The 348,006-nt window shown below is 63.3% G+C and carries 337 protein-coding genes, 4 tRNA genes and 2 pseudogenes; 198 read left to right on the top strand and 145 right to left on the bottom strand.

The features are described 5' to 3' along the window. Positions 1 to 216, bottom strand: a pseudogene (locus YU3_RS0112260) (aldehyde-activating protein); the annotation flags it as partial. A gap of 69 nt (positions 217 to 285) precedes the next feature. Further along, entirely contained in the window at positions 286 to 1,413 is a 1,128-nt protein-coding gene (locus YU3_RS0112255) for an S-(hydroxymethyl)glutathione dehydrogenase/class III alcohol dehydrogenase (protein WP_027166525.1), read from the bottom strand. A 240-nt stretch (positions 1,414 to 1,653) separates the two neighbouring features. Between YU3_RS0112255 and YU3_RS0112250 the strand changes: the two genes are divergently transcribed. Both YU3_RS0112250 and dnaE read left to right on the top strand, forming a co-directional pair. Then, entirely contained in the window at positions 1,654 to 3,666 is a 2,013-nt protein-coding gene (locus YU3_RS0112250) for an acetyl/propionyl/methylcrotonyl-CoA carboxylase subunit alpha (RefSeq protein WP_027166524.1), read from the top strand. A gap of 121 nt (positions 3,667 to 3,787) precedes the next feature. Next, a complete protein-coding gene (gene dnaE, locus YU3_RS0112245; protein WP_027166523.1) occupies positions 3,788 to 7,315 on the top strand; it encodes a DNA polymerase III subunit alpha in 3,528 nt (1,175 codons plus the stop codon). 1 nt (position 7,316) lies between these two features. Here the strand turns inward: dnaE and YU3_RS0112240 are convergent, their stop codons facing one another. Beyond that, positions 7,317 to 8,204, bottom strand: coding sequence for a DMT family transporter (locus YU3_RS0112240; RefSeq protein WP_027166522.1), 888 nt, complete (start codon positions 8,202 to 8,204; stop codon positions 7,317 to 7,319). Positions 8,205 to 8,381: 177 nt separating this feature from the next. On the opposite strand from YU3_RS0112240, the gene YU3_RS0112235 reads away from it, so the two are divergent. After that, entirely contained in the window at positions 8,382 to 8,894 is a 513-nt protein-coding gene (locus YU3_RS0112235) for a hypothetical protein (RefSeq protein WP_027166521.1), read from the top strand. 28 nt (positions 8,895 to 8,922) lie between these two features. Here the strand turns inward: YU3_RS0112235 and YU3_RS0112230 are convergent, their stop codons facing one another. Then, positions 8,923 to 10,251 (bottom strand): DNA polymerase IV, encoded by a 1,329-nt coding sequence (locus YU3_RS0112230; protein WP_027166520.1) that lies wholly within the window; start codon positions 10,249 to 10,251, stop codon positions 8,923 to 8,925. Between the two features lie 65 nt (positions 10,252 to 10,316). On the opposite strand from YU3_RS0112230, the gene YU3_RS0112225 reads away from it, so the two are divergent. Together YU3_RS0112225 and YU3_RS0112220 are read left to right on the top strand one after the other, a co-directional pair. Then, the gene (locus YU3_RS0112225; RefSeq protein WP_027166519.1) at positions 10,317 to 10,892 is read left to right on the top strand and encodes a GNAT family N-acetyltransferase; all 576 of its coding nucleotides are present in this window, start codon (positions 10,317 to 10,319) and stop codon (positions 10,890 to 10,892) included. Positions 10,893 to 10,993: 101 nt separating this feature from the next. Next, entirely contained in the window at positions 10,994 to 12,571 is a 1,578-nt protein-coding gene (locus tag YU3_RS0112220) for a hypothetical protein (protein WP_027166518.1), read from the top strand. Between the two features lie 9 nt (positions 12,572 to 12,580). Here YU3_RS0112220 and YU3_RS0112215 read toward each other — a convergent pair whose 3' ends face one another. Together YU3_RS0112215 and YU3_RS0112210 are read right to left on the bottom strand one after the other, a co-directional pair. Then, positions 12,581 to 13,234, bottom strand: a complete 654-nt coding sequence (locus YU3_RS0112215; RefSeq protein ID WP_027166517.1) for a hypothetical protein — start codon at positions 13,232 to 13,234, stop codon at positions 12,581 to 12,583. Further along, positions 13,231 to 13,530: a DUF3572 domain-containing protein gene (locus tag YU3_RS0112210; RefSeq protein ID WP_027166516.1), complete on the bottom strand. Its 300-nt coding sequence runs from the start codon at positions 13,528 to 13,530 to the stop codon at positions 13,231 to 13,233. The genes YU3_RS0112215 and YU3_RS0112210 overlap by 4 nt, the downstream gene beginning before the upstream one ends. Positions 13,531 to 13,768: 238 nt before the next feature. On the opposite strand from YU3_RS0112210, the gene YU3_RS0112205 reads away from it, so the two are divergent. Both YU3_RS0112205 and YU3_RS0112200 read left to right on the top strand, forming a co-directional pair. Beyond that, the gene (locus YU3_RS0112205; protein WP_027166515.1) at positions 13,769 to 14,140 is read left to right on the top strand and encodes a response regulator; all 372 of its coding nucleotides are present in this window, start codon (positions 13,769 to 13,771) and stop codon (positions 14,138 to 14,140) included. Between the two features lie 33 nt (positions 14,141 to 14,173). Further along, positions 14,174 to 15,547 carry a PleD family two-component system response regulator gene (locus YU3_RS0112200; RefSeq protein ID WP_027166514.1) on the top strand — a complete coding sequence of 458 codons (1,374 nt, stop codon included), beginning with the start codon at positions 14,174 to 14,176 and terminating at the stop codon, positions 15,545 to 15,547. A gap of 429 nt (positions 15,548 to 15,976) precedes the next feature. Here the strand turns inward: YU3_RS0112200 and rpmG are convergent, their stop codons facing one another. From rpmG to YU3_RS0112155, 9 genes are all read right to left on the bottom strand, one after another. Continuing rightward, positions 15,977 to 16,144 (bottom strand): 50S ribosomal protein L33, encoded by a 168-nt coding sequence (rpmG, locus tag YU3_RS0112195; protein WP_006201775.1) that lies wholly within the window; start codon positions 16,142 to 16,144, stop codon positions 15,977 to 15,979. A gap of 170 nt (positions 16,145 to 16,314) precedes the next feature. Then, complete coding sequence (locus tag YU3_RS0112190; RefSeq protein WP_027166513.1) at positions 16,315 to 16,677, bottom strand: nuclear transport factor 2 family protein; 363 nt, start codon at positions 16,675 to 16,677, stop codon at positions 16,315 to 16,317. Between the two features lie 34 nt (positions 16,678 to 16,711). Continuing rightward, positions 16,712 to 17,197 (bottom strand): hypothetical protein, encoded by a 486-nt coding sequence (locus YU3_RS36400; protein WP_051333921.1) that lies wholly within the window; start codon positions 17,195 to 17,197, stop codon positions 16,712 to 16,714. A gap of 185 nt (positions 17,198 to 17,382) precedes the next feature. Continuing rightward, a complete protein-coding gene (locus YU3_RS0112180) occupies positions 17,383 to 18,558 on the bottom strand; it encodes an MFS transporter (protein ID WP_027166512.1) in 1,176 nt (391 codons plus the stop codon). Between the two features lie 20 nt (positions 18,559 to 18,578). After that, positions 18,579 to 19,319, bottom strand: a complete 741-nt coding sequence (locus YU3_RS0112175) for an NUDIX domain-containing protein (protein ID WP_027166511.1) — start codon at positions 19,317 to 19,319, stop codon at positions 18,579 to 18,581. Between the two features lie 91 nt (positions 19,320 to 19,410). Next, positions 19,411 to 19,854 (bottom strand): DUF983 domain-containing protein, encoded by a 444-nt coding sequence (locus YU3_RS0112170; protein WP_027166510.1) that lies wholly within the window; start codon positions 19,852 to 19,854, stop codon positions 19,411 to 19,413. Further along, entirely contained in the window at positions 19,854 to 22,160 is a 2,307-nt protein-coding gene (gene rnr, locus YU3_RS0112165) for a ribonuclease R (protein WP_027166509.1), read from the bottom strand. The genes YU3_RS0112170 and rnr overlap by 1 nt, the downstream gene beginning before the upstream one ends. A 6-nt stretch (positions 22,161 to 22,166) precedes the next feature. Beyond that, positions 22,167 to 24,734, bottom strand: coding sequence for a type I DNA topoisomerase (topA, locus tag YU3_RS36395; protein WP_051333920.1), 2,568 nt, complete (start codon positions 24,732 to 24,734; stop codon positions 22,167 to 22,169). Between the two features lie 288 nt (positions 24,735 to 25,022). Beyond that, positions 25,023 to 25,400, bottom strand: a complete 378-nt coding sequence (locus YU3_RS0112155) for a hypothetical protein (RefSeq protein ID WP_027166508.1) — start codon at positions 25,398 to 25,400, stop codon at positions 25,023 to 25,025. Between the two features lie 160 nt (positions 25,401 to 25,560). On the opposite strand from YU3_RS0112155, the gene YU3_RS0112150 reads away from it, so the two are divergent. From YU3_RS0112150 to glmS, 4 genes are all read left to right on the top strand, one after another. Further along, a complete protein-coding gene (locus tag YU3_RS0112150) occupies positions 25,561 to 26,307 on the top strand; it encodes a cytochrome c biogenesis CcdA family protein (protein ID WP_027166507.1) in 747 nt (248 codons plus the stop codon). 92 nt (positions 26,308 to 26,399) lie between these two features. Continuing rightward, entirely contained in the window at positions 26,400 to 26,837 is a 438-nt protein-coding gene (locus YU3_RS0112145) for a hypothetical protein (RefSeq protein WP_027166506.1), read from the top strand. A gap of 149 nt (positions 26,838 to 26,986) precedes the next feature. Further along, complete coding sequence (glmU, locus tag YU3_RS0112140; RefSeq protein ID WP_027166505.1) at positions 26,987 to 28,354, top strand: bifunctional UDP-N-acetylglucosamine diphosphorylase/glucosamine-1-phosphate N-acetyltransferase GlmU; 1,368 nt, start codon at positions 26,987 to 26,989, stop codon at positions 28,352 to 28,354. A gap of 368 nt (positions 28,355 to 28,722) precedes the next feature. Beyond that, positions 28,723 to 30,546: a glutamine--fructose-6-phosphate transaminase (isomerizing) gene (gene glmS, locus YU3_RS0112135; protein ID WP_027166504.1), complete on the top strand. Its 1,824-nt coding sequence runs from the start codon at positions 28,723 to 28,725 to the stop codon at positions 30,544 to 30,546. A gap of 29 nt (positions 30,547 to 30,575) precedes the next feature. On the opposite strand, the gene YU3_RS42235 is transcribed toward glmS, so the two are convergent. Beyond that, positions 30,576 to 30,770, bottom strand: a complete 195-nt coding sequence (locus YU3_RS42235) for a hypothetical protein (RefSeq protein ID WP_027166503.1) — start codon at positions 30,768 to 30,770, stop codon at positions 30,576 to 30,578. Here YU3_RS42235 and YU3_RS39230 point away from each other — a divergent pair. The 3 genes from YU3_RS39230 to YU3_RS0112120 all read left to right on the top strand — a co-directional run bounded on the left by YU3_RS39230 (position 30,720) and on the right by YU3_RS0112120 (position 32,110). Then, a complete protein-coding gene (locus YU3_RS39230) occupies positions 30,720 to 30,926 on the top strand; it encodes a type II toxin-antitoxin system RelE/ParE family toxin (protein WP_348631171.1) in 207 nt (68 codons plus the stop codon). The genes YU3_RS42235 and YU3_RS39230 overlap by 51 nt on opposite strands. 37 nt (positions 30,927 to 30,963) lie before the next feature. Next, on the top strand, positions 30,964 to 31,263 hold the full coding sequence (locus tag YU3_RS0112125; RefSeq protein WP_027166502.1) for a HigA family addiction module antitoxin: 300 nt from the start codon (positions 30,964 to 30,966) through the stop codon (positions 31,261 to 31,263). An 88-nt stretch (positions 31,264 to 31,351) separates the two neighbouring features. Next, complete coding sequence (locus YU3_RS0112120) at positions 31,352 to 32,110, top strand: DUF502 domain-containing protein (protein ID WP_027166501.1); 759 nt, start codon at positions 31,352 to 31,354, stop codon at positions 32,108 to 32,110. Here the strand turns inward: YU3_RS0112120 and recG are convergent. Beyond that, a complete protein-coding gene (gene recG / locus YU3_RS0112115) occupies positions 32,062 to 34,170 on the bottom strand; it encodes an ATP-dependent DNA helicase RecG (RefSeq protein ID WP_027166500.1) in 2,109 nt (702 codons plus the stop codon). The genes YU3_RS0112120 and recG overlap by 49 nt on opposite strands. Before the next feature lie 93 nt (positions 34,171 to 34,263). Between recG and YU3_RS0112110 the strand changes: the two genes are divergently transcribed. From YU3_RS0112110 to YU3_RS0112100, 3 genes are all read left to right on the top strand, one after another. Beyond that, positions 34,264 to 34,551, top strand: a complete 288-nt coding sequence (locus tag YU3_RS0112110; RefSeq protein ID WP_027166499.1) for a succinate dehydrogenase assembly factor 2 — start codon at positions 34,264 to 34,266, stop codon at positions 34,549 to 34,551. A gap of 7 nt (positions 34,552 to 34,558) precedes the next feature. Next, entirely contained in the window at positions 34,559 to 38,056 is a 3,498-nt protein-coding gene (gene mfd / locus YU3_RS0112105) for a transcription-repair coupling factor (protein ID WP_027166498.1), read from the top strand. A 213-nt stretch (positions 38,057 to 38,269) separates the two neighbouring features. Further along, positions 38,270 to 39,643, top strand: a complete 1,374-nt coding sequence (locus YU3_RS0112100; protein WP_027166497.1) for a 3-deoxy-7-phosphoheptulonate synthase class II — start codon at positions 38,270 to 38,272, stop codon at positions 39,641 to 39,643. 189 nt (positions 39,644 to 39,832) lie between these two features. Here the strand turns inward: YU3_RS0112100 and YU3_RS36390 are convergent, their stop codons facing one another. After that, a complete protein-coding gene (locus YU3_RS36390) occupies positions 39,833 to 41,413 on the bottom strand; it encodes a glycosyltransferase family 39 protein (protein WP_051333919.1) in 1,581 nt (526 codons plus the stop codon). Between the two features lie 256 nt (positions 41,414 to 41,669). Here YU3_RS36390 and YU3_RS0112090 point away from each other — a divergent pair, with 256 nt between their 5' ends. Beyond that, on the top strand, positions 41,670 to 42,374 hold the full coding sequence (locus YU3_RS0112090) for a hypothetical protein (protein WP_027166496.1): 705 nt from the start codon (positions 41,670 to 41,672) through the stop codon (positions 42,372 to 42,374). Between the two features lie 112 nt (positions 42,375 to 42,486). Here YU3_RS0112090 and YU3_RS0112085 read toward each other — a convergent pair whose 3' ends face one another. The 3 genes from YU3_RS0112085 to YU3_RS0112075 form a co-directional block, all read right to left on the bottom strand. Further along, positions 42,487 to 43,254: an RES family NAD+ phosphorylase gene (locus tag YU3_RS0112085; RefSeq protein ID WP_027166495.1), complete on the bottom strand. Its 768-nt coding sequence runs from the start codon at positions 43,252 to 43,254 to the stop codon at positions 42,487 to 42,489. Beyond that, positions 43,214 to 43,591: an antitoxin Xre/MbcA/ParS toxin-binding domain-containing protein gene (locus tag YU3_RS0112080; RefSeq protein WP_027166494.1), complete on the bottom strand. Its 378-nt coding sequence runs from the start codon at positions 43,589 to 43,591 to the stop codon at positions 43,214 to 43,216. Before YU3_RS0112080 ends, YU3_RS0112085 begins: the two co-directional genes overlap by 41 nt. Before the next feature lie 63 nt (positions 43,592 to 43,654). After that, positions 43,655 to 44,725, bottom strand: a complete 1,071-nt coding sequence (locus YU3_RS0112075; RefSeq protein WP_027166493.1) for a diguanylate cyclase — start codon at positions 44,723 to 44,725, stop codon at positions 43,655 to 43,657. 322 nt (positions 44,726 to 45,047) lie between these two features. On the opposite strand from YU3_RS0112075, the gene YU3_RS0112070 reads away from it, so the two are divergent. Continuing rightward, positions 45,048 to 45,467, top strand: a complete 420-nt coding sequence (locus YU3_RS0112070) for a GFA family protein (RefSeq protein ID WP_027166492.1) — start codon at positions 45,048 to 45,050, stop codon at positions 45,465 to 45,467. Positions 45,468 to 45,545: 78 nt separating this feature from the next. Next, on the top strand, positions 45,546 to 45,905 hold the full coding sequence (locus YU3_RS0112065) for a diacylglycerol kinase (protein WP_027166491.1): 360 nt from the start codon (positions 45,546 to 45,548) through the stop codon (positions 45,903 to 45,905). A gap of 33 nt (positions 45,906 to 45,938) precedes the next feature. Here the strand turns inward: YU3_RS0112065 and YU3_RS0112060 are convergent, their stop codons facing one another. Next, on the bottom strand, positions 45,939 to 46,538 hold the full coding sequence (locus YU3_RS0112060) for a DedA family protein (protein ID WP_027166490.1): 600 nt from the start codon (positions 46,536 to 46,538) through the stop codon (positions 45,939 to 45,941). Continuing rightward, positions 46,535 to 47,097, bottom strand: a pseudogene (locus tag YU3_RS36385) (DUF1003 domain-containing protein). The gene YU3_RS0112060 and the pseudogene YU3_RS36385 overlap by 4 nt, the downstream one beginning before the upstream one ends. A gap of 91 nt (positions 47,098 to 47,188) precedes the next feature. On the opposite strand from YU3_RS36385, the gene YU3_RS0112050 reads away from it, so the two are divergent. The 4 genes from YU3_RS0112050 to YU3_RS0112035 all read left to right on the top strand — a co-directional run bounded on the left by YU3_RS0112050 (position 47,189) and on the right by YU3_RS0112035 (position 52,496). After that, a complete protein-coding gene (locus YU3_RS0112050) occupies positions 47,189 to 47,902 on the top strand; it encodes a DNA-3-methyladenine glycosylase I (protein WP_027166489.1) in 714 nt (237 codons plus the stop codon). A 198-nt stretch (positions 47,903 to 48,100) separates the two neighbouring features. Next, entirely contained in the window at positions 48,101 to 49,780 is a 1,680-nt protein-coding gene (locus tag YU3_RS0112045) for an NAD+ synthase (RefSeq protein ID WP_027166488.1), read from the top strand. A gap of 32 nt (positions 49,781 to 49,812) precedes the next feature. Next, positions 49,813 to 50,226 (top strand): GNAT family N-acetyltransferase, encoded by a 414-nt coding sequence (locus YU3_RS0112040; RefSeq protein WP_027166487.1) that lies wholly within the window; start codon positions 49,813 to 49,815, stop codon positions 50,224 to 50,226. A 464-nt stretch (positions 50,227 to 50,690) separates the two neighbouring features. Next, positions 50,691 to 52,496 (top strand): ABC transporter ATP-binding protein, encoded by a 1,806-nt coding sequence (locus YU3_RS0112035; RefSeq protein ID WP_027166486.1) that lies wholly within the window; start codon positions 50,691 to 50,693, stop codon positions 52,494 to 52,496. A 319-nt stretch (positions 52,497 to 52,815) separates the two neighbouring features. On the opposite strand, the gene YU3_RS41655 is transcribed toward YU3_RS0112035, so the two are convergent. After that, the gene (locus YU3_RS41655) at positions 52,816 to 52,998 is read right to left on the bottom strand and encodes a hypothetical protein (protein ID WP_245273486.1); all 183 of its coding nucleotides are present in this window, start codon (positions 52,996 to 52,998) and stop codon (positions 52,816 to 52,818) included. Between the two features lie 45 nt (positions 52,999 to 53,043). Here YU3_RS41655 and YU3_RS0112030 point away from each other — a divergent pair, with 45 nt between their 5' ends. Further along, positions 53,044 to 54,027 (top strand): hypothetical protein, encoded by a 984-nt coding sequence (locus tag YU3_RS0112030; protein WP_245273485.1) that lies wholly within the window; start codon positions 53,044 to 53,046, stop codon positions 54,025 to 54,027. 107 nt (positions 54,028 to 54,134) lie between these two features. Here YU3_RS0112030 and YU3_RS0112020 read toward each other — a convergent pair whose 3' ends face one another. The 4 genes from YU3_RS0112020 to YU3_RS0112005 form a co-directional block, all read right to left on the bottom strand. Next, positions 54,135 to 54,623, bottom strand: a complete 489-nt coding sequence (locus YU3_RS0112020; protein WP_027166484.1) for an NUDIX hydrolase — start codon at positions 54,621 to 54,623, stop codon at positions 54,135 to 54,137. A 197-nt stretch (positions 54,624 to 54,820) separates the two neighbouring features. Next, on the bottom strand, positions 54,821 to 55,321 hold the full coding sequence (gene gpt, locus YU3_RS0112015) for a xanthine phosphoribosyltransferase (protein ID WP_027166483.1): 501 nt from the start codon (positions 55,319 to 55,321) through the stop codon (positions 54,821 to 54,823). Positions 55,322 to 55,531: 210 nt separating this feature from the next. After that, on the bottom strand, positions 55,532 to 56,365 hold the full coding sequence (locus YU3_RS0112010; protein ID WP_027166482.1) for a universal stress protein: 834 nt from the start codon (positions 56,363 to 56,365) through the stop codon (positions 55,532 to 55,534). An 87-nt stretch (positions 56,366 to 56,452) separates the two neighbouring features. Further along, positions 56,453 to 57,193 (bottom strand): competence/damage-inducible protein A, encoded by a 741-nt coding sequence (locus tag YU3_RS0112005; protein ID WP_027166481.1) that lies wholly within the window; start codon positions 57,191 to 57,193, stop codon positions 56,453 to 56,455. A 129-nt stretch (positions 57,194 to 57,322) separates the two neighbouring features. On the opposite strand from YU3_RS0112005, the gene YU3_RS0112000 reads away from it, so the two are divergent. Together YU3_RS0112000 and YU3_RS0111995 are read left to right on the top strand one after the other, a co-directional pair. After that, complete coding sequence (locus YU3_RS0112000) at positions 57,323 to 58,297, top strand: alpha/beta fold hydrolase (RefSeq protein ID WP_027166480.1); 975 nt, start codon at positions 57,323 to 57,325, stop codon at positions 58,295 to 58,297. A gap of 179 nt (positions 58,298 to 58,476) precedes the next feature. After that, a complete protein-coding gene (locus YU3_RS0111995; protein ID WP_027166479.1) occupies positions 58,477 to 58,749 on the top strand; it encodes a hypothetical protein in 273 nt (90 codons plus the stop codon). A gap of 142 nt (positions 58,750 to 58,891) precedes the next feature. Here YU3_RS0111995 and YU3_RS0111990 read toward each other — a convergent pair whose 3' ends face one another. The 3 genes from YU3_RS0111990 to YU3_RS0111980 form a co-directional block, all read right to left on the bottom strand. Further along, positions 58,892 to 59,131: a DUF2188 domain-containing protein gene (locus YU3_RS0111990; RefSeq protein ID WP_027166478.1), complete on the bottom strand. Its 240-nt coding sequence runs from the start codon at positions 59,129 to 59,131 to the stop codon at positions 58,892 to 58,894. A gap of 25 nt (positions 59,132 to 59,156) precedes the next feature. Continuing rightward, a complete protein-coding gene (locus YU3_RS0111985) occupies positions 59,157 to 59,435 on the bottom strand; it encodes a DUF982 domain-containing protein (protein ID WP_027166477.1) in 279 nt (92 codons plus the stop codon). Positions 59,436 to 59,601: 166 nt separating this feature from the next. Continuing rightward, entirely contained in the window at positions 59,602 to 60,705 is a 1,104-nt protein-coding gene (locus YU3_RS0111980) for an NADH:flavin oxidoreductase/NADH oxidase (protein ID WP_027166476.1), read from the bottom strand. A gap of 226 nt (positions 60,706 to 60,931) precedes the next feature. Here YU3_RS0111980 and YU3_RS0111975 point away from each other — a divergent pair, with 226 nt between their 5' ends. After that, positions 60,932 to 61,510: an NUDIX domain-containing protein gene (locus tag YU3_RS0111975; RefSeq protein ID WP_027166475.1), complete on the top strand. Its 579-nt coding sequence runs from the start codon at positions 60,932 to 60,934 to the stop codon at positions 61,508 to 61,510. A gap of 308 nt (positions 61,511 to 61,818) precedes the next feature. After that, positions 61,819 to 62,985 carry a sulfite oxidase gene (locus YU3_RS0111970; protein WP_027166474.1) on the top strand — a complete coding sequence of 389 codons (1,167 nt, stop codon included), beginning with the start codon at positions 61,819 to 61,821 and terminating at the stop codon, positions 62,983 to 62,985. A gap of 411 nt (positions 62,986 to 63,396) precedes the next feature. On the opposite strand, the gene YU3_RS0111965 is transcribed toward YU3_RS0111970, so the two are convergent. Next, a tRNA-Leu gene (locus YU3_RS0111965) sits at positions 63,397 to 63,482 on the bottom strand. Positions 63,483 to 63,672: 190 nt separating this feature from the next. Between YU3_RS0111965 and YU3_RS0111960 the strand changes: the two genes are divergently transcribed. Beyond that, complete coding sequence (locus YU3_RS0111960; protein ID WP_027166473.1) at positions 63,673 to 63,900, top strand: hypothetical protein; 228 nt, start codon at positions 63,673 to 63,675, stop codon at positions 63,898 to 63,900. A gap of 218 nt (positions 63,901 to 64,118) precedes the next feature. On the opposite strand, the gene YU3_RS0111955 is transcribed toward YU3_RS0111960, so the two are convergent. Further along, a complete protein-coding gene (locus YU3_RS0111955; RefSeq protein ID WP_027166472.1) occupies positions 64,119 to 64,784 on the bottom strand; it encodes an outer membrane protein in 666 nt (221 codons plus the stop codon). A 249-nt stretch (positions 64,785 to 65,033) separates the two neighbouring features. Here YU3_RS0111955 and ade point away from each other — a divergent pair, with 249 nt between their 5' ends. Next, positions 65,034 to 66,851: an adenine deaminase gene (gene ade / locus YU3_RS0111950; protein WP_027166471.1), complete on the top strand. Its 1,818-nt coding sequence runs from the start codon at positions 65,034 to 65,036 to the stop codon at positions 66,849 to 66,851. Between the two features lie 7 nt (positions 66,852 to 66,858). Here ade and YU3_RS0111945 read toward each other — a convergent pair whose 3' ends face one another. Continuing rightward, positions 66,859 to 68,025 (bottom strand): alpha/beta hydrolase, encoded by a 1,167-nt coding sequence (locus YU3_RS0111945; protein ID WP_027166470.1) that lies wholly within the window; start codon positions 68,023 to 68,025, stop codon positions 66,859 to 66,861. Positions 68,026 to 68,131: 106 nt separating this feature from the next. Further along, positions 68,132 to 69,241 carry an alpha/beta hydrolase gene (locus YU3_RS0111940; RefSeq protein ID WP_036258306.1) on the bottom strand — a complete coding sequence of 370 codons (1,110 nt, stop codon included), beginning with the start codon at positions 69,239 to 69,241 and terminating at the stop codon, positions 68,132 to 68,134. 196 nt (positions 69,242 to 69,437) lie between these two features. Here YU3_RS0111940 and ilvA point away from each other — a divergent pair, with 196 nt between their 5' ends. Both ilvA and YU3_RS0111930 read left to right on the top strand, forming a co-directional pair. After that, complete coding sequence (ilvA, locus tag YU3_RS0111935) at positions 69,438 to 70,694, top strand: threonine ammonia-lyase IlvA (protein ID WP_027166468.1); 1,257 nt, start codon at positions 69,438 to 69,440, stop codon at positions 70,692 to 70,694. Next, on the top strand, positions 70,691 to 71,248 hold the full coding sequence (locus tag YU3_RS0111930) for a DUF1697 domain-containing protein (RefSeq protein ID WP_027166467.1): 558 nt from the start codon (positions 70,691 to 70,693) through the stop codon (positions 71,246 to 71,248). The genes ilvA and YU3_RS0111930 overlap by 4 nt, the downstream gene beginning before the upstream one ends. 63 nt (positions 71,249 to 71,311) lie before the next feature. On the opposite strand, the gene YU3_RS0111925 is transcribed toward YU3_RS0111930, so the two are convergent. Together YU3_RS0111925 and gloA are read right to left on the bottom strand one after the other, a co-directional pair. Then, positions 71,312 to 71,599, bottom strand: a complete 288-nt coding sequence (locus YU3_RS0111925; protein WP_027166466.1) for a DUF2218 domain-containing protein — start codon at positions 71,597 to 71,599, stop codon at positions 71,312 to 71,314. A 124-nt stretch (positions 71,600 to 71,723) separates the two neighbouring features. After that, positions 71,724 to 72,164, bottom strand: coding sequence for a lactoylglutathione lyase (gloA, locus tag YU3_RS0111920; protein ID WP_027166465.1), 441 nt, complete (start codon positions 72,162 to 72,164; stop codon positions 71,724 to 71,726). A gap of 261 nt (positions 72,165 to 72,425) precedes the next feature. Between gloA and YU3_RS0111915 the strand changes: the two genes are divergently transcribed. From YU3_RS0111915 to YU3_RS0111900, 4 genes are all read left to right on the top strand, one after another. Continuing rightward, entirely contained in the window at positions 72,426 to 73,019 is a 594-nt protein-coding gene (locus YU3_RS0111915; protein ID WP_027166464.1) for a cold-shock protein, read from the top strand. 111 nt (positions 73,020 to 73,130) lie between these two features. Beyond that, a complete protein-coding gene (locus YU3_RS0111910; protein ID WP_027166463.1) occupies positions 73,131 to 73,631 on the top strand; it encodes a DUF192 domain-containing protein in 501 nt (166 codons plus the stop codon). Between the two features lie 16 nt (positions 73,632 to 73,647). After that, on the top strand, positions 73,648 to 74,415 hold the full coding sequence (locus YU3_RS0111905) for an alpha/beta hydrolase (protein ID WP_027166462.1): 768 nt from the start codon (positions 73,648 to 73,650) through the stop codon (positions 74,413 to 74,415). Positions 74,416 to 74,463: 48 nt separating this feature from the next. Then, the gene (locus YU3_RS0111900; protein WP_245273483.1) at positions 74,464 to 74,940 is read left to right on the top strand and encodes a GNAT family N-acetyltransferase; all 477 of its coding nucleotides are present in this window, start codon (positions 74,464 to 74,466) and stop codon (positions 74,938 to 74,940) included. A gap of 29 nt (positions 74,941 to 74,969) precedes the next feature. Here the strand turns inward: YU3_RS0111900 and speB are convergent, their stop codons facing one another. After that, positions 74,970 to 75,935 carry an agmatinase gene (gene speB / locus YU3_RS0111895; protein WP_027166460.1) on the bottom strand — a complete coding sequence of 322 codons (966 nt, stop codon included), beginning with the start codon at positions 75,933 to 75,935 and terminating at the stop codon, positions 74,970 to 74,972. A 93-nt stretch (positions 75,936 to 76,028) separates the two neighbouring features. Continuing rightward, a complete protein-coding gene (locus YU3_RS0111890; RefSeq protein ID WP_027166459.1) occupies positions 76,029 to 76,637 on the bottom strand; it encodes a hypothetical protein in 609 nt (202 codons plus the stop codon). Between the two features lie 121 nt (positions 76,638 to 76,758). On the opposite strand from YU3_RS0111890, the gene cysE reads away from it, so the two are divergent. Together cysE and YU3_RS0111880 are read left to right on the top strand one after the other, a co-directional pair. Next, a complete protein-coding gene (cysE, locus tag YU3_RS0111885) occupies positions 76,759 to 77,607 on the top strand; it encodes a serine O-acetyltransferase (protein ID WP_027166458.1) in 849 nt (282 codons plus the stop codon). 147 nt (positions 77,608 to 77,754) lie between these two features. Further along, positions 77,755 to 77,958, top strand: coding sequence for a DUF3126 family protein (locus tag YU3_RS0111880; protein ID WP_027166457.1), 204 nt, complete (start codon positions 77,755 to 77,757; stop codon positions 77,956 to 77,958). 134 nt (positions 77,959 to 78,092) lie between these two features. Here YU3_RS0111880 and YU3_RS0111875 read toward each other — a convergent pair whose 3' ends face one another. Then, positions 78,093 to 78,680: a hypothetical protein gene (locus tag YU3_RS0111875; RefSeq protein WP_027166456.1), complete on the bottom strand. Its 588-nt coding sequence runs from the start codon at positions 78,678 to 78,680 to the stop codon at positions 78,093 to 78,095. 344 nt (positions 78,681 to 79,024) lie between these two features. On the opposite strand from YU3_RS0111875, the gene clpP reads away from it, so the two are divergent. The 4 genes from clpP (at position 79,025) to hupB (ending at position 84,381) form a co-directional block, all read left to right on the top strand. Then, positions 79,025 to 79,654, top strand: coding sequence for an ATP-dependent Clp endopeptidase proteolytic subunit ClpP (clpP, locus tag YU3_RS0111870; protein ID WP_027166455.1), 630 nt, complete (start codon positions 79,025 to 79,027; stop codon positions 79,652 to 79,654). A 297-nt stretch (positions 79,655 to 79,951) separates the two neighbouring features. After that, positions 79,952 to 81,226 carry an ATP-dependent Clp protease ATP-binding subunit ClpX gene (gene clpX / locus YU3_RS0111865; RefSeq protein WP_027166454.1) on the top strand — a complete coding sequence of 425 codons (1,275 nt, stop codon included), beginning with the start codon at positions 79,952 to 79,954 and terminating at the stop codon, positions 81,224 to 81,226. A gap of 274 nt (positions 81,227 to 81,500) precedes the next feature. Continuing rightward, positions 81,501 to 83,912 carry an endopeptidase La gene (lon, locus tag YU3_RS0111860; RefSeq protein ID WP_027166453.1) on the top strand — a complete coding sequence of 804 codons (2,412 nt, stop codon included), beginning with the start codon at positions 81,501 to 81,503 and terminating at the stop codon, positions 83,910 to 83,912. Between the two features lie 196 nt (positions 83,913 to 84,108). Continuing rightward, on the top strand, positions 84,109 to 84,381 hold the full coding sequence (gene hupB, locus YU3_RS0111855; protein ID WP_027166452.1) for a DNA-binding protein HupB: 273 nt from the start codon (positions 84,109 to 84,111) through the stop codon (positions 84,379 to 84,381). A 71-nt stretch (positions 84,382 to 84,452) separates the two neighbouring features. Here hupB and YU3_RS0111850 read toward each other — a convergent pair whose 3' ends face one another. After that, positions 84,453 to 85,475 (bottom strand): aldo/keto reductase, encoded by a 1,023-nt coding sequence (locus tag YU3_RS0111850; RefSeq protein ID WP_027166451.1) that lies wholly within the window; start codon positions 85,473 to 85,475, stop codon positions 84,453 to 84,455. Positions 85,476 to 85,662: 187 nt separating this feature from the next. Between YU3_RS0111850 and hxlB the strand changes: the two genes are divergently transcribed. Next, the gene (gene hxlB / locus YU3_RS0111845) at positions 85,663 to 86,229 is read left to right on the top strand and encodes a 6-phospho-3-hexuloisomerase (RefSeq protein ID WP_027166450.1); all 567 of its coding nucleotides are present in this window, start codon (positions 85,663 to 85,665) and stop codon (positions 86,227 to 86,229) included. A gap of 3 nt (positions 86,230 to 86,232) precedes the next feature. Further along, a complete protein-coding gene (locus tag YU3_RS0111840; RefSeq protein ID WP_027166449.1) occupies positions 86,233 to 86,976 on the top strand; it encodes a creatininase family protein in 744 nt (247 codons plus the stop codon). 168 nt (positions 86,977 to 87,144) lie between these two features. On the opposite strand, the gene YU3_RS0111835 is transcribed toward YU3_RS0111840, so the two are convergent. The 3 genes from YU3_RS0111835 to YU3_RS0111825 form a co-directional block, all read right to left on the bottom strand. Further along, positions 87,145 to 88,062 (bottom strand): carbohydrate ABC transporter permease, encoded by a 918-nt coding sequence (locus YU3_RS0111835; protein WP_027166448.1) that lies wholly within the window; start codon positions 88,060 to 88,062, stop codon positions 87,145 to 87,147. Positions 88,063 to 88,071: 9 nt separating this feature from the next. Continuing rightward, the gene (locus YU3_RS0111830; RefSeq protein ID WP_027166447.1) at positions 88,072 to 89,187 is read right to left on the bottom strand and encodes a sugar ABC transporter permease; all 1,116 of its coding nucleotides are present in this window, start codon (positions 89,185 to 89,187) and stop codon (positions 88,072 to 88,074) included. A gap of 79 nt (positions 89,188 to 89,266) precedes the next feature. Further along, positions 89,267 to 90,943 carry a sugar ABC transporter substrate-binding protein gene (locus tag YU3_RS0111825; protein WP_027166446.1) on the bottom strand — a complete coding sequence of 559 codons (1,677 nt, stop codon included), beginning with the start codon at positions 90,941 to 90,943 and terminating at the stop codon, positions 89,267 to 89,269. A 279-nt stretch (positions 90,944 to 91,222) separates the two neighbouring features. Between YU3_RS0111825 and ugpC the strand changes: the two genes are divergently transcribed. From ugpC to YU3_RS0111805, 4 genes are all read left to right on the top strand, one after another. Further along, the gene (ugpC, locus tag YU3_RS0111820; protein WP_027166445.1) at positions 91,223 to 92,281 is read left to right on the top strand and encodes a sn-glycerol-3-phosphate ABC transporter ATP-binding protein UgpC; all 1,059 of its coding nucleotides are present in this window, start codon (positions 91,223 to 91,225) and stop codon (positions 92,279 to 92,281) included. 27 nt (positions 92,282 to 92,308) lie between these two features. Further along, a complete protein-coding gene (locus YU3_RS0111815) occupies positions 92,309 to 92,761 on the top strand; it encodes an RbsD/FucU family protein (protein ID WP_027166444.1) in 453 nt (150 codons plus the stop codon). A 4-nt stretch (positions 92,762 to 92,765) separates the two neighbouring features. After that, complete coding sequence (gene rbsK / locus YU3_RS0111810; protein WP_027166443.1) at positions 92,766 to 93,695, top strand: ribokinase; 930 nt, start codon at positions 92,766 to 92,768, stop codon at positions 93,693 to 93,695. 338 nt (positions 93,696 to 94,033) lie between these two features. Beyond that, positions 94,034 to 94,279: a hypothetical protein gene (locus YU3_RS0111805; RefSeq protein WP_348631170.1), complete on the top strand. Its 246-nt coding sequence runs from the start codon at positions 94,034 to 94,036 to the stop codon at positions 94,277 to 94,279. 221 nt (positions 94,280 to 94,500) lie between these two features. Here YU3_RS0111805 and YU3_RS0111800 read toward each other — a convergent pair whose 3' ends face one another. Both YU3_RS0111800 and YU3_RS0111795 read right to left on the bottom strand, forming a co-directional pair. After that, a complete protein-coding gene (locus YU3_RS0111800) occupies positions 94,501 to 94,704 on the bottom strand; it encodes a hypothetical protein (protein ID WP_027166441.1) in 204 nt (67 codons plus the stop codon). A gap of 226 nt (positions 94,705 to 94,930) precedes the next feature. Beyond that, a tRNA-Asp gene (locus YU3_RS0111795) sits at positions 94,931 to 95,007 on the bottom strand. 216 nt (positions 95,008 to 95,223) lie between these two features. Between YU3_RS0111795 and YU3_RS0111790 the strand changes: the two genes are divergently transcribed. Next, positions 95,224 to 95,299: transfer RNA gene (locus YU3_RS0111790), tRNA-Val, on the top strand. Between the two features lie 82 nt (positions 95,300 to 95,381). On the opposite strand, the gene YU3_RS0111785 is transcribed toward YU3_RS0111790, so the two are convergent. Then, positions 95,382 to 95,924: a hypothetical protein gene (locus tag YU3_RS0111785; protein ID WP_051333922.1), complete on the bottom strand. Its 543-nt coding sequence runs from the start codon at positions 95,922 to 95,924 to the stop codon at positions 95,382 to 95,384. A gap of 461 nt (positions 95,925 to 96,385) precedes the next feature. Here YU3_RS0111785 and YU3_RS0111780 point away from each other — a divergent pair, with 461 nt between their 5' ends. Continuing rightward, on the top strand, positions 96,386 to 97,564 hold the full coding sequence (locus YU3_RS0111780; protein WP_027166439.1) for a M24 family metallopeptidase: 1,179 nt from the start codon (positions 96,386 to 96,388) through the stop codon (positions 97,562 to 97,564). Positions 97,565 to 97,697: 133 nt separating this feature from the next. Here YU3_RS0111780 and YU3_RS0111775 read toward each other — a convergent pair whose 3' ends face one another. The 3 genes from YU3_RS0111775 to YU3_RS0111765 form a co-directional block, all read right to left on the bottom strand. Further along, positions 97,698 to 98,591 (bottom strand): aminoglycoside phosphotransferase family protein, encoded by an 894-nt coding sequence (locus YU3_RS0111775; RefSeq protein ID WP_027166438.1) that lies wholly within the window; start codon positions 98,589 to 98,591, stop codon positions 97,698 to 97,700. A gap of 166 nt (positions 98,592 to 98,757) precedes the next feature. Next, entirely contained in the window at positions 98,758 to 100,038 is a 1,281-nt protein-coding gene (locus YU3_RS0111770) for a M23 family metallopeptidase (protein ID WP_027166437.1), read from the bottom strand. Positions 100,039 to 100,178: 140 nt separating this feature from the next. After that, positions 100,179 to 100,646, bottom strand: a complete 468-nt coding sequence (locus YU3_RS0111765; protein WP_027166436.1) for a peroxiredoxin — start codon at positions 100,644 to 100,646, stop codon at positions 100,179 to 100,181. 95 nt (positions 100,647 to 100,741) lie between these two features. Between YU3_RS0111765 and YU3_RS0111760 the strand changes: the two genes are divergently transcribed. Then, a complete protein-coding gene (locus YU3_RS0111760) occupies positions 100,742 to 104,149 on the top strand; it encodes a DUF3971 domain-containing protein (RefSeq protein ID WP_027166435.1) in 3,408 nt (1,135 codons plus the stop codon). Between the two features lie 208 nt (positions 104,150 to 104,357). Next, on the top strand, positions 104,358 to 104,780 hold the full coding sequence (locus tag YU3_RS0111755) for a hypothetical protein (RefSeq protein WP_027166434.1): 423 nt from the start codon (positions 104,358 to 104,360) through the stop codon (positions 104,778 to 104,780). 140 nt (positions 104,781 to 104,920) lie between these two features. Here YU3_RS0111755 and tyrS read toward each other — a convergent pair whose 3' ends face one another. Beyond that, positions 104,921 to 106,171: a tyrosine--tRNA ligase gene (gene tyrS / locus YU3_RS0111750; protein ID WP_027166433.1), complete on the bottom strand. Its 1,251-nt coding sequence runs from the start codon at positions 106,169 to 106,171 to the stop codon at positions 104,921 to 104,923. 335 nt (positions 106,172 to 106,506) lie between these two features. Between tyrS and YU3_RS0111745 the strand changes: the two genes are divergently transcribed. Both YU3_RS0111745 and YU3_RS0111740 read left to right on the top strand, forming a co-directional pair. After that, positions 106,507 to 108,150 (top strand): glycosyltransferase family 39 protein, encoded by a 1,644-nt coding sequence (locus YU3_RS0111745; protein ID WP_027166432.1) that lies wholly within the window; start codon positions 106,507 to 106,509, stop codon positions 108,148 to 108,150. Between the two features lie 45 nt (positions 108,151 to 108,195). Beyond that, on the top strand, positions 108,196 to 109,044 hold the full coding sequence (locus YU3_RS0111740; protein ID WP_027166431.1) for a phosphatase PAP2 family protein: 849 nt from the start codon (positions 108,196 to 108,198) through the stop codon (positions 109,042 to 109,044). A gap of 13 nt (positions 109,045 to 109,057) precedes the next feature. On the opposite strand, the gene YU3_RS0111735 is transcribed toward YU3_RS0111740, so the two are convergent. Beyond that, positions 109,058 to 109,732, bottom strand: a complete 675-nt coding sequence (locus YU3_RS0111735; RefSeq protein ID WP_027166430.1) for an alpha/beta hydrolase — start codon at positions 109,730 to 109,732, stop codon at positions 109,058 to 109,060. Between the two features lie 266 nt (positions 109,733 to 109,998). Here YU3_RS0111735 and YU3_RS0111730 point away from each other — a divergent pair, with 266 nt between their 5' ends. The 8 genes from YU3_RS0111730 (at position 109,999) to sufA (ending at position 117,463) form a co-directional block, all read left to right on the top strand. Continuing rightward, complete coding sequence (locus tag YU3_RS0111730) at positions 109,999 to 111,159, top strand: cysteine desulfurase family protein (RefSeq protein WP_027166429.1); 1,161 nt, start codon at positions 109,999 to 110,001, stop codon at positions 111,157 to 111,159. 234 nt (positions 111,160 to 111,393) lie between these two features. Continuing rightward, positions 111,394 to 112,911, top strand: coding sequence for a Fe-S cluster assembly protein SufB (gene sufB, locus YU3_RS0111725; protein ID WP_027166428.1), 1,518 nt, complete (start codon positions 111,394 to 111,396; stop codon positions 112,909 to 112,911). Beyond that, positions 112,908 to 113,147 (top strand): hypothetical protein, encoded by a 240-nt coding sequence (locus YU3_RS0111720; protein ID WP_027166427.1) that lies wholly within the window; start codon positions 112,908 to 112,910, stop codon positions 113,145 to 113,147. Before sufB ends, YU3_RS0111720 begins: the two co-directional genes overlap by 4 nt. 33 nt (positions 113,148 to 113,180) lie before the next feature. After that, on the top strand, positions 113,181 to 113,936 hold the full coding sequence (gene sufC / locus YU3_RS0111715) for a Fe-S cluster assembly ATPase SufC (RefSeq protein WP_027166426.1): 756 nt from the start codon (positions 113,181 to 113,183) through the stop codon (positions 113,934 to 113,936). Between the two features lie 25 nt (positions 113,937 to 113,961). Then, entirely contained in the window at positions 113,962 to 115,242 is a 1,281-nt protein-coding gene (sufD, locus tag YU3_RS0111710) for a Fe-S cluster assembly protein SufD (RefSeq protein WP_027166425.1), read from the top strand. A gap of 97 nt (positions 115,243 to 115,339) precedes the next feature. Next, positions 115,340 to 116,581 carry a cysteine desulfurase gene (locus YU3_RS0111705; protein ID WP_027166424.1) on the top strand — a complete coding sequence of 414 codons (1,242 nt, stop codon included), beginning with the start codon at positions 115,340 to 115,342 and terminating at the stop codon, positions 116,579 to 116,581. A gap of 5 nt (positions 116,582 to 116,586) precedes the next feature. Then, entirely contained in the window at positions 116,587 to 116,994 is a 408-nt protein-coding gene (locus tag YU3_RS0111700; RefSeq protein WP_027166423.1) for an SUF system Fe-S cluster assembly protein, read from the top strand. A gap of 88 nt (positions 116,995 to 117,082) precedes the next feature. Then, positions 117,083 to 117,463: a Fe-S cluster assembly scaffold SufA gene (gene sufA / locus YU3_RS0111695; protein ID WP_027166422.1), complete on the top strand. Its 381-nt coding sequence runs from the start codon at positions 117,083 to 117,085 to the stop codon at positions 117,461 to 117,463. 128 nt (positions 117,464 to 117,591) lie between these two features. Here sufA and YU3_RS0111690 read toward each other — a convergent pair whose 3' ends face one another. After that, positions 117,592 to 118,089: a GFA family protein gene (locus YU3_RS0111690; protein WP_027166421.1), complete on the bottom strand. Its 498-nt coding sequence runs from the start codon at positions 118,087 to 118,089 to the stop codon at positions 117,592 to 117,594. 89 nt (positions 118,090 to 118,178) lie between these two features. Here YU3_RS0111690 and YU3_RS0111685 point away from each other — a divergent pair, with 89 nt between their 5' ends. After that, entirely contained in the window at positions 118,179 to 118,502 is a 324-nt protein-coding gene (locus YU3_RS0111685) for a TfoX/Sxy family protein (RefSeq protein WP_027166420.1), read from the top strand. A gap of 229 nt (positions 118,503 to 118,731) precedes the next feature. Here the strand turns inward: YU3_RS0111685 and YU3_RS0111680 are convergent, their stop codons facing one another. Both YU3_RS0111680 and YU3_RS0111675 read right to left on the bottom strand, forming a co-directional pair. Then, the gene (locus YU3_RS0111680) at positions 118,732 to 119,649 is read right to left on the bottom strand and encodes a pseudouridine-5'-phosphate glycosidase (protein WP_027166419.1); all 918 of its coding nucleotides are present in this window, start codon (positions 119,647 to 119,649) and stop codon (positions 118,732 to 118,734) included. Positions 119,650 to 119,692: 43 nt separating this feature from the next. Further along, positions 119,693 to 120,631: a carbohydrate kinase family protein gene (locus tag YU3_RS0111675; protein ID WP_027166418.1), complete on the bottom strand. Its 939-nt coding sequence runs from the start codon at positions 120,629 to 120,631 to the stop codon at positions 119,693 to 119,695. A gap of 281 nt (positions 120,632 to 120,912) precedes the next feature. Between YU3_RS0111675 and recA the strand changes: the two genes are divergently transcribed. Together recA and alaS are read left to right on the top strand one after the other, a co-directional pair. Next, positions 120,913 to 122,013, top strand: a complete 1,101-nt coding sequence (recA, locus tag YU3_RS0111670) for a recombinase RecA (RefSeq protein WP_027166417.1) — start codon at positions 120,913 to 120,915, stop codon at positions 122,011 to 122,013. A 331-nt stretch (positions 122,014 to 122,344) separates the two neighbouring features. Beyond that, on the top strand, positions 122,345 to 125,011 hold the full coding sequence (gene alaS, locus YU3_RS0111665; RefSeq protein ID WP_027166416.1) for an alanine--tRNA ligase: 2,667 nt from the start codon (positions 122,345 to 122,347) through the stop codon (positions 125,009 to 125,011). 194 nt (positions 125,012 to 125,205) lie between these two features. Here alaS and YU3_RS0111660 read toward each other — a convergent pair whose 3' ends face one another. The 3 genes from YU3_RS0111660 to YU3_RS0111650 are packed head-to-tail and all read right to left on the bottom strand — an operon-like array spanning position 125,206 to position 127,818. Further along, positions 125,206 to 125,832, bottom strand: a complete 627-nt coding sequence (locus tag YU3_RS0111660; protein ID WP_027166415.1) for a glutathione S-transferase family protein — start codon at positions 125,830 to 125,832, stop codon at positions 125,206 to 125,208. A gap of 33 nt (positions 125,833 to 125,865) precedes the next feature. Then, the gene (locus YU3_RS0111655; protein ID WP_027166414.1) at positions 125,866 to 126,600 is read right to left on the bottom strand and encodes a hypothetical protein; all 735 of its coding nucleotides are present in this window, start codon (positions 126,598 to 126,600) and stop codon (positions 125,866 to 125,868) included. Between the two features lie 6 nt (positions 126,601 to 126,606). Next, complete coding sequence (locus YU3_RS0111650; RefSeq protein ID WP_027166413.1) at positions 126,607 to 127,818, bottom strand: NADP-dependent isocitrate dehydrogenase; 1,212 nt, start codon at positions 127,816 to 127,818, stop codon at positions 126,607 to 126,609. Between the two features lie 210 nt (positions 127,819 to 128,028). Between YU3_RS0111650 and YU3_RS36380 the strand changes: the two genes are divergently transcribed. From YU3_RS36380 to murI, 3 genes are all read left to right on the top strand, one after another. Then, a complete protein-coding gene (locus YU3_RS36380; protein WP_051333917.1) occupies positions 128,029 to 128,877 on the top strand; it encodes an RNA methyltransferase in 849 nt (282 codons plus the stop codon). 81 nt (positions 128,878 to 128,958) lie between these two features. Next, on the top strand, positions 128,959 to 129,561 hold the full coding sequence (locus tag YU3_RS0111640) for a hypothetical protein (protein ID WP_027166412.1): 603 nt from the start codon (positions 128,959 to 128,961) through the stop codon (positions 129,559 to 129,561). 203 nt (positions 129,562 to 129,764) lie between these two features. Then, on the top strand, positions 129,765 to 130,565 hold the full coding sequence (gene murI, locus YU3_RS0111635; protein WP_027166411.1) for a glutamate racemase: 801 nt from the start codon (positions 129,765 to 129,767) through the stop codon (positions 130,563 to 130,565). 121 nt (positions 130,566 to 130,686) lie between these two features. Here murI and YU3_RS0111630 read toward each other — a convergent pair whose 3' ends face one another. Continuing rightward, positions 130,687 to 132,072, bottom strand: coding sequence for an RNB domain-containing ribonuclease (locus YU3_RS0111630; protein ID WP_027166410.1), 1,386 nt, complete (start codon positions 132,070 to 132,072; stop codon positions 130,687 to 130,689). A 161-nt stretch (positions 132,073 to 132,233) separates the two neighbouring features. On the opposite strand from YU3_RS0111630, the gene YU3_RS0111625 reads away from it, so the two are divergent. Then, the gene (locus tag YU3_RS0111625) at positions 132,234 to 132,422 is read left to right on the top strand and encodes a DUF3008 family protein (RefSeq protein ID WP_027166409.1); all 189 of its coding nucleotides are present in this window, start codon (positions 132,234 to 132,236) and stop codon (positions 132,420 to 132,422) included. Positions 132,423 to 132,548: 126 nt separating this feature from the next. Here YU3_RS0111625 and YU3_RS0111620 read toward each other — a convergent pair whose 3' ends face one another. Beyond that, on the bottom strand, positions 132,549 to 132,752 hold the full coding sequence (locus YU3_RS0111620; protein ID WP_027166408.1) for a hypothetical protein: 204 nt from the start codon (positions 132,750 to 132,752) through the stop codon (positions 132,549 to 132,551). Positions 132,753 to 133,131: 379 nt separating this feature from the next. Here YU3_RS0111620 and rpsD point away from each other — a divergent pair, with 379 nt between their 5' ends. The 4 genes from rpsD (at position 133,132) to YU3_RS0111600 (ending at position 136,046) form a co-directional block, all read left to right on the top strand. Next, complete coding sequence (gene rpsD, locus YU3_RS0111615; protein ID WP_027166407.1) at positions 133,132 to 133,749, top strand: 30S ribosomal protein S4; 618 nt, start codon at positions 133,132 to 133,134, stop codon at positions 133,747 to 133,749. Positions 133,750 to 133,856: 107 nt separating this feature from the next. Next, a complete protein-coding gene (gene ttcA / locus YU3_RS0111610) occupies positions 133,857 to 134,756 on the top strand; it encodes a tRNA 2-thiocytidine(32) synthetase TtcA (RefSeq protein ID WP_036258301.1) in 900 nt (299 codons plus the stop codon). Further along, a complete protein-coding gene (locus YU3_RS0111605) occupies positions 134,746 to 135,573 on the top strand; it encodes an inositol monophosphatase family protein (RefSeq protein WP_027166405.1) in 828 nt (275 codons plus the stop codon). The genes ttcA and YU3_RS0111605 overlap by 11 nt, the downstream gene beginning before the upstream one ends. 35 nt (positions 135,574 to 135,608) lie before the next feature. Then, positions 135,609 to 136,046 (top strand): hypothetical protein, encoded by a 438-nt coding sequence (locus YU3_RS0111600; protein ID WP_348631169.1) that lies wholly within the window; start codon positions 135,609 to 135,611, stop codon positions 136,044 to 136,046. Positions 136,047 to 136,069: 23 nt separating this feature from the next. On the opposite strand, the gene YU3_RS0111595 is transcribed toward YU3_RS0111600, so the two are convergent. The 7 genes from YU3_RS0111595 to YU3_RS0111565 all read right to left on the bottom strand — a co-directional run bounded on the left by YU3_RS0111595 (position 136,070) and on the right by YU3_RS0111565 (position 143,504). Next, a complete protein-coding gene (locus YU3_RS0111595; protein ID WP_027166403.1) occupies positions 136,070 to 137,314 on the bottom strand; it encodes a multidrug effflux MFS transporter in 1,245 nt (414 codons plus the stop codon). Between the two features lie 161 nt (positions 137,315 to 137,475). Beyond that, the gene (gene grxD, locus YU3_RS0111590) at positions 137,476 to 137,811 is read right to left on the bottom strand and encodes a Grx4 family monothiol glutaredoxin (protein WP_027166402.1); all 336 of its coding nucleotides are present in this window, start codon (positions 137,809 to 137,811) and stop codon (positions 137,476 to 137,478) included. Positions 137,812 to 138,065: 254 nt separating this feature from the next. Next, complete coding sequence (locus YU3_RS0111585; RefSeq protein WP_015318146.1) at positions 138,066 to 138,299, bottom strand: BolA family transcriptional regulator; 234 nt, start codon at positions 138,297 to 138,299, stop codon at positions 138,066 to 138,068. 200 nt (positions 138,300 to 138,499) lie between these two features. Next, complete coding sequence (locus YU3_RS0111580) at positions 138,500 to 139,027, bottom strand: hypothetical protein (RefSeq protein WP_027166401.1); 528 nt, start codon at positions 139,025 to 139,027, stop codon at positions 138,500 to 138,502. Between the two features lie 91 nt (positions 139,028 to 139,118). Next, complete coding sequence (locus tag YU3_RS0111575) at positions 139,119 to 139,499, bottom strand: pentapeptide repeat-containing protein (protein WP_027166400.1); 381 nt, start codon at positions 139,497 to 139,499, stop codon at positions 139,119 to 139,121. A 219-nt stretch (positions 139,500 to 139,718) separates the two neighbouring features. Continuing rightward, positions 139,719 to 141,950, bottom strand: coding sequence for a phosphoribosylformylglycinamidine synthase subunit PurL (gene purL / locus YU3_RS0111570; protein WP_027166399.1), 2,232 nt, complete (start codon positions 141,948 to 141,950; stop codon positions 139,719 to 139,721). 144 nt (positions 141,951 to 142,094) lie between these two features. Next, a complete protein-coding gene (locus YU3_RS0111565) occupies positions 142,095 to 143,504 on the bottom strand; it encodes a PLP-dependent aminotransferase family protein (protein ID WP_027166398.1) in 1,410 nt (469 codons plus the stop codon). A 91-nt stretch (positions 143,505 to 143,595) separates the two neighbouring features. Here YU3_RS0111565 and YU3_RS0111560 point away from each other — a divergent pair, with 91 nt between their 5' ends. After that, positions 143,596 to 143,844, top strand: coding sequence for a DUF1127 domain-containing protein (locus YU3_RS0111560; RefSeq protein WP_027166397.1), 249 nt, complete (start codon positions 143,596 to 143,598; stop codon positions 143,842 to 143,844). 4 nt (positions 143,845 to 143,848) lie between these two features. On the opposite strand, the gene YU3_RS36375 is transcribed toward YU3_RS0111560, so the two are convergent. From YU3_RS36375 to purC, 5 genes are all read right to left on the bottom strand, one after another. Next, a complete protein-coding gene (locus YU3_RS36375) occupies positions 143,849 to 144,511 on the bottom strand; it encodes a Pr6Pr family membrane protein (RefSeq protein WP_036258297.1) in 663 nt (220 codons plus the stop codon). Positions 144,512 to 144,518: 7 nt separating this feature from the next. Further along, positions 144,519 to 144,929: a hypothetical protein gene (locus YU3_RS0111550; protein WP_027166396.1), complete on the bottom strand. Its 411-nt coding sequence runs from the start codon at positions 144,927 to 144,929 to the stop codon at positions 144,519 to 144,521. Between the two features lie 37 nt (positions 144,930 to 144,966). Continuing rightward, positions 144,967 to 145,635 (bottom strand): phosphoribosylformylglycinamidine synthase subunit PurQ, encoded by a 669-nt coding sequence (gene purQ, locus YU3_RS0111545; RefSeq protein WP_027166395.1) that lies wholly within the window; start codon positions 145,633 to 145,635, stop codon positions 144,967 to 144,969. 2 nt (positions 145,636 to 145,637) lie between these two features. After that, positions 145,638 to 145,877, bottom strand: a complete 240-nt coding sequence (gene purS, locus YU3_RS0111540) for a phosphoribosylformylglycinamidine synthase subunit PurS (RefSeq protein ID WP_027166394.1) — start codon at positions 145,875 to 145,877, stop codon at positions 145,638 to 145,640. Between the two features lie 63 nt (positions 145,878 to 145,940). Continuing rightward, complete coding sequence (purC, locus tag YU3_RS0111535) at positions 145,941 to 146,735, bottom strand: phosphoribosylaminoimidazolesuccinocarboxamide synthase (protein ID WP_027166393.1); 795 nt, start codon at positions 146,733 to 146,735, stop codon at positions 145,941 to 145,943. Between the two features lie 273 nt (positions 146,736 to 147,008). On the opposite strand from purC, the gene YU3_RS0111530 reads away from it, so the two are divergent. Both YU3_RS0111530 and YU3_RS0111525 read left to right on the top strand, forming a co-directional pair. Then, positions 147,009 to 147,329 (top strand): DUF1476 domain-containing protein, encoded by a 321-nt coding sequence (locus tag YU3_RS0111530; RefSeq protein WP_027166392.1) that lies wholly within the window; start codon positions 147,009 to 147,011, stop codon positions 147,327 to 147,329. A 259-nt stretch (positions 147,330 to 147,588) separates the two neighbouring features. Beyond that, positions 147,589 to 148,362 (top strand): HpcH/HpaI aldolase/citrate lyase family protein, encoded by a 774-nt coding sequence (locus tag YU3_RS0111525; protein WP_027166391.1) that lies wholly within the window; start codon positions 147,589 to 147,591, stop codon positions 148,360 to 148,362. Between the two features lie 13 nt (positions 148,363 to 148,375). Here YU3_RS0111525 and YU3_RS0111520 read toward each other — a convergent pair whose 3' ends face one another. Then, positions 148,376 to 148,933, bottom strand: coding sequence for an alpha/beta hydrolase (locus YU3_RS0111520; RefSeq protein WP_027166390.1), 558 nt, complete (start codon positions 148,931 to 148,933; stop codon positions 148,376 to 148,378). A gap of 202 nt (positions 148,934 to 149,135) precedes the next feature. On the opposite strand from YU3_RS0111520, the gene YU3_RS0111515 reads away from it, so the two are divergent. Then, on the top strand, positions 149,136 to 149,948 hold the full coding sequence (locus YU3_RS0111515; protein ID WP_027166389.1) for a VOC family protein: 813 nt from the start codon (positions 149,136 to 149,138) through the stop codon (positions 149,946 to 149,948). A gap of 246 nt (positions 149,949 to 150,194) precedes the next feature. Here the strand turns inward: YU3_RS0111515 and purB are convergent, their stop codons facing one another. Both purB and YU3_RS0111505 read right to left on the bottom strand, forming a co-directional pair. Next, entirely contained in the window at positions 150,195 to 151,502 is a 1,308-nt protein-coding gene (purB, locus tag YU3_RS0111510) for an adenylosuccinate lyase (protein WP_027166388.1), read from the bottom strand. 62 nt (positions 151,503 to 151,564) lie between these two features. Then, complete coding sequence (locus YU3_RS0111505) at positions 151,565 to 152,086, bottom strand: hypothetical protein (RefSeq protein WP_027166387.1); 522 nt, start codon at positions 152,084 to 152,086, stop codon at positions 151,565 to 151,567. Between the two features lie 188 nt (positions 152,087 to 152,274). Between YU3_RS0111505 and YU3_RS0111500 the strand changes: the two genes are divergently transcribed. Then, positions 152,275 to 152,532, top strand: a complete 258-nt coding sequence (locus YU3_RS0111500) for a DUF2171 domain-containing protein (protein ID WP_027166386.1) — start codon at positions 152,275 to 152,277, stop codon at positions 152,530 to 152,532. A gap of 7 nt (positions 152,533 to 152,539) precedes the next feature. On the opposite strand, the gene YU3_RS0111495 is transcribed toward YU3_RS0111500, so the two are convergent. Together YU3_RS0111495 and YU3_RS0111490 are read right to left on the bottom strand one after the other, a co-directional pair. Continuing rightward, positions 152,540 to 153,556, bottom strand: a complete 1,017-nt coding sequence (locus YU3_RS0111495; protein WP_027166385.1) for a P1 family peptidase — start codon at positions 153,554 to 153,556, stop codon at positions 152,540 to 152,542. Next, positions 153,556 to 154,641 carry a branched-chain amino acid ABC transporter substrate-binding protein gene (locus YU3_RS0111490; protein ID WP_027166384.1) on the bottom strand — a complete coding sequence of 362 codons (1,086 nt, stop codon included), beginning with the start codon at positions 154,639 to 154,641 and terminating at the stop codon, positions 153,556 to 153,558. The genes YU3_RS0111495 and YU3_RS0111490 overlap by 1 nt, the downstream gene beginning before the upstream one ends. Before the next feature lie 192 nt (positions 154,642 to 154,833). Here YU3_RS0111490 and YU3_RS0111485 point away from each other — a divergent pair, with 192 nt between their 5' ends. From YU3_RS0111485 to YU3_RS0111455, 7 genes are all read left to right on the top strand, one after another. Next, on the top strand, positions 154,834 to 155,328 hold the full coding sequence (locus YU3_RS0111485) for a flavin reductase (RefSeq protein ID WP_027166383.1): 495 nt from the start codon (positions 154,834 to 154,836) through the stop codon (positions 155,326 to 155,328). A gap of 29 nt (positions 155,329 to 155,357) precedes the next feature. Continuing rightward, positions 155,358 to 156,281: a MoxR family ATPase gene (locus YU3_RS0111480; protein ID WP_027166382.1), complete on the top strand. Its 924-nt coding sequence runs from the start codon at positions 155,358 to 155,360 to the stop codon at positions 156,279 to 156,281. Between the two features lie 5 nt (positions 156,282 to 156,286). Beyond that, entirely contained in the window at positions 156,287 to 157,537 is a 1,251-nt protein-coding gene (locus YU3_RS0111475) for a VWA domain-containing protein (RefSeq protein ID WP_027166381.1), read from the top strand. Positions 157,538 to 157,603: 66 nt separating this feature from the next. Further along, a complete protein-coding gene (locus YU3_RS0111470) occupies positions 157,604 to 157,942 on the top strand; it encodes an XdhC family protein (RefSeq protein ID WP_027166380.1) in 339 nt (112 codons plus the stop codon). Between the two features lie 6 nt (positions 157,943 to 157,948). Beyond that, the gene (locus YU3_RS0111465; RefSeq protein WP_027166379.1) at positions 157,949 to 158,653 is read left to right on the top strand and encodes an XdhC family protein; all 705 of its coding nucleotides are present in this window, start codon (positions 157,949 to 157,951) and stop codon (positions 158,651 to 158,653) included. Next, positions 158,650 to 160,266, top strand: coding sequence for a molybdopterin-binding/glycosyltransferase family 2 protein (locus tag YU3_RS0111460; RefSeq protein ID WP_027166378.1), 1,617 nt, complete (start codon positions 158,650 to 158,652; stop codon positions 160,264 to 160,266). The genes YU3_RS0111465 and YU3_RS0111460 overlap by 4 nt, the downstream gene beginning before the upstream one ends. A 275-nt stretch (positions 160,267 to 160,541) precedes the next feature. Then, entirely contained in the window at positions 160,542 to 161,354 is an 813-nt protein-coding gene (locus tag YU3_RS0111455; protein ID WP_348631168.1) for an alpha/beta fold hydrolase, read from the top strand. Positions 161,355 to 161,364: 10 nt separating this feature from the next. Here YU3_RS0111455 and YU3_RS0111450 read toward each other — a convergent pair whose 3' ends face one another. Beyond that, complete coding sequence (locus tag YU3_RS0111450; protein WP_027166376.1) at positions 161,365 to 162,414, bottom strand: DUF1176 domain-containing protein; 1,050 nt, start codon at positions 162,412 to 162,414, stop codon at positions 161,365 to 161,367. Between the two features lie 140 nt (positions 162,415 to 162,554). Here YU3_RS0111450 and YU3_RS0111445 point away from each other — a divergent pair, with 140 nt between their 5' ends. Continuing rightward, positions 162,555 to 163,061, top strand: coding sequence for a DUF1993 family protein (locus YU3_RS0111445; RefSeq protein ID WP_027166375.1), 507 nt, complete (start codon positions 162,555 to 162,557; stop codon positions 163,059 to 163,061). Between the two features lie 112 nt (positions 163,062 to 163,173). Here YU3_RS0111445 and YU3_RS39215 read toward each other — a convergent pair whose 3' ends face one another. Next, positions 163,174 to 163,338: a DUF1127 domain-containing protein gene (locus YU3_RS39215; protein WP_084508044.1), complete on the bottom strand. Its 165-nt coding sequence runs from the start codon at positions 163,336 to 163,338 to the stop codon at positions 163,174 to 163,176. A 304-nt stretch (positions 163,339 to 163,642) separates the two neighbouring features. Here YU3_RS39215 and YU3_RS0111435 point away from each other — a divergent pair, with 304 nt between their 5' ends. The 3 genes from YU3_RS0111435 to YU3_RS0111425 all read left to right on the top strand — a co-directional run bounded on the left by YU3_RS0111435 (position 163,643) and on the right by YU3_RS0111425 (position 166,680). Then, positions 163,643 to 164,179, top strand: coding sequence for a hypothetical protein (locus tag YU3_RS0111435; RefSeq protein ID WP_245273481.1), 537 nt, complete (start codon positions 163,643 to 163,645; stop codon positions 164,177 to 164,179). A gap of 118 nt (positions 164,180 to 164,297) precedes the next feature. Continuing rightward, positions 164,298 to 165,365 (top strand): aldo/keto reductase, encoded by a 1,068-nt coding sequence (locus YU3_RS0111430; RefSeq protein WP_027166373.1) that lies wholly within the window; start codon positions 164,298 to 164,300, stop codon positions 165,363 to 165,365. 46 nt (positions 165,366 to 165,411) lie between these two features. Next, positions 165,412 to 166,680: a cysteine desulfurase-like protein gene (locus tag YU3_RS0111425; RefSeq protein ID WP_036258321.1), complete on the top strand. Its 1,269-nt coding sequence runs from the start codon at positions 165,412 to 165,414 to the stop codon at positions 166,678 to 166,680. Between the two features lie 6 nt (positions 166,681 to 166,686). Here YU3_RS0111425 and YU3_RS0111420 read toward each other — a convergent pair whose 3' ends face one another. The 4 genes from YU3_RS0111420 to YU3_RS0111405 all read right to left on the bottom strand — a co-directional run bounded on the left by YU3_RS0111420 (position 166,687) and on the right by YU3_RS0111405 (position 171,452). Further along, complete coding sequence (locus YU3_RS0111420; protein WP_027166371.1) at positions 166,687 to 167,715, bottom strand: histone deacetylase family protein; 1,029 nt, start codon at positions 167,713 to 167,715, stop codon at positions 166,687 to 166,689. Between the two features lie 2 nt (positions 167,716 to 167,717). Next, positions 167,718 to 168,227, bottom strand: a complete 510-nt coding sequence (locus tag YU3_RS0111415; RefSeq protein WP_027166370.1) for a GNAT family N-acetyltransferase — start codon at positions 168,225 to 168,227, stop codon at positions 167,718 to 167,720. A 208-nt stretch (positions 168,228 to 168,435) separates the two neighbouring features. Then, the gene (locus YU3_RS0111410; RefSeq protein ID WP_051333916.1) at positions 168,436 to 169,803 is read right to left on the bottom strand and encodes an aspartate aminotransferase family protein; all 1,368 of its coding nucleotides are present in this window, start codon (positions 169,801 to 169,803) and stop codon (positions 168,436 to 168,438) included. Next, the gene (locus tag YU3_RS0111405; RefSeq protein WP_027166368.1) at positions 169,800 to 171,452 is read right to left on the bottom strand and encodes a N,N-dimethylformamidase beta subunit family domain-containing protein; all 1,653 of its coding nucleotides are present in this window, start codon (positions 171,450 to 171,452) and stop codon (positions 169,800 to 169,802) included. Before YU3_RS0111405 ends, YU3_RS0111410 begins: the two co-directional genes overlap by 4 nt. 150 nt (positions 171,453 to 171,602) lie before the next feature. Between YU3_RS0111405 and YU3_RS0111400 the strand changes: the two genes are divergently transcribed. From YU3_RS0111400 to YU3_RS0111380, 4 genes are all read left to right on the top strand, one after another. Further along, a complete protein-coding gene (locus YU3_RS0111400) occupies positions 171,603 to 171,851 on the top strand; it encodes a ParB N-terminal domain-containing protein (protein WP_027166367.1) in 249 nt (82 codons plus the stop codon). A gap of 107 nt (positions 171,852 to 171,958) precedes the next feature. Then, the gene (locus YU3_RS0111395; protein ID WP_027166366.1) at positions 171,959 to 172,906 is read left to right on the top strand and encodes an alpha/beta hydrolase; all 948 of its coding nucleotides are present in this window, start codon (positions 171,959 to 171,961) and stop codon (positions 172,904 to 172,906) included. A 129-nt stretch (positions 172,907 to 173,035) separates the two neighbouring features. Beyond that, the gene (locus YU3_RS0111385; protein WP_027166365.1) at positions 173,036 to 173,431 is read left to right on the top strand and encodes a GFA family protein; all 396 of its coding nucleotides are present in this window, start codon (positions 173,036 to 173,038) and stop codon (positions 173,429 to 173,431) included. Between the two features lie 265 nt (positions 173,432 to 173,696). Next, complete coding sequence (locus YU3_RS0111380) at positions 173,697 to 173,909, top strand: hypothetical protein (RefSeq protein ID WP_027166364.1); 213 nt, start codon at positions 173,697 to 173,699, stop codon at positions 173,907 to 173,909. 63 nt (positions 173,910 to 173,972) lie between these two features. On the opposite strand, the gene YU3_RS0111375 is transcribed toward YU3_RS0111380, so the two are convergent. Next, positions 173,973 to 174,902, bottom strand: a complete 930-nt coding sequence (locus YU3_RS0111375; protein ID WP_027166363.1) for a hypothetical protein — start codon at positions 174,900 to 174,902, stop codon at positions 173,973 to 173,975. 186 nt (positions 174,903 to 175,088) lie between these two features. Between YU3_RS0111375 and YU3_RS0111370 the strand changes: the two genes are divergently transcribed. The 3 genes from YU3_RS0111370 (at position 175,089) to YU3_RS0111360 (ending at position 178,101) form a co-directional block, all read left to right on the top strand. Then, a complete protein-coding gene (locus YU3_RS0111370; RefSeq protein ID WP_027166362.1) occupies positions 175,089 to 175,961 on the top strand; it encodes an undecaprenyl-diphosphate phosphatase in 873 nt (290 codons plus the stop codon). Positions 175,962 to 176,006: 45 nt separating this feature from the next. Continuing rightward, entirely contained in the window at positions 176,007 to 176,792 is a 786-nt protein-coding gene (locus YU3_RS0111365; RefSeq protein ID WP_027166361.1) for a phosphodiester glycosidase family protein, read from the top strand. A 148-nt stretch (positions 176,793 to 176,940) separates the two neighbouring features. After that, complete coding sequence (locus tag YU3_RS0111360) at positions 176,941 to 178,101, top strand: GH25 family lysozyme (protein ID WP_027166360.1); 1,161 nt, start codon at positions 176,941 to 176,943, stop codon at positions 178,099 to 178,101. A gap of 203 nt (positions 178,102 to 178,304) precedes the next feature. Here the strand turns inward: YU3_RS0111360 and YU3_RS0111355 are convergent, their stop codons facing one another. The 4 genes from YU3_RS0111355 to YU3_RS0111345 all read right to left on the bottom strand — a co-directional run bounded on the left by YU3_RS0111355 (position 178,305) and on the right by YU3_RS0111345 (position 183,578). Continuing rightward, entirely contained in the window at positions 178,305 to 178,517 is a 213-nt protein-coding gene (locus YU3_RS0111355; RefSeq protein ID WP_027166359.1) for a type II toxin-antitoxin system HicB family antitoxin, read from the bottom strand. A 30-nt stretch (positions 178,518 to 178,547) separates the two neighbouring features. Continuing rightward, positions 178,548 to 178,928: a VOC family protein gene (locus tag YU3_RS0111350; RefSeq protein WP_027166358.1), complete on the bottom strand. Its 381-nt coding sequence runs from the start codon at positions 178,926 to 178,928 to the stop codon at positions 178,548 to 178,550. 42 nt (positions 178,929 to 178,970) lie between these two features. Further along, the gene (locus tag YU3_RS40520; protein ID WP_156913448.1) at positions 178,971 to 179,720 is read right to left on the bottom strand and encodes a hypothetical protein; all 750 of its coding nucleotides are present in this window, start codon (positions 179,718 to 179,720) and stop codon (positions 178,971 to 178,973) included. 81 nt (positions 179,721 to 179,801) lie between these two features. Beyond that, the gene (locus tag YU3_RS0111345) at positions 179,802 to 183,578 is read right to left on the bottom strand and encodes a vitamin B12-dependent ribonucleotide reductase (RefSeq protein ID WP_027166357.1); all 3,777 of its coding nucleotides are present in this window, start codon (positions 183,576 to 183,578) and stop codon (positions 179,802 to 179,804) included. Positions 183,579 to 184,289: 711 nt separating this feature from the next. Here YU3_RS0111345 and gltX (YU3_RS0111340) point away from each other — a divergent pair. Beyond that, positions 184,290 to 185,663, top strand: a complete 1,374-nt coding sequence (gene gltX, locus YU3_RS0111340; protein WP_027166356.1) for a glutamate--tRNA ligase — start codon at positions 184,290 to 184,292, stop codon at positions 185,661 to 185,663. Here the strand turns inward: gltX (YU3_RS0111340) and YU3_RS0111335 are convergent. From YU3_RS0111335 to YU3_RS0111320, 4 genes are all read right to left on the bottom strand, one after another. Beyond that, complete coding sequence (locus YU3_RS0111335) at positions 185,581 to 186,810, bottom strand: DUF2865 domain-containing protein (RefSeq protein WP_027166355.1); 1,230 nt, start codon at positions 186,808 to 186,810, stop codon at positions 185,581 to 185,583. The two genes, gltX (YU3_RS0111340) and YU3_RS0111335, sit on opposite strands and share 83 nt — an antisense overlap. Positions 186,811 to 186,858: 48 nt before the next feature. Continuing rightward, positions 186,859 to 187,269, bottom strand: coding sequence for an MAPEG family protein (locus YU3_RS0111330; protein WP_027166354.1), 411 nt, complete (start codon positions 187,267 to 187,269; stop codon positions 186,859 to 186,861). A gap of 88 nt (positions 187,270 to 187,357) precedes the next feature. Beyond that, positions 187,358 to 189,682, bottom strand: a complete 2,325-nt coding sequence (locus YU3_RS0111325) for an NADP-dependent malic enzyme (protein WP_027166353.1) — start codon at positions 189,680 to 189,682, stop codon at positions 187,358 to 187,360. Between the two features lie 165 nt (positions 189,683 to 189,847). Then, positions 189,848 to 190,627 carry an SDR family oxidoreductase gene (locus tag YU3_RS0111320; protein WP_027166352.1) on the bottom strand — a complete coding sequence of 260 codons (780 nt, stop codon included), beginning with the start codon at positions 190,625 to 190,627 and terminating at the stop codon, positions 189,848 to 189,850. A 119-nt stretch (positions 190,628 to 190,746) separates the two neighbouring features. Here YU3_RS0111320 and YU3_RS0111315 point away from each other — a divergent pair, with 119 nt between their 5' ends. Together YU3_RS0111315 and YU3_RS0111310 are read left to right on the top strand one after the other, a co-directional pair. After that, positions 190,747 to 191,577 (top strand): UDP-2,3-diacylglucosamine diphosphatase, encoded by an 831-nt coding sequence (locus YU3_RS0111315; protein WP_027166351.1) that lies wholly within the window; start codon positions 190,747 to 190,749, stop codon positions 191,575 to 191,577. A 163-nt stretch (positions 191,578 to 191,740) separates the two neighbouring features. Then, a complete protein-coding gene (locus YU3_RS0111310) occupies positions 191,741 to 192,955 on the top strand; it encodes an MFS transporter (protein ID WP_027166350.1) in 1,215 nt (404 codons plus the stop codon). On the opposite strand, the gene dgcA is transcribed toward YU3_RS0111310, so the two are convergent. Then, the gene (gene dgcA, locus YU3_RS0111305) at positions 192,926 to 193,906 is read right to left on the bottom strand and encodes an N-acetyl-D-Glu racemase DgcA (protein WP_027166349.1); all 981 of its coding nucleotides are present in this window, start codon (positions 193,904 to 193,906) and stop codon (positions 192,926 to 192,928) included. The genes YU3_RS0111310 and dgcA overlap by 30 nt on opposite strands. A 77-nt stretch (positions 193,907 to 193,983) precedes the next feature. Between dgcA and YU3_RS0111300 the strand changes: the two genes are divergently transcribed. From YU3_RS0111300 to YU3_RS0111285, 4 genes are read left to right on the top strand one after another with little or no spacing between them, the layout of a single operon-like run. Further along, on the top strand, positions 193,984 to 195,171 hold the full coding sequence (locus YU3_RS0111300) for an ABC transporter permease (RefSeq protein WP_027166348.1): 1,188 nt from the start codon (positions 193,984 to 193,986) through the stop codon (positions 195,169 to 195,171). 1 nt (position 195,172) lies between these two features. Further along, positions 195,173 to 195,985: an ABC transporter ATP-binding protein gene (locus tag YU3_RS0111295; protein ID WP_027166347.1), complete on the top strand. Its 813-nt coding sequence runs from the start codon at positions 195,173 to 195,175 to the stop codon at positions 195,983 to 195,985. A 14-nt stretch (positions 195,986 to 195,999) separates the two neighbouring features. Then, positions 196,000 to 197,373, top strand: coding sequence for an MlaD family protein (locus YU3_RS0111290; protein WP_027166346.1), 1,374 nt, complete (start codon positions 196,000 to 196,002; stop codon positions 197,371 to 197,373). A gap of 37 nt (positions 197,374 to 197,410) precedes the next feature. Next, a complete protein-coding gene (locus YU3_RS0111285; RefSeq protein WP_051333915.1) occupies positions 197,411 to 198,064 on the top strand; it encodes an ABC-type transport auxiliary lipoprotein family protein in 654 nt (217 codons plus the stop codon). 189 nt (positions 198,065 to 198,253) lie between these two features. On the opposite strand, the gene YU3_RS0111280 is transcribed toward YU3_RS0111285, so the two are convergent. Then, positions 198,254 to 204,346 (bottom strand): kinesin, encoded by a 6,093-nt coding sequence (locus YU3_RS0111280; protein ID WP_027166344.1) that lies wholly within the window; start codon positions 204,344 to 204,346, stop codon positions 198,254 to 198,256. 289 nt (positions 204,347 to 204,635) lie between these two features. On the opposite strand from YU3_RS0111280, the gene YU3_RS0111275 reads away from it, so the two are divergent. The 3 genes from YU3_RS0111275 to YU3_RS0111265 all read left to right on the top strand — a co-directional run bounded on the left by YU3_RS0111275 (position 204,636) and on the right by YU3_RS0111265 (position 206,694). Beyond that, complete coding sequence (locus YU3_RS0111275) at positions 204,636 to 205,004, top strand: Hpt domain-containing protein (RefSeq protein ID WP_027166343.1); 369 nt, start codon at positions 204,636 to 204,638, stop codon at positions 205,002 to 205,004. A 99-nt stretch (positions 205,005 to 205,103) separates the two neighbouring features. Further along, positions 205,104 to 205,424 carry a 2Fe-2S iron-sulfur cluster-binding protein gene (locus YU3_RS0111270; protein WP_027166342.1) on the top strand — a complete coding sequence of 107 codons (321 nt, stop codon included), beginning with the start codon at positions 205,104 to 205,106 and terminating at the stop codon, positions 205,422 to 205,424. Between the two features lie 238 nt (positions 205,425 to 205,662). Next, positions 205,663 to 206,694 carry an NAD(P)/FAD-dependent oxidoreductase gene (locus YU3_RS0111265; RefSeq protein ID WP_027166341.1) on the top strand — a complete coding sequence of 344 codons (1,032 nt, stop codon included), beginning with the start codon at positions 205,663 to 205,665 and terminating at the stop codon, positions 206,692 to 206,694. Between the two features lie 159 nt (positions 206,695 to 206,853). Here YU3_RS0111265 and YU3_RS0111260 read toward each other — a convergent pair whose 3' ends face one another. Continuing rightward, positions 206,854 to 208,329 carry an MDR family MFS transporter gene (locus tag YU3_RS0111260; protein ID WP_027166340.1) on the bottom strand — a complete coding sequence of 492 codons (1,476 nt, stop codon included), beginning with the start codon at positions 208,327 to 208,329 and terminating at the stop codon, positions 206,854 to 206,856. Between the two features lie 208 nt (positions 208,330 to 208,537). Beyond that, positions 208,538 to 209,158: a DUF922 domain-containing protein gene (locus tag YU3_RS0111255; RefSeq protein ID WP_084508041.1), complete on the bottom strand. Its 621-nt coding sequence runs from the start codon at positions 209,156 to 209,158 to the stop codon at positions 208,538 to 208,540. A gap of 84 nt (positions 209,159 to 209,242) precedes the next feature. Between YU3_RS0111255 and folP the strand changes: the two genes are divergently transcribed. From folP to folK, 3 genes are read left to right on the top strand one after another with little or no spacing between them, the layout of a single operon-like run. Then, a complete protein-coding gene (gene folP / locus YU3_RS0111250; RefSeq protein ID WP_027166338.1) occupies positions 209,243 to 210,097 on the top strand; it encodes a dihydropteroate synthase in 855 nt (284 codons plus the stop codon). A gap of 2 nt (positions 210,098 to 210,099) precedes the next feature. Then, the gene (gene folB, locus YU3_RS0111245) at positions 210,100 to 210,459 is read left to right on the top strand and encodes a dihydroneopterin aldolase (RefSeq protein WP_027166337.1); all 360 of its coding nucleotides are present in this window, start codon (positions 210,100 to 210,102) and stop codon (positions 210,457 to 210,459) included. Further along, positions 210,443 to 210,955: a 2-amino-4-hydroxy-6-hydroxymethyldihydropteridine diphosphokinase gene (gene folK / locus YU3_RS0111240; RefSeq protein ID WP_027166336.1), complete on the top strand. Its 513-nt coding sequence runs from the start codon at positions 210,443 to 210,445 to the stop codon at positions 210,953 to 210,955. Before folB ends, folK begins: the two co-directional genes overlap by 17 nt. Positions 210,956 to 210,965: 10 nt before the next feature. Here folK and YU3_RS0111235 read toward each other — a convergent pair whose 3' ends face one another. After that, complete coding sequence (locus tag YU3_RS0111235) at positions 210,966 to 211,514, bottom strand: DUF924 family protein (RefSeq protein ID WP_027166335.1); 549 nt, start codon at positions 211,512 to 211,514, stop codon at positions 210,966 to 210,968. 10 nt (positions 211,515 to 211,524) lie between these two features. Next, positions 211,525 to 213,360 carry a monovalent cation:proton antiporter-2 (CPA2) family protein gene (locus YU3_RS0111230; RefSeq protein WP_027166334.1) on the bottom strand — a complete coding sequence of 612 codons (1,836 nt, stop codon included), beginning with the start codon at positions 213,358 to 213,360 and terminating at the stop codon, positions 211,525 to 211,527. A 141-nt stretch (positions 213,361 to 213,501) separates the two neighbouring features. Here YU3_RS0111230 and YU3_RS0111225 point away from each other — a divergent pair, with 141 nt between their 5' ends. From YU3_RS0111225 to YU3_RS0111215, 3 genes are all read left to right on the top strand, one after another. Next, positions 213,502 to 214,491, top strand: coding sequence for an AraC family transcriptional regulator (locus tag YU3_RS0111225; protein WP_027166333.1), 990 nt, complete (start codon positions 213,502 to 213,504; stop codon positions 214,489 to 214,491). Between the two features lie 59 nt (positions 214,492 to 214,550). Continuing rightward, complete coding sequence (locus YU3_RS0111220; RefSeq protein ID WP_027166332.1) at positions 214,551 to 215,759, top strand: MFS transporter; 1,209 nt, start codon at positions 214,551 to 214,553, stop codon at positions 215,757 to 215,759. Positions 215,760 to 216,040: 281 nt separating this feature from the next. Next, positions 216,041 to 216,307 (top strand): hypothetical protein, encoded by a 267-nt coding sequence (locus YU3_RS0111215; protein ID WP_027166331.1) that lies wholly within the window; start codon positions 216,041 to 216,043, stop codon positions 216,305 to 216,307. Positions 216,308 to 216,381: 74 nt separating this feature from the next. Here the strand turns inward: YU3_RS0111215 and YU3_RS0111210 are convergent, their stop codons facing one another. From YU3_RS0111210 to YU3_RS0111195, 4 genes are all read right to left on the bottom strand, one after another. After that, positions 216,382 to 216,936, bottom strand: coding sequence for a hypothetical protein (locus YU3_RS0111210; RefSeq protein ID WP_027166330.1), 555 nt, complete (start codon positions 216,934 to 216,936; stop codon positions 216,382 to 216,384). Between the two features lie 98 nt (positions 216,937 to 217,034). Then, complete coding sequence (locus tag YU3_RS0111205; protein ID WP_027166329.1) at positions 217,035 to 218,117, bottom strand: TIGR01620 family protein; 1,083 nt, start codon at positions 218,115 to 218,117, stop codon at positions 217,035 to 217,037. Beyond that, positions 218,114 to 219,586: a YcjX family protein gene (locus tag YU3_RS0111200; RefSeq protein WP_027166328.1), complete on the bottom strand. Its 1,473-nt coding sequence runs from the start codon at positions 219,584 to 219,586 to the stop codon at positions 218,114 to 218,116. Before YU3_RS0111200 ends, YU3_RS0111205 begins: the two co-directional genes overlap by 4 nt. Positions 219,587 to 219,649: 63 nt before the next feature. Continuing rightward, complete coding sequence (locus YU3_RS0111195) at positions 219,650 to 220,153, bottom strand: histidine phosphatase family protein (protein ID WP_027166327.1); 504 nt, start codon at positions 220,151 to 220,153, stop codon at positions 219,650 to 219,652. 249 nt (positions 220,154 to 220,402) lie between these two features. Between YU3_RS0111195 and dksA the strand changes: the two genes are divergently transcribed. Beyond that, positions 220,403 to 220,819: an RNA polymerase-binding protein DksA gene (dksA, locus tag YU3_RS0111190; RefSeq protein WP_027166326.1), complete on the top strand. Its 417-nt coding sequence runs from the start codon at positions 220,403 to 220,405 to the stop codon at positions 220,817 to 220,819. A 111-nt stretch (positions 220,820 to 220,930) separates the two neighbouring features. Here dksA and YU3_RS0111185 read toward each other — a convergent pair whose 3' ends face one another. Then, positions 220,931 to 221,650 (bottom strand): flagellar biosynthetic protein FliO, encoded by a 720-nt coding sequence (locus YU3_RS0111185; protein ID WP_036258292.1) that lies wholly within the window; start codon positions 221,648 to 221,650, stop codon positions 220,931 to 220,933. A gap of 207 nt (positions 221,651 to 221,857) precedes the next feature. On the opposite strand from YU3_RS0111185, the gene YU3_RS0111175 reads away from it, so the two are divergent. Together YU3_RS0111175 and YU3_RS0111170 are read left to right on the top strand one after the other, a co-directional pair. Beyond that, complete coding sequence (locus YU3_RS0111175; protein WP_027166324.1) at positions 221,858 to 224,443, top strand: ATP-binding protein; 2,586 nt, start codon at positions 221,858 to 221,860, stop codon at positions 224,441 to 224,443. A gap of 121 nt (positions 224,444 to 224,564) precedes the next feature. Further along, positions 224,565 to 225,272: a DeoD-type purine-nucleoside phosphorylase gene (locus tag YU3_RS0111170; RefSeq protein ID WP_027166323.1), complete on the top strand. Its 708-nt coding sequence runs from the start codon at positions 224,565 to 224,567 to the stop codon at positions 225,270 to 225,272. Between the two features lie 100 nt (positions 225,273 to 225,372). On the opposite strand, the gene YU3_RS0111165 is transcribed toward YU3_RS0111170, so the two are convergent. Then, the gene (locus YU3_RS0111165) at positions 225,373 to 225,678 is read right to left on the bottom strand and encodes a ribbon-helix-helix domain-containing protein (RefSeq protein WP_027166322.1); all 306 of its coding nucleotides are present in this window, start codon (positions 225,676 to 225,678) and stop codon (positions 225,373 to 225,375) included. Positions 225,679 to 225,931: 253 nt separating this feature from the next. Here YU3_RS0111165 and YU3_RS0111160 point away from each other — a divergent pair, with 253 nt between their 5' ends. The 3 genes from YU3_RS0111160 (at position 225,932) to YU3_RS0111150 (ending at position 228,548) form a co-directional block, all read left to right on the top strand. Next, entirely contained in the window at positions 225,932 to 226,327 is a 396-nt protein-coding gene (locus tag YU3_RS0111160) for a VOC family protein (protein ID WP_027166321.1), read from the top strand. A 71-nt stretch (positions 226,328 to 226,398) separates the two neighbouring features. Further along, positions 226,399 to 226,929 (top strand): hypothetical protein, encoded by a 531-nt coding sequence (locus YU3_RS0111155; protein WP_027166320.1) that lies wholly within the window; start codon positions 226,399 to 226,401, stop codon positions 226,927 to 226,929. A gap of 47 nt (positions 226,930 to 226,976) precedes the next feature. Next, entirely contained in the window at positions 226,977 to 228,548 is a 1,572-nt protein-coding gene (locus YU3_RS0111150; RefSeq protein WP_027166319.1) for a GMC family oxidoreductase, read from the top strand. A gap of 58 nt (positions 228,549 to 228,606) precedes the next feature. Here the strand turns inward: YU3_RS0111150 and YU3_RS0111145 are convergent, their stop codons facing one another. Next, positions 228,607 to 228,993: a hypothetical protein gene (locus YU3_RS0111145; protein ID WP_027166318.1), complete on the bottom strand. Its 387-nt coding sequence runs from the start codon at positions 228,991 to 228,993 to the stop codon at positions 228,607 to 228,609. Between the two features lie 306 nt (positions 228,994 to 229,299). Between YU3_RS0111145 and urtA the strand changes: the two genes are divergently transcribed. From urtA to YU3_RS40515, 6 genes are all read left to right on the top strand, one after another. Continuing rightward, a complete protein-coding gene (urtA, locus tag YU3_RS0111140; RefSeq protein WP_027166317.1) occupies positions 229,300 to 230,610 on the top strand; it encodes an urea ABC transporter substrate-binding protein in 1,311 nt (436 codons plus the stop codon). A 169-nt stretch (positions 230,611 to 230,779) separates the two neighbouring features. After that, positions 230,780 to 232,396: an urea ABC transporter permease subunit UrtB gene (gene urtB, locus YU3_RS0111135; protein ID WP_027166316.1), complete on the top strand. Its 1,617-nt coding sequence runs from the start codon at positions 230,780 to 230,782 to the stop codon at positions 232,394 to 232,396. Then, a complete protein-coding gene (gene urtC, locus YU3_RS0111130) occupies positions 232,393 to 233,619 on the top strand; it encodes an urea ABC transporter permease subunit UrtC (protein WP_027166315.1) in 1,227 nt (408 codons plus the stop codon). Before urtB ends, urtC begins: the two co-directional genes overlap by 4 nt. A gap of 4 nt (positions 233,620 to 233,623) precedes the next feature. After that, entirely contained in the window at positions 233,624 to 234,370 is a 747-nt protein-coding gene (gene urtD, locus YU3_RS0111125) for an urea ABC transporter ATP-binding protein UrtD (RefSeq protein ID WP_027166314.1), read from the top strand. Positions 234,371 to 234,441: 71 nt separating this feature from the next. Beyond that, positions 234,442 to 235,137: an urea ABC transporter ATP-binding subunit UrtE gene (urtE, locus tag YU3_RS0111120; protein WP_027166313.1), complete on the top strand. Its 696-nt coding sequence runs from the start codon at positions 234,442 to 234,444 to the stop codon at positions 235,135 to 235,137. 425 nt (positions 235,138 to 235,562) lie between these two features. Next, complete coding sequence (locus YU3_RS40515; RefSeq protein ID WP_156913446.1) at positions 235,563 to 235,739, top strand: hypothetical protein; 177 nt, start codon at positions 235,563 to 235,565, stop codon at positions 235,737 to 235,739. Positions 235,740 to 235,761: 22 nt separating this feature from the next. Here the strand turns inward: YU3_RS40515 and YU3_RS0111110 are convergent, their stop codons facing one another. The 9 genes from YU3_RS0111110 to YU3_RS0111060 all read right to left on the bottom strand — a co-directional run bounded on the left by YU3_RS0111110 (position 235,762) and on the right by YU3_RS0111060 (position 245,014). Then, positions 235,762 to 236,907 carry a GGDEF domain-containing protein gene (locus YU3_RS0111110; RefSeq protein ID WP_027166312.1) on the bottom strand — a complete coding sequence of 382 codons (1,146 nt, stop codon included), beginning with the start codon at positions 236,905 to 236,907 and terminating at the stop codon, positions 235,762 to 235,764. A 616-nt stretch (positions 236,908 to 237,523) separates the two neighbouring features. Then, positions 237,524 to 238,327, bottom strand: coding sequence for a DUF72 domain-containing protein (locus YU3_RS0111100; protein WP_027166310.1), 804 nt, complete (start codon positions 238,325 to 238,327; stop codon positions 237,524 to 237,526). A 31-nt stretch (positions 238,328 to 238,358) separates the two neighbouring features. Beyond that, positions 238,359 to 238,817: a GNAT family N-acetyltransferase gene (locus YU3_RS0111095; protein ID WP_027166309.1), complete on the bottom strand. Its 459-nt coding sequence runs from the start codon at positions 238,815 to 238,817 to the stop codon at positions 238,359 to 238,361. Further along, positions 238,814 to 239,224: a DUF302 domain-containing protein gene (locus tag YU3_RS36370; RefSeq protein WP_036258290.1), complete on the bottom strand. Its 411-nt coding sequence runs from the start codon at positions 239,222 to 239,224 to the stop codon at positions 238,814 to 238,816. The genes YU3_RS0111095 and YU3_RS36370 overlap by 4 nt, the downstream gene beginning before the upstream one ends. Further along, entirely contained in the window at positions 239,224 to 242,145 is a 2,922-nt protein-coding gene (uvrA, locus tag YU3_RS0111085) for an excinuclease ABC subunit UvrA (protein ID WP_027166308.1), read from the bottom strand. The genes YU3_RS36370 and uvrA overlap by 1 nt, the downstream gene beginning before the upstream one ends. Before the next feature lie 979 nt (positions 242,146 to 243,124). Next, complete coding sequence (locus tag YU3_RS0111075) at positions 243,125 to 243,403, bottom strand: hypothetical protein (protein WP_027166306.1); 279 nt, start codon at positions 243,401 to 243,403, stop codon at positions 243,125 to 243,127. Positions 243,404 to 243,580: 177 nt separating this feature from the next. Beyond that, positions 243,581 to 244,183, bottom strand: coding sequence for an ATP-dependent Clp protease proteolytic subunit (locus YU3_RS0111070; RefSeq protein WP_027166305.1), 603 nt, complete (start codon positions 244,181 to 244,183; stop codon positions 243,581 to 243,583). 25 nt (positions 244,184 to 244,208) lie between these two features. After that, positions 244,209 to 244,703 (bottom strand): SRPBCC domain-containing protein, encoded by a 495-nt coding sequence (locus YU3_RS0111065; RefSeq protein WP_027166304.1) that lies wholly within the window; start codon positions 244,701 to 244,703, stop codon positions 244,209 to 244,211. Continuing rightward, positions 244,700 to 245,014, bottom strand: a complete 315-nt coding sequence (locus tag YU3_RS0111060; protein ID WP_027166303.1) for a metalloregulator ArsR/SmtB family transcription factor — start codon at positions 245,012 to 245,014, stop codon at positions 244,700 to 244,702. The genes YU3_RS0111065 and YU3_RS0111060 overlap by 4 nt, the downstream gene beginning before the upstream one ends. A 236-nt stretch (positions 245,015 to 245,250) precedes the next feature. Between YU3_RS0111060 and YU3_RS0111055 the strand changes: the two genes are divergently transcribed. From YU3_RS0111055 to YU3_RS0111045, 3 genes are all read left to right on the top strand, one after another. Then, positions 245,251 to 245,775 (top strand): single-stranded DNA-binding protein, encoded by a 525-nt coding sequence (locus YU3_RS0111055; RefSeq protein ID WP_027166302.1) that lies wholly within the window; start codon positions 245,251 to 245,253, stop codon positions 245,773 to 245,775. A 34-nt stretch (positions 245,776 to 245,809) separates the two neighbouring features. Continuing rightward, the gene (locus YU3_RS0111050; protein ID WP_027166301.1) at positions 245,810 to 246,208 is read left to right on the top strand and encodes a DUF2306 domain-containing protein; all 399 of its coding nucleotides are present in this window, start codon (positions 245,810 to 245,812) and stop codon (positions 246,206 to 246,208) included. A gap of 175 nt (positions 246,209 to 246,383) precedes the next feature. Next, positions 246,384 to 246,809: an OsmC family protein gene (locus YU3_RS0111045; RefSeq protein ID WP_027166300.1), complete on the top strand. Its 426-nt coding sequence runs from the start codon at positions 246,384 to 246,386 to the stop codon at positions 246,807 to 246,809. A gap of 16 nt (positions 246,810 to 246,825) precedes the next feature. Here YU3_RS0111045 and YU3_RS0111040 read toward each other — a convergent pair whose 3' ends face one another. Continuing rightward, on the bottom strand, positions 246,826 to 247,455 hold the full coding sequence (locus tag YU3_RS0111040) for a MarC family protein (protein ID WP_027166299.1): 630 nt from the start codon (positions 247,453 to 247,455) through the stop codon (positions 246,826 to 246,828). A 355-nt stretch (positions 247,456 to 247,810) separates the two neighbouring features. Next, entirely contained in the window at positions 247,811 to 248,341 is a 531-nt protein-coding gene (locus YU3_RS0111035; RefSeq protein WP_027166298.1) for a hypothetical protein, read from the bottom strand. A gap of 85 nt (positions 248,342 to 248,426) precedes the next feature. Between YU3_RS0111035 and YU3_RS0111030 the strand changes: the two genes are divergently transcribed. Both YU3_RS0111030 and gyrA read left to right on the top strand, forming a co-directional pair. Next, positions 248,427 to 249,257: an AraC family transcriptional regulator gene (locus YU3_RS0111030; RefSeq protein WP_027166297.1), complete on the top strand. Its 831-nt coding sequence runs from the start codon at positions 248,427 to 248,429 to the stop codon at positions 249,255 to 249,257. Between the two features lie 164 nt (positions 249,258 to 249,421). Continuing rightward, a complete protein-coding gene (gene gyrA / locus YU3_RS0111025; RefSeq protein ID WP_027166296.1) occupies positions 249,422 to 252,208 on the top strand; it encodes a DNA gyrase subunit A in 2,787 nt (928 codons plus the stop codon). A 47-nt stretch (positions 252,209 to 252,255) separates the two neighbouring features. Here the strand turns inward: gyrA and YU3_RS40510 are convergent, their stop codons facing one another. Then, complete coding sequence (locus tag YU3_RS40510; RefSeq protein ID WP_156913445.1) at positions 252,256 to 252,408, bottom strand: hypothetical protein; 153 nt, start codon at positions 252,406 to 252,408, stop codon at positions 252,256 to 252,258. Positions 252,409 to 252,702: 294 nt separating this feature from the next. Between YU3_RS40510 and coaD the strand changes: the two genes are divergently transcribed. The 7 genes from coaD (at position 252,703) to tgt (ending at position 257,283) form a co-directional block, all read left to right on the top strand. Beyond that, complete coding sequence (gene coaD / locus YU3_RS0111015) at positions 252,703 to 253,203, top strand: pantetheine-phosphate adenylyltransferase (protein WP_027166295.1); 501 nt, start codon at positions 252,703 to 252,705, stop codon at positions 253,201 to 253,203. 78 nt (positions 253,204 to 253,281) lie between these two features. Continuing rightward, positions 253,282 to 253,812 carry a peptidylprolyl isomerase gene (locus YU3_RS0111010; protein ID WP_245273487.1) on the top strand — a complete coding sequence of 177 codons (531 nt, stop codon included), beginning with the start codon at positions 253,282 to 253,284 and terminating at the stop codon, positions 253,810 to 253,812. Positions 253,813 to 253,841: 29 nt separating this feature from the next. Further along, entirely contained in the window at positions 253,842 to 254,354 is a 513-nt protein-coding gene (locus YU3_RS0111005) for a peptidylprolyl isomerase (protein ID WP_027166293.1), read from the top strand. Positions 254,355 to 254,363: 9 nt separating this feature from the next. Further along, positions 254,364 to 254,813, top strand: a complete 450-nt coding sequence (locus tag YU3_RS0111000; RefSeq protein WP_027166292.1) for a DMT family transporter — start codon at positions 254,364 to 254,366, stop codon at positions 254,811 to 254,813. Beyond that, entirely contained in the window at positions 254,813 to 255,901 is a 1,089-nt protein-coding gene (gene queA, locus YU3_RS0110995) for a tRNA preQ1(34) S-adenosylmethionine ribosyltransferase-isomerase QueA (protein ID WP_027166291.1), read from the top strand. Before YU3_RS0111000 ends, queA begins: the two co-directional genes overlap by 1 nt. Beyond that, positions 255,891 to 256,160: a hypothetical protein gene (locus YU3_RS0110990; protein WP_027166290.1), complete on the top strand. Its 270-nt coding sequence runs from the start codon at positions 255,891 to 255,893 to the stop codon at positions 256,158 to 256,160. Before queA ends, YU3_RS0110990 begins: the two co-directional genes overlap by 11 nt. After that, positions 256,153 to 257,283 carry a tRNA guanosine(34) transglycosylase Tgt gene (gene tgt / locus YU3_RS0110985; RefSeq protein ID WP_027166289.1) on the top strand — a complete coding sequence of 377 codons (1,131 nt, stop codon included), beginning with the start codon at positions 256,153 to 256,155 and terminating at the stop codon, positions 257,281 to 257,283. Before YU3_RS0110990 ends, tgt begins: the two co-directional genes overlap by 8 nt. Positions 257,284 to 257,287: 4 nt before the next feature. Here tgt and YU3_RS0110980 read toward each other — a convergent pair whose 3' ends face one another. Further along, positions 257,288 to 258,184, bottom strand: coding sequence for a hypothetical protein (locus tag YU3_RS0110980; protein ID WP_027166288.1), 897 nt, complete (start codon positions 258,182 to 258,184; stop codon positions 257,288 to 257,290). 188 nt (positions 258,185 to 258,372) lie between these two features. Beyond that, positions 258,373 to 258,792 carry a DUF4864 domain-containing protein gene (locus YU3_RS0110975; protein WP_027166287.1) on the bottom strand — a complete coding sequence of 140 codons (420 nt, stop codon included), beginning with the start codon at positions 258,790 to 258,792 and terminating at the stop codon, positions 258,373 to 258,375. A 210-nt stretch (positions 258,793 to 259,002) separates the two neighbouring features. Between YU3_RS0110975 and YU3_RS0110970 the strand changes: the two genes are divergently transcribed. The 16 genes from YU3_RS0110970 (at position 259,003) to YU3_RS0110895 (ending at position 275,647) form a co-directional block, all read left to right on the top strand. After that, positions 259,003 to 259,239 (top strand): Lrp/AsnC family transcriptional regulator, encoded by a 237-nt coding sequence (locus tag YU3_RS0110970; protein ID WP_027166286.1) that lies wholly within the window; start codon positions 259,003 to 259,005, stop codon positions 259,237 to 259,239. Positions 259,240 to 259,406: 167 nt separating this feature from the next. Then, positions 259,407 to 260,819, top strand: coding sequence for a circularly permuted type 2 ATP-grasp protein (locus YU3_RS0110965; protein WP_027166285.1), 1,413 nt, complete (start codon positions 259,407 to 259,409; stop codon positions 260,817 to 260,819). A gap of 88 nt (positions 260,820 to 260,907) precedes the next feature. Beyond that, positions 260,908 to 261,849, top strand: a complete 942-nt coding sequence (locus YU3_RS0110960; RefSeq protein WP_027166284.1) for an alpha-E domain-containing protein — start codon at positions 260,908 to 260,910, stop codon at positions 261,847 to 261,849. 22 nt (positions 261,850 to 261,871) lie between these two features. Then, positions 261,872 to 262,666, top strand: coding sequence for a transglutaminase family protein (locus YU3_RS0110955; RefSeq protein ID WP_027166283.1), 795 nt, complete (start codon positions 261,872 to 261,874; stop codon positions 262,664 to 262,666). 32 nt (positions 262,667 to 262,698) lie between these two features. After that, positions 262,699 to 263,430 (top strand): peptidase, encoded by a 732-nt coding sequence (locus YU3_RS0110950; protein WP_027166282.1) that lies wholly within the window; start codon positions 262,699 to 262,701, stop codon positions 263,428 to 263,430. 103 nt (positions 263,431 to 263,533) lie between these two features. Further along, the gene (locus YU3_RS0110945; RefSeq protein WP_027166281.1) at positions 263,534 to 264,946 is read left to right on the top strand and encodes a pyridoxal-dependent decarboxylase; all 1,413 of its coding nucleotides are present in this window, start codon (positions 263,534 to 263,536) and stop codon (positions 264,944 to 264,946) included. Between the two features lie 125 nt (positions 264,947 to 265,071). Continuing rightward, positions 265,072 to 265,839, top strand: coding sequence for a DeoR/GlpR family DNA-binding transcription regulator (locus YU3_RS0110940; RefSeq protein ID WP_027166280.1), 768 nt, complete (start codon positions 265,072 to 265,074; stop codon positions 265,837 to 265,839). Positions 265,840 to 265,965: 126 nt separating this feature from the next. Then, positions 265,966 to 267,492, top strand: a complete 1,527-nt coding sequence (gene glpD / locus YU3_RS0110935; protein ID WP_027166279.1) for a glycerol-3-phosphate dehydrogenase — start codon at positions 265,966 to 265,968, stop codon at positions 267,490 to 267,492. Between the two features lie 39 nt (positions 267,493 to 267,531). Next, complete coding sequence (locus tag YU3_RS0110930) at positions 267,532 to 268,611, top strand: ABC transporter ATP-binding protein (protein WP_027166278.1); 1,080 nt, start codon at positions 267,532 to 267,534, stop codon at positions 268,609 to 268,611. Between the two features lie 10 nt (positions 268,612 to 268,621). Then, positions 268,622 to 269,689, top strand: coding sequence for an ABC transporter ATP-binding protein (locus YU3_RS0110925; protein WP_027166277.1), 1,068 nt, complete (start codon positions 268,622 to 268,624; stop codon positions 269,687 to 269,689). Then, entirely contained in the window at positions 269,690 to 270,556 is an 867-nt protein-coding gene (locus tag YU3_RS0110920; RefSeq protein ID WP_027166276.1) for a sugar ABC transporter permease, read from the top strand. A gap of 1 nt (position 270,557) precedes the next feature. Next, positions 270,558 to 271,466 carry a carbohydrate ABC transporter permease gene (locus YU3_RS0110915; protein WP_027166275.1) on the top strand — a complete coding sequence of 303 codons (909 nt, stop codon included), beginning with the start codon at positions 270,558 to 270,560 and terminating at the stop codon, positions 271,464 to 271,466. 3 nt (positions 271,467 to 271,469) lie between these two features. Beyond that, a complete protein-coding gene (locus tag YU3_RS0110910; protein ID WP_027166274.1) occupies positions 271,470 to 271,757 on the top strand; it encodes a DUF2160 domain-containing protein in 288 nt (95 codons plus the stop codon). 76 nt (positions 271,758 to 271,833) lie between these two features. Next, a complete protein-coding gene (locus YU3_RS0110905; protein ID WP_027166273.1) occupies positions 271,834 to 273,561 on the top strand; it encodes an ABC transporter substrate-binding protein in 1,728 nt (575 codons plus the stop codon). 91 nt (positions 273,562 to 273,652) lie between these two features. Beyond that, a complete protein-coding gene (gene glpK / locus YU3_RS0110900; RefSeq protein ID WP_027166272.1) occupies positions 273,653 to 275,146 on the top strand; it encodes a glycerol kinase GlpK in 1,494 nt (497 codons plus the stop codon). Between the two features lie 24 nt (positions 275,147 to 275,170). After that, entirely contained in the window at positions 275,171 to 275,647 is a 477-nt protein-coding gene (locus tag YU3_RS0110895) for a DUF6882 domain-containing protein (RefSeq protein ID WP_027166271.1), read from the top strand. A gap of 94 nt (positions 275,648 to 275,741) precedes the next feature. On the opposite strand, the gene YU3_RS0110890 is transcribed toward YU3_RS0110895, so the two are convergent. Further along, entirely contained in the window at positions 275,742 to 276,203 is a 462-nt protein-coding gene (locus tag YU3_RS0110890) for a BA14K family protein (RefSeq protein WP_027166270.1), read from the bottom strand. A gap of 407 nt (positions 276,204 to 276,610) precedes the next feature. On the opposite strand from YU3_RS0110890, the gene YU3_RS0110885 reads away from it, so the two are divergent. The 3 genes from YU3_RS0110885 to YU3_RS0110875 all read left to right on the top strand — a co-directional run bounded on the left by YU3_RS0110885 (position 276,611) and on the right by YU3_RS0110875 (position 278,259). Continuing rightward, positions 276,611 to 276,686, top strand: a tRNA-Lys gene (locus YU3_RS0110885). A 124-nt stretch (positions 276,687 to 276,810) separates the two neighbouring features. Beyond that, positions 276,811 to 277,011, top strand: coding sequence for a hypothetical protein (locus YU3_RS0110880; RefSeq protein WP_245273480.1), 201 nt, complete (start codon positions 276,811 to 276,813; stop codon positions 277,009 to 277,011). 102 nt (positions 277,012 to 277,113) lie between these two features. Beyond that, entirely contained in the window at positions 277,114 to 278,259 is a 1,146-nt protein-coding gene (locus tag YU3_RS0110875) for a hypothetical protein (protein WP_027166268.1), read from the top strand. Positions 278,260 to 278,287: 28 nt separating this feature from the next. Here the strand turns inward: YU3_RS0110875 and dprA are convergent, their stop codons facing one another. From dprA to YU3_RS0110855, 4 genes are all read right to left on the bottom strand, one after another. Continuing rightward, a complete protein-coding gene (gene dprA, locus YU3_RS0110870) occupies positions 278,288 to 279,415 on the bottom strand; it encodes a DNA-processing protein DprA (RefSeq protein WP_027166267.1) in 1,128 nt (375 codons plus the stop codon). Further along, positions 279,412 to 279,993: a glycerol-3-phosphate 1-O-acyltransferase PlsY gene (gene plsY / locus YU3_RS0110865; RefSeq protein WP_027166266.1), complete on the bottom strand. Its 582-nt coding sequence runs from the start codon at positions 279,991 to 279,993 to the stop codon at positions 279,412 to 279,414. Before plsY ends, dprA begins: the two co-directional genes overlap by 4 nt. Positions 279,994 to 280,165: 172 nt before the next feature. Beyond that, on the bottom strand, positions 280,166 to 281,452 hold the full coding sequence (locus YU3_RS0110860) for a dihydroorotase (protein WP_027166265.1): 1,287 nt from the start codon (positions 281,450 to 281,452) through the stop codon (positions 280,166 to 280,168). Then, a complete protein-coding gene (locus YU3_RS0110855; RefSeq protein WP_027166264.1) occupies positions 281,449 to 282,414 on the bottom strand; it encodes an aspartate carbamoyltransferase catalytic subunit in 966 nt (321 codons plus the stop codon). The genes YU3_RS0110860 and YU3_RS0110855 overlap by 4 nt, the downstream gene beginning before the upstream one ends. A gap of 182 nt (positions 282,415 to 282,596) precedes the next feature. On the opposite strand from YU3_RS0110855, the gene YU3_RS0110850 reads away from it, so the two are divergent. The 3 genes from YU3_RS0110850 to YU3_RS0110840 all read left to right on the top strand — a co-directional run bounded on the left by YU3_RS0110850 (position 282,597) and on the right by YU3_RS0110840 (position 285,303). Continuing rightward, complete coding sequence (locus YU3_RS0110850) at positions 282,597 to 284,225, top strand: DNA alkylation response protein (protein WP_027166263.1); 1,629 nt, start codon at positions 282,597 to 282,599, stop codon at positions 284,223 to 284,225. A gap of 179 nt (positions 284,226 to 284,404) precedes the next feature. Then, positions 284,405 to 284,962, top strand: a complete 558-nt coding sequence (locus YU3_RS0110845) for a hypothetical protein (RefSeq protein WP_027166262.1) — start codon at positions 284,405 to 284,407, stop codon at positions 284,960 to 284,962. After that, on the top strand, positions 284,962 to 285,303 hold the full coding sequence (locus YU3_RS0110840; protein WP_027166261.1) for a DUF6105 family protein: 342 nt from the start codon (positions 284,962 to 284,964) through the stop codon (positions 285,301 to 285,303). Before YU3_RS0110845 ends, YU3_RS0110840 begins: the two co-directional genes overlap by 1 nt. On the opposite strand, the gene ruvX is transcribed toward YU3_RS0110840, so the two are convergent. After that, positions 285,245 to 285,727 carry a Holliday junction resolvase RuvX gene (gene ruvX / locus YU3_RS0110835; RefSeq protein ID WP_027166260.1) on the bottom strand — a complete coding sequence of 161 codons (483 nt, stop codon included), beginning with the start codon at positions 285,725 to 285,727 and terminating at the stop codon, positions 285,245 to 285,247. The genes YU3_RS0110840 and ruvX overlap by 59 nt on opposite strands. Positions 285,728 to 285,844: 117 nt before the next feature. Here ruvX and YU3_RS0110830 point away from each other — a divergent pair, with 117 nt between their 5' ends. From YU3_RS0110830 to YU3_RS0110800, 6 genes are all read left to right on the top strand, one after another. Beyond that, complete coding sequence (locus YU3_RS0110830; protein WP_027166259.1) at positions 285,845 to 286,552, top strand: metal-dependent hydrolase; 708 nt, start codon at positions 285,845 to 285,847, stop codon at positions 286,550 to 286,552. Positions 286,553 to 286,661: 109 nt separating this feature from the next. After that, the gene (locus tag YU3_RS0110820) at positions 286,662 to 287,519 is read left to right on the top strand and encodes a radical SAM protein (protein ID WP_051333914.1); all 858 of its coding nucleotides are present in this window, start codon (positions 286,662 to 286,664) and stop codon (positions 287,517 to 287,519) included. 73 nt (positions 287,520 to 287,592) lie between these two features. Continuing rightward, a complete protein-coding gene (gene gatC / locus YU3_RS0110815) occupies positions 287,593 to 287,880 on the top strand; it encodes an Asp-tRNA(Asn)/Glu-tRNA(Gln) amidotransferase subunit GatC (RefSeq protein ID WP_027166257.1) in 288 nt (95 codons plus the stop codon). Positions 287,881 to 287,883: 3 nt separating this feature from the next. Then, positions 287,884 to 288,342 carry a GNAT family N-acetyltransferase gene (locus YU3_RS0110810; RefSeq protein ID WP_027166256.1) on the top strand — a complete coding sequence of 153 codons (459 nt, stop codon included), beginning with the start codon at positions 287,884 to 287,886 and terminating at the stop codon, positions 288,340 to 288,342. Continuing rightward, positions 288,342 to 289,907: an amidase family protein gene (locus YU3_RS0110805; RefSeq protein WP_027166255.1), complete on the top strand. Its 1,566-nt coding sequence runs from the start codon at positions 288,342 to 288,344 to the stop codon at positions 289,905 to 289,907. Before YU3_RS0110810 ends, YU3_RS0110805 begins: the two co-directional genes overlap by 1 nt. A gap of 29 nt (positions 289,908 to 289,936) precedes the next feature. Beyond that, a complete protein-coding gene (locus tag YU3_RS0110800) occupies positions 289,937 to 290,734 on the top strand; it encodes a YdcF family protein (RefSeq protein ID WP_027166254.1) in 798 nt (265 codons plus the stop codon). On the opposite strand, the gene YU3_RS0110795 is transcribed toward YU3_RS0110800, so the two are convergent. Beyond that, positions 290,707 to 291,426: a DUF599 domain-containing protein gene (locus YU3_RS0110795; protein WP_027166253.1), complete on the bottom strand. Its 720-nt coding sequence runs from the start codon at positions 291,424 to 291,426 to the stop codon at positions 290,707 to 290,709. The genes YU3_RS0110800 and YU3_RS0110795 overlap by 28 nt on opposite strands. Positions 291,427 to 291,598: 172 nt before the next feature. On the opposite strand from YU3_RS0110795, the gene YU3_RS0110790 reads away from it, so the two are divergent. From YU3_RS0110790 to YU3_RS0110780, 3 genes are all read left to right on the top strand, one after another. Continuing rightward, the gene (locus YU3_RS0110790) at positions 291,599 to 293,002 is read left to right on the top strand and encodes an L-serine ammonia-lyase (RefSeq protein WP_027166252.1); all 1,404 of its coding nucleotides are present in this window, start codon (positions 291,599 to 291,601) and stop codon (positions 293,000 to 293,002) included. An 84-nt stretch (positions 293,003 to 293,086) separates the two neighbouring features. Further along, positions 293,087 to 293,524 carry a DUF1489 family protein gene (locus YU3_RS0110785; protein WP_027166251.1) on the top strand — a complete coding sequence of 146 codons (438 nt, stop codon included), beginning with the start codon at positions 293,087 to 293,089 and terminating at the stop codon, positions 293,522 to 293,524. A 221-nt stretch (positions 293,525 to 293,745) separates the two neighbouring features. Then, on the top strand, positions 293,746 to 294,444 hold the full coding sequence (locus YU3_RS0110780) for a molecular chaperone DnaJ (RefSeq protein ID WP_027166250.1): 699 nt from the start codon (positions 293,746 to 293,748) through the stop codon (positions 294,442 to 294,444). 42 nt (positions 294,445 to 294,486) lie between these two features. Here the strand turns inward: YU3_RS0110780 and YU3_RS0110775 are convergent, their stop codons facing one another. After that, entirely contained in the window at positions 294,487 to 295,902 is a 1,416-nt protein-coding gene (locus tag YU3_RS0110775) for a D-alanyl-D-alanine carboxypeptidase (RefSeq protein ID WP_027166249.1), read from the bottom strand. Positions 295,903 to 296,188: 286 nt separating this feature from the next. On the opposite strand from YU3_RS0110775, the gene YU3_RS0110770 reads away from it, so the two are divergent. From YU3_RS0110770 to YU3_RS0110755, 4 genes are all read left to right on the top strand, one after another. After that, positions 296,189 to 296,518 carry a phasin family protein gene (locus tag YU3_RS0110770; protein ID WP_027166248.1) on the top strand — a complete coding sequence of 110 codons (330 nt, stop codon included), beginning with the start codon at positions 296,189 to 296,191 and terminating at the stop codon, positions 296,516 to 296,518. 277 nt (positions 296,519 to 296,795) lie between these two features. Further along, positions 296,796 to 297,122: an ATP-dependent Clp protease adapter ClpS gene (gene clpS / locus YU3_RS0110765; protein WP_036258315.1), complete on the top strand. Its 327-nt coding sequence runs from the start codon at positions 296,796 to 296,798 to the stop codon at positions 297,120 to 297,122. Positions 297,123 to 297,128: 6 nt separating this feature from the next. Continuing rightward, on the top strand, positions 297,129 to 299,612 hold the full coding sequence (clpA, locus tag YU3_RS0110760; protein WP_027166246.1) for an ATP-dependent Clp protease ATP-binding subunit ClpA: 2,484 nt from the start codon (positions 297,129 to 297,131) through the stop codon (positions 299,610 to 299,612). A gap of 63 nt (positions 299,613 to 299,675) precedes the next feature. After that, positions 299,676 to 300,305 (top strand): chloramphenicol phosphotransferase, encoded by a 630-nt coding sequence (locus YU3_RS0110755; RefSeq protein ID WP_027166245.1) that lies wholly within the window; start codon positions 299,676 to 299,678, stop codon positions 300,303 to 300,305. 137 nt (positions 300,306 to 300,442) lie between these two features. Here the strand turns inward: YU3_RS0110755 and YU3_RS0110750 are convergent, their stop codons facing one another. From YU3_RS0110750 to YU3_RS0110730, 4 genes are all read right to left on the bottom strand, one after another. Then, a complete protein-coding gene (locus YU3_RS0110750) occupies positions 300,443 to 300,871 on the bottom strand; it encodes an HIT family protein (RefSeq protein WP_027166244.1) in 429 nt (142 codons plus the stop codon). Positions 300,872 to 301,084: 213 nt separating this feature from the next. Next, on the bottom strand, positions 301,085 to 302,299 hold the full coding sequence (locus YU3_RS0110740) for a GNAT family N-acetyltransferase (RefSeq protein ID WP_027166243.1): 1,215 nt from the start codon (positions 302,297 to 302,299) through the stop codon (positions 301,085 to 301,087). Between the two features lie 169 nt (positions 302,300 to 302,468). Then, entirely contained in the window at positions 302,469 to 303,197 is a 729-nt protein-coding gene (locus YU3_RS0110735; protein ID WP_027166242.1) for a glycerophosphodiester phosphodiesterase, read from the bottom strand. An 8-nt stretch (positions 303,198 to 303,205) separates the two neighbouring features. Then, a complete protein-coding gene (locus tag YU3_RS0110730) occupies positions 303,206 to 303,670 on the bottom strand; it encodes a RidA family protein (protein ID WP_027166241.1) in 465 nt (154 codons plus the stop codon). 139 nt (positions 303,671 to 303,809) lie between these two features. Here YU3_RS0110730 and YU3_RS0110725 point away from each other — a divergent pair, with 139 nt between their 5' ends. The 4 genes from YU3_RS0110725 (at position 303,810) to tsf (ending at position 307,012) form a co-directional block, all read left to right on the top strand. Then, positions 303,810 to 304,640: a cell envelope integrity EipB family protein gene (locus YU3_RS0110725; protein ID WP_027166240.1), complete on the top strand. Its 831-nt coding sequence runs from the start codon at positions 303,810 to 303,812 to the stop codon at positions 304,638 to 304,640. Between the two features lie 82 nt (positions 304,641 to 304,722). Continuing rightward, the gene (locus tag YU3_RS0110720) at positions 304,723 to 305,001 is read left to right on the top strand and encodes a DUF4031 domain-containing protein (protein ID WP_027166239.1); all 279 of its coding nucleotides are present in this window, start codon (positions 304,723 to 304,725) and stop codon (positions 304,999 to 305,001) included. A gap of 192 nt (positions 305,002 to 305,193) precedes the next feature. Further along, positions 305,194 to 305,973, top strand: a complete 780-nt coding sequence (rpsB, locus tag YU3_RS0110715) for a 30S ribosomal protein S2 (protein WP_027166238.1) — start codon at positions 305,194 to 305,196, stop codon at positions 305,971 to 305,973. 118 nt (positions 305,974 to 306,091) lie between these two features. Continuing rightward, positions 306,092 to 307,012, top strand: coding sequence for a translation elongation factor Ts (gene tsf, locus YU3_RS0110710; protein WP_027166237.1), 921 nt, complete (start codon positions 306,092 to 306,094; stop codon positions 307,010 to 307,012). A gap of 27 nt (positions 307,013 to 307,039) precedes the next feature. On the opposite strand, the gene YU3_RS0110705 is transcribed toward tsf, so the two are convergent. Further along, a complete protein-coding gene (locus tag YU3_RS0110705) occupies positions 307,040 to 307,966 on the bottom strand; it encodes a LysR family transcriptional regulator (protein WP_027166236.1) in 927 nt (308 codons plus the stop codon). 112 nt (positions 307,967 to 308,078) lie between these two features. On the opposite strand from YU3_RS0110705, the gene YU3_RS0110700 reads away from it, so the two are divergent. The 13 genes from YU3_RS0110700 to lpxB all read left to right on the top strand — a co-directional run bounded on the left by YU3_RS0110700 (position 308,079) and on the right by lpxB (position 321,187). Continuing rightward, complete coding sequence (locus YU3_RS0110700; protein ID WP_027166235.1) at positions 308,079 to 308,606, top strand: nuclear transport factor 2 family protein; 528 nt, start codon at positions 308,079 to 308,081, stop codon at positions 308,604 to 308,606. A 37-nt stretch (positions 308,607 to 308,643) separates the two neighbouring features. Continuing rightward, positions 308,644 to 309,753, top strand: coding sequence for an aldo/keto reductase (locus YU3_RS0110695; RefSeq protein ID WP_027166234.1), 1,110 nt, complete (start codon positions 308,644 to 308,646; stop codon positions 309,751 to 309,753). Positions 309,754 to 309,902: 149 nt separating this feature from the next. Next, entirely contained in the window at positions 309,903 to 310,625 is a 723-nt protein-coding gene (gene pyrH / locus YU3_RS0110690; protein WP_027166233.1) for a UMP kinase, read from the top strand. A 90-nt stretch (positions 310,626 to 310,715) separates the two neighbouring features. Next, positions 310,716 to 311,270 carry a ribosome recycling factor gene (gene frr, locus YU3_RS0110685; protein ID WP_084508049.1) on the top strand — a complete coding sequence of 185 codons (555 nt, stop codon included), beginning with the start codon at positions 310,716 to 310,718 and terminating at the stop codon, positions 311,268 to 311,270. A 30-nt stretch (positions 311,271 to 311,300) separates the two neighbouring features. Continuing rightward, entirely contained in the window at positions 311,301 to 312,020 is a 720-nt protein-coding gene (locus YU3_RS0110680) for an isoprenyl transferase (RefSeq protein WP_027166231.1), read from the top strand. Positions 312,021 to 312,032: 12 nt separating this feature from the next. Continuing rightward, complete coding sequence (locus tag YU3_RS0110675) at positions 312,033 to 312,848, top strand: phosphatidate cytidylyltransferase (RefSeq protein ID WP_027166230.1); 816 nt, start codon at positions 312,033 to 312,035, stop codon at positions 312,846 to 312,848. A 102-nt stretch (positions 312,849 to 312,950) separates the two neighbouring features. Continuing rightward, positions 312,951 to 314,093 carry an RIP metalloprotease RseP gene (rseP, locus tag YU3_RS0110670; RefSeq protein WP_027166229.1) on the top strand — a complete coding sequence of 381 codons (1,143 nt, stop codon included), beginning with the start codon at positions 312,951 to 312,953 and terminating at the stop codon, positions 314,091 to 314,093. Positions 314,094 to 314,311: 218 nt separating this feature from the next. Continuing rightward, the gene (bamA, locus tag YU3_RS0110665) at positions 314,312 to 316,669 is read left to right on the top strand and encodes an outer membrane protein assembly factor BamA (RefSeq protein WP_027166228.1); all 2,358 of its coding nucleotides are present in this window, start codon (positions 314,312 to 314,314) and stop codon (positions 316,667 to 316,669) included. Positions 316,670 to 316,747: 78 nt separating this feature from the next. After that, entirely contained in the window at positions 316,748 to 317,803 is a 1,056-nt protein-coding gene (gene lpxD / locus YU3_RS0110660) for a UDP-3-O-(3-hydroxymyristoyl)glucosamine N-acyltransferase (protein WP_027166227.1), read from the top strand. After that, on the top strand, positions 317,796 to 318,257 hold the full coding sequence (fabZ, locus tag YU3_RS0110655) for a 3-hydroxyacyl-ACP dehydratase FabZ (RefSeq protein WP_027166226.1): 462 nt from the start codon (positions 317,796 to 317,798) through the stop codon (positions 318,255 to 318,257). The genes lpxD and fabZ overlap by 8 nt, the downstream gene beginning before the upstream one ends. Positions 318,258 to 318,272: 15 nt before the next feature. After that, positions 318,273 to 319,109, top strand: a complete 837-nt coding sequence (lpxA, locus tag YU3_RS0110650) for an acyl-ACP--UDP-N-acetylglucosamine O-acyltransferase (protein ID WP_027166225.1) — start codon at positions 318,273 to 318,275, stop codon at positions 319,107 to 319,109. Then, the gene (lpxI, locus tag YU3_RS0110645) at positions 319,096 to 320,013 is read left to right on the top strand and encodes a UDP-2,3-diacylglucosamine diphosphatase LpxI (protein ID WP_027166224.1); all 918 of its coding nucleotides are present in this window, start codon (positions 319,096 to 319,098) and stop codon (positions 320,011 to 320,013) included. The genes lpxA and lpxI overlap by 14 nt, the downstream gene beginning before the upstream one ends. After that, a complete protein-coding gene (gene lpxB, locus YU3_RS0110640; RefSeq protein WP_027166223.1) occupies positions 320,003 to 321,187 on the top strand; it encodes a lipid-A-disaccharide synthase in 1,185 nt (394 codons plus the stop codon). The genes lpxI and lpxB overlap by 11 nt, the downstream gene beginning before the upstream one ends. A gap of 51 nt (positions 321,188 to 321,238) precedes the next feature. Here the strand turns inward: lpxB and gltA are convergent, their stop codons facing one another. Further along, positions 321,239 to 322,567: a citrate synthase gene (gene gltA / locus YU3_RS0110635; protein ID WP_036258282.1), complete on the bottom strand. Its 1,329-nt coding sequence runs from the start codon at positions 322,565 to 322,567 to the stop codon at positions 321,239 to 321,241. A gap of 184 nt (positions 322,568 to 322,751) precedes the next feature. Next, the gene (gene gltX / locus YU3_RS0110630) at positions 322,752 to 324,176 is read right to left on the bottom strand and encodes a glutamate--tRNA ligase (protein WP_027166221.1); all 1,425 of its coding nucleotides are present in this window, start codon (positions 324,174 to 324,176) and stop codon (positions 322,752 to 322,754) included. A 101-nt stretch (positions 324,177 to 324,277) separates the two neighbouring features. On the opposite strand from gltX (YU3_RS0110630), the gene YU3_RS0110625 reads away from it, so the two are divergent. After that, positions 324,278 to 326,752 carry a ComEC/Rec2 family competence protein gene (locus YU3_RS0110625; protein ID WP_027166220.1) on the top strand — a complete coding sequence of 825 codons (2,475 nt, stop codon included), beginning with the start codon at positions 324,278 to 324,280 and terminating at the stop codon, positions 326,750 to 326,752. Positions 326,753 to 326,754: 2 nt separating this feature from the next. Here the strand turns inward: YU3_RS0110625 and lexA are convergent, their stop codons facing one another. Continuing rightward, positions 326,755 to 327,489 carry a transcriptional repressor LexA gene (gene lexA / locus YU3_RS0110620; protein WP_027166219.1) on the bottom strand — a complete coding sequence of 245 codons (735 nt, stop codon included), beginning with the start codon at positions 327,487 to 327,489 and terminating at the stop codon, positions 326,755 to 326,757. Positions 327,490 to 327,942: 453 nt separating this feature from the next. On the opposite strand from lexA, the gene kynU reads away from it, so the two are divergent. Both kynU and YU3_RS0110610 read left to right on the top strand, forming a co-directional pair. Then, a complete protein-coding gene (kynU, locus tag YU3_RS0110615; protein WP_027166218.1) occupies positions 327,943 to 329,190 on the top strand; it encodes a kynureninase in 1,248 nt (415 codons plus the stop codon). Positions 329,191 to 329,250: 60 nt separating this feature from the next. Beyond that, positions 329,251 to 330,081, top strand: coding sequence for an alpha/beta hydrolase (locus YU3_RS0110610; RefSeq protein WP_027166217.1), 831 nt, complete (start codon positions 329,251 to 329,253; stop codon positions 330,079 to 330,081). A gap of 74 nt (positions 330,082 to 330,155) precedes the next feature. Here the strand turns inward: YU3_RS0110610 and glp are convergent, their stop codons facing one another. From glp to YU3_RS0110585, 5 genes are read right to left on the bottom strand one after another with little or no spacing between them, the layout of a single operon-like run. Further along, a complete protein-coding gene (gene glp / locus YU3_RS0110605; RefSeq protein WP_027166216.1) occupies positions 330,156 to 331,361 on the bottom strand; it encodes a gephyrin-like molybdotransferase Glp in 1,206 nt (401 codons plus the stop codon). Continuing rightward, complete coding sequence (gene moaC / locus YU3_RS0110600; protein WP_156913443.1) at positions 331,361 to 331,843, bottom strand: cyclic pyranopterin monophosphate synthase MoaC; 483 nt, start codon at positions 331,841 to 331,843, stop codon at positions 331,361 to 331,363. Before moaC ends, glp begins: the two co-directional genes overlap by 1 nt. Before the next feature lie 60 nt (positions 331,844 to 331,903). Next, positions 331,904 to 332,755: an indole-3-glycerol phosphate synthase TrpC gene (gene trpC, locus YU3_RS0110595; protein WP_027166214.1), complete on the bottom strand. Its 852-nt coding sequence runs from the start codon at positions 332,753 to 332,755 to the stop codon at positions 331,904 to 331,906. Between the two features lie 4 nt (positions 332,756 to 332,759). Then, positions 332,760 to 333,770, bottom strand: a complete 1,011-nt coding sequence (trpD, locus tag YU3_RS0110590) for an anthranilate phosphoribosyltransferase (RefSeq protein ID WP_027166213.1) — start codon at positions 333,768 to 333,770, stop codon at positions 332,760 to 332,762. Further along, positions 333,767 to 335,662, bottom strand: a complete 1,896-nt coding sequence (locus YU3_RS0110585; protein WP_027166212.1) for a peptidyl-prolyl cis-trans isomerase — start codon at positions 335,660 to 335,662, stop codon at positions 333,767 to 333,769. The genes trpD and YU3_RS0110585 overlap by 4 nt, the downstream gene beginning before the upstream one ends. 143 nt (positions 335,663 to 335,805) lie before the next feature. Between YU3_RS0110585 and tpiA the strand changes: the two genes are divergently transcribed. The 5 genes from tpiA (at position 335,806) to YU3_RS0110560 (ending at position 340,880) form a co-directional block, all read left to right on the top strand. Continuing rightward, complete coding sequence (gene tpiA / locus YU3_RS0110580) at positions 335,806 to 336,573, top strand: triose-phosphate isomerase (RefSeq protein ID WP_027166211.1); 768 nt, start codon at positions 335,806 to 335,808, stop codon at positions 336,571 to 336,573. A gap of 147 nt (positions 336,574 to 336,720) precedes the next feature. After that, a complete protein-coding gene (gene secG / locus YU3_RS0110575) occupies positions 336,721 to 337,224 on the top strand; it encodes a preprotein translocase subunit SecG (protein ID WP_027166210.1) in 504 nt (167 codons plus the stop codon). Positions 337,225 to 337,436: 212 nt separating this feature from the next. Further along, positions 337,437 to 338,567 (top strand): L,D-transpeptidase, encoded by a 1,131-nt coding sequence (locus tag YU3_RS0110570; RefSeq protein ID WP_027166209.1) that lies wholly within the window; start codon positions 337,437 to 337,439, stop codon positions 338,565 to 338,567. Between the two features lie 130 nt (positions 338,568 to 338,697). Next, positions 338,698 to 340,335, top strand: a complete 1,638-nt coding sequence (locus YU3_RS0110565; protein WP_156913442.1) for a CTP synthase — start codon at positions 338,698 to 338,700, stop codon at positions 340,333 to 340,335. Continuing rightward, positions 340,335 to 340,880 carry a DUF1697 domain-containing protein gene (locus YU3_RS0110560; RefSeq protein ID WP_027166207.1) on the top strand — a complete coding sequence of 182 codons (546 nt, stop codon included), beginning with the start codon at positions 340,335 to 340,337 and terminating at the stop codon, positions 340,878 to 340,880. The genes YU3_RS0110565 and YU3_RS0110560 overlap by 1 nt, the downstream gene beginning before the upstream one ends. A gap of 44 nt (positions 340,881 to 340,924) precedes the next feature. On the opposite strand, the gene YU3_RS0110555 is transcribed toward YU3_RS0110560, so the two are convergent. Continuing rightward, positions 340,925 to 342,382 (bottom strand): NCS1 family nucleobase:cation symporter-1, encoded by a 1,458-nt coding sequence (locus tag YU3_RS0110555; RefSeq protein ID WP_027166206.1) that lies wholly within the window; start codon positions 342,380 to 342,382, stop codon positions 340,925 to 340,927. A 308-nt stretch (positions 342,383 to 342,690) separates the two neighbouring features. Between YU3_RS0110555 and YU3_RS0110550 the strand changes: the two genes are divergently transcribed. Then, complete coding sequence (locus YU3_RS0110550; RefSeq protein ID WP_027166205.1) at positions 342,691 to 342,993, top strand: DUF982 domain-containing protein; 303 nt, start codon at positions 342,691 to 342,693, stop codon at positions 342,991 to 342,993. A 107-nt stretch (positions 342,994 to 343,100) separates the two neighbouring features. On the opposite strand, the gene YU3_RS0110545 is transcribed toward YU3_RS0110550, so the two are convergent. The 4 genes from YU3_RS0110545 to YU3_RS36360 form a co-directional block, all read right to left on the bottom strand. Then, on the bottom strand, positions 343,101 to 344,627 hold the full coding sequence (locus YU3_RS0110545) for an HlyD family type I secretion periplasmic adaptor subunit (RefSeq protein ID WP_027166204.1): 1,527 nt from the start codon (positions 344,625 to 344,627) through the stop codon (positions 343,101 to 343,103). A 3-nt stretch (positions 344,628 to 344,630) separates the two neighbouring features. Continuing rightward, a complete protein-coding gene (locus YU3_RS0110540; RefSeq protein ID WP_027166203.1) occupies positions 344,631 to 346,376 on the bottom strand; it encodes a type I secretion system permease/ATPase in 1,746 nt (581 codons plus the stop codon). A gap of 75 nt (positions 346,377 to 346,451) precedes the next feature. Next, positions 346,452 to 347,249 (bottom strand): hypothetical protein, encoded by a 798-nt coding sequence (locus YU3_RS40505; RefSeq protein WP_027166202.1) that lies wholly within the window; start codon positions 347,247 to 347,249, stop codon positions 346,452 to 346,454. A gap of 236 nt (positions 347,250 to 347,485) precedes the next feature. After that, on the bottom strand, positions 347,486 to 348,006 hold a 521-nt coding region (locus tag YU3_RS36360), incomplete at its 5' end, for a T1SS-143 repeat domain-containing protein (protein WP_036258278.1).

Here is a 348,006-nt window from a genome sequence, read left to right as displayed (position 1 = left end):
GACATCGCTTGTGCCGGCGACCGCAACCACCGAGAATATCGCGCCGTCCGGCTTCCAGCATTTGGTGCAGCCGCAGGCATGATTGTGGGCGATCTGCCCCTTGACCTTCACCTTCACCGGGTTGCTGGTGCAGGCGCAGACCAGCGTGCCGCCGGCAAAGGAAGCGCTTTCCCTGGGCAGCCCGTTNTCGATCTTCGGATGCAGNTTCTCAGGCATTCTTTTCTCCTCCCAGTTGTAAACCACAAAAGTCGCCGGCCGGTTGGCCGGCGGCATGTGGTTCTTGCTTCAGTAAACCACGACACTNCNGATCGACTTGCCCTCATGCATGAGGTCNAAGCCCTTGTTGATGTCNTCNAGCTTCAGCGTNTGGGTGATCATCGGGTCGATCTGGATCTTTTTGTCCATGTACCAGTCGACGATCTTCGGCACGTCGGTGCGGCCGCGCGCGCCGCCGAAGGCGGTGCCCATCCAGGTGCGGCCGGTGACCAGCTGGAACGGCCGGGTCGATATCTCCTGGCCGGCGCCGGCGACGCCGATGACGACCGACTTGCCCCAGCCGCGATGCGAGGCTTCCAGCGCCTGGCGCATCACCTTGGTGTTGCCGGTGCAGTCGAAGGTGTAGTCGGCGCCGCCGATCTGGTCGGCGCCACGCTTGGTCATGTTGACCAGGTAAGGCACGATATCGCCGTCGATCTCCTTCGGATTGACGAAATGCGTCATGCCGAAGCGCTCGCCCCATTCCTTCTTGTCGTTGTTCAAATCGACGCCGATGATCATGTCGGCGCCGGCCAGGCGAAGCCCCTGGATGACGTTGAGGCCAATGCCGCCGAGGCCGAAGACCACCGCGGTCGCGCCTTGCTCTACCTTGGCCGTGTTGATGACGGCGCCGATGCCGGTGGTCACCCCGCAGCCGATGTAGCAGATCTTGTCGAAGGGAGCGTCGGGATTGACCTTGGCCACCGCGATCTCCGGCAGCACGGTGAAGTTGGAGAAGGTCGAGCAGCCCATATAGTGGAACAGTTTTTCGCCATTGACCGAGAAGCGCGAGGTGCCGTCCGGCATCAGCCCTTGCCCCTGCGTGGCGCGGATGGCGGTGCACANNTTGGTNTTNCNNGACAGNCANGACGGGCACTGGCGGCATTCGGGCGTATAGAGCGGGATGACATGGTCGCCCTTCCTGACGCTAGTGACGCCCTTGCCGACATCGACGACGATGCCGGCGCCCTCATGGCCGAGGATCGCCGGAAAGATGCCTTCCGGATCGGCGCCCGACAGCGTGAACTCGTCGGTGTGGCAAATGCCGGTCGCCTTGACCTCGACCAGCACCTCGCCGTCGCGCGGGCCGTCGAGGTCGACCTCCATGATCTCCAGCGGCTTTCCAGCACCGACGGCGACTGCGGCACGCGTTTTCATTGAGGTATCCTCCCAAGGCAATCTGTAAGTTTTAGCTAACGGCAAGCTGCCAGCCAGCCATTCGTTCGGCATTATGGGTAACCTTAGCGAGTTCCACGCTGGCGGCCAACGTCTCTTGCGACGTTTTTCGGCGCGGTTTCCGCAATAGGTACCAGCCTGCGGGAGCCAAGCCGCGGGCACTTGAGGCGCGCCGGAATTGTCCATAGAACTGGACCGCTTCGCCGGAGGAACGACACCCAAATGTTCAAGAAGATCCTGATCGCCAATCGCGGCGAGATTGCCTGCCGCGTGATCAAGACGGCGCGCAAGATGGGGGTCGCCACGGTCGCGGTCTATTCGGATGCCGATCGCGACGCGGTGCATGTCGAAATGGCCGACGAAGCGGTGCATATCGGGCCTTCGCCCGCCGCGCAGAGCTATCTGGTTGCGGAGAGGATCATCGCCGCCTGCAAGGAGACCGGCGCCGAAGCCGTGCATCCGGGCTACGGCTTCCTGTCGGAGCGTGCCTCTTTCTGCGAGGCGCTGGAGGAGGAAGGCATCGTCTTCATCGGCCCGAAGCCCAAGGCCATCAAGGCGATGGGCGACAAGATCGAATCGAAGAAGTTCGCCAACGCCGCAAAAGTCTCGACGGTTCCCGGCTGGCTCGGCGTGATCGAGAATGCCGACCATGCCGAAAGTATCGCCGGTGAGATCGGCTATCCGGTGATGATCAAGGCCTCGGCCGGCGGCGGCGGCAAGGGGATGCGCATTGCCTGGAGCAAGGCGGAGGTGCGCGACGGTTTCGACCGGGCGCGCTCGGAAGCGAAAAGCTCTTTCGGCGACGACCGCGTCTTCATCGAGAAGTTCGTGGTCGATCCGCGCCATATCGAGATCCAGGTGCTGGCCGACGCGCACGGCACCGCGCTCCATCTCGGCGAGCGCGAATGCTCGATCCAGCGCCGCAACCAGAAGGTGGTCGAGGAGGCGCCGTCACCATTCCTCGACGCCAAGACCAGAAAGGCGATGGGCGAACAGGCGGTGGCCTTGGCGAAGGCTGTCGATTACCAGAGCGCAGGCACGGTCGAGTTCATCGTCGACAAGGACAAGAACTTCTATTTCCTTGAAATGAATACGCGATTGCAGGTCGAGCATCCGGTCACCGAGCTCGTCACCGGCATCGACCTTGTCGAGCAGATGATCCGCGTCGCCGCCGGCGAAAGGCTCGGCATCAAGCAGAGCGACGTGAAGCTGAACGGCTGGGCGGTGGAAAGCCGCCTCTATGCCGAGGATCCGTACCGCAACTTCCTGCCCTCGATCGGCCGGCTGAAGCGCTACCGGCCGCCGGAGGAAGGCACGTTCGGCGACATCGTGGTCCGCAACGACACCGGCGTCACCGAAGGATCCGAAATCTCGATGTTCTACGACCCGATGGTGGCAAAGCTCTGCACCTGGGCGCCGACAAGGCTGGAGGCGATCGACGCGATGTCGGAGGCGCTGGACAGCTTTGTCGTCGACGGCATCGAGCACAACATCCCGTTCCTGGCGGCGCTGATGCAGCACCCGCGCTGGCGCGAGGGGCGGCTGTCGACCGGTTTTATCGCCGAGGAATATCCGGACGGCTTCGCGCCGGTCGAGCCGGATGGCGAGGAGAAGGCGGTGTTTGCCGCTGTCGCAACCGCGATCGAATTGCTGCGTCGCGACCGCCTTGACCGCCTCAGCGGCAGGCTGGCGCCGCATTCCGGACATCTCAAGCGCGACTGGGTGGTGAAGATCGGCACGGATTACCTTTCGGCCGAGATCGTCGACGGCATGATTTCCATCCCGATGGAGATCGACCTCTCGATCGGCGGCGGCAAGCCGTTGACCGTCGCCTGCGACTGGCGACCGGGCGATGCGATCTGGCAGGGCACAGTCGGTGCCAACAGGGTCGCAGCGCAGATCCGTCCGATGCTGAACGGTTTGCGCATCGCCTGGAAAGGCATGTCGGTGAGCGCGCGCGCCATGCTGCCGAGCACCGCGGAGCTCGAAAGGCTGATGCCGGAGAAGCTGGCGCCGGACACCTCGAAAATGCTGCTCTGCCCGATGCCTGGCCTCGTCGTCTCGATCGCCGTCGCGGAAGGACAGGAGGTCAAGGCGGGCGAAACGCTGGCCGTGGTCGAGGCGATGAAGATGGAAAACGTGCTGCGCGCCGAAAGAGACCTGACGATAGCCAAGCTCAACGCCAAGCCCGGCGACAGCCTGGCGGTCGATGCGGTGATCATGGAATTCGCCTGAGAAGAGGCGCTACCGGGCCGCAAGCCTGTGCCCTGTGGGGTCATTTGTACTGGACTGGTACGGCCCTGTCCGGGACAATACATGTGCATAAATTTGAGTCTTTGGGACAGCGCGAAAAATCATGGCGGATGAACGACTTCCACGCGACCCGTTGCAGCGCGAAGCAGCCGTAAAGGCCGCGCGGCCCGAAACGCCGGCGCGCACCTTTATCCATCTGCGCGTGCATTCGGCCTATTCGCTGCTCGAGGGCGCCTTGCAGCTCGGCGCGATCGTCGGCCATGCGGTCAAGGATGAAGCGCCGGCGATCGCGGTCACCGACACCAACAACTTGTTCGGCGCGCTCGAATTTGCCCAGAAAGCGGTCAAGGACGGCATCCAGCCGATCATTGGCTGCCAGGTCGATCTGGCCTTTACCGGTGAAGCGAGCGACGGCCAGCGCGACCGCCGCCGCCATGGGCCGGAGATATCGCCGGTCGTGCTGATCGCCGCCAGCGAGGACGGCTACAGCAATCTCGTGCGGCTGATCAGCAAGGTCTATCTGGAGACGCCGCCCGGCGAGCCGGTGCATCTGACCAGCGCCGCGCTGGAGAGGCAGTGCGACGGACTGATCTGCCTGACCGGTGGGCCGCGCGGCCCGATCGGAACTGCACTGAAAGCCGACCGGCGCGACCTCGCCGAACAGCGGCTGCTGTTCCTCAAAGGCCTCTTCGGCGACAGGCTCTATGTCGAACTGGAACGGGTCGCCGGCTATGACCGCATGGTCGAAAAATCGTCGATCGACCTGGCCTATACGCATGAACTGCCGCTGGTCGCTACCAATGAGGCTTTCTTCTCCAAGCGCGATGATTACGAGGCGCATGACGCGTTGATCGCCATCGCCGAGGGCTCGGTGGTTGCGGCCGACAACCGCCGTCGGCTCGCCGCGGACAATTTCCTGCGCAGCCAGGCCGAGATGGCTCGGCTGTTTTCCGATCTTCCGGAAGCGATCGACAACACGGTCGAGATCGCGATGCGCTGTTCCTACTATCCGAAGAACCGCAGCCCGATCCTGCCGCGCTTCACCGGCGCTGACGCCACCGACAAGGACGCGGCCGAAAAAGCGGAGGCGGCCGAGCTTGCCCGCCAGGCACGCGAGGGGCTGGAAGCCCGGCTTGCCGCGCATGGCCCGACGCCGGGCTACACGGTCGAGCAATATCGCGAGCGGCTCGAATTCGAGCTCGGCATCATCGAGAAGATGAAGTTCCCGGGCTACTTCCTGATCGTTGCCGACTTCATCAAATGGGCGAAGGCGCAAGGCATTCCGGTGGGCCCGGGGCGCGGTTCGGGCGCCGGTTCGCTGGTCGCCTATTCGACCACCATCACCGACATCGACCCGCTGCGCTTCTCGCTGCTGTTCGAGCGCTTCCTCAATCCGGACCGCGTCTCGATGCCGGACTTCGACATCGACTTCTGCCAGGACCGGCGCGAGGAGGTGATCCGCTACGTCCAGCAGAAATACGGCCGCGACCAGGTCGGCCAGATCATCACCTTCGGTACGCTACAGGCGCGCGCGGTGCTGCGCGACGTCGGCCGCGTGCTGCAGATGCCTTATGGCCAGGTCGACAAGCTGTCCAAGATGGTGCCGCAGAACCCGGCCAATCCGGTCAAGCTGGCGGACGCCATCGCCAATGAGCCGCGCTTTGCCGAGGAGGCCGAGAAGGAGCCGATCGTCCAGACGCTGCTCGACATGGCGCAGAAGCTGGAGGGGCTTTACCGCCATGCGTCCACGCACGCCGCCGGCATCGTCATCGGCGACCGGCCGCTGTCGGAACTCGTGCCGATGTACCGCGATCCGCGCTCGGACATGCCGGTCACCCAGTTCAACATGAAATATGTCGAGCAGGCGGGGCTGGTGAAATTCGACTTCCTCGGCCTGAAGACGCTGACGGTGTTGGAAACGGCGGTGAAGCTCATCCGCCGGCGCGGCGTCGATATCGACCTGGCGACAATACCGCTCGACGATCCCGACACCTATGCGATGCTGTCGCGCGGCGAGGTCGTCGGCGTGTTCCAGGTTGAAAGTGCCGGCATGCGCAAGGCGCTGATCGGCATGCGGCCGGACTGCATCGAGGACATCATCGCGCTGGTGGCGCTTTATCGCCCCGGCCCGATGGAGAACATCCCGACCTACAACGCCAGAAAACATGGCGAAGAGGAGATGGCCTCGATCCATCCCAAGATCGACCATCTGGTGAAGGAGACCCAAGGCGTCATCGTCTACCAGGAACAGGTGATGCAGATCGCGCAGGAGCTGTCAGGATATTCGCTCGGCGAAGCCGACCTTCTGCGCCGTGCCATGGGCAAGAAGATCCGCGCCGAGATGGACAAGCAGCGCGAGCGTTTCGTGACGGGCGCGGTAGAGCGCGGCGTCAGCAAGCCGCAGGCCGACTTCATTTTCGACCTTCTGGCCAAGTTCGCCGACTACGGCTTCAACAAGTCGCACGCGGCTGCCTACGCGGTCGTCTCCTACCAGACCGCCTATCTCAAGGCGCATTACCCGGTCGAGTTCCTGGCGGCATCGATGACGCTCGACATGAGCAACACCGACAAGCTGGCCGATTTCCGCCAGGACGCCCTGCGGCTCGGCATCGAGGTTGTGGCGCCGTCGGTGATGTCGAGTTTCCGCCCGTTCGAGGTCGGCGAGAACAAGATCTTCTATTCGCTGGCGGCGCTGAAAGGCGTCGGCGACGCGGCGGTCGAGCACATCGTCGAGAAGCGTGGCGAGAAGCCGTTCAAGAACCTTGCCGATTTCTGCGAGCGGGTCGATCCGAAGATCGTCGGCAAGCGCGTCTTTGAAAGCCTGATCATGGCCGGCGCGCTCGATTGCTTCGGGCATGACCGCGCCCAGATGATGGCCGGTGTCGAGCGGATGATGGGCTTGGCATCGCTGGCGCAGCAGAACGCCATTTCCGGCCAGGCCGACATTTTCGGAGCGTCGCTCGGCGCCCAGTCGCAGGCGCTCAACCTGCCGTCGACCGATCCATGGCTTGCCGCCGACCGATTGCATCGCGAGTTCCAGGTGGTCGGCTTCTACCTCTCGGCGCATCCGCTGGATGAGTACAAGGCAGCACTTCAGAAGATGCGGGTGCAGAACTGGGGTGAATTTTCGGCCGCGGTCAAACGGGGTGCCGCCGCGGGGCGTCTTGCCGGCACCGTCACCACCAAGCAGGAGCGCAAGACCCGCACCGGCAACAAGATGGGCGTGGTGCAGTTTTCCGACACGACGGGCCAGTACGAGGCGGTGCTGTTCTCCGAAGGGCTGGCCCAGTATCGCGACATGCTGGAGCCGGGCCGCTCGGTGGTGATCACCGTTTCGGCCGAGGACCGGCCGGAAGGCATCAATCTGCGCATCCAGACGGTGCAGTCGCTGGAAGATGAGGCGAGCCGCATCCAGAAGGCGCTGCGGATTTTCGTGCGCGACGCAGCGCCGATCAACACGCTTGCCGGCCAGCTCGCCGTGAAGGGCGAAGGGCAGGTGAGCTTTGTGCTGATCAAGGAAGCCGGCCAGGGCGAGGTCGAGATCGAGCTGCCCAACCGCTACCGCATCTCGCCGCAGGTCGCGTCGGCGATGCGCGCGGTGCCGGGCGTGGTCGAAGTGGAGCTGGTGTAGGTTAGGGAGTCGCTGCTTCCGCCTCCGCCACCCGTGCCGTCTTCCTTTGCAGGTTGAGCAGATTGCCGGCCAGGATCAACGCCGCGCCGCCGGCGGTGAAGACATCGATCTGCTCGCTGTAAAGCAGCCAGCCGATCAGCGCCGACAGCGGCACGCGCAGGAAGTCCATCGGTGAAATGACGGTCGCATCGGCGTGGCTGAGCGCACGGGCCATGCAGAAATGCGAAGACATGCCGGTGAAGGCGACCACGAATATCGAGGGCCACTGCTCGACGGGCGGGTCGCGCCAGACATAGAGCGCCGGGACGAGGCCGACCACGGACTGGATGATCAGCATCCAGAAGATGATGCGCACGACGCTATCGGTTCGCGTCAGCGACTTGACCATGACCACCGAGACGCCGAAGCACATCGCGGCGCCCAGCACGACGAGATGACCGGGATCGACCGAGCCGACGCCGGGACGCACGATGATCACCACCCCGATCAGCCCCAGCACGATGGCCGTCAGCCTTGGCCGCGACAGCCTTTCGCCGAGAAAGCTCACCGCCAGGATCGCGGTCCAGATCGGCGTCGTGAACTCGATCGAGATCAGCACGGCCAGCGGAATCAGGGTCAGCGCATAGAGCCAGGCCGCCTGGCCGGCATAATGGACGACGTTGCGGGCGATGTGGGCGAGGGGGCGCCCGGTGCGCATCGCCTTGAAGCCGCCGCCCGTCATCACCAGCGGCAACAGGATGAAGAAGCCGATCACCGAACGCAGCTCCAGCACCTGGAAGACATTGAGCGCGGCCGTCGCGGTGCGGCCGGCGACCGACATCGCCAGGAACGAGGCGATCGACAGCGCCATCCAGAGCGCGGCCTTGATGATCGAGGGAGCGGGTGTCATGGGCGCTTTTCGCAAGCCGGACCTTCGACCGCAACCGCTAGTCGATGCATTCGACTGGGCCAGCGACTGCCCAGCCGGCGCGGCGTTAAAAAACAGTCATATTGGAGGCGGAACCTGCAGCCGTCGCAGGCGTTCGAGTCTTTGTGTTCGCAGCTTCGATGCCGGGGGAGAATTCCGATGAAATCGACGATGCTGTTTGCGCTCGCCGGCTGCCTGATCGCAGCAACGGCGGCGGTGGGCGCTCGCGCCGACGATGCCGGTTTCCTGCGCTCGTTCCAGGGCAGCTTCGCCGGCAACGGCACCCTCAAGGTCAGCGCCAGCGCGCCGACGGTGAATATCTCGTGCACCTTCAAATCCGGCGCCACCTCGACCTCGCTGTCGCTCGACGGCAAATGCCGCGGCCTCATCCTGATGACGCGGGAAATCAGCGCCGACCTCAGGGCCAGCGGCGCCGGCTATGCCGGCGTCTATATCGGCTCGCGCACAGGACCGGCGCGATTGAACGGAAGCCGCTCGGGCAACGCGCTCAATCTCGGCATCCGTTGGGCCAAAGAGGTCAATGGCGACCGCAAGGCGCGCTTGACCCTCGAAAAGACCGGCAGCGACGGCATGCGGCTGACAGTGACCGACACAGATCCGAAGACCGGCAAGACCATAGTGACGAGCCGGATCTACTTGCAGCGCACTTGATCAAGCCCGCAATAAATGCCGGCCAGTATCACTCCTCAAGCGGCTCGGGCGGATTGGCGTTGCGGCCCTTGCCGAATGTGTAGCCGGTCTCGACGGCCTTCCTGCCGAACTTGTCGCGCAACGTGTCCATCGCGCCTTCGGCCAGCGCGCGCTTGCGCGACTGCACGTCAACCAGATCGGGCGGATCGGCCTTTTCGTCGTCGGAGAGGTCGCTGACGCCGATGCCGAGCAGGCGGAACCTGGTGCCGTCGGCCTCGCGGCGCAACAGGTCGAGCCCGGTCTGGAAAATGCGGTCGGCAAGCCGCGTCGGATCGCCGAGCTGGCGGTTGCGGGTGCGGAGCTTGAAATCCTGCGTCTTGAGCTTCAGCACCACGGTACGCCCGGCAATGCCGGATTTTTTCAGCCGCGCCGAGACCTTTTCCGACAGGCCGCGCAGCACCGGCACCAGTTCCGCCAGGGCGGCGATGTCGGTGTCGAAGGTGGTTTCGGCCGAGACGCTCTTGGCATCGCCGCCAGGATCGACCGGGCGGTCGTCCTCGCCGCGCGACAGCCGGTAAAGCCGATCGCCCATAACGCCATAGCGGCGCATCAACTCGCCGCGCTCCATGCGCTGCAGCTGGGCAATCATGCGGATGCCGTCGCGCTCCAGCGTCGCGGCCAACGCCTTGCCGACTCCCCAGATCATCGTCACCGGCTGCGCGGCGAGAAAGCTTTGTGCCTCCGCTTCGCCGATCACCGAAAAACCGCGCGGCTTGCGGAAATCCGAGGCAATTTTTGCCAGGAACTTGCAGTAGGAGAGGCCGGCCGAAACGGTGATGCCGAGCTCCCTTTCCACTGTCTGCGCGAAGCGCGCCAGCACCAGCGCCGGCGGCATGCCGTGCAGCCGCTCGGTGCCGGCGAGGTCGAGAAACGCTTCGTCGATCGACAGCGGCTCGACCTGCGGTGTCAACGCCAGCATCAATGCGCGGACTTCGCGCCCAACGCCGACATATTTTTCCATGTCGGGCGGGATCACCACCGCTTCCGGGCACAGTTCGAGCGCCTTGAACATCGGCATGGCCGAACGCACGCCCTGGATGCGGGCGATATAGCAGGCGGTGGAGACGACGCCGCGGCGGCCGCCGCCGATGATGACCGGACGGTCCTTCAGCGCCGGGTTGTCACGCTTTTCGATCGCCGCGTAGAAGGCGTCGCAATCGATATGGGCGATCCGCAAGCGGTAGAGCTCGGCGTGACGGACAAGGCGCGGACTGCCGCAGCGATCGCAGCGACGCGTCTCCGCGCGCTGGAAAGCCAGGCAGTCACGGCAAAAACCGTGTTCGGGATTGTTGACAGGAGCGGCCATCGCTGCGAACATAAAGAGAACAAACGCAATGGTACGACAGCGCAAGGCTGGCAACAAGCTTGGCCTGGGGAGAACGCATGAGCACGACCATAGCACCGCTGACCCCAGAGCTCTGGCCCGACTTCGAGGACCTGTTTGGCAAGCAAGGCGCCTGTTATGGCTGCTGGTGCACGCATTTCCGGCTGGCGCCGGCGGAACGGCGCGCCAGCGACAAGGAGCGCAACAAGGATCTCATCAAAGCGCGAATAGAAGCAGGACCGCCGCCGGGGCTTTTGGCGTTCGAGGACGGCAAGGCCGTCGGCTGGATGCAGATCGGTCCGCGCGCCGACGTGCCCGAGTGGAACAATCAGGGCAGGGGCTCGGCGCCGGTCGATCCGTCCGATGCCGGCGATCCGGATGTCTGGGCGATCTCCTGCTTCTTCATCCGCGTCAAGGCGAGGGGCAGGGGCGTCACGCATCGCCTTGTCGAGGGCGGCATCACGTTCGCGCGCGAGAACGGCGCAAGGCTGCTGGAAGCCTGCCCGATCGACCTGTCGCGCGATTCGCGATCGATCGGGCTGTTCGTCGGCTCGTCGCGAGTGTTCAAGAAGGCCGGCTTCGAGAGGCTTGTGGAGCGCAAGCCCGGCCGTCCGCTGATGCGGCTGGTGCTTTAGCCGGGCGCGCTTTTGGCCTACAGTCGGCGTCTTGCGGCTGCAACGCTTGTTGCCTACCAGAAGCAGATTGTCTCGTCTTCCGAGACCAACGGAGAACCGACGTGAAGCGTATTTTGCCACTTGCCTTTGCCCTTGCGCTCAGCGCGCCCGCCTTTGCCCAGACCGTCGACGACCAGGGAGCCAAGCAGCTTTCCGACAATCTGGCGCGCTATTTCGGCAAGCAGGCGTTCGACAAGGGCGTGCTCAAGGTTTCGGTCGAGGGCGACGCCTACAAGATCGCGCTCGACGTCAAAGCGCTCGTCAATGCGCTGCCCGAGCAGAAGCTCGTGAAATTCGACATGGCGCCATACGCGCTGATGGTGAAGCCGCGCAGCGACGGGTCTTGGGACGTTTCGTCGAATTTCTCACAGGGCGCGTCCTTCGATTTCGACGGACCGGAAGGCCGCCAGAGCATGGAATTCACGATCAAGGACGGCAAGCTGACCAGCGTCTACGATCCGGCCCTTGCCGCCTTCACCAACGCGACCAGCTCGTTGTCCGGGATGACCATGACGTCCCGGCAAGCCAAGCAGCAGGCCGATGTCTCGACAGGCGCCGGCACTGCCACCGTTACGTCGACCAAATCCGCCAATGGCGGTGTCGATTTCACAGCCACGCAAAAGGTCTCGAGCTTCATTGAAAAGATCAAGATCGACGATCCCAACAGCGGAATGAACTTCCCGCTCACCTTGAAAACGCCGGAACTTTCGGTTGATGCAAACGGCAAGGGCGTGCGGACGAAGCCGCTGCTCGACCTGCTTGCCTTTGCCGTGGCCAACGAGGACGAAACCAAGCTCAAGGCGAACCAGGCTGAGCTCAAATCGCTCATGCTGGCCGCGCTGCCCATCTGGGAACGGGTCGATGGCAACTACGGCTTCAAGGATTTCGAGGTGGAGAGCCCTGTCGGCAAGTTTGGGGCCACGCAATTCAGCACCGCATTCGGCATGGACGGGGTCTCCCAGAACGGTAAGGTCGACTACGCGATCAAGGCCACCGGCCTCACGATCCCGCATCAGACCCTGCCCGAATGGACGGTGCCGCTATTGCCCACGGACATCGACCTGAACTTCGGCGGCGCCAATATCGATCTCGACACCATGGCGAAAAAAGCGATCGAAGCCTTTGATCTCAATAAGAATCCGCCGCTTTCGGATGAATTCGGCAAGACTTTGGTCGCCGATTTCAAGGCGAAGAACCCGAAGGTCGTCATCGGGCACAGCACGCTGAAAAACGCCGACATCGAAGTCGCGATGGAAGGCGAGATGACGTTTCCCGGCGAGAAACCCGATGCGACGGTGACCATCGATGTCGCCGGCTATGACAAGGTCGTCGATGCACTGAAGGAAGGAGCCAAGAGCGATGAGCAGATGGCGCAGGCCTTCCCGTTTGCGTTGGCCGTCAAAGGCTTCGGCAAGACCTTATCGGATGGCCGCCTGGAGTGGGTGATCAACACCAAGGCCGATGGATCCATCGCGGTCAACGGCGCCATGCTCAAGGGGCCAGATGAAGTCCAGGACGACAGCGCGGGTCAGGATGATTCGGGTGGTGATGACGGCGCGAACGGAACGGATAATTCCACCGGGGATGACGGTACGGACGGCGGCGACAATGGCGGGGCTGGCGCGAAGCTGCAGCCCTAAGCGCTCGCGCTAAAGCCCGAGGGCGCCGGCGATCTTCGGCGCCGCCTCGCGCCAGTCCTCGACCGAGATGATGTCTTCGGGCGTCGGCGGCAGGAAGGCGCGCAGCGAGTTGTCGGCCATCAGATGGAAGAGATGCGCGTCCGTCACGGAATTGCGCGCCGAGACCAGATTGGAGGGCTGGTCGTCGACAAAGGCGACCGGCCGTCCCTTGGCGCCGCGCAGTTTGGCGATTGCCGGCCCCTTGGCCATCTCGGTGGTCAGCAGCGGGTAATTCAGCCCCAGCGCGTCGAGATGCGCCCGGCGCACGGCGTGATGCTTATGCGGCATGGCGGTCAGGAGCACGATCTCGGCGCCTTGGCTGAGCATCGCCAGCGCGTCCGCGGCGCCGTCGGTGATGCTTTGCCAATCCGCCTGGGTGTCGAAGAACTCGCCGAGAAGCGCCGTCACCTCGGCTTGCTCGATCAGCCGGCCGGTCGCCGTCTCGGCGATGTTGCCGGTGAGTCGGAAGGAAGCCAGTGTCAGCCCGAAGCCGCGTGTTTTCAGGAAATGCGGGAAGGGCCGGACGAATTCGAGCACGACGTCGTCGACGTCGAGCACCAGCAGTGGCCGGTCGTCGGCTGCAAGCTCTTCGATCTGCCGCGCTGTCTCGGGATCGTCGCTCATGTCGAGCGCTCGTGATCGTCGTCGCCGAGCGGCAGGGCGCGCAGTGCCTTGCCGACGGCGGCCGGTGGCGTGCCGGTCTCCTCGGCGAAGCGCAGAAGCGTCGGCTCGTGGGCGAGGATGAATTGCAGAACGCCGGCAAGGAAGCCGGGCTCCGCGGCCGCCTTGCGGATCGACTGCACCTCGATGCCGGTGATCGCCAGGAAGCGGGGCAGGAGTTCCAGGTCGGCAGCAACGAAACCCAGCGCCTTGACGGCAACGGTTTCCGCTTCCTCGCGCATTGACGCTGCGTTCGCCATCATTACCTTTGGAATGGTAGATTTTTGAGTCTCTCTCCGCAGTAACGGCAAGCGTCGCTTGCGGCAAGCCTTCGCTCTCTCCCGCACAACGTCCGAAGGTGGAATTGGTACAGCTTTTCCAACCTCCGGTTTCCGTTTCGTCAATCATATTGGGCTAGAGTGCAATAGGGTTGGGTGCGGTCCGAAGGGACGCATTGCGACAGTCTTCGGCTTCGAGGGCGGTCGGGACGGGAATTTGATGGCTAAGAAGGTCATGATCGTCGAGGACAATGAGCTCAACATGAAGCTCTTTCGGGACCTCATCGAAGCCAGCGGTTACGAAACGGTTCGCACGCGCAACGGGCTGGAAGCGCTGGATCTCGCGCGCCAGCACCGGCCGGACCTCATCCTGATGGACATCCAGTTGCCCGAAGTGTCCGGCCTGGAAGTGACGAAATGGCTGAAGGAAGACGACGAATTGCATTCGATCCCCGTCATCGCCGTCACCGCCTTCGCCATGAAGGGCGATGAGGAGCGCATCCGCCAGGGCGGCTGCGAGGCCTATATTTCCAAGCCGATCTCGGTGCCGCGCTTCATCGAGACGATCAAATCCTATCTGGGCGACGCATGATGCATACCACCAGCACAACCGGAACCTTTTGAGATGACCGCGCGGATCCTGGTCGTCGACGACATTCCCGCCAATGTTCGGTTGCTGGAGGTCCGGCTGCTAGCCGAGTATTTCGAGGTGCTGACGGCCAATAACGGCGCGGATGCGATCGAGACCTGCGAGAACGGCAAGGTCGACGTCGTGCTGCTCGACGTGATGATGCCCGACATGGACGGGTTCGAGGTCTGCAAGCGGCTGAAGAGCGATCCGGCGACCTCGCATATCCCGGTCGTCATGATCACCGCGCTCGACCAGGTTTCCGACCGGGTGCGCGGCCTTGAGGCCGGCGCGGACGATTTCCTGACCAAGCCGGTCAACGACCTGCAGCTGATGACGCGCGTGAAGAGCCTTGTCAGGCTCAAGTCGCTGACCGACGAGCTGCGGCTGCGCGCCTCGACCACGCGCAATATCGGCATCGAAGAACTTCTGAGCCGCGATTTCGCAACCGAGGATACCAAGCCGAGGGTGCTTCTCATCGACGAGCGCAGGTCTTCCGTCGAACGCATCCAGAAGATGCTGCGCAACAGCGCCGAGCTCGATGTCGCGACCGATCCGCACGCGGGATTCTTCCAGGCGGCTGAGACAGCGTATGAATGCGTGCTGATCTCGACCGCTTTCTCCGACTTCGATGCGCTCAGGCTCTGCTCGCAGCTGCGTTCTCTCGACCGCACCCGCTTCCTGCCGATCATGCTGCTCGCCGACGAGGGCGAGGAAGGCCGTATCCTGCGCGGCCTGGAACTCGGCATCAACGACTACCTGATCCGGCCGATCGACCAGCACGAACTGACGGCGCGCCTGCGCACGCAGGTGCGGCGCAAGCGCTATAACGACCAATTGCGCGCCAGCGTCGCCCAGACCATCGAGATGGCGGTGATCGACGGACTGACAGGACTTCACAACCGGCGCTACCTCGACAGCCATCTGCAGACGCTGTTCGATCGCGCCGTGGCGCGGCGGCGGCCGCTGTCGGTGATGATCACCGATCTCGACCGCTTCAAGTCGATCAACGATACCCATGGCCATGACGGCGGCGACGATGTGCTGCGTGAATTTGCCAGGCGGCTGCGCAAGAATGTGCGCGGCATCGATCTCGCCTGCCGCTTCGGTGGCGAGGAATTCGTCGTGGTGATGCCGGACACCGATGGAGCGGTCGCCGAGAAGGTGGCCGAGCGTATCCGCGCCGAGATTGCGCAAGCGCCTTTCGCCATCGGAAGCGACGGCAAGGCGATCGAGGTCACGGTCAGCGTCGGCGTGTCCTCGCTCTTGAAAGGAACCGACAGCGTCGCCGCGCTGATGAAGCGTGCCGACCTCGCGCTCTATGAAGCCAAAAGCGGCGGCCGCAATCGCGTCGTGGCCAAGGCCGCGTAGCAGCCGAGACGGATTTTCCAGTCAACCCAACAGGGTTACGAATTTACCTTAACCCAAGCGATTCGCGAGCGGTGGTTAAGAAATGGTTGATTTTTATAAGGTCTTGCGCAAATCTGCGGCATAGACCGAAGACGAAGCCGGCACGAGGGTAGACTAGCCGGCCCGATCCAAAAAATACCCCATGATGCTCAGGTCCGCCGCATCTCCTGGGTCCGTGGGGTCGGCCGGCCGGCGCTGGCACATAGTGGCCTCCTCGTACCGCTGCCAAACGCCGACCGGCCCCCTTTTTCGAAAAGCCGACATTTTCTTTGGAAACCGACAGGGGAACCATGCGCTCAATAGCGGCGAGGTTCCTTTTGTTGCTCGACCTTGCCCCAAAACAAAAACGCCGCCCAAAGGGCGGCGTTTTGATTTCTCGGGATAACCAGATTACTTGATCTTGGTTTCCTTGAACTCGACGTGCTTCTTGGCGACCGGATCGTACTTACGGAACGAGAGCTTGTCCGTCTTGGTACGGCTGTTCTTGCTGGTCACGTAGAAGAAACCGGTGTCGGCGGTCGACAGAAGCTTGATCTTGATGTTTGCGGCTTTGGCCATGATTTTCGTCCGTTAACGTTCGTGGAGTTTTGGCCGCTGGAGCACGGGAAAACACCCGGACGCGGGAAACTTGGCGCGACACATAAAGAACGTGCCCGGAAAGTCAAGCCCGCTACCGACAGCCCGCGAGGCCCTTGGGATCGTCTCGGGTTTCGGCACCGAGCCATGGCTCATGGGAGGATGGACGGCTGGTCGATCACCCAAAGCCATGTCCCGTCGCCTTGCCGGTGGGCAATTTCCACGGTCACCGTGCCATCGGGAAGGCGCGTGGAAGTGAGTGCCAAATCTCCGTTGACGATAGCCGGACGCTGATCTCCAAGCTCAAACTTTGGCCCCCTTGTCACCAACTTGCCGTAGAAATCACGAATGGCGTCCCGGCCGCTGGCCAACTGTCCACCGCCGGTAGCGAGGATGGCGTCGGGCTCATAGAGAGCAGCCATGCCGTCTGCATCTCCTGCCTGCTGGCGAGAAACCAGGAGACGCGCCAGATCCTGGGGATTGCGCGCCGGCTTGCGGTTTGCCTCGTCGTTCATGGGCGACTTCCCAAACGCTACCAAGTTTCCGGTGTCACTCCGCAGCGACCGATTCCCGCTGCGGCGCCTTGGCGAGCTGACCCTGATCGGCCGTCTTCCAATCGCCTGTCGTGTTCCACCAGCGGTTCGGATTGGCGCGGTCGTCGAGGCCCTTGGAGCGGCTGGTCAGCAGCGGCTGGATGCGAATGACTGGCTCCTGATAGGAGTGAGCCTGGAATATGGCCTCGACGACGCGCGCGGCAAGCCCCTGGTCGTCAGGCAGTTCGAACGAGACTTCGACCGTTCCCGGCCGGCGGCGCAACTCTGTTTCCGCGCCCGCGGCGGCACCTTCCAGAGGCTGGTAACGCTCGATGCCTTGCGCCGACTGATAGGCATTGGCGTCATATTTGCCCATGCGAAGCGGCGTGATCGCCACCACCGCCTCCATGATGCGCTCGACATCGGCGGCCGGCGCCTGGAATGTGACGAGCAGAAGCAATTCCATCCTGAGGGACTTGGTTTCAAAGCCACTGTCGATCATCGCAATTCTCCTACCTGCGTTGGAGGCAGGGTATATAGCAGGGGTACTGCTGACACGGTGATGTCAGGATTGCCCCACGCTTCCGCGACATTCGCCCACTGCGTATCGCCCAGTAGTGCCCAGCGGTTCCGGGACAACGACATGCATCAAAACACGTCGCCTGAATTCGTTTCAGCGCGACGCGCTTAGAGAATCTTGCGCACGAGCCTGACCAGGACCAGAAGCATGTAGGCAGCGAAGAAAAGGGCCAGCGACCAGCCGAAGCCCGATGGGCCAAAGGCATCCATGCCGATGCCGATCGCCTGCGGACCCAGCACCATGCCGACGCCATAGCAAAGCACGAAGGCCGCGTTGGCGGAGGCCAGCTCATGGCCGGAAAGCTGGGAGCCGAGATGCGCAAGGCCGATCGTGTACATGGCGGCGACGACGCCGCCCCAGACGAACAGCAGCGCCGCCATCAAATGCCAGTTTTGCGCGAAGAACGGCATGAAGACGGTACCGATCAGCCCGACGGTGGCGCAGGCCAGAAGCAGATAGCGGCGGTCGGAAACGCGGTCGCTGATCATGCCGATGGGGATCTGCATCAGCACGTTGCCGAGCCCGATCATCGTCAGCAGCAGCGCGGCGTCGGCCTCCGAATAGCCGATGCGGCTGCCATAGATGGGGAACAGCGAGAAACCGCCGGTTTCGACGGCGCCGAAAACAAGAACGGCAAAAGTCGCTGTCGGCACCATCCAGATATAGCGCAGGAAATGGCTGGTCTCGCTGTCGGCGACGATGGTCGGGCTCTCGTTGCGGGCCGCCAGCACCGGGATAGCGGCAAGCGTCACCAGCACGATGGTGACGCCGAATGGCAGGAAGCCCGAACTGCCGAGATGGGCGAACAGCCACGGTCCGGCGGCGAAGCCGAGCGACAGCACGGTGGCGTAGATGCCGAGTACAAGGCCGCGGCGGCTCGGCGGGGCCGAGGTGCTGATCCAGAACTCCGACAGGATGAACAGCACCGTCAGCGAGATATGCAAGGCGACGCGAAGCGGAAACCACATCCAGAAGTCGGGCGCGAAATGGAAGCCGACGAAGGCGAGCGCGCCGATGGCAATCATCAACAGCATGGTCCAGGCGACGCCGAGCCGCATTGCAAGCGGGGTGGCGAGCGGCGCGCCGGCGATCGAGGCGAGGCCGGCGACAGCCGTGTTGAGGCCGATCATCGAAGCGGAATGGCCGCGGCTTTCCAGAATGACGCTGAGCAGCGGCATGCCAAGGCCGATGGCGATGCCGACGACGCTGATCGAGGAGATCGCCGCGATCATCGGCAGCCAGTGTACGCGTTCGTCGCCCTTTTCTTGGGTATCGACCGTCATGGGATCAAAATGCTCTGCTTCTAAAGGACTTCGCGGACGAAGCGGTTGCGGACGAGCCGGAAGAACGGCACGGCGCCTCCCGGCCGCAGCAAGGGATCATCGGCGAGCCGCTGTTCCAGTTCTTCCAGGATCATGCCGGTAATGTCGGGGATATCGGCCTTACGGGCATCGGCAAGCGGCAGCCAGACGAGTTCTTCCAGCTCGTTGGTGGGGCCGCCGTCGGGCAATTCCACCGCAACGTCGTGGCGCCAGGCGCTGAAGAAACGCGTGTCGAAACGGCGCACGCGATTGGGCGGGGTGATGGCGCGGGCGATGAAGCGGAGCGCGTCGAGCGATGGGGTCACGCCATGTTCGACGAAACCCTGCCAGTCACGCTCTGCGGTCGAGAAAACACCTTTGCGGCCAATCAGCAGCCCGGCTTCCTCATAGGTCTCGCGAATCGCCGACAGTGCGATTGCCCGCGCCCGCGCCGCGCTCGCGCGGCCGGGGCCTGCGACCAGCTTCTTCTCTTCTTCGCCGCGTAGTGGGGCAGACACGGGGATGCGGCTGTCGGCCGGATCGGTGCGGCCGCCGGGAAAGACGAATTTTCCGGGCATGAAGGCGTGACCAGCATGGCGCCGGCCCATCAGCACCAGAACGTCCCTGTCGCTACGATCGAGCAGAATGAGGGTCGCGGCATCGCGCGGACGCAATGCCCGGCCGCTGCGCACGGCCAGGCCTTTATCGAGCTTGTCGACATCCGCCTTGGTCATTCCTTCCATGCGCTCGACCTAGCGGAAACTTCCCGGATGCGAAAGTGGCTTGCACGTCGCGGTCTTTGCACCAGGGCGGACAGCGGTGCGACCTGGCTTATCAATGGCTCTCGAACTCGTCCTTGTCGTCGCCGAAGCCGTGCATATAGAGCGCCCATTGCAGGCCGATGACAGCGCCTTTGACCGGCTGCAACAGCACAAGCGCGAGAATGACGGTCAACGGCACCCAGATCAGCGCGTGCTGCCATGTCGACAGCGTGATGGCGGCCTCCACCGCCATGAAGGAGCCAACCACGATGTGGCCGACAATGACGATGACCAGATAGGCAGGCAGGTCGTCCGCGCGATGGTGATGGAGCTCCTCGCCGCAGATTTCGCACTTGTCCACGGGCTTCACGAAAGCGTGGAAAAGCTTTCCCTTGCCGCAATGCGGGCAACGGCCGAACATGCCGCGCTTCATCGCCGTCCACAGCGGACGCGGGACGCGGCCCGAATGATGCTCGCCACCGAAAACCTGTTCTTCCGCCCGCAAATCGCCTGGCATCATCGTCTCCTGCCGCGCGGTCCCGAATGCGATTGCGACGCGCGGGCGCGGCCCTTGGCCTTGTGGAACGACCGCCTTGAGCCGGGCAGGGCCTTCGGGTCGGTCAGCATCTCGAAACGCATCGCGCCGGCCATCGGCGCGACCTCGAGCAACCGAACTTCGACGCGATCGGCAAGCTGATAGCCCTTGCCGGTGCGTTCTCCGAAGAGCGATCGGGCGGTCTCGTCATAGATATAGTAGTCGCCGCCCAAAGTTGACACCGGAATAAAGCCGTCCGCGCCGTACTGCGGCAATTGAACAAAGAGTCCTGCCTTGGTGACGCCGGAGATGCGCGCGTCGAACGTGTCGTTGACGCGCTCGGCGAGATAGGCGGCAACCAATCGGTCGACGGTGTCGCGCTCTGCGGCCATGGCGCGGCGTTCCGTCGCCGAGATCAGCGCGGCGACCTCTTCCAGCCGGTCCGCCTCCTGCTGCGTCAGGCCGCCAGGCCCGAGACCAAGTGCCGCGATCAGCCCGCGATGCACGATCAGGTCGGCATAGCGGCGGATCGGCGAGGTGAAATGCGCGTAGCGCCTGAGGTTGAGGCCGAAATGGCCGATGTTCTTCGGCGAATACTCGGCCTGGCTCTGCGAGCGCAGCACCACTTCGTTGACCAGCGCCTCGTTGTCGGCGCCGCGCACCCGCTCCAGGATGCCGTTGAATTGGCTCGGCCGCATCTGCGCGCCGCGCGCCAGGGACAGGCTGAGCGTTTGCAGGAACTCGCGCAGCGATTCCTGCTTGGCGAGCGACGGCGCATCATGGATGCGGTAGACGAGCGGCTCTTTCTTGCCCTCCAATGTCTCGGCGGCCGCGACATTGGCCTGGATCATGAACTCCTCGATGAGCTTATGCGCGTCGAGGCGCTCCGGCACGATGACCCGGTCGACCGTGCCGTCGGGCTTCAGCAGGATCTTGCGCTCCGGCAGGTCGAGCTCCAGCGGCTGGCGGGAGTCGCGGCCGCGCCTGAGCACCGCATAGGCTTCCCATAGCGGCTTCAGGACGCTGTCGAGGATCGGCCGCGTCTTGTCGTCGGGAATTCCGTCGATCGCGGCCTGCGCCTGCGGGTAGGCGAGCTTGGCCGCCGATTTCATCATGACGCGGTGGAAGGTGTGCCTGAGCTTGCGGCCTTCCGACGAGAAGGTCATGCGCACGGCGATGGCCGGCCTGTCCTCGCCCTCGCGCAGCGAGCAGAGATCGTTGGAGATGCGTTCGGGCAGCATGGGGACGACGCGGTCAGGGAAATAGACCGAATTGCCGCGCTTCAAGGCTTCGCGGTCGAGCGGCGTGCCGTAGCGGATATAGGCGGCGACGTCGGCTATCGCCACGGTGACGATGACGCCGCCGGGATTCTTCTCGTCCGTATCGGGTGTGGCGAAGACGGCGTCGTCATGGTCTTTCGCATCGGCCGGATCGATGGTCACCAGCGGCAGATCGCGCCAGTCCTCCCGGTGGTCAAGCGTCGCCGGCTTCACCGCTTCGGCCTCGGCAATCACGTCCGCCGGAAAGACATGGGGAATGTCGTGGGCGTGGATGGCGATCATCGAGACCGCCTTCTCGCTGGTCAGCGATCCAAGCACCGCCAGCACCTTGGCGCGCGGCAGGCCGAAGCGCGAGGCGCGCGCGGGCTCGACCTCGACGAGGTCGCCGTTTTTGGCGCCGTTCTGGAATTCCTTGTCGACGATCAGCTCCGGCTGGCGCCGTTCGACGGGCTCGATGCGGAAGGTGCCATCCTTCAGAACGCGGAAGACGCCGAGCACCGCGTCGCTGCGCTTCTCGAAGATCTTCATCACCCGCCCGGTATAGGCAGGGCCTGACGGATCGTCGGTCGGGAAGGTCTTGGCGAGCACGCGGTCGCCGATGCCCGGCACCGGGCCGCCGGCGCCGCGCGAGATGCGGATGGCGACCACGGGCGGCGAACCGGGGCCGGTATATTCGTTGGGCTGCGCCAGAAGCACGCCGTCGTCGTCGCGACCGAAAATATCGAGCACGGCAACATGAGGCACCGCGCCGGGCCGGGTGAGGCGCTTCCGTTCCTTGTTGAGCAGACCTTCGTCCTGCAGGTCGCGCAGAAGATCCTTCAGCCAGATGCGGTCGTCGCCGCGCAGCGCGAAGGCCTTGGCGATCTCGCGCTTGCCGGATCGATCGGGATTTTCGGCGATGTAGCGCAGGATTTCGTCGCGCGAAGGCCGGTAGTCGCCCTTGACCTTGGCCCTCGTATCGGCGGTGCGCGGATCGCCGTGGCTTCGTCCGGAGATCCTGCGCGCCACGTCCTGCTACCCCTTCTTCGCGGCCCTGCGGAAGGGTTTTTTGCCGCCTCCGCCCTTGGCTTCCTTCTCGGCGATCATGGCGAGCGCGTCTTCCATCGTCACCGATTGCGGGTCCTTGCCCTTGGGCAGCGTCGCATTGACCTTGCCGTAGTTGACATAGGGACCGTATTTGCCGTCGCGCACGACGATCTTGCCGCCGCCATCGGGATGGTCGCCCAACTCCTTCAGCGCCGCCGTCGTGGCGCCGTTGCGGCCGCCCTTGCCCTTCTGCTGCTTCTCCGCAATCACCGAGACGGCGCGGTTCAAGCCGATCGAGAACACGTCCTCGATGCTTTCCAGATTGGCATAGGTGCCGTCATGCAGCACGAAGGGGCCGTAGCGTCCAAGCCCGGCCGAGATCATCTTGCCGGTTTCCGGATGTTTGCCGACATCACGCGGCAGGGCCAGGAGCGCCAGCGCCTTCTCGTGATCGATCGACTCGGCCGTCCAGCCCTTGGGCAGGCTGGAGCGTTTGGCCTCCTTGCCTTCGCCGCGCTGGATATAGGGGCCGAAACGGCCGCTGCGCAGGGTGATTTCCTCGGCGGTGTAAGGATCCTTGCCGAGCAGCTTGACGCCATCCTCGCCATTGCCGTTTTCGCCGTTGGGATTGGCGGCGTCGCCGAGCTGGCGGGTGAAGGAACATTCCGGATAGTTCGAGCAGCCGACGAAGGCGCCGAACTTGCCGAGCTTAAGCGAAAGATTTCCCGAGCCGCATTTCGGGCAGATGCGCGGATTGGAGCCGTCTTCCCGCGCGGGGAAAACAAGCGGCGCGAGTTCTTCGTTGAGCGCATCGAGCACGTCGGTGACACGCAGTTCCTTGATGTCGGCGACGGCGCCGGAGAAATCCTTCCAGAAATCGCGCAGCACGTCCTTCCAGGCGAGCTTGCCGTCGGAAATCTCGTCGAGCTTTTCCTCGAGCGAGGCGGTGAAGTCATATTCTACATAGCGCTCGAAGAAGCTTTCCAGGAATGCCGACAGCAGGCGACCCTTGGCCTGCGGCACCAGCCGGCGCTTGTCGATGGTGACGTAGTCGCGGTCCTCGAGCGTCTTCAGGATAGCGGTGTAGGTCGAGGGACGGCCGATGCCGAGCTCTTCCAGCTTCTTGATCAGCGTCGCCTCGGAATAGCGCGGCGGCGGCTCGGTCGTGTGCTGGGTGGCGTTGATCGCCTTGCGGGCAAGCTGCTCGCCGGCGCGGATCTCGGGCAGGCGGCGGCTCTCCTCGTCTTCCGCGTCATCTTCCTTTTGATCGGTATACGCGGCGATGAAACCGTCGAAACGAACGACCGAGCCGATGGCGCGAAGCTCGGCGGTGCGGGCACCGTTGACCGCCTCGATTTCGACGGTGGTGCGCTCGATCTCGGCGGGCTGCATCTGGCTGGAGATGGCGCGCTTCCAGATCAGTTCGTAGAGGCGGGCCTGGTCGGCATCGAGATATTGCCGCACGGAAGCCGGCGTGCGGTTGAAATCGGTCGGGCGGATCGCCTCGTGCGCCTCCTGGGCGTTCTTGGCCTTGGTCGTGTAAAGGCGTGGCTTTTCAGGCAGGTATTTTGCACCGAACTCGCTCACGATGGCGTCGCGCGCGGCCTCGATCGCCTCCGGCGCCATCTGCACGCCGTCGGTTCGCATATAGGTGATGAGGCCCGCGGTCTCGCCGCCGACGTCCATGCCTTCATACAGCCTTTGCGCCACTTGCATGGTGCGGGTCGCGGAAAAGCCGAGCCCGGACGAGGCGGCCTGCTGCAGCGTCGACGTGGTGAAGGGAGGGCCGGGGTTGCGCTTGGTCGGCTTGGCCTCGAGCGAAAGCGCCTTGAAAACAGCGCCCTCCAGCATCGTCTTGATGTCGTCGGCCTGCGCTTTGTTGGCGATGTCGAGCTTCTGCAGCTTCTTGCCGGCGAAGGCGGTCAGCCGCGCCTCGAAACCGTCGTTGCGGGGTGTGTTGAGGATGGCGGCGATCTGCCAGTATTCCTCGCGGATGAAGCGCTCGATCTCGGATTCGCGGTCGCTGACGAGACGCAACGCCACCGACTGGACGCGGCCGGCAGAGCGGGCACCCGGCAGCTTGCGCCACAGCACCGGCGACAGCGTGAAACCGACGAGATAGTCGAGCGCGCGGCGGGCGAGGTAGGCATCGACCAGCGGCGCATCGATCTGGCGCGGATTGGCCATCGCTTCCAGCACCGAAGCCTTGGTGATAGCGTTGAAGACGACGCGGCTGACCGGCTTGTCCTTCAGCGCGCGCTTCTGCTTCAGGACTTCGAGCACATGCCAGGAGATGGCTTCGCCCTCGCGATCCGGGTCGGTGGCGAGGATCAGCCCATCGGCGTCCTTGACCGCCTTGGCGATGTCGGCGAGGCGCTTGCCGGAGGCGGTATCGACCGACCAGGACATGGCGAAGTCCTCGTCGGGCCGCACCGAGCCGTCCTTGGCCGGCAGATCGCGGACGTGGCCGAACGAGGCCAGAACCTTATAGTTCTTGCCGAGATATTTGTTGATTGTCTTCGCCTTGGCCGGCGATTCGACGACGACGACGTCCATGAGGTCTCTTATCAATTAGGAGGCGGCGGAAGAACTCCGCGGCGCACGACGAAATCCCACTCTTTTCGTCGCTCACATGGCCGCGCTTTTGCAATCGGTCAAGGGGAGGCGGCCAATTTGCGAGGTGCCAATGCCAGATACACTCTTAGAGTGTATGGCAAAGATCACATTTTTGGGGACGGTGACGTCAGTGCTTCGAAAGGGCTGACGAGGGGGCAAAGCCTGCTGGCCGCCAGATCGAGGGATCGGCGGCCAGATCGTGCCCTTTAACGGGGCGGGCACATTTTCTCAGTCGGCCTTTACGACATGCCAGGCGCCAGCAACGCCTTCGCCGGCCATGTCGCCGGCCTTCTTGTCCTTGACGAAAGTATAGACCGGCTTGCCGTCATAGGCCCACATCTTGGTGCCGTCGGTGCGGTCGACGACCGTCCATTCGTCGTCGGCCTTGGCGCCGGCCTCGGCCTTCAGCGGCGGCCAGTTGGCGGCGCATTTGTCGTAGCAGTTCGACTTTCCCTTCTCGTCCTTGTCGAAGGTGTAAAGCGTCATGCCGTTGGCGTCGGTGTAGATCTTGGTGCCGCCGACTTCGGCTTCCTTCCAGGCCTCGGCGGCGTGGGACGCGGCGGTGCCGAGCAAAAGGGCGGCAAACCCGAGTGCAATCGCTTTCATCACAAATCTCCCTGAGAACAAGCGCGCGGCAATCGCGCGCTCATCCAGTCAACGCATCGAGGAGGCTGTTTCTTCCTCGGGTGAAGCGGCCACACAATGGTGATTGGCAGGCGCGCGCCGGCGTCGCTATATCGACGCCAGCACAATCGGGACTCATTGGATGGCATTGGACATCGGCTATGTCAGCGCGGTCGGGGCAGGGGCGATCTCGTTCCTGTCGCCATGCGTGCTGCCGCTGGTGCCGCCTTATCTCTGTTACATGGCCGGCGTTTCGGTCGATGATTTCCGTGGCAGCCAGAGCGTGACGGCGAAGGAAGGCGCGCGCGGCGCGCTGCTTTATGCCTCGCTTGCTTTCGTGCTTGGCTTCTCCACGGTGTTCGTCGCGCTCGGCGCCGGAGCCTCGACCATCGGTCGCCTGCTGCGCGTCTGGCAGGAGCCGCTGGCGATGGCGGCGGGCGTCCTGATCATCATCATGGGCCTGAATTTCCTCGGTATCCTGCGCATCCCGCTGTTGTCGCGCGAAGCGCGTTTCCAGTCTCAAGGCAAGCCGGCCAGCATGATAGCGGCCTATGTGATGGGCCTTGCTTTCGCTTTCGGCTGGACGCCCTGCATCGGCCCGGTGCTGGGGCCGATCCTGACTTTAGCCGGCGGGCGCGAGACGGTGGGTGAGGGCGCGCTGCTGCTTGCGGCTTACTCGCTCGGCCTCGGCATCCCATTCCTGATCGCGGCGCTGTTTTCCGGCGCCTTCATGCGCTTCCTCGGCAAATTCCGCGTCCATCTCGGCCGCGTCGAAAAAGCGATCGGAGCGCTGCTGGTCGTCGCCGGTGTTTTTTTCCTCACAGGCGGCGTACAGAGCGCGTCTTACTGGCTGCTGGAGAATTTCCCGGTGCTTGGGCGGCTGGGCTGACATCGCTATCGTCAAACCGGAACGATGCCCGAAAACTGGCGTTACAGGCCGTGCGCGGGCGCAACAACCGATGACCGACCGGCGAGGCGACAATGGTAGCCAAGGCTGACGTGCAGAAGTTCTTCAAGGCCTACGAAAGGGTCTACAACGACGCGATCGTCGGCAATTTCGACATGGACGATTTTGGAGACATGTATTCGTCCGGCTTTGTCTCGGTAACGCCTGCAGGGGTGATGGTCGGCGAGAACGGCCAGCAGCTGAAAGACATCATGAAAAAGGGTTTTGAGGCCTATCGGGCGATGGGAAGCAAGGCGATGACCTGCAAAGATGTCGCGGTGACGCCCATCGATGAGGGCCATTGCGTGGCCAAGGTGCGATGGTCGGGCGACTATGAACGCAAGGACAGAAGTCACGTGACCATCGATTTCGAGGTCGATTATCTCGTCGAACGGCGCGATGGCAGCTTGAAGGTCTTCGGCTGGATCGCCGGCGACGAGCAGGCGGAATTCAGGAAGCACGGCCTATTGTAGGGGTGCTGGCCGCGCGATTTCGCTGCAGGACCCGCTGATTAAAAGTCAGTTGCTCAATCCATCTCACCGGAATTTAACCGCATTGGTACAGCATAGCGCCAATGCTAAATGTGCGTTGATTCCAAACCTTTTCATATGGTTGCCCATCCATGAGCCAGAGATCCTGCCTGTCCGTCATCCTCGCCGCCGGCGAAGGCACGCGCATGAAAAGCGCCATGCCGAAGGTGTTGCACGCCATTGCCGGCCTGCCGATGGTGGCTCACGTCGTGAAGGCTGCCGAAGCGGCCGGCGCGACGGGCCTCGCGCTGGTGATCGGTCATGGCGCCGACGAGATGCGCAGGGCGGCGCACAAATTCGCGCCGAAGGCAGAGACTTTCGTGCAGGAGAAGCGGCTCGGCACCGCACATGCGGTGCTTGCCGCTCGCGAAGCGATATCAAAGGGTTATGACGACATCCTGGTGATGTTCGGCGACACGCCGCTGATCGACGCGCAGGCTCTGGCAGCCGCGCGGCAAAAGCTGGCGGAGGGTGTCGCCGTCGTGGTGATCGGTTTTCGTCCGCCAAGCCCGATCGGCTATGGCAGGCTGATCGAGAAGGGCGGCAAACTCGTCGCCATTCGGGAGGAGAAAGACTGCTCCGAAGACGAGAAGAAGATTGGCTTCTGCAATGCCGGGATGATGGCGGTGGCGGGCGAGCATGCGCTGCGGCTGCTCGACAAGGTCGGCAACAAGAACGCCAAGGGCGAATTCTACCTGACCGACATCGTCGAGATCGCCGGCGCGGAAGGCCTCGATGTGGTTGCCATGGAGGCTGGCTTCGAGAGCGCGCTCGGCATCAACAACCGGGCCGAGCTCGCGGAAGCGGAAGCGATCTGGCAGACGCGCCGGCGGCGCGAGGCGATGCTTGCGGGCGTCACGCTCATCGCGCCGGAAACCGTCTATTTCTCGCATGACACCGAGATCGGGGCCGACACGATCGTCGAGCCGAATGTCTGGTTCGGTCCGGGCGTCAAGATTTCCACCGGCGCCACGATCCATGCCTTCAGCCATCTCACAGGGGCCACCATCGCCGAGAACTGCGAGATCGGGCCCTTCGCTCGATTGCGCCCCGGTGCCGATCTCAGGAAAAAGGCCAAGGTCGGCAATTTCTGCGAGGTCAAGCAGGCGACGGTCGAGGAGGGCGCCAAGGTCAACCACCTGACCTATGTCGGCGATGCGCGGGTCGGTGCTGGGGCAAATATCGGCGCCGGCACCATCACCTGCAACTATGACGGCTACTCGAAATTCTTCACCGACATCGGCGAGGGGGCCTTTGTCGGCTCGAATTCCTCGCTGGTGGCGCCGGTCACGATCGGCAAGGGCGGCTACATCGCTTCGGGCAGCGTGATCACCGAAAGCGTGCCCGACGACGCGCTGGCCTTTGGCCGGGCCCGCCAGAGGACGATCCCCGGCAAGGGCAAGGAACTGCGCGAGCGCTTAGCTTCGGCTGCCGCGGCAAGGAAGAAAGCGGCGGAATAAGCAGGCCGCAGCTCAGGGCAATTGGTTTCCCGCTCACCAGCAGCGCGCTGGCTGTTGCATCTCAAAGCCGCCTTGTGTCATCCAGCGCGGATCGTCATTCGAAGGATGACGCAATACCGCCGCAAATGGTACTTGCCGCAGCAGCTGCACCTCGCAGTATAGACGAAGGCAGTGCGCATGGATGTTTCGGCGCTGAAGTGATCGAAAAACCGAACAATTGCGGTAACTGGATTGCAATGGCCCTCTGCCATGATGGTACGCGAAACAGGGTTCCGGCTGACACGGAACGAAACGCAAAGTGACTTTCGCGGTAGCCCGGCAATCCGTAGATGACGCTGGGTTTTCCGCTGGGAATCGGGGGTTATCGCATGTGCGGTATCGTTGGAATCGTCGGCCGGCAGCAGGTTGCGCCGCTCATTGTCGACGCGCTGAAGCGGCTCGAATATCGCGGCTATGACTCGGCCGGTGTCGCCACCATCGAGAAGGGCGAGCTTGGCCGCCGCCGCGCCGAAGGCAAGCTGGTCAACCTCGAACGCCGGCTGAAGGACGAGCCGCTCGACGGCACGATCGGCATCGGCCACACGCGCTGGGCGACGCATGGCGTGCCCAACGAAACCAACGCGCATCCGCATTTTTCCAACGGCGTCGCCATCGTCCATAATGGCATCATCGAAAATTTCGCCGAGCTGCGCGACGAGCTTACCCGCGACGGCTACAGCTTCGCCTCGCAGACCGATACCGAGGTCGTGGCGCATCTGGTGGCGCGCGAACTCGCCAAGGGACTGAAGCCGGTCGAGGCGGCGCATGCGGCGCTGAAGCGCCTTTCAGGCGCCTTCGCCCTGGCGATCATGTTCAAGGGCGATGAAGACCTGATCGTCGGCGCCCGCAACGGCCCGCCTTTGGCCGTCGGTCATGGCGAGGGCGAGATGTTCCTGGGCTCCGACGCCATAGCGCTGGCGCCCTTCACCAACTCGATCACCTATCTCGAGGACGGCGACTGGGCGGTGGTTCGCCGCGACGGCGTCGCGATCTTCGACATCGACGGCAAAAAGGTCGCCCGCAAGCGCCAGCAGTCGCTGTCGACCAGCTTCATGGTCGACAAGGGCAACCGCCGGCATTTCATGGAAAAGGAAATCCACGAGCAGCCGGAGGTGATCTCGCATACTCTGGCGCATTACGTGGATTTCGTCTCGGGCGTGTCGAAGCCGCTCGACCTGCCGTTCGACTTCGCCAAGATCGGCCGGCTGGCGCTCTCGGCTTGCGGCACAGCCTATCTCGCCGGGCTGATCAGCAAATACTGGTTCGAGCGCTATGCGCGGCTGCCGGTCGACATCGATGTCGCCTCGGAGTTCCGCTATCGCGAGATGCCGCTTTCGGCCAACGACGCGGCCTTCTTCATCTCGCAGTCGGGCGAGACCGCCGACACGCTGGCCTCGCTGCGTTATTGCCGGCAGGCCGGCATGAAGATCGGCGCGGTTGTCAACGTGCGGGAATCGACCATGGCGCGCGAATCCGATGTCGTGCTGCCGACGCTTGCCGGGCCGGAGATCGGCGTCGCCTCGACCAAGGCCTTCACCTGCCAGCTTTCGGTTCTGGCATCGCTCGCGGTGCGCGCCGGCGTGGCGCGCGGCGCGATTTCGCGCGATGAGGAAAAGCGGCTGGTGCGCGAGCTTTCGGAAGCGCCGCGCTTCGCTACCCAGGTGCTGAAACTCGATGAGCAGATCGAGCGCATATCGCGCGAGCTCTCCCGCTACAAGGACGTGCTCTATCTCGGCCGCGACACCAATTTCCCTTTGGCCATGGAAGGCGCGCTCAAGCTCAAGGAGATTTCCTACATCCACGCCGAGGGCTATGCGGCCGGCGAGCTGAAACACGGGCCGATCGCGCTGATCGACGAGAACATGCCGGTGATCGTCATCGCCCCACATGACCGGATCTTCGAAAAGACGGTCTCGAACATGCAGGAAGTGGCGGCGCGCGGCGGCAAGATCATCCTGATCACCGACGCCAAGGGCGCAGCACAGGCGAGCGTCAAGACGATGGAAACGATCATCCTGCCAGAGGTGCCGGAGATCATCTCGCCGATCATCTACGCGCTGCCGATCCAGATGCTCGCTTACTTTACCGCCGTGTTCATGGGCACCGACGTCGACCAGCCGCGCAATTTGGCGAAATCGGTGACGGTGGAGTAAGGCGACATCTGGCGCTGCGCCGGATCGTATCAATCAGTGATACGGGCCTCTTGCTCCTGATTGTGTATCAAGGTATGATACAAATCGTGGGGAAGGCTGTTGATCGTCTCGTTCAAAGGCAAGACGGTGGAGGCGGTCGCCGCGGGAAGGGACCGAAAGGATTTCCGTCGGATCTGGTCGCCCGTGCCGAGCGCCGACTTCGGGCAATCGACAATGCCGTCCAATTGAACGACCTCCGGTCACCGCCGGGAAACCATCTTGAGGCATTAAAAGCAGATCGTGCAGGGCAGCATTCGATACGCATCAACAATCAGTGGCGCATCTGCTTCAGATGGACCGCTGCCGGCGCCGAAGATGTGGAAATTGCCGACTACCACTGAGTGGGCACTTGCCCTAACCCTTTGAGGATACTGAGCTATGCTCAAGTTCGCACGCCCCATACACCCCGGAGAATTCTTGCGCGAGGAATACCTTGCGCCGCTTGGCATGAGTGCCGGCGCGCTTGCAAAAAAGCTCAATCTTCCACGCACTCGGATCGAACGCATCGTCAAGGAAGAGGTTGGTCTTACTCCTGATACGGCGCTTCGTCTCGCCAGGTTCTTCAACACCACGCCCGAGTTCTGGATGAACTTCCAGAAGGCCTACGAGTTGGAGACCGAAGCGAGGAAAATAGCGTCGGAACTCGAGAAGATCGTGCCGCTGGACGCGGCGGCATGACGATCATTCTTTAAAAAACTTTCGCAGTTCCAAACCGGCTCGCGGTTCTCTAATCTCGGCGACGCAACCCTGCGCCGCGGTGAACCCCATGTCCGATGCCCTGAAGACCTCTGGCATGACCCGGCTGAGGAATTATTTCCTGACGGGCTTCGTCGTCTGCGCCCCATTGGCGATAACCGCCTACATTGCCTGGTCGCTCATCGGCTGGGTCGACTCCTGGGTAAAGCCCTACATTCCCGCCCGCTACAACCCGGACACCTATCTGCCATTTCCGGTCCCCGGCTTCGGGCTGATCGTGGCGCTGGTGATGATCACGTTCATCGGTTTCATGACAGCCAACATCGTCGGCCGCGCCATCGTCAATGTCGGCGAGCGGCTGCTCGGCCGCATGCCGCTGGTGCGCGGCATTTATCGCTCGCTGAAACAGATTTTCGAGACGGTGCTGTCGAACAAGGGCGACATGTTCCGCCAGGTCGGCCTGGTGGAATATCCGCGCAAGGGGGTCTGGTCGCTGGTCTTCGTCGCCAGCGAGAGGGAAACCGAGATCAATCAGAAGCTCGACCAGGAGGGCGATCCGCTGGTCGCGGTGTTCATGCCGTGCACGCCGAATCCGACCACCGGCTTCCTGATGTATGTGCATAAATCCGAGATCGTGCTGCTCGACATGACGATCGAGGACGGCGCCAAGCTGATCGTTTCGGCGGGCTTGGTCGCGCCGGAAGTCAGGCCCACGATCGTGGCGCTGAACGGCGAAATGATCAAGGGTCCACTTGCCAACCCGCCACGCGGCTCCGGACCTCAGCCAGCGCGCAGCAAGCGCACCGCTTCGTCGCGCCCGAACAGGTAGAGCAGGAGGCGAAGCGCCTGGCCGCGTTCGGACTGCAATTCCGGATCGCGCGACAGGATCAGCCGGGCGTCGTCGCGCGCGGCTTCGAGCAGGTCGGCATGGAACTCGAGGCGCGCCACCTGGAAGCCGGGCGTGCCGGACTGCCGGGTGCCCAGCAACTCACCTTCGCCGCGCAGTTTCAGGTCCTCCTCGGCGATGCGGAAGCCGTCCTCGGTCTCGCGCATAACCGAAAGCCGGCGCTTTGCCGTCTCGCCGAGCGGATCCTTGTAGAGCAGCACGCAGGATGACGGCTTGTCGCCGCGCCCGACCCGGCCGCGCAGCTGGTGCAACTGGGCAAGGCCGAAGCGTTCGGCATGCTCGATGACCATGATCGTGGCGTCGGGCACGTCGACGCCGACCTCGATGACGGTGGTGGCGATCAGGATGCGCGTTTCGCCTTGTTTGAAGGCGCGCATCGCCTCGTCCTTCTCGACGCCCTTCATGCGGCCGTGCACAAGGCCGATCCGGTCGCCGAACAGCGGTTTCAGCGAGGCGAAACGGTCCTCCGCCGACATCAGCTTGATCTCTTCGGATTCCTCGACCAGCGGGCAGATCCAGTAGATCTTCTGGCCTTCGGCAACTGCATCGCGCATGCGTCCGACCAGTTCGTCCAGCCGTTCCATCGGCAGGGTCACGGTGCGGATCGGCTGCCGGCCGGCCGGCTTTTCGGTCAGCTTCGAGACGTCCATGTCGCCGAAGGCGGTCAGCACCAGGGTGCGCGGTATGGGCGTCGCCGTCATCACCAGCATGTCGGGCGCGTCGCCCTTGGCGGTGATGGCGAGGCGCTGGTGGACACCGAAACGGTGCTGCTCGTCGATGACGGCAAGAACGAGATCATGGAATGTCACCGTTTCCTGGAACAGCGCATGCGTTCCGACGACGATGTCGATCGCGCCGGTGGCAAGAGCTTCCAGCGTCTCGGCACGCTCGCGGCCCTTCTCGCGCCCGGTGAGGATGGCGAGGCGCAGGCCGACTGTTTCCGCCAGCGGCGCGATGGTCGCCAGATGCTGGCGCGCCAGGATTTCCGTCGGCGCCATCAGCGCCGCCTGGCCGCCCGCCTCGACGGCACGCGCCATGGCAAGCAGCGCCACCACGGTCTTGCCGGAGCCGACATCGCCCTGCAGCAGGCGCAGCATGCGTTCGGGATCGGCGAGATCGGCGTTGATTTCGCCGAGCGCGAATTCCTGTGAGGGCGTGAGCTTGTAGGGTAGGGCCGCGCGCAGCTTCTCGACGATGCGGCCGTCGCCGACCAGCGGCCGCCCTGACAGCCGGCGGATTTTTGCCCGCACCAGTGCCAGGGACACCTGGCCTGCCAGCAACTCGTCATAGGCAAGACGACGCCAGGCCGAGCCCTCGACGGCAATTTCGATGGGGTCCTTCGGATAATGGATGCGGGCGAGCGCGTCGCCGAAGGATGGAAAAGTGTGGCGGCGCATGAAGGCGTCGTCCTGCCATTCGGGCAGCTCCGGCAGGCGGCCGAGCGCCTGGCCGATGGCGCGGCGCAGCACCTTTGGCGACAGGCCGGCGGTGAGCGGATAGACCGGCTCGACCAGCGGCAGCCCCTCGGCCTCGTCGATCGGCGCGATATGGTCGGGATGGACCATGGTCGGGCGGCCGTTGAACCATTCCATGCGACCCGAGATCACCACGTGCTCGCCTTCGGGAAGCATCTTCTGGAGATAGGCGGCATGGGCATGGAAGAAGGTCAGCGCCACCTCGCCGGTGTCGTCATGGGCGTAAACGCGGTATGGCACCGACCGGTTGCCGCGCGGCGGCGGCTGATGGCGGTCGACCCGCACCTCGAGCGTGACGATCTGGCCCTCGGCCGAAAGCGCGATGCCGGGCCGGTTGCGGCGATCGATCACCGTGTTGGGCAGCACGAACAGAAGGTCGGCTGCGCGCGCGGCTCGATCGCCGAGATCGGCCGGCACGACCTTCTCGATCAGCAGGCCAACCTTCGGGCCTACGCCGGCGAGCGAGGTGATCGGAACGAACAGGGGATCGAGGATGGTGGGACGCATCGTGTCAGCTTATGTCGCGACGGTCGCAGCGCAAAGGCTGACACCGGCCACTATCCACGCTATATGCGCCGCTTTGGACAGGGATGCGGCGCCATGACCGGAACACAGCGATCAAGCGAGGGGCTCGACGCCCGCCGCCGCAAGCTTCTGTTCCGCTCCTGGCACCGTGGCATGCGCGAGATGGACCTCGTCCTGGGTTCGTTCGCCGACGCCGAGATCGGCGCCTTGACCGGCGATGAAATCGACCAATATGAGAGGCTTCTCGAAATTCCCGATACTGAATTCCTGCCGATAGTCACCGGCGAGCGCCCGGTTCCGCCCGATGTCGATTGCGCGGTGCTGCAAAAGATCCTGGCGTCGCGCCGGACCATGACATTTTGAAAAACGCATGAAACTCATTCCATCCATCGGCCTGCCCAAGGCTCGCGCCGGCCAGTTCATCGTCGACGGCGTTGCCGACGGCTACGAAGCCTTCGCGCTGGTGCAGACGGCGCAGGAGATCGCACCGGACAAGCCGGTGCTGTTCGTCGCGCGCGACGGCCAGCGGCTGCCGGCGATCATCGAAGCGCTCGCTTTCGCGGCGCCCGGACTGCCGGTGCTGGAGCTGCCGGCCTGGGATTGCCTGCCTTACGATCGCGTTTCGCCCGGCGCCGATGCCGCCGCGCGGCGGCTCGATGCGCTTTCCGCCATGATTGCGCTGGCCAAGAAGCCGCATCGTGCCGTGATCCTCACCACGGCCAATGCGCTGTTGCAGCGCATCCCGCCGGCCGGGCTGATCGAGGCGCAGACCTTCCACGCCAAGCCGGGCAACCAGATCGACATGAACGTGCTGATCGCGCGGCTGGAGACGTCCGGCTTCGAGCGCGTGCCGACCGTGCGCGGCCTCGGCGAATTCGCGGTGCGCGGCGGTATCCTCGACCTGTTCGCGCCGGGCTGGAGCGAGGCGCTGCGCCTCGACTTCTTCGGCGACACGTTGGAATCGATCCGCGTCTTCGACGTCGCGACGCAGCGCACCACCGGGCAGCGCAAGTCGATGTCGCTGCAGGCGATGAGCGAGGTGGCGCTGACGCCGGAAACGATCAGCCGCTTCCGCCGCTCCTACATCGAAGCCTTCGGCGCGCCGTCGCGCGATGACGCGCTCTACGCTGCCGTGAGTGAAGGCCGGCGCTTTGCCGGTATGGAGCACTGGCTGCCGTTCTTCTACCAGCGGCTGGAAACGGTGTTCGATTATCTGCCGGATGCGCCCGTCGTTTTCGACCATCTGGCACATGAGGCGCTGGCCGAGCGCCACACACTGATCCTCGATCACTACGAGGCGCGCCGGAAGCAGGCTGACAGCGCATTGAAGGATGCGGTGCCCTACAAGCCCGTTGCGCCGGATCTCCTCTATCTGTCGCCTGAAAATCTCAAGGCCTCGCTCGGTCCGCGCGAAGACATAGACTTCACGGTTTTCGATGCCCCCGATGTCGGAGGCAAGAAGGTTTTCCATGCCGGCTCGCGGCATGGCCGGAGCTTCGCCGAGGAGCGCGCCGACCCCAACATCAACGTCTTCGACGTGGTCGTGAAACACATTGCCGACGAGCGCGCCGCGCGTCGCCGGGTGATCGTCGCCGGCTGGACGGAAGGCTCGCTCGACCGGCTTGGGCAAATCCTTGCCGAACATCATCTTGGCAATCTGAAGCCGGTCGCGACGCTTGCCGAGGTCGAAAAGCTCGAGCCGGGGCAGGCGGGTCTCGCCGTGCTGCCGCTCGAATCCGGCTTCGAGACCGACCACATGGTGGTCGTCGCCGAGCAGGACATCCTTGGCGACAGGCTCATCCGCCGTTCGAAACGCAAGAAGAAGGCTTCCGACTTCATCGCCGAGGCCACATCGCTGTCCTCGGGCGATATCGTCGTCCATGCCGATCACGGCATCGGCCGCTTCATCGGCCTGCGCACCATCGAGGCGGTCGGCGCACCGCATGACTGCCTGGAGATCCACTATGCCGGCGACGACCGGCTGTTCCTGCCAGTCGAAAATATCGAGCTCCTGTCGCGCTACGGCTCGGATTCGGCGGAAGCGACGCTCGACAAGCTTGGCGGTGGCGCCTGGCAGGCGCGCAAGGCGCGGCTGAAGCGCCGTCTGCTCGACATGGCCGGACAACTGATCCGCATCGCCGCCGAGCGGCAGATGCGTTCCGCGCCTGCCATGATCCCGGCCGACGGCCTTTATGGCGAGTTTGCAGCGCGCTTCCCTTATGAGGAAACCGACGACCAGCAGACAGCAATCGATTCCGTCACGGACGATCTCGGTGCAGGCAAGCCGATGGACCGGCTGATCTGCGGCGACGTCGGCTTCGGCAAGACGGAAGTGGCGCTGCGCGCCGCCTTCATCGCGGCGATGGAAGGGTTCCAGGTTGCGGTGGTCGTACCGACGACGCTGCTGTCGCGCCAGCATTTCAAGACCTTCTCGCAGCGCTTCTCCGGCCTGCCGATCCGCATCGCGCAAGCCTCGCGCCTGGTCGGCGCCAAGGAACTTGCGGAGACCAAGAAGGGCATTGCCGAAGGCACGGTGGACATCGTCGTAGGCACACACGCACTGCTTGGCAGCTCGATCTCGTTCAAGCGTCTCGGCCTCTTGATCATCGACGAGGAGCAGCATTTCGGCGTCAAGCACAAGGAGCGGCTGAAGGACCTCAAGAGCGACGTGCATGTGCTGACCTTGTCGGCGACGCCGATCCCACGCACGCTGCAGCTGGCGCTGACCGGCGTGCGCGAACTGTCGCTGATCGCCACGCCGCCGGTCGACCGCATGGCGGTACGCACCTTCATCTCGCCTTTCGATCCGCTGGTCATCCGCGAGACGCTGCTGCGCGAACGCTATCGCGGCGGCCATTCCTTCTATGTCGTGCCGCGTATCAGTGACCTGGCCGAAATCCATGATTTCCTTCGGGAATCCGTGCCGGAGCTGAAGGTGGCGGTGGCGCACGGCCAGATGCCGCCGGGCGAGCTGGACGACATCATGAACGCCTTCTACGACGGCCAGTACGATGTGCTCCTGTCGACCACCATCGTCGAATCCGGTCTCGACATTCCGACCGCCAACACGCTGATTGTCCATCGCGCCGACATGTTCGGCCTGGCGCAGCTCTACCAGCTGCGCGGCCGCGTCGGCCGCTCGAAGGTGCGCGCCTATGCGCTGTTCACGCTGCCGGCGAACCGCAAGCTCACCGACACGGCCGAGCGGCGGCTGAAGGTGCTGCAGTCGCTCGACACGCTGGGCGCCGGCTTCCAGCTCGCCAGCCACGACCTCGACATCCGCGGCGCCGGCAATCTTCTTGGCGAAGAGCAGTCGGGCCACATCAAGGAGGTCGGCTTCGAGCTTTACCAGCAGATGCTGGAGGAGGCGGTGGCCGAGGTGAAGGATACCGGCGAGGCGCAGGATGGCGGCTGGTCGCCGCAGATCGCGGTCGGCACCGCGGTGATGATCCCCGAAAGCTATGTGCCCGACCTGCAGCTCAGGATGGCGCTTTACCGCCGCCTCGGCGATCTCCAGAGCACCGAGGAGATCGACGCCTTCGGCGCCGAGCTCATCGACCGTTTTGGGCCGCTGCCGGAAGAGGTGACGCATCTGTTGAAGATCGTGTTCATCAAGGCGCTCTGCCGCAAGGCCAATGTCGAGAAGCTCGATGCCGGCCCCAAGGGCGTCGTCATCCATTTCCGCAAGCGCGAGTTCCCCAATCCGGTCGGGCTGGTCAAGTTCATCGGCGAACAGGGCTCGCTGGCCAAGATCAGGGCCGACCACAGCGTGGTCTTCATGCGCGACTGGCCGAATGCGGAGAAGCGGCTCGCCGGTTCGGCCGTGGTGATGACGCAGCTGGCCCGGTTGGTCGACAAGGCGGCGTGACGGCATCAGCACGACGTTTCAGCCGGCAGGATCATTCGCCACCGCTGAAAAACCCGGCTAGAATAGGCAGTCGGCTTCGTGTAAGGAGCCGCGACCTCGTATCGAGGCTTGAATGGCGGGCACGCGCGCTCGCCGGCTTGTTTGACGCAATTCCGGACGGAAAGCCGCTCGCGCTTTTCCTGGAGTTGCTCTGGAAGGGCGTTGGGTGCAGCGATGACAAAATGGTCGCCGAATTCGTGGAGAGAAAAGCCGATCAAGCAGGTTCCGGCCTATCCGGACCTTGCGGCGCTTAAGGCGACGGAAGCCCAGCTCGCCACTTTCCCGCCGCTGGTTTTTGCCGGCGAGGCGCGCAAGCTGAAGAAGCAACTGGCGGCGGTCGCCGCCGGCGAGGCCTTCCTGCTCCAGGGCGGCGACTGCGCCGAAAGTTTCGCCGAGCACGGCGCGGACAACATCCGCGATTTCTTCCGCGTCTTCCTGCAGATGTCGGTGGTGCTCACCTTCGCCGGCGCGCAGCCGGTGGTGAAGGTCGGCCGCGTCGCCGGCCAGTTCGCCAAGCCGCGCTCGTCCGACAACGAGACCAAGGCCGGCGTGACGCTGCCGAGCTATCGCGGCGACATCATCAACGGCATCGAGTTCGACGCCAAGTCGCGCATACCCGATCCGGCGCGGCAGGAGATGGCCTACCGCCAGTCGGCCGCGACGCTCAACCTGTTGCGCGCCTTCGCCCAGGGCGGCTATGCCAGCCTGGAGAACGTGCACCGCTGGATGCTCGGCTTCGTCGCCGACAGTCCGCAGGGCGAGAAATATGGTGCGTTGGCCAACCGCATCACCGAAACGATGGAGTTCATGCGCGCGGTCGGCATCACGTCGGAAACCAATTTCGCGCTGCGCGAGACAGATTTCTACACCAGCCACGAGGCGCTGCTGCTCGGCTACGAAGAGGCGCTGACCCGTGTCGATTCGACCTCCGGCGACTGGTACGCGACTTCCGGCCACATGATCTGGATCGGCGACCGCACCCGCCAGCCCGACCATGCGCATGTCGAATATTGCCGCGGCATCAAGAATCCGCTCGGCCTGAAATGCGGGCCATCGCTGACGCCGGACGGTCTCATGGAGCTCATCGACCTGCTCAATCCCGAAAACGAGCCGGGACGTTTGACGCTGATCGCCCGCTTCGGGTCCGACAAGGTCGTCGAGCATCTGCCCAAGCTGGTGCGGGCCGTGAAGAAGGAAGGGCGCAACGTGGTATGGTCGTCCGACCCGATGCATGGCAACACGATCGAGGCGGCCGGCTACAAGACGCGGCCCTTCGACCGCATCCTCAAGGAAGTGCAGACCTTCTTCGAGGTGCATCGCGCCGAAGGCACGCATCCCGGCGGCATCCATGTCGAGATGACCGGCAAGAACGTCACCGAATGCACGGGCGGCGCCCGCGCCATCACGGCGGAAGACCTGCAGGACCGCTATCACACCCATTGCGACCCGCGCCTCAACGCCGATCAGGCGATCGAGCTCGCCTTCCTGGTCTCGGACCTGCTCAAGAAGAGCCATCCGATCCAGCACAAGCAGGCTGCCAACGCCTAAAGCGAGTCGCGCTGAAACGGATTCAGGTGACACGCTTTAAGTCTTTGTTTTTATGCATGTCGTTGTCCCAGAACCGCTGCGCACTTCTGGGCGACATGCATTGAGCAAAGCCTGGATGCTTGATCATTGGAGGCGCCGGCAACGAAGCCCGCGTCTTTTCAATTTGAGCGGATGGATTTCAACCGTCGGTCATTCCGGATCGGGGGGTCCGGCCGGGTCGCCCGGAAAGTCGGTTCTACCGGGTGGGATGACGAAAAAGTCGATCGCCAGGGGCGGAGCCTTGAGCGACCAATCGAAAAGCACCGTCTTGACCGGCAGTCCGGCAGTCCAGGCCTGCAGTCGCGGGGGAAGTTTCCAGCCATGCGGCCATACCAACAGCATGCCCTGGTCCCGCAGGCGCTGGTCCGTGATCCAGGGGGCGAGGCGTCTGTCGAGGGTCGTGAAGATCGAGGGTTGGTCCGCGGCTTCGAGCCCGGCCAGCCTGGCCACGCTGTCTTCGCCGCCGACAATGCCGAGCGGCCCGGGCACCGCCTCATGCCAGATCGCCTCGGCCGTCTGCGAAATCGATCGCGCCGGCCAGCACATCGGCTGAAGACGGCCGAGGACGTTGCAGCTGGTCCAGCGGGTGACCGCGTAGGCGCTCGACACGCCGACCACGCACAGCAGTGCCAGCACCGTCAACCGGCGCAACTCCGCTGGCCCCAGCCGCCGGCCCAAGAGCGCGATCGCTAGGGCACCGACGAGATTGTACATCGTCGCGCCCCAGGATTCGCCAGTGCCTGTAAAGAGCGAGGCGACCATGACCAGCAGCGCCGGCCCCAGGCCCATCCATGCCAGGTAGACAATCGCGCGTCGCTCGGGAGCCTGGTGGGTCTGCAAGGGTTCCTGCGCGGGGCTTGGTTGCCGTGGCAGAAGGCCGGAAAGAGCAAGAACGAAGGGAACGGCGGCAAGCCCGGCTAGCTGAACGCCGACGTAGTAAAGCCGGGCGCGGTGGGCGAGCACCCAGGCGTTGCGGTGTGCGGCATAGGTCATCGGCAGGAAATCGAGGCGGAAGAGCTCGATCGCCAGCGGCGCCGCGATGCCGAGAAAAACCGCTAGGCCAAGCCATGGCCATGGGGTGGCAAGCCGGCTTCGGGCACGGGTGTCGTACAAAATCCAGACGCCGCCGAACGCCAGCAGTAAAGCCGTCGAGAACTTGGCATAGAGCCCGATACCGGAGACGAGGCCGAGAACTAGCCACCAGCCAGGCCGTCCGTCGCGCGCCGCGCGCCACAGCAGCCATGAGATGCCGGCCCAGAAAGGCATTTGCGCATAGTCGTGGTTGAATTGCGGGGTAGGCCAGCCGAAAAAATAGATCGCGGGCATCAAGAGCACGGCGGCGAGCGCACGGGTCGAGCCCATGATGTCGCGCGCCAGAAGATAGACCAGGACGAAAGTCGTCGAGACCAGCAATTGCGACAGCATATATTGCGGCCAGCGGAATGAGCCGGTCAGGAGATGGCTGATCTCGAGCAGCCAGCAGGGGAGCTGCGGATGCTTGTAGGTCAAAAGCACCCATTCGCGGCCCCACATGAAACCCTCGACGACGTCGGTCGGCGGCCCAACGTTGACGAGCGCCGGCATGACCGTCCAGCAAGCGATCTGGATCAGGCACAAAAGCGCCAGCAACCGCCATGGGTGCCGGACCAGGCCGTTCCAGATGGAAGGCAGATTGCCTTCCGCGGCGGTCGCCGCCGGCCAAAGATGAACGGATTCGCTGGTTCTCGACATGCGGGCCTAAAATCACACCGGTGGATTTCTGAACAGTGCGATAGCAAAAGCTTACGAAAATGTATGCTGCCGCAACATTGTAAAACCAAGATTGCGATGGAACCCGTCACCGGCGCTTCGGGCAGGACCGTGGCCGGCTGATGGTTGCTGGAGCCGGCCCGCCGTCCAGGGCGCCGCGATTCCAGAGAGCATGATGTCATCCGAAAAACCGCTTCACACTTTTCGGCATCATGCTTCTAGCCATCCAGGTGCCTCCATGCGTCACCAGCACGCCCTCATCCACCACCGCGCGCTCGACTTCTGGTCGGCGCGCGCGGCGGTCCTCGTCATCATCTGCCTGCAGCTTCTGGTCATCAACAACCTGTCCTTCGGGCCGCGCTGGCTGGCCCCGGCGGCCGAGGCGGCGCTGCTGGTGCCCCTGTCGGTCGCGACGGCCTGGACGCAGATGCAGACGCGCAAGGCAGTCGACCACGAGCATTGGTACGCGATCGGCCAATTGCGCCTCTACATCCGTCGCGCGGCATTGGTGATGACCGGCCTCATCAGCATCATGAATTGCGGATCGCTGGTTTTGCTGGTGCGGGCGCTGCTGCAGGGGCATGCTGGGGCCGGCACGACGCTGCTCGTCGACGCGCTCAACATCTGGGTCACCAATGTGATCGTCTTCGCGCTATGGTTCTGGAGCACCGACCGCGGCGGCCCGCCGACCTGCGGCCTGGTCAAACGGGCACAGGCAGACTTCCTGTTCCCGCAAATGACGTTGCCGGATCGCGAGATACAGGGCTGGCTGCCGGGCTTCGTCGACTATGTCTTCCTGGCCTTCACCAATGCCACGGCGTTCTCGCCGACCGACACCTTGCCGCTCACGCAGCGCGCGAAGCTCCTGATGATGGCCGAAGCGATGATCTCGCTCTTGACGATCGCGCTGGTGGCCGCGCGGGCCGTCAACATCCTGGGCTAAGCTATGTCGATATTCAGGTGAGGCCGGCCTACGAAAGGTAGCTTCCTGCGCTTCCGGTGCTCACGTACTTTCTCGGCTCGGCCTGACCTGAATCTCAACACAGCTTCCGCGTTCAGTGACCGCGCTCCCAGCGCATGGCGGCCAGTCGCGGATCGGCAAAGGCAGTGCGTGAGAATTCGAGCCGTTTTTCCGGAAATTCGCAGATCGCCTGGATGCCGAACGAGCCGATGCGGATGCGCCAGGTCTGCGGTTCCAGCGGCTTTGCCTTGGCAAAGCCCTTGCACGTCAGCAGCGCGATGTTGGCGCCCTTGGGATCGCGCACCGAGCGATAGCGGATCGCCTGCAGCTCGGCCTCGCGCGCCACATCGGCGATCGCCTGGCATGCGGTGTAGTCGGTGGCCTGCGTCCAGGCCTTCTCGTCGCGATCAAGAGGCGGCCGTGTCAGGTCGATGGCGCTGTCGCATTTGATCGCCGCGGCAAAGGCGGTGTATTCCGCCGCGTCGTTCGGCCATTGCGTCGCCGGCGATTCCGCGAAAAACAGCAGGCGGTAGAAGGCCATCTCCGCTACCGCCGTCAGCACCGTCTCGGCGGCATAGTAGACGCCTTTCGTCTTGCCCGCGCGGCGGAAGCGCGAGCCGTACGGATATACCGAGCCGTAGCGAAAGGGGGTCGCCAAGAGATAGTGGAGGTGGCGGCATTCCAGCGGGATTTGCGGTTTGGTGTCCTCGACGAGGTCCTCCAGCAGCGCCTGCTCGTCGAGCGTCTCGACCAGCTTGAGGGTCGAAACGCGGTGTTGCGCCTCGACCATCCGCCAGTACTTGCCTTCGAGACGGACGGCCTCAGACGAGAGCGCGCCGGGAGTCCAGGTAGGCGATGACATCGACAAGTCCGGCAATGGTCAGGATTTTTTCGAGCGGCGTGCCGTCGAGCGTGGTGTTGGGGTTCTTCAGCCACGCCCGGGCGACGGTCTCATCGCCGCCGACGATGGCGTCGAGCGAACGGAACAGGCGCACGAACAGCACCGCCAGCTCGAACGGCTTGGTGCCGCGTTCAAGCAGGAATTCTTGCCGGCGCATGCGCGAGACCGTTGCTTCCGACACCCCGATGACCAGGGCGAGCGTCCTGGCGGTGATGTCTAGCAGGTCGGCCGCACGCAGCGTGGCCTTGGTGATGACGGCATTTTCGGCCGCCGTCGCGGCCGCGACTGGACGTTGCATAAGCGCACCCTTTCATTTCTGTGGAAAATATAGTCCACAAAAATTCGTCTGGAAAGGGCCGTGTCAGTCTTTCTTGTAAAGCAGCCAGCCCTTGGCGGGTCGGCCTGCCATCGTCGAATGCTTGGTGACCCGGTTGCGGCCGCCGACCTTGGAGCGATAAAGCGCCTGGTCCGCCTTGGTGTAGAGATCTTCGGGGCTTTCCGCTTCCGAGGCCATGCAGATGCCCAAGGATACGGTAACGGCGCCGTAGTTCATGCCGGTCTGGCTGCTGGTGAACGGGGTCTGCTCGATCAGAGCGCGGATGCGCTCGGCGATCTCGTACGTCGCTTCCTCGCTGGCGCCTTCCACGATAAGCGCAAATTCCTCGCCACCGGTGCGCGCGACGAATATGTCGGCACGCACGCTCGACTGGAAGATCTCTGCGATGATCTGAAGGATCCTGTCGCCGACCGGGTGGCCGTAGCGATCGTTTATGTCCTTGAAATGATCGATATCGGCAAGGATCAAGGCGTTGAACAGGATGCCGCGGTTGCTGGTGTAGATCCGGGTGATCTCCTTGTCGAAGGCACGGCGGTTCCACAACTGCGTAAGCGGGTCGGTGTCGGCAAGCCGCTTGTATTCCTCGAGCTTCGACTTGACGCTTTCAAGCTCGGCCGTCTTTTCGCTGAGCGTGCTGGCGATCTGGCGGCCATGGTCGATCGTCGAGTTGGTGGCGGCCGACATAGCGCCGGCGATCTTCTGCAGGAGGTCCTGCGAAAGCAGGCTGCGATTGCTCAGGCCGCTCGAGGTTTCGTCGAGGATGCGGCCGTATTTCTCGATGTGCGAGTGCTCGCTGCGCAACAGCGCGGCGATGTCCTCGAGCTCCTTGGCGACCATCTCGCGGGCGTGCTCGACAATGGCGGGGCCATGGTGCTGCGGGAAGAAACTGCGCCCGATGCGGTCGAGATCCTCCTGTGTCGGGCGGTTGCTCAACGAGACGACGGCAAGGCTGAGCTCGTGGTTGCCGCCGCTGAGCGCCTCGTAGAAGATTTCATAGTTGCGCGGCAGGCCAAGCACGCCGAGCTGTCGCATCGTCGCCATGACGGTGCTGGCGATGTCGGGATTCCTGTCGGTCGGAATGGCTGCCGGCTGCATGTTCTGTTCACTGCCCCTTCAGTGCGACCGGAGACTTGCCACCGCCGGGAGTCGCTAACGCGGGGATTTGAATCAGAATTGCGGTTGCGACGGTGCGTCCCCTATCACGACCATCGCTTGTGGGAATCATAGATGAGGTCCCGCTAAAGTTTCCTTAATAGCCTGCATTTCCTCAACATCTTTGCTACCACAGGATGCAAGGCCGTGCAGGAAGAGCTTTTGAAACGCGTCGCCTCGGTGTCGCATTTGCCTGTTCCCAGCCGCCACAAAGCTGCAATTCTATCCGGCAGCGATCGGACAGATGACGTCGAAGGAGGCCGGAATGGACGACAACCACAGCGGATCGTGCCTGTGCGGAGCGGTGCGTTTCAGGACGAGCGGCCCGTTGCGCGGCGTCGTCTATTGCCATTGCTCGCAGTGTCGGCGGCAGACCGGCCATTTCGTCGCGGCAACCGCCTCCAGAGACGCCGATATCGTCATAGAGGGGGCCGACGCGCTCAGCTGGTACGGTGCCTCCGACGTGGCGAAACGCGGCTTCTGCCGCACCTGCGGCTCGCTGCTCTTCTGGAAGCACAATGAATCGGACACGATTTCCATCATGGCCGGCTCCTTCGAGAGGCCGAGTGGCCTCACGGCGGAAAGCCATATCTTCGTCGGCGACAAGGGCGATTACTATTCGATCGAGGACGGGCTGCCGCAGTTCGAAAGATCGACACCGTCGATAAAGGTCGCGGACGGATGAATTTTGCAGCGGCTGCCTTATTCCCTTGGTCCCGCCATTGCGATATCCCCTGCCGGTGACTCGCAAAGGGGCAGAGGCATGCAGCGGCTGATCGATGCTTTCGTCAATTCGGTTCGGGCCTTCCGCAAGTTGGCCGCTCACGAAAAGGCATTCCAGCAGGAACTGCTGTTGCTCGCTCTTGCCCTGCCGGCCGGCTGGTTCATTTCAGTATCCTGGCGCGGCTACGCCCTGCTGATCGGCGCAGTCCTGCTCCTGATCATGGTCGAAGTGCTCAACACCGGGATCGAAGCTGCCTGCGACGCGATCTCGCGCGAATTCCACATCGACATCCAGCTCGCCAAGGACTGCGGTTCGCTGGCGGTGCTGATTTCGATTGTGATTGCCGGCGGCGTCTGGGGCATCGCCGTCATCGAGCGTCTTATCGGCGCGCCGATCTGAATGATCTGAATCTAGAGTGGTTCGCTTCGGCGATCAGGATCCTGCCTGATCCTCCCTGGCGCGTTCGCGCCGGGCAAAATGATGGCCGACCAGCCAGGCAATGATTGCAACGACGACGCCGACGCCAAGGGCAATGAGCAGTCGCTCATGCCTCGCAAACGCCTGGCCCACCATCTGTTCCGCACCCAGGCCGAAGACATAGCCGATGCCGCTGAACAGGGCCGCCCAGACCGCGGAAGAGATAGCATTCAGGATGACGAAGCGCGGCACCGGCACGGTCGACAGGCCGGCGGCGATGCCGCCGACCAGCCGCATGCCGTAGATGTAGCGGTTGGTCAGCACGAAAATGTTGGGATGGGTGTTGAGCAGGCGATAGGCGCGGCTGAAGCCGGGCCGCCTGCGCAGTCTTTTCACGTAAGGGTGGTCGGCGAAGCTGCGGCCGAGGGTGAAGAAGAACGTGTCGCCGGCGAAGGCGCCGAGAAAGGCGGCGAGGAAAGTCTGCCACAGCACGAAGACATGTTGATGGGCGAAAAAGCCGCCAAGGATAGCGGCGCTCTCGCCTTCGGCGACGCAGCCCAGGAAGACCGCAATCAGCCCGTACTGCTCGATCAGGCGGTGGATGGTCTCATTCATTGCGTGGCCGATCCGGCCGACAGTTTTTCGTCGATGCGCCTGATCTGCTCGGCCATGCGCAGGATCTCGTCGCGCAGGCCGATGATCTCGCTGTGGCGAAGCTCGTCGAGCTTTTCATGCAGGGCCATGATCTCGATCTCGGCCTTCAGATTGACCTCGTAGTCATGGCTGCGTCGATGCGGTCGCGCTCGGTCTGGCGGTTCTGCGACATCATGATCACCGGTGCCTGCAGCGCGGCGACCATCGACAGCACGAGGTTGAGGAAGATGAAGGGGTAGGGGTCGAAGGCCTGGCGCGTCAGCAGCCAGGCATTGCCGGCAGTCCAAAGGACAAGAAAGGCCAGGAAGCTGAGGATGAAGGACCAGGAGCCGCCGATCCTGGCGATGGTATCGGCGATGCGGTCGCCATAGGTCTCGTGGAAGGCTACGGCCTTGTTGGTATCGCGCGTGATCGTGGTGCGCTCGAGCGTCGACTGGAGCACGCGACTCTCGAGCGGACCGAAACCTTCCGGCTTTCGCTTGAGCAGCCGGTTCGCCATGTCTTCGACGATCTTGTTCATTTGGCCCCTCCTTCGACAGAGCGTCGATAGACGTAGAGGCTGCCGGGCCGAAGGTGAAGTGATAGATTGCGGTGAACAGGCGAGGACAGCGATGCTCGATTTCCAGAAAATCCACGCGCGGGCGGCAAAGCGCAAGGGCGGGGAGGCCGTGCTGGCGCCGCTGCTTGGCCCCGCGCCCGACAATATGGCTGTGGCGAAAACCCCCGACGACCGCATTCTCTCCACCATGGCCGAGCGTATTTTCGCCGCCGGCTTCGTGTGGCGGGTCATCGAACAGAAATGGCCGGGTTTCGAGGAAGCGTTCCTCGGCTTCGAACCGAAGCGGCTTCTGTTCCAGCCGGACGACTTCTGGCACGAGCTGGCGTCCGACAGCCGCATCGTGCGCAACCCGCAGAAGATCAAATCGGTGCGCGACAATGCCGCTTTCGTCGATCGCGTCTCGAAGGAACATGGCAGTTTCGGCAAATTCATTGCCGGGTGGCCGGCGGACGATCAGGTCGGGCTGACCGCCTATCTCGCCAAGCATGGCAGCCGGCTTGGCGGCAATACCGGCCAGTATTTGCTGCGCTGGCTCGAATGGGACACATTTGTCGTTTCCACCGATATGGCGGCAGCCTTACGCGACGCCGGCCTCGATATAGCTCAAAACCCGACCTCGAAACGGGACCTCGACAAGATCCAGGCGCAGATCAACCAATGGTCGGCCGAGACCGGCCTGCCGCGCCGCCACATCTCGCGCATCCTGGCGATGTCGATCGGCGAGAACCGGTCGGCCGAGGCGTTGCGCGAGTATATGGGCGACTAGGCCTTGGCGGTTGGTGAAACACGATCTCGATCGATCAGGGTACGATCTTTTGATCGATCAGGGACATAATCAGCTTCGCCGATTAGTCAGGATACGATCTTTCGATCGATCAGGGACATGATCGGCTCCGCCGATCAGTCTTGATTGGCACAAGCAATCGCCATTGCCGGGCGGTTTCAGCCACGCTAAATCCGTTCCATGACCAAGACCGTTCCCGATATCCTGCGCATCGCCGTCGCCCAGCTCAACCCGACTGTCGGCGACGTCGCCGGCAACCTGGCAAAAGCTCGCGAGGCGAGGGCGGACGCGGCCCGCCAGGGCGCCGACCTCGTACTCTACACCGAGCTGTTCCTCTCCGGCTATCCGCCGGAAGACCTGGTGCTGAAGCCCTCCTTCCTGAAAGCCTGTGAGAAAGCGGCAGAGGATTTCGCCAAGGACACGGCCGATGGCGGGCCCGGCTTCATCATCGGCACGCCGCTGAAGCGCCGGACCGGCACGCACAATTCGATCGTCTTCGCCGACGGCGGCAAGATCATCGCCGAGCGCTACAAGCTCGATCTGCCGAATTATGGCGAGTTCGACGAGAAGCGCGTCTTCCAGGCCGGACCGGAACTGCAAGGGCCGGTGAATTTCCGCGGCGTGCGACTGGGCATTCCGATCTGCGAGGACATCTGGGGCGAGGTCGCCGTCTGCGAGACGTTGGCCGAAAGCGGCGCCGAGATCCTTTTGGTGCCGAACGGCTCGCCCTATTACCGCGCCAAGATGGACGTCCGCCACCAGGTCGTCATCCGCCAGGTCATCGAAACCGGCCTGCCGATGATCTATGCCAACCAGCTTGGCGGCCAGGACGAGCTGATCTTCGACGGCGCCTCGTTTGCAATAGGGTCCGACAAGACGCTTGCCTTCCAGATGAGCCAGTTCGAGGAAGCGGTCGACGTCACCACCTGGAAGCGGAAAGGCGATCATTGGGTCTGCTCGGAAGGCCCGACGTCGAAAATTCCCGACCGGGACGAGGCCGACTATAGGGCCTGCATGCTGGGCCTGCGCGACTACGTCAACAAGAACGGCTTCAAGAACGTGGTGCTTGGCCTTTCCGGCGGCATCGACTCGGCGATCTGCGCGGCTTTGGCCGTCGATGCGCTCGGCGAAGAGCGGCTGCGCACCGTGATGATGCCCTACCGATATACGTCGAAGGATTCGCTGAAGGATGCCGAGGACTGCGCGCGCGCGCTCGGCTGCCGCTATGACATCGTCCCGATCTCCGAGCCGGTCGAGGGTTTCCGGCATGCGCTGACCCAGCTCTTCGAAGGTACCCAGGAAGGCATCACCGAGGAAAACCTGCAAAGCCGCGCGCGCGGCACCATCCTGATGGCGATCTCCAACAAGTTCGGCTCCATGGTCGTCACCACCGGCAACAAGAGCGAGATGTCGGTCGGCTACGCCACGCTCTATGGCGACATGAACGGCGGCTTCAACCCGATCAAGGATCTCTACAAGATGCAGGTCTATGCGCTGTCGCGCTGGCGCAACGCGTATGTGCCGCCAGGCGCGCTCGGGCCCTCCGGCGAGGTCATCCCGAAGAACATCATCGACAAGGCGCCGTCGGCGGAGTTGCGCGAGAACCAGACCGACCAGGATTCGCTGCCGCCTTATCCGGTGCTGGACGACATTCTGGAATGCCTGGTGGAAAACGAGATGAGCGTCGACGACATCGTCGCGCGCGGCCACGACCGGGCGACGGTGACACGCATCGAGCACCTGCTCTACATCGCGGAATACAAGCGCAGGCAGGCGGCGCCCGGGGTGAAGATCACACGGAAAAATTTCGGCCGCGATCGCCGCTATCCGATCACCAACCGGTTCCGGGACCGTAGCTAGTCTTCGACCGTGAGATTGCGGCAGGCGTACGCATGCAAGATATTGAAGTCAGTTTCGACCTGTCGCGGATCGATTTCCGGGCGACCTCCGACCAGCTCATGCAAAGCTATTGGGGTGAATCGCGAACCGACGAGGCCCATCGTCGCGCCTTCGACAACTCGCTTTGCGTCGGCGCCTATCTTGACGGCAAGCAGGTCGGCTTCGCCCGCGCGATCACCGACTATACGGTGTTTGCCTATGTCGCCGACGTCATCACCTGGCCGCAGCATCGCGGACAGGGGATCGGCAAGCGGCTCGTCCAGGCGCTGATCGATCACCCCGAGGTCAGGACGGTGGCGCATTGGAGCCTGTCGACCAACGACGCCCACAGCCTCTACGAGAAGTTCGGGTTCAAGGCGTCGACCGACGGGCGCTACATGCGGCTGGATCGCAAGCCGGCAGCCTGACGGCTTGCAGCCTGACGGCTTTAAGTCGTTAAGTCGTTGTTTTTATGCATGTCGTTGTCCCAGAACCGCTGCACACTTCCGGGCGACATGCACTGGCCTTTGCAACACGCGGTTGTTGCAAATTCGTCTCAGTGCTTGGACCAGATGTTGTTTTGGCAACAGGCTGACTTGGCGATCGGCCAATGCCTCCCTATAACGACCCCTCCGCGATTCCCTTCCGGGAGGACCGTATGGTAGGATTTGACATCGTTATGCGAGGCCGCGAAGCCTAGGTCTGCCCAGGCTTTCCGAAGATTGATCGGAAAGCCGGGTGCAGGGCAGGCGTTTGCCGCTGCCGGTCGCCACCTTCGGGTGAGCGGCCTACCATACTGAACCTTCCGCTTTCAGAGGCGCCGCAAGGCGCAGACGCGGGTTTTCCAAATTGACTTTACCGGGACCGGGCTCGTTTGCGCCCGGATGACATTATGGCTCGTTTCAAGATCGATCTGCGCGCGAGCGCCTTTCGCAGTGTGCTTGGCTTCACGTTCAGTCACTGGCGCCACCAGCCGTGGCGGCTTTCGCTGATCATGGGCGCCTTCCTGCTCGCAACGCTCGCCGACGTGCTGACACCGTTCTATTCCGGCCGTCTGGTTGATGCGGTCGCCAGCGGGGCCGGCACTGACGTAGTCGCCTGGAATGCCGCGGTCACGGCGTTCTCGATCCTGATAGCGCTGGCGCTGGTCGGGGTCGTGTTGCGCAATGTCGCGTTCCTGTGGATCGTCGAGCTGACGCTGAAGATGATGTCGGACATTGCCGCCGATGCCTTTCATCGGGTGCAGCGCTTCTCGACGGACTGGCATGCCAACAGCTTCGCGGGATCGACGGTCCGCAAGATCACGCGCGGCATGTGGGCGCTGGATCTGCTCAACGACACGATCCTGATCGCGCTTCTGCCGTCGGTCGTCATGCTTGTCGGCTCGACGCTGCTGCTCGGCTGGTTCTGGCCGCTGATGGGAGCTGTGGTGGCGGCCGGCTCGGTGCTGTTCATCGCAGTCACGGCGATGCTGTCGCTCGGCTATGTCGCGCCCGCCGCAAGGCTCGCCAACAGCTGGGACACGCGGCTGGGCGGCTCGCTGGCCGACGCGGTGAGCTGCAATGCCGTCGTCAAGGGCTTCGGCGCGGAGGCCCGCGAGGAAGCGCGGCTGGCGCGCGTCGTCGCCAAATGGCGTCTGCGCACCGGACGCACCTGGATGCGCGGCACCGCCAACGGCACCACGCAAGGGGCGCTGCTGCTGATGATGCGGGCGGCAGTGATCGGTCTTGCCCTGATGTTGTGGGCCTGGGGCCAGGCGAGCGCCGGCGACGTCGCCTTCGTGCTGACCTCGTTCTTCGTGCTGCAGGGCTATCTGCGCGACATCGGTACGCATATCCGCAACCTGCAACGCTCGATCAACGATATGGAGGAACTGGTCGATTTCCAGTCCGAGCCGCTCGGCATCGAAGACCGGCCCGGCGCTCGGCCGATCCGCATCACAGATGGGCATATCGCCTTCGACAGGGTGACGTTCCACTACGGCAATCACCGGCTGCCGCTCTACCGCGATTTCTCGGTCGATATCGCGGCGGGCGAGCGCATCGGACTGGTCGGGCATTCGGGCTCCGGCAAGACGACCTTCGTCAAGCTGATCCAGCGGCTTTATGACGTGAATGCAGGGCGCATCCTGATCGACGGGCAGGACATCTCGCAGGTCGAGCAGGCATCGCTGCGCGGCCAGATCGCCATTGTCCAGCAGGAGCCGATCCTGTTCCACCGCTCGCTTGCCGAGAACATCGCCTACGCCAGGCCGGGAGCGAGCCAGGACGAGATCGAGCATGCTGCGAAACTCGCCAGCGCGCATGATTTCATCACCAACCTGCCCAAGGGCTATGGAACCCTGGTCGGCGAGCGCGGAGTGAAGCTCTCCGGCGGCGAGCGGCAGCGCGTGGCGATCGCGCGCGCCTTCCTGGCCAATGCGCGCATCCTGATCCTGGACGAGGCGACATCGAGCCTCGATTCGGAATCGGAAGTGCTGATCCAGAAGGCGATGGAGCGGCTGATGGTGGGGCGTACGACCCTTGTCATCGCGCACCGGCTCTCGACGGTGCGGGCGCTCGACCGGCTGCTGGTCTTCGACCGTGGCCGTATCGCCGAAGAGGGTTCGCATGACGACCTGATCCGGCTCAACGGTGGCATCTACCGGCGGCTGTTCGAGCGGCAGGCGCTCGAATTGACCAAAGGCCTCGTCGCCTGAGGAAAGGGCGGCCCCGGCTTCGGCTGGAGCCGCCAGTTATCGGCGCCGCCCGGGTTTGCTTTGGCAAGGTGCAACTCAATTCGTCTGTAAAGTCTGCAATTGCAACCGCGAACTCGCTATGCGGTTAAAGTCACATAACGCTGAATTCAAATTCATAAATATACAGAAGCTTTTGGGTGTTTCTTTTTTTTACGTCGATGAGGATATATATCTTATAGCAATTGTTGTTGCATATTTACAGAAAAGCAAACCCGATATGTTATACGCCGACCTGATGACGTTTTGTCTTATAGATATGCCGGTCGGAAGGCGATCTTCTTCAGACGCTGAAGGATTTCGCGGGCTGGCAGAGGACCTTGCATAGGCGATCACAATGGATTTTGTTTCCGCAAATGCCGGTCCGGAAAAGGCGGCGCTGGAATCCCAGCATGGCTCGGTACGGCCGCTCGCGGCGGGGGATCTCGAGCATGTCGCCGCGCTCTTCCTGACGAAGTTTCGCCATGGCCGCCGCCGACGCGATCGCGCGATCGCGCAGACGGCGAATTATATGAGGGAGCTTTATCTTGATGGCGGTGAGAGCGAGGCTCTTGTCCAGATCAACCCGCAGGGCGGTCTGGGCGGGTTCATGGGCGTTCTGAAAGCCCGCTACGAGCTCAACGGGAGGACATTGAACGCGGCCATCATCGGCCCTTTCATGACCGACTCCAGCACCGATCATGGTTGGGCCGGGCCGCAATTGCTGCGTGCCCTGCATCAAGGCGAATTCGATCTGTACCTGACCGATTCGGCCAACCGGACATCCTTGGCCTTCGCGCGTCCGATGAAGTATCAGCTCTTGCCGGTGCACTGTCTGGAATGGACCTGTATTTTCCGGCCGGCCGGCATGGCCGCGGCCGTGCTGCGCCGTAAATGGCCCGGGCTGCCTCGCCTGGCACTCGATCCCTGCGCGCGAGCATTCGATGCTCTCGCGGGAAAAAGGTTCGAGCCCTCGGCCCAGCCCTCATCGTCGCGACGGGTCCATCATGAGCCGATCGATGCCGCGCAGTTTGCGGAACGGCTGCCCATCCTCATGTCCGATTACTCTCTCCGGCCGAGTTGGAAAGATGGCGAACTGCCTCGGCTGCTTGTGCTGGCGGCCGAGAAGCGGGCCGATGGTCCGCTTCATTTCGGCGGGACTTATGACGAAGCGGGAAAAATGCTCGGTTGCCATGCCTTCTACGGTCAGGCCGGCGGCATCGCGAACCTGTTGCAAATCCAGGCGTCCGGATCCCACTGGGCCGCGACGCTGGACGGCCTCATCGCGGCGGCAAGGGATATGGGCTGCGTCGGCATCATCGGGCAGACGCAGAGCAGGTTCCTGCCGCAACTCTTCGGCTACAGCGGTCTCTTCTTCCGCTATGCCGGGGGCACCATGGTCCGCTCGCTCGTCGCCGAGGTCACAGAAGCGGTCCGCTCCGGCGACATCTTCGTCGGCGGATTGATGGGCGACCGATGGACCCGGCTCAGTTCCGATGATTTCGGCCGCGCCTGACGATCGGCGAGCCGATCTATCTTTTGTTTTGACGCAATTCCGCACGGAAGGCTACGGCGAAGGCGCCGAGCCTGGCCGTTTCACACTTTTCCTGGAATTGCTTTGAATCAGGCGAATTTGTGCGGCGCGGCGCAAAAGCCGGCAATGACCTGGCAAAGGTCCGGCTCGTTGACCATTTGGACCGCTTCGGTGGCGCCAACCCATTTGCGCGTTCGTGCGCGCTTCTCTTTCCAGCGATCCGCGACGCGATCGACATGCAGCGGAAAGACCAGCACTTCGCAAGGCACTTCCTCGCCGGAAGCGAGGACTTTGGCATAGAAATAGCGGCCGGCTTCAAGATGCGAGACGGTGCCGCGCAGCCCCGCTTCCTCGGCCGCTTCACGCGCGGCCGCCTCGCAGAGCGGTTCCCTGGCCTCCGGCCAGCCCTTGGGCAGAACCCAGCGGCCGGTGTCGCGGCTGGTGATCAGCATGATCTCGAGGCCGTTCTTGCCTTCACGCCAAGGCAAGGCGGCAACTTGCAGGCGGCATGGCGCCGTACCGAAAAGTCTTCTGACTCTTTCGGTCATGGCGCTATGCGTCGCAGGCCTTGTCAACATCGAGGAAAGCCGCCCCAGCCTCCAGAATCGTTTGCCGTCTTACGAATCTTACGGCGAATTATGAACTTTAAAAGTAAAAAACTTCACTCCGTCGGAAAATCGCACGAGAAAAAGTCGGCTCGCAAAGTAGTCGCGTCCGTTGGCGCGATTACACGCCGCGCCTTTGAGGCAGATTCTCTGGAAAATATGACGGCCGTTCAGCCGGCGTGATCGTCCGCGATCGGCTTCTGGTAAGTGAAGCCCATGTCCCACGGAAAGTAGATCCAGGTATCCTGGCTGACCTCGGTGACGAATGTGTCGACCAGCGGCCGGCCCTTCGGCTTGGCATAGACGGTCGCGAAATGCGCCTTCGGCATCATGGCGCGCACGATGCCGGCCGTCTTGCCGGTATCCGTCAGGTCGTCGATGATGAGCACACCGGACCCGTCATCGGCGAGCAGCGGAGGCGAGATCTCCTTCAGAACCTGTAACTGACCCTGGCTGGTATAGTCATGATAGGAAGCGACACACACCGTCTCGATCACCCGGATGCCGAGTTCGCGCGCGATGATGGCCGCCGGCACCAGGCCGCCGCGGGTGATGCAGACGATGGCTTTCCATTGTCCCTTGTTGGCGCCGGAAAGCCGCCAGGAAAGCGCGCGGGCGTCGCGGTGGAACTGGTCCCAGGAGACGGGAAAGGCTTTTTCGGGAAGGGACATGGTTCGCGCACTCCGCAAGGGCGCGCCGCGGCGCGCAGAAATAGTGGAATGCAGGCGGAATTAGCCGGAAAGCCTTGCTGTTGGCAAGGGCAGCGGCCGGCGATGGCTGTGGACTTAGGCATCGCGCTCAAAACGAATTCAAGCGACGCCCTTTAGGTTCGATTTGCGAAGACGTTGCGCTGAACCGCGTCCCACTTTCGGGAGACAAGCTCAACGCGACAGGAAAGCTGCCACGTTGGTGTTGCGCAGCACGGTGCGGGTGACGCCGCCGAACAGAAGCTGGCGCAGCCAGGAGTGGCTGTAGGCGCCGAGCACCAGAAGATCGGCGCCGGACTCCGTTATCCTAGCCTGGATGATATCGTCGACCGAGGATCCATCCGATTTCTGCACGCAGACGCTGACATTGGCGCCATGACGCGACAGCGCCGCGGCGATCTCGGCGCCGGCCGCTTCCGGAGAGTCATCGAGCGTCTCAGGCGGGTCGATGACGAGAATGTCCGTCTTGTCGGCCTCGGCGATGAAGGGCAAGGCGTCGAAAGCGGCGCGCGCGGCTTCCTTGCTGCCGTTCCAGGCAAGCAGCACACGTCTGAAGGTTGTGACCAGCGGCCCGGCATGGGGCACGACCAGCACCGGGCGTCCGGCATCGTAAACCAGCGTGTCGACATCGGCGCCGGGATCGCCGCCGGTATCGCGCTGCGCGGCGATGATCAGATCGGCGGCGCGCACGCTCGATATGCCGGTCAGCGCGCTGTCGCCGGAGAAGCTTTCCAGGCTTCGCCATTCGAAGGACAGGCCCGATTCCTCGATCCGCTTCAGAAAATACGACTGCAACTTGTCGGCGCGCTCCTTGTTCATGTCGGCCGAGACCTGGAGGAATTCGGTATCGGGGAAGCCAGTGGCCGATGTGTAGGGAACGGGAAGCGCCTCGGCATGGATGCCGACAAGGTGGCTCTCAAACCTGTCGGCAAGCGGAAGGGCGCAATCGAGAACGCGCTCGGCGTCCTGTTCGTTCTGCAAAATGGCGACGATTGTCTTGAAGCGCATGACCGATCCCTCAATTGTTTGCCCTGCGCATCCGCGCGGCAAGGGGAACGTCTCAGCGCATGGACTGGTTCCAGCCGGAACGGCTGATCAACCCGCCTTGGCGAAGCCCGCCACCATCGCCTCGACGTCCTTGCGCGCGGACTCCAGCGCTTCCTCGCTGCGGGCGCGCACGACGAGCTCAGTCCAGAACTTGCCGTCACCATATTTGGGATAGGAGCCGATGATGGTGTCGGGATGCGCCTTCTGGATGTCGGCCAGCGGTCCGCCGATCAGGCCTTCGCCGAAAGGGCAGTGTACGGTGGCCGACAGCATCCTGGTGCCGGCCTTGAGTGTCGGTACGACACTGTCGAGCATGGCCTGGAAGATCGCCGGCACGCCGGCCATGACATGGACGTTGCCGATACGGAAGCCCGGCGCGACGGAGACGGGGTTGTCGATATGGTCGGCGCCGCGCGGCATGCGCGCCATGCGCTTGCGCGCCTGGGTGAATTCGATGTTGCGCCCGGCATAGCTTGCTTCGAGCAGCGCATAGGCCTTGGCATCGTATTCGCAAGGCACCCCGAAGGCCTTGGCGATGGAGTCGGCGGTGATGTCGTCATGCGTCGGGCCGATGCCGCCGGTCGTAAAGACGTAGGTATAGCGGGCGCGCACGGCATTCACCGCGGCAACGATCTCATCCTCCTCGTCGGGGACGACGCGCACTTCCTTCAGGTCGATGCCGATCGCCGTCATGATGTCGGCGAGGTGGCCGATGTTCTTGTCCTTGGTGCGGCCGGAGAGGATTTCGTCGCCGATGACGAGCATGGCGGCGGTGACGATTTCAGGCATGGCGGGCTCCGGCAAAAAAGGTCGCCTGAGATAACGCGGCCTGAAGCCGGCCGCAATGCGAAAGCCGGATGCGCGCTTGTGGCGGCGGGCGTTGCGGATATGGTGCCGACGGTCGGAACCGGATGAAAAATGCTGATATCGATTGTCTTTTGGCTGCTCGCCGGCTTGTTCGTTGTGGCTGCCCTTGTCCTGCTCGCCCTGATGCTCGCGACATGGCGGATTGCGGCAAAGGCCGAAAAACTGGTGCCAGCTTGCGGAAAATACGTCGAGATCGACGGCAACCGCATCCACTATGTCGAGGAAGGCGAGGGCAGGCCGATCGTCTTTCTGCACGGGCTCGGCGCGCAGCTCCATCATTTCCGCCATACGCTGTTCGGTCGCTTCGGCGCCGGCTACAGGCTGATCGCGCTCGACCGACCGGGCTCCGGCTATTCGGTTCGGGCAAGTGGCGCGACCGGCCGGCTGCCCGAACAGGCGGCAATCGTGGCGCGCTTCATCGAGGAACTGCGCCTGGAGTGGCCGCTCATCGTCGGCCATTCGCTCGGCGGCGCCGTCGCGCTTGCGCTGGCGACCGAGCATCCGACAGCGATTTCCGGCATCGCGCTGCTCTCGCCGCTGACGCACCTGGAAGCGAGGGCACGCCAGCGGTTTGACCTGCTCCATGTTCCATCACGGCTGCTGCGTCGCGTTCTGGCCCATACGGTGGCGATACCGGCGAGCCTTCGTTACGCGCAGCCGACAATGACGTTCATTTTCGCGCCGCAGGCCGTCTCCAAGGGATATATGACCGGCGGCGGCGGGTGGCTTGGGTTGCGACCGTCCCATTACTTCGCCACGTCGACCGATGTCGTGGCCGTGGAACAGGACCTTGGCCGGATCGAAAGGCGTTACCGCGAAATAGCGATGCCGGCAGGCATTCTGTTTGGCACCGACGACCGGGTGATCGGCGAGGCAGTCCATGGCGAACCGATGCTGGACAAGATCAACGGCCTCGACTTTGAACGGGTCGAAGGTATGGGCCACATGCCGCAATTTGTGGAACCCGAACGGGTCGTCGCCTTTATCCAGCGTATCGCCGCGCGCGCTTTCGCTGTCGTCGATTGATCACGGCCGGCGTCCGCGCCGGGGCTCGCGGCCTTTCACGCCGCGTCACACAAAAGTGTCGGACATTCTGTCCCACCCGTGATTTCAAGTGGAACCTCACACCCTACCTTAGGTTTCGTAGGTATCGCCATGGGCCTTGGCGCCCAATGTTTTTGGCGATCAAGAGAATGGAGAACCCTATGCTTACAAGACTCATTGCAGCTTCGGCGCTGGTGCTGGCCATGGGTGGCGCGGCTATGGCGCAGTCATCCGATGACTGGTGGTGGTGGCATCGCGACCATCGTCCCGCGGCGAGCGACCAGGTAGATCCCTACACCACCGGCAGTATCTCTCGCGGCTCAGGATTGAGCACCTACGGCAATACCGGTGCCATCGGTCCGTGCGCCGACACCACGCCCGGTCCGGATGCTAACTCGCAGAACAACGTCAATGACCACTATTGCGGAAAGTAACGCCGCATAGCCACCGGCGGCCGGCATGAAGCCTAGAGCATGATGCCGAATGGCAGATTCAGATTTCAGGTCGATTCGACCTGAAATCATCGGGCTCTAAGGCTTTGCCGGTCGCGGGGGCGGTTCCAATTCTTACTTCTTCTTAGTCAGAGACTTCGGTCTGCGGCCGGTCGCGGCCGTCGGCGAGCTCATCATGCCACTTTCCGTCAGCGTCCTCATACTGGATGCCGTCGGTGGTGCCGGCAACCTGCTGCTCGGACGAGGCGATTTCGGCGGCGCGCAGCGCCTCCTGGTGCGTGCGGAAAGTCTCGGAATACGTCGAGCCGACCTTGTAGGCCCAGCCGCCATCATGCTCGACGATCTTATAAGTCAGCTTCGCCATGAAATCCTCCGGTTAAGAAGCCTGCTCAGTGCAACTTTCCGTCGGGCAGCCTGTCTTCAGGAACCAGCACTTCCGATTCCCTGGCCGCCTCGATAAGGGCGCGACGGGCGTCCGCCGTCGAACGATAACCTTCCAGCGCTTTGAGGCAAATGTCGAGAGCATCACGATGGCGTTCGCCGCGATTGAGCGGCCAAACGGTCATCAGGCACTCGGCGGCCTCGCGGGTGCTGCTTATTTGGCGATATTTGCCGACATGGCCGAGCTCGACCACCACCGGCTTTTCAAAAGGTTTGCTGTCTATCATGGCCGCCAACGTAAAGCGGCCAAATTGGTTGCAGTTGTGACGAGGATCCTGCGCCCAAACGTCTCAGGACCCGCTGATTTTCCGGTTTTGTTTTGACGCAATTCCGGACGGACGGCTACGGCGAAGTCGCCGAACCCAACCGTGTCACACTTTTCCAGGAATTGCTCTAGCCAGCGACCTTCATCCAATGCCGCATCGTCGTCACCGAACGCGCCAGCTGCGGCGCCGGATAGATTTCCTCGCCGAAGGTCGCCGCCGCGCGCCAGCCCCAGCGAGGGTCGGCGAGGAATGCGCGCGCCAGCGCCACCATGTCGGCGCGACCGTCGGCGACGATCGCCTCGGCCTGGCTTGGGTCGTCGATCAGTCCCACGGCGCGCGTCGGAATGCCGGCACCCTTGCGCACGGCCTCCGCCAGATGCACCTGGTAGCCGGGGCCGGGCGGCACCTGCTGCAGGGGCGAATTGCCGCCGCTGGAGCAGCACAGATAGGCGATGCCCTCGGCCTTCAGCGCCTTGGCAACCTCGATCGCGTCGTCGACGTCGAAACCGCCGTCGACCCATTCCGTCACCGAAAGGCGCGCGCCCAGCATCATGGTCGGGGCGGCCTTCCTCACCGCCCTTGCGATTTCGAGCGCAAAGCGCATGCGGTTTTCCAGCGACCCGCCCCAGCGGTCGGTGCGCTGGTTGGAGAGCGGCGAAAGGAACTGGAAGATCAGATAGCCATGCGCCGCGTGCAGTTCGGCAAAATCGAAGCCGGCGCGCTCGGCGCGAACGGCCGACTGCGCAAAACGCGCAATGAGCTCAAGGATCTCATCATCCTCCAACGCATGCGGGACATTCCAGCCTGCGTCATAGGCGATGGCAGAGGCCGAGACCGTCTGCCAGGGATCTTCGCCAGGCTGCAGCGGACCGCCGCCTTCCCAGGGTTTCCGGTTGGAGGCCTTGCGGCCGGCATGGGCAAGCTGGACGCCGAATTTCGTGCCGGGCGCGGCGACGCGCCTTGCGGCGTCAAGCGTACGCTTGGCGGCCGCCTCGTTGTCGTCCGAATAGAGGCCGAGGCAGCCATGCGAGATGCGGCCCCGCCGCTCGACATCGGTCATCTCGACGGTAACCATGCCGGCGCCCGACATTGCGAGGTTCATCCAGTGACAGAGATGCCAGTCGCTGGCCGAGCCGTCCTCGGCCGAATACTGGCACATAGGGGCTACCGCGATGCGGTTGGGGAAGGTGAGGCCGCCGAGGGTGATCGGCTGGAAAAGCGATGACGTCATAAAACGGGCTCCTGGAGGGATACCGCTATCTAGGCAGTCGCGGCGCTCCGCGCCAGACACGAGCCGGTGAAACTCCCGCTGGACCAGTCGGTTTCCAGGATTGCGCGGCTGGCCTTTCGCCGATAGACGCAATTCCAGACGAGGGCTACGCGAAGCCGCCGAACCTGACCGTTTCACATGCTTCCTGAAATTGCTCTAACCCTTTGCCGCCAATACGGAGGTCGTCATGGAAGATCGCGTTCGCATCCGTTCGGAGGAGGTCCTTTCGGACGACTGGGCGGTGCTGAAGAAGACAGTGCTCGATTATCGCCGCCGCGACGGGCGATGGGAGACGCAGATCCGCCAGACCTACGATCGCGGCGACGGCGCGGTGATCCTGCCGTTCGATCCACAGCGCTCGACCGTGCTGCTGGTGCGGCAGTTCCGCTTCCCGGCTTACGCCGTGGGCCACAGCGAGCCGCTAATCGAGGCCTGCGCCGGGCTGCTCGACGAAAACGACCCTGAAACCGCCATTCGCAAGGAGGCGGAAGAGGAACTGGGTTACCGCTTGAAGGACGTCGAGCGGCTGTTCGCACCTTTCATGAGCCCGGGCAGCGTGACGGAACGGCTCTGGTTCTTCACCGCGCGCTATTCGCCGGCCGACCGCATTTCCGACGGCGGCGGCGCGCCGGAGGAGGGCGAGGACATCGAGGTTCTGGAAATACTACTGGACGAGGCGCTTGCCGCCATCGCCGACGGCCGCATCGTCGACGCCAAGACGATCATCCTGATCCAGCACCTGAAGCTCAATCCTATCAAGGCTTGAGCCTGCCAAGCACGGCTCTGCCGGACACAGCCAGCGGCCCGTGAACGCTGTCTGAAAATATCCTGACGATCGAAGTTCTTTTTGAACAGCATTGCCCTCGCCACGTACGCGGATAAGGCATATGCTGAAGCTTGCCGGCCGGCAGGTGACGGAGCCAGCCGACGGAAGCGGGAGACGCCGCCTTAAGCAACGGGGCTTTTCCCGCGCAATCTCAAGATAATCTGCTTCGGCCCAATCCCTTTGGCGATTTCGGCTGCGGTTACTTTTATTTACTGGAGGAGAAATCAGCTTTACTGGAGGAGAATCTCATGCATTACCTTCAACGACGCGAATTCATCGGTCAAGGCAGCGCCGCCCTTGCGGCCCTGACATGCTTCCATTCAAGGTTCGCCTACGCTTTTCCAAGCAGGGCGGGGGAGACCGTGATTCCATGGCTTGATCAGCCACTCCCCAATCCTGTTCCGGCCGTCATCCAGAGTCAGCTTGTCTGGGAGGACATGGATTCATGGGTGACGCCTAATGAGAAGTTCTTCAGCATCGCGCATTTTGATCGGCCAACCATTGATGCGAACGCCTGGAAGCTGGAAATCGATGGGTTGGTGAAGAAGCCTCTGAGCCTGTCTCTTGCCGACCTCAAGGCGCGGCCACGCCAGGAGGTGGTTTTCACCGTAGAATGTTCAGGCAATCACGGTTTTCCATTCTTTACTGGCGGCATTGGCAACGCCCGCTGGGCTGGCACGCCGCTCGCCGCCATACTTGAAGAGGCAGGCGTGAAGGAAAACGGCATCGAAGTTGTTTTTTGGGGCACTGATGTCGGTGATATCGCTCTCAAAGACAACAATCGCGACGTCAAGATGCACCAGAATTTCGCCCGTAGCATGTCGCTCACCGACGCGATGAGCCCCAACAACATTCTCTGCTACGAGATGAATGGGGCCGCTTTGCCGCAACCCAACGGTTTCCCGGTGCGGCTCATCGCGCCCGGCTGGTACGGCATCGCCAACGTCAAATGGCTCAAGCGCATTGAGATTCGCAACACGCGCTTCATGAGTCTGTTGATGGGCCGAGACTACGTGACCATTCGCGAGGAAGAGCACAATGGCGAGACGGTGTGGGCCGAGACCTCAGTCGGCCGTGCGCTGCTGAAATCCGCGCCCGCCAGAGTGACGCGCAGCGATGCGGGATACCGCATCAGCGGTGCGGCCTGGGGTGCACCAATCGCCAGAGTCGAAGTGAAGATCGATGATGGCCCGTGGACCGAGGCGACGATCGACCATAGTGAAGAAGCTGAATTCGCGTGGAAGGTCTGGTACCTCGACTGGAAGGACCCATCAAAGGGCGAGCATACGGTCACCTCGCGCGCCACTGACGCGGCGGGGCAAGTCCAGCCCGCGATGGACGATCCTGTTATCGCCAAGAAACATACTTACTGGGAAAGCAACGGACAGATCACGCGCCACATCGGCATCGCTTGACTACGCTAATCTATACGCCAGACACGAGGCCGAAAGAGCTTCACCGGATGAGGAAGTGAGGCGCACAGAAAGGGGTCAGTCGCCGGCCGTGACATGTGCGAGCTACCTAAGCATGTCCGCTTTTGAGCTTGCTCTAATGTCGTGAAGGAACGGTGAACGCTGGCGCGGCCGGCCCGAGGACGGTAGGCCTGCTCCCGCCGCCGCTGGTACATCCGCAGTCGGCGACGGGTGCCGGAAGGATCGGCGCGGGAGAGCCGACCTACAGTTAATTTTACAAACGCCTTGGCAGTCACTCAACTACGACGAAATGCGGCTTCCATCATCCTTTCAGGGAGTCAACGATCGAAATGTCTTGCTCCGGCATCTTGCCAAGGCTTGAGGCTGCCAAGCACGGCTCTGCCGGACGAAGGGTGGTGCGGACGACGGGAATCGAACCCGTACGATCAGAGATCGAGGGATTTTAAGTCCCTTGCGTCTACCAATTCCGCCACGTCCGCAGGCGTGCCCTTTTCAGATGCCTGATATGAGCCGTCAAGATGTTTCGGATCGGGCAGCGCTTTGTGCGGACCGACGTGGTGGTGCACAGCGCAGATTAAACATTAGTGATGTTTAAAGTTCTAGGTTCCCGGGATCGATGTCATTAGCGTTTATCTGCCAGCATCGGGCCGGCTTTGATGGTGGAGAACCATGCGTGGGGCAGGCTGGATCAAGGGACTGCGGGAGGAAGAGGCGCGGCAGCTGCGTCGCGAGATCGATCGACTCGAGCGAGGTCTGATCGAGGCCGCCAATTCGAAAGCCAAATGGAACCTGCACGAGGTCGCGCACACACTGCGCTGGCAAAAGGCGCGGCTGCGGCGGTTGGAGGAATGCCTCGCGGCGATGCCGGCGGGAAAGACAGGTTCGGCCCGGTCTTGACCGTCCGACATGCGGGTGGCGCCGGTTAGAAAGTGGCGCGATCACGGAATTACGGTCTGCTGCGGGAGCATTAGGGTTCGCCAAGTGGCGGATCGATCCGCCGAGGCCGGCGTCTATCAGGCCCCTACCCATTCCCCCGCCCCCTGCGGGCGCCGGCCACCTGATATCCAGATATCACGAGATAAGAGGTTTCCGCATCGTCGCGACGGCGGCAAGCCTCAGAATTTATAGCTGAAGTTCACGCCCAGCGTCTGCAGCTTCACGTCCTGGTCGCGGTCGATGAAGGCGTCCGGAGCATCGAAATGCTCCTTGCCGAAATCGTAATAGCGGTACTGCGCGCCGACGACGACATTGCTGGTCAAGGCATAGTCGACGCCGGCGCCGAGCGTCCAGCCGGTGCTGGTGCGGGTTCGGGCAAAGGCCGGCCCTGCCGCTTGCGAGGTCTCGATCCCGGCGAAAGCGACGCCGCCAATGCCATAGATCAGCAGACGATCCATGGCGTAGCCGGCCTTGGCGTTGATCGATCCGAACCACTTGACGTCGGTGCCGAATGTGTTTGCCGGGCCCGCTTCGGCGGTGCCGTCGATCGAAGCGTAGTTGAGATCGGCCTCGGCGCCGAGGACAGCCTGATCGAACTGCCAGAGCCCAGCGACATGACCGCCGACGAAACCACCGTCGATGTCGGGCTTGACCGAAAACGGACCGCCATCGTCGCCGGTGATGTCGGACCGGCCCCAGCCATAGCCGGCCTGCATGCCGGCATAGTAGCCGGTCCAGTCGAAGCCGGGCGCGGTCATCGGCAGATCGCTACCCATGTCCGCGGCCCAGGCAGACCCGGACAGCAGGGCAAGAAAGCCGGCACTGATGAGCGTCAGTCGACGCATCGAGCACTCCGAAATGGCGGTTCCGAAAGACTCCTTGCCGCAAACTAACCTTATTTGCGGCGAAACGGAATTGCATCTCTGCAACAGTGGTTTACGACCTGACGCCATCTCGCCGTCTCGAACGGCCGGGGGGCGACAAAGTCTGTGGGCGTGGCGATCCTGCCGCGCGGCTTTCCGCGGGATGCCAGCGGACGGCTCTGGCCCCAGGCGCCGACATTTGCCAGAGTGGCCGATCAAGAGGACTCTCCAATGACCAACGCCAAGCCGACAAGCGCCGCAAAGCCAAAGCCGTGGATCGAGGTGGCGACGCATCTGGTCGACGTCGCGATGGGGCGCAAGCCCGCGGATCTGGTCATCCGCAACGGGCGCTGGGTGAATGTCCATTCGGGCGAGATCATCCCCGGCACCGACATCGCGATCGCCGCCGGCCGCTTCGCTTATTGCGGGCCGAACGCCAGCCATGCCATCGGGCAAGGCACGAAGGTTGTCGATGCCGGCGGGCGCTATCTGGTGCCCGGCCTTTGCGACGCGCACATGCATGTCGAGAGCGGCATGGTGACGGTGACGGAGTTCTGCCGCGCGGTGATCCCGCATGGCACCACCTCGATGTTCATCGATCCGCACGAGATCGCCAATGTGCTCGGCCTGCCCGGTGTGCGCCTGATGCATGACGAGGCGGTCGCGATGCCGATCAACGTGCATGTGCAGATGCCGTCCTGCGTGCCTTCGGCGCCTGGGCTCGAGCACGCCGGCGCCGAATTGACGGTCGGCGATGTGGCCGAGGCGATGACCTGGGAAAACATCATCGGGCTCGGCGAGGTGATGAATTTCCCCGGCGTTGTCGCCAACAATCCCGTGATGTCGGGCGAGATCGCCGAGACGGTCAGGGCCGGCAAGACGGTCGGCGGGCATTATGCATCGCCCGATCTCGGCCTGCCGTTCCATGGCTATGTCGCGGGCGGGGCGGAGGACGATCATGAAGGCACGCGCGCCGAGGACGCTGTCGCGCGCGTGCGCCAGGGCATGAAGGCGATGCTGCGGCTGGGGTCGGCCTGGTACGACGTCGCGGCGCAGATCAAGGCGGTGACGGAAGGCGGCATCGACCCGCGCAACTTCATCCTGTGCACCGATGACAGCCATTCCGGCACGCTGGTGCATGAAGGCCATATGGACCGGGTGGTGCGGCATGCCATCAGCCAGGGCCTGAAGCCAGTGACGGCGATCCAGATGGCGACGCTCAACACCGCCCAGCATTTCGGGCTGGAGCGTGAGATCGGCTCGATTGCACCCGGACGGCTGGCCGACCTGCTGATCGTTTCCGATCTCGCCCAGATGCGCATCGACGAGGTCTATGGCCGCGGCGTCAGACTGGCCAAGGCCGGCAAGCTCGAGATCGACATTGCGGCCTATGACTACCCGCAATCCGCCAAGAACACGGTCAAGCTCGGCAAGAAGCTCGTGGCCGGGGATTTCGACATTGCGGCGCCGCAGGGCGCCAACGAGGTGCGGGCGCGGGTGATCGGCGTGATCGAGAACCAGGCGCCGACGCGGGCGCTGGAGGCCGACTTGGCCGTCGAGGACGGGCTGGTCGCCATGGATCGCCGCAACGACATCTGCCAGATCGCCCTGGTGGAGCGGCATCGCGGCACGGGCGGCGTCACCAACGCCTTCGTCTCCGGCTTCGGCTATGTGAAAGACTGCGCGATGGCCTCGAGCGTGGCGCATGACGCGCACCACATCATCGTCGTCGGCACCAACAAGGAGGACATGGCTTTAGCCGTCAACCGGCTGGGCGAGGTGGGCGGCGGCGTCGTGCTCTATTCCAGGGGCAAGGAACTGGCGCTGGTCGAGATGCCGATCGCCGGGCTGATGTCGGACGAACGCGCCGAGATCGTCGCGGCGAAGGCCGAGCAACTGACCGAGGCGATGCGCAAGGTCGGCTGCTCGCTCAACAACGCCTATATGCAGCACTCGCTTCTGGCGCTGGTGGTCATTCCGGAGCTGAGGATTTCCGATGTCGGCCTGGTCGATGTGACGACGTTCCAGAAGGTCGATCTTTTCATCTGAGCGCCAGCTATCCGCCGGTGGCGATGGTCAGCACCTTGAACGGCGTGGTAATGACGATCTCGGCGACCGAGCCGACAGCCTTGCCGAGGCCCTGGCCGATATTGTTGAGCTGCGTCGGATCGGGCTCGTCCGAAGCAAGGCCGGCCGGCGCGCGCAGCCGGTTGCCCAGCAATTGCACCAGGATCGGGTTGTCGGCGAATTTGGCATGGTTCAGGCCGCCGTCGCCGCCCTTGGCCTGGGTCAGGTCGACGACCGTCACGCCATAATTGGCGAGATCGGCCGCGTTGCCGTAGTCGCCGACGCGCGGCTTGTCGCCGGAAATGAAGCTCGACAGTTTCAGCGCCCGGTCGTCGCCCGAAAGCAGGATGGCGAACGGCTTGTCCGGCTTGCCGTAGCGGATCATCTGCTTCTTGAAGACATCGACGTCGATATCCGGCGAGGCGAGGATGACATAACCGAGCTTGCCGTCGAGATCGCGGTCGCCGGTGATGGCAAGCTGGCGCAGCGCCTCCATCGTCAGCCACGTACCCATCGAATGGGCGACGATGTCGATGCTCTTGACGTGTGTCTTGGCAAGCATCCTGAGCGTTGCCTCGAGGTCGTCGCGCGCGGCCGTCGAGCTATCCTTGTCGTAGATGTAACCGGTCGCCTTGGCGCTCGATGCCCATGAGAACAGCACCGGCGTGCCCGGGTATTTGGTGTCGTGCGCGATCTGCGTCAGCCGGTAGATGCCGTCGTCGAAGCCGTTGTTGAAGCCGTGCACGAACACCAGGGCGCGGTCGCCGCGCATGGAAATGTCGGCGCCGACCGCCTTGGCGAATTGCTGCGCGTCGCCATAGTGGACGACATCGGTGGCCGTGAACTGCTTGGCCGGATTGCTGTCGGCCGAGCCCTTGGCGCGCTCGATCGCGCCGACCTGATGGATCTTCGGCACGGTGACATCGACGCGGGCATAAAGGGTGGTGAGCGAACGGTCGCCGTCGAACACCTGGCGGGGGTCCTTGGCCGCCTGCTGGCGGGTCGTGGCGACGAAGATCTCGTGCGTGCCAGCGATGTCGGAAGCAGGCGCCGTGACCGCCTTGCGGTTGAGAAGGTCATGCGCGCCCTGGCCGGCGCAGCCGCCGAGGGCGAGCGCGAACGCAAGGCCAAGCACGATCTCGACACGCACGATCACCCGGGATCCCCCAAGGGCGGCAAACCTCTCCTGTTATTCCGATAAGGCTTGAGAGCTGCCGGGTCCAGTTCAAAGTCGACGCGATGCGGAAACCGCGCGGATACGGTTACTGCGTGGCCAGCTGGCCGATGCGGTCGGTCACGTCGCGATCGCTGGCAAAACCATCGTCCTCGCGCAGGCGCTGGCCGATCATCTTCACCAGCTCCGGGTTATCGGCGAATTTGGTGTGGTTGAAGCGGTCGCCGCCCTTTACCTTGGAAAGGTCGACCACCGTGACGCCATAGGAGGCGAGGTCGGCGGCATCCCGGTAGTCGCCGACGCGCGGCCGCGAGCCGGCGATCAGGCCGGAGAGCCGCAGCGCCCGGTCGTCGTCCGACAGGAGCAGGATGAAGGGCTTGTCCGGCTTGCCGTAGCGGCGCATCTGGCTCTTGAAGACGTCGACATCGATGTCGGGCGAGGCGAGCACCACGTCGCCGAGCTTGCCGCTCAGATCGCGGTCGCCCGTGATGGCGAGCTGGCGCAGCGTCTCCATCGTCACCCAGGTTCCCATCGAATGGGCGACGATGTCGATGCGCCGCGCGCCGGTCTGCGCCAGCATCCTCAGGGTCACTTCCAGCTGATCGCGGGCGGCGGCGGCACTTTCCTTGTCATAGACATAGTCGGTGGTCTTGGCGCCAGAGGCCCAGGAAAACAGCACCGGCGTGCCCGGATAGCCGGAATCATGGACGATCTGGGTCAGCCGGTAGACGGCGTCGTCGAAGCCGGTGTTGTAGCCGTGGACGAAGACCATGACGCGGCCGCCGCGGGCGTCGATGTCGGCGTTGAGCGCGCTGGTGAATTTCGGCTGGGTGTCATAGCCGACCACTTCGGAGGCCATGAAGTACTTGGTCGGGTCGTTCGACTTGCCGCGCGAGCGGCGCTCGATCTGGCCGGTCTGGTGGACCGGCGGAATGGTGACGTTGACCCGGGCATAGTTCAGCGTCGCCGAGCGCTCGCCATCGAACACCTTGTTGGGGTCGTCGGACGGCTTGCGCGTCGTGGCGATGAAGATCGAATGATTGCCGGCGATCTCCGTCGCCTGCGTCGGCACGACGACGCTGCCCAGGATTTCCTGCGTCTGGTGGCCCGCGCAGCCCGCCATCAGCAGGGATAGGGCGATGATCAGAATCGTCTTCAAATGCACGTCGACACTTCCACTCCAGCCACGATTGGCCATCCACCTCCGCGAACCCTCCCGGACAGCCGAAGTGCGGCTAAAGTAAGTCGTGTCCGGCGGAAATCGGTTCGGCTCAGCTCCAATGGCCATCATAGTGTTGCGCGAAAGCCAAAACGGCGTCAGGAAGGCTGATCATCGAGGGAGCCACGCCTGCATGGACGTGGCCTCGAGGCGCAAACGAAATGAGGGACTTGTAGTGACCAGCTTCTCCGCCCGGGTTGCCACAGCCGCTGAGGCGATCCGCGGGATTTTTCCGGAAACGCCGCTGCAGGAGAACGACTATCTGTCGAAAAAGACCGGCGCCCGGGTGCTGCTGAAGCGCGAGGACCTGACGCCGGTGCGCTCCTACAAGATAAGGGGCGCCTTCAACTTCTTCCGCAAGGCGCTCGCGGCCGGCAACAATGCCGAGCTGTTCGTCTGCGCCTCGGCCGGCAATCACGCCCAGGGCTTTGCCTTCGTCTGCCGCCATTTCGGCAAAAAGGGCGTCGTGTTCATGCCGGTGACGACGCCGCAGCAGAAGATCGACAAGACGCGGCTGTTCGGCGGCGATTTCGTCGAGATCAGGCTGTTCGGCGACTTTTTCGACGATTGCTACCGCGCCGCCTTCGAATTCACCGAAAGCGCCGGCGCGCACATGGTGCCGCCGTTCGACCACAAGGACATCATCGAGGGCCAGGCGACGGTTGCCTATGAGATCGCGGCCCAGATGCCGGGCGGGCGCATGCCTGATATCGTCATGCTGCCGGTTGGTGGCGGCGGCCTGGCTGCTGGCGTCACCCATTATTTCGCCGACCAGCATCGCGACCCGCGCTTCGTGTTCTGCGAGCCGGTGGGCGCGCCGAGCCTCCGCGAGAGCCTTGCCAGCGGCAAGCGCGTCAAGCTTTCCAAGGTCGACAATTTCGTCGACGGCGCAGCGGTGGCCGAGATCGGGCGGGAGCCGTTGCGCCATCTCAAGGACTTCACCGCCGATGCCGTCCGGCTCGTCCCGGAGAACCGCCTTTGCGCCACGATGATCGAGATGCTCAACGTCGAGGGCGTCGTGCTGGAGCCGGCTGGCGCGCTGGCGATCGACGCGCTCAAGGATTTTTCGCGCAAGGAGATCAGAGGCAAAACGATTGTGGCGGTCGTCTCCGGCGGCAATTTCGACTTCGAGCGGCTGCCGGACGTGAAGGAAAGGGCGTTGCGCTTCGAGGGGCTGAAAAAGTATTTCATCATCCGCTTCCCCCAGCGGCCGGGCGCGCTGCGCGATTTCCTCGAGATGCTGGGTCCCGACGACGACATCGCCCGCTTCGAATATCTGAAAAAGTCGGCGCGCAATTTCGGTTCGGTGCTGATCGGCATCGAGACCAAGGACCGGCGCAATTTCGACCTGCTGAAGGCCAATTTCGACGCCGAGGGCGTTCAGTATCAGGACATCACCGACAACGAGACGTTGGCGGGGTTCATCATATGAGCGCAAAGTACATGGTCTTCGTCGCGCTGTTTTCCGGCATCAATGTCGGTGGCAACCGCATCGTCAAGATGGCGGAGCTGAGGTCGTTCTTTGAGGAGTTAGGATTCACCGACGTCGCGACCTATGTGCAGAGCGGCAACGTCGTGTTTAGCGCGAAAAAGGGCGATGTGGCGTCGCTGACGAAGCAGCTCGAAGTGGCCTTCGAGAAGAAGTGGGGCTTCAATTCGCGCATCATGGTGCGCGATGCCGGCTGGCTCGAGCGGTTGGTGAAGGACAATCCTTATCCAGAGGCCGCCGGCGAGCCGACCAAGCTGCATGCCTATGCGTTGGAGCGCGAGCCGACGGAGGAGGAGACGAAGCGTCTGGCAGACAAATGCACCGGCCCGGAGAGCTTCGAGATCAAGGGCGACGTGCTTTACCTGCACGCGCCGGACGGGCTCGGCAAATCGGTGTTCGCCAATCTGATCCCGCGCACATTGAAGGTGCCGGGCACGGCGCGCAACTGGCGCAGCGTGCTGGCGTTATTCGAAATGGTCGGCAAAGCCGGCGGCTGATTGTTCATTCTACGCAATTCCGGACGGAAAACCGCTAGGCACTTTTCCTGGAATTGCTGTGACTTAAGCGGCCTTCTGCCAGTCGAAGCTCAGTTCCTCGCGGAAGGCGAAGCGCTTGATATGGTCGGCGACCACTGTCTCCAGCCGCCCCAGCGAAGCTTCGTCGTCGGCAGCCAAAGCGATATGCAGCGCGTGATCGTCGGCGTCCATCACGGTGCGGCCGATCGAGAGCTGGATGGCGCCGTGTTGCGGATCGAACTCCACCGGGAATTTGTGCGACCAATGCTTGCAGAGTTGCTGCAGGTAGCGGCTGGCATGTTCGGTGGCGACATCGGCGCGGCTGGTCAGCATGAAATTCTCCTGGCGGATGAAGAAAACGCCAGCCTGGATGAGGCTGGCGCCAATTGCTGATAGATAGGCAGGGCCTGGCGAAACGCCAGCGGCCGTCGGTCAAACCGGCGCGGGATCGCCGCCTCTACCAGACACCGGTGTTCGGCATCGAGGCCCACGGCTCGGCTTTGGCCTGGGCCGAGCCTTTCTGCAGGAGCTCGATCGAGATGCCATCCGGCGAGCGGATGAAGGCCATATTGCCGTCGCGCGGCGGACGATTGATGGTCACGCCGCTGTCCATCAGCTTCCGGCAGGTGGCGTAGATGTCGTCGACCTCATAAGCGAGGTGGCCGAAATTGCGGCCGCCCTTGTAGTCTTCCGGGTCCCAATTGTAGGTCAGTTCGACCAGCGGCGCCTTCTCGCTGATGCCGCGCTGCTCGTCTTCCGGCGCGGCTAGGAAGATCAGCGTGTAGCGGCCCTGCTCGTTTTCGTAACGGCGCACTTCCTTCAGGCCGAGCTTGTTGCAGTAGAAATCGAGCGACTGGTCGATATCGGCGACGCGGACCATTGTATGCAGATAGCGCATGGCGGTTTCCTCGGGGGTGTTGGGGTTGTCGAGCACCATAAGTGCCACCCGGCGAAAGGGCAATCGTCCGACAATAGAGGCGGTGCGGTCGATTCAGGCCTCGCCATTTCGGCTTCCAGGAGCGCCGGCAAACAACATTTCAGCCTTTCCGGTGCTGAACGGTGAAAAAAGGCACGTCAGCCCTTGCACACCCCGGAAGCCGCAGTGTTAATCTCTTGGCAAGAATCAGTTGCGGTTCAGTTGGAAAAAGGGGGCATTCTTATGGGGGAAAAAGCCTCTTTCACGAGGCGGGACGAAAGCCTTGACGACGCCTTGCAGCGAGACAATGGCGGCGACTCCGCCGGGCTTGTCGAAATCGCCGGCGCGATCAAATGGTTCGACGTAGCCAAGGGCTACGGTTTCATACTTCCGGACGACGGCGTCTCGGGTGACATCCTCCTCCACGTAACCTGTCTTCGAAAGGACGGCTTCCAGACGGCGCTCGAAGGTGCGCGGGTCGTCTGCCTGGTGAAGCAGGGCGAGCGGGGGCTGCAGGCGTTCCGGGTTCTCTCCATGGATGTCTCGACGGCGGTCCACCCGGCAGAGCAGGAACAGCGCACCCATGTCACCGTCAACCCGGAGAGCGGCCTCGAGCGGGCCCTGGTCAAGTGGTTCAACCGTACCAAGGGTTTCGGCTTCCTGACGAGAGGCGAGGGGACCGAAGATATCTTCGTCCACATGGAGACGCTGCGGCGCTACGGGATAACCGAGCTCAGGCCGGGCCAAGTCGTGCTTGTCCGCTTCGGACGCGGCGATAAAGGCCTTATGGCTGCCGAAATCCACCCCGATATGGGCACCTTGTCGGTCTCGCATTAGGCTTTCCGAAATCAATCCGGATGGCCTTTGCCGCCAGGACCGATCTTGTCCGAAAACCAGTTCCACTTGTCTGGATCATGGTCTAGGACGAGGATCTGTACGAGGTGTCACATGGCTTACCGCAATTGGCTGACTGCAGGCGCGCTCTGCGCAGCGATCGTTTTCTGTGCCTATTTCAGCGGCCTGAAGCCGGGGCTGGCGGATGCGATGCTGCTGCCCACCGATCGGACGCCGCTTGTGGTGTCGACTGGTTCGGGCGACCGTTCATTCTCCATCGAGATCGCCGATACCTCCGCCGAACGCGAGGCGGGGCTGATGTTCCGCGAGGACATGGCCGACGATCACGGCATGTTGTTCGTCTTCGAAAGAACCGGCGAGGTGGATTTCTGGATGAAGAACACGCCGATGGCGCTCGACCTCGTCTTTGTCGGCCAGGACGGCCGCATCAAAGCCATCAAGCGTGGCGAGCCGGAATCCGAAGCCATCATCTCACCAGGACAGCCCGTGCGCTTCGTGCTTGAACTGAAGTCAGGCACGGCCGCCAAGGACGGCATCAAGGAAGGCGATCTCTTGCGCCATCCGGCCATCGGCACGGGCGCCGGTTCCAACTGAAAAGCAGTTTCTGCCAATGCAATTCTTTTCGCATGACGGTTTCGAGCTTGCCTATCTCGATCGCCAGCCGGCCTCGGGGCAGGGCGACCCCGTGCTGATGATCCATGGCTTTGCCTCCAGCCATTATGTCAACTGGGTCTCGCCGGGCTGGTTCAAGACGCTGAACGACGCCGGCTACCGGGCGATCGCCTTCGACCATCGCGGCCATGGGGCATCTTCGAAGAGTTATGATGAGGCCGATTACACGCCTGCCAAGATGGCCTCAGATGCGGCCGCGCTGCTCGATCGCCTCGGCATCGAGCGCGCGCATGTCATGGGTTATTCGATGGGCGCGCGCGTTTCGGCTTTCCTGGCACTCGCCGATCCTGACAAGGTCGCGACGCTGGTGTTCGGCGGCTTGGGCATCGGCATGATCGACGGCGTCGGCGACTGGGACCCGATCGCGGCTGCGCTGCTGGCGGAGGATCCCGCTCAAACCACGCATCCGCGCGGCCGCTCCTTCCGTGCCTTCGCCGACCAGACGCGCAGCGACAGGCGCGCGCTGGCGGCCTGCATCGCAACCTCGCGCGAGCTGCTCACCGAGGACGACGTGGCGCGCATCGCCCAGCCGACGCTGATCGCGGTCGGCACCAAGGACGACATCGGCGGCTCGCCGGACGAGCTTGCGGCCCTGATGCCGAATGCAAGAGCGTTCCATATCGAGGGCCGCGACCACATGCTCGCCGTCGGCGACAAGAGCTTCAAGCAGCGCGTGCTCGAGTTCTACGCCGAAAATCCGCTCTGAGCGCGCGTCGCTGTTCGGCTGACAATGGTCGATCTTCTCGTCACCTATATGGAGATGCTCGCGCCGCCACAGGGCGCGCCGCTTGCGCCGCCTCTGCCTGGCGCCATCGTGGCGTGCGAAAAGCTTGATCTTTCCAGCTATCTCGATCTCTACCGCGCGGTGGGCGGGCCGGTGCAATGGGACCAGCGTCTGCGCATGGCAGAAGCGGACCTCGAAACGTTGCTTGACGACGATGCCACGCATATCCACGTGCTGCGCGTCGATGGCGAGGCCGCGGGCCTCTGCGAGTTCAACGAGGTCGGACAGCCGGCTGTCGAGCTCGTTCATTTCGGACTGGTTCCGGCTTTTCAGGGGAGGCGACTGGGGCCGTTCCTGCTCGACCGGGCGTTGCGCGCCGCTTGGTCGCATCGGCCGGAAAGGCTTTGGCTTCACACCGACACCCATGACGATCCAGCGGCCCAATCGGTTTACGGCCGCGCCGGATTCAGGGCCTACACCCGGAGAATCGAGACCTTTCCGGATTAGGCGCAATTCCAGGCGGAAGCTGCTTCGACCTAGCCGCGTGTCCTTCTGTCGGCCAGGGATCTCGCCATGACGCACAGCAGCTCGAACATCATCGTCGCGCCCGCCAGCGTCGTCATGCCGGCAAGATCGAAGGGAGGCGCAACCTCGACGACGTCGGCGCCGGCGAAATTCAATCCGTCAAGCAATCGAACCAACTCCTGAGCCTCGCGTGTCGTGAAGCCGCCGATCTCCGGCGTGCCGGTGCCTGGCGCCATGGACGGATCGATGCAATCGATGTCGAAGGTCACATAGGTGGGACTGTCGCCGACCAGATCGCGTGCTTCCTGCATGACGGACGCGGCGCCGCGGCTGACGAACTCTTCCATATAGATGATGCGCACGCCCTGGGCGGTTGCCCAGTCGTGTTCGCCGGGCTCATAAATCGAACCTCTGATCCCGATCTGGATCACCCGCTTCGGGTCGAGCAGCCCTTCCTCGATCGCGCGCCGGAACGGCGTGCCGTGCGTATAGGGATTGTCGCCGAAGTAGCGATCGTTCGTATCGGAATGCGCGTCGAAGTGAACCATGCCGACCGGCGCCTTGCGGGCCACGGCGCGCAGCACGGGCAGCGTCGTCAGATGATCGCCGCCGGCGGCCAGTGGCAGAGCGCCCTCGGCGACGATCGCCGCAATGCCATCCTCGATCCGCTTCAGCCCGTCGAGCAGGTTGATGGGATTGACCGACACGTCGCCGACATCGGCGATGTTGGCGATGCTGAACGGTTCGGTTCCCGACACGTGGTGGACGCGGCGCATCAGGCTCGACTGGTTCCTGATTTCGCGCGGCCCATGGCGGGCGCCGGCCCGGTTGGTCGTGCCGCCATCCCATGGGATCCCGACAAGCGCGATGTCGAGCCCCTTCGCGGTCGGCACGGCCGGAAGCCGCATGAAGGTGGAAATTCCGGCAAATCGCGGCACCTGCGCGGCATCGACGGGCTGGAAGAAGTTGTTTTCCATGGTGTCGGTCATCTCAGGGTGGCGGTTCGGCTGGCGACCATAGCGCAGGACTTGGAATTCAGGCATAGGGGCACCTCCGACAGGAGTGTGGGCCTATCGAGGCTGATCCTGCAGGGCTTGCAGCGACCGGGCCAGATTTTCCCTGGCTCGCGCCTCGGACCGCCGGCGGAACGGTTCGGTGTGGAAAATGTGCGGCCGGGCCAGGAAACCCTTCAGGACGGCCGCCCGTCCGGCGCGCCACATCGGTTCCTCGACCCAGCCATATTCACGCCGGACCGCTTTCTCGTAAGCGTCGAATGCATCCGGCTCGGCGCCAAGGATCGCCAGGTCCATGTCGAGGAAAAGGGCGGCGTCACCGGCGGCGTTCTCGTCTTCGAACGGCGGCAACTGGTGGGTGGCCGTGGCGTTGATCATCGCCAGGATCCGGGCAAGGCGCGCGGGGCGGGTGCGGCCGGCGAGCTTGTTTTCGGCCAACGCCGCGCTCCGTGCCTCATTATCCTTGGCCCGGCTGTCATAGACGGAGTCGTGGAACCAGATCGCCGCTTCGACGGCCTCGGGGTCGTGAAGAAGGTGCCGGTATTCGGCCGCCAAAGTCAGCATCGCCTCGATGTGGGTCAGGCTATGGTAGTGGCGATCCGTGGCCTGATAGAGCCCGGCAAGCTCGCTTTTCAGCGCTTCGTCGATCAAGGGTTCGTTTTCCATTGTCGCTTGAATTTGCGTGAACCAGGTCCATTTGACAAAGCACTAAGGAAAATTGAATTCAACCGTGCTATGATCTGGCCTATATGTGCCGCCGGAGAATGAGTAAGGCCGGAGAGCGTCGATGAACAGCGTTACGATTGCCCGCCCCAGCATGGTGCAGCCGGTCGATCCGATCTGGCGGTCGATCCGGGACGAAGCGATGGAGGCGGTCAACCGCGATCCGCTGCTTGCAGCCTTCCTCTATTCGACCATCCTCAACCAGGAGAACCTGGAAGAAGCGGTGATCCACCGGCTTGCCGAGCGCCTTGCGCATCAGGATATCGGTTCCGACCTCATCCGCCAGACCTTCAAGGCGATGCTGGACGACGACCCGGAATGGAGCACGACGGTTCGCGTCGACATCCAGGCCTATTATGACCGCGACCCGGCCTGCGACCGCTTCATCATGCCGGTTCTCTATTTCAAGGGTTTTCACGCCATCCAGACGCATCGGCTGGCGCACTGGCTGTGGAACCACGGCCGCAGGGACTTCGCGCTCTATCTGCAGAGCCGCTCGTCCTCGGTATTCCAGACCGACATCAATCCGGCCGCCCGCATCGGCAAGGGCGTCTTCCTTGACCATGCGACAGGCTTGGTCGTCGGCCAGACGGCCGTCATCGAGGATGACGTGTCGATCCTGCACGGGGTGACGCTCGGCGGCACGGGCAAGGCCAATGGCGACCGTCATCCGAAAATCCGCCGCGGCGTGCTGATCGGCGCCGGCGCCAAGATCCTCGGCAATATCGAGATCGGCCATTGCTCGAAGATCGCGGCCGGCTCGGTGGTGCTGTCGCCGGTGCCGCACAACAAGACGGTCGCCGGCGTACCCGCGCGGGTCGTCGGCGAGACCGGCTGCGACCAGCCCTCGCGGCAGATGGACCAGCTCCTGCCGTCCCAGAGCATGGATCACGTGGTCAGCTTCGACATCTGATCTCTGCCGCCGTCGAAGACAGCCGAAATCCGGCCGCCCGGTTCGGTCGGCTTGTCCTAGGCAATTGTGCCGGCTTGCCTTTACATGGCCATTGTTGGCGTGTCAGAAGCGCGCCAACGAATAAGGCCGAATTTTCGGAGAAGACTTTTGAAGCCTGACGAAATCAGAAAGCTGGACGCTTATTTCAAACGCGTCTTCCAGAATCCCAAGCTGCAGGTCAAGGCGCGTCCGCGCAAGGAAGACTCTGCTGAGGTCTATGTCGGCGACGAGTTCCTCGGCATCGTCTTCAAGGACGAAGACGACGGCGACTATAATTTCTCGATGGCCATTCTCGACATCGATCTGGCCTAAGCCGGCAACACATCCGGCCGGGGGCGCGGCACCGGCTACGACCCCCGGACGAAATTCGGCCCGGGCTTTTTTTGACGCAATTGCGGACGGAAGGCGAGGGTGCCGACCCTAACCGTTTCGCACCTCGAATTGCTCTAATCCTGGCAATGACGCGGGATATGCACCCGTCGCCAGCTTGTCGAACCCTCCCGTATCACGACCCGCCGCGCCACTGTCGCGTATGAGGGCGGAATTTCCCGGATGCGTACCTGCTCCGGCAGCACCAGCACTTCGTGGGCAACGCCTTCATATTCCGCCGGCAGAATCACTCGCCGGACACGCTCCGGCTGGACCACGACCGTTTCCGCGACGCGCGCGTAGCGGGCCTTGCGCCATATCTTGCACAGCACCTTGCGGCCATGGATGACGCGCCATTCCCAGGCATAGCCGCCGTCATCGATCCTGACCGTGTGGTAGATCGTGCGTGTGACCGCCGGGACGGTCTCATAGGTGACGCGCGACGGCGCGATCTGCTCCACGCCTTGGTAGGTGCCGTAGATCGGCGCGTCGTAATCGACCACCTGTCCGCCGGGGCTCACCATCACATCCTCATAGACGGTGTCGTAGAGCGCCGGCCTGTGGATCGGCTCGTAGCATTCGAGCGCGCGGCCGCCGGCGGCGGTTTCAGAGACGGCGGCAAGCATGGCGACTGCCGCCAGCGATGCGGAGCTTTTGCGGATCATGACATTCCCCCGTTGAAAAAGGACGCCTTCACAACGCAGGACTGTAGCGGAAGGTCCGGGGGCGGACAGCGATTTCAAGGCTTTTCGTTAAGCGGCGCGGTTAAGGAATTGCTACCTTGCCGACGGCTTCGGTCGGCCAACCGGGACCGAGACCGTGTCGCGGGTTCAAGCCGCCCGTGCATCGCGCGGTCGCGGCGCTTGATTCGAGTTAACCAGATGGCTAGGAGAGGCGGCCTTGCGCTAGGGTGAGCCGGCATCCTATTTAGGTCGTAACCGATCCAGAACGATTCCGCGCGATTGCTGATATATAACGGTGCCGGAATCCATCTCCACAAGGGTAGTCCATGAAGAACCCCGTTGAAACCTACATGAACCTCGTTCCGATGGTGGTCGAGCAGACCAATCGCGGCGAGCGTGCCTATGACATCTTCTCGCGTCTCTTGAAGGAACGCATCATCTTCATCACCGGCCCGGTCGAGGACGGGATGGCGACGCTGGTTTGTGCACAGCTTTTGTTCCTCGAGGCGGAGAACCCCAAGAAGGAAATCAACCTCTATATCAATTCGCCGGGCGGCGTCGTCACCTCGGGCATGGCGATCTACGACACCATGCAGTTCATCAAGCCGGCCGTGTCGACGCTTTGCATCGGCCAGGCCGCCTCGATGGGTTCGCTGCTTCTGACAGCCGGCCACAAGGACATGCGTTTTGCCACGCCGAACGCCCGCATCATGGTCCACCAGCCGTCCGGCGGGTTCCAGGGCCAGGCTTCGGACATCGAACGTCATGCGCAGGACATCATCAAGCTGAAGCGCCGCTTGAACGAGGTTTATGTCAAGCACACCGGCAAGAGCTATGACGAGATCGAGAAGACGCTCGACCGCGACCATTTCATGACCGCGGACGAAGCCAAGGATTTCGGCCTGATCGACAAGGTGATCTCCAGCCGGGATCCCGTCGAGACAGCGGCCGCCTAAGCCTGGCGGTCGACGGGCAAATGGCGGCATAACGCGCTTTTGGCGTGTCTTGCGGCATTTCGGCCACATTTGGCTGTTCCCTCAGGCGTTGGGATTGCCTACGTTAAGGCTATGTTGATTTTCGACGGCTTAGCTTTGCGTGGGGTTGCTGAGAATCATTGCCGCGTTTCTGATTTCGTGTTTCGTACGGAATGCGCTGTGTGAGCCGGGACACTGGCGGTGGCGGATTCCCGCGATAGATTGGTGAGACGTCACTCGAGCCAGACCACCGGCGGGCGTTGGTGAAAGGACAGAAAAATGAGCAAGGTCGGCAATAATAGCGGTGATTCAAAGAACACGCTTTACTGCTCGTTTTGCGGCAAGAGCCAGCACGAAGTCCGCAAGCTGATTGCCGGCCCGACCGTCTTCATCTGCGACGAATGCGTCGAGCTGTGCATGGACATCATCCGCGAGGAGAACAAGACCTCGATGGTGAAGTCGCGCGAGGGCGTGCCGACCCCGCAGGAGATACTCAAGGTCCTCGACGACTATGTCATCGGCCAGCCTTACGCCAAGCGCGTGCTGTCGGTCGCCGTCCACAACCACTACAAGCGCCTCGCGCATGCCGGCAAGAACAATGACGTCGAGCTGGCGAAGTCGAACATCCTTCTGATCGGCCCGACCGGTTGCGGCAAGACGCTGCTGGCGCAGACGCTCGCCCGCATCATCGACGTGCCGTTCACCATGGCCGACGCGACGACGCTGACCGAGGCCGGTTATGTCGGCGAGGATGTCGAGAACATCATCCTGAAGCTGCTGCAGTCGGCCGACTACAATGTCGAGCGCGCCCAGCGCGGCATCGTCTATATCGACGAAATCGACAAGATTTCGCGTAAGTCGGACAATCCCTCGATAACCCGCGACGTGTCGGGCGAGGGCGTGCAGCAGGCGCTGCTCAAGATCATGGAAGGCACGGTCGCCTCGGTGCCGCCGCAGGGCGGCCGCAAGCATCCGCAGCAGGAATTCCTGCAGGTCGACACCGCCAACATCCTGTTCATCTGCGGCGGTGCCTTCGCGGGCCTCGACAAGATCATCTCGGATCGCGGCCGCAAGACCTCGATCGGCTTCGGCGCGATCGTGGCTTCGCCCGAGGATCGCCGCACCGGCGACCTGTTCCGCCAGGTCGAGCCCGAGGATTTGTTGAAATTCGGCCTGATCCCGGAATTCGTCGGTCGTCTGCCGGTCCTGGCGACGCTGGAAGATCTCGACGAGCCGGCGCTCATCCAGATCCTGACCGAGCCGAAGAACGCGCTGGTCAAGCAGTATCAGCGGCTGTTCGAGATGGAGAATGTCGACCTGACGTTTCACGAGAACGCACTGTCGGCGATCGCCAAGCGCGCCATCGATCGCAAGACCGGCGCGCGCGGCCTGCGCTCGATCATGGAGGCGATCCTGCTCGACACCATGTTCGAGCTTCCGGCGCTGGAAGGCGTGCGCGAAGTGGTGATTTCGGAAGAGGTGGTGTCCGGCAACGCCCGGCCGCTCTATATCTATTCCGAGCAGAAGGAAAAGAAGGGCAATGTCAGCGCCTGAAATGGCATTTGACCCCTCAATTTTCATGGAACGGCGCCTGCGTGGCGCCGTTTTGCTGTGAGAGGGCGTGGGTTATGCAATCGAAGGGATCGAGCAACCGTGTTAGCTCTTGATCTTTGCCCCGGCCACATCCACCTAACAGCAGAAGGCCGAAGCGCCGAATTCTGTGCTGTTAAATTCCCGTCACAAACGGTGGTAGGCGGAACGACGCTCGGTCGTTAATATAAGATTCGCGGTTGGCTAAATAAGCGGCCGCGACATGAAAGGTTGGACAATGGCCAAGATATCCAAGGCTTCCGGCGACGGCGTTTTCGCAGTCCTCCCACTGCGCGATATCGTCGTGTTCCCGCATATGATCGTTCCGCTCTTCGTGGGCCGTGAAAAGTCGATCAAGGCGCTGGAAGAGGTTATGGGTCAGGAAAAGCAGATCCTGCTTGCCACCCAGATGAATGCAGCCGACGACGATCCTGAGCCCGATGCGATTTTCGACATCGGCACGCTCGCCAATGTGCTGCAGCTTTTGAAGCTTCCCGACGGCACCGTGAAGGTGCTGGTCGAGGGCGCCTCGCGCGCCAAGATCGTCTCGTTCACCGATCGCGCCGATTTCCATGAGGCCCGCGCCACGGCGCTCGCCGAGCCGGGAGAGGAAGAGGTCGAGATCGAGGCGCTTGCCCGCTCGGTCGTCACCGACTTCGAGAATTACGTCAAGCTGAACAAGAAGATCTCGCCCGAAGTGGTGGGTGCCGCCAGCCAGATCGACGACTATTCCAAGCTCGCCGATACGGTTGCCTCGCATCTCGCCATCAAGATCCCCGAGAAGCAGGAGATGCTCGCCACGCTTTCCGTCAAGGAGCGTCTGGAGAAGGCGATGGGCTTTATGGAAGCCGAAATCTCCGTGCTCCAGGTGGAAAAGCGCATCCGTTCGCGTGTCAAGCGCCAGATGGAGAAGACGCAGCGCGAGTACTACCTCAACGAGCAGATGAAGGCGATCCAGAAGGAGCTCGGCGAGGGCGAGGACGGCCGCGACGAGGCCGCCGAGATCGAGGCGCGCATCAAGAAGACCAAGCTCTCCAAGGAGGCCCGCGAGAAGGCGGAAGCTGAGTTGAAGAAGCTGCGTTCGATGTCGCCGATGTCGGCTGAATCGACGGTGGTGCGCAACTATCTCGACTGGCTGCTGTCGATCCCGTGGGGCAAGAACTCCAAGGTCAAGCAGGACCTGGCCTTTGCCCAGAACGTGCTCGACACCGACCATTTCGGCCTCGACAAGGTCAAGGAGCGCATCGTCGAGTATCTCGCGGTGCAGAGCCGCCAGAAGAAGCTGAAGGGGCCGATCCTGTGCCTCGTCGGACCGCCCGGCGTCGGCAAGACCTCGCTCGGCAAGTCGATCGCCAAGGCCACTGGGCGCGAGTTCATCCGCATGGCGCTCGGCGGCGTGCGTGACGAGGCCGAGATCCGCGGCCACCGGCGGACTTATATCGGCTCGATGCCCGGCAAGGTCATCCAGTCGATGAAGAAGGCCAAGAAGTCCAACCCGCTCTTCCTGCTCGACGAGATCGACAAGATGGGCCAGGACTTCCGCGGCGATCCGTCATCGGCCCTGCTCGAGGTGCTCGATCCGGAGCAGAACTCGACGTTCATGGACCATTACCTCGAGGTCGAATACGACCTGTCGAGCGTGATGTTCGTGACGACGGCGAACACGCTGAACATCCCTGCGCCGTTGATGGACCGCATGGAGATCATCCGTATCGCCGGCTACACCGAGGACGAGAAGATCGAGATCGCCAAGCGTCACCTGATGCCCAAGGTGGTCCGCGACCACGCCCTGCAGCCGAACGAATTCTCGGTTGGCGAGGACGCGATCCGCGGCATCATCCAGACCTACACGCGGGAAGCCGGTGTGCGCAGCCTGGAGCGCGAGCTGATGAAGCTCGGCCGCAAGGCGGTGACCGAGATCCTGCGGACGAAGAAGAAGACGGTGAAGATAACGGCGGACAACCTCGCCGATTATCTCGGTGTGCCGCGCTTCCGCTTCGGCCAGATCGAGGCTGACGATCAGGTCGGCGTGGTCACGGGTCTTGCCTGGACGGAAGTCGGCGGCGAGCTGCTGACGGTCGAAGGCGTCATGATGCCCGGCAAGGGCCGCATGACGGTGACCGGCAATCTGCGCGACGTGATGAAGGAATCGATCTCGGCGGCGGCGTCCTATGTCCGCTCGCGTGCCATCGATTTCGGCATCGAGCCGCCGCTGTTCGACAAGCGCGACATCCACGTGCACTTGCCGGAAGGTGCCACTCCGAAGGATGGCCCGTCTGCCGGTGCTGCCATGGCCACGGCCATCGTGTCGGTGCTGACGGGTATCCCGGTCAAGGCCGATGTGGCGATGACCGGCGAGATAACGCTTCGCGGCCGCATCTTGCCGATCGGCGGCCTGAAGGAGAAGCTGCTCGCGGCGTTGCGCGGCGGCATCAAGAAGGTGCTGATCCCGGAAGAGAACGTCAAGGATCTGGCGGAAATTCCGGACAATGTGAAGAACGGCATGGAGATCGTCCCGGTCTCGCGGGTCGGCGAGGTGCTCGCGCACGCGCTCACCAGGATGCCGGAGCCGATCGAGTGGGTCGAGCCGGTCAATGTGCCGGCTCCAGTCGACACCGGCGACGATGCCGGAAAGTCGCTTGCTCATTAGCATTTGCTAACATTGCAGCGCACAAAGAGAGAGCCGGGCCTTCAGCCCGGCTTTTTCATGTGAAAAAGCCACGAAAAAATGGAAAAAAGCCCGGAATTCCGCGGTTTTCGGCTTGGGTTCCGGAACGCTTCTTTCTAAAGTCCGTTTCCTGCCGGATGAGTCGTAGGTTCCGGTTTTCTCATGGAAGGGAATTTTTATGAACAAGAACGAACTGGTGTCCGCCGTCGCCGACTCCGCAAGCATTTCGAAGGCTGATGCGCAGTCCGCCGTCGATGCGGTGTTCTCCGTGATCACTGGCGAACTGAAGAAGGGCGGCGATGTCCGGCTTGTCGGCTTCGGAAATTTCACCGTGTCAAAACGCGCTGCTTCGACCGGCCGCAATCCGCAGACCGGCGCAGAAGTGAAGATTCCGGCACGCACCGTGCCGAAGTTCTCGGCCGGCAAGGGCCTCAAGGACGCGGTCAACTAAGACCTTTTTCTTTAAGAGCAGAAAAGCCGGGCTTGCCCGGCTTTTCTTTTTTGCAGCCGATAGCAGGCGGCTCAGGCCGTCGGCGCGTCGGCGCGCATCAGGCCTTCTTGTTTCAAATCCACCCACAGCGCGGCCGGTATCTTGGTGTCGAGCAGCGCACGGTTGCTTTCGACCTCGGCCGGCCGCTGCCCGCCGGGGATCACCGACATCACCGACGGATGTTGCAGGGGGAACTGCAGCGCCGCCTCGATCAGACGTACGCCATGGCGCTTGCAGACGGCCTCGATGCGCGCCACGCGATCGAGGATCTCCCTCGGCGCCTCGCTGTAATTGTAGAAGGCGCCGGGCTTCGGTCCGGTCGCAAGCACGCCGGAATTGTAGGGACCGCCCAGCACGATGCCGATGCCGCGCTTCTGGCAGAGCGGCAGGAAGGATTGAAGCGCTTCCTGCTCGAGCAGCGTATAGCGTCCGGCGAGCAGGAAAAGGTCGAAGTCGCCGCGCTCGGCGAGCGTCTGGGCGACCTGCCACTCATTGATGCCGCCGCCGAAGGCCTTGATCACGCCCTGGTCGCGCAGCGCCAGCAGGCCGTAATAGCCGGACGACATGAACTCCTCGATGCGGGCATCCGAGCCTTCCTTGCTGCCATGGGTGAAGATGTCGACGTCGTGGACGAAGAGGATGTCGATGCGGTCGACGCCGAGCCGCTCCAGTGAAGCCTCGAAGGAGCGCATGACGCCGTCATAGCTGTAGTCGTAGACTTCCCGGCGCGACGGCGTGTCGAAGAACTTGCCAATGCCGGTGCGCTGGTCAGGCGGGGCGACGCGCATGATGCGGCCAACCTTGCTCGACAGCACATAGTCGTCGCGCTTCCTGCCGCGCAGGAAAGGGTTGAGGCGGGTTTCCGACAGGCCGAGGCCGTAGAGCGGCGCGGTATCGTAATAGCGGCAGCCGGCCGTCCATGCTGCTTCCAAGGTAGCATTGGCGTCCTGGTCGGAGACGGCGCGGTAGAGGTTGCCGAGCGGCGCGGTGCCGAAACCGAGCTCGGTGAAGGTGATGCCGCCATTGCCGATGCGGTCGAAATGCCGTGTCTTCATGTCTGACGATGTCCCGGAGTGATTTGTCTGACATGACACTATCATGCTCGTGGCCCAGCAAAAGTGCCGAGGCTCGTTGGACAGCGATTTTCGCGGTGGTAGCATGAACAAAAACAAGCCTTTCGTGGGCGGTGCGCCGCCAAATCCATAGAGCCTGGCGATCCATCGGCAGACAGGGTGAGCCGTCATGACCAAAGCGGGATCCGGGATGTTCGCGACGGCGCTGGACGAGCTCGGCGCGGTGCTGGCGCGCACGGATGAGGCTCGGATCGACACCGCCTGCGAGATGCTTGCCAGCGCCGGCAAGGTCGCCGTCTATGGCTGCGGCCGCGAGGCGCTGCAGGTGAAAGGCTTTGCCATGCGGCTCTACCATCTCGGCCTGCCGGTCTCAGTCGTCGGCGACATGACCACGCCACCGCTCGGGCAAGGAGATGTCTTCCTGGTGAGTTCAGGGCCGGGCGAAACCACCACCGTGCTGACTTTGATGCGGGTTGCCCGCGAGGCCGGCGCGAAGGTGCTGCTTTTGACGGCCGAACCGGCAAGCAGCGCCACAAAGCTCGCCGATTTCACGCTGCTTATCCCGGCGCAGACCATGGCCAGCGATCAGGGCGCGGCAAGAACCTCGGTGCTGCCGATGGGCTCGCTATTCGAAGGCGCGCTGTTTCTTTTGTTCGAAATCATGGTGCTGAAGCTTAAACGCCTGACCAATGCCACACCGGAGGCGATGCGCGCCAGGCACACCAATATGGAGTAGGGGATGCGCTACGAGCTGATGCTGCCGCACCAGATCCGCAGGGCGATCGAGGAGAACTGGCCGGTCGTGCTGCCGCTCGGTGTGCTCGAATATCACGGCGAGCATATGGCGGTCGGCATGGACACGCTGGCGGTGATCAAGACGGTGGAGCTGATCGAGAAGGAGAGGGACATCGTCATCCTGCCGCCCTTCTACTACGGCGCGGCAAGCTATGCGGTAGCGGCGCCGGAAGGCAGCGGCTCGGTGCAGGTCGGCGGTCCGGTGCTTTCGCCTTTCGCGGAGGAATTGTTCTACGGCCTGCTGCGCATCGGCTTCCGCAACATTCACGCCATCGTCCACCACCAGACCGAGAATTTCGCGGCGGGCATGCCGACCGATCTCGCCTTCAAGACCGCTGGCCGGCAGGCGATCTTCCGCTTCCTCGAAAAGGAGCGTGGCGAAGGCTGGTGGGGTTCGAACACCATGGCCGATTACTACGCCGGCCACGCCCAGGGCGAGAATGTCTTCAACTGGGTGCAAGTGCATCCGCTGATGCCGGCCACGATGAACGGCAAGTACCCGTTCGACCACGCCGGCAAGGGTGAAACCTCACTGATGCTGGCGTTATGTCCTGAGGCGGTCGATGCCGGTCGTTTTGGCGACAATACGGGTTGGTATACGGCGAGCGCCGCGGAAGCCTCGGCGGGTCTCGGCAAGATCGGCGTCGCCATGATCCTCGACCATTTGCGGGAGATATTGGTTCGGTAGGCGCGGTTCTTCCTTCTCCCCTTGTGGGAGAAGGTGGCCGCGAAGCGGCCGGATGAGGGGTGTTCCAGCGGAGTGAGACGCTGGTGTTCCCTGGAACACCCCTCATCCGTCTCGGCGCTATCGCGCCGATCCACCTTCTCCCACAAGGGGAGAAGGAAAGGCGCCGCCCTATTTCACCGAACCGGCCGTCATGCCCATGATCAGGTAGCGCTCGAGCGCGATGCCGATGATTGCCAGTGGCGCGATCGCGGCGGTGGCCAAGGCCGCCATCGACCACCAGTTGATGCCTTGCGAGCCGGTCTGGCTCGCCACCATGACAGGAATGGTCTTGGCGTCCGTGGATGTCAAAAGGGCGGCGAAGAAATACTCGTTCCAGCACAGCACCATCGCCAGGATGAAGGCGGCGACCATGCCGGGCAGCGCGATCGGCATGACGATGCGGAAGAAGGCGCCCCAGATCGACAGCCCGTCGACCAGCGCAGCCTCCTCCAATTCGACCGGGATCGAATTGAACTGGTCGCGCATGATCCAGATGACGATCGGCAGCACCATCAGCGTGTAGAGGAGCACAAGGCCGATGCGGGTGTCGAGCAGCGCCACTTCGCGGTAGAGCACCAGGAACGGGAGCGCCAGCACGACCGGCGGCAGGATCAGCTGCGACAGGAAGAAGAAGGAAATGTCCTCGTTCTTGAACCAGGCGAAGTGATAGCGATAGCGAACGAGGCCGTAGGCGGCGAGGCTGCCGATGATGATGGCGAGGCCCGACGCGCCGACCGAGGTGATGACCGAATTCATGAAGCGCTTGAGGAACTCGTCGCGGACGGTCGATGTCTGGAAGATCGAATCCGGCGACAGCCCAAGCGAGCGCCAGCCCTTCCAGTCCGGCGTAAAGTCGACGAAGGGGATGAGGTGGCCTTGCGTGACGTCGACCGCCGATTTGAAGGAGGTGGTGATCGTCCAGTAGATCGGAAACAGGCAGATGAAGGCCCAGAACACCAGCGCGCCATAGATGAAGACGCGGCTGGTGATGAAGGCCGCCGGCGAGCGGATCTCGGAAACGGTATAGTCGGTGGTCTGGACGCTCATGAGGGCCGCTCAGTTGACGTTGCGAACGAAGCGACTGGCGAACTTCAAGAGCCAGGTCACGAACACGATGATGATGACCAGATAGGCCATGGCCAGCATGGTGCCGTAGCCGACATTCGAGCGGTCGCGGTATTCGCGGTAGATGAAGCTCGACACGGAATCGGTCGCGCCGCCGGGGCCGCCGGACGTCACCGTGATGATGATGTCGGCAAGCTTCAGCTTGAAGATGATGCGCAGGATCACCGCCGTCACCGACACCGGCAGCATCAGCGGGAAGATGACCTGCCAGAAGGTCTGCCATGTCGTCGCGCCGTCGACACGCGCCGCCTCCAGCACCTCACGCGACATCGCCTGCAGGCCGGCGAGCAACATGATCATCATGAACGGAATGAAGGTCCAGGCGTCGAGCACCATGATCGAGATGCGCGCGGTGATCGGGTTGGAGAAGAAGGCGGGATTGTCCCAGCCGAGATGCCGCGCCAGCGTCGCCGCCGGCCCGAACCGGTACTCCATCAGCGATTTTCCGATCATCCATGACACCGCGACCGGCGACAGCATCAACGGCAGCAGGAAGACGACGCGGAAGAATTTGCGGGCCCGGATCTGCGCGTTGAGCAGCAGCGCCAGGCCGAAGGCTATGGCATATTCGACGAAGACCGCAAGCACGTAGAGCACCATGTTGAACAGCGCGTTGCGGTAATAGGGGTCAGCAAGCATCTGCCAGAAATTGTCGAGGCCGTTGAACTTGCGGCCCGAGAACGAGCTGAGGTTCCAATCGGTCAACGCGATGTAGAAGCCGAACAGCGTCGGGAAGATCACCATGGCGATTGTGAAGAGCAGCGCCGGCAAGAGAAACAGCGCGCGCTGGCCGTCCTCGCCGCGCGTCAGCACCTGCCAGGCGCCGAGTGCAATGCCCCATAAAATATAGGCGTAGACCACCGGGCGCCAGGTGTAGAAGCCGACCGTGGACATCTCGGTCTTGTAGAGGATCTGCACGACGATGATCGCCAGCAGGCCAAGCGTCGCGAGGGCCAGCAGGCCCCATCCCAGGCGCTTGCGGCCGGCCGGGATCAGGTCGGCCGGATCTGCCGCCCATGCATTCGCGGTCGAAGTCTGCTCAGCCACGCCTCTCGCCTCTTTCGCGTCAACTTAAACAGGCGGCCCGGCGACGAGGTGTCGCCGGGCCGCGACTTGGTTGATTAGCCTACATGCCGAGCGAGGCTTTGTAGAGCTTGATCTGGTTCTCGCGTCCGATCTGATCGGTCAGCTTCTCCCAGGCCGCGGCGATCGCGTCGGCGCCTTCCTGCGCCTTCATCTTGCCGGCGAAGGTGTTGGCCAGGATGTCCTCGGCGGCGGAATAATACTGGAAGATGCCGGGGATGCGCGGCTCAATCGCGGCGTTCGGATGGTTGTAGCTGTCGGCTTCCGACTTGAGATACGAGCTGATGAAAGCCTCGTCGTAGCCGGCCGCCACCCACTCCGGAATGTCGAAATGGGAATTGCGGTAGGGCTGGAAGCCCGACGGATACGCCGCGCACCAGAGTGACAGGTCCTTGCCGCCAAGATGGGCCGCCGCTGACCATGCCGCCTTCTTCTTCTTCTCATCCTTGTCGACGCGAGCCATGACATAGACGCCCCAGCCGAGATAAGCGCAGTTCGGCGCATAGTTCGGGCCGCTGGCGAGCTTTTCCCATTTGCCGGTCTTGGAATTGTAGACGTCGTCGGAACCCGGCAGGATCGAGAAGCCGGTGACGTCCCCGACGACCGAGGAGTCATTGGTCTTTGCATTCGAGCCTGCATCTCCCCACCAAGCCAGCATCGAACCAGTACCGCCCAGGAATTGGGAGAAACAGGTCTGGTTTGGATCGGCGTTGATTTGATCTTGCGGCTCGAAAGGTAGCGCGTCGATGACGTCCTGGATCGCCCGCACCCAGGCCGGATTGTTGACGCGCGGTTTCATCGTATCCGGATCGAACAACCAGGCCTTGTCGTCGGGGTGCTTGGCATAAGCGCTGGCGCGGCTGCCAAGGAAGTAGAAGCCGAAACCGCCCCAGGGTTTGGGCGCGTCGAGATAGCCGTAGACGTCCTGGCCCTTCACTTGCTTGCCCTTTAGGAACTTGGTCGCCGCCTGCACCTGCTGCCAGGTTTTCGGCACGCCCCACTCCGTCAGGCCCGCCTTATCGCCGCTGTCGGCTTTCCAGGCTGCTGCCAACGCGGAGTCGGAGAAGACGTCGGTGCGGTAGTTGAAGTTGTGCGTGTCGCCGTCAACGGTCACGCGATATTGCTTGCCGTTCCAGGTGCCGACCGGTGGCTTCAGATAGGCGACCAGGTCGTCCATATCGATCTGCTTCCTGACCCAATCCGGCATCTCGGAAGTCAGCCCCTTACCGCAGACGTCGCCTTCGAACGGCGCTCCCATCTCGACGATATCGAAGTCGATTGTGTTCGTTGCGATCGCCTGCTGCAGGCGCGGGTTGTAGTCGGCCTGGGCAAGGTCGATCCAGTTGATCTTGGCGCCGGTATAGGTCTCCCATGGTTTAAGAAAACCGCGGAACAGCACATTGTGCAGGTTCTGGTTGTTGAGACCCATGAAGGTGAGCTCTACGCCGGCGAACTCGCCTTGCTTGACATTGGCTTTGGTGGCGTCGAGACAGAGCTCGCCGACCTTCTGGAAGTCGGCATCCGTCGGCTGCCCCTTGCCGACGCCGGGTATCTGCAGGATCTTGGCGCGCAATTCGCTGGCGGCCGCGGCAGGCCTCGTCAGCGCGCCGAGCCCGGCGCCGGACGCGGCGGCGATCGCGGCCATGCTCGCAGCACCCTTCAGCAGATCGCGGCGGCTGGCGCCGGCGCGCATCAGTTTTTCATACAGGTCGACTCTCATCTACAGGTTCCTCCCAGAACAACAGCGATTGAATTTGAAGTGCCAATCTCTCGGACGTCGAAACGTCTCACGGTTCTCCTCGACCATACGGGGACGTGGACCCCACCCTGCGTCGCCGAAGCTCCGATTTCCCGGTAAGATACGGCTGTCGGATTGGCCCTCGCCACTATTCGCGTAATCGATTACCTTGTCAACAAGATAGGCTTTTTACCTATAAGATACTGACTTGCCGTTGCCCTTGGCAGTGGCTAGCTTCACCGCAAAGATAAAGGGGAGACAATGGCTCAAGTCGCGATCAGCAGTGTGGCCAAGGCGTTCGGAACCGTCAAGGTCCTGCATGAGGTCAGCGTCGACATTGCCGACGGACAGTTCGTCGTGCTGGTCGGCCCGTCGGGATGCGGCAAGTCCACGCTGCTGAGGATGGTGGCCGGGCTGGAGACCGTTTCCGGCGGCACGATCTCGATCGGCGACCGCGTCGTCAACAATCTGCCGCCGGCAAAGCGCGACATCGCCATGGTGTTCCAGAATTACGCGCTCTACCCGCACAAGACGGTGGAGCAGAACATGGCTTTCGCGCTGAAGCTGCGCGGCACCGATCCGGCCGTCGTCGCCGAGCAGGTCAAGCGCGCCGCCGACATCCTCGACCTCGCGCCCTATCTCAAGCGCTATCCGCGCCAGCTTTCGGGCGGCCAACGCCAGCGCGTCGCCATGGGCCGCGCCATCGTGCGCAACCCCCAGGTGTTCCTGTTCGACGAGCCGCTTTCCAACCTCGACGCCAAGCTGCGCGTGCAGATGCGCACCGAGATCAAGGAACTGCACCAGCGGCTGAAGACCACCACCATCTACGTCACCCACGACCAGATCGAGGCCATGACCATGGCCGACAAGATCGTCGTGATGCGCGACGGCCGCATCGAGCAGGTCGGCGCGCCGCTGGAACTGTTCGATCGCCCGGCGAACCTTTTCGTCGCCGGTTTCATCGGCTCGCCGTCGATGAACCTGCTAAAGGGCACCGTGAAGAAGGCCGAGAAGCCGGCGGTCGAGATCGCCGGCACGGCGTTCCCGATGCCGTCGAGCGCCGTTGCCGAGGAAGGCCAGGCCGTTGTCTATGGCGTGCGGCCGGAACATCTGGAGATCCATCCGGACGGCGTCGAGTCCAAGATCTCGGTGGTTGAGCCGACCGGCTCCGAGACCTTGGCTTTCGTGCGTTTCGGCGAGGGCGAGATGGTGGCGCTGTTTCGCGAGCGCCACGACTTCAAGCCAGGTGACACGCTGAAGCTCAAGCCCCGTCTGGACCAGGTCCACCTTTTCGACGCCGGGACCGGCAAGCGTCTCTGACCGCACACAGACTTCCAAGAGGAAACCATGCTCAAAGGGATCAATCCGCTTCTCAATGCCGATGTGCTCCAGGCGCTGCGGGCGATGGGCCACGGCGACGACCTGATCATCGCCGACACCAATTTCCCGTCCGACTCCGTGGCTCGGGAGACGGTGCTCGGCAAGCTTTTACGCATCGACGCATCGGCCGCGGACGTGGTGAAGGCGGTGCTGTCGCTCTACCCGCTGGATACTTTCGTCAACGATGCGGCGGCGCGCATGGAGATCGTCGGCAAGCCGAACGAGATTCCACCGGTGCAGAAGGAGGTTCAGAAGGAGGTCGACGCCGCCGAAGGCAAGCCCTGGCCGATGATCTCGATCGAGCGCTACGCCTTCTACGAACGATCCAAGAAGGCCTATTGCGTGATCCAGACCGGCGAGCGCCGCTTCTATGGCTGCTTTGCCTTCCGCAAGGGCGTGGTGCCGCCGGATGCGGAATGAAACAATGGCCAACGGCAAGCCTGTCGTGATTTTGGGCGTGTTCGTCGCCGACACCGCCTATCGCGCCGATCGCCAGCCACGCCTGGGCGAGACGATCCTCGGCAATTCCTTCAAGCTTGGCCCGGGTGGCAAAGGCTCGAACCAGGCAGTGGCCGCCGGCAAGCTCGGCGCCGACATCACTTTCCTGACCAGGCTCGGCGTCGATGCGTTCGCCGACATGGCAAAGCAGACCTGGAAGGGCGCAGGCGTGAAAAGCGCCGTGATCGATACGCCCGACAGCTATACGGGCGCGGCCTATATCTTCATCGAGGAAGGCAGCGGCAACAACGCCATCATCGTCAGCCCGGGCGCCGCGATGCTGATCTCGCCCGCCGACATCGAGGCGCATGCCCGCCTGATCCGATCCGCCGGCGTGTTCGTCACCCAGCTCGAACAGCCGATTGACGCAGCCCTGAAAGCGCTGGAAATCGCGCGCGGGGCAGGGGTGACGACTATCCTCAACCCGGCGCCGGCCGCCACGCTGCCGGACAGCATCTACGCGCTTTGCGACTATGTCACGCCCAACGAGACCGAGGCCGAAGGGCTGACCGGCATAAAGGTGTCGTCGATCGACGATGCGCGCCGCGCCGCCGACAGCCTGCTGGCCAAGGGCGCCGGCGCCGTTATCGTGACGCTCGGCGAGAACGGCGCGCTGCTGCATACCAAGAGCCGTTCCGAGCATGTCGGCGCGGTCAATGCCGGCCCGGTGGTCGAGACCACGGGGGCGGGCGATGCGTTCAATGGCGGCCTCGCCGCCGCCTTGGCAAAGGGCGTCGAACCGCTGGAGGCCGTGCGCTTTGCCTGCGCGGTCGCCGGCATTTCGGTGACCCGCCCCGGCACCGCGCCGTCAATGCCGACCCTCAAGGAAGTCGAGGCGCTGCTGGCGCAGGCTTGAAGTCGCCAGCCTCGCGCGCAGTCTCACCGGCGTTCCCAACATCTCGCCCGACAGTGTGCCTGCCGCAACCCCTTACAATTCGGTCTCTTGCGACCACACGGTGGCATATTAGCAACGGTTAATGTTATTCGGCGCTGACCTCTTGCGTCGACCGCATAGGTGTCCCGTAATGGATCACTGTGTCTGGCACCGCAATTGCACTGTCAGCGATGCCGGGGCGGACTGTGCCCCGGTAGCCGGGGGGCAAATTTGGGGGCCCCGCCACTCCGCGAATGGAGCGGCGGGCTCTTTTCCCAGTTGAGTTAAGGGCCGCCTAAACGCCAAAGCCTTGGGTGCCAATGCCGATGTATTTTCCTCAATTTCTGATGGGCATGTTCGCGACGTCGTTCATCACGGCGATCTGGGCAGAGCTGGAAACCGGCTCGGTCTGGAAGGCGATCGGCTGGTCCATCCTTGCGATGATCATTCTTCAGGTTGGATATGTCGGACTGGTGGTCCGGCTGATCTACAAACGGCAAGGCACTGAGGCAGACCTGGTATCGGCAAATTCCACGCCACCAGTCCATCGAGCGCGTCCGCGCTAGTCGAAATTCGGCCATCAACCCGCCCTTCGGAACGCAACGAGTGCGCGCGCGTTTCATTGTCTTGTCCGAGGCAAGGCAGTCTGCCGGAACGGTGGGATGAAAAAGCCCTATCAAAAGCCAACTCTTGTAAAGCGCGAGAAGCTCACCCAACGGACGGCCCAGATTGTTGCGTCCGGCGTCATACTGGGCGAGTGATTTCCGAGATCGAGTCCGGGGTCGCGCTAAAGTATCCTGCTGGTCAGCTCCAGCATGGTCGTTGCGCCCTGCTCGCTGCCGGGCATATGCACGACGCGCAGAACCCGAAGGTCCCTGCTCGATCCTTCGACCGGCATCGACACGCTTTCGCCGACCCGCGGCAATTCCTGGAAGGCGAGCTCGTCGACATCCCTGGCATCATCGATCGAAATGCGGCATCTCACAGCCATCTTGATCTCCCGTCTTTTTCGCCAGTGGGCTGAACGAGACAAGATTGGAATGGTTCCGGGATCAAAAGCCTAGCTGCGACGTACGTTCACTGGTCGCGGGACCAGCCGCAACCGGCGCAAAGGCCGCAATTGCTAGGCCAAGAACGCAAACGAATACAAAGTTGAAACGTTCCGGAAATGAAAGTTGAAACTCTTTAGAGGGAAAGGGCCTAAACCCTTGAAAAGATGGCGCGAGTGACGGGGCTCGAACCCGCGACCTCCGGCGTGACAGGCCGGCACTCTAACCGACTGAGCTACACCCGCGCACAGACGAGCACGTGTCAGGTGTTCGTCGTTGGGGCGGTGGATAAGGGGTTCGCCTGCGGGTGTCAAGCGCGGCATTCAAGCATTACAGCAATCAGGAGAAGGTTTTTTGACAGCGGCGGCGAGGTTGCGGAAATCCGCCTGGTGGCGCATGCGCCGGGCGCTCATTTGGCCTTGCGAATGCGGCCCTAACTGCTTAAAGGTCCGCCCTCAAGCGGGCGATTAGCTCAGTTGGTAGAGCGCTTCGTTTACACCGAAGATGTCGGCGGTTCGAGCCCGTCATCGCCCACCAGCCTGCCGGACAAGCCGAAGCAGAATGCGGCAGCGGCCCTTGCCGGGGCCGCCACCTTGTCGAGCGCCGGGTTCAGGCGCGGCTACTGCCTGACGTAGCAGCGTTTGCGAGCGCCCGGAGCAGGGTCATCGCCAAAGGCGTCGTTGCCGCATCTGACACCGTTCCTGAAAACATCCTGCGCGTACTGGCCACGTGCGCCGTACCTGACCATCGCGCGGCCGCGGAAATCGCAGAATTCACCCTCCCTGGCGCAGACCGCCCATCCGCCGCGGTCCGGGCGTGAGCCGTAATCGTCGTCCCCGTAGTTGTCGTCATCGCCATAGTCGCCGCCACCGCGCGCGACGAAGTAACAGGCCTTTTCACGGCCAGGGGCGGGGTCGCCAAAAAGGCGATTCGAGCAGGGCACGGCCCGACGGTCGAAAAACCGTGCGGTGGTCCGCCCCCGGGCGCCGTAGATCACTTGCGTGGGGTAGGGCAAGCGGCATATGCCGCCCTCATTCGCGCATCGCCGCAGCTGCTGGGCCGAGGCGGCGGTGGGGAAAAGGGCAGTGGCGGTCGCAGCCAAGCCGATGACGCAACTGACTGCCAACGCTATTCGGATCAAGAAAATTGAGGTCTTTGCCACGATTCGTCTCCCATTTTTGATTTCTATCAACATCCTAAAGCGAAGCAGTTAAACGCCCGATGAATGCCTTGGTTGCCGGGCGTGCGCCGATTATCGCTCGCTATTTGTGGTTGTCGAGAGGCCAAGGAGGTGATGCCAACCACTGCGGTTCGGGCCGGCCGTGATATTCTATGATGCGCCGCCCAACGAACGACCGCGGCGAGCCAATCGCTCTCCATATTCGGCAGGCGGACCGCCGGCTCGTTTCAGATAGGAGTTGACCATGTCGGTGGAGAGGGCCGGGAGTTTTATTTTTATGCATGTCGTTGTCCCAGAACCGCTGCACACTTCTGGGCGACATGCATTAGGCCCTGCCTATGCGCCGTCCTGGCCGATTGCCGGCCGTCAAAACCACCGCAATGGTGGGCGGCAGGGGAAGCCGCGGCTCGTCCCCGACCAGATCGATCCGGCGAGGAGAAAAGATGATTGAACTGCCCTTTGGTCGCGAAGAGTACCGGCAGCGGCTCGGAAAAATCCGTGCCGAGATGGCTAAGCGCGGCATCGAGCTCCTGATTGTCAACGACGTCGCCAACCAGCATTACATCACCGGCTATGACGGCTGGTCCTTCTATACGCCGCAGGTCGTGCTTGTCCCGATCGAGGATGCCGAGCCTGTCTGGATAGGCCGCGCCATGGACGCGGCCGGCGGCTTGCTGACGGCATGGATGAAGCCGGAAAACGTGGTGGGCTTCCCGGAGGACCATGTCCAGCGCGCCGATCGGCATCCGATGGACTGGATCGCGGCCTGGATCGTCGCCAAGGGCTGGGGCGCCCGCCATATCGGCATCGAGCTCGAAGCCTATTATTTTTCGCCGAAGGCGCATGCGCGGCTTGTCGCCGGGTCGCCGAACGCGAAATGGCACGACGCCGATCTCCTCGTGAACTGGATCCGCGCGGTCAAGTCGACGCCCGAAATCGCCTATCTGCGCAAGGCATCGAGGCTGGCCGAGGCGGCGGTCGCGCGGGCGTTCGAAGTGATCGCCCCGGGTGTGCGCGAATGCGATGCGATCGCCGCCATCCAGGCGGCGCAGATCGCGGGCAGTCCCGATTTCGCCGGCGACATCACGGCGCTGCCGCCGACGATCCTCGGCGGCGAAAACGCTTCCGCGCCGCACATCATGTGGAGCGACCGGCGGTTCGGAAAGGACGAAACGATTGCGCTCGAGCTTGCCGGCGTCTGCCGCCGCTACGCAGCCGGGCTTGCCAGGACGATGCAACTCGGCAAGACGCCGACGCGTGTCGCGGACACGGCAAGGGCGGTGATCGAAGGCATGGACGCGGTGCTCGATACGATCCGGCCGGGCACGACCGCCGAAGCGGTCGAAGCCGCCTGGCGCAAGGTCATCCAGCGCCACGGGCTTAAGAAGGAATCGCGCATCGGCTATTCCATCGGCGTTGCCTATCCGCCCGATTGGGGCGAGCACACGATCAGCCTGAGACCTGGCGACAAGACGGTGCTTCAACCCGGCAATGTCGTACATTCCATCCTGGGCATGTGGATGGATGGCTGGGGCATCGAGATCAGCGAGACCATCTTGGTGACCGACGCCGGCAACGAGACGCTGACGAAGTTCCCGCGGGATATCCATGTCAAATCCTGACCGGCCGTCTTCGGCAAACGACGCAGAATGCATGCCTGCGGCCACGACGCCCGTGCCGCGATGGGCAGAGAGCTGAAGGTCGCTTCCAAAAAGGAACCGTCACGAGCAGACATGACAATCGGTGGATTCCGGCCTAGTTGCCGTAGTTCTCGAGAAGGCGTGAAATCGTGCTTCGGCCCAGATCGCTCATGGTTGGGTTCGTTGTTCTATAGTACCAGACCAAGCCCATAGCCTGCTGAAACGCCCAGGCTGCGCCACGTCTCCATTCCAGGTCATCGGCATGCAGGGTTTCGCGGAAGACGGTCCGGCTGTCGCGGTCGAGTAGATGCCACCCAACGACGAGATCGAGCGAGGGATCGGCAGGACCGAAAGCGCCAGTGTCGAGCACCCCGATCAGGCGCTCGTCCCGTACCAAGAGATTCGCCGGAATGAGGTCTTTATGGCTCATGACCTCGTGCCCTGGAAATGGCAGTTCACGAAAGTCCTTCCACATCTCTCGAAGACGATCCACCTCCAGGAGATCTTCGCTCTTGGACAAACACACCTCTATCCAGGCGTCATGATCGGACAGATTTCCGCCCCGTCCCCGGCCGTCGAATGTCCGCCCTTTCAGATCTGCCACGCGAAGGGAAGTTATCAGCCGGACAAGGTCGAGCGCGAAAGCGGATGACGTACTCAGCCGGGACGGCGTGGCAGTTTGCCCGTCTATCCATGTCTGCACGAGCCACGGCAATGGATAGGTTGAGCTTTGCCGACCCATGGCGATTGGTCGTGGGCTTGGGAAGGGGCAATTCTCGTTGAATTCGACGCTGGCTTTCGCCTCCGCCTCCAGTACGCCGGTGCATTCGGCGGGATCCATCATCCGCAGAGGAAAACGTACCGCATATTTCGAACCGATGCGGAAAATCGCGTTGACGGTGCCTGTGGACTCGAAGGCGACAACTTCCTCGCCTCGAAATTGAGGAAACTGATCGTAGATCAAGTCCCTTGCGATCGCTTCATCGATGTATATCTGGTCGTCGTGCATCCACCAGCCGCCTTCGACAGCTTGCCTGACCTATTGTGGATACATGGCCGCTTCAAGGGCCGTCAGCATCCCGCGGCCGATGGCATAGATGGGGTCGTTCGCCGACCGAAAACTACCTTGCCGCCGTCAAACTCGTCGTTGTCCGCACCTGCAATGAGTCTACGGCCTAAAGGTACTGCGCGACCTTCTTGCCGACGGTCAGGAAGCGCAGCGGGTCGATCGCCTCGCCATCGTGGCGCACTTCGTAATGAAGGTGTGGACCAGTGGAGCGGCCGCTGCTTCCGGTCTTGCCGATGATGTCGCCGGCGGCCAGCTTCTGGCCAACGCTCACATCGATTTCGCTCAAATGTCCGTAGCGTGTGGCAAAGCCGTTGCCATGGTCGACCTCGATCATGCGGCCGTAGCCACCGGCCCAGCCGGCCCTGGTGACGGTGCCGGCGGCCGTGACCTTGGCGGGCATGCCGATCGGTGCCCTGAAATCCATTCCCGTGTGCAAGGCGGCGCTGCCCAGGATCGGGTCGGTGCGCACGCCGAATGGGCTGGTCACGGCATGACCAGGGGCGGGGTTGGCGAGCGGCAGCTTGCGCGCTTCCTTCTTGACCCCGTCGAGCGCATCGAGCGCTTCGTCCAGTTCCTTGACCTTGCTGTCGAAAACCATCGAGGGATCGAGCGGAACCAGCGGGCCGCCGACATCGCTCTTCCCGAGTTCGCTGTCGACCGGGAGGCCCGCCGCTTGCAGCGCCTGCGCGATGGCATCGGCATTCTTGTAGGCGTTGTCGGCAAGCGTGGTGATGCGCGAGAGCTGCTGGCTCTCAATGGCCTTCAGCGCGGCGTTGATCGAGACGAACAGCTTGTCGGCGCGATCGGCGGCCGTTTCGCCGTCAAGCGGATCGGATCTTGTCGACCAGAGCGAGAACGGCCTTGTGTCGCCGGCGCCCAAGGATGCGACGGAATAGGTCGGCGCCTGCGAAAGGCTGCCGGTGATCTCTGGATTTTCGTCGGGCTTGGGCGTCGCCGCGCTAGTCGCGGGTGCGTCGCCGACCTCGTTTTCGGCGCGCTCGAGGATCGGGCCAAGCCGTCCGTGGCGTTCGCTGAGCTGCGTCTGCCTTGCCAGCAACTCGCTGACCTTGGTCTCCATCAGCTGCTGGTCGAGAAGTTGGCGGCTGGTGATGCGGTCGACCTGGGCGCGCAACCCCGAGATGCGGTCCTCGTAGGCTTGCTGCATGCGTGCCTGCCTGGCCGTTGTGGCGCCGATCAGGTCGTCGCGCAGCACCAGGTAGGAAGTGGCGAGCAGGTAGCCGATGGCTATCGCCGCCAGGGCCGAGCCGATAAAGGCGGCCAGCCAGGGGCGGATGGTGAAATGTCTTATCTCGTTGCCCCGGGCGATGATGACCGTATGCGGTTCCTTGCGCCTGCCGAAGACAGCTGACTGACCGGTTGGTTTCACGGGGACCAAGCTTTCGTTACGGGACCAACGACGAGCCTGACTACACATTATTAGGGTTAACAAAGTTTTGCCGGCCGCAATCCGGCGCAACCTATTCCCGTATTGCGGGCAACGGGTTGCGGCGAGGCGGCTTCGGTGCGTCAGAGCGCGCGCAGGGCCTCAAGCACCTCTTGGGCATGGCCCTTGACGCGAACCTGGCGCCAGATGCGGGCGATGCGGCCGTCCTTTCCGATCAGGAAGGTGGCGCGCTCGACACCCATATATTTGCGTCCGTACATCGTTTTCTCGACCCACAAATGATAGGCCTCGATCACTTGGCGCTCCTCGTCGGCGACGAGATCGACGGTAAGATCGTACTTTGCCTTGAATTTGTCGTGTTTCTTCACGCTATCGGGCGACAGCCCGATCACCACGGCGCCGGCCTTCTCGAATTCCCGCTTCAACTGCGAGAAGCCGATCGCCTCGTTGGTGCAACTCGTGGTGTCGTCCTGCGGATAGAAGTAGAGTACAACAGGCTTGCCCCGGAAGGCGGCAAGGCTAAGGGAGCCGCCGCCGTCGCGCGGAAGGTCGAATTGCGGCGCAACGTCGCCGACGTCGAGATCAACCATATCGATGCCCTTGTTTGCGGTTACGCGCGGGAAATCATCGATATAACGTGAGGCGGGGATTCGTCCACGACGAGTTCGTCACAACGGAAGATTGCTTGGATCAGGAAGACCCGCAGCACGAGAAGATAAGGTTCAGGCGTGACGAGATCACCGACCTGGCGACGCTTCCATCCGCGTGCAGCGTGCCGCCGCTCGGCCGGGCAGCCGTGCGGCGGCGTTTCCGCATTCTCGGTCGCGTGTTTGCCGGGCTTTGCGCATTCATGCTTCTGGCCGCGGCGGGCGTCTATGTCCTCGGCGCCTCGGGCATCGGCACGGAACGGCTCAGGACCGAGGCGGAGACAGCCATCGAGAAGCTGGCCGGTGTCGATGTCAACGTCACCGTCGGCGCGGCGCGGCTGACGCTCGACGGATCGAGCTTCGTCGCCTTGCAGGTGAGCGACGTCAGCCTCAGGACGGCTGACGGCAAGCCGATGGCCGATATCGGGCGCGTGCGTTTCGGCATGCGCCTGCTGCCGCTGCTTTCCGGCGACGTCCGGCTGACCAGCGCCAGATTTTCCGATGCCCATATCGTGGTGGCCGCGATGCCCTCCGGCGGCGGCGACTGGACGGCGGCGCTGCGCAACAAGGATGGCCTTGCCGACCCGGAGAAAGTGTCGGCGGCGGTGTTCGCCAGCGTCAACGACGCGCTGGATGCCGTGCGCGAGGATTCGATGCGCCAGATCGATCTGCGCAACGTCGAGTTCGAATTGCCGGATACCGGGCTGGTCAAGCGTGTGACCGTCGCCTCGGCGACCGTCGCGCAGACCGGCACGGGGCGCATGCAGTTCTCCTACGATGCAGATGTCGACGGCCGGCACGCGACCTTGACCGCTTCGGCGATCCGCGATGCCACGGCAAGGCGGATCGCGTCGCTGGACGCCAACCTCGAGATCGCCGGCGCCGGCAATTCCAGCGAGAGCGGTTCGACCGAGACTGCCCCGTCGGCCGAGGGCGGCAAACTGGGTTCGATCGCGCTGAAGCTTTCGGGCTCGGAAGCGTCGGGCGACAACCCGTCGCACCTGGCGGTCTCGCTGTCGCTCACCGGTTCAGTGCTCGACCTGAACGAGCGCGGCCTGTTGCCGGCCGATGTCGACGCCGATGCCACGCTGGTGGCCGGCTCGAACAAGATCTCGGTCGACCGGCTGCGGATCAAGAGCGGCCGTTCCAGCTTCGACTTTGCCGGATCGATCGGGCCGAAGCCGACAGCTTCGGGGGAGGAGGCTGCCTACCGCTATGATCTCACCAGCGACGGCTCGACGCTGGCGCCTTCGGAATCGCCGGAACCGGCGCTTCAGTTCGTGGCCCGCATCGCCGGGGTCTATCAGCCGAAAAGCCGCAAGCTCGTCGCCGAGCAGATCGGCGTCCGGTCCGGCGGATCGGGCGAGGTGCTGGGCGCGGCCACGGTCGCCTTCATCGACAATGGTCCACCGGGCATATCGCTATCGCTCAACGTCCACGACATGCCGGTCACGCATGTCAAGCAATTGTGGCCATGGTTCTCGGCCCGCAACGCGCGGCTTTGGGTGTTGCGCAATCTGTTCGGCGGCACCGTGACGGACGCCAATCTGCAGTTCCAGGTCGCGCCGGGCCGCCTGGGCAACGGCGTGCCGCTTGCCGGCGACGAAGTGTTCGGCCGCTTCCAGATCGAAGGATCGCGCTTCGATACCGCCGGGCGCATCCCGCCGATCCGCGACGCCGTCGGTGTCGTTGCGTTCCACGGCAACGATGTCGACATCGCGCTCTCCTCGGGCAGCGTCTATATGCCGAGCGGCCGCACCGTTGCGGCAAGCGGCGGCACGCTGGCGATCAAGAACGCTAACCGGCCGATGGTGATCGGCGGGCTTGAGATCGATGTCGCCGGGGAGGCTCCGGCGATAGCCGAGCTTGCCTCCTACGAGCCGATCAATGCCATGCGCCATGTCGGGCTGGCGCCGGAAGACCTGTCGGGCACCGTCACAGGCCACGTCAGGGCGGACATTCCGCTGACAAGGGGCATGGATACATCGAGGCTCGATTGGCTGGTCTCGCTCGACTATCAGGACCTGTCGCTGGCGAAGCCTTTCGAGGACCAGACCGTGACCGAGGCCAATGGCTCGATCACCGTCGGGCCAAAGCAGGCGGTGATTTCCGCCGAGGCCAAGCTCAACGGCATTCCGGCAGAGCTCGACCTGATCGAGCCACTCGCCAACGACGGGCCGGCGCGAAGCCGCAAGATTGAGCTGGTTCTCGACGACAAGACGCGCAACGCCAGTATGCCCGGCCTGTCGGACCTGCTCTCGGGAACCATCAAGGTGGCCATCGACAAGAGCGGCGAGGGCGCCCAGCAGGTCTCCGCGGATCTGACCAACGCCAGGCTCGACATTCCCTGGGCAGGATGGAGCAAGGGCGCCGGCATTCCCGCCAAGGTCAGCTTCGATATGGCGAAGTCCGGCAGCACCACCACATTGACGGATTTCGATCTCGACGGAAAAAGCTTTTCGATCGAAGGCAGCGTGACGCTGGTCAACGGCTCATTGTCCACGGCTCGCTTCAGCAAAGTTGCGCTGAACAGAGGCGACGACGTCGCCGTTTCGGTCAAGCGCGCCGGCAAGAGCTACGCCGTCGACGTCAGCGGCGCATCGCTCGACGCCCGCTCGCTGATCAAGCAGTTCACGTCCGATGTCGACACCGCCACCAAGGGCGCCGGCAGTGGCGCGATCTCGGTGAGCGCCGATGTGGCGTCGTTGACCGGTTTCCACGACGAGGCGCTGTCCAATCTCAAGCTCGAGTACAGCGCCGCCGGATCGCGCGTGAACGGGCTCAACGTCACCGCCGCCGCGAGCTCGGGCGCCGCGATTGCGATCAACAACACCACCAGCGAAGGCGGCCGCGTGCTCAGGGTGAAGTCGGCCGATGCCGGCGCGATCCTGCGTTTCCTCAACGTCTACGAGCATATGGAAGGCGGTGCGATCACGCTGTCGCTTTCCGGCGCCGCCGACGGGCCGATGAAGGGCCAGGTGGATGCCAGCAATTTCTACGTGGTCAACGAGCCCAAGCTGGCCTCGATCGTGTCGACCACGCCGGCCGGCGATACACGCAGCCTGAACGAAGCCGTCAAAAGCAAGATCGATACGTCCCGGGTGCAGTTCGAGCGCGGCTTCGCCGAGATCGACAAGGGCTCCGGCTATCTGAAACTGGCGAACGGCCTGCTGCGCGGCCCGCGCATCGGCACGACCTTCCAGGGCACGCTCTACGATCCGGACAACAACATGGACATGACCGGCACCTTCATGCCGGTCTACGGGCTGAACCGCATCTTCGGCGAATTGCCGCTGTTCGGTCCGCTGCTCGGCAACGGGCGCGACCGCGGCCTGATCGGCGTCACCTACCGGCTGCGCGGCAACGCAAACAAGCCGACGCTCAACATCAATCCGCTATCCGTCGTGGCGCCCGGGATATTCCGTTCGATCTTCGAGTATCGTTGAAGCCGGTTGCGTGCGGCCAAAACATGGGCCTGTTGCGAGCCTCGCCGGCAGATGATGCCCTACTACGATCTGAGGCTCGCAGACATCCTCCGGCGAAGTTAGCGCGGCGCCAGCCCTGCGCTTGCGAATCCTCTGCAGTTTATCTGCGGTTGTGCTAATATATGCCGGTCATGCACTTTCGTGCGCGACCAGCATCTAGGAGGGTGCGATGAAAACCATGAATCGCAGGTCTGCAATAGCTCTCGGTGTGACAGCCGCCGTGGTATCGCCTTTGTTCACCCTGGCGGCGTCTGCAAAGACCAAGAAATACGGTCCGAAGGAAGGCAAGGAGATTGCGCCCGGTGTCAGAGTGGTTGAGGTCGGCACCGGCAATTCCGACATTGCCGCCTACAAGAGCATTGCGATTGTCGATGTGGTCTTTCAGCCCGGCGCACACGCGCCTCAAATGATGATGGACAACGACATGGTATGCACCATTACGTCCGGCGCATTCACCATCAAGAAAGCAGACAAGGAATTCAAGCTCAAGACGGGTGACATGTACACCTGCTCCAAGGGCAAGACCGATGAGGCGACGAATACAAGCAAGGAGGTCGGGGTGCATCGCATCGCCATCCTGATACCTGCCTAGTCTAGGAATCCCCCGGCCGGATGATCGGTCGCATGACGTCCGGCCGCCGTTTTCAAAGTAAAGTGTGCCAGGTCTGGTTCGCGAACCCTGAAAGCTGTCGCGATTGCGAGTGATCCGAGTGTCGCGCGCCTGCCAGATGGTCAGGTCGGCCGCACCAGCACGTGCTTCTTCTTGCCAAGCGAAAGCTTCACGACGCCTTCCGCCAGGTCCTCAAGCGCCACCACGCGCCGATCGTCGGTCAGCGGCTGGTCGTTGATGCGCACGGCGCCGCCCTGGATATGCCGGCGCGCTTCGCCGTTAGAGCCAGCGAGCCCGGCGCTCACGAACAGCGCCAGGATGCCGATGCCTGCCTCCAGCTCGGACCGGGCCACCTCGACGCTGGGCAGCGTGTCGGCGAGCGCGCCTTCCTCGAAGGTCTTGCGCGCCGTTTCGCTCGCCGTCTCGGCCGCCTCGCGGCCGTGCAGCATGGCGGTGATCTCGGTGGCGAGGATTTTCTTCGCCTCATTGATCTCCGAGCCGCCGAGCTTTGCGAGCCGCGCGACTTCGTCCAGGGGCAGGGTCGTGTAAAGCTTCAGGAAGCGCCCGACATCGGCGTCCTCGGTGTTGCGCCAATACTGCCAGAACTCGTAGGGTGACAGCATGTCGCTATCGAGCCAGACCGCGCCCGAGGCCGACTTGCCCATCTTGGCGCCCGACGAGGTGGTGAGCAGCGGGGTGGTCATGGCAAAGAGCTGCACGCCTTCCATGCGGTGTCCAAGGTCGATGCCGTTGACGATGTTGCCCCATTGGTCGGAGCCGCCCATCTGCAGCCGGCAGCCGACGCGTTTGTAGAGCTCGACGAAGTCGTAGGCCTGCAGGATCATGTAGTTGAATTCGAGGAACGACAGCGACTGCTCGCGGTCGAGCCTGAGTTTCACGGAATCGAAGGCGAGCATGCGGTTGACGGAGAAATGCCGGCCGACATCGCGCAGGAAGTTGACGTAGTTGATCCCCATCAACCAGTCGGCGTTGTTGACCATGACCGCGTCGCCCGGGCCGCTGCCGAACGTCAAATAGGGCGCGAAATTGCGGCGGATGCCGACGAGATTGTCGTCGATATCCTTAGGGGTCAGCAGCTTGCGCGCCTCGTCCTTGAAGGAGGGGTCGCCGATCATCGAGGTGCCGCCGCCCATCAACGCAATCGGCCGGTGGCCGGTCTGCTGCAGCCAGTGCAGCATCATGATCTGGATCAGCGACCCGGCATGCAGGCTCTTGGCGGTGGCGTCGAAGCCGATATAGGCGCTCACCGTTTCCTTGGCGAAAAGCTGGTCGAGGGCGGATTCGTCCGAAATCTGGTGGATGAAGCCGCGCTCGCTCATGATGCGCAGGAAATCGGATTTGAAGGCGGACATTTTTTCTTCCTGGAGATCGCTGGGCATTCAGCCAAGCTTGATATGAAGGCGCGCGTTTAGCATCCGCGGGCGATCAGCAAAAGTGGTTTCCGGTTTTGCGTCCGATTGCCCGCCAAACAAAAGACCGGCGATCAGCAAAAGTGGAATCCGGTTTTGCGTTCGATCGCCCGCCACTCAAATGCGCGGATAGCAAAAGTGGTTTCCATTTTTGCGTCCGATCGCGAGCGACGCTGCCGTCCTTGCTTCACCCTTTTTGCTGGCGTAATGAAGCGCCGCGCAAAGACAAGCGCCGCGACGGGGCCATCCCGCAGTTTCAGATCGGACGAGCTCCCGCGATGAACAGGAACTACCTCTTCCTCTTTCTGTTCAGCATCGTCATGACCGTCAGCGGCCTGGCAAGCCTGCCGCCGGTGGACCGTGACGAATCCCGCTTCGTCCAGGCGACCAAGCAGATGGTCGAGACCGGCGACTATGTCGATATCCGCCTGCAGGACGTCACGCGCTACAAGAAGCCGATCGGCATCTACTGGCTGCAGTCCGCGGCCGTGGCGCTGAGCGGCGAGGGTGCGGCTGCGCCGATCTGGGTCTATCGCCTTGTCTCCATGCTGGGCATCGCGTTCGCCGTCGTCGGCATCGGCTGGACGGGCACGAAACTCTTCGGCGCCAATGCCGGGCTGGCCGCCGGCCTGATGATGGCGGCGATCTTCGCCACAGCCTTCGAGGGGCGCGACGCCAAGACGGACGCAATGCTTTTAGCCTGTTGCGTGGCGGCTCAGGGTGCGCTGGCACAGGTTTATCTGGCCGCCAAGCGCAACGAGCCGGTTCCAGGGCATCTGCCATGGATCTTCTGGATCGCCCAGGGGCTCGGCATCCTCATCAAGGGTCCCGTTTCGCCGCTATTATCGCTGCTTACGGCCGCGACACTTGTTGCCTTCGACCGCGACTGGCGCTGGCTACTCAAGATGAAGCTGGCGCGCGGCGTCGTCATCGTGCTGGTGATCGTGTTGCCGTGGCTCTTCCTCATCACGTGGAAGAGCGGCGGCGCCTTTTTCCAGGAGGCGCTCGGCAAGGACATGCTGAACAAGGTGGCGCAAGGCGAGGAATCGCACGGCCTGCCGCCCGGCTTCTACATGCTGACCTATTCGCTGTTCATGTGGCCGTTCGGCCTGATCGCGGTCGGCGCCGGCTTGCAGGCGATCAACCGTTTTTGGGACGATCCGCGCCTGCGCTTCTGCCTGGCCTGGTACATCCCGTTCTGGCTGGTCTTCGAGGCGATCCCGACCAAGCTGCCGCATTATGTCATGCCGGCCTATCCAGGCATGGCGCTCTTGGTCGGCTGGCTGCTCACCTTGCCGGCGGAGCAGGCTAACGCGCCGCTCAAGCGCTGGCAGACATGGTTGTGGTGGGCGACGGCCTTCGGCCTTGCCGTGGTGGCGATCGGCCTTGCCGTGGTATGCATAGGCGCACCGCTCTATCTGGCAAAGACCTTCTCCTGGTGGAGCATACCGGCGGCGATCGCCGCTCTGGTCACCGGCTATCTTGCCTTCCCGCGGCAATTGCAGGTGCCGCTTGGGCGCATCGCGGCGATCGCGGTCGGCGCCGGCATCACCTTCAGCCTGCTGTTCGGCGTCATCGCGCCGTCGCTGAAACCGATCTGGCTGAGCCCCGCGGTCAGAGCCGCTGTCGACGCCAATCGTCTGTGCGATACCACCGTGCTTGCCTCGGCGAGATTCCAGGAGCCGAGCCTGGTGTTCCTGGTCGGCACCAACACCGTGCTCACCGACGTCGACGGTGTCGCGCGGCATCTGCTGGCTGATCCGTCCTGCGCGCTTGGCCTGGCACCGATCAAGGACGAGCAGAAGCTCACCGATGCGGTGGCCGCCCAGGGCAAGTCGGCGAAGCGATTGACCGAGATCGACGGCATCAACTATTCGTCGGGAGACAAGCTTTCGCTCGGCCTTTACCGGGTGGCGCCGTGAAGAATAGCGTCGGACATCGAATGTCCCTATAAGCGCGCTAAAGCCATGTCCGCCGCGCCCCTTGCCCTTTATCGCCGCTCGCTCGGCAATTTCCGCGACACGATGACGATCGTGATGCGGCGCTTTGCCGTGCGCCCGGCGCGCTATCCGAGAATTTTATGGAGCGCCTGGCTGCTGGCCTGGTTGCTGCTTACCGTGGCGGTCTTCCTGGGCCTCGATGCCAGCGCTGGCGAGATGCGCGGCGAATGGTCCCCTGGCTTGGTGCGCTTCACCGATTTCTTCACGCAATTCGGCCTCGGCGGCTGGTACCTCATTCCGGCGGCGCTCTGCCTCGTCGCCGCCAATCTTACGGATTGGCGCGGCCTGTCCCGGCGTGGCCGGATGGTCGTCTATAACTGGACGTGTTTCGCGTTCCTGGTGCTGTGCGCCGTCGGCCTGTCCGGCCTGGCGGTCAACCTGCTGAAATACGGCATCGGCCGGGCCCGGCCGCTTTATTTCGACAGTTTCGGCGTCCTGTCGCTGCATCCCTTCGCCATGGACGCGCGCTTTGCCGGCTTTCCATCCGGCCATGCCACGACGATGGGCGCGATCTTCGGCATCCTGCTGCTGCTGTTCCCACGGCGCTGGTATATCGCGCTTGCGGTCACGGCCTGCATCGCTTCGACACGAGTCTTCGTCGGCGCGCACTATCCAAGCGACACGGTTGCAGGCTTCGGCCTCGGGCTGGCGTTTGCAATACTTTCGGGGCTGGTGTTCGCCCGGCTCGGTTTCATCTTCGGCCAGACGAGTTCCAGGCTGCCGGTGCGCAAGCGGACATTCCGGCTGGGACCGTCCAACGCGTCGCAAGGCAGGACTTCTATAGCCGCCCAAGCCGGCCCGCTAAAGGCGGATTAGGCGGTCCTTTGCGCTAGCGTAGCCGCTTCGGTCGCGGATCGGCCAACTCACCCGCCAGGCGCCGGTCGAGATAATCGGCGCATTCCTGGATGAGCAGTTCGGAATCGTTGGCGAAGAAGTGGTTGGCGCCGGGCAATGTCTTCTGGGTGATGGTGATGCCCTTTTGCGTGTGCAGCTTGTCGACCAGGCCCTGCACGTCCTTGGGCGGCGCCACCTTGTCGGCATCGCCATGGATGATCAGACCGGATGACGGGCAGGGCGCCAGGAATGAAAAATCATAGGTGTTGGGCTGTGGCGCGACCGAGATGAAGCCCTCGATCTCGGGACGGCGCATCAGAAGCTGCATGCCGATCCACGAGCCGAACGAATAGCCGGCCACCCAGCAGCTCTTGGAATCCGGATGCAGCGACTGCACCCAGTCGAGCGCGGCGGCCGCATCCGACAATTCGCCGGTGCCGTGGTCGAACTCGCCCTGGCTGCGGCCGATGCCGCGGAAATTGAAGCGCAGCACGGTAAAGTCGCGCTTCTGGAACATGTAGAAGAGGTCGTAGACGATCTTGTTGTTCATCGTGCCGCCGAATTGCGGGTGCGGATGCAGCACGATGGCGATCGGGGCGCTCTTTTCCTTCGAGGGCTGGTAACGTCCCTCCAGGCGACCGGCCGGACCGGCGAAAATGACCTCAGGCATAAAATACTCCACGTGGCATATGAATGCGCTAGCCCGGAACTGTTCTGGCCCCAACTCTCCTGCGGCCCCACACCTCTGCGGCCTTGACGCCGGGCGAGCGTCTTCCTAGAAGCTAGTTTAGAATTGTTCAAAACTGGGAGGCCGAAACCCGATGGTCCGGCCGCCCGCGCCGCAAGCCGGGTAAATAGGACGGCTTGCCTTGCAATTTCAAGGAAATAACGCGCTATCCTCGCGGGATAGTCGGCGGAAGGACGAACTGAGCGAAAATGGCCGCAACCCGCGCCTATCTCGACTACAACGCCAGCGCGCCGCTCATTGCGGAAGCGCGGGCGGCGATGGTCGCTGCGCTCGATGCCGCCAACCCGTCATCGGTCCACACCGAGGGGCGCGCCTCGCGCCGGCTGGTCGAGGACGCGCGCCGCGACGTGGCGCGGCTGGTCAACGCCAGGCCCGAGCACGTCGTCTTCACCTCCGGCGCCACCGAAGCTGCCTCGACGCTGCTTGGACCCGACTGGCAGATGGGGCGCGGCGCCATCCGCATGAGCCACCTTTATGTCTCGGCGGCCGACCATCCGTGCATCCTGAATGGCGGGCGGTTTGCGGCGGCGCAGGTGACGAAGCTCGGCGTCGACCGGAACGGCATCGCCGATCTCGATGCGCTTTCCTCCGCGCTTGCCGCGCATGACAAGGCCGCCGGCCTGCCGCTGGTGGCGATCCACGCCGCCAACAATGAGACCGGAATTGTCCAGCCGGTCGAGCGCATCGCCGAAATCGTCAAGGCCGCCGGCGGGGTGCTGGTGGTCGACGCCGTGCAGGCTGCCGGGCGGATTCCGCTCGATATGTCAGTTCCTTATGCCGATTATCTGATCCTGTCCTCGCACAAGATCGGCGGGCCGAAAGGCGTCGGTGCGATCGTTGCCGCGTCCGATTTGATGATGCCGCGTCCGCTGGTCAATGGCGGCGGCCAGGAGAAGAGCCACCGCGCCGGCACGGAAAACGTTGCCGGGATCGCCGGTTTCGGCGCCGCCGCGCGTTTCGCGCTGACCGGTCTCGACGGCATGGACGCCATGGCGCGCCGACGCGACGAGGTCGAGGCGATCGTGCGCGACCTCGCGCCCGACGCGGAAATCTTTGGAGCGGCGTCGCCAAGGCTTGCCAACACGACATTCTTCGCTATTCCCGGCGTCAAGGCCGAGACGGCGCAGATCGCTTTCGATCTTGCCCGCGTCGCCTTGTCGGCGGGCTCGGCCTGCTCGTCGGGAAAAGTCGGGCCAAGCCATGTGCTGAAGGCGATGGGCCATGGCGACAGCCTTGGCGCCTTGCGCGTTTCGATCGGTTGCGCGACCGGCGCCGAGGATATCGAGGCGTTCCGGGCAGCGCTGGCGGGTATCGTCGCCCGCCGCGCGGGCAAGGAAGAAGCCGCCTGACGGCGGTGGAGCATCGGAGCGGGACGCCTTACGGCTCTCGGATTTCCGTTGCTCGAAGATGAATTCAGGCCCTGGGCCTGGTAGAGCCGTGCGTTTTGTCCTGGCCGGGTGAATTTCCGGCGGACACGCACTATATGGAACTTACTCCGTTGCGAGCCCTGCCAAGGGCGATTACAGCGGTGCCATAGTTTGAAAACTGCCGGGCCTTGACCCCGGCGTGGATGGAGAACGCTTATGCCTGCTGTGCAGGAGACGATCGATCGAGTCCGAAAGATCGACGTCGACCAGTATAAATACGGATTCCAGACAGAGATCGAGATGGACAAGGCCCCCAAGGGCCTGAGCGAAGACATTATTCGCTTCATCTCGGCCAAGAAGGATGAGCCGGACTGGATGCTGGAATGGCGTCTGGGCGCCTATCGGCGCTGGCTGACGCTGGAGGAGCCGACCTGGGCGCGCGTCCATTATCCGAAGATCAACTTCCAGGACATCCACTACTACGCCGCGCCGAAGAGCACGCCGGGCCCGAAGTCGCTGAGCGAAGTCGACCCCGAATTGCTCAAGGTCTACGAGAAGCTCGGCATCCCGCTCAAGGAGCAGGAAATCCTGGCCGGCGTGCAGAAGACCGAGGCGGCGGATGACGAAGAGGTCGGCGACAACGTCTACAAGTCCGGCCGCGTCGCGGTCGACGCGGTGTTCGATTCCGTCTCGGTGGTCACCACCTTCAAGAAGGAATTGGCGCAGGCCGGCGTCATTTTCTGCTCGATCTCGGAAGCGATCCGCGAGCATCCCGAACTGGTGAAGAAATATCTGGGCTCGGTCGTGCCGACCTCGGACAATTTCTACGCGACGCTGAATTCGGCCGTGTTCACCGACGGCTCGTTCGTCTTCGTGCCGAAGGGCGTTCGCTGCCCGATGGAGCTGTCGACCTATTTCCGCATCAACGAGAAGAACACCGGCCAGTTCGAACGCACGCTGATCATCGCCGAGGAGGGTTCCTATGTCTCCTATCTCGAAGGTTGCACGGCGCCGCAGCGCGACGAGAACCAGCTTCACGCGGCGGTGGTCGAGCTGATCGCGCTCGACGATGCCGAGATCAAGTATTCGACGGTCCAGAACTGGTACCCCGGCGATGCCCAGGGCAAGGGCGGCATCTACAATTTCGTCACCAAGCGCGGCGATTGCCGCGGCGACCGCTCCAAGATCTCGTGGACGCAGGTCGAGACCGGTTCGGCGATCACCTGGAAATATCCGAGCTGCATCCTGCGCGGCGACGATTCCCAAGGCGAGTTCTATTCGATCGCGGTGTCGAACGGGTACCAGCAGGTCGATAGCGGCACCAAGATGATCCATCTCGGCAAGAACACGTCGAGCCGCATCATCTCCAAGGGCATCGCCGCCGGCTTCTCGCAGAACACCTATCGCGGCCAGGTCTCGGCGCACCGCAAGGCGGCCAATGCCCGCAACTTCACCAACTGCGACAGCTTGCTGATCGGCGACCAGTGCGGCGCGCACACCGTGCCCTACATGGAAGCCAAGAACTCGACCGCACAGTTCGAGCACGAGGCGACGACGTCGAAAATCTCCGAGGACCAGAAGTTCTACGTCATGCAGCGCGGCATCCCCGAAGAGGAAGCGATCGCGCTGATCGTCAACGGCTTCGTCAAGGATGTCATCCAGCAATTGCCGATGGAGTTCGCGGTCGAGGCGCAGAAGCTGATCGGCATCAGCCTCGAAGGAAGCGTTGGATGACCACGGACAAATGGTTCAGGCCGAAGCGCGTCGGCTATGGCGCCACGCCGGACAACTGGAAAGGCTGGGCTTTCATGGTCGTCTGGATATTGATCGAGGTCGCCCTTTCGGTGGGTCTGCTCCGCCTTGGCGCGCCCGCGTGGCTGGTCGTGCTTGTTGTCGTTGCCCTGACCGGCGCAATCATCCCGCTCATCAAAGCCAAGACCGACAGCGACTGGCGCTGGCGCTGGCATTGAATTTGAACGGACAAATTTTGGAACGGAACGAAAATGCTTGAGATCAAGAACCTGCACGCCCGCATCGTCGACGACGGCACCGAGATCATCCGCGGCCTGGACCTGACGGTGAAAGCCGGCGAGGTCGCCGCCATCATGGGGCCGAACGGCTCGGGCAAGTCGACGCTGTCCTATATCCTCGCCGGCCGCGAGGACTATGAGGTCACCGAAGGCGACATCCTCTACAATGGCCAGTCGATCCTCGAGATGGATCCGGCCGAGCGCGCTACCGCCGGCATCTTCCTCGCCTTCCAGTATCCGATGGAAATACCGGGCGTGGCCACGATGGAATTCCTGAAAGTGGCGATGAACGAGCAGCGCAAGGCACGCGGCGAGGAGCCGCTGAAGATCCCGGAATTCCTGAAGCGGGTGAAGGACGCCGCCGCCTCGCTCAACATGGACATGGCGATGCTGAAGCGGCCGCTCAATGTCGGCTTCTCGGGCGGCGAGAAGAAGCGCGCCGAGATCCTACAGATGAAGCTTTTGGAGCCAAAGCTCTGCGTGCTCGACGAGACCGATTCCGGCCTCGACATCGACGCGCTGAAGATCGTCTCGGACGGCGTCAACGCGCTGCGCTCGCCGGACCGCGCCATCGTCGTCATCACCCACTATCAGCGCCTGCTCCAGCACATCGTGCCGGACTCTGTGCATGTGCTCTACAAGGGCCAGGTCATCAAGTCGGGCGACAAGTCGCTGGCGCTCGATCTCGAGGCCAACGGCTATGCCGGCGTGATCGGGCAAGCCGCGTGAGATGGGAGCAGTCGAGGCAAGAGCGATGAACATGCATGCACAGCCACAGCGGACACTGGCCGAGACGGCGCTGATCGATGCCTTCGGCGAGCGGTTGTCGCTGTTGCCGGGCGACGGCGCGGTGATGGTCAAGCGCGACGACGCGATCGAGGCGATCAAGCACGGCCTGCCGACGCGCCGCGTCGAATCCTGGCACTATACGGACCTGCGCCGACTGCTGACTAAGGTGCCGGCTTTCGAGGCCGGTGTCGTCGTGAAAGCGCTCGCGCCGGTTCTTGAAGGGTCGGCCGTGCTGCCGGTGCTCAACGGCGTCTCCAATGCCAAGGTGCCGGAGATCGAAGGCGTCACGGTGCAGCGCCTGTCGGAGAAGCTCACCGATGGCAGCGTGGCGCCCGGGCTCGACCCCTATGGCGCCGACGACGCGATTGGCGCGCTCAACACCGCCTTCGTCGCCGACGGCTATTTCGTCGATATTGCCGACGGCACTCAACTGGAAAAGCCGGTCGAGTTGCAGAACCTGCAGGCCGGCGGCCAGGCGCATGTGCGGCTACTGACCCGTGTCGGCGCCGGCGCCAGGGCGATCATCGTTGAACGCCAGACGGGCGAGGCAAGCGAAGACGGCGAGGCGCTCGTCAGCTCGGTCAGCCAACTGGTCCTCGACGAAGGCGCCGAGGTGACCTGGCTGATCGTTCAGGAGCAGCCGGACACGGCCACGCATCTCGCCCAGTTCAAGGCGCATATCGGCAAGGATGCGAAGCTCACGCTGTTCGTCATGAATGCCGGTGGCAGGCTAGTTCGCCAGGAGGTCGTCGTCAGGACGACGGGCGAAGGCGCCGATTTCAAATTGCGCGGCATCAACCTTCTGGCCGGTGATACGCATACCGACACCACCATGGTGCTCGACCATGCCGTGCCGCACACGACGTCGACCGAAGTGATGCGCAATGTGGTGACCGGCAAGGCGCGGGGCGTCTTCCAGGGCCGCATCAACGTGCATCAATATGCGCAGAAGACCAACGCCAAGATGGCCTGCAACACGCTGCTTCTGTCGGACGACGGCGAGTTCTCGACCAAGCCGGAGCTGGAAATCTTCGCCGACGACGTCGTCTGCGGCCACGGCGCGACAGTCACCGAGATCGACCACAACCATCTGTTCTACCTGATGGCGCGCGGCATCGACGAGAAGACCGCGCGCGGCCTTCTGGTGAAGGCTTTCGTTGCCGAAGTGATCGAGGAACTGGATGACGAGGCGCTGGTCGAAGCGCTTGAAGCGCGGCTCGACGGCTGGTTCTTGGCGCACGGGTAAGAGCGTTCCTTCTCCCCTTGTGGGAGAAGGTGGATCGGCGCGCAGCGCCGAGCGGGGTGTTGGAAGGATCGCGGCTTTGGCCGGCAAGGACTTCGAAATGGACCAGAAGATCGAAACCACACCTTATGACGTCGAGGCGATCCGCCGCGATTTTCCGATCCTGTCGCGCCAGGTCTATGGCAAGCCGCTGGTCTATCTCGACAATGGCGCCTCGGCGCAGAAGCCGCAGGTGGTGCTCGACACGATCCACCACGCCTATTCCCAGGAATACGCCAACGTCCATCGCGGCCTGCACTTCCTGTCGAATGCCGCGACCGATGCCTATGAGGGCGCGCGGAGGTCGGTGCAGCGCTTTCTCAATGCGTCCAGCACCGACAATATCGTCTTCACCTCCAACACCACGTCGGCGATCAATACGGTCGCCTATGGCTGGGGCATGCCGCGGATCGGCGAGGGCGACGAGATCGTGCTGTCGATCATGGAGCACCACTCCAACATCGTGCCGTGGCATTTCATCCGCGAGCGCCAGGGCGCCAAGCTGGTCTGGGCGCCGGTCGACGATCTCGGCGCCTTCCATATCGAGGAATTCGAGAAGCGCCTGACCGACCGCACCAAGCTTGTCGCCATCACCCAGATGTCGAACGCGCTAGGCACGGTGACGCCGATCAAGGAGATCGTGCGCATCGCGCATGCGCGCGGCATTCCGGTGCTGGTCGACGGCAGCCAGAGCGCCGTGCACATGCCGATCGACGTGCAGGATCTCGATTGCGATTTCTTCGTCTTCACCGGCCACAAGGTCTACGGTCCGTCGGGCATTGGCGTGCTCTACGGCAAGAAGCATATGCTGGAAGAGATGCGGCCCTTCATGGGCGGCGGCGAGATGATCGAGGAGGTGACGGAAGACATCGTCACCTATAACGAGCCGCCGCACCGTTTCGAGGCCGGCACGCCGCCGATCGTGCAGGCGATCGGGCTGGGCGCCGCGCTCGACTATATGGAGAAGGTCGGCCGCGACCGGATCGCCGCGCATGAGGCGGACCTGAAGGCTTACGCGCATGAACGGCTGCGTGCCATCAACTCGCTGCGCATCTTCGGCGACGCACCCGGCAAGGGCGCCATCATCTCGTTCGAATTGCAGGGTATCCATGCCCATGACGTGTCGATGGTGATCGACCGGCAAGGCGTGGCGGTCCGCGCGGGCACCCATTGCGCCCAGCCGCTGTTGAAACGCTTCGGCGTGACCTCCACATGCAGGGCATCGTTCGGCATGTATAATACCAGGGCCGAGGTCGATGCCTTGGCCGAGGCGCTGGAAAAGGCGCGAAAGTTCTTCGGGTGATGATTATGGATGATGTGAGCACCACCGCAGAGACTGCTCCAGAAACCGCCGGCCCGGAAACGGCAGGCAACGGCATCGTCTCGGCTTCGGCCATCCCTGCCGACGAGCTGGCGCGGCTGACCGACGACATCGTCTCGGCGCTGAAGACCGTCTACGACCCGGAAATCCCGGCCGATATCTATGAGCTTGGCCTCGTCTACAAGATCGACATCGAGGACGACCGCTCGGTCAAGATCGACATGACGCTGACCGCGCCGGGCTGCCCGGTGGCCGGCGAAATGCCGGGCTGGGTCGAGAACGCCGTTGGCGCCGTCGAGGGCGTTTCCGGTGTCGAGGTCAACATGACCTTCGATCCGCCTTGGACGCCCGACCGCATGTCGGAAGAGGCGCAGGTCGCGGTTGGGTGGTATTGAGGTTGACTTGCACCCTAGGTGAAACTTTACCATCTTAAGGGCAGACTCATTCCGCGGGCCTTGAACCCGCGCGAAATTGGAGAACGACATGGGACGCTTCGCCGTCATCACGATGACCGATAAGGCCGCCGACCGCGTGCGCGAGATCGTCGCCACGCGCGACAGCGCGCATGGCATCAGGCTCGGCATCAAGAAGGGCGGCTGCGCCGGCATGGAATATACGGTCGATCTGGTGACCGAACCCAACCCCAAGGACGACCATATCGAGCGCGATGGCGCGCATGTCTATGTCGCGCCTGAAGCGGCGCTCTTCCTGTTCGGCACCGAGATGGATTTCGAGCAGACGAAGCTGCGCACCGGCTTCACCTTCAAGAACCCGAACCAGAGCTCGGCCTGCGGCTGCGGCGAGTCCGTCGAGCTGAAGCCGGCCGATTTGAAGGCCCTGGCCGAGGCGCGCACTTCGGCCTAACCTTTCCTTCGCCCCGTTCACGGGGAGAAGGTGTCACGAAGTGACGGGGCAGCGCCAGCCTCTCTTAAGTTCGCGCCGCCCCTCATCTGCCTTCCGGCATCTTCTCCCCGTAAACGGGGCGAAGACAATCACTCCACCCACATGCCCGTGCGCTTGTGCCAGTCGGCGATCGATTCCTCGGGATAGACGTCGAACACCTTGTCGTCCTTGCCGATCACCTGATCGACCCAGTTCGCCTTGTATTTCAGCATCAGATGCACCTTCTCCGGCGGCTTTGGCAGGTCGCTGTCGATGGCCGAGGCGAAGGGGTGGACAAGGTCCGGCCAGGTCGGATCGTAGAGCCAGAGCGCCGAGCCGCATTTCTTGCAGAAATTGCGCTCGCCGGTCGAGACTTCGCAATGCGGATGCTCGTCATCCTCGATCTCGGCGCGAAAGACGCCGAGGCTGCGCTTGCCCCTGATATTCATCGTTTCGTAGTCGGCGCCGAGATTGATGGCAAAGCCGCCGCCGCCCTGCTGCTTGCGGCAGATGGAGCAGTAGCAGAGCATGAACGGCACCGGCGTGTGGCTTTCCACCTCGAAGCGGACGGCGCCGCAGCGGCAGGAGCCTTTGAGCAGGACAGGCATGGTGGGAACTCCGTTTGCAGGTCTCAACCTGTCAGCATGCTTTTGGTTGCAACGATGACAAGGCCCATGCCGGGTGAGATGATTGCGGCATGGACAATGCCCGCCTTGAAGAACTGTTCGACAGCCTGGGCCCGATCAGCATCCGAAAGCTGTTTGGCGGCAAGGGCATCTATTGCGATGGCGTCATTGTCGCGATTGTCGTGCGTGGTGAGCTGATGCTGAAGGCAGACGAGCAAAGCGCGCCCGACTTCGAGGCCGCGGGTTGCAGCCAATGGACTTATACGGGCTCAAGGCACGGCAAGGAGGTCGCGATGCCCTATTGGAGCATTCCCGACGACGCTTTCGACGATCCCGACGAAATGGCGGTATGGGCGCGGCGCGCCTATGAGGCGGGGCGAAGAGCGGGGAAGTAGCGTTTGAGTTCAGGCGGTTTTTACAAACGCCGAGTTCCCGCCCACCCCCCTCTGTCCTTCCGGACATCTCCCCCGCAAGGGGGGAGATTGGACGTCGCCGCCGCTTTCGCCAATCGCCAGCGTTACAGGAAGAGCGCCGTCAGCCGAACTGCTGATCTCCCCCCTTGCGGGGGAGATGGCCGGCAGGCCAGAGGGGGGTGTGACGGAACTCGGCTATCGCGATTGACTGTTACAACGCTTTCGCGATCTCCGCCGCCAGCCGCGCGTTGTTCTCGACCAGCGCGATGTTGGTCTTCAAGCTGCGGCCGCCGGTGAGTTCCAGGATCTTCGACAGCAGGAACGGCGTAACCGCCTTGCCGCTGACGTTCTGTGCCTCGGCCGCTTTCTGCGCGGCCTGGATATAGAAGTCCATCTCCGCGGCCGGAATTTCGTCATTCTGCGGCACCGGGTTGGCGACCAGGATGCCGCCGCCCAAGCCCAGCGCCTGGCGCGTGCGGTAGAAATGCGCGATGTCTTCAGGCGCATGCAACGTCAATGGCGCGCGGAAGGGCGAATGCCTGGACCAGAAGGCGGGCATCGTCTCACAGCCATGGCCGATCACCGGCACACCGCGCGTTTCCAACACTTCCAACGTCTTTTCGATGTCGAGGATCGCCTTGGCGCCGGCCGAGACGACGATGACCGGCGTGCGCGCCAGTTCGTCGAGGTCGGCCGAGATGTCGAAGCTTTTCTCGGCGCCCTTGTGGACGCCGCCGATGCCGCCGGTGGCGAACACTTTTATGCCGGCCATATGCGCGGCGATCATGGTGGCGGCCACCGTGGTGCCGCCGGTCCGGCCTTGCGCGACGGCAAAGCCGATATCGGCGCGCGACAGCTTCATGGCATCGCCGGTCATGGCGAGCGATTCGCGCTCGCCATCGGACAGGCCGATCTTGATGCGGCCGTCGACCACGGCGATCGTCGCCGGCACCGCGCCGCCGTCGATGATAATCTGCTCGACCTTGGCCGCCATCGCGCCATTGTCGGGGTAGGGCATGCCGTGGGTGATGATGGTGCTTTCCAGCGCCACCACGGGCCAGCCGGCGGCAAGCGCTTCCGCCACGGGCGGATGGATGTCGACGAAGGGGCGGGCGGTCTGCGGCGTCATGGCTGTCTCCGAGCGAGAGGTTTGCTCCGGCTTATTTGGTGCCCTATGCCACTTCCCGCGGCTCCGGCACAAGGGCAAGCGCCTGCGTGAAGTTGCCCGTCGTGAAGGACGGCACGGCCTCGGGGCTCTCGATGGCGAGCATTGCCGCGGCAACGCCTTCGCGCAGCGCGGCGCGCAGCGGCAGGCCACGCAGCAAGGCGGCGACCGTTGCGCCGGTCAGCGCGTCGCCGGCGCCGGTCACGTCGGCGACCTTGCGCGGCGCCGGTGGGTCGATTTCGAACATGCCGGTGTCGTCGAAGCCCAGCACGGGAGCGCTGCCGGCGGTCACGACGCCGGCGTTCAGGCCGGCCTGCCTGAGCCGACGGACAGGGGTTTCGCCGGATGGCTCGGCGCCGACCAGCGCGGCAGCTTCGCGGCGGTTCATGAAAAGCAGCGACAGATCGTTAAGCAGCGGCGCCAGCCGAACGACCTTGGCCGGCGACACGGCGATGGCGAAGACCGGCCGGCCGCCGGCCAGCGCCAGCAGGCGTTCCAGCGCCGCGGTCGGCAGGTTGGCGTCACACAGGATCGCGTCGGCGGCGGCGATTGCTTCGCGCACCTTGGCGCGGCGGATCTGTTTGGGGAAGGCAAGATCGTAAAGCGCCATGTCGGCCAGCCCGACGATCAATTCGCCGTCGGCGTCGATCAGCGCTGTGTAGCTTGGCGTCGTACGATCGAGAAAGACGACCGAGAGGTCCACTATCCCGGCACCGTCGATCGCCGAGGCGACCGTGTCCGCCGCAGCGTCGCCGCCGCGCACCGAGATCAGCGAGGCCGACACGCCGCGCTTGACCACGCTGCGCAGCGCGTTGAAAACTACGCCGCCGACATCCTCGCGCATGATGCCGGGGTTGGAAGCCGCGGGCACATAGGCGCCCGAGACCTGGCCGCGCCGGTCGATATGGGCGCCGCCCAGCGCCAGGATATTCGGGGATGTCGGCATGTGGGATCAGTGACTTTCGTTGATCGTGCGGCTGCGCACACTAGGTTTATGCGCATCGCCCGGCAATCGCGGCCGCGATTCGGGCGGGCGGATATCGAAATCTTTTCTGGACCGGTGGCCCTGCTCCACCCTAGCCCTGATGAGACAAAAATAGAACAAATCCAGATATTGATTGTTTTTCAGTTGGTTGTAGCCCCTTGCCAAATGAGAACAAAAAAGGTACAAACCAACAGGGATCACGGATTGTCCGGCCTTCATTGACGACCAAGGGGTGATGTATCATGGCTCAGAATACTTTGCGGCTTGTAGAGGATAAGGCAGTGGACAAATCAAAGGCTCTGGATGCGGCGCTGTCGCAAATCGAGCGCGCCTTCGGCAAGGGCTCGATCATGCGGCTCGGCGCCAACGAGCAGGTTGTCGAGATCGAAACCGTGCCGACGGGATCGCTCGGCCTCGACATCGCGCTCGGCGTCGGCGGCCTGCCGCGCGGCCGCATCATCGAAATCTACGGGCCGGAAAGCTCGGGCAAGACGACGCTGGCGCTGCACACGGTTGCGGAAGCCCAGAAGAAGGGCGGTATCTGCGCCTTCGTCGATGCCGAGCATGCGCTCGATCCGGTCTATGCCCGCAAGCTCGGCGTCGACCTGGAGAACCTCCTGATCTCACAGCCCGACACCGGCGAGCAGGCGCTGGAAATCTGCGACACGCTGGTGCGCTCCGGCGCCATCGACGTTCTGGTCGTCGACTCCGTCGCGGCGCTGACGCCGCGCGCTGAAATCGAAGGCGAGATGGGCGATTCGCTGCCCGGTCTTCAGGCGCGTCTGATGAGCCAGGCGCTGCGCAAGCTGACCGCCTCGATCTCGCGCTCCAACACCATGGTCATCTTCATCAACCAGATCCGCATGAAGATCGGCGTCATGTTCGGTTCGCCCGAGACGACCACCGGCGGCAATGCGCTGAAATTCTACGCCTCGGTGCGCCTCGATATCCGCCGCATCGGTTCGGTCAAGGACCGCGACGAGGTCGTCGGCAACCAGACCCGCGTCAAGGTGGTCAAGAACAAGCTGGCCCCCCCCTTCAAGGTGGTCGAGTTCGACATCATGTATGGCGAAGGCGTGTCGAAGACCGGCGAGCTCGTCGATCTCGGGGTCAAAGCCGGCGTGGTCGAGAAGTCGGGCGCCTGGTTCTCCTACAATTCGCAGCGCCTCGGCCAGGGGCGCGAGAACGCCAAGCTGTTCCTGCGCGACAATCCCGACACGGCACGCGAGATCGAGCTGGCGCTCAGGCAGAATGCCGGACTGATCGCCGAGAAATTCCTCGAAAATGGTGGCTCTGAGGGCAATGGCGACGACGGTTTCGAGGACGAAGCTGGCGCCATGTAGGGCCGAGCAATTACAGGAAAAGTGTTGAGCGGTTTTCCGTCCGGAATTGCGTGAAACCAAGTGGTTGGCCGGAGTTTGGCCACAATCCAGGTATATTAAGTTATGCTTATGTAACCGAGTTCTTTAGTACTGCGTTCCGAGCCGCCGGCCTTCGTGCCGGCGGTTTGCGTTTTGGGGGCGAGGATAGACCTGCCCGGCCTGCGGATTGGTCCAACTCCGTCTTTCTGGACAGGGTGAAGAGCTACGGCTAAAAGGCCCATCTATCTTCTGAAACATGAAAGCCCATCAGCCGCCGGCAGCGCCGGCGGTTCTCGCGAAAAGGCAGTGTGCAATGAGTGGCGTGAACGACATCCGGTCGACATTCCTCGACTACTTCCGCAAGGAGGGCCACGAGATCGTCGCCTCCAGCCCGCTGGTGCCGCGTAACGATCCGACGCTGATGTTCACTAACGCCGGCATGGTCCAGTTCAAGAACGTCTTCACCGGCCTGGAGAAGCGTCCCTATTCGCGTGCCTCGACTGCGCAGAAGAGCGTGCGCGCCGGCGGCAAGCACAACGACCTCGACAATGTCGGCTACACCGCGCGCCACCTGACCTTCTTCGAGATGCTCGGCAATTTCTCGTTCGGCGACTATTTCAAGGAGCGCGCGATCGAGCTTGCCTGGAACCTGATCACCAAGGAATTCGGCTTGCCGAAGGACAAGTTGCTGGTCACCGTCTATCACACCGACGACGAGGCGGCCGGTTACTGGAAGAAGATCGCCGGCTTCTCCGACGACCGCATCATCCGCATCCCGACCTCCGACAATTTCTGGGCAATGGGCGATACCGGCCCGTGCGGCCCGTGCTCGGAAATCTTCATCGACCGCGGCGAGCACATCTGGGGCGGTCCTCCCGGCAGCCCGGAAGAGGACGGCGACCGGTTCCTCGAATTCTGGAACCTGGTGTTCATGCAGTATGAGCAGGTGTCGAAGGAAGAGCGCATCGACCTGCCGCGTCCCTCGATCGACACCGGCATGGGCCTGGAGCGCATGGCCTCCATCCTGCAAGGGGTGGAGAGCGTCTTCGAGACCGACCTGTTCAGGCACCTGATCGATGCGGCGTCCTCGGCGCTCGGGCAAGGTCCGAACCAGGAGAATGTAGGATCGTATCGCGTGATCGCGGATCACCTGCGCTCGTCTTCCTTCCTGGTGGCCGACGGCGTGCTGCCCTCCAACGAAGGCCGCGGCTACGTGCTGCGCCGCATCATGCGCCGCGCCATGCGCCACGCGCAGCTGCTTGGCGCCAAGGAGCCGCTGATGTGGCAGCTGGTGCCGGCGCTGGTGCGTGAGATGGGCCAGGCCTATCCAGAGCTCGTGCGCGGCGAGGCGCTGATCACCGAGACGCTGAAGCTCGAAGAAACCCGCTTCCGCAAGACGTTGGTGCGTGGCCTTGGCCTGCTTTCGGACGCCACGGAAACGCTGCATGCCGGCGACATGCTCGACGGTGAGACCGCCTTCAAGCTCTACGACACCTATGGCTTCCCGCTCGACCTGACGCAGGATGCGCTGCGCCAACGCAATATCTCGGTCGATATCGCCGGCTTCACCGACGCGATGGAGCGGCAGAAGACCGAGGCGCGGGCGCATTGGGCGGGTTCTGGCGAGGCGGCGACCGAGACGGTGTGGTTCTCGGTGCGCGAAAACACTGGCGCGACCGAGTTCCTCGGCTACGAGACCGAGCAGGCGGAAGGCATCATCCAGGCCCTGGTCAAGGACGGCAAGACCGTCGACAGCGCGAACCTTGGCGACGCTGTCGCCGTGGTCGTCAACCAAACGCCGTTCTATGGCGAGTCCGGCGGCCAGATGGGCGACACCGGCGTGATCTCCGGCGACGGCTTCTCGATCGAGATTTCCGACACGCAGAAGAAAGCCGACGGTTTGTTCGTGCACCTTGGCAAGTTGGCTAGAGGCACGGTCAAGACGGGTTCCGCCGTCGAGCTCAAGGTCGATCATGCGCGCCGTTCCAAGCTGCGCGCCAACCACTCCGCGACGCACCTCATCCACGAGGCGCTGCGCGAGGTGCTGGGCAGCCATGTCGCGCAGAAGGGTTCGCTGGTCGCGCCCGACCGCTTGCGCTTCGACATCTCGCACAACAAGCCGATCTCGGCGGACGATCTCGAGGAGGTCGAGCGCATGGCCAACGAGATCGTCGTGCAGAACAGCCCGGTGACGACGCGCCTGATGTCGGTCGACGATGCCATCGCCGAGGGCGCGATGGCGCTGTTCGGCGAAAAATATGGCGACGAGGTCCGCGTCGTGTCGATGGGCACTGCCCTGCATGGCGCCAAGGCCAATCGTCCTTATTCGGTCGAGCTGTGCGGCGGCACGCATGTGAGGTCGACCGGCGATATCGGCCTGGTGCGCATCCTGTCGGACAGCGCGGTGGCGGCCGGCGTGCGCCGCATCGAGGCGCTGACGGGCGAGGCGGCGCGCAGGCATCTCGACGAGCAAGACAGGCGCCTGAAGGCCGCGGCCGCGACCCTGAAAATTGCGCCGGCCGATGTGCCGGCTCGCGTCGAAACATTGCTCGAGGAGCGCAAGAAGCTCGAAAAGGAGCTTACCGAAGCGCGCAAGAAGCTGGCGCTTGGCGACCGCTCGCCTGCCGGAGCGCCGGCCGAGAACGAGACCATCGCCGGCGTCGGCTTCCTCGGCAAGGCGGTCTCGGGCGTATCGCCCAAGGACCTGAAGCCGCTGGCGGATGCCGGCAAGAAGACGCTTGGGTCCGGCGTCGTCGTCTTTGTCGGCGCCGGCGAGGACAACAAGGCAAGCGTGGTTGTCGGCGTCACCGACGATCTGACCAGCCGCTTCAGTGCCGTGGATCTCGTGCGGGTCGCATCAGCAGCGCTTGGCGGACAGGGCGGCGGCGGCCGCCCCGACATGGCGCAGGCCGGCGGTCCCGACGCGTCTAAGGCCAATGACGCGATCGCCGCGGTCAGGGCCGCGCTGGAGGCGGCGTAAGCCGACGGCAGGGCTTTGGTTAGGCCGGCTCCACCGAGGGCAGTGCCGCCCCTCATCAGGCTGCCGCCATCTTCTCCCCGTTCAACGGGGAGAAGGCGCTGTCATCGCGGCCGGCTTGTTTCGCCCCGTTTGCGGGGAGAAATGCCCGGCAGGGCAATGCGGGGCAGCGCTGACTTCAGGCAAACTCACTCGACCTAGGCGACCTTTTCGGTCCGCACAAAGCTTGGCCGTCCAGCCACCCGCGCATACCATTCCTGGATATCCGCAAACCGCGCCAGCAGATTGCGGCCCTCGGCGACCTTGACGAAATAGGCGATGATGGGTGCTGCATGCAGGTCGGCCAGCGTCAGCTGATCGCCGAGCAGCCAAGGTCCTTTCGCTTTCAGCGACGTCAGCATTTTGAGCACCGTCTGCGCCTGGCTCAGCCCGCCGGCGATCAGATTCTCGTCCGGCGTCGCCTTTTCCAGCCGCTCCACGGCAACGTCCCAGACCATGGCGCGATAGCCATAGGCGTCGAGCATGCCGATGATCTGGTTCATCCTGGCGCGGCCGCGCGCGTCGGCCGGCTGCAGGGCCGGACCGTCGAAGGCCTCGTCGACATAGCGCGCGGTGGCACCGGTCTCGAAGAGACGAAAATCGTCATGCTCGAAGGCTGGGATGCGGCCGAACGGGTGGTGCTCAAGATACCAGGCCGGAATGCCCTCGGCGGCGAAGATATCCAGTGGCACCAGTTCGTAGCCGATGGCTTTTTCCTCGAGAGCCATCCGCGCGATGCGGACGTAGACGCTGTAATCCGCTCCATAGAGGATTGCCTTGGCCATCCGTCATTCCTCCTTGTCATGAGACCCGGCTGATCAGCCAGGCTCACTTTCCACCAAGCCTCGTAGCCAGATGCGCAGCAGGCCGATCGCCTGAAAGCCGCAGGCCAGCGCTTCATCCAGCGCGCCATCACGCTCATATCCGACCAGCGTGCGACTTCCAGCAAATGCGTTGGCGGCGGCCGCCACGGCATCGCGATATGTCGAGCCGCCGTCAGTTGCGAAGATATTCGACAACCCTATCACCTGCTCCGACTTATTGGCGATGCAGCCGGCACTGAAGCCGTCGCCTGTTCGACGGCCAAGAATAGCAACGGCGTCGTCGTTCAGGATCGCTTCGGGGAAAACCTTGCCGTTGGACGGATTTCCGCCATTCGCCCAAGCGAACTCCCACATCTCCAGGCATGAAGCATCCTCGATCCGTTCCCAGCTAAGAGGCGGTGCAATCGGATGAGCCAAATCCATCCAGATCCAGCTTGCTTCGAAGAGCTGCCGGAACCCAAGCGGCTGGAGATCGAGGCAGCAGAAACCGTCCTTTACGGCAAAGCTGCTGGCAAGAACCGATGCCAGCCTGGCTATTTCCGCGAGCTGGGCTGCTGTGGCGTCGGCATCCAGAGTGGTTGCATTGGAATAGTAGTGAGGCGCCTGCTCGTCACTCGACCAGAAGGCATCGCTCCTCCGGTCGCTCAGCCCATGCGCCTTGAAAATAGCCTGATAGAGATCAGCATTGTTGCCGGCGCAAAGGCGAACCTTTTCGCCGGCATCGCGCATGGCCGGCTATACCATCGCCTTCTGCAAATTCTCGTCGATCTTGTCGAGGAAGCCGGCGGTGGAGAGCCAGGGCTGGTCGGGGCCGATCAGCAGCGACAGGTCCTTGGTCATGAAGCCGCTCTCGACGGTCTGGATGCAGACCTTCTCCAGCGTCTCGGCGAAGCGCTTCAGCTCGGCATTGTCGTCGAGCTTGGCGCGGTGGGCCAGCCCCCGCGTCCAGGCGAAGATCGAGGCGATCGAATTGGTCGAGGTTTCCTCGCCCTTCTGGTGCTGGCGATAGTGGCGGGTGACGGTGCCGTGCGCGGCTTCCGCTTCCACCGTCTTGCCGTCCGGCGTCATCAGCACCGAGGTCATCAGGCCGAGCGAGCCAAACCCTTGAGCCACCGTGTCGGACTGCACGTCGCCGTCATAGTTCTTGCAGGCCCAGACATAGCCGCCCGACCATTTCAGGCTGGAAGCGACCATGTCGTCGATGAGGCGGTGCTCGTACCAGAGTTTTCTTGCCTTGAATTCGGCCTCGAACTCCTTCTCGTAGACTTCCTGGAAGATGTCCTTGAAGCGGCCGTCATAGGCCTTGAGGATGGTGTTCTTGGTCGAGAGATAGACCGGGTAGTTGCGCAGCAGCCCGTAGTTCAACGAGGCGCGGGCGAACTCGCGGATCGATTCATCCAGATTGTACATGGCCATGGCGACGCCGGCGCCCGGCGCGTCATAGACATCATGCTCGATCACCTGGCCGTCCTCGCCGACGAACTTGATCGAGAGCTTACCCTTGCCGGGGAAGCGGAAATCGGTGGCGCGGTACTGGTCGCCGAAGGCATGACGGCCGACGATGATCGGCTTGGTCCAGCCGGGCACCAGGCGCGGCACGTTCTTCATGATGATCGGCTCGCGGAAGATGGTGCCGCCGAGGATGTTGCGGATGGTGCCGTTGGGCGACTTCCACATCTTCTTCAGCTTGAATTCCTCGACGCGCTGCTCGTCGGGCGTGATCGTGGCGCATTTGACGCCGACGCCGTATTTCTTGATGGCGTTGGCCGAGTCGATGGTCACCTGGTCATTGGTGGCGTCGCGGTGCTCGATGCCGAGGTCGTAATATTCCAGCTTCAGGTCAAGGTAGGGGTGGATCAGCTTGTCCTTGATGAACTGCCAGATGATGCGGGTCATCTCGTCGCCGTCGAGCTCGACGACCGGGTTCGCCACCTTGATCTTCGCCATGGAAAGAATGCCTCGTTGCTGGGGGATCTGGAACGGCCTTGCCCGCATGGTTTCGGCCGGGGATGCGGAGCGTATATCAAAGGCTTTTTCAGCGCGCAAACCGCGATCCGTGGCTTTGGCTGACGGGTGCCGCTGATGTGAATGCTTCATTTTCCAGGCCGGATGTGGCAGGGGACGCCGAAACGCCGCAAACCCCGGTTACCTGCAGCCATGCCAGCGATCGAAGATACAACCAAACCCACCTCCGCCGGACCGGCGATCATCCTGGTCGAGCCGCAGCTCGGCGAGAACATCGGCATGGTTGCGCGGGCGATGGCGAATTTCGGCTTGTCCGAGCTCAGGCTGGTCAATCCGCGCGACGGCTGGCCGAGCGAGAAGGCGCGGGCGGCCGCAAGCCGGGCCGACCATGTCATCGACGCCACCAGGGTCTTCGACGATCTCGCCTCGGCGGTCGCCGATCTCAACTTCGTCTTCGCCACGACCGCGCGTGAGCGCGACGGCTTCAAGCCGGTGCGCGGGCCGGTGGAAGCGGGCAGGGCGCTGAGGGCGCGCGTCGAGGCGGGCGAGCGCACCGGCATCCTGTTCGGCCGCGAGCGCTTCGGCCTCTATAATGACGAGGTCGGGCTCGCCGACGAGATCGTCACCTTCCCGGTCGATCCCGGCTTTTCCTCGCTCAACATCGCCCAGGCGGTGCTGCTCATATCCTATGAATGGATGAAGTCCGGCCTCGCCGACGAGACCCAGACCAACTTCTCCGGGCCGGAGCTGGCTCCGGCGACCAAGGAGCAGTTGCACAGCCTGTTCGCCTATCTGGAAAACGCGCTGGAAGCGCGCGGTTACTTCCGCCCCGAAGAAAAGAAACCGAAAATGGTCGACAATCTGCGCGCCGTGCTGACGCGTGCGGGCTTCGCCGAGGCCGAGCTCAAGGTTCTGCGCGGCATCATCTCGTCGCTCGACCGGTTCTCTCCGGCAATGCCGCGCGGCGATGGTTCGCCCGGGGACGATCCGAGACGGCTGCCTGCCGCCGCGCGAAGTCGCGCCAAAGACGAAGAAAGTTAAAATCGGTAAGCTGTGAGCATTTGAAGTAACCGAATTTTATTCGGTTATGCCTCATCCTTGGCGCAATAGTGGGGGTAGCACATGTTTGCGTCCAATATTGGTCGTTTGCGCTTTTTCCTTTATTCTCTCGGCCTCGTCGTAGCCGAAACCGTGGTGATCGTTATCTGCATTGTCGGCACGATCGGTTTCGAAGGGCTGATCAATTCGGCGCCTGGTCCGTCGCGGCAGGGCATGGCGGGTGCGGTCCTCGTCGCTTCGCTCATCTTTGTCGCGCTGCGCGGCAACATCGCCTCGCGCCGCACCCGCGACGCCAACGGGCGCCGCTGGATCCTGTGGTCCTACATCGCCCTTTCCGCCGTCTACGCCCTTCTGCAGGCGGGCGTGCTGCTGGTCGTCAAATTCGGCGATCCCGAGAGCATTCCCGGCGGGCTGAACCTGCTTGGACTTTCGGTATTCGGCCTTTGGTGCACGATCCTGTGGGCAAAGCCTGTCGCGGGCAGCAATATCGATGAACTGACGGATATGTTCGATTTCGATGGCCCGCTGTCGGCACCGGCGCGTGCTGGACGCACCGTCGCACCGGCCGCTGCCGTCGCTCCCACCGCTTCAGCCGCCCGCGTTCCTGCCGCGCCGCAGCCTTTCGGCAGGCCGCGTCAAGCCGGCTTCGGCAAGCGCGGGATATGACAGAGCGTTGGCGACTGCGCAAAAGCTGCTCGCATTCGCCTCTTCAAGACCACGATCATTCGCGATAGAAGCGCCCGTCGGTCCAATCACGGACCGGCCGCTATCTCTTTGTTTGACGCAATTCCGGACGGGAGGCCACGGCGAAGGCGCCGAACCTAACCGTTTCACACTTTTCCTGGAATTGTTCTGGTGACCGGATGACAATGAGCGATCGATCAAACCAACGCCCGATCCTGATGTTCGATTCCGGCGTTGGCGGCCTGACCGTGCTGCGCGAGGCGCGCGTGCTCATGCCCGATCGCCGCTTCGTCTATGTCGCCGACGACGCGGCTTTTCCTTACGGCGCCTGGGAGGAGCCGGCGCTCAAGGATCATATACTCGCGCTGTTCGGCAAATTGCTCGACCGCCTCCAGCCCGCGATATCCGTCATTGCCTGCAACACCGCCTCGACACTGGTAATCGATGCGCTGCGCGAAAAATTCCCCGGCCATCTCTTCGTCGGCACCGTGCCGGCGATCAAGCCGGCCGCCGAACGCACCCGCTCAGGCCTGGTATCGGTGCTGGCAACGCCCGGCACGGTGAAGCGCCAATACACGCGCGACCTGATCAGCAAATGGGCGCAGAAATGCCATGTGCGCCTGGTCGGCAGCGACCGGCTGGCCGGGCTCGCCGAGATCTACATGCGCCAGGGCTTCGTCGATGAAGAAGCCGTGCGCGCGGAAATCACGCCTTGCTTCATCGAGCGCGACGGCAACCGCACCGACATCGTCGTGCTCGCCTGCACGCATTACCCGTTCCTCGCTAACCGCATGCGCAAGACGGCGCCCTGGCCGGTCGACTGGATCGATCCGGCCGAGGCGATCGCACGGCGCGCCATGTCGCTCATCGAACCAGTCGGAGAGACATTGGGCGAGAGCGAGCCCGATCTTGCCGTCTTCACCTCGGGCAAGGTGGATTTTGCCACGAAGCGGCTGATCCAGGGTTTCGGATTGACGGCGCGTTAGAGCAATTCCAGGAAAAGTGTGAGCGGTTAAGTTCGGCGCCTTCGCCGTAACCCTCCGTCCGGAATTGCGTCAAAACAAAGAGATAGAGCGGTTCGCCGTTTCCGTGAAACGGTGAAACGCTCTAGACGGCGGGCTCGAAGACGATGCTGCGTTGGTCAGGATCGGCCGCGACCAGCTTTAGGCTCAGGCCGTCGCCTTGCCTGAGCCCGGAGGCCTTCACGCTGGCGACGACAGGCATGTCGGCAAGCTGCACGCGCACGCCATGATCGACGAAGTCGGTGACGACGGCCTTGAACGTCTCGCCTTCGCGTCCCTTCAGCATGACAGCCTCGGCCAGGTCGATGGCCGCGTGGTTGATCTGCGAGGCCCGGGCATCCGCGCGTCCCATCACCTTCGGCAATCTGGCGAATGCGTCCGTGACGGCCTGCGGCACGGGCCGGGCATTGGCGATTGCCAGCGCGCAGCGCACCACGTAGCGGTCGGCCAGCCGCCTGAGCGGCGCGGTGGCGTGGGCATAGGTCCCGGCCATCGCCTCGTGCCAGGGGACGACGCCTTCCTGATAGGGCTGGTAGGACGCGCCGTTGCCTGCGCGGCGGATTTCCAGCATCAGCGCCGCCTGTTTCGGATCGGCCGGATCAAGCGTGCGCTGATAGTCGCGCAGGCTGGCGGAGGCCGGCCAGGACAGGCCGAGCGCCTGCGCCGCGTTGCGCAGCCGTTGCACTTTGGAGGCGTCCGGCCCCGACATCACCCGGAACAGCCCCGTCCGGTGCGCCAGCATGGCGTCCGCAATCGCCATATTGGCAGCCAGCGAAAGTGCGGCATTGTCCTGCTCGGATTGCAGCAGCGGCCTGAACGAAAGCCGGAATGTGCCGTCGGCGAGCCTTTCAACCTCCTGTTCGGGCGGATCGACGCGCGAAGCGCCACGGCGTTCTTCGTTCATCGCCATGCGCCGCGCCATTTCGGCAAAGCCGGCCGGAAGGTCGGAGGCCTGCACGCTGTCATAGGCGAGCTTCGCGCGGCTTTGAATGATTGCCCGCTCCGCGCCGTCCAGCTTCACCGCACCGTCCCCAGCGACCCGAACCGTGAAGACGACTGCCGGACGCGGTCCATCGGGCAACAAGCTCGCCGCAGCCTCGGCAAGCACCGGCGGGTAGAGCCCGGCCTTGCCGTCCGGCAGGTAAAGCGTCTCGCCCCTTGTCCAGGCTTCGAGATCCACCGCGTCGCCGTCCTCGACGAACCAGGCCACGTCGGCAATGGCATAATGCAGCAAAAGATCGCCGCCACTGGCCTCGATCGAGAAGGCCTGGTCAAGATCGGTCGAGGCCGCCGGATCGAGCGTGACGAAGGGCATCGCGGTGCGATCGGCATGCTGGTCGGGCGCACGCCTAGCCGCCGCCTGCGCCGCGGCCACTACCTCAGGCGGAAACCCACCTGGTATGTGGAATTCGGTGCGGATTTTTGCGAGGCCGGTGGAGAGTGCTTGCGAGGGATCGGTCAGCGATTTCATGCCGCCGTTCCTACACTGGGGTCTCGAACACGGGAAGGCTGCCGACGAGAATCGCCAAATCGGCCGCTTGGCGGGCCCGAGCGGACCTAGGTACCGGACTGACAGTGTTGGAACTGCCGCCGGAGCGCGACGTTTCTCCTGACAGCAAAGGAGAAACCGCCATGCCCGCCACATCGCAAGCCCAGCAAAAGGCCGCCGGCGCAGCGCTTTCCGCCAAGCGCGGCGAGATCAAGAAAAGCGAACTCAAAGGCGCCTCGCGCGAAATGTATGACTCGATGAGCGAGAAGCAGCTTGAGGAATTCGCCGAGACCAAACGCAAGGGCCTGCCCGGCAAGAAGGCTGCCGATTAATGTTGGTAGCGGTCGACGTAGCGCTTGACCATGCGATTTGCGTCCGCCCGATCACGACGTCGGGAAGAAAAGAGGCCCGCGGGACGAACCCGCGGGCCTTTTTTCAATCCTGGCTGTGAAGCCGAACTAGCGGCGCCACCAGCAGTGCCTGGTCTTGTAGCGGACGACATAGCGATGGCCATGGCGCCAGACCACTCTTTTCTTCACCACGACACGGCACACCTGCTTGTGGCCGTACCAATGCCTGGCCATAGCCGGTTCAGGCGTCATGACGGCCATCGACCCGGCCAACACAGCGGCCCCGGTCAGGGTAAGGAAGAACTTCTTCATGGGAATTCGGGCTCCTCTGCTCCAGTCCCTTCATCAAAGTGCCAGAGCAGGCCCGCGCGCCGAAGCTGACCGCCTACCGCTCTGATGCCGCCGGCGTACAACTGCCGCCATATGTTCGGCACCGCATGCAACGCTGAAATGGTATAGGGTTGCAGTCTGCGCCGCCAGCCGGAAGCTTGACACCGGTTAAATCTCTGTTTAACAGGCCCACCAACACCGGGTGGCGACGCCCGGTGGTTTCTTTTGACGTGTCCCGTGGGTTTTCCGTCGCTTTGCGTGGAAAACCCTGTCAGGTCTCGAAAACGGAGGCCAGAGGAGGGCGCGTTTCCTTCACCCGGAGCCATGGGGTTCCGGGTATATTGTTTTGAAAGGGAATGCGATGAGCAAGCGCGAATCCGCGAAATACAAGATCGACCGCCGTCTCGGCGAAAATATCTGGGGCCGCCCGAAGTCCCCGGTCAACAAGCGTGAATACGGCCCCGGCCAGCACGGCCAGCGCCGCAAAGGCAAGCTTTCCGACTTCGGCCTGCAGCTGCGCGCCAAGCAGAAGCTGAAGGGTCACTATGGCGACGTTTCGGAAAAGCAGTTCCGCAAGGTCTATGAAGAGGCCAACCGCCGCAAGGGCGACACCTCCGAGAACCTGATCGGGCTGCTCGAGTCGCGTCTCGACGCGGTCGTCTACCGCGCCAAGTTCGTGCCGACCATTTTTGCCGCCCGTCAGTTCGTCAACCACGGTCATGTCAACGTCAACGGCACGCGCGTCAACATCGGTTCGTACCGCTGTAAGCCGGGCGACGTTATCGAGGTGCGCGAGAAGTCGAAGCAGCTCGTCATCGTGTTGGAATCGGTCGGTCTGGCCGAGCGCGACGTGCCGGACTACATCGAAGCCGACCACAACAAGATGACCGCCACTTTCGGTCGCGTTCCCGGCCTGGCGGACGTTCCGTTCGCCGTGCAGATGGAACCGAACCTGGTCGTCGAATTCTACTCGCGCTGATCGACATCATCAGCTGCAATACCAAGGCCGCCCATCGAGGCGGCCTTTTCTTTGCCCGCCATGTCCGCTAATCCGGGCGGCAACCGGACCCGTGGGGCATCAGCGCCATGAACATGCTACCAGACACCAAACTGCTCGACGCCAAATCCCTCGAGCCGATCGGCGACCCCGAACGCGGCTTCCACCCGCTGTTTGCCGACGTGCCGTCCTCGGTCGAGTTCAACAAGCTGCGCAAGCGGCTCTTGCGGCTGACGCGCCAGGCGATCGAGGACTTCGCCATGATCAAACCAGGCGAGCGCTGGCTGGTGGCGCTTTCTGGCGGCAAGGATTCCTACGGCCTGCTGGCCCTGTTGCTCGACCTCAAATGGCGTGGGCTGCTGCCGGTCGAGCTGCTTGCCTGCAATCTCGACCAGGGCCAGCCGAATTTTCCGAAACACATCCTGCCCGACTATCTCAACGCCAACGGCATCGCGCACCGCATCGAATACCAGGACACTTATTCGGTGGTGACCGACAAATTGCCGGAGGGCAGCACCTATTGCTCGCTCTGCTCGCGGCTGCGGCGCGGTCACCTTTACCGCATCGCGCGGGAGGAGGGGTGCTCGGCCCTGGTGCTTGGCCATCACCGCGAGGATATCCTCGAGACCTTCTTCATGAACCTGTTCCATGGCGGGCGCCTCGCCGCCATGCCGCCGAAGCTGCTCAACGACGAAGGCGACGTCATGGTGCTGCGGCCGCTCGCCTATAACGCCGAGTCCGATCTCGAAAAATTCGCCAATGCGATGAAGTTCCCGATCATTCCGTGCGACCTCTGCGGCAGCCAGGAAGGGCTGCAGCGCAACGCCATGAAGGCGATGCTCGAAGACATCGAGAAGCGCATGCCGGGCCGCAAGGACACGATGATCCGCGCCATGACCAATGTACGCCCCTCGCATCTCCTGGACAGGAAGCTGTTCGATTTCGCGGGGCTCGACGCAAACCCGGGACACATTTCCGATGAGATTTGACGACCAGGCGATCGACTGGCTGGCCGAGCTTCTCGCCGAAGCGGCAAGGGCCGAAATCATGCCGCGCTTTCGTCGGCTGGGCGAGGGCGACGTCCGCCAGAAGACCTCCGCCGCCGATCTCGTGACCGAAGCGGATGTGAATGCCGAGAGGCTGATCACCGCCCGGCTGCGGGAGCGTTATCCCGATGCGATGGTGGTCGGCGAGGAGGCCTGCTCCGACAATCCGGCGCTGCTATCGGGCCTTGGCGATGCCGCGCTTGCCTTCGTCATCGATCCGGTCGACGGCACCTTCAATTTTGCCTCCGGCGTGCCGCTGTTTGGCGTCATGGCGGCCGTTGTCGTCAACGGCGAGACCGTCGCTGGCATCATCCATGATCCGGTCGGCAAGGACTGGCTGATTGGCGCCAAGGGCGCTGGCGGCCATATCCGCCACGCGCATGGCGCGCTGGAGAAGGTTCGCGTTGCGGCGCCGATGCCCATGTCGCAGATGACCGGCTCCGTGTCCTGGCAGTTTCTCGAGGAGCCCGAGCGGTCGCGGCTTGCCCGCAACCAGACCAAGACGCTGTCGCAATTCGCCTATCGCTGCGCGGCGCATGAATACCGGCTGCTGGCCAGCGGCCATGCGCATTTCGTGCTCTACAACAAGCTGATGCCCTGGGATCATCTGGCCGGTGCGCTGATCCATCAGGAGGCAGGCGGGCATGTCGCGCGGGTCGACGGAAGCGCCTATCTGCCGTCGCATGTCGATGGCGGTCTTCTTGTGGCATCGGACAAGCAAAGCTGGGACGAGTTGCGCCGCGAGCTCTGGGCCGATTAGGATCGACCTACTTGCAGGGGTGGTAGGCTGGCCGGATGCGTATGGCTTCGAGCAAACGTCTGGGAATGCGCATGACCTTCCGGCGTACAGTGGCCATTTTTGCTGCCGCCGTCATCGCAGGTTGCGGGCAGGCCTGGGCGCAGGAGCGCGCCTGCGGCAGCCGCGATCCGGTCAACTCCATAGCGGAGATGTCGGCCGCTATTTACGCCTGCTGGCAGCCGCCGCGCGGGACCGGCGGCATGTCCTTGACATTGCGCTTCTCGCTTCGCCGGAACGGTACGCTTTTCGGCAAGCCCCGCGCTACCTTTTCCAAGCTGGGACCAGACCACAGTTTGAACAGAGCTTTCGTCGCCTCCGTGCTTGAAGCTCTTGAAAAGGCTCTGCCTCTGCCTTTCACCGACAGCATGGGTGAGGCGATCGCGGGGCGCATACTCGCCCCACTCTTCGCCGCGTCGCAGGAACGCAAATCCTGACCGCTTGGGTATTGCCCCCTGTTTTAGACGGGCGGGTTGTGGGGCTGGAACAGCCGCCCGCCTTCGGCGACCAGGATCATCATCAGCGCCGCGACCGAGACGCTGCAGAAGCCGGCGGCCAAGGGTGTCACCGTGCCGTTATAGGCTTGGCCGATCAGCGTGCCGAGAATGCCGCCGAGAAAGGTCTGCATGAAGCCGAGGATGGATGACGCGGTGCCGGCAAGCGCGCCGAGCGGCTCCATCGCAAGCGCGTTGAAATTCGCGCCGAGGCAGCCGAACGGCACCATCGCGCCGGCAAAGAAGGTGATGAACAGCCAGAGCGGCATTTGCATCTCCAGCGAGACGACGAGCCATATCAGGCTGATGGCGAGGAACAGCAGCAGTGCGCTTTGCGACAGGCGGCGCATGCCGATCCGCCCGACAAGCCTGGCGTTGAGGAAGTTCGAAAAGGCCAGCACGCCGGCGACGCCGGCGAAGATCAGCGGGAACAGCTCGCCGACGTGGAAGACATCGAGATAAATCTGCTGCGCCGAATTGATGAAGCCGAACATCGCGCCGAAGATGAAGGTGCTGGCAAAGGCATAGCAAACCGCGACGCGGTTGGTGAGCACGATGCGGAAGCCGCCGACGATCGCGTTTACGGTCAGTTGCCGGCGGTACTCCGGATGCAGCGTTTCCGGCAGGCGCAGCAGCGACCATGCCGATACGATCAGCGCGCCGACGGCCATGGTGACGAAGATCCAGTGCCAGGTGGCGAACAGCATGATGAACTGGCCGATGCCGGGAGCGACGACCGGGATCGCCATGAAAACCATGAAGATCAGCGACATCACCTCGGCCATGCGGCGACCATCGAACGTGTCGCGCACGATCGAGACGGCGATGACGCGCGTCGCGGCGGCGCCGATGCCTTGCACGACACGGCAGGCGAGCAGGATGGCAAAGGTGGGTGCGACGGCGGCGGCGGCAACCGCCGCCACATAGATGATCAGGCCCGCGACCAGCGGCGCGCGACGGCCGAAGCGATCGGAGATCGGGCCGAAGAAAAGCTGCCCGGCGCCGAAGCCGAGAATATAGGCTGTGATGACGTATTGGCGGTGGTTTTCGTTTTCGACGCCGAGCGAAGCGCCGATCTGCTGCAGCGCCGGCAACATGATGTCGATGGCCAGCGAATTGAGCGCCATGAGCGCCGCGCACAGCGCGATGAACTCCCAGCGCGGAATAGGCAAGCTGCTTGCCCGTTGCGACGCGTCTACCTGCTTGTCCACGGCAAAGTCCGATCTTTCAAACGAACAAGCGCCGGCTGACCGGCGCGCTGGTTCGTCTCATCCCCGAAATTCGGGTTTATAAATTGCCGAGGTGGGGGCAGCCCCGGGGGGATGCTTGCCGGCCGGAGGGGTTGCCTCCGCGCCGACGAGCAAAATTTAAATCAGGCGGCGCCTTTGACGCTCACGCCCTTTTCGACCAGGAAGGCCTGCAATTCGCCAGCCTGGAACATTTCGCGCACGATGTCGCAACCGCCGACGAATTCGCCCTTAACATAGAGCTGCGGGATCGTCGGCCAGTTGGAGTAGTCCTTGATGCCCTGGCGCAGTTCGGCCGAGTCGAGCACGTTCACGCCTTTGTAGTCGGCCCCGATGTAATCGAGGATCTGCACCACCTGGCCGGAGAACCCGCATTGCGGGAAGCCGGGCGTGCCCTTCATGAAAAGCACGACGTCGTTGCTCTTCACTTCATTGTCGATGTAGTCGTTGATGCCAGTCATGGACGGTCCTTTCACGCCTGTGGGAGTCAGGCTCGAAGCATGTCCTTCAAATAAACCCATAGGTTGGCTGAAACAAGACATTAGCCGCGCCGGCTTCGGAATGGCGCAAGGGATGGGCCGAGTTGGGCCAAGCCTGGGTGGCGGCAGGTCTTAAAGCGCGTCGCGCTGAAACGGATTCAGGCGACGCGCTTTAAGTTTTTGTTTTGATGCATGTCGTTGTCCCAGAACCGCTGCACACTTCTGGGCGACATGCATTAGTCCGGAACGCTGGTCTGCAGCGCCAGCGCGTGCAGCACGCCGCCCATATTGCCCTTCAGCGCGTCATAGACCATCTGGTGCTGCTGGACACGGCTCTTGCCCCGAAAACTTTCCGCCACCACTTCGGCCGCATAGTGGTCGCCGTCGCCTGCCAGATCGCGGATCGTCACCCTGGCGTCCGGAATGCCGTCCTTGATCAGTTTTTCGATGTCGTGGGCATCCATTGCCATGGCAAAATCCTGTTTCAAGCGGGCATGTATCGTGTGACTCGGACGAGCCTAAAGCCTTTCCAGCCCGGATTGAAGCCGTTCCGTCAGCGACGGAGACCTAAAGCGCGTCGCGCCGACACGGATTCAGGCGACGCGCTGTAGGTCATAGTTTTGATGATGTCGTTGTCCCAGAACCGCTACGCACTTCTGGGCGACATGCATTAAGGGTTATCCTGCCTGGAATGAACAACGCCGTCTTCGGTGATGTCATCGCGCGTTGAATAGGCGCGGCCGAGGCTGAAGACCAGCACGTAGAGCGGGATGTTGATCAGCAGGCTGACGATGGGAAGATAGCTCGTCATCTGCCATGCGGTTGAGAAGAAGGCCTGGCCGTAGCCGTCGCAGGTCAAAGACGAGCCGTATTCCCAGATCGCCCCGATCACCGCGGCGACAGCGAAGAGCTTGATGCAGGTCGCGATGCGCCTTGCCCGCGCGGGCTCCGGAGAAAGCCGGTTCCACAGCACCAGACAGACGATCGGAACCGCATAGATCAGGTTCTGCACGATGAGCATCGGCAGCGAGGCGTTGGCCGCGGCAAGGAATTCCGCGCCGGTTTCCAGCCGTGGGCAGACCTCGCTCGAGGTCGTCGACAGCAGGAAAAGGACGAACGGTCCGAGAAACCAGAAGAAGAACAGGGACGGCCAGAAGACGACTGCAACCAGCGCCCTGGCGGTTAAATCATGTCGCATAAAAAAGGCAGACCGTCCTAAAACGTCCAGGAACACAAGCCGCCAGCGCTCTTTCTGCGACGTTGTGCATTGTCTCGGAAGCAAATGGCCTTCAGGTTTTCGCCTTTTCATAGGCCAGGAATAGATCGGTTACGAGAACGCCATTGATCCGCATCCCGGTCAAATCGGCATTTTTGATGTCTGAATCTGCCAACGTGACGCCGCTTAAGGTCAACCGCGATAGGTTTGCATTCGTGATGGCGGCTCCAGACAGATTGACGTTATTAAAGCGCGCATCTGCAAGGCTGATATCATCAAAAACCGCTTCGCTTAAATTGGTGTCGGTGAATTTTGCCTTAGTCAAAACAGCGTAAAACCGTGCGTCTGCGAGGTTTACGCCATCGAAATTGGCGCCTGACATATCGGCCCGCTCGTAATGCATTCCCTGCATCTGAGGGCCATCAAATGGGTTGTGTTCTTGGTGGTCGCTCATTGTCGTTTCCTAAGGTCAATCATGATTGCGACCCAAAGGATGCCAGATTGCGCAATCATTTGCGACCGTCGAATCTGAAATCGAAACGAGCCCACGCCAATTCTGGCCGTGCCGTTTGTCGCGAAAAATCCCGGATTTATGCGACATATTTTAGATCTTGTATTTCAAGCATGTCTTTTTCCCGAAACCGCTGCAGACTTTCGGGAGACATGCTTCTGGTCAACTGGCCTGATCCATGAAGCGCGGGAACCAGCCTTCATGGGCAGCCTTCAGCTCGGCGACCGGGATCGGCCCTGCGTCACCCAGCTTCAATTCACGACCGCCGGTGGTGCCGATCCAGGGCGCGAAGATGCCGAGCATGCCCTGCTCTGCGCGGATCCTGTCCCATTCGCCGCTTTGCGGGTCGATCGCGAGCGTCAGCAGATAGCGGCCCTGGTCCTCGCCGAACCAGACCGGGATCGGGTCTGTGCCGGTGAGGCCGGGAATGGTGGCGCCGATGCCGGAGGCCATCGCCATTTCGGCCAGCGCTATCGCCAGGCCGCCGTCGGAGACGTCATGGGCGGCGGTCACGATGCCCGAAGCGATCAGCGAGCGCACATGGTCGCCGACCCGCTTCTCATGGTCGAGGTCGACTGGCGGCGGCGGGCCGTCGGCACGGCCATGGATGTCGCGCATATAGACCGACTGGCCGAGATGGCTGCCCCAGCTCGGCGGGGCGCCGACCAGCACGATCATCTGGCCCTCGGCGGCAAAGCCGATGCGCGCCATCTTCGACCAGTCGGAAATGAGCCCAACGCCGCCAATGGTCGGCGTCGGCAGGATGCCGCGGCCATTGGTTTCGTTGTAGAGCGAGACATTGCCGGAGACGATCGGAAAGCCGAGCGCGCGGCAGGCGTCGCCGATGCCCTTAATGGCGCCGACCAACTGGCCCATAATTTCGGGCCGTTCCGGATTGCCGAAATTGAGGTTGTCGGTGGCGGCGAGCGGCAAGGCGCCGGTAGCGGTCAGGTTGCGCCAGCATTCAGCCACCGCCTGCTTGCCGCCTTCGTACGGATCGGCCTCGCAGTAGCGCGGCGTGACGTCGGAGGAGAAGGCCAGCGCCTTGGTCGGGTGGCCTTCGACGCGCACGACGCCAGCGTCGCCGCCGGGAAGCTGCAACGAGTTGCCCTGGATCAGTGTGTCATACTGCTCCCACACCCAGCGACGCGAGGAGAGGTCGGGCCCGCCGAGCAGCTTGAGCAGCGCGTCGGCGACATCTGCCGTGGGCGCATCGTTCGCCGCGAGCGGCGCGGGCTTCTTTGCCTCGACCCAGGGGCGATCATATTCCGGCGCCTGGTCGCCCAGGTCCTTGATCGGCAGGTTGGCGACCTCGTCGCCCTGATGGATGACGCGGAAGCGCAGATCGTCGGTGGTCTTGCCGACAATGGCAAAGTCGAGCCCCCATTTGCGGAAGATCGCCTCGGCTTCCTCTTCCTTTTCGGGGCGCAGCACCATCAGCATGCGCTCCTGGCTTTCCGACAGCATCATCTCGTAGGCGCTCATGCGCTCCTCGCGCACCGGCACCTTGTCGAGGTCGAGCTCGATGCCGAGGTCGCCCTTGGCACCCATCTCGACGGCCGAGCAGGTGAGGCCGGCGGCGCCCATGTCCTGGATGGCGATGACGGCGCCCGAGGCCATCAGCTCGAGGCAGGCTTCCAGCAGGCATTTTTCGGTGAAGGGATCGCCGACCTGCACGGTCGGCCGCTTTTCCTCGATCTTGTCATCGAATTCGGCCGAGGCCATCGTGGCGCCGCCGACGCCGTCGCGCCCGGTCTTGGCGCCGAGATAGACGACCGGCAGGCCGACGCCCTTGGCTTCAGACAGGAAGATGGCGTCGGTCTTGGCAAGGCCCGCCGCGAACGCGTTGACCAGGATGTTGCCATTGTAGCGCGGGTCGAAATTGACCTCGCCGCCGACGGTCGGGACGCCGAAGGAATTGCCGTAGCCGCCGACGCCGGAAACCACGCCGGCGACAAGATGTCGGGTTTTGGGATGGTCAGGCGCGCCGAAGCGCAGCGCGTTCATGGCCGCAACCGGCCTGGCACCCATGGTGAAGACGTCGCGCAGTATGCCGCCTACGCCGGTCGCCGCGCCCTGATAGGGTTCGATGTAGGACGGGTGGTTATGGCTCTCCATCTTGAAGACGACGCAGTCGCCGTCGCCGATGTCGACCACGCCGGCATTCTCGCCGGGGCCCTGGATGACCTGTGGGCCGCTCGTCGGCAGCGTGCGCAGCCATTTCTTGGAAGACTTGTAGGAACAGTGCTCGTTCCACATCGCCGAGAAGATGCCGAGCTCGGTGAAGCTCGGCTCACGTCCGACCAGGTCAAGGATGCGCTGGTATTCGTCGGGCTTCAGCCCATGCGCGGCGACGAGTTCCGGGGTGATCGGCACGGAATTGGAAATGGTCATGGGCGGCGATTTTTGTCCGTGGGAGCGGGGATTTTTCGAGTCCCCCTCATATCGCAAGCTTTCGCGCGATACACCCCACCGGATGACGAAAAACGCCTGAAAACCGCCGCGCCAGCGGCTGCTCGACCGACATCGCCGGACGGGTCAGGAGAAACTGTCGTAGCCGGCGCGGCCTTCGTCGAGCAGGCGGCGGATGACCGCGACGCCGTCGGCGACATCTTTCTGCCGGCGCGGCTGTGAGACGCCGAAGCGGACGCAGTGGAAAACCTGCTCGGAACGGCCGGCCTTGAACTCGTCCTCGTCGTCGATGAGCACGCCTTGCGCCAGGCAGGCATTCTTGAAGGTGCCCGACAGCCAGGGGTCCGGCAAGGTGAGCCAGACGAAGGGCACATTGTCCCTTATCCTGAAGTCAAACCCGGCCAGAGTCTCGCGTACCAAATGCAGACGCGCCTGGAACTCGGCAATGCAGCGCTTGCGGATCTCGCCGGCATGGCCTGACATCACCAGCCTCGTTCCGACCTCCGCAAGCAGGAAGGGCAGGCCGCCGGTCATCATCTTGTGCGCCACGCGGATGCGGTGGCGATAGGCGGGCGGACAGGAAAGCCAGCCGCCGCGCACGCCCGCCGCGACCGACTTCGACAGGCCGCCGGCGACAATGGTGCGCTCCGGCGCATATTCGGCAAGCAACGGCGTCGGATCGTCGCTCAGTTTGCCATAGAGATCGTCCTCGATCAGCACGACATTGTATTTACGCGCGATGCGCGCGATGGCCTGGCGCCGCTCCGCCGACAGCGTGATCAGCGTCGGGTTCTTCACCGTCGGCATCAGGAACATCATCTTCGGGTGTTTCTGCGCGCAGACGCGCTCGAAATCGTCGGGATCGATGCCGTCATCGTCAGCCGAAACAAGCGCGGTTCGACGTCCGATCAGCCCGGTGCTGCGCGAGATCTGCGAATAGGTGAGATGCTCGAAGACGATCGCGTCACCGGGTGTGGTGAGAGCGGCGATCGCCGCCATCACCGCCGCATGGGTGCCAAGCGTCGGCACGATGGAATCCGGCGAGGGGCTGAAGGAATTGCGTTTAAGCCAGCGGCTGCCGGCCTCATACCAGCGTTCGGGAAAGTCCCTGGTGTAGCTCGAAATCTCGTGCGGATGTTCCTGCGCCGTTCGCGCCAGAATTTCGGCGATGATGGCACCCTGACCGACATCGGGTGCCGCGGTGCTGTCGAAGCGCAGTTTGCCCGCCGGCGCGTCGATAGCGCGCGTGCCTTGGATGGCGGGCTCGAGATCCGTTTTTGGCGTTTCCGAGTGTTGCACGAGCACATAGGTGCCGCGACCGACCTCGCCGCTCACCAGGCCGCGTTCGCGCAGCAGCTGATAGGCCCTGCCGACGGTGCCGACGGTGGTACCGATGTCATAGGCGAGGTCGCGCTGCGGCGGCAGTTTCGCACCGGCATCGATGACGCCCCTGTCGATATCTGACTCAATGCTGTCAGCAAGACGCTGATAGAGCGGACCGGAGCCAGAGGAGAGATCGGGGAGCCAATTTGTCATGGTGACAATTTTCTATATTGCACCGCGTGATGAGTCAATCCATACCGATTCAACGGTTCGAGAGGTACAATTCAGACAAGGCAGAGCGACAATGGATACAATCGAGACAATTCGCTACGTCGAACCAGCACTTCCCGCGCGGGCCCATCATCAGGGCCGCCGTAGCTTCGTCGGCCGCCTGGTGCTTGTGCTCCGTTCCCTCGTCAGGCAGATCGACCGAATGCTGGCGCGTCGGCGCGGCCGCCTTGCGCTCATGGAGATGACGGACGACCAGCTCAAGGATATCGGCATCTCGCGCTGCGATGCCCATCGCGAAGGCATCCGGGCGTTCTGGGAGTGACGAGTTATAGACGGCTGGATGCAATCCGGGTTGCGGGCTTTCCCCGCAACCGGCCGATGCCGTGATCGACAAGCACGGCGAGCGCGCTCAATCCGATGAACAGGGCGGTGATGGCCAAAGCCGAAACGGCGACGCTGGCCGCGCCGTTCTTGGCTACGTCAAGGAACGGGTAGGGCACTTCGCGGGCGAATGGCGCGCGTATCAGCGCATAGGCGAGATAGGCGATCGGATAGATCGTCCACCAGGAGATATCGCGCCAGCGCGTCGTGCCATCCGCACCAGCAATGAGCCACCACAGCACGAAGATCAGCGGTGTGATGTAGTGGAGCAGGGCGTCGCAAAGCAGGAACAGGCCCTGCGGTTGCCATAGCCCCGCCAGCACGGTCGCGTAGATGATGAAGACCAGGGTGATGGCGACCGCGACGCCAGCCCGCATGCGCGGTCCGGCGAAGGCCGGGAACCAAGCGTAGCCGGCCGGCGAGACCAGCGCGGCATGTACCATCACCGCCGCGATATTGGTCAGGATGGTGAAAAAGCTGAAATAGAAGACGATCGAGCCGAGCAGGCCGCGTCCCGCCGCCATCGATGCCGGTATCGTGATGGCGAATTGCAGGACGAGCGCAATCAGCCCGATAACCAGTCCCGCGACCTGCAGAAACCGGCCCATGGCAATTTCACGCGGCAGCAGCGCAGGACGGATTGCCGGCCTGCCAGCGGGTGATATCGGCGCTGATGCGCGCGCCGAGCGGCTCATTCATCAGCGGTCCGAAAGCATCGACGCGGCTGGAATTGCCCTGCGCCTGCACGACCAGCAGCGGCTTGCCGCCATAATGCTTGGTGGGCACCAGCAGGAAGCGCGGGGTGCCGCTGTAGGAATTGAGCTCATTGGCCATCTGGTAGGCCTTGAACGCCGGGTCCTTGCTGGCGATCCAGCATTTATGCGCCGAGATGGCGACCTGCTCCATCGCCAGCAGCGAGGCGCTCTTGCCCGACGGCACCGGTGTGGCCTTGGGGGTGGATTGGCAGGAGGCCAAGGCAAGCCCGGCGGCGGCCAGGAGAGCAAGGCGAGCAATCGTCAGTCCCATGGTCAGTCCGCCCCCGCGTTCTGGGAATTTTCAAGGATCAAGCGGCGATGCCGAGCGCGCTTTCGAACAGCGCCCGGCCGTCATTGCCGCCATGCGCCGCCTCGATCAGGTTCTCTGGATGCGGCATCAGGCCCAGCACGTTGCCCTTGTCGTTGACGATGCCGGCGATGTCGTTGATCGAGCCGTTGGGATTGGTACCTTCGGCATAGCGGAACACCACCTGGCCTTCGCCTTCGAGCCGGGCAAGCGTCTCGGGATCGGCAAAATAGTTGCCGTCATGATGCGCCACCGGCGAACGGATGATCTGTCCGGGCTGGTAGCCGCGAGTGAACATGGTGTTGGCATTGGCGATCTCAAGCTTCACTTGCCGGCAGACGAATTTCAGCGACGAATTGCGCATCAGGGCGCCGGGCAGCAGCCCCGCCTCGACCAGGATCTGGAAGCCGTTGCAGACGCCGATGACGGTGACGCCCTTGGCGGCCTTCTCCGCGACCGCCCGCATCACCGGCATGCGCGCCGCGATCGCGCCGCAGCGCAGATAGTCGCCGAAGGAAAAGCCGCCGGGGATGGCGATCAGGTCGACATCGGGAATTTCGGTGTCGGTCTGCCACACGGTCGCCGGCGCATGGCCGGAAATCTTGGTCAGCGCCGCAATCATGTCGCGGTCGCGGTTGAGGCCGGGCAGGAGGACGACGGCTGATTTCATCGTCAGGCGATCTCCACCGCGTAATTCTCAATCACCGTGTTCGCCAGAAGCTTGTCGCACATCGCCTTGAGATCGGCCTCGGCTTTGGCCTTGTTGGTTCCGGTGAGCTCGATATCGAACACCTTGCCCTGGCGCACCTGGCCGACGCCGTCGAAGCCCAGCCCGGAAAGCGCGTGCTCGATCGCCTTGCCCTGCGGGTCGAGGACGCCGTTCTTGAGGGTCACGGTGATACGGGCTTTCATAGACACTCCTGGGCAGACAGTCGTTTAGGAAAAAGACCTGCCGTTGCCGGCAGGCCCTGGTAGTCAGTGCTTCAGGCCCTTGGGCGGCCCGGAGGAGGCGACGAGCACCGGGCCCGTCGGGCGCGGCGGCTCGTTCTCGTTGATGATGCCGAGGCGGCGGGCAACTTCCTGATATGCCTCGACCAGGCCGCCCATGTCGCGGCGGAAACGGTCCTTGTCGAGCTTGTCCTGGGTCGCGACATCCCACAGCCGGCAGGAATCCGGCGAGATCTCGTCGGCCACGACGATACGCATCATATCGCCCTCGAACAAGCGACCGCATTCGATCTTGAAGTCGACGAGCTGGATGCCGACGCCGAGGAACAGGCCGGAAAGGAAGTCGTTGACGCGGATGGCCAAGGCCATGATGTCGTCGATTTCCTGCGGGCTGGCCCAGCCGAAGGCGGTGACGTGCTCCTCCGACACCATCGGGTCGTCGAGCGCATCGGCCTTGTAGTAGAATTCGATGATCGAGCGCGGCAGCACCGTGCCTTCCTCGATGCCGAGGCGCTTGGACAACGAGCCGGCGGCGATATTGCGCACGACGACCTCGAGCGGGATGATCTCGACTTCCTTGATCAGCTGCTCGCGCATGTTGAGCCGGCGGATGAAGTGGGTCGGGATGCCCATGCGATTCAGGTGGTTGAAGATGTGCTCGGAAATGCGGTTGTTGAGCACGCCCTTGCCATCGACCACTTCGTGTTTCTTCTTGTTGAAGGCGGTGGCGTCGTCCTTGAAGAACTGGATCAGCGTGCCCGGCTCAGGTCCCTCATAGAGGATCTTGGCCTTGCCTTCGTAAATGCGGCGGCGATTTTTCATTTGATTTTTCTCTGGATCTGCGGGCAGGCGGCAAGTGACCGGTTCCTGTCCGTCTGCCTAAATTAGTATGGCGACGGTGGCGTTCAATGCCGGTGTTATCGTAATCGCCCTGTTTGCTCAATCGGCAAATCCCGCGGATCAACCGCTTTCGGGACTGAAATGCCGCAGCGCAGCACGCGACGAAGCATATTGACCGGCCGGCGGCCTTTTGATTTGTGCATGCGCATCACACATATTCACCGCCAAGCGAATCGGATTGATCGGAGGGACGTCATGAGCAGCATGAAAGACCGCGAAGAGGGCTTCGAGCGCAAATTCGCCTTCGACGAGGAACTGCGCTTCAAGGCCTCGGCGCGCCGCAACAAGGCGCTTGGCCTCTGGGCCGCCGAGAAATTGGGCAAATCCGGCGCCGAAGCCGAAGCCTATGCCAAGGAAGTGGTGGTTTCCGATATCGAGGAAGCGGGCGACCATGATGTCTTCCGCAAGATCCGCAAGGATTTCGACGCGGCCGGCGTCGACCAGTCCGATCACCAGATCCGCCGCACCATGGACGAGTTGATGGCGCAGGCGATCGAGCAGATCAAGAACAGCTGAGGTTAGAGCGTTTTGGCGCTTCACAGAAACGCCGAACGCTCTATCTTTTTGTTTTAGGCAATTCCGGACGGAAAACCGTTGCACGCTTTTCCTGGAATTGCTTGAGAGATGAGCATGATGTCGTGCGAAAACCGCTTCACGCTTTTCGGTATCATGCTCTAGCTGGACCAATCGACCGCCCGGCCAAACCGGGCGGTTTTTCTTTGCCTTTGCCGTCGTTTCCGGCTGAAACTGCGGATTGTTAACAAGGAAAGTTCCGATGTCGCTCAAATCACGCCTGGCCGCCGACGAAACGTTGTTCACCGCCTGGTCGGGCGTGCCGGACGTGCTGACCGTCGAGATCATCGCCAAGCAAGGTTTTGATGCGGTCACACTCGACATGCAGCATGGCGGCCACCATGAGGACAGCGTGCTGCGCGGCCTTGTGCCGGTGCTGGCAGCCAACAAGCCGGCGCTGGTGCGCATTCCGGTCGGTCGCTTCGACATGGCGAGCCGCGCGCTCGATTTCGGCGCCGAGGCGGTGATCGCCCCGATGGTGAATTCGGTCGCCGATGCCAGGCAGTTCGCCGCCGCGATGAAATATCCGCCGTTGGGCGAACGCTCCTGGGGCCCGACCTATGCTTTTCCGCGCCACGGCAAGGGCGACCATGCCGAATGGCTACGCGATTCGAACCAGCGCACCATGGCTTTCGCGATGGTCGAGACGCGGGCGGCATTCGAGGCGCTGGACGGCATTTTGGACACGCCCGGCATCGACGGCATCTTCGTCGGTCCGTCGGATTTCTCGATCGCCTGGTCGAACGGCACCACCGTCAATTCGACGCTGGAAAGCATGATGGAGACGGTCGCGTCGATCGCCGAGCGGACGCGCAAGGCCGGAAAGCATGCGGCGATCTACGTCGTCGAGCCGGCAGTTGCCGGCCGCGTCGTGTCGATGGGCTACCGGCTGCTCGCCATGGGCTCGGACCACGCGCTGATCTCGCTCGGCGCCAAGACGCTTTTGAAAAGCATGCGGGATTCGATCGGCGCCTGACGCGGCGCCGAGCTCAGGGTTGCTTCAGTTCCGTCAGGAACTTGGCAAAGGTCATCGAACCCTCAGGCCATGGGCCGAAGCCGGCGTCCTGGTTGAGATGGCCGGCCTCGCCGGCGTCGATGAAGAGCGACCCCCAGGCGGCGGCAATGTCCTCTGCGATCTCGAAGGCGCAGAACGGGTCGTTGCGGCTGGCGATCACGACGGACGGAAAGGGCAGGGGATCGCGCGAATAGGGGCCAAAGGTCATCAGATGCCTCGGCCGGATTTCCGGATTGGAGACATCCGGCGGCGCCACGAAGAAGGCGCCGGCGACAGGCTTCTTGAATTGCGGGATGGCCTGCACCGCGGCCGCGACGCCAAGCGAGTGCGCAACGAGCACCACCGGCCGCTCGGCTTCGTTGACGGCGTTCGCCACGCTCGCGGTCCAGTCCTCGCGCACCGGCTTTGTCCATTCCGCCTGCTCGACCCGGCGCGCCGTCGACAGTTTCGACTGCCAGCGGGTCTGCCAGTGCTCAGGGCCGGAATTGGTGTAGCCTGGCACGATCAAAATATCTGTGTCTTTGACTTTCATGGCGCGGATGTAGCGAGCGGCCTTTCCGCCTGCAACCCTGTGATAACATCAGGTGCGATCACAATTGTGAACACCTTGTTCGATTCTTGCTGTCTTGTGTGAACGATCGCAATCGACGATTTGGAGTGGGAACAAGGGAATAATAGCTGGTGGCCTCGAAAATCCCATATCGGGAACAAGTGCCGCCTGAACGGAGAATTTGATGAGCGAATTGCCTTTTGCCGCGACAACCCCGGTCAGCGTGTCGCGCGTCGGGTTGAGGGCGCGCGATGCCGAGAGCCTGGCCGCCTATTACCGCACCGTTGTCGGCCTGCAGGAACTAAGCCGCGCCGACGGGGCGATCACGCTTGGCGCCGCCAACCGGCCATTGCTTGTGCTCGAGCCGGATTCTTCGGCCAAGCCAGACGATCCGCGCAGCGCCGGCCTTTTCCACACCGCTTTCCTTTTGCCGTCGCGCGCCGATCTTGGCCGCTGGATCAGCCACGCGGCCGCCAGCCACATCGGCATCGAGGGCGCCTCGGACCATCTGGTCAGCGAGGCGCTTTACCTGACCGACCCGGAGGGCAACGGCATCGAGATCTATGCCGACCGCCGACCGCAGGACTGGAAATGGAGCGGCGACCGTATCGCCATGGCGACCGAGCGGCTGAACCTGCCGGCGGTGGTCGGGAGTGTGCCGGCGGGCGATGCCGGCTGGCAGGGCGCGCCGGAAAATACCATTGTAGGCCATGTGCACCTGCGCGTCGGCCGGCCGGAAGATGCCGAAGCCTGGTGGCATGACGAATTCGGCTTCGACACCGTCGCCAAATATGGCGGCCAGGCCGTGTTCCTGTCGTCCGGCCATTACCACCACCATATCGGCGCCAATGCCTGGCAGAGCGCCGGCGCCGGACGCCGCGATCCATCTCGCTCGGGTCTCGCCTGGGTGGAGATGCGCTCGGACAATGTGAAGGCCGAGACGAGCCGTGAGGATCCGTGGGGCACGGTGATCAAGACCGTGCCGGGCAAGGCGTGATCGAGGCTCGTGCCAAGCTGGAGCACCCCTCATCCGTCTCGGCGCTATCGCGCCGATCCACCTTCTCCCACAAGGGGAGAAGGGAAGGCAGCGTGAGTGCCACCGCCAATCGTAGACGTTGGTGATTTGCAGGGATGTAAGCGCCAAACTCCCCCTTCTCCCCTTGTGGGAGAAGGTGGCTTGTCGTGAAGCGACAAGACGGATGAGGGGTGTTCCAGCTTGGCGCAGACGCACGCTTTGCTCGCCTCAAGCTGCTCCGAACACCCGCTTGAAGATCGTGTCGACGTGCTTCGTATGATACCCGAGGTCGAATTTCTCACGGATCTCGGCTTCGGGCAGCGCGGCCGTTACATCCTTGTCGGCCAGCAGTTCCTCAAGGAAATCGGCGCCGTGTTCCCACACTTTCATGGCGTTGCGCTGCACCAGCCGATAGGCGTCCTCGCGTGACAGGCCGGCCTGGGTCAGCGCCAGAAGCACGCGCTGCGAATGCACCAGGCCGCGGAACTTGTTGAGGTTCTTCTCCATGTTCTCGGGGTAGACGAGCAGCTTGTCGACGACGCCGGTGAGACGTGCCAGGGCGAAATCCAGCGTCACCGTCGCGTCCGGCCCGATCATGCGCTCGACCGAGGAATGCGAAATGTCGCGCTCATGCCAGAGCGCCACGTCTTCCATCGCAGGCACGGCGTAGGCGCGCACCATGCGGGCAAGGCCGGTGAGGTTCTCCGTCAGCACCGGATTGCGCTTGTGCGGCATTGCCGACGAGCCCTTCTGGCCCGGCGAGAAATACTCTTCCGCCTCCAGCACTTCGGTGCGCTGCAAATGGCGGATTTCGATGGCGAGGCGTTCGACCGACGAAGCGATGACGCCGAGCGTGGCAAAGAACATGGCGTGGCGGTCGCGCGGGATCACCTGGGTCGACACCGGCTCCGGCTTCAGCCCGAGTTTTGCCGCCACATGCTCTTCGACATAAGGCTCGATGTTGGCGAAGGTGCCGACGGCGCCGGAAATGGCGCAGGTGGCAATGTCTTCCCGCGCGTGCACCAGCCGCTCGCGGCAGCGCGAGAATTCGGCATAGGCCTGCGCCAGCTTGATGCCGAAGGTGGTCGGCTCGGCATGGATGCCGTGGCTGCGGCCGATGGTGACGGTGTCCTTGTGCTCGAAGGCGCGGCGCCTTAGCGCCGCAAGCAGGGCGTCGATATCGGCGAGCAGGATGTCGCTGGCCCGCGTCAACTGGACCGCAAGGCAGGTGTCGAGCACGTCCGACGAGGTCATGCCCTGGTGGATGAAGCGGGCGTCCGGCCCGACGAATTCGGCGAGATGGGTCAGGAAAGCGATCACGTCATGCTTGGTGACGCGTTCGATCTCGTCGATCTTTGCGACATCGAATTTGGCGGCGCCGCCTTTTTCCCAGATCGTCCTTGCCGCCTCTTTCGGGATGACGCCCAACTCCGCCAGCGCATCGCAGGCATGCGCCTCGATCTCGAACCAGATGCGGAAGCGGGTTTCGGGCGACCAGATGGCGACCATGTCCGGCCGGGAATAGCGAGGGATCATCCGTTTTTCGAGTCCTGCTGGGAAAAGCGTTGGCTGCGTCCTAACAGAGGCAGGCCCGATGCTCAACGCCGCTGCCGCGCAAACCAGATGCTTGCCGCGACAAGCGCTGCAAAACCCAGCGGAAAATAGAGCCGCACGCCAAGCACGACGAACTGGTAGAGCGCGGTCAGCATGGTGAAGGCGAATTCGAATGCCCAGGTCAGCGTGAGCGCCGGCGCATGCCACTCGGCGTAATAGGAACGATATTGCAGCGCGAACAGGCCGCCGGTGAAGGCCAGTGTCGCCGCCAGAAGCGATACGAATGCCGCGGCGAAGGCTGTTTCCCAATGACGGCCGCGAGAAACCAGCCTGGCGAGCGTCAGCCCAGCCGGGAAGGCGAGCATGCCGCCAAGGACATAAAGCAGCGCAACGAAACGGATCCGGTCGGATGTTTCCCAGGCGGCCAGCAGATTTGTCAGCGCGCTGGCGCCCATGGCGATGCCCCAGAGCAAGCTTCCAGCAGCAGCCTCGCTTGCCGGCGGAACAGCAGCGCGCAACAGATCCTTGACGCCGTTGCGCAAGGGGGCTTGCTGCAGAGGCGTCATAGGCGGCAAGCCATATCGCGCGCCGCGTAACCGGGCTTCATTGGTTTGACGTCTGTCTCATGCGCGTCATGCCTATCACGCCATGGTGAACGAGACGTGCCGCGCAATGCATCCAATCCGGCGTTCATTTGTTATTGTCGGCCGTCTCGCATCCGAAAGGGCAAATCGCCATCCAGCGGAGGACCAGCATGAGCACCGAAATCAGCAAGATACGCGGACATATGGAAGTGATCGGCGCCGATGGCGTCCATATCGGCACAGTCGACAAGGTCGAGGGTGAGCGGATCAAGCTGACCAAGGCCGACAGCGGCATGGGCTCGCACAAGAACCATCACCATTACATTTCGCTCGCCCTGGTCGCCGAGATCGAGGGACAGAAGGTATGGCTGTCGGCGAATTCGGATGTCGCCGTCACCTTCGAGGAAGAAAAATCCGATCCGACTTGATTGGCCGTCAACGCGACGACCAGACGGGAAACAGATCGCCGTCGGCGGGCGTCGCAGCGTGGACGCCGCGGGTGATCGCGCGCGCCATGGTCGCGCCGGCCGCCGCGAACAAGTCGATCGCGGCATCGGCATCGAGCTCGATGCCGCTTCTGCCTGTCGCCAATGCGAAGACGAGATCGCCGTCCGCCGGAGTATGCGTCGGCCAGATGGCGCGGGCGAAGCCGTCATGCGCCGAAATCGCCAGTCGCTTGGCCGCGGCCTTGGTCAGGACGGCGTCCGTGGCGATGACGGCGATGGTGGTGCTGCCGCCTTCGGCCTCGCCGCCGACGCGCCTGTCGCGGTATTTCAAAAGGATCTTCCTGGCGTCTTCAGGCAGTGGAGCGGGATAGCCCAGGCCGCCGAACTCGTCGCCGATCTCGAAGGGCGCTGCCCAGAAATGGCGGCCGCGGCCGACCGTCACAGAGCCGGTCGGGTTGACGGCGGCGAGCGCGCCGACCGTGGCGCCGCTGTCGAGCACGGTCGAGGCGGAGCCCAGTCCGCCTTTCAGCCCGGAAGTCAGCGCGCCGGTGCCGGCACCCGCCGTGCCGACGGCGAAATCTACCGCTGCCGCCTGCACAGCCTCATAGCCGAGCTCGCGATAAGGCGGATAGCGGCCCCAATCCTTGTGGCCGCCATTGCGCAGGTCGAACAGGATCGCGGCCGGCACGATCGGCACGCGGAAGCCACCGACCTCGACGCCGATGTTTTTCTCGCGCAGCGCCGCTTGCACGCCCGAGGCCGCATCGAGGCCGAAGGCAGAGCCGCCGGACAGGACGACGGCATGGATCGTCGCGATAGAGTTCTGCGGCTCGAGCAGGTCGGTCTCACGCGTGCCCGGCGCGCCGCCCAGCACCTGCACGCCGGCCACGGCAGGCTCGTCGCAAAGCACCACCGTGACCCCGGATTTCAGCCTGGCGTCGGCGGCATTGCCGACGCTCAAGCCCGCAACGTCGGTGATCAGGTTGCGCGGACCGGTGCGGAACATCACTTGTCCTCCAGCGGTACGAAATGCGTGCCGTCGAAGCTGAAGACGCGAAACGGGTTCTGGCTGAGATCGCCCTTGTCGTCGAAGCGGATTGTGCCGATCGCGGTGGTGAAATCATGGCCGGTCAGTGCTTCATTGAGCGGCTGGCCGGAGCTTTCCGCGCCGGCCAGCGCGGCCTTGGCGATCTCGACCGCCGCATAGGACGGCAGCGTGTAGCCGTCCGGCGCAATGTTCTTTGCGCCGAAGGCCTGCACGATCTTGGGGTCGGCGACCTCCGACCATTCCGGTGGCGCGATCATCAGCGTGCCGACGGCGTAGGGCACATCGCCCGGCGGCGTGCGCAGGTTTTCGCCACCGGCAAAGGTGATGCCGACGTTGAGCTGGGCGGCGTCGCGGCCCATTATCGCGATGTCGTCGCCGTCGCCGCCGGCAAACACCTTGGTCGCGCCGGCCTTCTTCAAACGGCCGATCAGCCCGATCTGGTTGTCGAGCTGCGGTCTAAAAGTGTCGGTGAAGACCGGCTTCAAGGCAGCCTGTTCGGCCGCGGCGCGAAAAGTCTCGGCCATCTCGCGGCCATAGATGGTGCCGTCATCGATGATGGCGAACAGGTCGTCGCGCCAGAGCTGGATGAGCTTGGCGGCGACCGCATTGCGCTCGTCGTCGCCGCGCGGGCCGAGCCGGTAGACCTCCCAGCCGGTCTTGGCGCGCCGGTCGGTCAAGCTTTCGGTGCGCACGCCGACGGCGATCACCGGAATGTTGGCGTCCTTCAGGATCGGCAGAGCGACCTCGATCGCATCGGTGCAGAGAAAGCCCACCACGACATTGACCTTTGCCTCGACGAATTCTTTTGCCGCCGCGGCGCCGCCATCGGCGGTGCAGGCATCGTCCACGGCCTTGATCGCGATGCCGTTGGTCTCCGCCGCCAGGCCGGCGCCGGCTTCGACCTGCTTGCCCAGGATCGCCGACGGGCCGGAAAGCGGCGCGGCAACGCCGACCAGCGTCTCGGCGTCAGCGCTCGCGGCCAGCCAAAACAACGCGGCTGTCGCCGTCGTCAGCGCGGCTATTGTCGTCGTCAAAAGGCGCATTCGGGCGAAGAGGTCCTCCGTGCCGGGCGTATAGTCCCGACACTATTGCAGCAAAGACCTAAAGGCTGGCTAAGCGCCGCGCAACACGCGAATTTGCGGATTGCGGTCAAGCACTTCGCCCGTGCTATGCAACTTGTGACGTGCAATATGCCGCCATATATAACGAGCTTGTTCTGACAGGTGGATTATCGGGTGCTGAAGATCAACGACATCGGGCCGCAGCACTATCGCGATGCGATGGCGCATTTTGCCGGCCACGTGCATGTGGTGACGACGGACGGGCCCGCCGGCAAACGAGGCGCGACGGTGATCGCCGCCTGTTCGGTCTCCGACACGCCGCCGACGGTGCTGGTCTGCCTCAACCGCGAGAACGCCAAGAACGAGGCTTTCATCAAAAACGGCAAGTTCGCGCTCAACACCTTGGCCTCGGACCAGGAAGCCGTCTCGGTCGGCTTTTCCGGCATCACCGGCTTGCCGGCGGACGAGCGCTTCGCGCTTGCCGAGTGGGATGTGATCTCCACCGGCGCGCCGACGTTGAAAGGCGCGCTGGCCGTATTCGACTGCGAGATTATCGACAGCAAGGATTTGGCCACCCATCGTGTGCTTTTTGGCAAGGTGACAGGCCTGCGCATCGGCGATAATTTGCGGCCGCTGATCTACCACAACCGCGGCTATCATTTTCTTTGAAACGGGCGGGCGGGATCCACGGAGACAAGATGACCGCGCCGCGCCCTGCGCCCAAATCGATCGACGAAACGCTCGATCTTTTAACTGGCGCGGACTATGTCGCGGACCGTTCGCTGGCAACGGTGCTGTTCCTTTCGCTGCGCATGAAGCGGCCCTTGTTCCTCGAAGGCGAGGCGGGCGTCGGCAAGACCGAGATCGCCAAGGTGTTGGCCAACGCGCTCGGCCGCCGGCTGATCCGCCTGCAATGCTACGAAGGGCTCGACGTCTCCTCGGCCGTCTATGAGTGGAATTATGCCGCCCAGATGATCGAGATCCGCATGGAGGAGGCGGCGGGCAAGGTCGTGCGTTCCGACATGGAGCGCAACGTCTTTTCCGAAAAATACCTGATCCGCCGCCCGGTGCTCGACGCACTGACCGGCAAGGCGGGCGCCGCGCCGGTGTTCCTGATCGACGAGCTCGACCGCACGGACGACGCGTTCGAGGCGTTCCTGCTCGAGATCCTGTCGGACTTCCAGGTTACGGTTCCCGAGCTTGGCACGATCAAGGCGGAAGAGCCGCCGATCGTCATCATCACCACCAACCGCACGCGCGAGATCCACGATGCGCTGAAGCGGCGCTGCCTCTATCACTGGGTCGACTACCCGAACGCCGAGCGGGAACTGGAGATCGTGCGGCGCAAGGTGCCGCAGGCGAACCGCCGGCTGTCGGCGGAGGTCGTGTCCTTCATCCAGAAGCTGCGCCAGGTCGAGCTGTTCAAGGTGCCCGGCGTCGCCGAAACCATCGACTGGGCCGGCGCGCTCACCGAACTAGACAAGGTGGCGCTCGATCCGGAGACCGTGTCGGACACGATCGGCGTGCTTTTGAAGTACCAGGACGATATCGCCCGCATCGGCGAGGGCGAGGGCCGGCGGATCCTCAATGAGGTGAAGGCCGAGCTTTCGGCGGCGGAGTAGGCGCCATGCCCGTGCCGCGTCCGGAACCCAGGGAGGCGCTTGCCGACGGACGCATCGCCGACAACATCGTCTATTTCGCCCGCGCCTTGCGCAAGGCCGGGATGCGCGTCGGCCCGGCCTCGGTGAAGGACGCCATCGAAGCAGTGCTTGCCGCCGGCATCGGCTCGCGCGACGATTTCTACTGGACGCTGCATGCGGTGCTCGTCTCGCGGCATGAAGATCATCCCGTTTTCGACGAGGCCTTCCGTCTGTTCTGGAAGTCGCGCGAGCTGATCGAGAAGCTGCTGGCGATGTTTTCGCCGGTGGCGCCCGACGATCGCGAAAAGCAAAAGCCGCGGGCGGCCGAGAACCGCGTCAGCCAGGCGATGTTCGAAGGTCACCACAAAAACCAGCCGGTGCGGGAAGTGCCGGAGATAGAAGTCGATGCGCGCCTCACCTTTTCCGGCAACGAGGTGCTGCGGGCTAAGGACTTTGCCCAGATGGACGCCGGCGAAATGGCCGAAGCCAAAAGGGCGATCATGGCCTTGCGGCTTCCCTTCGATCTTGTCCGCACGCGACGCTTCAGGGCCGACGCGCAGGGACGCCGCATCGATCCGCGCGCCATGATGCGCTCGGCCGCACGAACCGGCGGCCAGCTTATCCTGCCGAAATTCCGTTCGCCGCGCGAAGTGCATCCGCCGCTGGTGGTGCTGGCCGACATTTCGGGCTCGATGAGCCAGTACACCCGCATTTTCCTGCACTTCCTGCATGCCCTGACGGAGAAGCGCCGCCGCGTGCATGCCTTCGTCTTCGGCACGCGGCTGACCAACCTGACCCGCCAGATGCGCCATCGCGATCCGGACGAGGCGCTTGCCGAATGCTCGGCGGCGGTGAAGGACTGGTCGGGCGGCACCCGCATCGGCGATACGCTCGCCGAATTCAACCGGCTGTGGTCGCGGCGCGTGCTGGGGCAGGGCGCCGTGGTGCTTCTGATCACCGATGGGCTAGAGCGCGACGACGTCAGCGGCCTGTCGGAGGAGATGGAGCGGCTGCACAAATCCTGCCGGCGGCTGATCTGGCTCAATCCGCTTTTGCGCTTCGACGGCTTCGAGGCGCGGGCCCGCGGCGTCAAGGCGATGCTGCCGCATGTCGATGAGTTCCGGGCGGTTCACAATCTCGACGCGCTGGCCGACCTTTGCGCCTCGCTCGACCAGCGGCCGGCGGCTGCGGTCGATCCGCGCCGCTGGCTGCAAACTGGCGGGAGGCGCGCCGCGTAGCCATATGTTCCCTCGTAGGGGAGAACTAAAGTTCCCCTTGAAAAACAGACTTTGTGAGAAGCGACGATGGATGAGAGCATTTATCTCGATGAGACCCGCGATCCCCTGATCATCGCGGAAGGCTGGATGAAGGACGGCAAGGATGTCGCCATCGCGACCGTGGTCGAGACCTGGGGGTCGGCACCGCGTCCGGTCGGCAGCCATCTGGTCATCGACGCCGAGGGGAATTTCCATGGCTCGGTTTCCGGCGGCTGCGTCGAGGGCGCCGTGGTGACGGAGGCGATGGACGTCATCGGCTCGGGCAAGGCCAGGATGCTGGAGTTCGGCGTTGCCGACGAAACCGCCTGGCAGGTGGGGCTCTCCTGCGGCGGCCGCATCAAGGTCTATGTCGAGCGGCTGGGCTGATCATTGATGGATCCATATGTTCTCAGGACTCTGAACGAAGAACGCCGCGCCCGCCGCGCCGCGGTGCTGGTCACTGACCTCGGCGATGGCCGCGACCGCATCGTGCGCGAGGGCGATGCGGTGGCTGGCGATCTGGGAGCGGCGATCGCCAGCGCGTTCCGCACCGGCAATTCGAGGTCGGTGGAGGCGGAAGGACGGACCTTCTTTCTCAACGCGCATCTGCCGCGCCCACGCCTCGTGGTGATCGGCGCGGTCCATATCAGCCAGGCGCTTGCGCCGATGGCCAGGATAGCCGGCTATCCCGTCGAGATCATCGATCCGCGCACCGCCTTCGCCACCCCGGAACGCTTTCCCGACGTCGCGCTGCATGCCGAATGGCCGCAGGATGTGCTGACGCGCGCGCCGCTCGACAGCTACACCGCGCTTGCCGCCGTCACCCACGATCCGAAGATCGACGATTTCGCGCTGAAGGCGGCACTCGACGCTAAGTGTTTCTATGTCGGGGCGCTTGGCAGCCGCAAGACCCACGCCAAGCGTGTCGAACGCCTGCTGGCGCTCGGCGCCGGCGCCGACCAGATCGGCCGCATCCACGCGCCGATCGGTCTCGATATCGGCGCGGCCAGCCCAGCCGAGATCGCTGTCGCCGTGCTTGCGCAAACCATCCACGCCTTCCGCTCGCGCGGTCTCGAAGCAAAAGGCGCCGTGGCGTGAAATTCGGACCGGTTCCGATCGATGAAGCGGAAGGGGCGGTGCTGGCGCATGCGACGGCCGCCGGTGAAAAGCGGTTCCGCAAGGCGCACCGGCTGAGCGGCGAGGATGTCGCGGCGCTCAAGGCGGCGGGCGTCGGCGAAGTCGTCGCGGCGGTTCTTGGCCGGGACGATCTCGGCGAGGATGCCGCTGCCGCCAAGATCGCGACCGGCATGAGCCGCCGCAACATCGAGGTCAAGCCGGCGGCGACCGGGCGGGTGAACCTGCATGCAGGGGCCGCAGGCGTCTTTACCGTCGACGCCAGGATGATCGACGCCATCAATGCCGTCGATCCGACCATCACCATCGCGACGCTGGCGCAACACGCGCCGGTCGAGAAAGGCCAGATGGTGGCGACGGTGAAGATCATCCCGTTTGCCGTCGCCGTGAGCCTGGTGGACAGAGTGGGGGAGATTTGTGCCGGCGGTGAGATCTTTGCCGTCAATGCCTATCGCGCCATCAATGTCGGCGTCATCCAGACGGTGCTTCCCGGCATCAAGCCGAGCGTGCTCGACAAGACGCTGCGCGTCACCGAGGCGCGGCTGGCGCGCTCCGGCGGACGGCTGACCGCCGAGCGGCGCACGCCGCATGAGGTTGCGCCGGTCGCGGCGGCCGCGACCGCGCTGGCGCGCGACAATGACATGGTGGTGATCTTCGGCGCCTCGGCGATGAGCGATTTCGCCGATGTCGTGCCGGCTGCGATCGAACGCGCCGGGGGTACCGTCATCCGCGCGGGCATGCCGGTCGATCCCGGTAATCTGCTGGTGCTGGGAACGCTCGATGGCAAGCGCGTCGTCGGCGCACCTGGATGTGCGCGCAGTCCGAAGGAGAATGGCTTCGACTGGGTGCTGGACCGCCTGATTGCCGGGCTCGAGGTGACGGCTGGCGATATTGCCGGCATGGGCGTCGGCGGGCTCTTGATGGAAATCCCGACCAGGCCGCAGCCGCGCGAGCCTGCGCCGCAGCCGGCAAGGGCTGCGCTGAAGGTCGATATCGTGCTTCTGGCCGCCGGCCGTTCGAGCCGCATGGGCGGGCCGAACAAGCTCCTCGCGCTGTTCGATGGCGAGCCGCTGGTGCGCCGCACCGCAGCGCGCGCGTTGGGCTCGAAGGCGACAAATACCATCGTCGTCACGGGGCATCAGCGCGAACGCGTGCGTTCGGCGCTTGGCGGCCTTGAGGTGAAACTCGCCGACAATCCGGATTTCGCCGATGGCCTGGCCTCGTCGCTGAAGGCGGGCATCGCACGGGTTGCGCCCGACGCGGCCGGCGCCATGATCGTGCTTGGAGACATGCCCGGCGTCTCGTCGAAGGATCTCGACAGCCTGATCGACGCGTTCCGCCGTTCCGGCGGTCACGCCGTGGTGCGCGCCTCGCACCAGGGCAAACGCGGCAATCCGGTGCTCTTGCCGCGATCGCTTTTCGCGGCCGTCGCGCAACTCGAAGGCGATACCGGCGCGCGCCATCTGGTCGAAGCCGAGGGGCTCGACGTCATCGATGTCGAGATCGGACAGGCCGCCTCGATCGACGTCGACACGCGCGAGGCGCTGGAAGGGGCGGGCGGCGTCCTGCAGGATTGACAAACCGAAGCCGAATTCCGCATGGCTGAGACATGTCATTGCTTTCCCTGTTTCGTCAGCGCTTACCCCCCTCTGGCCTGCCGGCCATCTCCCCCTCAAGGGGGGAGATCGGATGTCACCACGGCTTTCGCCAATCACTATCGTTCGGGAAAGAGTGCCGGCGCGGAAGCTGCCAATCTCCCCCCTTGAGGGGGAGATGGCCGGCAGGCCAGAGGGGGGCGTGCCGCGCAACCCTCGCAGGAATGCTTTTATTTTCTTCTGCCGCCAACGCCGACATGTCGTCTCTGAAACCGTTCAAGGACGACCTCTTCGCCTATCCGGCGGCGCTATCCACTAGCGACAATGGCGCCTACACCGTGCTCGACTATCACGAGATGCGCGACATCAACCAGCGCGATGAGGTGCCGGAAAGACGCGTTCGTGCCCAGTATACCGATCCCGGCGTGCGCAAGGTCCAGCAGGACCTGATGCTGAAGAGCGATGCCGGCGATATCAGGCATGTCGCGGTGGGCAGGACGGAAGGCGCTTCCATCATCGTGCTCTACCTGCATGGGCAGGGCGGCAGTCGCAAGCAGGGCGCCGATGACTTCACTTTCGGCGGCAATTTCAACCGCATCAAGAACCTGATGGCCGGCAATGGCGGGCTCTATCTTTCGCCGGATTTCCCCGATTTCGGCGACAATGGCGCGGCGCAGGTGGCTGCTTTGATCGATCACTATGCCCAAACATCGCCTGGCGCGAAAATCTTCGTCGCCTGCGGCTCGATGGGCGGCATAATCTGCTGGAAGCTCGCCGCGCGCAAGGATACGGGCGGGCGCATCAACGGCCTGCTGCTGCTGGGCTCGCTATGGGACGACAGCTTTCTGACCAGCCCCGCCTTCAAGCGCCGCGTGCCGGTGTTCTTCGGCCAAGGCAGCCACGATGTGGTTTTCCCGGTGGAGAAGCAGGAAGCCTTCTTCCGCTCGATCCTCGCCAAGAAGTCCTATCCGACCCGCTTCGTGCGCTTCGAGACCGGCACGCATGGCACGCCGATCCGCATGGTCGACTGGCGCGGCACGCTGAACTGGATGCTGACGAAAGCGCCGTGACTTTCCGGTGTTACGGCGCGCTGTTGTAGTCGATGACCGTCTGCGGATTTTGCTCGCCGTCATAGGAGGCGTCGACGTCAAACTGGACGAGCGAGAAATCACCGTTGCGGAACAGGTAGGTTCCCGATGACGAGGCATCCCCCACACCACGCCATTTATCGGATGTAGTGATGGTTTTCGTGTTGTCGTCATAGTCTGAGTTGGTCGCCCAGCCGCTGGTCTTGAAACCAATGATGTGGATCGACTCGACCTTGCCTTCGCTGTTGTTGTTCTCGTAGCGGATATCGAGCTCCGGCTCGGTGAACTGCAACTGGGTCACGCCGTTGACGTCATCAGCGATGTAGTAGACCGCCGTCTCGTTGTAGGCGGCCATCGAGCAGAAGAAGCGGAACAGCCGCGTCTCGCGCTCCGGATCGTTGGGCTGAGCGTCCTTGTCCTTATAGTGGATGGAGTGGGCTGTGGGTTCGCCGACCGGCTTGCCCTCGGGATCCTCCTTGTCGCACTGGCCGCCGTAGGTGGCGAGGAAAGCTTTCCTGGCCTGTTCCAGTGCCTCGTCCTTCTTGGGCGGCGGCGGGCCGTCGCCGCAGCTTGCCGGCACGGCGCTGTCGAAATCCTCGGTCGACGGTTTCAGCGCGCCCTTGTCGATGAAGATCGGCTGGAAGGGCGGCTCCTGGATCTGCGCATTGACCTGGCGGACCGTGTAGCAGCCGGCAAAAACCTTAGCGTCGCCCTTCTTGTCGGTCGCCTGGATGGCGACCGGGACATTGTAATAGATGCTGCCGGCCGCCCCTTCGTCCGATACGGCGCCAGTCTTCACGTCCACCGTGTCGGTGCCGTCATAGCCTTTGACGAAAGCAGCAAAATCCTTTGCCGGCTTTGTATCGCCGAAATAACCCCAGGCGCGGGCGAATTCGTGGCGGTTGATGGCGCTGTAGAGCGAGCGGACGACCGCATCAGCGCTGGACCTGTCATCAATGTAAGGGGCGTCAGCCGTCCAGGCAGACTGTGTCAGGCCAGCCAGGGAAAAGAAAACAGTCGCTGCGAAAGTGGCGCTTTTCATCGAATCCTCCCCTCGATAACGAAAATACTACCATCGCGATTGCGGCGACGCGGTGACGCCGAGACATGACTGCTTGAAGAATCGTGGCCGGAGGCGCTAGGTCACGGCCCGCGGCGCTGGGGCCGCCTGGGAGATTAGCCGTGACCATTTCCATGTACGACATATCCGTGGGCGTCTTTTCCGCTCGGCTGAAGGCACTGGCCAGCGTCTTGGCAACGGCGGAGCAGAATGCCGACGAGCGCAAGATCGACCCGCAGGTGTTCCTTACGGCGCGGCTGGCGCCCGACATGTTCGCTTTGGCGAGGCAGGTCCAGATCGCCACCGACCATGCCAAGGGTGCGCCGTCGCGGCTCGCCGGCCGCGAGGTGCCGAAATACGAGGACAATGAAGCGAGCTTTGCCGAACTACAGGCTCGAATCGCCAAGACGCTCGATCATCTGGCGTCGTTCGCCGCGGCCGATCTGGAGGGATCAGAGGACAGGACGGTCGAAGTGAGGCTCGGCGGACGCGAAACCACGCTGCCCGGTCTGCAATACCTGCTGCACCTGGCGATGCCGAACTTCTATTTCCATGTCACAACGGCCTACGACATCCTGCGCCACAATGGCGTGCCGCTCAGCAAGCAGATTTTTCTGGGAAATCGTTGACAGGACAATGATTTAGGTTTCCCGGCGCCGCCGGGAAACCGCTTTGCCGACCGAACCTTGTTTGATGCATGTCGTTGTCCCGAAACTGCGGCACGCTTTCGGGCGACATGTATCAGCGGATCGACATTTCGCGCGCAATGCGCGGAAAATCCGCCGGCTTGATGCCGATATCGGCGCGATCTCTATTGCTCATCGCATTCAGAAGCGCGAGCGCCGTACGGTAACGCTGGTGTTCCTGCGGCCTCGGACGAGCGAACATTTCAGTGAAGAACCCCATGACTAAGTTGCCCCGTTGGTCCTCCCGAGATCACAGTATACGTGATTTGTAAAAATTGTGCAGTGCAGCAATTGCATAGCTGCCATGCCACACGAATTTTTCGATTTTCCGTGAAACTTTTCGGCAGGCTCGACCGTAGGCACGGTGCCGGCACATGGCTGGCTTTTTCCTCGCCACTCCTGGCGACCTTGCCGGGCTGCACGAAAATGCAGTCCGGCTTTTTATTCGATGTCTCCGGCAGCCCTTGGGCGTAAAGCCGGCAATGGTTAACGTCGCCAGAATTCATTTTTAACGAGAGCGCCCTATGGTCAGCGGCATCAACGCATGCCGTCACCACAGGGAGGCTGAGATCGGCACCGGGAACAAGCTCGATTTCGCATCGTTGCTCGACGAGTTGATCGTCGCCTCGGAGAAAGGCGACGAAGAGGGCGCCCGGCCGTCGATCCCGTTCGACTATCTGTCGGTGGCCGATGAATTGCATTCCGGCCGTATTAAGGTCGCGGGCGAGAGCGTGGCCGCCGAATATCGCGAGTCAGGCGCTGACCTTGCCGCTGAGTTCGCCGCGCTTCTCGACCAGGCAAAACTGGCGCTTGCCGGCGAAGAGCATCGGCCGGAGGAAAAGCTGCCGCCAATCGATCCCGAAGCGATTGCCGGCGAGCTCGGCCTCGACCGCCCGGCCAAGAATGCCGATCTCGGCCGCATCCGCCGCAATTTCGCCTTCGCCAACCATCCGGACCGGGTCGCCCCGCATCTGCGCCAGCGCGCCATGATCCGCATGCAAGTGGCCAACATGCTGATCGACGAGGCAAAGCGGCGGGCGCTGGCGGCCACCCGGCGCTAGCCGCGCGGAATTCACTTAAAAGTCTGAGGTTACTGGGCTTGGAGAAACTCCAGCCTATGCTTTATGCTTGAACCTCCTCCCCGCGCAGCCGCGCAAGACCTCCCGCCGGAGACATTCCATGCACAAACGCCGCCTCGGTCGGACCGATCTCCTTGTTTCGCAAATCTGTCTCGGTTCGATGACCTGGGGTCAGCAGAACACCGAAGCCGAAGGCCATGCGCAGATGGATCTGGCGTTTTCGCGGGGGGTGAATTTCATCGACACGGCGGAGCTTTACCCGATCCCGCCCAAAGCGGAGACGCAAGGGCGAACCGAGAAGATCATCGGCAGCTGGATCAAGGCCAACGCCAACCGCGACAAGGTCATCCTCGCCTCGAAAGTGGTCGGCCGCACGGCCAACACATGGTTCCGCGGCGATCGTCCGTCGAAGCTGGTGCGAGCCGACATTTTCGACGCGGTCGAGAAGTCGCTGGCGAAGCTCGGCACCGATTATATCGACCTCTATCAGATCCACTGGCCGGACCGTGACATTCCGTGGGGCTCGAACCCGACGCGCATCGGAGCGGTGGGGCGCCGGGCCGACGCCGCGACCGCGCCCGGCGGCGAAACGCCGATCGCCGAAACGCTCGCCGTCTTCGGGGAACTGGTGAAGGCTGGGAAAATCCGCCATCTCGGGCTGTCGAACGAAAGCTCCTGGGGTGTCATGCGTTTCCTCGCCGAGGCCGACAAGGGCGCCGGGCCGCGCGTCGCCTCGCTGCAGAATGCCTACAACCTCGTCAACCGCACTTTCGAGGTGAATCTCGCCGAAGTCTGCGAGCGCGAGGAGATGGCGTTTCTTCCCTATTCGCCGTTGGCGCAGGGCTATCTCACCGGCAAATACGATCACGGCGCGCGGCCGCAGGGTTCGCGCTCGCAGCTCTTCAACCGCGGCCAGCGTTATGAGACGCCGAACGCGGCGGAGGTTCAGCTTGAATACAATGAGCTGGCACGCTTCTTCGGCCTCGAGCCGGCACTCTTCGCCAACGCCTATGTGGCGAGCCGGCCCTTCGTGACGGCGAACATCGTCGGCGCGACCAGCGTCGCGCAGCTTGATATGGCGTTGTCCTCGGCCAACGTCACCTGGACGCAAGAGATGCAAAAGGCGGTCGACGCCATCCACCAGCGTGTCGGCAATCCTTGTCCGTGACCGGGAGTCGTTGAGAAAAGACAAGAAGAACAGGGGGATGGAGACGATGGTGGAATTTCCGATCGAGGCCGTGCGCGGGAGATTTCCGGCGCTTTCGCTGACCGACAAGGGACGCCGGCGCATCTATCTCGACAATCCAGCCGGCACGCAGGTGCCGCAGGCTGTGGCGGACGCGGTATCGCGCTGCCTGATCAACACCAACGCCAATCTGGGTGGCTTCTTCGAGACGACGATCGCGGCGCAGCAAGTGGTCGACGATGCGCATGTCGCGATGGCCGATTTCCTCAACGCAGCAAGTGTCGAGGAGATCGTCATCGGCGCCAACATGACGACGCTGACCTACCACATGTCGCGCACGCTCGGCCGGACGATGAAGGCCGGCGACGAGATCATCGTCACGCGCATGGATCATGAAGGCAATGTCTCGCCCTGGCTGCAGCTTGCCGAGGATATCGGCCTTGTCGTGCGCTTCCTGCCGTTCGACGAGCGGAGCTGGCAGTTGGAGGAGACGGCGCTAAAGGCGCTGCTTTCGGAAAAGACGCGGCTCGTCGCGCTGAACTATGCCTCGAACCTCACCGGCTCGATCAACCGCGTGCAGGCGCTGACGGCGATCGCCAGGCAGGCCGGCGCGCTGGTCTATGTCGATGCCGTGCAGTTCGCGCCGCATGGGCTGATCGACGTGCAGGCGCTCGGCTGCGATTTCCTGGTGTGCTCGGCCTACAAGTTCTTCGGGCCGCATATGGGCGTATTGTGGGGGCGCCGCGACGTCATCGACGCGCTCAAGCCTTACAAATGCCGCTGCTCGTCGAACGGGCTGCCGGAGCGGTTCGAGCTTGGCACGCCGCAGATCGAACTGATGGCCGGGCTGACGGCGGCAATCGACCATTTCGCCGATCTCGGCGCCGCCGCTGGCGAGACCGGTTCGCGGCGGCAGCGGGTCGCAAAGGCGTTCGAGGTGTCGATCGCCTACGAGAACGCGCTGGCCTGGCAACTGATCGAAGGCCTGTCCGATATCGAGGGCCTGGTCATCCGCGGCATCGCCGATCCGGAGCGCCTTGCCGAGCGGGTGCCGACGGTTTCCTTCACCGTCGAAGGCATCGCGCCGGAAACGATCGCGCGGCAGATGAATGCCGAAAACATCTTCCTGTGGTCAGGCCACAATTATGCGTGGGAGATCGTCCACCAGCTCGCCATACCGGCCGACCAGGGCGTCGTGCGCATCGGCATTGCCCACTACAACACGGCAGCCGAGATCGAGGAGACGCTGGAAAGCGTGCATCGCGTGATCGCGATGCTGAGGCAGCAGTGTTCTTAAAACCGTCTAGCGATGTTTGCCGCCGAAGCCGGTCAGGAACGCAGTGAGGTTGTCGCCGAGCGCACCGCAGAGATAGCCGCCTTCCTGGACAATGACCGTCGGCAGGCCAAGCCCGGCGATCGCCTCGCCGATGCGCGAGAAACCGGGCGTCGTCACCGACAGCCCGCCGAACGGATCGCCCTCGAAAGCGTCGAGGCCGAGCGCCACGACCAGCGCTTCCGGCGCGAAGGCACGGATGCGCTGAAAGGCTGTCGCCAGCGCTTCGAGAAAGGCCGCGTCGCCGGACTTGCGCGGCAGCGGCAGGTTGAGATTGTAGCCGAGGCCGGGGCCTTCGCCGCGCTCGTCGGCATGCCCCCAGAAGAACGGATAGAAACGCACCGGATCGGCGTGCAGTGAGACGGTGAGCATGTCGGGACGGGCGTAGAAGATGCCTTGCGTGCCGTTGCCGTGGTGCAGGTCGACATCGAGGATGGCGACGCGTGCCGCGTTCTTTCTCAGCACCTGCGCCGCGACCGCCGAATTGTTGATGAAGCAGAAGCCGCCGGCGACATCGGCGAAGGCGTGGTGGCCGGGCGGGCGGCAAAGGGCGTAGGCCGAAGGCGCGCCGGCCATCACCGCTTCGGCCGCTTCCACCGCGCTCCAGGCGCTCCACAGCGCGCTGTCCCAGGTCTCGGCCGAGATCGGGCAGGCGGTGTCGGCCATATGGTAGCCGGCCTGGCCGACCGCCGAGGCCGGGTATGATCCGCCACGGGCGATCGGGTGGATGTTCGGGATGACTTCCGCCGAGGCGCCTTCGATGCGCTGCCAGCGGGCAAATATGTGCTCGAGGAAGTCGAGATATTCAGGCGTATGCACCGCCGCGATCGGCCCAAGGCCGTATTCTTTCGGCCTTTCAATCGTCAGACCGGCGGATCTTGCGCCGGCTAACAATCTTTCGGTCCGCTCCGGCTTTTCCGGGTTGGGCTGCGGCGCGCCGCTGGAGAGGAAAGCCTTGGGATCATGGCGCTTCTGCTCCTCGGCATAGAAGGCTTTCATAGTCATTCCTCCGGCGTGTCGGCAAAGGCGAAAAAGGCGTCGCCGACGATCTTCTGCACCTGCTCGTAGCTCGACCAGCCGATGCCCAGTCTCTCATAGAAGGCCTTGGCTGTTTCGTTGTCGGTATCGACGGAGAGCCTCAGATAGACGCCGCCCGCCGCGCGGCATTCTTTCGCCACCTGCCGCAGCAGTTTTTCGCCGATGCGGCGGCCGCGGAAGCGATCCTCGACGTAGAGGTCCTGCACATAGACGCCTGGGCGGCCCATCCAGGTCGAGAAGATCGGGAAATGCAGGCAAAGCCCGGCGAATTCACCGCCGACCTCGGCGATCAAGGTCGAGAAGGCGGGGTTTGCGCTGAAGCCGTAACGGCGGAGATCTTCGGGCGTAGAGGTGATCTCTTGGTGGGCGCCGACGTGGGTGCCGAGGCGCAGCAGGGCGGCGTGGATGGTCTCGACGTCGTCGATCGTGCCGGGGCGGAGGGTGACGGCTTTCGCGGTTGCAGCGTTGCTCATTGAGAGCATGGCGCCCAGGCACCCCCCTCTGTCCTACCGGACATCTCCCCCGCAAGGGGGGAGATTGGCTGCTTCGGCCTTGCCGCCCATCTTGCAACGTTGGAGATTGGCGAAAGATCTCCCCCCTTGCGGGGGAGATGGCCGGCAGGCCAGAGGGGGGTGGGACGGAGTGCGAGCATCTCAGGCTGTCTCAAAACGCCACCCGATCCTATCCTTCCACCGGCAGGTCGAGCTCGGCCGCCAACGCCTCCAGCGTGTCGCCAAGCACCGCGATGATCTCGCCGATCTGCTCGCGGGTCGTGATCAATGGCGGACAAACCATGAAATTGTCGCTTATCGGCCCGCCGCGCACGCGCCGCGAGTAGATGATGAGTCCACGCTCGAAGGCCAGATCGATGAGCCGCAAATTGGCGTTGAGGCTTTGCGGCAGCGGCGTCTTGGCCACGGGGTCGGCATAGAGTTCGGCGCCCATGAAAAGGCCCTTGCCTCGCACGTCGGCCACGAACGGGAAGCGGCCGGACAGGGCTTCGATCTCGCCTCTCAGTACCTCACCCATGGCGGCGGAATTCTCGACCAGGCCGAGGCGGTCGACTTCGCTGAGAACGGCAAGGCCCGCCGCGCAAGCGACAGGGTTGCCGCCATATGTATGGCCATGCAGGAATCCGCCCTTCTCGATAACCGGCCCGACTATCCGCTGTGTCGCGGCGAGCGCGCCGAGCGGCGCATAGCCTGAACTCAGCCCTTTCGACAGCGCGACGATATCCGGCCGGCAGGACCAGTGGTCGCCGCCGAGGAACTTGCCGGTGCGTCCAATACCGGTCATCACCTCGTCGTGGATGAGCAGTATGCCGTAGCGATCGCAGATTTCGCGGATCCTGGGGAAATAGCTGTCGGGCGGGACCAGCGCCGCGGTCGCAGCGCCGCCAATCGGCTCCATGATGAAGGCGAGGACGCTTTCCGGCCCTTCCTCTACTATCTTTTCCTCAAGCATATTCGCGTAGCGGACCCCTCGCTGTTCCATCGACAGATTGTCGTGGTCGCGATGAACAAACGGGGCCGGCACCAACGGCATGGGCCGGCCAACAGGGTCGAATGTCTTGGTCAGGATATCATCGCCGGTGACCGCAAGCGTGCCGAGCGTGACGCCATGATAGGAGGGCATACGTCCGACGATTTTCCGGCGTTTGTCCTGACCTGTCGCCACTGCCCATTGTCGCGCGAGTTTGAGGCAGGCTTCGACCGCTTCGGAACCGCCAGATACGAAATAAATGCGGTCGAGCCCGTTCGGAAGCCGATCGGCCAGGCCCTGCGCGAGCGAGACGGCCTGTTCGTTCTCGAATTGGAAGATGTAGGCGAAGCTCACGCGATCCAATTGCCGCTTCATCGCGTCAATGACATTGCGGTTGCCATGTCCTACGTTGACATTGACCGCGCTGCTCGATCCGTCGATGTAGCGGCGGCCGGTCTTATCCCACAAGTAGATGCCGTCGGCGCGGTCCACCATGGGCTGAGGCCGCCGCGTGAAATGGAAAAGGTTCTGTCGGCGGTCGGTTTCGACGGACTGCACGGCGCTCATTCACCCTTCTTGTCTCGGCCGAGATAGCGGTCGAGAACATTTTTCGTCACGCGTTCGACCATCGCGTCTTGCCTTAGCAGGCCGGCGACCCATTCGCAGCTTCCGGCATGGAACACCTCGCCCTTGCCGCGCGGGAAATTGACGATCATGCCGTTGCCGCGCTTGACCTTGTCGAGATTGGCGTCGCTCGCCTCGCCGAACAAAGTCTCGGCGGTGAAGCGGCCGTCCTCGTCGGTTAGGAACTGGTCCTCGATCGGGATGTCGGCGCTCTCCTCGACCTGGCTCGCCATGCCGACGGCAAGCACCTGCAAGCCGTCCGGCGCGCCGCTCGTCGCGGTCGGGTAGGGCAGGCCGCCACGGATTTCGAAATCCAGCCCATCGACCTCGTAGCCATAGACATGGCTGTCGGCGCCGAGCAGGTCGCCATAATAGATGCCGGTGCCGGCGAAGGCCCAGTGCTCCGGACGGTAGACCGGAAAGCCGCGCACGCCGCGCGGTGCGCAGCCGCCCCAGCCGGCATAGACGCCCCTGGTGGCGTTGAGGCCGAAGGTGGCGCTGCCTGGACGACCGATCTCGGGCGCTTCCCAGGAGTTGGTGGCGCGCCTGACATCGCCGCCGCGATAGGCAGGGTCTTCGGCGCGCGCCTTGTACTTGTAGCAGACCTGGCGGCGGCCTTCGTCCTCCAGCCTGGTCTGCCACATGAAATTGCCGGCGAAGCGCGCCGCACGGCCGCCGCGCTCGACATAGGCGTCGACGGCGTCGCGCATCTCCCAGGTCCAGTATTCGTCATGGCCGACGAAGGCGACGCAGTCGTAGCCGTCGAGGATTTCGGGCGCGAAATGCAGGTCGTGCTGGCTGGCGAGATCGATCTGATAGCCGGCACCCACGGCGAAGCGGAAGAAGTGGCTGTCATAGCTCGCCCAGCCGGAAGAGGCGTATTTCTTCGAATGCCCCGTGGCGAAAGCCCATTCCATATGCGGATAGCGCGGCACGGTTTTGGGCGGCACCGCGACCTCCAGCGGCACGCGCGGCGCGCCCTTTGGCAGCACGACGAAGCCGCGGCACCACGGGCGCTGCGTCGACACTGTCGTGGCGTATTGGTCGCGCTTCGGGCCGGTGATGCCCTGATAGTGGTTCGAGCCGCCCCAGGTGTTGTAGGCGAGCCAGGTGCCGGTGGCGGCGACCTGCAACAGGCGGCCGGGCTTGCGGCCGGGCAGGGGCGCGACGATGAAGAGGTGGTGGCTGTGGATCGGCGTGCCGTTCCGCCCATCGGCCAAAAGCGTGACGCGGTAGGCGCCCGAAGGCCAGTCGTCGCCGATTCTGAATTCGAACGAGGCTTCCCAACCGCAGCCTTCGACCGAGCATTGGTCGGGCGTGTCCTGCCAACGCCCCGACAAGCCGGCTTTCTCGAAGACCTTGGTTTCAAGCGCTCCGTCGCGGACGATGACGATGCTGAATTGCGGCGCCGCCGAGCTCACATGGAGCGTCACCGTCTCGCCCGGGCGATAGGAAAACCGGTCGCTGTAGCACCAGATCTCGCCGCTTGAGCCATCCATTCCCGGCCATTCATAGTAATGGCCGCGTACCGCCTGGCGGCGCTGCTCGGGCGTCAGCCCGAAATCGGGGAATTCGGTGGGCAGTTGCGTCAAGGAACACCTGGGGTCACGAGGCCGTCATTGAGACCGTTGGCCGGCCAAGCGTCAAATGGAAAGCATCGGGCCAGCAGGCACTTGCGCTTGGCGATACCAGGCAAACGGATTATTCCATCCTGAGGCGACGCTTCAAAGCCGGGAGTCGACATGCTGCGCATACAAAAGGTCAAGCTCGACGACATCTATGTGCCGACGGCTCGTCGCAAGACGCTGCATCCCGAGACGGTGCGACATCTCGCCGAGGATATCCTCGAAAACGGCATGAAGACGCCGATCCAGGTGCGGCACGACGGCAAGCGCCACATTCTGGTCGAGGGGCTGCACAGGCTCGAGGCCGCGAAATGGCTCGGCGAGACCGAGATCGACGCCTATCTCGTCCAGGCCAAGCGCCATTAACCTCTCTCCGCTTGGGCTCGAGACGCAGCCCGTTTGCATTTTTTGGCAAGCCATGTCGGCTTGGGCTCCGTCGTTGCGTCCTTGGGGCACAACGGAGGAGATCAAACGTGTCCAAGACCCTGCTTTTCGCCATTCTTGCTTCGGCCGTGGCCCTCATTGCCGCGCCAGGCGCTCAGTCCGAGGAGTCCAAGCCTGCCATGACCACCGAACCCAAAGTCCCTTTGAAGCCGGAAAAATCCGGCCTGCTGCCGATCGACGGCCTGAACTACTACTATGCCATCTATGGCCAGGGGGAGCCGCTGCTCCTGCTGCATGGCGGCCTGGGCTCGACTGATATGTTCGCGCCGATCCTGCCGAAATTCGCGGAGCACCGCACCGTGATCGTGGTGGACTTGCAGGGTCATGGCCGCACCGCGCTTGGCGAACGGCCCTTCAGCCTCGAGGCGATGGGCAACGACATGGCGGTGATCGTCAGGGCGCTCGGCTACGATCAGGTCGACGTCATGGGCTATTCGCTGGGCGGTGGAGTCGCCTTCCGCATGGCCGTCCAGCATCCCGAAACGGTAGGTCGGCTGGTTCTGGTATCGACCGGTTACGCCGCCAACGGCTTCTATGACGAGATGCGCCCGCAGCAGGCGCAAGTGAGCGCGGCGGCCGCCCCGTTCATGAAGGATACGCCGATGTACAAGTCCTACGTCGCCGTGGCGCCGCATCCGGAAGATTTTCCGAAATTGCTCGACGCGCTCGGCAACTTCATGCGCAACGACTACGACTTCTCGGCCGAAGTTCCGAAGCTAAAGATGCCGGTGATGCTCGTCTATGGCGACAGCGACATGTACAAGCCCGAGCATGAGATCAAGTTCTTCCAACTGCTCGGCGGCGGCCTGAAGGATGCCGGCTGGATGCGCGAAAACCTGTCGCAGAACAGGTTGGCAATCATCCCCAACCGCACCCACTACGACGTCTTTTTCGCGCCTGAACTCGCCATAACCACGCTGCCCTTCCTCGATGGCGTGACCAAGGTGAAGACCTGGGACGAGATCGTCAGCGAATGACCCTTGGCCGCTGGCCGGCTTGCGAGACGGCCAGCTGCATCACCGCAAGCGATCGCATCCCATCAATGCTTTTCGATTGACGCTGCGATGCCGGCCGCTACTAGTGCCGGCACCAACCGAGTGCTTGCGATGACCAAATACCAGGGCGGATGCCTGTGCGGCGCGGTGCGCTATCGCGCCGAGGCTGAGCCGATCAACGAACGCGTCTGCCATTGCCGGATCTGCCAGAAGGCGATCGGCGCGGCCTTCAACGCGCGGCTCCTGTTCCGCATCGACGACGTGACCGTCGAGGGACCGGTGGCGACGATCAATTCGACGCCCGATCTCAAGCGCAGCTTTTGCCCGGCCTGCGGCACGACCTTGTTTTCGCGGCGCGAGTCCAAGGGTATTCTCGGCGTCACCTCCGGTTCCCTCGACGACCCGGCCCTGTTCAAGCCCGACATGCATTTCTGGACTGCCTCGAAGCAGCCCTGGGTGATGCTTGACGATGGCCTGCCGCAATATGAAGGCTTGCCGCCGGCTTAGAGCCTAACCTTCTCCCCTTGTGGGAGAAGGTGGCCGCGAAGCGGCCGGATGAGGGGTGTTCCAGCGGAGTGAGACGCTGGCGTTCCCTGGAACACCCCTCATCCATCGCCTTCGGCGACACCTTCTCCCACAAGAAGGGGAGAAGGAGAAAAACTGCACAAAAATTTCATCTTCGATTCACGAGATAGCCGGCAAAGCGTCATTGGCGGGCCATCATTGGCTGCCTATCTAAGCGCCATGCGGGCAGGTATCGAGGAGGCGACGGATGAGCGAGAGCATCAACACCCTGGACGAGCTTTTGAACGACCCGATGATCCAGCTCGTGATGGCGCGCGACCGGGTGCGGCCGGCCGAGCTTCGCCTGCTTCTGGAAAAGGCTCGCGATAGGGCTGGCGACGATTCTCGCATCGACCAGGCTTCCGTGCCACCCGCGCATGTGGTGGCAGGAAGCTGCCTCAAGCAGTGGCTGTACCGCTGAGGCAAACCCGGGAAAAATGCATGGCGATTTTCCGTCGGGAATTGCGCAAAGACAACAACCGGGTCAGCTCGAATGCGCCGGCAGGTAACTGTAGTGAGCGCGTGAATAAGCGAGCTTGAAGCCGAGCCGGTCGTAGTTGCGATAGGCCGGCCCGTCGCGATCGGGGCGCGGTGCCTCGATGTCGGCGACAAACAGTTTCGCGCCGGCGGCGATGCCGTCGCGAACCAGCCTCTCCCCTAGCATGGCATCAAGATCGAAGCTCGGCGCCATGATCCCGGGCACCGGCGCGTCGATGCCGCTCCAGGCGGCGCCGTCCGAGATGAAGAGCGAGCGCACCGCCACGACCGCTCCCTTGCGTTTCAGCATGTAGTGACGCCAGCCCTTGCGGCCGACAAGCGCCGTGAGCCAGGGCGAGGTGGGGAGCCGGTATTTGGCATCGATGAAAGAAGCCCAATCCGAAGCTGTGTTGGGCGTGACCTCCTCGACCACCAGATCGTCAACGGGGATAAGCGGGTCGGTCGGGAAGAGCGGTTCGTCGGCCAGCGGCGTCGCGTCGCGATAGATGCGCTCCCAGCCGCCTTGATTCTGCAGCCCGCGCGCTTCCAGCCAGCACCTCAGCCGCGACGGCTCGGTATGCGGGTTGGTGTAGAACCACGGCCGCATGACGCCGGCATCGCGATAATGCGCAAGCAGCGCGTCGACCTGAGCCTCCGAGGCCGGGCCGTCGACGCCGATATTCTTCACGCAGTTGAAATGGATGAACGGGATCGTCGTGCAGGTGGTCCAGACGAGGTCGCCGTCGCTGGCGATCGACAGCCCTTGCCGTGCCGCGAAATCCGCGGGCGCCGCTTCGTAAAGGTCGAGCCAGGCAGCGACGTCGGCGCGCTCGATGGCGCGGCTCATATCGCGCGATACCTCCTCGATCGCGATTTCCGGCGCATGCGTTTGCGGCGGCACGACTGGCTGCAGTTCCGAGAGGGCGGCGGTCGACATGGTGATGCTCCTCCGATTTGCCTTACAGTGTAAGATTAGCGGAGAATAATATGGCGGCGGCTGTTGTCAAGCGGGATTAGCGGCACCTTACAAATCCGTGAGTTGGAATCACGCTATCGTGAGGCTAAGCCTGTCCTTAAGGGCTTTTCGAATGACGATTCACTTTTCGCTGGGAAAAGGACTGGGATGACCGACGTCTGCACTCAAGGGTTGGATACCGGCTTTGTCGGCCTGGGTTATGCCAAGGTGGCATTTCTGGGCATCGTGCAGGGCATTACCGAATTGCTGCCGATCTCATCTACGGCGCATATGCGCATCGTGCCGGCCGTGCTTGGCTGGCAGGATCCTGGCTCGGCCTTCTCGGCCGCCATGCAGCTGGCGGCGCTGGCGGCGGTGATCAGCTATTTCTGGAGCGATGTCAGGGACGTGCTGTTCGGCTCGCTTTCCGCGATTTCGCGCCGCGATTTCGGCGACCGCAATTTCCGCCTCGCGATCAGCATCGTGCTGGCCACCGTGCCGATCGTTATTGCCGGCCTGGCGCTTTCCGGCCTGCTCAACACCTGCAATTCGCCGTTGCGCGGTCTGGCGGTCATCGGCTGGGCCTGTATCGCCATGGCGATCCTTCTGGCGCTGGCCGAGATCTTCGCCAGCCACAAGCTCATGCTACGCCAGGCATCGATCCTCGACGCGCTGCTGGTGGGCGTCGCCCAGGTCGGCGCGCTCATTCCCGGCGTCTCGCGCTCGGGATCGACGCTGACGGCGGCGATGGGGCTGGGCTTCGCCCGGCCCGAGGCGGCGCGCCTGTCGTTCCTGCTTGGGTTGCCCGCCATCGCGCTGGCCGGCCTCAAGGAACTCTATGAACTGCACAAGGTGCATCTCGACGCGCATGGCTGGTCGATCCTGGGCGTCGGCCTCATCGTCGCGTCGATCTCGGCTTTCTTCGCCATATGGGGGTTGATGCGGGTGCTCGAACGCTTCTCCGCCTGGCCGTTCGTCATCTATCGCGGCCTGCTTGGCGTGGTGCTGCTGATCGGCGTCGCTGCCGGCTGGCTGACCTAATCTCGACCGAATCCGCTATATCGACGCCGACCCTCGGGTGCGCTGATGGATCTTGTGACGCTGCTGCAATCCGTGCCTTTGCTGGCCACGCTGGTGAAATCCGCGGCGCCTGCGGCTCTTGGCGCGGGCATGGGCCTTGGCCAATGGCTGGCGGCGCTGCCGCCCTGCCGCAACCAGACTTTCGAGAACGCGGCCTATCTGGTCTGCGAAACCGATCCGAAGCATTTTTCCATCGAGCTGTTCTGGAAGAACAAGGATGGCGAGCTCTACCGGTCGCTGCACAATCTGCGCAGCGCGCAGCAGGCGGCGGGGCGCACCATGCTGTTCGGCATCAATGCCGGCATGTATCACCCCGATCTTGCGCCGGTCGGCCTTTATGTCGAGCGCGGCGAGCAGGTCACGGCGGCGAAGACCGGATCGGGAACCGGCAATTTCTCCTTGCAGCCCAACGGCATCTTCTACCTCAGCGCCGGCAAGGCCGGTGTTAGGGCGACCAGGGATTACCTGAAGCGCCCGCCGCGTGTGGATTACGCCACCCAGTCCGGGCCGATGCTGGTCATCGACGGCAAGCTGCATCCGAAATTCCGTTACGACGGCACCTCGCGAAAGATCCGCGATGGCGTGGGCGTGCGCGCCGACGGGGTCGCCGTCTTCGCGATCTCGGACGATGCCGTGACCTTTCACGAATTCGCGCGGCTGTTCCGAGACCAGCTCGGCTGTCCGAACGCGCTCTTCCTCGACGGCTCCATTTCGAGCCTCTATGCGCCAGGGATCGGCCGCAACGACGATTTCTGGAATCTCGGACCGATGATCGGCGTGTTCAGGCGATAGGCGGCCGGATGACCGGACCCCGCGAATCGCATGTCCGGATTAAAAGTAAATTTTGATTCAAACTTTGTTGGTAATTTCTCATTAGGAATGGGGGTCCCGGCGGCGCTGTTCCTGCCTTCGGTCTGTTTTGTTTTGCGTACAGGTCAAGATGCGGATTTTTGGCGTCGTCAGTTTCGTGCTCGCAGCGCTTTGCCTTGCCGGCTGCTCGTCCACGTCGGGCGTCGATGCCTTGCAGATGCCGTCCAACGAGACGACGAGCTCGGTCGTGCGGCCGAGCGCGCCTGTGACGAAAGGCGTGAGAACGGCCCAGACCGAGACAACGGTCGAGACCGCTTCGATGTCGGGCGCGTCGCGTATCAAGCCGCCGGCGCCGCTGCTTGGCGATGAAAATGCGCCCCTTGATGACGAGAACTCGCGTCTTGACGTGAACGATCGCCCCGGCGACGAGAATTCGCGTCCTTATGGGCTGGCCGAGGAAGAGACCGTGGCGTTCCCGGCGTCCGATCTCCCCGACAGCGCCGAGCCGCCGGTGCAGGAGGCAGCGCTCGTCTCGGCGCCGAAACGGCTGTCACGCGCCGCACCCGCCATGCTTGCTGGCCCGGTCACCCGCTATGCGTTCCGCGACGCCAAGCCGATCAATTTCGGCCGCTCTTCGCCGCGCCATCTTGCCGTGCACGGCGTCGACGTCTCGCGCTGGCAGGGCGACATCAACTGGGGGAAGCTGCGCGCCCAGGGCGCCAACTTCGCCTACATCAAGGCGACCGACGGCGGCGATCATCTCGATCCGATGTTCATGAAGAACTGGCGCAACGCCGATGCCGCCGGGCTGAAGCGCGGCGCCTATCATTTCTTCTACTGGTGCCGCACCGCCGGCGAGCAGGCCGACTGGTTCATCCGCAACGTGCCGAAGGTCGACGGCGCGCTGCCGCCGGTCATCGACGTCGAATGGAACGGCGACTCCTCCTGCAGGCGCAAGCCTTCGCGCGAAAAGGTGCTGGAGAAGATGCAGGTGTTCATGGACAGACTGGAGCGCCATTACGGCCAGCGTCCCGTCATCTACACCAGCCCCGATTTCTACCGCGACAACCTGCGCGGCGCCTTCCTCGACTACCCGTTCTGGCTGCGCGCCGTGGCCGCGCATCCGGCAAAGGTCTACCCCGGTCGCAGGTGGCTGTTCTGGCAGTATTCCGGCTCCGGCCTGTCGCATGGCGTGAGAGGGCGTATCGACCTCAATGTGTTTCACGGCGACGAGCGCCAATGGCGAGCCTGGCTCGGCGGCGGCGGGCAGATGGTGGCCGACGCGGATTAGGGCGCTTCTTCCTTCTCCCCTTGTGGGAGAAGGTGGCCGCGAAGCGGCCGGATGAGGGGTGTTCCAGCTTGACGGAAACCTTTGCCGGCTTGGGGGCGCTGCAGCAATCGCCAGCGTCTCACTCCGCTGGAACACCCCTCATCCGTCTCGGCGCTGCGCGCCGATCCACCTTCTCCCACAAGGGGAAAAGGAGAGGGCGTGCTTCACTCGTACGCCTCAATATATTTCGCCACGGCAGCGGGTTCGGGAACCTCTAACCCGTCAGCGCGCAAGCCTTCGATGTGAAAGCGTATTGCATCGCGGATTTCGATCTTCACTTCGGCCGTCGTGGCGCTGGTTGCAATGCAGCCCGGCAGGTCCGGCACATATGCTGAAAAGTTGTCTCCGGCTTTTTCGATGATCACAGCATAAAGCATTGCGCTATCCTTGCCTGATCCAGTCGAAGCTCAGGCCTTCGCCGCCTCGTTGACCATCGCCTCGATATTATAACCGTCGGGATCGAACACGAAACAGGCGTAGTAGTTTTCGGCATAGTCCGGACGCGGCCCGGGCGCGCCATTGTCCGCAGCGCCCGCATCGAGCGCCGCGCGATAGAACGCATCGACCTCCGCCTTGCTCTTCGCCCGGAAAGCGACATGCAGATGGGTGAGCGGCGGCTTCTCACTCGTGCGCTGGATCTCGAACAGGCAGCCACTGCCGACATCGAAAGCCCAGAACACGCCCTCCTTGCCGAAGGAGAGGCGATAGCCCAACGGCGCAAATGCCTTTTCGTAGAAGAGCTTGCTCTTGTCGAGGTCGCTCACTTCGATGGTGATGTGGTCAAGCATGATGACGCCATAGCCGATGCTTCATTGACGCTGACAGGGAGATTATCGACGACGTGGCTTTGGTAGCTTGAGGTCAAAATCAACCGCATAGCGCTTGCTAGGATTCGTACCTGTATGAATCCAATCGTACGGATTTTCATATCTGCTAACTGGGATTCCAGAATTGTACTCTGTCTCCCTCAAGGCTCGATACTTCAGCCCGTCGTCAATGTATGTCATCAGCTCAACGGCGTCTAAGTCTCCCATTTCCAATAGACCCATGTCACTGTCAAAATGCTTCGCGCTAATCCATCGAAGCACTTCATGAATCGAAAGGATTGCCTTTGTTATCCTCTTACCGGTTGCGGGGGCCAACTTATTCGCAATGCCCGTAGATTGCTCTAAGTCGTTGTGAGCAATTCTCTTGTCTCGCCACGTTTTAGCAAACGATGCTTTTCGGCTTGCCGTTTCGGCACGTTGTTTCAGTCTGCCTTTATGTCTCGACGGATCTAGTTGAACCAGCGTCCAAACACTGAGATTCCGCCGCTGCCCGGTTCCAGCCGTGTCGCTCAATCGGCAGATGCCCAACAAAACATGCTCAAGCAACACGCCCTGTATTGCGTGCCAGAAGCTTCCGCTACTTTCATTCAGAAGATTAACTCGTTCTTGGCTACCAAATAACGCTTCGTAGCGGTCCCACGACGATGACACTCGCCAAAGCTCTTGGCAACAATGGTGGAATGCAAGGCCATAATCACTATCCAACACAGCCATATCGTTGGCAAGAGCTTCGGCTGCAGTGCGGTGTGTCATCGGAGAATCCAAAGAGCTCCGACTTTCATCGGAGCTCTGGGTACCGAGAAATATCGGTTTTTTTACTACTGATCTGCTGTCTCAGCTGCACCCGCTCGTCGATCCACACGTGTCGCACTTCTCGCAGGTGCCGTTCCGCACCATGGTGAAGTTGTGGCACTCGGAGCATTCGTTGCCGGTGTAGCCCTGGAGCAGCGACTGCTGGCGCCTGGTCGCGGCGAGCTTCTTGGCGTCGGCGGCCTCGTTGGCGGCGGCGTCGGTGAACAGCGCTTCCACGCCGCCGGCGGCCTCGGCTTCCTGTTCGACGATCTCCTCGGTCAGTTCCCTGGCGCGCTCCTCATAGTCGCGCTTGTAGGCAAGCGCCTCGTCGCTTGCCGGCTTCAGGGCCAGCACGTTGGAACCGGCGAAAGCGGTGGGTGCGGCGCGGGCAGGGGCGGTCGTCGGGGCCGAACCGCCAAAACCCTTCGGATCGGAACCCACGCCCGACACCAGCTTCACCGGCGAAACGCCGCGCGTCAGGCCCTTGGAGAAGGGCGTCGCCTTGCCTTCGGTGATGCCGCGGCCAAGTGCTGTCTTGTCGAAGTCCGACTGGTCGACATGGGCGAGGTCGTGACGGGCGAGGTACGACACGGCGAGCTCGCGGAACACGTAGTCGAGGATCGACGTCGCGTTCTTGATCGCGTCGTTGCCCTGCACCATGCCGGCCGGCTCGAACTTGGTGAAGGTGAAGGCCTCGACATATTCGTCGAGCGGCACGCCATATTGCAGGCCGAGCGAAATCGCGATGGCGAAGTTGTTCATCATGGCGCGGAAGGCGGCACCTTCCTTGTGCATGTCGATGAAGATCTCGCCCAAGCGTCCGTCGTCGAACTCGCCGGTGCGCAGGTACACCTTGTGGCCGCCGACGACGGCCTTCTGGGTGTAGCCCTTGCGGCGGTTCGGCAGTTTTTCGCGGTCGCGGTAGAGCCGCTCGATGACGCGCTCGACGATCTTTTCGGTCACCTGCACGGCGCGCTGCGCGGCGGGCGCGGCGATCAGCTGCTCGACCGCCTCGTCCTCATCCTCCTCGCCATCGGCGAGCAGCGAGGCATTGAGCGGCTGCGACAGTTTTGAGCCGTCGCGGTAGAGGGCGTTGGCCTTCAGCGCCAGCTTCCAGGACAGCATGTAGGCGCCCTTGGCGTCTTCGACGGTCGCATCGTTGGGCATGTTGATGGTCTTGGAGATGGCGCCCGAGATGAAGGGCTGCGCCGCCGCCATCATCAAGATGTGGCTGTTGATAGACAGCGAGCGCTTGCCGATCTTGCCGCAGGGGCTGGCGCAGTCGAACACCGGCAGGTGCTCGGCCTTCAGGAAGGGGGCGCCTTCCAGGGTCATGGCGCCGCAGACATGGATGTTGGCGGCGTCGATGTCCTTCTTGGAGAAGCCCAGCGCCGGCAGCATCTCGAAGGAGATGTCGGAGAGCTGCTCGTCGGTGAAGCCGAGCGTCTCCTTCACCCAGTCGGCGCCGAGCGTCCACTGGTTGAAGACGAACTTGATGTCGAAGGCCGACTTCAGGGCTGCGTTGAGCGCCGCGATCTTCTCGTCGGTGAAGCCCTTGGCCTTGAGCGCGGGCGGGTTGATGCCGGGCGCCTGGTTGAGGTTGCCGTGGCCGACCGCGTAAGCCTCGATCTCGGCGATCTGGCTTTCGGAATAGCCCAGCGTCCTGAGCGCCTCCGGCACGGCGCGGTTGATGATCTTGAAGTAGCCGCCGCCGGCGAGCTTCTTGAACTTCACCAGGGCGAAGTCGGGCTCGATGCCGGTGGTGTCGCAGTCCATGACGAGACCGATCGTGCCGGTCGGCGCGATCACGGTTGCCTGCGCGTTGCGGTAGCCGTGCTCCTCGCCGAGCTCGATGGCGCGGTCCCAGGCGGCGCGGGCATGCTCGGCCAGCGCCTGCTGCTTGAGGTCGGAGGCAACCAGCGGCACCGGATTGACGGCAAGCTTCTCGTAGCCGTCCTTGTCTCCGTAAGCAGCGCGGCGGTGGTTGCGCATGACGCGCAGCATGTTCTGGGCGTTGCGGTCATAGTCCGGGAAGGCGCCGAGTTCGGAGGCCATTTCGGCCGAGGTCGAATAGGCGACGCCGGTCATGATCGCGGTGAGCGCGGCGCAGATGGCGCGGCCCTCGTCGGAGTCATAAGGTATGCCCGAGGTCATCAGCAGGCCGCCGATATTGGCGTAGCCGAGGCCGAGTGTGCGGTAGTCGTAGGAGAGCTTGGCGATCTCCTTCGACGGGAATTGCGCCATCATCACCGAGATTTCGAGCACGACGGTCCACAGGCGCACGGTGTGCTCGTAAGCGGCGATGTCGATCGTGCCGTCCGCGTTGCGATAGGGCAGAAGGTTGATCGAAGCGAGATTGCAGGCCGTGTCGTCGAGGAACATGTATTCCGAGCACGGGTTGGAGGCCCGGATCGCACCGGCGGAAGCGCAGGTGTGCCAGTCGTTCATCGTCGTGTTGAAGTGCAGGCCGGGATCGGCCGATGCCCAGGCGGCATAGCCGATCTTTTCCCACAGGTCGCGCGCCTTCAGCGTCTTCAGCACCTTGCCGTCCTTGCGGGCGGTGAGCTGCCAGTCGCCATCGGCCTCCACGGCGCGCAGGAAATTGTCCTTCAGCGACACCGAGTTGTTGGAGTTCTGGCCGGAGACGGTGAGGTAGGCGTCCGAATCCCAGTCGGTGTCGTAGGTCTTGAACGACATCGAGGTGTAGCCCTGCTTGGCGAACTGGATGACCCGGTAGATGTAGTTCTCCGGCACGGCATCCTTCTTGGCCGCCTTGATCTCACGCTTCAGCGCGGTGTTCAAAGCCGGGTCGAAGCAGTCGTCGTCATGGCCTTCGCAATTGACGCAGGCCTTCATGATCGCTTCGAGGTGCTTCTTGACGATCTTCGAGCCGGTCACCAGCGAGGCGACCTTCTGCTCCTCGTTGACCTTCCAGTCGATGAATTCCTCGATATCGGGATGGTCGGCGTCGACGATGACCATCTTGGCGGCGCGGCGCGTCGTGCCGCCCGACTTGATGGCGCCGGCCGCGCGGTCGCCGATCTTGAGGAAGCTCATCAGGCCGGATGAGCGTCCGCCGCCGGACAGTTTTTCGCCTTCGCCGCGCAGCATGGAGAAGTTCGAGCCGGTGCCGGAACCGTATTTGAACAGGCGCGCCTCGCGCACCCACAAATCCATGATGCCGCCCTCGTTGACGAGATCGTCCTGCACGCCCTGGATGAAGCAGGCATGCGGCTGCGGGTGCTCGTAGGAGGATTTCGACTTGGTCAGCTTGCCGGTGAAGGGATCGACATAGAAGTGGCCCTGGCTCGGGCCGTCGATGCCATAGGCCCAGTGCAGGCCGGTGTTGAACCATTGCGGCGAGTTCGGCGCGACGCGCTGGGTGGCCAGCATAAAGGCAAGCTCGTCGCGGAAGGCGCGCGCGTCATCCTCCGACTTGAAGTAACCGCCCTTGTAGCCCCAGTAAGTCCAGGTGCCGGCCAACCGATCGAAGACCTGGCGGGCATCGGTTTCCGAACCGTAGCGCTCGGCCTCGGGCAGCTTGGCGAGCCCGGCCTCGTCGGCAACCGAACGCCACAGGAAGGAGGGAACGTCGTTCTCCTCGACCTTCTTCAGCCGTGCCGGCACGCCGGCCTTGCGGAAATATTTCTGGGCCAGGATGTCGGCCGCGACCTGGCTGAACTGGGCCGGCACATCGATGTTGTCCAAGCGGAACACCACCGAGCCGTCGGGATTCTTGATCTCCGACAGGGCCTTGCGGAATTCGATCTCCGCATAGGCTGACTGGTCTGGCTTGGTGAAGCGACGCTCGATGCGCATTGGTCCGGTCCCTTTGTGTCTATATATAGCGCTTTTCCCCAGGGATTGCTGCCCTGTTCAGCGAAAAGCGCAGTCCGCCGTTTGCCGGCATCGCAGGCGACGCCGACACTCTCCTCGTCGCGGGCGCAGCCATGCACACAAGCAAACGCCTTTCCAGGCGCTTACCCAGGTTGCCGGCCGACCCGCGGGTCCCTCAAACTGAAACTTTTGTCGATTCCCTCCGTAGAGGGAGGTTCACACTATCTAGCGTCGAGCCTGCCTGCAAACACTAAATATAGTGTTAACAGATCATTTTTTCCAGGCCGACAATTCTCCCTTTCGCCCACCCAAGCCCTAACGATCCCAACGCTTCCGCCAGCCTCGTGAACAGGCGGAAATCCGGGCAAAACGCACAAAATCCGGGAAAAAAGACCGGCCTCAAAACTCTCCGGTCGCGCCCGCAACAGGAGCGCATGGCCTATAAAAAGCGACTCGGTCTGACCCGTCAAGGATTCGTTTGCGTAGCTTTTGTGACCCCAACATCTTGTGTGTCACATATGTGGATAACGGGGACATGCGAAGCCCGGCTTCGCAGGCACTTGACGAGGTTTATCGGGTTGCCGCGAAGCGTGTCGGGCCGGCGGCTTTTCATTTTAGGTGGCTTGCACTATCTGTTGCGTTCGCGCGGCGGCGCGCCTTGTCAACACCAAAAGCATCCGTTACGCCCCGCTCATGACAGTTACCGTACGTTTTGCACCATCGCCGACCGGCCGCATCCATATCGGCAACGCGCGCACCGCGCTGTTCAACTGGCTTTTCGCCATGAACAACAAGGGCCGCTTCATCCAGCGCTTCGACGATACCGACATTGCCCGCTCGACGCAGGAATATGCCGATTCCATCCTTTACGACCTGCATTGGCTGGGCATCTTCCCGGATGTCACCGCGTACCAGTCGCGCCGCTTCGAGATCTACGACGCGGCGGTCGAGCGGCTGAAAGCGGCGCGCGTGCTTTATGCCTGCTATGAAACGCCGGAAGAACTCGATCTGCGCCGCAAGGTGCGCCGCACGCGCGGCCTGCCGCCGGTCTACGGCCGCGAGGCGCTGACGCTGACGCCCGAGCAGGTCGCCGAATACCAGTCCGATGGGCGGCGCCCGCACTGGCGCTTCCTGCTGCCCAATTTCACCAGCGATCCGCTGCAGCCGGAGCGCACGGAAGTGCATTGGAACGACCTGGTGCGCGGCGAGGAGACGGTCGACCTTGCCTCGCTGTCGGATCCTATCCTGATGCGCGAGGACGGCACCTATCTCTACACGCTGCCTTCGGTGGTCGACGACATCGAGATGGGCGTCAGCCATGTCATTCGTGGCGACGACCATGTCACCAACACCGGCGTGCAGATCGCCATCTTCAAGGCGCTCGGCGCAGAGCCGCCGGTCTTCGGCCACCACAATCTGCTCACCACCGTGTCGGGCGAGGGGCTGTCGAAGCGCAGCGGTGCGCTGTCGATCGAAAGCCTGCGCTCGGACGGCATCGAACCAATGGCGGTCGCTTCGCTGGCCGTGCTCGTCGGCACGTCGGAGAATGTCACCGCCGCGCACGATCTCAACGAGCTTGCCGGCCATTTCGACCCGGCGGCGACGTCGAAGTCCGCCTCCAAGTTCGACCCGGACGAACTCTTCGTGCTCAACCGCACGCTGATGCACCGCATGTCGTTCGAGGAAGCGCGCGACCGACTGATTGTGCTGGGCATTTCCGGCGACAAGGCCGAGCCGTTCTGGATGGCGGTGCGCGGCAACCTCGACCGCTTGTCGGACGCGGTCGCCTGGTGGAGGATCCTGAGCGACGGCCCGCAGGAACCAGCCGAATTTTCCGGCGAGGACCGCGACTTTCTCAATCAGGCCTTTGACGTTCTCCCGGAGGAGCCCTGGAACGGGACGGTCTGGAAGGACTGGACCGGCAAGATCAAGGAAGCAACGGGGCGCAAAGGCAAGCCGCTGTTCATGCCGCTGAGACTGGCGCTCACCGGGCGGACTTCGGGGCCGGAGCTTTCAGATCTATTGCCGCTGATGGGTCGGGAAGGAACGCTGGCCCGACGACCCTGACCTTGCGTTGGTCCGGCGGCAGCGCCGAGACAGGCGACACCGGCACCTTGGTGGTCAGCCGCCTGATCGCGTCCCGGTCGAGCCCGCCTTCAATGTTGGCGAGCGTTTCCGGATCCGCGCCGGGATCGGGCTTGGTCGCCGGCACCGGGACGAATGACGCTGCCCCGCCGTCAGGCTGCGACTGCTCGGGATTGGGCGGGTTGCCGCCGATGATCGTGAAGTTGCCATTGCTGGCCTGCGCGTTGCAGCCGCAGGTCGGCGGCCGCGAGAAATTGGCCTGCTTGTAGAGATAGGCCGTCGGCAGCTCGCTGTAGGGTTGGCCGGTCACCGAGGAGGTCATCGACCCCGAGTCGTCATCCATTCCACGCGTATAGAAGACCTGCACCTCGGTGCCAGGGCAGCTCGATTCGCAGTTCTTCTGGTCGCGCTCGAAGTCGCCGACAGAGGCGGCGTTCGACATCGGAAAGAAGTAGCCGTCGCAGGTGCGCACGCACATCGTGCGGAACTCGCCGCCCAACCGCGGCAGATCCATGCCGTCCGGCTGGTTGATGACTCGGCGGATGTTGCGCACGCTCGGATCATCGGGCGGTATGTCCGCCGAGTCCGGTATATCGGAGGCATCGGGCGTTTCGAGTTGCCGATCCTGGCGTCCGAACAGCTGCTCGAAAAGATTGCCACCGCCATTGTCGCGAGCGGCTTCCTGAAGCGGGGCGTGGCGCGGCGCGATCTCGTCGTCGCGACAGCCATTGGCATCGAGCGCCGCCAGGATGCGGCTGCGGTCGCGGCGCGTGCCGCCGGCGGCCAGCCGCTCGCGCTTGGCCTGCAAAGTATCGAGATTGGCGTTCATGCGCTCTATCGCGGCATTGATCGCCGCGCATTGGCTGACATTGCGCGAGAACAGCGTGAAGCCGCAATTGGCGTCGCCCGCCCGGCTCCGGGCTTTCGCCAACTGCTCGCGCTGGCGCTGGATGGCATCATCATATTTGCGGACGATACCGGGCCCGCCGCCACCACCGCGTGCGGCCGCGAGTTCGGCTTCGAGTTGCCTGCAAATGCGCGAGGCCGCCTGGGATTGGGTCACGGCGCCAGCCGACGCGGCGAGTGCTGCAAGCAGCACCGCAAGGTGGGTCAGCTTCAACCCTTTCATCCGCCTGGAATCCCGATTGCCCTGGCAGGAACGTTACCGCGTTCGTGGTTAACTGTTCCCTAGTAAAGGCCACACCGATGCCAGCAAAAGCATGACAATCCCAACAAACGCGACGTTCCAAACTAGCGAGCGGAGCAGGGGAACGCCGAATGCATAGAGCGGAAGATAGACCAGCCTTGCCGAAAAATAGAGCCCGGCTCCCCACTTGCTAAGAGCGGCCTCGTGGCTAACCGCATGGACAAGAAAAACCGCCGCCACGAACACCGGGAATGTCTCGACGAAGTTGCGCAGTGCCCTTTCCAGGCGCCCTGCAATCCCTGTGAGCGGAGGGACTTCGGCGTCTCGGGCGCTGGCCGTCCAGCGATAGCCTCGCTGGACGCTCGCCGAATGCGAGGCGAGAACAATGTGAATGAAACAGAGCACGCAACTTGCGGCGAGCATGGCCAGTTCGAAGCTCATTCAACCCTCGCAGCTGCCCGTCGTCTTTCCCACTTGAATATCGAAACTTTACGATGAAGCAGCATCGGTGCTTCGGCCAGAGCCGTCCTCAGCCCAGATCGACGATTGCCTGCGCCTTGTGCGCTGCCTCGACGACGGCGAGCGCGGTCATGTTGACGACGCCGCGCGAGGTCACCGACGGCGTCAATATATGCGCGGGCTTGTCGGTGCCGAGCAGGATCGGCCCGACATGCAGCGCATCCATCATGGCGCGCAGCGCGGTCAGCGTGATGTTGGCCGAATCGAGGTTCGGGAAGACCAGCAAATTGGCCTCGCCCTTCAGCCGCGAATGCGGATAGACGCGCTGGCGCAGATGCTCCGACAGCGCGGTATCGGCATGCATCTCGCCGTCGCACTGCAAACCGGGCGCGATGCGGCCGAGGATTTCCGCCGCGCGGCGCATCTTCAGCGCGCTCGGCGAATCGCGCGAGCCGAAATCCGAATGCGACAGCAGCGCCGCCTTCGGCTCGATGCCGAAGCGCTGGATTTCCTCCGCCGCCAGCACGGTCATTTCGGCGATCTCCTCCGCCGTCGGGTCGACCGAGACGTGGGTGTCGGTGAGGAAGATGATGCCGCGCTGCGAGATCAGCATCGACAGCGTCGACAGGTCCATATCCGTGATGCCGGCGCGGGCGCCGATGATGAGCGTGACGTTGCGCAGATGCCGCTCGAAGCGGCCTTCGAGGCCGCAGACCATGGCGTCGGCGTCGCCGCGCTTCAGCGCCAGGGCAGCGATGACCGTGTTGTCGGTGCGCACCATGGTGCGGGCGGCTTCCGTCGTCACGCCGCGCCGGCCGGCGAGTTCGATCAACAGATCGACATAGTGGCGGTAGCGCGGATCGTCTTCCGGATTGATAAGGGCGAAATCGACACCCGGCCGGATGCGCAGACCGTAACGCTTCAGCCTGACCTCAACCACATGCGGGCGGCCGATCAGGGTCGGCTCGGCAATGCCTTCCTCCAGCACGACCTGCGCGGCGCGCAGCACGCGCTCGTCCTCGCCGTCGGCATAGATGACGCGTTTGGCGCTCGACGTCTTGGCCGAGGAAAACACCGGCTTCATCACCAGGCCGGAGCGGAAGACGAAGCGGTTGAGCTTGTCGATATAGGCGGCGAAGTCGGCGATCGGCCGCGTCGCGACGCCGCTGTCGCAGGCAGCCTTCGCCACCGCCGGCGCGATGCGCAGGATAAGGCGCGGATCGAAGGGCGAGGGGATCAGGAAATCGGGACCGAACATCGGCGTCTCGCCGGAATAGGCGCGCGCCGCGACATCCGAAGGCTCCTCGCGGGCAAGGGCGGCGATCGCGCGTACCGCCGCCATCTTCATCTCCTCATTGATGGCGCTTGCGCCGCAATCGAGCGCGCCGCGGAAGATGTAAGGAAAGCACAGCACGTTATTGACTTGATTGGGAAAATCCGAGCGCCCCGTGCAGATCATGGCGTCCGGGCGCGCGGCCCTTGCCACTTCCGGCATGATCTCGGGGTTGGGATTGGCCAAAGCCAGGATCAGCGGTTTCGGCGCCATGTGCTGCAAGAGCTCGGGCTTCAGCACGCCGGCGGCGGAGAGGCCGAGGAAGACGTCGGCGCCGGGGATGACGTCGGCGAGCGTGCGCGCTTGCGTCTCCTTCACATACGGGTCTTTCCAGCGATCCATCTCCTCGACGCGGCCCTTATGAGCGACACCGAAACGGTCGGTGACCCAGATGTTTTCGAGCCTTGCGCCGAGCGAGACCAGCAGGTTGAGGCAGGCAAGTGCGGCGGCACCCGCGCCGGACGTGACGATCTTGATGTCGGCAATCGCCTTGCCGGCCAGTTCCAGCCCATTGAGCACGGCGGCGGCAACGATGATCGCCGTGCCGTGCTGGTCGTCGTGGAAGACCGGGATGCCCATGCGGGCCTTCAGCCGCTCCTCGACCTCGAAGCATTCCGGGGCCTTGATGTCCTCGAGGTTGATGCCGCCGAAGGTCGGCTCGAGCGCGGCGACGGTCTCGACCATGCGCTCGATCTCGGGTGCGTCGATCTCGATGTCGAAGACGTCGATGCCGGCGAATTTCTTGAACAGCACCGCCTTGCCTTCCATCACCGGCTTGGAGGCGAGCGGGCCGATATTGCCCAGGCCAAGCACGGCGGAGCCGTTGGAGACGACGCCGACAAGGTTGGCGCGCGCCGTGTAGTCGGCCGCGGTTGCGGGATCGTCGCGGATTTCGAGGCAGGGCGCCGCCACGCCCGGCGAATAGGCAAGCGCCAGGTCGCGCTGGTTGCCGAGCGGCTTCGTCGCCTGGATTTCGAGCTTTCCCGGTGTCGGGTGCTTGTGAAAGAAGAGGGCGGCCTCGTCGAGGTCCGACCGGGCCGTTTTCTTGCTCTCGCCGTCCATCGCGGCCCCTCCCTTTGCTGTCTGCTTTCACGCCTTCTAGCACGTGACGGCGAGTGTTCGCGACGGCAAATCGCGGGCTCCGGCCTTCACAATGCCGGAGCGAAAATAATCAATCGATTCCAGCCGGTTGGCCTGCGAGCCTCAAGCCTTTTGGATTGGCGGTGATCAGAACGCGCTGACGTAGAGACCGCCGTCGACCGGGATGTTCTGGCCGGTGAGGTAGCCGGCATGGACCGAACACAGGAAGGCGCAGATCTGGCCGAATTCCTCCGGCGTGCCGAGACGCTTTGCCGGCACGTCGGCGCTGATGCGAGCCTTGCGCGCGGCGGCCGCGGCCGGGTCTTCGGCTGTGCCGGCCTCATGCGGGCCGCGCAGGCGATCGGTATCGAGCTTGCCGGGCAGCAGGCTGTTGATGGTGACGTTGCGGTCGATCACGGTACGCGCCACGCCGGCGAGGAACGAGGTCAGGCCGGCCCGTGCGCCGGACGACAGATCGAGGCCGGGAATCGGCACATACACAGACAGCGAGGTGATGTTGACGATGCGGCCGAAGCCGCGCTTGGCCATGCCGTCGATCACCGCCTGGATGAGCTCGATCGGCGTCACCATGTTCTGCGTCACGCCATCAAGGATCTTTGCGCGGTCGAGTTCGCGGAAATCGCGCAGCGGCGGGCCGCCATTGTTGTTGACCAGGATGTCCGGATCGGGGCAGGCGTCGAGGATCGCCTTCTGCACGTCGGGCTTAGACACGTCGCCGGCAACTTCGATCACTTTCACGCCGAACCTGTCGCGGATGTCCTTTGCGGTCTTCGCCAGAAGCTCGGCGTTGCGGCCGTTGACGACGAGATCGACGCCGGCTTCGGCCAGCGCAATGGCGCAGCCGCGCCCCAACCCCTTGCTCGAGGCGCAGACGATGGCCTTCTTGCCGCGAATGCCGAGATCCATGCTGATTTCTCCTGATGAATTGCGGCGCAAGCTAGCGCTTGAGCTGGACCAACCGCAACCGTCATACGGTTGTTGCATGAATCGGGGCATAGGCACGCGAAAGCAACGGGTAAATCGTGATGTCAGTCCCAGAGCCCCGCACTTTCCGCGCCCTGTTCATCTCGGACGTACATCTCGGGTCCAAGGCGGCCAAGGCCGATTTTCTGATCGACTTCCTGCGCCATCACGACGCCGAAATCATCTATCTGGTCGGCGATATCGTCGACGGCTGGCGGCTGCGGCGCAGCTGGCATTGGCCGCAGAGCCACAACGATGTCATACAGAAGCTGCTGCGCAAGGCGCGCAAGGGCGCCTCGATAACCTATATCGCCGGCAACCACGACGAGTTCGCCCGCCAGTTCCAGGGCGTGCATTTCGGCGGCATCGTCGTCGCCGACCGCGCCATCCACGAAACCGCCGACGGCCGCCGCCTGCTGGTCATCCATGGCGACCAGTTCGACACGGTGGTGCACAACCAGCGCTGGCTCGCCTATCTCGGCGACTATGCCTATGACGCGGCGATGACAGTCAACCGAGTGGTGACAAAGCTGCGCCACCTGCTAGGCTTGCCTTACTGGTCGTTCTCGTCCTGGGCCAAGGTCAAGGTGAAGAAGGCGGTGAATTTCATCGGCTCGTTCCAGACCGTGCTTTCCGAGGAAGCGCGGCGTTCGCATGTCGACGGCGTGATCTGCGGCCACATCCATCATGCGGCAATCGAGACCTATGGCGAGGTGCAGTACATCAACACCGGCGACTGGGTGGAGAGCTGCACCGCGGTGGTCGAGCATTTCGACGGCCGCATGGAGATCCTGACCTGGGCGCATGTGCTGCCCGAATCCTCGGCCGACGAGGATGTGCTGGTGCCGGTCGACATCATCGACCTCAAGGGCAGGGCGGCGCAGGCGGCCTGAACGCACCTGCCTGCCGAGATTGGCTGACCAGTTCGACCTGGGCGGCTGTCTTCAACAGCTTTACCGCCGATCGATTAGTCCAGACAGTTCCGCCGCGCTTTGCCGCATGTTAGGGATCGAGACGCGTTGCGGTCCGTCGAATGCAGCGCAATTGGATCGATTCATGTCGCTGCCGCCTTTGTCGCCTGAGCAACTCGTCAAGCCCAGCCATTTCGAACTGCGCATGAGCCTGATCTTCGCGACCTTGTTCGTGTCGCAAGGCACGCATCTGCCCTATTTCCCGCTCTGGCTGCAGGCGAAAGGTTTTCATGCCGAGCAGATCGCCGTCATCCTGGCGGCGCCGATGTTCCTGCGCGTGGTGACGACGCCGATGCTGACGGCGCTTGCGGATCGGGCTAAGGACCGCGCCAATGTCTATATCGCGCTGGTCGCCGGCTCGATGATCGTCTCGGCCGGCTACTTCCTGCCGGCCACCTACGCGATCGTGCTTGCGGTGTCGCTGCTTTTTACGATCGTCTGGACGCCGCATTCGCCGATGGCCGATTCGTTGGCGCTGTCGGGCGTGCGGCGCTTCGGCTCGAACTACACCGCCATGCGCAAATGGGGCTCCATCGCGTATCTCTGCGCCAATCTCGCGGGCGGATTCATTCTCGCCGCCACCGGCCCGCAGGCGGTCCCGGTCATCATCCTGGTGTCACTTGGCGGTGCTCTCGCGGCAGCATTGCTGGCGCCGCGCCTTGGGCGGCCGCGGAAGGCCTCGCCGTTGTCAGCGACCGAAATCCAGCACCAGGCGCCCAGCCTGTTCAATGCCTATTTCCTCTATTTCACGCTTGGCGTCGGCATCATCACTGCCAGCCACGCCTTCCTCTATGGTTTCGTGTCGATCTACTGGAAATCGATCGGCATCGGCGATTCCATCGTTGGCCTGCTATGGGCCTGGGGCGTGGTATCCGAAGTCTGCATGTTCCTGTTTTTCAACCGTATTTTCGGATCCATCTCGGTCGCCAGAGTGATGTTGATCGCCGGCGTCGGCTCGGTCGTGCGCTGGATCGCCTTTCCATTGGTCTGGCCGCTCGGCCTTGGCATTCCCGGCTTCTTCCTCGTCCAGTCGCTGCATTCGGTGTCCGTCGCCATGGTGCTGATCGGCCTGCAGAAGATGATCGGCGAGACGGTTTCCGAAGAGCGCACGGGCGCCGCGCAAGGCATTGCCTATTTCTTCAACGGCTTCTTCATGGCCGCTGTGACGCTTGCTTCCGGTCCGCTCTATGAGCGCTTGGGCGTCGACGGTTTCCTGGCGATGATCCCGATCGCGATCATCGGCATAGTGCTGATCGGCCTTGCCGCGCGCTCAGCCCCACAGCGCCGGCTCGGGCGGTGAAACGAGCGATCCCTGGTAGACAAGGCCGGGCTCGCGATCGCGCGCCAGAAGCAGCGGGCCATCGAGGTCGACGAAGTCGGCATCCTGCGCCAGCAGCACCGCCGGCGCCATGGCGAGCGAGGTGCCGACCATGCAACCCACCATGATGCCGAATCCCAGTTCGCGCGCACGGTCGCGCAGTTTCAGGGCCTCGGTCAGGCCGCCCGCCTTGTCGAGCTTGATGTTGACGGCATCGTAGAGGCCGACCAGGGAACCGAGTCCGCTTGCTTGCACGCTTTCGTCGGCGCAGATCGGCACCGGATGCGCGATCCGGCCCAATACGGCGTCCTTGCCCGCCGGCAATGGCTGCTCGATCAACGCAATGCGGTGCTCGGCGGCGAAAGCGAGGTTGGCTTCGATATTGCCATCGGTCCAGCCCTCATTGGCATCGAGGATGATGCGGCTTTCGGGAGCGGCCTCCGTCACGGCGCGAATCCTCGCCATGTCGTTGTCGCCACCGATCTTGACCTTGAGCAAGGGCCGCGTGGCATTGGCGCGCGCCTGTGCTGCCATGGCCTCCGGCTCGGCGAGCGACAGGGTGTAGGCGGTTTCCAGTGGCTTGGTCGGAAGGACGCCGATCGCTGCCGCCACCGGCGTGCCGGTCAGCTTGGCGTCGAGGTCCCATAGGGCGCAGTCGATGGCGTTGCGCGCTGCGCCCGCGGGCATGGCTTGAAGCAGCGCGATCCTGTTTATGCCGCCGGCTATCTGCCCCCGCATCGCTTCGATCGCCGCATACACGCCCGCCATGGTTTCGCCGTAGCGCTTGTAGGGCACGCACTCACCGCGCCCGGAACGTCCGCCGTCAGCGATCGTTACGGTGATGACTTCGGCCTCGGTTTTGGATCCGCGTGAGATGGTGAAGGTGCCGGCGATCGGGAATCGCTCCATTTCGACCGAAATGACACGCGTCATAATTTTCTTCTCCGGCTGTGCGACACAGGTCTGCCGGCAAATCGACACGCCAGTCGCGTCAGGCTAAACAGGACGCCATGTTGACCATCCGCAAACGCGACGCAAGCGGCGGGGCCGCCAGGGACGCCGAGCACCGGCCACGCATTGCGGTGGGCGAGGAAGGCGGTGTGCTGGGCTGCGCCTTTTCCGGCGTGTGGACGACGCGCACCGTCGCGCTGGTCGATGCCGACATGCGCAAGATCGAGCAGAGAAGCGGCGCAAAACAGCTGATGCTCGACCTTTCCCATGTCGAGAAGATGGACACGGCCGGCGCCTGGCTGATCGACCGGCTGGCCAGCGCCTTCGAGAAGAAAGGCGTCGAGGTCCATTTGCAGGGGCAGAGCGAGATCGCTTCGATCCTGCTCGGCGCCGTCGGCGACGCGGTCCGCCGCGAGCCTGAACCGGGCCCGTCCGGGCCGCCCAACATCATCCTGCGCGCGCTGGAGCTGGTTGGCCGGCAGGTCTACGAGATGCGCGACGATTTCTTCGCCTCGATGAACATCCTCGGCGCCACGATCCGCGGCGCGCAGATGAAGCTCGGCCGTGGGCACGCGGTCAACCCGGCCGCGATCTTCAACCAGATCGATCGCATGGGCGTCGGCGCGATACCGGTGGTGGTGCTGATGTCGGCCATCGTCGGCGCCATCGTTGCCCAGCAGGGCGCCTATCAGCTCAGCTATTTCGGGGCCAACATTTTCGTCGTCGACCTCGTCGGCGTGCTGATCCTGCGCGAGCTCGGCGTGCTGATGACGGCGATCATGCTCGCCGGACGCTCCGGCAGCGCGATCACGGCCGAGATCGGCTCGATGAAAATGCGCGAGGAAGTCGACGCGCTGAAGGTGATCGGCCTCAATCCGATCGGCGTGCTGGTCTTTCCACGGCTCGTCGCCCTGGTGATCGGGCTGCCCTGCCTCACCATCATCGCCAATTTCGCCGCGCTCGGCGGCGGCATCGTCGCCGCCTGGCTCTATTCCGACATCCCTCCGGCCGCGTTCATCGACAGGCTGCGCGTCGCCATCGATCTCAGCACCATCTTTGCCGGGCTGATCAAGGCGCCGTTCATGGCCTTGATCATCGGCATCATCGCGTCGGTCGAGGGCATGAAAGTCGGCGGCAGCGCCGAATCGCTCGGCCTGCACGTCACCGCTTCGGTGGTGAAGTCGATCTTCGTCGTCATCATCCTCGACGGGCTTTTCGCCATGTTCTACGCAGCGATCGGGTTCTGAGATGGTGAACGGCAACGGCGTGGCGGCAGCGGAGCATGCGAATGACGACGAGGTCGTGCTTTCGGTTCGCAATGTCACCGTGGCAATCGACGACAAGTTGATCCTCGACAAGCTTTCGCTCGACATCAAGCGCGGAGAGATCCTTGGCTTCGTCGGCGCCTCGGGCGCCGGCAAGTCGGTGCTGTTGCGCACCATACTGGGGCTGATGCCGAAGCAATCGGGGACGATCAGCCTGTTCGGCGTCGACGTCGACAAGGCAAGCGACGCCGACCGCCTGCGCATCGATATGCGGCTTGGCGTGCTTTTCCAGCATGGCGCGCTGTTTTCGGCGCTGACGGTGCTGGAGAATGTGCAGGTGCCGATGCGCGAATATCTCGACCTGCCCAAGGCGCTGATGGACGAGCTTGCCATGCTCAAGATCGAGCTGGTCGGGCTGCCGCCCGATGCCGCGCAGAAATTTCCCTCCGAGCTTTCCGGCGGCATGATCAAGCGGGCGGCGCTGGCGCGCGCCTTGGCACTCGATCCCGACATCGTCTTTCTCGACGAGCCGACCTCCGGGCTCGATCCGATCAGTGCCGCCGAATTCGATGAACTGGTCGTCAAGCTGCGCGACACGATGGACCTGACCGTCTACATGGTCACGCACGATCTCGACACGCTGTTCACCGCCTGCGACCACGTGGCGGTGCTCGGCAAGAAGAAGGTGCTGGTCGAAGGCACGATCGACGACATGCTGAAGAGCGACGAGCCGTGGGTGAAATCCTATTTCCGCGGAAAACGCGCCCGGCAACTTGATCTTGCGGCGCGCGCATAGCCATAAGTGGGGCGATGGAAACAAGAGCCAACTACGTAATTGTCGGCATCTTCACGCTGGGTGCGATCCTGGCGGCCTTCGCCTTCGTCTATTGGACGGCCGCGATCGGCGACAGGGGCGAAACCGCGATGCTGCGCGTACGCATTCCAGGTTCGGCTTCCGGCCTCAGCCGCGGCAGCCTGGTGCTGTTCAACGGCGTCAGGGTGGGTGACGTGAAAAACGTCTATATCGACGGCGACGATCCGACCGTCGCCATCGCCGACACCGAAATCGCCCGCTGGACGCCGATCACCAAGTCGACGCAGGCCGATATCGGACTAACCGGCCTCAGCGGCCAGGCCAATATCGAGCTCAAGGGCGCCGACCCGAAGGAAACCCGGCTCCTCGACGAAGCGGAGAAGGAAGGCAAGGTCGCCGAAATCGTCGCCAATCCGTCCGCGGTCACCAACCTTCTGCAGACGGCCCAGAATATCTTTACCCGCGCCGACAAGGTGCTCAGCGATCTCGAAGGTTTCACCAAGGACGTTCGCGGTCCGCTGACGAATACGGTCAAGAACGTCGAGACCTTCTCGGACGCGCTGGCAAAGAATTCCGATGGCATCGACAAGTTCCTGTCGGCGGTGAGCTCGCTTTCGGACCAGCTCAAGAACGTCTCGGGCCGGCTCGACAGCACGCTGAAGGCCGCCGAAGGCCTGCTCAATTCCGTCGACAAGGACCAGATCAAGAGCATCGTGGCCAATGTCGACACGGTGACGACGAACCTGAAAGAAACCAGCAAGCAGTTCGATACCGTCATCGACAACGTCAACACCGCGGTCGGCTCGATCAACGTTTTCGCCAAGCAGACGCAAGGGACATTGGCCAAGGTCAACGGCGTGCTCGACGGCATCGATCCGGCCGACGTCAAGGCCGCTTTGGCCAACATCCAGAAGGCGAGCGCCAATGCCGACAAGGCGGCGTCGGACATCGCCAAGGTCACCGACAAGATCGCCAACCGTTCCGACGACATCAATGAGACTATCAAGGACGCCCATCAGCTCGCGCAACGCCTGAACGATGCCTCGGTGCGCGTCGACGGCATCCTGGCCAAGGTCGACAAGCTGCTCGGTTCCGGCGAGGCCAACGGCGTGATGGCCGATGCCAGGGCGACGCTGAAATCCTTCAAGCAGGTGGCCGACACGCTGAACTCCCGCCTCGGCACCATCGTCGACAATCTGTCGCGCTTCTCTGGCTCGGGGCTACAGAATGTGGAAGCGCTGGTGCAGGACAGCCGGCGCTCGATCAACCGCATCGAGGAGGCGGTGACCGACCTCAGCCGCAATCCGCAGCGCATTCTCTCGGGCGGCGAAGGCGAGGTCAGACAGTTCGACGGAAGGGCGCGCCGTTGACTTCGGCCGCCGCGACCGTCAAGAAAATGAACCGCAAATGCGGGTTGATCGTAAGATCCGGGGACAACGGGGATCACGCGTGAAGTCGGTCAGGGTGGTGGCGGGTAGTTTGAGATCGTCCGCGGCGGTGCTGCTGGTGCTTACGGTTGCCGGTTGCGCGGCCCTGGGCGGCAAGCCGGCGCCGCTCGACACGTTTGAATTGTCCGCGCCGTCGGTCGACGTGCATGCGCACAGCCGTCGCCAGATCCTGATCGCCCAGCCGGCGGCGCTCAAGGCGCTGGACAGCCAGAACATCGTCATCAGGCCGTCGGACCAGTCCATCCAGTTCCTCAAGGGCGCGCAATGGGCGGACCGGCTGCCGCTGATCGTGCAGGCGAGACTGGCCGAGACGTTTCAGCGCTCCGGCAGCTTTGCCGGGGTCGGCAAGCCGGGCGAGGGACTGGCGATCGACTACCAGATCATCGTCGAGGTGCGCTCCTTCGAGGTGCGCGTCAATGGCGGCGAGCATGCCGATGTCGACCTGTTCGTGCGCATCCTCAACGACCGCAACGGCGAGGTGCGCGCCTCCAAGAACTTCACAGCGAGCGCGCCGGTTTCCGGCAACGGCAATCCCGCCTATGTCAGTGCGCTGGACAACGCCTTCGGCGAGGCGGCCAAGGACATCGTCCGCTGGACGGATTCAACGATCTGAGCGAACTCGGCTAAAGCGCGTTGCGCTGAAACGGATTCAGGCGCCGCGCTTTTAAGTCTCTGTTTCAATGCATGTCGTTGTCCCAGAACCGCTGCACACTTCTGGGCGACATGCATTATGCCGACAAATCACGGAACGAAAAAGGCGGGCTTTCGGCCCGCCTTTTTCGTGTCCTCGATCCGCTGTGCGTTACTGCAACCGGCCGCTGGCGTGGGCCAGCATGGTGTAGACCTTGCCGGTGTCCGACGTAAGGTAGGTCTGCGCCATGATGTTGTCGCGGTCGTTGCGCGAGACATCCTTGAGCAGCTTCTCGAAGTCTTCGCAGTAGCGGTCGACCGCGGCACGGAATTCCGCCTCGGCCTGGTATTTCCGACGGATCTCGTCGAAGGTCTGCTGGCCTTTCAGCGTGTAGAGGCGACGCGTGAACACGTCGCGCTCGCCGCGCCGGTAGCGATTCCAGAGCTCGATCGAGGCGTCATGGTCGATGGCGCGGGCGATGTCGACGGAGAGCGAGTTGAGCGACTCCATGACATGCAGCGGCGAGCGCTGGGCAGGCGTCGCCCGAGGCGCTTCCACCGGTGCCACCGGCCGCAGCTCTTCCTCACGCGAGGCGTTGGTCAGCAGGTCGCGCACCCAGCCGCCCTGCTGCGTCTTGCCGTTCGGTTCGCGGCGCGGCGCCTCGGCGGGACGTTCCAGATCGAGCGTGCCGCGCAGCGTGGTCTCGGCGAGCGGCGCCTGCGGAGCGCGAGCCGTTGGTTGCGGCTGCGACTGCGGCTGCGGGGCCGGCGGCCGGCGCAGAGGCGGTTCGGCGGCACGGGCCGGCGCCTGCGGAGCAGGGCGCAGGCCGCGGGGCTCGCCCTGCTCGCTGCTGCCGCTGCGACCGGATTTCGCAACGATATCCGAAAGTTCCTTGAGCGCATTGATCTGTTCGGAGACGGCGCGGCGGATGGCCGAAGTCGATTCCTTGGCCTCCTCCGGCATCTCGATGACGCCCTTCTTCAGTTCGGCGCGGGTAAGGTCGAGCTCGCTCTTGATGGAACTGGCGGTGCGGCGCATCTCCTCGGTCGCGTCGGCAAAGCGGCGCGTTGCCGAATCGACGACATCGGCGATGGCGGTGCGGATCTTTTCCGCCGACTCCATCGTGCGGCCCTCCGCGGTCTGCATCGTCTGACCGACGAGGTTCTCGAAGGAACGCATCACCTTCTCGAGGTCTTCCGACTTCTTGACCAGGCCGACGGCGAGGTCCTCCAGCGAGGACTGGCGCTCCAGCGTGTGCTCCAGATTGCTCTGCGCGGAGCTGAGCAGATTCGAGGCGCTGGAGAGCAGCCGGCTGTGTTCGTCGAACTTGGTCGCGATCGAGGCCACCTCGCGCAGCGTCGCCGAGGACAGGTCGGTCAGCCGCGTCGTGTTGGAATCGACCAGTCGTGCGGAGCTGGCGAAGGTCTGGGCTGCCTTCTCCGTGGTCGTGGCGAAGCTCTGCGTGCTGCCGGTGAGCCGTTCCTCGACCTGGCCGAGGTTGACGGCGGCCTGCTCGATGAGCTGGCCGAGCTGCGCGCTCGAGGTCGTCATGCGGCCGATGAGGTCGGCCACGCTGTCGGCAAGCGACGAGCGCGCGCCTTCGACGGCGGAAAGCGTCTCGGCGGTGCGGCCGGCCAGCGCGTTGACGAGGGCCGCGTTTTCGCTGCGCAGCTTTTCGGTCGCCCGCTCGGTGACCTCTTCCATGCTGCGTTGCAGCTCCGAGCCGCCCTGGGCAAAGCGCTCGACCAGCGGCCTGGCCGTCTCGTCGAGGATCTTCGCCATTTCGGCCGAACGCGCGGCCAGCATGGTGTTGAGCTCTCGGGTGTTCGAGCCGATCGTCCGCGCCGCCTCGTTGGTGCTCTGGCCGATATGCTGGCCGACCGCCGTGAAGGTCTCGGCAATGACATTGGCACGCGAGATGAGCTGGGCCTCGGCACTGGAGACCTGCTCGTTGAGCTTCTGGCCCATCGTTTCAGCGCTATAGGAGAGACGGTTTTCCACGCTCGCGACGTGGTCCTCGACACGGGCTGCGGCGGCGGCGGCGCTCGCGGCAAGCCGCTCGTCGGCGCCGGCCAGCGCCTGTTCGATCTCGCGGGCATGCACGGCAAGCTCCTGGCCAGTCTGGCGGGCGCGGTCGGCGACACGCTGCTCGGTGGCGGCGAAGGCGCCGACGATCGTGTCGGCATGCTCGCCGATGGTCGAGCTGCTCGAGGCGATGCGCGACACCAGGCGGTTGTCGGCGTCGTCGAAGATGCGGCCGATTTCGCCGGCGCGGGCGGAAAGCGCTTCCGAGCCTTCGGCAATCCGCGACATGAGCTGCTGGTCGGCGCCGTCGAAGATGCGGCCCAGATCGGAGGCGCGGGCGGCCAGTGCTTCGGCCGATTCGCTGATGCGCATCGCGAGCCGCTCGTCGGCGCCCTCGAAGTTGCGCAGGATGTCGCCGGCACGCGCGGCAAGCGACTGCGCCGTTTCGACGGCGCGGGCAACCAGCTTCTGGTCGGCGGCGTCGAAGGTGTTGGCGATCTCGCCGGCGCGGCTGGCCAGCTTGTCGGCGGTTTCCTCGGCGCGGGCCATAAGCGAGTTCGACGCATCGTCGGCGCGCGCCATCAGCATGTTGGACGTATCCTGGGCGCGTTCGTGCAGGCGGCGGTCCGCTGCCTCGAAGGCCTGCGCGATATCCTCGGCTCGGGAAAGCAGCGCGGCGGACGTCTGCTCGGCGCGTTCGGCGATCTTGCGATCGGCGTCGCTGAAGGCAGCACCGGCCTGCTCATGCAGGGTGCTGGTGATTTCCATGACCTTGTCGCGCAGCGCTCCGGCCACGAAGACTGCGGTCTTCTCCAGCACGCCGCGCACATTGTCGACACCGGTCGACAGCGCGCGTTCCATGGTGCCGGCGCGCTCCTCGATGACACCGGTCTGCCGGCTGAAGGCCTGCTCGATCTTCTCGACGTCGGCGGCAATCGCCGCCGAGATGTCGCTGCTCCTGGCGGCGATCTGGTCGATATGCCCGGAAACCGAACGGTCGACGTCTTTGCGCGCATCGGCGAGCTTGACGAGATCGTCCTCCAAGGCCCTGGCCAGCATGTCGCGGCTTTCGGACAGCTTGCCAACATGACCGGCGATGACGTCGTCGATCTCCGAGCGGCTTTCCCTCAACCTCTGAAGGTCCGCTTCAAGAGCTCTCTTGAGGATATCGCGGCCTTCGGCGAGCTTCTCGACCTGGCCGGACACCAGGCCATCGATCGAGGCACGGCCCTCGGCCAGCTTGGCAAGGTCGGCTTCAAGAGCGCGGGTGAGGATGTCGCGGCCTTCGGCGAGCTTCTCGACCTGGCCGGATACCAGGCCATTGATCGAGGCTCGGCTCTCGGCAAGCTTGGCGAGGTCGTCTTCGAGCGCCTTGGACAGCGTCGCACGGTTTTGCGACAGCTGGTCGGCATGGGTCTGCATGAGGCCGCTGGCATTGGCCATATCGGCGTCAAGCGTGCGCGAAAGCTCGGCGCGCTGGTCGGTGATCTTCTGCGAATGATCGACGATCGCGCCCTGGATGGTGTTGAGGTCGGCTTCCAGCGCCCGCTTGAGGATGTCGCGGCCCTCGGCGAGCTTTTCGACCTGACCGGCGACCAGCCCGTCGATGCTGGAGCGGCTCTCCGCCAGCTTGGCGAGGTCGTCTTCCAGCGACTTCGACAGCACCGAACGGTCCTGAACGAGCCTGTTCTGATGATCGGCGACAGCGCCACTGACCGCCTGCAGGTCGGCGTCGAGAGCCTTCAAAAGCTGCGCGCGATCCTCCTGCAGCTTGTCGGAGTGTCCCGCAATGGCACCCTTGATGGTGTTGAGATCGGCCTCAAGGGCGCGCCTGAGGATATCGCGGCCCTCGGCGAGCTTCTCGACCTGGCCGGCGACCAGCCCGTCGATCGAGGCTCGGCTGTCGGCGAGCTTGGCGAGGTCGGCTTCCAGCGTCTGCGACAGCAGGCTGCGGTCTTCGGCGAGCTTGTCGGCGTGGCTGTCGATCAGGCCGCGGATGCCGCTCAGATCGCTCTCGAGCGCGCGGCTGAGCTCGCCGCGGTCCTCGGCGAGCTTGGTCGAGTGGGTTTCGACCAGGTTCCTGATGCCGACGATATCGGTTTCGAGCGCCTTGGCGAGCACGGCGCGGCCTTCGGCGATCTTCTCGACCTGACCGGCGACGAGGCCGTCGACCGCGGCGCGGCTGTCGGCCAGCTTGCCGAGGTCGGCTTCCAGGGCGCGCGCCAGAATGTTGCGGCCCTCGGCCAGCTTCCCGACGTGGCCAGCGACCATTTCGTCAATCATTGTACGGGCTTGGACGAGTCTTCCGGAGTCTTCGTTCAAGGCCTGGGACAGACGGTTGCGGCCTTCTTCGAGCTGCTCCAGATGGCTGCCCAGCGAAGCATCGATGGCGGCGCGCGACTCGTTCACCTTGCGCAGGTCTTCTTCCAGCGCGCGCGAGATCAGGCCGCGGCCTTCCGCCAGCTTTTGCACCTGGTCGGTGACGGCGGCATCAATCGCCACGCGGCCCTCGGCGAATTTCGCCAGGTCCTCCTGCATGGCGGCTGCCATGCGTTCGCGACTTTCCGAAAGCTTGCGGCTGTGGTTCTCGACGGCTTCCTCGATGCCGACACGGGCATCGGCCAGCCGCTGGATATCGGAATCGAACGAGCGCGACACAACATGCCGAGCCGCTTCCATGCGCCCGGCGAAGTCGGTGGCCCGGGCCTCGAGCATGGAGGAGGTCGACGAGATGATGTCCGCCATATCGGCGCCGATCTGCGTCTTGCCCTGGTCGATCATCGACGACAGGTGGTCCTTGCTTTCGGCGAAGGTGTGCGCGATCTCGCGGGCGCGCTCGACCAGCGTCTCGTTGATCTGGCGGGCACGCGCTTCGAGGGCGGCGTTGAGCTTCTGCGTACCGGTGTCGAGCGCCTCGGCGCGGGTCTGGAATTCGCTGATCAGTGCCTGACCGCGTTCGGCCAGCGTCCGTTCGATGCCGTCGAGGCTCGTCTCGAATTCGGAGCTCAAGGTGCGCGCCGCGCCGCCGAGCAGCGAGACCATGCCGTTGGTGCGGTCGTCGAGCAGGTCGGTCAGCGAGCGGGTGAGGCCGTCCGTCGTGTCGGTTAGCTTGGCGATACGGGTGTCGAGCAGGCTGGCGAAAGCCTCGCCGGAGGTCGAAAGCCGGTCGGTGATGTTGTCCAGGCGCGATTCGACGGAATCGAAGATCGACGTCGAGCTTTCATTGATGCGATCGATCAGCGTGTCGCCGGAATTGTTGATCGTCATCGACAGCTTGGTCGACGCGTTGAGGATAGAGTCGCGGATGATGTCGCTGGCCGAGCCGATCTCGTCGCGCAGCGTCTCGTGAGCGCTCGCGATGGAGGCGCGCACGCGTTCGGCATGCGTGACGACCGCTTCGCGCTCGCTGCCGAGACCATCGACCAGCGAACGGATGCGGGCCTCGTTTTCGGAATAGGAGCGTTCGATCTGGCTGACTTCGCCGTGGACGAGCGTTTCGAGCTCGACAGCGCGGGCCAAGGTCCGCTCGATGCCTTCGCCCATGGCCGCCACCTCGCGGCGAACGGCCTGGCCGATCATCATGACGCGATCCTGGGCGAGGTTTTCGGGCTCGGCCAGGCGGAAGGCGACCTCGGTCATGGACTGCGCGGCGATGCGCATTTCCTGCGCGCGCCGGATCATGGCGGCGAACGCCCAGAACAGGATCACCGGAACGATGGCGGCAACTGCCAGGCCGATCAGTTCGGGACGGGCGAAGAACTGGTCGACGGTGCGGATATTCCAGATGCCCGGGCCGAACAGAAGGTTGGCCAGGCCGCCGGCGCCGGCGATCCAGGCCAGCGAGACAAAGGCTATCACCCAGTAGACTGTGCTCGATGCGCGGCGGTTGAGGCTGTGCAGCAGCGTCTTGTAGTCTTTCTGGCGGTCGTCATTGGCGGGCGTGAAGCCGGCAGCGGGCGTGAAGCCGGCTGGCTGCTGCGCATTGCGCGACTCGATAGGACGCAATTCGGCCGGCTTGGCCGCGGGCGCCTGAGCGTTGTTTGCAGGCTCCGTCCTTTGGCTACGGCCCTCGCGCGCCAGCTCGTCGGCCGCCGCCGAGATCTGCGCTTCAAGATCCTCCATCGACGCCGCCATGTCGAGGCCGCCGTCGTCGCCGTTAAGGTCAAGGTCAAGCGCCTTTTCCAGTTCCGCGGCTACGTCATTCTCGAGAGACTTCGTCGTCGTTGGTTTCTTAGCCATGCCTTCGCTACCCTGTACTAGCTGCCGCGGGACTTATGATTTTGGCCTGATTCTGGCTTGTCGATCCGCGCAGGAGGCTGAAAAATGGACCTTCGTATCGTAATGACACACAGGGGTAAAGAAAACATACATTCCGGGTGATACGTAAAACTTTAAATATAAGGTTAACGCAAGCGTGATCCGGCTGCCTCTGTGACAACATTTTCCCTCTGCAATCGTTAACCCGTTGGCGACTGGAATCGCCTATTTTCCTGGGCTCGTCTGCCCGCTTGATGGAGTTGCAGTGCGTATGCGTGGCGAAAGTGGTATTGCGTTTTCCATGCCGGGGGGTGACGCCTCCGGAACGGCTCGAGCCCGACCGGTGGATCTCGGCCATCTGGCACGTCAGACAATGGGTGATCGCGACCTGGAACGGGAAGTGCTGGCGCTGTTCGTGCACCAGTCGCTCACCGTTCGCGACCAGATCGCGGACGCTGACGCCAAGCAAAGAGTGCTCCTGGCACATGGCTTGAAGGGCTCGGCCCGCGGCATCGGCGCCTTTGCGGTCGCCGAATGCGCGGCGATCATTGAAAAGCAGCCGGAAGACATCCGGGCGCTCAAGACGCTCAGCACGCTGATCGAGGAAGTGCGCGACTTCATCGCCGGCATCAGCCGCTAGCATCCCCTTTTTGAAAAACGTCATTTCGTGGCGCTTTCGCGCCGCAGTTGACTTGTCCGGTGGAGTGATTATCTCGGCTGCGACTCCTCAGGTGACTTAATGACCAAGCTGACTTACATCGCCCATGACGGGACCCGATTTGACGTGGAGGCCGAAAACGGCTCGACGGTCATGGAAAACGCGATCCGCAACGCGGTTCCCGGCATCGAAGCCGAATGCGGTGGCGCCTGTGCCTGCGCGACCTGCCACGTCTATGTCGACGAGGCCTGGACGGCCGAGGTCGGCGAGCCGGAGGCGATGGAGGAGGATATGCTGGACTTCGCCTACGAGGTCCGGCCGAATTCGCGCCTGTCCTGCCAGATCAAGGTCCGCGATGCGCTTGACGGCTTGGTCGTGAGCGTGCCCGAACGCCAAGGCTAAGGTGCGTCGATATTCAGGTGAGGCCGGCCTGCAAATGGCGGTTTCCTGCGCTTCCGGTGCTCACGTACGGAAAGTACGCTCCGCTCCGGTTCTCGGAATCCACCATTTTCGACTCGGCCTGACCTAAATCTCGACACACCTTAAGTTAAGCCGCTTCCCAAGATTCTTTGTTCGTGGCTGCTTGGCAGCAGCCGATAGCTCATGCAGTGTCGCACCATTTCCCAATGGGGCGCAGCGCATGAGCGAGACCATCAAGACGGACGTTCTCATTGTCGGGGCGGGGCCGATCGGCCTGTTCGCCGTGTTCGAGCTTGGCCTGTTGGACATGAAGTGCCATCTCATCGACATTCTCGACCGTCCCGGTGGCCAGTGCGCCGAGCTCTACCCGGAAAAACCGATCTACGACATTCCGGGTTGGCCTACGATCTCGGCGCAGGGCCTCGTCGACAAGCTGATGGAGCAGATCCATCCGTTCAAGCCGGATTTCACCTTCAACCGCATGGTCTCGAGCCTTGAAAAGCTGGAGGACGGCAGTTTTCGTGTCGCGACCGACGAGGGCGAGCTGTTCGAGGCCAAGGTGGTGCTGATTGCCGCCGGCGGCGGTTCGTTCCAGCCCAAGCGCCCGCCCATTCCGGGCATCGAGAACTATGAAGGCAAGAGCGTCTTTTATTCCGTCCGGCGCATGGAGGAATTCCGCGGCCACGACCTCGTCATCGTCGGCGGTGGCGATTCAGCGCTCGACTGGACGCTCAACCTGCAGCCGATCGCCAAAAGCGTGACGCTGGTCCATCGCCGCCCGGAATTCCGGGCCGCGCCCGACAGCGTCAACAAGATGTATGCCATGCAGGAGATGAAGCAGCTTGAATTCCTGGTCGGCCAGGTGAGCGGCCTTGCCGGCGCCGACGGCCAGCTGTCTTCGGCAACCATCAAGGGCGGCCCCGACGGCGATGTCGAGGTGCCGTGCACCCGCATGCTGCCTTTCTTCGGCCTCACCATGAAGCTCGGGCCGATCGCCGAATGGGGCCTTAACCTGCACGAGAACCTGATCCCGGTGGATACCGAGAAGTTTCAGACGTCGATCCCGGGTATCTTTGCCGTTGGCGACATCAACTCGTATCCCGGCAAGCTCAAGCTGATCCTGTCAGGCTTCCACGAGGTGGCGCTGATGGCGCAGGCCGCCAAGCGCATCGTCAGCCCGGGCGAGCGCATCGTCTTCCAGTACACGACCTCGTCGACCAGCTTGCAGAAGAAGCTCGGCGTCCACGACTGAGGCGTATTGATATTCAGGTGATGCCGGCCTGCGAATGGCAGCTTCCTGCGCTTCCGGTGCTCACGTACTTGAAGTACGCTCCGCTCCGGTTCTCGGAAACTGCCATTCTCGACTCGGCCTGACCTGAATCTCAACACACCTTAGCCCGGATAGGGCGACCTACTCGGCAAGCACGGGCGCGGCATGCTCGTCGCGGCCGCGCAGTTCCTTTTCCGGCATCAGGAAAAGCACGATTAGCGCCAGAACGAGCGTTATGCCTGCGGCGACGAAGATCATCACGAACGGCAACGCCGACGTCAGCTGGACATGCGTCTGCGAGCCCTCGGCGGAGAGCGGCAGGCCGTAGCCGAGCGCGACCGCGCCGAGCATGGCGACACCGAGCGCGCCTCCGAGCGTGCGCAGGAAGGTCAGGACGCCGGTCGCGACGCCGAGATGCGCGCGGTCGACAGCGTTCTGGACCGAGACGGTGGCGACCGGGAATGTCGTGCCGCTGCCCAGGCCGATCAGCGTCGTCAGGATTTCGACTTCGAGCAGCGAAGCGTGTCCCGCAATGGCACTGAGCACGCCAATGCAGACGATGGCCAGGCCGACGCCGACTATGGCGATGCGCTTGTAATGGACGAAGCGCGGGATCATGCGGCCGCTCAAGGTGGCGCCGGCAACCGTGCCGAGCAGGAGGCCCAGCATGGCCGTGCCGGATTCGCTCACCGAAAGCCCGACGACCGACTGCAGGTAGACCGGCAGATAGACCGAGGCGCCGATGTTCGCGGCCTGCAGCAGGAACATCGACATCGTGCCGGTGAGCACGATCGGGTTGCCCAACACTTCGAGCGAGATCAAAGGCTCCGCCGCCTTCAGCAGCCTCAGCGCGAAAAAGGCCCAGAACACGATCGAGCAGGCCACCAGCCCCAGGATTTCGCGGGAGAACCAGGGATAGGTGCTGCCGCCCCAGCTCAGCGCCAGAAGCAGCAGCGTGGTGGCTACCACCAGCAGCACGGCCCCCAAGCCGTCGATGCGGTGATGCTTGGCCGCGATCGGCAGCTTCCTCAGCGGGTTGTTGATGATGGCCATGGCCAGGATGCCGATCGGCAGGTTGATCCAGAAGATCAGCGACCAGTGCAGGTGCTCGGCAAATACGCCGCCGAGCAGCGGGCCGGCGACGCTGGCAACCGCCCAGGTGCCGGAGATCCAGGCCGCATAGCGGGCGCGCTCGCGCGGCGGCACGAGATCGCCGATGACCGTCTGGGCCAGCGCGAACAGACCGCCGCCACCGGCGCCCTGGATGGCGCGGCCGATGACCAGCACCAGCATGTTGGGGGCGAGCGCGCTGACCAGCGACCCGAGCAGAAAGACGAGGATGGCGGCATAGATGACGGGACGGCGACCATAGACATCGGAAATCTTGCCGTAGAGCGGCGCCATCGCGGTCGCGGTCAGAAGATAGCCGGTGACGATCCACGGCAGATATTCGGCATGGCCGAGCGCATGCGCGATCGTCGGCAGGGCGGGGGCGACAATGGTCTGGTCAAGGGCCGCCAGCAGCATGGACAAGAGCACGCCGCCGATGATGGCGTTCTTCTCGCTCTCGCTCATCGGCGCAGCTTTCGCCGCCATCGTCTCGACGGTCTGGTCCATGCGTCATTCTTTCAATGGCTAATGCCCAAGGCGCCAAGACGGCTTTGGCCGGTCGCACCTGTCATTTCTCATCTTGGATAGGGGTTCGGGGTGTTTCGAACCCGCTATATGTCGTTCGATATAGGCCGATTTCGACCGCCGCTCGAAAGTTTTTCCGGTCTGGCACCATGCTTGGACGAAATTGGCCTCGGGCGGCGCCTGCCTGAGGTCACGGCGGCGGCAGCTGGCCGGCTTCAACGCGCAGCATCCGGTAGCGCATCAGCCGGAGGATGCGGCTTTCGAAATTGACGCTCTCGACGCGGTCGAAGCGCACCTGGTCCTGATCGTGCCTGGCGAGCTCGGCCGCCTGGATCGCCGCGGCCTTCGCCTTTGCCTGCTCGCAAGTTTGTTGCGGAGGGACGGCCTTCAGCGCATCCTCTAGCAGGCGCGCATGGTTCTTGGCGATCTCGACATGGCGCTCCTCGTGCCGCTTGATGTCCGCCGAGAGCGTGTCCCAGAACAGCCTGACGTCGGGATCGGATTTACGCGGGCGCCGCCATTCGGGAAGGATCACCTTGACCTTCAAGGTGACGGCCGCGTCGGCGATGCGGCAGGACTGGGCGCTCTGCGCGTAGCTGATGCGGGTCGTAAAGGCCATCTGCGTGGCGCCCGGATGCCGCGAACCGGTGCTCTTCACCTCGGGGCCGTTTTTCGAGAGCTGGTTCTGGATATCGTCGAGCGTGCGGCCGCCGACGCTGAAATAGCTGTAGGTCTTCACCAGGCTTGCCGCACCCGCCGACATGGTGGTCAGGGCGAGCGTCAGGGCGCAGAGCAGGGATCGGTTCATCATATTGCCTCTTCACGCACCTTGCTTTAGGGCCGTCGCCAGTGCAACGGAATTGATTTCGCGCGGATCACGCATGGTTGATGGACAATGACGACAAGGCGATGGCAGTTGGCGCATGGGCGCTATCTCGACCTCGGTCCGAAGGCGGTCGTCGTCGGCATCCTCAACGTGACGCCGGACAGTTTTTCCGACGGCGGTTTGTTCATCGCGCCTGAGAAGGCGCTGGAACAGGCGCGCCGCATGGTGGAGGAGGGCGCAGCCGTCATCGACGTCGGCGGGGAATCGACGCGGCCGGGTTTTGCCCCGATCACGGCCGAAGAGGAGCAGGCGCGCGTGCTGCCGGTCATTGCCGCCCTTGCCGCTTCCGGCGAGGCGCTGATCTCGGTCGATACCTATCGCGAGGATACGGCGCGACGGGCGGTCGCCGCCGGCGCCCATATCGTCAACGACGTCTGGGGGCTGCAGCGCGAGCCGGGGATAGCACGCGTCGCCGCCGACACCGGCGCCGGGCTCGTGATCATGCATACCGGGCGCGAACGGCGGAAATTGCCTGACGTGATAGAGGACCAATTCCTTTTCTTGCGCAAATCCCTCGAGATAGCGCACGCCGGCAATGTTGCCGACAGCCAGATCGTGCTCGACGCCGGCTTCGGCTTCGCCAAGGAAACGGCCGAGGAAAACCTCGACCTGATGGCGCGGTTTTCCGAGCTTCAGGCGCTCGGTTACCCGCTGATGGCAGGGACATCGCGAAAACGCTTCATCGGCACCGCCACCGGGCGCGAGCCTGGCGAACGGGCTGCCGGCACGGCGGCCACCAGCGTCATCTTGCGCTTGAAAGGAGCCGACCTGTTTCGCGTCCACGATGTCGCAATCAACGTGGATGCGCTGGCGCTGACCGATGCTATGCTTGCACGCGAAACCGAGCTTCCTCCCGGACACTGATCATGTACGTCATCCGCATGAAGAATTGCGCCTTCTTCGCCCGCCACGGTGTGCTGGACGAGGAGGAGACGCTTGGCCAGCGTTTCTATGTCGATGCCGAGTTGACCGTCGAACCCAGCCGCCCGCTGACGGAGGATTCCATTGAAGATACTGTCAATTATGGCGTCGCCTTCGCGGTCATCGAGAAGATCGTGACGGGCCACCGCCGCTTCCTGATCGAGGCATTGGCGCTGGAGGTCGCGAAGGCGCTGACGGCACGGTTTTCGCAGATCAGGAAGGCCGAGATCACCGTGCGCAAGCCGAACGCCCCGGTGCCCGGCGTGCTCGATTATGTCGAGGTGAGCGTTGTCTGGCCAGAATAGCGCCGTCTACCTCAGCCTCGGCGGCAATCTCGGCGACCCGGCGAAGTCCATGGGCGCGGCGTTGCGCATACTGGATGGCGACGACGGGACGCGCGTCACCGCCGTCTCGTCGCTCTACCGCACGCCGCCCTGGGGCAAGCTTGACCAACCGGATTTCCTCAATGCCGCCGCCGCGATCGAGACGGCGCTTTCGCCGCGCGCGCTGCTCGACCTTTGCCTCGACGTCGAGAGGCGGTTGAAACGCGTGCGCGAGGAGCGTTGGGGGCCGCGCCTGATCGACATAGACATCCTGGTGTTCGGCGACCGGGTGATCCACGAGACCGGGCTCGAAGTACCGCATCCGCGCATGCTGGAGCGCGCCTTCGTGCTGGCGCCTCTGGCCGAGATCGCGCCTGATCTCGTCGTTAGCGGCAGGAGCATGTCGGAACGGCTCGGCGCTGTCGATATTTCGGGGATCGAGCGGCTGCCGTCGGGCCGGGAATGGTGGATCGGATAAAGCCGGCTGGTCAGCCGGAAAAACCGCCGCCGTCCAAAAATGCCTGCTCCTCGACCGTCGTCACGCGGCCAAGCATCCGGTTGCGATGCGGGAAGCGGCCGAAGCGCCGGATGATCTCCAGATGTTCCTCGGCGTATTTCAGATATTCGGCTGCGTTGGCGGCCGTAAGCTCCATGGATCGTTCCTGATCCGCCAGAAGTTCGGAATGCTCGAAGGGCAGGTAGAGAAAGACGCGAACCAGTTCTTCCAGCTCCAGGTCCTGGCCGGCCGCGATTGCCTTGTCGGCGAAGTATCTGGCCAGCGGATCCGTCGCATACATGTGTCCGGTGCCGCGAAAGCAATTGCGCGGGAACTGGTCGAGCAGGATCATCAGCGCCAGCGATCCTTCGGCATGAGCGCTCCAGTCGTCGCATTCGCGCCGCGCGGCGGCGTAATGCAGCTCCAGAAAGCGGCGGCGGAAATCCGTGTCGAAGGCATCGTTCTTCTCGAACCATGCGTCCTCGCCGGCATCGCGCCAGAATTTGGTGATGGAAAGCGCTCGCGGATCGAGCTCTGCCATGCCTTGCCCCTCAGTTCTTGGTCTCTGCCTGGTTCAGCACGACGGCGGTTTCCTGGTTCAGCGCCCGGCCGGCGCGGCGCGGCTGTGTCAGCGGCGTCGGGATCGGCGTGCCGATATTGCCCTTGAGGAAACGCTGTCCGGCGCGCACGCCTTCGGCCAATTGCAACTCAAAGCGCGCTTCGTCGCGGCGCCGGACATCCTCGATAACCTCGGCGACCTCTTCGGGATCGACACCCAGCGCCTCCAGCGCGGAGCCGCCAAAGACCAGCGCCGATTCGAAGGTCTCGCGCAGCTGATAGTCGACACCGGCGCGCACAAGCTGCAGCGCCGTGCCACGATCGAAGGCGCGCGCCAGGATGGTGACCAGCGGGAATTCCGCCTTGACTAGTTGCGCGATGCGCACCGCGGCGTCCGGCTTGTCGACGCAGATCAGCACGGCGCGGGCCCGCCCGACGCCGGCCGCATGCAGGATATCCAGCCTTGTGCCGTCGCCGTAATAGACCTTGAAGCCGAAATCGGCCGCCGCCTGGATCATCTCGACCTCATTGTCGATGATCGAGACGTCCAGCCCGCGCAGCAGAAGCGGCTGGCTGGCGATCTGGCCGAAACGGCCGAAGCCGATGATCAGCACGCTCCCGGTGAGGCCGTCGGCGATGTCGACGCCGTCGAGGGACTGCTCGTCGCGCGGGGTCAGGTAACGCAGCGCCACGATCGCCAAAGGCGTCAGCACCATGGAGATGATGACGATGGCGGTCAGCGTGGCGTTGGCCTGGCCGTCGATGATGCCGACCGCGGCGGCGGAGGAATAAAGCACGAAGGCGAACTCGCCGCCCTGGGCCATGAAGACGGCGCGTTCGAGCGCCTCGCGGTGGCCGCTCTTCAGAATGCGTGCGACGACATAGATGCCGATAGCCTTCATGACCATGTAGGCGACGACATAGATGGCGACGAGCCGCCAGTTATGGGCGACGACGCCAAGGTCGAGCGACATGCCGACGGCCAGGAAGAACAGGCCGAGCAGGATGCCGCGGAACGGCTCGATATCGGCTTCGAGCTGGTGGCGGAAGGTCGATTCCGACAACAGCACGCCGGCGAGGAAGGCGCCCATCGCCATCGACAGGCCGGAAAGCTGCATGGCCAGGGCCGATCCCAGCACCACCAATAGCGCCGCGGCGGTCATGACTTCACGGGCTCGAGCGTCCGCCAGGATGCGGAAGAGCGGATTGAGCAGATAACGGCCGGCCACGACCAGCCCGACGATCGCGGCGATGCCGATGCCGACTTCGGTCAGCCGCTCCGAAAGGCTGGTCTCGGCGCCGCCGGGCGCGAGGAATGCGACCAGCGCCAGGAGCGGCACGATCGTCAAGTCTTCGAGCAGCAGGATGGAGACGATGCGCTGGCCTTTTGGCGTGGCGATCTCGCCGCGCTCTTCCAGCAACTGCATGACTATTGCCGTCGAGGTCAGCACGAAGCCGGCGCCGGCGACGAAGGATTGCGCGATGGGAAAGCCCCCGGCCAATCCGACCAGGGTCAAAAGCATCGCGCAGACGCCGACCTGCAGGGCGCCGAGACCGAAAATCTCGCGACGCAGGCCCCAAAGCCGCGACGGCTGCATTTCCAGCCCGATGATGAACAGGAACATGACGACGCCGAGCTCGGCGACCTGGAGGATCGATTCCGATTCGGAAAAGATGCGCAGGCCGAACGGGCCGATGACCACGCCCGCGGCGAGGTAGCCGAGGATCGAGCCCAGTCCCATGCGCTTGAAGATCGGCACGGCGACGACGCCCGCGGCGAGAAGCGCCACCACCTGCACCAGATCGCCGCTCGACGCTTCAGCTGCCATGCCTCTTGTCCCTGTGTCTTGCAGCACTCCTTGCATGCACCGGGAGCGAGAGGCAAGGGCGGAAGGCCTGCCGGGAAGAGTAGGGTGCCGTTGAAGCGGCCTCCGCTTGCCTGCCGGACGTTCGGCATCTATATCAACCGAATGCCTGACTATTCGTCCCGATCGTCTTCGGCCTTTGATATCCCGATGGATGCGCTCAGCGAAGTCCTCCAAGACTTTCGCTTGAGTGGTGTCAACTATGGCCGCTGTGAACTCCGACATCCATGGAGCATCGCCTTTCCGCAACAACCGCTGCTTCGCTTTCACTTTGTCGGCCAGGGTCCATGCTGGATTTATACCGAGGCGGAGGGCTGGCAGGAGTTGCGCGATGGCGATCTGGTGCTGCTGCCGCAAGGCATCGCCCATCGGCTGGCCAGTGCGCCGGACGTTGTTGGCGACTCGCTCGAGGGTTGCCAGGTGACCAAGTTGGGGAGCAATGTCTGCGAAGTGGTGCGGGAAGGGACGGGCGCGACAAGCACCCTTTTCTGCGGCTCCATGGCCTTGGGCACCTGTGCGCTTAACCCATTGATCACGTTGATGCCACCTATCATCAAAGGGTGCGACGTAGCCGGCAATGACCCGGTCGTTGGTCCTTTGCTGGCGGCTATGACGGCGGAGGCCGCGCAACCGCAGATGGGCAGCGCCACCATCTTGTCGCGCATGGCGGACTTGCTGACCGCCCGGCTCATCCGCTGCTGGGTCAATTGCACTGGAGCCTCGACCACCGGTTGGCTCGCTGCTATCCGCGATCCCCATATCGGCCGCGCGCTGGCAGCCATGCACCGAGACCCCGGCCATAACTGGACCTTGGAAAGCCTTGCCGGCCTGGCAGGCCAATCGCGCTCGATTTTCGCCGAGCGCTTCAGCGCTGTATTGGGGGAAGGCGCGGCACGCTATCTCGCCCGTTTGCGTATGCAGCTTGCCCGCGAGTTGTTGGGGCAGAACGGCTTGTCGGTTGCCGAGGTCGCCACCCGCTTGGGCTATGATTCCGAAGCATCCTTCGCGCGTGCGTTCAAGCGCATCACCAGTGTCTCGCCAGGCGTTGTGCGTCGCACAATTCCCGGACGAATGGACATGAATTTCGGATTTTAAGATACATATCATCCGAATAGACTCGTCTATGAAGACCTCCAGGCCTTGGAGATCTTTCAGTGACAGACACAACATTACAGCTTGAAGACGCGACGATAGACCTCGATGCCGGTGCGCCAGCCGCGTGGAGCGCGGCCACCTGGTTCGCGGTCATTTCATTGGCGGCCACCAGCTTTGCGCTGGTGTCAGCGGAATTCCTGCCGGCAGGTCTGTTGACGCCAATGGCGCGCGACCTTGGCATCAGCGAAGGAACGGCCGGACAGGTCGTCACCGCCACGGCTTCCATCGGCGCGGTGACGGCGATGTTGAGCAATGTTCTCATCGGCCGATTGAACCGCAAGACGGTGCTGGTTGGCCTCTGTGCCTTGGCGGTCGGTTCCAATATCCTTGCAGCGCTGGCGCCCAATTTCTGGCTGCTGCTGCTAGGTCGGGCCGGGCTCGGAATCGCTATCAGCGCCTTCTGGGCACTTTCGGTTGCCGTCGTGGCCAGGCTGGTAGGCGCAAATGCGACAGGTCGGGGCATGGCTATCGTCACCCTCGGCGTCTCGCTCGCCACCATTGCCGCACCGTCGGTGGGCGCGTTGATCAGCGACTGGCTGGGATGGCGCAGCGCCATGGCCTTGACAGCAGGGCTGGCAGTGATTGCCATGCTGCTGCAGTTGCTTAGCTTGCCGACCTTGCCTGCAACAGCCAGCAATAGTCTTGCGGACGTATTTCGGCTGACAAGGCGGCGTGGCATTCAACTCGGCATGCTGGCCATTCTTTTGCTGATGACGGGGCATTTTGCCGGCTCTGTCTATGTGCGCCCTTTCCTCGAACACGTGACGCTCCTTGCAACCGGGCCAATTGCGCTGGCTCTGCTCGGATTTGGCATCGCCGCAGTGATCGGCAACATTGCCGGTGGCCGCATGGCCGACGCCAATATCCGCGTCGCTCTCGTGGTCACAGCCGCGTTGATGGCGTTTGCGGCGCTGGCATTGGTGCTTTGGGGCGTGCACATCGGCGTGGCCTTCGGGTTCGTCACGCTTTGGGGCTTGGCCTTCGGCATGGGGCCCGTGGTGCTGCCGACCAATCTATCCCGCGCGGCACCTGATGCGCTGGAAGCAGCGGGCAGCTTGATGGTCGTCTCTTTCCAGGTTGCCATCACCATCGGCGCGGTTGTCGGCGGCTATGTCGTGGACACCTATGGCGCAACGGGGCCCTTGACCCTTACCGTCGTCCTTGCCGCATCGACAGTCATGCTGGCGCTGCTACAGCCTCGCGGGTGAACTTTGCTCTGGAGCGTTTCACCGTTTCACGGAGACGGCGAACCGCTCTATCTCTTTGTTTTGACGCAATTCCAGACGGAAAACCGCTCACACTTTTCTTGGAATTGCTCCAGCTGACACAGGCGGGCTGAATCCGGAACGCCGCCTGTTGCAGCTCCGTTACACAAGTTTACGCGGCCCGGTTGTTGCGTGCCGCCACAATCAGCGGTTATGGCACGTTCGGCTTCGGCCAGTGGAGGCAGCGGCGATGGGCGGCTGCCTTTTTTGAGGAGATGATTGAGATGAAGAAGTTTTTGCTCGTTGCCGTGGGTGTTGCGGCGTTGGCCGGTTCGGCTTGCTCCAAAGGGCCGGAATGCACGCAGGAGATAGCCGCCAAGAAGGCGCAAGACATGGCAGCCGCGCTCCAGGCAGCCATCACCAAGGACCCGGCCAAGGCGGCCGACCTGACCGCCAAGGTGCAGGCCGTGACGACGAAGTATCAGGGCGCGACGACGCTCGACGAAGCCTGCAAGGCCTATGACGAGCTGACGGCCACTATCAAGGGTTGAGCTGACCCGTCGACAGATGCGAAGGCGGTGGCCAGGCGGCCGCCGCCTTTTTGTTGTTGAGCGGAGCGCTGGGGTCAGTTCTTGGCAATGGCGCCGACTTCGACCGAATCGACCCGCTTCAGGCTCATGCCGATCACCGGCACCAGCTGCTTGTCGACACGCACGGCCACCGTCACGGTCATCGAATTGTCGTCAGGCACGCGGGCCTGCATGACGCCGTTCAACTGCTTGCGGTTGATGGTGAACACGACCTTCTGGGCATCGACGACATTGCCGCCGACAATATCCATTCCGTTGCCGGTCGAGCCGCCCATGAAGCTGCCCCGGTAACCATCGCGGCCCTTGCGCTCGACGCTTGCCGACATCTTTTGCGTGAACACGCCGACCCGGCAGTTGCCGTCGAGCGTCATGCCGAGCTTGCTGTCGGGCGTCGAGCCATTGAAATCGCAGGTGAATTTCGTGCCCTTGTACTTGCCGGCGATGATCTCGCCGGGGCCGACCCATCTGCCTTCGACGGAACGGAAAAACTGCTTGTCCGGTTCTGCTCCAAAGGCCTTTTCGACGAGGCCGAGCGGCGCGGCAATCGCAACGGTGGCAGGCAGCACGCAGGACAGGATTACGCTTCTCATCGACGACACCCGGCACGAAAGAGTCTTATCTGGGACCTGGCCGACCATGAAGAAGATTGGTTAATGCTTCGTCACTGGCGACGGTTTTGGCGTTTACCCTATTGCTCGGGCTGACCGTCCTTTTTTGCCGCGAACGACGTCAGCGCCGAGAGGAAATCGCCAAGGCCCGGGCGCTTCCCGGCGATGAACGGCAAGGGGCGCGCCGTTTCCATCGCCGCGATGCCGATTCGCGCCGTCATCATGCCGTTGACCACGCCTTCGCCGAGCTTGGCGGAAAGTTTCGCGGCCAGCCCATGGCCGACGATCTGCTGCACGAAACTGTCGCCGACCGCGATCGAGCCGGTCACCGCCAGATGCGCGAGCACGCCGCGCGCCAGCCGGAAGAAGCCAAGCGTGCCCGGACGGCCGCCGTAAAGCTCGGACAGGCGCCGGATCAGACGCCCGGCCTCGAACACGACATAGGCGATGTCGACCAGCGCACGGGGGCTGACCGCCGTTATGAGGGAGACGCGCTTGGCGGCCTCGAGGATCATGATTTTGGCGCGCGCATCGAGAGGCGACAGGATCTCGGTCTCGGCGAGCCGCACCAGATTGGCGCCGTCGATGATCTCGCCGCGCAATCCGGCAAGCGACCGGCGACCGGCGGCGGTCTCGGGCTTTGCCGCGACGAAAGCCGAGAGCTCGTCGACCAAGGCGCGCGCTGCCTTGGGATCGTCGCGCGCCACCGCATCCAGCGCCCGCTTCTGCATCTTTTCGACTTCGGCAAGGCGGGCGATGGCGAGGAATTCGCGGATAAGGATGACGAGCAGCGACAGCAGCGCGATCGCCGCCATTCCGGCCGCCAGCCAGCCAAGCCATTCGGCCCGCGCAAACAGGTCGCGGATCAGCTGGTCCGCCCACAGGCCGACCGCCAGCGAGACGAGCACGCCGAGAGCGCCGAGGAACAGCCGGGCAAGCAGCGAACGCTTTCTCGGCGCCGTCGCCGGCGGCGGAGCCGCTGCCTCGATATCCGGCTCGTCGAAGACGTCGACTTCCGACGGGATCACGACCGCCGCATCGGCCCTTGCGGCACGTGGCCGGCGCGTCGGCTGTTCGTCGGCGGAGCGGCTCTGCGGCGCCTGCGGCCTCGGCTCTGCCTCGGGCTCGATGCGAAAGGCCGCCGGTTTGCGGGGCGCGGTCATGCCAGGTGATCTCCGATCAGGAACTGCAATGCGCGGTCGAGCCTTATATGCGGCAAGGACAGGGTGACGCCTTCGGCTGTGCGCTCGAGTTTCGGCGGGCGGAAACGCACGAAGCGGATCGCCGGTTCGTTGCTATCTGCCGGCGGTCCGGAAACGTCGAACACCGCATCGACCTTTTCCGGCAAATCGCCCGGAAATATCGCGGTTTCGGTCTTGCCGTCGAACGTCTCGCCGTTGATCTTCTCGCCTTTCAGCGGGGTGCCGATGATGACCGGCAGCGTCTCGCGGCCTTGCTTCACCGTGCCCTCGCGGGTCGAGCGAACCGCGGCCATGGCGACGACGTCGACGGCGGCGCCGCTGAAATTCGCCCGCGCCACGGCACGGTCGGTCAGCCGGCGCACGATCGCCTGCAGCCGGTCATGGCTCTCGTGGTGCAAATGGTCGGCCTTGGTCGCGGCCACCAGAATGCGGTCGATGCGGCGTGAGAAGAAGTCGGTCAGGAAATTGCCCCGTCCGGGCCGAAAACACGACAGGATCTCGGTGACGGCGCGTTCCAGATCGGCCATGGCGGCTGGGCCGGCATTGAGCGCCTGCATGGCGTCGATCAGCACGATCTGCCGGTCAAGGCGGGCGATGTGCTCGCGAAAAAACGGTTTGACGACATGCGTCTTATAGGCCTCGTAGCGGCGCTCCATCATCGCCTGCAGCGATCCGGAGCGCGCCCGGCCTTGCGACAGCGTCATCAATGGCGCAAAGGTCAGCGCCGGCGAGCCTTCGAGGTCGCCCGGCATCAGGAACCGGCCGGGCGGCAGCGTCGACAGCGCCCGCTCGTCGAGCTTGCAGGCCTTGAGATAGGCGGCAAAGCTTTCAGCCAATCGCCGCGCCTGCATTTCGTCGGCGTCGGCATCGGGATCGACGGTCGAGGCCAGTTCGCGCCAGGCCTGCGACAGGTCGCAGCGGACGGGCAGGGCGGCCAACTCGACCGCCTCGCGCGAAAAATCGGCGAAGGATTTGCCGAGCAGCGGTAGGTCGAGCAGCCATTCGCCGGGGTAATCGACGATGTCGAGAGATAGTTTTCCGGCCGAAAACAGCCGGTTCCAGCCGGAGGCCGACTCATATTCGATGGTGAGCCTAAGTTCGGAGATGGCGCGCGTGGAGTCCGGCCAGGCACGGTCGTTCACCAAAGCCGCGACATGGTCTTCATACTGAAAGCGCGGAACGGCATCGTCCGGCTGCTCCTCGAGGAAGGCGCGGGCGATGCGGCCGGATTTCTGCGCCTCGAAAAGCGGCAGGCGTCCGCCATGGATGAGATTGTGGACAAGAGCGGAGATGAACACCGTCTTGCCGGCGCGGGACAGGCCGGTGACGCCAAGACGCAATGACGGAGAGAAGAGCCCGGCGGCGCGGCCCGACAAGGTGTCAAGCGCAATCCTTGCCTCGTCGGTAAAGCTGGTCAGCGATGATGCCAAATCAGGCCTCTGGTTGCGCGTCAGCGCCCGATATAGGCCTTGCGCCGAGCGTTTGAAATGGCCTCAGAGGCCGGCGGGCGTGAGAAAGGCTTCGAGATAGCCGTTGCCCTGCGCCGCTTCGGCAAGATTGCCGGGAAAGCGCACCACGGCGAGGCCCGAGGTTGGAAAACCGTGATTCATCATCCCGCGCGCCGCCTCCTCGCCGTCGCCGGACAGCGCCATCGCCAGATCCTCGGTCATGGGGTTGTGGCCGATCACCAGAATCTGGTCGGCGCGGCCATTCCTGCGGATGATGTCGAGATAGCCGGCCGCATCCTCGCTGTAGAGCGTGTCGAAGAACAGGACCCGGCCGGTATCGGCGCGCCCCGCCAGGCCTTCCAGCGTCTGCCGGGCCCGCCTCGCATTGGAGCAAAGGGTGACGTCCGGCACGTAGTTGCGGACCCGCATGGCCTCCCCGATCGCTTCGGCATCGGCCATGCCCGACGCGTCGAGCGGGCGGTCGAAATCGCGCACGCCGGGCAGCGCCCAGCCGGCTTTGGCATGCCGCAACAGATAAAGTCTGCTCAACCGGACCCCCGATAGCGCTGCCTTTCCGGCAAAGCGCGATTAGTCACCAGAACCAGGCCGTGCACAATGGCCGGCACCGGCAACTGCAACGAATCACGTGCGAATTCGTTTGCTGCCATTGAAACAACGTCGCGAGAGGGCCCGCCGATGCGAGACTAACAATTGCGTGAAACGGTCGCCAATAGCGCTTGTGCAGCCTCTTGTCCCCGAATATATAGGCGCAAAATTTGGGGTTGTTGGGTGAGTCGAATGAACGACATCGTTACCGCCGATTACGTACCCTCCGAAGACGAGCCGTTCATGAATGAACGGCAGAAATCGTACTTCCGTCAAAAGCTTATCACTTGGAAGAGCGACATTCTCCGCGAAGCACGCGAAACCCTCGAAATTCTGCAGCAGGAAAACGCCAACCACCCGGACCTAGCCGATCGCGCCTCCTCCGAAACCGACCGCGCCATCGAATTGCGCGCCCGCGATCGCCAACGCAAGCTCATCTCCAAAATCGACTCCGCGCTGCAGCGCATCGATGAAGGCACCTATGGCTATTGCGAGGAAACCGGGGAGCCGATCGCGCTGAAGCGGCTTGACGCACGCCCGATCGCCACGCTGTCGATCGAGGCGCAGGAGCGTCACGAGCGCCGCGAGAAGGTCTATCGCGACGACTGACGAGAACCGAATAGGCAAGAAAACGTAGAAAATGGCCGGATTTCCGGCCATTTTCGTTTCCGGTGCTCAGGGCGCGGAAAGGCCCGCCTGTACCGGCAAGCTGCCGTAAGGTCAGCGCTTATGGTTGCCCAGTTCGCCAAGCAGTTTGGTCATCTCGTCATCGAGCGAGGGCTTGGGCGCGGGTTTGCTTGCTGCCGCCGGCTGGGAGTGCGTCTCGTCGAAAGAGGTCTCGAGCTCGTGCATCAAAGTGTCGTCGATGGAGTCGTTTGAGGGCGGCGTGTATCTGGCGCTGCCGTTTGTCGTCCCGTAGCCCGGCAACGGCATGACCTTCGCCGTCGGCTGGCTCGGCGCCGCCGACTTGGGCGGCGTGGGAGCGGGCGCGGGCTGGCGTGTGGCGGCTGGCTGGGCGGCAGGCGGCGCCTGCCTGACGGGGGCGGGTGCCGGCGGAGGCGCCGGTTGCGGCGTGCGCGGGCGTGGGGCGGCAGTTGCTTGCTGCTGGCCGCTGTCGCCGGTCAGCGCCGGGCGGCGCGGCGCCGCCAGCCTGATATCGCGCTCGACCACGACATCGGTCGGCCCGCCGATCAGGATCAGGTGCTCGATGTCGTCGCGACGCACCAGCACAAGCCGGCGATGGCTGTCGACGGCGGTGGCGTCCATGACCGCAAGGCGCGTCTTGCGGTTCCTGCCGCCGGCCACGAAGGTGCCGAAGGTCAGGTTGCGCACCACCTTGATGACGAGCAGGACGACGACGAGCAAAATGAGCGCCGCGAACGTCCACAGGATTGCAGCGACATAACCCGGACCAGCCACGCTATCCAGCCATTGCAGCATCGGTGCACCCAATCGCCTTTTGAGGTAGGCGACACTAGACCGCGGTGGCGGCCCGCCGCAAGTTCACATCACCCATCGTGAACAGTTTGAAACATGAATCGTTGATTTTATCGGACATTTGCCGCCGGGGCCTTTTCCGCTACAGGAGAATGTGATTCAACCGGCCGTCCGCGCCCGTCGGACACCGGAATCACAAGCAGGGGGAACATGGCCAAGGAAGCGCGCGGCGATTTCTATCCGGTGCCGATCGTCGACCAGAACACGCGTCCGGGCGCCGTCACCAGGCTCATCGTCTTCATCGTCGTCCTGACCGGCGCCGCGATCGTCTTCGGGCTTTTCCGCGAGCGCCTCGGCGATCCTTTCCTGCTCGGCATGCTCGGCGTGCTCGCCATGATCGGCGTCGGCTTCCTGTTCGCGACCGCGATCGGCTTCGTGCAGATCGCGCCGCGTTCGACCGGTGACGAATTGTCGAAGGCCTTTGTCGACTCGATGTCGCAAGGCCTGCTGGTCACCGATACCAAGGGCCGCGTCGTCTATGCCAACCGCGCCTATGCCGACATGACGGGTGCTGCCTCGGCCGCCGATCTCAAGACGGTCGAAGGGCTGCTGTCGGATGTTCCCGAGGCCTCGATGACAATCTACCGGCTGGCGTCGGGCCTGCGCGACGGCCAGGCGGGTGATGGCGAGTTCCGGCTGGCGCAGTCGATCAAGCCGGGCGCCGAACCCGGCGCGTGCTGGTATCGCGCCCGTGCCCGCGCCTTCAGCATGCCCGGGCAAAGGCTGCCGATGCTGGCCTGGCAGCTCGCCGACATTTCGCAGGAACGGGCGGAGCAGGAGCGTTTCTTCCTCGACCTGCAGAAAGCCATCGACCATCTCGACCATGCGCCGGCCGGCTTCTTTTCGGCCGATCAGGAAGGCCGCGTCACCTATATCAACGCCACGCTCGCCGAATGGCTCGGCATCGACCTTGCCTCCTTCACGCCGGGCGCCATCACGCTGCCGGAAATCATCGCCGGCGACGGCATGGCGCTGGTCCGTTCGGTCAAGGCCGACCCGGGTACCACCCGCAACGCCGTCATCGACCTCGACCTCACCACCATGAGCGGCCAGGCGCTGCCCGTCCGCTTCATGCACCGGGTTTCGGCAAGCCGCGAAGGCCTGAACGGCCCGACCCGCACGATCGTGCTCAACCGTACCCAGGGCGAGGACGCTTCCGCGGAACTCAGGGCCTCCGAGGTCCGCTTCACCCGCTTCTTCAACTCGACGCCGATGGCAATCGCCGGGGTCGATGCGAGCGGGCGCATCCTGCGCACCAACGCGCCGTTCCTGCAGCTGTTTTCGTCGGTGGTCGATCGCGACGCCGTCGACCGGCGCGTGCGCTTCGAGACCATCGTTCATGAACGCGACCGGCCGGGCTTCGCCGCAGCCTTCGAGAAGGCTAGGCAGCGGCAGGCCAATATCGAGCCGATCGACTCCGTGCTGCCGGGCAACGAGGAGCGCCACATCCGCTTCTACGTCAACGCCGTCGCCGACAGCGCCGGCAGCGAAGGCGCCGAGGAAGCGGCGATCGTCTATGCGGTCGAGACCACCGAGCAGAAGGCGCTCGAGGGCCAGATGGCGCAGAGTCAGAAGATGCAGGCGGTCGGTCAGCTCGCCGGCGGTATCGCGCATGACTTCAACAATGTGCTCACCGCCATCATCATGGCGTCCGATCTTCTCTTGACCAATCACCGGCCGTCGGATCCTTCCTTCCCCGACATCATGAACATCAAGCAGAACGCCAATCGGGCCGCTTCGCTCGTGCGGCAATTGCTGGCCTTCTCGCGCAAGCAGACGCTGCGGCCGGAAGTGCTCAACCTGACCGATGTTCTGGCCGACCTCAGGATGCTGCTCGCCCGCCTGGTCGGCAACGACATCAAGCTGAAGATCGACCACGGCCGCGACCTGTGGCCGGTCAAGGTCGATATCGGCCAGTTCGAGCAGGTGGTGGTCAACCTTGCCGTCAACGCGCGCGACGCCATGCCAAGCGGCGGCGATCTCACCGTGCGCACCCGCAACGTCACAGCCGACGAGTGCAAATCCTTCGCCTATCGCGAACTGACGCAGGCCGACTATGTGCTCGTCGAGGTCGAGGACACCGGCAGCGGCATCGCGCCCGACGTGCTGAAAAAGATCTTCGAGCCGTTCTTCACGACCAAGGAAGTGGGCAAGGGCACCGGCCTTGGCCTGTCGATGGTCTATGGCATCATCAAGCAGACCGGCGGTTTCATCTTCTGCGATTCCGAAGTCGGCAAGGGCACGGTGTTCCGCATCTTCCTGCCGCGCCACATCGCCGAGGTGAAGAAGCAGGCCGAGCCTGGCGAGGCGCCGGCGACCGCGGCGACGGTGCCGGCCAAGACCTCCGACACCGCGAAGGATCTTTCCGGCTCGGCCACGGTGCTTCTGGTCGAGGACGAAGACGCCGTGCGCATGGGCGGCGTCAGGGCGCTGATCTCGCGCGGCTACACCGTCCACGAGGCGTCATCCGGGGTCGAGGCGCTGGAAGTGTTCGAAGCGCTCGGTGGCAAGGTCGATATCGTCGTGTCCGACGTGGTGATGCCGGAGATGGACGGGCCGACATTGCTCGGCGAGCTGCGCAAACGCCAGCCGGACATCAAGTTCGTGTTCGTTTCGGGCTATGCCGAGGACGCTTTTGCGAAGAACCTGCCGGCCGATGCGCATTTCGGTTTCCTGCCGAAACCTTTCTCGCTCAAGCAACTGGCGACGATCGTCAAGGACGTGCTGGAATCCTAGCCGCGGAACCTGGCCGTCTTAAACTTTTCCTGGGTTTGCTTCTAAAACAGCTACCGCTTGCACATTGCGGCAGCCCTGCCATGATAGCCGTCGGATGGGTCTATCATGGGGGTGGTAGCGCGTGACGCCGCATATCGAGGCGGATAGGGGCGACTATGCCCAAACGGTGCTGTTGCCGGGTGACCCCGAGCGCGCCCAATGGATGGCGGAAACCTTTCTCGAGGCGCCGCGCTGCGTCAACCGCCGACGGGGGGCGCTGGGGTTCACCGGCCGGTTCCGTGGCAAGCCGGTCAGTATCCAGGCGACCGGCATCGGCGTTTCGTCGTTCCTGATCTATGCCCATGAACTGCTCGATTATCACGGCGTGAAGACGCTGATCCGCACCGGCACTTGCGGCGCGCTGGCTGAGGACGTGGCGCTGCGCAGCGTCGTTATCTCCGGCGCGGTGCGCGCCGAAGGGGCAATCAGCGGACAGGTGTTCGGACTTTACCAGCCGGCGGGGCCGGACCAGGCGCTCCACGCGCTGGCGCTGCAACGAGCGGCCGATCTCGGCATCGCCTGCAGTACGGGACTGACGGTTTGCAGCGACGTGTTCCACCATCCCGACGGCCGCGCGCGGTTCGACGAGCCGAGGGCGCTCGGAGCGCTGGCGGTCGATATGGAGACCAGCGCGCTCTATCGCATTTCGGCGCATTTCGGCGCGCGGGCCTTGTCCCTGCTCACTGTGGTCGACCATGTCGTCACCGACGAGCAGACCGACTATTGCGAACGCCAGGCGCTTTTCACCGATATGACGCGGCTGGCGCTCGAAGTCGCTGCGAACGCTTAAAGCGCGTCGCGCTGAAACGGATTCAAGCGACGCGCTTTAAGTCTTTGTTTTGATGCATGTCGTTGTCCCAGAACCGCAGCACACTTCTGGGCGACATGCATTAAGCGGCTTCGCGCTTGAGTGCTGCCTGCTCTTGTACCGCTGGCCGGTGGCCGCGCAGATAGAGCGCGCAGGTCGTGCGCAGCATGGAAGCGAAGTTCGGAATCTCGCCGTTGATCTCGATCGCCTCGTCATAGAGTTTCGAGATGAATTTCGGCGTCGTCAGTCCCTGACTGTCGGCGATTTCGTCAAGCAGACCCCAGAATGTCGCCTCGAGCTGGATGCTGGTCGAATGGCCGTCGATGCGGATCGACCTGTTGATCTGCCGGTAGCCTTCCGGGTCCTGCCCGGCAAAGACTCTGCACATCGGTACCTCCCGTTGTTGTTTATCTTGGGCGCCGATTGGGTCGGCTGGCGCCTTTTTTGAACACTGCCTGCGCTTGTCATCTTCGATCCGATGGCCGGTAACGGCAATCGGACTTTCGTCCTTACGCGCGCGTCCTGCCACGCGCGGGGACACTATCCATTTTCTTGCCGCATGCGTGGTAATCGGCTGCCACCACCTTTTTTCGCCGGCGCGCATAATCGATTCCGTAAACACCAAAGCTGCGGAGTCCGATTTGGCGAAGGCGATCCATTCCATGATCAGGGTTCTCGACGAGGCACGGTCCGTCGATTTCTACAACAAGGCCTTCAGCCTCGAGGTGGCGCAACGGCTCGATTTCGAGACCTTCACGCTCATCTATCTCAGCAATGCCAATTCGCCGTTCGAGGTGGAGCTGACCGTGAACAAGGGGCGCACCGAGCCCTATGCGCTGGGCGACGGCTACGGCCATCTCGCCGTCTCGGTCGCCGATCTCGACAGCGAGCACGACCGAATCGGCGCGCTCGGCCTCAATCCGAAAAAGATCGTCGAGTTCAACCACGACGGGGCGCTGATCGCCCGCTTTTTCTTCATCGAGGATCCCGACGGCTACAAGATCGAGGTCCTGCAGCGGCGAGGGCGCTTCCAATAGGGGACACCGGCCGCGCGGCGCGGCGCCAGCAACGGCATCTTCGGATGCGAACAGCAAGCAGGGAGGAAATCATGGTCACAATTTACGAGAAGAAGCCGGGCCTTTCGCGGCGCGAGCTCCTCAAGCGCGGAGGCGCGGGCGCGCTGCTCATCATCTCCGGCAGCGCCGTCATCAGCCCCGAGCATGCCTGGGGGCTGGAAACCTCGGCGCTGAAGCCCGAGACGATGGCGACGCTGATCCAGATGGCGCGCGACATCTATCCGCACGACCAGGTACCGGACAAATATTACGCCATTGCCGTCAAGGGCCATGACGAGGCGGCCGCCAAGGACCCAGCCCACAAGGAACTGATCGAGAAGGGCATTGCCGAACTCGACAAGAAGGCCGGCAAGGGCGGCTATCGCGGGCTCGGCTGGGAAGAGGACAGGGTCGCGCTGCTCACCGGCATCGAGAAGACGCCATTCTTCCAGGCGGTGCGCGGCGGCCTGGTCGTCAGCCTCTACAACCAGAAGGAGGTATGGCCGATCTTCGGCTACGAGGGCGAGTCCTACTCCAAGGGCGGCTACATCGCGCGCGGCTTCAACGACATCGAGTGGCTGTAAGCCGCTCTGTCCCGAACCGCTTTTCGATAATTTCATGGGAGGAAACCATGGCAGCATCATTTGATCTCAAGAACGACGGCGTGGTCGTCATCATCGGCTCCGGCGCCGGCGGCGGCACGCTCGGCAATGAACTGGCGCAGAAGGGCATCGACGTCGTCATCCTCGAGGCGGGCGCCCGCAACGAATATGAGGACTTCGTCAACGACGAGTGGGATTCCTTTGCGCAGCTTGCCTGGAAGGACAAGCGTACCACTTCGGGCGACTGGCGGGTGGCCAAGGACTTCCCGAACCTGCCTACCTGGATCGTCAAATCGGTCGGCGGCTCGACGACGCATTGGGCGGGCGCCTCGCTGCGCTTCCAGGAGCATGAATTCAAGGCGGCCACGACCTACGGCAAGGTCAAGGGCGCGAACCTTCTCGACTGGCCGGTGACGCTGGCCGAGATGGAACCCTATTACGCCAAGGCCGAAGCCAAGATGGGCGTCACGGGCACCAACAACTGGCCGCGGCTGCCGGGCAACAACAACTTCAAGGTGCTCAAGGCCGGCGCCGACAAGCTTGGCTACAAGGAATGCCACACCGGCAACATGGCCATCAATTCGGTGGAGCGCGACGACCGCAATTCCTGCCAGCAGACCGGCTTCTGCTTCCAGGGCTGCAAATGGGGCGCCAAATGGTCGACGCTCTACACCGAAATCCCGAAGGGCGAAGCGACCGGGCACCTGGAAGTCCGGCCGAACGCGATGGCGATCAAGATCAACCATGACGCTTCAGGCAAGGTGACCGGCGTCGTCTATGCCGACAAGGACGGCAAGCTGCAGGAACAGAAGGCCCGCGTCGTTGCGGTCGCCGGCAATTCGATCGAGAGCCCGCGCCTGCTGCTCAATTCGGACTCGTCCAAATTCCCGCACGGGCTTGCCAACTCGTCCGGCCAGGTCGGCAAGAACTACATGCGACACACGACCGGCTCGGTCTACGCCATCTTCGACAAGCCGGTGCACATGTATCGCGGCACCACCATGGCCGGCATCATCCGCGACGAGGCGCGCCATGATCCCTCGCGCGGCTTCGTCGGCGGCTATGAGATGGAGACCCTGTCGCTCGGCCTGCCGTTCATGGCGGCGTTCCTCAACCCCGGCGGCTGGGGCCGCTCCTTCACCACGGCGCTCGACCACTATGACCATATGGCTGGCCTGTGGATCGTCGGCGAGGACATGCCGCGCGAGGAAAACCGCATCGCGCTGCACAAGGACGAAAAGGACGAGCACGGCATGCCGATCGCCGACGTCCATTTCGACGACCATCCCAACGACACGGCCATGCGCGACCATGCCTACAGCCAAGGCCAGGCGCTTTATGCCGCGGTCGGCGCGACGCGGACCTTCCCGACGCCGCCTTATCCGTCCACCCACAATCTCGGCACCAACCGGATGAGCGAGAAGCCGGAGGACGGCGTCGTCAACAAGCACGGCCAGTCGCACGACATCAAGAACCTGTTCGTCTCCGACGGTAGCCAGTTCACCAGCGGCGCGGCGGAGAACCCGACGCTGACCATCGTGACGCTGGCGATCCGCCAGGCCGACTACATCGCCGCGCAGATGTCGGCCAAGACTATTTGACCTCCCGACTGCCTGCTGGCGCGGGACCCGTGAGGGTTCCGCGCCTTTTTTATGACGGTTATCTCCTGGTGCAGGTCGAGGCCGTGAAGGCGCCGTCCGACTGCTTCATGATGATGTCGAAGGAAGGGCCGCTTGGGTCATCCAGCGTCGCCTGGGTCATCGAGATCGAATTGCCGCCGCTGGTGTAGCCGCCGAGCGGACCAAGCCAGGTTATCTCGCCATTGGCGTTCATCTGGTAGTTGTAGGTTCCCGAGGTGCCAAAGGTCACCGGGCCGCTATAGACATTGCCCTTGATGGTGATGTCGCCGAGATTGAGGAACAGGCCGAGCAGGTAGACCTCGCAATGATAGGTGCCGTCGGGGAGCTTGCCGTCGGCGAAGTCGGCGCGAGCGCCGCCGGCGGCGGACACAAGAAGCAGGAAACTCAGGATCGTTCGCAGGGCCATGACGTCGCTCGTTTGCGCGACGACCTTGCCCCATTTTGCTGTGCGCCCGCAACAGGGCGCCTAGTGTACCGCCGTCGTAGCAGGTGAAAATTTAGGCATATTCGCGATTTGGGCAAAATGTAGGCAGCGTTGCGTAAACTTTTCTCAGCTTTGTCGTAATGCGGCGACTGGGAAGTTCGGCGGCTATACGATAACGCATTGTAAATGCGTTGTTATCTTAGATTTTTAGTCCAAACGTCCTCGTCTGGCACGTCGCTTGCACAGCTAATGTTGCGATGCAAACAACCAGCTTGGGAGTGTGGTCATATGAGGGGTAACTTCGCAAAAATAACAAAAATCTTGTCGGCAGGCGTCGTCGCCGTCGGCCTGCTGGCGTCGGCTTCCGCAAAGGCGGCCGAGGACACGATCAAGGTCGGCATCCTCCATTCGCTGTCGGGGACAATGGCGATCTCGGAGACGACGCTAAAGGACGCCATGCTGATGCTCATCGAGGAGCAGAATGCCAAGGGCGGCCTGCTCGGCAAGAAGCTCGAGGCCGTTGTCGTCGATCCGGCGTCCAACTGGCCGCTGTTCGCCGAAAAGGCACGCGAGCTGATCTCCAAGGACAAGGTTGCGGCCGTGTTCGGCTGCTGGACCTCGGTGTCGCGCAAATCGGTGCTGCCGGTGTTCTCCGAGCTCAACAACATCCTGTTCTACCCCGTCCAGTATGAGGGCGAGGAGAGCGAGCGCAACGTGTTCTACACGGGTGCCGCGCCGAACCAGCAGGCCATTCCGGCCGTCGACTACCTGATGAGCGCCGACGGCGGCTCGGTGAAGCGCTGGGTGCTCGAAGGCACCGACTACGTTTATCCGCGCACCACCAACAAGATCCTCGAAGCCTATCTGAAGGCGAAGGGCGTCGCCGCCGAGGACATCATGGTCAACTACACGCCATTCGGCTTCGCCGACTGGCAGACCGAGGTTTCGGCGATCAAGAAGTTCGGTTCGGCCGGCAAGAAGACGGCGGTCGTGTCGACCGTCAACGGCGACGCCAACGTGCCGTTCTACAAGGAACTCGGCAATCAGGGCATCAAGGCCGAGGACATCCCGGTCATGGCCTTCTCGGTCGGCGAGGAAGAACTGGCCGGTCTCGACACCGCGCCTCTGGTCGGCCATCTCGCCGCCTGGAATTATTTCGAAAGCGTCGACACGCCGGAGAACAAGAAGTTCATCGCCGACTGGCACAAGTTCATCAAGAACGACAAGCGCACCACCAACGACCCGATGGAAGCCCACTATATCGGCTTCAACATGTGGGTGAAGGCGGTCGAGAAGGCCGGCACCACCGATCCGGACAAGGTCATCGACGCCATGGTCGGCGTCTCGGTGCCGAACCTGACCGGCGGCTATTCGACGATGATGCCCAACCACCACATCACCAAGCCGGTGCTGATCGGTGAAATCCAGGCCGACGGCCAGTTCGAGACCGTCTCGCAAACGCCAGGCCTGGTGATGGGCGACGAATGGTCCGACTACCTGCCTGACTCAAAGGACCTGATCTCCGATTGGCGCGCGCCTCTATCCTGCGGCAACTTCAACGTCGCCACCGGCAAGTGCGGCGGCAAGGGCACCAACTGATCAGGGTCCGGACCTCAGGTCCGTGACCACGGTCCGGACCTTGGTCTGTGACCTCCAGGTCCGTCGGATCGCGGAGTGGCCCCACGATCCAAGACCGCTGCCCGGGCAGGTTCCTCGACCCGCCCGGGCAAGACACCCCGGAAACCAAGAAAGCTGCTTGAAGACGACGATGCTGCTGCTGCGCGCGATTGGTCTGATGCTTTTGCTGATGATGGCAAGCCTGTTGCCGTCGAAGGCTGCCGAAGCCGAACTTCGCGCGACGATCGCCAAGTTCGCTGCAGCCACCGGTTTCTCGGCCACCGAAACCGTTGTGCGTGAACTTGCCGCCAGCGGCGATCCTTCCGTCGAGCGTCCGCTGTCCGCGCTCGCCGACGGCAATCTCTATATCCGCAAGGCCGATTCCGCGATCTTCGTCGGCAAGGAAAGCAGCGACAATGTCGAGCTGCTCGACCCGCTGAGCGGCGAAAAGTCCGGCGAAGCGGCCAAGGCCGACCTCACCAAGATCAAGGTCAACAACACGCTGCGCCGCGTCATCCGCGATGCCCTGGGCACGCTGACGCTGCGAGCCAAGGATCCGGCTGTCCGCATCGCCGCCGCCGACACCATGTTCAAGACGCCTGATGCCGCCAACATCGAGCCGCTGGATGCGGCAATCGCCGCTGAAACCGACGCCAACGTCAAGGCGCTGTTCGAACAGGCGCGCGCCGCGTCTGTCCTCGTTTCCGACAAGCCCGAGGCCGACAAGCTTGCGGCCATCGCCCTGATCGGCGCGCGTGGTGACCGCGACGCCGTCTCCCTGCTCACTTCGGTCGAGGCCGGTTCGCAAGGCGCGGTCAAGGACGCGGCGACGGCGGCAATCGCCAGCATCAATTCCACGCTTGCCTTGTGGGATGCCGGCCAGAACATCTGGTACGGCATCTCGCTCGGATCGGTGCTGCTGCTGGCAGCGATCGGGCTCGCCATCACCTTCGGCGTCATGGGCGTCATCAACATGGCGCATGGCGAGATGGTCATGCTCGGCGCCTACACCACCTTCGTCGTCCAGCAGGTGATCCGCACCTCGTTCCCCGGCCTGTTCGACTGGTCGCTGGTGATCGCGCTGCCGCTCGCGTTCCTCGTCGCCGCGCTGGTCGGCCTCGCCATCGAGCGCGGCATCATCCGCTTCCTCTATGGCGGGCCGCTGGAAACGCTTTTGGCCACCTGGGGCGTTTCGCTGGTCCTGCAGCAAGCGGTGCGCAGCATCTTCGGACCGACCAATCAGGAGGTCGGCAATCCCTCCTGGATGTCGGGTTCGTTCGATGTCGGCCAACTGGCCATCACTTGGAACCGGCTTTGGATCCTGGTCTTCGCGCTCACCGTCTTCGGCGTGCTGCTCTATGTGATGAAACGCACGCCCTGGGGGCTACAGATGCGCGCCGTCACCGCCAACCGGCGCATGGCCGCCTCGATGGGCATCAGGACGCCCTGGGTCGACGCGCTGACCTTCGCGTTGGGCTCCGGTATTGCCGGCATCGCCGGCGTGGCGCTCAGCCAGATCGACAATGTCTCGCCCAATCTCGGCCGCGGCTACATCATCGACAGCTTCATGGTCGTGGTCTTCGGCGGCGTCGGCAACCTCTGGGGCACGCTGGTCGGCGCCTTCTCGCTCGGCATCGTCAACAAGTTCTTGGAACCCTATGCCGGTGCCGTGCTCGGCAAGATCGTCGTGCTCGTTCTGATCATCCTGTTCATCCAGAAGCGCCCGCGCGGCCTGTTCGCGCTGAAGGGCAGGGCGGTGGAGGCATGATCACACAACGCCTCTTCGGCGCCGACCGGCGCATCGCCTTCACTATCTTCGTCCTGCTGGCGGCCGCCATCATCGTGCCGGTGCTCAACCTGGCGGTTTCGCCTTCGAGCGCCTTCTACATCCCGCCATACATGGTGGCGCTCACGGGCAAATATCTCTGCTACGCGCTGCTGGCGCTCGCGCTCGACCTGGTCTGGGGCTATTGCGGCATCCTTTCGCTCGGCCACGGCGCCTTCTTCGCGCTCGGCGGCTATGCGATGGGCATGTATCTGATGCGCCAGATCGGCTCTCGCGGCGTCTACGGCAATCCGATCCTCCCCGACTTCATGGTGTTCCTGAACTATAAGGAACTGCCCTGGTTCTGGCTTGGCTTCAATCATTTCTGGTTCGCGGCGCTGATGGTGCTCGCCGTGCCTGGCCTGCTTGCCTTCGTCTTCGGCTGGTTCGCCTTCCGCAGCCGCGTCACCGGCGTCTATCTGTCGATCATCACCCAGGCGATGACCTATGCACTGCTGCTCGCCTTCTTCCGCAACGACATGGGGTTCGGCGGCAACAATGGTCTGACCGATTTCAAGGACATTCTGGGCTTCAACGTGCAGGCCGATGCGACGCGCTCGGCGCTGTTCGCGGCGAGCGCCGTCACGCTTGCGCTCGCTGTCTTCATCACGTGGGCGATCGTCGGCTCAAAATACGGCAAGCTGCTGATGGCCGTGCGCGATGCCGAGAGTCGTACCCGCTTCCTCGGCTGGCGGGCGGAGAACGTCAAGCTGTTCGCCTTCACCGTGTCGGCCGTCATGGCCGGCATCGCCGGCGCGCTCTACGTGCCGCAGGTCGGCATCATCAATCCCGGCGAGTTCGAACCGTCCAATTCGATCGAGGTGGTGATCTGGACCGCTGTTGGCGGGCGCGGCACCATCGTCGGCCCGATCATCGGCGCGCTGCTGGTCAACGCCGGCAAATCCTGGTTCACCGGCGTGCTGCCGGAATTCTGGCTGTTCGCGCTGGGCGGGCTGTTCGTCGCCGTCACGCTGCTGCTGCCCAAGGGCATCGTCGGCATGTGGGACAGCTGGCGCGGCAATGCGCGAGCGATGCGCGCGGCCGCGATTGCGGAGGAAGCGGGCGTCGATCCTGATGTTTCGCCGACACCGAAGATCGTTCGCTCCGCAGCAACAACGCCCGGCGCCTGGTCCGCGTCAGGCCCCGAACCGCAGCCGGCGGAGTAGAGCGGTGTCGAAGTCGAACACCATCCTCTATCTCGACGGCGTCTCGGTCTCCTTCGACGGTTTTCGCGCCATCAACAATTTGTCGCTGGTGCTCGACAAGGGCGAGATGCGCGCGATCATCGGTCCAAACGGCGCCGGCAAGACGACGATGATGGACATCGTCACCGGCAAGACGCGGCCTGACGAGGGCGAGGTTTTCTTCGACGGCCAGGTGGATCTCACCCGCCATGACGAGGCCGAGATCGCCATGATGGGGATCGGCCGCAAATTCCAGAAGCCGACCGTCTTCGAGAGCCACAGCGTCGAGGACAATCTGATGCTGGCGCTGACGGGGCCGCGCTCGATCTTTCCGGCGCTGTTCCACCGTCGCTCTGCGCCGGAAGCACGGCAGATCGACGATATCCTCGGCATCATTCGTCTCGGTGACAAGCGCGACGACCTTGCCGCCAATCTCAGCCACGGCCAGAAGCAATGGCTGGAGATCGGCATGCTCTTGGCGCAGGACCCGAAGCTTTTGCTCGTCGACGAGCCGGTCGCCGGCATGACCGACGCGGAGACAGAAGAGACCGCGCGCCTGCTCAAGGACATCGCGCGCGACCATTCGGTCATCGTGGTCGAGCACGACATGCATTTCGTGCGCGAGCTTGGCGTCAAGGTCACCTGCCTGCATGAGGGCTCGGTGCTGTCGGAAGGCACGCTCGATTTCGTTTCGGCCGACGAACGTGTCGTCGAAGTCTATCTGGGGCGGTGAAGCATGGTCTGGCGGGTTCCGTTCTACCGGTTCGATTTCGCCTTCCTGAAGCGCTGGAGAAGGGGCTGAGCATGCTTGAAGTCTCCAATGCCACACTGCACTACGGCGCCGCCCAGGCATTGCGCGGCGTCTCGCTGAAGGCCGGTGCCGGCAAGATCACCTGCGTGCTCGGCCGCAACGGCGTCGGCAAGACCAGTTTGATGAGATCGATCGTCGGCCACCACCGGCTGACGAGCGGAAGCGTTGCCTTCGAGGGGAAGGCGCTCGACCGGAGCGCGGCGTATGACCGCGCCCGGTCGGGCATCGCATTCGTGCCGCAGGGCAGGGAGGTCTTCCCGCTGCTGACGGTGCGCGAAAACCTGGAATCCGGCTTTGCGCCGCTGCGGCGCGCCGACCGCAATGTTCCAGCCTATGTCTTCGAGCTGTTCCCGGTGCTGAAACAGATGCTGTCGCGCCGCGGCGGCGACCTTTCCGGCGGCCAGCAGCAGCAGCTTGCCATTGGCCGCGCGCTGGTGATGCGGCCGAAGCTCCTGGTGCTCGACGAGCCGACCGAAGGCATCCAGCCTTCGATCATCAAGGATATCGGTCGCGCCATCCGCTATCTGCGTGACCAGGCGGGGATCGCGGTGCTTCTGGTCGAGCAATATCTCGACTTCTGCCGCGAGCTTGCCGACGAGGTCAACATCATGGACCGCGGCCAGATCGTGCATACAGGGCCGGCGGCGGATCTCGACCGGGCCGATGTGCGGAAGTTCCTGACAGTGTAGCGCCGGCCGTCCTTGGGCGAAGCAAGGAGCGAAGCGACGCGGCGCGGACCCAAGGCCATGCCGTGACGTTCGAGCGCCACGCCGAATGACGTGGCGGTGCAGAATAAAGCCGTTCAATCTCGCTCCTGCCATCCTAAATTCTGAGCCGTTAGTGAGGCCTCGAAGTAACGGCACGGATCCTCGGGTCTTCGCTCCGCTTCGCGTCGCTACGCCCAAGGATGACGAAGTGTTCGACGGCTCTGGTGCGCTCAATACCGCGTGCTAGTCTTTTCCTGGCCTTGGTGAGTCGGCCGCTTTCCGTACCAGTCGCGAATGAAGGGGAAGACGCTGGCTTCGCCGCAAGTTCCACGCAAGCAAGCATGCCTAGCTTCCCCGCAGTGATTGTCGGTCAATGCGTCCAAGAAGATTCTTGCCAGGGGACGGCGATGGAACGTTTTGTCGAGGACTATCAGAAGCGGCGCCTCACGGAGCGGGTCGATATCATGACCGCGATCAACATCCTGATGTCGCAAGGCTATGACGAGGATGATCTGCTGGATGAGATCACCAAGGTGTTTTACGTCGACCTGGACGCATTCAACGACGTGATTGCCCACCACTGAGAGTCCAAACACGCGGCAAAGGTCACCCGGCGCGACGGAAATCCAGGACGCGGTTGCGGCCGCCGCGCTTTGCGGCGTAGAGCGCCTTGTCGGCGGCGCTGAGCACTTTGTCGAAACTCATGCCATCCGTGCTGCCGCAGGCGAAGCCGGCGCTGACCGTGCAGCGCAGCGGGCCGGTCTCGGTTTCAACCGTCCTCGCGGCGAACTCGGCCCTGATATGTTCGGCAGCCGCTTCGGCTGTCTCGGGCAAAGTGCGCCTCAACACCATGGCGAATTCCTCTCCGCCCATTCGGGCGACGGAGTCGTTCGGGCGCAGACTGCCGCAGAGCACTTCGGCAAAGACTCTCAGCACCTCGTCGCCGGCAGCATGACCGAACTGGTCGTTGACCGCCTTGAAACCGTCGAGGTCGAACACCACCACGGCCGTGAAGGCGTTGACGGGTGTCTTACCGTGCAGGTCGAACAAAGCGCGGCGGTTGAGAAGGCCGGTCAGGGCATCCGTCTGCGCTTCGCGCTGATGATGGCGGGCGAGCCGCCCCTGGTTGAGCGCCAGCGACAACGCACCGATACCGGTCATGGAGGCAATGACGATGACGAGGCTCAGATCCTCCGCCCAATTGCTCGGCGCGTGGCCGAGAACCAGTCTGCCGTCCCATGCAAGCGCGGCCGCGCACAGCACGAAGGACGCCGCGGTCAGCGAATAGAGCAGCGCCACGCCGATGAGATGGACGGGCGCCTCCGCGCGGCCACGCCAATATTCGTAAGCAGTGCCGAACAGGAGTAGCGCGGCCAGAGCGTTCTCCAGCATGAAGCCCAGGCCGTCATAGCCGAGCGCCATCGGCGGCAGTGCCACAGCAAAGGAAAGGCCGGCGCCGAGCGCGATAAGCGGCAAGGGCGAGCGTCTTGTCCTGAATTGGTTGGCGGCGCCCAGCATGACCGAGAAACCGAGCAGCAGCAGCGCCAGCGTCAGCACGCCAAGGGCCGCTCCGGGCCTCTCGATATAAGCGTCATAGACAAAGACTTCGAGCACCACGACCAGCACGCTGATCGCCCAGGTCAGCAGGAACCTGTCGGAACGGGCGGTCAGCCAGGTTCCGAACAACGTAAGGCTGAGGCAGGCAGCGGAGAAGCCGACGGCCAGAAGCAGCGAGTTGTAGTCGAGCAGCATGCACGCGTCCTTGCCGGCGCCTCTGCAACCGGACGTAGGTGCATTAGTGCCGCAAGGAGGTATCGATTACGTTACGATAGCCGCGAAGATGCCGGAATTCCTGCGTTATAGGATCGCTGCCGACAATAGCAGGATAAGGCCGATCGCCATCATCAGCAGACCTGGCCAATTCTGTGAAAGGCCGAGGAAACGGAGGCCACGCCGGCGTGGCTCGAGCGTCGGACCAGGCGTTGCGAGATATGGCTTCGGGCGATCCGAGGCTGCAGGCGCCGGATCGCTAAGTCGCCCGCGCCAGAGAACCGCACCCGCCATGTACACAATCCCTGCGACAGCAAGCAACGCCCCGATGAGGATGACAGCCATATCTTTGGGTTCTCCCGATACCGCAGCCCTGGCCAGCGTCCTGCAACGCCCAACCGCCATGAAACCTACCGCTGGCGAGATAGGCAAACGATCGAGATGCCCGGCAAGTTCCGACGGACCCACGCAAAGTGTATCCGGCTTCGCCGGCCAAAGCCCTCATAAGTGTCTCCGCTCTATGAAGGCTACGGCCGGCATAGGCCGGTTCTCGGAAATCAACATTTTCGGCTCGGCCTAACCTGAATCTCAGGACCCCTTAAACGGTTACGCGTCTCATCAGTGCCATGGCGCCGAAAGGCGCGCGCACCTTGCCCTCGGTGATGAAGTAGACGAACACGTCGCGCGGTTTGACCGGCGCATCGGTCTGGGCATCGGCGCGCGGCAGGTCGGCCGGCTGCTTGCCTTCCGCCCACGTCTTTACTCTCGCTGCCCATTCGTCCAGGCCTTTAGGCGTGTAGCAGTCGGGGTTGTCGTCACTGCCTGTCTGCAATCGCGCATAGACGAAGTCGCCGGTGACGTCGGCGATCGCCGGATATTTTGCGTGGTCGGCATAGACGATCGCGGCCTTGTATTTTCGTGCCAGCGCAGGGAATTCCGGCACGACGAAGCTGTCGTGGCGCACCTCCAGCGCATGGCGCAAAGGCACGCCGTCCTGCTTCTCGGGCAGAAGTTTCAGGAAGGCTTCGAAATCGTCCGCATCGAATTTCTTGGTCGGCGCGAACTGCCACAGGATCGGCCCGAGTTTTTCGCCCAATGCGGCAACGCCGGAGCCGAGGAAACGCATCATCGATTCGCCGGCTTCGCCGAGCACCCGGCGGTTGGTGACGAAGCGGTTGCCTTTGAGCGAGAAGACGAAGCCTTCGGGTGAATCACCGGCCCACTTGACGAAGGTCGGTTCCTTGAAGCTGGAATAATAGGTGCCGTTGACCTCGATGCTCGGCACCTGACGGCTCGCATAATGCAGCTGCTTGGCCTTGGCGAGCTTCTCCGGATAGAAGGAAGTGTCCCAGGGCTCAAAAGTCCAGCCACCCATGCCGGAGCGGATTGTTCCTTGGCTCATCGTTTTCCTCCTCCGCGTTTCAAAGATACGATCAGGCCGCTTTTTTGACCGGCTTCACCATGTCGACCAGTGTCCATCCTGGCCGGTATGGATTGGCGCGGCGACCCGTTTCCCGATAGCCGTAAGCAGAATAGAGCGCGATGTTCCGCTCCATAAGCGAATTGGTGTAGAGCCGCACCTCCGGTACACCCCATGACCGCGCCTGCTCGTCGGCGAAGTTGAGCAACGCGATGCCGAGCTTCCTGCCCTGGAAGGCCGGCGCGACGGCGACGCTGAAGATCATGGCATGGTGCTCGTGCCGCTCGAGGACGATCAGACCGGCAAGCTCGGGGCCGCTTTCCAGCAGCCAGACCTCGCCGCGCTCGATGCGCGGCCCATAGTCCTCGGTCACCGGGATCGGCGGCGCACCGAAGAGCGCGGTGTAGCGGGCGTAGGCGTCCGTGGTGAGCGCGACGATGGCTGCAAGATGATCGGGGAGGGCTAGCCTCATGGTTGATTCACCCCGGCAGCGGCCGCGATAACCTTTTCCATGCCGGCGGCGATCGCAGCGACGGCATCGCGGCTGGCGTCGCCGAGGCCGTGGCGCTCCGCCAGCCAATCCGCATCGTTGTAGGACAGCCGGACCTTGCCATGCTCGTCTTCCCAGGCCAGCGCCTTGATCGGCAGATCAATGCCGGCGAGCTGTTGGTCCTGCATCAGCGGCGTACCGCCCTTTGGATGGCCGAAGATCAGCAACTCCGTCGGACGAAGTGCAGCACCGACCTCGCGCGCGCCGGCGGCATGGTCGATGCGCGCGAAGACACGCAATCCGGCGTCGGTGACGGTTGAAACCAAACGGTCGATGGTTTCGGCGACGCCGAAGTGGCTCTCCACGGTGACTAGACCATTTTCCGTCATCACTCGGCCGCTTCGCGCTTGCCTCCGGGGCGGCGCTCCAGAAGCTCTTTCAGGAACTGGCCGGTGTAGCTGCGCTTCTCGCGCACGATCGCTTCGGGCGTGCCGGAGGCGACCAGCTCGCCGCCGCCGTCGCCGCCTTCGGGGCCGAGGTCCAGCACCCAGTCGGCGGTTTTTATCACCTCGAGATTGTGCTCGATGACCACCACGGTGTTGCCCTGGTCGACCAGCTCGTGCAGCACTTCCAAGAGCTTGGCGACATCGTGGAAGTGCAGGCCGGTGGTAGGCTCGTCAAGGATGTAGAGCGTCTTGCCGGTCGCCTTGCGCGACAGTTCCTTGGCTAGCTTGATGCGCTGCGCCTCGCCGCCGGACAGCGTCGTCGCCTGCTGGCCGATATGGATGTAGCCGAGGCCGACCTGCTTCAGCGTCACCAGCTTGTCGCGCACGCCGGGCACTGCGGCGAAGAAGTCGACGCCTTCCTCGACCGTCATGTCGAGCACGTCGGCGATCGACTTGCCCTTGAACAGGACGTCCAGCGTCTCGCGGTTGTAGCGCTTGCCGTGGCAGACGTCGCAGGTGACGTAGACGTCGGGCAGGAAGTGCATCTCGATCTTGATGACGCCGTCGCCCTGGCAGGCCTCGCAGCGGCCGCCCTTGACGTTGAAGGAGAAGCGGCCGGGCTGGTAGCCGCGCGCCTTGGCCTCCGGCAGTCCGGCGAACCAGTCGCGGATCGGCGTGAAGGCGCCGGTATAGGTGGCGGGGTTGCTGCGCGGCGTGCGGCCGATCGGCGACTGGTCGATGTCGATGACCTTGTCGAGGAATTCGAGCCCCTCGATGCGGTCGTGATCGGCCGGATGCTCGCGCGAACCCATGATGCGGCGCGAGGCCGCCTTGAACAGCGTCTCGATCAGGAAGGTCGACTTGCCGCCGCCGGAGACGCCGGTGACCGCAGTGAAGGTGCCGAGCGGGATCTCCGCGGTGACGTTCTTCAGATTGTTGCCGCGCGCGCCGACCACCTTGATGCGCCGGTTCTTTTTCGCTTCGCGGCGGACCGCTGGTGTGGCCACCTCTAGCTCGCCCGACAGATATTTGCCGGTGATCGAGGCGGGCGTCGCCATGATCTGCTGCGGCGTGCCTTGCGCGATGACGTGGCCGCCATGGATGCCGGCCGCAGGGCCGATGTCGACGACATAATCGGCATGCAGGATAGCGTCCTCGTCATGCTCGACCACGATCACAGTATTGCCGATGTCGCGCAGGTGCTTCAGCGTATCTAGCAGGCGGGCATTGTCGCGCTGGTGCAGGCCGATCGACGGCTCGTCCAGCACGTAGAGCACGCCGGTGAGACCCGAGCCGATCTGCGAGGCCAGCCGGATGCGCTGGCTCTCGCCGCCCGACAGCGTTCCGGAATTGCGCGACAGCGTCAGATAGTCGAGGCCGACATCGTTCAGGAAGCGCAGCCGCTCGCGGATTTCCTTCAGCACGCGGACCGCGATCTCGTTCTGCTTGTCGTTGAGCTCTCCCGGCAGGTCGGTGAACCACTGGTCGGCCTTGCGGATCGAAAGCTCGGTGACTTCGCCGATGTGTTTTCCGCCGATCTTCACCGCCAGCGCCTCGGGCTTCAGCCGGTAGCCGTTGCAGGCGGGGCAAGGGGTGGCCGACATGAAGCGCTCGATCTCCTCGCGCATCCAGGCCGATTCCGTTTCCTTCCAGCGCCGGTCGAGGTTGGGGATGACACCCTCGAAGGTCTTGGTGGTTTTATAAGATCGCAGGCCGTCGTCATACTGGAAGGTGATCTCGCGCTCGCCGGTGCCATGCAGCACGGCTTGCTGCGCCTCGGCGCTCAGGTCCTTGAACTTGTCGCCGAGCTTGAAGCCATAGGCCTTGCCGAGCGCTTCCAGCGTCTGCGCGTAATAGGGCGAAGTCGATTTCGCCCACGGGCTGATGGCGCCGTCGCGCAGCGACAGGTTCTCGTCCGGCACCACGAGGTTGGCGTCGATGGCGCGCTGGCTGCCGAGGCCGTCGCAGGTCGGGCAGGCGCCGAACGGGTTGTTGAAGGAAAACAGCCTGGGCTCGATCTCGGGAATGGTGAAGCCGGACACCGGGCAGGCGAATTTCTCCGAGAACATGATGCGCTCATGCGTCTCGTTCTTCGATTTGTTGACCGAGTCCTCACCGGTCTGGCTGGCGTCGAGCGGCCGGTCGGCGAACTCGGCCACGGCAAGGCCTTCGGCGAGCTTCAGCGCGGTCTCCATTGAATCCGCAAGGCGCGTCGCCAGCTCGCCGCGCACGACGATACGGTCCACGACCACGTCGATGTCGTGCTTGTACTTCTTGTCCAGCGCCGGCACGTCGGCGATCTCATAGAAGACGCCGTCGACCTTGACGCGCTGGAAGCCCTTTTTCTGTAGCTCTAGCAATTCCTTTCGGTACTCGCCCTTGCGGCCGCGCACGATCGGCGCCAGCAGGAACAGGCGGGTGCCTTCTTCCAGCGCCAGCACGCGGTCGACCATCTGGCTGACCGTCTGGCTCTCGATCGGCAGGCCGGTGGCGGGCGAATAGGGAATGCCGACACGCGCGAAAAGCAGGCGCATGTAATCGTAGATCTCGGTGACGGTGCCGACCGTCGAGCGCGGGTTCTTCGACGTGGTCTTCTGCTCGATCGAGATGGCGGGCGACAGGCCGTCGATCTGGTCGACGTCCGGCTTCTGCATCATCTCCAGGAACTGGCGAGCATAGGCCGACAGGCTTTCGACATAGCGGCGCTGGCCCTCGGCATAGATGGTATCGAAGGCAAGCGACGACTTGCCGGATCCCGACAGGCCGGTCATCACGATCAGGCTGTCGCGCGGCAGGTCGAGGTCGACGTTCTTGAGATTGTGCTCGCGCGCCCCGCGAATGGAAAGGTATTTATGGTCGGCCATCGCCGGTCGCCGCCTCAGATCTGGAATTTGCTGGATTGGGCGGGTTCGTCCCGGCCATCCCTTATGTAGGTGGTTTCCCCGTCAAGTCGAGTGACGCCACAAATCTCGACAGAAGCCTTTAACCGTCTTTCGCGCGAGCGGGCAAGCGGAAAGAACAAAGGCCGAACACGCTCCTGACAAAGCGTTGTGGAAACAATCGCTACAACGTTGTCGAAACGGACGCCGCAAGTACCTGCCTCTTCGATCGACAAAGGCGCTCGACTTACCCGCACGTAACCTCCTGGCGATCACATTTTTCGGTAATCGGCTATTGAACGGTTGACGCCGGCGACCCGCGGGAGCAGTCTCTGGGCGTCAGCGAAGCCGGCCGTCTTTCGATGGCCTCGCCACCCAAAGGTGGCCTGCGAGACGCCGCAGGCATTTGCGATTAGAGCTTCGTAAGACAATGGTCGCAACGGACGAAGGAGCGGAGCATGACGCCACCGGACAGTCCCTTGAGGCTCCACACCAGGATGGAGCCGCGGCGGGCATAAGTGCCAGGGCAGACTTGAAACGCCGGCCCGACAAACCGTGACCTGCCGATTGCTACAATCAGAGACAATAGTCGGATCGTCGGCTGAACGCCGCGTTGCATCCGAAACAGAACGCCGGCAGTCCACTCCCGGCTAAAATTGGATTTCAGATCCATGAAAGCCCCGTCCACCTGCGGAAGCAGTGGCGGGGCTTACATTTTTTGCGGTCTTGCCAGGTTCGCAGTTGGCCGGAGACTCCCTAACTTCGTCATCCTTGGGCGCAGCGACGCGAAGCGGAGCGAAGACCCAGGGATCCATTCCGTTACCTCAGCCGAGGGCGCAACGGTGCAGAATTCTGCGCCGGTTGCATTCTTCGGCCGACGTAACGGCATGGTCTACGCCGCGTCGCTTCGCTCCTTGCTCCGCCATAGAATGACGAAAACGCGCTTCGGTCGATCGCTGCCAAATCAATGGTTCGGAATCCGTGCGCCACCCGTCGCCGTGTCGACGGTTATGCTGCCGCCGATCCTGACATCGGTATTGCCGATCTTGAACGTGCCGTCGCTGCCGGCCGGCAGCGCGTCGTCCGGTTCCGGCTGCGGCGCCGGCTTGGCGATGCGGTAGTCGCCGTTGACGCCCGGCAATTTCCGCGCCGAGCTGTCGTCGGCAAAGGCAGGGCCAGCCATCAGCCCGGCCAGTGCGGCAAGCGCAATGCATAAATATCTGGATTGCAGCAGCTTGGTCATGTGCAAACACAATAGGGGCGGGCCCGCTGCGATGCCAGACACGCGGCGATCAATTTGCCGCGCGTCTGGTTTAAAGCGCGTCGCGCTGAAACGGGTTCAGGCGACGCGCTTTAAATCTTTGTTTTGACGCATGTCGTTGTCCCAGAACCGCAGCACACTTCTGGGCGACATGCGTTGTCAGGCCGCCTTCTTGCGCGTGTCGTAGACGTGGTCGACGAGGCCCCAGGTCTTGGCTTCCGCGGCGCTCATGAAATAATCGCGGTCGAGCGTGCGCTCGACCTCCTCGTAGCTGCGGCCGCAATGCTTGGCGTAGAGCTCGGTCATGTGCTGCTTAGTGCGCAGGATGTCTTCCGCGTGGCGCTGGATGTCGGAGGCCTGGCCCTGGAAGCCGCCAAGCGGCTGGTGCAGCACGATCCTTGTGTTGGGCAGCGCGATGCGCCGTCCCGGGGCGCCGGCCATCAGCAGGAAGGAACCCATCGAGGCGGCAAAACCCATGCAGACCGTCGCTACCGGGCAGGAGATGTACTGCATCGTGTCGTAGATGGCGAAGCCGCTGGTCACCATACCGCCCGGCGAGTTGATGTAGATCGAAATCTCCTTGTCGGGATTGTCCGATTCCAGCGACAGCAATTGCGCGCAGACCAGCGCCGAGACGTTGTCGTTGATCTCGCCGTTGATGAAGACGATACGCTCGCGCAGCAACCGCGAAAAGATATCGAAGGAGCGTTCGCCGCGGCTCGACTGTTCGATGACCATCGGCACCAGGTTGGCAATGCTCATGACGGGTTTCCTCGATTTGCTTTGATCAGGCCGCACGCTGCATCATGCAGGGCGCATTGGCGGCGGTTGGGTTCTTGCGCCCATGGAGCGAGAGCCCGCAGCCGGCACCGGCGATGGCGAGGACAGGCTCCGCCACCGGCACGAAGCCGTCATGGACAATGCGCAGATGCGTGCCGCCCGAGGCGGTGCGCGCCAGCGTGAAAGTGACGGTGCTGTCGAAGGCGGGGCCGTCGGGGGCGGGAAGCAGGTTGGCATCGTTGGCAGGCGGCCGCTCGCGCCAGGAGTAGCGCAGCAGCCTGCCGGGCTCGGCTTCGAGCACCTCGCATTCTACCGGCGCGTCCGGTCCGGCAAAGGCAAAGCGCCTGCCGGTTTCCGCCTTCATGTCGTTGGGCATCAACCATGCGGCGAGCAGTTCCGGCTCGGTCAGCGCCCGCCAGACTTTTTCAGGCGGATCGGCAAGGTCGCATTCGAAGCTAAGCCGGGGCTCGGTCTCAGTCGTGGGGTGTTTTGTTGCCGTCATTGGTCCATTTCCTTCAGAACCGTCTTCAACTTCTCGATGCGTTCCGGCCAGAAGGCACGGTAGCGGTCGATCCAGCCTAGCAGCGGATCGAGCCCTTGCGGGTCGGCGCGGTAGTAGGCGTTGCGGCCTGCCCGCCGCTCGACCACCAGCCCGGCGCCGCGCAGCACGGCAAGGTGTTGCGAGACCGCGGGCTGCGAAACGCTCATGCCGGCGCGCAGCTCGGACACCGACATTTCGCTTGCCGCGAGCCGCTCATAGACGGCGCGCCGTGTCGGATCGGCCAGCGCCCGGAGTATCTCTGCTTCGATCATCGCAAAAGCATAAGTCGATACTTATTGATTTGGCAAGTGGCTATTTGACCGCCATATCAAATGAGGCGCTCAGACCCTGCCTTTGCTGACATTCCTTGACAGAACAGGCTGTGGTGTCTAGAACGAAAAGAGAACAAAAACCTTGTGGGAAAAGCCAGCCTTTTCAGGCATGGACGGCCCGTAGGCTATAAGGTGAGCGACTTAAAATTTGTTTCGGATGAGCGCGGAGAAATACGATGGCGGGTAGCATCAACAAGGTCATTCTGGTCGGCAATCTTGGGGCGGACCCGGAAATTCGCCGCCTGAATTCGGGCGAGCCGGTCGTCAACATTCGTATCGCCACGTCGGAAAGCTGGCGCGACAAGAATTCCGGCGAGCGCAAGGAAAAGACCGAGTGGCACAATGTCGTCATCTTCAACGACCAGATCGCCAAGGTGGCCGAGCAGTATCTGAAGAAGGGCATGAAGGTCTATGTCGAAGGCCAGTTGCAGACGCGCAAATGGCAGGACCAGACCGGTAACGACCGCTACACGACCGAGGTGGTGTTGCAGAAATTCCGTGGCGAGCTGCAGATGCTCGACGCGCGCGGCGAGGGCGGCGGCGGCCAGGTCGGCAATTATTCCGGTGGCGGCAGCAGCCGTGGCTCTGACTTCGGCCAGTCCGGTCCGAATGAAGGTTTCAGCCGTGGCGGCGGTGGCGGCTCCAAGGGCGGCGGTGGCGGCGGCCCGTCGCGCGAGCTCGACGACGAGATCCCCTTCTAAGCGCCTCGAAATGGCCGTTTGAGGGGAAGGGGCGATGTCGCTTGGACCGCTAGTGTCGGCGCCGCCTCCCATTCCGTGGCATGCATTCGCGGCCTTCGCCGCGCTCGCTGTCGGCGGTGCCCAGCTGGCGCTGCCGAAAGGCACGTTGCGTCACCGCGTGCTGGGCTACGCCTGGGTGGCGCTGATGCTGATCATCGCCTTATCGAGCTTCTGGATCCAGCAGATCCGGCTGATCGGCCCCTTCAGCCCGATCCACCTGTTGTCGATCCTGGTTCTGGCCACCGTGCCGCTGGCGGCATGGTATGCGCACACCCACAAGGTGGCCGCGCATCGCGGCGCCATGATCAAGCTCTATCTGTTCGCGCTGGTCGGCGCCGGCATCTTCACGCTGCTGCCTGGCCGGATCATGCACGCCGTCGTGTTCGGCCAGTAAGGCGTATTGATATTCAGGTGAGGCCGGCCTGCAAATGGCAGCCTCCTGCGCTTCCGGTGCTCACGTACTTCAAGTACGCTCCGCTCCGGTTCTCGGAACCCGCCATTTTCGGCTCGGCCTGACCTGAATCTCAACACGCCTTAGCGCGGCCGGGAATTTCTCAAGGAAGATCAACGTGAAAGCACGCGTCAAATGGGTTGAGGAACGCACCTTTGTCGGCGAATCCGGCAGCGGCCACAAGGTTGTGCTGGGTACGGCGCATGGGCCGGAAGGCCGGACGCCGGGACCGAGCCCGATGGAACTGGTGCTGATCGGGACCGGCGGCTGCTCGGCCTATGACGTCGTGCACATCCTGGAAAAGGGTCGCGAGGCAGTCGAGGATTGCGTGGTCGAACTCGACGCCGACCGGGCCGAGACCGAGCCAAAAGTGTTCACCCGCATTCACATGCATTTCATCGTCAAAGGGCGTGCGCTCTCGCACGACAAGGTGAAGCGGGCGATCGACCTGTCGATCGAGAAATACTGCTCGGCCACCGCGATGATGGCCAAGACGGCGACGGTCACGCATGACTTTGAAGTGGTCGATACGGCGGCCAAGTAGGGCAGTAGGGTGTTGCTCAAGCGGCCATGAGCGCCCGGACGCCGTCCGCAACGAACTGCACCGCCAGCGCCGCCAGGATCACGCCGAGCAATCGCGTCAGGATCGAGCGGCCGGTCTGGCCGAGGATGCGGTCGATGCGTTCCGACAGCACGAACACTAGATAGGTGATAGCGAGGCAAAGAAAGATGATGCCGACCAGGGCGGCTTGAGCGGCAAATCCTTGGAAGGAACCCGACAGCAGCACCGTCGCCGAAATTGCGCCGGGGCCGGCGATCAGCGGGATCGCCAGCGGGAAGGCGGCGATGTTGTGGATCATGTCCTTGGTGATGGCGACGTCGCCGATCTTCTCCTTGCGGTCCTGGCGGCGCTCGAACACCATTTCGAAGGCGATGAAGAACAAGAGGAAGCCGCCGGCCACGCGAAAGGCCGGCAGCGTGATGCCGAACACCGACAGGATCGAGGCGCCGGCAACCGCAAAAAGCGCCATCACCAGGAAGCCGATCACCGACGCGCGCACCGAGACCTGCTGACGCTCCTCGCGGTTCATGCCACGCGTCACGGCGAGAAAGAGCGGCGCCAACCCGGGAGGGTCGATGGTCACCAGGATGGTGACGAAGGCGTTGAACAGGCTGTCGAAGCTCGGCATCGCTGGTCCCCTCCCGCTGGCCGAAGCCCAGGCTCCGCGATTGGTAGAGCAAAGCCGGCGCGCTGGAAACAGGCAAGCCGACCTCGTCGCGTGCTCGGGTCTCCTTTTGATGCTTGCGGGACAGCACCCCCCTCTGGCCTGCCGGCCATCTCCCCCGCAAGGGGGGAGATTGGCAGTTTCACCGGCCGCGCCACCTTATTCATTCAAACATTGGAAATTGGCTTATCAATGTTGGAGATTGGCGAAAGGCGGAGCGACATCTGATCTCCCCCCTTGCGGGGGAGATGGCCGGCAGGCCAGAGGGGGGTGTGAAGGATCGCTACGCTTTCATCTTGACGCGCATTCTTCGCGACCCTCAGCCTCCACCCATCCGTCGCGCCAAAAATTCCACCTCCATGCGCCAGTTCGCGCCGCCGTCATGCGAACGCTCGCCCAGCCAGCGGAACGAATTCCTGGTGATGCGCGAAAAGCTCCAGCGTACCGACGCGCCGGTGCCGTCGGCGCCGATCTGGACGATCGTGTCGCCCTCGGCGCGGCCGAGCTGCCGGCTGTAGTACTGGTTGCGCGGATCGCTCCAGAAGATGTGCCAGGCGTCCGTTCCGGGATCGTAGACGCGCAATGTCGTGCCGTAGAATGTCCACGGTCCGAGCGAAGGCGAGGGGCCCGCGTCGCGCGCAGGCAGGATCCAGACATCCTGCACGGCCTTGCCTTCGAGAACCCAGCCGAAATGCACCTCGCCGCGCCCCGTGAGCGTGGTTCCATCCTCGAGGATGCGGGTGGCGTCGAATGTCCAGGCGCCGATAAAGCGGCCATAGAGCTTCAGTTTTTCGGCGAGGTCCGGATTGGGACCGTCGCTGTGCAGGGCCTCGGCAAAGGGATCGGTCATGGTTGCTGCCTCGTTTGTCAGGAGAGGGCGAGCAATAGGAGCATGGCGGGGTTCTGCGCTTGGGAAAAATTGCTATTTTTGGGTTATGGCGACGACTGAGAAAAACCTTGCTTCGGGAACGGGCTGGCAAGTGTCCGACGTGGTCTGCACCGCAGCCGCCGGCGACAAGCCATTCGAGGAAGAGCATCGCAGCTTTTGCGTCGCAGCAGTCACCCGCGGCACGTTCCGCTATCGCACACGCCAAGGTACGGCGATGCTGGCGCCGGGCGCCATTCTACTCGGCAATCCCGGCGCATGCTACGAATGCGGCCATGAGCACGGCGCAGGCGACCGTTGTCTCTCCTTCCATTTTTCACCGACCTATCTGGAGCGCGTGGCGGCCGAATTGCCGGGCGCGAAGCGGCTCGGCTTTGCCGATCCGCGCCTGCCGCCCTTGCCGGCGTTGGCGCCCTTGCTGGCCGAGGCGGAGGCGGCACGGGAAACAAGCGACGGCGACGCGTTCGAGGAACTCGGCCTGCGCATTGCCGGCGCTGTGATCGCGGCTGCGACCGGCTCTTCCAGGGACGCGCCGGCACCCAGCCGCCGCGACCAGAAACGCGTCGCCGAGGCAGTGCGCCTGGTCGAGCTCAATGCCGATCGATCATTGTCGCTGACGGAGCTCGCCGACGGCACGGCGACCAGCCCGTTTCATTTCCTGCGCACCTTCCGGCACGTTGCCGGCATGACGCCCTATCAATTCCTGCTGAGGACCAGGCTCCACCGCGCGGCGGTGCGGCTGCGCAGCTCTGACGCGGCGGTCTCGACGATCGCCTTCGATGCCGGCTTCAACGACCTGTCGACCTTCAACCGCCGGTTCCGGCGCGAGATGGGAAAAACGCCCGGCGCCTATCGCACCAGACGAACCGGGCAGCGCTGAGGTCGGCCGGAGCGGAAAACGACTGTGGCCATATCGTCGCAATAAGCGGTATCCATTTGAAATTACCGTCAAAATTGTCTCTGGAAAAGTCCGGCGAACATTGGAGTTTCGGCAAGGCTTCCTATATAAGCGTGCAGTGATTCCCGACTGGATTGTGACCTGATTTGACCGACCAGAAGACACCGCGCGGCAGCGACGGCGGCCCCACCGGCATAGAACCGATTTCCATCATCGAGGAGATGCAGCGCTCCTATCTCGATTACGCCATGAGCGTGATCGTCAGCCGCGCACTGCCCGACGTGCGCGACGGCCTGAAGCCCGTGCATCGCCGCATCCTCTATGCCTCGCATGAGAGCGGCTACCACTGGAACCGCAAATATGTGAAGTCAGCGCGCCCGGTCGCCGACGTGATGGGTAAATACCATCCGCATGGCGACGCCTCGATCTACGACGCATTGGTGCGCATGGCGCAGGACTGGTCGCTGCGCGTGCCGCTGATCGACGGTCAGGGCAATTTCGGCTCGATCGACGGCGATCCGCCGGCGGCGATGCGTTACACCGAGTCGAGGCTGACCAAGGTCGCGCATGAGCTCCTGGAGGACATCGACAAGGAAACCGTCGATTTCCAGGATACTTACGACGCCTCGGGCAGCGAGCCCAAGGTGCTGCCGGCTCGCTTCCCGAACCTGTTGGTCAACGGCTCCGGCGGCATCGCCGTCGGCATGGCGACCAACATCCCGCCGCACAACCTCACTGAAGTCTGCAACGGCGCTATCGCCATCATCGACAATCCGGCGATCGACCTGACGGCGCTGATGGAGATCGTGCCCGGCCCGGACTTCCCCACCGGCGGCATCGTGCTTGGCCGTTCCGGCATCTACAACGCCTATTCGACGGGCCGCGGCTCGATCGTCATGCGTGGCCGCGTCGAGATCGAGCAGCGCGGCAATGACCGCGAATCCATCATCGTCAGCGAGATTCCCTACCAGGTGAACAAGGCCTCGATGATCGAGAAGATGGCCGAGCTGGTGCGCGACAAGCGCATCGAGGGCATTTCCGACATCCGCGACGAGAGCGACCGCCAGGGCTACCGCGTCGTCATCGAGTTGAAGCGCGACGCCGTGGCCGACGTCGTCCTCAACCAGCTCTATCGCTTCACGCCGCTGCAAACGTCGTTCGGCGCCAATATGGTGGCGCTCAACGGCGGCAAGCCGGAAGTGATGACGCTGATCGACATGCTGAAGGCCTTTGCCGGTTTCCGCGAGGAAGTCGTTAGCCGCCGCACGAAGTACCTGCTGCGCAAGGCTCGTGATCGGGCACATGTGTTGGTCGGTCTGGCAATCGCCGTCGCCAATATCGACGAAGTGATCAAGCTCATCCGCACAGCGCCCGACCCGCAGACGGCGCGCGAGCAGTTGATGGAACGGCGCTGGCCGTCGCACGATGTCGCCCCGCTGATCCAGCTGATCGACGACCCGCGGCACCGCATCAATGAGGACGGCACCTACAACCTCTCCGAGGAACAGGCGCGCGCCATCCTTGAACTCCGCCTGCAGCGCCTGACCGCGCTCGGCCGCGACGAGATCGCCGACGAGTTGAACCAGATCGGCGCTGAGATCATTGATTTCCTTGATATTTTGTCGTCGCGTGCACGCATCCAGCAGATCGTCAAGGACGAGTTGATCGCGGTCCGCGACGAGTTCGGCACACCGCGCCGCACCGAGCTGAGCGACGGCGGTTCAGACATGGAAGACGAGGACCTGATCCAGCGCGAGGACATGGTCGTCACCGTCAGCCACTCCGGCTACATCAAGCGCGTGCCGCTGTCGCTGTACCGGGCGCAGCGCCGCGGCGGCAAGGGCCGCTCGGGCATGTCGACCAAGGAAGAGGATTTCGTCACCCGGCTGTTCGTCGCCAACACGCACACGCCGGTGCTGTTCTTCTCCTCGCGCGGCATCGTCTACAAGGAAAAGGTTTGGCGGTTGCCGATCGGCAACCCGCAATCGCGCGGCAAGGCGCTGATCAACATGCTGCCGCTCGAGCAGGGCGAGCGCATCACCACGATCATGCCGCTGCCGGAGGACGAGACCAGCTGGGGCGAGCTCGACGTGATGTTCGCCACCACGCGCGGCACCGTGCGCCGCAACAAGCTGTCCGACTTCGTCCAGGTCAACCGCAACGGCAAGATCGCCATGAAGCTGGAGGAAGAAGGCGACGAGATCCTCGGCGTCGAGACCTGCACCGACAATGACGACGTGCTGCTGACGGCGAATTCCGGCCAGTGCATCCGTTTCCGGGTTTCCGACGTGCGCGTCTTCCAGAGCCGCAATTCCGTCGGCGTGCGCGGCATAACCATGGCCGAGACCGATCGCATCATCTCCATGTCGGTGATTGAGAATGTCGATGCGTCACCCGCCGAGCGCGCCGCTTATCTGAAACGCGCGGCGACGGAACGCCGCCTAGCCTCCGGCGCGGCGGGCGAGGAGGAAGAGATCGCGCTGACCAATGAGGAGATTGGCGAGGAGGCGGAGCTGTCCGACGAACGCTACGAGTTCCTCAAGGCGCATGAACAGCTTGTGCTGACAGTGACGGAGTATGGCTACGGCAAGCGCTCGTCGTCCTATGACTTCCGCCTGACCGGCCGCGGCGGCAAGGGCATCCGCGCCACCGACGTGTCGAAAGTCGCCGAGATCGGCCGGCTGGTCGCGACCTTCCCGGTCGGCAATGACGATCAGATCATGCTGGTTTCGGACGGCGGCACCGTCATCCGCGTGCCGGTCAACGGCATACGTTTCGCGAGCCGCGCCACCAAAGGCGTGACGATCTTCAATACGGCCGAAGGCGAGAAGGTCGTGTCTGTGGAGCGGATTTCGGAGCCGCAGGCTGACGAGGAAGTCGAAGACGCGCCGTCTGGCGAGGCAGGCACCGATAATACGAGCGAGAGCGAATAGGTCGTGTAAGCGTCACCGGCCTTTTGGCCGGTGCGATCATGGTGGGATCAGTAGCGGCGGTAGACGTTGCGCCGGGCGAAACCATCGAGCCGCCTGGTATTGGCCTTGACGCGCACTCGCGCTGCTTCCTGGTGCAACCCGAACGCAGTCGCGATCAGCATCACGAGGGTCATTGCAGTGGCAAGCATGTAGATCAGCATTTGCGTGTTCTCCTGCACTTACAACGGTAAGATGGGGATTTGGTTTCATCCCTTGAAGCGGCAACCTAGTGAACGCTGCGTGAAGCATTCGTGATTGTCGCATTCATCTGTCGTTCATCGGCGCAAAAAGGTTCACGGCTAGAGCGGTTCGCCGTTTTCATTGGAAACGGCGAACCGCTCTATCTCTTTGTTTTGGCGCAATTCCGAACGGAAAACCGCTCACACTTTTCCTGGAATTGCTCTAGGCAATCGATGGGATTTGCCTTTGTTTGAGAGGCTCGCTAGAAGCCTGCCATGACCGAACGCACCGCCCTCTACGCCGGCTCCTTCGACCCGCTGACCAACGGCCATCTCGACGTGCTCAAGGCGTCGCTGGCGGTGGCCGACACCGTCTACGCGGCCATCGGCATTCATCCGGGCAAGAAGCCATTGTTTTCCTTCGAGGAACGCGTGGAGCTGATCGAAGCAGCCACCAAGGCCGAGTTCGGCCGCGACAGCGGTCGCATCAAGGTCGTTTCCTTCGACGGGCTGGTCATCGACGCAGCCCGCAAGCACGGCGCCTCGATCATGATCCGCGGCCTGCGTGACGGCACCGACCTCGATTACGAAATGCAGATGGCGGGCATGAACGAGACGATGGCGCCGGAATTGCAGACGGTTTTTCTGCCGGCGAGCCCTTCGGTGCGCACCATTACCGCCACACTTGTGCGCCAGATTGCATCCATGGGCGGCGACATCCGCCCATTCGTGCCGCAGGCCGTCGCCGGCGCGCTCACCGCCAAGTTCACCAAATAGGCTTTCCCGGAGATCCCCATGCAGCTGAAGAAGCTCGCTTCGTTCCTTGTCGTGCTTGCCGGCCTTTTCGCGGCATCCATGCCGGCCGTCGCCGCCGACAACGAAAACACCATGATCGTAACGCTGAAGGACGGCGACGTGACCATCGCGCTGCGCCCCGATCTGGCGCCCAAGCATGTCGCGCAGATCAAGAAGCTGGTGCGTGACGGCGCCTATGACAATGTCGCCTTCCACCGCGTTATCGACGGTTTCATGGCGCAGACCGGCGACGTCAAATTCGGCAACATGAAGAAGGGCTTCAGCCCCGAAGCAGTCGGTACCGGCGGTTCCGACCTGCCCGACCTGCCGGCCGAATTCTCGCAGACCGAGAAATTCACGCGCGGCGCGATCGGCATGGCCCGTTCGCAGGATCCGAACTCGGCCAACTCTCAGTTCTTCATCATGTTCGCGCCGGCGCCGAACCTCGATGGCCAGTACACCATCGTCGGCAAGGTGGTCAGCGGCATGGATCTGGTCGACAAGATCAAGAAAGGCGACGAGGCCGACAACGGCACGGTCGCCGACCCGGACCGCATGATCAAGGTCCGCATCGCTGCCGACGGCAAATAACTCCCTCAATTTTCAAAGGATTTTCTGACATGGTTGAGATCAAGGACCGCGAGAACGCGCTCATCATGGAAACGACCAAGGGCCAGGTCGTCATCGAGATGTATCCCGAGCTTGCGCCGGGTCACGTCGCCCGCATCAAGGAGCTGGCGCGCGAAGGCGCCTATGACGGCGTCGTGTTCCACCGCGTTATTGACGGCTTCATGGCGCAGACCGGCGACGTCAAGTTCGGCAATTCCTCGAAGCCGACCTTCGCGCCGTCGCGCGCGGGCATGGGTGGCTCCGACAAGCCGGACCTGAAGGCCGAGTTCTCGAACGCCAATCACGGCCGCGGCGCCTGCTCGATGGCGCGCTCGCAGAACCCGAACTCGGCGAACTCGCAGTTCTTCATCTGCTTCGACGAGGCTGCCTTCCTCAACCGCCAATACACGGTGTGGGGCCAGGTCATCGAAGGCATGGAGAATGTCGACAAGATCAAGCGCGGCGAGCCGGTGCAGGATCCCGACAAGATCGTGTCGCTGAAAGTCGCGGCAGACGTCAAGTAAAGGCAAACGATGATGGGCGCAGTCTGGTCCCTGCTCGGCATCCTGTCCGGCGCCTTCATCGCTATCCAGGCGCCGATCAATTCGCAATTGGCGAAGGGCCTCGGCCTTCCGGTTGCGGCCGCCGCGTTCTCCTTCCTGTCCGGCGCCATTGTCCTTGGCATCATCTCCATCTCGGTGGTGAAGCTGCAGGGCATTTCGCTCGACTGGAAGGCGCCGGCGCCCTGGCTGTTCATCGCGGGCGGTATGCTCGGCGGCTTCTACGTGACGCTGTCGACGATCCTCACGCCGCGCATCGGCGCGGCGGCGCTGATGGCGTTCCTGGTCGCCGGCCAGCTGATCGCCGGCATGCTGATCGACCGCGCCGGCTTCCTCGGCGTGGCGGTGCGCGAAATCTCGCTTGGCCGCGTCGCCGGCGCCGTGCTGCTGCTTGCCGGGGCGCTGCTCATCCGGCTCTACTGATGCGCGTCGACCTGTTCGACTTCGACCTGCCGGAAGAGCGCATAGCGCTTCGCCCGGCGGAGCCGCGCGACAGCGCCAGGCTGTTGGTCGTCAAACCGGGCGAAACGCCGCAAGACCGCACCGTCAGCAAATTGCCGTCGCTGCTTCACGAAGGCGACGTGCTGGTTTTCAACGATACCAAGGTCATCCCGGCGCAGCTGAAGGGCATTCGCAGGCGTGGCGAAGCCGTGGCGCAGGTCGAGGCGACACTGCATATGCGCGTGGCGCCGGACCGCTGGCAGGCCTTCATGCGGCCGGGCAAGCGCATAGCCGCCGGCGACCGCATCCATTTCGGCCATGACGGCAATTCCTGCTTCCTCGGCCAGCTCGACGCCACGGTGATCGAGAAAGGCGAGGCGGGCGAGGCGCTGCTCGGCTTTGATCTCTCCGGGCCATTCCTCGACGAGGCGCTGCATGCTGTCGGTCACATTCCGCTGCCGCCCTATATTGCCTCGAAGCGTAATGACGATGATCGCGACCGCGCCGACTACCAGACCATCTATGCCAGGGAAGAGGGTGCTGTCGCTGCACCCACCGCCGGCCTGCATTTCACGCCGGAGCTCTTTGCCGCGCTTGACGCCAAGGGGATCGAGCGCCGGTTCGTCACGCTGCATGTCGGCGCCGGCACCTTTCTGCCCGTGAAGGCCGACGACACGGCTAATCACAAGATGCATGCCGAGACCGGCTCTGTGAGCCCGGACACGGCGGAGGCGCTCAACGCGGCCAAGGCGCGGGGAGGGCGGATCATCGCCGTCGGCACCACATCGCTGCGCCTGCTTGAGAGCGCGGCGCGCGAAGACGGCAGCATCGAGCCCTGGTCCGGACCGACCGACATCTTCATCACCCCCGGCTATCGCTTCCGCACGGCCGATATGCTGATGACCAATTTCCATCTACCGCGCTCGACGCTGTTCATGCTGGTCTCGGCCTTCAGCGGGCTGGAGACGATGCGTTCGGCCTATGCGCAGGCCATCGAGAGCCGCTACAGGTTCTACTCCTATGGGGACGCCAGCCTGCTTTACCGAGCGGAGACGAGCGATGGACGATGATCTCGACGGCATGGACCGCGATATTCTGATCGCGGAAGTGAAGAAGCTGCGCGCCGGCATCCGCGCGCACCGCGATACGACCGGGCACGATCTGTGCTGGCACCACCCGGATCTCTGGGACCTGCTGCCGGAAAAGACCGAGCCGGCGATCGCGGTGCCGCCGTGGCCGAAATTCATGCGCGGCTGCATCCGCTACCGGCAGTCGCTCGATGAGCAGGCGCCCGGCGCGCCGGTGCACGACCAGGAATTCGATGGCTGAAAATTTCTCCTTCAAAGTGCTCGCCACCGACGGCAAGGCTAGGCGCGGGCTGGTCTCGATGCCGCGCGGCGAGATCCGCACGCCTACCTTCATGCCGGTCGGCACCGGCGGCACCGTCAAGGCCATGTATATGGACCAGGTGCGCGGCGTCGGCGCCGACATCATCCTCGGCAACACCTACCATCTGATGCTGCGGCCGGGCGCCGAGCGCGTGGCCAGGCTTGGCGGCCTGCATGAATTCGCGCGCTGGCCGTTCCCGATCCTGACCGACAGCGGCGGCTTCCAGGTGATGTCGCTGTCGAAGCTCAGGAAACTGACCGAACAGGGCGTCACCTTCCGCTCGCATATCGACGGCGCGGCCTACGAGATGTCACCGGAGCGTTCGATCGAGATCCAGGGGCTGCTCGATTCCGACATCCAGATGCAGCTCGACGAATGCACCGCGCTGCCGGCCAAGCCTCAGGAGATCGAGCGCGCCATGGAGCTGTCGCTGCGCTGGGCCGAGCGCTGCAAGACAGCGTTCGGCAACCAGCCGGGCAAGGCGATGTTCGGCATTGTCCAGGGCGGCGACAGCGCGGTTATGCGCGTGCGTTCGGCGCAGGCGCTTAAGGCGATGGAGCTCAAAGGCTATGCCGTCGGCGGGTTGGCGGTCGGCGAGCCGCAGTCGGTGATGCTGGAGATGCTCGACATCACCTGCCCGGAGCTGCCGGCCGACAGACCGCGCTACCTGATGGGCGTCGGCACGCCCGACGATATCTTGAAATCGGTGGCACGCGGCATCGACATGTTCGACTGCGTGATGCCGACGCGGGCCGGTCGCCATGGTCTCGCCTACACGCGCCGCGGCAAGGTCAATCTCAGGAACGCCCGCCACGCCGACGATCCACGCCCGCTCGACGAGGAAAGCGATTGCCCGGCCGCGCGCGACTATTCGCGCGCTTATCTTCACCACCTGGTGCGTTCGCAGGAATCGCTCGGGGCGATGCTGCTGACCTGGAACAATCTGTCCTACTATCAGAAGCTGATGCAGGACATCCGGGCGGCCATCGAGGCTCAGGCATTTGAGACGCGGGCCGGCGAGATCACTGAAGGCTGGGCGCAGGGGGATATCCCGGCGCTGTGAATCCTTAGTCGCGTTCGCTTGCGCCCTTATTGGCGCGCAGCTTTAGCTGTTGGTGCCATTCCTCGAAAGTCATGTACCCACGCCGTTGATTGAACCACTCGGTCTCGAGCTGGTCCCGCATCTTGGCGTTTGCGGGTTTCAGCATTTCAAAGTCGTAACGGCGATTGGCTTCAGCCAAAAGCCCCCACATGATGCCGTTCCAGCTGCAGTCCTCGGGAAGAGGAAACAGGGCCGCAGTTTGCGCCTTAATTCGACCGATAATTCCAAGGCCTATGAAGCCGATGTCGTTGTATGAATTGCAATAGTCTGCCCAAAGCTTAGGGTCGTTACTCCGGATATGCTCCAGAAGTACAATCGCCTGCTCTTCGACCCATTCGACATCACCATTAACAATTTGCCGGTGTTGCTTTATGTGTTCTAAGAATTTTTCTTTGCGTAAAAATCTATTTTCTGGATGCCACATTGGGAACTGAAAAGTTCGCTCATTCGCAAATCGAAAATCAACTGCACCAGCGCGGTAGTGCTTTCGATGAAGGCCGGGAAATAGCTCTTCAATGAATGAACAAATGCGATCGCTCATCGCACTAGAAATGAACCCATTGTTGTTCTCGGCAGCAAGGTAGGCCCGCCACTCGTCGGGATAACGTTCTTTGTAGGACGTGGTGATGAGGTTGATCTCCTCGGGTGTCCATTCCTTGATCCCAAAAATTCGGCTTGGCAATGTTACTCGAATTTTGAAAGGAACGGATGCTGCCTCTCTGCTTTCAGGCATCGCGTCCCTGGTTTCGGGTTGGTAACTAGGGTCTACATTTTCACGGCGGACGGACGAACGAAAGTTCATCATCCAAAACAGGAACATCAAGAACGCTGTAAGCCAGACAACAGAGAAAATCGCCTGCACGGCCCGATCAAAGCCCCCTTATCCAAGTCGCACACTAACATTGTTGTTACGAAAATCACCACCCAACCGCATCCACCTTTGCGATTGTTATTCGATTGAATATTCCGCGAACAACATGCCGGTAGTCGTTGTCGCGACTCGGATCGAGTCGAACGACAGTTCGCTGGGTGTTCGTCAAAAGGAATATCTTAGGTGCTGACCGAGGTGGAAGCGCGCAGGCTGCAGCCGGTGATCTTGAAACTGCCGTCCGGCTGCTGCTGCAGCGTATAGACCGCCTCATAATCCTTGCCGTCGGGTCCGACGATCAGCACCTGCTGGACGATCGACCCCGGCCCGGTCTGCTCGACCTTGCCGAAGGAATAGGATTGGGGCTTTCGCACCGGCGCGTAGCCATTCGTCACCATGTTCATGAAGATGTCGACGGTCGGGAAGATCTGCTTCACATTCGGCGCCGCGAAACTATAGGCGGCGGTGCCGTCATTGGCGATGAAGGCCTTCAGTTGGCTGTCGATGACCGTCTGCGCGGCCTTGACGTCGGCATCGCCGGCGAAGGCAAGCGAGGCTATCAACATTGGAACAAGAGCTAATGCGAACAGTGCGCGGCGCATGGCCTGCCTCCCCGGAATTCGCTTGGCTAACGCACTCTAACATACGCGGCGCGGCGCGGCCTGGTTTCATCGATGTCCGAAAATTTCGCCATTTCGGCGTCAGCAGGCACGATTAGGCACTCTTTGGGGCGCGCGGCGCGTGATGCTTGAAAGCCGGGCGGCAGTCTGCCACAAGGGCCGCTTGTTCGCTTAGACTGACAGGACCGGCACATGAAGGCGTTTTTCGTGCAGATAAAGTGCGATCTGGGCAAGGCCTATGAGGTCGCCAGCGCGCTCGCCGATGCCGAGATCGCTTCCGAAATCTACTCGACCGCCGGCAATTACGACCTGCTCGCCAAATTCTATGTCGATGACGAGGAGGATGTCGGCCACTTCGTCAACGAGCGGGTGCAGATTCTGCCTGGAATCAAGGACACCTTCACCATCGTCACCTTCCGAGCGTTTTGATCGCGAGGCGATGCCCGACGGCAAGGCATGGCCTGACCTGGCATTGGCCGCGCTGCCTTAATCTTAGGCAATTTGCATAGAGTGGCCACCGCGGCTTCCTAAATCATCGATTGCGCTTGATTTTCTCGGGCGAGGCCAGTGAAATGCTCTCAGAGGGGAGTACGCGATTGGCAGCGTTCGACGAAATGCTTCCGGAAGTCTCCGGATTGAGAAGACCTTATGAGGCTTACGATCGCTGGCTGAAGGAGCAGGACCCAGCCAGGCTTACCCAGAAAATGCAGGACGCCGAGCGCGTCTTCCGCAAGACCGGCATCACCTTCGCCGTCTATGGCGAGCAGGAAGCTTCCGAGCGGCTGATACCTTTCGACATCGTGCCGCGCATCCTTGCCGGCCAGGAATGGCGCCGGCTGACGCAAGGCATCGAGCAGCGCGTTCAGGCGCTGAACGCCTTTCTCGACGACATCTACCACCGCCAGGAGATCCTGCGCGCCGGGCGCGTGCCGAGGGAGCTTGTCGCCAAGAACGAGGCTTTCCTGCCCGAGATGATCGGCGTCAGGCCGCCGGCCGGCGTCTATACCCACATCATCGGCGTCGACATCGTGCGCATCTCGGAGAACGAATTCTACGTTCTGGAAGACAATGCCCGCACTCCCTCCGGCGTCTCCTACATGCTGGAGAACCGCGAGACGATGATGCAGCTCTTTCCGGAGCTGTTCCAGAAGATCAAGGTGAGGCCGGTCGAGGACTATCCGCAGCTTCTGCGCCAGTCGCTCGCCGCGGTGCGGCCGCAAAGCACCAAGGGCGCGCCGACCATCGCCGTGCTGACGCCGGGTTCCTATAACTCGGCCTATTTCGAACATGCTTTCCTTGCCGACCAGATGGGCGTGCAGCTCGTCGAAGGGCAGGATCTGCGTGTCATCGACGGCCATGTCGCGATGCGCACGACCGAGGGCTACAAGCAGATCGACGTGCTCTACCGGCGCGTCGACGATAATTTCCTCGATCCGCTGACTTTCCGGCCGGACTCCGCGCTCGGCGTGCCGGGCATCATGGATGTCTACCGCGCCGGCAACATCACTATCGCCAATGCGCCAGGCACCGGCATCGCCGACGACAAGGCGATCTATTCCTATATGCCGGAGATCGTCGAGTTCTACACCGGCCGCAAGGCGATCCTCGGCAACATCCCGACCTGGCGCTGCTCGGAGCCGGACAGCCTCAAATATGTGCTCGAGCACATCCACGAACTCGTCATCAAGGAAGTGCACGGCTCCGGCGGCTACGGCATGCTGGTCGGCCCGGCGGCGACCAAGAAGGAATGCCAGGATTTTGCCAAGAAGCTGGCGGCCAAGCCCTCGAACTACATCGCCCAGCCGACGCTGGCGCTGTCGACCTGCCCGATCCTGACCGAAAAGGGCCTGTCGCCGCGCCATGTCGACCTTCGGCCTTACGTGCTGGTTTCGGATCGTATCCAGATCGTACCGGGCGGCCTGACGCGCGTTGCCCTGAAAGAGGGATCCTTGGTGGTCAATTCCTCACAGGGGGGTGGCACAAAGGATACGTGGGTACTTGATGACTGAGCCGGGCAGGGAGACGCAACAATCATGAAACGCACTCTTCCCTATTCGCTATTCGCTACTCTCTATTCGCTAGCCCTAGGGGCCTGACATGCTTCTCGGCCGCACCGCAAACGGTCTCTACTGGATGAACCGCTATATCGAGCGGGCCGAAAACATGGCGCGCCTCGTCGATGCCGGACTGCGCATGGCGCTGACGCGCACGCAGAGCGCGTCCGAGGAATGGAACTCGGTGCTGCTCAGCGCCGGCTCTGACGTAACTTTTTCCCAGAAATATCAGGACTATACGGCCGCAAACGTCTCCGACTTCCTGCTGCGCGACATCTCGAACCCGTCGAGCACGATGTCGTCGATCGAGACGGCGCGCAACAATGCCCGCATGGTGCGCACGGCGCTGACGCGCGAGACCTGGGAAAGCATCAACGAAGCCTGGATGTCGCTGAAGCGCATGCTGGCACGGCCGATCGACGAGCGCGACCTGCCGACGGTGCTCGATGCCATCAAGCGTGAGACGGCGCTTATCCGCGGTTCGTTCTACGGCACGATGCTGCGCAACGAGATTTTCGATTTCTCGCAGCTCGGCACCTATGTCGAACGGGCCGACAACACGGCGCGCATCCTCGACGTGAAATATTATGTGCTGCTGCCGTCTCTGTCCTGGGTCGGCTCGACGCTGGACAACTACCAATGGGAGTCGATCCTGCGCTCGGTGTCGGCGCATCGCTCCTATCGCTGGGTTTATGAAGCCGACTACAAGCCGACGAATATTGCCGACTATCTGATCCTCAATGTGCGCATGCCGCGCTCGCTGACCTTCTGCTACCGCTTCCTCGGCGAGCACCTGAAATTCCTCGCCGACGATTATGGCGAGCGCCATGCATGCCATGGCACGGCCGATAAAATCCAGACGCTGCTCAAGAAGGGCTCGATCAAGGACATATTCGACCACGGCCTGCACGAGTTCCTGGCCGAGTTCATTCGCGACAACACCAGGCTGGGCGACGAGATCGCCCAGGATTACCGGTTCAATTGAGCAAGAGCTGAGGGCGGGCGTCATGCGGCTCAAGATCTCCCATCGCACCGAGTACCATTACGACGCGCCGGTACAGTATCTGCTGCAGCGGCTGCGCCTGCTGCCCATGAGCGGGCGCACGCAGACCGTCGGCTCCTGGGCGATCAAGGTCGAGGGCGCACGCGAGGAGGTGCGCTTTACCGACCATTTCGGCAACGACACGCGGCTGGTAAGCGCGGAGAGCGGTCACAGCTCGATCACCGTCGAAGCTGCAGGAGAAGTGATCACGCATGACACGGCGGGCGTAACGGGTCCGCATCAGGGCTTCGCGCCGCTCTGGCTGTTCGCGCAGCAGACGCGGCTCACCACAGCCGGCGCGGGCATACGTGAACTCGCCGGCATGCTCGGGCAAGGAACCGAGATCGAGCGGCTGCACCGGCTGATGGGGGCTATCGCCGAACGGGTCGCGTACAGACCGGGCACGACCAGCGTCGTGACGCCGGCCGAGGAAGCCCTTGCGCTGAAGTCCGGCGTCTGTCAGGACCACAGCCACATCTTCATCGCCGCGGCCGGGGTGCTCGGCTTTCCGGCCCGCTATGTCAGCGGCTATCTGATGATGGATGCGACCGTCGAGCAGGCGGCCAGCCACGCCTGGGCCGAAGCCTATGTCGTAGGGCTTGGATGGGTTGCCTTTGACCCGGCGAACGGTATCTCTCCCGACGAGCGCTATGTGCGGGTGGCGACGGGGCGCGACTACCGCGATGCCTCGCCCGTGTCGGGGATACTGCTGGGGCAGGCGCAAGAGAAGCTTGCCGTCACCGTCACGGTAGAGCAGTAATCTCCGCAAGATTCTGTGCCAGAAGAAATGCCATGACCTATTGTGTCGGCCTCAAGATCGATCGCGGCCTCGTGTTCATGTCGGACACGCGCACCAATGCCGGCATGGATTCGATCTCGACCTTCAGGAAGATGCACGTCTGGGAACAGCCCGGTGAGCGCGTCATCGTGCTGATGTCGGCGGGCAACCTTGCCACGACACAAGCCGTGGTCAGCCTGCTCGACGAGCGCAACAAGGCGGTCAGCGACCGCCACGAGAAGCTGCTCGAGACGCCGTCCATGTACCAGACGGTGCGGCTGGTCGGCGACACGGTCAAGGAAGTGATCGCGCATGCGTCGCCGGATGGCGAGAAGGCGGATTCCTATTTCAATGCCTCCTTCATCCTCGGCGGCCAGATCAAGGGCAGCCCGCCGAGGTTGTTCATGATCTATCCGGAAGGCAATTTCATCGAATCGACCGACGACACGCCGTTCTTCCAGATCGGCGAGACGAAATACGGCAAGCCGATCATCATCCGTGCCTATGACCGGGCGATGAGCCTGGCCGAGACGGTGAAGCTGCTTCTGGTTTCCTTCGATTCGACGTTGAAATCCAATCTTTCGGTCGGGCTGCCGCTCGATCTGCTGTTCCTGGAAAAGGATGCGTTCAAGGTCGGGCTGAACCGGCGGATCGGCCAGGACGATCCTTATTACCGCACCATTTCCGACGGCTGGTCCAGCGCGCTGAAAGTCGCCTTTTCAAATCTGCCGGATTTTCCGGGGTAGGGCGGGCCGATACCACCGTTGCCTCATTATATTTAACATGTTAAGCAACAGCTGAGAACCGTTCGGCCGGCCGGTACATCCGAGCGGCTGGTGGGAGGAAAATATGGACAATGAGGAATTCCGCGACTGGTCGAGGCGGGCGGCTGATTGGGGCGTCGATTACCGCGCCGGACTGCGCGACCGCCCGGTGCGGCCGGCAATCGCTCCGGGGGAGATATTTGAGAGTATCGAGGCCTCGGCGCCCGAAATGCCCGAGCCGATGGAAAAGATCTTCGCCGATTTTGAAACGAAGATCGTGCCGGGCATGACGCATTGGCAGCATCCGCGCTTCTTCGCTTATTTCCCGGCCAATGCGGCGCCGGTTTCGGTCGTGGCGGAATATCTGGTCTCGGCGATGGCGGCGCAGTGCATGCTGTGGCAGACCTCGCCCGCGGCGACCGAGCTGGAGACACGCATCGTCGACTGGATGCGCCAGGCGCTTGGCCTGCCGGGAGGCTTTTCCGGCGTCATCCAGGATTCGGCGTCGTCGGCGACGCTTGCCGCCGTGCTTACCATGCGCGAGCGGGCGCTCGACTGGCAGGGCAACAAAATGGGCCTGGCCGGGCAGGGCAGGCTGCGCATCTATTCCTCGGACCAGGTCCATACGTCGATCGACCGCGCCATCTGGGTCTCCGGTATCGGTGAGGAAAACCTCGTCCGCATCCCGGTTAGCGGACGCTTCCGCGCGATGGATACGGCGGCGCTGGAGGCTGCGATCATCGCCGATCGCAAAGCCGGCCTTTTGCCTGCCGGCATCATCGCCTGCGTCGGCGGCACCAGCACGGGCGGCACAGATGACATTGCGGCGGTGGCAGCAATCGCGAAGCAGCAGGGGCTTTACCTGCATGTCGATGCCGCCTGGGCCGGGTCGGCGATGATCTGCCCGGAATACCGGCATTTCTGGACCGGCGTCGAAGGCGCCGATTCCATCGTCTTCAACCCGCACAAATGGCTCGGCGCGCAGTTCGATTGCTCGATCCAGTTCGTGCGCCAGCCGGAAGACCTGGTGCGCACGCTGGCGATCAAGCCGGACTATCTGAAGACGCGCGGCCATGACGGCATCATCAACTATTCGGAATGGTCGGTGCCGCTCGGGCGCCGCTTCCGCGCGCTGAAACTCTGGTTCCTGCTGCGCGCCCATGGGCTCGAAGGCTTGCGCGCCATGATCCGCAACCATGTCGCCTGGAGCGAAGGGCTTGCCGCACGGCTGGCCAAGGAAACGGATTTCGAGATCAGTAGCGAGCCGATGCTGTCGCTTTTCTCATTCCGGCATCGCGCGGCAGCGGGCATCGATCCTGACGAGCACAATCTGCACCTGGTCGATGCCATCAATGCCGATGGGCGCATTTACCTGACGCAAACACGGGTCGATGGGTGCGTGGCGATCCGCTTCCAGGCCGGACAGTTCGAATCGACTGCAGCTGATGTCGATGCGGCGTTCGACGTCATAACCGAGATTGCCCGGCGCCCATCCTGAGGCGGCAAACATGTTACGCACGGGTTTGCCTTTGCAATCATATGATTTTCGTTAGCCGGCTTATGCCTTTTCTTCGCTTTCGTTTTCCGATATAGACGGAAAAAACGAAAATGGGAGGATACCGGATGTTTCTTTCGCCACGCCATGCTGAAATCATCCAGATGGCGAAAGACCATGGCCGGGTGCTGGTCGATGACCTAGCAACGCATTTCAACGTCACGCCGCAGACCATCCGCAAGGACCTCAACGATCTGTGCGATCAGCGCCTGCTTACCCGGATCCATGGCGGCGCGTTGTTCCCGTCCGGCATCGAGAACATGGAGTATGAGGCGCGGCGCAAGATCGCCGCCGACGAGAAGGAGGCGATCGGCAGCGCCGCGGCAAGACTGATCCCCGACAATGCCTCGCTGTTCATCAATATCGGCACCACGACCGAGGCCGTCAGCAAGGCGTTGCTCGACCATAGCGGGCTCATGGTCATTACCAATAACATCAATGTCGCCAATAGGATGCGCATCTATCCTACGATCGAGGTGGTGATCGCCGGCGGCGTGGTGCGCGGCTCCGACGGCGGCGTCGTCGGCGAGGCGGCGGTCGATTTCATCCGCCAGTTCAAGGTCGATTACGCCGTTATCGGCGCCTCGGCGATCGACCATGACGGCGCGCTGCTCGACTTCGATTTCCGGGAGGTGAAGGTGGCGCAGGCCATCATCGCCAATGCCCGCCATGTCATTCTGGTCTCCGACCAAACCAAGTTCGAGCGCACGGCGCCGGTCCGCATCGGCCATCTTTCGCAGGTGAATACCTTCATCACCGATCGTTGCGAGATCGCGTCGATCCGCAGGATCTGCGAGGAGACCGAGGTCCGGCTGATCGAGACAGCGCTGGAATAGGCTCCTGTCGCGGCTGACTCACGCAGTCGTGATATTTCGTTTGACATTCGGTTTGAGTTCGAAATAATTCCGCTACGGTTTCGTAAAACATAAAAATGGTGCAATGCGAAATCGTTGGAGGAACCTTTGGACGCATCTCCGATCCATGACATTTTCGTCATCGGCGGCGGCATCAATGGCTGCGGCATAGCACGCGACGCCGTCGGCCGCGGATTTTCGGTATACCTAGCCGAGATGAACGATCTGGCCAGCGGAACCTCGTCAGGCTCGACCAAGCTGATCCATGGCGGGCTGCGCTATCTCGAATTCTACGAGTTCCGGCTGGTGCGCGAAGCGCTGATGGAGCGCGAGGTTCTGTGGAAGAACGCGCCGCACATCATCTGGCCGATGCGCTTCGTGCTGCCTTACGCCAAGGGCCTCAGGCCCGCCTGGCTGATCCGGCTCGGACTTTTCCTCTACGATCACATCGGCGGGCGCAAGCTGCTGCCGGCGACGAAGACGCTGGACATGGCTAGCGATCCGGCGGGCAAGCCGCTCAAGCCATTGTTCCGCAAGGCATTCGAATATTCCGACGGTTGGGTCAACGATGCGCGCCTGGTGGCGCTGAACGCGCGTGACGCCGCCGACCGGGGCGCCGTCGTCCGCACCCGCACCAGGGTCGTCAGCGCGCGGCGCGACGGCGCGCTTTGGACCGTGAAAGTGCAGAATGTGCTCACCGGTGAGACCGAGGAGGTTCGTGCGCGGCTTCTGGTCAACGCCGCCGGCCCGTGGGTCGATCACGTGCTCTCGACCGCCGTCGGCCAGAACGACGTCCACAATGTCCGCCTCGTGCAGGGCAGCCATATCGTCATCAACAAGAAGTTCGACGATCCACGCGCCTATTTCTTCCAGAATAAGGACGGTCGCATCATCTTCGCCATTCCTTACGAGGAAGAATTCACCCTGATCGGCACCACCGACCGAGACTATCCCGGCGATCCGCATGACGTGAAGATATCCGATACCGAGATCGACTATCTCTGCGCCGCGGCAAGCGAATATTTCGCGCAACCGGTGAAGCGCTCCGACATCGTCTGGACCTATTCGGCGGTGCGCCCGCTGTATGACGACGGCGCCTCGAAGGCGCAGGAGGCGACGCGCGACTATGTGCTGAAGGCCGATGGCGGGGAGGGCGCCGCCCCCTTGCTCAACGCCTTCGGGGGTAAGATCACGACCTTCCGCCGGCTGGCGGAATCGATGCTGGAGAAGATCGAAGGGTTTCTCGGCAAGCGCGGCAAGCCGTGGACGCATGACGCGCCATTGCCGGGCGGCGATTTTCCGGCGACCGGTTTCGATGCCCAGGTCGCGAGGCTCAAGAACACCTATCCGTTCCTCGACCAGCGGCTGGCGCGCCGGTTCACCCGGCTTTACGGCACGCGCGCGGAAAAGCTGCTCGGGCTCGCCAGGTCGAATGCCGATCTCGGTCGCAATTTCGGTGCCGACCTCTTTGAGGCGGAGGTCCGCTACCTGGCTGAAAATGAATGGGCGGTCACCGCCGAGGACGTGCTGTGGCGCCGCACCAAGCGCGGCCTGCATTTCAGCCGCGAGCAGACGGCTTCACTGGAAGAATTCATGCGTGGACTGAGCAGCCGTCATGTCGCGGCCGCGGAATGAGGATCGGCCGCTGATGCGCAAGGCCTGGGAGGAGGCGTGATGCTGGAGCTGAGGAACGTGACGAAGACGGTCGGCGCGCAGGAGCATATCCGCGACGTGTCGCTGACGCTTCAGCACGGCTCGCTGAATGTCCTGCTTGGACCGACGCTTTCCGGCAAGACCAGCCTGATGCGGCTGATGGCCGGTCTCGACGCGCCGACCTCCGGCTCGGTCTGGTTCGACGGCAAGGACGTGACCGGACAGAAGGTGCAGAAGCGCAACGTTGCCATGGTCTACCAGCAGTTCATCAATTATCCGGCGATGACCGTCTACGAGAATATCGCCTCGCCGCTTCGGGTTGCAGGCGTCGACCAGGCCAGGATCGACAAGGAGGTGCGCAACGCCGCGGCTCTGCTGAAGCTCACACCCTATCTCGACCGCACGCCGCTCAGCCTGTCGGGCGGCCAGCAGCAGCGCACCGCGCTTGCCCGCGCCATCGTCAAGAATGCCAGCCTGGTGCTGCTCGACGAGCCTTTGGCCAATCTCGACTACAAGCTGCGCGAGGAATTGCGGGCCGAGCTGCCGAAGATCTTTGCCGCTTCCGGCACCATCTTCGTCTATGCCACCACCGAACCGCACGAGGCGCTGCTTCTGGGTGGCAATACCGCCACGCTTTCGGAAGGCCGTGTCACGCAATTCGGCCCGACCGTGGAAGTGTTCCGCAAACCGGTCGACCTGATGACGGCACGGACCTTCGCCGATCCGCCGCTCAACACGATCGTGCTCTCGAAGAAGGGCTCGGACTTCCTGCTCGAAGGCGGCGTCAAGCTGCCGGTGCCGCCGGAGCTCACCGGCTCTCCGGACGCGAGCTACACGATCGGCTTCCAGCCGCATCATCTGTCGCTGGAGCGACCGAACGCCAGCGCCGTGCCGGTGCGGGCGAAGGTCACCATTACAGAGATCACCGGCTCGGAAAGCTTCGTCCATCTCGACTTTGCGGACGCGCGCTGGGTGATGCTTGCGCATGGCATCCTCGACTTCGAGACGGACGACGAAGTCGAGGTGTACATCGATCCGCGCCACATCATGGTTTTCGACCAGAATGGCCGCGCCGTGACGGCGTCGAAGCTGGCGGCCTGAGGAGCAAACGATGGCGCGCATCGAGGTCAACCATATCCGCCACTCCTACCTGCCCAATCCGCAGAAGGACCAGGATTTCGCGCTGAAGGAGGTGCATTACACCTTCGAGGATGGCGGCGCCTATGCGCTGCTCGGGCCGTCGGGCTGCGGCAAGACGACCTTGCTCAACATCATTTCGGGACTGCTGCACCCCTCGCACGGCAAGTTGCTGTTCAACGGCCGGGACGTGACCAATCTGTCGACGCAGGAGCGAAACATCGCGCAGGTGTTCCAGTTCCCGGTCATCTACGACACGATGACGGTCTACGACAATCTGGCCTTCCCGCTGCGCAATCGCCGCGTGCCGGAGGCGGACGTCGACCGCAAGGTGCGCGAGACGCTGGACATGATCGATCTCGCCTCCATGGCGAACCGGAAGGCGCGCCGGCTGACGGCCGACCAGAAGCAAAAAATCTCGCTTGGCCGCGGCCTGGTGCGCTCCGACGTCAACGCCATCCTGTTCGACGAGCCGCTGACCGTCATCGACCCGCATATGAAGTGGGTGCTGCGCTCGCAGTTGAAGCAGCTGCATCGCCGCTTCGGCTACACCATGGTTTATGTCACGCACGATCAGACCGAGGCGCTGACCTTCGCCGACCAGGTCGTGGTCATGTATGACGGCGGCATCGTGCAGATCGGCACGCCGGCGGAACTGTTCGAGCGTCCGAGCCACACCTTCGTCGGCTATTTCATCGGTTCGCCCGGCATGAATGTGCTGCCGGTATCGCTTGAAGGCAGGACGGCGAAGCTCGGCGCGCAGCGCATCGAACTGCCCGGCGTGCCCAAGGCCGGGGCCGGCGCCGTCGAGCTCGGTATCCGGCCGGAATATGTGCGGCTCGGCCGTGAAGGCATGGCTGTGCAGGTCAGCAAGGTCGAGGACGTCGGCCGCCACAAGGTCGTGCGCGCCAATCTCGAGGGTAAGGAGATCGCGGCCGTCATCGGTGAGGACGACGAGGTCCCGGCCGACCCGAAAGTCAGCTTCGACCCGGCCGGCATCAACATCTATGCCGATTCCTGGCGCGTCGAGATGGGGGCATAGATGGACAAGACCTGGAACAACAAGGCCTGGTTCCTCGTCCTGCCGGTGCTGGTGCTGGTGGCGTTCTCGGCCGTCATCCCGCTGATGACGGTCGTCAATTATTCGGTGCAGGACACGTTCGGCAACAACGTCTTCTTCTGGGCCGGCACGGAATGGTTCGAGGAATTGCTGCACTCCGACCGCTTCTGGGAAGCGATGGTGCGCAACCTGATCTTCTCCTTCATCATCCTGGCGATCCAGGTGCCGCTCGGCATCTTCATCGCGCTCAACATGCCGAAGAAGGGCTGGGGCGTGCCGGTCTGCCTGGTGCTGATGGCGCTGCCGCTTCTGGTTCCGTGGAACGTGGTCGGCACGATCTGGCAGGTGTTTGGCCGCAACGACATCGGCCTGCTCGGTTACTACGTCAACGCGCTCGGCATCGACTACAATTATGTGCAGGACCCGATCGACGCCTGGGTCACCGTCATCATCATGGATGTCTGGCACTGGACCAGCCTGGTCGTGCTGCTCTGCTATGCCGGCCTGGTCTCTATCCCCGACGCCTTCTACCAGGCGGCCAAGATCGACGGCGCTTCGCGCTGGGCGGTGTTCCGCTACATCCAGCTGCCGAAGATGCAGCGCGTGCTTCTGATCGCCGTGCTGTTGCGCTTCATGGACTCCTTCATGATCTACACCGAGCCCTTCGTGGTTACCGGCGGCGGTCCCGGCAATTCAACGACCTTCCTGTCGATCGACCTCGTCAAGACGGCACTCGGCCAGTTCGATCTCGGTCCGGCGGCGGCCATGTCGCTGATCTATTTCCTGATCATCCTGTTGTTGTCGTGGGTGTTCTACACCGTGATGACCAACTACGACGCGGAGCGCTGATATGGCGGGCGCCAACGAGACGACACGCGTAAGCGAAGCGGCGATCACCGAGGTCGGCAGCACGCTGTCGCAGGACGAGGTGGCAAAGCTGATGCGACGCCGCGGCGAGGAATCGCGCTGGTGGTGGATCGTGCCGACGATCTACATCATCGTGCTTCTCCTACCGATCTACTGGCTCATCAACATGAGCTTCAAGACCAATGCGGAGATCGTCTCGTCGCTGACGCTGTTCCCGCACAATCCGACATTGGCGAACTATCGCACCATCTTCACCGATGCCTCCTGGTACTCGGGCTATATCAACTCGATCACCTATGTGGTGATGAACATGGTGATATCGGTGGCGGTCGCGCTGCCGGCTGCCTATGCCTTCTCGCGCTACCGCTTCCTCGGCGACAAGCACCTGTTCTTCTGGCTGCTCACCAACCGCATGGCGCCGCCGGCGGTGTTCGCTTTGCCGTTCTTCCAGCTCTATTCGGCCTTCGGTCTGATCGACACGCATATCGCGGTGGCGCTGGCCCACTGCCTGTTCAACGTGCCGCTGGCGGTGTGGATCCTCGAAGGCTTCATGTCCGGCGTACCGAAGGAGATCGACGAGACCGCCTATATCGACGGCTATTCGTTCCCGCGCTTCTTCGTCAAGATCTTCATGCCGCTGATCGCCAGCGGTATCGGCGTCGCCTGCTTCTTCTGCTTCATGTTCTCATGGGTGGAGCTTCTGATCGCGCGCACGCTGACCACGACCGCTGCCAAGCCGATCGCCGCCACCATGACCCGCACGGTCTCTGCCGCCGGCATGGACTGGGGCCTGCTTGCCGCCGCCGGCGTGCTGACGCTGATCCCCGGCGCTTTGGTCATCTGGTTCGTGCGAAACTATATCGCCAAGGGCTTTGCCCTGGGGAGGGTCTAAGCCATGAACCTCGACTTCTCCTGGATGGCGTGGACGTGGCCGACGGCCGCCTTCTTCATCGTCATCGCGCTGATGCTGTGCGGCATGGGCGTCTGGGAATATGTCTCGCCGGGCGGCAATCCGCGCATCGGCGTGCTGCGCTTCGAGACGACGCGCGGCGACCGTCTTTTCCTGTCGCTGCTCGGCAGCGCCTTCATCCATCTCGCTTGGTTGGGTCTGGTAGGACCCAACCTGTGGTGGGCTCTCGCTCTCTCCGTGGTCTACGCCATCGGCGTGTTCCGATACGTATAGAGGGGGAATAGTCGGAGCGGCCGCGTGCTGGCGGCCGCCCGGATCGAACTTGAAACCGAAAGTCTGGAGGAGACACATGCGACGGCAATTTCTAATATCGACGACCGCCCTTGCCCTATTGGTCGGAGCGGGTCACGCCTATGCCGGAATGGACGAGGCAAAAGCCTTTCTCGACAAGGAGATAGGTGACCTGTCGACGCTTTCACGCGCCGACCAGGAAAAGGAAATGCAGTGGTTCATCGACGCAGCCAAGCCGTTCGCCGGCATGGACATCAAGGTCGTGTCGGAAACCATCGCCACCCATCAGTACGAGTCACAGGTGCTGGCACCGGCCTTCTCCGCCATCACCGGCATCAAGGTCACGCATGACGTCATCCAGGAGGGCGACGTCGTCGAGAAGATCCAGACCCAGATGCAGACCGGCCAGAACCTTTATGACGGCTGGGTCAACGACTCCGACCTGATCGGCACGCACTGGCGCTACCAGCAAGTGCGCAACCTGACCGACTGGATGGCGAACGAGGGCAAGGATGTCACCAATCCGAACCTCGACCTGAAGGATTTCATCGGCACCTCGTTCACGACGGCGCCCGACAAGAAGCTCTATCAGCTGCCCGACCAGCAGTTCGCGAACCTCTATTGGTTCCGCTACGACTGGTTCAACGACGAGAAGAACAAGGCCGACTTCAAGGCCAAATACGGCTACGACCTCGGTGTTCCCGTCAACTGGTCGGCTTATGAGGACATCGCCGAGTTCTTCACCGGCCGCGAGATCGACGGCAAGAAGGTCTATGGCCACATGGACTACGGCAAGAAGGACCCGTCGCTCGGCTGGCGGTTCACCGACGCCTGGCTGTCCATGGCCGGCAATGGCGACAAAGGCATTCCGAACGGTCTGCCCGTCGACGAATGGGGCATCAAGGTCGACGAGAATTCGCGTCCTGTCGGCTCCTGCACCGCGCGCGGCGGCGACACCAACGGCCCGGCCGCCGTCTACTCGATCCAGAAGTACCTCGACTGGCTGAAGGCCTACGCACCGGCCGAAGCCCAGGGTATGACCTTCTCCGAATCCGGCCCGGTGCCGGCGCAGGGCGCGGTCGCACAGCAGATCTTCTGGTACACCGCCTTCACCGCTTCGATGGTCGATGCCGGCGCCAAAGCGGTGCTGAACGACGACGGCACGCCGAAGTGGCGCATGGCGCCGTCGCCGCACGGCGTCTACTGGAAGGACGGCATGAAGCTCGGCTACCAGGACGTGGGTTCCTGGACGCTGATGAAGTCGACGCCGGACGATCGCGCCAAGGCCGCCTGGCTCTATGCGCAGTTCGTCACCTCGAAGACGGTCGACGTGAAGAAGAGCCATGTCGGCTTGACCTTCATCCGCGAGAGCACGATCCATGACAAGAGCTTCACCGAGCGCGCTCCGAAGCTCGGCGGTCTGATCGAGTTCTATCGTTCGCCGGCCCGCGTCCAGTGGTCGCCGACCGGCACCAACGTGCCCGACTATCCGAAGCTGGCTCAGCTCTGGTGGCAGGCGATCGGCGACGCGTCGTCGGGCGCCAAGACGGCGCAGGAAGCAATGGACTCGCTCTGCGCCGAGCAGGAAAAGGTCATGACCCGCATCGAGAAATCGGGCGTCCAGGGCGATATCGGCCCGAAGATGGCCGAAGAGCATGACCTGGCCTACTGGAACGCCGACGCGGTCAAGAAAGGCAATCTCGCTCCTCAGCTGAAGATCGAGAACGAGAAGGAAAAGCCGATCACCGTCAACTATGACGAACTGGTCAAGAGCTGGCAGAAGTAACTGCATGACGTGGGCGGGCTCGCCCGCGTAAGAAATGCGGGGGAGGCGGCTTTGCCGTCTCCCCTGTTGCATGAGGAGTGGAGGAAGCGGAATGAGCGGTTTTGTGCTGGCCATCGACCAGGGAACGACATCGACCCGGGCGATCCTGTTCGACGACAAGATGAAAGTCGCCGGCACCGGCCAGCAGGAATTCACGCAGCATTATCCGGCCTCCGGCTGGGTCGAGCATGACCCGGAAGACATCTGGGTGAGTGTTCTCGCCACGGTGAAAGCGGCCCTGAAGGCCGCCGGCCGCACGGCATCGGATGTGGCGGCGATCGGCATCACCAACCAGCGCGAGACGGTGGTCATCTGGGACAAGGCGACGGGCGGGCCGATCCACAACGCCATTGTCTGGCAGGACAGGCGCACGGCATCGCTTTGCCAAAAGCTGAAAAAGCAAGGGCTGGAGAAGACATTCACGAAGAAGACCGGCCTGCTGCTCGATCCCTATTTCTCCGGCACCAAGATCGCCTGGATGCTGGACAAGGTGAAAGGCGCGAGGAAGCGTGCCGAGAAGGGCGAATTGCTCGCCGGCACCATCGATAGTTTTCTCATCTGGCGGCTAACGGGCGGCAAGGTGCACGCCACCGACGCCACCAATGCCTCGCGCACGCTGGTCTACAACATCGAGAAGAACGTCTGGGACGACGAGCTGCTCTCGATCCTGAACATACCGGCCGCGATCCTGCCGCAGGTGAAGGATTGCGCCGATGATTTCGGCGTCACCGAAAAGAGCCTTTTCGGGACCGAGATGCGCATCCTCGGCGTCGCCGGCGACCAGCATGCGGCCACCATCGGCCAAGCCTGCTTCGAACCCGGCATGATGAAATCCACCTACGGCACCGGCTGCTTCGCGCTGCTCAACACGGGTGCCGACCTGGTGCGCTCGAAAAACAGGCTGCTCACCACCATCGCCTACCGGCTGAACGGCAAGACCACCTATGCGCTGGAGGGCTCGATCTTCATTGCGGGCGCCGCCGTGCAGTGGCTGCGTGACGGCATCAAGGTCATCGGCAAAGCCGAGCAGAGTGGCGCCTTGGCGGCGACCGCCGACCCGACGCAACAAGTCTATCTGGTGCCGGCCTTCGTCGGCCTTGGCGCGCCGCATTGGGACGCGGATGCCCGCGGCGCCATCTTCGGCCTGACGCGCAATTCAGGCCCGGCGGAATTTGCGCGCGCCGCACTTGAATCCGTCGCCTTCCAGACGCGCGACCTGCTCGACGCAATGCGCAAGGACTGGAAAGGCGCCTCGGCCAAGACGGTGCTTCGCGTCGATGGCGGCATGGTGGCTTCCGACTGGACCATGCAGCGGCTCGCCGACATTCTCGATGCGCCGGTCGACCGCCCGACGATCCTGGAGACGACAGCCTTGGGTGCCGCATGGCTCGCTGGCTCCAAGGCGGGCGTGTGGCCGAAGGCAAAGGAATTCGCCAGGAGCTGGGCGCTCGAACGGCGCTTCAAGCCGGAGATGGACGCTTCCACACGCTCGGCAAAGCTGGCAGGTTGGCGCGATGCGGTGCGACGGACATTGAGTGTGCAATAGCGTTTGCTGGACCGGGCGAGGGGAATGCAACCGGATTGGTATCCTGACTGGCGTGATGAGGCCTTCGAACAGCTCACCGCCAAGAACGCGCGCCTGGAGAAGGATTTCCGTCTCGGCAGTTGGTCGCGCTATGACTACGACTTGACGGCCGGAAATCTGGTGTTCTCCGACCAGGGTGGCGTCAAGGTCGTTTCAAAAATCCAGATTGCGGGCTCCACCAGCGCCAAGGCCGACAACTGGCTATGGGCTTGGGCCAATTCCAACTTGCCGGGCGACCTTCTCGGCGACGCGAAGCTGGTTCGGTCCTTCGGTGAGGAAAAGAGCATAGACGACCTGGCACAGGCATACGTGATCGATACGAGCGGTGACCTGGAGGCGCTCGGCTGGGAACTGACCGCGGCGATGGTTCGTGTTTGCAATGCGCTCGGGGCTTACCGCTCCCCGCGGGGCGAAGGCGGAGCGTTGTATCTGGTTTTCAAGAACATACGATGGGCGACCTGATCCAGCCTTGGCGCTGCGACGCGAAATCAAACGAGAAAGCCCGTGCCTCGAGGCACGGGCTCTCTCAACGACCCTGGGTACTGACTGGAGGCCGTCAGTAGGGCGAGACGCACTCCTGACGCGGGCCGTTGTTAGGCTGGAAAGTGTTGTCCGAGGCGCGATACGAACGGTACCGGTCATAGCACCATTGGACATGCGAGTTGCCGCGGTACACGCGGTTGCTCTCACTGTTGACGATGGCGCCGGTGATCAGCGCGCCGGTGGCGAAAGCAGCCAGCGGGAACCAATAGTCGCCATGGCGGCGATAACCGCGGTGATATTCGCGATAGCCGCGATGGCCGCGCCAGTACATGGCGCCGTTGCGGGAATACATGCCTTCACGGGAGCGATTGAAACCACGGCGCTTCCGCCAGTCCTGGTATTGCACGGTCTGGATATTCGAGAGGTCCTGGCTCTGCGGCACATAGTTCGGCTGGGCGTTGACGGGCACGATCTCCGCCGCTGCGAACGAAGCCGATAGCACGGTTGCCAACAGACCCGATGCGATCTTGTTCATGATCTTCTCCTTGAAGGGTTGGTTGCCGTCCTCTGTGCGAGAAAAAACGGGCAGCGGTTGCAATTGTTCCGCCAAAACGCCAAGCCGCCGTTCAAGTCATCTTGCCGGATCCCGTCCAATGGAGCGCGGCGGGCCTGGGTAATAACATGCATGAAAACAAGAGCTTAAAGTGCGTCGCGTGAAGCTGATCAACGCCACGCACGCGACCGAAGCGTCTCCCTTCCGGCCTTGCCGTGGGGCCATTTTCGGCTCCTGGCGGAGGACTGTCGGGCGTTTCCACGAACGGTTAGAAGGGACCTTGAGGTCGCGAAAAAGCAGGATTTGCAGGCCATCTTTTTCCGGTTGACCGGCCGCGGCACTCTCCCTATGTTCCGCGCACTTTCAAGGGCGGCGTTTCGAGCCTGCGGGAGCGCGTAGCTCAGCCGGTAGAGCAACTGACTTTTAATCAGTAGGTCATGGGTTCGAATCCCATCGCGCTCACCAATTATCCAAAAAAAATCAAATAGATACCAAGATCAAATCTATTAAGGCTTCCAAATCCGGATGGAACCAAAGGCCATCCGCGGCAGTTCCCCGTTCGAAGGGACCGTAATTCAGGATGCGGACAGTGGACGTACTGAACTTGGAACTGGCCAGGGCCAGGCAGCGCGTCAAGCGCGCAGAGATTTCGCTCAATCACGCAAAAGAAATGCTGGACGAAGCCTGTGGCGTCGGGATCAACCTTGCGCTGTGCGGCCGGATAAGGTCGGAACAAAGGCGAGTGGCTGAGGCCAGAAAGCGGCTGATGAAGATCGCTCCCACTGCCTAAGGCTGACGGCGTGACTTTTCCAATCGGCCAAGCACGACCGACGCAACCTTGTCCATGGACAGGGTCGTGGTTAAACTCGGGGCCTCCGAAGGAGGCTCCAGGATGACACTTGACCTTTCGGTAGATGCCCGTGCCCGCAAGGCGGCGACGCCGCCCGGCAGATATCTCTTCGGTCCGGTCGCCGATTTCCTCATGCTGGGGGGCAGCGCTTTTCTGATCCTGCCGGTGCTGTTCTTGGTGCCGCGCGACTATGAAGGCCCGTTGGCCGCGACGATGGTCGTTGTGGCCTATGGGGTGAACTATCCGCACTTCGCCCATTCCTACCAGATTTTTTATCGCAATTTCGGCCGCAAGGTGCGTGGCGACGGCTACGACAGGAGCCTGCAGCTTCGCTACTTTTTCGCCGGAATCATTGTTCCGGCGGTCATGGCCTTGTTCTTTGCCTACGGCGCGGCGACGTCGAATACGCGGCTGCTCGGATTTGCGGCCAACGCCATGTTCTTCTTCGTCGGCTGGCATTACGTCAAGCAAGGCTACGGCATGCTGATGGTCGACGCCGTGCTGAAGCGCAAATTCTTCGATGGCCGGGACAAGAAAGTGCTGCTGGTCAACAGCTACGCAGTGTGGATCCTGGCCTGGCTGCAGACGAACACGGCAGTGACGCGGGGGCAGTATTACGGCCTTCAATATTACACCTTCGCGGCGCCATCCTGGATCACCGACATCGCCGTGCTGGCGGCCGTCGGATCGACGGTGGCCACGCTTTTGATGCTGGTCAACCGCTGGCGAAGAAATGGCGGCGGCCTGCCTTACAATGGCATCGTGGCCTATGTCGCCTCGCTCTATCTCTGGATCCTGATTGCGAGGATAAACCCGCTCTGGCTGCTTGTGGTCCCGGCTCTCCACTCGCTGCAATACCTTGCCGTGGTCTGGCGCTACCAGACCAATGTCGAGCGTGACGTCGAGGATGCCGCGCGGGAGCCGGAGCCGAAAATACTATCGGTATTCGGGCCGCGTTACCGGCTGCGGGTGCTGGGATTCGTCATCGGGGGAGCGGCCCTTGGCTATCTCGGCTTCTGGCTGATCCCGTTCGTGCTGACCGCCCTGATCCCGTACGACAGCCAAGTCCTCGGCTCCTCGCTGTTCTTCTTCATCGTGCTGATCTTCATCAACGTGCACCACTATTTTCTGGACAATGTCATGTGGCGCCGCGGCAATCCGGAAGTGTCGAAATATTTGTTCCGGTAAGATCTGAACTCGGAGCTGATGCCGCAGGTCACGCGACCAGCGAAACATTCCCGCCGGCGTGGCGCTCGAGCCGTCCGGCGAGGTCCAGTTCCAGAAGCACCATAGCGATCTGTGCGGCGCTCAATCCCGTATGGCGGATGATGTCGTCCACCGCGACCGGCGTGGGTCCAAGCGCTTCCAGCACATCGGCGCGCTCGCTTTCAGCGGGCGGCGGCATGGCCGACATGTCGGGCGCCTCGGCAAGCGGCGCGGTTCTTGGCGGACGGGTGCCGGCAAGCGGCGCCAGCGCGCCGAGCACGTCGGCAGCTTCGGTGACGAGCGTGACGCCGTCCTTGAGCAGCGCGTTGCAGCCGGCGGCGCGCGGGTCGAGCGGCGAGCCCGGCACGGCGAAGACCAGCCGGCCCATCTCGTTGGCGAGGCGGGCGCTGATCAGCGAGCCGGAGCGCTGCGCCGCCTCGACAACCACCAGGCCAAGCGCCATGCCGGCGACCAAGCGGTTGCGGCGCGGAAAATCCTGGGCGCGCGGCTGCCAGCCGAACGGCATCTCCGAAACGATGGCGCCGCCGCGGTCGGCGATCTCGTCGCATAGGGCGGCATTCTCGGGCGGGTAGGGGACATCGAGCCCGCCGGCCAGCACGCCGATCGTGCCGGTCGAGACGCTCCCCTTATGCGCGGCCGTGTCGATGCCGCGCGCCAGGCCGGAGACGATGGCGTAGCCGTCGCGGCCGAGGTCGGCCGCCAGCATGCGCGCCATCTTGATGCCGGCAAGCGAGGCGTTGCGGGCACCGACGATCGCCACCGCCGGCAAGCGGAAGACCGCGCCTTCGCCTTTGACCGCGAGCAGCGGAGGCGGGTTGTCCAGTGTCTTCAGCAAGGGCGGATAGTCGGCTTCTCCGATGCCGACGAAGCGGGCGCCGGCGCGCCGGGCGGCGTCCAGTTCGACCTCGGCTTCGGCGATGGAGGGGACGCGCACGATACGATTGGCGCCGCCGGAAATCATCAGCTCGGGCAGCATTTCGAGCGCGGCTTCGGCCGAGCCAAAACGATTGATCAGTTCGCGAAAAGAAGCAGGGCCGACATTGGGCGTGCGGATCAGGCGGAGCCAGGCAAGCCGCTGCCGGTCGCTGAGGCGCGGGCCGGCGGCGGGCGCGCTCATCCCTTCGCCCCGATCTTGCCCTCGGTACCGGCGAGAAGCCTCGAGATGTTGGCGCGATGCTTGATGAAGACGATCAGGCTCATCAGCGCGAAGAGGCCGGCGATCTGCGGCGTGCTGACGAAATAGAGCGCGACGGGCACGACCACCGCTGCCGTCAGCGCCGCGAGCGACGAATAGCGGAACAGGAAGGCCATGGCGAGCCAGACGACGGCGAAGACAAGCATGCCCTGCCAGGCAAGTCCGAGCAGCACGCCGAGATAGGTTGCCACGCCCTTGCCGCCCTTGAAGCCGAGCCACACCGGGAAGAGATGGCCGAGGAACGCGCCGAAGCCGGCCAGAAGCCCGAAATCAGACGAAAAATGCCCGGCGATCAGGGCGGCCGCCGTGCCTTTCAGCGCATCAAGCAGCAGCGTGGCGGCGGCAAGGCCCTTGTTGCCCGTCCTCAGCACATTGGTTGCGCCGATATTGCCGGAGCCGATGTTGCGCACGTCGCCGAGACCGGCCGCGCGGGTGATCAGCAGCCCGAACGGGATCGAGCCGAGCAGATAGCCGAAGACGAGCGCGATCACGTAAATCATGTTTCCCCCATATTCTTTCGCTCGCCCTATGATTGATTCACTGTGCGTGATGCAATCCTAGTTTGCAAGAGAACCGACTCTGCTCGGGCATCAGTTGGTCATAATGGTAGAGTCGGGAGGTTCGCCAAGCAACTCCGTGCCGGACAGGCTCGGGCTCAACGCGATGGGTGGTCTATGCAGAAAACACTGTGCGGCCCGCAACCATCGTTTGCAAGACCTTGCCCTGCAGGCGCGCGCCTTCGAAGCAGGTGTTCTTCGAACGCGACCGCAGACCGCTTTCGCTGACGATCCAGGGCTCGTCGATGTCGATGACGGCGAGATCGGCCGGCGCGCCAGGCTTCAGCGTGCCGCCCGGCAGGCCGAACAGTCTTGCCGGTGCCGTCGACAGCGTCTCGATCAGCCTGAGCAGCGGCACATCGCCATTGTGGTAGAGCCGAAGTGCCGCGCCAAGCAGCGTCTCCAGCCCGATGGCGCCGGCGGCGGCATCGGCGAAGGGCAGGCGCTTGGTGTCGACGTCCTGCGGGTCGTGCGAGGAGACGATGATGTCTATCGTGCCGTCCTTGATCGCCTCGATCATCGCCAGCCGGTCGTCCTCGGCGCGCAAGGGCGGGGTCAGCCGGAAGAAGGTGCGGTATTCGCCGACATCGTTCTCGTTGAGCGAAAGGTTGTGGATGGCAACGCCGGCCGTGACATTGGCGCCATCCGTCTTTGCCCGGTTCACCGCGCCGGCCGCCATCGCGGACGAGATCTTGGCGGCGTGATAGGCACCGCCGGTCAGCCGGGCCAACGCCAGGTCGCGTTCAAGCGGGATGAGTTCCGCCTCGCGCGGAATGCCCGACAGGCCGAGCCAGCTCGCGTAGAGCCCTTCGTTCATCACGCCGGATGAGGCGAGGTCGGGGTCCTGGGTTTCGTGCGCTATGACACCGCCGAAATCGCGGGCGTAGGTCAGCGCGCGGCGCATCACCAGCGCGTTGCCGATCGTGTGGCGGCCGTCGGTGTAGGCGACGGCGCCGGCTTCGCGCAGCAGGCCGAATTCGGTCATCTCACGGCCTTCGAGGCCCTTGGTGATCGCGGCCGCCGGGAAGATGTTGACGCTTGCCGTGTCCCTGGCGGTGCGCAGCACGAATTCGACCAGCGCCACATTGTCGATCACCGGATCGGTGTCGGGCATCATGACGATGGAAGTGACGCCGCCGGCCGCCGCGGCCACACTTGCCGACGCGATGGTTTCGCGATGCTCGCCGCCGGGTTCGCCGATGAAGACGCGCGCGTCGACAAGGCCCGGAACGATCGTCTTGCCGGCGCAGTCGACGATCGTGGCGCCTTCCGGGGCGCCCTGGTTCAATGCAGCCTTGCCGGCCGCGACGATCTTGCGGCCGTCGACGATGACGCTGCCAATCTCGTCGACGCCGCGCGAGGGGTCGACAATGTGCGCCTTGCTGAAGACCGTCACGCTCATGCGCCGCGCCCCTCATGATTACGGCGCGGGTCGAGCAGCGCTTCCATTACGGCCATGCGCACGGCGACGCCCATCTCCACCTGTTCCTGGATGACGCTTTGCGGTCCGTCGGCGATTTCAGAGGCGATCTCGACGCCGCGGTTCATCGGGCCGGGATGCATGACCAGCGCATCGGGCTTGGCGGCTTTCAGCTTCTCGGCATCGAGGCCGAAATAGTGGAAATATTCACGGATCGACGGCACGAAAGCGCCTTCCATGCGCTCGCGCTGCAGGCGCAGCATCATCACGACGTCGGCGTCCTTAAGGCCCTCGGCCATCGAGCGTGAGACGATCACGCCCATCCTGTCGATGCCTGAAGGCAAAAGCGTCGAGGGCGCGACGACACGCACCTGCGCGCCGAGCGCGTTCAAGAGCATGATGTTGGAGCGGGCGACGCGCGAATGCAGGATGTCGCCGCAGATCGCCACGATCAGCTTGGACAGCGGCCCCTTGGCGCGGCGGATGGTCAGCGCGTCGAGCAGCGCCTGCGTCGGATGCTCATGCGCGCCGTCGCCGGCATTGATCACCGAGCAGCCGACCTTCTGGGCCAGCAGGGCAGCCGCGCCCGCCGATTGGTGGCGGATGATCAGGATGTCCGGCCGCATGGCGTTGAGGGTCATCGCCGTATCGATCAGCGTCTCGCCCTTCTTCACCGAGGAGCTTGCCACCGGCATGTTCATCACGTCGGCCCCGAGCCTCTTGCCGGCCAGCTCGAAGGACGACTGCGTGCGGGTCGATGCTTCGTAGAACAGGTTGATCTGGGTGCGGCCGCGCAGCGTCGAGGTCTTCTTTTCCGGCTGGCGCGAGATCGCCACGGCACGGTCGGCGCGATCGAGCAGCAGCTCGATATCGGCGGGGGAAAGATCGCGGATACCCAGAAGATGGCGGTGAGGAAAGAGCGGCAGGGACGAAGCGTCGGTCATCTCAAGGCGCTGCTATAGGGCGCGGTCCGGCCTGCCGCAAGCGCCAGCTTTGGATTGTGGGCGTTCTCCCCGGTATTTTCATCGCGCGCGCCACAACGCTTGGGTTATAAGGCCGGATGGCCCCGGATTCGAGATCGTGGCCTTGGGACGTAAGGACCTTTCTGCCAACTGAAGGATTGGGCGTGACCGACGAGGTGATCAACCAGCCGCCGCCGTTGACGGGCGGCAATGCATGGCGGGGCGATCCGTTGCTCATCCAGCTCGCCGAGCGTTTTTCCGATCCCGTGCGCAAGGATCTCGACGGGCTTGGCCGGTTCGTGGTGACGCAGGAGGCGCAGGAGCTCGCCCGCCTCGCCAACACCGACACGCCGAAATTGAAGACTCATGACCGTCAGGGCCGGCGCCTCGACCTGGTCGAGTACCATCCGGCCTATCACGCCTTGATGCGCCGCTCGATTGCCGGCGGCCTGCATTCTTCGGTGTGGGAGAATGGCGATGCCGAGATCGGCCGCCGCCACCAGGTGAGGGCGGCACGCTTTTATCTGACAGCAGAACTCGAGACCGGGCATCTTTGCCCCATCACCATGACCAGCGCCTCGCTGGCGGCCTTGATGGCAAGCCCGAAACTTTTTCGCGAATGGGCGCCGCGCGTGACGACGCGCAAATACGACCAGACGCAGAAGCCGCCGGTGCAGAAGACCGGGCTGACGCTCGGCATGGGTATGACCGAGAAGCAGGGCGGCACCGATGTGCGCGCCAACACCACAAGGGCCGAGCGTACCGGCAGCGGCTTTTACCGGTTGAGCGGCCACAAATGGTTCATGTCGGCGCCGATGTCGGACGCCTTCCTGGTGCTCGGCCAGGCAACTGAGGGACTGTCGTGCTTTCTCGTCCCGCGCATCCTGGGCGACGGTTCCGGCAATGGCTTCCGCTTCCAGCGGCTGAAGGACAAGCTCGGCAACCGCTCGAACGCCTCGTCGGAGGTCGAGTTCGTCAATGCGATCGGCGAGATGGTCGGCGACCCGGGTGCCGGCGTAAAGACGATCATGGATATGGTTACGCTGACCAGGCTCGACTGCGCGGTCGCTTCATCGGCGCTTATGCGGGCCGGCCTCGCCGAGGCTGTTCACCATACGCGCCACCGCCAGGTGTTCGGTTCGACCCTGATCGACCAGCCGTTGATGCAGCGGGTTCTGGCCGACATGGCTCTCGACGTCGCCGCGGCCACGGCGCTGTCGTTCCGGCTGGCGCGCTCTTTCGACGAGGCTGCGAGCGATCGCGGCGAGGCGGCCTTTGCCCGCGCCATGACGCCGGTTGTCAAATACTGGGTCTGCAAGATCGCGCCGCAGCTGCTTTACGAGGCGATGGAGTGCCTTGGCGGCAACGGCTATGTCGAGGAAGCACCGCTCGCCCGCTACTATCGCGAGGCGCCGGTCAACGCGATCTGGGAAGGCTCGGGCAACGTCATGGCGCTGGACGTGTTGCGCGTGCTTGGCCGCGCGCCCGGCCTGTTCGAGGAGGTGCTCACCGGCATCGACCGCGACCTCGGCACGGGTGGGCGCGGCACCATCAGCGTGCTCAAGGCGGCAATGCAGGTGGCGGCGACCGACCAGGGTTCGGCGCGCCTGCTCACCGAACAGCTGGCGCTGTCGGCCGCCGCGGCGGAGCTTCGCAGGCTGGGGGCAGGGCGGATCGCTGATGCCTTTGTCGAAACTCGGCTCGGCGGCCAGTGGCGCACGACCTACGGCATGCTTGATTCGCGCCACGATGCCCGCATGATCATCGACACGCTCTATCCGCCGGTGACCTGATCCGGCTCTAAACCAAAGAGATAGAGCATGATCCAAAGGCCGGATTGCCGATCTGTGGACAGCCGTTAACCTTAACGAATGGTTTCCATTGCGGCGGACCGTTGCAAAGCCCAATCTCCGCTTGCCGGAGTAGGGAAAGGTTAACCATGACCTCCCGGGCTCCGCCAAGCGGGAAGCGCATGCGGCACGTGTTGAGCTCAGTTCTGGCCTTGCATTGGGCGGTGGTTTTCGCCCTGCTTGCCTATATCTGCATTGACGGCAGCCGTGGCATAGCGACCGCGCTTGGCGTGCTCGGCCTCTCAATCCAGGGCAGCCGGTTTCCCGAGTTTGAAAATGTTGCCGTGATTGCGCCGCTGTCGATCGCGCTCCTGACAGTCGCTGTGTTGTTCTGCTGGGCCTTCGTCGAAACGGTGCTGAACGCGGCGGCAAGGCCGGACGCGGGTGAAAGCGTGGCGCGGATTGCCTTCATTTGCGCGTCGTTCCTGCTTTCGCTGATCCTCATCGGTGGCGTGGCGCAAGGCGTCAACGGCCTGTTCATGATCGTCGCCGTCCAGATGACGGCGCTGCTTGCTTCCTATGTCGCGGTGCAGGCCGAACGCCGGTCCGCCTTCGCTGCTATGAATTTGCCCGAGGGCGATGTTCGCGCCGCCGCGCGCATGGCGATGGGCGCCGCGCACAGTTCGCTTCTTTCGCGCATATCCGGCCGCCCGGAAAACAAGCCTGGAGGCAGCCGCTGATGCGCACGCTGTTCGCACTCTGGGCCGCTCCGATGGCGATCTTCTGGGGCTGGTTCTACCTGTCGGCCAACGACATGAATTTCGGCTATGTGATGCTGAGCCGCCAGCTGCACGATTTCGTCTTCCAGCTCTATGGCCAGATGCTCGGCATCGATCCGGCAATCATCCCGGGCATGGTGGCGCGGACCTGCATCTTTGACTTTTTCCTGCTCATGGGGCTGTGGGCCTTCCGCCGCCGTCGCAACATCGCCGAATGGATCAGGCAGCGCCGTCACGGCAATGTCAGCGAAGATCGCCCCGGTCGAGCGACTGAAGCCGGTCCAGGGCTCCCTGCAGAATAAAGGCGGCAGCCGCCGAATCGATCTTGCCGGCGCGTTTCTTGCGCGAGAAATCCATTTCGATCAGCGTGCGTTCCACTGCCACCGTCGACAGCCGCTCGTCCCACAGCACAAAGGGCAGGTCGGAAAGCGTGGCCATGTTGCGGGCGAAGGCGCGGGATTTTTGCGCACGCGGCCCTTCCGAACCATCCATGTTGACAGGAAGGCCGAGCACGATCGCGCCGACATTGTCCTTCTCAAGCTGAGCGAGCAGCCGGGCGGCATCGAGCGAAAACTTCTTGCGCAGGATGACCGGGCGCGGATGGGCAAAGGACAGCCCGCGATCGGAAACCGCTACGCCGATCGTCTTGTCGCCGAGATCGAGCCCGGCGAGCGTCTTGCCGCCGGCAAGTAGCTCCGGCAGTGCTTCGATCGAAATAACGGCCACCGGCTTCCTCTGACACCCAGGCGCTACACATCCTTTTGACGGCGGGAAGCGCTGCGCCACTTTCAATTTGTCGTCAGCGTTCTATCTTCCGGCAACAGAAAAATCGAGGAAGCATTCATGAAACTGACCTGGTACGGACATTCGGCATTCCGCATCGAGACCAAGGACGCCACCATCCTCATCGACCCCTATCTGGTCGGCAACCCGTCCTGGACGGGCGGCTGGGAAGGACCCGCGGAAGGCGTCACGCATATCCTTCTGACCCACGGCCACAACGACCATGTCAGCGGAGCGATCGAAGTGCAGAAGAAAAGCGGCGCCATGCTGGTCGCCAATTTCGAGATCTGCATGTATCTCGTCGGCCAGGGTGTCAGCGGCGACAAGATCAATCCGGGCAATATCGGCGGCACCGTCGATTGCGGGCCGTTCACCACGACATTCGTCCAAGCGCTGCACTCGTCGTCTTTCGGCGGCGAAGGCGGCGCCAACACCTATCTCGGCAATCCGGGCGGCCTCGTCCTGCACTTCCCCGAAGACAAGACGCTCTACCACATGGGCGATACCGACATCTTCTCTGACATGGGGCTCATCAACGAGCTGCACGAGCCGAAGATCGGCATCGTGCCGATCGGCGACCGCTTCACCATGGGCGGCGCTGTGGCGGCCCTTGCCTGCCGCCGCTTTTTCGGCTTCGATACAGTCGTTCCCTGCCACTTCGGCACCTTCTCGATGATCGACCAGACAGCCGACAAGTTCGTCGCCGGCATGGAAGGCTCGGGCGTCAAGGTGGCGTTGCCGGAGATCGGCAAGGCGATCACGATCTAGGCACCGGGAATCTGGAACAGAACCATGGCGTTGAGGCGAACTCCTTGCGTTTCGATGCTGGTCGCGGTGACGCCCGTGCCGGCAGTGAACGGCATGGCGTTGCCTTGACATGACACTTTCGGCGCTGATCGGTCCGTTCCTGCGGCGCGAGCGCCCGGTCTTCCGGAAGCTGGAGCTGCATGTCGCGCATGGCTGCAACCTGGCTTGCGAAAGCTGTTCGCATTATTCGAACCATGGACATGCCGGCACGGTCTCCCTTGAAGAGGCGGATCGCTGGATGGCCCTGTGGAGCGGCAGGGTTGCGGTCAACCGTTTCTCGCTGCTTGGCGGCGAGCCGACCATCCATCCGCATTTGCCCGGTTTCGTCGGCCTGGTACGGCGGCATTGGCCGAAAACCCAGATAGAGATCGTCAGCAACGGGTTCTTCCTGCACCGTCATCCGTCGCTGCCGGCGGTGCTTGCGGTGGACCCGGATGCCCGGCTGATCATCTCGGTCCACCATGATTCCGACGAATACCAGGAGCGGCTGAAACCGGTCTTTGCGCTGCTCGAGGACTGGCGGCGCGATCACGGGCTCGTCGCCAACATCCGGCCGGCGGCCAAGAACTGGACCCGCCGCTACCAAGGTTTCGGTGATGCGATGCTGCCCTTCGAGGACGGCGATGCGCGCAAAAGCTGGGAGATCTGTCCGGCGCGCCACTGCAAGCAGCTTCTCGATGGGCAGATCTGGAAATGCGCGCCGCTCGCTTATCTGCCGATGCAGAAGGCGCGGTATCGCCTCTCCGAAAAATGGGACCCGTATCTGGCTTACAAGCCGCTCGAACCGAACTGTTCCGATGCCGAACTGACGGCATTTGCCGCGCTGGAAGATGAGGCGGCCTGCGCTATGTGCCCGGCAAAGCAGCGGCCTTTCGAATTGCCGGTGCCGCTACGCCGGCCAAAGACGCGCGCCGGCGCCCTGGCTTGACCGGCATCATCCATGTTGCGCGCCAAGCGCCGCGCCGCTATAGCCCGCACTGGTTTTCCCGAGGCAATAGAACATGTCCGTTGATCTTCAGACCGTGAAGCGCGTCGCGCGCCTTGCCCGTATCGCGGTGAGCGAGGAGGACGCCGAGCGCATGACCGGCGAATTGAACGCCATCCTTGGCTTCGTCGAGCAATTGAATGAGGTCGATGTCTCCGGCGTCGAGCCGATGACCTCGGTCACGCCGATGGAGATGAAGAAGCGCCAGGATGCCGTCACCGACGGCAACAAGGCCGCCGACATCGTCGCCAACGCGCCGGCGACGGAAGAGAACTTCTTCCTCGTTCCGAAGGTGGTGGAGTAGGCCGTGGCTGTCGAGATCGCCGTCGAGACGCCTTTGCAGGACGACGTGCGCACGCTGGTCGCCGAACTCAATGCAGCGCTGCTCGAACTGACGCCGCCCGAGCATTGCTATCATCTCACCGTCGAGCAGATGGCCGGCGAGGACACGACCGTGTTCGTCGCCCGCGACAATGGCCTGGCCATCGGTTGCGGCGCCCTCAAGCGCCATGACGATGCTACCGGCGAGGTCAAGCGCATGTACACGCGGCCTTCGCACCGCGGCCGCAAGATCGGCGCCGAGATCGTCGGACGGGTCGAGGCGCTTGCCCGGCAGCAAGGGCTGACGCGACTGGTCCTCGAGACCGGCGACCGGCACCCCGCCGCCTGGACCGTCTATGAGCGCGCCGGATTCTCGCGTTGCGGACCAGTGCTGGATTATCCCGACTCCGAGTGGTCGGTGTTTTACGAAAAGAGCCTTGCCTGATGAGCGATCTCACACATCTCACCATTTCCGAGGCCCGCGCCAAGCTGCGTGGCAAGGAGATCTCCGCGGCCGAAATCACCGAGGCCTATCTCGCGGCGATCGATCGCGCCAATCCGGTGCTCAACGCCTATGTGGCCGTCACCGCCGACAAGGCGCGCGACATGGCCAAGGCTTCCGATGCCAAGCTCGCCAAGGGCGAGGGCGGTGCGCTGGAAGGCATTCCGCTCGGCATCAAGGACCTGTTTGCCACAGAAGGCATCCACACCCAGGCCTGCAGCCATGTGCTGGACGGCTTCGAGCCGCGCTATGAATCGACCGTGACCACCAATCTGTGGGCTGACGGCGCCGTCATGCTCGGCAAGCTCAACATGGACGAGTTCGCCATGGGTTCGTCCAACGAAACCTCCTATTACGGCCCGGTCATCAATCCGTGGCGCCGCTCGCGTGTCGATACAGTCGTCATGCCGACGACGCATCAGGGCGATGGCGGCTTCGTCTCCGCCGGCGGCACCAAGACCCAGCGCACGCTGGACAACGCCCAGCTCGTGCCCGGCGGCTCGTCCGGCGGCTCGGCATCGTCCGTTGCCGCCTTCCTCTGCGCCGGCGCAACCGCTACCGATACCGGCGGCTCGATCCGCCAGCCCGCCGCCTTGACCGGCACGGTCGGCATCAAGCCGACCTATGGGCGCTGCTCGCGCTGGGGCATCGTCGCCTTCGCTTCCTCGCTCGACCAGGCCGGGCCGATCGCGCGCGACGTGCGCGACGCCGCCATCCTGTTGAGGTCGATGGCCTCCGTCGATCCGAAGGACACGACCTCTGTCGACCGTCCGGTGCCCGATTATGAGGCGGCGATCGGCAAGCCGATCAAGGGCATGAAGGTCGGCATTCCGAAGGAGTACCGCGTCGACGGCATGCCGGAAGACATCGAGGCGCTCTGGCAGCAGGGCATTGCCTGGTTGAAGGACGCCGGCGCCGAGATCGTCGATATCTCGCTGCCGCACACCAAATATGCCTTGCCGGCCTACTATATCGTGGCGCCTGCCGAGGCTTCGTCGAATCTCGCCCGCTATGACGGCGTGCGCTACGGCCTGCGCGTGCCCGGCAAGGACATCATCGACATGTATGAGAAGACGCGCGCCGCCGGTTTCGGCCGCGAGGTCAAGCGCCGCATCATGATCGGCACCTATGTGCTGTCGGCCGGCTATTACGACGCCTACTATCTCCAGGCGCAAAAGGTGCGCACGCTGATCAAGCGCGACTTCGAGAACGTCTTTGCCGCCGGCGTCGACGTCATCCTGACGCCGGCAACCCCGTCGGCCGCCTTTGGCATCGCCGACGAGGACATGGCCTCCGATCCGGTCAAGATGTACCTCAACGACATCTTCACGGTGACGGTGAACATGGCGGGCCTTCCCGGCATTTCGGTGCCGGCCGGCCTCGACGGCAAGGGCTTGCCGCTCGGCCTGCAGCTCATCGGCCGCCCGTTCGACGAGGAAACGCTGTTCCAGACAGCGCATGTCATCGAGCAGGCCGCGGGCAGGTTCCAGCCGGAAAAGTGGTGGTAGCGTCGCTCCTCAACTGAGAAGGGCTGAGGATGTTCTACCATCTTTCGAAAATCTTCTGGTTCTTCATCCAGCCGGTCAACCTGGCTATCTTCCTGCTGCTCGCCGGCCTGCTGGCGGCGTTGTTCAGACGCCGGCGGCTGGCAGCGACCGGCAGCGTGCTCGGCTTTGCGGTCCTGGTTCTTTCGGCCTGGACGTCGCTTGGCGCGATCATGCTCAACCCGCTCGAAGAGCGCTTTCCCAAACCGCCATTGCCCGAAAAAGTGGACGGCATCGTCGTGCTTGGTGGCGGCTTCGAGGGCGCCATCAATCTGGCGCGCGGCGGCTATGAATTGAACAGCAGCGGCGACCGCATGGTCGAGACGGCAATCCTTGCCCGGCGCTTCCCGCAAGCCAAAATAGTCGTGTCCGGCGGCAATGGCTCGCTTTTCCTCGACGGGGAGGGTGACGCCGACACCGCGCCGCGCCTGCTTGGCGCGCTCGGTGTTTCGGCCGATCGGATGATCCTCGAGGACAGATCGCGCAACACATACGAAAATGCGGTGTTCTCGCGAGAACTTGTCGAGCCGAAGCCGGGCGAGACCTGGCTGCTGGTAACCTCGGCCTTCCACATGCCGCGCGCCAAGGCGCTGTTCGACAAGGCAGGTTTTCCGACCGTTCCGTGGCCGGTCGATTATCGCACCTCGGGTAGGGAAGGCGTCGGCTTCTACCGCGACAACCCCGTCGACTCGGTGCAGGCGACCACCATTGCGGTCCGCGAGTGGATCGGGCTTTTTGCCTACAGGCTATCCGGCAAGATCGATCAGTTCTTTCCCGGACCCGGCGGCTGACCGAGCACGGCCTGCCGCGCCGCGGAGAAGAACTGGCGGCGCACCAGCACCGCCAGAAGCACCAGCGTCGACACCACGAACACCGCCGGATCGACGAACCAGCCGAGATAGCCGATCGAAAAGAAGACGGCGCGCAGGCCGGAGTTGAAGTGCTTGCCGGCGAGCACGTTCATCCGCGTCGCCCGCCACACGGCCGTTTCGCTGAGCGGATTGCGCGAGGCCTCACCATGCGGGGTCGGCACCGCGCCGATCAGGATCGAGCAATAATTGAACAGCCGGTAGGCCCAGCCGAATTTGAAGAAGGCGAAGGCCAGGATCAGCACCAGGCCGAACACCTTGGTCTGGAAGGCTTCACGCGACGCAGCCCCGCCGAAGGGCAGGTCGGCCAGAATCTGCAGCACGCGGTCGGAAGCGCCGAGCAGAGCAAAACAGCCGCCTAGCGCGATCAGGGAAGAGGATGCGAAGAAAGCGGTGCCTTGCTGCAGGCCGCCCATGATGGCGGTGTCGACGATGCGGATTTCACGCTCGGCCATATTGCGCATCCAGGCCTCGCGCTGGGCGTTCATTGCCGTGGTCAGCGACATGCGGCGGACAAGCTTGCCGTCCGAGGCGAGCGTATGCGCAACCCAGACGACCAGGAAGAAAGCCAGCGCCGCCAGATCGGCTGCGGAAAGATGAAGTGAATCGCCCATCCATCGCTTTTAACACAAGCGGTGCCGCCGCTTCGACAGGCGCCAGCAACGCAATGTCGCTGGCGGAGCAAACAAGGTCGGCAGCCGCCGGGCCGCGCCATGCAAAACAGCGGAAACATCGTGGGAATTCCTATATGTAGGTTTTGAGCGGTCCTCAGGAGACAACAGCCTCGTGTTCCTTTCGGTTTTCGACCTGTTCAAGATCGGCATCGGCCCATCGAGCTCGCACACGATGGGGCCGATGACGGCCGCGCGCCGGTTCCTGGACGAGATCCTGACCGGCGACTGGCCTCGCCCCGCCGGCGTCATGGTCGATCGTATCGGCGCCAGCCTGCACGGCTCGCTCGCCTATACGGGTATCGGCCATGGCTCGGATCGCGCCGTGGTCCTCGGCCTGGCTGGCCAGACGCCGCAGACGGTGGATCCCGACGAGGCGGATGGCATCGTTGCCAAGATCGGCGCGGAGAAGCGTATTTCGCCGCCCGGACATCCGACATACCGCTTCGATCCTGCCAAGGACCTCGTGCTCGACCGCAAGACCCCGCTGACCGGTCATGCCAACGGCATGGCCTTCTATGCCTATGATGCTTCCGACCGTCTGCTGCTCAAGCGCATCTATTATTCGATCGGCGGCGGCTTCGTCGTTTCCGACGAAGAGCTGCAGCGCATGAAGACAAAGGGCTCGGTGACGGCCGAAGGCACGAAGGTACCGTACCCCTTCAAGAACGCCGTCGAGATGCTGGCGATGGCGGCAAAGAGCGGGCTTTCGATCGCCGAGATGAAGCGCGCCAACGAGGAGAAGCACATGTCGCGCGAGGAGCTCGATGCGGGCCTGGACGCGATCTGGGGCGCGATGAAGGGCTGCATCGACCGCGGCCTGTCGCAGGACGGCATCATGCCGGGCGGGCTGAAGGTGCGCCGCCGCGCGCGGCAACTGCACGACAAGCTGCAGGAACAGTGGCAGCAGAACCGGCCCAATCCCTTGCTCGCCAATGACTGGCTGTCGATCTACGCCATGGCGGTGAACGAGGAGAACGCGGCCGGCGGCCGCGTCGTGACAGCGCCGACGAACGGTGCCGCCGGCACGCTGCCGGCCGTGCTGCGCTACTGGCTGCATTTCCATCCGGAGGCCGACCAGCCAAGCATCCGTGACTTCCTGCTGACGGCCGCCGCTGTCGGCGGCATCATCAAGTCCAACGCCTCGATCTCGGGCGCAGAGGTCGGCTGCCAGGGTGAGGTGGGTTCTGCTTCCGCGATGGCCGCCGCCGGGCTTTGCGCCGTCATGGGCGGCACGCCCGAGCAGGTGGAGAACGCCGCCGAGATCGCGCTCGAGCATCATCTCGGCATGACCTGCGATCCTGTCGGCGGCCTGGTCCAGGTGCCCTGCATCGAGCGCAATGCGCTAGGTGCTGTGAAGGCCGTGACCGCCGCGTCGCTCGCCATCAAGGGCGATGGCACGCATTTCGTGCCGCTCGACGCCGCGATCGAAACCATGCGCCAGACCGGCCTCGACATGAATGAGAAGTACAAGGAAACCAGCCTGGGCGGCTTGGCGGTGAATGTCGTCGAGTGCTGAGGCCTCACCTTCACGCCAGACTGGCCCTGTGGAGAAGTCACTCAAAGCGTTGACGCGTCGACCCTTGCGGCTAAATCTTGGGGCATGTCTCTCAATCTCCTAAAACTGTGCGTCGGCTGCGACAGCGTCGAGGATCTGGAAGAGTGGATTGCCTTCCGCCTCGATGAGCGGCGTCGCGCCGGCGAGCCGGCCGAGCACTGGCACACCACCCGCATGGTGCCGACGCGCGGCGACGAGATCACCGATGGCGGCTCGCTCTATTGGGTGATCAAGGGCAGCGTCCAGTGCCGGCAGTTGATCACAGAGATCCGGCCCTTCGTCGACGGCGAGGGCATCGGCCGCTGTCATCTTATGCTCGATCCGAATGTGGTGCGCACCGACTGGCAACCTCGTCGCGCTTTCCAGGGCTGGCGTTATCTGAAACCCGCCGATGCGCCGGCCGATCTCGGCAAGGGCAGGGCGGCGCTAGCCGAAATGCCGCCGAAACTGAGGCTGGAACTCGCCGAACTCGGTCTCTTGTAGCGCGACTTAAAGCGCGTCGCGCTGAACAGATTCAAGCGACGCGCTTTAAGTCTTTGTTTGATGCATGTCGTTGTCCCAGAACCGCTGCGCACTTCTGGGCGACATGCATTTGGCGCCTCGTTCGCGGCGCTGGCCCTTCGGCTCGCCCGATGTGGGACTTGCAAGCGCCGGACCTTGGTCCCATTTTTTATGCTCAGTCATCCCTATGGCGGCGCTAATCGATGGGCGTGATCCTCGCTTTGGCAGCGATTCTCGTGGTGCTTTTCGGCGCCGCGATGCTCTTTGTGCGCACAGACGCGGCAAGAATGGCCGACGGCCTGAGGTCGCTTGGGCCGGCCTTTTTGGGGCTGGTCGGCGCACCCATGCTGATCTTCGGCCGCAGCCTTATCGGAGGCCTGCTGTTGCTCGCGGCGCTGGCCTGGGTTGGCTGGATACGCACGAGGCGGCCTCCGGCACGCGCCGCCGCGTCCAAACATTCGACGGTGCGCACAGCCGCGCTCGAAATGGACCTCGATCATGACAGCGGCAAGCTCGAGGGTCTTGTCCTGGCCGGTCGTTACGAAGGCAAGATGCTTGGCGCCATGGGGCTGACGGATCTGCGCCGGCTTTATGGGGAGCTCAGCCCCGATATGGAGAGCCGCCAGCTTTTAGAGACGTATCTTGACGGCCGTTTTCCCGTCTGGCGCAAGGACGCGCAGCCGCACAGTGGCGAAGGGCTGGGTGTTGCGCCAGGTGCGGGCGCCATGACTAAGGAGGAGGCCTACAAGGTCCTTGGTCTTGAAGCGGGGGCTGCCGCGGCGGATATCCGCAAGGCGCATCGCCGCCTGATGCAGCGCTTGAACGCCGATGTCGGCGGCACGTCTGTCCTGGCGGCGCGGATCAATGAAGCCAAGGACGTCTTGCTCTCCAATCACGATTAGTCTCCTTCGACGCCGGTACCTTCCGGGAGATTCAACAGCCGCCTATTGCTCGACGGCGTAGCATGAGATTTTCTTCCGCTTCAGCGCATCGCAGGCCTTCCAGGCGGCGTCCTTAGAGCCGAAGCCGCCGAAGCGGGCGCGGTAGTAGGTGGTGCCGTCCTTGTCGAAGGCGACGGTGAAGCCCGATGCGTCAGCCAGGATCCTCGGCGCCTGCTTGGAGGTCTGCTCGATCAGGCTCTGAGCTCCCGATTTCGTGGGCGAGGATGCGACCTGAACCACCCAGCCGGATGGCACCGATGACGTCTTGACCGGGTCGATCTCCGGCGCGGCAGGTGCTGGTTCGGCATAGGCTGTGACCGCCTGGGATGTGGTCTCCTGGGATTTGGGAGCCGGCGCCATGGCGGCCACTGTCTTCACCTTCTTGACCTGGATCACAGGTTTGGTCTCCTCGGCGACCTGCTCGGTGTCGTCCTCACTGTCGTCGGCCGAGGCTACGACCGCGTCATCAGCTGCCGGCTTTGCGTCCGGAGTCGGGGCGTCATGCTTCGGCAACAGGATCTTGGCCAGCGTCTTGATCGGATTGTCACCGCCCTTGGCAATGAGATCGCCGCCGCCGCGCGTCGAAGCACGCGGCAGGTAGGTGTTGATCAGCGCGGCCATCTGATTGTCGCGGCTGCGGCCGGAAGCGCCACCCATCACCACCGCGACCAGGCGGCGGTCGCCGTCGGCAACGGAGGAAACCAGGTTGTAGCCCGAAGCGCGGGTGTAGCCGGTCTTGATGCCGTCGACGCCCTTGATGCGGCCAAGCAGACGGTTGTGACCGTTGATGCGCTGGCGGCCATACAGGAACGAGCGCTGCGAGAAATAGCCGTAATATTGCGGGTAGTGCTCGCGCAGCGCGATGCCTAGCATCGCCATGTCGTGCGCCGTGGTGAACTGGCCGGGGTCGGGCAGGCCGTTGGCGTTGCGGAAGACGGTGCCGTTCATGCCGAGCTGACGCGCCTTGGCCGTCATCATGCGGGCGAAATTGTCCTCGCTGCCGCCGAGCATTTCGCCGAGTGCGGTCGCCGAGTCGTTGGCAGACTTGGTCACGATCGACAGGATCGCGGTCTCGACCGGAACCGAGCCGCCGGCGCGCACGCCGAGCTTGGTCGGTGCCTCGGCGGAGGCATGCGCGGAAAACGGAACCGGCGTGTTGGTGCTGATCCTGCCTTTCGCCAGCGCCTCGAAGGTGAGGTAGAGCGTCATCATCTTGGTGAGCGAAGCCGGATAGCGCCGACCGTTGGCGTCGGCCGAATAGAGCACCTTGCCGGTCTTGGCATCGACTACGATGGCCGAGGACCTCGCAGCCATCGCCGACGCCACATCCGCAACGACAACCGTCACCGCGACCGCAGCGATCATGATTGCCTTGAGGGAGAAAGATCTGGAGACGAATCCCGACAACGCCTGACGCACCGCTACTACCCTGAAATTTTCGTTGCCCCGGAGGCGGCAGAGGGAGTGCCTGCCCCGCTTTCAGCCAAGCTATCGCGCCCAGCGTTACCAATCCGTTTATGGTAACCGGCGCGTTCACCATTTTTCGGCAAATCGAGCTTCTCTTTAATCGAATTTTACCGGCCGGCGCTGCTGAAGCCCCTGCGTGCCAAGGGATTCTTGACTTTTGTGCGTCGCACAATATGTTGAGGTGCATTGCACAAGGGCGCCCGGGGCTAATGGGCGTTTCAACCAAGGGAAGAATGAAATGACCCAGACCCATGAGGACTTCACGAAATACGGCAAGGAGTTCGCTGACACCGGGCTGAAGAGCTTCGCCTCGCTCACCAAGGGCGCGCAGGCGATTGCCACCGAGGCCGGCGAATACACCAAGAAGAGCTTCGAGGCCGGCAGCGCCGCCTTCGAGAAGCTGTTCTCGGCCAAGTCGATCGAGAAGGCCGTCGAGATCCAGACCGACTACGCCAAGCAGAGCTATGAGAGCTTCGTGGCCGAGGCCAGCAAGATCGGCAATCTCTATGCCGAGCTTGCCAAGGAAGCCTACAAGCCGTTCGAATCGGTCGTCGCCAAGGCGAAGTAATTTCGCCCGATCACATCCGACAAGGCCAACCGGCCAATCGAAGAGGCCCGGTCGCGGAAACGCGGCCGGGTTTTTTCGTGCCCGATCGCAACCCTATGCACCTTGCAGCATTCACGATTGAGAAATTCGCTGAGGTTTGCCCACCTAGCCATATTGTCAGCTAAACAGAAGGGCTTAAAATCGTTCATCGAGAACCTACATGTTGAACTCGCATGAGGATTCGAAAAGGCTGGACTACGTGACGATCGGTTTGACTGCCACGGTAGGCGTGGTGCGAATGCAAAGTGACGGAGACCGCAACGATCCCGGTCGCGGCACCGCTGTCATCACGCGCACCAAAACCAAGACCAAGAAGCCCAGTCTCTACCGGGTCCTCATTCTGAACGACGACTACACGCCCATGGAGTTCGTCGTTCACGTCCTGGAGCGCTTTTTCCAGAAGGACCGCGAGGCCGCGACACGCATCATGCTTCATGTTCATAATCATGGAGTGGGCGAGTGCGGTATCTACACATTCGAGGTGGCCGAGACCAAAGTGTCCCAGGTCATGGATTTCGCCCGACAGAATCAGCATCCGCTGCAATGCGTGATGGAGAAGAAGTGAGGTAACATGCCGGCTTTCTCCCAAGGCCTGGAAAAGGCGCTACATCAGGCGCTGACATTCGCCAACGAGCGGCATCATGAGTATGCGACGCTCGAACATCTGCTGCTCGCCCTGATCGACGACACCGAGGCGGCCGCCGTAATGCGCGCCTGCAACGTCGATCTCGACGAGCTCAAGCATACGGTTCTCACCTATATCGATACCGAGCTCGACAACCTCGTCACCGGCTACGACGAGGATTCGAAGCCGACCGCCGGCTTCCAGCGCGTCATCCAGCGCGCCGTGATCCATGTGCAGTCGTCCGGCCGCGAGGAAGTGTCCGGCGCCAACGTGCTCGTCGCCATCTTCGCCGAGCGCGAAAGCCACGCTGCCTATTTCCTGCAGGAACAGCAGATGACCCGCTACGACGCGGTCAACTACATCTCGCATGGCATCGCCAAGCGCCCGGGCGCTTCGGAATCGCGCACGCCGCGCGGCGCCGAGGACGAGCAGGGCGGCCAGAACGGCGCCGAGCCGCAGGAAGAGGGCGGCAAGAAGAAGCAGCAGGACGCGCTGACGGCCTACTGCGTCAACCTCAACAACAAGGCACGGGCTGGCAAGATCGACCCGCTGATCGGCCGCGACAGCGAGATCAACCGCACCATCCAGGTGCTGTGCCGCCGCTCCAAGAACAATCCGCTCTATGTCGGTGATCCTGGCGTCGGCAAGACGGCGATCGCCGAAGGCCTCGCCAAGCGCATCGTCGAGGGCGATGTGCCGGAAGTGCTGCAGGATGCCACCATCTTCGCGCTCGACATGGGCACGCTGCTGGCCGGCACCCGCTATCGCGGCGACTTCGAGGAGCGGCTGAAGCAGGTCGTCAAGGAGCTCGAGGACTATCCGGGCGCGGTGTTGTTCATCGACGAGATCCACACCGTGATCGGGGCGGGCGCCACTTCGGGCGGCGCCATGGATGCATCGAACCTTCTGAAGCCGGCGCTGTCGTCCGGCGCCATCCGCTGCATCGGCTCGACCACCTACAAGGAGTTCCGCCAGTTCTTCGAGAAGGACCGCGCTTTGGTGCGGCGCTTCCAGAAGATCGACGTCAACGAGCCGACCATCGAGGACGCCATCGAGATCATGAAGGGCCTGAAGCCCTATTTCGAGGAGTTCCACAAGGTCCGTTACACGAGTGAAGCCATCAAGGCCTCGGTCGAGCTCTCGGCGCGCTACATCAACGACCGCAAGCTGCCGGACAAGGCGATCGACGTGATCGACGAGACCGGCGCCTCGCAGATGCTGGTGCCGGAGGCCAAGCGCAAGAAGACGATCGGCATCAAGGAGATCGAGGCGACGATCGCCACTATGGCGCGCATCCCGCCGAAGACGGTCTCGGCTGACGACGAGAAGGTGCTGCAGGGGCTCGACATCGAGCTGAAGCGCGTCGTCTACGGCCAGGATACCGCGATCACGGCGCTGACCTCGGCGATCAAGCTGGCGCGCGCCGGCCTGCGAGAGCCGGAGAAGCCGATCGGCTCCTATCTGTTCTCGGGCCCGACCGGCGTCGGCAAGACCGAAGTGGCCAAGCAATTGGCTGCCTCGCTCGGCGTCGAGCTGATCCGCTTCGACATGTCGGAATATATGGAGCGCCACACCGTTTCGCGGCTGATCGGCGCGCCTCCCGGCTATGTCGGCTTCGACCAGGGCGGGTTGCTCACCGACGGCGTCGACCAGCATCCGCATTGCGTGCTGCTGCTGGACGAGGTCGAGAAGGCGCATCCGGACCTGTTCAACATCCTGTTGCAGGTGATGGACCACGGCAAGCTGACCGACCACAACGGCAAGCAGATCGACTTCCGCAACGTCATCTTGATCATGACCACCAATGCGGGTGCGTCGGATGCGCAGCGCGCGGCGATCGGCTTCGGCTCGACCAAGCGCGAAGGCGACGACGTCGAGGCGATCAACCGGCTGTTCACGCCGGAGTTCCGCAACCGTCTGGACGCGATCATCCCGTTCGGTTCGCTGCCGGTGCCGGTCATCCATCAGGTGGTGCAGAAGTTCGTCATGCAGCTCGAGGCCCAGCTCTCCGAGCGTGGCGTCACCTTCGACCTGTCGCCGGACGCGATCGCCTGGCTGGCCGACAAGGGCTATGACGAGCGCATGGGTGCGCGGCCGCTCGGCCGCGTCATCCAGGAGCACATCAAGAAGCCGCTGGCCGACGAAGTGCTGTTCGGCAAGCTCAAGAAGGGCGGCACGGTGCGCGTCACCGTCGAGAAGAAGGAGACCGGCGAGTCCGGCCTGAAGCTCGAATCGCTCGCCGACGAGTCGCCCGTGCAGCCGAAGAAGGAAGAGCCGGAAGACGCGCCGAAGGCGAAGAAGGCGGTGGCCAAGAAGCCGGTCGCCAAGAAGGCCGTCGCGCAGAAGCCGGAGCCCAAGGGCAAGGACGATCCCAAGGGCAAGGATGGCAACAAGCGCAGCCTGGTGCCGCAACTGCCGCGCAAGGGCTGACAAGCGCTCGCTTGAAATACAAAGGCCCCGGAAACGGGGCCTTTTCGTTGGAGAGGCCGCTACTTGGAAGCCGGACAGATCATCATACTCAACGGTCCGCCGCGCTCGGGAAAGTCGAGCATTGCCGCGGCGATCCAGGAGACATTCGATGGCGTGTGGATGAATCTCGGCGTCGACGCCTACGCGCATGCCACGCCGCCGCGGCTGCGACCGGGGATCGGCCTGCGTCCCGGCGGCGGCGAGCGCCCCGACATCGAGGCCTTCGTGCCGGTCCTCTATGCCGCGCTTTACGACGCAATGGCGGCCCACAGCCGACTGGGGCTCAATGTCGTTGCCGATATCGGCCACCATGATGCGTATTCCAGACCGCTGAACATCCTTCCCGAATGTGCCCGGCGCCTGGCCGGCCTGCCGGTGCTGTTCGTCGGCGTCCGCTGCCCGATCGACGAGGTCTTGCGACGGCGCGCCGCGGGCGGGGCTGACACAACATATGTGACAGGATCGGACGACGATCCCGTACCGCTGCCCGTCCGCCTCTGGCAGGAGGAGGTACACAAGCCTGGCCTCTACGATCTGGAAGTCGATACGTCGCTGCTCAGCCCGCAAGGCTGCGCGGAGTCGATAAGGGAGAGGATTATCGCGCCACCGGAGCCAACGGCTTTCCAGGCATTGGCGAAATTGCCTGCCGGCTAGAGCGTTTCACCGTTTCACGGAAACGGCGAACCGCTCTATCTCTTTGTTTTGACGCAATTCCGGGCGGAAGGCTACGGCGAGGACGCCGAGCCTGACCGTTACACACTTTTCCTGGAATTGCTCTAACGGCTGTCAGATCAGTTTTCCAGTGCTGCCCGGATCTTGCCGGCATTCTCGGCAAGCACTTCCGGCTTCTCCATCTGGCCGGAATGCGGCTTCAACGGCACGCCGTCGAAGCGCGGAACGACGTGGACATGGAGATGGTAGACTGTCTGTCCGGAGGCCGGCTCGTTGAACTGCATGATGGTGACGCCGTCGGCGTTGAAGGCCTTTTTCACCGCCACCGCCATTTTCTGTACCACGGCAAACAACGGACCGAACGTTGCCGGGTCGGCGTCGAGGATGTTGCGCGACGGCGCTTTCGGCACCACCAGCGTGTGGCCGGTTCCCTGAGGCATCACGTCCATGAAGGCGACGACCGCGTCGTCCTCATAGACGCGGTGCGAAGGGATCTCGCCGCGCAGGATTTTCGCGAAGATGTTGCCGGGATCATAGGCTTGGGCCATGTCGGGCTGCTCCCAATTGCATTCGCCGTCCGGTTTAGCGAAGCCGCCGGTGGGCGGCAAGGCGCTCAGGCGAGATCCACCATGCCCGCTTCGACGAGAGCCCGATGGAAGCGTTTCTTGCGCAACGACTCGCTTGCGAAATAGGGCGCGGCACAGTCCGCCAAAGGGTTCGCAGTGCTGTCGGCCGCTCTCGACAGGGCGCGGCCGAGGCGGCTATTCCTCCAGGTCCTTGCGGAAGGGTGTGTGCCCTTCGAGATATTCGCCCATGCGTTCGACTTCGCGCCGCTCGCGCCTGAGATAGTCGGCAACGGCATTGCGCAAGCCGGGATGCGAAATGTAGTGCGCCGAGTGCATGGTCACCGGCCGGTAGCCGCGCGCCAGCTTGTGCTCGCCCTGCGCGCCTGCCTCGACCACCTTGAGCTTGCGCTCGATGGCGAAATCGATCGCCTGATGGTAGCAGACCTCGAAATGCAGGAAGGGGTGGTCTTCGATGCAGCCCCAATTGCGGCCGTAGAGCGCGTCGGAACCGATGAAGTTGATGGCGCCGGCGATGTAGCGGCCGTTCCGCCTTGCCATCACCAGAAGGATGTCGTCGGCCATGCGCTCGCCGATCAGCGAGAAGAACTGCCGATTGAGGTAGGGCCGGCCCCATTTGCGGCCGCCGGTATCCATGTAGAAGGCGTAGAAATCGTCCCAGGCGCTTTCGGTGATGTCCTTGCCGGTCAACCAGTCGATGCCGATGCCGTCGGCCAGCGCCTCGCGACGCTCCTTCTTCATCGCCTTGCGCTTGCGCGAGGCAAGCGTGGCGAGAAAATCGTCATAGTTCGAAAAGCCTTCGTTGAAGAAATGGAACTGCTGGTCGGTGCGATGCAAGAATCCAGCCGCTTCCAGCGTCGCGACATCGGGCTCGTTGGCGAAGGTGACATGCGCGGACGAGACTCCGAGCTTGTCGGTCACAAGTTTCAACCCCTCCGCCAGGCCGGCCCTTACGGCACCCTCATCCTGGCCTTTGCCGACCAGCAGGCGGGGGCCGGTGACTGGCGTGAACGGCACCGAGCACTGCAGCTTGGGGTAATAGTGGCCGCCGGCGCGCTCGAAGGCATCCGACCAGCCATGGTCGAAGACATATTCGCCCTGACTGTGCGATTTGAGGTAACAAGGGACGGCGCCGAGAAGCCTGCCTTGCGCGGTTTCCAGCCGCAGATGATGACCCTGCCAGCCGGTGCGCCGGACAGCGCAGCCGGAATCTTCCAGGGCGCTTAGAAAGGCGAATGAAACCAGTGGATTGTAGCCGTTTTCTGTGTCGCTGCGCGTGGTTCCGGCAAAGCCGTTCCATTCCTCGCAGGTGAATGCGCCAATGCCTGCCGCGACGCGGATCGCATAATCCGCGTTCGCTGCCCGTCCATCGTCGTCGTCGCCTTGATCCATGCGGCTTATTTAAGCGTCCTCGGGGCTGCTGCAAGTCACGTTTCAGCGCACGTCCAAGAGCATGATGCCGAAAAGTGCGAAGCGGTTTCGGGCCGGATCATGCTCTCTCTCTAGATTGATTTAGTGGGGGATCAGATTTCAGGTCGAAACGGCCTGAAATCATCCGGCTCTAGGCAACCTTCACCGGCTCGGGTTCGAAACCCTCGAAGGTCATCTGGTCGGCATATTTGAAGGTGAGGTCGACCGCCGGCTGGTCATGCACGGTCCAGGTTATGACGGGCATTTTCAGCTTTTCGCGCACGAAGCTGACGAAGGGGTTCGGCAGGTCGCCGGCGGCATAGGACGTGAAGGCGAGGTCGTGCGCAAGCATGGAAAAATGCGCCTCGATAAGCTGGTTCTCCTTGCCGTAAGCGGTCAGCCCGCCCGGTATGCCCGGCGCGTCCTTGGCGAAATCGCGGATCAGCCAGTGATCGAACGACATGATCGCGACCTTGCCCTGATAGCGCTTGAGCAATCTGCCCACGCTTGCCACAAGGCCTGCGTCATGTCCGGGAACGCCTTTCAGCTCCACCACCAGCGGCACGCGGCCATCGATCAGGTCGAGCGCTTCCTTGAGCGTCGGCAGATGGTCTTCGGTGCCGCCGATCTTGAGGGTCGCCAGCTCGGCCGCGCTGCGTTGCCAGACAAATCCGTCATGCCCGGTCAGCCGCTTCAGGTCGCCGTCATGGATGATGACCGGGATGCCGTCGGACGAGATATGCACGTCGCATTCGATGGCATAGCCGCGCTCGGCCGCCGCGGCGAAGGCCGACAGCGTGTTTTCCCAACGCGTCTTGTTCATGTCGTGGAAGCCGCGATGCGCAACAGGCCGCGCAATCAGCCAGGACAGGTCGGTCATCTCAAGCCTCACTCGACTTCGAAGATCGCTTCGATCTCGACCGCTGCGTTGAGCGGCAGCGAGGCGGTGCCGACGGCGGAGCGGGCGTGCTTGCCGCGTTCGCCGAGGGCTGCGACCAGGAAGTCGGAGGCGCCGTTGGCGACAAGATGCTGCTCGACGAAGTCAGGCGCGGAGGCGACGAAGACGGTGATCTTGACCAGGCGGCGGATCTTTTCGAGATCGCCCAGCGCCGCCTTGGCCTGCGCCAGGATGTTGATGGCGCAGAATTTAGCACCTTCCTTGCCGGCGGTGGTGTCGATGTCGCGGCCGAGCAGCCCGCTTGCCTGCAGCTTGCCGTCCTTCAGCGGCAGCTGGCCGGCAGTGAACAGCGTGTTGCCGGTCCGGCAATAGGGCACATAATTGGCGGCGGGCGCGGCGGCGGCCGGAATGGTGACGCCAAGATCGCTTAGCCGCTTTTCGATTGTTTCGCTCATTGGTTTTCCCTATTGCTGGAAGGCGCCGCGTTGGCCGGGCCGAAATTGCTATTTTTGCCTCGCTTCCGCCACGACTTTTTTTAAGCTGGACCATCTTTCCCTGCGGTCTGCCTCGCGGCCGCGACGATCGGAGCAACGCATGCGCGCAACGCGCCTTTTTCTAGCCGCCGCTTGTCTTTCGGCGGCACTCCCGATGGCGCCCGCCCTTGCGGTGCCCGCGCTGCAGGCGCACCGCGCCGTCTACGATCTCACGCTCAGCAAGGCCTCCGACCGCTCGGGCATTACCGGCATCACCGGCCGCATGGTCTATGAGTTCAATGGCTCGGCCTGTGAAGGCTATACGGTCAAGTTCCGTTTCGTCACCCAGATCGCCACCAATGACAACACCAGGCTGACCGACCAGCAGACGACGACTTTCGAGGACGCCGAAGGCAAGACCTTTTCCTTCGTGACGAAATCCTTCGTCGACCAGAACCTCGACAAGGAGGTGAAAGGCATGGCCACCAGGGAACCGAAGGGCCTCAAGGTCGATATCGACAAGCCCGAGAAGGGCAGCCTCGAGCTCGCGGCCACGCAGTTCCCGACCCAGCATCTGGTCGAGCTGATCGGCAAGGCCGAGAAGGGCGAGAATTTCTACCAGACCAATTTGTTCGATGGCTCCGAGGACGCCAACAAGGTGATGACCACCACCGTCATCGTCGGCAAGAAGACGGATGCGGAAAAGACGGATCCGGAAGCGCCGGCGCTGGCCAAGCTCGCTTCCGACAAATACTGGCCGGTCGACATCGCCTATTTCGACGATACCGGCAAAGGTGGCGAGGAGGTGCCGGAATACCGGATCAGCTTCAAGCTGCACGAGAACGGCATCACCCGCGACCTCGTCATGGACTATGGCGACTTCTCGATGACCGGCAAGCTGGTCAACCTGTCGCTGTTCGATCAGACCAAGCCTTGCCCGGCTTCGAAGTAGCAACGCTCTGACGGCAAGCGGCCGGGTTGCGAGCCTGGCCGCGACACGCCATGTGAGGGAATCATGGAGTGCGGTGCGCCTGATGGCGGTCTATGTCGATGCGGCGATCTGGAAATGGGCCGGCCACCGCTGGTGCCATCTGCTGGCCGACGACACCGATGAGCTGCATCGCTTCGCCGCCGAGCTTGGCCTCAAGCGCTCCTCCTACGAAGGACCGCCCAAGACATCGGCGCCGCATTACGATATCACCGGCTTCGAGCGCGACCGGGCGGTTCGGCTCGGCGCCATCGAATGCAGCCGCGAGGAAATCGTCGCGGTCTTTCGCCGCGTCAGGGTCCCGAACGGCAAGATAAAACGCTGACCGCGCGGATCGCCGCACGCTGAAGCGTTTTCCCGGCTTGCGTTTATGAGACTTCCCCTCTATATGCGCGCTCATTCCACACACGGACTTTGGTGTCTGCCCGGGAGAAATCCGGCTGAAACCTCCGGTGGCATCAGGACATAAGTCCGAAATGCCTGTGTCCGTGGAGGCCAACCGGAAAGGAACTAAAGAATGGCTCTGCCAGATTTCAGCATGCGCCAGCTTTTGGAAGCTGGTGTTCACTTCGGCCACCAGACCCACCGCTGGAACCCGAAGATGGCGCCCTACATCTATGGCGCCCGCAACAACATCCACATCGTCGACCTGTCGCAGACGGTGCCGCTGCTGCACCAGGCTCTGAAGCAGGTGTCCGACACCGTTGCCAAGGGCGGCCGCGTGCTGTTCGTCGGCACCAAGCGCCAGGCGTCCGACATCGTTGCCGACGCCGCGCAGCGCTCGGCCCAGTACTATGTCAACTCGCGTTGGCTGGGCGGCATGCTCACCAACTGGAAGACGATCTCGAACTCGATCCAGCGCCTGCGCAAGCTCGACGAGACGCTCTCCGGCGAGGCCCAGGGCCTCACCAAGAAGGAGCGCCTGAACCTCGACCGCGAGCGCGAGAAGCTCAACAAGGCGCTGGGCGGCATCAAGGACATGGGCTCGACGCCGGACCTGATGTTCGTGATCGACACCAATAAGGAAGCGATCGCGATCCTCGAGGCCAAGCGTCTCGGCATTCCGGTCGTGGCCATCATCGATTCGAACTGCGATCCGGACAAGATCGACTTCCCGATCCCCGGCAACGACGACGCGGCCCGCGCCATCCAGCTCTATTGCGATCTGATCGCCAAGGCGGCCATCGACGGCATCGCCCGCCAGCAGGGCGCGCTCGGCGTCGACATCGGCGCTTCGGCCGAGGCTCCGGTCGAGCCGGCGCTCGACACCCCGGCCCCTGAAGCTCCGGAAGCTTGATAAGGAAGGCCGGTACCGGCCTTCATCTTTCCAATAAATTGGCGCGCTAAAGCGCTTCTGCCGAGCGCATCATCGAGTCCCGATGGTGCGTCGGCGCATTTGAAACAAAGAGGCGACAATGAGCATTTCGGCTGCACAGGTCAAAGAACTCCGCGACTTGACCGGCGCGGGCATGATGGACTGCAAGGCGGCGTTGAACGAAACCAACGGCGACATGGAAGCGGCCGTCGACTGGCTGCGCAAGAAGGGTATCTCGAAGGCCGACAAGAAGGCCGGCCGCACTGCCGCCGAGGGCTTGATCGGCGTCGATTCCGGCGTTCGTGAAGCCGCTGTCGTCGAGGTCAATTCCGAGACCGACTTCGTGGCCCGCAATGCCGCCTTCCAGGAAATCGTCGCCAACGTCGCCAAGGTCGCGCTCGCCTATGGCTCGACCGAGGCTGTTGCCGCGGCCAAGTATCCGGGCTCCGACAAGTCGGTCACCGACACCATCAAGGACGCGGTCGGCACGATTGGCGAGAACATGGGCTTCCGCCGCTCGGCCAAGCTCACCGTGCCGCACGGCGCGGTGGCGACTTATGTCCACAACGCCGTCGCCGACGGCCTCGGCAAGCTCGGCGTTCTGGTCGCGATCGAGACCACCGGCAACGAGCATGCGGCGAACGCCTTTGGCCGTCAGGTCGCCATGCATGTCGCCGCCACCAACCCGATGGCGCTGACCACGGAAGAGCTCGATCCGGCAGCGGTCGAGCGCGAGAAGGCGATCTTCGCCGACCAGGCGCGCCAGACCGGCAAGCCGGAGGCGATCATCGAGAAGATGGTCGAGGGCCGCCTGCGCAAGTTCTACGAAGAGGTGGTGCTTTTGAAGCAGGCCTTCGTGCTCAATCCCGACATCACCGTCGAGAAGGCGCTGAAGGATGCCGAGAAGGAGATCGGCGCTCCGGCCAAGATCAGCGCCTACCTGCGCTTCGCGCTCGGCGAAGGCATCGAAAAGGAAACGACCGATTTCGCGGCGGAAGTCGCGGCGGCAGTCAAGAAATAGCCCGAAGCAAAAGCAAGGCTACAGAGCTCAGGCGACTCGGTCGGGTGTCCGCATGGATGCCCGGCCGATTTCTTGTGCGGTATCGATGAAGGCCCTGAGCTTCGGCGCCATCGACGCGCGGCGCGGGAAGTAGAGGAAGAGGCCCGGCTCCTCGATCGCCGTCTTCGGCAGGATCTGGACCAGACGCCCGGCGGCGAGATCGGCGCGTACCAGCGGCTCGAACACATAAGCGAGCCCGACACCGGCCAGCGCAAGGTCAATGGCGCCAAGCGAATCGGTGACGACGGCCGTGCCGCGCGTCTCGATGACGATATCCTTGCCGTCCTCGTGCAGATCCCAGCGATAGAGACCGCCGGCGCGGACAAGCCGGTAGCCGATGCAATTGTGGTTCGCGAGGTCGGCCAGGTTGCGTGGACGTCCGCGCTTTCCGATGTAAGCGGGCGAAGCGACGATCACGGCCTTGAACGGCGGCGTCATCCTGACCGTGATCATGTCCTGTGCGATCATTTCGCCCAGCCTGATGCCGGCATCAAAACCTTCGCCGACGATGTCGACCAGTCCCTGCTCGGCGAAAACCTCGACCGTCACATCGGGATAGCGCTCGGCCATGGCCGCCACGACAGGCGTGACCGCCAGGGGGATCGCGATGTTGGAGGCGTTGATCCTGAGCAGGCCGGACGGCCGGCCCTTGATGCCGCGGATGCGGTCCATCCGCTCGGCAATGTCCTGCAGGGCAGGGGCCGCCGTCTCCACCAGCGCCTTGCCGGCTTCTGTCAGTGAAACGCTGCGCGTCGTGCGCGCGAAAAGCGGCTGGCCGATACGCTCTTCCACCAGCCGCACGGCATGGCTGACGGCAGACGGGCTCATGCCGAGCTCGGCCGCGGCGAGCGCAAAGCCGCCACGCCGCGCCACGGCGACGATGACTGGCAGATGCGTGAGCAGATCGCGGTCCATTCATGAGCGATATCGCACAGTCTTTGCGAACAATGCAATCTTATCGATGCCGGTGAGCTGGTCCACATTGCGGTCAACATATCGGCGGAGCTGAAGCTCAAGGAGAGACGAGATGAACGCGTTGAGACATCTAACTTTTGCGGCAGGACTGGCGCTGGCGCCGGTCGATGCCGGCGGTGCCGAACCGGCCGGCTGGCAGGCCCTTGCCGACGAGCGCGCCGTCATCCGGATCGCGGACGCCATCGACCGCGCCGTCGACGCGCAGGACTGGAAGCTGGCCCGCGGCTATTTCGCCGAGCGCGTCACCGCCGATTTCAGCAGCCTGTCCGGCCAACCCGCGGCCAACATCGCCTCCGACGACCTGATCGGCGCCTGGGCGGCCAATCTCAAGGGCGGCAAGACCAGTCTGCATCTGCGCACCAATCATCACGTCGAAATCGACGGCGACGGCGCTATTGTTCTGTCGAACGGCTATGCCTGGAACCGGATGGAAGGCAATGGCGACCCGCTCTGGGAAGTCTGGGGCACCTATGAGCACCACCTGACGCGTTCGGCTGCCGGCTGGAAGGTCGACGGCTTCACATTCCGCATGACGCATGAGCGCGGCAACCCATGGGTCAAGGCCACTCCGGGCCATTGAACGCCGGCACGAGTCAAGATCGGGAAAGGACGATGTCATGACAATGAACTACTACAATCTCGGCAACAGCGGCCTGCGGGTAAGCAGGCTGGCGCTGGGCACGATGACCTTTGGCACCGAATTGGGCTGGGGTGCGGACAAGGAAACAGCCCGCGCAATGTTCGACGCTTATGTCGAGGCAGGCGGCAATTTCTTCGACACCGCCGATCTCTACACAGGTGGCACCGCCGAGACCTGGCTTGGCGAATTCGTCGCCGAGCGCGGGTTGCGCGACAAGGCGGTGATCGCCACCAAATTCACCTTCAATTCAGAACTGGGCAATCCGAATGCCGGCGGCAATGGCCGCAAGAACATCATACGCGCCGTCGATGCTTCGCTGAAGCGGCTCGGAACCGACTATATCGACCTCTATTTCCTGCATGTCTGGGACAGGCTGACGCCGGCCGAGGAAGTTCTGCGCACGCTCGACGACCTGGTGCGCGCGGGCAAGGTGCTTCATATCGGCCTCTCCGACGTGCCGGCCTGGTACGCAGGTCGGGCGCAAGCGATCGCTGAACTGCGCGGCTATGAGCCGATCTCGGCCCTGCAGCTCGAATATTCACTGGCCGAGCGCTCCATCGAGCACGAATTCGTCCCGTTCGGCACGCACCACGGCGCCGGTATTATGGCGTGGAGCCCGCTGGCAAACGGCCTGCTCAGCGGCAAATACCGGCCGACACAGGCTGGACATGCCGGCCGGCTCGACAGCTTTCGCAACACCACGCATCCTGGTTTCCAGAAGTTCAGCGACCGCAACTGGGCGATCGTGGCCGAACTCGAAAGAGTGGCCGCCGATCTTGGCCGCGGCATGGCCCAGGTCGCGCTCAACTGGGTGGCCACACAGCCCGGGATCGCTGCGGTAATCTTGGGTGCGACAAAACTCGCCCAGTTGCAGGATAATCTCGCCGCGCTGGATTTCTCTATTCCTCCCGAGCTCCGTCAACGGCTCGCTTCCGTCAGCAGCGTTCCGCCGCCGTTCCCGCATTCGTTCTTCGGGCCGGAGATTCAGGTCCGGGTGGCTGGCGGTACAGTGACCGGCGATAAGCCGGCCGGTTATTCGCCTGCCGTCGTGATCGAAGGCGAGGCGGTCAGCATCTCCAGCCGCTGACCGAAAAAGCCTGGGATTTTGCACGAGGGCGCGGCGTGACATCGCCGCGCCCTTCGTGTATCGGGTCAACCCGTCATGACAGCATCGCCGGATGAAGCGGGGGCGGTTTTGCCTCCAAAATTGCCGCGCCGAGATATTCGAGGACCCAGATGACGGTGAAGCCCCTCTATCGACGTGTCGTGCTGAAAGCTTCCGGCGAAGCGTTGATGGGCGAGCAGCATTTCGGCATCGACGTCTCGGTGGTCGACCGTATCGCAGCCGACATTGCCGAGGCCCGCGCGCTGGGCGTCGAAGTCGGCGTCGTCATCGGCGGCGGCAACATCTTCCGCGGCGTCGCCGTTGCCTCCAAGGGCGGCGACCGCGTTACCGGCGATCACATGGGCATGCTCGCCACCGTCATCAACTCGCTGGCGCTGCGCACCTCGCTGAACAAGATCGGCGTCGACGCGGTCGTGCTTTCGGCGATCGCCATGCCGGAGCTCTGCGAGAGCTTTTCCCAACGCCAGGCGACCGCCTATATGAACCAGGGCAAGGTGGTCATCTTCGCCGGCGGCACCGGCAATCCGTTCTTCACCACCGATTCGGCCGCGGCCCTTCGCGCCGCGGAGATTGGCGCCGATGCGCTGTTCAAAGGCACGCAGGTCGACGGGGTCTATTCGGCCGATCCCAAGAAAGACCCGAATGCGGTCCGCTTCGAACGCATCAGCCACGCGGAAGTCATCAATCGCGGGCTTGCGATCATGGATACAGCCGCGATTGCACTTGCGCGCGAAAACAACATTCCGATAATCGTCTATTCGATCCACGAAAAAGGTGGTTTCGGCGATATTCTGAGGGGCGGCGGCCATTGCACGGTCGTCGCGGACAAATAATCGGGGCCCGGATCCGCAAAACGACTACGGAACCGCGGACGGGACCGCGACACAATCAGCGAACCCGGCGAACGGGTCGAGGAGATGATCATGAGTGGCGAGTACGAAGACCTGAAGCGACGCATGGACGGGGCGATCGCCGCCTTCAAGCACGATCTGGCTTCGCTGCGCACCGGCCGGGCCTCCAGCAACCTGCTCGATGCCGTCCAGGTGCAGGCCTATGGCACGGCGATGCCGATCAACCAGGTCGCCAATGTGACGGTGCCGGAGCCGCGCATGATTTCGGTGTCGGTCTGGGACAAGTCCATGGTCAGCGCGGTCGACCGCGCCATCCGCGAAGCCAATCTCGGCTTCAACCCGATCGTCGACGGCACCAATCTCAGGATTCCGCTGCCCGAGCTCAACGAGCAGCGCCGCAAGGAACTGGTCAAGATATCGCATGGCTATGCCGAGAACGCCCGCGTCGCGGCCCGCCACGTCCGGCGCGACGGCATGGATTTCCTCAAGAAAGCTGAAAAGGACGGCACCATCAGCGAGGACGATCACCGCAAGCGGTCCGACCAGGTTCAGAAGCTGACGGACGAGACGATCAGCACGATCGATCACCTGCTTTCCGATAAGGAAGCTGAAATCATGCAGGTTTAGGGTCGGGTTTTCCGGCTCGAAAGCGAGACCATGGCAACGCCCGCGCATGTCGCGATCATCATGGATGGAAACGGACGCTGGGCCAAGGCGCGAGGCCTGCCGCGCCTTGCCGGCCATCGCGCAGGCGTCGAAGCCCTGCGCAAGACGGTCCGCGCGGCGCCCGAACTCGGCGTCTCCTACCTGACCGTCTACGCCTTTTCCTCGGAGAACTGGTCGCGGCCGAAATCCGAGGTCAGCGATCTTATGGGCCTGTTGAAGCTGTTCATCCGCCGCGATCTTGCCGAACTGCATCAGAATGGCGTGCGGGTGAAGGTGATCGGCGACAAGCAGGGATTGCAGCCCGATATCAGAGGGCTGCTGCAGGAGGCCGAATCGCTCACCGCCGGCAACGAGGCGCTGACGCTGGTCATCGCCTTCAACTATGGCGGCCGTGACGAGATCGTGCGCACCGCGCGCAAGCTGGCGGAGGCCGTCGCACGCGGCGACATGGCCAGCGACGCGATCACGGCGGAAAGCTTCGCCGCGTCGCTCGACACCCAGGGCATTCCCGATCCCGAACTGGTGATCCGGACCAGCGGCGAGCTCAGGCTATCGAACTTCCTTCTTTGGCAGGCCGCCTATAGCGAGCTTGTCTTCCTGCCTTGCTATTGGCCGGACTTCAGCCGCGAGCATCTGGCCGATGCCTTGCGCGACTTTGCCGGCCGTGAACGACGCTTCGGCGGGCTTGCCGCCCGCGATGTCGCGCTTTAGGCGCCGCCACGCATGAGCAATCTCCAGCAGCGCGTCATCTCGGCAATCGTGATGGCGGCTCTGACCCTTGCGCTCACCTGGCTCGGCGGATTGCCGTTCCGATTGTTCTGCGCGGGAATCGCGGCGCTGATCTTCTATGAATGGACGCGCATGTCGCGCCCCGGGAACGGCGTGGCGCTCGGCTTCCTGCCTGAGGCGCTGATTCTGGTCTTCATCGGCGCGCTGATCGGCGGCCTGCCGGCCTTGTGGCTGCTGCTCCTTATCGCGATCCTTGTAGCGGTCGCGGCGGTCGCCGCTCGCATCAAGGGGGCAGCGTTGTGGGAAGCGTCCGGCCTGGCCTATGCGGCTCTTTCCGGCTTTTCGCTCGCTTATCTGCGTGGCGGCAACCATTCCGGCCTGATTGCGATTCTGTTTCTGTTCGCCGTGGTCTGGGCAACCGACATAGCGGCCTATTTCGTCGGCCGCGCGGTCGGCGGCCCGAAGCTCGCGCCGTCGATCTCGCCCGGCAAGACGCAGAGCGGCGCGTTGGGCGGCGCGGCCGGCGGCGTCGTCGCCGGGCTGCTGCTGGCAATTGCGGCCGGCGCCGGCAATCTCGTCCAGCTCGGCCTCGTCGCGCTCGCGCTCTCGATCGTTTCGCAGATCGGCGATCTGTTCGAATCCTGGGTCAAGCGCCGGCACGGTGCCAAGGATTCGAGCAACCTCATTCCCGGCCATGGCGGCGTCATGGACAGGGTCGACGGGCTTGTCGCGGCCGCGTTCGCGCTGTACGTCATTGGCTGGATCGCGGCGGGCGCCGAGCATCCGGCATTGGGGCTGTTTCCGAACTGAACGACGTTGCGGCAAGGCGAAAAACGGCGCGCGCCACGGATTCGCCCGGATTGATGCCACAGTCGCGGCGGAGTGTCGCGCGGGCGAATTTGAGGGCATGACTTGAACGACATCTTTCACACGGTCTTCAGCACGCAAGGCTTCGTCCTTGGTACGCTCGTGCCGTTCCTGTTCGTGCTGACCGTGGTCGTGTTCGTCCACGAGATGGGCCACTATCTCGTCGGCCGCTGGTGCGGCATCGGCGTCAAGGCCTTTTCCATCGGCTTCGGCCCCGAGATATTCGGCTTTTACGACCGCCGCGGGACGCGCTGGAAACTTTGCGCCATTCCGCTTGGAGGCTATGTCAAATTCGTCGGCGACATGAATGCGACGTCGAGCCAGCCGAGCACCGAAGAGATCGAATCACTGACCGAAGCCGAGCGCGAGGTCGCCTTCCACACGCAGCCGATCTGGAAGCGCGCCGCTACCGTCGTTGCCGGGCCGCTGTTCAATTTCCTGCTGACCATTGCCGTGTTTGCGGTGCTGTTTTCCCTCTATGGCCGTCCGGTCCTGGAGCCGACGGTGGCCGAGGTCACCGCGGGCAGCCCGGCGGAGAAAGCCGGAATCCAGCCGGGCGACCGATTCGTCAAGGTCGACGGCAGCAAGGTAGAGACCTTCGCCGACGTGCAGCGGCTGGTTTCAGGCCGGGCAGGCGACGCCATCACCTTCACCATGTTGCGCGACGGCAAGGAAATCGCCGTCACGGCGACGCCGGAGCCCATGGAGCAGCAGGATGCGCTGGGCAACAAGGTCAAGGTGGCGGTTATCGGGGTCGTCAACAACGCCGAGCTCGGCCAGCCGCGTCTGATCTCCTATACGCCGGCGGGCGCCGTGGTGGCGGCGGTCGAGGAAACCGGGCACGTGATCCAGCGTACCGGCCAGTTCCTGCAGCGCTTTGCGCTTGGGCGGGAGGACAAATGCCAGCTGGGCGGTCCGATCAAGATCGCGAAGATGTCGGGGCAGGCGGCCAAGCTCGGCTTCGAATGGCTGGTGCAGCTTGTTGCATTTCTGTCAGTCGGAATAGGATTTCTCAATCTTCTGCCGATTCCCCCTCTCGACGGCGGCCACCTGTTGTTCTACGGCGTGGAGGCCGTCATAAGGCGGCCCGTTTCGGAGCGGACGATGGAGATGGCCTATCGGACCGGATTGTTCCTGGTTCTCGGGTTCATGGGCTTCGTTTTTTGGAACGATCTGTTTGGGTGCTGAAATCATGAAGAAATTTGGCTTCAGCGCCGGTTGCATTGAGATGCCGTTTACCATGCGTGGGGATATGCGTGACGCGAAAGCCACGCGGTACGGTTAAGTAAATACAAATTAACCGGGAGCCTTGCGTGTAGGGAAAATCCGGTTAATACGGTAAGGGAAAATACCGCACGTCCGGTTTTCTCGCCGTGGGGACTACGAGAAAAAGGTACAAAAGCCCGATGAAGGCAGCATCCAAGTTTCTGAGCGCCGCTTCCGCGGCGGCTTTGTCCGCCGCTCTGGTCGTGCCAGGCGCGCTCGCAGTGCAGTTCGCTGCCACGTCGGTGGCCGAGGCCGCGGTCATTTCGCGTGTCGAGGTCAGCGGCAACCAGCGGGTCGATGCGGAGACCATCCGCAATTACATCGCAATCAAGCCGGGCAAGCCCTTCTCCAGCTCCGATATCGACGACGCCGTCAAGGCGCTGTTCGGCACCGGGCTGTTCTCGGACGTTCAGATCAACCAGGTCGGTTCGAGCCTGGTGGTCAAGGTTTCCGAATACAAGGTCGTCAACCAGGTCCTGTTCCAGGGCAACAAGAAGCTGAAGGACAACGCGCTCCAGGCCGCTATCCAGCTGAAGCCGCGCGCGACCTTCTCGCAGCAGGCGCTCGACGCCGACGTCGAGGCGGTCAAGGCCGCCTACAAGCGCATTGGCCGTGACGACGCCGCCGTGACCACGCAGATCATGGATCTCGGCGACAACCGCGTGAACGTGGTCTTCAACATCAACGAAGGCGGCCGCACCCAGATCGCGGCAATCAATTTCGTCGGCAACCACGCCTATTCCAGCCGCCGCCTGTCGGATGTCATCAACACCAAGCGTTCGTCCTGGCTGTCCTTCGTGCTGCGTGACGACGTCTATGACGAGGACAAGCTGCGCGCCGACCAGGAGCTGCTGCGCCGCTTCTACTACAATCACGGCTATGCCGACTTCCAGGTCGTCTCGGCCGTCGGCGAGCTCGACGACACGACCAACAAATACACGGTCACCATCACCGTGCAGGAAGGCGACCGCTACACATTCGGCGACGTAAGCGTGGAAAGCACCATCCCCGAGGTCGACTCGAAGGCGCTGGAATCCACGGTCGAAACCCACAAGGGCGACGTCTACAACGCCAAGGATGTCGAGGATTCGATTGTCGGCTTGACCGAGAAGGTCGCGGGCTCGGGCTATGCCTTCGCCCAGGTGACGCCGCGCGGCGATCGCAATTTCGAGAACCACACCATTTCGGTCGTCTACACCATCGACCAAGGCACCAAGGCCTATGTCGAGCGCATCGAAATCCGCGGCAATGACCGCACGCGCGACTATGTCATCCGGCGCGAGTTCGATGTCAGCGAAGGCGACGCCTTCAACCAGGTCCTCATCCAGCGCGCGAAGAAGCGGCTGGAAAGCCTTGATTACTTCCAGTCTGTCGACATCTCGACGGTTCCGGGCTCGGCTCCCGACCAGGTGGTGCTCGTGGTCACCGTGGTTGAGAAGTCGACCGGCGAATTCTCGGTCGGCGCCGGCTATTCGACCGGCGGCGACACGCCCGGACCGTCCATTGAAGGCTCGATCACCGAACGCAACTTCCTCGGTCGCGGCCAGTACATCAAGGTGTCGGCCGGCGGCGGCAGGCATTCGCGCGACTACGCCCTTTCCTTCACCGAGCCGTACTTCCTCGGCCGGCGCATCGCCGCAGGCTTCGACATCTACAAGTCGACCCGCGAATACGATCACTATGACACGGACACGACGGGCGCGACGATCCGATTCGGCCTGCCGATCACCGACAGCATCTCGACGCAGCTGGCGTACAATATCTCGCAAGAGAAGTATAAGTTCGACAACTGCGACGACAACAATGACGGTGTTGAGGGCGACTGCAACCTTTCGCAGGCCATTGTAGATGCCATCGATCAGGGTGCGTGGTTGAAGTCGTCGGTCAGCCTTGGCCTGACCTACAACACCATCGACGACATGAAGAACCCGCATGAGGGTCTTTACATTACCGGCGCGACAGAGTTTGCCGGTCTCGGCGGCGATGCCAAGTGGGTGAAGGTGACTGGCCGGGCAAGCGTCTATCAAACATTGTCAGAGCAGCTTGACCTTGTCGGTCTCGTCTCGGGCGGTGCTGGCTATATTGCAGGCTACGGCGACAATGGCTTGCGTATCTTCGACCAGTTCCAAAGCAACGATCGCATGATCCGCGGCTTCGAGTATGGTGGTATCGGCCCTGTGGATCCGCTTACGGGCGACCATCTCGGCGGCACTACATATTTCAATGCTTCGGCCGAAGCTCAATTCCCGCTGCCGGTTATTCCGGAAAGCTTTGGCTTGCGCGGCGCCGTCTTTGCCGATGCTGCGACCCTTTACGGAACCAAGATTACCTCCGTTGCACAAGAATCGACCGATATGAAGCTTCGCGCCTCGGTCGGTATCGGCCTGATGTGGGCTTCGCCGTTCGGCCCGATCCGCATCGACTACGCGATCCCGGTCAAGAAAGAATCGACCGACGATGTGCAGGAATTCAACTTCGGTATCGCGACGCGCTTCTAATTTTGCGGTCGCGATGGTTCCGGGCCGCATGACGGCCCGGACTAGACTGATCCGACCCAGCTGGATATTGCTTCTGGAATGACCGATCCGGTGTTCTTCGCGCCTTCACGCCGGTACACGGCTAGCGAGGTCGCGAATCTGACCGGCGCCAGCCTGGTCGATTCCGCTCAGGGCGAAATTGCCATCGAGGCGCTGGCTCCTGCCAATGAGGGTGGCGACGGCGCGCTCGTCTTTGTCGACGGCAAGCGCAATTTCGCGCTCATGCCGTCGCTCAAGGCGGCCGCGGTCCTGTGTCCTGCCGATTTTGCCAGCAAGGCGCCGCCAGGCATTGCGGTGCTGATGCATCCGCGCCCGCAACAGGCTTTCGCGATGGTCGGGCGCCTGTTGTTTCCGCACGCCGCGACCCCGGGGCCGATGACCGGGGAAACCGGCATCTCGGCGCATGCGTTTGTCGATCCATCCGCGCATGTCGAGGAAGGAGCGATTGTAGAGGCGGGTGCCGTGATCGGTCCCGGTGTGGCTATCGGCAGCGGCACGGTCATTGCGCCCCACGCCGTTGTCGGCCGTTCCTGTCAGATCGGCCGTGACGGCTTCATAGGCCCCGGCGCCAGCATCCAATACGCGCTTATCGGCAACCGCGTCATCATCCATGGCGGTGCCAGGATCGGCCAGGACGGTTTCGGCTTCGTGGGCGGCGCCAAGGGACCTGAACGCGTGCCGCAGATCGGCCGCGTCATCATTCAGGACGATGTCGAGGTCGGCTCCAATTCGACCGTCGACCGCGGCGCGATGTCCGATACCATCATCGGCCAGGGCACCAAGATCGACAATCTGGTGCAGATCGCCCACAATGTTCGCATCGGCCGCAATTGCATTATAGCAGGGCTTTCGGGTATTTCCGGTTCCGTCGTCGTCGGTGACAACGTCACCATGGGCGGCGGTGTCGGCCTCGCCGATCATCTGACCATCGGGCCGGGAGCCAAGCTTGCTGCGAGAAGTGGATTCATGAACAACGTGCCGGCAGGCGAGATATGGGGAGGTTATCCGGCACAGCCGATGGCCGAGGCCATGCGCGAGATAGCAATGCTGCGCAGGATGGCCAGGACGCGCAAGCAAGGCGACGGAAATGGCTGACATGGTGGCAACGACACTAGAGGCGGTCGACATCATGGGGCTGATGAAGCTCCTGCCGCACCGCTATCCGTTCCTGCTGATCGATCGCATTATCGACATCGACGGCGACGAATCCGCTGTCGGCATCAAGAACGTGACCATCAACGAGCCGCATTTCCAGGGTCATTTTCCCCAGCAGCCGGTGATGCCCGGAGTGTTGATCATCGAGGCCATGGCCCAGACCGCCGGCGCGATCTGCATTCGCAGCCTCAACACGGAAAAGCCCTCGCTGGTTTATTTCATGACCATCGACAATGCGAAATTCCGCAAACCGGTGGTTCCAGGCGATCAGCTCAGGATCCATGTCAAAAAGATCAAGAAACGCGGCAACCTGCTGAAATTCGCCTGCGAGGCGATGGTTGACGGCGCGAAAGCCGCCGAAGCCGAGGTTTCGGCCATGATGGTTACCGGCTGACGGTTCGAAATGCTCATGAAAGTCGAGACATTCATCCACCCTTCCTCGGTCGTCGAAGAGGGAGCCCAGATCGGCGAAGGCGTCCGCATCGGACCCTTCTGCCATATCAGCGCCGATTCAATCATCGGCGACCGTGTCGAGCTGGTCAGCCATGTGTCGGTGATGGGCGCAACAACCATCGGGGCCGGGACAAAGGTCTATCCGATGGCGACGCTCGGCGCGCCGCCGCAGAACACCAAGCACAAGGGCGGGCGCACCACCCTGGTCATCGGTGAGAACTGCACGCTGCGCGAAGGCGTCACCATGCATGTCGGCACCGATTCCAGCCGTGGCGAGACCACTGTCGGCGACAACGGCAATTTCCTCGCCTACGCCCACATCGCCCATGATTGCGTGGTCGGCAAGAACGCCACTTTCGCCAATGGCGCGACGCTCGGCGGCCATTGCGAGATAGGCGACAACGTCTATATCGGCGGCCTGAGCGCCGTTCATCAATTCGTGCGCGTCGGCGACAATGCCTTTCTTGGCGGGTGCTCGGCTTTCGTTGGAGATGTCATCCCCTACGCCATCGCGGTCGGCAACCGAGCCAGCCTGCGCGGCTTGAACATCATTGGCCTCAAGCGCTCCGGCCTGCCGCGTTCCGAAATCTATCTGCTGCGCAAAGCTTATCGGGCGATTTTCGATCGTTCCCGCACCGTGGGCGAGAATGTGGAACTCGCCAAGGCCGAATTCGCCGAGTCGCCAACGGCCATGAAGATCATCGATTTCATTACCAGTCGCGGCAAGCGGCACTTTGCCGTCCCATCGCTCACGGGTGGCGGCGACGATGATAATGGCGATGACGAGGGCTAAGCCCGCCGAAGCAGGGCTTGCACTCGCGCCGGGCTCCAGGGTCGGCATCATTGCCGGCGGCGGAAGCCTGCCCGTCGAAGTCGCCGATGGTCTGGTCAAGCATGGTTTTGCACCCTTCATCATCATCGCCGCGGGTGAGGTCGACCGCGAGGCGGACTTTGCGGCCTACGATCAGGAAAGACTCGCGCTCGAAGACATCGGGTTGCTGTTTCCATTGTTGAGACGCAAGGGCATCACGCACCTTGTTCTTGCCGGCGAGATCAAGCGCAGGCCGCGGCTGAGCAAGATAAGGCCGACACTTGGCCTGCTGGCGATAATTCCCTCCTTGGCTAGAGCATTGCGACGCGGCGACGATGGTCTGCTGAAGGTGTTGACCCGAATCTTCGAAACGCGCGGCTTCAAGGTCGTCGGCGCGCATGACGTCGTTCCGGAACTGACAGCCGGCGAAGGTCAATTGACGACGGCCGGACCAAATCAGTCTGACTGGCGCGACATTGAGGCCGCCCGAAAGGCGGCCAAGGCTATTGGCGCGCTCGATATCGGCCAGGCGGCGATTGCGATCGGAGGTCGGGCCGTCGCGCTGGAAGGCATTGAAGGCACCGCCGGCCTGCTCGACAGGATGCGGGAATTGCGCGGCCATGGCAGGTTGGCCGGCAAAGCGCGCGGCGTGCTGGTCAAATGCGCCAAGCCGGGCCAGGAATTGCGCGCCGACTTGCCCTCGATCGGTCCGCAGACGATCGAGGCCGCGCATGCGGCAGGCCTTGCCGGCATAGCCGTCGAGGCCGGCCGTTCGCTGATTCTTGAAGGCCCGACCACGCTTGCGCGCGCGAACGCGCTTGGCCTGTTCGTCGTCGGTCTGCCTGCAACGGAGCTGGCCAATGGGGAGCCGGCTCATGGTCGCTGACAAGCCGCTCAAGCTCGCGATCGTCGCCGGCGAGGAGTCCGGCGATCTGCTCGGCGCCGACATCGTGCGGGCGCTCGAGCGCACGACCGGCCGCAAGGTTGAGCTCGTCGGCATCGGCGGTCGGCATCTGCAGCAGCTGGGGCTGACGCCGTTGTTCGACGGCAGCGAGATCGCGCTGATGGGCTTCAGCGCGGTGCTGCGCGACCTGCCGCGGCTGATGCGCCGCATCAGCCAGACGGCGGCGATGATCGCGGCCGAGCGGCCCGATTGCCTGGTTACCATCGATAGCCCGGATTTTTCGCTGCGCGTGGCGAAGAAGGTTCGCGCAACAGCACCGGCCATTCCGATCGTCCACTATGTCTGCCCGAGCGTATGGGCTTGGCGGCCGGGCAGGGCGGTGGCGATGAAACCCTATGTCGACCACATTCTGTGTATCCTGCCATTCGAGGTGAAGGCGCTTGCTCGCCTTGGCGGACCGCCGGGCACCTATGTCGGCCACCGGTTGACGCAGGATCCGGGCGTGCTTGGCGCCGCCAAGGCGCAGAGCCAGCCGCGCGACCTCTCCGAAGACCGCGTCAAGACGCTTCTGGTGCTGCCCGGCTCGCGCCGTGGCGAGGTAAGCCGGCTTGTCGTTCCGTTCGGCGATACGGTGTCGGCCTTGCGCGCGCGCGGACACCGGTTGCGTTTGCTTTTGCCGACGGTGCCGCATGTCGTCGATCTGGTTAGGGCCTCGGTTGCACGCTGGGATGAAAAGCCGGAGATCATCGTCGAACCCGAGCGCAAATGGCAGGCCTTCGGCAAGGCCGATGCGGCGTTGATCGCATCGGGAACCGTGTCGCTCGAGCTGGCGCTTTCGGGCGTGCCAATGATCTCGTGCTACAAATTCGATCCGGTCATGCAGATGGCCCAGCGCCTGATCACGGTATGGAGCGCCGCCCTGCCCAATCTCATCGCCGATCGGCCTGTCGTGCCGGAAAGCTACAACCAATATGTGCGGTCGCACTATCTGGCGAGGCAGCTCGAGGCGCTGTTTGCCGACACGGCCTATCGCGCCTGGCAAAAGGACGGCTTTGCCGAAGTGGCGACGCGCATGGCGACCGAAAGGCCTTCAGGCGAGATCGCTGCGGAGGTGGTGATTGGGTGTATCAGAAGGGGAGTAGTGAGTAGTGAGTAGTGAGTGCGCGAAGCTATTCGCCCTCATCACTACTCACCATTCTCTACTTACTTACCTTTTCGCAATCGGCACGTAGTCGCGTTCCGTGGCGCCGGTATAGAGCTGGCGCGGGCGGCCGATCTTCTGGTGCGGATCCTCGATCATTTCCTTCCACTGGGCGATCCAGCCGACGGTGCGCGCGACCGCGAAGAGGACTGTGAACATTGTGGTGGGGAAGCCCAGCGCCTTCAGCGTGATGCCGGAATAGAAGTCGACGTTCGGGTAGAGCTTCTTTTCGATGAAATACTCGTCGGTGAGCGCGATCTTCTCCAGCTCCATCGCGATGTCGAGCAGCGGGTCGTCCTTGATGCCGAGCTCGCCCAGCACCTCATGCGCGGTCTTCTGCATGATCTTGGCGCGCGGATCGTAGTTCTTGTAGACGCGGTGGCCGAAGCCCATCAGGCGGAACGGGTCGTTCTTGTCCTTGGCGCGGGCAATGAACTCGGGGATATGATCGACATGGCCAATCTCACCCAGCATGTTCAGCGCCGCCTCGTTGGCGCCGCCATGCGCCGGACCCCACAGGCAGGCGATGCCTGCGGCGATGCAGGCGAAGGGGTTGGCTCCGGAAGAGCCCGCAAGGCGAACGGTCGAGGTCGAAGCGTTCTGCTCGTGGTCGGCGTGCAGGATGAAGATGCGGTCCATGGCACGCGCCAGCACCGGATTGATCTTGTACTCCTCGCAGGGCACGGCAAAGCACATGTGCAGGAAGTTGGCGGCGAAGCCGAGATCGTTCTTCGGGTAAATGAAGGGCTGGCCGATATGGTACTTGTAGGCCATCGCCGCGATCGTCGGCATCTTGGCGATCAGGCGCATCGAGGCGACCATGCGCTGGTACGGGTCCGAGATGTCGGTGGAGTCGTGATAGAAGGCCGACAGCGCGCCGACCACGCCGCACATGACCGCCATCGGATGCGCGTCGCGGCGGAAGCCGGTGAAGAAGCGCGACATCTGCTCATGCACCATCGTGTGGCGGGTCACGCGATAATCAAAGTCGTCCTTCTGGGCCTTGGTCGGCAACTCGCCGTAGAGCAGGAGATAGCAGACCTCGAGGAAGTCGCCGTGCTCGGCGAGCTGGTCGATCGGGAAGCCACGGTGCAGCAGGATGCCGGCATCGCCGTCGATGAAGGTGATCCCCGACTCGCAACTGGCAGTTGAGGTGAAGCCCGGATCATAAGTGAAGGCGCCGGTGGTGCTGTAGAGCGAACCGATGTCGATGACGTCCGGCCCGACCGTCCCGCTTCGCACCTTCAATTCATGCGTCTTACCGGCGAGTTCGAGCCTGGCGGTCGACTCGCGCGTTTTGCTGCCCGGTTCCAGTTTTGTCGCAGCTTCGCTCATTCTCAAACTCCTTTTGTATCCTCATGCCGGCAAGGCAATTCCTGCAAACGACACGCGTCGAAGTCACCGGAATGCGCGAACTCGCCACCGCATTTTTAGGAGGTGCGTGCCAGATTGGGCCAAGACCTAATGTTGCACTGCGAAACACACCTTTCAATGCCAATCTTCTTGGGCCAGTTCGCTCCTAATCGATTTGATCTGCAATGCGCGCCAGGCTTTCCTGACGGCCCAGCACGGCAAGCACGTCGAACACGCCGGGCGAGGTGCTGCGGCCGGTCAGCGCGGCTCTCAGCGGTTGGGCCACGGCGCCGAGCTTGTGCCCACCGGCTTCGGCAAACTCGCGGATCGAAGCCTCCGCCGAAGCGGCGCTCCACTCGCCCTGGACAGAAGACAATGCGCCATGCGCGCCGCGCAAAATCACGCGCGCATCCGCGTTGAGCAAGCCCGCTGCCTTCTCGTCCAGCGGCAATGGCCGCTCGACAAACAGGAAAGCCGCGCCGTCGACCAATTCCACAAGAGTCTTGGCCCGCTCCTTGAGGCCGGGCATGGCCGCAAGCAACTGCGCCTTTCGCCTGTCATCGAGCTTTGCCGCAAGTGCGGGGCCGCCTTCGAGATAGGGCAAGGTGGCGACGAAGATATCGAACAGCGCCTGATCGTCCATCTTGCGCATATGGACGCCGTTCAGCGCCTCGAGCTTGGCGAAGTCGAAGCGGGCCGCGCCCTTGTTGACGTCGCCGATGTCGAACCAGGCGATCATATCCTTGATCGACATCACCTCGTCGTCGCCATGGCTCCAGCCGAGCCTGGCCAGATAGTTGAGCAGCGCCTCCGGCAGATAGCCCATAGCGCGATAGGCCTCGACGCCGAGCGCACCGTGCCGTTTCGACAGCTTGGCGCCGTCGGCGCCATGGATCAGCGGGATATGCGACATCGATGGCACGTCCCAGCCCATGGCGTTGTAGATCACCGTCTGGCGGGCAGCGTTGGTCAGGTGGTCGTCGCCGCGGATGATGTGGGTGACGCCCATGTCGTGGTCGTCGACGACGACGGCATGCATGTAGGTCGGGTTGCCGTCCGAGCGCAGGATGATGAAGTCGTCGAGATCCTTGTTGGGAAAGCGCACCTCGCCCTGCACGCGATCGTGCACGACCGTCTCGCCCTCGGTCGGCGCCTTGATGCGGATCGCGCCCTTGACGCCCGCGGGCGCCTCGGAGGGATCGCGGTCGCGCCACTGGCCGTTGTAGCGCGGGGGCAGGCCCTTGGCTCTGGCTGCCTCGCGCATTGCCTCGAGCTCTGCCGGCGTCTCGTAGCTGTAGTAGGCCTTGCCGATGCGCACGAGCTCTTCGGCCACTTCGCGGTGACGCAGCGCGCGCTCGAACTGCGAGACGGCTTCGCCGTCCCAGGAGAGGCCAAGCCAGGTCAGCCCGTCGAGAATGGCGGCGGTTGCGGCCTCGGTGGAGCGCTCACGATCGGTGTCCTCGATGCGCAGCAGCATCGTGCCGCCGGTATGCTTGGCATAAAGCCAGTTGAACAGCGCTGTGCGCGCGCCGCCGATATGCAGGTAGCCTGTCGGCGAGGGGGCAAAACGGGTGACGACCTTGTCGGACATGGGACTCTCAGGCTTGCGCTGGAACGGCATATTTTGCGCGGGCTTTCGCGCAGTTGGCGTTCATGTAGCATAGGCGGTCTGGGGCGCAAGGGGCAGACCCGATGGCTGGACCTGGCCGTGGTGCGGAGGAGGGCGAGACAACGACAGCTGGCGTCAGCGAACGCCTGATGTTTGCCCATGTCACGCCCACGGAGGCAGTGCCATTCCAGCTTCCGCAACCGCGTGCACCAGCCGAACTTTCGCCACCCGGCGGTGGTGCACTAGAGCCAGCCTTGCCAACGGCCACCATCGGCCGAATCCGCAAACAGCTTGGGCGCGCTTCGCTTTCGGCGCTGTACCGGAGCATTGCCGTCGCCGCCGCCACTGAGCTCGACCGCGGCGTCGGCTTCCTGCTGGTGCCGGTGTTCCTGGCCGCGGGCGTCATCTACTACTTCTCGCTGAGCACCGAGCCCGATCTCTACAGGCCGCTTGCGGCGGTGGCTCTGATGACTGTCTGCGCGGCGATCTCTCGTTCCCGGCAGAGAACGCACCTTGTCTTCATGGCAACCCTTTTGTGTGCCCTGGGCTTTCTCGCGGCCAAGGTGGAGACCTGGCGGATGGCGACGCCGATGCTGGGGTCCGAAATCCAGACGCGGCTGACGGGCCGCCTTGTCACCGCCGAGGCGATGGCCAATGGCCGTGTCCGACTGACCATAGATCTCATGTCCACGGCACATCCGACGCTGCGCTATGCGCCAGCTCGCATCAGGCTGTCGGCGCACAGGATCCCGCCCGACATGACGGCGGGGTCGATGCTGACCGGCTACGCCAAGCTGCTGCCGGCGACAGGCCCGGTCCGGCCTGACAGCTACGATTTCTCCTTCGACAGCTATTTCACCGGCATCGGCGGCAGCGGCTTTTTCCTGGGCGATCCAAAGCTGATTGCGCCGACCTCGATTGCGCCAACAAGGGCGCCGTTCGGCGCGCGCATCGCATCGGCCATAGAAAACGCGCGTGAAGGGATCGCCGACCACATCAGGGATGCCATCGGTGGTTCCGAAGGTGAGATTGCAGCGGCACTTATCGTCGGCGTGCGCGCCGGCATTCCGGAGGAAATCAACGAGTCGATGCGACGCACTGGCATCTATCACATCATCTCGATCTCCGGCCTGCACATGGCGCTGGTCGCCGGCACGATCATGGTCCTGCTGCGCGGCGCCTTCGCGCTGTTTCCGGATTTCTCGTCGCGCCGGCCGGTGAAGAAATATGCCGCTGGAATCGCGCTGGTGTCGATCGCCGCTTACCTGGTAATCTCCGGCATCGTGGTGGCAGCCGAGCGAAGCTTTATCATGCTGGCGGTCATGCTGGTCGCCGTGCTCTTCGACCGCGCGGCGCTGACGATGCGCAACCTGGCGATCTCGGCCATCGCCGTCATCCTGGTCTCGCCGCACGAGGTGGTCGGTCCGAGCTTCCAGATGTCTTTTGCCGCCACAGCGGCGCTCGTCGGTGCCTATGCCGGCTTCGCCGACTATCGCGCCGGCAAAACGACCGCGCCGCCGGTAAAGCGTTCGTTCCTCGGGTTCATATCGCGGAAACTGGCGGTTGGTGCGGGCGCCGCCGCCATAACATCGCTCATCGCGGGCAGCGCGACATTGCTGTTCGCGATCTGGCACTTCCAGCGAGTGTCACCGCTCAGCCTGCTGGCCAATCTGGCGGTCATGCCGATCGTCTCGCTGGTCGTCATGCCGTTCGCCGTATTGAGCGCGCTGGCCATGCCCTTCGGCTTCGACGGTCCTTTTCTCTATGTGATGGGCAAGGGCCTGACGGCGATGATCGCCATTTCGGCGTGGATCTCCGAGCGCTCACCGGTCGATGCCGTCGGGTTGATCTCGATCCAGTCGGTGCTGCTGGCGACGATCGCGCTGGTCATCGCGACCATGGCCACCACCTGGCTCAGATTGGCAGCCATGCCGTTCGCGCTCGCTGCCCTGCTGGTCATCCCGCATGTCCGAACGCCGGACGTGCTTATCTCGGAGGATGCGCATCTGGTGGCGATGCCGATCGGCGGCGGCGAGCTTGCCGTCAACCGCGCACGCTCCAATGAGTTCACCACGGACAATTGGAAGCGGGCGCTGAAGGCCGAAGCAATCGTGCCGCCGGAGACATTTTCCAAAGACGCTCTCGACATCGCCGATCCCGTCGACCTGCCGCCTGGCTCGCCCTTTTACTGCACCGGCGACCTGTGCATCGGCCGGCATCCTTCCGGCGCAATCGTCGCTCTCGCCGAAAACCGTGACAGCGCCCGGCCGGCCTGCGGCTTTGCCGACCTCATCGTCATCAACGACGCCACAGCCTACAATCCCTGCCGCGATCCGCGTGTGCTTGTCGTCACCAAGCGCCAGCTGGCGCGTGACGGCAGTGCGGCCGTCTTCTTCGACCCGCAATCGGCAACCGCGCGGCCAAACGTCCGCTACGCGGTCGAAAAGCCATACCGGCCCTGGCACGAACAACGGAAATACACCCGCGAGGCGAGGGGCCTGCCGCCTTACAAAAAGCCCGGGAGGACGGAAGCGAAGTCTTCGCCACCAGCCCAATAGATTCAGTAGCGGCGGATAAGCCCGACGAGCTTGCCTTGGACCTTGACCCGGTCGGGCCCAAAGATGCGGGTTTCGTAGGCCGGATTGGCGGCCTCGAGCGCGATCGAGGCACCCTTGCGGCGGAAGCGCTTGAGCGTCGCTTCCTCGTCGTCGACCAGCGCCACCACGATCTCGCCCGGGCTTGCCGTGTTGGCATTGCGGATGATGACGGTGTCGCCGTCGAAGATGCCGGCCTCGATCATCGAGTCGCCCTTGACCTCCAACGCATAATGCTCGCCGCCCATGATCATATCCGGGGGCACGGTGATCGAATGCGTTTGGTGCTGGATGGCGTCTATCGGCACACCGGCGGCGATGCGGCCCATCACCGGAATCGATACGGCCGAAACAACGTCGTCGTCATTGCTGGGGGTCGGCGTACGCGAGGTGGCTGCCGGCTTGAGCTGACGGCCGAGATTGCCTTGGCCGCCCTGGATGACGCTCGGCGAAAACTTCCTCGCGGCATTCAGGCCAGGCGCGATCGAGTCGGGCAGCCGCAGCACTTCAAGCGCGCGCGCCCGGTTAGGCAGCCGGCGAATGAAGCCGCGTTCTTCCAGCGCCGTGATCAGCCGATGGATACCGGACTTCGAGGCAAGGTCCAGCGCCTCCTTCATCTCGTCGAAAGATGGAGGAATCCCGCTCTCCTTCAGACGTTCATGGATGAACATCAGGAGTTCATGTTGTTTGCGCGTCAGCATTGGCGGCCCCCATGGGTTCTCAAACCAGAATCAGAAAAACAAACCCAGAACAAACACTATCTGTTCCAGTTGTGTTCCGCAACCGTTTAAAGTTTAATGAATTTGTTAAGGCTGCCGAAACAATGTTGCATCGGGTGGTGCCCTGGCCGCCCTTCGCAGGGCGGCGGCATTGATTCCGCTCGATTTTGCGGCCCGTCCTTAAGCTGGAGCAAGAGGCGACACCATCACGAAAGTGCCGGGTGGGGTCGCGTCCACTGCTCGTTGCGCGTTCTGCACCGTGAACGAAACGAACCCAAAATGCCAACCTGGCGATGATTCCGGCCCGTGGTCTTCGCCGTCTATGGACCAGCTAACATAGGACGAAAGGTTCTTGCCCTGTCGCCAGCGGTGGTGAGACAACCGCCCTTGGCCTGCCCTGAGCGGCGCCGGGTCGAAATGGGAGGCGGTGGCATAATGAAGGGAATTCCCGATCTCGCTGAAGTCGAGGCGATGGATGCCGCGGATCCGCTGCGCGCAATGCGCGATCGCTTCGTCTTGCCGGAGGGCATTATATACCTCGACGGCAATTCACTGGGCGCTGCTTCGATCAATGTCTTCAGCGAGATCGAGACGGCCGCGAAGCAGGAATGGGCGCGAGACCTTATCCGCGCCTGGAATACCGCCGGTTGGTTCGACATGCCTGTGGAGCTCGGCGACCGGCTCGGGCGTCTGATCGGCGCCGCGCCGGGCCAGAGCGTGGTGTGCGACACGACCTCGATCAACATCTACAAGGTCCTGCATGCGGCACTCGCAATGCGTCCCGAGCGCTCGGTGATCGTTGCCGAGGGCGACAGCTTCCCGACCGACCTGTACATGGCCGAAGGGGTGGCTTCGACGCGACCCGGCACGGTGCTGCGGCTCGAAGGTGTCGATGCCGCGACGATCGAGGAACTGGTCGACGATCGCGTCGCCGTCATCCTGGTAAACCACGTCAACTACAAGTCCGGCCGGCTGCGCGACATGGCGGCGCTGACGCGCAAGGCGCATGAGGCCGGTGCGCTGATCGTCTGGGACCTCTGCCACACGGCCGGTGCCCTGCCGGTGGATCTCGACGGCTCGAATGCCGATTTCGCCATCGGCTGCACGTACAAATATCTCAATGGCGGACCGGGAGCGCCGGCCTTCATCTACGCCGCGAACCGCCATCACGGCGACATTCGCCAGCCGCTCAGTGGCTGGTGGGGCCATGCCAGGCCGTTCGCGTTCGAGCAGGGCTATGCCGCCGGCCCCGGCATCCGGCGGTTCCTGTGCGGAACGCAGCCGGTGCTGTCGATGCGGGCTCTGAAAGGAGCGCTGGATCTCTGGGACGAAGTCGAGGTCACGGCCGTGCGCGAGAAAAGCATCGCGTTGACGGATCTGTTCATCCGGCTTGTCGAAGCCAAATGCAGCGCCTTCGGTCTCGAGCTGGAAAGCCCGCGCCGCGGCGCCGAACGCGGCAGCCAGGTGTCGTTCGCCCATCCGCATGGCTACCAGGTGATGCGCGCCTTGATCGAGCGCGGCGTGATCGGCGATTTTCGCGCGCCGTCGACCGTTCGTTTCGGCTTCACGCCGCTTTATGTCGGCTACCGGGATGTCTGGGATGCCGTCGACGTGCTGGAAGACATCTTGCGCACCGGCGCCTGGCGAGAAGCACGCTTCGCCGTCAAAACAACCGTTACCTGACTTTGAATCGACTATGTCAATCAAAAGCCATTCAACATTGACCTGATCGCGGAGGGACTGGTGCTGGGACACCGCATTGTCGACTGGGACAACGCCTATGCAAACGGCGCCAATATCGCCGGCGGCGACCGTTGGCCTGCGGCCTGGGATGGCCCGGCGCAGGCATTTCGCGAAAAGCTGCTGGCGCAGGGCAGGGCGCGGCTCGATATCGTCTATGGCGAAGCGCCGCGCAACCGGCTCGATCTGTTTCTCCCGCCTGCCGCGCCAAAAGGGCTCGTTGTGTTCGTCCACGGCGGCTACTGGATGGAGTCGGACAAGAGTTCCTGGTCGCACCTGGCTGGAGGCGCGGTTGGCCTCGGCTTTGCCGTCGCCATGCCCTCCTACACGCTTTGCCCGGAGATCAGGATCAGCGGCATTGTCGGCGAAGCCGCGGCCGCGATCGAGAAGGCGGCAGCCATGGTCGATGGTCCGCTGATGCTGGCCGGGCACTCGGCCGGCGGACATCTCGCCGGCCGGATGGTGACCGCGGCCTCACCGCTGTCAACCGATGTGGCGCGCCGCATACGCCATGTCGTTTCGATTTCAGGCCTGCACGACCTTCGGCCGCTGATGTTCACGGCGCTGAACGAAACCCTGAATATCGACGAGCGCGAAGCGTTGACCGAAAGCCCGGCATTGCTGCGGCCCATGCAGGGGGCCCGCATCACCTGTTGGGTCGGCGGCGGCGAGCGTTCGGAATTCCTGCGCCAGAGCGCGTTGCTTGCCAACATCTGGACCGGGCTCGGCGCCGCTACCGATTCAGTGGTCGAGCCGGATCGGCATCATTTCAATGTTGTCGATGGTCTCGCCAATCCGGATCATCCCCTGACCCGCACGCTGGTCGGCGAATAGGGACTATTATCGAGTTCGTCTACGTATGAACGATCGACTGCGTCGACGTATAGGCGATCGGCTGCGCCGACGTATTACCGCAGCATAAGCACGCTGCATTCGGCGCCGGCTTCTGCGGCCGGCGCGAAGGGCTCGCGCACGATCAGGCCGTTGGCGTCGGCGAGCATCCGCAGCATCGAGGAGTCCTGGATGCCGAAGGGGGTCGCGACCAGCGCGCCGTCATCGTCGCGCACCATGGCGCGAACATAGTCCTGCCTGAGGTCGTTGGCATGCATCGCGGCACCCAGCCTAGCCGTTCGCACGTCCTGCCTGTAATCGCGGCCGCCGAGCCGGGCAAGCAGCGGCTTCAGGAAGAGTTGCGAGCAGACGATGCTTGCCACCGGATTGCCGGGCAGGCCGACGCAGCGGACATTGCCAAGCCGGCCGAACATCAGCGGTTTGCCGGGGCGCATGGCGATCTTCCAGAAGTCGAGCTTCATGCCTTCGCCGGTGAGCACGTCATGGATCAGGTCGTGATCGCCGACCGAGGCGCCGCCAAGCGTGACGATGACATCGGCGGCGGCCTCGACCGCTTTCCTGACCAGCGCGGCGATCGCCTCGTCGCGGTCGGCGGCGATGCCCAGGTCGAGGGCTCGCGCGCCGACCGACTGGGCGGCTGCGGCGACGCCATAGGCGTTGGACGAAATGATCTGGTCGGGGCCAAGCGCGCTGCCCGGCGGCAGCAATTCGTCACCGGTGGCGATGATCGCGACCAGCGGCCGACGCACGACACTCAAGGCAGGATGGTTGGCCGACGCTGCCAGCGAGAGGGCTGCCGCATCGAGCGCGCGACCCTTTTTGAGCAGCACGTCGCCCTGGCCGAAGTCGAGGCCTGCGCGGCGGATGTTGCGTCCTGCCGCGGTCGGCTCAGTCACCTCGACCTTGCGGTTGCCAAGATCGCGGACGTTTTCCTGGATGACGATGGTGTCGGCGCCTTCGGGCACCGGCGCGCCGGTGAAGATGCGAACGGCCTGGCCATCTCCGACGGTTCCGGAAAAGCCGCGCCCTGCAGGCGCAATACCTATCACCTCAAGTTGCGCCGGCACTGACGCGACATCGGTGGAACGCGCGGCGTAGCCGTCCATCGCCGAGGCGTTGAAAGGCGGCTGCGTGCGTAGAGCTACAACCGGCTCCGTCAGGACACGCCCGGCCGCTTCCGCCAACGGAATGATTTCGCCCGGCAATGGCGCCGCGCCGTCGAGCAAGCGTTCGAGCGCTTCGGCTACCGAAACCAGCGCCATCAGGCACCCGTCTTGTAGTCGCCCGACTTGCCGCCGGTCTTCTCGACCAGCCGGATGCCGGAAATCACCATGCCACGGTCCGCTGCCTTGGCCATGTCGTAGATGGTGAGGCAAGCGACCGAGGCGGCGGTCAGCGCTTCCATCTCCACGCCGGTCTTGCCGGTGACGCGGGCGAGCGCCGTGATCTTGAGGCCAGGCAGAGCACGGTCCGGCTCGATCTCGACGGCGACCTTGGTGAGAAGCAGCGGATGGCAAAGCGGGATAAGCTCGTGTGTCTTCTTAGCAGCCATGATCCCGGCGATGCGGGCAGTGCCCAGCACATCGCCCTTCTTGGCGTCGCCGGCGAGAATCATCTCCAGCGTTTCAGGGCGCATCGAGACAAAGCCTTCGGCGATTGCCGTGCGGGTCGTCTCAGCCTTGTCGCCGACATCGACCATATTGGCTTCGCCCTTGGCGCCGAGATGGGTGAGGGCCATTTTCAGATGGCCTTAGAGCGACGTGCGTCCACTTGGACGCACAAAGTACGCTCTAACACTTTGAATCTATGCATCGTGCCCTCCGAAAATCGAAATCGATTTTCGGGCCGATGCATTGGCCGCTGCCTTGCCCGTCAGCATGAGCTCGGTCGCCGCGGCCACGTCCTCCTGCCGCATCAGGCTCTCGCCGACGAGGAAGGTGCCTATGCCGGTCTTCTGCATCCTGATGCAATCGTCGTGGGTGAAGATGCCGCTCTCGCTGACCAGCAAGCGACCGCTCGGCACCATCGGCGCCAGCCGCTCAGAGGTCTTGAGGCTGGTCTCGAACGTTCTCAGGTTGCGGTTGTTGATGCCGATCAACTGCGACGACAGCTTTATCGCGCGCTGGGTCTCCGCCTCGTCATGCACCTCGATCAGCGCATCCATGCCAAGTTCGAACGTCACTGCTTCGAGCTCGCTCGCCAGCGCATCGTCGACGCTTGCCATGATGATCAGGATCGCGTCGGCGCCCCAGGCGCGCGCTTCGTAGACCTGGTAGGGATCGAACAGGAAATCCTTGCGCAGCACGGGCAGAGACACCGCTTTGCGGGCGTTGGTGAGAAATTCCGGGGCGCCCTGGAAAGACGGCGCGTCGGTCAGCACCGAAAGGCAGGCGGCGCCGCCTTGCTGATAGGCTTTTGCGAGCGCCGGCGGGTCGAAATCAGCGCGGATCAGCCCCCGGGAGGGGCTGGCCTTCTTGATCTCGGCGATCAGGGCGAAACTGCCCGATCTGCGCTTTGTCTCAAGCGCCGCGAGAAAGCCGCGCGGCGCGTCGGCGTCCTTCGCCCGTGCCTTGATCTCGGCGAACGGCACGGCGAGCTTCGCCGCCGCGATCTCGTCGCGCTTATAGGCTTCGATCTTGCGCAGGATATCCGACAAGGCCTTATCCGTTCGAAATCTCGACAAGCTTGTCCAGCACCGCAAGCGCGCGGCCGCTGTCGATCGCTTGCGCCGCCGCGACAATACCGTCGGCAAGCGTCGTCGTCTTGCCGGCCACGACCAGCCCGGCGCCGGCATTCATCAGCACCGTGTCGCGATACGCACCTGCCGCTCCGCCCAGCATATCGCGGAGTTCCTTGGCGTTGTAGGCCGCGTCGCCGCCGCGCAGCTCTTCCTTGGCGTGCCGCTTCAATCCAAAGGATTCCGGCGTCAAGGTGAAGCTGCGGATCTCGCCGCCGACAAGCTCCGCCACCTGGGTCTCGCCCGTCGTGGTAATCTCGTCATAGCCATCGCCATGGACGACCCAGGCGTGATCGGCGCCCAGCGCCTTCAGCGTCTCGGCCACCGGCATGATCCACTCCGGCAGGAAGACGCCCACCATCTGGCGGCTGACGCCGGCGGGGTTCGACAGCGGTCCGAGCAGGTTGAAGATGGTGCGCGTGCCGAGCTCGACGCGAGTCGGCCCGACATGCTTCATCGCCGGATGATGCGCCGGCGCGAACATGAAGCCGACGCCGGCCTCGTGGATGCAGCGGCCGATCATTTCCGGCGAGATGTCTATTCTGACGCCCAGCGCCGTCAGCACATCGGCCGAGCCGGTCAGCGAGGACAGGCCGCGATTGCCGTGCTTGGCGACCGGCACGCCGGCGGCGGCGATGACGAAAGCGGAAGCCGTCGAGATGTTGACCGAGTGCGAATTGTCGCCGCCCGTGCCGACGATGTCGATGGCGCCGTGCGGCGCCTCGACGCGCAGCATCTTGGCGCGCATCGTGGCGACCGCGCCGGATATCTCGCCCACCGTCTCGCCGCGTACGCGCAGCGCCATCAGGAAGCCGCCGATCTGGCCGGGCGTCGCATCGCCCGACATGATGATGTCGAAGGCTTCGCGGGCTTCCTCGAAGGAAAGCGCGGTGCCGGCGGCGACCTTTGCTATGTGTGTCTTCAGCGCGCTCATCGTGTCTGTGCTTGCGAAACGGCGTTCGGATCGATGCGAACGTCATATTGCGACTGCAACTGCGCCACCAGTTGGTCGAGCAGGTCGTCGGACATGCCGGCGCCGAAGGATTTCTGCGCATCGTCCGGCACGGCGCTGCCGTCGGCGCCCGCCGGCTCGAAGACCTCGGCGACCTTGAACAGGATCTGGCCGTCGCCGGTGGGCGAGGGGATCAAGCCGGTACCGCCTTCGCCGACGCCGAACATGGCCGCCGCACCTTCCTTGCCGAAATCGGCATCGTCGGCTTCGCGCTTCAGGCCGCGCTTGGTCTGTTTATCGAGCTTGAGCTCGCCGGCGATGACGTCGAGCGTGGCGCCGGCCTTGAGGCGCTTCTCCAGCTCCTGCGCCTTCGTGTCGAGCCGCTTGTCGGTCTCGGCCTCCGTCCAGTCGGCCGCGACCTTCTTGCGGACTTCATCCAGCGTGCGGTCGCGCGCCGGCGTGATCGACTGCACCTCGTAGAATACGAAGCCGTTGTCGGTGGTCGTCAGGCCTTCATTCTCGGTATTGGGCTCGGCCGTGAAAACCGACTTGATGAGCTCGGCCGATTCCGGCAGGTCGTTGACGATCGTTCCATCCGGGCGCTGGCCGGTCCGGTCGATGGCGTCGATGGTGACGACCTTGAGCTTCAGCTTCTCGGCGGCCTGGGCAAGCGAAGCCCCCGAAGCGCGGGTATCCTCATAACTGTCATGCACGTCGAGCAGGATGCGGCTCGCTTCGCCGAGCGCCAGGTCCTTGCGGATCTGGGCGGACACTTCCGAAAGCGGTTTGACGACCTGCGGCTTGATCTCGGTGACGCGCAACAGCACGGGACCGAAGGCGCCCTGGACGACCGGGCTCACCTCGTTGGCATTGAGCGAGAAGGCCGCATCGGCCACCGCCTTGTCGGCGATCTTATCCTTGGCCAGCGTGCCGAGCAGTGTGTCGGCCTGCGTCTTGCCCTCAGCGGTGATGAGCTTGTCGAAAGTGGCGCCAGCCTTCAGCGAATCGTAAGCCGCCTTGGCCGCATCCGGCGTCTTGAACACCAACTGCTCGATGGTGCGCATCTCGGGCGTCGTGTAGCGCGCGATATTCTTGTTGTAGTCGTCGCTGACCTGGCTGTCGGTCACCGCGGACGGATCCATGATGTCCTGCGGCTCCAGCCGGGCATAGGAGAACTTGCGGTATTCCGGCGCGGCGTAGTTCTTCTTGTTGGCGTCGAAATAGGCGTTGAGGGCGCTGTCGGACGGCGCCTCGATCGGCTGCACCAGCGTCTTCGGCAGCACGAGATAGTCGATCGTGCGATCCTCGCCGCGATAGAGCGAGACTGCCTTCAGGAAGGTCTGCGGAACCTTGAGGCCGTCGGAAATCGCCTCGACGATCTGCTGGCGCACAGCCACCTGCGAACGGTTCTTGAGATAGTCCTCCGGCCGCATGCCGAGCTCGCGCAGGAGATACTCGAAGGTCCGGCGATCGAACTGGCCGCCGGGGCCCTTGAAGGCCGGATCCTCGCGCGTCAGTTCGGCCAGCCGGTCCTTGGAGAGCCCGAGCCCGAGCTTGCGCGCCTGTTCGTCGAGCACGGCGCCCGAAACGAGCTGCGACAACACCTGGTTGTCGACACCGAGCAGCTTGGCCTGTTCATGGGTGACGCGCTGGCCATATTGCTGCGACAGCATGCTGAGCTGGCGATCATAGGCGAGCCGGTACTCGTTGATCGAGACCTCCGTGCCGCCGGCGGTGATCACCGCATGATGGCCACCCAGCGCACCGCCCACCATGCGCGTGGTGATGCCCCAGGCGGCGAAACTTATCACCAGCAAGGACAGCAACGCCTTCGCGCCCCAGGTGCCCGCCGCGCTTCTCAATATACCAAGCATGCATACTTCCGATTTATGCGCATTTTCGCATGCGCCGAGTCTGAAACAAGCGCAATAGCGCCCTTCCGGCCCACTGTCGATTGCTTTGTGACCTGATTTTGGTAGTGAGGGCGCTGCTTAATGTCGCTCGGAGAACGCACCCCATGACCCCTGGAATCCGTCCGCTTGTCGCCGGCAACTGGAAAATGAACGGCACCAGCGCCTCCCTCAACGAGTTGCGGTCGATCGGCAACGGGTTCATGAGCGGACTCGATGCGGAGACCGAAGCGGTGGTGTGCGTGCCGGCGACTTTGCTCCAGCGCGCCGCCGAGATCCTGTCGCGGACGCCGGTGCGCGCCGGCGGAGAGGATTGCCATCCCAAGGAGAGCGGCGCCTTTACGGGCGAGATTTCAGCCGAGATGCTCAAGGACGCCGGCGCGAGCCACGTCATCGTCGGCCATTCCGAGCGCCGCGAGCTGTTCGGCGAGGACGATGCGATTGTCCATGCCAAGGCATCGGCCGCCTGGCGGGCAGGGCTGGTGGCCATCATCTGCATCGGCGAGACGCGCGCCGAACGCGAAGCTGGCGCGACGCTCGATGTGCTGTCGCGTCAGCTCGACGGTTCCGTGCCGGCGAGTGCCACCACCGCCAACAGCATCATTGCCTACGAGCCGGTCTGGGCCATTGGAACCGGACTGACGCCGACCGCCGCCGACGTCGCCGAGGCGCATGCGCATATCCGCGGCAAGCTCACCGGATTGCTCGGCGATGCCGCTGCCAGGATGCGCATTCTCTATGGCGGTTCGGTCAAGCCGTCCAACGCGGTTGAACTGCTGGGCGTCCAGAATGTGGACGGCGCGCTGGTCGGCGGCGCCAGCTTGAAGGCGGCCGACTTCCTCGCCATCGCGGAAGCTTACATGAACATCTCCTAGGCTCATGCGGTATAAATCGTTGTAATGGCCGCATTGCTTCCCATATTCCCGGCCACGGGCTTGGAAATGCCGCCAAAGCATTGTAAGGAGCCGCCTCCAAAACACCGGTCGTATGCGCGGCCGAGCAGGGCCTCGCCAGGATAAATTATGGAAACCGTACTGATTGTTGTCCACCTCATGGTCGTGCTCGCCCTTGTCGGCGTGGTGCTGCTGCAGCGCTCCGAAGGCGGCGGCCTGGGCATCGGCGGCGGTTCCGGTTTCATGACGGCGCGCGGCGCCGCCAACGCGCTGACCCGCGCCACCGCAATCCTGGCGGCCGCGTTCTTCGTGACGTCGCTGGCGCTGTCGATCATTGCCCGTTACGGCGAAAAGCCGATCGACATTCTCGATCGTCCGGCGACGTCGACCTCGGGCAACGGCGTGCTCAACCAGCTGCCGGGCTCCAACGGACCGGTGGGCACCTCCAAGCCCGCGGCTCCGGCCGGCGGCACGGCCCCCGCTGCTCCGTCGGGCGGCACGACGACCACCACGCCGCTCGCCAATGGCACCACCGCTCCGGCCCCGGCAGCCCCGGCGCCCGCGAATCCAACCACGCCACCGGCAGCCAACGGCGTCACCTTGCCGGTCACCCCGCAGGTTCCGAACCAGTAGCCGGGCAAGCACCTGGGCCGCGATCTGTTGTTCTTTGAACACAGTCGCGGCAAATGCCGCCCGATCACGAAGATTCAACCGGGCGTAGCGCCTGCCTCAGCTTGAGGCGATGACGGCTAATCGATTATAGATTGCGCGCGGCACTTTCGGCGCCCTTGGGGGGCGCCGGGCGACGCCGTGGGCAACTCGTATAGAACGATCGGATCTTCGCCATGCAGCTTCGCAGCTTCATCATTTTGGGAGTCTGTGCCGTCCTCGGCATGGGTTCCGCGGCCCTTGCCGGACCGGCAAATCTGGCCACATCACCGTCATTCGAGAAGACTGACGCCATCAATGTCGCCGCCAAGGGCGACGCATCGCAGCTGAGGCTTCTCAAGAAGAAGAAAAATCCGAGCTCGGACGATCTCGCGCAGATCAGCAAGCTCGAGGCCAAGATCGCGGCCGACAAGGAAGCCGCCAAGGAAAAGGCGCTCGAGGCCCGCAAACTGGCGATGCGCGAGGCGGCCAAGGCCAAGGCGGATGCCGCGCGTCAGGAATGGCTCGCCAAGAAGGGCGGCGGGAACGCTGCGTCTGAAGTCGCCGACGCCAAGCTGGCCAAGAAGACCACCAAGATCATCGCGCCGCTGGAGCCAATGGCGCCGATCGCCTCGCTCAACACCGAGGAGCCGATCCCGGCTGAGGCCATGAACGTCACCGCCACCGGCAATACCGGCGAGTTGCGCAGTGAGCAACCCGGCCAGAAGCAGGCAAGCAGCGGCGGTCTGTTCGACGGTCTCTTCGGCGGCGGCGGACGATCGACTTCGATCAGCTATCTGCCCGAGACCCGCGCGCTTGATTCGGCGTTGGCCAGGAAGGACACCAAGCGGCCCTTCAAGGTGAAGCCGGAATTCGTGCCGCAGGACGTCACGTTCACCGGCTATGAGCCGGGCACGATCGTCATCGATACCAGCGCACGCCGCCTCTACCTCGTCGAATCCTTTTCCACGGCGCGGCGCTATGCCATCGCGGTCGGCCGCGAAGGCCTGCAGTTCAAGGGCACCGTGGCTGTCGGCGACAAGCAGGAATGGCCGCGCTGGATCCCGACGCTCGACATGCAGAAACGCGAGCCGAAGCACTACGGCCAGTACAAGGACGGCATGGCCGGCGGCGGCGAAAACCCGCTCGGCGCGCGCGCCATCTACCTCTATGACGGCAAGAAGGACACGCATCTGCGCATCCATGGCACCATCGCGCCGCAATCGATCGGAACCAGCGCCTCCAATGGCTGCTTCCGCATGATCAACGAGCACGTCATGGACCTCTACAGCCGGGTGAAAGTGGGCACCAAAGTCGTCATCATCTGACGCCTCCACCATTCTACCGAAAGGGCCGGCTCAGCCGGCCCTTTTGTTTTGACTACTCCCAGCGCCTTCATGGGAAAAAGCCCTCGCGGCGGTTTTTTCTCTGGCGGAATCAATCAGGCCGCGTTAAGCGATGACTCCCATGGCGCGATATGTATTCATCACAGGCGGCGTGGTTTCCTCACTTGGAAAAGGCATTGCCGCAGCGGCCCTTGGGGCTCTTCTGCAGGCGCGAGGCTATCGCGCCCGGATCAAAAAGCTCGATCCTTACCTGAATGTCGACCCCGGAACGATGTCGCCGTACCAGCATGGCGAAGTGTTCGTGACCGATGATGGGGCCGAGACCGATCTCGATCTTGGCCATTACGAGCGCTTCACGGGGCGTTCGGCAAACCAGCAGGACAACATCACCACCGGCCGCATCTACAAGAACATCATCGAGCGCGAGCGGCGCGGCGACTATCTCGGCGCGACCGTGCAGGTGATCCCGCACGTCACCGACGAGATCAAGCATTTCGTGCTGGACGGCAATGAAGATTACGACTTCGTGCTGTGCGAGATCGGCGGCACGGTCGGCGACATCGAGGCGATGCCGTTCCTCGAAGCGATTCGCCAGCTCGGCAACGACCTGCCGCGCAACAACGCGGTCTATGTGCATCTGACGCTGATGCCCTACATCCCGACGGCCGGCGAGCTGAAGACCAAGCCGACACAGCATTCAGTCAAGGAATTGCGCGGTATCGGCATTGCGCCCGACATCCTGCTGGTGCGCGCCGACCGGCCGATCCCGAAGGAAGAGCGCCGGAAGCTGTCGCTGTTCTGCAACGTGCGCGAGAGCGCCGTCATCCAGGCGCTCGACGTGCCGCACATCTACGACGTGCCGATGGCCTATCACAAGGAAGGGCTGGATTCGGAAGTGCTGGCCGCCTTCGGCATCGATCCGGCGCCGAAGCCGCGCATGGAGCCCTGGCAGGCGCTCTCCAGCCGCATCCACAATCCGGAAGGCGAGGTGACGATCGCAGTCGTCGGCAAATACACCGGACTGAAGGACGCCTACAAATCGCTGATCGAGGCACTGTCGCATGGCGGCCTTGCCAACCGCGTCAAGGTCAAGCTCGACTGGATCGAAAGCGAGATTTTCGAGAAGGAAGACCCGACGCCGTGGCTGGAGAAGGTGCACGGCATTCTCGTTCCCGGCGGCTTTGGCGAACGCGGCTCGGAAGGCAAGATCCTGGCGGCAAAGTTCGCGCGCGAGCGCAAGGTGCCTTACTTCGGCATCTGCTTCGGCATGCAGATGGCCTGCATCGAGGCGGCCCGCTCGCTGGCTGGTGTCGACCATGCGTCGTCGACCGAGTTCGGCCCGACCAATGAGCCGGTTGTCGGCCTGATGACCGAATGGCTGAAGGGCAACATGCTGGAGAAGCGCAGGGCCGCCGGCGACCTCGGCGGCACGATGCGGCTCGGCGCCTACCAGGCCGAACTCGCCAAGGGCTCGAAAATAGCGGATATCTATGGCGACACGCAGATTTCCGAACGCCATCGGCACCGCTACGAAGTCAACGTCGACTACAAGCAGCGGCTGGAGGATTGCGGCCTGGTCTTTGCCGGCATGTCGCCCGACGGCGTGCTGCCGGAGACGGTCGAATATCCTGACCATCCGTGGTTCATCGGCGTGCAGTATCACCCGGAACTGAAGAGCCGGCCGCTCGACCCGCATCCGTTGTTCGCGAGCTTCATATCGGCGGCAGTGGATCAGTCGCGCCTGGTTTGATGCAGACTTACGTCGCGCTGCTCTACAGCATCATTCTGGGCGAGGGCCGGCGCGTGGTCATGGCCGACCTCAAGGCGATGGCCGAGGATCTGGGGCTGAAGAACGTCCGCACGCTGGTGGCGACCGGCAATCTGGTGTTCGAGGCCCGGGCCGGTGAAATTTCAAAGCTCGAGCAGCGGCTGGAAAAGGCCTTCGAGAAAACCTTCGGCCGCCATGTCGACATCATCGTGCGCCGCGCCGAGGGCTGGCTGAGGCTTGCTGCCGCCAATCCGTTTCCGGCTGAATCCGCCGATGCGGCCGATCAGGTTGCAGTGCGCGTGATGCGCGAGCCGCTGCCCGCGGATGCCGTTGCAGCGCTCCAGGCCTATGCTGCCGACGATGAGAAAGTATTTTGGGTCGACGGCGATATCTGGCTTGTCTTCTCGCGCGAGCGGCCGAGCTCGCGGCTGCTTGCCGCCGTCAATCACAAGCGCCTGGGCATCGGCACGTCGCGCAACTGGAACACGGTGCGCAGGCTGGCCGAGGCAGTAGGCAGTAGGCAGTAGGCGGCATTCTCTATTGCCTGATCCCTACTGCCTACTGCCCTGTTTCAAGCCTTGGCCACCTTGGCTCCGGCGCCGAGAGCCATGGTGCGCAGCACATAATAGACGGCGCCCGCGATCGCCACGCCGAAGAACCAGCCATAGACGCCCCACCAGGACGGCAGCCAGTTGGTGAAGTTGGGCAGGATCGACGAGAAGACCGCGCCGATGCCGGCGGCGATGAAGGCGTTGACGTGCCAGCCGCTCTGGAAGCGGAACTCGCCGTCTTCGCGGTAGAGGGCTTCGACATCGACCTCGCTTTTGCGGATCAGGTAGTAGTCGACCATCATCACGCCGAAGATCGGCCCCATCGTTGCGCCGATGACGTTGACGAAGGAAGCAGCACTGCCTTCCCACGGCGCGAAGGGATAAAGCACCAGTGCGATCAGTGCCGCGATGTAGCCGCCTTTCTTGAAGTCGATCTGGCGCGGGAAGACGTTGGAGAAGTCGAACGCCGGCGAGACGAAATTCGCCACGACATTGATGCCGAGCGTCGCCACCGCGAAGGTGAGCGCCGCAAGCGCCGCCAGGAACCAGCTGTCGAACTTGGCCGAGATCTGGTCGGGATGGAGCAGCACCTCGTGGTAGACGTCATAGGCGGCAATCGTGGTGACGCCGGCGACCAGCGAGAACAGGATCAGGTTGACCGGCAGGCCCCAGATGTTGCCCTTGCGCAGCGCCGTCTTGTCGGGCGCGTAGCGGGCGAAGTCGCAGAAGTTGAGATAGAGCGCCGAGAAATAGGTCACCCAGATCGCGGCCACCGCGAACAGCGCGGTCCACGATCCCGGCTCACCGGGCACGCCCGCGTCCTTGGTCTTGTCCAGCAGCACATCCATCGGGATGTCGCTGGTAAAAGCGAAAGTGCCCGATTTCACGCAAAGATAGATCGCCAGGATCAGCATCATCACCCAAACGGCTGGGCCGGCCCAGTCCTGGAAGCGGCGTACCGTTTCCATGCCCTTCTGGATGATCAGAAGCTGCAGCGCCCAGATGATGACGAAGCAGATCACCTCCAGGGTCGAATGTCCCAGAAGATGCGAGCTCTTGTTGAACTCGTCGAACGATTGCAGGCGCGTCAGCAGCGCCACGATGGCGCCCGATGCCGCGGCCGTCTGGGCACCGTACCAGAAGCAGGCGACGATCGCTCGCACCAGCGCCGGGACGTTGGCGCCCCAGATGCCGAAGGAGGCACGGGCAAGCACCGGGTAGGGCACGCCGGTTTTCACGCCGGCATAGCCGACCATATTCATCAGCGCGTAGATGATCAGCGAGCCGATGCCGATAGCGATGACGAAGTTGACGAAGCCGCCGCAGAACAGAAACAAGCTTGCCGCCAGGTAGTAGCCCCAGAGGCTGTGGACGTCGGACGTCCAGACGTTGAAGATCGAAAACGGTCCCCAGTTCCTGACCGTTGCCGGAGCCAGGTCCTCATTGTAGAGGCCAGGCGATGCGCCTTGAATGGTCATTGCAAGTGTTCCCCTTTTTGCAAAACGCGCCCTCACGCGTTAACCACAGAGGTTAAGCCTGACGCAGGGGAACCGGCAAGCAACCCATTTGCCGGCTTTCGCCTTAAAGACATTCAATGAGAATCGCCCTTATCCGCTGGCTCTGAGCCTGCACCACGCTGAGTCGCCATGATCTCTCTCGTGTGTGTCGAGCGCCGACAGCCGGTTTCAAAGTTTTTCCGGCAGCAATCAAATTTGTTTGGAACCGATTCGCGAGACGTGCGTTTAGTGGGGTTCGACCGCGTTGCGGTCGAACCGGGAGGATAACTATGGATCGCTTGCATTTCTTTACCCCAGTGCGAATTGCGCGTGGGCAGGGACATCCTGTGGAGGAAGTAGATAGCGTCTCCGAGGCGATGGTGTTCCTGCGGAAGTGGCCAACGGGACGACGCGGCCCGGTTTATCAATGCGCCTTCAACTGCTGCGCGGCGGCTATGTCGGGCAAGATGTCGGCCGAGGAAGCGAGAAAAGCCTTTGTCGGCTTTGCCCGCATCACCCGGTTGCTCGACGACGATATGGCGCTGCCGCTGGGCGGTGCGCCCGTGGACAATGTCTACGCGCTGAGGCGTTAGCTGGCTCGGTCCTCAGGCAGCTCCTGGCTGCTGGTGACGTTATGTTGCGAGGCGTGGGCCCTAGGGCCAACGTCACGGGGTGTTTTATATTCATTCGCCCCGTTGTTTCAATTCTCCCTGAAAGAGCGTGTGAGAGAGGCCTCGACCGGGGCCAACATATAGTCGAGTAATGTGTGTTCGCCGGTCAGGATCATGACTTCGGCCGGCATGCCAGGCGACAGATGGACCTCATGCAGCCGTGCGATCTCGGCTGCATCGACCTTGACCTTGGCGAGGAAATAAGGTTCGCCGGTTTTCTCGTCAGTCAGCCGGTCGGCCGACAGCGAGGTGAGCAGGCCACGGATCTGCGGCAAATGCCTGCTCGGATATGCCGTCAGCACCACGCGGGCGGGCATGTCTGGATGCACCACGTCGATATCCGCCGGTTTGATGCGTGAATCGATGACCAGATTGGGCTCGTCCGGGACGATATCGAGAAGCGGCTGGCCACTGGCGACTACGCCCGACTCGGTCGTTACACGCACATTCATCACCGTTCCGGCGATCGGCGCGACGATATCCGTCCTCGTTAGCACATCCTGGCGTGAAGGCAATTGGCTGCGCAATTCGGCGAGATCAGTGCGGGCTTTGGCAAGATCCTCGTTGGCGCTTTCGCTGTCCTGCTGGCGCAGATTAAGGAGCTGGAACTCCGTCTCGCCGATCTGCTGGTAATTGTGCGCTACCTGTGCCCGGTTCGTTGCCTGATTGGCGCGAATGTCGGCCTGTGCGCGCTGCAGGGCCAATATCCGCGGCAGACGTTCCAGGCCCTTCTTGTACATCTCCTGCGCGGAAGCAATCTCCTGGTCGATCAGGCCGAGCTGCTCGGCCTGGGCGGCGATCACCTCCCTCGATCCAGTGCTTTGCTCCTTGATCTGCGCAATGCGCTTTTCCAGGATGTGCGTGCGCCCTTCGCGGGTTGCGAGGCGGCTGTCGAGCAGCGCCTGCTCCTCGACGACCACCTTTCGCGCCAGATCGCTATTGGTCGAGGTCAGCTCGTTGGGAAAGGCGATATGGTCCTGGCCGGAAAGCTCAGCGACCAGGCGGGCCTCGGTCGCCAGAAGGCGGATGTAGTGTGTCTGCAATTCGTCATAGCGCCCCTGAGCCTGCGTTGTGTTCAAGCTGATGAGCACCTGGCCGGCGCCGACCTTGTCGCCTTCCTTGACATAAATCTTGCCGATGATGCCGCCTTCCAGATGCTGGACCGTCTTGCGATAACCTTCCGGGCTGACGACGCCATTGGCGACGACGGCGCTTGCCAGCAGCGCAACGCTAGACCATGCGGCGACCCCGCCGACGAAGACGATGGACGAGACGTAGCCCAGCATGCGCGCGGGGCGCGTGCGCCGGTTCAGGTCGCGCTTGCTCGCTTGGAGGGCGGGGGACCGCCGCCGGACCAGCCAGGAAATCAGCAGCAGGACCAGCGCGCCGATGGCGGCCGCTAGGGCGATTCGCTTCGGCTGGTCGAGCCCGTCGAACCAAATCGACACTGCAGCAATGAGTTGCCCGGCGGAAATAATCAGCCTGGCGGTCGGTTCGCCCGGGCTATCTTCCAGCCCGTTCAGCATTGTCGAGACGTCGCCAAATCGCTGGTCCATGGCTCACTCCACCGCCTTCAGGTTTCCCGGTTCGTTGGCAGCAATCTTTTCCCGTATTGCGGGCGCTACGGGGATTCGCTTGGCCTGTCCGTTGAGCGCGCCGAGCACCTCGTCGCGGGTGCCGAACATCGAGACGCTGCCGTCCTTGATGAAGACGACATGATCGGCCGTGCGCAGAAGATTGATCTGATGGGTGACCAGAATGACGGTGCGGCCCCGATCCTTCAGCTGCTGGAGCACGGTGAACAGCGCGTTCTCGCCATCGCTGTCGAGGCCCGTGTTCGGTTCGTCGAGAACGACCAGCGGCGGATCGCCGAACAGCGCCCGGGCCAGTGCGATGCGCTGTCGCTGACCACGTGAGATCCGGACACCGTGCGGCCCGACCTCGGTCCGGTAGCCGTTTGGCAGCCGCAGGATCATTTCGTGGATGCCGGCGAGCTGCGCCGCGGCGATGACCGATTCGCTGTCGACGTCACGCAGGCGCGCAATGTTTTCGGCGATCGTTCCCGGGAATAGTTCAACCTGTTGCGGCAGATAGCCAATATGCTGGCCCAGTTCATCGGAAGGCCAGTTCCAGACCTCGGCGCCATCCAACCTGACATGGCCGAATGAGGGCCGCAGCGCGCCGACGATGAGACGGCAGAGCGTGGTCTTGCCGGAGCCGGACGCCCCTATCACGCCGCAGGTTTGCCCGGGTTCGACGCCGAAGCCTACCTTGCTCAGCAGTGGTTGCGACGTGGCCGGCGTGCAGTAGTGCAGGTTGTCGAGCTTCAGCCTGCCCCGAGGACGAGGCAGGGTAACGCCAGCATTTTGCACCGAAGCAGTGTCGGCGAAAAGCTTCATCAGGTTGCGGCGGGCGGCCCTCGCGCTAACCAGACTGCGCCAGGCGCCGATCGAGCGTTCGATCGGTGCCAGCGCGCGGCTAAGCAGGATTGAGGCCGCGATCATCGAGCCCGGTGTCAGTTCGCGGCGCAGCACGAAATAGGCGCCGAGTCCCAGCACGGCAACCTGCAGGGCAAGGCGCAGCGAGCGCGACAGACTGCCTATGATGGTGGTGCGCCGAAAGAGCCGGCACTGGAGTTCCATCAGCGATTGCTGGTTCTCCTCCCAGCGCCGCAGCGCCGGCTCGGACATGCCGAGCGAGCGCAATGTCTCGGCGCCCTCGACATATTGGCCGACGGCGGCCTGGCTGCGGCGCAGACCCGTCGCCGCCTCTTGGGCCTTGCGTCGGGTGAGGAAATCATTGGCAAGCGCGGCGCAGAACAGGAGCACGGCGCCGGCTAGGCCGACGACGCCCAGTGCCGGATGCAGCAGCCACATGAAGGCCAGGAAGACTGGCGTCCATGGCGCGTCTAGAAAGGTCAGCATGCCGTCGCCGGCAACGAAGCCGCGCAGATCCGCGAGATCCTTGAGGCCCGCCTCGATGCCGCTGCCGGCGAGGCGCGCTTCCATGGCGCGTTCGACCACCGGAACGCTGAGCTGGTCGTCCAACCACTGGCTTATATGTCCCAGCATCATGCGCCGGGAGTGCTCCAGCAGGCCGTAGACGGCGATGGAACCGATGACGGCAAGGGTGAGCCAAAGCAGCGTGTCGACGGAGCCGCTCGACAGCACCCTGTCGTAGATCTGCAGCATGTAGACGGTGCTGGCGAGCAAGAGGACATTGGCGAGTAGGCTGAAAAGCAGAAGGGCGGGCGCCTGTCGGTGCGCCAGATGCATCACCTCCTGGAATTGCGGTCTTGGTTGCATCTCGGAGCCCCCCGTTTCGATGCTTTAAGGTCAATGCCGAGCCGGGCGCCAGGGCAGGCGCCCGGCCGGATCGCGTTAGGCTATGACGCCCTCCACATGGTTGTCGTTGAAGATGCCAGTCCCATCGATGCCGATGGAGAAGCTGTCGCTCGCTGTGTCGCCGTCGAAATCGGCGATCTGCACGGTGAAGTCGAGTTTCTCATCAGGGGCCGGCTGAGCCTGGCTGAGGCTGAAGCCGCCGATGTCGAAAGTATTGTTGTCGTTGCCGGTGATGCCATCCGCGTCGCTGATGTTTTCGATCAGCACGCGGTCGTGGGTTCCGCTGGTCGTCCACGACACCTTGTCGCCGGTGCTCAGGCCGGTGATGATCAAGTTGCCGTCGGCGTCGATCGTCGCGCTCGGAGTATATTGGGTGTTGCCGGTCTTGACGACGAAGTCGGTGAGCGAAAACGACGCGATGTTCACGTGCGTGTCGCTGGTGAGCCCGTCGACGAAATTCACCCCCGGCTCTGCGGTGGTGTTGAAGGCTGTAATCTTGACAGTGACGGGTCCGACGCCCGGGTTGGTCTGGTTGACCGTGAAGGACGCAGTGTTCGTATTAAACACACCCGTGAAGTCGATGTTGGCTTCGACGTCGGCCTCGTTCTGGTCCAGGTTGGGCACGAGGAAGTTCGTGTTCGCGCCGGTGACAAAGGTGATGAAAGCGCCTTCACCGGGGTTGATCTGGTTGCCGTTGACGCCAAACGAGGTGGTGCTGCCGGCCTGGCTGATATTGAGCACATCCTTGGTGGTGATGTTCCCGCCCTGGGACTGGTTCAGGGGGTCTTCCCCGATCACCACGATCTGGGCGGAGGTCGGACTGCCGAACATCATGAACAGATTGCTGCCGGAGGGTGCTCCGGCGAAGCTGAAATTGAGCTCCGCGGGCGGAGGATTCTGAAGGACATCGAAGGTGTAGTTGCCGCCCGACAGAGTCAGCTTGAAGAAATCGATGTCTCCGGCGGTGTGCGTGCCGCTGCCATCGACATCCTTGTAGTAGGTGGCAACGGTGTCGTTGTTGGTAAGGTCCTTGAGCAGGGTCAGCTGCGAGGATGTGCCGTCCAGTATCGTCAGTGTGGCCGGTGAACTGGTGATGCTATAGGTGCCGGGCTATCGGCGCCGACCGAGCCGTTTAGCGACTTGGTCACGGTGCTGCCAGCCGCGAAATCCACCAGGCCGTCCGCGATGGCCGGGTTTATGGTCGGCGTGTCGTCGTCGACCGTAACGATCAGCGCGTTGGCCGCCGCCGCCACCGTGTCGCCGTCGGCGTCGGTGGCGCGCAGGATCGANCTCAGATTGATCGCCAGGTCGTTCTCGGTATCGTCACCCGTCTGGCCATTGAGCGTCGGATGGTCGAGCTGATCGACGAGCGTGAAGGTCCAGGCGCCGGTCGTGCCGTTGAGCGCGAACGTAAACACCGTGTTCGCGCCCGCCGAAGCCGTCAGCGTGTTGCCGACGACGGAGTAGGTCACCGTCACCCCGCCTGAGGTCAGCGCGGGCAGTCCGCTGGTGATGCTATTGAGGCTGAAGGTCAGTGGCGCATCGGCGCCGGAGTTGAACAGCGGCGTCACGCTGCCGGTGGCCTGGGTGG

The sequence above is a fragment of the Mesorhizobium sp. WSM3224 genome (assembly GCF_000427725.1).
Lineage (GTDB): Bacteria > Pseudomonadota > Alphaproteobacteria > Rhizobiales > Rhizobiaceae > Mesorhizobium.
Note: the sequence above shows the minus strand (reverse complement) of the source record. Positions and strands in the feature narration are given on the sequence as shown.

Excerpts from the sequence above, each read along its gene's own strand:
- YU3_RS0110740 (WP_027166243.1), bottom strand. The coding sequence starts at position 302,299 with ATGGATCAAGGCGACGACGACGATGGACGGGCAGCGAACGCGGATTAT.
- ttcA (WP_036258301.1), top strand. The coding sequence starts at position 133,857 with ATGAACATGCTACCAGACACCAAACTGCTCGACGCCAAATCCCTCGAG.
- YU3_RS0112090 (WP_027166496.1), top strand. The coding sequence starts at position 41,670 with ATGCGTCACCAGCACGCCCTCATCCACCACCGCGCGCTCGACTTCTGG.
- YU3_RS0111010 (WP_245273487.1), top strand. The coding sequence starts at position 253,282 with ATGCCGGCCGTCGCCGCCGACAACGAAAACACCATGATCGTAACGCTG.
- YU3_RS0112190 (WP_027166513.1), bottom strand. The coding sequence starts at position 16,677 with ATGAACGACGAGGCAAACCGCAAGCCGGCGCGCAATCCCCAGGATCTG.
- YU3_RS36370 (WP_036258290.1), bottom strand. The coding sequence starts at position 239,224 with ATGACGGAAAATGGTCTAGTCACCGTGGAGAGCCACTTCGGCGTCGCC.
- YU3_RS0111815 (WP_027166444.1), top strand. The coding sequence starts at position 92,309 with ATGCTCAAAGGGATCAATCCGCTTCTCAATGCCGATGTGCTCCAGGCG.
- YU3_RS0110805 (WP_027166255.1), top strand. The coding sequence starts at position 288,342 with ATGAGCGATCTCACACATCTCACCATTTCCGAGGCCCGCGCCAAGCTG.
- YU3_RS0111270 (WP_027166342.1), top strand. The coding sequence starts at position 205,104 with ATGACCAAGCTGACTTACATCGCCCATGACGGGACCCGATTTGACGTG.
- YU3_RS0112120 (WP_027166501.1), top strand. The coding sequence starts at position 31,352 with ATGTCCGATGCCCTGAAGACCTCTGGCATGACCCGGCTGAGGAATTAT.
- YU3_RS36375 (WP_036258297.1), bottom strand. The coding sequence starts at position 144,511 with ATGGGCCGGTTTCTGCAGGTCGCGGGACTGGTTATCGGGCTGATTGCG.
- rpsB (WP_027166238.1), top strand. The coding sequence starts at position 305,194 with ATGGCTCTGCCAGATTTCAGCATGCGCCAGCTTTTGGAAGCTGGTGTT.
- YU3_RS0111430 (WP_027166373.1), top strand. The coding sequence starts at position 164,298 with ATGCACAAACGCCGCCTCGGTCGGACCGATCTCCTTGTTTCGCAAATC.
- YU3_RS0112230 (WP_027166520.1), bottom strand. The coding sequence starts at position 10,251 with ATGTTCGCAGCGATGGCCGCTCCTGTCAACAATCCCGAACACGGTTTT.
- YU3_RS0112180 (WP_027166512.1), bottom strand. The coding sequence starts at position 18,558 with ATGACGGTCGATACCCAAGAAAAGGGCGACGAACGCGTACACTGGCTG.
- YU3_RS0110540 (WP_027166203.1), bottom strand. The coding sequence starts at position 346,376 with ATGCAACCAAGACCGCAATTCCAGGAGGTGATGCATCTGGCGCACCGA.
- lon (WP_027166453.1), top strand. The coding sequence starts at position 81,501 with ATGGCCAAGATATCCAAGGCTTCCGGCGACGGCGTTTTCGCAGTCCTC.
- YU3_RS0110990 (WP_027166290.1), top strand. The coding sequence starts at position 255,891 with ATGGACGATGATCTCGACGGCATGGACCGCGATATTCTGATCGCGGAA.
- clpS (WP_036258315.1), top strand. The coding sequence starts at position 296,796 with ATGCAAAGTGACGGAGACCGCAACGATCCCGGTCGCGGCACCGCTGTC.
- recG (WP_027166500.1), bottom strand. The coding sequence starts at position 34,170 with ATGCGTCCCACCATCCTCGATCCCCTGTTCGTTCCGATCACCTCGCTC.
- lpxI (WP_027166224.1), top strand. The coding sequence starts at position 319,096 with ATGACGAGGGCTAAGCCCGCCGAAGCAGGGCTTGCACTCGCGCCGGGC.
- tpiA (WP_027166211.1), top strand. The coding sequence starts at position 335,806 with ATGACCCCTGGAATCCGTCCGCTTGTCGCCGGCAACTGGAAAATGAAC.
- YU3_RS0110920 (WP_027166276.1), top strand. The coding sequence starts at position 269,690 with ATGGACAAGACCTGGAACAACAAGGCCTGGTTCCTCGTCCTGCCGGTG.
- YU3_RS0111335 (WP_027166355.1), bottom strand. The coding sequence starts at position 186,810 with ATGAAAGGGTTGAAGCTGACCCACCTTGCGGTGCTGCTTGCAGCACTC.
- YU3_RS0111990 (WP_027166478.1), bottom strand. The coding sequence starts at position 59,131 with ATGGCGAAGCTGACTTATAAGATCGTCGAGCATGATGGCGGCTGGGCC.
- YU3_RS0112240 (WP_027166522.1), bottom strand. The coding sequence starts at position 8,204 with ATGACACCCGCTCCCTCGATCATCAAGGCCGCGCTCTGGATGGCGCTG.
- YU3_RS0111415 (WP_027166370.1), bottom strand. The coding sequence starts at position 168,227 with ATGAGCAACGCTGCAACCGCGAAAGCCGTCACCCTCCGCCCCGGCACG.
- purC (WP_027166393.1), bottom strand. The coding sequence starts at position 146,735 with ATGAAAAATCGCCGCCGCATTTACGAAGGCAAGGCCAAGATCCTCTAT.
- YU3_RS0112040 (WP_027166487.1), top strand. The coding sequence starts at position 49,813 with ATGCAAGATATTGAAGTCAGTTTCGACCTGTCGCGGATCGATTTCCGG.
- YU3_RS0110725 (WP_027166240.1), top strand. The coding sequence starts at position 303,810 with ATGCGCGCAACGCGCCTTTTTCTAGCCGCCGCTTGTCTTTCGGCGGCA.
- YU3_RS0112000 (WP_027166480.1), top strand. The coding sequence starts at position 57,323 with ATGCTGATATCGATTGTCTTTTGGCTGCTCGCCGGCTTGTTCGTTGTG.
- YU3_RS0110720 (WP_027166239.1), top strand. The coding sequence starts at position 304,723 with ATGGCGGTCTATGTCGATGCGGCGATCTGGAAATGGGCCGGCCACCGC.
- YU3_RS0111705 (WP_027166424.1), top strand. The coding sequence starts at position 115,340 with ATGGACCAGAAGATCGAAACCACACCTTATGACGTCGAGGCGATCCGC.
- YU3_RS0111955 (WP_027166472.1), bottom strand. The coding sequence starts at position 64,784 with ATGCGTCGACTGACGCTCATCAGTGCCGGCTTTCTTGCCCTGCTGTCC.
- YU3_RS0111280 (WP_027166344.1), bottom strand. The coding sequence starts at position 204,346 with ATGGCTAAGAAACCAACGACGACGAAGTCTCTCGAGAATGACGTAGCC.
- frr (WP_084508049.1), top strand. The coding sequence starts at position 310,716 with ATGAGTGGCGAGTACGAAGACCTGAAGCGACGCATGGACGGGGCGATC.
- folP (WP_027166338.1), top strand. The coding sequence starts at position 209,243 with ATGACGACAAGGCGATGGCAGTTGGCGCATGGGCGCTATCTCGACCTC.
- YU3_RS0111320 (WP_027166352.1), bottom strand. The coding sequence starts at position 190,627 with ATGGATCTCGGCATTCGCGGCAAGAAGGCCATCGTCTGCGCCTCGAGC.
- YU3_RS0110840 (WP_027166261.1), top strand. The coding sequence starts at position 284,962 with ATGCGCACGCTGTTCGCACTCTGGGCCGCTCCGATGGCGATCTTCTGG.
- YU3_RS0111575 (WP_027166400.1), bottom strand. The coding sequence starts at position 139,499 with ATGAGCGACCACCAAGAACACAACCCATTTGATGGCCCTCAGATGCAG.
- queA (WP_027166291.1), top strand. The coding sequence starts at position 254,813 with ATGCGCGTCGACCTGTTCGACTTCGACCTGCCGGAAGAGCGCATAGCG.
- gltA (WP_036258282.1), bottom strand. The coding sequence starts at position 322,567 with ATGAGCGAAGCTGCGACAAAACTGGAACCGGGCAGCAAAACGCGCGAG.
- sufB (WP_027166428.1), top strand. The coding sequence starts at position 111,394 with ATGCCTGCTGTGCAGGAGACGATCGATCGAGTCCGAAAGATCGACGTC.
- glp (WP_027166216.1), bottom strand. The coding sequence starts at position 331,361 with ATGGCGCTGGTTTCGGTAGCCGAAGCGCTCGAACGCTTGCTCGACGGC.
- YU3_RS36400 (WP_051333921.1), bottom strand. The coding sequence starts at position 17,197 with ATGATCGACAGTGGCTTTGAAACCAAGTCCCTCAGGATGGAATTGCTT.
- YU3_RS0111400 (WP_027166367.1), top strand. The coding sequence starts at position 171,603 with ATGCTGCGCATACAAAAGGTCAAGCTCGACGACATCTATGTGCCGACG.
- YU3_RS0111475 (WP_027166381.1), top strand. The coding sequence starts at position 156,287 with ATGCCCGTGCCGCGTCCGGAACCCAGGGAGGCGCTTGCCGACGGACGC.
- YU3_RS0110585 (WP_027166212.1), bottom strand. The coding sequence starts at position 335,662 with ATGCTTGGTATATTGAGAAGCGCGGCGGGCACCTGGGGCGCGAAGGCG.
- YU3_RS0112070 (WP_027166492.1), top strand. The coding sequence starts at position 45,048 with ATGGACGACAACCACAGCGGATCGTGCCTGTGCGGAGCGGTGCGTTTC.
- lpxB (WP_027166223.1), top strand. The coding sequence starts at position 320,003 with ATGGTCGCTGACAAGCCGCTCAAGCTCGCGATCGTCGCCGGCGAGGAG.
- YU3_RS0110890 (WP_027166270.1), bottom strand. The coding sequence starts at position 276,203 with ATGAACAAGATCGCATCGGGTCTGTTGGCAACCGTGCTATCGGCTTCG.
- YU3_RS0111145 (WP_027166318.1), bottom strand. The coding sequence starts at position 228,993 with ATGGCCCTGCGAACGATCCTGAGTTTCCTGCTTCTTGTGTCCGCCGCC.
- YU3_RS0112060 (WP_027166490.1), bottom strand. The coding sequence starts at position 46,538 with ATGAATGAGACCATCCACCGCCTGATCGAGCAGTACGGGCTGATTGCG.
- YU3_RS0111375 (WP_027166363.1), bottom strand. The coding sequence starts at position 174,902 with ATGTCGACCGCCGCCCTCTCGGAACTGCAGCCAGTCGTGCCGCCGCAA.
- YU3_RS0110930 (WP_027166278.1), top strand. The coding sequence starts at position 267,532 with ATGCTGGAGCTGAGGAACGTGACGAAGACGGTCGGCGCGCAGGAGCAT.
- pyrH (WP_027166233.1), top strand. The coding sequence starts at position 309,903 with ATGACGGTGAAGCCCCTCTATCGACGTGTCGTGCTGAAAGCTTCCGGC.
- YU3_RS0111625 (WP_027166409.1), top strand. The coding sequence starts at position 132,234 with ATGCCCGCCACATCGCAAGCCCAGCAAAAGGCCGCCGGCGCAGCGCTT.
- YU3_RS0111225 (WP_027166333.1), top strand. The coding sequence starts at position 213,502 with ATGCCTGACTATTCGTCCCGATCGTCTTCGGCCTTTGATATCCCGATG.
- YU3_RS0111675 (WP_027166418.1), bottom strand. The coding sequence starts at position 120,631 with ATGCCGACATCCCCGAATATCCTGGCGCTGGGCGGCGCCCATATCGAC.
- YU3_RS0111480 (WP_027166382.1), top strand. The coding sequence starts at position 155,358 with ATGACCGCGCCGCGCCCTGCGCCCAAATCGATCGACGAAACGCTCGAT.
- YU3_RS0111650 (WP_027166413.1), bottom strand. The coding sequence starts at position 127,818 with ATGGCGAAGATCAAGGTGGCGAACCCGGTCGTCGAGCTCGACGGCGAC.
- YU3_RS0111605 (WP_027166405.1), top strand. The coding sequence starts at position 134,746 with ATGAGATTTGACGACCAGGCGATCGACTGGCTGGCCGAGCTTCTCGCC.
- dprA (WP_027166267.1), bottom strand. The coding sequence starts at position 279,415 with ATGAGCGCGCCCGCCGCCGGCCCGCGCCTCAGCGACCGGCAGCGGCTT.
- YU3_RS0110545 (WP_027166204.1), bottom strand. The coding sequence starts at position 344,627 with ATGGACCAGCGATTTGGCGACGTCTCGACAATGCTGAACGGGCTGGAA.
- YU3_RS0110570 (WP_027166209.1), top strand. The coding sequence starts at position 337,437 with ATGCAGCTTCGCAGCTTCATCATTTTGGGAGTCTGTGCCGTCCTCGGC.
- YU3_RS0111325 (WP_027166353.1), bottom strand. The coding sequence starts at position 189,682 with ATGGACGGCGAGAGCAAGAAAACGGCCCGGTCGGACCTCGACGAGGCC.
- YU3_RS0111900 (WP_245273483.1), top strand. The coding sequence starts at position 74,464 with ATGGAGATGCTCGCGCCGCCACAGGGCGCGCCGCTTGCGCCGCCTCTG.
- lpxD (WP_027166227.1), top strand. The coding sequence starts at position 316,748 with ATGACCGATCCGGTGTTCTTCGCGCCTTCACGCCGGTACACGGCTAGC.
- hxlB (WP_027166450.1), top strand. The coding sequence starts at position 85,663 with ATGACCAAAGCGGGATCCGGGATGTTCGCGACGGCGCTGGACGAGCTC.
- gloA (WP_027166465.1), bottom strand. The coding sequence starts at position 72,164 with ATGCGCTATCTGCATACAATGGTCCGCGTCGCCGATATCGACCAGTCG.
- rpmG (WP_006201775.1), bottom strand. The coding sequence starts at position 16,144 with ATGGCCAAAGCCGCAAACATCAAGATCAAGCTTCTGTCGACCGCCGAC.
- YU3_RS0111165 (WP_027166322.1), bottom strand. The coding sequence starts at position 225,678 with ATGTGCAGAGTCTTTGCCGGGCAGGACCCGGAAGGCTACCGGCAGATC.
- YU3_RS0111680 (WP_027166419.1), bottom strand. The coding sequence starts at position 119,649 with ATGACGCCGCAGACCGCCCGCCCCTTCGTCGACATCCATCCGCCCGTG.
- fabZ (WP_027166226.1), top strand. The coding sequence starts at position 317,796 with ATGGCTGACATGGTGGCAACGACACTAGAGGCGGTCGACATCATGGGG.
- YU3_RS0111980 (WP_027166476.1), bottom strand. The coding sequence starts at position 60,705 with ATGACGTCATCGCTTTTCCAGCCGATCACCCTCGGCGGCCTCACCTTC.
- YU3_RS0111065 (WP_027166304.1), bottom strand. The coding sequence starts at position 244,703 with ATGACGGCAACAAAACACCCCACGACTGAGACCGAGCCCCGGCTTAGC.
- YU3_RS0111380 (WP_027166364.1), top strand. The coding sequence starts at position 173,697 with ATGAGCGAGAGCATCAACACCCTGGACGAGCTTTTGAACGACCCGATG.
- YU3_RS40515 (WP_156913446.1), top strand. The coding sequence starts at position 235,563 with ATGGAACGTTTTGTCGAGGACTATCAGAAGCGGCGCCTCACGGAGCGG.
- YU3_RS0111960 (WP_027166473.1), top strand. The coding sequence starts at position 63,673 with ATGCGTGGGGCAGGCTGGATCAAGGGACTGCGGGAGGAAGAGGCGCGG.
- YU3_RS39215 (WP_084508044.1), bottom strand. The coding sequence starts at position 163,338 with ATGGGGTTCTTCACTGAAATGTTCGCTCGTCCGAGGCCGCAGGAACAC.
- YU3_RS0110800 (WP_027166254.1), top strand. The coding sequence starts at position 289,937 with ATGTTCTACCATCTTTCGAAAATCTTCTGGTTCTTCATCCAGCCGGTC.
- YU3_RS0111685 (WP_027166420.1), top strand. The coding sequence starts at position 118,179 with ATGGACAATGCCCGCCTTGAAGAACTGTTCGACAGCCTGGGCCCGATC.
- YU3_RS0111000 (WP_027166292.1), top strand. The coding sequence starts at position 254,364 with ATGATGGGCGCAGTCTGGTCCCTGCTCGGCATCCTGTCCGGCGCCTTC.
- YU3_RS0111500 (WP_027166386.1), top strand. The coding sequence starts at position 152,275 with ATGAGCACCGAAATCAGCAAGATACGCGGACATATGGAAGTGATCGGC.
- YU3_RS0110960 (WP_027166284.1), top strand. The coding sequence starts at position 260,908 with ATGCTTCTCGGCCGCACCGCAAACGGTCTCTACTGGATGAACCGCTAT.
- YU3_RS0111070 (WP_027166305.1), bottom strand. The coding sequence starts at position 244,183 with ATGAGCATTGCCAACCTGGTGCCGATGGTCATCGAACAGTCGAGCCGC.
- YU3_RS0111700 (WP_027166423.1), top strand. The coding sequence starts at position 116,587 with ATGGATGATGTGAGCACCACCGCAGAGACTGCTCCAGAAACCGCCGGC.
- YU3_RS0112125 (WP_027166502.1), top strand. The coding sequence starts at position 30,964 with ATGCTCAAGTTCGCACGCCCCATACACCCCGGAGAATTCTTGCGCGAG.
- YU3_RS40510 (WP_156913445.1), bottom strand. The coding sequence starts at position 252,408 with ATGCTGATCTACATGCTTGCCACTGCAATGACCCTCGTGATGCTGATC.
- YU3_RS0111310 (WP_027166350.1), top strand. The coding sequence starts at position 191,741 with ATGTCGCTGCCGCCTTTGTCGCCTGAGCAACTCGTCAAGCCCAGCCAT.
- urtA (WP_027166317.1), top strand. The coding sequence starts at position 229,300 with ATGAGGGGTAACTTCGCAAAAATAACAAAAATCTTGTCGGCAGGCGTC.
- YU3_RS0111365 (WP_027166361.1), top strand. The coding sequence starts at position 176,007 with ATGGATCTTGTGACGCTGCTGCAATCCGTGCCTTTGCTGGCCACGCTG.
- YU3_RS0112035 (WP_027166486.1), top strand. The coding sequence starts at position 50,691 with ATGGCTCGTTTCAAGATCGATCTGCGCGCGAGCGCCTTTCGCAGTGTG.
- YU3_RS0111550 (WP_027166396.1), bottom strand. The coding sequence starts at position 144,929 with ATGGGACTGACGATTGCTCGCCTTGCTCTCCTGGCCGCCGCCGGGCTT.
- dgcA (WP_027166349.1), bottom strand. The coding sequence starts at position 193,906 with ATGACGCGTGTCATTTCGGTCGAAATGGAGCGATTCCCGATCGCCGGC.
- YU3_RS0111905 (WP_027166462.1), top strand. The coding sequence starts at position 73,648 with ATGCAATTCTTTTCGCATGACGGTTTCGAGCTTGCCTATCTCGATCGC.
- YU3_RS0110785 (WP_027166251.1), top strand. The coding sequence starts at position 293,087 with ATGTCTCTCAATCTCCTAAAACTGTGCGTCGGCTGCGACAGCGTCGAG.
- gpt (WP_027166483.1), bottom strand. The coding sequence starts at position 55,321 with ATGTCCCTTCCCGAAAAAGCCTTTCCCGTCTCCTGGGACCAGTTCCAC.
- YU3_RS0111890 (WP_027166459.1), bottom strand. The coding sequence starts at position 76,637 with ATGGAAAACGAACCCTTGATCGACGAAGCGCTGAAAAGCGAGCTTGCC.
- YU3_RS0111150 (WP_027166319.1), top strand. The coding sequence starts at position 226,977 with ATGGCAGCATCATTTGATCTCAAGAACGACGGCGTGGTCGTCATCATC.
- YU3_RS0112075 (WP_027166493.1), bottom strand. The coding sequence starts at position 44,725 with ATGCAGCCGGCAGCCATTCCGACCGACAGGAATCCCGACATCGCCAGC.
- hupB (WP_027166452.1), top strand. The coding sequence starts at position 84,109 with ATGAACAAGAACGAACTGGTGTCCGCCGTCGCCGACTCCGCAAGCATT.
- YU3_RS0112170 (WP_027166510.1), bottom strand. The coding sequence starts at position 19,854 with ATGCCAGGCGATTTGCGGGCGGAAGAACAGGTTTTCGGTGGCGAGCAT.
- YU3_RS0110680 (WP_027166231.1), top strand. The coding sequence starts at position 311,301 with ATGGCAACGCCCGCGCATGTCGCGATCATCATGGATGGAAACGGACGC.
- YU3_RS0111800 (WP_027166441.1), bottom strand. The coding sequence starts at position 94,704 with ATGGCTGTGAGATGCCGCATTTCGATCGATGATGCCAGGGATGTCGAC.
- YU3_RS0111735 (WP_027166430.1), bottom strand. The coding sequence starts at position 109,732 with ATGCCTGAGGTCATTTTCGCCGGTCCGGCCGGTCGCCTGGAGGGACGT.
- YU3_RS0110940 (WP_027166280.1), top strand. The coding sequence starts at position 265,072 with ATGTTTCTTTCGCCACGCCATGCTGAAATCATCCAGATGGCGAAAGAC.
- YU3_RS0111030 (WP_027166297.1), top strand. The coding sequence starts at position 248,427 with ATGGCGACGACTGAGAAAAACCTTGCTTCGGGAACGGGCTGGCAAGTG.
- tsf (WP_027166237.1), top strand. The coding sequence starts at position 306,092 with ATGAGCATTTCGGCTGCACAGGTCAAAGAACTCCGCGACTTGACCGGC.
- YU3_RS0111910 (WP_027166463.1), top strand. The coding sequence starts at position 73,131 with ATGGCTTACCGCAATTGGCTGACTGCAGGCGCGCTCTGCGCAGCGATC.
- YU3_RS0111095 (WP_027166309.1), bottom strand. The coding sequence starts at position 238,817 with ATGAGGCTAGCCCTCCCCGATCATCTTGCAGCCATCGTCGCGCTCACC.
- YU3_RS0112250 (WP_027166524.1), top strand. The coding sequence starts at position 1,654 with ATGTTCAAGAAGATCCTGATCGCCAATCGCGGCGAGATTGCCTGCCGC.
- clpX (WP_027166454.1), top strand. The coding sequence starts at position 79,952 with ATGAGCAAGGTCGGCAATAATAGCGGTGATTCAAAGAACACGCTTTAC.
- YU3_RS0110925 (WP_027166277.1), top strand. The coding sequence starts at position 268,622 with ATGGCGCGCATCGAGGTCAACCATATCCGCCACTCCTACCTGCCCAAT.
- YU3_RS0112080 (WP_027166494.1), bottom strand. The coding sequence starts at position 43,591 with ATGCAACGTCCAGTCGCGGCCGCGACGGCGGCCGAAAATGCCGTCATC.
- YU3_RS0111260 (WP_027166340.1), bottom strand. The coding sequence starts at position 208,329 with ATGGACCAGACCGTCGAGACGATGGCGGCGAAAGCTGCGCCGATGAGC.
- YU3_RS0110780 (WP_027166250.1), top strand. The coding sequence starts at position 293,746 with ATGGGCGTGATCCTCGCTTTGGCAGCGATTCTCGTGGTGCTTTTCGGC.
- YU3_RS0110950 (WP_027166282.1), top strand. The coding sequence starts at position 262,699 with ATGACCTATTGTGTCGGCCTCAAGATCGATCGCGGCCTCGTGTTCATG.
- YU3_RS0111385 (WP_027166365.1), top strand. The coding sequence starts at position 173,036 with ATGACCAAATACCAGGGCGGATGCCTGTGCGGCGCGGTGCGCTATCGC.
- YU3_RS0111630 (WP_027166410.1), bottom strand. The coding sequence starts at position 132,072 with ATGAAATCGCTGACCGATCCCTCGCAAGCACTCTCCACCGGCCTCGCA.
- YU3_RS0110905 (WP_027166273.1), top strand. The coding sequence starts at position 271,834 with ATGCGACGGCAATTTCTAATATCGACGACCGCCCTTGCCCTATTGGTC.
- YU3_RS0111285 (WP_051333915.1), top strand. The coding sequence starts at position 197,411 with ATGCGGGTTGATCGTAAGATCCGGGGACAACGGGGATCACGCGTGAAG.
- YU3_RS0111835 (WP_027166448.1), bottom strand. The coding sequence starts at position 88,062 with ATGAGCGTCCAGACCACCGACTATACCGTTTCCGAGATCCGCTCGCCG.
- YU3_RS36390 (WP_051333919.1), bottom strand. The coding sequence starts at position 41,413 with ATGTCGAGAACCAGCGAATCCGTTCATCTTTGGCCGGCGGCGACCGCC.
- ugpC (WP_027166445.1), top strand. The coding sequence starts at position 91,223 with ATGGCTCAAGTCGCGATCAGCAGTGTGGCCAAGGCGTTCGGAACCGTC.
- YU3_RS0111040 (WP_027166299.1), bottom strand. The coding sequence starts at position 247,455 with ATGCCGAGCTTCGACAGCCTGTTCAACGCCTTCGTCACCATCCTGGTG.
- speB (WP_027166460.1), bottom strand. The coding sequence starts at position 75,935 with ATGGAAAACAACTTCTTCCAGCCCGTCGATGCCGCGCAGGTGCCGCGA.
- YU3_RS0111585 (WP_015318146.1), bottom strand. The coding sequence starts at position 138,299 with ATGGCAATGGATGCCCACGACATCGAAAAACTGATCAAGGACGGCATT.
- YU3_RS0111495 (WP_027166385.1), bottom strand. The coding sequence starts at position 153,556 with ATGTTCCGCACCGGTCCGCGCAACCTGATCACCGACGTTGCGGGCTTG.
- YU3_RS0112085 (WP_027166495.1), bottom strand. The coding sequence starts at position 43,254 with ATGTCATCGCCTACCTGGACTCCCGGCGCGCTCTCGTCTGAGGCCGTC.
- murI (WP_027166411.1), top strand. The coding sequence starts at position 129,765 with ATGAGCGATCGATCAAACCAACGCCCGATCCTGATGTTCGATTCCGGC.
- plsY (WP_027166266.1), bottom strand. The coding sequence starts at position 279,993 with ATGATTTACGTGATCGCGCTCGTCTTCGGCTATCTGCTCGGCTCGATC.
- YU3_RS0110625 (WP_027166220.1), top strand. The coding sequence starts at position 324,278 with ATGGCTGGACCTGGCCGTGGTGCGGAGGAGGGCGAGACAACGACAGCT.
- sufA (WP_027166422.1), top strand. The coding sequence starts at position 117,083 with ATGGGACGCTTCGCCGTCATCACGATGACCGATAAGGCCGCCGACCGC.
- YU3_RS0112020 (WP_027166484.1), bottom strand. The coding sequence starts at position 54,623 with ATGTTGACAAGGCCTGCGACGCATAGCGCCATGACCGAAAGAGTCAGA.
- YU3_RS0110945 (WP_027166281.1), top strand. The coding sequence starts at position 263,534 with ATGGACAATGAGGAATTCCGCGACTGGTCGAGGCGGGCGGCTGATTGG.
- YU3_RS0110875 (WP_027166268.1), top strand. The coding sequence starts at position 277,114 with ATGACACTTGACCTTTCGGTAGATGCCCGTGCCCGCAAGGCGGCGACG.
- YU3_RS0111185 (WP_036258292.1), bottom strand. The coding sequence starts at position 221,650 with ATGCTGCAATGGCTGGATAGCGTGGCTGGTCCGGGTTATGTCGCTGCA.
- YU3_RS0111450 (WP_027166376.1), bottom strand. The coding sequence starts at position 162,414 with ATGAAAAGCGCCACTTTCGCAGCGACTGTTTTCTTTTCCCTGGCTGGC.
- YU3_RS0111175 (WP_027166324.1), top strand. The coding sequence starts at position 221,858 with ATGGCCAAGGAAGCGCGCGGCGATTTCTATCCGGTGCCGATCGTCGAC.
- YU3_RS0110860 (WP_027166265.1), bottom strand. The coding sequence starts at position 281,452 with ATGAGCGTGACGGTCTTCAGCAAGGCGCACATTGTCGACCCCTCGCGC.
- YU3_RS0111730 (WP_027166429.1), top strand. The coding sequence starts at position 109,999 with ATGGCCGCAACCCGCGCCTATCTCGACTACAACGCCAGCGCGCCGCTC.
- YU3_RS0110820 (WP_051333914.1), top strand. The coding sequence starts at position 286,662 with ATGACACTTTCGGCGCTGATCGGTCCGTTCCTGCGGCGCGAGCGCCCG.
- dnaE (WP_027166523.1), top strand. The coding sequence starts at position 3,788 with ATGGCGGATGAACGACTTCCACGCGACCCGTTGCAGCGCGAAGCAGCC.
- YU3_RS0112065 (WP_027166491.1), top strand. The coding sequence starts at position 45,546 with ATGCAGCGGCTGATCGATGCTTTCGTCAATTCGGTTCGGGCCTTCCGC.
- YU3_RS0112175 (WP_027166511.1), bottom strand. The coding sequence starts at position 19,319 with ATGGAAGGAATGACCAAGGCGGATGTCGACAAGCTCGATAAAGGCCTG.
- YU3_RS0111515 (WP_027166389.1), top strand. The coding sequence starts at position 149,136 with ATGAGCGAATTGCCTTTTGCCGCGACAACCCCGGTCAGCGTGTCGCGC.
- YU3_RS0111370 (WP_027166362.1), top strand. The coding sequence starts at position 175,089 with ATGACCGACGTCTGCACTCAAGGGTTGGATACCGGCTTTGTCGGCCTG.
- lpxA (WP_027166225.1), top strand. The coding sequence starts at position 318,273 with ATGAAAGTCGAGACATTCATCCACCCTTCCTCGGTCGTCGAAGAGGGA.
- purB (WP_027166388.1), bottom strand. The coding sequence starts at position 151,502 with ATGATCCCTCGCTATTCCCGGCCGGACATGGTCGCCATCTGGTCGCCC.
- YU3_RS0111055 (WP_027166302.1), top strand. The coding sequence starts at position 245,251 with ATGGCGGGTAGCATCAACAAGGTCATTCTGGTCGGCAATCTTGGGGCG.
- YU3_RS0111765 (WP_027166436.1), bottom strand. The coding sequence starts at position 100,646 with ATGGTTGATCTCGACGTCGGCGACGTTGCGCCGCAATTCGACCTTCCG.
- YU3_RS0111060 (WP_027166303.1), bottom strand. The coding sequence starts at position 245,014 with ATGATCGAAGCAGAGATACTCCGGGCGCTGGCCGATCCGACACGGCGC.
- YU3_RS0112050 (WP_027166489.1), top strand. The coding sequence starts at position 47,189 with ATGCTCGATTTCCAGAAAATCCACGCGCGGGCGGCAAAGCGCAAGGGC.
- YU3_RS0110910 (WP_027166274.1), top strand. The coding sequence starts at position 271,470 with ATGAACCTCGACTTCTCCTGGATGGCGTGGACGTGGCCGACGGCCGCC.
- YU3_RS0110695 (WP_027166234.1), top strand. The coding sequence starts at position 308,644 with ATGACAATGAACTACTACAATCTCGGCAACAGCGGCCTGCGGGTAAGC.
- alaS (WP_027166416.1), top strand. The coding sequence starts at position 122,345 with ATGAGTGGCGTGAACGACATCCGGTCGACATTCCTCGACTACTTCCGC.
- YU3_RS0111525 (WP_027166391.1), top strand. The coding sequence starts at position 147,589 with ATGTCGCTCAAATCACGCCTGGCCGCCGACGAAACGTTGTTCACCGCC.
- YU3_RS0111360 (WP_027166360.1), top strand. The coding sequence starts at position 176,941 with ATGCGGATTTTTGGCGTCGTCAGTTTCGTGCTCGCAGCGCTTTGCCTT.
- YU3_RS0112030 (WP_245273485.1), top strand. The coding sequence starts at position 53,044 with ATGAGGGAGCTTTATCTTGATGGCGGTGAGAGCGAGGCTCTTGTCCAG.
- YU3_RS0110895 (WP_027166271.1), top strand. The coding sequence starts at position 275,171 with ATGCAACCGGATTGGTATCCTGACTGGCGTGATGAGGCCTTCGAACAG.
- YU3_RS0111780 (WP_027166439.1), top strand. The coding sequence starts at position 96,386 with ATGATTGAACTGCCCTTTGGTCGCGAAGAGTACCGGCAGCGGCTCGGA.
- YU3_RS0110830 (WP_027166259.1), top strand. The coding sequence starts at position 285,845 with ATGAAACTGACCTGGTACGGACATTCGGCATTCCGCATCGAGACCAAG.
- YU3_RS0111290 (WP_027166346.1), top strand. The coding sequence starts at position 196,000 with ATGGAAACAAGAGCCAACTACGTAATTGTCGGCATCTTCACGCTGGGT.
- YU3_RS0111565 (WP_027166398.1), bottom strand. The coding sequence starts at position 143,504 with ATGACAAATTGGCTCCCCGATCTCTCCTCTGGCTCCGGTCCGCTCTAT.
- YU3_RS0111720 (WP_027166427.1), top strand. The coding sequence starts at position 112,908 with ATGACCACGGACAAATGGTTCAGGCCGAAGCGCGTCGGCTATGGCGCC.
- YU3_RS0112205 (WP_027166515.1), top strand. The coding sequence starts at position 13,769 with ATGGCTAAGAAGGTCATGATCGTCGAGGACAATGAGCTCAACATGAAG.
- YU3_RS0111075 (WP_027166306.1), bottom strand. The coding sequence starts at position 243,403 with ATGACCAAGCTGCTGCAATCCAGATATTTATGCATTGCGCTTGCCGCA.
- urtC (WP_027166315.1), top strand. The coding sequence starts at position 232,393 with ATGATCACACAACGCCTCTTCGGCGCCGACCGGCGCATCGCCTTCACT.
- YU3_RS0111435 (WP_245273481.1), top strand. The coding sequence starts at position 163,643 with ATGGTCAGCGGCATCAACGCATGCCGTCACCACAGGGAGGCTGAGATC.
- urtB (WP_027166316.1), top strand. The coding sequence starts at position 230,780 with ATGCTGCTGCTGCGCGCGATTGGTCTGATGCTTTTGCTGATGATGGCA.
- YU3_RS0111235 (WP_027166335.1), bottom strand. The coding sequence starts at position 211,514 with ATGGCAGAGCTCGATCCGCGAGCGCTTTCCATCACCAAATTCTGGCGC.
- glmS (WP_027166504.1), top strand. The coding sequence starts at position 28,723 with ATGTGCGGTATCGTTGGAATCGTCGGCCGGCAGCAGGTTGCGCCGCTC.
- kynU (WP_027166218.1), top strand. The coding sequence starts at position 327,943 with ATGAAGGGAATTCCCGATCTCGCTGAAGTCGAGGCGATGGATGCCGCG.
- YU3_RS0111005 (WP_027166293.1), top strand. The coding sequence starts at position 253,842 with ATGGTTGAGATCAAGGACCGCGAGAACGCGCTCATCATGGAAACGACC.
- YU3_RS0111205 (WP_027166329.1), bottom strand. The coding sequence starts at position 218,117 with ATGACCGCGCCCCGCAAACCGGCGGCCTTTCGCATCGAGCCCGAGGCA.
- trpD (WP_027166213.1), bottom strand. The coding sequence starts at position 333,770 with ATGAGCGCGCTGAAGACACACATAGCAAAGGTCGCCGCCGGCACCGCG.
- YU3_RS0112235 (WP_027166521.1), top strand. The coding sequence starts at position 8,382 with ATGAAATCGACGATGCTGTTTGCGCTCGCCGGCTGCCTGATCGCAGCA.
- rbsK (WP_027166443.1), top strand. The coding sequence starts at position 92,766 with ATGGCCAACGGCAAGCCTGTCGTGATTTTGGGCGTGTTCGTCGCCGAC.
- rpsD (WP_027166407.1), top strand. The coding sequence starts at position 133,132 with ATGAGCAAGCGCGAATCCGCGAAATACAAGATCGACCGCCGTCTCGGC.
- YU3_RS0111620 (WP_027166408.1), bottom strand. The coding sequence starts at position 132,752 with ATGAAGAAGTTCTTCCTTACCCTGACCGGGGCCGCTGTGTTGGCCGGG.
- YU3_RS0111530 (WP_027166392.1), top strand. The coding sequence starts at position 147,009 with ATGAGCAGCATGAAAGACCGCGAAGAGGGCTTCGAGCGCAAATTCGCC.
- YU3_RS0111655 (WP_027166414.1), bottom strand. The coding sequence starts at position 126,600 with ATGCGCGATGCCGGCGAAAAGGTTCGCCTTTGCGCCGGCAACAATGCT.
- YU3_RS0112100 (WP_027166497.1), top strand. The coding sequence starts at position 38,270 with ATGACAAAATGGTCGCCGAATTCGTGGAGAGAAAAGCCGATCAAGCAG.
- YU3_RS0111975 (WP_027166475.1), top strand. The coding sequence starts at position 60,932 with ATGGAAGATCGCGTTCGCATCCGTTCGGAGGAGGTCCTTTCGGACGAC.
- bamA (WP_027166228.1), top strand. The coding sequence starts at position 314,312 with ATGAAGGCAGCATCCAAGTTTCTGAGCGCCGCTTCCGCGGCGGCTTTG.
- YU3_RS0112010 (WP_027166482.1), bottom strand. The coding sequence starts at position 56,365 with ATGCGCTTCAAGACAATCGTCGCCATTTTGCAGAACGAACAGGACGCC.
- lexA (WP_027166219.1), bottom strand. The coding sequence starts at position 327,489 with ATGCTGACGCGCAAACAACATGAACTCCTGATGTTCATCCATGAACGT.
- YU3_RS0111840 (WP_027166449.1), top strand. The coding sequence starts at position 86,233 with ATGCGCTACGAGCTGATGCTGCCGCACCAGATCCGCAGGGCGATCGAG.
- YU3_RS0111775 (WP_027166438.1), bottom strand. The coding sequence starts at position 98,591 with ATGCACGACGACCAGATATACATCGATGAAGCGATCGCAAGGGACTTG.
- glmU (WP_027166505.1), top strand. The coding sequence starts at position 26,987 with ATGAGCCAGAGATCCTGCCTGTCCGTCATCCTCGCCGCCGGCGAAGGC.
- YU3_RS0111875 (WP_027166456.1), bottom strand. The coding sequence starts at position 78,680 with ATGATCCGCAAAAGCTCCGCATCGCTGGCGGCAGTCGCCATGCTTGCC.
- YU3_RS0110735 (WP_027166242.1), bottom strand. The coding sequence starts at position 303,197 with ATGACCGACCTGTCCTGGCTGATTGCGCGGCCTGTTGCGCATCGCGGC.
- YU3_RS0111420 (WP_027166371.1), bottom strand. The coding sequence starts at position 167,715 with ATGAAAGCCTTCTATGCCGAGGAGCAGAAGCGCCATGATCCCAAGGCT.
- YU3_RS0111035 (WP_027166298.1), bottom strand. The coding sequence starts at position 248,341 with ATGACCGATCCCTTTGCCGAGGCCCTGCACAGCGACGGTCCCAATCCG.
- uvrA (WP_027166308.1), bottom strand. The coding sequence starts at position 242,145 with ATGGCCGACCATAAATACCTTTCCATTCGCGGGGCGCGCGAGCACAAT.
- YU3_RS0111215 (WP_027166331.1), top strand. The coding sequence starts at position 216,041 with ATGAAGAAGTTTTTGCTCGTTGCCGTGGGTGTTGCGGCGTTGGCCGGT.
- YU3_RS0111265 (WP_027166341.1), top strand. The coding sequence starts at position 205,663 with ATGAGCGAGACCATCAAGACGGACGTTCTCATTGTCGGGGCGGGGCCG.
- YU3_RS0111745 (WP_027166432.1), top strand. The coding sequence starts at position 106,507 with ATGAACAGGAACTACCTCTTCCTCTTTCTGTTCAGCATCGTCATGACC.
- YU3_RS0110730 (WP_027166241.1), bottom strand. The coding sequence starts at position 303,670 with ATGAGCGAAACAATCGAAAAGCGGCTAAGCGATCTTGGCGTCACCATT.
- YU3_RS40505 (WP_027166202.1), bottom strand. The coding sequence starts at position 347,249 with ATGATGTTCGGCAGTCCGACCTCCGCCCAGATCGTGGTGATCGGGGAA.
- YU3_RS40520 (WP_156913448.1), bottom strand. The coding sequence starts at position 179,720 with ATGACACACCGCACTGCAGCCGAAGCTCTTGCCAACGATATGGCTGTG.
- YU3_RS0110795 (WP_027166253.1), bottom strand. The coding sequence starts at position 291,426 with ATGGGCGATTCACTTCATCTTTCCGCAGCCGATCTGGCGGCGCTGGCT.
- YU3_RS0111755 (WP_027166434.1), top strand. The coding sequence starts at position 104,358 with ATGAAAACCATGAATCGCAGGTCTGCAATAGCTCTCGGTGTGACAGCC.
- YU3_RS0112155 (WP_027166508.1), bottom strand. The coding sequence starts at position 25,400 with ATGAAAGCGATTGCACTCGGGTTTGCCGCCCTTTTGCTCGGCACCGCC.
- YU3_RS0111350 (WP_027166358.1), bottom strand. The coding sequence starts at position 178,928 with ATGCTTGACCACATCACCATCGAAGTGAGCGACCTCGACAAGAGCAAG.
- YU3_RS0111155 (WP_027166320.1), top strand. The coding sequence starts at position 226,399 with ATGGTCACAATTTACGAGAAGAAGCCGGGCCTTTCGCGGCGCGAGCTC.
- gltX (WP_027166356.1), top strand. The coding sequence starts at position 184,290 with ATGACAGTTACCGTACGTTTTGCACCATCGCCGACCGGCCGCATCCAT.
- YU3_RS0111100 (WP_027166310.1), bottom strand. The coding sequence starts at position 238,327 with ATGAGCCAAGGAACAATCCGCTCCGGCATGGGTGGCTGGACTTTTGAG.
- urtE (WP_027166313.1), top strand. The coding sequence starts at position 234,442 with ATGCTTGAAGTCTCCAATGCCACACTGCACTACGGCGCCGCCCAGGCA.
- YU3_RS0111470 (WP_027166380.1), top strand. The coding sequence starts at position 157,604 with ATGGATGAGAGCATTTATCTCGATGAGACCCGCGATCCCCTGATCATC.
- YU3_RS36380 (WP_051333917.1), top strand. The coding sequence starts at position 128,029 with ATGCCAGCGATCGAAGATACAACCAAACCCACCTCCGCCGGACCGGCG.
- YU3_RS0111970 (WP_027166474.1), top strand. The coding sequence starts at position 61,819 with ATGCATTACCTTCAACGACGCGAATTCATCGGTCAAGGCAGCGCCGCC.
- YU3_RS0112200 (WP_027166514.1), top strand. The coding sequence starts at position 14,174 with ATGACCGCGCGGATCCTGGTCGTCGACGACATTCCCGCCAATGTTCGG.
- coaD (WP_027166295.1), top strand. The coding sequence starts at position 252,703 with ATGACCGAACGCACCGCCCTCTACGCCGGCTCCTTCGACCCGCTGACC.
- purQ (WP_027166395.1), bottom strand. The coding sequence starts at position 145,635 with ATGAAATCAGCCGTCGTCCTCCTGCCCGGCCTCAACCGCGACCGCGAC.
- tyrS (WP_027166433.1), bottom strand. The coding sequence starts at position 106,171 with ATGTCCGCCTTCAAATCCGATTTCCTGCGCATCATGAGCGAGCGCGGC.
- YU3_RS0112150 (WP_027166507.1), top strand. The coding sequence starts at position 25,561 with ATGGCATTGGACATCGGCTATGTCAGCGCGGTCGGGGCAGGGGCGATC.
- dksA (WP_027166326.1), top strand. The coding sequence starts at position 220,403 with ATGAACGACATCGTTACCGCCGATTACGTACCCTCCGAAGACGAGCCG.
- YU3_RS0111300 (WP_027166348.1), top strand. The coding sequence starts at position 193,984 with ATGTTGACCATCCGCAAACGCGACGCAAGCGGCGGGGCCGCCAGGGAC.
- YU3_RS0111505 (WP_027166387.1), bottom strand. The coding sequence starts at position 152,086 with ATGACGCCTCTGCAGCAAGCCCCCTTGCGCAACGGCGTCAAGGATCTG.
- YU3_RS0111490 (WP_027166384.1), bottom strand. The coding sequence starts at position 154,641 with ATGCGCCTTTTGACGACGACAATAGCCGCGCTGACGACGGCGACAGCC.
- YU3_RS0111345 (WP_027166357.1), bottom strand. The coding sequence starts at position 183,578 with ATGCGCATCGAGCGTCGCTTCACCAAGCCAGACCAGTCAGCCTATGCG.
- YU3_RS0111110 (WP_027166312.1), bottom strand. The coding sequence starts at position 236,907 with ATGCTGCTCGACTACAACTCGCTGCTTCTGGCCGTCGGCTTCTCCGCT.
- YU3_RS0112225 (WP_027166519.1), top strand. The coding sequence starts at position 10,317 with ATGAGCACGACCATAGCACCGCTGACCCCAGAGCTCTGGCCCGACTTC.
- tgt (WP_027166289.1), top strand. The coding sequence starts at position 256,153 with ATGGCTGAAAATTTCTCCTTCAAAGTGCTCGCCACCGACGGCAAGGCT.
- YU3_RS0111930 (WP_027166467.1), top strand. The coding sequence starts at position 70,691 with ATGAGCGCAAAGTACATGGTCTTCGTCGCGCTGTTTTCCGGCATCAAT.
- YU3_RS0111940 (WP_036258306.1), bottom strand. The coding sequence starts at position 69,241 with ATGGCCAATCGTGGCTGGAGTGGAAGTGTCGACGTGCATTTGAAGACG.
- YU3_RS0112210 (WP_027166516.1), bottom strand. The coding sequence starts at position 13,530 with ATGGCGAACGCAGCGTCAATGCGCGAGGAAGCGGAAACCGTTGCCGTC.
- sufD (WP_027166425.1), top strand. The coding sequence starts at position 113,962 with ATGAACATGCATGCACAGCCACAGCGGACACTGGCCGAGACGGCGCTG.
- recA (WP_027166417.1), top strand. The coding sequence starts at position 120,913 with ATGGCTCAGAATACTTTGCGGCTTGTAGAGGATAAGGCAGTGGACAAA.
- gltX (WP_027166221.1), bottom strand. The coding sequence starts at position 324,176 with ATGTCCGACAAGGTCGTCACCCGTTTTGCCCCCTCGCCGACAGGCTAC.
- ade (WP_027166471.1), top strand. The coding sequence starts at position 65,034 with ATGACCAACGCCAAGCCGACAAGCGCCGCAAAGCCAAAGCCGTGGATC.
- YU3_RS0111825 (WP_027166446.1), bottom strand. The coding sequence starts at position 90,943 with ATGAGAGTCGACCTGTATGAAAAACTGATGCGCGCCGGCGCCAGCCGC.
- YU3_RS0111740 (WP_027166431.1), top strand. The coding sequence starts at position 108,196 with ATGTCCGCCGCGCCCCTTGCCCTTTATCGCCGCTCGCTCGGCAATTTC.
- grxD (WP_027166402.1), bottom strand. The coding sequence starts at position 137,811 with ATGACTGGCATCAACGACTACATCGACAATGAAGTGAAGAGCAACGAC.
- YU3_RS0110915 (WP_027166275.1), top strand. The coding sequence starts at position 270,558 with ATGGCGGGCGCCAACGAGACGACACGCGTAAGCGAAGCGGCGATCACC.
- YU3_RS0110855 (WP_027166264.1), bottom strand. The coding sequence starts at position 282,414 with ATGACCGACGCTTCGTCCCTGCCGCTCTTTCCTCACCGCCATCTTCTG.
- YU3_RS0110750 (WP_027166244.1), bottom strand. The coding sequence starts at position 300,871 with ATGGCCCAAGCCTATGATCCCGGCAACATCTTCGCGAAAATCCTGCGC.
- YU3_RS0111690 (WP_027166421.1), bottom strand. The coding sequence starts at position 118,089 with ATGCCTGTCCTGCTCAAAGGCTCCTGCCGCTGCGGCGCCGTCCGCTTC.
- clpA (WP_027166246.1), top strand. The coding sequence starts at position 297,129 with ATGCCGGCTTTCTCCCAAGGCCTGGAAAAGGCGCTACATCAGGCGCTG.
- YU3_RS0111425 (WP_036258321.1), top strand. The coding sequence starts at position 165,412 with ATGGTGGAATTTCCGATCGAGGCCGTGCGCGGGAGATTTCCGGCGCTT.
- YU3_RS0112145 (WP_027166506.1), top strand. The coding sequence starts at position 26,400 with ATGGTAGCCAAGGCTGACGTGCAGAAGTTCTTCAAGGCCTACGAAAGG.
- YU3_RS41655 (WP_245273486.1), bottom strand. The coding sequence starts at position 52,998 with ATGGCGAAACTTCGTCAGGAAGAGCGCGGCGACATGCTCGAGATCCCC.
- YU3_RS0111295 (WP_027166347.1), top strand. The coding sequence starts at position 195,173 with ATGGTGAACGGCAACGGCGTGGCGGCAGCGGAGCATGCGAATGACGAC.
- YU3_RS0111560 (WP_027166397.1), top strand. The coding sequence starts at position 143,596 with ATGGATACAATCGAGACAATTCGCTACGTCGAACCAGCACTTCCCGCG.
- YU3_RS0111915 (WP_027166464.1), top strand. The coding sequence starts at position 72,426 with ATGGGGGAAAAAGCCTCTTTCACGAGGCGGGACGAAAGCCTTGACGAC.
- YU3_RS0110550 (WP_027166205.1), top strand. The coding sequence starts at position 342,691 with ATGGATCGCTTGCATTTCTTTACCCCAGTGCGAATTGCGCGTGGGCAG.
- YU3_RS0111580 (WP_027166401.1), bottom strand. The coding sequence starts at position 139,027 with ATGCGACATGATTTAACCGCCAGGGCGCTGGTTGCAGTCGTCTTCTGG.
- YU3_RS0111925 (WP_027166466.1), bottom strand. The coding sequence starts at position 71,599 with ATGCTGACCAGCCGCGCCGATGTCGCCACCGAACATGCCAGCCGCTAC.
- glpK (WP_027166272.1), top strand. The coding sequence starts at position 273,653 with ATGAGCGGTTTTGTGCTGGCCATCGACCAGGGAACGACATCGACCCGG.
- YU3_RS0111985 (WP_027166477.1), bottom strand. The coding sequence starts at position 59,435 with ATGATAGACAGCAAACCTTTTGAAAAGCCGGTGGTGGTCGAGCTCGGC.
- YU3_RS0111315 (WP_027166351.1), top strand. The coding sequence starts at position 190,747 with ATGTCAGTCCCAGAGCCCCGCACTTTCCGCGCCCTGTTCATCTCGGAC.
- YU3_RS0111410 (WP_051333916.1), bottom strand. The coding sequence starts at position 169,803 with ATGAGCGCCGTGCAGTCCGTCGAAACCGACCGCCGACAGAACCTTTTC.
- YU3_RS0110560 (WP_027166207.1), top strand. The coding sequence starts at position 340,335 with ATGCAGACTTACGTCGCGCTGCTCTACAGCATCATTCTGGGCGAGGGC.
- YU3_RS0111850 (WP_027166451.1), bottom strand. The coding sequence starts at position 85,475 with ATGAAGACACGGCATTTCGACCGCATCGGCAATGGCGGCATCACCTTC.
- gatC (WP_027166257.1), top strand. The coding sequence starts at position 287,593 with ATGTCCGTTGATCTTCAGACCGTGAAGCGCGTCGCGCGCCTTGCCCGT.
- clpP (WP_027166455.1), top strand. The coding sequence starts at position 79,025 with ATGAAGAACCCCGTTGAAACCTACATGAACCTCGTTCCGATGGTGGTC.
- YU3_RS0111230 (WP_027166334.1), bottom strand. The coding sequence starts at position 213,360 with ATGGCAGCTGAAGCGTCGAGCGGCGATCTGGTGCAGGTGGTGGCGCTT.
- YU3_RS0112045 (WP_027166488.1), top strand. The coding sequence starts at position 48,101 with ATGACCAAGACCGTTCCCGATATCCTGCGCATCGCCGTCGCCCAGCTC.
- YU3_RS0111050 (WP_027166301.1), top strand. The coding sequence starts at position 245,810 with ATGTCGCTTGGACCGCTAGTGTCGGCGCCGCCTCCCATTCCGTGGCAT.
- YU3_RS0111275 (WP_027166343.1), top strand. The coding sequence starts at position 204,636 with ATGCGTGGCGAAAGTGGTATTGCGTTTTCCATGCCGGGGGGTGACGCC.
- YU3_RS0110975 (WP_027166287.1), bottom strand. The coding sequence starts at position 258,792 with ATGCGCCGCGCACTGTTCGCATTAGCTCTTGTTCCAATGTTGATAGCC.
- purL (WP_027166399.1), bottom strand. The coding sequence starts at position 141,950 with ATGACCATTTCCAATTCCGTGCCGATCACCCCGGAACTCGTCGCCGCG.
- YU3_RS0112110 (WP_027166499.1), top strand. The coding sequence starts at position 34,264 with ATGACCGGAACACAGCGATCAAGCGAGGGGCTCGACGCCCGCCGCCGC.
- secG (WP_027166210.1), top strand. The coding sequence starts at position 336,721 with ATGGAAACCGTACTGATTGTTGTCCACCTCATGGTCGTGCTCGCCCTT.
- YU3_RS0110705 (WP_027166236.1), bottom strand. The coding sequence starts at position 307,966 with ATGGACCGCGATCTGCTCACGCATCTGCCAGTCATCGTCGCCGTGGCG.
- YU3_RS0110565 (WP_156913442.1), top strand. The coding sequence starts at position 338,698 with ATGACTCCCATGGCGCGATATGTATTCATCACAGGCGGCGTGGTTTCC.
- YU3_RS0112005 (WP_027166481.1), bottom strand. The coding sequence starts at position 57,193 with ATGCCTGAAATCGTCACCGCCGCCATGCTCGTCATCGGCGACGAAATC.
- cysE (WP_027166458.1), top strand. The coding sequence starts at position 76,759 with ATGAACAGCGTTACGATTGCCCGCCCCAGCATGGTGCAGCCGGTCGAT.
- YU3_RS0110955 (WP_027166283.1), top strand. The coding sequence starts at position 261,872 with ATGCGGCTCAAGATCTCCCATCGCACCGAGTACCATTACGACGCGCCG.
- sufC (WP_027166426.1), top strand. The coding sequence starts at position 113,181 with ATGCTTGAGATCAAGAACCTGCACGCCCGCATCGTCGACGACGGCACC.
- YU3_RS0110555 (WP_027166206.1), bottom strand. The coding sequence starts at position 342,382 with ATGACCATTCAAGGCGCATCGCCTGGCCTCTACAATGAGGACCTGGCT.
- YU3_RS0110675 (WP_027166230.1), top strand. The coding sequence starts at position 312,033 with ATGAGCAATCTCCAGCAGCGCGTCATCTCGGCAATCGTGATGGCGGCT.
- YU3_RS0111660 (WP_027166415.1), bottom strand. The coding sequence starts at position 125,832 with ATGGCCAAGGCAATCCTCTATGGAGCGGATTACAGCGTCTACGTCCGC.
- YU3_RS0110970 (WP_027166286.1), top strand. The coding sequence starts at position 259,003 with ATGAAGGCGTTTTTCGTGCAGATAAAGTGCGATCTGGGCAAGGCCTAT.
- YU3_RS0110770 (WP_027166248.1), top strand. The coding sequence starts at position 296,189 with ATGACCCAGACCCATGAGGACTTCACGAAATACGGCAAGGAGTTCGCT.
- topA (WP_051333920.1), bottom strand. The coding sequence starts at position 24,734 with ATGGACGTCGTCGTCGTCGAATCGCCGGCCAAGGCGAAGACAATCAAC.
- YU3_RS0111330 (WP_027166354.1), bottom strand. The coding sequence starts at position 187,269 with ATGAGCTTCGAACTGGCCATGCTCGCCGCAAGTTGCGTGCTCTGTTTC.
- YU3_RS0111805 (WP_348631170.1), top strand. The coding sequence starts at position 94,034 with ATGCCGATGTATTTTCCTCAATTTCTGATGGGCATGTTCGCGACGTCG.
- YU3_RS0111520 (WP_027166390.1), bottom strand. The coding sequence starts at position 148,933 with ATGAAAGTCAAAGACACAGATATTTTGATCGTGCCAGGCTACACCAAT.
- YU3_RS0111455 (WP_348631168.1), top strand. The coding sequence starts at position 160,542 with ATGTCGTCTCTGAAACCGTTCAAGGACGACCTCTTCGCCTATCCGGCG.
- YU3_RS0112215 (WP_027166517.1), bottom strand. The coding sequence starts at position 13,234 with ATGAGCGACGATCCCGAGACAGCGCGGCAGATCGAAGAGCTTGCAGCC.
- purS (WP_027166394.1), bottom strand. The coding sequence starts at position 145,877 with ATGAAAGCCCGTATCACCGTGACCCTCAAGAACGGCGTCCTCGACCCG.
- YU3_RS0111355 (WP_027166359.1), bottom strand. The coding sequence starts at position 178,517 with ATGCTTTATGCTGTGATCATCGAAAAAGCCGGAGACAACTTTTCAGCA.
- YU3_RS0111640 (WP_027166412.1), top strand. The coding sequence starts at position 128,959 with ATGTTTGCGTCCAATATTGGTCGTTTGCGCTTTTTCCTTTATTCTCTC.
- YU3_RS0111995 (WP_027166479.1), top strand. The coding sequence starts at position 58,477 with ATGCTTACAAGACTCATTGCAGCTTCGGCGCTGGTGCTGGCCATGGGT.
- folB (WP_027166337.1), top strand. The coding sequence starts at position 210,100 with ATGTACGTCATCCGCATGAAGAATTGCGCCTTCTTCGCCCGCCACGGT.
- YU3_RS0111465 (WP_027166379.1), top strand. The coding sequence starts at position 157,949 with ATGGATCCATATGTTCTCAGGACTCTGAACGAAGAACGCCGCGCCCGC.
- YU3_RS0110700 (WP_027166235.1), top strand. The coding sequence starts at position 308,079 with ATGAACGCGTTGAGACATCTAACTTTTGCGGCAGGACTGGCGCTGGCG.
- mfd (WP_027166498.1), top strand. The coding sequence starts at position 34,559 with ATGAAACTCATTCCATCCATCGGCCTGCCCAAGGCTCGCGCCGGCCAG.
- YU3_RS0111255 (WP_084508041.1), bottom strand. The coding sequence starts at position 209,158 with ATGATGAACCGATCCCTGCTCTGCGCCCTGACGCTCGCCCTGACCACC.
- YU3_RS0111600 (WP_348631169.1), top strand. The coding sequence starts at position 135,609 with ATGCGTATGGCTTCGAGCAAACGTCTGGGAATGCGCATGACCTTCCGG.
- YU3_RS0110845 (WP_027166262.1), top strand. The coding sequence starts at position 284,405 with ATGCGGCACGTGTTGAGCTCAGTTCTGGCCTTGCATTGGGCGGTGGTT.
- YU3_RS0111210 (WP_027166330.1), bottom strand. The coding sequence starts at position 216,936 with ATGAGAAGCGTAATCCTGTCCTGCGTGCTGCCTGCCACCGTTGCGATT.